391 protein-coding genes, 6 tRNA genes, 3 rRNA genes, 3 pseudogenes and 4 riboswitches (1 of these 407 running past the window's edge) are annotated in these 461,373 nt (G+C 72.6%); of the genes and pseudogenes, 265 read left to right on the top strand and 138 right to left on the bottom strand.

Annotated elements, in window-relative coordinates:
• The 6 genes from topA to ACQPYD_RS29955 form a co-directional block, all read left to right on the top strand.
• Positions 1-1,460 carry the 3' portion of a type I DNA topoisomerase gene (topA, locus tag ACQPYD_RS29980; protein WP_433698708.1) on the top strand. 1,381 nt of this gene lie to the left of the window's left edge, so the window shows 1,460 of its 2,841 coding nt (coding positions 1,382-2,841); its start codon lies off the left edge, out of view; the stop codon is at positions 1,458-1,460.
• Positions 1,461-1,730: 270 nt separating this feature from the next.
• On the top strand, positions 1,731-3,830 hold the full coding sequence (tmk, locus tag ACQPYD_RS29975; RefSeq protein ID WP_433698707.1) for a dTMP kinase: 2,100 nt from the start codon (positions 1,731-1,733) through the stop codon (positions 3,828-3,830).
• Between the two features lie 610 nt (positions 3,831-4,440).
• The gene (locus tag ACQPYD_RS29970) at positions 4,441-5,622 is read left to right on the top strand and encodes a DNA polymerase III subunit delta' (RefSeq protein WP_433698706.1); all 1,182 of its coding nucleotides are present in this window, start codon (positions 4,441-4,443) and stop codon (positions 5,620-5,622) included.
• 275 nt (positions 5,623-5,897) lie between these two features.
• Positions 5,898-7,454: an alpha/beta hydrolase gene (locus ACQPYD_RS29965; protein ID WP_433698705.1), complete on the top strand. Its 1,557-nt coding sequence runs from the start codon at positions 5,898-5,900 to the stop codon at positions 7,452-7,454.
• A gap of 140 nt (positions 7,455-7,594) precedes the next feature.
• A tRNA-Thr gene (locus ACQPYD_RS29960) sits at positions 7,595-7,670 on the top strand.
• A 358-nt stretch (positions 7,671-8,028) separates the two neighbouring features.
• The gene (locus tag ACQPYD_RS29955) at positions 8,029-8,388 is read left to right on the top strand and encodes a hypothetical protein (protein ID WP_433698704.1); all 360 of its coding nucleotides are present in this window, start codon (positions 8,029-8,031) and stop codon (positions 8,386-8,388) included.
• Positions 8,389-8,615: 227 nt separating this feature from the next.
• On the opposite strand, the gene ACQPYD_RS29950 is transcribed toward ACQPYD_RS29955, so the two are convergent.
• Together ACQPYD_RS29950 and ACQPYD_RS29945 are read right to left on the bottom strand one after the other, a co-directional pair.
• A complete protein-coding gene (locus tag ACQPYD_RS29950; protein ID WP_433698703.1) occupies positions 8,616-8,771 on the bottom strand; it encodes a hypothetical protein in 156 nt (51 codons plus the stop codon).
• A gap of 84 nt (positions 8,772-8,855) precedes the next feature.
• The gene (locus tag ACQPYD_RS29945; RefSeq protein WP_433698702.1) at positions 8,856-9,689 is read right to left on the bottom strand and encodes an exonuclease domain-containing protein; all 834 of its coding nucleotides are present in this window, start codon (positions 9,687-9,689) and stop codon (positions 8,856-8,858) included.
• A 150-nt stretch (positions 9,690-9,839) separates the two neighbouring features.
• Here ACQPYD_RS29945 and ACQPYD_RS29940 point away from each other — a divergent pair, with 150 nt between their 5' ends.
• Both ACQPYD_RS29940 and ACQPYD_RS29935 read left to right on the top strand, forming a co-directional pair.
• Positions 9,840-10,058 carry a hypothetical protein gene (locus tag ACQPYD_RS29940; protein ID WP_267946872.1) on the top strand — a complete coding sequence of 73 codons (219 nt, stop codon included), beginning with the start codon at positions 9,840-9,842 and terminating at the stop codon, positions 10,056-10,058.
• Positions 10,059-10,095: 37 nt separating this feature from the next.
• Positions 10,096-10,485, top strand: coding sequence for a hypothetical protein (locus tag ACQPYD_RS29935; protein ID WP_433698701.1), 390 nt, complete (start codon positions 10,096-10,098; stop codon positions 10,483-10,485).
• 49 nt (positions 10,486-10,534) lie between these two features.
• Here ACQPYD_RS29935 and ACQPYD_RS29930 read toward each other — a convergent pair whose 3' ends face one another.
• Positions 10,535-11,140, bottom strand: a complete 606-nt coding sequence (locus ACQPYD_RS29930; RefSeq protein WP_433698700.1) for a hypothetical protein — start codon at positions 11,138-11,140, stop codon at positions 10,535-10,537.
• Positions 11,141-11,684: 544 nt separating this feature from the next.
• Between ACQPYD_RS29930 and ACQPYD_RS29925 the strand changes: the two genes are divergently transcribed.
• Entirely contained in the window at positions 11,685-11,921 is a 237-nt protein-coding gene (locus ACQPYD_RS29925; protein ID WP_433698699.1) for a hypothetical protein, read from the top strand.
• Between the two features lie 109 nt (positions 11,922-12,030).
• Positions 12,031-12,618, top strand: coding sequence for a sigma-70 family RNA polymerase sigma factor (locus ACQPYD_RS29920; protein WP_433698698.1), 588 nt, complete (start codon positions 12,031-12,033; stop codon positions 12,616-12,618).
• Positions 12,619-12,782: 164 nt separating this feature from the next.
• On the opposite strand, the gene ACQPYD_RS29915 is transcribed toward ACQPYD_RS29920, so the two are convergent.
• A complete protein-coding gene (locus tag ACQPYD_RS29915; RefSeq protein WP_267946867.1) occupies positions 12,783-13,313 on the bottom strand; it encodes an inorganic diphosphatase in 531 nt (176 codons plus the stop codon).
• A 76-nt stretch (positions 13,314-13,389) separates the two neighbouring features.
• On the opposite strand from ACQPYD_RS29915, the gene dacB reads away from it, so the two are divergent.
• From dacB to ACQPYD_RS29820, 19 genes and pseudogenes are all read left to right on the top strand, one after another.
• Positions 13,390-14,760 carry a D-alanyl-D-alanine carboxypeptidase/D-alanyl-D-alanine endopeptidase gene (gene dacB / locus ACQPYD_RS29910; RefSeq protein ID WP_433698697.1) on the top strand — a complete coding sequence of 457 codons (1,371 nt, stop codon included), beginning with the start codon at positions 13,390-13,392 and terminating at the stop codon, positions 14,758-14,760.
• 140 nt (positions 14,761-14,900) lie between these two features.
• Complete coding sequence (locus ACQPYD_RS29905; protein WP_267950543.1) at positions 14,901-15,983, top strand: zinc-dependent metalloprotease; 1,083 nt, start codon at positions 14,901-14,903, stop codon at positions 15,981-15,983.
• Positions 15,980-16,996 (top strand): tRNA lysidine(34) synthetase TilS, encoded by a 1,017-nt coding sequence (tilS, locus tag ACQPYD_RS29900; RefSeq protein WP_433698696.1) that lies wholly within the window; start codon positions 15,980-15,982, stop codon positions 16,994-16,996. The genes ACQPYD_RS29905 and tilS overlap by 4 nt, the downstream gene beginning before the upstream one ends.
• 138 nt (positions 16,997-17,134) lie before the next feature.
• Complete coding sequence (hpt, locus tag ACQPYD_RS29895; RefSeq protein ID WP_267946864.1) at positions 17,135-17,689, top strand: hypoxanthine phosphoribosyltransferase; 555 nt, start codon at positions 17,135-17,137, stop codon at positions 17,687-17,689.
• 261 nt (positions 17,690-17,950) lie between these two features.
• Positions 17,951-19,957, top strand: a complete 2,007-nt coding sequence (ftsH, locus tag ACQPYD_RS29890; protein WP_433698695.1) for an ATP-dependent zinc metalloprotease FtsH — start codon at positions 17,951-17,953, stop codon at positions 19,955-19,957.
• Positions 19,958-19,986: 29 nt separating this feature from the next.
• On the top strand, positions 19,987-20,553 hold the full coding sequence (gene folE, locus ACQPYD_RS29885) for a GTP cyclohydrolase I FolE (RefSeq protein ID WP_433698693.1): 567 nt from the start codon (positions 19,987-19,989) through the stop codon (positions 20,551-20,553).
• Between the two features lie 102 nt (positions 20,554-20,655).
• On the top strand, positions 20,656-21,561 hold the full coding sequence (gene folP / locus ACQPYD_RS29880; RefSeq protein WP_433698692.1) for a dihydropteroate synthase: 906 nt from the start codon (positions 20,656-20,658) through the stop codon (positions 21,559-21,561).
• Positions 21,558-22,001, top strand: coding sequence for a nuclear transport factor 2 family protein (locus ACQPYD_RS29875; RefSeq protein ID WP_330156501.1), 444 nt, complete (start codon positions 21,558-21,560; stop codon positions 21,999-22,001). Before folP ends, ACQPYD_RS29875 begins: the two co-directional genes overlap by 4 nt.
• A pseudogene (gene folB, locus ACQPYD_RS29870) lies at positions 21,998-22,357 on the top strand (dihydroneopterin aldolase); the annotation flags it as partial. The gene ACQPYD_RS29875 and the pseudogene folB, both read left to right, overlap by 4 nt.
• Before the next feature lie 71 nt (positions 22,358-22,428).
• Positions 22,429-22,965: a 2-amino-4-hydroxy-6-hydroxymethyldihydropteridine diphosphokinase gene (gene folK / locus ACQPYD_RS29865; RefSeq protein ID WP_433698691.1), complete on the top strand. Its 537-nt coding sequence runs from the start codon at positions 22,429-22,431 to the stop codon at positions 22,963-22,965.
• Positions 22,965-23,453, top strand: a complete 489-nt coding sequence (locus ACQPYD_RS29860; RefSeq protein ID WP_402919037.1) for a DUF3180 domain-containing protein — start codon at positions 22,965-22,967, stop codon at positions 23,451-23,453. Before folK ends, ACQPYD_RS29860 begins: the two co-directional genes overlap by 1 nt.
• A 353-nt stretch (positions 23,454-23,806) precedes the next feature.
• Entirely contained in the window at positions 23,807-24,253 is a 447-nt protein-coding gene (locus ACQPYD_RS29855; RefSeq protein ID WP_433702173.1) for a PH domain-containing protein, read from the top strand.
• Positions 24,254-24,838: 585 nt separating this feature from the next.
• The gene (locus tag ACQPYD_RS29850) at positions 24,839-26,233 is read left to right on the top strand and encodes a PH domain-containing protein (protein WP_433698690.1); all 1,395 of its coding nucleotides are present in this window, start codon (positions 24,839-24,841) and stop codon (positions 26,231-26,233) included.
• A gap of 243 nt (positions 26,234-26,476) precedes the next feature.
• Positions 26,477-26,716 carry a chaplin family protein gene (locus ACQPYD_RS29845; RefSeq protein ID WP_267946854.1) on the top strand — a complete coding sequence of 80 codons (240 nt, stop codon included), beginning with the start codon at positions 26,477-26,479 and terminating at the stop codon, positions 26,714-26,716.
• 502 nt (positions 26,717-27,218) lie between these two features.
• Positions 27,219-27,461, top strand: a complete 243-nt coding sequence (locus ACQPYD_RS29840) for a hypothetical protein (RefSeq protein WP_267946853.1) — start codon at positions 27,219-27,221, stop codon at positions 27,459-27,461.
• 176 nt (positions 27,462-27,637) lie between these two features.
• On the top strand, positions 27,638-28,522 hold the full coding sequence (locus tag ACQPYD_RS29835) for a Rossmann-like and DUF2520 domain-containing protein (RefSeq protein ID WP_433698689.1): 885 nt from the start codon (positions 27,638-27,640) through the stop codon (positions 28,520-28,522).
• A gap of 80 nt (positions 28,523-28,602) precedes the next feature.
• A complete protein-coding gene (panC, locus tag ACQPYD_RS29830; RefSeq protein WP_433698688.1) occupies positions 28,603-29,481 on the top strand; it encodes a pantoate--beta-alanine ligase in 879 nt (292 codons plus the stop codon).
• A 43-nt stretch (positions 29,482-29,524) separates the two neighbouring features.
• Positions 29,525-32,116 carry an L-aspartate oxidase gene (locus tag ACQPYD_RS29825; RefSeq protein WP_433698687.1) on the top strand — a complete coding sequence of 864 codons (2,592 nt, stop codon included), beginning with the start codon at positions 29,525-29,527 and terminating at the stop codon, positions 32,114-32,116.
• A gap of 65 nt (positions 32,117-32,181) precedes the next feature.
• Complete coding sequence (locus tag ACQPYD_RS29820; RefSeq protein ID WP_267950542.1) at positions 32,182-32,964, top strand: type III pantothenate kinase; 783 nt, start codon at positions 32,182-32,184, stop codon at positions 32,962-32,964.
• 78 nt (positions 32,965-33,042) lie between these two features.
• Here ACQPYD_RS29820 and ACQPYD_RS29815 read toward each other — a convergent pair whose 3' ends face one another.
• The gene (locus ACQPYD_RS29815; protein WP_433698686.1) at positions 33,043-33,999 is read right to left on the bottom strand and encodes a cation diffusion facilitator family transporter; all 957 of its coding nucleotides are present in this window, start codon (positions 33,997-33,999) and stop codon (positions 33,043-33,045) included.
• 179 nt (positions 34,000-34,178) lie between these two features.
• On the opposite strand from ACQPYD_RS29815, the gene lysX reads away from it, so the two are divergent.
• From lysX to ACQPYD_RS29780, 7 genes are all read left to right on the top strand, one after another.
• A complete protein-coding gene (lysX, locus tag ACQPYD_RS29810; RefSeq protein WP_330158374.1) occupies positions 34,179-35,681 on the top strand; it encodes a bifunctional lysylphosphatidylglycerol synthetase/lysine--tRNA ligase LysX in 1,503 nt (500 codons plus the stop codon).
• A 767-nt stretch (positions 35,682-36,448) separates the two neighbouring features.
• Complete coding sequence (locus tag ACQPYD_RS29805; RefSeq protein ID WP_330158420.1) at positions 36,449-36,772, top strand: LuxR C-terminal-related transcriptional regulator; 324 nt, start codon at positions 36,449-36,451, stop codon at positions 36,770-36,772.
• Between the two features lie 394 nt (positions 36,773-37,166).
• The gene (locus ACQPYD_RS29800; RefSeq protein ID WP_433698685.1) at positions 37,167-37,769 is read left to right on the top strand and encodes an amino-acid N-acetyltransferase; all 603 of its coding nucleotides are present in this window, start codon (positions 37,167-37,169) and stop codon (positions 37,767-37,769) included.
• Between the two features lie 441 nt (positions 37,770-38,210).
• Positions 38,211-38,492 carry a hypothetical protein gene (locus tag ACQPYD_RS29795; RefSeq protein WP_433698684.1) on the top strand — a complete coding sequence of 94 codons (282 nt, stop codon included), beginning with the start codon at positions 38,211-38,213 and terminating at the stop codon, positions 38,490-38,492.
• Between the two features lie 215 nt (positions 38,493-38,707).
• Positions 38,708-39,046 (top strand): histone-like nucleoid-structuring protein Lsr2, encoded by a 339-nt coding sequence (locus ACQPYD_RS29790; protein ID WP_267946844.1) that lies wholly within the window; start codon positions 38,708-38,710, stop codon positions 39,044-39,046.
• 859 nt (positions 39,047-39,905) lie between these two features.
• The gene (locus ACQPYD_RS29785) at positions 39,906-42,416 is read left to right on the top strand and encodes an ATP-dependent Clp protease ATP-binding subunit (protein ID WP_433698683.1); all 2,511 of its coding nucleotides are present in this window, start codon (positions 39,906-39,908) and stop codon (positions 42,414-42,416) included.
• 82 nt (positions 42,417-42,498) lie between these two features.
• Positions 42,499-43,407, top strand: coding sequence for a DUF3105 domain-containing protein (locus ACQPYD_RS29780; RefSeq protein WP_433698682.1), 909 nt, complete (start codon positions 42,499-42,501; stop codon positions 43,405-43,407).
• A gap of 22 nt (positions 43,408-43,429) precedes the next feature.
• On the opposite strand, the gene ACQPYD_RS29775 is transcribed toward ACQPYD_RS29780, so the two are convergent.
• Positions 43,430-44,305 carry an A/G-specific adenine glycosylase gene (locus ACQPYD_RS29775; RefSeq protein ID WP_267946842.1) on the bottom strand — a complete coding sequence of 292 codons (876 nt, stop codon included), beginning with the start codon at positions 44,303-44,305 and terminating at the stop codon, positions 43,430-43,432.
• A 143-nt stretch (positions 44,306-44,448) separates the two neighbouring features.
• Here ACQPYD_RS29775 and ACQPYD_RS29770 point away from each other — a divergent pair, with 143 nt between their 5' ends.
• The 3 genes from ACQPYD_RS29770 to ACQPYD_RS29760 all read left to right on the top strand — a co-directional run bounded on the left by ACQPYD_RS29770 (position 44,449) and on the right by ACQPYD_RS29760 (position 46,670).
• The gene (locus ACQPYD_RS29770; RefSeq protein WP_433702172.1) at positions 44,449-45,120 is read left to right on the top strand and encodes a hypothetical protein; all 672 of its coding nucleotides are present in this window, start codon (positions 44,449-44,451) and stop codon (positions 45,118-45,120) included.
• A 278-nt stretch (positions 45,121-45,398) separates the two neighbouring features.
• The gene (locus ACQPYD_RS29765) at positions 45,399-46,148 is read left to right on the top strand and encodes an SGNH/GDSL hydrolase family protein (protein WP_433698681.1); all 750 of its coding nucleotides are present in this window, start codon (positions 45,399-45,401) and stop codon (positions 46,146-46,148) included.
• Between the two features lie 117 nt (positions 46,149-46,265).
• Entirely contained in the window at positions 46,266-46,670 is a 405-nt protein-coding gene (locus ACQPYD_RS29760; RefSeq protein ID WP_433698680.1) for an SSI family serine proteinase inhibitor, read from the top strand.
• Between the two features lie 112 nt (positions 46,671-46,782).
• Here the strand turns inward: ACQPYD_RS29760 and radA are convergent, their stop codons facing one another.
• A complete protein-coding gene (gene radA / locus ACQPYD_RS29755) occupies positions 46,783-48,165 on the bottom strand; it encodes a DNA repair protein RadA (RefSeq protein WP_433698679.1) in 1,383 nt (460 codons plus the stop codon).
• 167 nt (positions 48,166-48,332) lie between these two features.
• Here radA and ACQPYD_RS29750 point away from each other — a divergent pair, with 167 nt between their 5' ends.
• Both ACQPYD_RS29750 and ACQPYD_RS29745 read left to right on the top strand, forming a co-directional pair.
• Positions 48,333-49,250 (top strand): SGNH/GDSL hydrolase family protein, encoded by a 918-nt coding sequence (locus ACQPYD_RS29750; protein ID WP_433698678.1) that lies wholly within the window; start codon positions 48,333-48,335, stop codon positions 49,248-49,250.
• A gap of 227 nt (positions 49,251-49,477) precedes the next feature.
• Positions 49,478-50,059, top strand: a complete 582-nt coding sequence (locus ACQPYD_RS29745; protein ID WP_433698677.1) for a C40 family peptidase — start codon at positions 49,478-49,480, stop codon at positions 50,057-50,059.
• A gap of 88 nt (positions 50,060-50,147) precedes the next feature.
• On the opposite strand, the gene ACQPYD_RS29740 is transcribed toward ACQPYD_RS29745, so the two are convergent.
• Positions 50,148-50,765 carry a class I SAM-dependent methyltransferase gene (locus ACQPYD_RS29740; RefSeq protein ID WP_267950538.1) on the bottom strand — a complete coding sequence of 206 codons (618 nt, stop codon included), beginning with the start codon at positions 50,763-50,765 and terminating at the stop codon, positions 50,148-50,150.
• Between the two features lie 297 nt (positions 50,766-51,062).
• Between ACQPYD_RS29740 and ACQPYD_RS29735 the strand changes: the two genes are divergently transcribed.
• The 10 genes from ACQPYD_RS29735 to ccsB all read left to right on the top strand — a co-directional run bounded on the left by ACQPYD_RS29735 (position 51,063) and on the right by ccsB (position 62,624).
• The gene (locus tag ACQPYD_RS29735; RefSeq protein ID WP_433698676.1) at positions 51,063-52,007 is read left to right on the top strand and encodes a sugar phosphate isomerase/epimerase family protein; all 945 of its coding nucleotides are present in this window, start codon (positions 51,063-51,065) and stop codon (positions 52,005-52,007) included.
• Between the two features lie 120 nt (positions 52,008-52,127).
• Positions 52,128-52,922: a pyrroline-5-carboxylate reductase gene (gene proC / locus ACQPYD_RS29730; RefSeq protein ID WP_433698675.1), complete on the top strand. Its 795-nt coding sequence runs from the start codon at positions 52,128-52,130 to the stop codon at positions 52,920-52,922.
• A 774-nt stretch (positions 52,923-53,696) separates the two neighbouring features.
• Positions 53,697-55,220, top strand: coding sequence for a DUF1109 domain-containing protein (locus tag ACQPYD_RS29725; RefSeq protein ID WP_433698674.1), 1,524 nt, complete (start codon positions 53,697-53,699; stop codon positions 55,218-55,220).
• 211 nt (positions 55,221-55,431) lie between these two features.
• A complete protein-coding gene (locus tag ACQPYD_RS29720) occupies positions 55,432-56,592 on the top strand; it encodes an acetoin utilization protein AcuC (RefSeq protein ID WP_267946834.1) in 1,161 nt (386 codons plus the stop codon).
• A gap of 288 nt (positions 56,593-56,880) precedes the next feature.
• Positions 56,881-57,678: a phosphatase gene (locus ACQPYD_RS29715; RefSeq protein ID WP_402918995.1), complete on the top strand. Its 798-nt coding sequence runs from the start codon at positions 56,881-56,883 to the stop codon at positions 57,676-57,678.
• Positions 57,679-57,932: 254 nt separating this feature from the next.
• Positions 57,933-58,136 carry a helix-turn-helix domain-containing protein gene (locus ACQPYD_RS29710; protein ID WP_013155995.1) on the top strand — a complete coding sequence of 68 codons (204 nt, stop codon included), beginning with the start codon at positions 57,933-57,935 and terminating at the stop codon, positions 58,134-58,136.
• A gap of 239 nt (positions 58,137-58,375) precedes the next feature.
• Positions 58,376-59,110 carry a TlpA family protein disulfide reductase gene (locus ACQPYD_RS29705; RefSeq protein ID WP_433698673.1) on the top strand — a complete coding sequence of 245 codons (735 nt, stop codon included), beginning with the start codon at positions 58,376-58,378 and terminating at the stop codon, positions 59,108-59,110.
• Positions 59,110-59,940 (top strand): cytochrome c biogenesis CcdA family protein, encoded by an 831-nt coding sequence (locus ACQPYD_RS29700; protein WP_433698672.1) that lies wholly within the window; start codon positions 59,110-59,112, stop codon positions 59,938-59,940. Before ACQPYD_RS29705 ends, ACQPYD_RS29700 begins: the two co-directional genes overlap by 1 nt.
• The gene (gene resB / locus ACQPYD_RS29695; RefSeq protein ID WP_433698671.1) at positions 59,940-61,604 is read left to right on the top strand and encodes a cytochrome c biogenesis protein ResB; all 1,665 of its coding nucleotides are present in this window, start codon (positions 59,940-59,942) and stop codon (positions 61,602-61,604) included. The genes ACQPYD_RS29700 and resB overlap by 1 nt, the downstream gene beginning before the upstream one ends.
• Before the next feature lie 3 nt (positions 61,605-61,607).
• Complete coding sequence (ccsB, locus tag ACQPYD_RS29690; RefSeq protein ID WP_433698670.1) at positions 61,608-62,624, top strand: c-type cytochrome biogenesis protein CcsB; 1,017 nt, start codon at positions 61,608-61,610, stop codon at positions 62,622-62,624.
• Between the two features lie 117 nt (positions 62,625-62,741).
• Here the strand turns inward: ccsB and ACQPYD_RS29685 are convergent, their stop codons facing one another.
• On the bottom strand, positions 62,742-63,737 hold the full coding sequence (locus ACQPYD_RS29685) for a LacI family DNA-binding transcriptional regulator (RefSeq protein ID WP_433698669.1): 996 nt from the start codon (positions 63,735-63,737) through the stop codon (positions 62,742-62,744).
• Positions 63,738-63,974: 237 nt separating this feature from the next.
• Between ACQPYD_RS29685 and ACQPYD_RS29680 the strand changes: the two genes are divergently transcribed.
• Complete coding sequence (locus ACQPYD_RS29680; RefSeq protein WP_433698668.1) at positions 63,975-65,264, top strand: pectate lyase family protein; 1,290 nt, start codon at positions 63,975-63,977, stop codon at positions 65,262-65,264.
• Between the two features lie 210 nt (positions 65,265-65,474).
• Here the strand turns inward: ACQPYD_RS29680 and ACQPYD_RS29675 are convergent, their stop codons facing one another.
• Positions 65,475-65,828 (bottom strand): PLD nuclease N-terminal domain-containing protein, encoded by a 354-nt coding sequence (locus ACQPYD_RS29675; protein ID WP_433698667.1) that lies wholly within the window; start codon positions 65,826-65,828, stop codon positions 65,475-65,477.
• A 118-nt stretch (positions 65,829-65,946) separates the two neighbouring features.
• Complete coding sequence (locus tag ACQPYD_RS29670; protein ID WP_017535950.1) at positions 65,947-66,147, bottom strand: BldC family transcriptional regulator; 201 nt, start codon at positions 66,145-66,147, stop codon at positions 65,947-65,949.
• A gap of 425 nt (positions 66,148-66,572) precedes the next feature.
• Between ACQPYD_RS29670 and ACQPYD_RS29665 the strand changes: the two genes are divergently transcribed.
• Positions 66,573-66,968: a DUF4229 domain-containing protein gene (locus ACQPYD_RS29665; RefSeq protein ID WP_433698666.1), complete on the top strand. Its 396-nt coding sequence runs from the start codon at positions 66,573-66,575 to the stop codon at positions 66,966-66,968.
• A gap of 157 nt (positions 66,969-67,125) precedes the next feature.
• Here ACQPYD_RS29665 and ACQPYD_RS29660 read toward each other — a convergent pair whose 3' ends face one another.
• Entirely contained in the window at positions 67,126-68,391 is a 1,266-nt protein-coding gene (locus ACQPYD_RS29660; protein WP_433698665.1) for a hypothetical protein, read from the bottom strand.
• Positions 68,392-68,519: 128 nt separating this feature from the next.
• Positions 68,520-69,908 (bottom strand): DUF6177 family protein, encoded by a 1,389-nt coding sequence (locus tag ACQPYD_RS29655; RefSeq protein ID WP_433698664.1) that lies wholly within the window; start codon positions 69,906-69,908, stop codon positions 68,520-68,522.
• A gap of 382 nt (positions 69,909-70,290) precedes the next feature.
• Here ACQPYD_RS29655 and ACQPYD_RS29650 point away from each other — a divergent pair, with 382 nt between their 5' ends.
• The 4 genes from ACQPYD_RS29650 (at position 70,291) to ACQPYD_RS29635 (ending at position 74,745) form a co-directional block, all read left to right on the top strand.
• Positions 70,291-70,605 (top strand): hypothetical protein, encoded by a 315-nt coding sequence (locus ACQPYD_RS29650; protein WP_433698663.1) that lies wholly within the window; start codon positions 70,291-70,293, stop codon positions 70,603-70,605.
• Positions 70,602-70,949, top strand: a complete 348-nt coding sequence (locus ACQPYD_RS29645) for a DUF6507 family protein (protein ID WP_433698662.1) — start codon at positions 70,602-70,604, stop codon at positions 70,947-70,949. The genes ACQPYD_RS29650 and ACQPYD_RS29645 overlap by 4 nt, the downstream gene beginning before the upstream one ends.
• A gap of 159 nt (positions 70,950-71,108) precedes the next feature.
• Complete coding sequence (locus ACQPYD_RS29640; protein ID WP_433698661.1) at positions 71,109-73,913, top strand: hypothetical protein; 2,805 nt, start codon at positions 71,109-71,111, stop codon at positions 73,911-73,913.
• Complete coding sequence (locus ACQPYD_RS29635) at positions 73,900-74,745, top strand: hypothetical protein (protein WP_433698660.1); 846 nt, start codon at positions 73,900-73,902, stop codon at positions 74,743-74,745. The genes ACQPYD_RS29640 and ACQPYD_RS29635 overlap by 14 nt, the downstream gene beginning before the upstream one ends.
• A gap of 151 nt (positions 74,746-74,896) precedes the next feature.
• On the opposite strand, the gene ACQPYD_RS29630 is transcribed toward ACQPYD_RS29635, so the two are convergent.
• Positions 74,897-76,816, bottom strand: coding sequence for an alpha/beta fold hydrolase (locus tag ACQPYD_RS29630; RefSeq protein WP_433698659.1), 1,920 nt, complete (start codon positions 76,814-76,816; stop codon positions 74,897-74,899).
• A gap of 192 nt (positions 76,817-77,008) precedes the next feature.
• Between ACQPYD_RS29630 and ACQPYD_RS29625 the strand changes: the two genes are divergently transcribed.
• Positions 77,009-77,779 (top strand): DUF1963 domain-containing protein, encoded by a 771-nt coding sequence (locus tag ACQPYD_RS29625; RefSeq protein ID WP_433698658.1) that lies wholly within the window; start codon positions 77,009-77,011, stop codon positions 77,777-77,779.
• Positions 77,780-77,988: 209 nt separating this feature from the next.
• Here ACQPYD_RS29625 and ACQPYD_RS29620 read toward each other — a convergent pair whose 3' ends face one another.
• From ACQPYD_RS29620 to ACQPYD_RS29605, 4 genes are all read right to left on the bottom strand, one after another.
• Positions 77,989-79,914 carry a rhamnogalacturonan lyase gene (locus tag ACQPYD_RS29620; protein WP_433698657.1) on the bottom strand — a complete coding sequence of 642 codons (1,926 nt, stop codon included), beginning with the start codon at positions 79,912-79,914 and terminating at the stop codon, positions 77,989-77,991.
• Between the two features lie 186 nt (positions 79,915-80,100).
• Complete coding sequence (locus tag ACQPYD_RS29615; protein WP_433698656.1) at positions 80,101-80,400, bottom strand: hypothetical protein; 300 nt, start codon at positions 80,398-80,400, stop codon at positions 80,101-80,103.
• A gap of 173 nt (positions 80,401-80,573) precedes the next feature.
• Positions 80,574-82,388, bottom strand: coding sequence for a protein kinase domain-containing protein (locus tag ACQPYD_RS29610; protein WP_433698654.1), 1,815 nt, complete (start codon positions 82,386-82,388; stop codon positions 80,574-80,576).
• Positions 82,389-82,658: 270 nt separating this feature from the next.
• Entirely contained in the window at positions 82,659-83,207 is a 549-nt protein-coding gene (locus ACQPYD_RS29605) for a TetR/AcrR family transcriptional regulator (protein WP_433698653.1), read from the bottom strand.
• 92 nt (positions 83,208-83,299) lie between these two features.
• Here ACQPYD_RS29605 and ACQPYD_RS29600 point away from each other — a divergent pair, with 92 nt between their 5' ends.
• Positions 83,300-84,049, top strand: a complete 750-nt coding sequence (locus tag ACQPYD_RS29600) for an alpha/beta fold hydrolase (protein ID WP_433698652.1) — start codon at positions 83,300-83,302, stop codon at positions 84,047-84,049.
• Positions 84,050-84,313: 264 nt separating this feature from the next.
• Here ACQPYD_RS29600 and ACQPYD_RS29595 read toward each other — a convergent pair whose 3' ends face one another.
• Positions 84,314-84,790: an ATP-binding protein gene (locus ACQPYD_RS29595; protein WP_433698651.1), complete on the bottom strand. Its 477-nt coding sequence runs from the start codon at positions 84,788-84,790 to the stop codon at positions 84,314-84,316.
• Entirely contained in the window at positions 84,787-85,329 is a 543-nt protein-coding gene (locus ACQPYD_RS29590; RefSeq protein WP_433698650.1) for a hypothetical protein, read from the bottom strand. Before ACQPYD_RS29590 ends, ACQPYD_RS29595 begins: the two co-directional genes overlap by 4 nt.
• Before the next feature lie 321 nt (positions 85,330-85,650).
• Between ACQPYD_RS29590 and ACQPYD_RS29585 the strand changes: the two genes are divergently transcribed.
• Positions 85,651-86,460 (top strand): DUF1963 domain-containing protein, encoded by an 810-nt coding sequence (locus tag ACQPYD_RS29585; RefSeq protein ID WP_433698649.1) that lies wholly within the window; start codon positions 85,651-85,653, stop codon positions 86,458-86,460.
• Between the two features lie 132 nt (positions 86,461-86,592).
• Here ACQPYD_RS29585 and ACQPYD_RS29580 read toward each other — a convergent pair whose 3' ends face one another.
• The 3 genes from ACQPYD_RS29580 to ACQPYD_RS29570 are packed head-to-tail and all read right to left on the bottom strand — an operon-like array spanning position 86,593 to position 87,786.
• Positions 86,593-86,766, bottom strand: a complete 174-nt coding sequence (locus ACQPYD_RS29580) for a DUF397 domain-containing protein (RefSeq protein WP_433698648.1) — start codon at positions 86,764-86,766, stop codon at positions 86,593-86,595.
• Positions 86,767-86,789: 23 nt separating this feature from the next.
• Positions 86,790-86,975: a DUF397 domain-containing protein gene (locus ACQPYD_RS29575; protein WP_433698647.1), complete on the bottom strand. Its 186-nt coding sequence runs from the start codon at positions 86,973-86,975 to the stop codon at positions 86,790-86,792.
• Complete coding sequence (locus tag ACQPYD_RS29570) at positions 86,962-87,786, bottom strand: helix-turn-helix domain-containing protein (RefSeq protein ID WP_433698646.1); 825 nt, start codon at positions 87,784-87,786, stop codon at positions 86,962-86,964. Before ACQPYD_RS29570 ends, ACQPYD_RS29575 begins: the two co-directional genes overlap by 14 nt.
• A 180-nt stretch (positions 87,787-87,966) precedes the next feature.
• Between ACQPYD_RS29570 and ACQPYD_RS29565 the strand changes: the two genes are divergently transcribed.
• Positions 87,967-88,494, top strand: a complete 528-nt coding sequence (locus ACQPYD_RS29565) for an ATP-binding protein (protein WP_330158413.1) — start codon at positions 87,967-87,969, stop codon at positions 88,492-88,494.
• Between the two features lie 40 nt (positions 88,495-88,534).
• Positions 88,535-88,870 carry a MerR family DNA-binding transcriptional regulator gene (locus ACQPYD_RS29560; RefSeq protein WP_433698645.1) on the top strand — a complete coding sequence of 112 codons (336 nt, stop codon included), beginning with the start codon at positions 88,535-88,537 and terminating at the stop codon, positions 88,868-88,870.
• Positions 88,871-88,942: 72 nt separating this feature from the next.
• Here ACQPYD_RS29560 and ACQPYD_RS29555 read toward each other — a convergent pair whose 3' ends face one another.
• The 6 genes from ACQPYD_RS29555 to ACQPYD_RS29530 form a co-directional block, all read right to left on the bottom strand.
• The gene (locus tag ACQPYD_RS29555) at positions 88,943-89,137 is read right to left on the bottom strand and encodes a hypothetical protein (protein ID WP_433698644.1); all 195 of its coding nucleotides are present in this window, start codon (positions 89,135-89,137) and stop codon (positions 88,943-88,945) included.
• 213 nt (positions 89,138-89,350) lie between these two features.
• The gene (locus ACQPYD_RS29550) at positions 89,351-90,052 is read right to left on the bottom strand and encodes a hypothetical protein (protein WP_433698643.1); all 702 of its coding nucleotides are present in this window, start codon (positions 90,050-90,052) and stop codon (positions 89,351-89,353) included.
• A 217-nt stretch (positions 90,053-90,269) separates the two neighbouring features.
• Entirely contained in the window at positions 90,270-90,719 is a 450-nt protein-coding gene (locus ACQPYD_RS29545; protein WP_433698642.1) for a hypothetical protein, read from the bottom strand.
• A gap of 13 nt (positions 90,720-90,732) precedes the next feature.
• Positions 90,733-93,543: a DNA/RNA non-specific endonuclease gene (locus ACQPYD_RS29540; RefSeq protein ID WP_433702171.1), complete on the bottom strand. Its 2,811-nt coding sequence runs from the start codon at positions 93,541-93,543 to the stop codon at positions 90,733-90,735.
• A gap of 114 nt (positions 93,544-93,657) precedes the next feature.
• Entirely contained in the window at positions 93,658-94,029 is a 372-nt protein-coding gene (locus ACQPYD_RS29535; protein WP_433698641.1) for a DUF6507 family protein, read from the bottom strand.
• 25 nt (positions 94,030-94,054) lie between these two features.
• Positions 94,055-94,354, bottom strand: coding sequence for a hypothetical protein (locus ACQPYD_RS29530; RefSeq protein ID WP_433698640.1), 300 nt, complete (start codon positions 94,352-94,354; stop codon positions 94,055-94,057).
• A 382-nt stretch (positions 94,355-94,736) separates the two neighbouring features.
• Here ACQPYD_RS29530 and ACQPYD_RS29525 point away from each other — a divergent pair, with 382 nt between their 5' ends.
• The 18 genes from ACQPYD_RS29525 to ACQPYD_RS29440 all read left to right on the top strand — a co-directional run bounded on the left by ACQPYD_RS29525 (position 94,737) and on the right by ACQPYD_RS29440 (position 115,157).
• Positions 94,737-95,120 (top strand): hypothetical protein, encoded by a 384-nt coding sequence (locus tag ACQPYD_RS29525; RefSeq protein WP_433698639.1) that lies wholly within the window; start codon positions 94,737-94,739, stop codon positions 95,118-95,120.
• Between the two features lie 127 nt (positions 95,121-95,247).
• Complete coding sequence (locus tag ACQPYD_RS29520) at positions 95,248-95,958, top strand: demethylmenaquinone methyltransferase (RefSeq protein WP_433698638.1); 711 nt, start codon at positions 95,248-95,250, stop codon at positions 95,956-95,958.
• Between the two features lie 429 nt (positions 95,959-96,387).
• Positions 96,388-97,692 carry a geranylgeranyl reductase family protein gene (locus ACQPYD_RS29515; protein WP_433698637.1) on the top strand — a complete coding sequence of 435 codons (1,305 nt, stop codon included), beginning with the start codon at positions 96,388-96,390 and terminating at the stop codon, positions 97,690-97,692.
• A 201-nt stretch (positions 97,693-97,893) separates the two neighbouring features.
• The gene (locus tag ACQPYD_RS29510) at positions 97,894-98,253 is read left to right on the top strand and encodes an NADH-quinone oxidoreductase subunit A (protein ID WP_267946792.1); all 360 of its coding nucleotides are present in this window, start codon (positions 97,894-97,896) and stop codon (positions 98,251-98,253) included.
• Between the two features lie 67 nt (positions 98,254-98,320).
• A complete protein-coding gene (locus ACQPYD_RS29505) occupies positions 98,321-98,866 on the top strand; it encodes a NuoB/complex I 20 kDa subunit family protein (RefSeq protein ID WP_433698635.1) in 546 nt (181 codons plus the stop codon).
• 1 nt (position 98,867) lies between these two features.
• Complete coding sequence (locus ACQPYD_RS29500; RefSeq protein WP_433698634.1) at positions 98,868-99,599, top strand: NADH-quinone oxidoreductase subunit C; 732 nt, start codon at positions 98,868-98,870, stop codon at positions 99,597-99,599.
• Positions 99,600-99,642: 43 nt separating this feature from the next.
• The gene (locus ACQPYD_RS29495) at positions 99,643-100,938 is read left to right on the top strand and encodes an NADH-quinone oxidoreductase subunit D (RefSeq protein ID WP_433698633.1); all 1,296 of its coding nucleotides are present in this window, start codon (positions 99,643-99,645) and stop codon (positions 100,936-100,938) included.
• Entirely contained in the window at positions 100,935-101,687 is a 753-nt protein-coding gene (gene nuoE / locus ACQPYD_RS29490; RefSeq protein ID WP_344177196.1) for an NADH-quinone oxidoreductase subunit NuoE, read from the top strand. The genes ACQPYD_RS29495 and nuoE overlap by 4 nt, the downstream gene beginning before the upstream one ends.
• A complete protein-coding gene (nuoF, locus tag ACQPYD_RS29485; RefSeq protein ID WP_433698632.1) occupies positions 101,684-103,003 on the top strand; it encodes an NADH-quinone oxidoreductase subunit NuoF in 1,320 nt (439 codons plus the stop codon). Before nuoE ends, nuoF begins: the two co-directional genes overlap by 4 nt.
• Positions 103,000-105,480 (top strand): NADH-quinone oxidoreductase subunit G, encoded by a 2,481-nt coding sequence (locus tag ACQPYD_RS29480; protein WP_433698631.1) that lies wholly within the window; start codon positions 103,000-103,002, stop codon positions 105,478-105,480. Before nuoF ends, ACQPYD_RS29480 begins: the two co-directional genes overlap by 4 nt.
• Positions 105,477-106,844 carry an NADH-quinone oxidoreductase subunit NuoH gene (nuoH, locus tag ACQPYD_RS29475; RefSeq protein WP_433698630.1) on the top strand — a complete coding sequence of 456 codons (1,368 nt, stop codon included), beginning with the start codon at positions 105,477-105,479 and terminating at the stop codon, positions 106,842-106,844. Before ACQPYD_RS29480 ends, nuoH begins: the two co-directional genes overlap by 4 nt.
• Positions 106,837-107,388, top strand: coding sequence for an NADH-quinone oxidoreductase subunit NuoI (gene nuoI / locus ACQPYD_RS29470; RefSeq protein WP_433698629.1), 552 nt, complete (start codon positions 106,837-106,839; stop codon positions 107,386-107,388). Before nuoH ends, nuoI begins: the two co-directional genes overlap by 8 nt.
• Positions 107,385-108,374 carry an NADH-quinone oxidoreductase subunit J gene (locus tag ACQPYD_RS29465; RefSeq protein ID WP_433698628.1) on the top strand — a complete coding sequence of 330 codons (990 nt, stop codon included), beginning with the start codon at positions 107,385-107,387 and terminating at the stop codon, positions 108,372-108,374. Before nuoI ends, ACQPYD_RS29465 begins: the two co-directional genes overlap by 4 nt.
• Positions 108,362-108,661 carry an NADH-quinone oxidoreductase subunit NuoK gene (gene nuoK, locus ACQPYD_RS29460; protein ID WP_013156051.1) on the top strand — a complete coding sequence of 100 codons (300 nt, stop codon included), beginning with the start codon at positions 108,362-108,364 and terminating at the stop codon, positions 108,659-108,661. The genes ACQPYD_RS29465 and nuoK overlap by 13 nt, the downstream gene beginning before the upstream one ends.
• Positions 108,662-108,675: 14 nt before the next feature.
• The gene (gene nuoL, locus ACQPYD_RS29455; protein ID WP_433702170.1) at positions 108,676-110,619 is read left to right on the top strand and encodes an NADH-quinone oxidoreductase subunit L; all 1,944 of its coding nucleotides are present in this window, start codon (positions 108,676-108,678) and stop codon (positions 110,617-110,619) included.
• Positions 110,620-110,622: 3 nt separating this feature from the next.
• A complete protein-coding gene (locus ACQPYD_RS29450; protein WP_433698627.1) occupies positions 110,623-112,287 on the top strand; it encodes an NADH-quinone oxidoreductase subunit M in 1,665 nt (554 codons plus the stop codon).
• 8 nt (positions 112,288-112,295) lie between these two features.
• Complete coding sequence (gene nuoN / locus ACQPYD_RS29445; protein WP_433702169.1) at positions 112,296-113,936, top strand: NADH-quinone oxidoreductase subunit NuoN; 1,641 nt, start codon at positions 112,296-112,298, stop codon at positions 113,934-113,936.
• Positions 113,937-114,152: 216 nt separating this feature from the next.
• The gene (locus ACQPYD_RS29440; protein WP_433698626.1) at positions 114,153-115,157 is read left to right on the top strand and encodes a polyprenyl synthetase family protein; all 1,005 of its coding nucleotides are present in this window, start codon (positions 114,153-114,155) and stop codon (positions 115,155-115,157) included.
• Positions 115,158-115,611: 454 nt separating this feature from the next.
• Here the strand turns inward: ACQPYD_RS29440 and ACQPYD_RS29435 are convergent, their stop codons facing one another.
• The 3 genes from ACQPYD_RS29435 to rarD all read right to left on the bottom strand — a co-directional run bounded on the left by ACQPYD_RS29435 (position 115,612) and on the right by rarD (position 118,995).
• On the bottom strand, positions 115,612-116,745 hold the full coding sequence (locus tag ACQPYD_RS29435; protein ID WP_433698625.1) for a hypothetical protein: 1,134 nt from the start codon (positions 116,743-116,745) through the stop codon (positions 115,612-115,614).
• Positions 116,746-116,953: 208 nt separating this feature from the next.
• On the bottom strand, positions 116,954-117,895 hold the full coding sequence (locus ACQPYD_RS29430) for a flagellar associated protein (protein WP_433698624.1): 942 nt from the start codon (positions 117,893-117,895) through the stop codon (positions 116,954-116,956).
• Positions 117,896-118,017: 122 nt separating this feature from the next.
• Positions 118,018-118,995, bottom strand: a complete 978-nt coding sequence (gene rarD, locus ACQPYD_RS29425) for an EamA family transporter RarD (protein WP_433698623.1) — start codon at positions 118,993-118,995, stop codon at positions 118,018-118,020.
• Positions 118,996-119,401: 406 nt separating this feature from the next.
• Here rarD and msrA point away from each other — a divergent pair, with 406 nt between their 5' ends.
• The gene (gene msrA / locus ACQPYD_RS29420) at positions 119,402-120,058 is read left to right on the top strand and encodes a peptide-methionine (S)-S-oxide reductase MsrA (protein WP_355012799.1); all 657 of its coding nucleotides are present in this window, start codon (positions 119,402-119,404) and stop codon (positions 120,056-120,058) included.
• Between the two features lie 109 nt (positions 120,059-120,167).
• A pseudogene (locus ACQPYD_RS29415) lies at positions 120,168-120,269 on the top strand (IS481 family transposase); the annotation flags it as partial.
• A gap of 3 nt (positions 120,270-120,272) precedes the next feature.
• Here ACQPYD_RS29415 and ACQPYD_RS29410 read toward each other — a convergent pair.
• Positions 120,273-120,779: a DUF6924 domain-containing protein gene (locus tag ACQPYD_RS29410; RefSeq protein ID WP_433698622.1), complete on the bottom strand. Its 507-nt coding sequence runs from the start codon at positions 120,777-120,779 to the stop codon at positions 120,273-120,275.
• A gap of 482 nt (positions 120,780-121,261) precedes the next feature.
• Between ACQPYD_RS29410 and ACQPYD_RS29405 the strand changes: the two genes are divergently transcribed.
• The 8 genes and pseudogenes from ACQPYD_RS29405 (at position 121,262) to ACQPYD_RS29370 (ending at position 132,619) form a co-directional block, all read left to right on the top strand.
• Positions 121,262-122,344, top strand: a complete 1,083-nt coding sequence (locus ACQPYD_RS29405; RefSeq protein ID WP_433698621.1) for an alpha/beta fold hydrolase — start codon at positions 121,262-121,264, stop codon at positions 122,342-122,344.
• Between the two features lie 178 nt (positions 122,345-122,522).
• A riboswitch (cobalamin riboswitch) is annotated at positions 122,523-122,732 on the top strand.
• Between the two features lie 60 nt (positions 122,733-122,792).
• On the top strand, positions 122,793-123,851 hold the full coding sequence (locus ACQPYD_RS29400) for an ABC transporter substrate-binding protein (protein ID WP_433698620.1): 1,059 nt from the start codon (positions 122,793-122,795) through the stop codon (positions 123,849-123,851).
• Entirely contained in the window at positions 123,848-124,864 is a 1,017-nt protein-coding gene (locus ACQPYD_RS29395) for a FecCD family ABC transporter permease (protein WP_433698619.1), read from the top strand. Before ACQPYD_RS29400 ends, ACQPYD_RS29395 begins: the two co-directional genes overlap by 4 nt.
• Positions 124,861-125,679: an ABC transporter ATP-binding protein gene (locus ACQPYD_RS29390; protein ID WP_433698618.1), complete on the top strand. Its 819-nt coding sequence runs from the start codon at positions 124,861-124,863 to the stop codon at positions 125,677-125,679. Before ACQPYD_RS29395 ends, ACQPYD_RS29390 begins: the two co-directional genes overlap by 4 nt.
• A 14-nt stretch (positions 125,680-125,693) precedes the next feature.
• Positions 125,694-125,831: riboswitch (cobalamin riboswitch) on the top strand.
• A 34-nt stretch (positions 125,832-125,865) separates the two neighbouring features.
• Positions 125,866-129,456, top strand: a complete 3,591-nt coding sequence (gene cobN / locus ACQPYD_RS29385) for a cobaltochelatase subunit CobN (RefSeq protein ID WP_433698617.1) — start codon at positions 125,866-125,868, stop codon at positions 129,454-129,456.
• On the top strand, positions 129,453-130,178 hold the full coding sequence (gene cobF, locus ACQPYD_RS29380) for a precorrin-6A synthase (deacetylating) (RefSeq protein ID WP_433698616.1): 726 nt from the start codon (positions 129,453-129,455) through the stop codon (positions 130,176-130,178). The genes cobN and cobF overlap by 4 nt, the downstream gene beginning before the upstream one ends.
• Positions 130,175-131,536 (top strand): annotated as a pseudogene (locus ACQPYD_RS29375) (cobyric acid synthase); the annotation flags it as partial. The gene cobF and the pseudogene ACQPYD_RS29375, both read left to right, overlap by 4 nt.
• A gap of 330 nt (positions 131,537-131,866) precedes the next feature.
• A complete protein-coding gene (locus ACQPYD_RS29370; RefSeq protein WP_433702168.1) occupies positions 131,867-132,619 on the top strand; it encodes a cobalt-precorrin-6A reductase in 753 nt (250 codons plus the stop codon).
• Between the two features lie 154 nt (positions 132,620-132,773).
• Here ACQPYD_RS29370 and ACQPYD_RS29365 read toward each other — a convergent pair whose 3' ends face one another.
• The 3 genes from ACQPYD_RS29365 to ACQPYD_RS29355 all read right to left on the bottom strand — a co-directional run bounded on the left by ACQPYD_RS29365 (position 132,774) and on the right by ACQPYD_RS29355 (position 137,964).
• A complete protein-coding gene (locus tag ACQPYD_RS29365; protein WP_433702167.1) occupies positions 132,774-135,164 on the bottom strand; it encodes a cobyrinate a,c-diamide synthase in 2,391 nt (796 codons plus the stop codon).
• Between the two features lie 77 nt (positions 135,165-135,241).
• Positions 135,242-135,856 carry a cob(I)yrinic acid a,c-diamide adenosyltransferase gene (gene cobO / locus ACQPYD_RS29360; protein ID WP_344180440.1) on the bottom strand — a complete coding sequence of 205 codons (615 nt, stop codon included), beginning with the start codon at positions 135,854-135,856 and terminating at the stop codon, positions 135,242-135,244.
• Positions 135,856-137,964 carry a VWA domain-containing protein gene (locus ACQPYD_RS29355; protein ID WP_433698615.1) on the bottom strand — a complete coding sequence of 703 codons (2,109 nt, stop codon included), beginning with the start codon at positions 137,962-137,964 and terminating at the stop codon, positions 135,856-135,858. The genes cobO and ACQPYD_RS29355 overlap by 1 nt, the downstream gene beginning before the upstream one ends.
• A 27-nt stretch (positions 137,965-137,991) precedes the next feature.
• Positions 137,992-138,128: riboswitch (cobalamin riboswitch) on the bottom strand.
• Between the two features lie 56 nt (positions 138,129-138,184).
• Between ACQPYD_RS29355 and cbiE the strand changes: the two genes are divergently transcribed.
• Positions 138,185-139,423 carry a precorrin-6y C5,15-methyltransferase (decarboxylating) subunit CbiE gene (cbiE, locus tag ACQPYD_RS29350; RefSeq protein WP_433698614.1) on the top strand — a complete coding sequence of 413 codons (1,239 nt, stop codon included), beginning with the start codon at positions 138,185-138,187 and terminating at the stop codon, positions 139,421-139,423.
• On the opposite strand, the gene ACQPYD_RS29345 is transcribed toward cbiE, so the two are convergent.
• From ACQPYD_RS29345 to ACQPYD_RS29325, 5 genes are all read right to left on the bottom strand, one after another.
• A complete protein-coding gene (locus tag ACQPYD_RS29345; RefSeq protein WP_433698613.1) occupies positions 139,406-140,188 on the bottom strand; it encodes a cobalt-precorrin-4/precorrin-4 C(11)-methyltransferase in 783 nt (260 codons plus the stop codon). The two genes, cbiE and ACQPYD_RS29345, sit on opposite strands and share 18 nt — an antisense overlap.
• Positions 140,173-141,687, bottom strand: coding sequence for a precorrin-2 C(20)-methyltransferase (locus tag ACQPYD_RS29340; protein ID WP_433698612.1), 1,515 nt, complete (start codon positions 141,685-141,687; stop codon positions 140,173-140,175). The genes ACQPYD_RS29345 and ACQPYD_RS29340 overlap by 16 nt, the downstream gene beginning before the upstream one ends.
• Positions 141,684-142,349: a precorrin-8X methylmutase gene (locus tag ACQPYD_RS29335; RefSeq protein ID WP_433698611.1), complete on the bottom strand. Its 666-nt coding sequence runs from the start codon at positions 142,347-142,349 to the stop codon at positions 141,684-141,686. The genes ACQPYD_RS29340 and ACQPYD_RS29335 overlap by 4 nt, the downstream gene beginning before the upstream one ends.
• On the bottom strand, positions 142,346-143,275 hold the full coding sequence (locus ACQPYD_RS29330; RefSeq protein WP_433698610.1) for a nitrite reductase: 930 nt from the start codon (positions 143,273-143,275) through the stop codon (positions 142,346-142,348). Before ACQPYD_RS29330 ends, ACQPYD_RS29335 begins: the two co-directional genes overlap by 4 nt.
• A 54-nt stretch (positions 143,276-143,329) precedes the next feature.
• A riboswitch (cobalamin riboswitch) is annotated at positions 143,330-143,533 on the bottom strand.
• 224 nt (positions 143,534-143,757) lie between these two features.
• The gene (locus tag ACQPYD_RS29325) at positions 143,758-144,492 is read right to left on the bottom strand and encodes a PepSY domain-containing protein (protein WP_433698609.1); all 735 of its coding nucleotides are present in this window, start codon (positions 144,490-144,492) and stop codon (positions 143,758-143,760) included.
• A 159-nt stretch (positions 144,493-144,651) separates the two neighbouring features.
• Here ACQPYD_RS29325 and ACQPYD_RS29320 point away from each other — a divergent pair, with 159 nt between their 5' ends.
• The 4 genes from ACQPYD_RS29320 (at position 144,652) to ACQPYD_RS29305 (ending at position 148,714) form a co-directional block, all read left to right on the top strand.
• On the top strand, positions 144,652-145,317 hold the full coding sequence (locus ACQPYD_RS29320; RefSeq protein WP_433698608.1) for a response regulator transcription factor: 666 nt from the start codon (positions 144,652-144,654) through the stop codon (positions 145,315-145,317).
• On the top strand, positions 145,314-146,687 hold the full coding sequence (locus ACQPYD_RS29315; protein WP_433698606.1) for a HAMP domain-containing sensor histidine kinase: 1,374 nt from the start codon (positions 145,314-145,316) through the stop codon (positions 146,685-146,687). Before ACQPYD_RS29320 ends, ACQPYD_RS29315 begins: the two co-directional genes overlap by 4 nt.
• Before the next feature lie 182 nt (positions 146,688-146,869).
• Complete coding sequence (locus ACQPYD_RS29310; protein WP_433698605.1) at positions 146,870-148,003, top strand: hypothetical protein; 1,134 nt, start codon at positions 146,870-146,872, stop codon at positions 148,001-148,003.
• Positions 148,004-148,138: 135 nt separating this feature from the next.
• Positions 148,139-148,714 carry a TetR/AcrR family transcriptional regulator gene (locus ACQPYD_RS29305; RefSeq protein WP_433698604.1) on the top strand — a complete coding sequence of 192 codons (576 nt, stop codon included), beginning with the start codon at positions 148,139-148,141 and terminating at the stop codon, positions 148,712-148,714.
• A gap of 69 nt (positions 148,715-148,783) precedes the next feature.
• Here ACQPYD_RS29305 and ACQPYD_RS29300 read toward each other — a convergent pair whose 3' ends face one another.
• The 3 genes from ACQPYD_RS29300 to ACQPYD_RS29290 are packed head-to-tail and all read right to left on the bottom strand — an operon-like array spanning position 148,784 to position 151,991.
• Complete coding sequence (locus ACQPYD_RS29300; protein ID WP_433698603.1) at positions 148,784-150,340, bottom strand: tripartite tricarboxylate transporter permease; 1,557 nt, start codon at positions 150,338-150,340, stop codon at positions 148,784-148,786.
• Complete coding sequence (locus ACQPYD_RS29295; RefSeq protein ID WP_433698602.1) at positions 150,340-151,002, bottom strand: tripartite tricarboxylate transporter TctB family protein; 663 nt, start codon at positions 151,000-151,002, stop codon at positions 150,340-150,342. The genes ACQPYD_RS29300 and ACQPYD_RS29295 overlap by 1 nt, the downstream gene beginning before the upstream one ends.
• Entirely contained in the window at positions 150,999-151,991 is a 993-nt protein-coding gene (locus tag ACQPYD_RS29290) for a Bug family tripartite tricarboxylate transporter substrate binding protein (protein ID WP_433698601.1), read from the bottom strand. The genes ACQPYD_RS29295 and ACQPYD_RS29290 overlap by 4 nt, the downstream gene beginning before the upstream one ends.
• Positions 151,992-152,201: 210 nt before the next feature.
• On the opposite strand from ACQPYD_RS29290, the gene ACQPYD_RS29285 reads away from it, so the two are divergent.
• A complete protein-coding gene (locus ACQPYD_RS29285) occupies positions 152,202-153,866 on the top strand; it encodes an ATP-binding protein (protein ID WP_433698600.1) in 1,665 nt (554 codons plus the stop codon).
• Positions 153,863-154,549, top strand: a complete 687-nt coding sequence (locus ACQPYD_RS29280; RefSeq protein WP_330161870.1) for a response regulator — start codon at positions 153,863-153,865, stop codon at positions 154,547-154,549. The genes ACQPYD_RS29285 and ACQPYD_RS29280 overlap by 4 nt, the downstream gene beginning before the upstream one ends.
• Here ACQPYD_RS29280 and ACQPYD_RS29275 read toward each other — a convergent pair.
• The 9 genes from ACQPYD_RS29275 to ACQPYD_RS29235 all read right to left on the bottom strand — a co-directional run bounded on the left by ACQPYD_RS29275 (position 154,531) and on the right by ACQPYD_RS29235 (position 162,893).
• Positions 154,531-155,151, bottom strand: a complete 621-nt coding sequence (locus ACQPYD_RS29275) for a Uma2 family endonuclease (protein WP_433698599.1) — start codon at positions 155,149-155,151, stop codon at positions 154,531-154,533. The two genes, ACQPYD_RS29280 and ACQPYD_RS29275, sit on opposite strands and share 19 nt — an antisense overlap.
• Positions 155,152-155,350: 199 nt before the next feature.
• Positions 155,351-156,505: an FAD-dependent oxidoreductase gene (locus tag ACQPYD_RS29270; protein ID WP_433698598.1), complete on the bottom strand. Its 1,155-nt coding sequence runs from the start codon at positions 156,503-156,505 to the stop codon at positions 155,351-155,353.
• A 4-nt stretch (positions 156,506-156,509) separates the two neighbouring features.
• Complete coding sequence (gene sigJ, locus ACQPYD_RS29265) at positions 156,510-157,418, bottom strand: RNA polymerase sigma factor SigJ (protein ID WP_433698597.1); 909 nt, start codon at positions 157,416-157,418, stop codon at positions 156,510-156,512.
• A 259-nt stretch (positions 157,419-157,677) separates the two neighbouring features.
• Positions 157,678-157,890 carry a hypothetical protein gene (locus ACQPYD_RS29260; protein WP_433698596.1) on the bottom strand — a complete coding sequence of 71 codons (213 nt, stop codon included), beginning with the start codon at positions 157,888-157,890 and terminating at the stop codon, positions 157,678-157,680.
• An 89-nt stretch (positions 157,891-157,979) separates the two neighbouring features.
• Positions 157,980-158,192 (bottom strand): hypothetical protein, encoded by a 213-nt coding sequence (locus ACQPYD_RS29255; RefSeq protein WP_433698595.1) that lies wholly within the window; start codon positions 158,190-158,192, stop codon positions 157,980-157,982.
• 329 nt (positions 158,193-158,521) lie between these two features.
• A complete protein-coding gene (locus ACQPYD_RS29250; protein ID WP_433698594.1) occupies positions 158,522-159,043 on the bottom strand; it encodes a hypothetical protein in 522 nt (173 codons plus the stop codon).
• 170 nt (positions 159,044-159,213) lie between these two features.
• Positions 159,214-159,882: an SDR family oxidoreductase gene (locus ACQPYD_RS29245; RefSeq protein WP_433698593.1), complete on the bottom strand. Its 669-nt coding sequence runs from the start codon at positions 159,880-159,882 to the stop codon at positions 159,214-159,216.
• A 103-nt stretch (positions 159,883-159,985) separates the two neighbouring features.
• On the bottom strand, positions 159,986-160,972 hold the full coding sequence (locus ACQPYD_RS29240; protein WP_433702166.1) for a 2-oxoacid:ferredoxin oxidoreductase subunit beta: 987 nt from the start codon (positions 160,970-160,972) through the stop codon (positions 159,986-159,988).
• Between the two features lie 70 nt (positions 160,973-161,042).
• Complete coding sequence (locus ACQPYD_RS29235) at positions 161,043-162,893, bottom strand: 2-oxoacid:acceptor oxidoreductase subunit alpha (protein WP_433698592.1); 1,851 nt, start codon at positions 162,891-162,893, stop codon at positions 161,043-161,045.
• Between the two features lie 495 nt (positions 162,894-163,388).
• Between ACQPYD_RS29235 and ACQPYD_RS29230 the strand changes: the two genes are divergently transcribed.
• Positions 163,389-164,252: a M48 family metalloprotease gene (locus ACQPYD_RS29230; protein WP_433698590.1), complete on the top strand. Its 864-nt coding sequence runs from the start codon at positions 163,389-163,391 to the stop codon at positions 164,250-164,252.
• 210 nt (positions 164,253-164,462) lie between these two features.
• Here the strand turns inward: ACQPYD_RS29230 and ACQPYD_RS29225 are convergent, their stop codons facing one another.
• Together ACQPYD_RS29225 and ACQPYD_RS29220 are read right to left on the bottom strand one after the other, a co-directional pair.
• Positions 164,463-165,698, bottom strand: coding sequence for an IS701 family transposase (locus ACQPYD_RS29225; protein WP_433698589.1), 1,236 nt, complete (start codon positions 165,696-165,698; stop codon positions 164,463-164,465).
• A gap of 53 nt (positions 165,699-165,751) precedes the next feature.
• The gene (locus tag ACQPYD_RS29220) at positions 165,752-166,249 is read right to left on the bottom strand and encodes a YajQ family cyclic di-GMP-binding protein (RefSeq protein WP_267946738.1); all 498 of its coding nucleotides are present in this window, start codon (positions 166,247-166,249) and stop codon (positions 165,752-165,754) included.
• A gap of 238 nt (positions 166,250-166,487) precedes the next feature.
• Between ACQPYD_RS29220 and ACQPYD_RS29215 the strand changes: the two genes are divergently transcribed.
• The 18 genes from ACQPYD_RS29215 to ACQPYD_RS29130 all read left to right on the top strand — a co-directional run bounded on the left by ACQPYD_RS29215 (position 166,488) and on the right by ACQPYD_RS29130 (position 183,220).
• Positions 166,488-166,569, top strand: a tRNA-Tyr gene (locus ACQPYD_RS29215).
• Between the two features lie 572 nt (positions 166,570-167,141).
• Positions 167,142-167,387, top strand: coding sequence for a hypothetical protein (locus tag ACQPYD_RS29210; RefSeq protein WP_433698588.1), 246 nt, complete (start codon positions 167,142-167,144; stop codon positions 167,385-167,387).
• 56 nt (positions 167,388-167,443) lie between these two features.
• Positions 167,444-167,704 carry a hypothetical protein gene (locus tag ACQPYD_RS29205; protein WP_433698587.1) on the top strand — a complete coding sequence of 87 codons (261 nt, stop codon included), beginning with the start codon at positions 167,444-167,446 and terminating at the stop codon, positions 167,702-167,704.
• Positions 167,705-167,716: 12 nt separating this feature from the next.
• On the top strand, positions 167,717-167,968 hold the full coding sequence (locus ACQPYD_RS29200) for a hypothetical protein (protein WP_433698586.1): 252 nt from the start codon (positions 167,717-167,719) through the stop codon (positions 167,966-167,968).
• 12 nt (positions 167,969-167,980) lie between these two features.
• Positions 167,981-168,235: a hypothetical protein gene (locus ACQPYD_RS29195; protein WP_433698585.1), complete on the top strand. Its 255-nt coding sequence runs from the start codon at positions 167,981-167,983 to the stop codon at positions 168,233-168,235.
• 12 nt (positions 168,236-168,247) lie between these two features.
• Complete coding sequence (locus tag ACQPYD_RS29190) at positions 168,248-168,532, top strand: hypothetical protein (protein WP_433698584.1); 285 nt, start codon at positions 168,248-168,250, stop codon at positions 168,530-168,532.
• Between the two features lie 179 nt (positions 168,533-168,711).
• Entirely contained in the window at positions 168,712-169,245 is a 534-nt protein-coding gene (locus ACQPYD_RS29185) for a hypothetical protein (RefSeq protein ID WP_433698583.1), read from the top strand.
• A 179-nt stretch (positions 169,246-169,424) separates the two neighbouring features.
• Complete coding sequence (locus ACQPYD_RS29180) at positions 169,425-170,957, top strand: DUF2397 family protein (protein ID WP_433698582.1); 1,533 nt, start codon at positions 169,425-169,427, stop codon at positions 170,955-170,957.
• Positions 170,957-172,339, top strand: coding sequence for a TIGR02678 family protein (locus ACQPYD_RS29175; protein WP_433698581.1), 1,383 nt, complete (start codon positions 170,957-170,959; stop codon positions 172,337-172,339). Before ACQPYD_RS29180 ends, ACQPYD_RS29175 begins: the two co-directional genes overlap by 1 nt.
• A complete protein-coding gene (locus ACQPYD_RS29170) occupies positions 172,293-176,912 on the top strand; it encodes an SbcC/MukB-like Walker B domain-containing protein (protein WP_433698580.1) in 4,620 nt (1,539 codons plus the stop codon). Before ACQPYD_RS29175 ends, ACQPYD_RS29170 begins: the two co-directional genes overlap by 47 nt.
• A gap of 290 nt (positions 176,913-177,202) precedes the next feature.
• The gene (locus ACQPYD_RS29165) at positions 177,203-179,305 is read left to right on the top strand and encodes an AAA family ATPase (RefSeq protein WP_433698579.1); all 2,103 of its coding nucleotides are present in this window, start codon (positions 177,203-177,205) and stop codon (positions 179,303-179,305) included.
• Between the two features lie 227 nt (positions 179,306-179,532).
• Positions 179,533-179,608: transfer RNA gene (locus tag ACQPYD_RS29160), tRNA-Thr, on the top strand.
• A gap of 100 nt (positions 179,609-179,708) precedes the next feature.
• A tRNA-Met gene (locus ACQPYD_RS29155) sits at positions 179,709-179,784 on the top strand.
• A 102-nt stretch (positions 179,785-179,886) separates the two neighbouring features.
• Entirely contained in the window at positions 179,887-180,051 is a 165-nt protein-coding gene (rpmG, locus tag ACQPYD_RS29150; protein ID WP_013156089.1) for a 50S ribosomal protein L33, read from the top strand.
• Between the two features lie 134 nt (positions 180,052-180,185).
• Complete coding sequence (locus ACQPYD_RS29145) at positions 180,186-180,629, top strand: MaoC family dehydratase N-terminal domain-containing protein (RefSeq protein WP_267946709.1); 444 nt, start codon at positions 180,186-180,188, stop codon at positions 180,627-180,629.
• A 32-nt stretch (positions 180,630-180,661) separates the two neighbouring features.
• On the top strand, positions 180,662-181,087 hold the full coding sequence (locus ACQPYD_RS29140; RefSeq protein WP_267946708.1) for a MaoC family dehydratase: 426 nt from the start codon (positions 180,662-180,664) through the stop codon (positions 181,085-181,087).
• Between the two features lie 27 nt (positions 181,088-181,114).
• On the top strand, positions 181,115-182,224 hold the full coding sequence (locus tag ACQPYD_RS29135) for a UDP-N-acetylmuramate dehydrogenase (protein ID WP_433698578.1): 1,110 nt from the start codon (positions 181,115-181,117) through the stop codon (positions 182,222-182,224).
• Positions 182,225-182,626: 402 nt separating this feature from the next.
• The gene (locus ACQPYD_RS29130) at positions 182,627-183,220 is read left to right on the top strand and encodes a TMEM165/GDT1 family protein (protein ID WP_433698577.1); all 594 of its coding nucleotides are present in this window, start codon (positions 182,627-182,629) and stop codon (positions 183,218-183,220) included.
• Here ACQPYD_RS29130 and ACQPYD_RS29125 read toward each other — a convergent pair.
• Positions 183,183-184,268: an adenosine deaminase gene (locus ACQPYD_RS29125; protein WP_433698576.1), complete on the bottom strand. Its 1,086-nt coding sequence runs from the start codon at positions 184,266-184,268 to the stop codon at positions 183,183-183,185. The genes ACQPYD_RS29130 and ACQPYD_RS29125 overlap by 38 nt on opposite strands.
• A gap of 147 nt (positions 184,269-184,415) precedes the next feature.
• The gene (locus ACQPYD_RS29120) at positions 184,416-185,624 is read right to left on the bottom strand and encodes a pyridoxal phosphate-dependent aminotransferase (RefSeq protein ID WP_433698575.1); all 1,209 of its coding nucleotides are present in this window, start codon (positions 185,622-185,624) and stop codon (positions 184,416-184,418) included.
• Positions 185,625-185,830: 206 nt separating this feature from the next.
• Here ACQPYD_RS29120 and ACQPYD_RS29115 point away from each other — a divergent pair.
• From ACQPYD_RS29115 to rplA, 5 genes are all read left to right on the top strand, one after another.
• A tRNA-Trp gene (locus ACQPYD_RS29115) sits at positions 185,831-185,903 on the top strand.
• A 100-nt stretch (positions 185,904-186,003) separates the two neighbouring features.
• Positions 186,004-186,258 carry a preprotein translocase subunit SecE gene (gene secE, locus ACQPYD_RS29110; RefSeq protein ID WP_267946703.1) on the top strand — a complete coding sequence of 85 codons (255 nt, stop codon included), beginning with the start codon at positions 186,004-186,006 and terminating at the stop codon, positions 186,256-186,258.
• A gap of 170 nt (positions 186,259-186,428) precedes the next feature.
• Entirely contained in the window at positions 186,429-187,253 is an 825-nt protein-coding gene (gene nusG / locus ACQPYD_RS29105; protein WP_433698574.1) for a transcription termination/antitermination protein NusG, read from the top strand.
• A 287-nt stretch (positions 187,254-187,540) separates the two neighbouring features.
• A complete protein-coding gene (rplK, locus tag ACQPYD_RS29100) occupies positions 187,541-187,969 on the top strand; it encodes a 50S ribosomal protein L11 (protein WP_330159891.1) in 429 nt (142 codons plus the stop codon).
• A gap of 122 nt (positions 187,970-188,091) precedes the next feature.
• Positions 188,092-188,769, top strand: a complete 678-nt coding sequence (gene rplA / locus ACQPYD_RS29095; protein ID WP_433698573.1) for a 50S ribosomal protein L1 — start codon at positions 188,092-188,094, stop codon at positions 188,767-188,769.
• An 81-nt stretch (positions 188,770-188,850) separates the two neighbouring features.
• Here rplA and ACQPYD_RS29090 read toward each other — a convergent pair whose 3' ends face one another.
• On the bottom strand, positions 188,851-189,693 hold the full coding sequence (locus ACQPYD_RS29090; protein ID WP_433698572.1) for a hypothetical protein: 843 nt from the start codon (positions 189,691-189,693) through the stop codon (positions 188,851-188,853).
• A 677-nt stretch (positions 189,694-190,370) separates the two neighbouring features.
• Between ACQPYD_RS29090 and rplJ the strand changes: the two genes are divergently transcribed.
• The 41 genes from rplJ (at position 190,371) to truA (ending at position 226,183) form a co-directional block, all read left to right on the top strand.
• The gene (gene rplJ, locus ACQPYD_RS29085; protein WP_267946699.1) at positions 190,371-190,898 is read left to right on the top strand and encodes a 50S ribosomal protein L10; all 528 of its coding nucleotides are present in this window, start codon (positions 190,371-190,373) and stop codon (positions 190,896-190,898) included.
• 97 nt (positions 190,899-190,995) lie between these two features.
• The gene (rplL, locus tag ACQPYD_RS29080; protein ID WP_267946698.1) at positions 190,996-191,379 is read left to right on the top strand and encodes a 50S ribosomal protein L7/L12; all 384 of its coding nucleotides are present in this window, start codon (positions 190,996-190,998) and stop codon (positions 191,377-191,379) included.
• A gap of 1,076 nt (positions 191,380-192,455) precedes the next feature.
• Positions 192,456-195,923: a DNA-directed RNA polymerase subunit beta gene (gene rpoB / locus ACQPYD_RS29075; RefSeq protein WP_352983841.1), complete on the top strand. Its 3,468-nt coding sequence runs from the start codon at positions 192,456-192,458 to the stop codon at positions 195,921-195,923.
• Between the two features lie 34 nt (positions 195,924-195,957).
• Positions 195,958-199,836, top strand: coding sequence for a DNA-directed RNA polymerase subunit beta' (locus tag ACQPYD_RS29070; RefSeq protein WP_433698571.1), 3,879 nt, complete (start codon positions 195,958-195,960; stop codon positions 199,834-199,836).
• Between the two features lie 124 nt (positions 199,837-199,960).
• Positions 199,961-202,972, top strand: coding sequence for a hypothetical protein (locus ACQPYD_RS29065; RefSeq protein WP_433698570.1), 3,012 nt, complete (start codon positions 199,961-199,963; stop codon positions 202,970-202,972).
• 466 nt (positions 202,973-203,438) lie between these two features.
• Positions 203,439-203,810, top strand: a complete 372-nt coding sequence (rpsL, locus tag ACQPYD_RS29060) for a 30S ribosomal protein S12 (RefSeq protein WP_014912437.1) — start codon at positions 203,439-203,441, stop codon at positions 203,808-203,810.
• A gap of 2 nt (positions 203,811-203,812) precedes the next feature.
• Complete coding sequence (gene rpsG / locus ACQPYD_RS29055) at positions 203,813-204,283, top strand: 30S ribosomal protein S7 (RefSeq protein WP_267946694.1); 471 nt, start codon at positions 203,813-203,815, stop codon at positions 204,281-204,283.
• A 45-nt stretch (positions 204,284-204,328) separates the two neighbouring features.
• Positions 204,329-206,443 carry an elongation factor G gene (fusA, locus tag ACQPYD_RS29050; protein ID WP_267946693.1) on the top strand — a complete coding sequence of 705 codons (2,115 nt, stop codon included), beginning with the start codon at positions 204,329-204,331 and terminating at the stop codon, positions 206,441-206,443.
• An 81-nt stretch (positions 206,444-206,524) separates the two neighbouring features.
• Positions 206,525-207,718 (top strand): elongation factor Tu, encoded by a 1,194-nt coding sequence (gene tuf / locus ACQPYD_RS29045; protein WP_402918789.1) that lies wholly within the window; start codon positions 206,525-206,527, stop codon positions 207,716-207,718.
• A gap of 254 nt (positions 207,719-207,972) precedes the next feature.
• The gene (gene rpsJ / locus ACQPYD_RS29040) at positions 207,973-208,281 is read left to right on the top strand and encodes a 30S ribosomal protein S10 (RefSeq protein ID WP_013156110.1); all 309 of its coding nucleotides are present in this window, start codon (positions 207,973-207,975) and stop codon (positions 208,279-208,281) included.
• A gap of 12 nt (positions 208,282-208,293) precedes the next feature.
• Positions 208,294-208,944 (top strand): 50S ribosomal protein L3, encoded by a 651-nt coding sequence (gene rplC, locus ACQPYD_RS29035; protein ID WP_267946691.1) that lies wholly within the window; start codon positions 208,294-208,296, stop codon positions 208,942-208,944.
• Positions 208,945-208,947: 3 nt separating this feature from the next.
• Positions 208,948-209,619, top strand: a complete 672-nt coding sequence (gene rplD / locus ACQPYD_RS29030) for a 50S ribosomal protein L4 (protein ID WP_433698569.1) — start codon at positions 208,948-208,950, stop codon at positions 209,617-209,619.
• Positions 209,616-209,906, top strand: coding sequence for a 50S ribosomal protein L23 (gene rplW / locus ACQPYD_RS29025; protein WP_267946689.1), 291 nt, complete (start codon positions 209,616-209,618; stop codon positions 209,904-209,906). The genes rplD and rplW overlap by 4 nt, the downstream gene beginning before the upstream one ends.
• Positions 209,907-209,963: 57 nt before the next feature.
• Positions 209,964-210,803, top strand: coding sequence for a 50S ribosomal protein L2 (gene rplB / locus ACQPYD_RS29020; protein WP_330089887.1), 840 nt, complete (start codon positions 209,964-209,966; stop codon positions 210,801-210,803).
• Between the two features lie 12 nt (positions 210,804-210,815).
• Positions 210,816-211,094, top strand: coding sequence for a 30S ribosomal protein S19 (gene rpsS / locus ACQPYD_RS29015; RefSeq protein ID WP_053616300.1), 279 nt, complete (start codon positions 210,816-210,818; stop codon positions 211,092-211,094).
• A 72-nt stretch (positions 211,095-211,166) separates the two neighbouring features.
• A complete protein-coding gene (rplV, locus tag ACQPYD_RS29010) occupies positions 211,167-211,535 on the top strand; it encodes a 50S ribosomal protein L22 (protein WP_267950527.1) in 369 nt (122 codons plus the stop codon).
• Positions 211,535-212,341, top strand: a complete 807-nt coding sequence (gene rpsC, locus ACQPYD_RS29005) for a 30S ribosomal protein S3 (protein ID WP_433698568.1) — start codon at positions 211,535-211,537, stop codon at positions 212,339-212,341. The genes rplV and rpsC overlap by 1 nt, the downstream gene beginning before the upstream one ends.
• 3 nt (positions 212,342-212,344) lie before the next feature.
• Positions 212,345-212,758, top strand: coding sequence for a 50S ribosomal protein L16 (rplP, locus tag ACQPYD_RS29000; protein ID WP_267946686.1), 414 nt, complete (start codon positions 212,345-212,347; stop codon positions 212,756-212,758).
• Positions 212,758-213,012: a 50S ribosomal protein L29 gene (rpmC, locus tag ACQPYD_RS28995; protein ID WP_267946685.1), complete on the top strand. Its 255-nt coding sequence runs from the start codon at positions 212,758-212,760 to the stop codon at positions 213,010-213,012. Before rplP ends, rpmC begins: the two co-directional genes overlap by 1 nt.
• The gene (gene rpsQ / locus ACQPYD_RS28990; RefSeq protein WP_267946684.1) at positions 213,009-213,281 is read left to right on the top strand and encodes a 30S ribosomal protein S17; all 273 of its coding nucleotides are present in this window, start codon (positions 213,009-213,011) and stop codon (positions 213,279-213,281) included. Before rpmC ends, rpsQ begins: the two co-directional genes overlap by 4 nt.
• Positions 213,282-213,388: 107 nt before the next feature.
• Positions 213,389-213,757, top strand: coding sequence for a 50S ribosomal protein L14 (rplN, locus tag ACQPYD_RS28985; RefSeq protein WP_013156121.1), 369 nt, complete (start codon positions 213,389-213,391; stop codon positions 213,755-213,757).
• Positions 213,758-213,760: 3 nt separating this feature from the next.
• Positions 213,761-214,066, top strand: a complete 306-nt coding sequence (gene rplX / locus ACQPYD_RS28980) for a 50S ribosomal protein L24 (protein ID WP_267946683.1) — start codon at positions 213,761-213,763, stop codon at positions 214,064-214,066.
• Positions 214,066-214,641, top strand: a complete 576-nt coding sequence (rplE, locus tag ACQPYD_RS28975) for a 50S ribosomal protein L5 (RefSeq protein ID WP_267946682.1) — start codon at positions 214,066-214,068, stop codon at positions 214,639-214,641. Before rplX ends, rplE begins: the two co-directional genes overlap by 1 nt.
• 13 nt (positions 214,642-214,654) lie before the next feature.
• Entirely contained in the window at positions 214,655-214,840 is a 186-nt protein-coding gene (locus ACQPYD_RS28970) for a type Z 30S ribosomal protein S14 (protein WP_267946681.1), read from the top strand.
• Positions 214,841-215,124: 284 nt separating this feature from the next.
• Positions 215,125-215,523 carry a 30S ribosomal protein S8 gene (gene rpsH, locus ACQPYD_RS28965; RefSeq protein WP_267946680.1) on the top strand — a complete coding sequence of 133 codons (399 nt, stop codon included), beginning with the start codon at positions 215,125-215,127 and terminating at the stop codon, positions 215,521-215,523.
• Positions 215,524-215,539: 16 nt separating this feature from the next.
• The gene (gene rplF / locus ACQPYD_RS28960; RefSeq protein WP_267946679.1) at positions 215,540-216,076 is read left to right on the top strand and encodes a 50S ribosomal protein L6; all 537 of its coding nucleotides are present in this window, start codon (positions 215,540-215,542) and stop codon (positions 216,074-216,076) included.
• Between the two features lie 2 nt (positions 216,077-216,078).
• Positions 216,079-216,456, top strand: coding sequence for a 50S ribosomal protein L18 (gene rplR / locus ACQPYD_RS28955; protein WP_267946678.1), 378 nt, complete (start codon positions 216,079-216,081; stop codon positions 216,454-216,456).
• Between the two features lie 49 nt (positions 216,457-216,505).
• Positions 216,506-217,108 carry a 30S ribosomal protein S5 gene (rpsE, locus tag ACQPYD_RS28950; RefSeq protein ID WP_267946677.1) on the top strand — a complete coding sequence of 201 codons (603 nt, stop codon included), beginning with the start codon at positions 216,506-216,508 and terminating at the stop codon, positions 217,106-217,108.
• Positions 217,109-217,110: 2 nt separating this feature from the next.
• Complete coding sequence (gene rpmD / locus ACQPYD_RS28945; RefSeq protein ID WP_013156129.1) at positions 217,111-217,296, top strand: 50S ribosomal protein L30; 186 nt, start codon at positions 217,111-217,113, stop codon at positions 217,294-217,296.
• Positions 217,293-217,757: a 50S ribosomal protein L15 gene (gene rplO / locus ACQPYD_RS28940; RefSeq protein WP_267946676.1), complete on the top strand. Its 465-nt coding sequence runs from the start codon at positions 217,293-217,295 to the stop codon at positions 217,755-217,757. The genes rpmD and rplO overlap by 4 nt, the downstream gene beginning before the upstream one ends.
• A 282-nt stretch (positions 217,758-218,039) precedes the next feature.
• Positions 218,040-219,353, top strand: coding sequence for a preprotein translocase subunit SecY (gene secY / locus ACQPYD_RS28935; protein WP_267946675.1), 1,314 nt, complete (start codon positions 218,040-218,042; stop codon positions 219,351-219,353).
• Positions 219,354-220,019, top strand: coding sequence for an adenylate kinase (locus ACQPYD_RS28930; protein WP_433698567.1), 666 nt, complete (start codon positions 219,354-219,356; stop codon positions 220,017-220,019).
• Positions 220,019-220,843, top strand: coding sequence for a type I methionyl aminopeptidase (gene map / locus ACQPYD_RS28925; RefSeq protein WP_433698566.1), 825 nt, complete (start codon positions 220,019-220,021; stop codon positions 220,841-220,843). The genes ACQPYD_RS28930 and map overlap by 1 nt, the downstream gene beginning before the upstream one ends.
• Positions 220,844-220,910: 67 nt before the next feature.
• The gene (locus ACQPYD_RS28920) at positions 220,911-221,375 is read left to right on the top strand and encodes a DUF1707 domain-containing protein (protein ID WP_433698565.1); all 465 of its coding nucleotides are present in this window, start codon (positions 220,911-220,913) and stop codon (positions 221,373-221,375) included.
• Positions 221,376-221,814: 439 nt separating this feature from the next.
• Positions 221,815-222,036, top strand: a complete 222-nt coding sequence (gene infA, locus ACQPYD_RS28915; protein WP_013156135.1) for a translation initiation factor IF-1 — start codon at positions 221,815-221,817, stop codon at positions 222,034-222,036.
• A gap of 54 nt (positions 222,037-222,090) precedes the next feature.
• Positions 222,091-222,204, top strand: a complete 114-nt coding sequence (gene rpmJ, locus ACQPYD_RS28910) for a 50S ribosomal protein L36 (protein WP_082206327.1) — start codon at positions 222,091-222,093, stop codon at positions 222,202-222,204.
• Between the two features lie 215 nt (positions 222,205-222,419).
• Positions 222,420-222,800: a 30S ribosomal protein S13 gene (gene rpsM, locus ACQPYD_RS28905; protein ID WP_267946671.1), complete on the top strand. Its 381-nt coding sequence runs from the start codon at positions 222,420-222,422 to the stop codon at positions 222,798-222,800.
• Between the two features lie 65 nt (positions 222,801-222,865).
• Complete coding sequence (gene rpsK / locus ACQPYD_RS28900; RefSeq protein ID WP_053616319.1) at positions 222,866-223,270, top strand: 30S ribosomal protein S11; 405 nt, start codon at positions 222,866-222,868, stop codon at positions 223,268-223,270.
• 184 nt (positions 223,271-223,454) lie between these two features.
• Entirely contained in the window at positions 223,455-224,477 is a 1,023-nt protein-coding gene (locus ACQPYD_RS28895; protein ID WP_267946670.1) for a DNA-directed RNA polymerase subunit alpha, read from the top strand.
• Between the two features lie 70 nt (positions 224,478-224,547).
• A complete protein-coding gene (rplQ, locus tag ACQPYD_RS28890; RefSeq protein WP_267946669.1) occupies positions 224,548-225,039 on the top strand; it encodes a 50S ribosomal protein L17 in 492 nt (163 codons plus the stop codon).
• A gap of 145 nt (positions 225,040-225,184) precedes the next feature.
• On the top strand, positions 225,185-226,183 hold the full coding sequence (gene truA, locus ACQPYD_RS28885; RefSeq protein ID WP_433698564.1) for a tRNA pseudouridine(38-40) synthase TruA: 999 nt from the start codon (positions 225,185-225,187) through the stop codon (positions 226,181-226,183).
• 309 nt (positions 226,184-226,492) lie between these two features.
• Here the strand turns inward: truA and ACQPYD_RS28880 are convergent, their stop codons facing one another.
• A complete protein-coding gene (locus ACQPYD_RS28880) occupies positions 226,493-227,332 on the bottom strand; it encodes a hypothetical protein (RefSeq protein ID WP_433698563.1) in 840 nt (279 codons plus the stop codon).
• A gap of 1,516 nt (positions 227,333-228,848) precedes the next feature.
• Between ACQPYD_RS28880 and rplM the strand changes: the two genes are divergently transcribed.
• From rplM to ACQPYD_RS28860, 4 genes are all read left to right on the top strand, one after another.
• Positions 228,849-229,298 (top strand): 50S ribosomal protein L13, encoded by a 450-nt coding sequence (gene rplM, locus ACQPYD_RS28875; protein ID WP_330089875.1) that lies wholly within the window; start codon positions 228,849-228,851, stop codon positions 229,296-229,298.
• Positions 229,299-229,335: 37 nt separating this feature from the next.
• On the top strand, positions 229,336-229,845 hold the full coding sequence (rpsI, locus tag ACQPYD_RS28870) for a 30S ribosomal protein S9 (protein ID WP_330161793.1): 510 nt from the start codon (positions 229,336-229,338) through the stop codon (positions 229,843-229,845).
• Between the two features lie 159 nt (positions 229,846-230,004).
• The gene (gene glmM / locus ACQPYD_RS28865; RefSeq protein ID WP_433698562.1) at positions 230,005-231,345 is read left to right on the top strand and encodes a phosphoglucosamine mutase; all 1,341 of its coding nucleotides are present in this window, start codon (positions 230,005-230,007) and stop codon (positions 231,343-231,345) included.
• A 232-nt stretch (positions 231,346-231,577) separates the two neighbouring features.
• Entirely contained in the window at positions 231,578-232,606 is a 1,029-nt protein-coding gene (locus ACQPYD_RS28860) for an ROK family glucokinase (protein ID WP_267946663.1), read from the top strand.
• 4 nt (positions 232,607-232,610) lie between these two features.
• Here ACQPYD_RS28860 and ACQPYD_RS28855 read toward each other — a convergent pair whose 3' ends face one another.
• Entirely contained in the window at positions 232,611-233,207 is a 597-nt protein-coding gene (locus tag ACQPYD_RS28855) for a Uma2 family endonuclease (protein ID WP_433698561.1), read from the bottom strand.
• 203 nt (positions 233,208-233,410) lie between these two features.
• Here ACQPYD_RS28855 and ACQPYD_RS28850 point away from each other — a divergent pair, with 203 nt between their 5' ends.
• Positions 233,411-234,184 (top strand): SDR family NAD(P)-dependent oxidoreductase, encoded by a 774-nt coding sequence (locus ACQPYD_RS28850; protein WP_433698560.1) that lies wholly within the window; start codon positions 233,411-233,413, stop codon positions 234,182-234,184.
• A 9-nt stretch (positions 234,185-234,193) separates the two neighbouring features.
• The gene (locus tag ACQPYD_RS28845; RefSeq protein WP_433698559.1) at positions 234,194-234,958 is read left to right on the top strand and encodes a crotonase/enoyl-CoA hydratase family protein; all 765 of its coding nucleotides are present in this window, start codon (positions 234,194-234,196) and stop codon (positions 234,956-234,958) included.
• 235 nt (positions 234,959-235,193) lie between these two features.
• Here ACQPYD_RS28845 and ACQPYD_RS28840 read toward each other — a convergent pair whose 3' ends face one another.
• The 8 genes from ACQPYD_RS28840 to ACQPYD_RS28805 form a co-directional block, all read right to left on the bottom strand.
• Positions 235,194-237,926 carry a CDP-glycerol glycerophosphotransferase family protein gene (locus ACQPYD_RS28840; RefSeq protein ID WP_433698558.1) on the bottom strand — a complete coding sequence of 911 codons (2,733 nt, stop codon included), beginning with the start codon at positions 237,924-237,926 and terminating at the stop codon, positions 235,194-235,196.
• 40 nt (positions 237,927-237,966) lie between these two features.
• On the bottom strand, positions 237,967-240,036 hold the full coding sequence (locus tag ACQPYD_RS28835) for a glycerophosphotransferase (RefSeq protein ID WP_433698556.1): 2,070 nt from the start codon (positions 240,034-240,036) through the stop codon (positions 237,967-237,969).
• A complete protein-coding gene (locus tag ACQPYD_RS28830) occupies positions 240,033-241,499 on the bottom strand; it encodes an SDR family NAD(P)-dependent oxidoreductase (RefSeq protein WP_433698555.1) in 1,467 nt (488 codons plus the stop codon). Before ACQPYD_RS28830 ends, ACQPYD_RS28835 begins: the two co-directional genes overlap by 4 nt.
• Before the next feature lie 888 nt (positions 241,500-242,387).
• Positions 242,388-243,953, bottom strand: coding sequence for an NCS1 family nucleobase:cation symporter-1 (locus ACQPYD_RS28825; protein WP_433698554.1), 1,566 nt, complete (start codon positions 243,951-243,953; stop codon positions 242,388-242,390).
• Positions 243,954-244,252: 299 nt separating this feature from the next.
• On the bottom strand, positions 244,253-245,260 hold the full coding sequence (locus ACQPYD_RS28820; RefSeq protein WP_433698553.1) for a TIGR03842 family LLM class F420-dependent oxidoreductase: 1,008 nt from the start codon (positions 245,258-245,260) through the stop codon (positions 244,253-244,255).
• Between the two features lie 19 nt (positions 245,261-245,279).
• Positions 245,280-246,686, bottom strand: a complete 1,407-nt coding sequence (gene hydA, locus ACQPYD_RS28815; protein ID WP_433698552.1) for a dihydropyrimidinase — start codon at positions 246,684-246,686, stop codon at positions 245,280-245,282.
• A 14-nt stretch (positions 246,687-246,700) separates the two neighbouring features.
• Positions 246,701-247,543 (bottom strand): nitrilase-related carbon-nitrogen hydrolase, encoded by an 843-nt coding sequence (locus ACQPYD_RS28810; protein ID WP_433698551.1) that lies wholly within the window; start codon positions 247,541-247,543, stop codon positions 246,701-246,703.
• A gap of 362 nt (positions 247,544-247,905) precedes the next feature.
• Positions 247,906-248,778, bottom strand: a complete 873-nt coding sequence (locus ACQPYD_RS28805; RefSeq protein ID WP_433698549.1) for a hypothetical protein — start codon at positions 248,776-248,778, stop codon at positions 247,906-247,908.
• Between the two features lie 185 nt (positions 248,779-248,963).
• On the opposite strand from ACQPYD_RS28805, the gene ACQPYD_RS28800 reads away from it, so the two are divergent.
• Positions 248,964-249,422 (top strand): flavodoxin family protein, encoded by a 459-nt coding sequence (locus tag ACQPYD_RS28800; RefSeq protein ID WP_433698548.1) that lies wholly within the window; start codon positions 248,964-248,966, stop codon positions 249,420-249,422.
• Between the two features lie 395 nt (positions 249,423-249,817).
• Here ACQPYD_RS28800 and ACQPYD_RS28795 read toward each other — a convergent pair whose 3' ends face one another.
• The 8 genes from ACQPYD_RS28795 to ACQPYD_RS28760 form a co-directional block, all read right to left on the bottom strand.
• Positions 249,818-251,383, bottom strand: a complete 1,566-nt coding sequence (locus ACQPYD_RS28795; RefSeq protein WP_433698547.1) for a polyamine aminopropyltransferase — start codon at positions 251,381-251,383, stop codon at positions 249,818-249,820.
• A 70-nt stretch (positions 251,384-251,453) separates the two neighbouring features.
• A complete protein-coding gene (locus ACQPYD_RS28790) occupies positions 251,454-251,882 on the bottom strand; it encodes a DUF350 domain-containing protein (RefSeq protein WP_267946648.1) in 429 nt (142 codons plus the stop codon).
• A 66-nt stretch (positions 251,883-251,948) separates the two neighbouring features.
• Positions 251,949-252,296, bottom strand: coding sequence for a hypothetical protein (locus ACQPYD_RS28785; protein WP_433698546.1), 348 nt, complete (start codon positions 252,294-252,296; stop codon positions 251,949-251,951).
• The gene (locus ACQPYD_RS28780) at positions 252,293-252,826 is read right to left on the bottom strand and encodes a DUF2617 family protein (protein ID WP_433698545.1); all 534 of its coding nucleotides are present in this window, start codon (positions 252,824-252,826) and stop codon (positions 252,293-252,295) included. Before ACQPYD_RS28780 ends, ACQPYD_RS28785 begins: the two co-directional genes overlap by 4 nt.
• Positions 252,827-252,833: 7 nt before the next feature.
• Entirely contained in the window at positions 252,834-253,439 is a 606-nt protein-coding gene (locus ACQPYD_RS28775; RefSeq protein ID WP_433698544.1) for a DUF4178 domain-containing protein, read from the bottom strand.
• A gap of 220 nt (positions 253,440-253,659) precedes the next feature.
• Positions 253,660-254,511, bottom strand: coding sequence for a sulfurtransferase (locus ACQPYD_RS28770; RefSeq protein ID WP_433698542.1), 852 nt, complete (start codon positions 254,509-254,511; stop codon positions 253,660-253,662).
• Between the two features lie 74 nt (positions 254,512-254,585).
• The gene (locus tag ACQPYD_RS28765) at positions 254,586-255,011 is read right to left on the bottom strand and encodes a hypothetical protein (protein ID WP_267946643.1); all 426 of its coding nucleotides are present in this window, start codon (positions 255,009-255,011) and stop codon (positions 254,586-254,588) included.
• The gene (locus tag ACQPYD_RS28760) at positions 255,004-255,366 is read right to left on the bottom strand and encodes a hypothetical protein (protein ID WP_330158565.1); all 363 of its coding nucleotides are present in this window, start codon (positions 255,364-255,366) and stop codon (positions 255,004-255,006) included. Before ACQPYD_RS28760 ends, ACQPYD_RS28765 begins: the two co-directional genes overlap by 8 nt.
• Positions 255,367-255,722: 356 nt before the next feature.
• On the opposite strand from ACQPYD_RS28760, the gene ACQPYD_RS28755 reads away from it, so the two are divergent.
• A complete protein-coding gene (locus tag ACQPYD_RS28755) occupies positions 255,723-256,259 on the top strand; it encodes a DUF4352 domain-containing protein (protein ID WP_433698540.1) in 537 nt (178 codons plus the stop codon).
• A gap of 124 nt (positions 256,260-256,383) precedes the next feature.
• Here ACQPYD_RS28755 and ACQPYD_RS28750 read toward each other — a convergent pair whose 3' ends face one another.
• Entirely contained in the window at positions 256,384-257,724 is a 1,341-nt protein-coding gene (locus tag ACQPYD_RS28750; RefSeq protein ID WP_433698539.1) for a glycerophosphodiester phosphodiesterase, read from the bottom strand.
• A 493-nt stretch (positions 257,725-258,217) separates the two neighbouring features.
• Between ACQPYD_RS28750 and ACQPYD_RS28745 the strand changes: the two genes are divergently transcribed.
• Complete coding sequence (locus tag ACQPYD_RS28745) at positions 258,218-259,006, top strand: DUF4352 domain-containing protein (protein WP_433698537.1); 789 nt, start codon at positions 258,218-258,220, stop codon at positions 259,004-259,006.
• A 150-nt stretch (positions 259,007-259,156) separates the two neighbouring features.
• On the opposite strand, the gene ACQPYD_RS28740 is transcribed toward ACQPYD_RS28745, so the two are convergent.
• A complete protein-coding gene (locus ACQPYD_RS28740; protein WP_433698536.1) occupies positions 259,157-261,226 on the bottom strand; it encodes a hypothetical protein in 2,070 nt (689 codons plus the stop codon).
• Between the two features lie 155 nt (positions 261,227-261,381).
• Here ACQPYD_RS28740 and ACQPYD_RS28735 point away from each other — a divergent pair, with 155 nt between their 5' ends.
• On the top strand, positions 261,382-262,881 hold the full coding sequence (locus ACQPYD_RS28735; RefSeq protein ID WP_433698535.1) for an NAD(P)H-hydrate dehydratase: 1,500 nt from the start codon (positions 261,382-261,384) through the stop codon (positions 262,879-262,881).
• A 46-nt stretch (positions 262,882-262,927) separates the two neighbouring features.
• On the opposite strand, the gene ACQPYD_RS28730 is transcribed toward ACQPYD_RS28735, so the two are convergent.
• Positions 262,928-263,488, bottom strand: a complete 561-nt coding sequence (locus tag ACQPYD_RS28730) for an NUDIX domain-containing protein (protein WP_433698534.1) — start codon at positions 263,486-263,488, stop codon at positions 262,928-262,930.
• On the bottom strand, positions 263,485-264,153 hold the full coding sequence (locus ACQPYD_RS28725; protein ID WP_433698533.1) for a TetR/AcrR family transcriptional regulator: 669 nt from the start codon (positions 264,151-264,153) through the stop codon (positions 263,485-263,487). Before ACQPYD_RS28725 ends, ACQPYD_RS28730 begins: the two co-directional genes overlap by 4 nt.
• 103 nt (positions 264,154-264,256) lie before the next feature.
• On the opposite strand from ACQPYD_RS28725, the gene ACQPYD_RS28720 reads away from it, so the two are divergent.
• From ACQPYD_RS28720 to ACQPYD_RS28710, 3 genes are all read left to right on the top strand, one after another.
• Positions 264,257-265,222, top strand: a complete 966-nt coding sequence (locus ACQPYD_RS28720; protein WP_433698532.1) for a hypothetical protein — start codon at positions 264,257-264,259, stop codon at positions 265,220-265,222.
• A complete protein-coding gene (locus ACQPYD_RS28715) occupies positions 265,219-266,520 on the top strand; it encodes a methyltransferase family protein (protein WP_433698531.1) in 1,302 nt (433 codons plus the stop codon). Before ACQPYD_RS28720 ends, ACQPYD_RS28715 begins: the two co-directional genes overlap by 4 nt.
• A 234-nt stretch (positions 266,521-266,754) precedes the next feature.
• Positions 266,755-268,944 carry a PrsW family intramembrane metalloprotease gene (locus ACQPYD_RS28710; protein ID WP_433698529.1) on the top strand — a complete coding sequence of 730 codons (2,190 nt, stop codon included), beginning with the start codon at positions 266,755-266,757 and terminating at the stop codon, positions 268,942-268,944.
• 145 nt (positions 268,945-269,089) lie between these two features.
• Here ACQPYD_RS28710 and ACQPYD_RS28705 read toward each other — a convergent pair whose 3' ends face one another.
• The gene (locus tag ACQPYD_RS28705) at positions 269,090-271,420 is read right to left on the bottom strand and encodes a molybdopterin-dependent oxidoreductase (RefSeq protein WP_433698528.1); all 2,331 of its coding nucleotides are present in this window, start codon (positions 271,418-271,420) and stop codon (positions 269,090-269,092) included.
• Positions 271,421-271,584: 164 nt separating this feature from the next.
• Between ACQPYD_RS28705 and ACQPYD_RS28700 the strand changes: the two genes are divergently transcribed.
• The 3 genes from ACQPYD_RS28700 to ACQPYD_RS28690 all read left to right on the top strand — a co-directional run bounded on the left by ACQPYD_RS28700 (position 271,585) and on the right by ACQPYD_RS28690 (position 274,833).
• On the top strand, positions 271,585-272,532 hold the full coding sequence (locus ACQPYD_RS28700) for an HpcH/HpaI aldolase/citrate lyase family protein (protein ID WP_433698527.1): 948 nt from the start codon (positions 271,585-271,587) through the stop codon (positions 272,530-272,532).
• Between the two features lie 73 nt (positions 272,533-272,605).
• Positions 272,606-273,304 (top strand): response regulator transcription factor, encoded by a 699-nt coding sequence (locus ACQPYD_RS28695; protein ID WP_433698526.1) that lies wholly within the window; start codon positions 272,606-272,608, stop codon positions 273,302-273,304.
• 107 nt (positions 273,305-273,411) lie between these two features.
• A complete protein-coding gene (locus ACQPYD_RS28690; RefSeq protein WP_433702165.1) occupies positions 273,412-274,833 on the top strand; it encodes an ATP-binding protein in 1,422 nt (473 codons plus the stop codon).
• Positions 274,834-275,005: 172 nt separating this feature from the next.
• Here the strand turns inward: ACQPYD_RS28690 and ACQPYD_RS28685 are convergent, their stop codons facing one another.
• Positions 275,006-276,280: a glycosyltransferase gene (locus ACQPYD_RS28685; RefSeq protein WP_433698525.1), complete on the bottom strand. Its 1,275-nt coding sequence runs from the start codon at positions 276,278-276,280 to the stop codon at positions 275,006-275,008.
• Positions 276,281-276,671: 391 nt separating this feature from the next.
• Positions 276,672-278,531: a trypsin-like peptidase domain-containing protein gene (locus ACQPYD_RS28680; protein ID WP_433698524.1), complete on the bottom strand. Its 1,860-nt coding sequence runs from the start codon at positions 278,529-278,531 to the stop codon at positions 276,672-276,674.
• A 275-nt stretch (positions 278,532-278,806) separates the two neighbouring features.
• Here ACQPYD_RS28680 and ACQPYD_RS28675 point away from each other — a divergent pair, with 275 nt between their 5' ends.
• Positions 278,807-279,412, top strand: a complete 606-nt coding sequence (locus tag ACQPYD_RS28675; RefSeq protein ID WP_267946625.1) for a response regulator transcription factor — start codon at positions 278,807-278,809, stop codon at positions 279,410-279,412.
• 40 nt (positions 279,413-279,452) lie between these two features.
• Here the strand turns inward: ACQPYD_RS28675 and ACQPYD_RS28670 are convergent, their stop codons facing one another.
• The gene (locus tag ACQPYD_RS28670; RefSeq protein WP_433702164.1) at positions 279,453-281,621 is read right to left on the bottom strand and encodes a SpoIIE family protein phosphatase; all 2,169 of its coding nucleotides are present in this window, start codon (positions 281,619-281,621) and stop codon (positions 279,453-279,455) included.
• A 430-nt stretch (positions 281,622-282,051) separates the two neighbouring features.
• On the opposite strand from ACQPYD_RS28670, the gene ACQPYD_RS28665 reads away from it, so the two are divergent.
• Together ACQPYD_RS28665 and ACQPYD_RS28660 are read left to right on the top strand one after the other, a co-directional pair.
• Positions 282,052-286,533, top strand: a complete 4,482-nt coding sequence (locus tag ACQPYD_RS28665) for a HAMP domain-containing protein (RefSeq protein ID WP_433698522.1) — start codon at positions 282,052-282,054, stop codon at positions 286,531-286,533.
• 6 nt (positions 286,534-286,539) lie between these two features.
• The gene (locus tag ACQPYD_RS28660) at positions 286,540-287,178 is read left to right on the top strand and encodes a response regulator (protein WP_433698521.1); all 639 of its coding nucleotides are present in this window, start codon (positions 286,540-286,542) and stop codon (positions 287,176-287,178) included.
• Positions 287,179-287,410: 232 nt separating this feature from the next.
• Here the strand turns inward: ACQPYD_RS28660 and ACQPYD_RS28655 are convergent, their stop codons facing one another.
• A complete protein-coding gene (locus ACQPYD_RS28655; protein WP_433698519.1) occupies positions 287,411-288,577 on the bottom strand; it encodes a PAS domain-containing protein in 1,167 nt (388 codons plus the stop codon).
• A 103-nt stretch (positions 288,578-288,680) separates the two neighbouring features.
• Between ACQPYD_RS28655 and ACQPYD_RS28650 the strand changes: the two genes are divergently transcribed.
• Entirely contained in the window at positions 288,681-289,436 is a 756-nt protein-coding gene (locus ACQPYD_RS28650; protein ID WP_433698517.1) for an ANTAR domain-containing response regulator, read from the top strand.
• A gap of 52 nt (positions 289,437-289,488) precedes the next feature.
• Positions 289,489-289,836: an STAS domain-containing protein gene (locus ACQPYD_RS28645; protein ID WP_433698516.1), complete on the top strand. Its 348-nt coding sequence runs from the start codon at positions 289,489-289,491 to the stop codon at positions 289,834-289,836.
• Here the strand turns inward: ACQPYD_RS28645 and ACQPYD_RS28640 are convergent.
• A complete protein-coding gene (locus ACQPYD_RS28640; RefSeq protein WP_433698515.1) occupies positions 289,826-290,758 on the bottom strand; it encodes an anti-sigma factor RsbA family regulatory protein in 933 nt (310 codons plus the stop codon). The two genes, ACQPYD_RS28645 and ACQPYD_RS28640, sit on opposite strands and share 11 nt — an antisense overlap.
• An 86-nt stretch (positions 290,759-290,844) precedes the next feature.
• The gene (locus tag ACQPYD_RS28635) at positions 290,845-292,122 is read right to left on the bottom strand and encodes a glycosyltransferase (protein ID WP_433698514.1); all 1,278 of its coding nucleotides are present in this window, start codon (positions 292,120-292,122) and stop codon (positions 290,845-290,847) included.
• Between the two features lie 770 nt (positions 292,123-292,892).
• Here ACQPYD_RS28635 and ACQPYD_RS28630 point away from each other — a divergent pair.
• Positions 292,893-293,654 carry a PP2C family protein-serine/threonine phosphatase gene (locus ACQPYD_RS28630; protein WP_267946617.1) on the top strand — a complete coding sequence of 254 codons (762 nt, stop codon included), beginning with the start codon at positions 292,893-292,895 and terminating at the stop codon, positions 293,652-293,654.
• A 113-nt stretch (positions 293,655-293,767) separates the two neighbouring features.
• Here the strand turns inward: ACQPYD_RS28630 and ACQPYD_RS28625 are convergent, their stop codons facing one another.
• The 3 genes from ACQPYD_RS28625 to ACQPYD_RS28615 form a co-directional block, all read right to left on the bottom strand.
• Positions 293,768-294,451: a copper resistance CopC family protein gene (locus tag ACQPYD_RS28625; protein ID WP_433698512.1), complete on the bottom strand. Its 684-nt coding sequence runs from the start codon at positions 294,449-294,451 to the stop codon at positions 293,768-293,770.
• Between the two features lie 79 nt (positions 294,452-294,530).
• Positions 294,531-295,100: a copper resistance protein gene (locus ACQPYD_RS28620; protein WP_433698511.1), complete on the bottom strand. Its 570-nt coding sequence runs from the start codon at positions 295,098-295,100 to the stop codon at positions 294,531-294,533.
• A gap of 280 nt (positions 295,101-295,380) precedes the next feature.
• Positions 295,381-295,644 (bottom strand): WhiB family transcriptional regulator, encoded by a 264-nt coding sequence (locus ACQPYD_RS28615; RefSeq protein ID WP_402918663.1) that lies wholly within the window; start codon positions 295,642-295,644, stop codon positions 295,381-295,383.
• Between the two features lie 821 nt (positions 295,645-296,465).
• On the opposite strand from ACQPYD_RS28615, the gene ectA reads away from it, so the two are divergent.
• From ectA to ACQPYD_RS28560, 11 genes are all read left to right on the top strand, one after another.
• A complete protein-coding gene (gene ectA / locus ACQPYD_RS28610; RefSeq protein ID WP_433702163.1) occupies positions 296,466-296,936 on the top strand; it encodes a diaminobutyrate acetyltransferase in 471 nt (156 codons plus the stop codon).
• A gap of 89 nt (positions 296,937-297,025) precedes the next feature.
• Positions 297,026-298,291, top strand: coding sequence for a diaminobutyrate--2-oxoglutarate transaminase (gene ectB / locus ACQPYD_RS28605; protein ID WP_433698510.1), 1,266 nt, complete (start codon positions 297,026-297,028; stop codon positions 298,289-298,291).
• A 129-nt stretch (positions 298,292-298,420) separates the two neighbouring features.
• Complete coding sequence (locus ACQPYD_RS28600; RefSeq protein WP_267946611.1) at positions 298,421-298,822, top strand: ectoine synthase; 402 nt, start codon at positions 298,421-298,423, stop codon at positions 298,820-298,822.
• A 523-nt stretch (positions 298,823-299,345) separates the two neighbouring features.
• A complete protein-coding gene (gene ehuB, locus ACQPYD_RS28595; protein WP_433702162.1) occupies positions 299,346-300,197 on the top strand; it encodes an ectoine/hydroxyectoine ABC transporter substrate-binding protein EhuB in 852 nt (283 codons plus the stop codon).
• A 7-nt stretch (positions 300,198-300,204) separates the two neighbouring features.
• The gene (gene ehuC / locus ACQPYD_RS28590) at positions 300,205-300,933 is read left to right on the top strand and encodes an ectoine/hydroxyectoine ABC transporter permease subunit EhuC (RefSeq protein WP_433698509.1); all 729 of its coding nucleotides are present in this window, start codon (positions 300,205-300,207) and stop codon (positions 300,931-300,933) included.
• Positions 300,930-301,568 carry an ectoine/hydroxyectoine ABC transporter permease subunit EhuD gene (gene ehuD, locus ACQPYD_RS28585; protein ID WP_433698507.1) on the top strand — a complete coding sequence of 213 codons (639 nt, stop codon included), beginning with the start codon at positions 300,930-300,932 and terminating at the stop codon, positions 301,566-301,568. The genes ehuC and ehuD overlap by 4 nt, the downstream gene beginning before the upstream one ends.
• A complete protein-coding gene (ehuA, locus tag ACQPYD_RS28580; protein WP_433698506.1) occupies positions 301,555-302,397 on the top strand; it encodes an ectoine/hydroxyectoine ABC transporter ATP-binding protein EhuA in 843 nt (280 codons plus the stop codon). The genes ehuD and ehuA overlap by 14 nt, the downstream gene beginning before the upstream one ends.
• 210 nt (positions 302,398-302,607) lie before the next feature.
• Positions 302,608-303,540: a lysostaphin resistance A-like protein gene (locus ACQPYD_RS28575; protein WP_433698505.1), complete on the top strand. Its 933-nt coding sequence runs from the start codon at positions 302,608-302,610 to the stop codon at positions 303,538-303,540.
• Between the two features lie 263 nt (positions 303,541-303,803).
• Positions 303,804-305,843 carry an RNA degradosome polyphosphate kinase gene (locus ACQPYD_RS28570; protein WP_433702161.1) on the top strand — a complete coding sequence of 680 codons (2,040 nt, stop codon included), beginning with the start codon at positions 303,804-303,806 and terminating at the stop codon, positions 305,841-305,843.
• A gap of 74 nt (positions 305,844-305,917) precedes the next feature.
• On the top strand, positions 305,918-306,865 hold the full coding sequence (locus ACQPYD_RS28565) for an NUDIX domain-containing protein (protein WP_433698504.1): 948 nt from the start codon (positions 305,918-305,920) through the stop codon (positions 306,863-306,865).
• Positions 306,866-306,921: 56 nt separating this feature from the next.
• On the top strand, positions 306,922-307,365 hold the full coding sequence (locus tag ACQPYD_RS28560) for an SRPBCC family protein (RefSeq protein ID WP_433698503.1): 444 nt from the start codon (positions 306,922-306,924) through the stop codon (positions 307,363-307,365).
• A gap of 110 nt (positions 307,366-307,475) precedes the next feature.
• Here the strand turns inward: ACQPYD_RS28560 and ACQPYD_RS28555 are convergent, their stop codons facing one another.
• Positions 307,476-308,045: a hypothetical protein gene (locus ACQPYD_RS28555; protein WP_433698502.1), complete on the bottom strand. Its 570-nt coding sequence runs from the start codon at positions 308,043-308,045 to the stop codon at positions 307,476-307,478.
• Positions 308,046-308,314: 269 nt separating this feature from the next.
• Here ACQPYD_RS28555 and ACQPYD_RS28550 point away from each other — a divergent pair, with 269 nt between their 5' ends.
• Complete coding sequence (locus ACQPYD_RS28550; protein WP_433698501.1) at positions 308,315-309,010, top strand: M50 family metallopeptidase; 696 nt, start codon at positions 308,315-308,317, stop codon at positions 309,008-309,010.
• A 150-nt stretch (positions 309,011-309,160) separates the two neighbouring features.
• Here the strand turns inward: ACQPYD_RS28550 and ACQPYD_RS28545 are convergent, their stop codons facing one another.
• The 3 genes from ACQPYD_RS28545 to ACQPYD_RS28535 form a co-directional block, all read right to left on the bottom strand.
• Positions 309,161-309,514 (bottom strand): STAS domain-containing protein, encoded by a 354-nt coding sequence (locus ACQPYD_RS28545; RefSeq protein ID WP_433698500.1) that lies wholly within the window; start codon positions 309,512-309,514, stop codon positions 309,161-309,163.
• A 597-nt stretch (positions 309,515-310,111) separates the two neighbouring features.
• On the bottom strand, positions 310,112-312,421 hold the full coding sequence (locus tag ACQPYD_RS28540) for a hypothetical protein (RefSeq protein ID WP_433698499.1): 2,310 nt from the start codon (positions 312,419-312,421) through the stop codon (positions 310,112-310,114).
• A 153-nt stretch (positions 312,422-312,574) separates the two neighbouring features.
• A complete protein-coding gene (locus ACQPYD_RS28535; RefSeq protein WP_433698498.1) occupies positions 312,575-313,669 on the bottom strand; it encodes a CaiB/BaiF CoA transferase family protein in 1,095 nt (364 codons plus the stop codon).
• A gap of 338 nt (positions 313,670-314,007) precedes the next feature.
• Here ACQPYD_RS28535 and ACQPYD_RS28530 point away from each other — a divergent pair, with 338 nt between their 5' ends.
• Both ACQPYD_RS28530 and rsmA read left to right on the top strand, forming a co-directional pair.
• Entirely contained in the window at positions 314,008-315,159 is a 1,152-nt protein-coding gene (locus tag ACQPYD_RS28530; RefSeq protein WP_433698496.1) for a ubiquitin-like domain-containing protein, read from the top strand.
• Between the two features lie 56 nt (positions 315,160-315,215).
• Complete coding sequence (gene rsmA, locus ACQPYD_RS28525; protein WP_433698495.1) at positions 315,216-316,100, top strand: 16S rRNA (adenine(1518)-N(6)/adenine(1519)-N(6))-dimethyltransferase RsmA; 885 nt, start codon at positions 315,216-315,218, stop codon at positions 316,098-316,100.
• A gap of 117 nt (positions 316,101-316,217) precedes the next feature.
• On the opposite strand, the gene ACQPYD_RS28520 is transcribed toward rsmA, so the two are convergent.
• Complete coding sequence (locus tag ACQPYD_RS28520) at positions 316,218-316,445, bottom strand: hypothetical protein (RefSeq protein WP_433698494.1); 228 nt, start codon at positions 316,443-316,445, stop codon at positions 316,218-316,220.
• Positions 316,432-317,922, bottom strand: a complete 1,491-nt coding sequence (locus tag ACQPYD_RS28515; RefSeq protein WP_433698493.1) for a PspC domain-containing protein — start codon at positions 317,920-317,922, stop codon at positions 316,432-316,434. The genes ACQPYD_RS28520 and ACQPYD_RS28515 overlap by 14 nt, the downstream gene beginning before the upstream one ends.
• A gap of 209 nt (positions 317,923-318,131) precedes the next feature.
• Between ACQPYD_RS28515 and ACQPYD_RS28510 the strand changes: the two genes are divergently transcribed.
• Together ACQPYD_RS28510 and ACQPYD_RS28505 are read left to right on the top strand one after the other, a co-directional pair.
• Complete coding sequence (locus ACQPYD_RS28510) at positions 318,132-319,346, top strand: ATP-binding protein (RefSeq protein WP_433698492.1); 1,215 nt, start codon at positions 318,132-318,134, stop codon at positions 319,344-319,346.
• A gap of 121 nt (positions 319,347-319,467) precedes the next feature.
• Positions 319,468-320,139, top strand: a complete 672-nt coding sequence (locus ACQPYD_RS28505) for a response regulator (protein WP_433698491.1) — start codon at positions 319,468-319,470, stop codon at positions 320,137-320,139.
• Between the two features lie 86 nt (positions 320,140-320,225).
• Here the strand turns inward: ACQPYD_RS28505 and ACQPYD_RS28500 are convergent, their stop codons facing one another.
• Positions 320,226-321,155 carry a nucleoside hydrolase gene (locus tag ACQPYD_RS28500; RefSeq protein ID WP_433702160.1) on the bottom strand — a complete coding sequence of 310 codons (930 nt, stop codon included), beginning with the start codon at positions 321,153-321,155 and terminating at the stop codon, positions 320,226-320,228.
• Between the two features lie 168 nt (positions 321,156-321,323).
• Between ACQPYD_RS28500 and pcrA the strand changes: the two genes are divergently transcribed.
• The 4 genes from pcrA (at position 321,324) to rrf (ending at position 329,470) form a co-directional block, all read left to right on the top strand.
• Positions 321,324-323,654, top strand: a complete 2,331-nt coding sequence (gene pcrA, locus ACQPYD_RS28495) for a DNA helicase PcrA (protein WP_433698490.1) — start codon at positions 321,324-321,326, stop codon at positions 323,652-323,654.
• A 630-nt stretch (positions 323,655-324,284) separates the two neighbouring features.
• Positions 324,285-325,816 (top strand): 16S ribosomal RNA (locus ACQPYD_RS28490).
• A 343-nt stretch (positions 325,817-326,159) separates the two neighbouring features.
• Positions 326,160-329,252 (top strand): 23S ribosomal RNA (locus tag ACQPYD_RS28485).
• Positions 329,253-329,354: 102 nt separating this feature from the next.
• Positions 329,355-329,470: ribosomal RNA gene (rrf, locus tag ACQPYD_RS28480) — 5S ribosomal RNA — on the top strand.
• The 16S, 23S and 5S rRNA genes sit together here, the layout of an rRNA operon.
• Before the next feature lie 131 nt (positions 329,471-329,601).
• Here the strand turns inward: rrf and ACQPYD_RS28475 are convergent.
• The 4 genes from ACQPYD_RS28475 to ACQPYD_RS28460 all read right to left on the bottom strand — a co-directional run bounded on the left by ACQPYD_RS28475 (position 329,602) and on the right by ACQPYD_RS28460 (position 333,815).
• Positions 329,602-330,669: a M23 family metallopeptidase gene (locus tag ACQPYD_RS28475; RefSeq protein WP_433698488.1), complete on the bottom strand. Its 1,068-nt coding sequence runs from the start codon at positions 330,667-330,669 to the stop codon at positions 329,602-329,604.
• Between the two features lie 348 nt (positions 330,670-331,017).
• Positions 331,018-331,620, bottom strand: a complete 603-nt coding sequence (locus ACQPYD_RS28470; RefSeq protein ID WP_433698487.1) for a methylated-DNA--[protein]-cysteine S-methyltransferase — start codon at positions 331,618-331,620, stop codon at positions 331,018-331,020.
• A 168-nt stretch (positions 331,621-331,788) separates the two neighbouring features.
• Positions 331,789-333,366 carry an AlkA N-terminal domain-containing protein gene (locus tag ACQPYD_RS28465; protein ID WP_433698486.1) on the bottom strand — a complete coding sequence of 526 codons (1,578 nt, stop codon included), beginning with the start codon at positions 333,364-333,366 and terminating at the stop codon, positions 331,789-331,791.
• 56 nt (positions 333,367-333,422) lie between these two features.
• Positions 333,423-333,815 carry a hypothetical protein gene (locus tag ACQPYD_RS28460; protein ID WP_433698485.1) on the bottom strand — a complete coding sequence of 131 codons (393 nt, stop codon included), beginning with the start codon at positions 333,813-333,815 and terminating at the stop codon, positions 333,423-333,425.
• A gap of 144 nt (positions 333,816-333,959) precedes the next feature.
• Between ACQPYD_RS28460 and ACQPYD_RS28455 the strand changes: the two genes are divergently transcribed.
• From ACQPYD_RS28455 to ACQPYD_RS28440, 4 genes are all read left to right on the top strand, one after another.
• Positions 333,960-334,370: a cobalamin B12-binding domain-containing protein gene (locus ACQPYD_RS28455; protein WP_267946591.1), complete on the top strand. Its 411-nt coding sequence runs from the start codon at positions 333,960-333,962 to the stop codon at positions 334,368-334,370.
• 433 nt (positions 334,371-334,803) lie between these two features.
• Positions 334,804-335,985, top strand: coding sequence for an ADP-forming succinate--CoA ligase subunit beta (sucC, locus tag ACQPYD_RS28450; protein WP_433698484.1), 1,182 nt, complete (start codon positions 334,804-334,806; stop codon positions 335,983-335,985).
• A gap of 15 nt (positions 335,986-336,000) precedes the next feature.
• Positions 336,001-336,879 (top strand): succinate--CoA ligase subunit alpha, encoded by an 879-nt coding sequence (sucD, locus tag ACQPYD_RS28445; RefSeq protein WP_433698483.1) that lies wholly within the window; start codon positions 336,001-336,003, stop codon positions 336,877-336,879.
• A 387-nt stretch (positions 336,880-337,266) separates the two neighbouring features.
• Positions 337,267-339,009, top strand: coding sequence for a cell division protein PerM (locus tag ACQPYD_RS28440; protein ID WP_433698482.1), 1,743 nt, complete (start codon positions 337,267-337,269; stop codon positions 339,007-339,009).
• A gap of 124 nt (positions 339,010-339,133) precedes the next feature.
• On the opposite strand, the gene mfd is transcribed toward ACQPYD_RS28440, so the two are convergent.
• Positions 339,134-342,742, bottom strand: coding sequence for a transcription-repair coupling factor (gene mfd, locus ACQPYD_RS28435; RefSeq protein WP_433698481.1), 3,609 nt, complete (start codon positions 342,740-342,742; stop codon positions 339,134-339,136).
• A gap of 347 nt (positions 342,743-343,089) precedes the next feature.
• On the opposite strand from mfd, the gene cysC reads away from it, so the two are divergent.
• Complete coding sequence (gene cysC / locus ACQPYD_RS28430) at positions 343,090-344,658, top strand: adenylyl-sulfate kinase (protein ID WP_433698480.1); 1,569 nt, start codon at positions 343,090-343,092, stop codon at positions 344,656-344,658.
• A 53-nt stretch (positions 344,659-344,711) separates the two neighbouring features.
• A complete protein-coding gene (locus ACQPYD_RS28425) occupies positions 344,712-345,458 on the top strand; it encodes a MazG family protein (protein WP_433698479.1) in 747 nt (248 codons plus the stop codon).
• A 10-nt stretch (positions 345,459-345,468) separates the two neighbouring features.
• On the opposite strand, the gene ACQPYD_RS28420 is transcribed toward ACQPYD_RS28425, so the two are convergent.
• A complete protein-coding gene (locus ACQPYD_RS28420; RefSeq protein WP_433698477.1) occupies positions 345,469-346,923 on the bottom strand; it encodes an FtsW/RodA/SpoVE family cell cycle protein in 1,455 nt (484 codons plus the stop codon).
• 137 nt (positions 346,924-347,060) lie between these two features.
• Positions 347,061-348,269 carry an FAD-dependent monooxygenase gene (locus tag ACQPYD_RS28415; RefSeq protein WP_433698476.1) on the bottom strand — a complete coding sequence of 403 codons (1,209 nt, stop codon included), beginning with the start codon at positions 348,267-348,269 and terminating at the stop codon, positions 347,061-347,063.
• Positions 348,270-348,402: 133 nt separating this feature from the next.
• Between ACQPYD_RS28415 and ACQPYD_RS28410 the strand changes: the two genes are divergently transcribed.
• The 7 genes from ACQPYD_RS28410 (at position 348,403) to ACQPYD_RS28380 (ending at position 354,549) form a co-directional block, all read left to right on the top strand.
• The gene (locus tag ACQPYD_RS28410; RefSeq protein ID WP_433698475.1) at positions 348,403-348,978 is read left to right on the top strand and encodes a TetR/AcrR family transcriptional regulator; all 576 of its coding nucleotides are present in this window, start codon (positions 348,403-348,405) and stop codon (positions 348,976-348,978) included.
• A 104-nt stretch (positions 348,979-349,082) separates the two neighbouring features.
• Positions 349,083-350,366: a phosphopyruvate hydratase gene (eno, locus tag ACQPYD_RS28405; RefSeq protein ID WP_267946581.1), complete on the top strand. Its 1,284-nt coding sequence runs from the start codon at positions 349,083-349,085 to the stop codon at positions 350,364-350,366.
• A gap of 183 nt (positions 350,367-350,549) precedes the next feature.
• Positions 350,550-350,921 carry an FtsB family cell division protein gene (locus tag ACQPYD_RS28400; RefSeq protein ID WP_433698474.1) on the top strand — a complete coding sequence of 124 codons (372 nt, stop codon included), beginning with the start codon at positions 350,550-350,552 and terminating at the stop codon, positions 350,919-350,921.
• Positions 350,922-351,010: 89 nt separating this feature from the next.
• Complete coding sequence (locus ACQPYD_RS28395; RefSeq protein ID WP_433698473.1) at positions 351,011-351,625, top strand: DUF501 domain-containing protein; 615 nt, start codon at positions 351,011-351,013, stop codon at positions 351,623-351,625.
• Complete coding sequence (locus tag ACQPYD_RS28390) at positions 351,622-352,620, top strand: exopolyphosphatase (RefSeq protein WP_433698472.1); 999 nt, start codon at positions 351,622-351,624, stop codon at positions 352,618-352,620. Before ACQPYD_RS28395 ends, ACQPYD_RS28390 begins: the two co-directional genes overlap by 4 nt.
• A gap of 328 nt (positions 352,621-352,948) precedes the next feature.
• Complete coding sequence (locus ACQPYD_RS28385; protein ID WP_267946577.1) at positions 352,949-354,325, top strand: NAD(P)/FAD-dependent oxidoreductase; 1,377 nt, start codon at positions 352,949-352,951, stop codon at positions 354,323-354,325.
• 147 nt (positions 354,326-354,472) lie between these two features.
• Positions 354,473-354,549: transfer RNA gene (locus ACQPYD_RS28380), tRNA-Leu, on the top strand.
• A gap of 555 nt (positions 354,550-355,104) precedes the next feature.
• Here the strand turns inward: ACQPYD_RS28380 and ACQPYD_RS28375 are convergent.
• Positions 355,105-356,928, bottom strand: a complete 1,824-nt coding sequence (locus tag ACQPYD_RS28375; protein WP_433698471.1) for a helix-turn-helix domain-containing protein — start codon at positions 356,926-356,928, stop codon at positions 355,105-355,107.
• A gap of 142 nt (positions 356,929-357,070) precedes the next feature.
• Here ACQPYD_RS28375 and pruA point away from each other — a divergent pair, with 142 nt between their 5' ends.
• The 3 genes from pruA to ACQPYD_RS28360 all read left to right on the top strand — a co-directional run bounded on the left by pruA (position 357,071) and on the right by ACQPYD_RS28360 (position 361,027).
• Positions 357,071-358,696 (top strand): L-glutamate gamma-semialdehyde dehydrogenase, encoded by a 1,626-nt coding sequence (pruA, locus tag ACQPYD_RS28370; protein ID WP_433698470.1) that lies wholly within the window; start codon positions 357,071-357,073, stop codon positions 358,694-358,696.
• Positions 358,697-358,841: 145 nt separating this feature from the next.
• The gene (locus ACQPYD_RS28365; RefSeq protein ID WP_433698469.1) at positions 358,842-359,768 is read left to right on the top strand and encodes a proline dehydrogenase family protein; all 927 of its coding nucleotides are present in this window, start codon (positions 358,842-358,844) and stop codon (positions 359,766-359,768) included.
• A 326-nt stretch (positions 359,769-360,094) separates the two neighbouring features.
• Entirely contained in the window at positions 360,095-361,027 is a 933-nt protein-coding gene (locus ACQPYD_RS28360) for a Bax inhibitor-1/YccA family protein (protein ID WP_433698468.1), read from the top strand.
• A 117-nt stretch (positions 361,028-361,144) separates the two neighbouring features.
• On the opposite strand, the gene ACQPYD_RS28355 is transcribed toward ACQPYD_RS28360, so the two are convergent.
• From ACQPYD_RS28355 to ACQPYD_RS28345, 3 genes are all read right to left on the bottom strand, one after another.
• The gene (locus ACQPYD_RS28355; protein WP_433698467.1) at positions 361,145-361,396 is read right to left on the bottom strand and encodes a DUF4287 domain-containing protein; all 252 of its coding nucleotides are present in this window, start codon (positions 361,394-361,396) and stop codon (positions 361,145-361,147) included.
• 311 nt (positions 361,397-361,707) lie between these two features.
• A complete protein-coding gene (locus tag ACQPYD_RS28350) occupies positions 361,708-362,928 on the bottom strand; it encodes an acetyl-CoA C-acetyltransferase (RefSeq protein ID WP_433698466.1) in 1,221 nt (406 codons plus the stop codon).
• A gap of 143 nt (positions 362,929-363,071) precedes the next feature.
• A complete protein-coding gene (locus tag ACQPYD_RS28345) occupies positions 363,072-364,124 on the bottom strand; it encodes an SGNH/GDSL hydrolase family protein (protein WP_433698465.1) in 1,053 nt (350 codons plus the stop codon).
• Positions 364,125-364,497: 373 nt separating this feature from the next.
• On the opposite strand from ACQPYD_RS28345, the gene ACQPYD_RS28340 reads away from it, so the two are divergent.
• From ACQPYD_RS28340 to ACQPYD_RS28330, 3 genes are all read left to right on the top strand, one after another.
• Positions 364,498-365,865: a cystathionine beta-synthase gene (locus ACQPYD_RS28340; protein ID WP_433698464.1), complete on the top strand. Its 1,368-nt coding sequence runs from the start codon at positions 364,498-364,500 to the stop codon at positions 365,863-365,865.
• Between the two features lie 175 nt (positions 365,866-366,040).
• Positions 366,041-366,781: an acyltransferase gene (locus ACQPYD_RS28335; RefSeq protein WP_433698463.1), complete on the top strand. Its 741-nt coding sequence runs from the start codon at positions 366,041-366,043 to the stop codon at positions 366,779-366,781.
• Positions 366,782-366,880: 99 nt separating this feature from the next.
• Positions 366,881-368,026, top strand: a complete 1,146-nt coding sequence (locus ACQPYD_RS28330; RefSeq protein WP_433698462.1) for a cystathionine gamma-synthase — start codon at positions 366,881-366,883, stop codon at positions 368,024-368,026.
• A 200-nt stretch (positions 368,027-368,226) separates the two neighbouring features.
• Here the strand turns inward: ACQPYD_RS28330 and ACQPYD_RS28325 are convergent, their stop codons facing one another.
• A complete protein-coding gene (locus ACQPYD_RS28325; RefSeq protein ID WP_344183441.1) occupies positions 368,227-368,466 on the bottom strand; it encodes a hypothetical protein in 240 nt (79 codons plus the stop codon).
• Positions 368,467-368,770: 304 nt separating this feature from the next.
• Between ACQPYD_RS28325 and ACQPYD_RS28320 the strand changes: the two genes are divergently transcribed.
• Entirely contained in the window at positions 368,771-369,502 is a 732-nt protein-coding gene (locus ACQPYD_RS28320; protein WP_433698461.1) for a GntR family transcriptional regulator, read from the top strand.
• An 8-nt stretch (positions 369,503-369,510) separates the two neighbouring features.
• Positions 369,511-370,323: a GntR family transcriptional regulator gene (locus ACQPYD_RS28315; protein WP_433698460.1), complete on the top strand. Its 813-nt coding sequence runs from the start codon at positions 369,511-369,513 to the stop codon at positions 370,321-370,323.
• Between the two features lie 201 nt (positions 370,324-370,524).
• Here ACQPYD_RS28315 and ACQPYD_RS28310 read toward each other — a convergent pair whose 3' ends face one another.
• Together ACQPYD_RS28310 and ACQPYD_RS28305 are read right to left on the bottom strand one after the other, a co-directional pair.
• The gene (locus ACQPYD_RS28310) at positions 370,525-371,697 is read right to left on the bottom strand and encodes a VWA domain-containing protein (RefSeq protein ID WP_433698459.1); all 1,173 of its coding nucleotides are present in this window, start codon (positions 371,695-371,697) and stop codon (positions 370,525-370,527) included.
• A gap of 125 nt (positions 371,698-371,822) precedes the next feature.
• Complete coding sequence (locus ACQPYD_RS28305; protein ID WP_433698458.1) at positions 371,823-373,232, bottom strand: sigma 54-interacting transcriptional regulator; 1,410 nt, start codon at positions 373,230-373,232, stop codon at positions 371,823-371,825.
• Between the two features lie 244 nt (positions 373,233-373,476).
• On the opposite strand from ACQPYD_RS28305, the gene ACQPYD_RS28300 reads away from it, so the two are divergent.
• Positions 373,477-374,628 (top strand): FIST signal transduction protein, encoded by a 1,152-nt coding sequence (locus ACQPYD_RS28300; RefSeq protein WP_433698457.1) that lies wholly within the window; start codon positions 373,477-373,479, stop codon positions 374,626-374,628.
• A 431-nt stretch (positions 374,629-375,059) separates the two neighbouring features.
• A complete protein-coding gene (locus ACQPYD_RS28295) occupies positions 375,060-376,367 on the top strand; it encodes a hypothetical protein (RefSeq protein WP_433698456.1) in 1,308 nt (435 codons plus the stop codon).
• A gap of 72 nt (positions 376,368-376,439) precedes the next feature.
• On the opposite strand, the gene ACQPYD_RS28290 is transcribed toward ACQPYD_RS28295, so the two are convergent.
• The 3 genes from ACQPYD_RS28290 to ACQPYD_RS28280 form a co-directional block, all read right to left on the bottom strand.
• Complete coding sequence (locus tag ACQPYD_RS28290; protein WP_433698455.1) at positions 376,440-377,039, bottom strand: RDD family protein; 600 nt, start codon at positions 377,037-377,039, stop codon at positions 376,440-376,442.
• 228 nt (positions 377,040-377,267) lie between these two features.
• The gene (gene greA / locus ACQPYD_RS28285; protein WP_378782577.1) at positions 377,268-377,768 is read right to left on the bottom strand and encodes a transcription elongation factor GreA; all 501 of its coding nucleotides are present in this window, start codon (positions 377,766-377,768) and stop codon (positions 377,268-377,270) included.
• A gap of 141 nt (positions 377,769-377,909) precedes the next feature.
• A complete protein-coding gene (locus tag ACQPYD_RS28280; RefSeq protein WP_267946557.1) occupies positions 377,910-378,350 on the bottom strand; it encodes a DUF4307 domain-containing protein in 441 nt (146 codons plus the stop codon).
• Between the two features lie 156 nt (positions 378,351-378,506).
• Here ACQPYD_RS28280 and mca point away from each other — a divergent pair, with 156 nt between their 5' ends.
• From mca to ACQPYD_RS28265, 3 genes are all read left to right on the top strand, one after another.
• A complete protein-coding gene (gene mca, locus ACQPYD_RS28275; protein WP_267946556.1) occupies positions 378,507-379,385 on the top strand; it encodes a mycothiol conjugate amidase Mca in 879 nt (292 codons plus the stop codon).
• A 5-nt stretch (positions 379,386-379,390) separates the two neighbouring features.
• Positions 379,391-379,666: a hypothetical protein gene (locus tag ACQPYD_RS28270; protein WP_433698454.1), complete on the top strand. Its 276-nt coding sequence runs from the start codon at positions 379,391-379,393 to the stop codon at positions 379,664-379,666.
• A gap of 114 nt (positions 379,667-379,780) precedes the next feature.
• Positions 379,781-381,859, top strand: coding sequence for a thioredoxin domain-containing protein (locus tag ACQPYD_RS28265; protein WP_433698453.1), 2,079 nt, complete (start codon positions 379,781-379,783; stop codon positions 381,857-381,859).
• Positions 381,860-381,888: 29 nt separating this feature from the next.
• Here ACQPYD_RS28265 and ACQPYD_RS28260 read toward each other — a convergent pair whose 3' ends face one another.
• Positions 381,889-383,256: a serine/threonine-protein kinase gene (locus ACQPYD_RS28260; protein WP_433698451.1), complete on the bottom strand. Its 1,368-nt coding sequence runs from the start codon at positions 383,254-383,256 to the stop codon at positions 381,889-381,891.
• Between the two features lie 318 nt (positions 383,257-383,574).
• Between ACQPYD_RS28260 and ACQPYD_RS28255 the strand changes: the two genes are divergently transcribed.
• The 3 genes from ACQPYD_RS28255 (at position 383,575) to ACQPYD_RS28245 (ending at position 386,657) form a co-directional block, all read left to right on the top strand.
• The gene (locus tag ACQPYD_RS28255) at positions 383,575-384,186 is read left to right on the top strand and encodes an RNA polymerase sigma factor (RefSeq protein WP_433698450.1); all 612 of its coding nucleotides are present in this window, start codon (positions 383,575-383,577) and stop codon (positions 384,184-384,186) included.
• A 92-nt stretch (positions 384,187-384,278) separates the two neighbouring features.
• Positions 384,279-385,040 (top strand): isoprenyl transferase, encoded by a 762-nt coding sequence (locus ACQPYD_RS28250; RefSeq protein WP_267946551.1) that lies wholly within the window; start codon positions 384,279-384,281, stop codon positions 385,038-385,040.
• 267 nt (positions 385,041-385,307) lie between these two features.
• A complete protein-coding gene (locus ACQPYD_RS28245) occupies positions 385,308-386,657 on the top strand; it encodes a PhoH family protein (protein ID WP_433698449.1) in 1,350 nt (449 codons plus the stop codon).
• 72 nt (positions 386,658-386,729) lie between these two features.
• Here the strand turns inward: ACQPYD_RS28245 and ACQPYD_RS28240 are convergent, their stop codons facing one another.
• A complete protein-coding gene (locus ACQPYD_RS28240) occupies positions 386,730-390,854 on the bottom strand; it encodes an SCO7613 C-terminal domain-containing membrane protein (RefSeq protein ID WP_433698448.1) in 4,125 nt (1,374 codons plus the stop codon).
• Positions 390,855-391,266: 412 nt separating this feature from the next.
• Here ACQPYD_RS28240 and ACQPYD_RS28235 point away from each other — a divergent pair, with 412 nt between their 5' ends.
• Both ACQPYD_RS28235 and ACQPYD_RS28230 read left to right on the top strand, forming a co-directional pair.
• Positions 391,267-391,956 (top strand): lytic transglycosylase domain-containing protein, encoded by a 690-nt coding sequence (locus ACQPYD_RS28235; protein WP_433698447.1) that lies wholly within the window; start codon positions 391,267-391,269, stop codon positions 391,954-391,956.
• Positions 391,957-391,999: 43 nt separating this feature from the next.
• The gene (locus ACQPYD_RS28230; RefSeq protein WP_433698446.1) at positions 392,000-392,656 is read left to right on the top strand and encodes a lytic transglycosylase domain-containing protein; all 657 of its coding nucleotides are present in this window, start codon (positions 392,000-392,002) and stop codon (positions 392,654-392,656) included.
• A 61-nt stretch (positions 392,657-392,717) separates the two neighbouring features.
• Here the strand turns inward: ACQPYD_RS28230 and ACQPYD_RS28225 are convergent, their stop codons facing one another.
• The 3 genes from ACQPYD_RS28225 to ACQPYD_RS28215 form a co-directional block, all read right to left on the bottom strand.
• Entirely contained in the window at positions 392,718-394,640 is a 1,923-nt protein-coding gene (locus tag ACQPYD_RS28225) for a serine/threonine-protein kinase (protein ID WP_433698445.1), read from the bottom strand.
• A gap of 215 nt (positions 394,641-394,855) precedes the next feature.
• The gene (locus ACQPYD_RS28220; protein ID WP_433698444.1) at positions 394,856-396,244 is read right to left on the bottom strand and encodes a class II fumarate hydratase; all 1,389 of its coding nucleotides are present in this window, start codon (positions 396,242-396,244) and stop codon (positions 394,856-394,858) included.
• Between the two features lie 133 nt (positions 396,245-396,377).
• On the bottom strand, positions 396,378-396,968 hold the full coding sequence (locus ACQPYD_RS28215; protein ID WP_433702159.1) for a DUF1707 SHOCT-like domain-containing protein: 591 nt from the start codon (positions 396,966-396,968) through the stop codon (positions 396,378-396,380).
• Between the two features lie 182 nt (positions 396,969-397,150).
• On the opposite strand from ACQPYD_RS28215, the gene ACQPYD_RS28210 reads away from it, so the two are divergent.
• The gene (locus tag ACQPYD_RS28210; RefSeq protein ID WP_433698443.1) at positions 397,151-398,332 is read left to right on the top strand and encodes a hypothetical protein; all 1,182 of its coding nucleotides are present in this window, start codon (positions 397,151-397,153) and stop codon (positions 398,330-398,332) included.
• A 111-nt stretch (positions 398,333-398,443) separates the two neighbouring features.
• Here the strand turns inward: ACQPYD_RS28210 and ACQPYD_RS28205 are convergent, their stop codons facing one another.
• Both ACQPYD_RS28205 and ACQPYD_RS28200 read right to left on the bottom strand, forming a co-directional pair.
• The gene (locus ACQPYD_RS28205; protein ID WP_433698442.1) at positions 398,444-398,860 is read right to left on the bottom strand and encodes an RNHCP domain-containing protein; all 417 of its coding nucleotides are present in this window, start codon (positions 398,858-398,860) and stop codon (positions 398,444-398,446) included.
• Positions 398,857-399,234, bottom strand: a complete 378-nt coding sequence (locus tag ACQPYD_RS28200) for an RNHCP domain-containing protein (RefSeq protein ID WP_267946543.1) — start codon at positions 399,232-399,234, stop codon at positions 398,857-398,859. The genes ACQPYD_RS28205 and ACQPYD_RS28200 overlap by 4 nt, the downstream gene beginning before the upstream one ends.
• Positions 399,235-399,626: 392 nt before the next feature.
• Between ACQPYD_RS28200 and ACQPYD_RS28195 the strand changes: the two genes are divergently transcribed.
• Both ACQPYD_RS28195 and ACQPYD_RS28190 read left to right on the top strand, forming a co-directional pair.
• Positions 399,627-400,610 carry an ABC transporter ATP-binding protein gene (locus ACQPYD_RS28195; RefSeq protein ID WP_433698441.1) on the top strand — a complete coding sequence of 328 codons (984 nt, stop codon included), beginning with the start codon at positions 399,627-399,629 and terminating at the stop codon, positions 400,608-400,610.
• Positions 400,607-401,434: an ABC transporter permease gene (locus tag ACQPYD_RS28190; protein ID WP_433698440.1), complete on the top strand. Its 828-nt coding sequence runs from the start codon at positions 400,607-400,609 to the stop codon at positions 401,432-401,434. The genes ACQPYD_RS28195 and ACQPYD_RS28190 overlap by 4 nt, the downstream gene beginning before the upstream one ends.
• A 145-nt stretch (positions 401,435-401,579) precedes the next feature.
• Here ACQPYD_RS28190 and ACQPYD_RS28185 read toward each other — a convergent pair whose 3' ends face one another.
• Positions 401,580-403,271, bottom strand: a complete 1,692-nt coding sequence (locus ACQPYD_RS28185; protein WP_433698439.1) for a hypothetical protein — start codon at positions 403,269-403,271, stop codon at positions 401,580-401,582.
• A 221-nt stretch (positions 403,272-403,492) separates the two neighbouring features.
• Positions 403,493-404,515, bottom strand: a complete 1,023-nt coding sequence (glpX, locus tag ACQPYD_RS28180; protein ID WP_433698438.1) for a class II fructose-bisphosphatase — start codon at positions 404,513-404,515, stop codon at positions 403,493-403,495.
• A 176-nt stretch (positions 404,516-404,691) separates the two neighbouring features.
• Here glpX and ACQPYD_RS28175 point away from each other — a divergent pair, with 176 nt between their 5' ends.
• Positions 404,692-405,336, top strand: a complete 645-nt coding sequence (locus ACQPYD_RS28175; protein WP_433698437.1) for a TetR/AcrR family transcriptional regulator — start codon at positions 404,692-404,694, stop codon at positions 405,334-405,336.
• A 175-nt stretch (positions 405,337-405,511) separates the two neighbouring features.
• A complete protein-coding gene (locus tag ACQPYD_RS28170; protein WP_433698436.1) occupies positions 405,512-406,084 on the top strand; it encodes a DUF4245 domain-containing protein in 573 nt (190 codons plus the stop codon).
• A gap of 63 nt (positions 406,085-406,147) precedes the next feature.
• Here the strand turns inward: ACQPYD_RS28170 and ACQPYD_RS28165 are convergent, their stop codons facing one another.
• Complete coding sequence (locus tag ACQPYD_RS28165; protein ID WP_267946537.1) at positions 406,148-407,119, bottom strand: 4-hydroxy-3-methylbut-2-enyl diphosphate reductase; 972 nt, start codon at positions 407,117-407,119, stop codon at positions 406,148-406,150.
• A gap of 294 nt (positions 407,120-407,413) precedes the next feature.
• Between ACQPYD_RS28165 and ACQPYD_RS28160 the strand changes: the two genes are divergently transcribed.
• The 4 genes from ACQPYD_RS28160 (at position 407,414) to ACQPYD_RS28145 (ending at position 410,421) form a co-directional block, all read left to right on the top strand.
• Positions 407,414-408,193, top strand: coding sequence for a hypothetical protein (locus ACQPYD_RS28160; RefSeq protein ID WP_433698435.1), 780 nt, complete (start codon positions 407,414-407,416; stop codon positions 408,191-408,193).
• A gap of 113 nt (positions 408,194-408,306) precedes the next feature.
• The gene (locus ACQPYD_RS28155; RefSeq protein ID WP_433698434.1) at positions 408,307-408,819 is read left to right on the top strand and encodes a DUF3060 domain-containing protein; all 513 of its coding nucleotides are present in this window, start codon (positions 408,307-408,309) and stop codon (positions 408,817-408,819) included.
• 91 nt (positions 408,820-408,910) lie between these two features.
• A complete protein-coding gene (xseA, locus tag ACQPYD_RS28150; protein WP_433698433.1) occupies positions 408,911-410,143 on the top strand; it encodes an exodeoxyribonuclease VII large subunit in 1,233 nt (410 codons plus the stop codon).
• Positions 410,144-410,145: 2 nt separating this feature from the next.
• Positions 410,146-410,421, top strand: coding sequence for an exodeoxyribonuclease VII small subunit (locus tag ACQPYD_RS28145; protein ID WP_433698432.1), 276 nt, complete (start codon positions 410,146-410,148; stop codon positions 410,419-410,421).
• Positions 410,422-410,517: 96 nt separating this feature from the next.
• Here the strand turns inward: ACQPYD_RS28145 and ACQPYD_RS28140 are convergent, their stop codons facing one another.
• Together ACQPYD_RS28140 and ACQPYD_RS28135 are read right to left on the bottom strand one after the other, a co-directional pair.
• Positions 410,518-411,060: a DUF6542 domain-containing protein gene (locus ACQPYD_RS28140; protein WP_433698431.1), complete on the bottom strand. Its 543-nt coding sequence runs from the start codon at positions 411,058-411,060 to the stop codon at positions 410,518-410,520.
• Between the two features lie 231 nt (positions 411,061-411,291).
• Positions 411,292-412,704, bottom strand: coding sequence for a DNA recombination protein RmuC (locus tag ACQPYD_RS28135; RefSeq protein WP_433698430.1), 1,413 nt, complete (start codon positions 412,702-412,704; stop codon positions 411,292-411,294).
• 311 nt (positions 412,705-413,015) lie between these two features.
• Here ACQPYD_RS28135 and ACQPYD_RS28130 point away from each other — a divergent pair, with 311 nt between their 5' ends.
• Complete coding sequence (locus tag ACQPYD_RS28130; RefSeq protein ID WP_433698429.1) at positions 413,016-413,771, top strand: alpha/beta fold hydrolase; 756 nt, start codon at positions 413,016-413,018, stop codon at positions 413,769-413,771.
• 85 nt (positions 413,772-413,856) lie between these two features.
• Here ACQPYD_RS28130 and ACQPYD_RS28125 read toward each other — a convergent pair whose 3' ends face one another.
• Positions 413,857-414,828: an FkbM family methyltransferase gene (locus ACQPYD_RS28125; RefSeq protein WP_433698428.1), complete on the bottom strand. Its 972-nt coding sequence runs from the start codon at positions 414,826-414,828 to the stop codon at positions 413,857-413,859.
• A gap of 422 nt (positions 414,829-415,250) precedes the next feature.
• Between ACQPYD_RS28125 and ychF the strand changes: the two genes are divergently transcribed.
• Complete coding sequence (ychF, locus tag ACQPYD_RS28120) at positions 415,251-416,336, top strand: redox-regulated ATPase YchF (RefSeq protein WP_267946528.1); 1,086 nt, start codon at positions 415,251-415,253, stop codon at positions 416,334-416,336.
• A 107-nt stretch (positions 416,337-416,443) separates the two neighbouring features.
• On the opposite strand, the gene ACQPYD_RS28115 is transcribed toward ychF, so the two are convergent.
• Positions 416,444-417,025, bottom strand: coding sequence for a DUF4303 domain-containing protein (locus tag ACQPYD_RS28115; protein WP_433698427.1), 582 nt, complete (start codon positions 417,023-417,025; stop codon positions 416,444-416,446).
• A 696-nt stretch (positions 417,026-417,721) separates the two neighbouring features.
• Between ACQPYD_RS28115 and ACQPYD_RS28110 the strand changes: the two genes are divergently transcribed.
• The 3 genes from ACQPYD_RS28110 (at position 417,722) to ACQPYD_RS28100 (ending at position 423,193) form a co-directional block, all read left to right on the top strand.
• Entirely contained in the window at positions 417,722-418,672 is a 951-nt protein-coding gene (locus ACQPYD_RS28110; RefSeq protein WP_433698426.1) for a conjugal transfer protein, read from the top strand.
• Positions 418,673-418,744: 72 nt separating this feature from the next.
• The gene (locus ACQPYD_RS28105; protein ID WP_267946525.1) at positions 418,745-419,068 is read left to right on the top strand and encodes a hypothetical protein; all 324 of its coding nucleotides are present in this window, start codon (positions 418,745-418,747) and stop codon (positions 419,066-419,068) included.
• 18 nt (positions 419,069-419,086) lie between these two features.
• The gene (locus tag ACQPYD_RS28100; RefSeq protein ID WP_433698425.1) at positions 419,087-423,193 is read left to right on the top strand and encodes a TcpE family conjugal transfer membrane protein; all 4,107 of its coding nucleotides are present in this window, start codon (positions 419,087-419,089) and stop codon (positions 423,191-423,193) included.
• 159 nt (positions 423,194-423,352) lie between these two features.
• Here ACQPYD_RS28100 and thpD read toward each other — a convergent pair whose 3' ends face one another.
• Positions 423,353-424,258, bottom strand: coding sequence for an ectoine hydroxylase (gene thpD, locus ACQPYD_RS28095; RefSeq protein WP_433698424.1), 906 nt, complete (start codon positions 424,256-424,258; stop codon positions 423,353-423,355).
• 510 nt (positions 424,259-424,768) lie between these two features.
• Between thpD and ACQPYD_RS28090 the strand changes: the two genes are divergently transcribed.
• The 3 genes from ACQPYD_RS28090 (at position 424,769) to ACQPYD_RS28080 (ending at position 429,379) form a co-directional block, all read left to right on the top strand.
• Positions 424,769-425,428 carry a GmrSD restriction endonuclease domain-containing protein gene (locus ACQPYD_RS28090; RefSeq protein ID WP_433698423.1) on the top strand — a complete coding sequence of 220 codons (660 nt, stop codon included), beginning with the start codon at positions 424,769-424,771 and terminating at the stop codon, positions 425,426-425,428.
• A gap of 246 nt (positions 425,429-425,674) precedes the next feature.
• Entirely contained in the window at positions 425,675-428,143 is a 2,469-nt protein-coding gene (locus ACQPYD_RS28085) for an ATP-binding protein (RefSeq protein WP_433698422.1), read from the top strand.
• 195 nt (positions 428,144-428,338) lie between these two features.
• On the top strand, positions 428,339-429,379 hold the full coding sequence (locus ACQPYD_RS28080; RefSeq protein WP_433698421.1) for a hypothetical protein: 1,041 nt from the start codon (positions 428,339-428,341) through the stop codon (positions 429,377-429,379).
• 24 nt (positions 429,380-429,403) lie between these two features.
• Here the strand turns inward: ACQPYD_RS28080 and ACQPYD_RS28075 are convergent, their stop codons facing one another.
• A complete protein-coding gene (locus ACQPYD_RS28075) occupies positions 429,404-431,221 on the bottom strand; it encodes a protein kinase domain-containing protein (RefSeq protein WP_433698420.1) in 1,818 nt (605 codons plus the stop codon).
• 431 nt (positions 431,222-431,652) lie between these two features.
• A complete protein-coding gene (locus tag ACQPYD_RS28070) occupies positions 431,653-432,183 on the bottom strand; it encodes a hypothetical protein (protein WP_433698419.1) in 531 nt (176 codons plus the stop codon).
• Positions 432,184-432,813: 630 nt separating this feature from the next.
• Between ACQPYD_RS28070 and ACQPYD_RS28065 the strand changes: the two genes are divergently transcribed.
• The 4 genes from ACQPYD_RS28065 to ACQPYD_RS28050 all read left to right on the top strand — a co-directional run bounded on the left by ACQPYD_RS28065 (position 432,814) and on the right by ACQPYD_RS28050 (position 437,770).
• Positions 432,814-435,141: a type IV secretion system protein gene (locus ACQPYD_RS28065; RefSeq protein ID WP_433698418.1), complete on the top strand. Its 2,328-nt coding sequence runs from the start codon at positions 432,814-432,816 to the stop codon at positions 435,139-435,141.
• Positions 435,142-435,160: 19 nt separating this feature from the next.
• The gene (locus tag ACQPYD_RS28060; protein WP_433698417.1) at positions 435,161-435,832 is read left to right on the top strand and encodes a hypothetical protein; all 672 of its coding nucleotides are present in this window, start codon (positions 435,161-435,163) and stop codon (positions 435,830-435,832) included.
• A gap of 98 nt (positions 435,833-435,930) precedes the next feature.
• Positions 435,931-437,016, top strand: coding sequence for an NlpC/P60 family protein (locus ACQPYD_RS28055; protein ID WP_433702158.1), 1,086 nt, complete (start codon positions 435,931-435,933; stop codon positions 437,014-437,016).
• Complete coding sequence (locus tag ACQPYD_RS28050; RefSeq protein WP_433698416.1) at positions 437,009-437,770, top strand: hypothetical protein; 762 nt, start codon at positions 437,009-437,011, stop codon at positions 437,768-437,770. The genes ACQPYD_RS28055 and ACQPYD_RS28050 overlap by 8 nt, the downstream gene beginning before the upstream one ends.
• Before the next feature lie 28 nt (positions 437,771-437,798).
• Here the strand turns inward: ACQPYD_RS28050 and ACQPYD_RS28045 are convergent, their stop codons facing one another.
• Positions 437,799-438,350, bottom strand: coding sequence for a thymidine kinase (locus ACQPYD_RS28045; protein ID WP_402918419.1), 552 nt, complete (start codon positions 438,348-438,350; stop codon positions 437,799-437,801).
• Positions 438,351-438,763: 413 nt separating this feature from the next.
• Here ACQPYD_RS28045 and ACQPYD_RS28040 point away from each other — a divergent pair, with 413 nt between their 5' ends.
• Positions 438,764-439,597, top strand: a complete 834-nt coding sequence (locus ACQPYD_RS28040) for an ion transporter (protein ID WP_433698414.1) — start codon at positions 438,764-438,766, stop codon at positions 439,595-439,597.
• 165 nt (positions 439,598-439,762) lie between these two features.
• On the top strand, positions 439,763-441,907 hold the full coding sequence (locus ACQPYD_RS28035) for a hypothetical protein (protein WP_433698413.1): 2,145 nt from the start codon (positions 439,763-439,765) through the stop codon (positions 441,905-441,907).
• Between the two features lie 41 nt (positions 441,908-441,948).
• Here the strand turns inward: ACQPYD_RS28035 and ACQPYD_RS28030 are convergent, their stop codons facing one another.
• Entirely contained in the window at positions 441,949-443,610 is a 1,662-nt protein-coding gene (locus ACQPYD_RS28030; protein ID WP_433698412.1) for a hypothetical protein, read from the bottom strand.
• A gap of 132 nt (positions 443,611-443,742) precedes the next feature.
• Positions 443,743-444,909 (bottom strand): DUF695 domain-containing protein, encoded by a 1,167-nt coding sequence (locus tag ACQPYD_RS28025; RefSeq protein ID WP_433698410.1) that lies wholly within the window; start codon positions 444,907-444,909, stop codon positions 443,743-443,745.
• Positions 444,910-445,090: 181 nt separating this feature from the next.
• Between ACQPYD_RS28025 and mnmA the strand changes: the two genes are divergently transcribed.
• From mnmA to gatA, 7 genes are all read left to right on the top strand, one after another.
• Positions 445,091-446,179, top strand: a complete 1,089-nt coding sequence (gene mnmA, locus ACQPYD_RS28020) for a tRNA 2-thiouridine(34) synthase MnmA (protein ID WP_433698409.1) — start codon at positions 445,091-445,093, stop codon at positions 446,177-446,179.
• 123 nt (positions 446,180-446,302) lie between these two features.
• Positions 446,303-446,911: a DedA family protein gene (locus ACQPYD_RS28015; RefSeq protein WP_433698408.1), complete on the top strand. Its 609-nt coding sequence runs from the start codon at positions 446,303-446,305 to the stop codon at positions 446,909-446,911.
• A gap of 551 nt (positions 446,912-447,462) precedes the next feature.
• Entirely contained in the window at positions 447,463-448,512 is a 1,050-nt protein-coding gene (locus ACQPYD_RS28010) for a methionine synthase (protein WP_433698407.1), read from the top strand.
• A 49-nt stretch (positions 448,513-448,561) separates the two neighbouring features.
• A complete protein-coding gene (gene ligA / locus ACQPYD_RS28005; protein WP_433698406.1) occupies positions 448,562-450,841 on the top strand; it encodes an NAD-dependent DNA ligase LigA in 2,280 nt (759 codons plus the stop codon).
• 374 nt (positions 450,842-451,215) lie between these two features.
• Positions 451,216-453,264, top strand: coding sequence for a putative bifunctional diguanylate cyclase/phosphodiesterase (locus tag ACQPYD_RS28000; protein WP_433698405.1), 2,049 nt, complete (start codon positions 451,216-451,218; stop codon positions 453,262-453,264).
• Positions 453,265-453,340: 76 nt separating this feature from the next.
• Complete coding sequence (gene gatC / locus ACQPYD_RS27995) at positions 453,341-453,640, top strand: Asp-tRNA(Asn)/Glu-tRNA(Gln) amidotransferase subunit GatC (RefSeq protein ID WP_267946504.1); 300 nt, start codon at positions 453,341-453,343, stop codon at positions 453,638-453,640.
• A 3-nt stretch (positions 453,641-453,643) separates the two neighbouring features.
• The gene (gene gatA, locus ACQPYD_RS27990; RefSeq protein WP_433698404.1) at positions 453,644-455,140 is read left to right on the top strand and encodes an Asp-tRNA(Asn)/Glu-tRNA(Gln) amidotransferase subunit GatA; all 1,497 of its coding nucleotides are present in this window, start codon (positions 453,644-453,646) and stop codon (positions 455,138-455,140) included.
• A gap of 83 nt (positions 455,141-455,223) precedes the next feature.
• On the opposite strand, the gene ACQPYD_RS27985 is transcribed toward gatA, so the two are convergent.
• The 4 genes from ACQPYD_RS27985 to ACQPYD_RS27970 all read right to left on the bottom strand — a co-directional run bounded on the left by ACQPYD_RS27985 (position 455,224) and on the right by ACQPYD_RS27970 (position 461,312).
• Positions 455,224-456,411, bottom strand: a complete 1,188-nt coding sequence (locus tag ACQPYD_RS27985; RefSeq protein ID WP_433698403.1) for a thioester domain-containing protein — start codon at positions 456,409-456,411, stop codon at positions 455,224-455,226.
• Positions 456,412-456,709: 298 nt separating this feature from the next.
• Positions 456,710-457,924, bottom strand: a complete 1,215-nt coding sequence (locus ACQPYD_RS27980; protein ID WP_433698402.1) for a thioester domain-containing protein — start codon at positions 457,922-457,924, stop codon at positions 456,710-456,712.
• A 596-nt stretch (positions 457,925-458,520) separates the two neighbouring features.
• Positions 458,521-459,732 (bottom strand): thioester domain-containing protein, encoded by a 1,212-nt coding sequence (locus ACQPYD_RS27975; RefSeq protein WP_433698401.1) that lies wholly within the window; start codon positions 459,730-459,732, stop codon positions 458,521-458,523.
• 410 nt (positions 459,733-460,142) lie between these two features.
• Complete coding sequence (locus ACQPYD_RS27970) at positions 460,143-461,312, bottom strand: Cys-Gln thioester bond-forming surface protein (RefSeq protein WP_433698400.1); 1,170 nt, start codon at positions 461,310-461,312, stop codon at positions 460,143-460,145.
• Positions 461,313-461,373 lie beyond the last annotated feature (61 nt).

Genomic DNA, 461,373 nt, shown 5'->3' with positions numbered 1-461,373 from the left:
AGATCATCACCTTCCACGGTTTCCTCAAGGCCTACGTGGAGGGGTCCGACGACCCCGCCGCCGACCTGGACGACCGCGAGCGCCGCCTGCCCGCGATGGCCGAGGGCGACCCGCTCAAGGCGCAGAACCTGGAGGCGGAGGGGCACAGCACCCGGCCGCCCGCGCGCTACACCGAGGCGTCGCTCGTCAAGGAGCTGGAGGAGCGGGAGATCGGCCGCCCCTCCACCTACGCGTCGATCCTCGGCACCATCCTCGACCGCGGCTACGTGTTCAAGAAGGGAACGGCGCTCGTGCCGTCCTTCCTGGCCTTCGCCGTGGTGCAGCTGATGGAGCGCCACTTCGGCAACCTGGTGGACTACGAGTTCACCGCCCGCCTGGAGGACGTGCTCGACGACATCGCCCGCGGGGAGGCGGAGAGCCTGCCCTGGCTGCGCCGCTTCTACTTCGGCGGGGAGGACACGGAGGGCCGCCGGGAGACCGGTCTCAAGGAGCTCGTGGGCGACCACCTCTCCGAGATCGACCCCAAGGAGGTCAGCTCCGTGCCCCTCCCCGGCACCGACATCGTGCTGCGGGTGGGCCGCTACGGTCCCTACCTGGACCGTGACGGAGTGCGGGTGAACGTGCCGGAGGACCTGGCGCCGGACGAGCTGACCGAGGCCAAGGCCGAGGAGCTCTTCGCCCAGCCCAGCGGCGACCGCGAGCTGGGGACCGATCCGGAGACCGGCCGCCCCGTCGTGGCCAAGACCGGCAGGTTCGGGCCCTACGTCACCGAGGTCATCGAGGAGCCGGAGGAGCCCGAGGGCGAGGCCAAGCCCAAGCGCGCCAAGGCCAAGGCCAAGCCCCGCACCAGCTCGCTCCTGAAGTCGATGAGCCTGGACACCGTCACCCTGGAGGACGCGCTGCGCCTGCTGTCGCTGCCCCGCGTGGTCGGCGAGATCGACGGCGAGGAGGTCACCGCGCAGAACGGGCGGTACGGCCCCTACCTCAAGAAGGGCACCGACAGCCGCTCCCTGGAGACCGAGGAGCAGATGTTCACGGTCACCCTCGACGAGGCGCGCGCGATCTTCGCCCAGCCCAAGCAGCGCGGCCGCCGCGCGGCGACCCCGCCCCTGCGCGAGCTGGGCGAGGACCCGGTGTCGGGCGCCAAGATGGTCGTCAAGGACGGCCGCTTCGGCCCCTACGTCACCGACGGGGAGGTCAACGCCTCCCTGCGCAAGGACGACCAGGTCGAGTCGATCACCGACGAGCGCGCCTCGGAGCTGCTGGCCGAGCGCCGCGCCAAGGCGCCCGCCAAGAAGAAGCCCGCGGCCAAGAAGGCCCCGGCCAAGAAGCCGGCCGCCAAGAAGACGGCGGCGAAGACCGGCACGACCACCAGGACGGCCGCCAAGAAGGCCCCGGCCAAGAAGACCGGCGTCCCCCGCGCCTCCGCCGAGGAACCGGCGGAGGGGAACGGCCCGTAGCCGCCGCAGGGCCCCTCCTCCGGCCGCGGCCACAACCGAAGAACACCGCTCACCCGGGCCTTCCCCGAAGGGGTGCCCGGGTGAGTACTATCTCCGTGTCCGCACCGGGTGGGCCGTCTCCACCCCTGTTCGGCAATGATCTTCCGTACTAGTGTGGGCGTGACTCCCGAGGACGCAGAATCGTGTGCGAGCCCCGGCGTCATCCACCGAATTCTGGGACGGATCCCGTGTCCGTCGTTCCCTTTCCCCCTCACCGATATCTTGAGCGCTATGAGCAGATCTGCACCCGGAGCGCCAGTCGAGGCGCGAAACGTCCTCGCGATCACACCCTTCCGCAGGCTGTGGATCTCGCTTTCCCTCTCCAGCCTGGGCGACTGGCTGAGCCTCCTGGCCCTGATGTCCCTGGCGGCGATCTTCACCGCCGGCAGTTCCACGCTCGTGCAGTACGCGGCCGTCAGCGGCGTCGTGGTGATCAAGCTCGCCCCGCCGATCCTGCTGAGCCCGCTGGCCGGGGCGGTCGCGGACCGCCTCGACCGCAAGTGGACGATGGTCGCCACCGACGTCCTGCGCGGCCTCCTGTACGTCTCGATCCCCGTCGTGGGCCTCCTCGTCCCGGGCTTCGCCCTGGAGTGGCTGCTCATCGCCAGCCTCCTGGCGGAGCTCGCCGCCCTGTTCTGGACGCCGGCCAAGGACTCCGCCGTCCCCGGCCTGGTCCCCCGCAGGCTGCTGCCGCAGGCCGAACGGCTGAACCTGCTCACCACCTACGGCACGGCCCCGGTCGCGGCCCTGCTGTTCGCGGCCCTCGCCTCGGTCGGCAACGTGCTCGGCGCGCTGCTGCCCTCCATGGCGAGCCCCGAGGCCGACATCGCCCTCTACCTCAACGGCCTCACCTTCTTCGTGGCGGCGGCCGTCGTCGCCGTGCTGCCGATCCCCGGGCACAAGGCGTCCGGGGACGGCGGGATCGGCCTCCGCGACAGCGGGATCCTCCGCGTCGTGGCGACGGGCCGTCGCCCCGGGGGCGAGCCGCTCCCGCGCGGCCTCGTGGCGGGCCTGCTCGGCTCGCTCGCGGGCGGCGCCGCGGTCATCGGCGTCGCGCGCGTCCACCTCGAGGCGCTGGGCGCGGGCAACGCCGGTTTCGGCGCCGTCTTCGCGGCGGTCTTCGCGGGCATGGCCCTCGGCGCGCTCGCCGGGCCCCGCGTCCTCAAGCAGTTCAGCCGCAGGCGCCTGCTCGGCCTGAGCGTCGCCCTCTCCGGCCTGGCCCTGCTGTTCACGGGCGCGGTCGGGGACACGGTGCTCATCGCCGTCCTCGCGGGGCTCCTCGGCGTGGGCGCGGGCATCGCCTGGGTCACCGGCCTGGCGCTGCTCGACGACGAGGTCGGGGACGAGAACCGGCCGGGCGCGGTCGCCTTCGTGCACGGCGCCGCCCGTGTCGCGCTGCCGGCCGCCATGGCGCTGGCGCCCCTGCTCGCCGGGCTCGTCGGCGACTACGCGATCCCGGTCGGCCCGCTCACCTACGACCTGCGCGGCGGCGGCGTCGTCCTGATGGCCTCCGGCCTGCTGGTCGTCCTCGTGGCGCTGCTCTGCTACCGCCTGATGAACAGGGACCGCCCCGACGCCGGCCCCGGCCTGCTCCCCGAGCTCTTCGCCGCCCTGCGGGGCGTCGCGGTCAGCGACGGCGAGGGGGAGGCGGCCGTCCACTCCGGCGCGTTCATCGTGGTGGAGGGCGGTGAGGGCGCGGGCAAGTCCACCCAGGTGCGCGAGCTGACGGTGTGGCTGCGCGAGCAGGGCTTCGAGGTCGTCGGCACCCGCCAGCCGGGAGCGACCAAGCTGGGCATGCGCCTGCGCGGTCTGCTCCTGGACCGGGAGAACTCGCACATCACCCCGCGCGCGGAGGTGCTGCTGTACACCGCGGACAAGGCCGACCACGTCGAGCAGGAGATCCTGCCCGCACTGCGCCGCGGCGCGGTCGTCATCAGCGACCGCTACGTGGACTCCCTGCTCGCCTACCAGGGCGCGGGCCGCGACCTGTCCGTCGAGGACATCCGCGACATCAGTTCCTGGGCCACCCAGGGCCTGGTCCCCGACCTGACGGTCCTGCTGGACGTGCGGCCCGAGGACGGGCTCGCCCGCCTGGGCGGCCCCGCCGACCGCATCGAGTCCGAGTCGGTGGAGTTCCACTCCAGGGTCCGCAAGGGCTTCCTGGAGCTGGCCAAGGCCGACCCCGACCGCTACCTCGTGCTGGACGCCCGGGAGCAGCAGGACAAGATCACCCGCGAGATCCAGCGCCGGATCCGCTCCGTCCTGCCCGACCCGGTGCCGAGCGGCGCCGAGGCCGTCACGGGCATGATCCCGGTGATCAGGGCCGACTGAGGGGGACGCCCGGCCCGGAGGGCCGGGACACGACGAACGGGGGAGGCCCCGGCGGACCGCCGCCGGGGCCTCCCCCGTCCGGTCCGCCGGTCCGGGACGGTGCGTGCCCGGCGCCCCGGGAGGACGCCGGGCACGGGTGGTCCGTCAGACCGGCAGGAGGACGGCGACCCCGATCGCGACGAGGGCGACGAGCGCCACGACCACGCAGCCGAGGACGATCGCGGCGACCCGGTCGGCTGCGGACATCCCGCGCCGCGGGGGCTCGGGCGGGGCGAACGAGGGGCGGCCGGAGCCTCCCCCGAAGGGCGAACCGTCCTCGGGGAGGGAGGCGTCCCGCCCCGGGCGGGACCCGGGCTGCGGCCGGAAGGAGGGGGATGGGGAGGGGGAGTGCGTCAAGGGGGACTGCTCCGGATCTTCTGCGGGGGACGGGGAGGGGTGTGGCTGGACCGCGGAGGTCGGGGGACCGCCGCGTCGGCCGTACGCGGAGCGGGCGCCGGGCCGTGACGGCACTACGCTATCCACCCCCTGCGGGCCTGTGGACGACGGCCCGGGCGTCGGTGGCGGCTCCTATCCTGGGAGCAGACATCAGCGGTGGTTCTCGGGGGGAAGCGTGACGGTCTTCGACGACCTCATCGGCCAGCAGGCCACGGTGGGCCAGCTCCGACGGGCCGTGGCCGGGGCGTCGGACCTCGTCGCCGGGGGCCGGGGCGCGGGCATGACCCACGCCTGGCTGTTCACCGGCCCGCCCGGTTCGGGCCGTTCGGAGGCGGCCCGGGCCTTCGCGGCCGCGCTCCAGTGCCCCGACGGCGGCTGCGGACACTGCCCCTCCTGCCACCAGGTCCTCGCCGGAACCCACCCCGACCTGCTGTACGTGCGCCCCAGCGGTCTGAGCTTCGGTGTCGCCGCCACCCGCGACCTGGTGCTGCGGGCGGGTTCCAGGCCCTCCGGCGGCCGGTTCCGCATCGTGCTCTTCGAGGACGCCGAGCGCGCCACCGAGGCCGCCTCCAACGCCCTGCTCAAGGCGGTGGAGGAGCCCTCCCCGCGCACGGTCTGGCTGCTGTGCACGCCCGCGCCCGACGACCTGCTCGTCACCATCCGCTCCCGCTGCCGGCTGGTCACCCTCGCGACCCCCGGCACCCGGGAGCTGGTGGACGCCCTGGTCCGGCGCGACGGGGTCGACCCCGTGCTCGCCCAGGCGTCGGCGGTGGCCGCGGCAGGCCGGATCGACAGGGCCCGGCAGCTGGCCACCGACCCCGAGGCGCGCCGGCGCCGGGAGGAGGTGCTGTCCATCCCCGCCCGCCTCGACGGGCTCGGCGCGTGCGTCACCTCCGCCGCCCGGCTGTACGAGATCGCCGAGGAGGAGTCCAAGGCCCTCACCACGGCCCTGGACGAGAAGGAGAAGGACGAGCTGAGGACCGCGTTCGGCGAGGGTTCCACCGGCAAGGGCGTGGCCAAGGCCATGCGGGGCTCCGCCGGCGCCATGAAGGACCTGGAGGAGCGGCAGAAGCGCCGTGCCACCCGGATCAAACGGGACTCCTACGACCGCGCCCTGCTCGACCTGGCCGCCTTCTACCGGGACGTCCTGGCCCTCCAGCTGGGGGCCTCGGTCGAGCTGTCCACCGGAGAGCGCTCCGGCGACCTGGACCGCGTGGCGCGCTCCAGCGCCCCCGAGACCACATTGCGACGGATCGACGCCATCATGGAGTGCCGCGGACGCATCGAGGCGAACGTGCACCCCCAGATCGCCATGGAGGCCATGACCTCCGCACTCCTGGTCGACGGGAGAGCGTGAGCCGGGACGGTCCGGGGCGCCCCTGCGGGGCGCCGACCTGGGCGGACGGCCGCGTCCGGTACCCGCGCGCACGGCCGCGGCCGTCCGGCTCCGGAGCGGTCCGGAGCGGTCCGGAGCGGTCCGGAGCGGTAGGAGGCGGCCCCGGCCGCGGGTCGCGACCACCCGGTGGCCGCGCCCCCGGGGCCGTGGGAGGACAGAGCCGCACGGCCGGGCCGGTGCGGAGCAGACGACGCGCCGGCCACCAGCGGCCGGCGGAAACGAGAGGGCGGACATCCGTGGCGACGAGAGTTCGGGGGGCACTGGCGGCGGCACTGGCCGGTGCGGTGCTGCTGGCGACCGGGTGCACGGGCGGGGAGGGCGCCCCCGAGGAGGGGAACGTCGCCGCCCCCGACCCCGCACTGACCGACTTCACCGAGCAGGGCCTCGACTGGGGTGAGTGCGAGAGCGGGGCGGACGGCGCGGAGTGCGCGGTCTACGAGGTGCCCCTGGACTACGACGAGCCCGGCGGCGACCGCGTCGAGATCGCGGTCAAGCGGTTCCCCGCCGAGGGCGGCGACCGCATCGGCTCCCTGCTGGTCAACCCCGGCGGTCCGGGCGGCTCCGGCTACGACTACGTGGACCACGCCGCCTTCACGGTCAGCGACGCGGTGCGCCAGAGGTTCGACGTGGTCGGGTTCGACCCGCGCGGCGTCGGGCGCAGCTCGCCGCTGACCTGCCTGGACTCCGAGGGGCTCGACGAGTTCCTCGGAGGGGTGGACAGCGTCGAGGGCGACGGCGACATGTCCGAGGTCACCGAGGCCGAGCTGGCCGAGCTGGAGGAGGACAGCCGGGGGTTCGTCGAGGCCTGCCGGGCCAACGACCCCGAGCTGATGCTCCACATGGGCACCGTCAACGTCGCCCGCGACATGGACATCCTGCGCGCCCTGGTCGGCGACGAGCAGCTGACCTACCTCGGCGCCTCCTACGGCACCCACATCGGGGCGCAGTACGCGGAGGAGTTCCCCGACCGGGTCCGCGCCCTCGTGCTCGACGGCGCGGTGGACCCCAGCCAGGAGCAGCTCGACCTCAGCGTCGCGCAGGCCACCGGCTTCGAGACGGCGCTGCGGGCCTTCGTGGAGGACTGCCTCGCACAGTCGGACTGCCCGCTGGGCGCGTCCGGGGACAGTGTGGAGGACGGCGTCGGGGCGCTGAGCGACTTCCTGGCCGACACGGCCGAGGAGCCGCTGTCCAACAGCGCCGACGACCGCGAGGTCAACCGGGCCCGCGCCGAGCTCGGCGTCCTCGCGGCCCTGTACTCCGAGAGCTGGTGGCCCCGGGTGCGCGAGGGGCTGGCCGAGGCGATGGAGAACGGCGACGGCACCGTGCTGATCCAGCTCGGCGACGACCTGTACAGCCGCGAGGACCCGGCCGCCTACGAGAACTCCACGGCAGCGCTCATCGCGGTGAACTGCTCCGACTCCCCGAGCCCGCGCGACGTCGACGCGTATGTCCGGGCCGCGGCCGAGGCCGGCGAGGAGTCGCCGATCTTCGGTCCGACGCTGGCCTGGGGGGCCCTGCCGTGCGCCTACTGGCCGGAGGAGGCGGTCACCCCGACCACCGGCCTGGACGGAGCGGGGGCCGCCCCCATCATGGTGGTGGGCACCACCCGGGACTCGGCCACCCCGTACGCGTGGGCCGAGGCGCTCGCGGGCCAGCTGGAATCCGGGTTCCTGGTGACCCGCGACGGTGACGGCCACACGGCCTACCGCATGGGCGACCAGTGCATCGACGACATCGTGGACGCCTACCTGGTCGACCTGACCGTCCCCGAGGACGGCATGGCCTGCGCCTGACCGGTGGGGCCGGGGCCGCCGCCCCCGGCCCCGCTCCCCGCTCGCGGAGGCGGGACCGGTATGACCGCAGACGTGTACACGGCACCCGTCGGAAGGCGTTAGACTGGGACCGCTTCGCCGCGTGTGACACGCGGCGTCGCGCCGCCTTAGCTCAGTCGGCAGAGCGATTCACTCGTAATGAATAGGTCGTCGGTTCGATTCCGACAGGCGGCTCCAGCCAAAACGCCACCCCGGTCCGGGGTGGCGTTTTGCGTGGGGGGCCCAAAAGGGGGCCAACGGCCTATTCGGCGAAGAGGTTCCCCCTGATGTGGGCCCCCTCGGTGATCACCGGGCGGGCCTGACGTGTGTCCGGGGTCCGTCCCTGACGGATCCGGTTCCGCGGACGCCCCCGGGGTGGGCGCCCCGGTCGGCGGAAGGGGCCCCGCGCAGGGGTCCGGGGGTGACGGAACCGCGGTTCCGGCGGTCCGGGGGCGGTTCCGGGCCGGTTCCGTCGACCGCCCTCGGTCAACAGATGATTACCCGACGTGTCGGCGGCGTGGGGCTGTGCCGACGGGGACGCGGGTAGGTGCACGCCATGAGCCTGATGTTCATGCTGTTCGCGCTGCTCGGGTCCATCGTCGTGCTCGCCGCGGGTTCCCTCGCGCTGCGCCGCGTGGTGGCCTACCTGAACGACCGGCTCGTGGTCGGGGAGGAGACGGCGCTCCAGGCGGAGCCCGAACAGCATGTGGGCGGATACGTTCCCGCGCCGAGGGGGCAGGAGGACCTGCCGCACTCCCTGCGCGCTCGCGTGCACGACCTGGTCGCCCTCGGACGGGACGAGGAGGCGGTGCGGGTGGTCCGCGAACGCCTGGGCGCCGACGAGGTCCGCGCCCGTCGGATCGTCGCCGGGCTCGGAGGCGACGGGACCGGCTCCAGACGGGCCCTGGAGCCCTAGGCGTACCGGCCTGAGAGGTTGGTGACGCGGGAGGCGGGAGGGCCGTCTCCGGCTGCGCCGACCGCGCTCGGACAGCCGGGCCCGGGCCGGCCTTCGCCGCCCGTCCCGCGGAAGGGGCCCGGCGACCGCTCGCGGCGATCGGCGCACGCGGTTCCGTCACGGGCCGCGGGGCGCGGTCCGGACCGCGCCCCGCGGACGTCGCCTCGCGGTCCCCCCCGGCCCGGACCTCAGACGCGCTGCCGGTTCTGGAGCCACCCCCACACGGCGGTGGCGACGAACAGGATCGCGCCGATGACGGCGAGCCAGACCAGCCCCTTGATCACCACGCCGATGATGGTGAGGATCAGCCAGATCGCCAGCAGTACCAGGATGAGGTAGACCATGTCGCCTCCTGAGGATGTGCGCTCTGTGGGGGTGGCCTACCCGTTCGCCGGGGTTCCGCACATCACGGGCCGCGGGGAGGTCCCTCAGGGCCAGGCGCCGTCCACCACGGTCCCGTGGTCGGGCTTGTTGCTGTCCATCCACGCCTGGCGGTTGCGGGCGTAGGAGAGGGCCCAGTCGACCTGGCGCCGGTGCAGCTCGGCGAGGTCCGCCGAGGCGAGGCCGGGGTGGCGGGCGCCGATCTCCTCGGCCAGGGCCAGGGCGGCGGACGCGTCGCCCCGGGCCGTGTGGGCGTCGGTCAGCTCCACCCCGTAGTACTCGCACATGGCGCCCAGGTTGCGCTTGCCCTTGCGGTAGGGCTCCACCCCGCGGTCGATCACCAGCGGGTCCACCAGGGGCGCGGGAGGCCCGCCCAGGCGCTCCTCCAGGGAGGCCAGGCCGTACCGCCGCAGTTCGCAGGAGAGGACCCGCAGGTCGTAGGGGGCGTTGAAGACCACCAGGCCCTGGCCGGCGGAGAGCTGTTCGGCCAGGGCCCCGGCGATCTCCTCCAGGCACTCGGCGGCCGGCCGCCCCTCGGCGCGGGCCCGTTCGGTGCTGATCCCGTGGACCGCCACCGCTCCCGCCGGGATCTCCCGCTCGCCGGGGCTCACCAGCCAGGTGCGGGCCTTGCCCTCGCGGTCCACGAGGGCGGCCGACACCAGGAAGGCGGTGTCGGGGTCGCGGGAGGAGGTCTCGGAGTCGAAGCCGAGCAGGGGGGTGGTGTGCCATCCGGGGTGCGCGCCCCGTGAGGGAGGGACGGGGCGCGGCTCGTGCTCGGCGCAGTAGGTGAGCCAGCGGCCGTCCCCCTTGAGGACGACCCCCTCGCCGGTACCGACGGCGACCTGGCAGGTGGTGCATGTCCCGGGGTAGCGGTTGCGCATGGATTCCTCTCGGCCGGATGGTCGGCACTGCTGTGAGCAGCGGCGATGTTCCATCGTAGAGCGGCTCTGCGACAGTCGGGGAGGGGGTGGAAGGGGCGGTGCCGGTGGGGCGCGTGTGTGCGGGGGCCTTCTTCTGGGGAGGGGAAGGGCATGAGTTTGGAAGAGGCATCACGTCAGCTGGAAGCAGCGATCCACGACGCACGGGTTTCCTTCGACTGCATCCTGTTGGAGGAGCTCGACCGCGCGCACACGAACGCGATCACCGCCAGAGCCGCGGTCGACGCGGCGGAGCAGGCCATCAGGGTCGAGTTCGAGAGGCGGGAGGCCGCCAAGGAGGACTCGTCGGAGACGACGGGGACCGCCGACTGACCCACCATCGAATCGAACATATTTTCGATCAAAGGGTATGCTGGTCGGCATGCCCGATCAGCCGCTGACGCCGGACTGGCCCGCGAGTGTTCACCCGCCCGGGTCGGACTCCTTCGAGCAGACCGCCCTCGTGTGGCTGTTCGACCACGTGCCCGCCGACTACCGGCTGCACGGGGTCCTGCGTCGTCATCCCGTAGCCCTCTCCCGGCTGGCCCGCCAGTACGTCTCCGCGGCGCTGGAGGCCGCCCGGGAGGGGTACCGGACCGCACGGGTCGACCTCCGCGACCACCTGCCCCCGCACGCGCTCGACCAGGTGATGAACGCCTACCTCGCGGAGGGGCAGCGCATGGCGGGGGTCCTGCGGTCGGTCGAGGCGGTCGACGCTGCGCTCCGCGCGGCCACCGGCGAACGGGGCGCGGATGTGTGAGCGCCCCGCCGCGGGACCGAGCACGGGCGCGGTGTCCGGGCGCGGGCGATCAGGCGGTCACCCGGACCACCACGGCCACCTCGTCCCCGGTGTTCACCAGGAAGTGGTGTCCCCGTGCGGTCCCTCCCGCGGGTGCGCCGACCACGCGGGCCCGGCCCTCGGCCAGCTCCGAGGCCGAGCGCATCTGCCCGTCGGGGGCCGACGCGATCAGGTGGGCGCGACCGCTGACCAGGTAGAGGACCTCCATGCCGTGCGGGCGCGCGGGGTGGTCGGCGGGGCCGGACACGAAGCTGTTGGGTTCGAGGGCCACGGTGGTCACCCGCAGCCGGCCGCTCGCGTGGCGGCGGGCGGCGCGGGGCGCCGGCTGCCAGTGCCCCCGCCGGGTCGGCCACAGGGTGGGTCGGCGCAGCGAGGACGCGGCGCCGCGGGCCGCCGCCACCAGGCGGCCCAGGGTCGGCAGGCGCCGTTCGCCCAGGTGGGCGTAGCCGGAAGGGCGTCCGGCGTCCACCACGTCGCCGATCCCCTCCAGCGAGACCGGCCCGGGGGCCGGGGACGGGGTGTCGGAGGGGCGGCGGGCGGCCGGCGCCGACACGGCGGACGGCGGGGCCTCGGAGGACGGGAGAACGGCGGTGGGGTCGAGAGTGCGCTGGGGCATCGTGAGAGGATCTTTCCCGTGTGCGCGCCCGTGTGCCGGGAACGCGCGGATGTCGTCGGTGGGTCCCGGCGGGCCGGGCGGCAGGTGCGAGGCCTCCGCGCTTACGCGTGGAGACGGGAATCACCCTGCGGGATGCGCCCCGTGTCCGGACCACACACCGAGGTGGTCGGAGCGGAGGGGCACGCGGTCGAGCGACGGCGTACGGAGACGCCTCAGAATCGGCTCAGCGACGACAACACGGACACGCCGCACAGGCCAGGTGGCAGGGGGCCCCGGGGGCCGTGCGAGCCGTGGCGTCGGTGCGGGTGCGCGGATACATAGGTGCAAGGACACCAGCAAAGTCCGGGAGGAGTCAAGCCATCGTCGGGAATCGCGCGTGTCGGCCACCTCACCCCGGAGGCGCGCCGGGTGTGTTGCGGGTGGCGCTGCGCGGTGGTGACATGTGGAGCCCGAGTACGGCGTGCGAACACCGCCGGAGCGGGCACCATCCCCCAGCCGTAGTGACAGGAGCGGCCGTTATGGCATACCTCCCCAGAAGGCACAGTTGAACCCCGAGACCCCGGGGCTGTGGGCGCGTGTGCTCGTGCGCGCGCTCGTCGTCGCGGCCGCCGCGGTGATGGCGCTCGGCTTCCTCGGACCGGGCGCGGCCGTCCTGGTCGCCGCGCTGACCGTGCTGACCTTCGTGCTGCTGTGGCTGCGCGCGCGCCACCAGAGGTCCTCCCGGCCCCCCGGCGGAGCCCCCAGCCCCCCGGAACCCCGGGGTCCCCGGGACGCGGACTGAGGGGACCGCCCGCACCGGTTCCTTCGGTTCGACGGGCGGAGCGCCGGTACGGCACGTCTTTCGACAAAGGGGGATGTGCCGCCCGCCGCGCCGCGTAGATTCTTGGTCTATGACGGACCAGGATCTCCTCCACGCCCTGCGCTCCAGTCGCATACCGCGGGCCGACGCCTACGCGAGGCTGCTCGACGCCTACGGGGAGGAGCTCTACCGGCGCTGCATCCTGGTCCTGCGCGACCGCGACGCCGCGCACGTGGTGCTCAGGGACACGCTGATCGCCGCCCGGGCGCACATCGGCCGGCTGGAGGAGCCCGAGCACCTGGGGGAATGGCTGCACGCCCTGGCGGAGGCGGAGTGCGCCAGGCGGCTCGCGTCCGGCCTGCGGACGGCCGCGCCGGTCGGGATGTCCCTACCCGAGAGGACCGCGCTGGTGCCGGTCCGGGTGCTCAACGGGATGAGCGGGCCCGAGCTCGACGGGTACCGGGCCCACGTGGCCGCGCGCGCCGACCACTTCGACCGGAACGGGTTCCCGGTGCGGCCCGACGGCCCCCTGCGGCTGCGGGGGGTGGTGGCCCTGGCCCCCGTCGCGCTGGCGGTCGTGTGCGCCCTGCTCCTGGTCGCGTTCGCCGGTTTCGTGCTCGCCCGGGACCACGCCCCCGAATCCGCCCCCGGGGAGGCGATCCCGCAGAGCCGGAGATGACGCCGGCCGTCCACAGCCCCTACCGGGGCGGGGCGAACCGGGGTTTCATGGATACAGGGGGGCCGCAGGCCCCGACGGCGCCGGCGTGCCCCGACGGCGGAGGGCCGGTGGGGACGTCCCCACCGGCCCTCCGCCGGCACAGCCGGACCACGCGTCGGCGACGCCTACTTGTCGCCCTCGGTGTCGGAGATGTGCGAGCTGTCGCCGTGCGCCCCCGCCTCCTCCGCGCGCTTCACGGAGGCCACGATCTCCTGCTCGGCCTCGTGGCGGCCCACCCAGCTGGCGCCCTCGACGGACTTGCCGGGCTCCAGGTCCTTGTACACCGTGAAGAAGTGCTCGATCTCCAGGCGCTCGAACTCGTTGACGTGGTGAATGTCACGAAGGTGCTCCTGGCGCGGGTCCGTCGCCGGAACGCAGAGCAGCTTGTCGTCACCACCGGCCTCGTCGCGCATCCGGAACATGCCGATGGCGCGGGCCCTGATCAGGCAGCCCGGGAAGGTCGGGGCCTTGAGCAGGACGAGGGCGTCCAAGGGGTCGCCGTCCTCGCCGAGGGTTCCCTCGACGAAGCCGTAGTCCGCGGGGTAGGTGGTGGAGGTGAACAGCATGCGGTCGAGGCGGATACGACCGGTCTCGTGGTCCACCTCGTACTTGTTGCGCTCCCCCTTGGGGATCTCGATCGTAACGTCGAATTCCATGCTGATCTCGGCTCCCAATGCGACTAATGTCGCCGTATAACAACAACGTCAGGCCGCGACACCGAAGGAAGGGCAGGTGCCCCGGGTGCGACGGGTACGAGGCGAGGGGCTCCTCGCACTGGCCCTGCTCAACATATTCGTGCTGATTGCCGGGTTCGTAGCCCTCGACGTGATCGAGGCTCGGCCGCTTCCCGCAGTGCCCAACCCGGTCACGAACGCCGAGGGCGTGGCGGCGGCGGAACCCGCGGCCTCGACTCCGGCGGACCCGGAACGGATCGCGGACATCCTTGATGATCCCATGTCGTCCCCGGGGCTCGAGGAGGGCCTCTCCGGTTACGTCGTCGACGGAACGACCGGTGAGACGCTCTTCGAGAGTGACGCGGACACGCCCGTGACCCCCGCTTCGACGACCAAGATCGCCACGGCCGTCGCCGTCCTGGACACCGTCGGCCCCGACCACGTGCTGCGCACCGAGGCGTACCTCGACACCGGCGCGAACCGGGTGGTGCTGCGCGGAGGGGGCGACACGACCCTGACCGCGACCGCCGACTCCGCAGCTTACCCGCAGGTAGCCACACTGGAGGAGCTCGCGGCGCGCACGGCCGAGGCGCTGGCGGCGGAGGGCGTCGACGCCGTCTCCCTGGGCTACGACGACTCGCTGTTCACCGGCCCCGGGACCCCGGAGGGCTGGAAGCCCAACTACGTCCCCGAGGGCAACGCGGCCCCGGTCACCGCCCTGATGCTCGACTCCGGCCGGGTCTCCCCGGAGGCCAGCGGCTACGGCTCGCGCACGACGGAGCCGTCCCTGCACGCCGCGCGGGCGTTCGCCGAGCAGCTGGAGCGGGCGGGCGTCGAGGTCGAGGGCGAGCCGTCGGAGGCCACCGCCTCGGGCGAGCCCGTGGCGTCGGTGGAGTCGGCGCCGATGGCCTCCCTGGTGGAGTTCATGATGCTCGCCAGCGACAACATCCTGGCCGAGTCCATGGGCCGGATCACCGCGATCGGGACGGGGGAGGAGCCCACCTTCGACGGCGCCACGGCGGCCACCGAGCGGATCATGTCCGGGCTGGGCGTCGAGGGTGTCTCCCTGACGGACAACAGCGGCCTCAGCACCCGCAACCGCATCACGCCGCGCGCCCTGGTCGAGCTCCTGGAGCTGGTCGCGAGCGGCGAACGCCCCGACCTGGGCGCGGCGGTGACCGGGCTGCCGACCGCCCACGCCACCGGCACCCTGGCCGGGCGCTACACCGAGGGCTCCTCCGCCCACGACGCCGCGGGCCTGGTGCGCGGCAAGACGGGCACGCTCAACGGGGTGGCCACCCTCGCCGGAACGGTCCACGACCGCGAGGGCAACGTGTTCGTCTTCGCCTTCATGGCCAACAACCCGGCGGCGAGCGGCTACCAGCTCGACGCGCTGCCCGCGGCGCTCAGCCGCTGCGGCTGCTCCTGACCGCTGCCGCCCCTCCGCTCCGGGCGCCCGGAGCGGAGGGGCGATTCGGCCGGTCTCAGGGGTATCCCTGGGGGCACCCGGAATTCCGACCCTGATCCCCGTGCCCTCCGCCGCTGCGTGGGTAGGCTGGCGGTGTGACTGTGATCGACTGGGACGTAGCCGTCAACACCGGTGTTCGCCTCGTGCGCCCTGGGCCGCAGGTGGACCTCTCCGACGCACGGCAGGCCGTGGCGCAGTTGCGCGAGCTCTCCACCGTGGCGGCCGGGCACGTGCGCGACTTCACCGGAATGAACCCCCTCGAACCAGCGGGACCCGCGGCCGTCGTGGACCGCCCCGGCTGGATCCGAGCCAACGTCGACGGGTTTCGAGTGGTCATCGAACCCGTACTCGAGCAAATGGGCGCCGACCGGCTCAACAACAGCCCCGCCGGGAACCTGACCAGCGCGGTCGGGTCCCGGATCACGGGGATGCAGCTGGGAGCGATGCTCTCCTACCTGGCGGGGAAGGTCCTCGGCCAGTACGAGCTCTTCCTGCCGCCGGGCCCCGACGGCGCCGTGTCGACCGGCCGTCTGACCCTGGTGGCGCCCAACATCGTCAACGCCGAACGCGAGATGGACGTCGACCCCCGGGACTTCCGGCTGTGGGTGTGCCTGCACGAGGAGACCCACCGCATGCAGTTCACGGCCACGCCGTGGCTGCGCGGGCACGTCCAGGGGCTCATGCAGGAGCTCCTGCTGTCGTCCGACATGAACGCGGGCGACCTCATCGACCGGCTGCGCGCGGCCGGCGAGGCCGTCGCGGACGCCGTCCGCGGGGGCGGGGAGACCAGCCTCATCACCGCGATCCAGAGCCCGGAGCAGAGCGAGATCATGGACCGCGTCACCGCGGTCATGAGCCTCGCCGAGGGGCACGGCGACTACGTGATGGACGCCGTCGGACCCGAGGTGGTGCCGACCGTCGCCACCATCCGCGCCCGCTTCCAGAAGCGCCGCGAGTCCGTCAACCCCCTCGACCGGATCATGCGGCAGCTGCTGGGCATGGACATGAAGATGCGCCAGTACGAGGAGGGAGCCGCCTTCGTCCGCGCCGTCGTGGCCGACGTCGGCATGGCGGAGTTCAACAAGGTGTGGACCTCGCCCGAGACCCTCCCCACCCTGGAGGAGATCCGAAACCCGCACACGTGGGTCGCCCGGGTCGTCCGCCCCGCCGCCATCACCGAGTGAGCGGACCGCCCCCCGCCGTGGCCGCGGTGCGCTCGGCGGTCCGGCGGGCGCTGTCCGCCCTGCCCTCCGGCGCCACGGCGCTGGTGGCGTGCAGCGGTGGCGCCGACTCCCTGGCACTGGCGGGGGCGGTGGCCTTCGAGGCGCCGAGGGCGGGGAGGGCCGCGGGCGCGGTCACCGTCGACCACGGGCTCCAGGAGGGGTCCGCGGCGCGGGCGGAGGCGGTCGCCCGCGTCCTGCGCGGGCTCGGACTCGACCCGGTCCTGTCCAGGAGGGTGGAGGTGGGCGCGGACGGGGGGCCGGAGGCCGCCGCGCGCCGTGCCCGCTACGACGCCCTGGAGGGCGCCGCCGCCGCGCACGCCCCCGCGGTGGTGCTGCTCGGCCACACCCTCGACGACCAGGCGGAGACGGTCCTGCTGGGGCTGGCGCGGGGGTCGGGGGCCCGCTCCCTGGCCGGAATGGCGCCACGCACCCGCGGCTACGCGCGCCCCCTCCTCGACCTGGACCGCGCCACGGTCCGCGAGGCGTGCGCCCTCATGGGCCTGGACCCCTGGGAGGACCCGCACAACCTGGACCCCCGCTTCGCCCGGTCGAGGGTGCGCCACGACGCGCTGCCCGCCCTGGAGAGGACGCTGGGGCCGGGGATCGCCGCGGCCCTCGCCCGTACGGCGGCGCTGCTGCGGGCCGACGCCGACACCCTGGACTCCTTCGCCGACGCGCTGTACGCGCAGGCGGCCGAGACGCCGGCCTGCCTCCCGCCGGCCCCCGCGGCCCCGGTCGGGCCGGAGCTGGCGGTGGCCCCGCTGGAGGCGGCCCCCGACGCGCTGCGCACGCGCGTGCTGCGCCGCGCCGCACTGGCGGCCGGCTGCTCCGCGAGCGCGCTGACCGCCCGGCACGTGCGCGAACTGGACCGCCTGGTCGTCGACTGGCGTGGCCAGGCCCACATCGACCTGCCCGGGGGCATCAGGGGGCGGCGCTCCGCGGGCCGTATCCGGTTCGAGGCCGGAGCCCCCTGAACCCCCCCGCCTACCCGGCATGTCCGACCTGCGCGGACGGCGAGGGGGCCGGGGGCCGCCGGTCGGGGGCCGTACCCGTGTTCGGCACGTTTATCCTGGTTGCCGCAAACGGGGAACCCAGCAGCGAGGACAGTGAGCGTGGACGCTAAGGACATGGGTCGGGACCTGGAGAAGGTCCTGGTCACCGAGGAAGAGATCAACGCGCGCCTGGCGGAGCTCGGTGCGCGGATCGACGCGGACTACGCGGGCAGGGACCTGCTGATCGTCGGAGTGCTCAAGGGCGCGGTCATGGTGATGGCCGACCTGGCCCGGGTGCTGCACAGCCCCGTCTCCATGGACTGGATGGCGGTGTCCTCCTACGGCGCGGGGACGACCTCCTCCGGTGTGGTGCGGATCCTCAAGGACCTGGAGACCGACATCAAGGACCGCGACGTCCTGATCGTCGAGGACGTCATCGACTCGGGCCTGACGCTCTCCTGGCTGGTGGGGAACCTCAAGTCGCGCGGGCCCAGCTCGGTCGAGGTCTGCACCATGGTCCGCAAGCCGCTGGCCTTCGACGTCGACCTCGACGTCAAGTACATCGGCTTCGACCTGCCCAACGAGTTCATCGTCGGCTACGGCCTCGACTACGCGGAGAAGTACCGCAACCTGCCGTTCATCGGCACTCTCGCCCCGCACGTCTACGAGGAGTAGCCCCCCGGGAACGCCGCCGCGCGGCCCCCGCGCGGCGGTGGGAACGCTCACGGGAACAACGGGGCGGGGTGCCGTCGTTGCTCACATGACGACCCCGCGTCCGGCTTCCCGAGCGGTGCTCCCGCCCGGTGGGGTGCGGTGTACCGTCGAAGGTCCCGGCGTTCTCGCGGGGAGCCACGTGTCCGTTTGGTCCTGCTTCGGATAGTCCTCTGGGGCGGGCGGCCTGGTCAGGAGGGACGGACCCGACAGGGTTCCGCTCACATGAATCTGAAGCGTTTTTTCCGCGGCCCGTGGATCTGGGTCCTGGCCGTCGGCCTCATGCTCATCATCGGTTTCCGCGTCTTCGACGTCGGTGGCGGACCACAGCCCACGGAGACCGACACCTCGACCGTCTACCAGCTCATCGAGCGGGACGAGGTGGACAACGCCGAGATCGTCGACCGCGACCAGCGCATCGTGCTGACCACGACCGACGACGAGATCTACGAGGCGTACTGGGTGGAGGGGCAGGGCCTCCAACTGGCGGACATGCTCCAGGAGTCCCTGGAGACCGAGGGCAGCAGCCTCGAGTCCTACGAGGTCACGGTCGCCACGACCTCCGTGTGGACCACCGCCCTGTTCAGCCTGCTGCCGCTGATCATCATCATCGTCATCTTCTGGTTCATCTTCAGCCAGATGCAGGGCGGCGGCTCCCGGGTCATGAACTTCGGCAAGTCCAAGGCCAAGCTCATCACCAAGGACACGCCCAAGAACACCTTCTCCGACGTCGCCGGCGCGGACGAGGCGATCGAGGAGCTCCACGAGATCAAGGAGTTCCTCCAGAACCCGTCCAAGTTCCAGGCGATGGGCGCCAAGATCCCCAAGGGCGTGCTCCTGTTCGGCCCGCCCGGAACCGGTAAGACCCTGCTGGCCCGCGCCGTCGCGGGCGAGGCCGGGGTCCCGTTCTACTCCATCTCCGGCTCGGACTTCGTGGAGATGTTCGTCGGTGTCGGCGCCTCCCGTGTGCGCGACCTGTTCGAGCAGGCCAAGGCCAACGCTCCCGCCATCATCTTCATCGACGAGATCGACGCCGTCGGCCGCCACCGCGGCGCGGGCATGGGCGGCGGCCACGACGAGCGCGAGCAGACCCTCAACCAGATGCTGGTCGAGATGGACGGCTTCGACGTCAAGGGCGGCGTCATCCTGATCGCCGCCACGAACCGCCCGGACATCCTCGACCCGGCCCTGCTCCGCCCGGGGCGCTTCGACCGGCAGATCGTCGTCGACCGCCCCGACATGGACGGCCGCCGCGACATCCTCAAGGTCCACTCCAAGGGCAAGCCGCTGGCCGACGACGTCGACTTCAACGTCATCGCCCGCCAGACCGCCGGGATGACCGGCGCCGACCTGGCCAACGTCATCAACGAGGGCGCGCTGCTGTCCGCCCGCGCGGACAGCACGGTCATCACCCACGCGGTCCTGGAGGAGGCCATCGAGCGCGTCATGGCCGGTCCGGAGCGCAAGACCCGGGTCATGTCCGACCAGGAGAAGAAGATCATCGCCTACCACGAGGGCGGCCACGCCCTGGTGGGCCACGCGCTGCCCAACTCGGACCCGGTGCACAAGATCACGATCCTGCCGCGCGGCCGTGCCCTCGGGTACACGATGTCGGTGCCGACCGAGGACAAGTTCCTCACCTCGCGCTCCCAGATGATGGACCAGCTCGCCATGATGCTCGGCGGACGCGCCGCGGAGGAGCTCGTCTTCCACGAGCCCACCACCGGCGCGGGCAACGACATCGACAAGGCCACCAACCTGGCCCGCAACATGGTCACCGAGTACGGCATGAGCGAGCGCCTCGGCGCGCGCAAGTTCGGCTCCGGCAACACCGAGCCCTTCCTGGGCCGGGAGATGTCGCACGCCCGCGAGTACTCCGAGGAGATCGCCTCCATCATCGACGAGGAGGTGCGCCGCCTCATCGAGTCCGCGCACGACGAGGCCTACGACGTCCTCGTCGAGTACCGGGACGTCCTGGACGAGCTGGTCGTGGCCCTGCTGGAGAAGGAGACCCTGACCAAGACCCAGGTGCTGGAGATCTTCGCCCCGGTGGCCGAGCGCCCGTCGCGGGGCTCCTACACCGGCTACGGCAAGCGCCAGCCCTCCGAGCGGCCCCCGGTGCGCTCCAAGAAGGAGCTGGCGGTCCTCAACGGGGCGGAGGTGCAGACCCCGTCCACCAACGGCCGGCTGCCCGAGGCCCCCTCCACCGGCACCGAGGGAGACGACGCGTGAGCGGAGCCGGCGAACTGCCGCCCAGACCAGTGGACCGTCCGCGCATCGAGCGCGCGGTCAGGGAGATCCTCATCGCGATCGGCGAGGACCCCGACCGCGACGGCCTGGTCAAGACCCCGGAGCGGGTGGCGCGCGCCTACGAGGAGCAGTACGCGGGTCTCGGCCAGAAGCCGGGCGACGTGCTCACCACGGTCTTCGAGGCCGACCACGAGGAACTGGTCCTGGTCAAGGACATCGAGCTCTACTCCACGTGCGAGCACCACCTGGTGCCGTTCTACGGGGTCGCGCACGTGGGCTACATCCCGGGCGCCGACGGCCGGATCACGGGCCTGAGCAAGCTCGCCCGGCTGGTGGACGTGTACGCGCGCCGCCCGCAGGTCCAGGAGAGGCTCACCGGCCAGGTCGCGGACGCGATCATGGACCACCTCCAGCCCCGCGGCGTGATCGTCGTGGTCGAGGCCGAGCACCTGTGCATGACGATGCGCGGGGTGCGCAAGCCCGGGGCCCAGACCGTCACCTCCGCGGTGCGGGGGATCTTCCGCAGCAGCGACCGCACCCGGTCCGAGGCGATGAGCCTGATCCTCGACCGGCGCTGAGGGCGCTCCGGGGCGGAGCCCCGGAAGTGACGTCGCGGACATCCGGCCGGGGGCCGGGGGCACGAGCCCCCGGCCCCCGGCCGTACGCGTAGGGTGATCCTTATGGGGCCGAAACACACACTTCCGGGCCTGCCCGACCGCGGGCGGTGCCTGGTCATGGGGGTCGTGAACGTCACCCCCGACTCCTTCTCCGACGGCGGCGCGTGGTTCGATCCCGACAGGGCGATCGAGCACGGCCTGCGCCTGGTCGAGGAGGGCGCGGACATCATCGACGTGGGCGGTGAGTCCACCCGCCCCGGAGCGCAGCGCGTCTCCGCGGAGGAGGAGCTGCGAAGGGTCGAGCCCGTCGTGCGCGAACTCGCCTCGCGCGGCGTCGCCGTCAGCGTGGACACCATGCGCGCGGAGGTCGCGGAGCGGTCCGTCGAGGTCGGCGCGGTGCTCGTCAACGACGTCAGCGGGGGCCTCGCCGATCCGGCGATGGCACGCCTTGTCGCCTCTTCCGGCGTTGCCTACGTGTTGATGCACTGGCGTGGGCATAGTCATGACATGCAGAGCCGTGCCGTGTACACGGATGTCGTCCAGGAGGTCCTCGATGAGCTCCGCGACCGTATGGAGGCCATGATCAGTGCAGGTGTCGATCCGGGTCAGATCGTTCTGGACCCGGGACTGGGATTCTCCAAACGCCCCGAGCAGGCGCACAACTGGGCGCTTCTCCACGACCTCGAACGCTTCCACGAACTGGGGCGGCCGGTGCTGGTGGCCGGTTCGCGCAAACGCTTCCTGAGCCGGCTCCTCGGCGACGCCAAGGGCGAGGACCGCCCGTTCGCCGAGTGCGACGCCGCCACGGCCGCCGTCACCACGCTGTCCGCCGACCGCGGGGCGTGGGCCGTGCGGGTGCACGACGTGCGGCCCAACGCCGACGCCGTGCGCGTCGCCGCCGCCTGGGCCGACGGCGGCGCCGGCCTGGACGAGGGGCGCTCCGAGCCGCTGGACCGGGGCGGCCGGTGAAGTCGCGCCAGGAGGTCATGGAGCGCGTGGCCGAGGCCAACGCGCAGTTCTACAGCGCCATCGAGAACGGCGACATCGACCTGATGCGCAGCGTCTGGGCCGAGGAGCACGAGGCGCCGGACCTGGTGTGCGTCAACCCGGGCTGGCCGCTGCTGCGCGGCCGGACCGAGATCATGAGGGCCTGGTCGCTGATCATGGCCAACGTGACGTACATCCAGTACGTGCTCACCGAGACCCACATCGGGGTCGGGGGCGACATCGCCATGGTGACGTGCGAGGAGAACGTTCTCACCGCCGAGGACGGCAGCCCCGGCTTCGTCGCCGGGGGCCAGGTGGTGACCACCAACCTGTTCGTGGACACGGAGCAGGGATGGAGGCTGTGGTCGCACCACGCCTCTCCCGTGCTGATGGAGGACGACGACGAGGAGGGCGAGGAGTGACGCGGGACCGCATCGCCCTCCGCGGCCTCCGCGCGCGCGGCCACCACGGGGTGTTCGGGTTCGAGCGCCGCGAGGGCCAGGACTTCGTGGTCGACGCCGTGCTCCACCTGGACACCGCGGTGGCGGCGGCCTCCGACGACGTCGGCGACACCGTCCACTACGGGCTGCTCGCCGACCGGCTGGTCGCGATCGTGACCGGTGAGCCGGTCAACCTGATCGAGACGCTCGCCGAGCGCCTGGCGGACGCGTGCCTGTCCGAGCCCCTGGTCGACCGGGCCGAGGTGACGGTGCACAAGCCGTCCGCGCCCATCGACCACGAGTTCGCGGACGTCGCGGTCACCGTGGTCAGGGACCGGACGGACGGGGGCCCGGGGCAGCCCGGCGCCGCGGAGCCCGCCCGCGTCCCGGACGGACGGGGGGCGCGGACGTGACCCGGGCGGTGCTCTCCCTGGGGTCCAACCTCGGGGACCGGACGGCGGCCCTCCAGGGCGCGGTGGACACCCTGCTGGGCGGGCCGGGCGCGCCCGCCCCGGTGGCGGTCTCCCCGGTCTACGAGACCGCCCCGGTGGGCGGCCCCGAGCAGGGGGCGTTCCTCAACGCGGTCCTCGTCGTGGACACGGTCGGCACGCCCGGGGAGCTGCTGGCCCGCGCGCAGGACGCCGAGCGGGCCTTCGGCCGGGTCCGCGGGGTCCGGTGGGGCCCGCGCACCCTGGACGTGGACGTCGTCTCGTACGGCGACGTGCGCGACGACGACCCGGACCTGACCCTGCCGCACCCGCGGGCGCACCTGAGGGCGTTCGTCCTCCAGCCGTGGCTGGACGCCGACCCCCTCGCCGAACTGCCGGGCCGCGGCCCGGTCGCGGACCTCTTGGCCGACCTCGTGGCCGAGGACGCCGACGGCGCGCAGGAGCTCCGCGTGCGCGAGGACCTCGGACTGCGGCTGCCGGGCGGGGAGGTCCGCTGATGGCCGAGGACGACGAGGGGCGGCTCCGGCCCACGGGCTGGCGGGTGCCGGCGCTGCTGGCGGTGGCCGGGGCCCTCCTGGGCGTCCTGCTGACCAACGCGCTGCCGGCCCTGCCCCTCCTGCCGTGGTCGGCGATCCCGACCCTGCTGCTGCTCGCCCTCGCGGAGGGGTTCACGGCGGGGCGGACCCGCAGGCGCATCCGCCACGAGCCCGGCACCGAGCCGATCCAGCCGCTCAGCGCGGCCCGCCTGGTCGCCCTGGCCAAGGCGAGCGCGCTGTTCGCGTCGCTGGCGCTGGGCTTCTTCGCGGGCATGGCGCTCACGGTGTCGGACATGCTGGTGCTGCCCACGCAGCGGGAGGTGTTCCTGACGGCGCTGTTCACGGCGCTGTCCGCCGGGCTCCTGCTGGCCGCGGCCCTCTACCTGGAGTACTGCTGCCGGGTCCCCGAGGACGACGACAGGGGCGACGAGCCCCCGGCCGCCCGGTAGGCCGTGTCCCGCGGGCCGTTCCGGGCCCGCGGCGACCGGCGCGGGCGCCGGGGGCGTCCACGGAACACGCCCCGGGCGCACCGGCCACGGAAGCCGGTGCCGCCCGGCGCGGGCGGGGAGGCCGACCCCCGCGACGGGCCCGTCGGCCGCTTCCGGGGCGCCCGCGCCGCGGTCCGGCCCGGGGCCGCGCCGAGCCGCTCCGGCGGGGGGTTGCCCGCTGATGGTTGACTGGCTCCGTGGAGACCAGTGATCCGACACCGCAGCCGACGCCGCCGCCCCCGACCGGGGAGCCCCGGCCCGCCCGGCCGCTCGACGCGGCGTTCGCCCCGCCCGAGAACACCTCCTGGAACCGCGTGTCGCCCGCCCTCGCGTGGTACCGCAGGCTCGTGGTGGGCGCGGTGTGCCTGATCGCCGGTGCCGGGGGCGCCGTGACGCTCTTCGTCTGGGCCTCCTGGCCGTGGGCCGCGGGCTGGACGGCGGCGGCCCTGGCGGCCTTCGCCGCGGGCTGGCTCCTGGCCGGGCGGTTCCGCGGGTCGTGGGGGTACGCGGAAGCCGCGGAGGAGCTGTACCTGACCTACGGGGTGCTCGTCCGCCAGCTGGTGGTCGTCCCCTACGGCCGCATGCAGGTCGTCGACGTCACCGCCGACCTGCTGGAACAGGCACTGGGGATCGCGACCGTGCGGGTGCGCACCGCGGCGAGCACCGCCGACATCCGCGTGGTCGGACTCCCCCTGGCCGAAGCCGTCCAGTTGCGCGACCGGCTCGCGGCGCGCAGCGAGAGTTTCTCGACGGGGTTGTAAGTGCACGGACCAGCTCAGCCGTCCCAGGAGCCTCAGCGTCCACCGGGGGAACAGCCCTCGGGGGAGGGCGCCGCGCGTGAGGACCCGCCGGGGCCGCAGGACACGGCCGGACCGGGGTGGGTCCCGCCCGGCGGGGGCCCGCGCCCGGAGGCGGCGGGGGCGGAGTCCGGACCGGCGGGTCCGACCGGCGCCCAGGACCCCTCCGGTCCCCAGGAGGCGCCCGGGGCCCCGCGGACGGCGCCGGAGGGGACCGCCGGGCGTGTGCCGCCCGGGCCCCCGCCCGCCGCGCATGCGGGCCCCGGCCGTCCGGGCGGACCGGGGCGCCCGGGACCACTGCCCCGGGACCCCCGGTCCGCGTACGGTCCGGGGATCCCGCCCGGACCGGCGCCGCAGTGGCCCGGCGGCCGCACCGGCCGACCGGCGCACCCGCCCGCCCCCGGAACCGTTCCGGGCCCGTACGGCCCCCCGGGGCCCGGCGGGTACCCCGCTCCCGGCCCGCAGGGGCCGTACGGGGCGCCGTACGGCCACGGGGCCCGGCCCCCCGCCGGCTTCCCGCCGGCCGGCCCGTACCCGCAGGCGCCGACGATGCTGCCCCCCTCGGTGGCGTGGCGCCCGCAGCCGGTGCCGCGGCGCGAACCCGACGAGGACGTCACCACCGGCGTGTTCCGTTCGCACTGGGCGGTCGTCCCGCTCCAGGTGGTCGCCGTCGCCCTGGTGTTCGTGGCGCTGGCCGGCCCGATCCTCACCATGTTCGGCTTCGGCTGGGTGGTGATGATGACGGTGGCCGTCGTGTTCGGCTCCCTCGCCTACGCCCTGCCCTCCTGGTGGTACGGCACCTTCGGCCTGCGCGAGGACCACCTGGTGGTCCACAGCGGCCTCGTGATGCGCAGCTCGCGGGAGATCCCGCTCAGCCGCCTCCAGGCGGTGGACGTGGTCCAGCCCCTGCTCATGCAGGTGTTCGGCATGGCCGAACTGCGCATCGAACTCGCCGGGGGCGACGGGAGCGCCATCCGGCTGCGCTGTCTGCGCAGGGGCCTGGCCGAGCGGGTGCGCGCGGCGGTCCTCGCCCACGCGGCGGGGCTCCCGGGCCGTTCGCCCGAGGCGCCGGAGTGGCCGTTCTACCGGCTGCCGTTCCTCCTGCTGCTCGGCGCGCTGACCTTCCGGGTGCCGGTCCTGCTGTCGTTCGTGCTGCTGCTCATGCTGGCCACCGCCGGCGCGGTCTTCGCCGAACCGGGGGTGGCGGGCGCGCTCGTGCCCCTCACCCTGGGGCTGCTCCGCTACTTCTGGGGGCCCCTGGCCCGCTACACGGACTACTACGCCTCCCTGTCGTCGGACGGGCTCCGGCTGCGCTACGGCATGTTCCAGCGCCGCATGCAGACGGTCCCGCCGGGCCGGGTCCAGGCGGTGCGCGTGGTCGAGCCGCTGCTCTGGCGCGCACTGGGGGTGGCCCGTGTGGAGGCCAACGTCGCGGGATACGCGGGAGCCCGCCAGGGCGACTCGGCCACACTGCTCCCGGTGGCCCCGCGCCGGAGGGCCTACGCGCTGGTCGACGAGCTGTTCCCGGACAGCGGGGCGGCGCACGTGGCGATGGTGCCGAACCGGACCTGGATGCCGGGGCTGGTCGGCGTCGACCGGCGCCTGTTCATCAGCACCCGGGGCCTGTTCTGCCAGGTGACGGAGATCGTCCCGGTCGAGCGCGTCCAGTCGCTGCGGCTGACGGCCGGCCCGCTGGCCCGGTTCACCGGCCTCGTGTCGGTGGACGTCGACACGCCCCCCGGCCCGGTCCGGGCGAGGGCGTCCGCCCGGGAGGCGGGTGAGGGCCGCGGGCTCGTGGACGCGCTCGCCGCGTACGGCCGCCGGGCACGGGTGCCGTCGGCGGGGACGGAGCGCTGGGCGACCCGTTCGACGCTGGAGCGGCGTCCGGGGCACGCCGTGGGGACCGGGGCCGAGGACGGGACCTATGACACCCCCGAAACCTGATGTGACGTGCAACACAATATGGGCCCAAAGTGCTTCCAGTTGCAGACCACATGTCGGACATGGTTGGTCACGAATGGTGATATCTCCAGCTCGGGGCCGGGAAAGACTTCCGAGTTTTGGTCACATGGAGTGGTTGAGTATGGCTAAATAGTGACTGAACACGGCGAGTGTTCAGTCTCATACACATAGTCAACGTTATCGACCGGTTGGCGCCCCCGCTGGCCGGTCCGACGGGAGAAACACATGCTGAAGAAGGCTTTCGCCGCCAGTGCCATCGTTGCCGCCGCCGCCGGCGTCCTGTTCACCGGTGCTCCGGCCATGGCCAACAGCAACGTCTTCACCTCCGGCAACGGCAGCATCCTCGGCGGCAACCAGCTCGTCGCGGACCTGGACGTGCCGATCAACGTCTGCGGCAACGCGATCTCCGTCCTGGGCGTGGCCGGCGCCAGCTGCGTCGACTCCGGCGCCACGGTCAAGAACTAGTACCGCGGTCCCCGCGGTACACGCAGGACAGATCGATCCGGCCCGACCGGGCGGGGGTGTCCAGTCGGAGACGTCCCGGCTGAACCGACCCGGCCGGGGTCCGCGAGCTTTCCGCGCGAGGCGCCATCCCGTGACGACGGGGTGGCGCCTTCCCCGTGTCCGGTGTTCGGCGCCGACGCGCCCCGCCGTCCCCGAGGGGCGCCCGCCCCCGGCCCTCCGCTCCGACACGGTCGACCGCAACCCGTATTGGTGCGCGACTGGAACCCCGCGCGGCGGTGACGCAGCGCGCACACACGCCTCCCCGGTCCGCGACCTTTGCCCCGATCGGCCCCGAGACGTTCGACTACGCAGGGTCGGCATCTCCGTCGATTTCGTGATCACTCCAGCTCAAACCCCCTGTCGGGGGCTTCTCGCCCAGTAACTTCATCACCAGCACTCCCGGGTGCCACGAACAACCGCGATCCGGTCGGCCCTCCCGGCCGGACAAAGAAGGAGTTCCATCGTGCTGAAGAAGACGTTCGCCACCGGTGCCGTGGCCATCGCCTCCGCCGCAATCCTTCTCTCCGCCTCGCCGGCGGCTGCGGACTCGGAGGCATGGACGCAGAACTTCGACTCCGTGCTCAGCGGGAACACCACCCTCCACGAGCTGGAGAACGAGAGCGAGGGCTGCGGCATCTCCAACGCCGTCCTCGGCGGCAAGTCCGTCGGCTCCTGCTACAACACCGGCGTGATCATCCAGAACTGATCCGCGCCCCCACACGGGGGCGGGGAGCACGACGGGCGGGGACGGGCACGACGTGTCCGTCCCCACTCGTGTCCCCGGGGGCGGGGCGGCAGGTCACCGGCGGGGGAGGGCTATCGTGTGCACAGGCGTCACGGTGCGCGGGAACCGGACGCACCGCACCACGAGGGGGCACGCACATGGAGACGACGCAGGGGCGCCCCGCCCGACTGCGGGTCGGCGTCATCGGTCCCGGCCGCGTGGGCTCCGTCCTCGGCCAGGCCCTCGGCCGCGCCGGGCACAAGGTCGTCGCCGCCTCCGCGGTCTCCGACGCCTCCCGCGAGAGGGTCGCCGGGCGCCTGCCCACCGCGCGCGTCCTCGAACCGGCGCAGGTCGCCGAGGCCAGCGACCTCGTCCTGCTGACCGTGCCCGACGACGCCCTGCCCGACATCACCGAGGGACTCGCCTCCACCGGCGCCGACCTGCGCGGAAAACTCCTGGTCCACGCCAGCGGGGCGCACGGCTACGGCGTCCTCGCCCCCGCCACCCTGGTCGGCGCGCTCCCGCTCGCCCTCCACCCGGCGATGACCTTCACCGGCCGCGACGAGGACGTCGACCGCCTCGCCAACTGCGCGTTCGGCGTCACGGCGCCCGAGCAGCTGCGGCCCATCGCCGAGGCCCTCGTCGTCGAGATGGGCGCCGAGCCCGTGTGGATCGAGGAGGAGAGGCGCACCCTCTACCACGCGGCCCTCGCCGGAGGCGCGAACCACCTCGTCACCCTCGTCGCGGACAGCGCCGCCCTGCTCTCGGCCGCCGGCGTCCCCGAGCCGGGCCGCATGCTCGCCCCCATGCTCAGCGCGGCCCTCGACAACGCCCTCCGCCTGGGCATCCACGGCCTCAGCGGGCCCGTCCTGCGCGGCGACGCCGGGACCGTCGCCGGACACATCGAGCAGCTGCGCGAGAACGCCCCCGAGAGCGTCGCCAGCTACGTCGAGCTGGCCCGGCTCACGGCCGACCGCGCCATCAACGCCGGGATGCTCAAGCCGGAGGACGCCGTGCGCCTGCTCGACGTCCTCCGCCGCTGACGCCCTCCCCACGTCGCGCCCGGTGCGCGCCCGGCCGCCGCGCCGTGCGCGCCGCAGAACTCCACCACGGGAAACCACCGATGACCGAACCCACACCGCAGACCGCGACCGCCGGCGGCCCCCTCGTGGCGCGCACGCCCGAAGAACTGCGCCGGGCCCTCTCCGGCCCCGGGCACGTCGCCCTCGTCCCCACCATGGGCGCCCTCCACGGCGGCCACCGCTCCCTCATGCGCCTGGCCCGCGAGCGGGCGGACACGGTGGTCGTCAGCGTCTTCGTCAACCCGCTCCAGTTCGGCCCCGACGAGGACTTCGACCGCTACCCGCGCGACCTGGCGGCCGACACCGCCCTCTGCGCGGAGGAGGGGGTGGACGTCGTCTTCGCGCCCTCCGTCGGAACCATGTACCCGGCCCCGCAGATGGTCACGGTCGACGCCGGGCCGATGGGGGAGCGGCTGGAGGGCGCCTCCCGCCCCGGACACTTCACCGGGGTCCTCACCGTCGTCGCCAAGCTCCTCAACCTGGTCCGGCCCGACACCGCCGTCTTCGGGGAGAAGGACGCCCAGCAGATCGCGCTCGTCAGGCGCATGGTCGCCGACCTCGACGTGCCCGTGGAGATCGTCGGGGCCCCCATCCTCCGCGACCCCGACGGGCTCGCCTCCTCCAGCCGCAACGTCTACCTGTCGGACGCCGAGCGGCGCAGCGCGCTGGCGCTGTCGCGCGCCCTCCGGGCGGGCCGTGAGGCCGCGCCCGGGGGGCCGGACGCCGTCCGCGCCGCCGCCCACTCCGTGCTGGACGGGGCGGCCGGGGACACTCCCCCCGTCGTCCTCGACTACCTGGCCCTGGTCGACGCCGCGACCTTCACCGAGGCCGCGCCCGGCCACCGGGGGGACGCGGTCCTCGCCGTCGCCGCCCGCGTGGGCTCCACCCGGCTCATCGACAACGTGTCGATCCCCCTGTGACCGCCCCGGCCCCCGGGGCGGCGCCTCGCGAAAGAGACCCCAGATGAGTACACCCGCACAGACCAGGCTCGACGCACCCGGGCCCGGGTGGACGGTCGCGGCGGACGTCGCGGTCGTCGGCTCCGGCATCGCGGGCCTGAGCACCGCGCTGCGCTACGTCCAGAGGAGCGGGAGCGGACGGGTCGTGCTGGTCACCAAGGACCGGCTGTCCACAGGGTCCACCGCCTATGCCCAGGGCGGGATCGCCGCGGCCGTCGCGCCCGGCGACGACCCCGTCGCCCACATGGTCGACACCCACCTGGCGGGCGGCGGGCTGTCCGACCCCCACGCCGTCAACGTCCTGGCCACCGAGGGCCCCGGCGCACTGCGCTGGCTCATCGGCCTGGGCGCCGAGTTCGACCGCTCCGAGGACGGCGCCCTCGCCCTCACCCGGGAGGGCGGCCACCGCGCGGACCGCGTCGCGCACGCGGGCGGCGACGCGACCGGCGCCGAGATCCAGCGCGCGCTCGTCGCCGCAGTCCTCGCGGAGGAGCGGATCGAGGTCGTCGAGCACGCCCTCGCGCTCGACACCCTCCACGACCCCGCCTCCGGGGCCGTCACCGGGGTGACCCTGCACGTGATGGGCGAGGGGGCCCGCGACGGCGTCGGCGCGGTCGTCGCCCCCGCCGTGGTCCTGGCCACCGGGGGCATCGGGCAGGTCTTCGCGGCCACCACCAACCCGCCTGTCTCCACCGGGGACGGCCTCGCCCTCGCCGCCAGGGCCGGGGCCAGGATGCGCGACCTGGAGTTCATCCAGTTCCACCCCACCGTGCTCTGGCTCGGCGCCGACGCACGCGGTCGGCAGCCCCTGGTCTCCGAGGCCCTGCGGGGAGAGGGCGCCTACCTGGTGGACGCCGACGGAGCACGCATCATGGAGGGCGTCCACGAGCTGGCCGACCTCGCTCCGCGCGACGTGGTCGCCCGCACCATCGCCCGCACCATGGCCGAGCAGGGCGTGGACCACGTGTACCTGGAGACCCGCCACTTCGGCGAGGCCACCTGGGAGAAGCGCTTCCCCACCATCCTGGCGTCCTGCCGCGCCAACGGCGTCGACCCCCTCACGCAGCCCGTCCCCGTCGCCCCCGCCGCCCACTACGCGTCCGGCGGCGCCGAGGTCGACATCGACGGCCGCACCAGCGTCCCCGGGCTCTGGGCGGTCGGCGAGGTCGCCCGCACCGGCGTCCACGGCGCCAACCGGCTCGCGTCCAACTCCCTCCTGGAGGGGCTGGTCTACGCCGACCGGATCGCCGCGCGCCTGGCCGGGGACCCCCGGCCCGTCCCGGGGACGGGCGTCACCGCCGGCTCCGTGGCCCCGCTCGCCGACCCCGCAGCCGCCACCCGGGTCCGCACCCTCATGTCGCGGCACGCCGGGGTGCTCCGCACGGGCGAGGGCCTCGCCGAGCTGGTGGCCGAACTCGACGCCCTCGCCCGGCCGACCGCGCCCGTCACCCCCGGCGTCGCCGCGTGGGAGGCCGCCAACCTGCTCACCACGGCCCGCCTTGTGGCCGCCGCCGCCCTGTACAGAACCGAGAGCAGAGGCTCTCACCAGCGTGCCGACTTCCCCGAGCCCAGACCCGGGCTCAGGATCCGGCCCGTCGTCGTCCGACTGGAAGGGGACACCGCCGTGACCACCGCCGAGGACTGGCAGCCGTCCCTGCCGTCCGCCCTCGTGGCCGAACTCGACGCCGTCTCCTTCCCCCTCGCCGGGGCCGACCGGAGCCCGGAGGCCCGGGCCGAGTTCGCCCTCTCCTGCACCGCCCCCCACCTGTCCCACGTGGACCTCGTCCGCCGGGCCCTCTCCGAGGACCTCACCGCGGGCCCCGGCATCGACGTCACCAGCGTCGCGACCATCCCCGCCGACCAGGTGCGCACCGCTCAGGCGGTCGCCCGGGCCGACGGCACCGTCAGCGGCCTCCCGCTCGCCGAGCTCGTCTTCTGGCTGGTCGCCGACGGCGCCCTGGAGGTCACGCGCACCGCACGGGACGGCGACGCGGTCAAGCGCGGAGACGTCCTGATGACCGTCACCGCGCGTACGCGCGACCTGCTCACCGCGGAGCGGACCGCGCTCAACCTCCTCACCCACATGTCCGGGATCGCGACGGCCACGCGCTCGTGGGTGGACGCCGTGGCCGGCACGCGGGCCCGCGTCCGGGACAGCCGCAAGACCCGCCCCGGGATGCGCGCCCTGGAGAAGTACGCGGTGCGCTGCGGAGGGGGCGTGAACCACCGGTACGGCCTCAGCGACGCGGGCCTGGTCAAGGACAACCACGTGGTCGCCGCCGGGGGCGTCGGCGAGGCGGTGCGCGCCGTCCGCGAGCGCTTCCCCGACCTCCCCCTGGAGGTCGAGGTCGACAGGCTGGACCAGATCGAGGACGCCATCGCGGCCGGGGCGGAGGAGATCCTCCTCGACAACTTCACCGTCGACGGGCTCCGGGCGGCGGTCGCCCAGGTCGGGGGCCGTGCGCGGCTGGAGTCCTCCGGCGGACTGACCCTCGGCGTCGCGGCGGACGTGGCCCGCACCGGGGTCGACTACCTCGCCGTCGGAGCGCTCACCCACTCCAGTCCCGCGCTCGATATCGCCCTCGACCTGTTGTGAGGGTGCCCGAGTGGTGGAAGATTCCTTGAGAACACACCACTTCGACCATGGATGAGGCCCTCAGAATGCTGCTCGCGATCGACGTCGGCAACTCCGAGACGGTCTTCGGTCTCTTTGAATCCGACGAGCTTCTCGAACACTGGAGAGTGGGGACCGACACCCGGCGCACCGCCGACGAGTGGTCGGTGGTGCTGCGCGGGCTCCTCGACGCGAGCACCCTCGGCGGCCCGGAGGACATCGACGGGATCGCCCTGTGCTGCTCGGTGCCGTCGGTCCAGCACGAGATGCGCGACATGTTCCGCCGCCACTTCGGCGACGTCCCCGCCGTCATCGTCGAACCCGGGGTCAAGACCGGGGTGCCGATCCGGATGGACAACCCCAAGGAGGTGGGGAGCGACCGGATCATCAACGCCCTCGCCGCCAACCACCTCTACGGCGGTCCGGCCGTGGTCGTGGACTTCGGGACCGCGACGACCTTCGACGCGGTGAGCGTCAAGGGCGAGTACGTGGGCGGCGCGATCGCCCCCGGCATCGACATCTCCGTGGACGCCCTGTCCCGGCGCGGCGCCCAGCTGCACATGGTGGAGATCGTCAAGCCGCGTTCGGCCATCGCCAAGAACACCACGGAGGCGCTGCGCTCGGGCATCGTGTTCGGGTTCGCGGGCCAGGTGGACGGGATCGTCGACCGGATGGTCGCCGAGCTCACCGACTCACCGGACGACGTGACCGTCGTGGCCACCGGCGGGCTCGCGTCCACGGTCATCGGCGAGTGCGAGACCGTGGACCTGCACGAACCGTGGCTCACCCTGATCGGGCTGCGCCTGGTCTTCGAGCGCAACACGGGCTGAGCCCGTGCGCGGGGCGGGGGCGTGCGCCCCCGCCCCGGACCGGGGCCGGTGCGGCGCGGGGGCCGCGCCGGCCCCGGCTCACACGGAGGTCCCGGCCCCGGGCGAGGCGGAGGACCCCGGCGCCGTGCGGAACAGGTCGGGCTCGATGTAGATCAGCGTGGCGATGGGCACGGACGCGCGGATGCGCTCCTCCGCCTCGTTGATCGCCCTGGTCACCCGGCCCGCGTCGTCCTCGGCGTCCACCGCGACCTTGGCGGCCACCAGGAGCTCCTCGGGTCCCACGTGCAGGGTGCGCATGTGGATGAGGCGGTCGACGTCCTCGACCGACTCGATGGCACTCCGGATCGCCCGGACGTTCTCGCTCGTGGCGGACTCGCCGACCAGCAGGCTCTTCACCTCGGCGGCCAGCACGACGGCGATCACCACGAGGAGGATGCCGATGGCGGCGGTGCCCAGGCCGTCCCACAGGCCGTTGCCGGTGATCAGGGTCAGGCTGACGCCGAGCAGCGCGAACACCAGGCCGAGCAGGGCGCCGGCGTCCTCCAGCAGGATCACGGGCAGTTCGGGGGCCTTCGCCCGGCGGACGAACTCGACCCAGCTCGCCTTGCCGCGCACGGCGTTGGACTCCTTGACGGCCGTCCTCATCGCCATCGACTCCAGCCCGATCGCGACCACCAGGACCGCGACGGGCACCCACTGCCACTCGGTGATGGGCTCGGGGTGGGAGATCTTGTGCCAGGCCTCGTAGAGCGCGAACAGGCCGCCCACGCTGAACAGCACGATCGCGACCACGAACGCGTAGATGTAGCGTTCGCGCCCGTAGCCGAAGGGGTGCTCCTCGGTGGCGCCCCGCCGGGCGCGCTTGCCGCCGATGAGCAGCAGCGCCTGGTTGCTGGAGTCGGCGACCGAGTGGATGGACTCGGCCAGCATGGAGGACGAGCCCGTCAGTACATAGGCCACGAACTTCGTGACCGCGATCCCCAGATTCGCAACCAGTGCCGTGACGACGGCCTTCGTGCTTCCCTCAACGCTCATTGTCCGACTCTCGGTAGTTCCTGCTCCGGTGGTGGGGGTGCGGGTCAAGGCAGCGCAATACTAGTGATCCGGACACGCCCGTCCCACCTCCCGGATCCGCGTGGCACGGCTCCGGGACCCCCGGCCGGGCGGGGTCCGGGCGGTCGGCCGGGGCGCGGACCGCCGGTAGGATCGTGCGCGTGACTGACACGCACGACGACACCTACGACGACCTGCCCGAACAGATGCGGGTCCGGCGCCAGAAGCTGGACCGTCTCCGGGAGGAGGGGATCGATCCCTTCCCCGTGACCTTCCCGCGCTCCACGTCGATCGGTGCCGTGCGCGACAAACACCAGGGCCTGGAGCCGGACACCCACACGGGCGTCGGCGTCTCCATCGCCGGTCGCGTGATGCTCTACCGCACCGGCGGCAAGCTCTGCTTCGCGACGCTGCGCGACGAGACCGGCGACGTCCAGATCATGCTGTCCCTGGACCAGGTCGGCCAGGAGCGGCTGGACGCCTGGAAGGCCGACGTCGACCTGGGCGACCACGTCGGCGTGGAGGGCGAGGTCATCACCTCCCGCCGCGGCGAGCTGTCCGTCCTCGTGAACTCCTGGACGCTGACGGCCAAGTGCCTGCGCCCGCTCCCGGAGAAGCACAAGGGCCTGACCGACCCCGAGGCCCGTGTGCGGCAGCGGTACGTCGACCTCATCGTCAACCCCGACTCCCAGCTGATGGTGCGCCGCCGCTCGGCCGCCATCCGGGCGATCAGGGAGGGCCTGAGCCGGCGCGACTTCATCGAGGTCGAGACCCCGATGCTGATGCGCGTGCACGGCGGCGCCACCGCGCGGCCGTTCACCACGCACATCAACGCCTACGACATGGACCTGTACCTGCGCATCGCGCCCGAGCTCTCGCTCAAGCGGCTGGTCGTGGGCGGCCTGGAGAAGGTCTTCGAGGTCAACCGCAACTTCAGGAACGAGGGCGCGGACTCCACGCACAACCCCGAGTTCACGATGCTGGAGTTCTACCAGGCGTACGCCGACTACAACGTCATGGCGGACATCACCCGGGAGCTCGTCCAGGACGCGGCGCGCGCGGTGTTCGGCACGACCGTGGTCGAGCGTGACGGCGAGGCGTACGACCTCGGCGGCGAGTGGCCGCAGATCACCCTGTACGGGGCCGTGTCCGAGGCCCTCGGCGCGGAGGTCGACCCGCGCACCCCCGTCGAGGAGGTCCGCCGTCTGGCCGGGGCCAAGGGCGTCGAGTTCAGCTCCGACTGGGGTCAGGGCAAGCTCGTCGAGCACGTCTTCGAGGAACTGGTCGAGCACACGCTCCTCCAGCCGACGTTCGTGCGCGACTTCCCGGTCGAGACCAGCCCGCTCACGCGCCAGCACCGCGAGGACCCGCTGCTCACCGAGAAGTGGGACCTGATCGGGTTCGGCATGGAGCTGGGCACCGGCTACTCCGAGCTGGTCGACCCGGTCGAGCAGCGGGAGAGGCTCACCCGGCAGTCCCTGATGGCGGCCGAGGGGGACCCCGAGGCGATGCAGCTGGACGAGGACTTCCTGCGGGCGCTGGAGTACGGTATGCCGCCCACCGGAGGCGTGGGGGTCGGCATCGACCGCCTGCTCATGGCCTTCACCGGCAAGAACATCCGCGAGACCGTGCTCTTCCCGATCGTGAAGCCCTCGGGGGACTGACCGGGGCGTCCGGCCCCGCGTCGCCGGGGCCCGGCGGGGCCGTGGGACGGGGGAGAGCCGGGACGCGCGCGTGTGCGGCGCGTCCGTGCGGGAATGGCCGATAAGGGTCGCGCCGAGTGGCCGAAATCGGGGACGGGGGTCGTCGCACCAGGGGTGCGCCGGCCCCTTCCGCATGTCCCGGTCCCGGTCCCGGAACAAGGGACATGACTCACCGATCGGACATAGAAGGCGAACCCGCGGTCAGACCGTGATGGCCGCGGGGATAGGCCAGAGTTTTTCCAGGGGCCGGAGTGCTATAAGCAGCCGCTCTCCGGTAAAGATTGTTTACGCAGGTCAATGCCCTCGGGGATTTTTCTTTCCCCTTGCCTTGTCACAGAAGGATCTTGCATAACTACACATGGTGATTTATCGGGTCTTGACGGTATCATCTCTGCGGCCTAGCGTGCTGAGGGCGGGCCGAGGCCCGTGAGTTTGCCGAAGTGGATCGAGAACGACGGTGAGCGCGAAACGGGACCGCCGATGCGGTCCGAATTCGCGCGCGCATGCGCGCCCTCGGTGTGGTCTGTCCGTCCCAGACCCCAGCGAGCCGGCCAGCCTGCGACCCGTGCGCCCGGAACGCCCCCGACCCCTGTGCCAGAGGGGTCCGCCGGGGATTTCGAGGCCCGCGGAGTCTCCGTCCGCTCCGACGGGGCGACCCCCGGTCGGCGCACTCGCGTCCATCAGGTGACGAGTTGATGTTCCGCACTCACATGATGAGGGAGGACGGAGTGGAACAGGCCACACTCGTACGACGTACCGTTGAGGACCATGGCGCTCTCCAGCCGAGGGAGCACCGGGAGAGCGTGGTTCCCCTTCAGACCCGCCCGCGCGACACGGCTGTCAGCAGCCCGTACGCGCCGGTGGAGCTGAGCCACGAGGAGCTCGAACTGCTCGCAGAGATCGCCACCGGCGTGACCACCGAGGTCGCGGCCCGGCATCTGGAGCTCAGCGCGAGGACCCTGCGCCGGCGTATCCGCAACATCTGCGACGTACTCGGCGTGAACACACCCATCGAAGCGGTCGTCTGGGCCGCGCGGCGGCAGCTCATCTGAGCCGAACCCCCGGCTGGAGCCGGAACCGCACACGGGAATGACCGACCCAGGGGGCGCACGCGCACCGCGAGGGCCGGGAGGAGACTCTCCGGCCGGCGGTGCCGCGGTGCCCCCGATCTCGTGTGTGCGGCCGGGCGCCGCCCGCGCCCCCTGCCCGCCCCCCGCCCGCGCGGCCGTGCTCCGGTGGGGTGCTCTTGGTGTGGTCGCGGGCCTCGGGTAGGAGTTCTTCCCCGTCCCCCGCCCGCGCGGCCGTGCTCCGGGGGGTGGTCGCGGGCCTCGGGTAGGAGTTCTTCCCCGCCCCCGCCCGCGCGGCGGTGCTCCGGTGGGTGTGCCGGAGGGTGGGGGAGGCCTCGGGTAGGAGTTCTTCCCCGCGTGGGCATAGTCTGGTCCGGCTATGCCCGTTCGCCATGTTCACGTGCGTCGCGCCAGGACGCGCGACGTCGCAGCCATCCGCCGCCTCGTCGACACCTACACCGTCGACCGGCGGGTGCTGTCCAAGAGCACCGTCAACCTCTACGAGGACGTCCAGGAGTTCTGGGTCGCCGAGGCGGAGGTGGTTCCGGACATGTCGCCCGCCGGGCCGGAATCCTCCCCCGGTGCGGCCCCCGAGGCGGAGGTCGAGCACCGCCTGGTGGGCTGCGGAGCCCTTCACGTGCTCTGGGAGGACCTGGCCGAGGTGCGGACCGTCGCGGTCGACCCCTCTCTGCGCGGTTTCGGCGTGGGACACCGAATCGTGACCGAACTTCTCGCCACAGCCCGTGAGTTGGGTGTGCAACGTGTGTTCTGTCTGACATTCGAGACCGGTTTCTTCTCCAAACACGGCTTTGCCCCGATCCAGGGGACCCCTGTCTCGTCCCGTGTGTACGAGGAACTCCTGCGTTCCTATGACGAGGGAGTTGCCGAATTCCTCGACTTGGAGCGGGTTAAGCCCAACACCCTCGGGAACACCCGGATGCTTGTGCGCCTCGACGACGCGGCCCGCCCGGCCCGCGTCTAAAGGATTTCCGGTGTGCTTGGTACGGAGTTCCCCTTACGCGGCCCCGCCCGTGCCGCTCCGGCGTCCGGACTCGGGGCGGCTTATGCACACCGGGGGGTATGGAGGTGGAACAGGGCAGGTAATGTGTACCTGCGTCCGGCCGGCCGTCCTCATGATCGAGTTCGGCGGGGCGGTGACGAAGGGTTGTGATTTGACCCCGCAAGACCCCGTGTTCCGGCCGCACCCGCACGAGGGCACCGAACCCACGACCGGACATTGGCGCCCACGGGGTTTGCGGGAGGCCGCTCGGGTACGTCCGGTGTCAAACCGGGGGCAAACGATGTCTATGATGTCGGGTATGCGTTTGCCAGGTCGTCCGGCGCGCCATCCCCCCGGAGTGGCCCGACACTGAGTCGGGTATTTGCTGCAATAAGTAACAACCAGGAAGGGTGGAGCGCTTCGATGGGTGACTTTTTGTCGTCGGTGGTTCCCCCTGGACTGATCGACGTATTGTCGGCGCTCATCCCCCCTGTGGTTGTCGGTACCGTCTTCTGTGCCTTCGTCATCAAGCTGCTGCGCAAGGAGATGGCTCCGCGGCGGATGGACGGAAGCCTGGTCAGCAATGACGGGGCGGCGCAGGACGCGACCGACCACAAGGGCGCTGCCGAGGTCCGCGAGGCCGGGGCGACGAACGAGACGCCGATTGTCCAGGGTGGGGAACGCGCCGAATCCGACGGTCGTTGATACGGTACTCGACCGGTTGCGTGAAGCCCGGGGGCCGGGCCTCGGTCCCACCGCGTGCGCGGGCCAACTCGCCGCACCCGCGCTGCTCCGGCGACCCCCGAAACCACGGTCGGTCCCAGACGATTTCTGGCACGCCGGGAATTGTCTTCCGCGTTCGCGCGGGATAGCTTTATATTCAGGTGTGCAGACACCGCTCTTCTGAAAGGTTTGATTCCATGGCACAGAAGGTCCAGGTTTTCCTGGTCGACGACCTCGACGGCGGCGAGGCCGAGGAGACGGTGACGTTCGGTCTGGACGGATCGACGTACGAAATCGACCTCAGTGCGGGTAATGCCGCCAAGCTTCGCGAGGCCCTTAACCCGTTCGTCGAAGCCTCCCGCAAGGCTCCGTCCAAGGCGAACCGCGCCACCGCCCGCCGGGGCAGCCGTAATGCGCCCAGCCGCGAGCGCAGCGCCGAGATTCGCGCGTGGGCGAAGGCTGCCGGCAAGCCCGTCAATGAGCGCGGCCGGATCCCCGCCGCCATCGTCGCCGAATATGAGGCCATCAAGGGCTAGGTCCCACGACCGCCTTCGGTTCGCCGAAATGTTGTCAGGGCTTGATCGAATTTCGACCGGTGCCCACCAGGAGCACCCGACTCCCTCATCCGGCACCGCCTGACACCGGTGGACCCGTCACGCGGGGGATCCTGTGACACGGGTCCCGCGCCATGGGGATGCAGGGGACAAGGGGATACGACGGGCACCGGATCCCCGGCCGACGGCGCCGAGCCGGTGCCGCCGGATCCGGACCGCGGGCGCAGTGCGGCCCCGGGCCTTTCCGGCCCCCGTCTCCGTGACGCGGCTCGGACGGGGGTCCCGCCGCTCGCCGCGGTGCGCGGACGCGCCGACGACCGGGGCGCCACGGCGCTCCCCGTTCTCGTGGAGGCTCTCGACTTCCGGCCCTGCGGCCGCACGGCCGCAGGGCCCGGGGCCGTTCCGCCGGTCCGGCGGGGCCGTACCGCTGCCCACCGGGACCGAGGCGCATTTCCCGCTTTCGGGGCCGCCTGATCCGGCCCGAAGAACAACACGCGGTTCGGCTTGTTCGCTCAGAGCCGATTATCGGGCTTGTACACGTGCGGTCCGGGGACTCCCGTGATGGATGGGAGTGTCCGGGCCGTTCGCCTTCGGCGTACAGGGAAATCTGACGCCTCAATTGGTAGTTGGATGTTGGGTGAACGCCCTATCGTCGGGGAAAGTCTCTGGCACGGACGGCTGGGAGGTCGGCCATGCGGAGATGTTCGCCCGGTCGGCAGCCTGTCGACCGGCGGGTGCGACAGTGCTCCCCTGGGCGGTTATCCCTGTGGGGCCGATATGCGGAAGAGTTGGGTCGGCGAGACCGTCCCTGCCTGACCGCTCTGTAGAGGAGCGACGAGACATGTTCGAGAGGTTTACCGACCGCGCACGGCGAGTGGTGGTTCTGGCCCAGGAAGAGGCCAGGATGCTCAACCACAACTACATCGGTACGGAGCACATCCTGCTCGGCCTCATCCACGAGGGTGAGGGCGTCGCCGCCAAGGCTCTGGAGAGCCTCGGTATCAGCCTCGAAGCGGTTCGGCAGCAGGTTGAGGAGATCATCGGCCAGGGCCAGCAGGCGCCGTCGGGGCACATCCCCTTCACCCCGCGCGCCAAGAAGGTCCTCGAGCTGTCGCTGCGCGAGGCGCTCCAGCTCGGCCACAACTACATCGGTACCGAGCACATACTGCTGGGCCTGATCCGCGAGGGCGAGGGCGTCGCCGCCCAGGTCCTGGTCAAGCTCGGCGCGGACCTGAACCGGGTCCGCCAGCAGGTCATCCAGCTGCTGCACGGCTACCAGGGCAAGGAGCCGCAGGCCACCGCGGGCTCCTCGGAGTCCACCCCCTCCACCTCCCTGGTGCTGGACCAGTTCGGTCGCAACCTGACCCAGGCCGCCCGGGAGAGCAAGCTCGACCCGGTCATCGGCCGGGACAAGGAGATCGAGCGCGTCATGCAGGTGCTCTCGAGGCGGACCAAGAACAACCCGGTCCTCATCGGCGAGCCCGGCGTCGGCAAGACCGCCGTGGTCGAGGGCCTGGCCCAGAAGATCGTCAAGGGCGAGATCCCCGAGACGCTCAAGGACAAGCAGCTGTACACGCTGGACCTGGGCGCGCTGGTCGCCGGAAGCCGCTACCGCGGTGACTTCGAGGAGCGCCTCAAGAAGGTGCTCAAGGAGATCCGGACCCGCGGCGACATCATCCTGTTCATCGACGAGCTGCACACGCTGGTCGGAGCGGGAGCGGCAGAGGGCGCCATAGACGCCGCCTCCATCCTCAAGCCCATGCTGGCCCGGGGCGAGCTCCAGACCATCGGCGCCACCACCCTGGACGAGTACCGCAAGTACCTGGAGAAGGACGCCGCCCTGGAGCGGCGCTTCCAGCCCATCCAGGTGGACGAGCCCACCATCAAGCACGCCATCGAGATCCTCAAGGGCCTGCGCGACCGGTACGAGGCGCACCACCGGGTCTCCATCACCGACAGCGCCCTGGTGGCGGCGGCCCAGCTGGCCGACCGCTACATCAGCGACCGGTTCCTGCCGGACAAGGCGATCGACCTCATCGACGAGGCCGGCTCGCGGATGCGCATCCGCCGGATGACCGCTCCGCCGGACCTGCGCGAGTTCGACGAGAAGATCGCGGGCGTGCGCCGGGACAAGGAGTCCGCGATCGACGCGCAGGACTTCGAGAAGGCCGCGTCCCTGCGCGACGACGAGAAGCAGCTCCTCAACAAGAAGGCGCAGCGGGAGAAGGAGTGGAAGGCCGGCGACATGGACGTCGTGGCCGAGGTCGACGAGGAGCTCATCGCCGAGGTCCTGGCCGCGTCCACCGGCATCCCGGTCTTCAAGCTCACCGAGGAGGAGAGCTCCCGGCTGCTGCGCATGGAGGACGAGCTGCACCGCCGGGTCATCGGCCAGGAGGACGCCATCAAGGCGCTCTCGCAGGCGATCCGCCGTACCCGCGCCGGTCTGAAGGACCCCAAGCGCCCGGGTGGCTCGTTCATCTTCGCCGGCCCGTCCGGTGTCGGTAAGACCGAGCTGTCCAAGACCCTGGCCGAGTTCCTGTTCGGGGACGAGGACGCGCTGATCCAGCTGGACATGTCCGAGTTCATGGAGAAGCACACGGTCTCCCGGCTGTTCGGCTCGCCTCCCGGCTACGTCGGCTACGAGGAGGGCGGCCAGCTCACCGAGAAGGTGCGCCGCAAGCCGTTCTCCGTGGTCCTGTTCGACGAGATCGAGAAGGCCCACAACGACATCTTCAACTCCCTGCTGCAGGTGTTGGAGGAGGGCCGTCTCACCGACGCCCAGGGTCGCAACGTCGACTTCAAGAACACGGTCATCATCATGACCACCAACCTGGGCACGCGCGACATCTCCAAGGGCCAGGCCATGGGCTTCGCCAAGGAGGACAACGCCCAGACCAACTACGAGCGGATGAAGGCGAAGGTCAGCGAGGAGCTCAAGACCAACTTCCGTCCCGAGTTCCTCAACCGCGTGGACGACATCATCGTCTTCCACCAGCTGACGGAGGCGGAGATCTTCCAGATCGTGGACCTCATGATCACGAGCCTGGACGGTCGCCTCAAGGAGCGGGACATGGGGATCGAGCTGCGCCCGAAGGCGAAGCAGATCCTGTCCGAGCGCGGCTTCGACCCCGTGCTGGGCGCCCGCCCGCTGCGCAGGACGATCCAGCGGGAGATCGAGGACCAGCTGTCCGAGAAGATCCTGTACGGCGACCTCAAGGCGGGTCAGATCGTCGTGATCGACGCCGAGGGCGAGGGCACGGACGCCAAGTTCACGTTCAAGGGCGTGCCGAAGCCGGCCGCGGTCCCGGACACCCCGGAGGTCGAGGAGTCGGCCGCGAGCAAGAGCGACTGACACGGCTGAACCGGACGCCGTCCGTCACGGGGGTACCCCTTCGGGGGTGCCCCCTTCGGCGTTCGGCCGTTAGTGTGCGTTCGTGACCCATCCAGAACCCCGGCAGCACGGTCCGTGGCCGCCCCATGGACAGCAGCCGCAGCAGCCCCCGTCCGCACAGCCCCCGTACCCGCAGCCCGGCGACCCCGGCGGTCCTCCGCCGGGCGGCCCGCCGGGGCAGCCGCCCCACGGCGCGGTGCCGCCGGGCGGGATGCCTCCCGGCGGCGGGTATCCCCCGCCGGGTCCTCCCGGCCCCCAGGGACCGGGCTCCCACGGCCCCCAGGGGCACTACGGGCCGCAGGGGCCGTACCCGCCGCCGCAGCAGGCGGGGGGCGGCCGCGGCGCAGGGCTCGCCCTGATCATCGGAGCGGTGGTCCTCGTCGTGCTCCTCGTCGCGGGCGGCGGGGTCCTCTACGTGGTGACGCGCCCCGGCGGCGGGGACGCCGGCGCCTCGGCCGGGGCGGGGCTGGAGGCGGTCCAGCACTACGAGGACCTGTCCGCCGACCACGTCGAGGAGGGCGAGACCGTCGAGTACGACGTGTTCCCGCCCGTGGGCGGGGAGCACTACCCGGTCTGGCAGGACTGCGGCGTCTACGGGGAGCCCCTGCGCACCGAGTACGCCGTGCACTCCCTGGAGCACGGGGCCGTGTGGATCGCCTACGACCCCGGCCTGGACGCCGGGCAGGTCGAGACGCTCGCCGGCCTCTACTCGCCGGGCGACTACCTGGTGATCAGCCCCGTCGAGGGGCTGCCCGCACCCGTGGTGGCGTCGGCCTGGGGATCGCAGATCCTGCTGGAGGGGGCGGAGGACCCGCGCCTCATCGAGTACCTGGTGCAGTACGTCCAGGGCGAGAACACCCCGGAGCCGGGGGCGCCGTGCAGCGGCGGCTTCGCCGGGACCGAGGCGGAGTTCGCCGCGGGCGGCGGCACGAGCGCCCGCATGGACGACTGACCCGGCGCCGGAAGGGGCCGGATCAGGAGGGCAGGGCGTACCGGCCGTCGTCGAGTGGGTCCACCAGGCCGTCGGACACCAGGGCGTCCAGGGCGCGCTCACGCTGCACGCGGTCGTCCCAGACGGCGTCCAGGGCGTCCTTGGCCACCGGGTGCGCGGAGTCGCGCAGCACGGCGAGCAGGCGGCCGCGCACCTGGCGGTCGGTGCCCTCGTAGGTCTGGCCCCGCCGGGGCGGCCCGTCGTAGGCGGGCTTGCCCGCGAGCCTCCACGCGCACTGCCCGGCGATGGGGCAGGACGCGCAGGCGGGCGTGCGGGCGGTGCACACCAGGGCGCCGAGCTCCATCACGGCGACCCCCCAGCGCGCGGCGACGGGGGCGGTGGGCGGCAGCAGCGCCTCCGCGAGTGCCGTCTCCGCCTTGGTCTGGGTTTTCGGAGGGTACTGGACTCCTGTTTCGGCCCTGGCGAGGACGCGGCGGACGTTCGTGTCCAGAATGGCGTGCCTCTGCCCGTAGGCGAAGCTCGCCACGGCCGCGGCGGTGTAGGCGCCGATCCCCGGGAGGGAGAGCAGCGTGGCGTGGTCGTCCGGGACCCGGCCGCCGTGCTCCTCGGTGATCGCCACGGCACAGGCGTGCAGGCGCAGGGCGCGGCGCGGGTAGCCGAGCCGGTTCCACATGCGCACGGCCTCGCCCGACGCCTCCCCGGCCAGGTGGGCGGGGGTGGGCCAGCGCTCCATCCAGGCGCGCCAGGCGGGCAGGACCCGCACGACGGGGGTCTGCTGGAGCATGATCTCGCTGACCAGGATCGACCAGGGGGTGGCGTCGGGCGCGCGCCAGGGGAGGTCGCGCGCGTTCGACTCGTACCACGCCAGAACGGCGGTGCTGTAAGGGTTATCGCTCATCTTTAAAGGGAATCGGCGGGTTGAGTAGGTGGGTGGCACGCAAAACCGCAATACTACGGGCCATGGCGTCAAGTACCGGACATCCAGGAGCCGTCAGCCGCGAGACCTATTGGAAGCGGCGTGCCTTCGTCCTGATCGGGGTCATGCTGGTGGTCGCGCTGATCGCGTTCGCCTGTCAACCCTCGGACGACGAGACCGGTGAACCGACCCGGTCCGAGGCCGGTATGGACGCGTCGCCCTCTCCCAGTGTCCCATCCGAGGACCCCTCCGCGGACGAGAGCCCGGAACCCGCGGCCGGGGCGTCGGAGGGGGCCGAGGAGAGCGCCTCCCCCTCGCCCGGCGACGGGGAGTCCGAGGGCGCCGGCGGCGGGGAGGGCGGCGGCGCCGGCGAGGTCGCCGCGCCCGAGAGCGCCGAGGACCTCTGCCGTCCGGAGGACGTCGTGGTGACGTTCGAGCTGGAGGGGGACCAGGAGGTCTACGGCTCCGGGGACGCCCCGGGCTTCAGGGTCACCGTGGTCAACACGGCGGAGCAGACCTGCACCGTGGACGTGGGGGGCGCCGCCCTGGAGGTGCGCATCCACTCCGGTGACGACAGGATCTACTCCACTGCGGACTGCCTCAAGGACGGCGGCGCCGAGGAGCGCCGGCTCAGCCGGGGCGTGCCGCACGAGTTCACGGTCGACTGGGAGCGCAACCGCTCCTTCGCGGACTGCCGCGAGACCACTTCCAGCGCTCAGGCGGGCTGGTACCGGGCCAACCTGCACGGCGACTACGCGGGGGACCAGCCCCAGCTGGCGTTCCAGCTCAGGTCCTGAGCCCGGGCGGTGCCGCGGACGACGCGGCCCGCCGGGATCGCGCCCCGGGGTCCGGGCGGCGCCGCCCGGACCCCGGGGCGCGGTGCGCTTCCGGTCCCGCGGTGCGGGGCGGCCCCCGCCCCTCCGGTTCGGAGGAGCGCCCTTCCGGCCGCGCGAAGACCTGCCCGTTCCGGGAGCCCCTCTTCCCGAGCGGACGCGGCGGAGGTACTCTGCCTGCGGTTGGGAGCGCTCCCAAAGCGCTCTTCCCGGGGACCCGCCACAGAGCAAGGAGTTTCCGCATGGACCAACGACTCTCCCGGGCCGCCCGGCGCGCCGGCGCCGGCCTCGGACTCGCCCTGGCACTCGTCGCGGGCGCCCTCGCCCCCGCCGCGGCGGAGGCGGGACCGGCCGGGGCGGCGCGAACGGAGGAGGACACGGTGCGGATCATGCCGCTGGGCGACTCGATCACGGGCTCGCCCGGATGCTGGCGGGCCCTGCTCTGGGCCGACCTGGTGGAGGCCGGGCACACGGACGCCGACTTCGTGGGCACCCGGCCGGGCGACGGCTGCGGTTTCGAGTACGACGGCGACAACGAGGGCCACGGCGGCTTCCTCGTCACCGACGTCGCCGACCGCGGCCTCCTCGTGGACTGGCTCGCGCGGACGGAGCCCGACGTGGTGCTGATGCACTTCGGCACCAACGACGTGTGGAGCGGCATCCCCGCGGAGACGGTCCTGGACGCCTACAGCGTGCTCGTCGCGCAGATGCGGGACCAGAACCCCCGCATGCGCGTCCTGGTCGCCCAGATCATCCCGATGGACCCCGCCCGCAGCTGCGCCGGGTGCGGGCGGGGCGTCGAGGAGCTCAACGCGGCCATCCCGGCGTGGGCGGCCGGGGAGGGCACGGCTGAGTCGCCGGTGACCGTGGTGGACCAGTGGACCGGGTTCGACACCGACACCGACACCTACGACGGGGTGCACCCCTCGGGCAGCGGCGACCGCAGGATCGCCGACCGCTGGCTGGAGTCCCTGCTCCCGCTCTTCTCCTGAGGCCGCGCCGGACCGGGCGGCCCGGGCCCGGTCCGGTGGTTCCAGGGCGAACCCGGAGGGGAAGGAGTCGCCCGTGTTTCGGTAAAGTCGGCCGATTCCGGTGATCGAATGGTTACGATGCGTGGTGTTCTGATCGTTCGCACACCGGGAGCAGTCGTGCACCGCACCGCCCTGGCCCTCGCGGCCACCGCCGTCCTGTCCCTCGCCTTCGCCGTGCCCGCACAGGCGGAGCGCACCGTGACCACCAGCCACACACTGAGCATCCGGACGCCGTCCACGGGAGAGGTGCGGCAGGTCACCCTGGAGTGCCGGCCGACCGGCGGGGACCACCCCGAGGCGGAGCGGGCCTGCGCGGCCGTCGACGGGGCCGGATCGATCGCCCGGGCCAAGGGGGAGGGCGGGATGTGCACGATGATCCACCGGCCCGTCGTGGCCGTCGCCGAGGGCGCCGAGAGGTACGAGGAGGAGTTCTCGAACGCCTGCCTCCTCGTGAGCCAGAAGGGCGTCCTGTTCGACTTCTAGACGTGTTCCGCGGGCGCTTCCGGCGGTCCCGGGGCCGCGGGCCCCGGACGGCCCGCGGACCACGGTCCGGGACCGCCCCGGGGCCGGCGGGCCGGGCCCCGGCCCGCCGGCCTCAGTCGTCGTCCTGGGACCTCCTGGGCCGGCGCGAGCGCCTGGCGACGCGCAGGAGCGCCTCGCTCAGCTCCTCGACCTCCTGGGTGCGGATGCCCGGGATCGGGTCGCCGAAGTGCTTGGGCACGATCGCCTCGGTGAACCCGAGCCGCTGCGCCTCCGCGACCCTGCGGCGGACGCCCGAGACGGTGCGCACGTCGCCCGCGAGGCCGACCTCGCCGATCGCGATGAACCCGACGGGGAGGGCGACGTCGTTGCTGGAGCTGGCCGCCGCCATGGCGAGCGCCAGGTCCACGGCGGGCTCGGTGAGCTTCACGCCGCCGACCGTCGAGGCGTACACGTCCATGTTGGCCAGCCGCATGCCCGTGCGCTTCTCCAGCACCGCCAGGATCATGTTGACCCGGGAGGTGTCCAGGCCCGAGGTGGCGCGGCGCGGGGCGGGCAGGGGCGTGGGCGCGACCAGCGCCTGGACCTCGGTGATCAGGGGGCGCCGGCCCTCCATCGCGACGGTGACGCAGGTGCCGGGCACGGGGTCGGTGCGCTCGGTGAGGAACAGGCCGCTGGGGTCCGGCAGGCCGACGATGCCGCTCTCGGTGAGCTCGAAGCAGCCGATCTCGTCCGTGGGGCCGTACCGGTTCTTGATCGCGCGCAGCAGCCTCAGCTGGGAGTGGCGCTCGCCCTCGAAGTGCAGCACCACGTCGACCAGGTGCTCCAGCATGCGGGGGCCCGCGATCGAGCCGTCCTTGGTCACGTGCCCGACCAGGATGGTGGCGATCCCGCGCTCCTTGGCGATCTGGATCAGCGCGCCGGTCACCTGGCGGATCTGCGTGACGCCGCCGGGGACGCCGGTGGCGTCGGGGGAGACCATGGTCTGCACCGAGTCCACGATCAGCAGCCGGGGGCCGACCTGGTCCACGTGGCTGACGAGGGAGGCGATGGAGGTCTCGGCGGCGAGGTAGAGCTTGTCCGACAGGGCCCCGAGGCGCTCGGCGCGCAGCCGCACCTGTCCGGCGGACTCCTCGCCGGTGACGTACAGCACGGGCCCGTCCGCGGCCCGCATCGCCGCGACCTCCAGGAGCAGCGTGGACTTGCCCACGCCGGGCTCGCCCGCCAGCAGGACGACGCCGCCGGGGACGGCGCCCCCGCCCAGGACGCGGTCGAGCTCGCCGACGCCGGTGGGGACGGCCTCGGCGCTCTCCACGCTGATCTCGGTGATGGGCCGGGCCCGGGAGGTGACGGGCGCGGCGGCGACGGACGTCGCGGCGGGGGCCCCGGCCTCCTCGACCGTCCCCCAGGCCTGGCACTCGCCGCAGCGGCCCACCCACTTGAGGGTGCTCCATCCGCACTCCGCGCACCGGAACGTCGTCTTCGCTGCCTTTGCCATGGTCGCCACGCTAGCGGCTGCCGGGGACAGGCCCGTCGGGGCGGAGCGGATTTTCCGCGACACACGAAAGTTACCTACGGGTTATGGGGAACTTCCGGTAGGTCGTGTTAAAGAATCTGTAAGGGTCCGACTACTCCCTGCCCCCCGCTCCCCGGAGAGGAACCCGCGTGCCCCGTAACGACGCAAACCCCGCCAACCCCCGACACCGGTGGCTCCGCCGAGTCCTGGTCCCCGCCGCCGCGGCGGTCCTGGGCCTGTCCCTGGTCTCGCCGCCGTCCGCCGCCGCGGAGGAGGCCGAGGCGGCCGCCTTCCAGCACTACGTGGCGCTGGGCGACTCCTTCGTCGCCGGGCCCCTGGTCCGCCAGCAGCAGGCCCAGGCCCGCGTGCCCCTGCTCGGCTGCATGCAGTCGAACCACAACTACCCCAAGATGCTCGCCGAGCGGATCGGGGTCGCCGAGCTGACCGACGCCAGCTGCTCCGGCGCGCGGATGGAGCACTTCTACGAGAACCAGTTCACCGACACGCTCCCGCAGCTCGACGCGCTGCGGCCGGAGACCGACCTGGTCACGGTCGGCATCGCGGGCAACGACTTCGGGTTCTCCGACGTGTTCGTCGAGTGCGCCAAGCGGAGCCTGGGCAACCCCCTGGGCAGCCCGTGCGCCAACTACTACGGCGACGAGCTCGACGTGCGGATCGAGGGCCTGCGCGGCGAGATCTCCCAGGTCTACGCCGACATCGCGGAGCGCAGCCCCGACGCGACGGTCCTCAGCGTGGGCTACCTCCAGCTCCTGCCGGAGAGCGGGGGCTGCTGGCCGAGCACGCCCGTCGCCCGCGGGGACGTCCCGTTCCTCGACGCGGCGCAGACGTCGCTCAACGCGGTGATCAAGGAGGAGTCGGAGGCCAACGGCGCGGTGTTCGTGGACGTCCTGGAGCGGGGCAGGGACGTGTGCAAGCCCTCCGGCACCCGCTGGGTCGAGGGCCTGATCCCGGAGAACGGCGCCCCGGTGCACCCCAACCGGCTCGGTATGGAGGCGACGGCGGACTTCGTCCAGGCCGCGGTGGGCGTGCCCTCCCCGGCTCTGTAGCGGAGGGTCGCCGACCCAGGGATAAGGGGTCCGTTTGCTGGTCGAATGACCGGTATATCCCCTCGGGTAAAGCAGCCTTTACCCTCCTTGGTGGCCAACTGGACCACGGAGAGTGATTTCTTCGGGTGGCTGTGTGACGAATGGTGGTGCGTCGAGGCGGAGAGATCCGCGTCACAGTGGCGCGGACGCCCCGGCGTGACTACTCACACGAGTGGAGCACCACCGTCATGCGACTACCGCGACAGCACGAGCAAAGGCAGGCCTGTCGTCCTACGGACCCGGGGCGACAGGCCTCGCCCGCCCGCCCCCGCCGGGGCGGACCGCGATCGCTCACGGCCGCCGCGCTCGCCGCGGCCTTCCTGTCCTCCGGCGCGGCCCCGGCCCTTGCCCAGCACGCGCAACCGGCGCCGGGCGCCGGCGCGCCCGCGAGGGTCCACCAGGCGGCGCTGCCCTCCTCCACCGTCGAGGAGGCCATCAGCGCCGCCGAGTCCAAGAAGGGCACCCCCTACGGCTGGGGCGGCACCGGACCGGACTCCTTCGACTGCTCCGGCCTCGTCCAGTGGTCGTTCGCGCAGGCCGGCGTGAGCCTCCCCCGCATCGCCCACGACCAGGTGCGGGAGGGGACCAGGGTCTCCTACTCCGACGCCAGGAGGGGCGACATCCTCTACTGGGCCGACGGCGGAGGGTACGCCTACCACGTCGCCATCTACCTCGGCGGCGGCCGCATGATCGACGCGCCGAAGTCCGGGGACCAGGTCCGCGAGCGGGACGTCAACCGCTACAACCTCGCCGGGGCGGTACGCCTGTGACGGGGACGGTCCCCGCGGGCGGCGCCGACGGCGGCCGCGGGCGTCCCGGGCGGTGAACCCGGGACCCCGGACGCACCCGTCCACCGGGTCAGTACCGCTTCCACCACAGGTTGACCGCGTAGTCCACCGACAGCCCGGGATGGGACCGCACGATCTCCGCGGCCAGCGCGGAGGGGAACTCGATCCGCACCACCGCCTCGAAGGCGCGGCGGTCGGTGAACGACCAGCGCATCGTCAGGGGCTCGCGGGTGAACCCGCGGGCCGCCCAGAACCGTTCCACGGCGGCCGGGTCGTACGACGGCAGCGAACGCCGGAACCAGGAGCCGAAGGTGGAGCGCGTGGCGTCGTTGTCGATCACGAACGCGACCCCGCCCCGCCGCATCACGCGGTCGAGCTCGGCCAGGCCGGGCTCGCACCCCGGACCGAAGAAGTAGGCCCAGCGCGCGTGCGCGACCTCGACGACGGAGTCGGGGACGGGCAGCCGCTGGGCCACTCCGTCCAGGACCCGGACGTGGTCCAGGCCCCGCACCCGGGCCCGGGCGGCCCCGGCCAGGGACGGGTGCGGTTCCACGCCGGTGACCCTGCTCGCCCGCGCGGCGAACCCCGGCAGGTGGTAGCCGGTGCCGCAGCCGACGTCCAGGACGTGGGCCCCGTCCATGGGGCGGACGCGGTCCATGGCCGCGCCGATCACGCCCTCGGGGTCCACCGCCCGGTTCTCCAACTCGTACGTCTGCGGGTTCCGCCAGATGTTGGGGCTGGGGATCGCGTCCCTGGGGATCATGCACCGCACACTAGCCATCCGGCCGGGCCCGCCCTCCGGGTCCCCCGCCGGTCCCCGTGCCGTGTTCCCGCGGTCCCGGCCCGGCCGGCGGGCTCCGCTCCGTCCGGGCCCCGTGCGGGGGAGGGGCGGGACGGGAGGGGGCGGGGAGGCCCGGGGGACACGGCGCGCCGCGCTCGTCCGGGCGGAACGCACGGAGGGCCCGACAGCGCATAGTCTGGGGGTGTGAGTCCTATCCAGGTCCCAGACGCACCCGTCGTCCTGTCGTCGGCGTCGGTCTACCCGGAGAAGACCCCGGCCGCCTTCGAGATCGCGGCGAAGCTGGGGTACGACGGGGTGGAGGTCCTCGTCTCCTCCGATCCGGCCAGCCAGGACATCGACCTCCTGCGGCGCCTCTCGGACTACCACCAGATGCCCGTCACCGCCGTCCACTCGCCCTGCCTGGTCCTCACCCAGCGTGTGTGGGGCAGGGAGCCCTGGGGGAAGCTCGTCCGCTCCAAGGAGATGGCCGAGGCCCTGGGCGCGAAGACCATCGTCGTCCACCCCGCCTTCCGCTGGCAGCGCGAGTACGCGCGCGAGTTCGAGAGCGGGATCTCCCGTATGCAGGACGAGACCGACGTCGTCTTCGCGGTGGAGAACATGTACCCCGTGCGGGTCCGCGACCGCGAGGTCGTCCCCTACGCGCCGAGCTGGAACCCCCTCGACCGCGACTACCCCGACGTCACGCTCGACCTGTCGCACACCGCCATGTCCGGCTCCGACGCCATGCAGATGGCCAGGCAGCTGGGCGACCGCCTCTCGCACGTCCACGTGACGGACGGCTTCGGCGGTCAGAACCTCGACGAGCACCTCATCCCCGGCCGGGGGACCCAGCCGGTCGGCGAACTCCTGGAGTACCTGGCCGAGGGCGGCTTCGGCGGGCAGCTGGTGCTGGAGGTCAGCACCCGCAAGGCCGCCGACCGCCAGGCGCGCATGCGCGAGCTGGCCGAGGCCCTGGCCTTCACCCGCCTGCACTTCGCGCAGACCTCCTCGCCGTCCGGCCGCACGCACGACCGCCGCGAGCGCATCGCCCTCCTGCGCCGGAAGCCGTCGGCGCCGCCCCGCCGCTTCTCGGTGGACGGCGGCGGCACGGTCGACGACAAGGGCACGGTCGACCCGGGCGGGAACTGACGCGGTCCGGCCCCGGCGGGGCCGGGGCCTGCGCCGCCCGCCGTCCACAGGCCGGGACGCGGGGTCCCCCCGGGGCGGCGGGGCCGCTAGCGTGGACGTGACCCGCAGAGAGGACTCTTCATGATCGCGATCATCGGTGCCGGGAAGATGGGCGAGGCGCTGCTCGCCGGAATGCTGGCCAAGGGCCACGCGCCGGAGGACGTCCTCGTCACCGAGCCGCGCGAGGAGCACGCGGAGGAGCTGCGCCGCCGCTACCGGGTCGAGGTGGTCTCCGCGACGGACGCGGCCAAGCGCGCGGACACGCTCCTGCTCGCCCTCAAACCCCAGGACATGGTGGCGCTGCTGGACGACCTGTCCCCGCACCTGGGTCCGGAGCGCCTGATCATCTCCGTGGCGGCCGGGATCACCACCGCCGTTTTGGAGAACCACCTGCCCGCCGGGACGCCCGTGGTCCGCGCCATGCCCAACACGCCCGCCCTGATGGGCGAGGGGATGACCGCCGTCGCGGGCGGCGCCCACACCGACGGGGCCCACCTGGACCGGGCGGAGGCGCTCCTGGCCACGGTCGGCGAGGTGATCCGGGTCGGCGAGCAGCACATGGACACGGTGACCGCCATCTCGGGCAGCGGCCCCGCGTACTTCTACTTCATCGCGGAGACGATGATCGAGGCCGGTGTCGCCATGGGGATGCCGCGCGTCACGGCGCAGAAGCTCGTCGGGCAGACCATCACCGGCGCCGCCGCCATGCTCAACGGTTCGGGGGAGCACCCGGTGGTGCTGCGCGAGGCCGTGACCTCACCGGGCGGCACCACGGCCGCCGCGCTGCGCGAGCTGGAGCGGCACGGCGTCCGGACCGCGTTCACGGACGCCATCGAGGCGGCCCGGGACAGGAGCGGCGCGCTCTCCGGAAGCTGACGGGGCCGGAGCGGGCCCGCCGCCGCTGCCCCGGGGCGCCGGACGGCGGCCGCCCCCGCAGGTCGGCGCGGGACCCGCGGCGGTGCGGGACCGGGCCGGGCGGGACCGCCGGCCGCACGCGGGGCGGGGGAGCGCACCGCGCGGGGGAGGCGCCGGGGACGTCGGCGATCGGGAGTTGGCCGGAAACGGCCTTTCTTGACGAATCCGGACGTCGTGGTCCGTGTGTACTGTGCAGGGGAAGGGGCGCGCACGCCCCTCTCTGTCTCGCCCGCGCGAGCCATCCCCCTTCTCCTGCGTCCAGGGTCCTCCATGACATCTCCCCCTCCCCCGTCCGACCCCTCCCAGCCGCCGGGCGGAGGCCCACCTCCGGGAGGTCCGCCGCAGGGCGGCGCCCCCCGTGGTCCGATGGGAGGCCCGCCCCCGGGCGGATTCCCGCCCGGAGGCCCCCCTCCGGGAGGTCCGCCGCAGGGCGGCGCCCCCCGTGGTCCGATGGGAGGCCCGCCCCCGGGCGGATTCCCGCCCGGAGGCCCCCCTCCGGGAGGTCCGTCGCACGGCGGCGTCCCCCGTGGTCCGATGGGAGGCCCGCCCCCGGGCGGATTCCCGCCCGGAGGCCGTCCCCAGGGCGGCGCCCCCACGGGCGGCACCCCTTCCGGGGGCGTGTACTCGGGCGGGATGCCCCCCGGCGGACCGCCTCCGGGCGGCTTCCCGCCCGGAGGCCTCCCCCCTGGCGGTCCTCCCGGCGGGATGCCCCCCGGTGGACCGCCTCCCGGCGGGATGCCCCCCGGCGGTTTCGGCGGCACGCCTCCCCCGAAGCCTCCCCGCATGCCCGTCCTCTCCTCGCCCTCGGCGGTGCGGGCCTCCCTGCTCAACGCCTCCGGCCTCGGCGCCGGGTACGCCTACCTGCGGCAGTGGCCCTTCTTCGCCGCGGCGGCCGCCGTCACCGCCGGCCTCCTGGTCGCCGCCGCGGTCATGGGCGCCGCCGACAACCTGCTGGTCTGGGCGCCGGTCCTGCTCGCCTGGTTCGCGGCGGCCGCCGTGCACGGCCTCTTCGCGGGGCGCTCCCGCGACGAGCGGGCGCTCACCCGGGGCGAGCGGCCCGCGCGGAACAGGGCGGCGCTCCTCACCGCGGGCGGCCTCGCGCTGGTCATGGCGGCCTCCGTCGCCGGCGTCTGGCAGGCGGGTGAGTGGCGGCTGCGCGTCGCCGACGCCGCCCACGCCCGGGGCGAGTGCGGCCCGTCCGAGGCCGTGGCCGCCTACGGGAGCGTCGAGGACCTCTTCCAGCTGTCCTTCTCCCCGTCGCTCATGTCCCGGGCCCGCGCGGGCGCGGAGGCGTGCGCGCTGCTGGAGCGCGCCCAGGGCGACGTCGCCTCCGGCGACTTCGGGCAGGCCCTCGACTCCTACTCGGCCTACTTCGCCCACGGTTCGTCCCGGTGGGAGGACGCCGACGGCGAGATCGCGGACATCCACTTCTCCTACGCGGCCGACCTGGCCGCCACGGCGGCGGAGGGGTTCGACGGCGAGGTCACCGAGGAGTACCGCGAGAGCATGAGGCAGGCCCACGAGGTCTACAGCGTGATCCCGGTGGACTACGCCGGCACCGAGGCCGCGGGGAACGTGCCCGCCGCGCTCGCGGAGCTGTACGGGACCGGCACGGCCGAGTACGCGGCCGAGAACTGGTGCGCGGCCTTCGACCAGATCGACCTGTTCAACGACCTGTCCTGGGAGGGCGCGCCCGAGATCGCCGACCGCCTGGCCGAGGAGCGCCCGGACGCCGCGTTCAACTGCGGCTGGGAGCACGTGGAGGAGGAGCGGTTCGATCCGGCCGAGACCATGGTCGCCCTGCTCGGCGACGAGTACCCCGACCACGAGGCGGACGAGGTCGAGAGGATGGTCGTCCACATCGGCGCCGGGCGCGTCGAGGCCGAGATGGACACCCTGACCACCATCGGCGAGGTCGACTTCGCCCCGGAGCCCACCGGGGGCTCCGGGAACGACACGACCGTCCTGGAGATCACCAACAACACGCCCTACGAGATGAGGTTCCTCTACGTCGGCCCCGACCGGGTGCACGACGAGGTCGTCACCGAGGCGTGCGAGGAGTGCGAGACCTACAGCTCGCCCCCGACCGGCAACTCGTGCTTCGACGACGGCGAGGTCATGCGCCTCGAACTCGAACCCGGCGAGTACCGGGTGCTGCTCACCTCCAATGAGGGGTTCTTCGGCGCCGCGCCGCTGCACGGCACCGTCGACTTCGGGGCCGGTGACCTGTACGAGTCCTGCTACTTCATCACCGAGTAGCCGGAGCGGCGGGAGGGCCGGTGCGCGCACCGCGGCCCCTCCCGCCCCGGGCGGGCGGACGCCGCCCGCCCGGGGCGCCCGCCGGTCCGGCGCCCGTCCCCAGGACCCGGGGTTCGGATCGGGGCCCGGTTTTGCGTACTGTGTGCTTCTGAGCACGCACACCTGAAACGGGGGTCACCACATGGGAGGGCGCACGTCCTGCTCGCTTCGGGTGGCATGGGATGACGGACTGACGGCCTACGACTTCGGGCCCCAGCACCCGATGGCGCCGATCCGTGTCGAGCTGACGATGGCCCTCAGCCGCGAACTCGGCGTGCTGGACGCCCCGGGGGTCGGCCTCCTGGACGTGGAGCCCGCGTCCGACGAGCTCCTCTCGCTGGTGCACGACCGCGCCTACATCGAGGCGGTCAAGCGCGCGGGCCGGACACTGGCGCCCGACGACACCCACCTGCTCGGCACCGCGGACAACCCCGTCTTCCCCGACATGCACGACGCCGCGGCGCTCATCACGGGCGCGTCCGTCGCCGCCGCGAGAGCGGTGTGGACGGGGGAGACCGCGCACGCTGCGAACATCGCGGGCGGCCTGCACCACGCGATGCGCAACCACGCGTGGGGCTTCTGCGTCTACAACGACCCCGCGATCGCCATCAGCTGGCTGCTGGAACAGGGCGCCAAGCGGATCGCGTACGTGGACGTGGACGTCCACCACGGCGACGGCGTGCAGAACGCGTTCTACAACGATCCCCGCGTGCTCACCATCAGCCTGCACGAGTCGCCGGTGACCCTGTTCCCCGGCACCGGGCAGGCGTCCGAGACCGGAGGCCCGGACGCGGAGGGGTACGCGGTCAACGTCGCCCTCCCGGCGGGCACCGGGGACACCGGCTGGCACCGCGCCTTCGACGCCGTCGTCCCCCCGCTGCTGCACGAGTTCCAGCCGGAGATCCTCGTGACCCAGCAGGGCTGCGACACCCACGCCCTCGATCCGCTCGCCAACCTCACCCTCAGCGTGGACGGCCAGCGGCGCGCCTACTCCGAGCTGCACAAGCTCGCGCAGAAGACGGCGGGCGGCCGGTGGCTGCTCTTCGGCGGCGGCGGCTACGGGCTGGTGCACGTGGTCCCGCGCGCCTGGACCCACCTGCTCGCCGAGGCCGCGGGCCACCCGATCGACCCGGACACCGAGACCCCGCAGAAGTGGCGCGACTTCGTGCGGGAGCGCACCGGGGAACTGGCGCCCCTCTACATGACCGACGGCCGCGAGGTCTCGTTCGCGCCCTTCGTGGACGGCTACGACCCCGGCGACGCGGTGGACCGCGCGATCCACGCCACCCGCACCGCCGTCTTCCCCAGCCACGGCATCGACCCGAGCCTCTAGCCCCCGCCGACCGGACCGCCCGCGTCCCCCGGCCGCCCCGGACCCGGAGCGGTTCCGGCGCGGCCCGAATTCCGACCGGTTCGGGGCCGCCGCGCATTCCGGGATTCCGGTCCGTGGCCCGGCCCGCAGCGGTGCCCGGGAGTACGGAGGTGAATTCGTGGGGATTGCGCGTTGTACGCCGCAGGCGGGTAGGACAGAGGTTGAATACCGGGCGAACAGAGGCCGGCGTCGTGGTGGCATCACGGCGGGGCGCACGCTCGCTGCCCAGTCGAGGAAGGGGAACGCCAGGTGACGCCGCCGACACGCGCTGAACTCATCACCTATCTGGTTCGCACGGGGATCGCCGGGCACGTCGACACCCCCCGCCAGAACAACCTTCGGCACTACCGGCGGCTGGTGCAGAAGGACCCCTACCACCAGTTCGGTCTGACGTTCTCCCACGACTGGACGTTCTCCGAAGTCCTCTCCCTCATGAGCAAGCGGTGCGGCGTCGTGGGCGACGAGGAGTACGTGTGGGGCATCGACACCATCGACCCCGACCTGACCGTGGACGCCCTGGAGGCGCTGGCCGACCGGATGGCGCTGGCGGCGGAGCGCCGCGAGAGGGTCATGTTCGCCACCGGCCACCCCAGCAAACTCCGTGAGACCTACCGGGTCTGGAAGGACGCACTGGCCTCACGCGGCTGCCCGGTCGTCACCGCGGCAGGCGGTTATTCGTACGAGGTGACTACCGAGAAGCCGCCCAACCGGCGGATCGTGGTCTGGAAGGACGAGGTCGCGATCGTGACGGACGGGCACCTCGCGCGTCACAGCCACCACCCCTTCGCCATGCGTGCCATTCTCGGGGACCTGGAGAACCGGGGCGAGGCATGGCCGCAGTTGGTCATCGCGGACCACGGGTTCGCGGGTGCGGCGGGGGAGGCCGGGGTACCGACGATGGGGTTCGCGGACTGCAACGACCCCGCTCTGTTCCTGGCCGAACACGAGGGAAAGCTACTGGTCACGGTGCCTCTGGACGACGGATACCTGACCGAGGACTACGCCCCCCTGCGCGAGTACGTCCTCGCCAGGGCCGGTCTGATCTGACCAGGGCCGACCATTTATACCCACCGTTAAACCTCATCCGTCCCGTCGTCAACGTGTATCCCCGAAGACAGGACAATCGACCTTTCGCATACGGGGTCTCGGCTCTACTCTGAAAACGGACGTGTCAGTAGTGACAGAGTGACACGCTGGCGTGGGGTTGGGACGGGCACATACCGGGGTTGCCCCTACCGCCGTAGATCACGCCGGGCTGAAGAGTGGACAATGCTCACGTCCGGGAATGAGGGCGTCGGAAGATGAACGGGAGCAAACCGCCTCTCGAAGAGGTCAGGTTCTTGACCGTGGCAGAAGTCGCCACGATCATGCGTGTGTCCAAGATGACCGTTTACCGAATGGTGCACTCGGGAGTTCTCCCCGCGATTCGCGTGGGGCGTTCCTACCGGGTTCCCGAGCGGGCCGTGCACGACTACCTCCGCGAGGCATTCGTCGAGGCTGGTTGATCCAGGGCCGAGGCCGGCCGGGGCGGCGACACGCGCGCCCCGGCCGACGCACAACCCCCGGGGGCGGTGCCCGACGGACACCGCCCCCACCGAGGTTTCCCCACCTCGCCGCAGGCCCCCCGGCACGCCGGACCGAAGGTCCCTTGTGCCGGGGCGGCCGAAGGGGCGCCAGGGCATCTACTACAATCTGTCGTTGATGTAGTCCGCCCTGTTCACCCCCGGTTCGCGAGGTTCCCTCGATGCCCAGTACCAGCTCAGGTACGCGGTCGCGCCGCGGCGTGCCGCGCCTTGCGGCGACCGCCCTGGCCGCCGCCATCGCCCTCACCGGCTGCGCCGGGGGCAACGAGATCGAGGCCGGGGGCGAGGACGACCGGTTCATCTCCGGCGACGGCAGCTCCACCACCTTCGAGGCCGCCGAGCGGGTCGAGGCGCCCGAGGTCGAGGGCACCACCCTCGACGGCGACGCCGTGTCCCTCGGCGACTACGAGGGCGGCATCGTGGTCCTCAACGTCTGGGCGAGCTGGTGCGGCCCCTGCCGCGCCGAGCAGCCCGTGCTCGACGAGGTCCACGCCGAGTACGGCGACCTGGGGGTGGACTTCCTGGGCGTCAACATCAAGGACGACGAGACCGCGGCGCGGGCCTACCTCTCCGACAAGGACGTCGCCTACCCGAGCCTGTACGACCAGCCCGGCGAGGTGCCGCAGGCCTTCCGCGACACCGTCCCCCCGCGTGCGATCCCCAGCACCCTCGTCATCGACCCCGACGGCCGCATCGCGGCCCGCGTCATCGGTCCCACCACCTACGGCCAGCTCACGGGGCTGCTCAACCCCGTGGTGGTGGAGTTCGGCCTCGGCGATCCCGAGGAGCGGCCCCGGGTGGCCGACCAGGAGGCCTCCCCGGAGGACGGGGAGGCGTCCCCGGAGGAGGGCGGGGAACAGCCCTCCGACGCCCCCTCGGACGGGGACGACCGCTGATGGACGCGATCGGCACCACCGTCCTCACCGGGTCCCTCCTCGCCGCCGTCCCCCTGGCGCTCGCCGCCGGTCTCCTGTCCTTCCTGTCCCCCTGCGTGCTCCCGCTCGTGCCCGGCTACCTCTCCTACGTGACCGGCATGAGCGGCGCCGACGTGCGCGAGCGCTCCGCCGCCCGCGCCGCCGGGGGAGAGGCGGCCGAGGGGGGCGCCACGGCGACGGCCGTCGCCGACGTCGACGCCGAACTCGCCACGCGCCGGTGGACCATGGTCACCGGCAGCGTCCTGTTCATCGCCGGGTTCACCCTCGTGTTCGTCGCCGTCGGCGGCTTCATCGGCTGGCTCGGCGACCTCCTCGTGGACTACACCGACCCCCTCACCCGGATCCTCGGGGTCCTCACCATCGTCCTCGGGCTCGCCTTCATGGGCGTGATGCCCGGGTTCGGGCGCGAGTTCCGCTTCCACCGGCTGCCCCGCGCGGGCCTGGCCGGCGCGCCCCTGCTCGGGGTCCTCTTCGGCCTCGGCTGGACCCCGTGCATCGGTCCGACCCTGGCCGCCGTGCAGACCCTCGCCTTCATCGAGGGCGGCGCCGGCCGCGGCATGCTCCTGTCCCTCGTCTACTGCGTGGGCCTGGGGCTGCCCTTCGTCCTGGCCTCCCTCCTCTACCGGCGCGCCCTGACCGCCTTCGGCTGGCTCAAGCGACGCACCCGCACCGTCACCGTCATCGGCGGGGCCGTGCTCGTCCTCGTCGGCCTGGCCATGGTGACCGGGCTGTGGACGCAGCTGACCGTTGCCATGCAGGGCTGGGCCGCCGACTTCCAAACGGTGATCTGATGAGTACGACGACCACGACCGACGACGACACCGGGAGCGGGGCCGGTCCGGGAGACGGGACCGGGGCCGGGGGCCGGGAGGGCGGACAGCCCAGGGGCCTGGGCCCGCTCGGCTGGCTGCGCTGGGCGTGGCGCGTCCTCACCTCGATGCGCACCGCCCTGATCCTGCTCTTCCTGCTGGCCGTCGGCGCCATCCCCGGCTCGATCCTGCCGCAGAACGTCGTGAGCGTGGACGAGGTCAACACCTACGTCCGGGAGAACCCCGAACTGGCCCCCTGGCTGGACCGGTTCTACCTGTTCGACGTGTTCTCGTCGCCCTGGTACGCGGCGATCTACCTGCTGCTGTTCGTCTCCCTCGCGGGCTGCGTCTTCCCGCGCGCCGTCGTCCACGCCCGCGCCGTGCGGGCCAGGCCGGTGCACACCCCCAGGAACCTGGGGCGGATGCCGTACGCGGCGACGTTCACGACGGGCGCCGACCCGGAGACGGTCCTCGGCCAGGCCCGCAAGGTCCTCAAGGGCTACCGGATCGAGCGCTACGGGGACTCCCTCTCCAGCGAGACCGGCTACCTGCGCGAGGCCGGGAACGTGCTGTTCCACCTCGCCCTGCTGGGGCTGCTGCTCGCGCTGGCCGCCGGATCGTTCTTCGGCTACCGGGGCAACATGCTGCTGGTGGAGGGCGACGGGTTCGCGAACACCCTGCCCTCCTACGACGCCATCTACCCCGGGCACTGGACCGACACCGACGCCCTGGAGCCCTTCACCCTGCACCTGGACGACTTCGAGGCGTCGTTCATCGAGGACGGCGACCTGCGCGGACAGGCCGAGTCCTACGTCGCCGAACTGACCTACAAGGAGTCCCCGGAGGCGGAGGAGGCCCGGCACACGCTGGAGGTCAACCACCCCCTCACCGTGGACGGCGTGCAGGTCTACCTGCTCGGCCACGGCTACGCGCCCGAGTTCGAGGTCCGCAACGCCGACGGCGAGGTCGTCTTCGACCAGGCCGTCCCGTTCCTGTTCCGGGAGACCGCGACCTTCACCTCCGACGGCGTCGTCAAGGTCCCCGACACCGGCGGGGAGGAGCTGGGCTTCGTCGGGGTGTTCCTGCCGAGCGCGGCCGAGACGCCCGAGGGCGACCTCGTCTCCGACTTCCCGGGCGCGGAGAACCCCCGGGTGACCCTGGAGGGCTACCGCGGCGACCTCGGCATGCTGGACCCGCAGTCGGTCTACCAGCTCCAGACCAGCGGCATGGAGGAGCTCGGAAGCTCCCCGGTGCTGGGGATCGGGGACAGCTGGGACCTCCCCGACGGCGCCGGGTCGATCACGTTCACCGGGTACAGCGAGTACATCAGCCTCCAGACCAACCGCGACGGCGCGCGCGTCCCGGCGCTCGCGGCGGCCACCCTCGCCGTCCTGGGCCTGGTCACCACGCTGTTCGTCCGACCCCGCCGCGTGTGGGTGCGCGCGACCAGGGGCGCGGACGGGCGCACGCGGGTCGAGCTGTCCGGCCTCGGCAAGACCGAGGTGGCGGGCAACAACGCCGAGTTCCACGAACTCACCACAGAGCTTGCCGGACGGCTCCGGAACGACGAGTCGGACGACAACCCCCGAAATCCCCGAAGCAGCACACCATCCGACCCGCCAGAGTCGACGACAACGAGGGAGTGACCGGTGACGTACACACTCGCCGGAACGGTGGACGAGACGATGGCGTCGACCAGCGACATGTTGATCATCGCGATGATCGTCACGTACGCGGCGGCCCTGTTCCTCTTCGCCATCGAGGCCGCCTACGGAAAGCGCACCAACCTCAGGGCCGGCAAGCTCATGCCGGTGGCCGCGGGGTCCGGGAAGGGCTCCGGCGCCGCCGGAAGCGGTGACGACGACCTCGACATCGACGTCAACGTCCGCACCACCGAGGGGGAGGCGCAGGCCTCCCAGAGCGGCCTCGGCCGGGTGGCGCTCGGCGTGACGACGCTCGGGTTCGTGATGGGCGTCGCCCAGATCGTCACCCGGGGCCTCGCCGCGGGCCGGTGGCCCTGGGGCAACATGTTCGAGTTCATCGTGGCGCTGTGCCTGGTCGCGGTGGGCGGGCTCCTGTACGCCTCGTTCCGCTACCAGGCGCGGTTCCTCGGGGCCTTCGTCCTGGTCCCGGTCCTGCTCCTGCTGGGCATCGGCGTCAAGTGGCTGTACGTGGACCCGGGCCCGCTGATCCCCGCCCTGCACTCCTACTGGGTGCCGATCCACGTGACCGCGACGATCATCGCGGGCGGCGCGTTCATGGTGTCCGGCGTCGCGGGCGTCACCTACCTGGTGTCGCACCGCGCGGAGGCCAAGCGCGCCCTGGGGCAGAAGGTCGCGGGCATCGCGGGGCGCCTGCCCAGCCCGGAGCTGCTGGACCGCATCTCCCACCGGTTCATCCTGTTCGCGTTCCCGCTGTGGACGTTCGGCATCATCGCCGGCTCCATCTGGGCGGACGAGGCGTGGGGCCGCTTCTGGGGCTGGGACCCCAAGGAGGTGTGGTCGTTCATCTCCTGGGTGATCTACGCCGCCTACCTGCACGCCCGTGCCACGGGCGGCTGGCGCGGCCCCAAGGCCACCTGGATCAACGTGCTGGGCTTCCTGACCATCCTGTTCAACTTCTTCGCCGTGAACTACATGTTCAGCGGCCTGCACTCCTACGCCTGACCGGGGCAGCGCACGGCGGCGGGGACCCCTCGGGTCCCCGCCGCCGGCCGTTGCGGCCCCCCGCGCGGCGGTTCGACGCCGGGACACTCCGGGACGGCGGTCCGGCGCCGGGGCCGGTCAGGGGCGGGACGCGGCGCCCCGGGGCGGCGCCGTGGACTCCCGGACGACGAGGCGGGTGTCCAGGGTGACGGTCCCGGGGTCCTCCCCCGTGGTCACCCGGTGGACCAGCAGGTCGATGCCCCCGCGCCCGGCGGCCACGACCGGCATGTCCACGGTGGTGAGGGCCGGGCGGCAGTGCCGGGCGATGTGGGTGTTGTCCACGCCGACCACGCTGAGGTCCCCGGGAACCGACAGCCCCAGGGCCTCCACCTCCCGGATCAGGCCCAGCGCCACGAGGTCGTTGTAGGCGAGCACGGCGGTCGCGGGGCCCGACGCCACCTCGGCGGCGGCGGACGCCCCGCCCTCCTCGGTGGGAGGGTTCGGCCCGACGGGGTGCAGCCCGGCGCCGTGGCGCGCGGCGGCCTCCTCCGCGGCCCCCCGTATCCGCTGGGCGGTCCAGGACGCGCTCGGCCCGGTCAGCACGGCGATGTCCCTGTGCCCCAGCGCGACCAGGTGGTCCACGGCCTGCCGGGTGCCCGAGGCCACGTCCATCAGCACGCAGGGCAGGCCCCTGACCCGGCGGTTGACGACGACGAAGGGCACGTCGCGGCCGAGTTCGGCGATCACGCGCCCGCTGAGCCGCGAGGCGACGAGCAGCGCGCCGTCCACCTGCTTGGCCATGGAGCGCACCAGCTCCTCCTCCACCCGCGCCCGTTCGTCGGTGTCGGCCACGAACACGTGGTAGTCCCGTGCGCGCGCCTGTGCCTGGGCGGCCTTGATCAGCGGCGGGAAGAACGGGTTGGCGATGTCGGCGACGATCACCCCGAGGTTCGCGGTCCGCCGCGTGGAGAGGGCCCGCGCGGCGCGGTTGGGGCGGTAGCCGAGCCGCTCCGCCGCCGCCATGACACGGGTCCGCGTCACCGCGTTGACCATGTGGGCGGCGGAGAAGGCCCGGGAGACGGTGGAGACGTGGACCCCGCTCTCCCGCGCGACGTCCCTGATGGTGACGGCCACCCGGGGCCTCCGTTCCGTGGATGTTCCGATGTGCTCCGCTGGGACCCGAGGTTACGGCAACCGGTTGTGGAGCGGCAGGGTGCGGGCCGGGCTGCCGGTACCGGGTTTTCCGGGGTTTTCCACGGAGAAGGCGGGGCGGGAGGGTTGACGTGGGCGGGGGAGTCGGGAGATGTTCATGCAAACGTTTGCAGCCGGGTGCCGACCAGTACCCGGTATCCCCCCACCAGGAGCACGAACATGCGCAGGCTCATACTCCCCCTGGCCGCGGCGGTCGCGCTGACCGCCGTGCCGGCCACCACCGCGAACGCCGCCCCCGACATCGGCCGGGAGGCCCTGGCCGACGGTGACGGATGGGGGTCCGCCGGGGCCGGGACCACCGGCGGGTCCGCGGCGGCGCCGGAGCACGTCGTCACCGTCTCCACCCTGGAGGAGTTCCGCGAGGCGGTCTCCGGCGACCACCCGAAGATCGTCCGCGTGGAGGGCACCGTCGACGCCAACACGGCGCCGGACGGCACCCCGATCGCGTGCGAGGACTACGCGGTCGACGGCTACACCCTGGAGGGCTACCTGGCCGCCTACGACCCGGCGGTGTGGGGGTGGGAGGACCCGTCCGGCCCGCTGGAGGAGGCCCGCGCCGCCTCGCAGGACGTCCAGGCCGAGCAGATCCGGGTCCGCGTCGGCTCCAACACCACGGTGGTCGGCGCGGGCGACGACGCCGTCATCGCCGGCATGAACCTCCTGGTCCACGACGTGGACAACGTCATCCTGCGCAACCTCTCCTTCTCCGACACCCACGACTGCTTCCCCGGCTGGGACCCCGCCGACGGCGGGACCGGCAACTGGAACTCGGAGTACGACCACGTGGAGGTCTCCGGGGCCACCAACGTGTGGGTGGACCACAACACGTTCGACGACGGCGACAACCCCGGGGCGGAGCTGCCCGACCACTTCGGCCGCAAGTACGAGGTGCACGACGGGCTGCTGGACATCGTCCGCGGATCCGACCTGGTCACGGTCTCGTGGAACGACTTCGTCGAACGGGACAAGGCGATGCTGCTCGGCAACAGCGACAGCCGGACCACGGACCGGGGCCGGCTCCGGGTGACCTACCACCACAACCACTTCGACGGCCTCGGGCAGAGGGCGCCGCGCGTGCGCTACGGCCAGGTGCACGTGTACAACAACCACTACACCGTGCGGGGCGGGCTCTACCAGTACAGCCTGGGCGTCGGGGTGGAGTCCCACGTCTACGCGGAGAACAACGTGTTCGACCTGCACGACGGGATCGGGGCGGAGGAGGTCCTGTACAACTGGGGCGGCGACGACATCGTCGAGCACGGCAACGCGGTGATGCGCGACGGCCGGGGGCGGCTGGCCCGGGTCGACCTGGTGGAGGCCTACAACGCGGCCAACCCCGGCATGGAGCTCGGCACCGCCGGCACCTGGGTCCCCGAGTTCGCCCCGGACGTGGAGCCGGTGCACGCGGTGCGCGGGCTGCCGCGGAAGGTGGGGGCCGGGCTGCTCTGAACCGGGGCGGGCCGGGGGGCCGCCGTGAGCCCCCGACATGACGGTGGGGCCGTGCTCCGAGGAGTGCGGCCCCACCGTTGTGTTCACACCTGTCGTGCCCCGCTTGCCGGGGCGGCCCGGTTCCACGCGGTCCGTCGGCGAGGTTCACCCGGGCGGGCCGGCGGCGAGGGGCCGGTGGGCCCCTTCTCCGACCGATCCGGCGAGGAGAACCTATTCTTCCGGGTCGATGCGCCGTTTGAGGCGTCGCAGGAACTCGGGGTCGTCATCGGGTCCGAGCGGGTGCGGGCTGTCGGAGGGCTTGGCGAAGTCGGACGGGTCAAGGTCGTCGGCCGACGCGGCTTGCGCCGGGGAGGGCGGGCTCCCGTCCACGGGGGCCGCCCGGCGCGGGCGGCCGAGGAAGAGCCACAGGATCGAACCGACGGGCATGAACAGCGCGATGACGATCATCCAGAGGACCTTGGGCAGGTTCCGGACCTCTTGCGCAGGGGTGGTCAGCGCGTCGAAGAACGCGTACACCCAGAGAACGATCGATACGAGCGTGATCAGGCCACCAAGCCACACCATGGTTCCAGCCTACTCTTGCTGTCGACTCCTCACGGTCGGGACACCGAGCCAGGGCTGCGGGAGACCCCGCGGAGTCCGAATGTCCGGGGCCGAAGGGGTGAGGGGCGTTACCTCGCTCTCAGGGGGTGCTCTCGCTCGGCTCCCCGAGGAGGAGGGCACGCACCTCGGACTCGCGGAACCGGCGGTGGCCGCCGGGGGTGCGAATACTGCTGATCCGCCCGGAGGCGGCCCAGCGCGTGACGGTCTTGGGATCAACCCGGAAGAGTGAGGCCACTTCCCCGGGGGTCAACAGGCGTTCGCTTGCTCGTTCCACCTTCACATTCCCCCAATCGTGCCCGCCTCGGACTGTGGGGGCGGCGGGCGTTTGATCCCCTAGTGTGCACGAGTTGGTCCGTTTCCTCCCTAGTTTTCGGAGAAATTGCGGTGATGGGGGGAGGAGTACCGGATATGTGACCGGAACGTGATGTTCGGGCCCTGCTGTCGGGATTGGAAACATCCCATGACTATGTGAATCCAGTGGCCTGTGTGGTCCCGTCGCCTTTGCGGCGGGGGACACGCCGCCCCGGTGCCCGCTGCGCCCGACACGCCCTTAACCTGGTGGTGAGGACATGCGGGAGCCACCCGTTCGGTCCTGTTCGGGGACCCGGTACCGCCCGGGCCACATGTGTGGACCCGGTCGTCTCGTGTGCTGATGGGCGTAGCGACCAATCTAGTCCAGGTAATCGTCTGTTGTGAGGCTTTTTCATGCGTAGCTGGCTGACCTATACCGCCGCCCGGGTGGGGCTCTTCCTGGCGGCCTTCGGAGTGGTCTACCTATTCGGCGCCCGGTCGTGGGTCGCGCTCATCCTGGCGTGGCTGGTCAGCGGCCTCGCGTCCTATGTTCTGCTGTCCCGGATGCGCGACCAGTTGTCGGCCCGCACCGTCGAGCGCCTGGAGAGCCGCCGGGGCGCCAAGGTGGGCGACCGCCTGGCCGGAGGGGCCTCTCGTGAGGACGACCTCCAGGACGCGGCCGAGTCGGAGCCGGCCGGGAAGCCCGCCGACGCGGCCCCCGAGGAGGCCGGCGCCGGGAACGCGGCCGGGAAAGCGGACGCCGACGCGAAGCGGGACGAGGGCGCGGCCGCCGCGTCCAAGGACGCCTGACGGACACCCGGCCGGACACCGGCCGCGGCCCCGACGGTCCGGGACCGGCTCCCGAGGGCGGGGCCCGGCCCTCCGGCCCAGGACGACCGCCCCGGTGACCGGCCCAGGACGACCACCCCGGTGACCGGCCCGGGACGACCGCCCCGGGCCGCCGTCCTCAGGCCAGCGGGAACATGCCGAGGCGCGCGTGGTACTCGCCGGCGAGGCGTTCGGTGTCGCTTCCCACGTACAGCCCGTCCGACGTGGCGTGCAGGGCCTCCGCGCCGTGCCCGCGCGCGCGTCCCGGGTTCCACGCCAGCGCGCGCCCCGTCCGCGGGTCCACGGCGCCGATGCCCTCACGCTCCACCGACCCCGGTCCGGGGTTCAGCTCACCCTTCTCGTTGTCCATCCAGCGCTGGTGCCCGCCCACGTACACGGCCGACTCGGTGACCTCCACCGAGTACAGGGAGTCGCCCCCGGTCTTGTTGCTCCACGTGGGCTGGGAGCCGGCCTTGTCGGTGTTCTCGAACCGGCTGGTCGACTTGCACAGGCCGGGCTTGACCTTGGGCCCGCCCCCCGTCACGACGGCGAAGTACGAGCCGTCGGGGGAGAACGCCATCTGCCGCATGTACGTGTGGATCCGCTCGTAGTCGCACGGGGCCTCGTAGGCGGACGTGGACCACGGCGTGACGAAGGCTCCCGCGGTGTCGATCATGGCGATCTGGTAGCGGTTCTTGTCGTCCACCTTCGTGAACGTCCCGTTGATGGCGAGCCGTCGGCCGTCAGGGCTCAGGGCCAGCTCCTGCACGCGCAGGCTGCCGCGGCGGGGCTCGGCGAGGCGCGGCGCGAAGTCGCCGTCCACCTCGCCGGTCCGGAGGTCGAGGCGGGCCAGGCCCGTGCGCTCGGCGCCGCTCACCCCCGTGAAGTTCCCGCCCACGTAGAGGCGGGATCCGTCGGTGGCCAGGCGGTTGGTCGCGCCGTCGTCGAGGACGGCGCCGAACTCCGGCACGGGGCCGCCGTCGGCGAGGGACAGCCGCGCCAGCCCCCGGGAGGGCTTGCCGTCGACGGCGGTGAACCGGCCGCCGACGACCACGCTGTCGTCCGGCCCGGGGGCGAGGGAGGTGACCATCGCGCTGACGTCCGGCTCGAAGTCGCGGATGATCCGCCCGGTCCCGTGCTCGAAGGCGAAGAGGTTGCGGAGGGTGTGCTCGTCGCCGCCGACCTCGGCGACCCTGGTGAACTCACCCCCGACGAGGACCGTGTTCCCGATCCTCAGGATGTCCTTGACCGTCCCGTCCAGGACGTGCGGGGTCCACTGGACGGGCTGCTCGCCGACCACGCCCCGGTGCGCGGCGTGCGCGGCCGGGGCCGTCACCGCGATGCCGACGGGGAGCAGGAGCATGGTGCTCATCGTCAGCGCGACGAACGAACGGCTGGGTTTCACGGAGGATTCTCCTTGGTGTGCGGACCTGCTTGTCGGGCGAGAGGCCGGACGGCCGGGGGGTGTCCGCATTCTTTCAAAGAGTCGCGAGAAAATCACACACAGTAATCATATTGGCTCGGTTCGTGCCGTCAGGCCCGGGGCGCCGCGGCGAGGTGGCGCAGCTGGGCCGCCACGGCCTCGGCCGCCCGCTGGCGGGTCGCCTCGGCGGGAGCGGGATACCAGATGGCGCGGGCCCCGGCCTCTCCCAGCGGTTCCCCCCGCAGGGGGCCGGCCAGCGCGTGCTCCTCCCCGGCCCGCCGCACCCCGTCGGGGCCGAGGGCCATGCCGACCGGGGCGGCCAGTCCGTGCCAGCGCGGCTCGAAGGTGACGTCGCGGCGACCGCGCGCCCGGCGCACGTGGAGCACGTCCAGAAGGTTCTCCGCGGCCAGGGCCTCCACCAGGCCGGGGAGCGTCCCCAGGGGCAGCGCCCCCTCGTCCTCGAACCCGATCGCCAGGGAGATGCGCTCCACCGCCCTCTCCCCGTCCGGGGCCCACGAGACGCGGGCGCCGCCCGTGAAGGGGGGACCGGCCTCCTGGCGCCCGGAGAACTGGAGCACGGCCGTCCGCGGGGCGCGGTGGCGCACGAGCCGCACGAGCCGCTCCCGGTCCCAGGGCGCGAGCGCCGGCTCGTGCGGCCCCCAGCCCGCGGGGAGCACCCCGGCCAGGTGCCCGGTGACGAGCTCGACCGCCCGGCCGAGGGGCGGCGCGAAGGACGCGCCGTGCCGGACCGCCAGGTCGACCAGCAGGTGCGCGCCCAGCGGAGAGATGTCGAGGAACCCGGCCGCGGGCTCGGGAGCGCTCCCGCCACGGCAGTCGGGAACGTACCCGTGCACCCGGTCCCAGCGGAGCGGGAGGCCGCTGACCCCGTCGAACTGGCCGCCCTCCCCGTCCAGCACCACCCACCGGGCCATCGGCTGCGTGATCAGGGTGCGCAGCCCGTGGGTGAGCCGCGACGACCTGGGGGTGAGCACCTGGAGGACCGTTCCCCGGAGCGCGTTGGCCGACACGGCGTCGGTGATCCAGGAGGACAGCGGGACCACCTCGCGGTCCTGGGCGACGACGAACGCCTCCTCGGCCTCGAACTCGACGGCCGGGTGCCCGGTCTCCTCCCACAGCGAGAAGTCGCCCGGGCCCGAGGTCCACACACCCCCGCCCAGGCGCAGGGCGAGGCCGTCGGCGACGCGGTGCGCCGCCTCGCGCCCCGCGGCGTCGGGCCGCGCACGCACCTCGGCCCACCAACAGGTGTCGGGCAGGTTGACGGCGGCCTCGGCGCCGAGCAGCCGGGAGACCTCGCCCCGCGACTCGACCAGCTGGGCGGGTTCGAGGGTGGCCAGGACACGGGCCTCGGCGTCCCGCAACTGGACGATTCCGCCGTCCAGGGGGCGCACCGCGAGGTCGGCCCCCGCGTCGCGGAGCGAGTGGGCGACCGCGACCATGCCGGGTTCCGCCGCCAGCAGTGCGACCACGTCGTAGCTCAACGGTTCTCCTTGGCGATGCCGCCGGGGGACGGCGGGGTCGGGTCCGGCGTGACCGGGCGAAACGGGAGGGGTGTCCGGGTCCGGGCCCGGACGGGGGCACGGTCGGCGCCGGGTGGCTGATGGCTCGGTGCTGGTGGCTCGGCATGCGTGCGTGCGGGGGCCTGCGGGGCGGGGAAGCGTGGGAGCGGACGTCGTGGGGCCCGTCCCTCCGGTGGGGAACCGGTAGAGGGGGCCTGCGGTCAAGGGGTATCCGGAACTCCGTGCCAGTACGAACCTCTTCCGCGAGGGAGAGGTCACACATTGTCGTGGTGCATCGGCATAATACGCACAACGCGCCCCTGGGGGCGGCGGTTCCGACGGACCTGGGCAGGGTGACCGGTAGATGAGATTCGAGCTGGTAGAGGTCCCGGGCGCGCTCGGGGAACCCGCGGGCGACCTCCCGCGCGGCGACGTCCCGCCGATGCGCGTCCCCGTCGCGCACGGGATCGTGGCCGTGCGCATGCGCGAGCGCACCGGGGAGCTGCGGACTCGTCTGACCAGCATCATCGAGGCGGTGCTCCCCGCCCTGAATCGCATGGATGCGAGCATCGTCCGCTCCGAGCGCGAGTTGGCCGATACCGGCCACGATTCGACTGCCGAACCGCCCCAGAACTTCCGGGGCGACCGTTTCTCCGCCCGGGAAGGCGGTGACCGGTGAGCGCGTGGGACATCGACGCCCCCTCCGTCGGAACGGTGCTCAACGAGGTGCTGGGCAAGGTCGGCGACGGCAGCGGCGACGCGCTCGACGGCGCCCTGACCACCACCGGCGACGAGATCATGAACGCCGCCACGGCGGCGTGCAGCGGACCGGTCGAGGGGGAGCTGTACCACTTCCTCGAACACGTCGGCGCCCTCGCGGAGGAGATGGTCGAACGGGCCGGCTCCGCCCTGGAGGGGTGCGCCCTGGCGGTGGACGCCTACCTCGCCGGCGACCTGGAGATGGCGGAGGAGGCCCAGGCCAACGCCACGTATGTCGAGAACCCCGTGAACGCTCCGCACTGACCCGCGCCGGTCCGGCGCGCACGCTCTGCCGCGCACCGGTCGCGAAGCCCCGACCGGGCCGTGCCCTCCGTGCCCCGGTCACCCCTCACCCCCTGCCCCCGCCGGGTCGGCTGTCTCCGCCCGGCGGCGGATCCCCCACCTCCTCCCCACGGAGTCGCCATGCCCCCTGTCGACGTGACGAGACCCGAGCCCGACCCCCGGAACCAGCAGCCCCTCGACAACGACTTCACCGTCCTGATCGTCCCCGAGGCCATCCCCGTGCCCGGCACCTCGGTGGAGGTCCTCCAGACGGCCGCGGCGAACCTCAGGGCCGCCGCGGAGGAGGTCGCGGAGGGAGGCGCGGGGGTCGAGAGTTCGTGGCAGGCCCTCCAGGCCCACTACACCGCTCCCGAGTCGGAGACCCTCCTCGCCGCGATGGGCCCGGTCGCCCGCAAGGGCGACACCGTCCTGGAGGACGTCACCGCGGTCGTGACCGCCCTGGAGACCTTCGCCGAGGAGGCCGAGAGCGCCCGGACCCGGCTGCGCAACATCAAAGACGACGCGGTGGCCTTCGTGGAGGAGGTGCGGGACGAGGAGTTCTGGGCGCTCAACCCGTGGCACTACAGCAAGAACCGCTCCCTGAAGCTGTGGGCCAACATCGTCTGGGCGACGTTCCAGGAGGCGGAGAGGGAGTGCGCCACCGCCATCTCCGCGGTGAACGGGCAGGGCAACACCTACACGGCCGCGGGCGGGGAGGCGCCCGGCCCCCGGGAGATCGCCTACGGCCTCGACCCGGACGAGGTCCCCGACATCGCGTTCGACCTCACCGAGTTCTCCGAGTGGCAGCGCGCGGGGGAGGAGAGCTGGTCCCACCTCACGGGGTCGGACAAGCCGTGGCCGCTCGACTGGGCCGCCGACGCGTTCGCCGCCCAGCAGGAGCACTTCGGCGTCGGGATGGCCTGGGGCCTCGGTGCGGGGGCCCTGTCCTCCACCGGGCTGTGGCGCGCGGGTAGCGGGTGGGCCGGCAGCGTCGGCGAGGTGGTGGACAACGCCGTCACCCACAAGGAGGAGACCTTCCAGGGGTACGGCGCGCTCGTCGGGATGTACGGCGAGGACGGGTGGATGAACCCGTTCGACGCCGAGGAGAGCTCGGGGCAGACCTGGCGGGAGAACGCCGGGGCGGCGTGGACGGAGGTCGGCCACGACCTGTTCCCGTGGCGGGAGTGGGAGGACCGGCCCGCGTACACGCTGTCCACGGCGGGCGGGAACCTGGCGCTGACCGTGGTGGCGTTCCCCGTCAGGGGCGGCATGCTGCTCAGCCGGATCGGAGGTGGCGGACCCGACATCCCGGACATCGACGTGCTGGAGCGCACTGGGGTGGCCTGGGAGCCGGGCGCCGCGGCCCGGCCGGGGTTCAGCCTGGCCCAGACGCTGAGCGGGATCAGGACCGGGTTCTCCGACACCGCCACCGGCATCGGGCTGCGCCTGGACCAGCTGCGCACGGGGATGGCGGCGCGGTTCGCCCACTGGGAGGTGGTGGAGGGCGCGCCGGAGCCCGCCGGGAGCGGTGGGGCCGGGGCCGGGGCCGGGCCGTCGCCCGGGACCGGACCGGTGCCGGCGCACGCGGGGGACGGGGGTGTTCCGGACGACAGGGCCGGGGCGCCCGCGGCGGCGGTCCCGGCCGGACGCGGCGACGAGGTGAGGGTCGCCGAGCTCGTCGCCGACGTCGAGCGCTACAGCGGCATGGATGCCGCCGAGCGGTCCGCGCTGCTCGACGTGCGCCGGGAGGCCCTGGTCGGAGCCGGCGCCCGGGGCGGGGGGATGGAGGTCCCAGGCGGGGACGGTATCGGCGACCGCTCCGACCGGGACTTCCGCGTCACCGCCGCCCACGACCCGGATCCGAAACCCGCCACCCCTGCCTCGACCCCCCGCGACGGGACCAGTGCCGCAAGCCCCACCCCTGCCCCCGACGGTCCGAGCACTGGTCACGGGCACGGCACCCCCCGCCCGGCCGAAGGAGCCCCTCTGCTTCCGAGCCCAGAAGGACCTCCCACCACTTTTCCGGGGGGCGAGGGCTTCGAGTTCCGCGATGTCGACGACGGTGCCGGAGACGGGGCATCGGATGTCATCGTCCCCGAGCCGGTCAGAGAAGGGGCTGGAGAACTCGGTGGACGTGCCGAGGACAGAAGTTCTCTGATCGAAGATTTCGGCCTGGGTACAAGGGGAGGAACTTATCCGGAGGCGTATCAGGACAAGCTGCCGACCACCGACCCGATGAAGCTTCGCGAGTTTGCTTCCAGGGGAAGAATCTTGGGCGAGGTTCTAGATGGAATGGTGACACGAAGGGACGATCGCGGTCTCATCCTGGAAGTCAACGGAATCGATATCAAGGTTTGGCTTGAGAGGTTGGTGGTGCACAGGGGGAATGAGATGGCCGAGTTCAAGGATCGGCATGGATTGAGTGATGCCTCTCTCGGAAAGAAGGGCGGGGCGGTCAATGCGATCGTCATCGACAGGCGGACAGGGCTTGTAGCGGAAGGCTTCAACGGGCACAGCAATGGTACGAGCATCCCCGATGTTGAAATGCACGGGTTGATTCGGGATCGAATCGCTCGAATGCATCGCCCGGTCGATCCTCGGGTGCCGGGTTCCGGCTACCCCCAGTACAACGAGGATCAAGAGGTGGTGCGTTACACCCCCTACCCCCATGGAGACACTCCCTCGCGCCACGCGGAGGTGAAGGCCCTCAACCGTCTGCTCCAGGAGAGGGAGGCGGCTGGAATGGAGGTCGTCGTGGGGGAGTTCCAGCTGGATAACAGATTCACTCTGAAGGCGGAAAGGCCCGGCGACTGCCCTTGCTGTGCGAACTGCTATAGAATCACCGAAGGGGTTCCCGCTCCCCGGGTGGGTAAGAACACCTGGCCTCCAACGAATGAGGCGTGTGAGTTGGTCGGAAGGGATGGTCCTCCCCATGAGGCGAGTTGATTCGGAAGAGCTCGATTACCTGGATGAAATTTCAGTCAGGATACCAGGGGGGAGTTTCACCGGGCAGGCCGTTGAGAAAGACGGGAGGTTCACGCATTACCAGACCTTCGTGAAGGGCTACGCCCTCGGTCCGGTCTTCCTGCTGAATGAACACGGTGTGGCCCTTGAGTACTCCAATCGTGTAGGAAATATCACCACTGGGCCATATTTCTTCTGGGATGAAAACGGAAGGCTTCGTGAAGAAGGTGTCTCGGACTACTCGGACGGGAGTCTGAGGGTTCTGCGGCGATGGGACGAAGCGGGAATTCTTGTTCACTTCGAGGAGAGTTCGCCGCATACGCCGTTTGTGGATCCCGAGACAGGGGAAAATCTTTTCCGACCTTGGCGCTCTGTCCCTTCGTGTCCTGGCGTACCAGGGCGTGAAGGCTATGTGGAGGCTGTCGGGATGGATGAGTTGGACTTCGAAAGCCGAGTGACTTATCAAGGTGTCGCCTATACAGGCGAAGCGGTGCTCGTCGAAGGTTCCGGTCGGACCGAGATGCGGACTTTTACAGAAGGGGCCGAGGACGGTCCTTTTCTTGTGTGGTCGCCCAGCGGAAAACTCGTGACCCAGGGGGTTACCCGAGATCCCTACGGTCCGGTCGGTCCCTGGCACGAGTGGGACGAGGAGGGGAGGCTTCTCTCCGAGACGATCTACGACGCGCTGGGCAACCGCATCATCTTCCGTGGGATGGACGAGGCGGGGAACATGGTGAAGGAGGAGGTCTTTCCTCCGGAGCGCTTGCTGCGGGACCCCGAGACCGGGGAGGAGCGCCCGGCTCCGTGGCTGTAGCTTCCCTCGCGAGGACTCCTGAACGGTCAGGCGCCCTCAAGTCTGTCGTCGTCGGCGCGCCCCGCTGTGACCGCGACCAGGTCGAGGAGGCGCGGGGCGGGGCCGGGTAGCCCGCGCGCCCACCCCCACCCACCCCCGCCGCCCTCCGGTCCTACAGCTCCCCGGAGCGACCGCCGAGGTGCTCCGCGAAGTGCCTCTCGATCGCGCGGTGGAGCATCACCTGGTTCTCGGGGTTCGCGAAGCCGTGCCCCTCGTCCTCGGCGACGATGTACTCGACGGGCACCCCGCGCGCACGCAGGGGCCCGACGATGTTGTCGGACTCCGCCTGGACCACGCGGACGTCGTTGGCGCCCTGGGCGACGAGCAGCGGGGTGCGGATCCGGTCGACCATGGTGATGGGCGAGCGGGCCAGCATGTCGGCCTCCTGCTCGGGGATGTCGGGGTCGCCGACGTAGCGGTACCAGTTGTTGGCCATGCTGGGCCTGAGGAACGGCGGCAGGGTGCGCATGAAGTTCGCCAGGTCCGAGATGCCCACGTAGTCCACCGCCGCGGCGAAGTAGTCCGGGGTGAACGTGACGCCGACGAGCGCCGCGTAGCCGCCGTAGGAGCCCCCGGCGATGCCGATGCGGGCCGGGTCGGCGTAGCCCCGGGCCACCGCCCAGTCGGCGGCGTCGACGAGGTCGTCGTGCATCTTCCCGGCGAACTCGCCGATCGCGGCGGAGATGTGCCGCTTGCCGTAGCCGGTCGAGCCACGGAAGTTGACCTGGAGCACCGCGTAGCCGCGGTTGGCCAGGAACTGCACCGTCTTGTCGAAGGACCACGTGTCGTGGGCCCAGGGCCCGCCGTGCACGAGGAGCACCAGCGGCAGGTTCTCGGGCGCCGTCCCGACCGGCAGGGTCAGGAACCCGTGCAGCGGCAGTCCGTCGCGGGCCGGGAACCGGACCGGGGTCATGGGGGACAGCTCGGCGGGGTCCAGCTCCGGGTGCGGGCGGAAGAGCAGCCTGCTCTCCCGGGTCGCGTGGTCGTAGAACCAGGTCGCCCCCGGGTCGCGGTCGTGGACGAAGGAGACGACCCACCGCTGCTCGGACTCGTCCGAGGACACCGATCCGAGCACGCCGTCGGAGAGCTTGGACACCTCGGCGTACACCTCGGCGAAGTGCGGGTCCAGCACCTCGATCCTCGCTCGGTCGCCCACGAAGCGGGCCGCGAGGACCTCCCCGGTGCGCCGGCTGAAGTACAGGGCGGGGGGCAGGCCGGGGGACACCATCCCCATGGTGCACAGGCTGTGCCCGTCCACGGCGGCGACCACGGTCTCCTCTCCGGTCTCCCGGTCGAGGCGGACGACCCGCATGTCGTCGGAGTCCCGGTGGGAGCCGAGCAGCAGGCCCTTCCCGTCGGGGGTCACCAGCTGGAGGGGCAGCCCGTACGGGTACTCCGCGCCGCCCTGCCGGGACAGGAGGCGCTTGTCCCCCTCCGCGCCGTCGATCGCGTAGAAGGAGTGGGTGCCGTCGTCGGCCACCTCCACGTGGAAGGCCGGCTCCCCCTCGCTGTCGACCAGGGTGCTGCTGGTCGGACCGGTCTGCTCCACGAGCACGGTCGTCTCGCCGGTGGCCACGTCGATCCGGAACACGTCGAAGAGCATGGGCCTGAGGTTCATCCAGACCCGCACGCTGCCGGGTGAGGGCTTGTGCGGCTCGACGAGGGCCACGCGGGAGCCCGGTTCCATGGGCGTGAGGTCGACGGCGGGCTCGTCCGGTGCGTGGAGGTCCACCCGGTAGAGGTGCCAGTCCTCGTTGCCGTCGGTGTCCTGGAGGTACAGGAGCCAGCGCGGGTCGTCGGTCCAGTGGTAGGTGTGGACGCCGCGCCGGGTCTCGTGCGTGACGCACACCGCGTCCTCGTGGCCCTCCCCGACGCCGCGCACCCACACGTTCGTGCGGCCGTGCTTCGGCGCCAGGTAGGCGATCCGGGTCCCGCCGGGCGAGATCGACGCACCGGAGAACTCCGGGTCGGCGAAGAACTCCTCGACGTCGAACAGGGTCGGAAGGGACTCTCGGCTGGGTGTCTGGGTCATCCGGTGCTCCAGTCGGGGTCGGCGTCGCGTGAGCGGGCGGCGCGCCGCGTGCGGCGCGCACCGCTGCCCGGGGCCCTCCTGCGGACGGCCCCGGAAACAACGCAACACCATGACGCAGGGGCATGGTCAATCCGGCGGGACGGCGGTCCGGGCCCGCGCCGAGTGTCCTCCGGCTGCGGCAGCATGTCCGGTATGGACAACCCCCAGACCTATCGGGACGCGGCGCGCGAGAAGGGCGTCCCCGAACACGTCATCGACCACGCCCTGCGCCTCACCCTTCCCCAGACCGAGCTGACCACGTCGGGCGCCGACGGCGGCGTCCCGGCCGGGAGGTACGGCGGTCTCCCCTCCCTCCCCGCGGGGGTCGAGTGGGACGGCGGGCTGGACCTCGTCGCGACGGTCGACTGCGCGGCCCTCCCCCCGGACGGGTTCGACCTCCCGCTGCCGCGCGACGGGCGCCTGCTGTTCTTCGCCGACAGGACCGACCCCGACGGGGCCGTGCTGATCGAGGACTCCCGGTCCGTGATCCACGTCCCGGCCGGGACGCCCACGACCGAACGGGCGCTCCCCGGGGACGGGGACGCCCTTCCCGCCCTCGATCCGGGACCCCTCTACGCCCGGACCGTCCGGAGTTTTCCGATGAGCGCCGACGACGCCGTCCTCTCCGACCCGGAGACCAGCCGCCTCTTCCAGGAGTACAGGCTGGGCGATTACGACCACAGGAGGCCGGTCCGGGGCGACAGCCTGATCCTGGGCGGGTACGCCTACTCGCCGCAGGACCCCCCGATCATGGGCTCCTCCCCGGAGGACGAGAAGGGGGGATGGGTGCTGCTGGCCCAGACGCAGCTGGACATGCCCGGGGTCTCCGGCACCACCGCGTGCCCGTTCTGGATCATCCAGCGCGACGAGCTCAGGGCCGGGAACTTCGCGGCGGCGGCCCTGGTGACGCTGACCTACCACTGAGGCGGTTCCGGCGTTCCGCACGCCCCGGCCCGCACGCCCCGGCCCGCACGCCCCGACCCCCCGCCCCGACGCGGCAGCCGGCCAGCGGGCCGCCTCACCGCCCACCCGCCCGCCGACCGGCCCGCGGAAACGGCGGTCCGCCCCGTGAGGGGACGGGCCGCCGTGCCCCGCCGGTCCCGGTCCCGGACCAGGGCCGCCGAGCCGCCGGATCAGGGGTGGCGGATGTCCGGCCAGGGCGCCGCGGCGTCGCCCGCCGTGACGTCGCCGAGGGCGAACGACGGGTGCGGCGGCTGGTTGTAGGCGGTGTTCTGCCAGGCCAGTGCCACCCGGTACTGGGTGTCGTGCACGAGGGTCGGGACGCGCAGGTCCGTCTCGTGCGGCGTGGAGTAGATCCTCAGGGCCGTGTTGTCGGCGGTGCGCCAGACGACCTCCTCGCGCCAGTCGCCGAGGATGTCGCCGGACAGGGCGGGGGTCGCCTTGGTGCCGTTGTTGGAGGCGACGCCCTCCCCGTCGAGCAGGCGGGTGCTCCCGTCCGGGTCGTACTCGTCGATCCGGGTCCCGTCGAGCAGTTCGCGGCTCCCGTCGCCGTCCCACCACACCAGGAAGTTGGCGGAGCCGGGCTTGGGCCCGACCTCGTCGCCGCCGGTGTCGCGCAGTCCGGACACGCTGGAGGACCAGAACTCGGCCCCCGGGCTGCCCGCCCAGACGTCTCCCGCCACGCCGCGTCCGTTGTCGTTGCCGGAGCCGAGGGTCCACAGCACGTCGCCGGTGGCGGCGTCCGCGAGCCAGGCGTCCGGGGCGGCGGTGTTCTCGCCGACGCCGTACACCTCCAGGCCGGGCCGGTCGGGGACGAAGTCGCCGACGTGCAGGGCGTCGCCGTGCCCGTGGCCGGTCTCCCAGAGGCCGGTTCCGTCGTCGTCCACGGCGGCGGCGCCGAACATGACCTCGTCGCGCCCGTCGCCGTCGGCGTCCGCGACGGACAGGCTGTGGAAGCCCTGCCCGGCGTAGGCCCCGTTGCCGGGGTCGTCGGAGTCGAACACCCAGCGCCGCGTCAGTTCGCCGTCGCGGAAGTCCCAGGCGGCGATGACCGCTCGGGTGTAGTAGCCGCGGGAGAACACCATGCTGGGGTTCTCGCCGTCCAGGTAGGCGGTTCCGGCGAGGAACCGGTCGACCCGGTTGCCGTAGCCGTCGCCCCAGTCCGCGACGTTGCCGCGCCCGGGGGCGTAGTCGGCGGTGTCGAGGGCGCGGCCGGTGGCGCCCTCGAACACGGTCAGGTACTCGGGTCCGCTGAGCACGTACCCGCCGGAGTCGCGGTGGTCGGCCCCGGCGTCGCCGATGACCGTCCCCTCGCCGTCGCGGGTGCCGTCGGCGGTCTTCATGGCGACCTCGGCGCTGCCGTCGCCGTCGTAGTCGTACACCTGGAACTGGGTGTAGTGGGCGCCCGCCCGGATGTTGGCGCCCAGGTCGATGCGCCACAGGCGGGTGCCGTCGAGCGCGTAGGCGTCGACGAGCACGGGGCCGGTGTGTCCGCTCTGGGAGTTGTCCCTGGCGTTGGTCGGGTCCCACTTGAGGACGATCTCGTACCGGCCGTCGCCGTCGAGGTCGCCCACGGAGGCGTCGTTGGCGTCGTAGGTGTAGGCGGAGCCGTTGACGCTGCCGCCCTCGGGGCGGTCCAGGGGGACGTCCAGGTGTCCGTCGGCGAAGGTGAGCGAGGGCGCGGACGGGGGCTGCTCCTGGCCTCCGACGACCGCGGCGACGGTGTAGGCGGCGTCGGCCGGGGCGTCGGGGTCGAGGTGGTTGGTCGCCCCGCTGAGGGGTTCGGGGGTGATGAGCTCGCCGTCGCGGTAGACGTTGAACGCGGTGGCGGGGTCGTCGCCGCCGAGGAGCCGCCAGGTGACGAGGTTGCCGTCGGGGCCGCCGACGCTGACGACGCCGCGGTCGAGCTGCTCGGCCACGCGTGCCCCGGCGGGGGCGCCGGAGGCGTCGGAGGAGGAGGCGGGTGCGGCCGTCGCGGTCGCGACGCCTCCGGGGCCGGTGAGGGTGAGCGCGCCGGCGCCGAGGGCCAGCGCGGCTGCCGTGGCTGCCGTGGCTGCCGTGACGGCGGTCCGGCGCCGTCGGTGAGCGGGGGGTGGCATGGGTTCCTTCTCTCGGGGGGTCGCGGGCGGGGTGTGCGGCCCCGCTCCGCCGGGGGCGGCAAGCACGTGGGTAAGCGCTTACCCACCGTGTTGGGAACAGAACGTAACACGGCGGCGACGCAGGGGGAATCCCCGCAACCGGACGCGCGGCCGCCCCCGGCCCCGTGGGCGCGGGGGCGGGCGGGGTCAGGGGGCGTAGACGCTCTGGCCGTGCTCGTCGACCCTCCGCTCGCCCGGGTCCACCGTCGTGACGTATCTGCCCGTGCAGCCGGGGTCCGAGAACACGTGGACCGGGCCGTCGGTCCGGTTGTCGACCACGAGGGGCCACCGGTCCGTGTCGTAGCAGCCCCGGGGGTCCCGGTGCTCCGTGCCGTTGATGACGAGTGAGCCCCCGGCCGCCTGCGCCGGCGCGGCCCCGAGCGCGAGGGTGGAGAAGGACGTGAGGACCAGTGCGGCCAGGGTGTGCTTCACGGGCGTTCCGATCACGCGGAGTGATGTGATGGGCACTTTATGTCCGCTTCGGCACGTTGAGAAACCGCCGGCGCGCAGCGAGGCGCGGTTCACGCCGTATGCGGGGGCAAGCGACCGGTTTCTCTCCGACCGGGTGGCCCGGAGGCCGGTCCGGGGACACCTGGTTCCGTCCTCCGGGGGCGGGGCGGTCAGCCGCCGAGCCTGGCCGCCTGCATGTCGGTCAGCCGCCGCACGAAGACGGCCGCGGCGATCGCCGCCGGCACCGCCAGCGCGTGCGCGGCCAGGGCGGCCCAGGCCATCGGGAGGAACTCGAACTCGTACACCTCGATGGAGCCGAAGTCGCCGATCCCGTGCCTCTCCTCGATCATCAGCGCCCACGGGGTCCAGAACAGGGGCCAGGTCGCCAGGGCGGGCAGCCACAGCGCCCACCAGAGGTGCACGGCCCCGGCCGGGGCCGGGCGCCCGCCCCGGTCGGCGGGGCTCGAGGCGTGCCAGACGTCGTCGGCGATCTGCTTGGGGAGCCAGAGGTTGCCCACGGGGACGAACCAGCCGAGCACCGCCATGCGCGGGCGGTAGCGCAGGCGCCCGGGGGCGAACGACTCCGCGAGCGTGCGCACGCGCAGGAACCAGGCCAGCCAGGACACCACCAGCCCCGCGCCCAAGGCGATCTGGACGCCCCAGAGGGCGAGGGCGAAGGTCCGCCACCCCCACGGTTCCCTCGCCGCCGCATAGGCGTGGCCGCTCAGCTCCACGCCCGTCTCGGCCGCCACGACGAGCTGGTGGACGACCGCGACCGCGGCGGCGAGCGCGAAGAGGGCGAGCATCCAGTGGACGGCGGTCTGTTCCGGCCGGGCCGGGCGCGGCGGGGCCTCGCCGCGTGCGCGGCGGCGTTCGTGGACCAGCAGGGGCGCCGTCCGTCCGTCCGGGCCGGGCGGGCGCGGAGCGGTTCCGCGGTGGTCGCCCGGCTCCGGAACCGGCTCCGGGACGGGCCCCGCCGGGGGGCTTCCCCGTGTGGCGCGCTCCGCGGGGGCGTCCCCCTCCGGGACTCCCCCGGCCGGGGTTCCCACGGCGGGAGCGGCCTCCTCCGAAGCGTCCGCCGCCGGGACGACCGCGGTCAGCGCGAGGGTCCGGCGTGCGGCGACGACCCGGGTCAGCTCCTCGGGGAGCCACCGCTCGTGGGCGGGCGCGGGCAGGGAGGCCGTGAGCGCGGCCAGTTCCTCCAGCACCCCGCCGACCCCGGGGCGGTCGTCGGGCTCCTTCGCCAGGCATCCGGCGACCAGGGCCGCGAGGGTGGTCGGAACGCCGCCCAGGTCCGGGGCCTCGTGGACGATCCGGTAGGCCACCGCGTGGGCCGGGCCCTGCCCGAACGGGCTGTGCCCCGTGGCCGCGAAAGCCAGCACGCACCCCAGCGAGAACACGTCCGAGGCCGGGCCCACCGGCAGGGCGCGCGCCTGTTCGGGGGACATGAACGCCGCCGTTCCCAGCACCGTGGAGGTCCGGGTGAAGGAGGTGGCGTCCAGCGCGCGGGCGATGCCGAAGTCGATGAGCCGGGGCCCGTCCTCGGCGAGGACGACGTTGGCGGGCTTGAGGTCGCGGTGCACCACCCCGCACGCGTGCACCGCCGCCAGGCCCTCGGCCAGGCCCGCGCCCAGCACGGCCACCGATTCCGCCGGGAGCGGTCCGTGGTCGGCGACGGCCCGGTGGAGGGAGGGGCCGGGGATGTAGGCGGTGGCCAGCCAGGGCGGGTCGGCGTCGGGGTCGGCGTCCACGACCTGTGCGGTGTAGAACCCGCCCACCTTCCTCGCGGCGGCCGCCTCGGCCGCGAACCGCCGCCGGAACTCGGGGTCCTCGGCCAGTTCGGGGTGCACGGTCTTGACCGCGACCAGGCGCCCGCCCGGTGAGCGCCCCAGGAACACCCTCCCCATGCCGCCCGTGCCCAGCCGTCCCGCCAGCCGGTAGGGGCCGATCCTGAGGGGGTCGCCGTCGCGCAGGGGGGTGGCCATGGCTTCACGCTCCGCCAGAGGTCGTGTGTCCGAACGGGCCGATGATCCCAGAAATCCGCTCCTGCGGGGCTTTGTGCCCGGATCCGGCCAGGGCGGACCCCGACGCGCCCCGGCCCCGCCCGCCGCCCCACCCCTCGGTGATCTTGTACTTATGGCGAACTTGGGCGCTCAGCCTCGCTATAAGTACAAGATCATCGGGAAAGGCGGGGGTGGGTCGGGGCGGGCTGGGGTGGGGGTGCCCGGCCTCGTCCGGCACCGACCGGCGCCGTCTCAGGCGGAGGGGCCGGGGGTCAGGCCGTTCCGGAGCAGGAGCAGGTAGGCGTCGGCGGCGGCCCGGCGGCGTTCGGCCGGGTGCTCGGTGACCGCGTGGATCAGCCCGCACAGCAGCTTGAGCAGGTTCTCCCCGGTCAGGGGCGTCTCCGGGCGGGCGCGTTCGAGGAGCCGCGAGGCCGCCGCGACGAGTTCGCCCTTGGCCTCCCGCAGGGACTCCCGCTCGTCCTCGACGGTGATCAGGACGTCGAACAGGCCGGGCTGGTCGAGAGCCGCGGTCAGGGCCGCCCGGAGGAAGGCGTCGAGCCCGTGCCGGGGGTCGGGGTCGGTCACCGCCTCGGCCGCCACGCGGTTGAGGTCGGTGACGGCCTCCTCGACCACGGCCTCCAGCATCGCCCGCGGGGTGGGGAAGAGGCGGTAGACCGTGCCGACGCCGACCCCCGCGCGGCGGGCCAGCTCGTTGAGCTTGAGGTCGGTCTCCCCGGCGCCGACCGCCTCCCGGGCCTTCTCGAAGATCTTCTGGTTGTTGCGCGCGACGTCCGCCCGCATGGCTGCCCCCCGGATCCAGAAAGTCGATAACTCATCAACTTCTCGTGCTACGGTGAAATCGATAGCTTATCAACTTCCTTGGGGGGAACCGCATGACCATCGTCTTCGTCCACGGCGTGCCCGAGACGCCGTCCCTCTGGAACGCCGTCCGCGCCCTCGTCCCCGAGCCGAGCACGGCCCTGCGCCTGCCCGGCTTCGGCAGCGCCCGGCCGGACGGCATGCACGGCAAGGAGGAGTACGCCGCCTGGCTGGCCGACGAACTCCGCGCCATCGGCGGGCCCGTCGACCTCGTCGGCCACGACTGGGGCGCCCACCTGGCCATGCGCGCGGTCTCCGCCCACGACGTCCCGGTCCGCAGCTGGGTCTCCGACGTCGCCCACGGCTGGCACCCCGGGTACACGTGGCACGACGCGGCCACGCTGTGGCAGAAGAGCCCCGAGGGCGAGGAGTCGCTGGCGGCGCTGCGGGAGGCCGCCCCCGGCAGCGGGGCGTCCTTCGGGGAGGTGCTCCGGTCCCGGGGCATGAGCGCGGAACTCGCCCAGGAGGTGGACGCCGCCCACGACGAGGTGATGAGCGCCGCCATTCTGGCGCTCTACCGGTCGGCGTGGCCCAACTTCCACGCGGACTGGGGCAGGGAGTTCGAGGGGCCCGTCCGGGCGCGCGGGCTCGTGCTCGTGCCGACCGGGGACCCGATGGCCCGCCCGGACCAGGACCGGGACGTGGCCCGGCAGCTGGGGGCGGAGTACGAGGAGCTGGACGGGCTGACCCACTACTGGATGCTCCAGGACCCCGAGCGGGGCGCGGCCGTCCTGCGCCGGTTCTGGGACTCGCTGCCCGGCTGAGCCCCGGGGGTCCCCGTCGGGCCCCGAGGACCCCTGCCGCTCTGCTCGGGGAAGGCTGTACCGAACGACAGCGAAAGGCTGATTCGATGCTGTGACCAGCGTAAACGTCTCCGCATTTTTTAGGAGTGCACTTATAATAAATGCACTCCTACATTCTGCATGCGTCATGACCGGTCCCTGGGACCCTGTCGTGGGACGGGGTTCGGGCGGTATGGGCGGCGGAGTCCCCGTCGCGGCGGGCGGGACGGGGACCCCCGGGGCGGTTCAGCGGGTGAACACGTAGGGGCGCAGGCCGGGCGGGACCCCGGCCGGGTCGACGGGCAGCGACGCCCACACGTGGGTGCCCAGGTCGGCCCAGGGCGCGAGCCGGTGGTGGCCCCACGCGGAGGCCAGGTTCTCGACCATGAGCAGGCCGCGCTGCCCCTCCGCCCGGTCCCACTCGGCGGCGGTCCGCTCGCGGGGGACGGCGGGGACGCCGCCGCCCCCGCCGAAGTCGGACAGGCCCACGCGCAGGGTGCCCGGGTCGGGCATGGACAGCGCGCGCAGGACCTCGCCGCCCTCGTGGCCGGAGTCGGTGTACTTGCAGCAGTTGGCGAAGAGCTCGCTGGTGACGAGGGTGAGCGTGTCCACCGTGTCCGGGTCGAACCCGGCCAGGTCGGCGGCGAGGTCCGCGCGGACCCCGGCCAGCCCGGACAGGTGACCGGGGTAGACGCGGTGCTCCCAGAAGACGCGGGGCCTCATGCCGGGACCCCCTGACGGGCCCGCAGACCGCCCCACCCGTGGGTGGCGGCGGCCAGGTCGTCCCAGTTCGCCGGGGCCGCGGTCCCGGCGACCGGAACCGGCGGCCCGAACGCCGAGAGGGGCAGCGGGGACGGGGCGGCGAGGAGGTCGCCGGAGGCGCGGGGCCGGGGGACCCAGCCGTGGAGGCGGGCGCTGGCCTCGGCCTGGACGCGGAGCAGCGCCCGTTCGCGCTCGCTCTCGCGCTCGTGGGCCTCGTAGTAGGGCCGGACGAGGGCGACGTCCTCGGCCTCGCAGGTGTGGCGCGGGGGAGCCGGATCCTGTGCCGGGCGGGGAGGCGTCCCCGGGGCCGGAGCGGCGGCCGTGGCGGTGTCAGGCCCGGCGACCGGGGCCGGGACGGGAGCGGGCGCGTAGCGGCGGACCCGGGTGGACCGGCGGCGACGCAGCCGCCCGGGGGAGGCGTGGCGTCCGCGAGGGGCGATGAACAGGGCCGTGACCAGCCGAAAGGCAGGGGTCAGGGCCGCAGCGCTAAACTGGCGCATGCTGGCAATCCTTCTCGTTAAGGGTGTGAGTTGCTGGCCACGACCCCGAACGGTGTTCAGCCGTTGCGGGGTCATTTGATGCGGTTGGCTTTTCGAGACAGAGAGTAAGGGGTCGGGGGGTGGGGTGGGGGAGGTATCGGAAAGTAAGACGGGGAAAGTTGAGAAAACGGCCGACCGGAGAGCCGGTCGGCCGCCTTTATGTCCGTGATCAGGGGATATGGGTTGTGGGGTCCAAGGTCGCTGCCCGGGACCCGGGGGCCTGGTTCCGGGACGGGTGCGGAGCGCGGCGGAGTGTCCGCCGAATGGGGCAGCATGTCCGGCATGGACAGTTCTGAGCAGTATCGCGAGGCGGCCCGCGAGGCCGGTGTGCCCGAACACGCCATCGACCTGGCCCTCGGGCTCGCCCGCCCCCAGATCGAACTGACGTCCTCGGCGGAGGACGGCGGGGTCCTGGCCGGGCAGTACGGCGGCCTTCCCTCCCTCCCCCCGGACGCCGAATGGGGCTCCTACCCGCACTTCGTCGCGTCGGTCGACTGCGCGGCCCTTCCACGGGACGCCCTCGACATCCCGCTGCCGGAGGACGGCCACCTGCTGTTCTTCGCCAACAAGCACGACCCGCTCGAGGACGACGAGCCGGCCGTCGGCGACCACGTGGTGTACGTCCCGGCCGGGACGGTCACGGAGGAACGGTCTCCCCAGCCTCTGCGCGAGGACGTCGGGGAGATCGAGGACGAGGAGAGGGCCGCCTACTGGGCCACCCCCCACACGGACCCGCGCCCGCTCTACGCCCGGACCATCCGGAGCCTGCCGACGGACGACGACGACGCCCTCCACGACCCGGAGGTCCGACGGGTCTACCGGCAGTACGGCCTGGAACACCACGACAAGAGGAAGCAGACGTGGGCGGTCGACCTGCTCCTGGGCGGCTACGCCTACTCCCCTCAGGACCCGCCCATCACGCAGTCACCGGAGGAGAAGGCGAAGGAGGAGTGGGTCCTGCTGGCCCAGGCAAAGTACCCCATGCAGGCGGACCCCGACTGCCAGGGCTGCCCGTTCTGGATCATCCGGCGCAGCGACCTGGAGAAGAGGGACTTCGCGGGCGCGCGAGTGGTCATGTGGGAGTACCACTGACGGGGTGAACCCCGCGGGCGAGGGCGTCGGCCCGTCAGCCGGACGGCGTGCGGCGGCGGAGGCGCCCCGTCATGGGGCGGGAACGGGAGAACGGCCGACCAGCGGGCTGGTCGGCCGTCGTCGTGTCCGGGATCAGGGGATGAGGGAGGTGGTGGAGCCGAGGAACGCCGCCCAGGCCTCGGGGGTGTAGTCGATGTGGCCGAGGGGTCGGTTGTCGGTGTCGCGCACCAGGACCGACTCTCCTTCGGCGACCTCGACACAGCTGCCCGCTTCGCCGCTGTGGGTGCTCTTGTGCCAGGCGTTCACGGTGGCTCCTCTGCCTCGTCGGCTCAGGCGCGGTGGGTGGTCACCCCGCGCAGGAATGATGCCCACGCTTCGGCGGTGTAGTCGATGTGTCCGAGTACTCGGTTCTGGGTGTCGCGGACCAGGACGGCCTTCCCCTCCGCGACCTCGACGCAGCTTCCCTCCTGGGCGCTGTAGCTGCTCTTGTGCCAGTGGGGCTCACGCTTCGTCATCGAGTTCTTCCTTGACCTTCCTGATCAGTTCCCGGCTCGCGCGGGGAGACAACGCCTCCGCCTGAAGGATGCCGAAGAGCATCGCGCAGTGTTGCACCTGCATCATGTCATCCATGAACTGCTCACCTTTCATGTGCTCAGCGGAGGCAACCGTGGGCTTCTCCGGGAACGTGTAGAGCCGGAACGGTCCAGAAGCGCCTGGGTGGCACTCGGCGTCGACAGGAATGACCTGAAAACGGACTTTGCCCCGTTCGATCAGCTCAAGACTCTTAGTGAGCTGTTCGATCAGTACCGGTTTCCCTCCCTGGACAGCTCGACGGAGAACCGACTCTTCCACCACGATGGACAGCAGAGGGAGATCTACTCTCTCCAGTACCTCCTGGCGCTCCACCCGAGAGTCGACCATTTGCTTGAACTCTTGCTGGGAGCGCCATGGTCCTGTGTCGGCCAGCAGACCTCGCGCATAGGCCTTGCACTGAACAAGTCCAGGAAAGACCAAAGGCTGGTACTCCCGGAGTTCGGTCGCCTCCCGCTCCAGCTGTCCGACCTCCGTGTACCAGGGCGGTAGTGCGTCGGGCTCGTTCGCCGCGTTCCAGGCCCGATTTATCGCACCGCCGCAATCGAAGAGCGCATCGAGTTCTTCCGCCCGGTCCGAAGGCAGCCTCCGCCTGCCCTTCTCCCACGCGGACACCGTGGACTGGACGACCTTCAGCGCCTTGGCCACCTGTCCCTGCGTCATTCCGGCCTGGCTCCGTGCCGCCGCGATCTTCCTGCCCAGGGTCTTGCGCCTGGGGTTGGCCTTGAGGCTCACTACGACTCCCATTTCCGGGTTATCGCCACTACGACCCATGCAAGACCAGGACACGACCCGATAGAGCCTGTAACGACTAAGTGTGACCGTTCGGTGATTTCGCTGGAACCCGCCCACGGGCGGCCCCAGGGTGGTGCCACGGGCCACGCGCGTAGTGGCCGACCCAGGGAGGGAATACAGGTGCGACCAGCTATCCGCATTGTGCCGAACCGCGAGCCCGACACCGGCGGCTCCGAGCCCCTGCCCCGCCGGGTCACGGACCCCGACGACCGCGCGCCGATGGTGCTCGACCGCACGTGCGGGGTTCCCGACTGCCACGCCCTGGCCGTCGCCGGACGCCCCGAGCAGGCCGCCGTCCTGCGCAGGCGCATCGCCACGGTCCTGCCGCCCGCGACCGCCGACGTCGCCCAGTACCTGGTCAGCGAACTCTTCAACAACGCCATCACCCACTCACGCAGCGGGGACGAGGGAGGGCACGTGACCGTGACCGTCCACCGGTTCCCGGACCGCGTCCAGCTGAAGGTCATCGACCAGGGGCCGCGCGGCGAGGCCGGCTCCACCCCGCACGTGCGCCCCCTCGACCTGGAGAGGGAGGGCGGCCTGGGGCTCCGCCTCGTGCACGTCCAGGCGGCCCGGTGGGGGACCTTCCACGACCGGAACCGCACCACCGTGTGGTTCGAGCTGGACCGGCCGCAGGCCCGGATCTGAGGTGCCGACCGTGACGACGCGACAAGAGCAAGGGAGACCGGTGGCGGAGCGAGCCCCGGGGAACCCCGCTCCAGACGTTCCCGCGCGACCGGTGGAGAGGCTGCTGACCCCACGTGAGGCCTCGCGCATCCTCGGCGTGGACCCCAAGACCCTCATCCGGTGGGAGGGGGAGGGGCGGCTCATGTCGCTCCGCACCCTCGGAGGGCACCGGCGCTACCCGAGGACCCTGGTCGAGCAGATGGCCGTCCCGGTGCCGCCGCTGGAGGAGGTCGTCTCCACCCTGCGGCAGGTCCACGACCGGGCCCTGGAGATCGGGGCGCGGGAGGAGGCGGCCACGATCGCCCGGCTCATGGCCGTGCTGGACGCCGAGGGGTGAACGCCCGCCGACCCCCGCGGGGGCGGGGACGGCGGGGGCGGTCGATCGGCCGCTGTGCGCGGGCTGGTCCGGCTACGGCGCCACGAGGCAGTCCACGGGCAGGCTCGTGGTCGTGTTGAGGGAGACGGGGGAAAGGGGGTGGTCGAGCACCCCGCCCACGGCCGAACAGGCCTGGTCGAGGGGCTCGGCGGCGACGGCCGTGCCGGCGCCGGCCGCCAGCGCGGCGGCGGTGAGGGCGGTGGCGGCCAGAAGGGTGCGCAGGCGCATGTCTCTCCACTCTCGGTCACTCGAATGCGTCAATGTGTGACCAAGCGTAGTCGCGGTGGGACGGTCGCGCCCGGGGAACGCCTCCTGTCCGACACGCTGATCCGCGCACGGTCCCGTCACGGGGCTCACGCGCACCCGGGGAGGCCGATCCGCGCCGACGCGTCACCGGGCCGGACCGGCCGAGCCGGACCCTCGTCGGGGGAGGCGGGGCGGTCAGCGGGACCGGGCCACCCGGTGCTCCCCGACGCCGCTCGACGGGACGATTCCACGGGGGGAGGGGGCCGCGGGGACGGCGGCACGCGCCCGGCTTCCGCCACCGGCGCGCGTGGCCGGCAGGTCCGCGAGGACCTTGCGCACGGCGCCGGACGGGGCGTCCGACGCCGAGGGTCCGGCCGCGGTCCACCCTCCCGGCCAGCGGGCCCCGGCCCGTTCGGCCCGGTCGCACAGAACGCGCATGCGGGTGAGCGACGTGCGCAGGGTCTCGGTGCCCGCCCGCATGCGGCCGACGGCGTTGAGCGCCCTCATCTCCGCGGGCCGGACGCCGCGCGCCAGGAGGCGGATCAGCTCGCCGAAGGACCTCCTGCCCGCGTCGGCGTATCCGGCCACCTGCTCGGGGTCGTCCCCCGCCGCGAGCAGCGTCCTGCCCCGGGCGAGGAAGCCCGCGACCTCCCCGGCCGTCCCCCGGGAGTCCGGGGCAGACGCCCGCGCGGCCCGCTCGGACTCCTCCAGGCGCGGCACCAGCCCGCTGAGCTCGGCGCGGGCGGAGAGCCACTCCCGCTTCACGGCATCGGCCTCCGCCACGACCTGGTTGAGTTCGGCGCGGGTGTACGGGGGCTGCCTCCGCGCCCAGGGGAAGCGTCGGCGCGTCTCCGGGGACAGCGGGTGCCCACCCATCTCCAACCGGACCTCGGCCATGCTGCCACTCCCTGGTGTCGGCGGACACGGCCCGGGACGGGCCGGTGCTTCCTGTTCGCCGGTTACGATCCGCACTTGTCCCGTCCGGTTCACGGAAGTTCCGGTGCGGCAGGGGTTCTGGCGGCCGACCCGCCGTCCGGGCGGCGGGAACCGCGCGGTCCGCGGAGCCCCGGGCCCGGACCCCGTCGTGGGGCTCCGGGACGGCGCCCGTACCCGCCTACTCGGACGCCTCGCCGGCGCTGCGGAGCTTCTCCCGCATCCACTCGGGGATGTTCTCCTCGGACCTGGGGAAGTGCCGCTGTTCGAGCACGAACGAGCCGTCGGAGGGCGGCACGTCGAACTCCGGCGGGTTGTCGTAGTCGTAGGTGACGTGGAAACGGGCCGGGCGCTCGATGGTGTAGGCCGCGGAGAACCAGGTCCCCTTGCCCTCGCTGTACATGCCGGGCCGGAGCTTGTCCATCTCGTCCCACACCGAGTCGGGCGGGTCGATCCTGTGGACCTCCCCGTCCCCGACTGCGGCCTCCGTGTGAATCGTGGAGATCCCGACCAGTCCGCTGTAATGGCACCGGATCTCCGTCCAGCCCTCAGGGGCGAGGCCCAGAAGAATGCCTCCGATCCTGCGAAGGATCTCCTGCTGCTCTTCGGGTGCGAGTGCCTGCGTGGCCATGGATTCCTCTTGCTCAGTTCGTTTCCGGGATATTGGAGAGCCGGACCGGTTTCTGCGGCACCCCGTCAATCGAGTAGTCTACTCGAATCCTGTTCGGAGTTGTCATGTCGGCTGCGTACTCGACCCTGATCTTCACGCTGACCTGTGCTTTGGGAAGTCCGGTGACAGGGTCCTTCTGGGTCAGCCGAGCCCATTCCTCCTCAAGCTTGTAGTAGTTGTCCCTGTGCGTGTCCGTCGCCGATTTCGACTGGTTCAGGTTCTCCAGCATGGGCACCAGGTTCAGGCGCTCGCCAGCTCCGAAGAACTGCGTTCCGATGAGGTGGCCGCCGTTCCAATCGGCATTCTCCGCACGGAATTCGGGGTTCTGGGGATCGTTCGGGGAAGCGTCGTTGTCGTCATTGAGGTCGCGGTATTCCTCGGCCCCTTCGTTGCCGATCCTCCCCTGGTCCGGGTGCCTCCGGTTGTTGTTGGACCCGGTGTTCTCGAGATCGCCCTCCACGCTCACGGTCCTGGCCAACGAGTCCGTCTGATAGGTGTACCTGCCGTCCACCACGTAGGTGGCGTCGGGGCGGGGGTGCCTCAGCTCCACGCTCCACCCCTTGTACTTCTCTCCCGACTTCACCTCGGCGTGGACGACCCTGCCGTCGGCGTCGGTGTAGAACACGCCCCGACCCGCGACCTCGAACTTGCTGTTCGGGGGGAGGTCCACGCCCTCACCGAAGACCTTGTTCGCCCTGGGCCTCAGCTCCGGGTTGTTGTCGGCGTCCACCTTCTGCGGGGTGTCGCCGTTCGGGATGCGGGGGCCCGATCCCCCGCCGGGACCCTGTCCGGAGCCGCCGTCCGTGCCCGAGCCGACGTGCGTCGGCGTGCCGGGTCCATGTCCGGTGAGGTCGCCGGACGCCGTGGAACCGGAGCCGGGCCCGTGCCCGGTGAGGTCGCCGGAGGCGGTGGTACCGGAGCCCGACCGGCCCTGGTCGAGTGTGCCGCTGTCGGAGGAGCCGTTCCCGGAATCCGCGTGGCCGGCGTCCCCCGTCCGGGCGCCCACGCCGCTGTCGACGCTGTTGGTGACCGTGGGCGTACGGTTCTGCGCCTCGGGGCCGTCGCCGTTGCCCGTGTCACCCGTGTCCGCCCGCGTGTCGAAGTCCTGCGGACCCGTGCCGGTGAGCCGGTACACGTCCTCCGCCGAGGTGTCGCGGGGCCTGTCGGCCTCCATCGTGTCGCCGCGCGGCGTGACCGGGACCCGGGCCGGGTCGTTCTCCAGGTCGGGTCGGTCGGACCCGATGTCGTTGCCCTCCCACGAGCCCCCGCGGTCGGCCTCGTCGAGCTCGGCCTGGTGGCGCTGGGTGACCTCGTGCCCGAAGCGGGCATTCTCCGGGGTGTTGACGATGTCCAGGAAGTCGTCCGTGGCCTGGAGCCCGTCCGCGGTGGCGTCGCGGTTCCGGGGCGTGCCGTCCGTGTCCGCGCCGTCGTCGCCGTTGTTGTTCACCGGGGTGACCCGGCGGTTGTCCGGCGTCCCGTCCGGGACGGGGCCGGTCCCGCCGGTGTTGATCCGGTCCAGCGCCGCCCGCATCTCGCCGAGCTGCGACGGGCTGAAGGAGCCGGTGTCGAGGTCGCTCATGTCGAAGTCGAACGTGGGCGAGCCGCTGCCGCCGAACCGGCCGGGGACACCCAGGTTGAGGTTGTTCACGTCGAACTCCGGCACGTCCGGCGTGCTCACGCCCGGACCGTCGCCGCCCATCCGGTTGAGCATCGCCGAACCGCGCCACGCCAGCAGCGGCGCGCCCACGACCGCGCCCACACCGGTGGCGGACAGGGCCACGCCGGCCACCGTCGCGCCGATGTTGAGCAGGGCCGTGCCGATCACGTACCCGGGCCGCTCGCCCCACTCCTCCCACGGCACCACCGCGTGCGCGGCGTCCTTCCACGCCCCGCCCGCGATCTCGCCGGTGCGCTCCCAGCCCTGGAAGCCCCAGCTGTCGTTCTCGGCGTCGTACATGCCCACGAGCGACGCCGCCGACTGGAGGTTGCCCTCGTGGTACTCCCACAGGTTGTCGCCCCAGCTGCCCTGGAACCAGCCGTCGGAGTTGTGGATGCCGACGAAGCCGCCGACGTCCTCGGCGATGCCCACCCCGAAGTCCTTGACCGCGGACCCCGCGTCCACCCACCAGCCGTGGTCGGTCTCCTGGGAGCCGCCCCACGCCATGTCGACGTCGCCCAGGTACCCGTCGAACCCGTGCTGGTACTCGTTCGCCCCGGGAGGGCTGCCGTCCGCGTTCGCGGAGACGAAGTTCGTGCGGCCGGGGATGTCGGCGTTGATGGCGTTCGCGCAGTCCCGCTCCGCCTGCTCGTACTCCTGGCGCAGGGCGTCGGCGCGGTCGAGGAGGGCCTGGTGCTCCCCGACCTTCTCGCTCTCGTTGCCGACGAGCCGGTTCCAGAAGCCGTCGGCCTGCTTCCAGTCGTCGTTGCCGGTGTCGATGGAGCCGAGGAAGGCGTTCGAGTCGGTCGTGAGGGTCGCCCACTTGGCCTTGATGTCGCGCACGGCCTCGGCGAAGGTCTCCAGGGCCGTGGCCGCCTTGCCCGTCGAGGTCTCCACCGAGTCCCCGTCGGTCGCGACGGAGTCGACCGCCGCGAGCAGGGTCCCGGACTCGGGCGCGGTGTAGCAGCCGGAGAGGTCCGACCAGGCGCTCTTGATGTCGGCCCCGATCCCGGACACCGTCGTCCCGGCCGTGCGGAGCTGCCCCGCCAGGGTCTCCAGCTCGGCGGGGTCGGCGGTGGGGACGGGGAACATCGAGGGGTTGATCAGGCCGCCGGTGGGGGTGCACATCTCGGTCACGTGGACGTCTCCATCTGGGATCCGGAGCGAGTCGGGGCAGGGGTCTTCGGGGTGCGGGACCGGGGAGGGCGAACAGGGCCGTGGACAGGGGCCGGGGAGCGGCGCCTAGGGGAGGTGGGGGCCGTACACCGGACGCTCGGGCTCCGGCTCGGGGACCACGCCGGCGTTCTGCTGGGCCTCGGCCGCCATCTCCAGGTTGCCGTTGACGTAGTGCGTGGTGGCCTCGCTGGCCCCGGTGACGGCGCTGACCGTCACGCCGGCCATGTCGCCCATGAGCCCGAAGTTGTACTCGGCGAACTCGCCCAGGGCCATGCTGACGGGGGCGCTGTTCGCCTCGCCGCTGATGCTCGTGAGCAGGGTCTCGGTCGAGGTCATGGAGCCGACCAGGCCCTCGCTGCCGCCCTCCTCGCCGATGTGCCCGGCGACGGTGGACAGGACGCCGCCGACCTCGGACGGCAGGATGTTCCAGGCTGACACGGGGTTCTCCTCACCAGGACGGGGATCAGGGGGACGGGGGGCGGGAGAAGGCGCCCGCCCGGAAGTTCGTGGGCGGCGGGGCCTGCGGGGCGTCCTCCTCCTCGCGGCTCCGCGCGGTCTCGATGTGCGCGTGCAGGCGGTTCAGGCTCTCGCCGAGGGTACCGAGGTCGGCGCCGACCCGGGTGCGCATCCGGCGGGCGGCCCGGTCCAGCCGGGGATGGACCCCCGGGGGCAGGGGCTCGTCCTCGGCCCCCTGCTCGTCGGGGGCCGCCTCCTCGTCGAGGATGGCCTGTTCGTCGCTCGGGTCGACCACGTCGAACTTCACTTCACACCCCTCCTTCTCCGGAGTCCTCCTCCGGGGGATAGGACGCACGGCAGCCGTGCGCGGTTCGGGAATCATCCCCGTCGCACGTCCTCATTCTCCCCGGCGGGACCGGAAAGGACGCGAGGTCGGGGGATTCCTACCCGCGGGTACGTCCTTCTCCCCGCCGCCTCTCGGACGGGGGCAGAAATGGTCTTCCGAAATGCGTTTGGAAGTACGGCCGAATTCCTCCGCGCATCCCCGGGGCCCGGCCCCCGGGACCCCGGGGACCCCCGCGGGTCCGGGACGTGACGGCCCACCCGCGCCGGAAAACCGGTGGCGCCTCCTGCCGGACCACGGCAGGGTGTGCCATCCGAGACCATCGCGGACGGAGCACGGTTCACCTATGGACGACGCCGGGAAACTGTTCGTGGACGAGGAGTCGCAGAAGCTCGTCACCGGCCTCGCGGCCGCGGTCCCCTGGCTGGCGGAGGACTACGAGTGCCACGTCGAGAACGAGGGCGGCTTGCTCCCCCATGTCTTCTTCTGGGACGTCACCCGGGAGGTGGTCGCGTCGTTCCTCTCCGACGGGAGCCACGGGCTGGACTGGGAGGGGGTTCTCGGCTTCCTGGAGGAACAGAGCGCGCGCGGGGTCCCCGAGGTGGACGTGGTGATCGGCACGTCGTTCCTCTACTCCCTTCCGTGGCCGGGACAGCCCGGATACGCCCTGGTCGGGCATCTCGGCCCGGTCATGGCCGAGAACTTCCAGCGGATCCGGCCGACCGGCTGACGGAGCCGGGCCACGGGCACCGGGCCGGGCGCCGGCGGAAGCGGCCGGGGCGCGGCGGCGGGAGGCAGGGCGTGGGCGGGGCGGGGGAGCGGTACGGCCGCACGGGGCGCACCCTTAGTCTTGTGCCATGACCCGCGCGAAGCTCGACAAGAAGCCCCAGGACGTCGCGGCGATGTTCGATGGCATCGCCGAAAACTACGACCTCGTCAACGACGTCATCTCGCTGGGACAGGACAGGATCTGGCGGAAGGCCGTCGTCAACGCCGTCGAGGCCTACAGCGGAGAGCTGGTCCTCGACCTCGCCGCGGGCACCGGCACCTCCTCGGAGTCCTTCGTGAAGAAGGGCGCGCGCGTCATCGCGTGCGACTTCTCCCTGGGCATGCTCACCACGGGCGCCAAGCGCCGGGGCGGCGCCTCCACCGGCGGCGTGACCTTCGTGGCGGGCGACGCCCTCAGCCTCCCCTTCGCCGACGAGACCTTCGACGCGGTCACGATCTCCTTCGGCCTGCGCAACGTCAGCGACGTGGACCGGGCACTGCGGGAGCTGCTGCGGGTGACCAAGGTCGGCGGCCGGCTGGTCATCTGCGAGTTCAGCCACATCCCGGTGGAGTTCGTGGACAAGCTCTACTCCACCTACCTGATGGCCGCCCTGCCCAAGATCGCGGGCGCGGTGTCCGGCCGGGGCGAGTCCTACGACTACCTGTCGGAGTCGATCATGGCCTGGCCCAAGCAGGCCGACCTCGCCCGGCACCTCCAGGACGCGGGCTGGTCCAGGGTCGCCTGGCGCAACCTGTCGACGGGCATCGTCGCCCTGCACCGCGGTTTCCGGGAGAAGTAGAAACCGACATAGCGCCCAAGAAGCTCGATACTTCTTTTATAGCTAACAAGCACGCAAAACCCGGAGAACAGAGCGTTCTCCGGGTTTTTTGTGTTGCTACTGGGTCCCCTGGGGTGTCGGAAACAATCATGAGCTGCACCTTTGTCAGAAGGTGATGCCTTTAGGTGTCCAGTGGGGCTATCTGGGAGCAATATCCCGTTTGGGGATAAAACGTCTAGCGCGCCCCCCGGGGGTCGCCTCGCGGTGCCTAAGGGTCTAGACTGCGGAAAAGAGCCTTGTGAAGTGCTTCACAAGGCCACGAGGCGCAGGACACATGGCCCTATACCGGACATGTCGAAAGTCCCACAACACCCATACCACCCCCCGTGAGCGGGTCGTCCCCGCACTGGCCCGCCACGGTGCACCGCGCGAGCAGTCGAGGACCCACCCGTGAGCGAGACAGCCACCTCCTCTCCCAGAGGCCGGGAGCGGACCGAGTACGACGCCGACGTCATCGTCGTCGGCGCCGGCCCCTCCGGCTCAACCACCGCCTACTACCTCGCCCAGGCGGGACTCGACGTCCTGCTCCTGGAGAAGACCGCCTTCCCCCGGGAGAAGGTCTGCGGCGACGGACTGACCCCCAGGGCGGTGAAGCAGCTCACCGCCATGGGGATCACCTTCGAGGACGAGGGGTGGATCAAGAACCACGGCCTGCGCATCGTCGGCGCCGGCGTCCGCCTCGAACTCCCCTGGCCCGACCTGGCCGCCTACCCCGGTTTCGGACTCGTCCGCACCCGGTTCGACTTCGACCAGATCCTGGTCGACCGCGCGGTGTCCGCCGGGGCCAAACTCCTGGAGCGGACCAACGTCACCGGCCCCCTCATGGACGAGCGCAGCAACCGCATCGTCGGGGTCCGCGCCAAGGACGCCGACCGCGAGCCCGTGACCTTCCGGGCCCCGCTGGTCGTGGCCGCCGACGGCAACTCCTCCCGGCTGTCCGTCGCCATGGGCATCCGCAAGCGCGACGACCGCCCCATGGGCGTGGCCGTGCGCACCTACTTCGAGAGCCCCCGCCACAAGGACGACTACCTGGAGTCCTGGCTGGAGCTGTGGGACAGGAGCGGCGACAAGGACGTCCTCCTGCCCGGCTACGGCTGGGTCTTCGGCGTCGGCGACGGCACCAGCAACGTCGGCCTGGGCATCCTCAACTCCACCGCCTCCTTCCAGGACGTGGACTACCGCAAGCTCCTGCGCCGCTGGACCGAGTCCATGCCCGAGGAGTGGGGCTTCACCGAGGACAACCAGAAGGGCGCCATCCGCGGCGCCGCCCTGCCCATGGGCTTCAACCGCGTCCCGCACTACTCGCGGGGACTCATGCTCGTCGGCGACGCAGGCGGCATGGTCAACCCCTTCAACGGCGAGGGCATCGCCTACGCCATGGAGGCCGGGAACATCGCCGCCGACGTCATCGTGCAGGCGCACGGGCGGCCCACCCAGCAGACCCGCGAGCGGACCCTGCTGAGCTACCCCGACGTGCTCGCCGACACCTACGGCGGCTACTACACGCTCGGGCGCTACTTCGTGAAGGTCATCGGCCAGCCCGAGTTCATGAAGTACGCGACCAAGTACGGCCTGCGCCAGCGCACGCTCATGAAGTTCGCGCTGAAGATGCTCGCCAACCTCACCGATCCCACGCAGGGCGACGCCATGGACAGGGTCATCAACGGCCTGACCAGGATCGCCCCCGCGGCCTAGCCGCTCCGCGGGCCGGGCGGCCCCGATCCCCGGAGCCGCCCGCCCGCCCCGGGGAACCGGGCGCGGAGCACTGGGACAACACGGCCGGGCGGTCGGGTCCGGCGCCACAACAGGACAGCACGGGACGACCGAAGAGATGAGCTAGTGAAAGCAATCACAAGCATGCGCGAGCGTGCCGACCAGCCAGAAGGAGGGTGACCCGTGGAGCTCTACACACCGATATTCGTGCTCGGCGGGATCGGCGCCGCGTTCGTGGTGGTGTCGATGGTGGCCGGGGCGGTCATGGGCCCCAAGCGCTACAACCGGGCCAAGATGCAGGCCTACGAATGCGGCATCGAGCCGACCCCGCAGCCCGCGGGCGGCGGCCGCTTCACCGTCAAGTACTACATGACGGCCATGATGTTCATCATCTTCGACATCGAGATCATCTTCCTCATCCCCTGGGCCGTCCACTTCGACGCCCTCGGCTGGTTCGGACTGGTCGCGATCGTCCTCTTCCTGGTGAACGTCTCCATCGCCTACGCCTACGAGTGGCGCCGCGGGGGCCTCGAATGGGACTGACGACCACCGCGCGCCCCGCCCAGACCCGGCAGCACGCCCAGCCCAGCCCGGAGGAGGTCCGCAGCTGATGGGACTCGAAGAGAAAATTCCCAGCGGAATCGCGCTCACGACCGTCGAGCAGGTCGTGGGCCTGGCCCGCAAGAGCTCCATGTGGCCCGCCACGTTCGGGCTCGCCTGCTGCGCCATCGAGATGATGGCCGTCGGCGGCCCCCACTACGACCTGGCCCGGTTCGGCATGGAGAAGTTCGGCGCCACCCCGCGCCAGGCCGACCTCATGGTCGTCGCCGGACGCGTCAGCCAGAAGATGGCCCCCGTCCTGCGCCAGATCTACGACCAGATGCCCGAGCCCAAGTGGGTCATCGCGATGGGCGTGTGCGCCTCCAGCGGCGGCATGTTCAACAACTACGCGATCGTGCAGGGCGTGGACCACGTCGTCCCGGTCGACATCTACCTGCCGGGCTGCCCGCCCAGGCCGGAGATGTTCCTCGACGCCGTGCTCAAGCTGCACGACAAGGTCCAGAACACCAAGCTCGGCGCCCACCGGGAGCTGGAGATCACCGAGATCGAGGAGCGGATGCTCCGCCGGTCGCTGCCCGTGGTGACGAGGGACTGACATGAGCGAGAAAGAGCGCAACGAGGAAGCCGCCGACCTGCCCGAGAGGCAGGGACGCGAGCGGCTGGCCGCCCCGGTCAAGCGGACCGGCATGTTCGGCGGCTCCACCGGGGGCGACACCTCCGGCTTCGGGGGCCTCCAGGTCAGGGGGAGCGCTCCCGCGAACAGCCCGCGCCCCTACACCGACCCCGACGACCCGCGCACCGCGGACTTCGACAGGGTGGCCGACGACCTGGAGGCGGCCCTGGGCGAGGACGCCGGAGCGGTGGAGCGCGTCGAGGTCGCCCTCGGGGAACTCACCTTCCACGTGCGCCGCGAGGCGCTCCTGGAACTGGCGCGCGTGCTGCGCGACGACCCGGCCCTGCGCTACGAGCTGTGCACGGGGGTGACAGGCGTGCACTTTCCCGACGACACCGGCCGGGAGCTGCGCGCGGTCTACCACTTCCGCTCCATCAGCCACAACAGCGAGATCCGCGTCGTCACCACCTGCCCCGACGCCGACCCGCACGTGCCGTCGATCGTGTCGGTCTACCCGACCAACGACTGGCACGAGCGCGAGGCCTGGGACTTCTTCGGCATGGTCTTCGACGGCCACCCCTCGCTGACCCGCATCCAGATGCCCGACGACTGGCGCGGCCACCCGCAGCGCAAGGACTACCCCCTGGGCGGCATCCCCGTCGAGTACCGGGGAGCCACCGTGCCCCCGCCGGACGAGCGGAGGTCCTACACGTGACCGCCAGCACCCACAGCCACTCAGCCACGAAGGGAGGCACGGCATGACCGTCACCGAGGACTACATCGACGCCTCCGGCGGGGACTGGGACGACGTCATCGAGAAGGCGCAGGCCACCAGCGCCGAACGCCTCGTCGTCAACATGGGCCCCCAGCACCCGTCCACCCACGGCGTCCTCCGCCTGATCCTCACCCTCGACGGTGAGACCTGCACCGAGGCACGCGTCGGTATCGGCTACCTGCACACCGGTATCGAGAAGAACATGGAGTACCGGACGTGGACGCAGGGCACCACGTTCGTCACCCGCATGGACTACCTGACGCCGCTCTTCAACGAGACGGCGTACTGCCTGGCGGTCGAGAAGCTGCTCGGCATCACCGAGCGCGTCCCCGAGCGCGCCAGCGTCATCCGCGTGATGATGATGGAGCTCAACCGGATGGCCTCCCACTTCGTGGCGATGGCGACGTTCGGCATGGAACTCGGCGCGACCACGGTCATGACCAACGGGTTCCGTGAGCGCGAGATGATCCTGGACATCTTCGAGCTGGTCACCGGCCTGAGGATGAACCACGCCTACGTCCGCCCCGGCGGCGTGGCGCAGGACCTGCCGCCCGGCGCGGTCGGCCAGGTCCGGGAGCTGCTCAAGGAGATGCCCAAGCGCATCCAGATCATGCGCAAGCTCCTGGACGAGAACCCCGTCTACCTCGCCCGCACCAAGGACGTCGCCTACCTCAACCTGCCCGGCTGCATGGCGCTCGGCGTCACCGGGCCGCTGCTGCGCGCCTCCGGACTCGCGTTCGACCTGCGCAAGTCCAAGCCCTACTGCGGCTACGAGGGCTACGAGTTCGACGTCCCCGTCTCCGACGGCGGCGACGTGTACGCCCGCTACCGGGTGCGCATCGCCGAGATGGAGGAGAGCCTGAAGATCATCGAGCAGTGCCTGGACAAGCTCGCTCCCGGCCCGGTGATGATCCAGGACGCCAAGATCGGCTGGCCCGCCAAGCTGGCACTCGGCCCCGACGGGCTGGGCAACTCGCCCGACCACATCGCGCACATCATGAGCAGCTCCATGGAAGCGCTGATCCACCACTTCAAGCTGGTCACCGAGGGCTTCCGGGTGCCCGCCGGCCAGGCCTACGCGGCCGTCGAGAGCGCCAAGGGCGAACTCGGCTGCTACGCCGTCAGCGACGGGGGCACCCGCCCCCACCGCGTGCACTTCCGCGACCCCTCGTTCACGCACCTCCAGGCCGTCGCCGCCATGTGCGAGGGCGGCACGGTGGCGGACGTGATCGCGGCCGTGGCCAGTATCGACCCGGTGATGGGAGGCGTGGACCGGTGAACCAGAACGACACCACACCCGACAGCGCGGACAGCGCGCAGGTCGTGCGCGAGAGGTTCCCCGACGAGGTCACGGCCCGTCTGGAACCGGACGCCAAGGAGATCATCGCCCGCTACCCCCGGCAGCGCTCCGCCCTGCTCCCCCTGCTGCACCTGGTGCAGTCCGAGGAGGGGCACGTGAGCACGGCCGGGATGCGCTTCTGCGCCGACCAGCTCGGCATCACCCTCGCCGAGGTCAACGCGGTCGCCACGTTCTACACCATGTACCGCCGCCGCCCCGGCGGCGACTACCAGGTGGGCGTGTGCACCAACACCCTGTGCGCCGTCATGGGGGGCGACGAGATCTTCGCGTCCCTCAAGGACCACCTCGGGGTCGGCCACAACGGGACCACCGAGGACGGCAAGGTCACGCTGGAGCACCTGGAGTGCAACGCGGCCTGCGACTTCGCCCCCGTCGTGATGGTCAACTGGGAGTTCTTCGACAACCAGACGCCCGACACCGCCAAGCGGCTGGTCGACGACCTGCGGCTCGGCAACGACGTCGCCCCCACGCGCGGCCCCGCGAGCCTGTGCACCTGGAAGCAGGCCTCCCGCGTGCTCGCCGGGTTCGACGACGGCCGCGCCGGCGAGGGCGTCCAGGCGGCGGGCGCCTCGCTCGCCGGACTCGACGTGGCCCGGCGCAACGGCTGGACCGCGCCCGACCCCGCGAACCTTCCCGCCCGCGACCAGGGTGAGGAGGGCGCCAAGTGACCACCCTGACCCCGATCCTGTCCCGCAACTGGGACCGCACCGACTCCTTCACCCTCGACGGGTACCAGGCCACCGGCGGCTACGACGCGCTGCGCAAGGCCCTGGCCATGGAACCCGACGCCATCGTGGACCTGGTCAAGCAGTCCGGCCTGCGCGGCCGCGGCGGCGCCGGGTTCCCCACCGGGATGAAGTGGGGGTTCCTGCCCAAGGACAACCCCAACCCGCGCTACCTCGTCGTCAACGCCGACGAGTCCGAGCCGGGCACCTGCAAGGACATCCCGCTCATGCTCGCCAACCCGCACGTGCTGGTGGAAGGCGTGGCGATCGCGTCGTACGCGATCAAGTCCAACCAGGCCTTCATCTACGTGCGCGGCGAGGTCGTCCACGTCATCCGCCGCCTGCGCAAGGCCGTCGCCGACGCCTACGAGGCCGGGCTGCTCGGCCGGGACATCCTCGGCAGCGGCTTCGACCTCGACGTCGTCGTCCACGCCGGGGCGGGCGCCTACATCTGCGGCGAGGAGACCGCCCTCCTGGACTCCCTGGAGGGCTACCGGGGCCAGCCCCGGCTCAAGCCGCCGTTCCCCGCCGTGGCCGGGCTCTACGCCTCGCCCACCGTGGTCAACAACGTCGAGTCCATCGCCAGCGTCCCCGGCATCGTCGCCAACGGCGCCGACTGGTTCACGTCCATGGGCACCGAGAAGTCCGCCGGCTTCGGCTTCTTCTCCCTGTCCGGGCACGTCACCCGGCCCGGCCAGTACGAGGCGCCGCTCGGGATCACCCTGCGCGAGCTCCTCGACATGGCCGGAGGGGTGCGGGCCGGGCACAGCCTCAAGTTCTGGACCCCCGGCGGCTCCTCCACGCCCATCTTCACCGACCAGCACCTGGACACCCCGCTCGACTTCGAGTCGGTCGGGGCGGCCGGGTCCATGCTCGGCACCCGCGCGCTCCAGGTCTTCGACGAGACCACCTGCGTGGTCCGCGCCGTCGGCCGGTGGATCGCCTTCTACGCGCACGAGTCCTGCGGCAAGTGCACGCCCTGCCGCGAGGGCAACTACTGGATGGTCCAGGTCCTGGACCGCATCGAGCGCGGCGAGGGCACCGAGGCCGACCTCGACAAGCTCCTCGACATCTGCGACAACCTGCTCGGCCGCTCGTTCTGCGCCCTCGGCGACGGAGCGACCAGCCCGGTCATGTCCTCCATCAAGCACTTCCGCCAGGAGTACATCGACCACGTCGAACAGGGCGGCTGCCCGTTCGACCACGCCAAGTCCACCCTGTGGGGCGACCGCCCGGCCGCGACGGGAGGAAACCAGTGACCGTCACCTCCAACTCCTCCGGCGGATCGGCGCCGGCGCCGCCGCCCGAGGACCTGATCACCGTCACCATCGACGGGTTCCGGATCCAGGTGCCCAAGGGCACCCTCCTGATCCGGGCCGCCGAACTCCTCGGCATCCAGATCCCGAGGTTCTGCGACCACCCGCTCCTCGACCCGGTCGGCGCCTGCCGCCAGTGCCTGGTCGAGATCCCCGACATGGGCAACGGCCGCGGCATGCCCAAGCCGCAGGCCTCCTGCACCATCACCGTCATGGAGGGGATGGTGGTCAACACCCACCTCACCTCCCCGGTGGCGGAGAAGGCCCAGCGCGGGATCATGGAGTTCCTGCTCATCAACCACCCGCTGGACTGCCCGGTCTGCGACAAGGGCGGCGAGTGCCCCCTCCAGAACCAGGCCGTGTCCACGGGGCGGGGCGAGACGCGCTTCGTCGACGTCAAGCGCACCTTCCCCAAGCCGATCCCGCTGTCCACCGGGGTGCTGCTCGACCGGGAGCGCTGCATCCAGTGCGCCCGCTGCACCCGGTTCGCGGCGCAGATCGCCGGGGACCCGCTCATCGAGCTGATGGAGCGCGGGGCCCAGGAGCAGGTCGGCATCGCCGACGGCGAGGCCTTCAACTCCTACTTCAGCGGCAACACCGTGCAGATCTGCCCGGTGGGCGCCCTGACCGGCTCCGCCTACCGGTTCCGGTCCCGGCCCTTCGACCTGGTCTCCACCCCCAGCGTGTGCGAGCACTGCGCCGGGGGCTGCGCCCAGCGCACCGACCACCGCAGGGGCAAGGTCACCCGCCGCCTGGCCGGGGACGACCCGCAGGTCAACGAGGAGTGGAACTGCGACAAGGGCCGGTGGGCGTTCACCTACGCCACCCAGCCCGACCGCCTCACCCGCCCCCTCGTCCGCGACGAGGAGACCAAGGCCCTGGAGTTCGCGTCCTGGTCCGAGGCGATCACCCTCGCCGGGCAGGGCCTGGCCGCCGCGCGCGGCCGGGTCGGCGTGCTCACCGGGGGCCGCCTCACCTACGAGGACGCCTACGCCTACGCCAAGTTCGCGCGGGTCGCCCTCGGCACCAACGACGTGGACATGCGCGCGCGCGACCACTCCGAGGAGGAGGCCGCGTTCCTGGCCGCCCACGTCGCGGGAACCCCCGTCGGCGTGGACTTCACCGCCCTGGAGAAGGCGCCCGCCGTGCTCCTGGCCGGGTTCGAGCCGGAGGACGAGTCGCCCTCCACGTTCCTGCGCCTGCGCAAGGGCGCCCGCAAGCGCAAGCTGAAGGTCTTCTCGGTCGCCTCGCACGCCAGCCTGGGCCTGACCAAGACCGACGGCACGCTCGTCCGCACCGTGCCCGGCGACGAGGGCCGCGTCCTCAACGCCCTCGACGTCGACCACCCCGAGGTCGTGGAGGCCATCGGTCAGGAGGGCGCGGTCATCGCCGTCGGGGAGCGGCTCGCCGCCGTCCCCGGGGCGCTCACCGCCGCCGCCGCCCTGTCCCGCCGCACCGGGGCCCGGCTCGTCTGGGTGCCGCGCAGGGCCGGGGAGCGCGGCGCCGTCGACGCCGGAGCGCTGCCGGGCCTGCTGCCCGGCGGACGCCCCGTGGCCGACCCCGCCGCCCGCGCCGAGGTCGCCCGCGCCTGGAACGTCGGGTCCCTGCCCGAGCGCCCGGGCCGCGACACCGCCGCGATCATCGCCGCCGCCGCGGCCGGGGAGCTCGACGCCCTGGTCGTCGCCGGGGTCGAGCTGGACGACCTGCCCGACCCGGACGCCGCCCGCGCGGCCCTGGCCAGGGTGCCGTTCGTCGTCAGCCTCGAACTGCGCGCGAGCGAGGTCACCGACCGCGCCGACGTGGTCCTCCCCGTCGCCGCCGTCGCGGAGAAGTCCGGCACCTTCGTCAACTGGGAGGGCCGCCACCGGCCCTTCGGCGACGCGCTCAAGGTCCCCGGAGCCCTCTCCGACCTGCGGGTCCTCTCCGCCGTCGCGGACGGCATGGACGTGCACCTCGGCCTGCCCGACGCCGCGTCCGCCTACCGCGAACTGCTCGAACTGGGCCTGTGGACGGGGAACCGGCCCTCCGGGCCCTCCGCCCGGCCGGTCGCCGTCCCCGAGCCGGAGGCCGGGCAGGCCGTCCTGTCCACCTGGCGGCAGCTGCTCGGCACCGGGCGCATGGAGGACGGCGAGCCGTTCCTCGCCGGCACCGCCAGGCCGCCCCGCGCCTACCTGTCCAGGACCACCGCGGACGAGGTCGGGGTCCCCGACGGAGGGATGCTCGGCGTCACCGGCGCCCACGGCTCCGTCACCGTCCCGGTCGTCGTCGCCGACATCGCCGACCGCGTCGTCTGGCTCCCGGCCAACGCCCGCGGCTGCGTCGTCCGACGCGACCTCGGCAGCGGCGCCGGGGACACGGTCATCCTGTCCGCGCCCGAATCCGCGGGCGCGTCCCACCACACCGCCGGGAGGCAGCAGTGAGCCCCGCCGTCCACACGGGCGCCCTCCAGCTCGCCTCGGAGGAGACCCTGGGCGCCTTCGGCAGCGACCCGTGGTGGATCACCACGATCAAGGCCCTGGCGATCTTCGTCTTCCTCATGCTCTGCGTGCTGATGATGATCATGGCCGACCGCAAGGTCATGGGCCGCATGCAGCAGCGCCACGGACCCAACCGGATGGGCCCCTTCGGCCTCCTCCAGTCCCTGTTCGACGGCATCAAGCTCTCCCTCAAGGAGGACCTGATCCCGCGCGGGGTGGACCGGTTCGTCTACATCGCCGCGCCGATGATCGCGGCCGTGCCCGCGTTCATCGCGTTCTCGGTCATCCCGATCGGGCCCGAGGTGACCATGTTCGGGGTCACCACCCCGCTCCAGCTCACCGACCTGCCCATCGCCGCCCTGGTCGTCCTGGCCACCGCGGCGCTCGGCGTGTACGGGTTCGTGCTCGGCGGCTGGGCGTCCCAGTCGCCGTACGCCCTGCTCGGCGGCCTGCGGGCCTCCGCCCAGGTGATCAGCTACGAGATCGCGATGGGCCTGTCCTTCGTCGCGGTCTTCATCATGTCCGGCACCCTCACCACGTCGGGGATCGTCGAGTCCCAGCGCGGGCTCTGGTTCGCCGTGCTGCTCCTGCCGTCCTTCCTCATCTACCTGGTGACGATGGTCGGCGAGACCAACCGGCTGCCCTTCGACCTCGCGGAGGGCGAGGGCGAGATCGTCGGCGGCTTCATGACCGAGTACGGGTCCATGAAGTTCACGATGTTCTTCCTCGCGGAGTACGTGAACATGTGCACGGTCGCGGCCGTGTCCGTCACGCTCTTCCTCGGCGGCTGGCTCGCCCCGCCCGGGGTGAGCGCGATCCTGCCCGGCGCCAACGAGGGCTGGTGGCCCGCCCTGTGGTGGCTGCTCAAGTTCCTGTGCGTCATGTTCCTGTTCATCTGGGCGCGCGGCAGCCTCCCCCGGGTGCGCTACGACCAGCTGATGAAGCTCGGCTGGAAGGTGCTCATCCCCATCCAGCTGGTGTGGATCACCGCCGTCGCCGTCGTCCGGATGCTCGTCCTGGACGGCGCGTCGCCGATCGTCATCGGCCTCGTGGTCGCCGGGTTCTCCGCCGCGACGATCGGGGCGTTCGCCGCCTGGGCGCGCTCCGCCCGCCGCGAACGCGCCGAGGAGGCGCGCCTGCGGGCCGAGAGCCGGCGCCGCGCCCACAAGGACCCCGCCTTCGGCGGGTTCCCGGTGCCGCCGAGCACCGCCCCGCACTACGGCAGCAGCGTGCTCGCCGAACCGCCGCGGACGGCCCCGGTCGCCGCCGAGAGCAACAAGAAGGGTGAGGAGGTTTCCGGTGCTTGAGTGGCTCAACCCCGTCAAAGGATTCGGCGTCACCTTCCACACCATGTTCAAGAAGGTGCCGACGGTCGAATACCCGGAGGTCAAGCGCCCCACGGCGCCGCGCTTCCACGGCCGACACCAGCTGAACAGGTGGGCCGACGGCCTGGAGAAGTGCATCGGGTGCGAACTGTGCGCCTGGGCCTGCCCGGCCGACGCCATCTACGTGGAGGCCGGTGACAACAGCGACGACGACAGGTACTCGCCCGGCGAGCGCTACGGCCGCATCTACCAGATCAACTACCTGCGCTGCATCCTGTGCGGGCTCTGCGTGGAGGCGTGCCCCACGCGCGCCCTCACGATGACCAACGAGTACGAGCTGGCCGACACCAGCAGGCAGAGCCTGATCTGGACGAAGGAGCAGCTGCTCGCCCCCCTCAAGGAGGGCATGGAGCAGCCGCCCCACCCGATGCGCCTCGGCGACACCGAGCAGGACTACTACGCCACCGGGCGCGGCCAGCACGGGACGCAGGACGCCCCGGCGGAGAGCGCGGAGGGGATCCGTTGAACCCGCTCTCCACGACCCACCACGGCGTCAACGTCCCGCTCGACGCGCCCGTGGACGCCCCGCTGTACCTCGCCGCGCCCATCACGGGCGGGGAGGCCACCGCGTTCTGGATCCTCGGCGCGGTCGTCCTCCTGGGCGCCCTCGGCGTGGTCTTCTCGCGCAAGGCCGTCCACTCGGCCATGTCCATGGCGCTGACCATGGTCGGCCTGGCCATCTTCTACGGCATCAACGCGGCGCCGTTCCTGATGGTCGTCCAGATCGTCGTCTACACCGGCGCCGTCCTCATGCTGTTCCTGTTCGTGCTGATGCTCATCGGCGTCAGCTCGGCCGACTCCCTCGTGGAGACGCTCAGCGGACAGCGGATCATGACCGCCGTCGTCGCGCTCGCCTTCGTGGGCGCCCTGGCCACCGGCATCACCCGCATCTCCGTGGGCGACCCGGTGGGGCTGGGCGCCGGGGCGGCGGCCGCCGGGGGCACCATCCCGTGGATCGCGGGCGAGCTGCTCCTGCGCTACGTGGTCGCCTTCGAGGCCACCGGCGCGCTGCTCATCACCGCCGTCCTCGGCGCCATGGTGCTCGCGCACACCGCCCGCACGAAGAAGCGGCGCACCCAGCGGGTGATGTCCGAGGACCGCATCCGCGGCGACCACCCGACCCCGCTGCCGGGGCCGGGCACCTACGCCCGGCACAACGCGATCGACATGCCCGCGCTGCTGCCGGACGGCACGGTCTCCCAGCTCTCCCTCAACCCGGTGCTCACCGCCCGCGACCCCGAGTACCAGTCGCGGGTGCCCGCCGACGTCCGCACCGGCAGCCCCGCGCTGCCCGGCGGGGCGTCGGACCCGGCCTCCTCCAAGGAGGGCGAGCCCGTCTCCGACACCGGCGAGGGCCCCGGAGGCGACCCGGACGACGGCGCCGACGGGACCGGCGGCACCGAGAACAGCAACGGCAACGGGCAGGAGGTCGAGTCCTCGTGGACCCGATGAACTACATCGTCCTCGCGGCGCTGCTGTTCACCATCGGCGCCGTCGGCGTACTCGTCCGGCGCAACGCGATCATCGTCTTCATGTGCGTGGAGCTCATGCTCAACGCCTGCAACCTGGCGTTCGTCGCGTTCGCCCGGATGCACGGGGACATCGAGGGCCAGGTCATCGCGTTCTTCGTGATGGTCGTCGCCGCCGCCGAGGTGGTGGTCGGCCTCGCGATCATCATGCAGATCTTCCGAACCCGCAGGTCCGCGTCGCTCGATGACGCGAACCTGCTCAAGCACTAGAAGGCGACGTGGCAGTGACATCTCACGCGTACCTCGCCGCCGAACCCGCGGTGGCGACCGCCGCCGACAGCGCGGTGCTGTCGAACGCCTGGCTGCTGATCGCCCTGCCGCTCGCGGGCGCGGCGATCCTGCTGCTCGGGGGGAGGCGAACCGACAAGTGGGGGCCCTGGCTGGCCACGGCCCTCCCGGTCGCCGCCTTCGCCTGGGCGCTCCTGGCCCTGTTCGACCTCCTGGGCCGGGGCGCCGACGCCCGCAGCGTCGCCGTCCCCGTCTACCAGTGGTTCGCCGTCGGCGACTTCTCCGCCGGGGTGGACCTCCTGGTCGACCCGCTCTCGATCAGCTTCGTCCTGCTGATCACCTTCGTCGGCTCCCTGATCCACATCTACTCCCTCGGCTACATGTCCGAGGACCCCGGCAAACGGCGGTTCTTCGCCTACCTCAACCTGTTCGTCGCCGCCATGCTCGTGCTGGTGCTCGCGGACAACTTCGTCCTGCTGTTCCTCGGCTGGGAGGGCGTCGGCCTCGCGTCCTACCTGCTCATCGGGTTCTGGCAGTACAAGCCGACCGCGGCCACCGCCGCCAAGAAGGCGTTCCTGATCAACCGGGTCGGCGACATCGGCCTGCTGGTCGCCATCATGATCATGTTCACGGCGCTGGGCGCGGTCAGCTTCAGCGACGTGTTCGCGGCCGTCCCCGGGGCCGGCGACGGCGTCCTGCTCGCCGTCGGGCTGCTGCTGCTCCTCGGCGCGTGCGGCAAGTCCGCGCAGCTCCCCCTCCAGGCCTGGCTCCTCGACGCCATGGAGGGCCCCACCCCGGTGTCCGCGCTCATCCACGCGGCCACCATGGTCACCGCGGGCGTGTACCTCATCGTGCGGGCCGGGCCCGTCTTCGAGGCCGCGCCCGTCGCCCAGACGGTCGTCACCGTCGTGGGCGCCGCGACCATGATCGCGGGCGGGATCATCGCCTCGGCCAAGGACGACATCAAGAAGTCCCTCGCCGGGTCCACGATGAGCCAGATCGGCATGATGGTCCTCGCCGCCGGGCTCGGCCCCGTCGGCTACGTGGCCGCCATCGCCCACCTGGTCACGCACGGCTTCTTCAAGGCCGGGCTGTTCCTCGGCGCCGGATCGGTCATGCACGCCATGAACGACGGCGTGGACATGCGCCGGTACGGGGCGCTCCGCAAGGCCATGCCGGTCACGTTCGCGACCTTCGGCCTCGGCTACCTCGCCATCATCGGGTTCCCGCTGCTGTCCGGCTGGTGGACCAAGGAGAGCATCATCTCCGCGGCCTTCGGCGTCGGCGGCACCCGGGGCCTGGTCCTCGGCACCGCCGTCATCGTCGGCGCCGCCCTCACCGCCTTCTACATGTCGCGGATGGTCTTCATGACCTTCTTCGGCGAGAAGCGCTGGGAGGAGGGCGTGCACCCGCACGAGTCGCCGGTCAGCATGACCGCTCCCATGGTGGTGCTGGCGATCGGCTCCGTCGCCCTGGGCGCGTTCCTGACCCTCGGCGACCGGTTCGCGAACTTCCTGGCCCCGACCATCGGGGCCCACCCGCACCACTTCGACGTGGCGCACGCGTTCACCGCCCCCTACGGGATCGCGGCCTTGGCCGTGATGGCGGGCGGCGTGGCCCTCGCCTGGGTGGTCTACCTGCGCAGGCCGGTGGCGAGGACCGCGCCCGAGGCCAACCTCGTCACCGCCTTCGCGCGTGAGGAGCTGTACGGAAACCAGATCAACGAAGGCCTGCTGATGCGGCCCGGACAGGTCCTGACCAAGGTCCTGCTCGTGGTCGAGGACAAGATCATCGACGGCGCGGTCAACGGGCTCGGCACGGGTGTGCGCGACTCCTCCCGCGGACTGGGCAGGGCGCAGACCGGCTTCGCCCGGACGTACGCGCTCACGATGCTCCTCGGCGCCGTCATCGTCGCCGCGACGCTGGCTGTGAGGTTCTAGACAATGATCCCCTGGCTCACTATCGCGATCGCGCTCCCCGTGATCGGCGCGGCCGTCATCTGGGCGCTGCCGCGCGTGAAGACGTCACAGGCCGCCGCCCCCGCGGGGGCCTCCGCCTCCGCGGGCGCCGCGGCCACGGCCGGGGCCGCCACGGCCACGGCCACCAGGGCCCCGGCGGCCACCGCCGCGGGGGCCGCCGGGTCGCCGGCCGGGACCGCCAAGCGGGTCGCGCTCAGCTTCTCGGTGCTCACCCTCGTCGTCCTCGCCGCCATGGCGCTGAGGTTCGACACGTCCGCGGCGGGCGGCCTCCAGTTCGAGGAGGTCTACCCCTGGATCCCGCGCTTCGGCGTCCACTTCGCGCTCGGCGTCGACGGGATCGCGCTGACGCTGATCCTGATGTCGGCGGTCCTGGTGCCGCTCGTCATCCTCGCGGCCTGGAACGAGAACGAGGACAGGGAGGACGGCGGACGCGGCTACTTCGCGCTCATCCTGGTGCTCGAAGCCATGATGATCGGTGTCTTCGCGGCCACCGACGTGTTCCTGTTCTACGTGTTCTTCGAGGCCATGCTCATCCCGGTCTACTTCATGATCGGCCGGTACGGGCGAGGTGAGGACAGGGCCGGTGCGGCCGTCAAGTTCCTGCTGTACAGCCTCGCCGGCGGACTGGTCATGCTGGTCGCGGTGATCGGCGTGTACGTCATCGGCGGGACCTTCCTGTGGACCGACCTCGTGGGCGAGGGCAGCGCCCTCGCGGCGGTCGACCCGGGCACCGCGCGGTGGCTCTTCCTCGGCTTCTTCATCGCCTTCGCCATCAAGGCGCCGATGTGGCCCGTGCACACCTGGCTGCCCTCGGCGGCGGGGGCCTCGCGCCCCGGCACCGCCGTGCTGCTCGTCGGCGTGCTCGACAAGGTCGGCACCTACGGCATGCTCCGCTACTGCCTGGAGCTGTTCCCGTCCGCGGTCTCGTGGTTCGTGTGGCCGGTGGTCGCACTGAGCCTGGTGAGCATCGTCTACGGCGCGATCCTCGCCATCGGGCAGAGCGACATGATGCGCCTGGTGGCGTACACGTCCGTGTCCCACTTCGGGTTCATCACCCTGGGCATCTTCGCCCTGACGCCGCAGGCGCAGGCCGGAGCCGCCCTCTACATGGTCAACCACGGGTTCGCGACCGGCGCGCTCTTCCTCGTCGTGGGCTTCCTCGTCGCGCGGCGCGGGTCGTCGCTCATCGAGGACTACGGCGGCGTCCAGAGGGTCGCGCCCAAGCTCGCCGGGGTGTTCCTGGTCGCCGGCCTCGCGGGCCTGGCGCTGCCCGGCCTCGCCCCGTTCGTCAGCGAGTTCCTCGTGTTCGTCGGGGTGTACGCGTTCCACCCCGCCCCCGCGGTCATCGCCGCGTCCGGCGTCGTCCTGGCCGCGCTCTACATCCTGTGGATGTACCAGCGCACCATGACCGGCGAGACCCCGGCCCGGCTGTCCGGGCTGCGGGACCTGTCCGGGCGCGAGATGTGGGCGGTCGCCCCGCTGCTCGCGCTCATCATCGCGTTCGGCCTCTACCCCCAGCCCCTGCTCAACGTGATCAACCCCGCCGTCGAGCGCACCGTGGAGGTCGGGACCGCCGACACCGCGGGCGCCGGGGCGGACGGGGCCTCTGAGGAAGGAGGCGAGGAGTGATCCCCCACATGGACCTCCCCGTCGTCACCGAGGGACCGCCGGAGATCAACTGGTGGCTGCTCGCCCCGCTGCTCACGCTGTTCGCGGCGGGCGTCCTGGGCGTGCTGTTCGAGGCGTTCGTGCCGGCCCGGCGCAGGCGCCGCCTCCAGATCGGGCTGGCGGCGCTCGCGCTGCTGGCCGCGTTCGTGCTGCTCGTGCTCCAGATCGGCACCCTCCCCGACGGCCGGGCCGGGGTGACCGTCGCCGCCGGCGTGCTCGCCGTGGACCGGACGGTGATCTTCTTCCAGGGCACCATCACCGTGCTCGCGCTGATCAGCCTGCTGCTCATCGCCGAGAACCGGGACGGCCGGGACGCGTTCGCCGCCCAGGCCGCCACCGTCCCCGGCAGCGAGGAGGAGCGCGCGCACATCCTGGCGGGCTCCCAGCACACCGAGGTGTACCCGCTGGTCATGTTCGCCGTGCTGGGGATGCTGATGTTCCCCGCCTCGAACGACTTCCTGACGATGTTCATCGCCCTGGAGGTCATGAGCCTCCCGCTGTACCTGCTGTGCGGGCTCGCGAGGCGGCGGCGCCTGTTCTCCCAGGAGGCCGCGGTCAAGTACTTCCTGCTCGGCGCGTTCTCGTCGGCGTTCTTCCTGTTCGGCATCGCCCTCGTCTACGGGTACGCCGGATCGGTGAACTTCGGCACGATCAGGGCGGCCGTGGAGGCCGGCGGGGCCGAGATCTTCCAGGGCGAGGGGGGCGACGGCGAACCGCTCCTGCTGATGGGCATCGGCCTCGTCGCCATCGGGCTGCTGTTCAAGGTCGGCGCCGTCCCCTTCCACAACTGGAAGCCCGACGTCTACCAGGGCGCACCGACCCCCATCACCGCGCTGATGGCCTCCTGCACGCTGGTCGCCGCGTTCGGCGCCCTGCTGCGGGTGTTCTTCGTGCCGTTCGGCACCTCGGCGGCCAGCTGGGAGCCGATGCTGTGGGCGGTCGCGGTGCTGACGATGGTGGCCGCCGCGGTCATCGCCGTCACCCAGCGGGACATCAAGCGCCTGCTGGCGTACTCGTCGGTCGTGCACGCCGGGTTCATCCTGACGGCGGTCGTGGCCAACAGCACCGACGGGCTCGCGGGCGCCATGTTCTACCTGGCGGCCTACGGGTTCACGACCCTGGGCGCGTTCGCGGTGGTGACCCTGGTGCGCACCAAGGACGGCGGGCAGGAGCTCGGCGACCTGGAGCGGTGGGCCGGGCTCGGACGCCGCTCCCCGGCGCTCGCCGGTGCGCTCGCCCTGTTCCTGCTGGCCTTCGCCGGTATCCCGCTGACCAGCGGTTTCATCGGCAAGTTCGCGGTGTTCGAGGCGGCGGTCGCGGCCGGGGCCACGCCCCTGGTGGTCGTGGGCGTGCTCAGCAGCGCGGTGACCGCGTTCTTCTACGTGCGGATCATCGTTGTGATGTTCTTCCGGGATCCGGAGGGCGACGGCCCGACCGTGGTGCGCGCCGGCGCGGCCACCGGCGGGGTCATCACGATCGGGGTGGCGGCCACGCTGCTCCTCGGCCTGTACCCCGGCCCGGTGCTGGACCACCTGCTGCCGTCCTCCGAGACGGGCCCGGAACCGGTCGCCGTCATGGTGGACCAGGCCTCCACGGACACCGACGGGTGAACACCGCTGGTCAGCGATCCGGATCGCCCGTGAAACCCGGGTGATCCGGATCCGGCCGCCGTGTACCCGGGTGTGGCTTTGGCTGAGCATTCCGGGTCGGATACCGTGGCAAGTCGGATCATGTTCATGTGCTGAGCACGCGGCGGCCCCCGGGCCTCCTTCCGAGGGTCTCCCGAGAGGCCGCCGACGTGCCCGTTCAACAGGTGGAGCTTTACGGTGAGCGGTGCTGTCCCGAGCGGGTTTCTCGCTCTGCCGAGAGTCGACCCGACCCTCGCCCGGGAGGTCCAGGACAACCTCGAGAAGGTCGAGGACCTGCTCCGGGACTCTGTGGCCTCCAGTGACCCCCTGCTGTCCGAGGCGGCGTCCCACCTGCTCGCCGCGGGCGGCAAGCGGTTCCGGGCCACCCTCGTGCTCCTCGCGGCCCACTTCGGCGACCCCACGGTCCCCGACCTCATCCCCGCCGCGGCCGTCGTGGAGCTGACCCACGTGGCCACCCTCTACCACGACGACGTCATGGACGAGGCGGAGATGCGCCGGGGCGAGCCCAGCGCCAACCAGCGCTGGGGCAACAGCATCGCCATCCTCACCGGCGACTACGTGTTCGCCAAGGCCTCCGAGATGCTCGCCGACCTGGGCACCGAGGCCGTCCGGCTCCAGGCTGTCACCTTCGGCCGCCTCGTCCAGGGCCAGATCCTGGAGACCTCCGGACCCAGCGAGGGCACCGACCCCCTGGACCACTACCTGCGGGTCATCAGCGACAAGACCGCCTCGCTCATCGCCTCCTCGGCGGAGTTCGGCGGCATGTTCGGCAAGGTCGACCCGGAGACCATCGGAACCCTCACCCGGGCGTGCGACGCGCTCGGCATGGCCTTCCAGCTCTCCGACGACATCCTGGACGTCGCCAGCGAGAGCACCGACTCCGGCAAGACGCCGGGCACGGACCTGCGCGAGGGCGTGCTCACGCTGCCGATGTTCTACGCGCTGCGCTCGCAGGACCCCGCCGACGCGCGGCTCCGGTCGCTCCTCGGCCGCCCGCTGGGCGACGAGGAGGCCGAGGAGGCGCTCAAGCTGCTGCGCGTCCACCCGGCCATGGCGGAGGCGGAGGCCACCCTGAGGGGCTGGGCCGACAAGTCCCGCGGAGAGCTGGCCACGCTCCCGGAGGGACCGGCCAGGAGCGCCTTCGAGGCGCTCTGCGACTACGTGGTCGAGCGCTCCGGCTGACACCGGGACGCCGGGGGCCGACTCCCGAGGTGCCGTGTGCCCCCGACCGCTGTCGCGTTCGGGCGGCAGGGCCGCGCCGTGGCCTGTCCCGTCCCTGTGGCCGTCTTCCGCGGCCTCCTGCGCCTCCGACCGCTGACGCTCCGGGCGCGCCGTGCCCGGGTCCCGCCCGGGCGGCCGGACGCGGCGCGAACGGGCGTACGAGCGGTGGACCGACCCCCGAGACCCCGGCCCCTCCGGAGGCCGGACGCGCCGCGGCGCCGCCCCGGGAAGGGACGGCGCCGACGGTCGAGCGGTCCGGTCGGGCGGCGCGGTGACCCGAGGGGTTCCCAGACCCGCCCCTCCCGGAAACGTCCCCCGTACCCGCGGCCCGCAGGGCGTCGAGCCCGTCCGCGGGTCCTGGTCCGTCGGGGCAGGTCCCCCTCGGGTCGCACCGGTCGCCGTCCCGGACGGCCCGCTAGCTGATGACGGGAAGCGCCTCGGAGCCCGGCAGCTGGGTGAAGGTCGGGTGCTGCACCATGTTCGCGGGGACCTCCTGCTCCTTGGTCCCCCCGTCGATCGACACGATGTCGCTGGTGTCGATGTCGTTCAGCAGGTCGGTGCCCCGGCCCAGGCTCGCCACGAGCTCCTCCGCGGTCTCCGTGTTCGCGCCCTCCACCAGGGTGGGCAGGCCCGTGTCGGCGGCGGCCCGGGGCAGGGCCTCGGCGGCCTGCGGCAGCACTTCGGCGGCCTGCGGCAGCGCCTCGTCCACCGGGGCGATGCCGGTGCCCGTGATGCGGGGCACGCCGGCGTCGGCCAGCGGGCCGCCCAGCCCCAGGACGGTCGTGCCCTCGGGGGCGGAGAACACGGTGTCGGTCAGGCCGGCCAGGGGCTCCGCGGGGGCGCTCTGCCGGACGGTGCCCCGGCCCAGCGGGGCCACGACCTCGTCCAGGACGATGCTTCCGTTCCCGGTCAGGGCGGTCAGGTCCGAGGGGTCGGGCAGCTCGGCGGCCTGCGGCAGCGTGGTGAGCTCTCGCGTGCCCGGCAGGTCGATCTGGTCGCGCAGGGCGTAGGTGGCCTCCACGGTGTGCGGCACCACCTCGACGAGGGTCGCCTCGGCCTCGGACCCGACGCCCCGCGCGGTGTCCTCCAGCACCCCCCCGGCCGCCACGGCGCGCTCCTCCACGACGGCGCCCGCGGTGTGGCCGACGGTGTCGTGGGGGTTGCCGTCCAGCCCCGTGGCGTCCTGGGCGCCGGACACGGTGTCGGCCAGGGCGGGGACGGGGTTGGGGACGGTCCCGACCGGGGTGGCGACGTCCGTGCCCCGGGGCAGCGGCGCGGAGAGGTCGGGGGCGGGCCGGTCCGGGTTGTGCGCGCTGTCCTGGAGCTCGGACAGGGCGGTGCCCGCGATGGGGCCGACCCCTTCGGGGGCCAGGCTGTTCACGGTGGGGGCGACGCCCTCCACCAGGGCCCGCTCGACGAGCGGCGTGACCTCGCGGACGGGGGAGTCGAGTCCCTCGGCGCCCGCGATCCCGGCGCCGAGGGCGACGAAGCCCGCGGTGCCCGCGGCGAGCAGGACGGCCCTGGCTGAGATTCGCTTGGCCTGCGTCATGGAATTCCTTCCGGAAGCTGTGGTCGGTGCATTCGTGGAAGCCGTGCGCCCGGGGCGCCGACGACCTGGGCCGGAGGTGGACCACCGGCTGACATGAATCACGTGAACGGCGGCACGGGACTCAGGTCAGCTCCCAGGAGGTGCGGCGGGGACGCCGCGCTGGGAACGGTCCGCGCGCGGGAAGGGGACACCGCGCGGTGGGACCGCCCTAGTCGGGGGAGACGGTGGGGTCGTCGCTGGGACCGCTCGGCACGGGGTGCAGCGAGCGGGAGGCCAGGAGTACGGCGGAGGCCGCGGGAGCGGTGACGGGCGGAGCCGTGAGGTAGCCGGCGACCGCGGGGGCGGCGCCGCCCGCGGGCGCGGCGGAGCCGGTGGCCAGCTGGGCGGAGGGCGCCGTCGCGGCGGAGGCGCCGGTGTCGCCGGGCTCCGCGTCCGCCTCGGCGGAGGGGGCCTCGGCGGCGGGTGCGGCGGACGGGGCGTAGGCGTACACGGTCCCGTGCCCGCCGGGGGCGCCGGCGGAGGCGGACGGGGCGTCATGGCGCCCGTTCCGCCCACGGGCGCGGTCGGCGGATTCCGGCTCCCCCTCGCGCGCCCGGACCCCGTCCGGGGCCGGGGCGTCCCGGACGCCGGACACGGCGTCGACGGCGGGGGAGAGGAGGTTCTGGGCGGTGTCCCGACGGGTGCGGTCGAGGTCTCCGACCACCCGGCGGGCCCCTTCGCGGAGCTCGTCCACCGGCCAGCCGGGATCGTCCAGGAGCCCGGCCGCGCCGTCCCCGTCCTGTCGGCCCAGGCCCTGGTGGACGGTGCCGAGGGTCCGGGAGACCGGTTCGGCGACCCGCTCCGGGACGACCTGGTCGAGGGAGCCGGGGCGGTCGAGCCCGAGCGCGCCGGCGTTCCCCAGCGCGTCCGAGCCGGTGCCGCCGAGGGCGGCGCCGGTCCCGGTGATCGCGCCCGCCCCGGTCCGCGCGAGGGCCCCGGTCCCGTCGAGGGCGCCGCCGAGGGCGTCCGCGTGGACGGGTGAGGCCCCGAAGAGCCACAGGGTGGTGAGGAACGCCCCCACGAGGAGCGGCAGGCCGAGCAGGGAGGGGCTCATGGAGCACGCGGCCGAGGCGACGCGCATGGCGCGGGCCGTTCGGCTGGTGCGGGGCATGAGGGACCCTCCGGGACGTGCTGCCTGGTCGGAACCGGTGCGGTGACCGGTTCGCGACCTGACGTTAGCACAGTGTCACGCAGGGTAGTTTGTGTTCTCCGAAACGGGGAAATCCGTCCGGGTCACTCCTCGTTGTCCGGTCGGGCGTGCTTCTCGGGCTCCCTCTCCCGTTCCGCCTCCTGCTCCATGAGGTCCAGCCTGGCCCTGGCCCGTGCGCGGGAGCGCGAGCGGACGCCGCTCAGCTGGTCGAGGACGAACACGCACAGCGCCGACCAGACCAGGGCGAAGCCGATCCAGCGGGCGAGCGGCATCTCCTCGCCCTGGATGAGCCAGCCGATGAAGAACATCATGGTCGGGGCGATGTACTGGAGCATGCCGATGACGCTCAGGGGCACCTGGCGGGCGGCCACGCCGAAGAGCAGCAGGGGCAGGGCGGTCACGAACCCGCCGCCGACCAGCAGCGCCGTGTGGGCGGGCGACACCGAGAACATGGTTCCGGCCCCCGTGGCCTCCAGATAGACCACGAAGCCCAGCGCCGGCAGGAACATCACCAGCGTCTCGACGGTCAGGCTCTGCATCCCGTCGAGGTCGACGTACTTCTTGACCGCGCTGTAGGCGGCGAACGAGGAGGCCATGAGCAGCGCGAGCCACGGCGTCACGCCGTAGCCGATCGTCATCACGACCACGGCGAGGACGCCCAGGGCGACCGCCACCCACTGGGCCGTGCGCAGCCGCTCGGAGAACAGCAGCACCCCCAGACACACCGACATCAGGGGGTTGATGAAGTACGCCAGGGAGGCCTGGAGGGTCTGCTCCACGGAGACGGAGTAGATGAACCCCCACCAGTTGAGGGAGATCAGGACGGCCGCGGCGGCGACGGGCAGGAGGCGCCGGGGGCTGCGGAGCACGGCGGGGAGCCAGGACCAGCCCCGGCGGGCGAGCAGGAGGATGACGCACATCGCCAGCAGGGCCCACACCATGCGGTGGGCGAGGATCTCGCTGGGTTCGGAGGCGGAGAGGAACGGCCAGTACAGGGCCGCGAAGCCCCACAGGAGGAAGGCGCTTGCCCCGAGGGCGACGCCGCGGTTGGATTCCGGCACGTACGCAATGGTAGGACGAATTCTTGGGTGTGTCTGCCTCATATCGGGCGATACCCGGACTCGTGAGGAGGGTCATGCTCCTGGTGGTCGGGGTGGTCGGGGTGGTCGGGGTGGTCGGGGTGGTCGGGGTGGTCGGGGTGGTCGGGGTGGTCGGGCGGCGCCGCCGCTCTCCCGGGCGGACCTTCGGCGCCGGGCCGCGGGCGGGGAGGGGGCGGGTCCGTGCGGGGCCGGTGTGGGGCGAGTGCGGAGAACGCCCCCTGGGCCGAGGGGCGAGCCCGCGCGGGGCCGGTCGGAGGGAGGTCCTCCGCGCCGCCGGAAGGGGCCCGCCCGCCCCGCTCCCGGCGGTGTCGTCCACAGGCGTGAACGGGGCCGTGCGCCGCGCCCGCGTCGCGGATAGCCTGGAGTCATGTTCGGGAGAAAAGCGACCATGGTCGACCCAGCGCGTGCCCTGCCCGGCCGGGACACCCCGATGCCGGTGCACGCGGTGCACACCGTGCTCGGCACGCCACTCACCCCGCCCTACCCCGAGGGGAGCGAGATCGCCGACGTGGCGATGGGCTGCTTCTGGGGGGCCGAGCGGATCTTCTGGCGCCTCGGCGCCGAGCGCGGCATCGTCACCACCGCGGTCGGCTACGCGGGCGGTTACACGCCCAACCCCACCTACGAGGAGGTCTGCTCCGGCCTGACCGGGCACACCGAGGTCGTGCGGGTGGTGTTCAACCCCGGCCGGATCACCTACGCGGAGGTCCTCAAGGCCTTCTGGGAGGGCCACGACCCGACCCAGGGGATGCGCCAGGGCAACGACACCGGCACCCAGTACCGCTCGGCGATCTACTACCACGACGAGGCCCAGAAGGCCGTCGCCGAGGCCACGCGCGACGCCTTCCAGCCGGTGCTGACCGCCGCCGGGTACGGCCCGATCACCACCGAGATCGCGCCGCTCAAGGCCTTCTACTTCGCCGAGGAGTACCACCAACAGTATTTGTCCGACGCCAAGAACCCCAACGGGTACTGCGGCATCGGCGGTACGGGCGCCAGCTGCCCCATCGGCGTCGTGGGCTAGCCGTACCGACCATGGAGGTCGGTGGCACCCACCCCGGCCGACACACGCGGAGAGGGCCTCCGGCAACGGTGTGGATCGCGACATCCACCACCGGACCGGAAGGCCCTCGATGCCCCTCACCACCCACGCCGACGCCCGCCTCACACCCGCCGGACGCCTGGCGCCGGCCCGCTGTGTGGTCGACGACGGCCGGCCGCCGCGACGGGCGTCCGCGTCAGTCGTCCTCGCCGCAGGAGCGGTAGACCCCGTCCGGGGCCTCGCGTGCGGCGGAGGAGAAATCCTGGAAGCCCGTGTTGGCCCCCTCGACGTTGGCATGGATCGCGTGGATCTCGCGGGGAAGGGTCCGGAAGGCGGGTCCGTGCTCGACCGTTTCCTCGTACTCCTCGCCGTCCAGGGCGTCCTCCCCGGTCAGGGTCGTGACGGCGAGAAGGGGAGAGAGGTCGGAGCCCATGGTGGTGCTGTCGGCGACGAACACCACCGCAGGGGGTTCCCACCCCTCCCGCCACGCGGCGAGCGCAGCCAGAACGGTCTCGCTGTCAGCACCGCCCAGCAGGGGTACGTCGACGACGGTGTAGAACCTTTCGGGATCGGCGTCGTCCAGAGCGGACAGTCGCACTTGGGCGACGACCTGCGTCCATGCGGCCTCGTCGGTGAAGTCGGTCCTGAAGATCACGGCCGAGAACTCGTCGTATTCGGGCAGTCGTGGTCGTGCCGGAATCATCACTGCTCCAAGGGGGTGCCACGGGGCGTCGGAACTGCCTGCCGGAAGAAGGTAGCGGCCGGAACCGACACCCCGAGCCTCAGTCCGGGTCGGCACTCCTGCGCAGCCACCCGGGTCCGCACGAAGCAGGAAGCGGTGCGTCGGGCGGTTCCCCGGCCCGCAACCACACCTACACGCGTGCCGGCGGCCACTCCCTCCGTCCCGGCGGAGTACCGGTGGACCCGGCGGATGCGGACGGCCGCGACGGTGCGCCCGCCCCGGAGGGTACGCGGGGCCCTGCGTCCGCCTCGGTCCGCGACCGGGTGAGGGGCCTCGCCGCCCCGGGGGCGCGCACACCCGCCGCCCCGCACGAAGTCACTTCCCGCGGCGTGGAGCACGCCCTTGCCCACATCCCCGGGGGGCAACTTGCCGGAACCGCAATTTTCAGTGCCATAAGCGGAGATCCTGTCGAGACTGGGCGCACCTCGACAGAAAGAGCCCCCATGAGTACCGACCAGGCGACCACGTCCGGGGACGGCGTCCGCGCCCCCGGACCGACGACCACCCCGCGGCCTTCCCCGCGCGGCCTCCTCCGAGCCGCGCGGGCGACGGCGGCACCCCTGCTCGCCCTCCTGCTCATGGCCGGCGTCGCGGCCTGCGCCACGCCGGCCCCCGAGGAGGACGTTCCCCCCTACGCGGCCGCCACCCAGGGCGATCCCGAGTTCGAGGGCACGTTCCGACACGAGTTCGCCGACGTCGACGGAGTCCGCATGCACTACGTGACCGGCGGCAGCGGCACGCCGCTGGTGCTGCTCCACGGCTGGCCGCAGACCTGGTACGGCTGGTGGTCGATCATGCCGGAACTCGCCGAGCACCACACCGTCTACGCCGTCGACCTCCCCGGGCTGGGCGACAGCACCGGTTCGCCGACCGGTTACGACAAAGCCACCCTGGCCGGGTACGTACACACCCTGATCGCCGACGAGCTCGGGGTGGACGGCGCCGCTGTCGTCGGGCACGACCTCGGAGCCGCGGTGGCCTTCCAGTACGCCGCCCGGTTCCCCGAGGACACCGACCGCCTCGGCTACCTCGACCTTCCGCTCCCCGGGCCCGGGATCGACGCGTCCGCCTACCGCTCGATGAGCTGGCACATCGCCTTCCACTCCCAGCCCGGGATCCCCGAGACGGTGGTCGGCGACGACGTTCGCGACTACCTGGCGCTGTTCTACCCCCAGGTCTCCTTCAACGGAACGGCGTTCGGGGGCACCTCGGACCGGTCCCCGTTCACCGAGGCCGAGATCGACGAGTACGCGCGGACCTACGCCAGGCCCGAGGCCCTCGCCGGCGGTTTCGACCTCTACCGCACCCTCGACGAGGACGTCCGCGACACCGTGGAAGCGGAACCGGTCGACGTCCCGGCCCTGGTCATGACCGCCCAGGGGCAACTCGACCCGGTCCGGGCCACCGTGGACACGCGCATGACCGACATCGTGCGCGCGGTGGAGGTGCCGGGCGCGGGGCACTGGCTCGTCGAGGAGAACCCCGAGTTCGTCACCGCGGAGCTGCTCCGCTTCCTCGATGGGTGACCCGGCCCCCGGGGCGGCGTTCCGGCACGCCGCCCGGACGGCCGCCGCGAGGGCGCCCGCCGTGAGCGTCCGGCGGGTCCGGGAGGGACGCCGGAGCCGCCCGCCGGGGGCGGGGCGCCGCGGGCAAGGGCCCCGCCCGCCCGGGGTCCCGCCCGCCCCGGAGGGCGCGCGGGGCCCTTGGTACCCTTCCGGGGCCAGTCGTACCACCTAGGTGGTCAGGGAATCCGGTGCGAATCCGGAGCTGACGCGCAGCGGTGTGGGGGACGGGCGGGGTACACGAGCCACTGGGGCACGCGCGCGGACGGAAGCGCCCGCGCGCACCGCCCTGGGAAGGCACCCCGTCCGGAGGAACCCGAGTCCGAAGACCTGCTGGCCCCTCCGCGTCGAGTGCGCGGAGGCGCATCCATGCCAGGCTCCGCGTTCGAGTCCCGACACCTGAGGCATCCCCATGTCACGCCACGCCCTCCTGCCCTCCGCACTCCCCTCCCTCGCCCTCCTGCTCGTCCCCGTCCTCGCCCTCACCGCCTGCGGCCCGCAGGGCGACCAGGGCGGCGACGGCGCCGAAGCGGCCGCCGGGTCCGGTTACCCCCGCACCGTCGACAACTGCGGCCACGAGGTCACCCTCGACGCGCCCCCGCAGCGGGCGGTCTCCCTCAACCAGGGCACCACCGAGATCCTCCTCTCCCTGGGGCTGGAGGACCGGGTGGTCGGCACCGCCACCTGGACCGACCCGATCATGGAGGGCCTGGAGGAGGCCAACGGGGACATCCCGCGGCTGGCCGAGAACAGCCCCTCCTTCGAGCGGGTCCTGGAGGCCGAGCCCGACCTCGTGACCGCGTCCTTCGTCTCCACGCTCGGCGCCGGCGGTGTCGCCACCCGCGAACAGTTCGAGGAGCTGGGCGTGCCCTCGTACGTCTCCCCGACCGACTGCGCCGCGGGCAAGGACAACGGGGGCGGCGGGGACGGCTCCCGGAGCGAGCCGCTCACCCTGGACGCCGTCTACGGCGAGATCCACGACCTGGCCGAGATCTTCGGCGTGGAGGAGCGCGGGGAGGAGCTGGTCGGAGAGCTCCGGGGCCGGGTGGACGCCGCGACCGGGGACCTGGAGGTCGAGGACGTCTCCCTCATGTACTGGTTCGCCAACGCGCAGTCGCCCTACCTCGCGGGCTGCTGCGGCGCCCCCGGCGCCATCACCACCGCCGTCGGCGCGCAGAACGCCTTCGACGACACCCACAGCGAATGGCCCCAGATCAACTGGGAGACCGTCGCGGACCGCGACCCCGACGTCATCGTGCTCGGCGACCTGACCCGCGACTCCCAGACCGCGGAGAGCGCGGCGGCCAAGATCGGGTTCCTGGAGGACAACCCGGCCACCCGCAACCTCACCGCCGTGCGGGAGGAGCGGTACGTCCTGCTCAGCGGGCAGGCGATGAACCCCTCGATCCGCACGGTCGAGGGCATCGAACTGGTCGCCGACGGCCTGCGCGAGCTCGGGTACGCCCGTTGAGCGGTGCGCGCCCGGCGCTGCTCGTCACCTCCGGCCTGCTGCTCCTCGGCCTGTCGGTCTCGGTCGCCGTCACCATCGGGCCCGCCGACCTCACCCCCGCCGAGGTCTGGAGGTCGGCCGCCGCCCGGTTCGGATGGGGCGAAAGCCCTCTGACGCGCTTGCGCGAGGGCATCGTGTGGAACCTGCGCATGCCCCGCACCCTGCTCGCCGCGGTCTGCGGGGCCGGACTGGCCGTGTGCGGCGCGGTCATGCAGTCCCTGCTCCGCAACCCGCTGGCGGACCCCTTCGTGCTCGGGGTCTCCTCCGGCGCCTCCACCGGGGCGGTCCTCGTGACCGTGCTCGGCTGGGGCGTCGGAGCGGTCTCGCTCCCGGCGGGGGCCTTCGCGGGCGCCCTGCTCTCCTTCGGCATGGTGATGCTGCTCAGCCACAGCCTCGGCGGGAGCATGGACCGCGTCGTGCTGTCCGGGGTCGCGGCCATGCAGCTGTTCTCGGCGCTGACCTCGTTCATCGTGCTGACCTCGGCGGACGCCGACACCACGCGCGCGGTGCTGTTCTGGCTGCTGGGCTCCCTCGGCGGCGCCGGATGGACCGACGTGCTCCTGGGCGCCGCGGTGCTGTGCCTCGTGCTCGCCGTCTGCCTCGCCCACACCACCACCCTGGACGCCTTCGCCTTCGGCGAGGAGGCCGCGGCGAACCTGGGCGTCCGGGTGGGCCGGGCCCGCGTGCTGCTGCTGAGCGCCACCGCGCTGCTCACAGCGGTGCTGGTCAGCTCCACGGGCGCGATCGGGTTCGTGGGCCTGGTCCTGCCGCACGCCGCACGGGCCCTCACCGGCTCCTCCCACGCCCGGCTGCTGCCGGTCACCGCGCTGGCGGGGGCGGTCTTCCTGGTGTGGGTGGACACGGTCGCCCGGACCGCGCTGGACCCGCAGGAGATCCCGGTGGGGGTGGTCACCTCCCTCATCGGGGTGCCCGCCTTCGTCGCCGTGCTGTACCGAGTGAGGAGGAAGACGTGAACCACTCCGTCCAGGCCCCCGGGGAGGGGCTGCGCGCCGACCGGGTCAGCCTCGGGATCGGCGGCCGTCTCGTGCTCGACGGCGTCACCCTCGCCACCCGCCCCGGTGAGACCGTCGGGCTGCTGGGCCCCAACGGGTCGGGCAAGTCCACCCTGCTGCGGCTGCTCGCCGGGGTGCTCGGCCCCTCCGCCGGGGCGGTCACCCTGGACGGCCGGCCGCTGGACCGGGTCGGCCGCCGGGCCGTGGCACGGCGCGTGGCCACCGTCCAGCAGCAGGCGCACACCCAGACCGAGCTGACGGTCCGCGAGGTGGTGGCCCTGGGACGCATCCCGCACCGCCGGTCCTGGACGCCCATGACCCCGGCCGACCTGGAGGCCGTGGCGCGGGCGCTGGAGCGCACCGGACTGGCGGACCGGGCCGACCAGTCCTGGCACACCCTGTCCGGCGGCGAACGCCAGCGCGCCCAGATCGCCCGGGCCCTGGCCCAGGAACCCGGCGAGCTCCTGCTCGACGAACCCACCAACCACCTCGACATCCAGTACCAGCTCGACCTGATGGAGCTGGTCACGGGCCTGCCGGTGACCACCGTGATCGCCCTGCACGACCTCAACCTGGCGGCGATGTACTGCGACCGCCTGGTCGTGCTCCGAGAGGGCCGGGCGGTCGCCGGGGGCACGCCCTCCGAGGTCCTGACCTCCGACCTCATCGGAGAGGTGTACGGGGTCCCGGCCGAGGTCACCCCGGGGGCCGACGGCCCGGTGGTCCGCTTCCTGCGCCGGGGCGCCGTCCCCCCGGGGCGGGCCGGCCGCTCCTGACGTCCCCGCCGGGACCGGAGGAGGGGCTCCCGGCTACAGTGTGAATCCTTTGCCCGTGGTACAGGAACCCGGTGAGATTCCGGGGCGGTTCCGCCACTGTGACACCCCGACGAGGGGTGCAGCCAGACACTGGCCCGGGCAGTCCGACCGCCGACGGGGCGAGAACCCCGAGGGAGGAGCCCGGCCATGACGGTCCGGATCGCTCTGCTGTCCACGTCCGACACCGACCTGCTGTCCGCGCGGGCCAGCGGCGCCGCCTACCTGTGGGCCAACCCGTCCCGCGCCTCCGACGCCGAACTCACCGGCGCCGTCGAGCGCGCCGACCTCGTGGTGGTGCGCCTGCTGGGCTCCTCGCACGACCTGTGGCCCGGTCTGGCCGCCGTCCGCGAGCGGGGCACGCCCCTGGTGGTCCTCAGCGGCGAGCAGCAGCCCAGCGCCGAGCTCATGGAGCACTCCACCGTGCCCATCGGGGTGGCGACCGAGGCCCACCGCTACCTCGCCGAGGGCGGTCCGGCCAACCTCGGCCGCCTGCACGCCTTCCTGTCGGACACCGTGCTGCTGACCGGGGAGGGGTTCGAGCCTCCGTCGGCGCTCCCGCCGTGGGGCTTCGCCGAGCGCGAGCGGCCGCACGGCCAGGGGCTCCCCGAGGTGGGCATCCTCTACTACCGGGCCCACGAGGCGGGCGGCAACACGGCGTTCGCGCACGCCCTGGCCGACGCCGTCGACGCGACCGGCCGGGCCGTGGGCGTCCCCGTCTTCGCCGGGTCGCTGCGCTCGGCCCCCGACGACCTCTACGAGGCGCTCGGCCGCTTCGACGCCCTGGTGGTCACGGTCCTCGCGGCGGGCGGCAGCGTGCCCGCGTCCGCGAGCGCGGGCGGCGACGACGAGGCCTGGGACGTGGAGCGCATGGCCGCCTTGGACGTCCCCGTCCTCCAGGGCCTGTGCCTGACCAGTTCGCGCGCGGACTGGGAGGCTTCCGACGACGGGGTCACCCCGCTCGACTCGGCCACCCAGATCGCCATCCCCGAGTTCGACGGCCGCATCATCACGGTGCCGTTCTCCTTCAAGGAGATCGACAGCGACGGGCTGCCCCGCTACGTCGCCGACCCCGAGCGCTGCACGCGGCTGGCCGGGACCGCCGTCGCCCACGCCCGGCTCCGGCACGTGCCGCCCGCCGAGAAGCGGATCGCCGTGGTCCTGTCCGCCTATCCCACCAAGCACGCGCGCATCGGCAACGCCGTCGGGCTCGACACCCCCCGCTCCCTGGTGCGCCTGCTGCGCCGCCTGCGCCGGGAGGGCTACGACCTGGGCGCGCCCGACGCCCTCCCCGGCCTGGACCTGCCCGACGAGACGGAGGCGGGCGACGCCCTGATCCACGCCCTGATCGCGGCGGGCGGCCAGGACGAGGACTGGCTGACCTCCGTCCAGCTCACCGAGGCCCACGTGCGCATCACCCCCGAGCAGTACGCCGACTGGACCCGGGACCTGGACCCGGCGCTGAAGGAGGCGATGGCCGAGGCGTGGGGCGCCGCACCCGGCAAGCTGTACGTGAACGAACAGGGCGAACTCGTGCTGGCCGCCCTGCGGGCGGGCAACGTCGTCGTGCTGGTCCAGCCCCCGCGTGGTTTCGGCGAGAACCCGATCGCGATCTACCACGACCCCGACCTGGCCCCCAGCCACCACTACCTGGCGGCCTACCGCTGGCTGGAGCACGGGTTCGGCGCGCACGCCGTCGTGCACCTGGGCAAGCACGGCTCCCTGGAGTGGCTGCCCGGGAAGAACGCCGCGCTCTCCGCCGGCTGCGCGACCGACGCGGCCCTGGGCGACCTCCCGCTGGTCTACCCGTTCCTGGTGAACGACCCGGGGGAGGGGGCCCAGGCCAAGCGCCGGGCCCACGCCACGGTCGTCGACCACCTCATCCCCCCGATGGCCCGGGCGGAGAGCTACGGCGACATCGCACGCCTGGAGCAGCTCCTGGACGAGCACGCCAACATCGCGGCGATGGACCCGGCCAAGCTGCCCGCGGTCCGCGGCGAGATCTGGGCCCTGATGCGCGCCGCCGAGATGCACCGCGACCTCGGTCTGGACGAGCGGCCCGACGACGAGGAGTTCGACGACTTCCTGCTGCACGTCGACGGCTGGCTGTGCGAGATCAAGGACACCCAGATCCGCGACGGCCTGCACGTGCTGGGGGCGGCGCCGGAGGGCGCGGCCCGGGTGAACCTGGTCCTGTCCGTGCTGCGCGCCGCCCAGGTCTGGGGAGGCGTGGGCGGCGCGGTGCCCGGCCTGCGGGCCGCCCTCGGCCTCAAGGAGGACGCGCCCACCCAGGAGGTCGACGCGGTGGAGGCGCTGGCCCGCGGCCTCGTCGAGCGCATGGAGGCCGCCGGGTGGGACCCGGCGGCCGCGCGGGACCTGCACGACGACCCCGGGGTGCGCCGCGTCCTGGAGTTCGCCGCCGAGCAGGTGGTCCCCCGGCTGGCCCGCACCACCGACGAGATCGACCACGTCCTGCACGCCCTGAACGGCGGTTTCGTTCCGGCGGGCCCGTCCGGCTCCCCGCTGCGCGGACTGGTCAACGTGCTGCCGACCGGCCGCAACTTCTACACGGTCGACCCGCGCGCGGTCCCCTCCCGGCTCGCCTGGCAGACCGGCCAGGCCATGGCCGAGTCCCTGCTGCGCCGCCACCTGGACGAGACCGGCGCCTACCCGGAGTCGGTCGGCCTGTCGGTGTGGGGCACCTCCGCGATGCGCACCTCCGGCGACGACATCGCCGAGGTCCTGGCCCTGCTCGGGGTCCGGCCCGAGTGGGACGAGGCCTCCCGCCGGGTCGGCCGGCTCCACGTGGTGCCGCTGGAGGAGCTGGGGCGTCCGCGCATCGACGTCACCGTGCGCATCTCCGGCTTCTTCCGCGACGCCTTCCCGCACGTGGTCGCCATGCTGGACGACGCGGTCGGCCTCGTCGCCGGGCTCGACGAGCCGGACGAGCAGAACCACGTGCGCGCCCACACGAACGCCGACCTGGCCGAGCACGGCGACCGGCGCCGCGCCACCACCCGGATCTTCGGCTCCGCCCCCGGCTCCTACGGCGCGGGCATCCTCCAGGTCGTGGAGTCCGGCAACTGGCGCGACGACCGCGACCTCGCCGAGGTCTACACGGCCTGGGGCGGTTTCGCGTACGGCCGCGACCTCGCCGGTGTGCCCGCGGCCGACGACATGCGGACCAACTACCGCCGGATCAAGGTCGCCGCGAAGAACATCGACAGCGCCGAGCACGACATCGCCGACTCCGACGACTACTTCCAGTACCACGGCGGCATGATCGCCACCGTGCGCGCCCTCAGCGGGGCCGACCCCAAGGCCTACGTCGGCGACTCCACCTCGCCCGACGCGGTGCGCACACGCCCCCTGGCGGACGAGACCGCCCGGGTGTTCCGCGCCCGGGTGGTCAACCCCCGCTGGATCGCGGCCATGCGGCGGCACGGCTACAAGGGCGCCTTCGAGCTGGCCGCGACCGTCGACTACCTGTTCGGCTTCGACGCCACGGCCGGGGTCGTGCACGACTGGATGTACGAGAAGCTCGCCGCCGAGTACGTCCTGGACGCCGAGACCCAGGAGTTCCTGCGCCGCTCCAACCCCTGGGCGCTGCACGGCATCGTCGAGCGCCTGCACGAGGCCGCGCGGCGCGGGCTGTGGGCGGAGCCGGACCCGGCCACCCTGGAGGCCCTCACCGAGGTCTACCTGGAGGTCGAGGGCGACCTGGAGGAGCGGTCCGAGTGAGGGTGCGGATCCTGGGGATCGGCATGGGCCCCCAGCACGTCACCGGCGAGGTCGCCGAGGCCCTGCGGGGCTGCGACTACGCGGTGGCCGTCGACAAGGGGGCGGACGACGGGCTGCTGGCCCTGCGCCGGGCCGTCTGCGACGCCTTCGGCGTCCCGCTGGCCACCGTGCCCGACCCCGAGCGCGACCGCGACGACCCCGCCGACTACCCGGCGGCGGTCGCCGACTGGCACGAGGCCCGCGTGGCCGCCTTCGAGCGGGTGCTCGGCGAGCGCGGCGGCACCGCGGCCTTCCTGGTCTGGGGCGACCCCTCCCTGTACGACTCCACCCTGCGCATCGTGCGGCGGATCGCCGAGCGCGGGCACGTGGAGGCGGACTACGACGTGCTCCCCGGGATCAGCGCGCCCCAGGTCCTGGCCGCCCGGCACCGGATCGTGCTGCACGGGGTCGGCCGCCCGGTGCACGTGACCCCGGCGCGGCGGCTGCGCGAGGCCGTCGACGCGGGGCAGGACAACATCGTGGTCGTGCTCGGCGGACGGCACGGGTTCGAGGGGCTGGAGGACTGGTCCCTCTGGTGGGGGGCCAACCTGGGCGCCGACTCCGAGGAACTGGTCGCCGGACGGGTGGGCGAGGTGCTGCCCGAGATCGCTGCGGCCCGCCGGAGGGCCAGGGAGAGGGCCGGCTGGATGATGGACACCGCGCTGCTGAGGAGGCCGGAGTGACAGGGCTCCTGGTCGCCGGGACCACCTCCGACGCGGGCAAGAGCGTGGTCACCACCGCCCTGTGCCGGGCCTTCGCCCGCCGGGGCGTGCGGGTGGCGCCGTACAAGGCGCAGAACATGTCCAACAACTCGATGGTCTGCCACGGCCCGGACGGGCGCCCGGCGGAGATCGGCCGCGCCCAGTGGGTGCAGGCGCTGGCAGCCCGCGCCCTCCCCGAGCCCGCGATGAACCCGGTGCTGCTCAAACCCGGCAGCGACCGGCGCAGCCACGCCGTGCTGCTCGGCCACCCCGCCGGGGAGGTGTCCTCCTCCGACTGGGAGGCGGGGCGGCGCCACCTGGCCGAGGCCGCGCACGCCGCCTTCGACGACCTGTCCGCACGCTACGACGTCGTCGTCGCCGAGGGCGCGGGCAGCCCCGCCGAGATCAACCTGCGCGCGGGCGACTACGTGAACATGGGCCTGGCCCGCCACGCGGGGATGCCCGTGGTCGTGGTCGGCGACATCGACCGGGGCGGGGTGTTCGCCGCGATGTACGGGACGGTGGCGCTGCTGGAGCCCGAGGACCAGGCCCTGATCGCCGGTTTCGCCGTCAACAAGTTCCGTGGCGACCACGCCCTGCTCCGGCCGGGGCTGGACGACCTCGAACGGATCACCGGCCGCCGGATGTTCGGGACCCTGCCGTGGGACCCGGGGCTGTGGCTGGACTCCGAGGACGCCCTCGACCTGGAGGGGCGGCGGGCCGCGGGGGAGGCGGCGCTGCGGGTGGCGGTGGTGCGCCTGCCCCGGATCAGCAACTTCACCGACGTGGACGCGCTCGGCCTGGAACCCGGGCTCGACGTGGTCTTCGCCTCCGGTCCGCGCGACATCGCCGACGCCGACCTCGTGGTGCTGCCGGGCACCCGTTCCACCCTCGCCGACCTGGCCTGGCTGCGCTCGCGCGGACTGGACACGGCGATCACCGGACACGTCCGCCGCGGACGTCCGCTGCTCGGCGTCTGCGGCGGCTTCCAGATGCTCGGGCACACCGTCACCGACCCCGAGGGGGTCGAGGCCGCGCCGGGGGCGTCCGCCGAGGGGCTGGGCCTCCTCGACGTGCGCACCGACTTCACCGCCGACAAGGTCCTCCGCCTGCCGGAGGGGGAGGCCCTGGGCGCGCCCGCGAGCGGTTACGAGATCCACCACGGCCGGATCACGGTGGGCGGGGGCGCGGAGGAGTTCCTGGGCGGGGCGCGTGCGGGCAACGTCTTCGGGACCATGTGGCACGGCAGCCTGGAGGGCGACGCCTTCCGGGCGGCCTTCCTCGCCCGGACACTGGAGTACGGGCCGTCCGGGACGGACTTCCCCGCGGCGCGCGAGCGGCGCATGGACCTGCTCGCCGACCTGGCGGAGCGGTACCTGGACGTCGACGCCCTGCTCGGGCTGGCCCTCGACGGGGCTCCCGCCGGACTCCCCGTGCTCGGTCCGGGAGCCGCCCTCCCGTCACCCTCCACCACCCTCAACGGTTGGCCTGCGGCCGCGGTCCCTCCCTCTTCGTCACCCTCCACCACCCTCAACGGTTGGCCTGCGGCCGCGGTCCCTCCCTCTTCGTCACCCTCCACCACCCTCAACGGTTGGCCTGCGGCCGCGGTCCCTCCCTCTTCGTCACCCTCCACCACCCTCAACGGACGCCTTCGGCGCAGCCCTTCTCCTCTGAGGCTCCTGCTCCTGGGGGGTACGTCCGAGGCCCGTGAGCTGGCCGCCCTGCTGGTCGGGGCGGGCGTGGACGTGACCACGTCGCTGGCCGGCCGGGTGGCCCGGCCGCGCCTGCCGGTGGGCAAGGTGCGGATCGGCGGGTTCGGCGGAGTGCCGGGGCTGCGCGCCGCCCTGGCCGACTACGACGCGGTCGTGGACGCCACCCACCCCTTCGCGCTCGGCATGACCGCCAACGCGGCCGCCGCCTGTACGGACCTGCCGCTGCTGCGGTTGGAGCGGCCGGGATGGGAGCCCGACCCGGCCTGGCACCACGCCGACACCCACGAGGAGGCGGCCGAGCTGGCGGCCGGGCTCGGCGGGCGGCCGTTCGTGACGGTCGGCCGCCAGGAGCTGGCCCGCCTCGTGCCCGCCCTGGGCGGGCACGAGGTCCTGGCCCGGGTGGTGGACGTGCCCGGACTCGAACTCCCCGCCGCCTGGCGGCTGGTGACCAGCCGGGGGCCGTACCGCCTCGACGGTGAGCTGGAGCTGATGGCCGGGCACCGGGCGGACGTGCTCGTCACGAAGGACTCCGGGGGAACCTACACCTGGCCGAAGATGGAGGCCGCCGCCCGGCTCGGCGTCCCGGTCGTGGTGGTGCGGCGCCCGCCCGGCCCCCGGGGCGTGCCCACCGTCCACGGCGTGGCGGACGCCTTCGACTGGGTGACGGGCCTGGGAGGGGCCCCGCGGGAAGCCCGCCGCAGGACCCCCTGAGGCCGGTGCGTGCCCGGGCCCCGGCGGGGCGGACACGGGCGGTCCCCCTCCCCCGGCGTGACGGCGGGCGTCCGCGCCCCGCGCCCCGTGCGTCGGGGACGCCGGCGCGCGTGCTGCCGACCGCGGAGGAGCGGGCGCTCGGGCGGGCCCTCCGCTACCCCGCCGACAGGGCGGCGAGCAGCTTCCGCGCGGTCTCGGGCGGGCGCACGGCCACGCGCACCCAGTCGGGGCCCAGCCCGGGGAAGGTGTCGGCGCGGCGTACGGCGATGCCCTGGCCGCGCAGCCGCGCGTGGACCCCCTCGCCCGCCTTCACCAGCACGAAAGGCGCCCGGGAGGGCACGAACCCGATCCCCGCTCCGCGCAGCCCCGCCTCCAGGCCGGTGCGCCACGCACCGAACTCCGACGCGCGGCGCTCCGCCTCCGAGCCCGCCTCCTCGCCCGTGCAGGCGACGGTGGCGGCGATCGCGGGCGCCGACACCGACCAGGGCGTCTGCGCCCGGGCCAGACCGCGCACGACGGCCTCGTCGCCGACCGCGTACCCGGCGCGGATACCGGGGACCGACCAGTGTTTGGTGAGACTGCGCAGCACCACCAGGCCGCCGATCCGCTCACCGGCCAAGGACTCCGGCTCCCCGGGCAGGGCGTCCATGAACGCCTCGTCCACCACGACCAGCCGACCGGGCCGGCACAGCCCGCGCAGCGCCCCGGCCGGGTGCAGGACACCGGTGGGGTTGGTGGGGTTGCCGACCACCACCAGGTCCGCGTCCTCGGGGACGGCGGCGGGATCGAGGGCGAAACCCCGGCCCTCCGGGCAGAGCACGGCGGTGACGGTGTGCCCGGCCTGCTCCAGGGCGGCGTGCGGCTCGGTGAACTGGGGGTGCACGACGACGGGACGACGCCACGGCCGCAGGCGCGCGACCAGGGTGAACGCCTCGGCTGCGCCCGCCGTCGGCAGGACCTCGGCGGGCCGCCGCGCGTGCCGGCGCGCGACGGCCTCGCGGGCGGGCGCGGGGTCGGGGTAGACGTCCGCGTGGTCCAGGCTCTCGCGCAGGGCCCGGTCGAGCCAGGCGGGCCGTTCCCCCGGATAGACGTTGACGGCGAAGTCGAGCATGCCGCCGCGCGCCTCCACGTCGCCGTGGTGGCGCAGCGGATCCGCCACCGGTCCGGCGCCGGGGACTGCCGCCGTCCGGGCGGCGGGGGAGGGCACGGCGGGCGCCGGAGCCGGTGCCGGAGCTCCGTGCACGGCCCCGGCGAACCTCGCGGCGAGCTGCGGGTGTCCGGCCCAGTGCACGTGCAGGTAGGAGGCGTGCAGGGTCGGGGAGGCGAAGCCCTCCGGCGTGCCGTCGACCTCCCAGGCCGGACGGCCCCCGTGCCCGGGTGTGAGCGCCGTGCGGTGGAACTCGTGGCCGGTGACCCGCTCCCCGGCCCGGGTCAGCAGCGTGTCCCCCGGCGAGACCGCCTCGGGGTAGCGCAGGGTGAGCCGCTCCGTCATGCGGGCGACGGCCGGGACGGCCCCCGCCATGGTGTGGCCGTCGAGCGCGTCGGCGAGGTAGAGCAGCCCCGCGCACTCGGCGACCGTCGGGACCCCGCCGCGGACCGCCTCGCGCAGCTCGGACAGCAGGCCCCGGTTCGCGGCCAGTTCCCCCGCGTACACCTCCGGGAAGCCGCCGCCCAGGTAGAGGCCCCGGGTACCGGCCGGCAGGCCGGTGTCCTCCAGGGGGTCGAACGCGACGACCTCGCACCCGGCGGCGGTGAGCAGCTCCTCGGTCTCGGTGTAGCGGAAGGTGAAGGTCCGGCCCCCGGCCACGGCGACCACCGGGCGCGGACCCGCGCCCGGGGCCGCCACCTCCGCGGCCGGGTCCCAGGGGCCGGCGTCCAGCGCGGGCGCGGAGCGGGCCGCCTCCAGCAGGGCGTCCAGGTCGACATGGCCCGCGATGTGCTCGCCGAGCCGCGCGACCGCCCGCGCCGAGTCCTCCCGCTCCGACGCCGGGACGAGCCCGAGGTGGCGGGACGGACTGGCGATCCGCTCGTCGCGGGGGACCACGCCGAGGACCGGCAGGCGGACCGAGCGGGTGATCTCGGCGACGTTGCGCGCCGAACCGGCCTTGTTGAGGAGCACGCCGACGACCTCGACCGCGGGGTCGTAGGCGGCCATGCCCGCCACCAGCGCGCCCACCGACCGGGACATGCGGGACACGTCCACGACCAGGACCACGGGCGTGCGGGTCAGGGCCGCGACGTGCGCGGAGGAGGCGAAGCCGTCGGCGCCGATCCGCCCGTCGTGCAGCCCCATCACCCCTTCGACGACGGCCGCGTCCGCGCCCCGGGCCCCGTGCAGGAGCAGCGGCGCCACCCGCTCCTCCCCGACCAGGTGGGGGTCGAGGTTGCGGCCGGGGCGGCCGGTGGCCAGGGCGTGGTACCCGGGGTCGATGTAGTCCGGGCCGACCTTGTGGCCGCTGACGGCGAGCCCGGCGTCGCGGAGCGCGGCCATCAGCCCGGCGGCGACCGTGGTCTTGCCCTGCCCGGTCATGGGCGCGGCGACCATCAGCCTCGGCAGGGCCGTCGGCCGTGCCGGGGGCGCCGGCCGGGGCGGCCCCGTCGGCTCCGGGGCCGCCGGGGTCCTCACCACTCGATCCCCCGCTGGCCCTTGCGGCCCGCGTCCATCGGGTGCTTGACCTTGGTCATCTCGGTGACCAGGTCCGCCGCCTCCAGGAGTTCGGGGGCGGCGCGGCGGCCCGTGACGATCACGTGCTGGCGGCCCGGACGGTCGCGCAGGGCGGTCACGACGTCCCCGACGTCGACCCACCCCCAGTGGATCGGGTAGGTGAACTCGTCGAGGATGAGCAGGTCGTGCGTCTGCTCGGCGAGCCTGCGCTTGATCTCCGCCCATCCCTCGGCCGCGTCCGCCGCGTGGTCCTCGTCACTTCCCCGGCGGCGGCTCCAGGACCAGCCCGAGCCCATCTTGTGCCACTCCACGGGGCCGCCCTCGCCGGTCTCCTCGTGCAGCCTCCCCAGGCGTTCGAGCACGGTCTGCTCGCCGATGCGCCACTTCGCCGACTTCACGAACTGGAACACCCCGATCCGCCAGCCCTGGTTCCAGCCGCGCAGCGCGAGCCCGAACGCGGCGGTCGACTTGCCCTTGCCGTCCCCGGTGTGGACGGCGAGCACGGGCTGGTTGCGGCGCTGCCGGGTGGTGAGCCCGTCGTCCGGGACGACGGACGGTCTGCCCTGGGGCATCAGGCGGCCCTCTCTCTCACGGCGTTTCCCAGAGCGTCGGCGCTGACCTCGTCGACGGGCAGGTGTTCGGCGCCCATGCGGGCGGCGAGGGCGGCGGCCAGGCCCAGGCGCAGCGGGCCGGACTCGCCGTCCACGACGACGGTGGCCACACCCAGGCCGGCGACGTGGTCGGCGGCCGCCAGCGACCGGCCGACCGCCCCCCGGCCGCCGGTGGCCCGGCCGTCGGTCACGAGGACGAGCAGGGGACGCTGCCTCGGGTCGCGCAGGCGCTCGCGCCGCAGGACCCGGGCGGCCTCCAGCAGGCCCTCGGCGAGCGGGGTGCGCCCACCGGCGGGCAGTGCCTCCAGACGGGCGGCGGCGGTGTCCACCGAACGGGTCGGGGGCAGCACCAGGTCGGCCGCCGTCCCCCGGAAGGTCACGAGCCCGACCTTGTCGCGGCGCCGGTAGGCGTCCAACAGCAGGGACAGGATGGCGGTCTTGACCTCGCCCATGCGCTTGCGCGCCGCCATGGAGCCGGAGGCGTCGACGCAGAACAGCACCAGGTTGCTCTCCTGGCCCTCGCGCACCGCGACGCGCAGGTCGCCGGGGAGCAGGCCGATCCGGCCGCCGCCGTGCGGGCGGGAGGCCGCCGCCCTGACGGTCTCGACCAGGTGGAGCGGGCCGCCGGAACCCCCGCCGGGCGGTGCGGCCCCGATCCGGCGGCCCCGGGCGCCGAGGGCGCGGCTGCGCCGGCCGTCGGCTCCGGTCCCCGTGCCCCGCGCGGTGAACGCCCGGGGGCGGTAGGGGGCGCCCGCCCCGACCGTGGTGCCGGCCGCGGGCCCGGGTCCGTCCCGCTCGGCGTCCCCGGGCTCCCGGGGTGCTTCCGCCTCCTGGGCGTTCTCCGGCCCCCGGGGCGGGACGGGGGACCGGTCCGGTTCGCCGGCGCCGGCCTCCGGGGGCCGGGAGGGCCCCCCGTCCGGGCTGTCGGGAGCGCCGTCCCCGCCGTCCCCGTCGTCCCCGACGGGGGAAGCGGGGTCGTCGGAGCCGGCGGGGTCGTCGGGGCCGCCCGGCGGCTCGGGGCCGTCCGGCGGCGGCTCCTCGTCCCCCAGGACGCGGTCGAGGAGCTCCTCGTCGAGCCCCGGCGCGTCGAAGGGGTTGCGCCGGCGCCGGTGCGGCAGGGCCAGCAGGGCCGCGCGGCGGATGTCGGCCAGGGAGACCGAGGTCCGGCCCTCCCAGGCGGCGTGCGCCAGGGCCGTGCGCGCGGTCACGATGTCGGCGCGCAGGCCGTCGACCTCGAACGCCGCGCACACCTGCGCGATCTTCAGCAGCGCTGCGTCGGACAGCCGGGCGTGCCGGGCCGTCTCCCGGGCCGCCGCGATGCGCTCGGCGAGGGCCTTCTCGGCCCGGTCGTAGCGTTCGGAGAAGGCGGCGGCGTCGGCGTCGTAGGCCATGCGCCTGCGGACCACCTCCACGCGTGCGGCGGGCTCGGAGGGCGCGGCGACCTCGACGGTCAGCCCGAACCGGTCCAGGAGCTGCGGGCGCAGCTCGCCCTCCTCGGGGTTCATCGTCCCGATGAGGAGGAAGCGCGCGGCGTGCTCCACGGAGAACCCGTCGCGCTCCACGGTCACCCGGCCGGTCGCGGCGGCGTCCAGGAGGAGGTCGACCAGGTGGTCGTGGAGCAGGTTGACCTCGTCCACGTAGAGGAGGCCGCGGTGGCCGCGCGCCAGCAGTCCGGGTTCGTAGGCGACCCGGCCGTGCGTGAGCGCCTGTTCCAGGTGCAGCGAGCCCAGGACGCGGTCCTCGGTGGCGCCCACCGGCAGTTCGACCAGGCGCACCGGGCGGCGCTCCACGGCCGTGCCGGGAGGGAAGGGGCCGTCCGGCGACTCCTGCGCGGGGTCGGCGGGGTCGACGGAGAAGCGGTCGCCCCGGTAGACCTCGACCGGGGGCAGGAGGGGGGCCAGGGCCCGCACCGCGGTGGACTTGGCGGTGCCCTTCTGGCCGCGGACCAGGACACCGCCGATCTCGGGGGAGACGCTGGCCAGGACCAGGGCCAGGCCCAGGTCGTCGAGCGGTTCGGCGTCGCAGCCGACGATCGCCGAGAAGGGATAGTGGGACGTCCGCAATGGCATGTGAGGCTCCCGCTCGTTTCGCCATCGGTCATGGGCGGGTGCGGGGCCGGTCTTCGGACTCACCGAGTCCTCCTGTACGGAGGCTCGGCTCACCGCAGCGGGCCTGTGCCGGATTCTCACCGGGCTTCCCAGATTCTCCCCGGACGCCGTCCCCACCGTTTCCGATGGCTGGGCAGCCGGGGCACCTCGCACCTTCGGCCGCCACGATAGCGTCCTGCCCATGAAGGTCGAGATGTCCCCTCCCCGAATCACCGTCGTCGGCATCGGCGCCGACGGCTGGCCAGGCGTGCCCGAGAGGCTGCGCGGGCCGGTCCTGGCGGCCGACACGGTGCTGGGAGGGCGCAGGCACCTCGCCATGCTGCCGCGGGCGCCGGGCCAGCGGCGCCTGGCCTGGCCCTCCCCCCTGCGCGAGGGCCTGCCGGACCTGCTCGCCTCCCTGGAGGGCCGCGCCGTCGTCGCCCTGGCCTCCGGCGACCCGCTGGTCTCGGGCATCGGCAGCACGCTGATCGACCTGCTCGGAGCGGACGCGGTGCGCGTGGAGCCGGCCGTCTCCTCGGTCGCCCTGGCCCGCGCCCGGATGGGGTGGCCGGCGGAGGGGAGCACGGTGCTGTCCCTGGTGGGGCGCGATCCGCACCTGCTGATGCGCGACCTGGCCCCGGGACGCCGTGTCCTGGTGCTCTCCTCGGACGCCGCCACCCCCGGGACGGTCGCCGCCCTGCTGGTCGGCGCGGGCTACGGCGGCAGCCGGATGACCGTCCTCGGCGACCTGGGGGCGGCCGCGGAGTCGCGGTCGGGGAGCACGGCCCGCGACTGGCTCGCCTCCCCTCCGGAGGGGGTGCCCCGGCTGCACGTACTGGCGCTGGAGCTCTCCGGACCTGCGGGCCGCGGGCTGGTCGCCGGGCTGCCCGACGACGCGTTCGAGCACGACGGCCAGCTCACCAAGCGGGACCTGCGCGCCTCGGCGCTGGCCCGGCTGGCGCCCTCCCCGGGGCAGCACCTGTGGGACGTGGGCGCGGGCGCGGGCTCGGTCGGCATCGAGTGGATGCGCGCCCACCCCTCGTGCACGGCCACGGCGGTGGAGGCCGACGCCGGGCGCGCCGGGCGGATCGGCCGCAACGCGGACCGGCTCGGCGTCCCGGGCCTGCGCGTGGTCGCCGGCCGCGCGCCGGACGCGCTGGAGGGGCTGGCCCCGCCCGACGCGGTGTTCGTCGGCGGCGGCGCGACCCGGCCCGGCGTGCTCGACGCCTGCCTGGAGGCGCTGGGACCGGGCGGCAGGATCGTGGTGCACGGGGTGACGCTGGAGACCGAGCGGCTGCTCGCGGACGCCTACCGGAGCCACGGCGGGGAGCTGACCCGCATCGCCGTGGAGACCGCCGCGCCCATCGGCGCGTTCACCGGATGGTCCCCCGCCCGCACCGTCACCCAGTGGAGCCTGGCCCCGTCACCCGGAAGCGCCTGACGAGGGGGCGGCGCCCCTGGGCCGCGAGGGGTCGTACAGGTAGGACTCACCGCCCCCCTCGGGGTCGAGCGCCCACCCGACGAGGACCACCGCCGCCTGCCGGAGCCCCGCCTCCTCCACCAGGCCGGCGATGGTGGAGACCGTCCCGCGCAGCACCTCCTCCTCCGGCTGGCTGGCCCGGTACACGACCACCGCGGGACAGTCCGCGCCGTAGTCGGGAACGATCTCGGCCATGAGCTCCCGCACCCGCCGGATCGCCAGGTGCAGCACCAGCGTGGCCCGCGTCGCCGCGAACGCGCCCAGCGCCTCGGTCTCCGGCATCGCCGTCGACCGGGTGCCGGTCCGGGTCAGCACCACCGACTGGGCCACCAGCGGAACGGTCAGCTCGCGGCCCACCAGCGCCGAGGCGGCCGCGTAGGCGGGCACCCCCGGCGTGACGTCCCACGGGACCCCGTGCGCGTCGAGCCTCCGGGTCTGCTCGGCCAGCGCCGAGTACAGCGAGGGGTCCCCGGAGGTCAGCCGTACGACGTCCCGGTCCGCGGCGTGCGCGGCGACCAGGCGTTCGGTGATGCGGTCCAGGTCCAGGCCCTGGGTGTCGACCAGTTCCGCGCCGGGGGCGCAGTGGGACAGGACCCCGGGGTCCAGGTACGTGCCGGGGTAGAGGACGACGTCGGCCGCGTTGAGCATGCGCGTGGCGCGGACGGTGAGCAGGTCGGCGGCGCCGGGCCCCGCCCCCACGAAGTGCACGGTCACGGCCGCACCCACCTCGGCGTCCAGACCCGGCCCGTCCCGGAGACGCGGGTGCCCGAGGCGCCGACGATGAGCAGACAGCGCATGTCGACGCCGGCGGGGTCGAGTTCCCCGAGCGTGGTCACCGCCAGCGACTCGCCCTCCCTGCCGACGCTCCGGCCGACGACGACCACGGTGTCGGGCTTGCGGTGCTCCAGCAGGACCTCGCGGGCGGCGGCGACCTGCCCCGTCCGCGAGCGCGAGGCCGGGTTGTAGATCGCCAGCGCCAGGTCGGCCTCGGCGACGGCGCGCAGGCGCCGTTCGATCACCTCCCAGGGCTTGAGCCGGTCCGACAGGCTCATCACCGCGAAGTCACCGCCGACGGGGGCGCCCGCCCTGGCGGCGACCGCCTGCACGGCGCTGACGCCCGGCAGCACCCGGACCGGGACGTCCCGGTAGGCGGGGTCCTCGGCCGCCTCGAACACGGCGGTGGCCATGCCGAACACACCGGCGTCCCCGCCCGAGACCACCGCCACGCTCTCACCGTCGCGGGCGAGCCCGAGGGCGAGGCGGGCGCGGTCGATCTCGACGGTGTTGCCGGAGGCGTGCCGGGTCAGGCCCGCCCGCTGCGGGACGCGGTCGACGTAGGGGCCGTAACCCACCACGTGGTCCACCTCGGCCAGCGCCGCCGAGGCCTCGGGGGTGAGCCAGTGGCCGGGACCGGGCCCCAGGCCGACGACCAGCAGCTCGGCGGCCGGGCCGGCGGGCTGCACGGCCGCGGGCCCCGGCACGGCCCGGTCGCGCGACCTCCTGCCGTTGCGGCTGTCCCCGGTGACCAGGACCAGGGAGAAGTAGGGCACCGTCGCCGGATCGACCTCGGCCACGGGCAGCCGCCGCTCCCCGTCCATGGAGGCGCGCTCCACGTACACGGCGTGCTCCAGCCGCCCCGCGGACTCCAGCGCCCGGCGCACGGCGGGGAAGGTCCGGCCCAGCTTCATGACCACCGCGGCGTCGGTGTCGGCCAGCCGACGGGCCAGCTCCGGCTCGGGGAGGGTTCCGGGCAGCACGGTGAGCACGTCGGTCTGCCGGGCCAGCGGGGCCGCCGCCACCGCCGTGGCCGCGGCGAACGCCGGGACCCCGGGCACGATCTCCGTCTCGTACCGCTCGGCCAGCCGGTCGTGCATGTACATGTACGAGCCGTAGAACAGCGGGTCGCCCTCGGAGAGGAGCACGACGTCGCGGCCGGCGTCCAGGTGCGCGGCCAGCCGGGCGGCGGACTCCTCGTAGAAGTCGGCCAGCACCCCCGTGTACCCGCCCGGGTGATCGGTCGCGCCGGTGGTGACCGGGTAGGTGAGCTGTTCCTCGACCGCCGGACCGGGGATCAGGGAGGCGGCGATGCGGCGGGCGTTGGACGCCTTGCCGACCCCGGCGTGGTAGGCGACGACGTCGGCCGCGGCGATGAGCCGCGCGGCCTTGAGGGTGATCAGTTCGGGGTCGCCGGGGCCGACGCCCACGCCGTGGAAACGTCCGGTCACTCCTCCTCCTTGGCGAGCGCGTTGAGAGCGGAACAGGTCATCGCGGAGCCTCCGCGGCGGCCGCGGGCGGTCACGTAGGGGATGTCGGCGCCGAACCGGCTGCCGAACTCCGTCAGCGCCTGCTTGGACTCGGCGGCCCCCACGAAACCGACGGGGCAGCCGACGATCGCGGCCGGGCGCGGCGCCCCGTCGGCCAGCATCTCCAACAGGTGGAAGAGGGCGGTGGGCGCGTTGCCGACGGCGACCACGGCGCCCTCCAGGAACGGTTCCCACAGGGAGACCGCGGCGGCGCTGCGTGTGGTCCCCCACTCGGCGGCGAGGCCGGGGACGCGTTCGTCGCCCAGGAAGCAGAGCACCTCGTTGCCGCACGGAAGGCGGCTCGCGGTCACACCGCTGGCCACCATGCGCGCGTCGCACAGGATCGGCGCCCCGGCACGCAGGGCGGAGCGCGCCGCGGACACCAGGCCGGGGTGGACCACCAGGTCCCCGGCGAGGTTGACCTGGCCGGTGCCGTGGATCATCCGCACGGCGAGCCGCTCCGCGTCGGCGGGCAGGTGCCCGAGCTCGGCCTCCTCCCGGATGACGGCGAAGGAGTCCGTGTAGATCGCGGGCCCGTCGTCGATGTAGTCGTAGTGCCGACCCGGTCGGCGCGGGACGGTCACCGCGCCTCCCCGGGGGCGGAAACGGACCCTCCCGGCACCAGGACGCCGCGCCAGGGCGTGACGACGAGTTCGCCGGACCCGGAGGCGAGCGCCTCCTCTGCGAGGGCCTCGGCGGCCGGGCGGTCCAGGCCCCCGTCGGGCACACGCACATGCCGTGCGCCTCCGGGCAGCGGGCCGTACGGCAGCGGCGGGGCGGGAGGAGGGAGCCGCCGGTCCGGTTCCGCCGGCCCGGCCAGCGGCGCCGGGAGCTCGGCGACGTGCCACGGCGCGGCGGGCCCCTCCCCGCGACGGTCCAGGAACGCGTCCGCCAGGCGCAGGAGCGCGGCGGGCGCCTCGCCGACCGGCACCAGCGGGCCCCAGCCCTCGCCGATCCTCAGCTGGGCGACGCCCCCGTCCAGGGCGACGAGGCCCAGGTCGCACGGGTGGCCGACCAGGTCGCCGCGCCCGTCGTCGAGGACGAACAGGAAACGACCGGGCAGGTCGGCGCGGCGCGGGACGGAGCACAGCATCGTGTCCAGGTCCGAGGCGACGGGCCGCAGGTCGGCCCGGCCCCCGCCCGGTCCGGCCCCGGCCGTGCCCGCCGTGCCCGTGCCCGGGGAGACCATCACGTTGCGGACGAGTTCGTGGCTGACGGAGGGCAGCAGGCCGGTCTCCGCCAGGGCCCGGACCACCTCGGGCCCCAGCCGCCCCGCGTTTCCCGGCAGCGCGCGCAGCTGCAGGTTCGCGCGGCCGGTGACGTGGACACGGCCGGAGCCGTACCGTTCGGCCACCGCGGCGAGGGCGCGCAGCGAGGAGGCGCCGACACGGCCGCCGATGAGCCGGAGCCGGACCAGCAGGCCGTCCTCGGCGGGCCAGGGTCTCAGCACGCCGGGGCAGCGGTCGCGGCGCGTACGGCGCGTGGAGGGGGGAGAACCGGTCGGGGACATGCGCGTCCTTCGGGTCAGGGGCTCGTGCGCGGAGCCCGCGGATGACTCGGCGGACCGTGGCCGCCGGTGCCAGCAGGTCTTCGGACTCGGATTCGACCGGTGCGGAGCGCCTTCCCGGAGCCGTGCCCCAGTGGCTGTCCCGGGGAGCTCTCCCCAGACGTGCCCGCCCGTCATCCTCACCGCTGCGCGTCAGTCCCGGATTCCCACCGGGTTCCCTGACCCCACGAAGTGGAGTTCGACTGGCCCGACGAGGGTACCCGACCCCCTCCTGCCTGCTCCGGGGGACGCCGCCTTGCCGTGCCGGCCTCCGGCGGCGCCCCGGTCGGTCCGGCCGGGGCGTGCCGGGCGACCGGCCCCGTCCCCGGGCCCGAAGACCGGACGACCGGACGACATGAAGGGGCCCCGCCCTCCTCGGAGGGCGGGGCCCCGACCGCGCGGACGCGGGGACGGGCCGCGGGACGGCCGCACGGGGTCCTCGCAGGTCAGTCCTCGGCGCGCACGTCGACGACCTCGCCGGCCGCGTCGAGGATCACCTCGTACTCCTGGCCGCCGGCGTCGAGCACCTCGGCGTCCCAGCCGTCCCAGCCGTCCTCGTCCTGGCGCTCGACCTCGACGGTGCGGGCGCCCTCGCCGACCGCCTCGGCGGCGTTCGCGGACACCGTGTCGCGGTCGGCCTCGGCCTGCCCGCCGGTGTTCTGCCACGGGGCCGGGCCGTCGTCGGTGTCCCGGAAGGCCAGCCCGTTGACGGTGTACACGTCGGCGTCGTCGCGGTCGTCGTCGGCCTCGTAGCGCACACCCAGCGTCACCTCGGTGCCCTCCAGGCCGCGCAGCTCGTCCAGGAGCGGCTGGACCGTGCCGTTGCCGTCGAAGTCCTCCAGCTCGGGGCCGGTCAGCAGCCACTCCTCGGGGCCGAAGTCGACCTCGACACCGGACACCGTCCAGTCGTCGGTGTCGTCGCCGTCACCGTCGTCGTCACCGTCGGCGCGCAGCTCGCCCACGAGCTGCTCCAGGCCGTCCACCGACTGGGTCGAGGGGGGGTTCTGCTCCGCCGCGTCCGCCCCGTTCGCCGAGGGGGCCGAGCCGGAGGTCACGCCGGTGAGCCTGATCGAGTCGACCTGCTGCTCGGGGTCGTCCACCACGAGGTAGCCGATCGTGCCGACGGCCAGCAGCCCGGCCGCGGCGGCGGAGGAGAGGAGGATGACGGTGTTGCGCTGCATCGGCGTTCCCTTTGCTCGAAGGTTTCTACTGCCCCAAGCATGCGGCGGCAAGATGATGGAGTCCTGAAAGCCACCTGAAGAACGTCTTCATGTGGCTCTCAGGAACGGTTCATCGGTCCCTGCCAAGGTAGGGGGACCACGGGCGGAGAGGACACGGCGTTGGCGATTCTGGTGGTGGAGGACGAGGAGGGCATCGTCTCCTTCGTGCGGCGGGGCCTGGAGACGGCCGGGTACCAGGTGCTCTCGGCCGCGGACGGGATCGACGGGCTGACGATGGCCCTGTCCCCCGACGTCGACCTGGTCGTCCTGGACCTGGGACTGCCCGGCATCCCGGGGGAGGAGGTGCTGCGCCGCCTGCGGCAGCGCCGCCCCTCGGTCCCCGTGATCGTGCTCACCGCCAAGGACGCGGTCAGCGACCGGGTGGCCAACCTCGACGCCGGGGCCGACGACTACATGGTCAAGCCCTTCAGCGTGAGCGAGCTCCTGGCCCGGGTCCGGGCGCGCCTGCGCACGGGCGGACAGGAGCGCGGCGACGTGCTGGCGGCCGGAGGCGTCGTGCTCGACCTCGGGGCCCGCACCGCCTCCGTCGACGGCCGGACCGTCAACCTGTCGACCCGTGAGTTCGGCGTCCTGGAGGTCCTCATCCGCCACCCCTCACAGGTGTTCTCCCAGCCCCAGCTGCTCGACCGCGTCTGGGGCTACGACTTCGACGGCGCCTCCAACGTGGTCGAGGTCTACGTCAGCCAGCTGCGCCGCAAGCTCGGCGCCGACCGCATCCAGACCGTCCGCGGCGCGGGCTACCGCCTCGCCGGAGGCGGCCGGTGAGCCTCACCGGCCGCGTCGTCCTGCGGTCGCTGCTCGTCATGGCCCTCGTCATCGGCGGCGTCGCCCTGCTCACCTACGAACTCGTGCGCGTCTCGGGCCTGACCGACATCGACCGCCTGCTCCGGGAGGAGTCGGAGCTGGTCGGCGACGCCCTCGCCGACCAGGTCCCCGCCGCAGCGGGGCTCGACGGGGTGGTCTCGGGGCCCGAGGCGGAGCGCGCCGCACGGCAGGCGCTCGCCGTACGCCCCAGCGGAGCCCGCCACGTGACGCTGGTGACCGCCAACGGGGCGCGCCTGCAGAGCACGGGAGGCCCCACCCGCGTCGCCGGGCTGATGCGCGGCGGCGACGCCCCCGCGCCCGAGCCGGGGACGATCCGCACCCTCGACACCGACGCCGGCCCGGTCCGGGTGCTCGACACCGCGGTCGCCGACGGGGCCGGGGTCCCCCTCGCCGTCGTCACCGTCGTCGCCCCCCTCGACTCCACCCGCGACACGGCGGCCACGGTCCTGCTGCTCTCCGCCCTCGCCGGCGGGGTCGGCGTCGTCGGCGGCGGCATCGCGCTCTGGCTGGTGGTGCGGCGCACCCTGTCGCCCGTGCGGGAGGTCTCCGAGGCGGCCAAGGCCATCTCCCCCTCCGACCTGGACACCCGCGTACCGGTGCCCGCCACCCGCGACGAGATCGCCGAACTGGCCACCGAGATCAACCAGATGCTCGTGCGCATCGAGCAGGCCGACACCAACCGGCGCCGCTACCTGGCCGCGATCTCGCACGAGGTGCGCACCCCCCTCGCCGTCGCGGAGGGGCACCTGGAACTGCTGGGCACGGCCGACGCGGCCGTCGTGCGCGCCGAGCTCGACCGCCTGCGCCGGGTCCTGGAGGACCTCATGGCGGTCGCCCGGGGAGGCGACGAGATCGACGTCCGGGTGGAGGCGGTGTTCCTGCCCGACCTGTTCCACGCCGTGCGCGCCCGGCTGGGCTCCCTGCCCTACGCCGGCGCGGTCACCCTGGAGGAGCCGCCGCCCGACGTGCTGCTCGGGGACCAGTCACGCCTGGAGCAGTGCCTGGCCAACCTGGTCGCGAACGCCGTCGACCACAACCCGGAGGGCACCCGCGCCACGGTGGCCGCCCGCGGCGAGGGCGACTCCCTCGTCCTCACGGTGTCCGACGACGGCCCGGGCATCGACCCCGCGCTGCTGCCCCACGTGTTCGAGCCCTTCGTGACCTCGCGGGACGAGGGCGCCGGCCGCATCTCCGGCCTGGGGCTGGCGGTCGTCAGCTCCCTGGTCCGGGCCCAGGGCGGCCGGGTGGGGATCGACAGCGGGCCCTCGGGCACCTGCGTCGCGATCACCCTGCCCAGGGCCACGGCCTGACCGGCGGCCGACACGCCGCGGCGGTCCGGGACGCGCAGCGCGTGCGGGACGCGCCGGGACGCGCCGGGACGGGCCCGTACGCAGGCATGCCGGACCGGGGCGGCAGGAGGGAAGGGAAAAGCCCCAGGCGCGTGTCAGCAGAGGCGGCACTGGGGCGTTCCCCAGGACAGTAGCATCGGCCGATGTCCTCCGTCGAAGCAGACACCGACGCCGTCCTGGGCCTGGTCCCCGCCCCGCGCCTCGCGCCCTACCTGGCGCTGGCCGGGGGAGACCGCGTACGCGCCCTCGCCCTGTACGAGTGGGGCGCGCGCGTGTCCGCGGCGGCCTTCGAGGACATCGCCCACCTGGAGGTCCTGCTCAGAGGGGGCATGGACAGGGTCCTCAGGGCCCACTTCCGGGAGGCCGAGCGGGGCATCCCCTGGTTCCTGCTCCCCGTTCCCGGCGGCGAGTACGTCGCCGAGGCGTCCGGCCGCGTCCGTGAGCGCCTCCGCCAGGAGGGGCGGGAGACACGCGACCAGGTCGTCGCCGCGATGAGCTTCGGGTTCTGGTCCGGGATGCTCGGGCCCGGGTACGAGGAGCTGTGGCGGGCCTGCCTGCACCGCGCCTTCCCCGGGTCGTCCGGGAGGCGCGCGGAGGTGGCCGCCACCGCGGAGGGGGTCCGCCGGTTCCGCAACCGGATCGCCCACCACGACTCGGTGCTCGGCGTCGACTTCCCGTTCGAGGTCCGCCAGGTCGCGGAGCTGGCGGCGTTCGTCGACCCGGCCGCGGGGCGCTGGCTCCGAAGCCGCAGCCGGACCATGGACGTCTACGCGCAGCGCCCCGCCACGCCCGACGACACGCTGGTGGTCTCGGCGCCCGGCGCGCTGTTCCTCTACGAACGCTGCCGGGCCCACGTCACCCGGGCGGGACGGGCCTTCGCCGGGGTCGACCGCATGGCCTTCCGCGTGGACGACATGATCGCCCCGGACCTCCCGCGGGTCCTCCTGCGCCGGGACAACGTGGAGTGGACCGAGCGGGGCGCGATCCGGCTGCGCCGCACCCGCGACCCCTGGGACCGCAGGATCGCCGAGGTCGTCGAGGACTCGCTCGGGACCGGGCGGAACGGGGGCCGGCGCCAGGTCTTCCTGCTGACCGGGCCGGGCGAGCCCGGCCACCGCCGCCTGGCCGGGCCCCTCCCCGTGCACGGGGGCGCGTCCGGGACCGCGGCGGCAGGGGAGGACGGTTCCGGCGGGGGCGGGGAGGGGCTCGCCGGGCGGCCCGTGCCGGAGTACGCCTACACCCGCCTTCACGCACTGGAGACCGGCGCCGCCGGCTGACCCGGAGGGCCCGGGGCCGGACACGCGGCCCTTCCGGTCCGAGCCGGGGCGTCGGACGCGGGAGCCCGGCGCGCCCTAGGATGTGGACCATTGGTCCGTTTGAAGCGGCGGGCCCGTCTCGCAGGGGGAGTGGAAGTGAACCCACGCAGGGAGCGCGCCGACGCGCAGCGCAACAGGGAGGCGGTGCTCGCCGCCGCGGACCGGCTCTTCGCCGCGAGCACGAGTCCCGGCGGTGTGTCGATGGACGACGTCGCGACGGCCGCGGGCGTCGGCAAGGGCACGCTGTTCCGCAGGTTCGGCGACCGCGACGGCCTGATCCAGGCGCTCATGGAGAAACGGATCGCCCCCCTGCGCGAGGCCGTCGCCGAAGGGCCCGCGCCCCTCGGCCCCGACACCCCCGCGCGCGAGCGCGTTCCGGCGCTCATGGCCGCACTTCTGCGGTTCAAACTCGACAACCGCCACCTGGCGCTGGCGCTGGAGACGGGCGGCGGGAACAGCCCCTACCGGGCGGGGCCCTACACGTGGTGGCACACCCTCCTGCGGGACGCCGTGCGCGGGATCCCGGGCGCGCCCGACGCCGACTTCACCGCCCACGCGCTCCTGGCCGCCGTCCGCGCCGACCTGGTGGAGCACCTGGCCGGGGGGGAGGAGGCACCGCCGGAGGGGCTGGAGGAGCGGCTGGAGGGGTACGTCGCCAAGGTGCTCGCCTGAGGGCCCTCCCCGGCGGCGGCCCCCGGCGGTCGGAGCCGGGGGCCGCGGGGACGGACGCGGTGGGAGGTGTCAGCCGAGGTCGGCGGACTCCCGCTCCGGCGCGGCCTCCTGCCCGCGCGCGGCGCGGCGGCGCCGCAGCCCGGCGATCACCGGGACCACGGCCGCCAGCAGCACCAGCGCGTACAGGGTGATCGAGATACCGCTGCCGACCAGGATCGACGGGTCGCCCGAGGAGGCGGCCAGCGCGCGGCGGAACTCGGTCTCCGCGATCGGGCCGAGCACGACGCCGATGAGCGCGGGTGCCACCGGGACGCCGAACGTCCGCATGGCCAGGCCGAGCAGCGTCACCCCCAGCAGCATCACCAGGTGCACCACCGACGTGTTGATCGCGTACACCGCCAGCACCGAGAACAGCGTGATGCCCGCGTACAGGTACGGCTTGGGCAGCTTCAGCAGCTTCGCCCACAGCGGCGCGAACGGCAGGTTGACGACCAGCAGCAGGACGCTGCCGATCAGCAGGCTCGCCAGGAGGGTCCACACAAGGTCGGCGTTGCGCTCGAACAGCACCGGCCCCGGCTGGAGGCCGTACTGCTGGAAGGCGGCCAGCATGATCGCGGCCGTCGCCGAGGTCGGCAGCCCGAGCCCCAACAGCGGCACCATCGTGCCGGCCGCGCTGGAGTTGTTCGCGGCCTCCGGCCCGGCCACGCCCTCGATCGCTCCCCCGCCGAACTCGTTCGGCACGCCCCTGCGCTTCGCCCGGCGCGCCGCGAGCCTGCGCTCCAGACCCAGGGACAGGAAGGTCGGGATCTCCGCGCCGCTGCCCGGGATCGGGCCGAACGTGCTGCCCAGGGCGGTGCCGCGCAGCCACGGCTTCCACGACCGGGCCCAGTCCCGGCGGCTCAGCCACGCGCGTCCGGTGCGGATCGCGGACAGGTCCGCACCGGAACTGCCGCGCGCCGCCACGTACAGCACCTCGCCCAGGGCGAGCAGGCCCACGGTGACGACGACGATGTCGATCCCGTCCAGCATCGCCGACGACCCGAAGTCGAAGCGCGCGGCGCCGCTCTGGCCGTCGATGCCGACCATGCCGATGGCCAGGCCGATGAGCAGCGAGGCCAGCCCGCGCAGCACCGAGCCCGACACGACCGCGGCGACCGCGACGAACGAGAACACGGTCAGCGCGAAGTACTCGCCCGGGCCGAAGTTCAGCGCCAGGGACACCATGACCGGGGCGAACAGGGCCACCACCAGCGTGCCGATGACGCTGGCCACGAACGAGCCGATGACCGCGGTGCCCAGGGCCTGGGCGGCACGGCCCTTGAGCGCCATCTTGTGGCCCTCGTAGGTCGTGGCGATCGACGACGCCTGGCCGGGGGTGTTCAGCAGGATCGACGTGGTCGCCCCGCCGAACATGCCGCCGTAGTACACGCCCGCGAACAGGATCAGGGCGCTCGTCGGGTCGAGCCGGAACGTCACGGGCAGCAGCAGCGCCACCGCCATCGCCGAGCCCAGACCCGGCAGCACGCCCACGGCGGTGCCGAGCAGCACGCCGAGGAAGGCCCACATGAGGTTCATCGGGGTCAGCGCCGAGACCAACCCGTCGAGGAGGAGGGGAAGAGCGTCCATCAGAGCACCAACTCCAGGAAGCCGCCGGGCAGGCTCAGCCCGAGCCCGAGCGAGAAGCCGACCTGCACGGCCGCGGACATCGACAGCGCCACCACGGCGTCACGCACGTGGGCGCGGGCGCCGAACGCGTAGGCCACCACCCAGAACAGCAGCGCCCCCGACAGCAGCCAGCCCACGTACTCCAGCACGGCGATGTGCACCACCAGCCCGGCCAGGATGAGCAGCACGGGGCGGCCCTCGAACCACGCGAGTCCGTTCCCGCCGGAGCCGGCGCCCGACCGGAGGTTGCGCACGTTGACCGCGCTCAGGCACGCGGCGACCAGCAGCAGGAGGCCGCCGACCGCCCCGGGGAAGGCCGCCGGTCCGGGCCGGGTCACGTTGGGCGGCGCCTCGACGGTGAACGCGCCCCACAGGCAGACCGCGCCCAGGGCCGCGACCAGGGCGGGGACGACCCACATGGCCGGTCCGCTCCACGGCGCGGTCTCCGGGTCCGGGGCCTCCCCGGCCTCCGGCCCGGCCCCGGCCTCCGGGGTCTCCGGCGCCGCAGCGGCCCCGTCCGCCCCGGCGGCGCCGGTTCCGGCGGACTCCTCGGTCACGGTCGCCGTCCCCGGCCCGGGTTCCCCGGCGGTCCCGGGGACCGACTGCTCGCTGTCGGCCGTCACAGCCCCAACTCCTCTACGGTCTCCTGCGTCACTGCCACCTCCGCGTCGAGGAACTCCCCGAACTCCTCACGCGGCTGGAAGGTGTCGGTCCACCGGTTGCGCTCCAGGGTGTCCGCCCAGGCGTCCGAGGCCAACAGTTCCCGGACCAGCCCCTCCAGCCGGTCGGCCTCCTCCCCGGTGAGCCCGGGAGGGGCGACGACCCCGCGCCAGTTCGACATCTCCACGTCGTAGCCCTGCTCGGCGAGGGTCGGCACGTCCACCCCGTCCATCCGCTCGGGGGAGGAGACCGCGAGCGCGCGGAGCGGTCCGCCCTCGTCGACCTGGTCGCTGAAGTCGCCCAGCGTTCCGAAGCCGACCTCCGACGTCCCCGACAGCAGCGAGGTCAGGACCTCGCCGCCGCCCGAGTACGGCAGGTAGTTGATCTCCCCGGGGGCGATGTCCATGGACCGGGCCACCTGGGCGGCGAAGATCTGGTCCACACCGCCCATGGAACCGCCGGCGACCGGCAGCGTCCCCGACCGCCCGCGCCAGTCCCCGGCCAGGTCGTCCAGGGTCTCGTACGGGGAGTCGGCGGGCACGACCACGGCCAGGTACTCCGACGCCAGCTGCGCGATCGGGGTCGCGTCCTCCATCGTGTACAGCGAACCGGTGGTCTCCACCGCGCCGACCATGCCCAGGCCCGTCATCGTGAGGACGTTCGCCTGGCCCTCGCGGCCCGCGGTCTGCGCGAGGCCGATCGTGCCGCCCGCGCCCTCCGCGTTGCGTACCTCGACGTTGAAGCGCAGGTCCTCCTCGCGCAGCCCGTTCTGCATTTCCCGGGCCAGCGTGTCCCAGCCTCCGCCGGGTCCGGCGGGGGCGATCAGCAGGAGCTTCTCCTGCTGGCCGCTCCCCGACGCCGCGCTCTGCCGCACGTCGAACAGCGCCGTCCCCACGAGGAGGAGGGCGCACAGCCCGCCCCCCACGCGGAACAGCACGCCGCGATCGCGCATGGGTGCTCTCCTCTTCGGTCGTCCAGGGCATCACGGGCCTCCCCGGCGCGTCTGCGACGAGGAGATCCAGGCCACAGTGTGACCCGGGGCACGCCGATGTCAGATCTTTGTTAAAACTGGGGGCATATTGGTCGTATTGTTCGTGACACGCCCACCTGGGCGTTTGCCCGGCCGGGTCCCCGCACCCCGGCGAAGGCGACTGGAGGACACATGACCACGCTCCCCGCGCGCGGCCGCCTCTCGCTCACAGGTTCCCTGTTCATCGGCTACGTGCTCCTGCTGACGGTGGCCCTGGCCGCCGTCGGAACCCTCTGGGCGGTCCACCTCGACCGGGCCACCGACCGCCAGTACACCGAACGGGTCCTCGGCGTGGCCCGCTCCGTCGCCGTCATGCCCCAGGTCGTCGACGGCCTCCAGACCGCCGAGCCGAGCACCGTCCTCGACCCGCTCGCCGACCGGGTCGCCGCCGCGACCGACGCCGACTTCGTGGTCATCGCCTCCCCCGACGGCATCCGCCACACCCACCCCGACAAGGACCTCATAGGCCGTACCGTGTCCACCCCGCCGGGGCCGGCCGCCCGGGGCGAGGAGTGGACCGGCGTGGAGAACGGGACCCAGGGGCGCACCGTCCGGGCCAAGGTCCCCGTGTTCTCCGGGGGCGGCTCGGTCAACGGCGGCGACTCCAGGGGCGACGTGGTCGGCTACGTCTCCCTCGGCATACTCACCTCCAGCGCCGCCACCGAGGTACGCGCCTCCGTCCCGGCGATCCTCGGCATGGTCGCCGTGGTCCTGGTCCTCGGCGTGGGCGGGGCCTGGGCGCTCTCGCGCCAGGTCCGCACCAAGACCCACGGGCTCGAACCGGCCGACATCACCGCGCTCCTGGAGAGCCGGGAGGCCCTGCTCTACGCGGTCCGCGAAGGGGTCCTCGCGGTGGACGGCGCCGACCGCCTCGTCCTGGCCAACCTGCCCGCGCGCGACATGCTCGGCCTGCCCGACGACGCAGAGGGGCGCCACCTCGACGAACTCGGCCTGTCCGAACGGGTCCGCGACATCGTCTCCGGCGACGACCCGGGGGACGACCGGCTCCTGCTGGCCGGGAACCGCATCCTGGTCGCCAACCGCATGCCGGTCCAGGTGCGCGGCGAGGACGCGGGAGCGGTCGTCACCCTGCGGGACCGCACCGAGCTCGACCGGCTCACCGGGGAACTCGACGGGGCCCGCACCGTCACCCGGGGTCTGCGCGCCCAGACCCACGAGTTCGCCAACCGGGTGCACACCGTCGCGGGCCTGCTCGAACTCGGCGCCTACGACGAGGCCCGCGCCTACCTGGCGGACCTGTCCGCCACCCACACCCGCACCAGCACGGACATCTCCGAGCACGTCCGCGACCCCGCCGTGGCGGCCCTCACCATCGCCAAGTCGGCGCAGGCCTCCGAGATGGGGGTCGACCTGCGGCTCTCGCCCATGACGAGTGTCCCCGCCCTCGACAGGGAGGTACGCTCCGACGCACTGCTCGTCCTCGGGAACCTGGTCGACAACGCGCTCGACGCGGTGGCGTCCGCCCCCCACGGGTGGGTCGAGCTGATGGTGCGCCTGCACACCGCCGACGGCGGCCTGCCCCACGACCTGCTGGAGATCCGGGTGACCGACTCCGGCCAGGGGGTGGCCGACGACGTGGCGGAGGAGATCTTCCGGCTCGGGTTCACCACCAAGGCGTCCCGGGACGGCGGCACGCGCGGGCTCGGACTCGCGCTCGTGAAACAGGTGTGCGAGAGCAGAGAGGGAAGTGTCGAGATGGAGGCGCCCGACGCCGACGAGGGCGCGGTGTTCACCGCCTGCCTGCCCGTGCGGGCCGCGGCGGTGGTGCCGTCGTGATCCGCGTGCTGGTCGTGGACGACGACGTGCGCGTGGCCCGCAACCACCAGGAGCTGGTGGAGTCGCAGCCCGGGTTCTCCGTGGTGGGGGTCGCGCACACCGCCGCGGCCGCCCTCACCCAGATCCACGGCCACCGGCCCGACCTGGTCCTGCTCGATCTGCACCTGCCCGACGCCTCCGGGATCTCGGTGATGCGCGCGCTGCGCGCGTCCGCGGCCGCCGCCGCGCCCCAGCAGACCGACTTCCTGATGATCACCGCGGTACGCGACATCGCGCAGGTCCGCTCGGCCCTGCACGGCGGGGCCGTGCACTACCTGCTCAAGCCGTTCCCGCTGAGCGCGCTGCGCGACCAGCTGGAGCGGTACGCGGTGGCGCGGCGGCAGATGGACGCCTTCGGGGAGGCCACCCAGCAGGACGTGGACCGGCTGTTCGGGCTGCTGCGGCCCCCGGCGGCCCGGTCGCTGCCCAAGGGGCTGACCTCGGCCACCGTCGACCTGGTCGCGGGGGTCCTCCGCGACGCGCCCGAGGAGGTGTCGGCCTCGGAGGTCGCCGAACGGGCGGGGGTGTCACGGGTGACCGCGCGCCGCTACCTGGAGCACCTGTGCGCGGACGGCCGCGCCGAGCTGCGCATGCGCTACGGCTCGGCGGGCCGCCCGGAGCACCTCTACCGCTGGGTCGCCTGACCCTCCTCGGGCGCCTCGCCGCCGATGCGCCCGCGCCACGGACCACCGGCGGTGAGCCAGTGCGGCACGAGCCTGACCGGGAAGGGGAGGTCGGTCTCGAAGACGTCCTCGCCGTGGACCTGGGCGGCCTCCTGGTAGACGCCGTCCTCCAGACGCAGTTCCACCAGGCCGACCTTGTCCGCGAGCGCGTTGACGATCCAGTAGGACCGGATGCCGAACGCGGCGTACTCGTGCCGTTTGGTGTGGTTGTCGCGGAGCACGCTCTCCGGGGAGACGATCTCGACGGCGAGTACCGGCGGAATGTCGAAGTAGCCCTCCTCCGGAGGCTCATGGTCGAAGACCGCCAGGTCGGGGATCCGGTGGAGTGTTCGGTCGCCGTTGAGGTTGACCCCGGGACCGGAGAGCACGACGAACTCGTCGGGGGCGGTGTTGCCCAGGTGGATGGTCAGCCGGGAGTCGACCACGCTGTGCAGGGGTTTGGGGGCCGGTGACACGTCAAGCCGCCCGTCGACCAGCTCGTACCGGCGCCCGTCGTCCGGTGTGTGCGCCAGGTCGTCCACGGTCAGACCTCGTTCGGGTACGTCCGGATGCCTGGTAGTCATGACAGACCTACTGCCTCCTCTTGATCATGACCGCCAGTATCCGGCCCCACGCTCTGTTACCGGCGGGTTTCGCAGAAGAAGTCCGAAGGAGAGCGGAGGTTTCTCACGAAGGAGGGGCTTCCGCACCGGGGAGCGCCGACCGCCGGGCCGGGGTGGTCCGTCCCCGCTCCCGGCCCGGCGGTCGCGGGACCGGCCGGGATCAGGGCGTCCCGACCGGCCTCCTGCCCGTCGCCGCCTCGGCGGCGGCGACGGCGCTGGTGAACGCCACCTCTCCGAGCAGACCGGGCGCCGCCACCGAGTCACCGGCCAGGTAGACGCCGTTCCCGCGGTCGATCGCGGGGCGGTCGCGCCAGGTGTGCCCCGGCAGGTCCAGCGCACCGGTGCGCCCCCGTGCGACCTGGTCCCTGCGCCACGTCACCCGGTCGCGCCACCGCGGCAGAGCCAGGTCCAGCAGCCGCTCCAGCCGCTCCCGGGTGCGCGCCCTCGACTCGCCGGGGCGCACCGGGACCTGGGCCTGCACGAGCTCCTCGCCCTCCGGCGCCAGCGTGCGGTCCACCGCCGTGTAGCGCTCCACGAACCCGCACTCGTCGCCGTCGAAGACGATGAACGGGTCCCGGCCCCGTCGCAGCCCCAGGTCCACCATGAGGGTGTGCCCGCTCTCCCATTCCAGGGAGTCGTCCCCGAGCAGGGAGCGGGCCGCGGCCAGCGACGTCGCCACGACGACCGGGCCGTCGGGGAGCGCGTCCAGGGAGTCGACACGGGCATCCGTCACGATCCGCACCCCGCGCTCCCGCGCCCGGTCGGCCATCCACCCGACCAGCGACGTCCAGCCGCCCACCATGTAGCGGGCGGCCGGCCACGCGGGCGCGGTCACCCGCAGGAACCTGTCCCAGACGAACTCCGCGGACAGCCGGGACGGGTCCGCGTCGAAGAGCGCCACCCCCATCATGCTCGCGATCGCCCCGGTGGTCCCCGTGCCGAACCGCTCCCGGCCCCACGACCCGAAGTCCCGGTCGTACGGGGCACGCAGCCCGCGGCGGGCGGCGGCCAGCAGGAGCCCGGCGGGCGGCATGCCGAGCCGTCCCCGGTACCGGAACCTCACTCCCGGCGCGGCCCGCGCCGGAAGGCGCAGGTGCGGCGGGAGCAGGTCGCGCTCGGCCAGCCACCGGTACGGGGCCCCGTCCCCGTAGAGCACGTGGGGCCCCTCGTTGGCCACGTACGGGGGCTCGGTGGCGCGGGCCCGCCCGCCCAGGGTCCGGTGCGCCTCCAGCAGGGTGGTGTTCGCGCCCCTCTCGGCGCCGGCGATGGCCGCGGTCAATCCGGCGAGGCCACCGCCCACAACGGTGATATCCATACCCCTACGACGTGCCGGACGTCCGCAGGCGTGACATCTTGTCGGGGTTGGCCACCAGGTACACGTGCTGCACCCGCCCGTCGGCCACGTCCAGCACGACCAGCGCCACCGCCCGGCCCCCGAGCGAGACGACCGCCGCCGGACCGCCGTTGACCTCGGTGATCTCGGTCCGGGCGTCGGCCCAGGTGAGCGCCGGGCCGAGACCGAGCGAGGCGAGGAACCTGTCCGCGTTGCCGGGCAGGGCGGCCAGGAAGCGGCCCACCTTGGACGAGCCCTCCAGGACCCGCAGGGGCGCCTTGGCCTTGCCGCCGCCGTCCCCGACGAGGGTGGCGTCGTCGGCGAGCAGTCCGGTCAGCCCGTCCAGGTCCCCCTCCAGGCAGGCGCGGAGGAACCGCTCCGTGATCCGCCGCCGGGCGGCGCGGTCGGCCTCGAACCGGGGCCGCCTCTCCCGGACGTGGTCGCGGGCCCGCCTGGCCAGCTGCCGCGTCGCGGCCTCCTCCCGGCCGATGACCTCCCCGATCTCCGCATAGGGGAACTGGAAGGCCTCGCGCAGCACGAACACGGCCCGTTCCAGGGGTGAGAGGGTCTCCAGGACCACGAGGAGCGCGAACTCCACGGAGTCCGCCAGTTCGGCCTGCTCGGCGCCGTCGGGGACGTCGCTGACCGGTTCGGGGAGCCACTCGCCGACGTAGGACTCCCGGCGGGACCGGGCGCTGCGCAGACGGTCGATGGACAGGCGGGAGGCGATGGTGACGAGGTAGGCGCGCGGGTCGTCGACCTTCGCCGGATCGACGGCGGACCAGCGCAGCCAGGCCTCCTGGACCACGTCCTCCGCGTCGGAGGCGCTGCCGAGGATCCTGTAGGCGACACCGGTCAGGAGGGCGCGGTGCTCGTGGAAGGCATCGGTCGTCATGTCTGGAAGACGTATCACCCCCGCCCCGGCGTGACACGCCTCCCGTTCCGGTTCCCGGGCACGCGGTGCGCGGTGCGCGGGCGCACCGGGCGGCCGGGCGGGCTGTCCGGGCGGGCTGTCCGGAAAAACAGGACGCGGGGCGCGGCCGGTGCCGTGCCCCGCGTCCGTCCCGCGAGTGCCGGGTGTCCTGGGAGTTCCGGGTGGCTCCGGGGGACGGAGAGCCCCGGAAGTCCCGTTCCCGGCGCGCCGGGAGGGCCGACTAGTCGTCGACGGAGATGCCCTTGGTGGCGGTGCCGGAGACCACGTTGCAGCCGCCCAGGTCGACGCCGTCGAAGGCGAGGATGTCGGCGCAGATCGGCACGGTCACGTTCTGGATGTTGGCGTTGTTGTCCGCCGCGGCGGTCCCGGTCATGGCGCCCAGGGCGAGGCCGGTGGCGAGGAGGAGGCCGGAGACGGTGGCGATGCGCTTCATGGTGCTGATCCTTTTCGGTTGGCAGTGCGTTGATCGGTGACGACGGGGCTGCGGGGCCCCGCTGGTGCAGGGGTGAGTGCGACGGGGTGCTAGTCGTCGACGCTGATGCCCTCGGTGGCGGTCCAGTTGACGACGTTGCACTCGGGGCCGCTGACGCCCGAGGCGGCGAGCACGTCGAGGCAGATCGGGATCGTGATGTTCTGGACGTTGGCGTTGTTGTCCGCGGCGGCGGTGCCGGTGAAGGCACCGAAGGCGAGGCCGGTGGCCAGTACGAAGCCGGAAACCTTGGCGATACGGGTCATGGGTGATGCCTTTCGGAAGTTCATAACGCTCTATCGGCGGCCGCCGGAATTAACTTAGCGTAGCCAGGACCGTGCTCGCCGTACTTCGCGGGAAGAATCCAGAGTTTCCTCGGACTTTTCTCGGCTTCGATGTGGACATGCCGGACATGTCGCCAGGCAATGAAGTCATCGTGTTACCCAACCGAAAGCACGGCCGAATCCCACCCCTGACGAATGCATCGGAATCACGCTGTATCCAGACATCGGACATGAAAAAGGGCCCGCGCGGTGTCTCCACCGCGCGGGCCCCGAATCTCGTGGGCGCCGCCCCCCGACGGGCGCCGCGAGCGCTACCAGCCCTGCTGCTGCCCGTATCCCGGGTACTGCTGGCCGTAGCCGGGCTGCTGCCCGTACCCCGGCTGCGGCTGGCCGTAGCCCGGGTACTGCTGCTGGTCGTACCCCGGGTACTGCTGCTGGCCGTAGCCGGGCTGCTGTCCGTAACCCGCGTACGGGTCCGGCTGCTGGGCGCCCGTGGGCGGGTGCTGGTAGGCCTGCTGCTGGCCGGACGGCTCCTGCTGCTGGGCCTCGGCGGCCCTGTCCGCCTCGTCCTTCTTCCCGCTGTCGGGGTCGGGACGGAAGATGAACAGGCGCGCGGGCTTGTCGCCCTCGTCGCCGGGGGTGATCAGGTCGAGCCGCCAGCCGGCCTCCTCGATCCCCTCCAGGATGCGGGTCAGCCCGGGACGGAGCTTGCTGGAGGGCTCGTCATAGGCGTTCACCTCCAGCTGGATGATGAACATCCGGCGCTTCTGCTGCGCCGCGACCTTGGCGTGTTCGACGACCGTGCTGTCCCTCACGACCTGCGTGACGCTCATGAATAACCGTACCCATCTGCTCAGCGCGGAGCTTGCCGTACCCGTCGGGGTGCCACCCGGTCGTCCGCGTCCGCAGTGGCGGGAATCCGCCGGGTTCCGCTCCCATCATGCCTCCTGCGGGCCTGTCTGGCCACAGAAGGATCCGAAGCGGCCGCCGACCGGGGCGGTGCTCAGGAAACGGCGGCGCGGACGGCCTCGACGACGGGCGTCTCACCGTTCACGAGGTTGAGAACCCTCCCGACGGTCCCCGGTTCGTCCAGAACGGCCACGATCACCGAGGCGACGTCCTCCCGCGTCACCGAGTCCCTCCCGACCTCCGCGCCCAGCGCCACCTTCCCGGTGGCCGGCTCGTCGGTCAGCCGCCCCGGGCGCAGGATCGTCCAGTCCAGTTCCAGTCCGCGCTCCCGCAGGTCGGCGTCGGCGGCGCGCTTGGCCTCCACGTAGGCGGCCCACGACCCGTCGGGGTCGTTCCCGCCGGGCAGCGGGTCGTCCACCCCGATGGCGGAGACCTGGACCAGGCGCCGCACCCCCGCGAGCGAGGCCGCGTCGGCGGTCAGCACCGCCCCCTTGCGGTCCACCGTCTCCTTGCGGGCCGGCCCGCTGCCCGGTCCGGCCCCGGCGGCGAAAACGACGCCGTCGGCGTTCATGAGCTTCTCCGTCAGCTCGGTGACGGTGGCCGTCTCCAGGTCGACCACGACCGGTTCGGCACCGGCGTCGACGACGTCCTGCGAGTGGTCCGGGTTGCGGATGAGGGCGACGGGCTCGTCCCCGCGGTCGGCCAGTTGCCTGGCCAGCAGCAGTGCGATCTTCCCGTGTCCCCCGGCGATGACGATACGCATGGGGGAAGCGTATGCCCTCCCCTGCCGCCGGACCCCCGGACCCCCGGACCCCCGGGCCCCGGGCCCCGCGCGAGTCCGCGCGGGGCCCGGGAGGGACGGGCCCCTACTCGACGGTCCAGGTGTCCCCGCTCGCCAGCAGCGCGGCCAGCTCGCCGTCCCCGTGCTCCGCCCGCGCCTCCGCGACCTGCTCGTTCAGCAGCTCGTCGTAGGCGGGGCGGCGCACGTCCCGGAACACCCCGATCGGCACGTGCTCGAACGCGGGCTGGTCCAACCGGGACAGGGCGAACGCGTACCCCGGGTCCTCCCGGTGCGCGTCGTGCCGGATCAGCCGGTCCTCTCCCACCGCGTCCACGTCCACGACCTCCAGTCCGCCGAACCCGCCGGCGACCACGCCGCGGTCCGGGCCGAGCCGCAGCGGCTCGCCGTGCTCCATGCGCAGCAGGCGCGTGTCCCTCGCGGCAGGGTCCTTCAGCGGCTCGAACGCGTCGTCGTTGAAGATCGGGCAGTTCTGGTAGATCTCCACGAACGACGCCCCCGGGTGGTCGGCCGCCGCCCTCAGCACCGACGTGAGGTGCTTGCGGTCGGAGTCGACCGTCCGGGCCACGAACGAGGCCTCCGCGCCCAGGGCCAGGGACACCGGGTTGAACGGGTGGTCCAGCGAGCCCGACGGCGAGGACTTGGTGATCTTCCCCGGCTCGGAGGTGGGGGAGTACTGCCCCTTGGTCAGCCCGTAGATCCGGTTGTTGAACAGCAGGATGTTGATGTTGACGTTGCGGCGCAGCGCGTGGATCAGGTGGTTGCCGCCGATGGACAGCCCGTCGCCGTCACCGGTCACCACCCACACCGACAGGTCCGGGCGGCTGGAGGCCAGCCCGGTCGCGATCGCCGGCGCGCGCCCGTGGATCGAGTGCACGCCGTAGGTGCTCAGGTAGTAGGGGAAGCGGGAGGAGCAGCCGATCCCCGACACCATGACGATGTTCTCGCGGGGCACGCCCAGCTCGGGGAGGAAGGACTGGAACGCGGCCAGGATCGCGTAGTCGCCGCAGCCCGGGCACCAGCGCACCTCCTGGTCGGACTTGAAGTCCTTCATCTTGTAGGCGGTGTCCGTCCTGGGGACCAGCCTCAGCCCCCCGGAGCCGTCCGCCGGGCCGTTCGCGTTCTCAGTCACGGTCGATGACCTCCCGAAGCACGTCCGCGAGCTCCTCGGCCTTGAAGGGCAGGCCGCGGACCTTGTTGTAGCCGATGACGTCGACCAGGAACCTGCCGCGCAGCAGCAGGGCCAGCTGGCCCAGGTTGATCTCCGGCACCACCACCCGCTCGTAGCGGGCCAGCACCTCGCCGAGGTTGGCCGGGAACGGGTTGAGGTGGCGCAGGTGCGCCTGCGCCACCCGGCCGCCCGCGCGCCGCACCCGGCGCACCGCCGCGGTGATCGACCCGTACGTGCCGCCCCAGCCGAGGACCAGCACCCCGGCGCCGCCGTCGGGATCGTCCACCGCCAGCTCGGGGATGTCTGCGGCGATCGCGTCGATCTTGGCCTGGCGGGTCCGCACCATCAGGTCGTGGTTGGCGGGCGTGTACGAGATGTCACCGGTCTCGGCGTGCTTCTCGATGCCGCCGATGCGGTGCTCCAGGCCGGCCGTGCCCGGCACCGCCCACGGGCGGGCCAGGGTCTCCTCGTCGCGCTTGTACGGGAGGAACGAGCCGTCGGGGCCGTTGGGCTCCGTGGCGAACCCCGGTTCGATCACCGGCAGGTCGCCGACCTCCGGCAGGCGCCACGGCTCCGACCCGTTGGCCAGGTACCCGTCGGACAGCACGACCACCGGGGTGCGGTAGGTGACGGCGAGCCTGGTCGCCTCCACCGCGGCGTCGAAGCAGTCGGCGGGGGAGGACGGCGCCACCACCGGGAGCGGTGACTCGCCGTTGCGCCCGTACAGGGCCATCAGCAGGTCGGTCTGCTCCGTCTTGGTCGGCATGCCCGTGCTGGGCCCGGCCCGCTGCACGTCGATGATCAGCAGCGGCAGCTCGGTCATCACCGCGAGCCCCACCGTCTCCTGCTTGAGCACCATGCCCGGGCCGGAGGTGGTGGTCACCCCCAGCGAGCCGCCGAAGGCGGCGCCCAGGGCGGCCCCCACCCCGGCGATCTCGTCCTCGGCCTGGAACGTGCGCACACCGAACCTCTTGTGCCTGGACAGCTCGTGCAGGATGTCCGACGCGGGGGTGATCGGGTACGAGCCCAGGAACAGCGGCAGGCCGGACCGGGTGGACCCGGCGATCAGCCCGTAGGCCATCGCCAGGTTCCCGGTGATGTTCCGGTACGTGCCCGCGGGGAGCCGGGCCGGCTTGACCTCGTAGGAGACGGCGAAGTCCTCGGTGGTCTCACCGAAGTTCCACCCCGCCTGGAACGCCGTCAGGTTCGCCGCGAGGATGTCCGGCTTGGCGGCGAACTTGGACTTGAGGAAGGACGTCGTCCCCTCCGTCGGCCGGTTGTACATCCACGACAGCAGGCCCAGGGCGAACATGTTCTTGGCCCGCTGCGCGTCCTTCTTGGACAGGTCGGCGCCGGCCAGCGCCGCCACCGTCATCGAGGTGAGCGCCACCGCGCTCACCTTGAGTCCGTCCAGGGTGCCGTCGGTGAGGGGGTCCCCGGTGAAACCGACCTTGGCCAGGCTCCGTTTCGTGAACTCGTCGGTGTTGACGATCACGGTCGCGCCCCTGGGCAGGTCGCCGAGGTTCGCCTTGAGGGCGGCGGGGTTCATGGCCACCAGGACGTCGGGCGCGTCGCCCGGGGTCATGATGTCGTGGTCCGCGAAGTGCAGCTGGAAGCTGGACACCCCCGGGAGGGTTCCGGCGGGGGCGCGGATCTCGGCCGGGAAGTTCGGAAGGGTCGACAGGTCGTTGCCGAACGACGCGGTCTCCTGGGTGAAGCGGTCTCCGGTCAGCTGCATGCCGTCGCCGGAGTCGCCGGCGAAGCGGATGATGACGCGGTCGAGCTGTTCGATCTGTTTGGCCACTGAGATCGACGACCTCCTTGGTGAGCCGCCGGTCGTGACGGGCGGCGGCGCTCGGGTGTCATCCCCCGGCCGGGGCACTCCGCCACGGGGCGGGCGCCCGGTCCGGGGGCGTGGGACAGCGTGCGCGGCCCTCGCGCTCGCCGGGTGCGCCAACCCGGTCTCGCACGGCGCGGTCACACCGCGACGGCCGGGTCGTGAAGGGGCCTGCCTTCAACGACACGGCTCCCCGGACACCGGGGTCCGGACGGGGCGGCGCCCCGCCGGCCTGGAGTTCGGAGTGATAAGGGCCACGATCGCACTATAGGTCGTCGGGAACGGCCGGACGCGGGCCGGGTGGCGATTGTCACACCGGAACCCCGCCGGGCGGTGTGAGGTCATCCGCAACCGGGATGTGACCGACAGCCCGTCACATGGGGAACGCAAGACGTCGACCCGCACGTTTGTCACCATGTACGCATTCACGGTCGAGGACCGGCTGAGCGAGGAGGTGGCGGCGTGCACGTCAACGTGGCCCGTGCGGTCGGTCTGTTCGTCGGGGCCGCCGTCCTCGTCGTGGTGGTCGGCTGGCTGTGCGGATCCGAGAAGGGCGCGCAGTTCTCCGTGGCCCTGGTGGTGGGCGCGGGCGTGCTCGTCTACCTGTTCGGCGAGTCGCTGGCCCTGCGGGCCATGAGGGCCCGGCCGGTCAGCGAGATCGAGCGCCCCGAGCTGTACCGGATCGTCCGGGAGCTGGCCACCGCCGCCCGGCAGCCCATGCCCCGGCTGTACCTGTCGCCGATCCGCTCACCCAACGCCTTCGCCACCGGCAGCAGCCCGCGCCGCGCCGCGCTCTGCTGCACCACGGGCCTGCTGCGCACCCTCGACGAACGGGAGCTGCGCGGCGTGATCGCCCACGAGCTGGCGCACATCCGCTCGCACGACACCCTGATCAGCTCGGTGGCGGCGACCCTCACCGCGGTCATCACCGCGATGACGGTGGTCACCTTCCTGCTCCCGCTGGGGGAGTCGGAGGAGACGGACATGCCCGACCTGCTGGGCGGGCTGATGATGGCGGCGCTGGCGCCGCTCGCCGCCCTGGTCGTCCACTGCGGGGTGGGGCGCGGGCGCGAGTTCCGCGCCGACGAGAAGGCCGCCGAACTCACCGGGGACCCGGTCGGGCTGGCCGAGGCGCTGACCAAGCTGGAGGAGGGGGCGCGGCGCTACCCCCTGCCCCGCGACCGCGGCCTGCTGGCGTCGGCGCACGTGATGACCACCAACCCGTTCCCGACGGGGGTGGGGCGGCTGTTCGCCGCCCACCCGCCGACGGACGAGCGCATCCGCCGCCTGTACGCCCTGCGCCGCCGGTGGGACATGGGCGGGTAGGGACCCCTCCCCGGCACGGCGACGGCCGCTCCTCCCCTTCACGAGGGGAGAGCGGCCGTCGCCGTGCCGGTGCCGCGGACCGCCGGCTAGTAGTACTTCGTTAACTCGTGTCGGGTGGGTGCTGCTGCGCAAGGGGCCTACGGCAGGTGTGACACACGCCGGTCCAGCACAGCAGCACCCGTTGGAGCTCCTCCAACACCTGGTACAGACTCAGACCGACGTCGACCCTTTTGGGTCGAGTCTTCGCAGGGTCAGGAACGCCTGCGCCGCGCTGACCAGCGTGACATGGTGATGCCAGCCCCGCCAGGTCCGCCCCTCGTAGTGGTCCAACCCCAGGCCGTGCTTGAGCTCGCGGTAGTCGTGCTCGATCCGCCACCGGATCTTCGCCAACCGCACCAGCTGCCGCAACACGGTCCCGGCAGACAGGCTGGACAGCCAGTAGTCCGTGGGCGCCTCCCCATGGGGCGGCCACTCGGCGATCAGCGTCTCGACCGGCAGCACCCCGTCCCACGTCGAGCGCCCGCCCGCACGGTCCAGAGCCGCTTGGCGGGCGGACTTACCCGCCAAGCGCACGTCCATGACCAGGAAACGGCCCCGCATCGCCCCACGGGACCCCTGCCGCCACGTACACCGACGCAACGCGGCGCGCCCCTGTTCCAGGGCCAGGTCCTTCAACGAGCGGGCCGGGGTCCGGTAGCGCGGCAGACGCGGCCCCGGCCCGGACCGATCGGGCGCCCGGGGCACCGCCCCACCGGGATGGGCGTTCAGATCACCGCGCACCGCGACCACGTAGTCCAGGCCCCGCTCGGCCAACCCGTGGCGCAAGCCGTGGATCTGCCCGTAGCCGGCATCGGCCACCACCACCCGGTCGGCCAGCCCCCAGGAGCGGGCCTCATCGACCATGTCCAGGGCCAGCCGCCATTTCTCCCGGTGGCCGACCCGGTCGGGCACCCCGGTCTTGACCCGGCGCTCATCGGCGGCATCGGCCCAGTCCTGGGGCAGGTAGAGCCGCCAGTTCAGCGGCACCGAGGCGGCATCGGTGACCGCGTGCAGGCTCACCGCGCTCTGGCACACCGCCTGCTTGCCCAGGGCCCCGCACCACTGGTGGGCCGCCCCCACCGACTCGGTGCCCGCTTTGGGCAGGCCCGAGTCGTCGATCACCCACGCATCCGGGGTGATCGCCTCACTCACCTTGGTGGCCAGGCGTCGTTGGACGGGGGTGTGCTCCCACGGGGACTGGCCCACGAACTGCTGCAGGGCCTGCATGTTGCCGTCCGGGAGGCGCTCGGCCATGGGCTGGATGGACTTGCGCCGCCCGTCCAGCATCAGACCGCGCAGGTAGCAGCTGCCCCAGGCCCGGGAGTCCTTGCGGGGGATGGACGCGAAGACCTCGGCGCAGAACGCGTCGAGGTCCTCGCGCAGCTCTTCTACAGCGGCCAGATCCACGCGTCCATGATGGCGGAACCGAGCCGAGAAAACAGATACTTAACGAAGTACTACTAGCGGTAGTTCACGAACTGGAGGGCCAGGTCGAAGTCCTTCTCCTTGATCAGGTTCTGGGCGGCCTGGAGGTCGTCCTTCTTCTTCGAGCTGACGCGCAGCTCGTCGCCCTGGATCTGGGCCTTGACCCCCTTGGGACCCTCGTCCCGGATCAGCTTGGAGATCTTCTTGGCGTCCTCGGAGGTGATGCCCTCCTTGAGGCCGACGGGAAGCCGGTACTCCTTGCCGGAGATCTTGGGCTCCTCGGCCGGGTCGAGGATCTTCAGGGAGAGCTTGCGCTTGACCAGCTTCTCCTTGAACACCTCCAGGGCGGCGTTCGCCCGCTCCTCCGACGTGCTCCTGATCTCGATCCCGTCCTCGCCCTGCCAGGCGATGGTGGTTCCGGTGCCCTTGAAGTCGAACCGCTGGGACAGCTCCTTGCCCGTCTGGTTCAGGGCGTTGTCGACCTCCTGACGGTCGAGTTTGGACACGACGTCGAAACTGGATTCGGCGGCCACGTTCGCTCACATCCCGCTTGGTCTCATGGATCGCGGGCGCCTGTGGGGACGCCCGCGTGGGTACACGTCCGCCCGTGCCGGATCCCCGGCCCGGGCAGGCTTCAGAGCTTAGCCGTGACCTGCTCAGGGTGCCCGAAGGCCCTGCTCGGGACGCGCTCCGGGTATTCGATTACAGGTTCGGGCGGATCATCCGCTATTCTCGTTCATGCGTCGCGACGAACACCGTCGCCGCAGCCCAGGCAGGTTGCCCGAGCGGCCAATGGGAGCGGACTGTAAATCCGTCGGCTTAGCCTTCGAAGGTTCGAATCCTTCACCTGCCACCCTGGGATCGGGGCCCCGGCACCATCAGGTGCCGGGGCCCCGTCGTGTGTCCGGGACCCGTCGGCCCGGCGCCCTGCCCACCCCGGCCCGGTCCGGCTCGCGCCGTCGCGGATCCGCCGCCTCCCGGGATTCGGCTGATCGCGAATGTGTCGCGTTCAGGGCACGGCGGAGTAACGGCGCACCCTGCTTCCGGTCCGACCGGAACCGCTCGCCGGCCACTCGGCCGACCCTGCCCTGAGCTGCGGTTTCTCCGTCTCCACGGGCGGTTCCGCGCACGGGCGGGGGGTGCACATGTGCCGTTGGCGGCGGATGTGCCCGGTTCGCCGGTACGGCCACCCCTCGACCGACTATCGGGCCTTTGTGCGTGTCGCGCGAAAAGAAGGGCAATCAATCCATTTGTGGATGACGCAAAAAGAACCCCGGCGGCAATATGGACAAAGTGATTCCGGGGTTTCGGCGTTGACAAAAAACGGGGGCCGGATGATGATTGCACCAGTCCACCGCGACACAGGTGCAGCAAGCGCCTGAGTCTTTTTCTGTCAATGCCTCGTAATGATTTCCCGGGGGAAACATGATCAAGAAGATGGCCGTTGCCGGCCTGGTCGCCGGTGCCGCGATGGGCGCTCTCCTCATGGGGGCTCCCGCTCACGCCTCGCACGGCGGTGACCAGCAGTTCAACCAGAACCTCCAGCTGGTTCCGATCCAGTCCTGCAACCTGAACGCCAGTGTCGGCCTGGTTGCAGTGACCGTGCCGATCCTGTCGCCGCAGACCACGGGCGACTGCGTGAACGGTCCCATCGGCACCAACATCAGCTAGTTCCGGCAATTCGTCCGACTGCGACAACAACTCACACTTGCTCGAAGGGTAATTCAATGCTGCGTAAGCTCGGTGTTGCCGGTCTCGTCGCTGGCGCCGCTCTCGGTGTCGTTCTCACCGGGTCCCCGGCCCTCGCCTCCGGTTCCCACGGTTCCCACGGTGGGGACCAGCAGTACAACCAGAACCTCCAGCTGGTTCCCGTCCAGCTCTGCAACACCCACGCCACGGTCGGCCTGGTCGCCGTGACCGTGCCGGTCCTGTCCCCGCAGACCACGGGCGACTGCGTCAACGGCCCGATCAGCACCAACATCGACTAGGGGATTCCAGACATGCTGCGCAAGTTCACGACTGCCACCGCCATCGCCGGAATCGCCCTGGGCGCCATGCTCGCGGCCTCCCCGGCCTCCGCCTCCGGCTCGCACGGCGGCGACCAGCAGTTCAACCAGAACCTGCAGGCGGTTCCGGTCCAGCTCTGCAACACCCACGCCACGGTCGGCCTGGTCGCCGTGAACATCCCGGTGCTCTCGCCGCAGACCACGGGCGACTGCGTCAACGGCCCGATCAGCCACAACATCGACTAGGGGATCCCAGACATGCTGCGCAAGCTCACAGCTGCCACCGCCATCGCCGGAATCGCCCTGGGCGCCATGCTCGCGGCCTCCCCGGCCTCCGCCTCCGGCTCGCACGGCGGCGACCAGCAGTACAACCAGAACCTGCAGGCGATCCCGGTCCAGCTCTGCAACACCAACCTGACCGTCGGCCTCCTGGCGGGCGTCAACATCCCGATCCTGTCGCCGCAGACCACGGGCGACTGCGTCAACGGCCCGATCAGCCACAACATCGACTAGCGGGGGGTCAGCATGCTGCGCAAGTTCGCGGCTGCCACCGCCGTCGCCGGTGTAGCGCTGGGGGCGATGCTCCTCGCCTCGCCCGCGTCCGCCTCGCACGGCGGTGACCAGCAGTTCAACCAGAACCTGCAGCTGGTCCCCGTTCAGCTCTGCAACATGAGGCTGGCCGTGGGGCTGGCGGGTGTCAACGTGCCGATCCTGTCGCCGCAGACCACGGGCGACTGCATCAACGGCCCGTCGACCACCAACGTCAGCCAGGACCGCGCCGAGCACGAGAGCGGTCACGGGTACCACTAGGCACCCGGCGTGACGGGGTTCCGGCCCCACAGTGACGGAACAGAGCAGTAGGTCGAGGCCCCCCGGCAGCCGCCGGGGGGCCTCGACGCGACCCATCGGTTCGGCGGGTCCCGAGCGCGTTCCCGCGCGGGCCGGCCGGGGGCCGTCCCGGGCCCCGACGAGAGGAGGCGAGAGGCGAGATGAAGCGCATGATCCTGACGGCGGCCGCCCTGCTGCTGGCGGCCACCGCCTGCGGACAGCAGGAGACCACCCCGAGGCTGCCCGAGGGCACCGGCGCCCCTCAGGCCACGGAGAGCCCCGAGGACCGGGCGAGCCCCGACGCCGGGGAGGGCGGCGGCTCCGGCCAGGGGGCCCGGGGCGACGGCGCCCACGTCCTGAACATGTACGGCGACGAGAACGGGTTCGACGACCAGCGCCCCGTCGAGTACGTCGCCACCGAGTTCACGTCCTTCTCCGACCTGGAGTGGCCCGAGTGGACGGACGAGACCGCGTCGGGCGTGGGCGACCTGTACGGGACCTGGTGCATGGACCGGGGCTGCCAGGACGAGCCCTACGAGGTCGAGGTCGAACTCGGCGACCCGGTCGACGTGAATGGCACACCGTACTTCTCGACCTACACGATCACCGGGTACGACGAGGACATGACGCCGGAGGTGCGCCAGGCGCTGGAGGACGCGGACGGCGGGCGCCTCTCCGTGCCGACCCCGGAGTGAGGCGGGCGGTCCGGCGCGGCCGGGTGTGGTTCGCCTCTCCCACGGCCCCCAAGAATCGTCCTAAAGTTCCGAAAATGCACAAACCTCCTGGTCAGAGTGGGTGGTAGGGGCAGGTCGGCGGGACCGGACAGGCCGGAACCGGGCGTGGCGCGCCCGGGAGGTCTCTAGTCTGCTGAGTTGTGGCACTCAACGAGCGCGCGGACACCCGCGCGGACGACGTACAGGGCGCCGGCGGACGGCCGGGGCCGCGGCACGGCCGCGCGGCTCTGCTGCGCCTGGCCTCCTGGTTCGAGGAGGCCGACCCCGACCGGGCCGACGCCCTCGCGACCGCCGCCTACGGCCTGCACCCGGCCCTCCACCTGGAGGGGCGGACGGACGAGGGCGTCGCCGCCACCACCAGCTGGTGGCAGGCGGCCCCCGACCGCAGCACCGTCACCGAGCACCCGGGCTCCCGGCTGCCCGAGCCCGTCCGCGACCACCGCGCGCAGCAGGCCCGCCTGCGCGACGCCGCCGAGTCCTCCGCCCACTGGCGCCGCGCGGGCGCCTCGCAGATCCGCGCCCTGCTCGCCGAGCCCACCCCGCTGCGGGCGCGCCTGGACCTTTCCGGGGCCGGGATGGAGGTGCTCATGGAGCTCCTCACCGCCGCCCTCGGCTCCGGCGACGCCAGCCGCCGCCCCTCCTCCGCCGGCGACCTGGAGTTCTCCCTGCGCCTGCACGTCAGCGCCGCCCCGGGGGCCGAGGTCACCATCCGGGGCGAGGGCGGGGAGCTGACACTGGAGGGACTCCGCCTGCGCGTCACCTCCTACGACCAGCACACCGTCGAGGACGACGGATTCCCGGGCCTCCTCGCGCCCGCGGGGTGGGCCCCGCCCGCCTCCCGGACCGGCTCAGGTCCCCTCTCCGGGGACCAGGCGACCGCGCCCGCCCCCGTTCCGCACCCCCTCGGCCCGGATCCGCTGGACCCGTCGACCCCGTACCCGCCCGCCCCCGAGCCGGACGCCCCGGCACAGGACCCGCACCTCCCGTCCCCGGACCCCGCGCCCGCGGCCTCCTCGGACGCGGATCCGCTGGACCCGGGGACCCCGTACCCGCCCGCTCCTGAGCCGGACGCCCCGGCACAGGACCCCGCGCCCGCGGTCCCGGGCCCCTCGGGCCCGGACCCCCTGGACCCGTCCACCCCGTACACGCCCGTCCCCGGGCCGGACGCCCCCGGCCCGGCCGCGTCGGACGACTCCGCTCCGCACCCCCTGGACCCGGACCCCCCGACCCCGTCGACCCCGTACACGCCCGCCCCGGTCCCGGCGGCTCCCGCCGCCCCGCACCCCCTGGACCCGTCGACCCCGTACACGCCCGCCCCGGAACCCCCGGGCCGCACGGCCCCCCGGTACGACGCCCCCCCGGTCCGCGGCCTCCTCGCCACCCCGTCCGCGGAGCCCGAGGACGGCGGGGCGCGGACCCCCCCGGCCGGGTCCGACGGCGGGAGCCGGCCCCCGGAGGAGCCGACCGGCCCCGAGACCGACGACGGAGCGCCCCTCCCGGCCGACGCCCCCGCGACGGGGGGCCGGCGGCCCGGACCGGGTACCGTCGGGAACCCGTCCGCCCCCTCCGCCGAGGCGCCCGGAACCGCCGGCGGCCTGCCGGGGCCGGACCCGGACGTCGAGACCACGGGGCCGATCGACCTGTCCGCCGACCGGAACCGACCGTGGGGGTGATGGAGACGGACGCCTACAGCGAGGACGCCGCGCTCATCGGCGAACGCCAGGCCGCGGCGCGCGCGCTCATGGCGCACCCGCTGCTGACCCGGGCCGTCCATCCGGCGGAGCTGTCCCTCGTGCGCTCCCACGCCGAGTGGCTCGTCCAGCGCTTCCAGCGCGTGCTCGGGTACCGGCTCGACGTCGGCGACGACCACGCCCGGCTGGTCAAACGCGGCCTCGTCGACGAGGCCGTCCACCGGCCCACCCGTGCCAACGGGGCCCGCTTCACACCGCGCACCCACACCTACCTCGCGCTGGCCCTGGCCGTCCTGGTCGAGGAGACCGGGCCCACCACCGTCCGCGCGCTCGCCCACCGGGTCCGGGCCGCCGCGCACGAGGCCGGGATCGACGCCGATCCCGGCCGCGGGCTCGGCGAGCGCCGCGCCTTCTGCGCGGCCCTGGAACACCTGGTCGCGCTCGGCGCCCTGACCGAGACCTCCGGCCGCGTCGCCGACCACGGGGCCGACGCCGCCGCGGACCCGGCCCTGCGCCCCCGCACACCGGTCGTCCGCGCCGTCGCCGTCCACCTGCCGCAGGCCTCCGACGACCCGGACTCCTTCCTCGCGAGCGCCGTCGACACCGACCCCGACGGCGAGCACCAGGGCGAGACCGCCCTGCGCCGCCTCCTCGCCGAGACCGCGGTCGTCTACCGCGAGGAGCTCCCCGACCGCCAGAGGGACCGCCTCGCCGCGCACCAGTGGCGGGCCGCCGCCGCGCTCGGCAACCTGCTCGGCTGCGACGCCGAGGTGCGCGCCGAGGGCGTCGCGATGGTGATGCCCGACGAGGCCGGCGCCCGCCCGGCCTTCCCCTCCGACGACCCCGTCGGCCAGGTGGCGCTCGCCCTCGTCCGCCACCTCTCCGGCCGCCTGCACCCCGGCATGCCCGCCACCTCCGTCCCCGTGCCCGACCGCGAACTGCGCACCGCCCTGGACGCCCTGGGCGGCCCCGACGCCCCCGCGCGGACCGAGTGGGCCCGCACCGCAGGCCCCGAGGTGCCCGACCCGGACCGGCTGAGCACCCGCGTCACGGCCCTGCTGACCGACCTCGGACTCCTGCGGGGAGGCCCCGGCGAGTGGCGGCTCACCGCCGCGGCGGCGCGGTACGGGGCCGACGTGGACGAGCGCGTCCCCCCGATCCAGGACAATGGCGGAGACAGCCGGACGCACGCCGCCCCGACGCGCGGGTCCGGCCACGAAGACGGTCCGCCCGACGCTCCCGCCGATCCCCGAGGCGACCTGAGCCGGGTGACGTCCGTGCTGCAAGCGGTGGCGAACGAGAAGGTGAGCGCGACCAGTGGTGACACAGGAGACCAGCGAGGCCCCGGGGGCAGTTCCGGCTGACCCCGCCGACACCCCGCGCTACCGCCTCGAACGCGCGGGCATCCGCAACGTCTGGCAGTACGACGACCACGTCCTCGACTTCGCCGAGGGCCGCCTCCTGCTGCGCGGACGCAACGGCGCGGGCAAGTCCAAGGCGCTGGAGATGCTGCTCCCGTTCCTGCTGGACGGCGACGTGCGCCGACTGGACACCACCGGCACCAACCGCACCAGCCTGCGCTGGCTCATGGCCGACGACCCCCGGGCCGGACGCCGGCCCGAGCCGGAGGAGACCGGCCCCGACCTGCTCGGCGGCCCCGAGGAGGCCGCCGACGAGGCCGGGCCCGAGCAGGCCGACGGCGACACCGGCCCCGTCACCCGCCTCGGCTACCTGTGGGTCGAGTTCACCACCGACCGCGGCGACCGCGGCCTCGACGCCGCCGCCCGCGCCACCACCGGGCCCAACAGCGCGTCCGCCCTGCTCGCCGCCGCGACGCCGGGCCCCGCACCCGCCTCGGAGGAGACCGGACCGGGCGCCCCGGGCGGCCGACCGCGCCACCTGACCCTCGGCGCCGCCGTCATGGCCGTCGGCGACTCCGACCCGCGCTGCGTGTTCTTCGTCACCGACCGCCGGGTCGGACACGACCTCGAACTCGTCACCGACGGCCGCCCCAAGCCCGTCGACCGGCTCCGCTCGGAGATCGGCGCGGACAACTGCTTCACCAGCGCCGTCCCCTACCGGGCCCGCGTGATGCACGACCTGTTCGGCATCGACGACTCCGTCCGCTACCGCAACCTCATCCACCTCCTCTACCGGCTCCGGCGCCCCACCATCGGCGACCGCCTGGAGGCCGGCGAGCTCGTCGGCGTCCTCTCCGAGGCCCTCCCGCCCATGGACGAGTCGGTCCTGGACGAGGTCGCCCGCAACATCGCCGACCTCGAACAGGCCCGGGCGGAGAAGACCGCCCTCGGCGAGGCGGGGGCCGGGGTCACCGCCTTCCTCGACGACTACCGCGGCTACCTGGTCCACGCCCTCCGGTCGCGCGCCGCCGACGTCCGCGAGCAGATCGACGCCGCCGCGGGCCGCACCGCCGAGACCGGGCGCCTGCGCGCCGAACTCGACCGGCTCATCACCGAGGAGAGCCGGATCTCCGAGGAGCGCGACCAGGCCCGGCGCACCCGCGACACCGCCGAGGCCGACGACGGCACCCTCGCCGCGGCCCGGAACAACGCCGCCACCGCCACGGGGAACGAGCGCCGCGCCTACGACGCCGCCGTCGGCGCCTACATCAGGGCCGCCGAGGCAGCCTGGGTCGCCGCGGAGCACGCCGAGCGGGTCGAACGGCACACCGTCGAACGGCTCGGCGAGGACACCGCCGCCATCGACCGCGCGCTCGACATCCTGCGCCAGACCCACGCCGAGGCCACCCGCGCGGCCACCGCCGCCGGGATCGACCCCGCCCTCCTCGGCGAGGTCCCGGACACGCTCGACACCGTCCACGCCCCGCGCGAGAGCGCCACCCGGGTCGACCTCCAGGGGCTCGAACAGGCCGTCGAGCGCGAGCCCGTCGAAGGCATCGACCTCGACGACCTGCGCGACCGCCTCGGGCGCCTCCACGACCAGCTCTCCGACGCCGCGGAGCGGTCCGCCGAGCGCGCCGACCTGGCCGCCCGCCTCACCGGCCTCACCACGGCGGAGGCGGCGGCCGACCGCCGCCTCGTCGCCCTGACCAGCGAGGCCGAGAGCGCGGACGCCGTGCTCGAACACGCCCACGACCGCGAGAGCGCCGCCGTCGCCGCGCTGCGCGAGGAGAGCACCGCCTACGCCGACGGCGTCCGGGCCTGGGCCGCCCGCCTGCGGGAGTCCAGCCACGCCCACGCGCTCGGCGACGCCGTCCACGAGCTGGAGGGCAGCGTCGAGCTGCCCATCACCGACTCCCTGAGGGTCCTCGACCCCGACGTGCCCTCCACCGTCTCCCGCCTCGCGAACGACGCCGTCGCCCCCCTCCTGGAGGACCTGCGCGCCCGGCGCGACGTCGCCGTCAACGAGGAGGGCCAGCTCTCCGACGAACTGGCCGAGCTCGCCGAGCGCCGCACCGGCAACGCCGAACACGCCCCGGAGCGCCCGCCGTGGGCCACCTACCCGCGTCCCCGGGGCGAGGGCGCCCCCCTCTACCTGGCCGTCGACTTCGCCGACGGGCTCAGCACCCGCGAACAGGCCGGACTGGAGGCCGCCCTGGAGGCCAGCGGACTGCTCGCCGGGTGGATCCGCGCGGACGGCTCCCTCCACGACCCGGGCACCCGCGACATCCTGGTCACGCCCGCCCGGCAGGCCAAGGGCAGGACCCTCCTCGACGTGCTCGTCCCGGTCGCCGCCCCCGACCGCGGCGTCAACCACGACAGCCTCCGCACCCTGCTCTCGTCCATCGCCCTGCACTCCGAGGACGAACCCGTGCCGGGCACGGCCGAGGACACCGAGGCCAAGCACCGACGCGACAGCTCCGTCGCCACCGTCAGCTCCATGTCGCTCACCGGCGGCTGGCGCCTCGGCGTGGCCTCCGGCTCCCACGACAAGAGCGAGCCCGAGTACATCGGCGAGGCCGCCCGCAAACGGGCCCGCGACCGCCAGTCGGCCAACACCGACCGGCGCATGGCCATCGCCGAGGCCCTCCTCGCCGAGGCGGGGGAGCGCCGCTGGGCCGTCGAGCAGTCCTACGCCGAGCTCCTGGAGGTGTCCCGGAGCCTGCCGGACCCCTCCCCGCTCATCCGCGCCCGGGCGGTCCTGGACGTCGCCCGCGAGGACGTCGCCGCCGCCCGCCGCGCCCACGCGACCGCGGGCCGCGCCGCGGAGGAGTGCCGCGCCGAACTCCTCGACATCCGCTCCCGCCTGCGCACCTCGGCCGACGTCAACGCCCTGCCGAGCGTCCGCGCCGAGCTGGACAGCGCCCTGCGCGCCCTCGACCACCTGCGCGTCCTCGTCGGCTCCGGGCTCAAGGACCTCGACGTCCTCGCCTGGGAGCTGGCCGACCACGAGCACCACGTCGCCGGGTGGAGGGCGGCCCGCGCCGAACGGGTCCTGGCCGAGGACGCCAGGGCCGCCGCCATCGACGACATGATCACCGTCCGCCGCCAGTTCGAGCTCGGCGACCGCGCCCGCGGCGTGCCCGGCGAGCAGATCGACGCGGCCCGGGACCAGGTCAGGGCCAGGGCCGACGAGGCGTCCCGGCGGCTGCCCGAACTCGAGCGCGGGGCCCAGCGCGCCCGCGACGAGCGGGTCGGCGCCGAGGCGCGGCTCGTCGCCGCCACCCAGGAGCGCGCCGAACAGGTGCGCCGCGCCCTCACGGCGGGGGAGCGGCTCGTCCGCGCGGTCTCCCTCCCCGGCGGCACGGGGATCGACGACACCGACGTTCCGGACGCCGTCCTGCTGGGCGCCGCGGGCCTGGACGCCTGCGCCGCGGACGACGGCCCCCTCACCGCCTACCTCGCCCACTCCGCCCTCCACGGCGGGGAGCCGGACGCGGACCCCGCCGGACGCCCGCCCGCGCCCGGCCCGGACGCCCGGCTCGCCCTGCTGGAGGCGTTCGTCGGACAGCTGGAGGAGGGCCTCGCCGCCCAGGTGGGGGCCGGGGCGCCCGAGGTGGACGACAGCGCCATCCTGAGCAGCCGCGAGGACCTGCACCGCCTGCTCACCTCCGCCGGGTGGGCGCAGACCCGCACCGAGCTCAGCGAGCCGCGCGGCCTCAAGCGCCTCACGGTCCACGACGAGGACGGCGCCCACGACGTCACCGCCTACGCCGAGCGGATCACCGCCTCCGCCGCCCGCGCCGACGAAGCCGTCGCGGTGGCCGAGGAGGAGGCCTTCGAGCGCCACCTGCTCGGAGAGCTGGCCGGCCACCTCGCCCGCCAGATCGACGAGGCCCGCGCCCTCATCACCACCATGAACGACGTCCTCAAGGACGTCACCACCTCCGCCGGCCTCGGAGTGCGCCTGGACTGGAGGCTGGCCCCCGACGCGGGCGCCGACGTCGAGGCGGTCGTCCCGCTCCTGGCGACCCCCGCCGAGGAGCGCACGCGCGTGCAGACCACCCGCCTGCGCGACGCCCTGCGCCGCTGCATCGAGGCGATCCGCCGCCTGGACCCCACGGCCACCGGCGGGGCCCAGCTGCGGGCCGCCCTCGACTACAGGTCCTGGTTCACGTTCACCGTCTACGTGACCGACGGCGCGGGCGACGAGCGCCGACTGGGCCACCGCACCGCCCTCAGCCAGGGCGAGCAGCGCGTGGTCGCCTACCTGGTGCTGTTCGCCGCGGCGGCGGCGCACTTCGACGCGCTCGCCGCGCGCGCCTCGTGGGCGCCCAGGCTCATCCTGCTGGACGACGCGTTCGCGAAGGTCGACGAGCCCACCCACGGGCGCCTCCTCGGCCTCCTGGTCGAACTGGACCTGGACTTCGTGCTGACCTCCGAACGCGTGTGGGGCTGCTTCGCCAGCGTGCCGAGCCTCAACATCTACGAGTGCCTGCGCGACCCCAACGTCCCCGGCATCGCGACACTGCACTTCACGTGGGACGGCAGCAGGAGGCGCCTGGTCGGCGTGTGAGCGCCGCGGCCCGCCCCGGGGCCCTCCGGCCCCGGCGCGCGGCCCCTCCCGGGCACGCCGTTCGGGCCCGTCCCCGGCCGGGGCCGGGGAGCGCACACGGCCCCGCCGGGGACGGCGCGGGGCGGCCGGGCGCCGCGCGGAGAGCCCTCCGGGGAACGCCGACCGGCCCCCGCGGGCGGGCGCGGCCGGGAGCGGACCCGCGCGCCCGGGAAGGGGGGAACCACGAATGCTTCCTCCCCACCTGTCCTAGTCTGCTTGTGCGGCAACGACAACAGAGCGGGGTGACGAAGGTGACTCGGGTACCCGAGACGTTCGACGGTGGCGGTGCGGACGCGCAGAGCGCCCCGCCGGCCGGGGACGACCCCACCACGACCTCGCTCCTGGACGCCCTGGCGGCCTCCGGGCTGCCACGGGAGGTCCGGTCATGGGTCACCGCCGCCCTGTGGGGGGAGGACGCCCTCGCCGCGCTGCTCGAGGGCGAGCACATCCCCGACCCGGCCGCCGACGGGCCGTCGGCGGCGCCGGCGCCGCCGGGCCGGGTCCGCCGCTCCTACCTCACCGGTATCCGGGTCCAGGGCTTCCGCGGGATCGGCCGCCCCTCCGAGCTGACCTTCCCGCCCGGCCCGGGGCTCACCGTCATCGTCGGCCGCAACGGCTCCGGCAAGTCCAGCTTCGCGGAGGCGGCCGAGGCCGCACTCACCGGGCGCAACCCCCGCTGGGACGCGATGCCGACCGGGTGGCGGGACGGCTGGCGCAACCTGCACTACGACGAACGCACCGAGGCGACCGTCGACATCCACGTCGCCGGGGACGAGGGCCCCACCCGGATCACCCGCCGCTGGACCGGCGAGAGCGTGCGCTCCGCACGGGGCGAGGTGGTCCGCCCCAACGGCGAGGTGGCCCCGCTCCGCACCCTGGACTGGGGCGAGAGCCTCGTCCGCTACCGCCCCTTCCTCTCCTACGACGAGCTCGGGCGCACCGTCACCGGGCGCTCGGCCGAGCTCTACGACACGCTCACCGCGCTCCTGGGCCTCACCGGCCTGGCCGAGGCCGAGCGCAGGCTCGCCAAGGTCTGCGACTCCCTGGCCAAGCGGCGCGACCGGCCCTCGCGGGAGCTCGGCCGCCTGGTCGACGCGCTCCGCGGCTCCGGCGACCCCCGGGCCGCCCAGGCCGTCCACCTCCTCGGCGCGCAGCACCTCGACATCGAGGCGCTCCGCCGGATCGCCGAGGACGACGGGCCCAGCGACCCCGCCCTGCACGTCGTCCTGCGGCGCCTGCGGCGGCTCTCGGTCCCCGAGCGGACCGTCATCGCCGACGTCGTCAACGAGCTGCGCGGGGCGTCCATGGAGCTCGCCATGGCCGCGGGGAGCAAGGGCGACCACGCCCACGGCGTCGTCCAGCTCCTCGAACAGGCGCTGGAGCACCACAAGCGGCACCCCTCCGACACCACCTGCCCCACCTGCTCCGCGCCGGGGGCCCTCGGCGCCGACTGGGCGCGCAGGGCCAACGCCCAGCTGAGGACCCTGCGCACCCAGGCCGCCCCGGCCTCGGCCGCCTACGAGCGCGCCGCGGCCGCCCGGGACCAGGCCCGCTTCCTGCTCTCCCCGGCCCCCGGGTGGCTGCCGCCGGAGAGCGAGCTGGGCCAGGTGTGGGCGCTGTGGGAGTCCGGCTCCGACATCACCGACCTCGCCGAGCTGGCCGAGCACATCGAGGCGGTCGGCCGCCGGCTCCGCTCCGCCGCCATCAGCGCGCGCCGGGACGCGACCGAGCGGCTGGAGGACCCCAGCGGGGGCTGGGGCGACCTCGCCGAGCGGCTCGCCGCCTGGCTGGACGAAGCGCAGGACGCCCTCCGCGCCAGGGACGTCCTGTACAGCGCCGAGGCGGCCCTCAACTGGCTGGCGGACCAGGCCCGGGGCCTGCGGGCGGAACGGCTCGGCCCGGTCGCCTCACAGGCCGAGCAGGTGTGGTTCCGGCTGCGCCAGGAACGCCACATCGACCTCCAGGGCATGCGCCTGATCGGGCGCGGCGCCCGGAGGCGGGTCGAGGTGGACGTGACCGTGGACGGGGTCGACGACCAGACCAGCGCGCCCGGCCTGCTCAGCCAGGGGGAGTTCCAGGCCCTGGCGCTGTCCATCTGCCTGCCCCGCACCCTGGTGGAGGGCAACCCGTTCGGCTTCCTGCTGCTCGACGACCCCGTGCAGGCGATGGACACCGAGACCGTCGAGGGGCTGTCCTCGGTCCTGGCGGAGGTGGGCCGCCACCGGCAGCTGATCGTCTTCACGCACGACACCCGGCTCTCCGACGCGCTGCGCCGCCTCGGGCTGCCCGCGACCATCCGCACCCTCAACAGGGACGCCATGTCCAACGTGTGGGTGTCCGACGGAGTGCTCTGACGCACGGCCCGGCGTCCCGGCCCCGGGACGCCGGGAGCGGCCTGGATCACACGCGGACTCGCGGAAGGGTCGGAAACAGGCTCCGAGCAGGGGTTTCGCTCCGCCGGGCCGGGAGGCCGGGGTCGCCGGCGCCTCTGATTTGGCAGACCACCCCCGAATCCCTGTATAGTCATGACCAGCGCAAGGGGGCAACACCCCCGGGGCGGTCGACACAAGCCCCACAGCGCGCCCCTTTAGCTCAGTCGGCAGAGCGTCTCCATGGTAAGGAGAAGGTCTACGGTTCGATTCCGTAAAGGGGCTCCACCACTTGACGAGGTCCGGTCCACTCAGGTGGGTGGCCGGTGGAGCATCTACCGGCCTGAACCGGGACCGGTCCCCACGGGGGCCGGGTTCCGTTGATCGGGGCGGGGTAGCTCAGTCGGTAGAGCAAGCGGCTCATAATCGCTGTGTCGTCGGTTCAAGTCCGGCCCCCGCTACCAACCCGTTGACCCCTGGGACACTGTTCTCAGGGGTCGTCGCGGGCGCTTTGCAGTGTTCTACTGCGCACTAGGTACTGTTTCCAGCGAGAAAGGCACTCCGAAGTGGCTGCCACAGACGTGAGGCCGAAGATCACCCTGGCCTGCCAGGAGTGCAATCACCGTAACTACATCACGCGCAAGAACCGTCGGAACACCCCCGACCGGCTCGCGATCAAGAAGTTCTGCCCGAACTGCCGCAAGCACAACGAGCACCGCGAGACCCGCTAGGTCCTCGCGAGCGGCGCGGCTGAGGCCGACGTGAGCTTCTCATAGACTTCCAGCCCGGTGAGCGATCCGCTCACCGGGCTGTTCGCGTATCCGGGCCCCTCCGGCCCGCGTTGCAGAACCAGGAGAGGGAGAGCGTGGCGATCAACCCTGACTACCTCGGCCGGGAGTACCCCGCGCCGGAGTCCTACGAGGTGACCCGGGGCAAGATCCGGGAGTTCGCCGAGGCGGTCAACGACCCCAACCCGGTGTACACCGACACGGCCTCCGCCAAGGCCGCCGGGTACCCCGACGTGATCGCGCCGCCCACCTTCCCCGTGATCCTGGGCATGGCCGGGTCCGCGCAGGCCATCGCCGACCCGGAGCTGGGGGTCGACTTCTCCCGTGTCGTGCACGGCGACCAGAGCTTCCACTACAGCCGGCCCCTGCACGCCGGCGACGTCCTCAGCAGCGTCACCCGCATCACGGGCATCAAGTCCCTCGGCGGCAACGAACTGCTCACCCTGGAGACCGTGGCCGACAACGCCGACGGCGAACACGTGGTCACCACCACGATGATGCTCGTCGTGCGCGGCGAGTGACCCCCATCCACAGGAACGTGAGGAACGCGATCGTGAGCAGGCTGAGCCACGCCGACGTCGAGGTCGGCACCGAGCTGCCCGAGCGGACCTTCCCGGTCCGCCGCCTGGACCTCGTCCGCTACGCGGGCGCCTCCGGCGACTTCAACCCCATCCACTGGAACGAGCGCTTCGCCAAGTCCGTCGGGCTCCCCGACGTCATCGCCCACGGCATGTTCACGATGGCCGAGGCCGCGCGGGTGCTCACCGACTGGACCGGGGACCCCGGCTGCGTCGTCGACTACTCGGTGCGCTTCTCCGCGCCCGTGGTCGTCCCGGACGACGACGAGGGGGCCGAGATCACCGTCGGCGGCAAGGTCAAGTCCAAGAACGACGACGGCACCGTCACGGTCCTGCTGACCGCCCGCTCCGGCGGCGCGAAGGTCCTGGTGCAGTCCAAAGCCGTCGTCCGCCTGGCCTGACGGCAGTAGCGAAGCAGTGAGGTGACCGTGTCCACAGTCCACGAGAACGAGGCCCCCGAGAACCAGGTCCTCTGGCTCTGCGACCACACCACGCTCGGCCTCGGCGGCCCGGCGACGACCTCCCGGACAGCCCGTACGACCGACGAGCTGGTCGGGGCGGTCGCCGCGGCCGACGCCGCGGGGGAGCCCGTGCTCGTCCTGGGGGGCGGGAGCAACCTGGTCGTCTCCGACGACGGGTTCCCGGGCACCGTGGTCCTCGTGGACACGCCCGGGGCCTCCTTCGAGGAGACCGGCGACACCGACCCCGGGACGGGGGAGCCCGTCGTGCTGCTGCGCGCCGAGGCGGGCGTCGAGTGGGACCCGCTCGTGGAGCGCACCGTCGCCGAGGGGCTCAACGGCCTGGAGTTCCTCTCCGGCATCCCCGGCCGGGTCGGCTCCACCCCCATCCAGAACGTCGGCGCCTACGGCCAGGACGTCAGCCAGACCATCCGCGAGGTGCTGGTCTACGACCGGCGGACCGGCGAGCGGCGCGTCCTGGACAACGCGGAGTGCGGGTTCACCTACCGCGACAGCGCCTTCAAGGGCGACGACCGGTACGTGGTGTGCGAGGTCGTGTTCGCCCTCCGCCGGGCCAAGCTCAGCCGCCCGATCGCCTACGCGGAGGTCGCCCGCGCCCTGGGGGCCGAAGCGGGGGACAGGGTGCCGCTGGAGCGCGCCAGGGAGACCGTCCTGGGCCTGCGCAGGGGCAAGGGCATGGTCCTTGACCCCGACGACCCCGACACCCGCAGCGCCGGCTCCTTCTTCACCAACCCGGTGGTCACGGCCGAGGAGTTCGCCGAGGTGCGCGCACGGGCGGACCGGCGGCTCGGCGCTGACGCCGGGATGCCCGGCCACTCCGACGGGAACGGCAACGTCAAGCTGTCCGCGGCCTGGCTCATCGACCGGGCGGGGTTCCGCGGCCACGCCAGGGGGACCGCCCGCGTCTCCTCCAAGCACGTGCTCGCCCTCACCACCGTCCCGGGGGCGCCCACCACCGAGGACCTCCTGGCCCTGGCCAGGGACGTCCGCGACGGCGTCGAGGAGGCCTTCGGGGTCCGCCTGGTCAACGAGCCCGTGATGGTCGGCGTCTCCCTCTGAGGCCTCGCGCCCCCGACCGCCGCACCGGCCCGCGGGCGGTCGGGGCCGCCGTGCCGCACAACGGAGTGTCCTTTCCCCAAGAAAGAAGTTCGGTGAACCGAACTCGTTTATGAGTCGCTCCGAATAAAGAAATGCGAAGAGGCAATGAATTGCCATTCGCCGTTCTTTCGGCATAAAGTACGGGTGTCGAAGGGGAGTAGTCCCCAATGCGTGCGATCGACACACTGGCCGCCCCGCGGCCCGGTCGTACGAGCCCGAACCGACGAGGAGGCCCCCGGCCGAACGGGGACCGCATTCCGGCGCGGCGGGCGGACGAGACCTTTGACCCGGTTCAGGACGACCGGGTTGAAGGGGCGCTCTCCGCCTCCTTCCGCCCTGCACACCTCGTACGGAGGCAGACGCATGACCGCTTTTCTCGCGGGCCTCGGATTCAGCGCCGTCGCCATCTTCATCGCCGAAATGGGCGACAAGACCCAACTCGTCGCGATGTCGCTGGCCACCCGCTACCGGGCCCTGACGGTCCTCCTGGGCATCACCGCGGCCACCCTCGTCGTGCACGCCGGGAGCGTGCTCCTCGCCGAGGTCCTGGGCACCGCCATCCCCACCGACTGGCTCACCCTCGTCGCCGGCGCGGCCTTCCTCCTCTTCGGCGTGTGGACCCTGCGCGGCGACGAGATGACCGAGAACGACGAGAGGCGCGCCGCCTCCAGGCGCATCCGCTCCGCGTTCATGACCGTCTTCGTGGTCTTCCTCGTCGCCGAGCTCGGCGACAAGACCATGCTCGCCACCATCACGGTCGGCACCCAGCACCACTGGCTCCCCGTCTGGATCGGCTCGACCCTCGGCATGGTCGCCGCCGACGCCATCGCCATCGCCCTCGGCGCGGCCCTCGGCAAGAAGCTCCCCGAGCGCGCCATCCGGATCGGCGCCGCCGTCCTGTTCTTCGGGGCGGGAGCGGTCATGCTCGCCCAGGGGGCCCGGATGCTCCTGGCGTAGCGTCCGGCACGGGCTCGGGCTCCGAGGCCAGCCAGGCCTCCACCCCGCCCAGCAGCTCCTTCTTCAGCGCGTCCGGCGCGCCCGACCCGCGGATCGACATCCCCGCCAGCGCCGCCAGCTCGGCGTCCGAGAAGCCGAACACCTCGCGCGCGATCCGGTACTGCTCCACCAGGCGGGGGCCGAACAGCAGCGGGTCGTCGGTGCCCAGGGCGATCGGGACCCCCGCCTCGAAGAGTCTGCGCAGGGGCAGGTGCTCCAAGTCCTCGTACACGCCCAGGCCCACGTTGGAGGTCGGGCAGATCTCCAGGGTGACCTCCTGGGTGGCGATCCGCTCGACCAGGTACGGGTCCTCCACGGCGCGGACGCCGTGCCCGATCCGGTCGGCGCTCAGCTCGTCCAGGCACTCGCGCACGCTGCGCGGCCCCTGGAGCTCGCCCCCGTGCGGGGCGGACAGCAGGCCGGCCCGGCGGGCGATCCTGAAGGCGCCCTCGAACTCGCGGGCGCGCCCGCGCCTCTCGTCGTTGTTCAGCCCGAACGAGACGACCCCCTTGCCCGCGTACTGCCGGGCCAGCCGCGCCAGGGCCTTGGCGTCGAGGGGGTGCCTGGTCCGGTTGGCGGCCACCATCAGGCCGACGGCGACGCCGGTGTCGCGCTCGGCGGCGCGGGCCGCGTCCAGGATCAGCTCCAGGGTGGCGGTGAGACCGTCGAAGAGGGACGCGTACCCGCTCGGGTCGACCTGGATCTCCAGCCAGGCGGACCCGGCCTCGCGCTCGTCCTCGGCGGCCTCGCGCAGCAGCCGGTACATGTCCTCCGGCCTGCGCAGCACCGAGCGGGCGATGTCGTACAGGCGCTGGAAGCGGAACCAGCCGCGTTCGTCCGTGGCCCGGAGCCGGGGAGGCCACTCCTCGACCAGGGCCTGGGGAAGGTGTACTCCGCGCTCCTCGGCGAGCTCGACCAGGGTCGAGTGCCGCATCGAGCCGGTGAAGTGCAGGTGCAGGTGGGCCTTGGGCAGCCGGTCCAATCGGCGAGCGGTGGTCGGTGTCTCCATGAACCAAGCCTGCCGTATCACGGGCGCCCCCGGTGCCAGGACGCCGTACTTGCCGCGCCGGGACGGGATCGGGCGCCCCGGGCCGCGCTCCGCACGGACGGGGCGGCCCTCCGGGGCGCGCGTCCCCCGCGGGCCGCGGGCCGTCCGCTACCGCGCCTCGCCCAGCAGCCTCTGGAGCCGCCCCACGCCCTCCGCCAGGTCCTCGTCGCCGAGCGCGTAGGACAGGCGCAGGTAGCCGGGGGTGCCGAAGGCCTCTCCTGGCACCACGGCGACCTCGGCCTCCTCCAGGACGAGCTCGGCCAGCTCCGCGGAGGTCCGCGGCGTCCTGCCGCGCACCTCCCTGCCGAGCACGCCCTTCACGGACGGGTACGCGTAGAACGCGCCCAGCGGCTCCGGGCAGACCACGCCGTCGATCCCGCCGAGCATCCGGACCATCGTCCTGCGGCGGCGGTCGAAGGCCTCCCGCATCGCCTCCACGGCGGCCAGACCGCCGGAGACGGCGGCCAGGGCGGCCGCCTGCGAGACGTTGGCGACGTTCGAGGTGGCGTGCGACTGGAGGTTGGAGGCGGCCCTGACCAGGTCCTTCGGGCCGATGATCCACCCCACGCGCCATCCCGTCATCGCGTAGGTCTTCGCGACGCCGTTCACGACGACGGTGCGGTCGGCGATCTCCGGAACCTCCACGGGCAGGGAGGAGAACTCGGCGCCGCCGTACACCAGGTGCTCGTAGATCTCGTCGGTGAGGACCCACAGGCCGTGCTCGTCCGCCCAGCGGCCGATCGCCCGGACCTGCTCGCGCGGGTAGACGGCGCCCGTCGGGTTGGACGGGGACACGAACACCAGGACCTTGGTGCGCTCGGTGCGCGCGGCCTCCAACTGCTCCACGCCCGCCATGTACCCGGTGCCCTCGTCGGTGACGACGAAGACCGGCACGCCGCCCGCGAGCCTGATCGACTCGGGGTAGGTGGTCCAGTACGGGGCGACCAGGAGGACCTCGTCGCCCGGGTCCAGCATGGCGGCGAGGGCCTCGTGGACGGCCTGCTTGCCGCCGTTGGTCACCAGCACCTGCGAGGGCTCCACCGCGTAGCCGGAGTCCCGCCGGGTCTTCTCCGCGACGGCCTCGCGCAGCTCGGGGAGGCCGCCCGCCGGCGTGTAGCGGTGGAAGCGCGGGTCGCGCGCCGCCGCGACGGCCGCCTCGACGACGTGGTCGGGCGTCGGGAAGTCGGGCTCCCCCGCGCCGAAGCCGATGACGGGGCGGCCCTGCGCCTTCATGGCCTTGGCCCTGGCGTCCACGGCGAGGGTGGCGGACTCGGAGATGGCGCTGATGCGTGCGGAGACACGGGGTCGGTCGCTCATGGCGCCCATGGTGCCACGCGGTCCCGTCCCGGGCCGGGAGCCCGCGAGGCGTCTCCGGAGGGGGCGCCGGCCCTCCGGCGGTTTGGTCAGATCGGGCGAATGGGCATACACTCGGTCGCGCCGAACGGTCGTGGCCCAGGTGTTACCGGGCCATCGGTGTGCGTAGCGCACGGCGACCGGCTATGGTGGGAGCGCAGTTTCCGTCAAGGGCAGTGGCTCAATTGGTAGAGCACCGGTCTCCAAAACCGGCGGTTGGGGGTTCGAGTCCCTCCTGCCCTGCAAGTCCGCGCGAGCGGAGTGGCGGCCTCCGGGCCGACACTCCGCACGGGGCATCGGAACTACGGGGATTTCTGGCAGCCCGCGACCCTAAGGACCCCAGGTGACACAGACTGACGCCGACGCGAAGCCCGACAAGGAGCCGAAGCGTCGTACCGGTCCGGTGACGTTCACCAAGCAGGTCGTCGGTGAGCTGCGCAAGGTCCGCTGGCCCACGCGCCGCGAACTGGTGACCTACACCATCGTCGTCCTCGTCTTCGTGGTGGTCGTCCTCGGCTACGTCTCGCTCCTGGACTGGGGCTTCGGCGAGGCCATCACCTGGCTCTACGGCACCTTCGGCCGCCCTGCGGGCGTCTGACCGAGACTTCTGGGCCGCGCCTCCGGACGACCGGGGCGCGGCCCCACTCGTCCGCGCGTCGGTCCCGCGCCGCCCGGACAGACCGTAAGCTGGCATGACTGGGTTCGACGCAGACCGCTGTTCGGCGTGCGTCGCTCCGCAGAGCGCATCCGACGAGAGAAAGAGCAGCCGTGTCCGAGTCCCCACTGACCTCTGACGACTTCCCCGATGAGGAGCCGGATCAGTCGTCTGCGGAAGAGACCGGCCTGGCGGGCGAGCTGTCCGAGGACGCGGCCGACAAGGCCGACGACGACAGCCCTGCTCTGACCGGCGACGCGGACGAGAGCGCCGACGACGAGAACGACGGCGGGGCCGCCGACGGCGAGGGCGAGGAGGAGGCCGAGGAGGCCCCGCGCCTGGACCCCGTCGAGGAGTTCAAGAACGAGCTGGTCCTGCTGCCCGGCGACTGGTACGTCGTGCACACCTACGCGGGCTACGAGAAGCGGGTCAAGGCCAACGTCGAGAGCCGCACCCAGTCCCTCAACATGGAGGACTACATCTTCCAGGTCGAGGTGCCCGAGCACGAGGTCACCGAGGTCAAGAGCGGCAAGCGCCAGCAGGTCACCGAGAAGGTCCTGCCCGGCTACGTGCTCGTCCGCATGGACCTGACCGACGAGTCCTGGTCGGCGATCCGCAACACCCCCGGCGTCACCGGCTTCGTGGGCCTGTCCAACAAGCCCGCCCCGCTGAGCCTGACCGAGGTCGCCAAGCTCCTCGCGCCCGAGCCGGAGCAGGAGCCGGAGCAGGCGCAGAAGGCCCGCGCCGGCGGCGAGGTCCGCTCCGACGTGGCCTACGAGATCGGCGAGTCCGTCACGGTCATGGAGGGCCCGTTCGCCACGCTGCCCGCCACGGTCAGCGAGATCAACCCGGACACCCAGAAGCTCAAGGTGCTGGTGTCGATCTTCGGCCGCGAGACGCCGGTCGAGCTGTCCTTCACCCAGGTCGCCAAGATCTGACCCGGGCCGCCGTCCGGCGGGGCGCCGTGCCCGCCGGACGACCGTCAAGGCACTCGTCACGGCGACATAGACTTGGTGGGTCCACCCTCGCGGTGGACCCACTCTCGTGCCCCGCCCAGGCAGGGCACGTCACGGCCCGCCAGGTCCCGGCGGGCCGTCGCCCCCGCGCCCTCCGGCACGGGGCCGCGCCTCCTTCGGCAGCGGTGCCGCCGCGATCGCCACGACCGCACGGCGCCGCGGGGAGGCCAGGGACCAGCACACAACGCAGATCAGGCAAAGGACCCGATATGCCTCCGAAGAAGAAACTGGCCGCACTCGTCAAGGTGCAGCTCCCCGCCGGTCAGGCGACCCCGGCGCCGCCCGTTGGTACCGCTCTCGGCCCGCACGGCGTCAACATCATGGACTTCTGCAAGCAGTACAACGCTGCCACGGAGTCCCAGCGCGGCAACGTCATCCCCGTAGAGATCTCCATCTACGAGGACCGTTCCTTCACCTTCGTCACCAAGACGCCTCCGGCGCCGAAGCTGATCCTGAAGGCCGCCGGGCTGGACAAGGCCGCCACCGACCCGGGTCGCAGCACGGCTGGTTCCATCACCGCCGAGCAGGTCCGCGAGATCGCGCAGACCAAGCTGCCCGACCTCAACACCGACGACATCGAGGCCGCGACCAAGATCGTCGCCGGCACCGCCCGTTCGATGGGCATCGAGGTCAAGTAGCTCCCCGCACGGTGGCGCCGGCCCGGGACGGGGCGGGGCGACCGGGGACGCTCGACGTTCAAGAACCACCGTGGCAGGGCCAGGCGCTGGCCCGACGACCACACGTTCCCTAGGAGAACAGCGTGAAGCGCAGCAAGAACCACCGCAAAGCCAGCGAGCTGGTGGACCGCGACAAGCTCCACGGCCCCGCCGAGGCCGTGAAGCTCGCCAAGGAGACCTCCAGCGCCAAGTTCGACTCGACCGTCGAGGTCGCCCTGCGCCTGGGCGTCGACCCGCGCAAGGCCGACCAGATGGTCCGTGGCACCGTGAACCTGCCGCACGGCACCGGCAAGACCGCTCGGGTCCTGGTCTTCGCGACCGGTGAGCGTGCCGAGCAGGCTCTCGCCGCTGGCGCCGACATCATCGGCGACGACGAGATGATCGAGAAGGTCGCCAAGGGCTACACCGACTTCGACGCCGTCGTCGCCACCCCGGACCTCATGGGCAAGGTCGGCCGCCTGGGCCGCGTGCTCGGTCCGCGTGGCCTGATGCCGAACCCGAAGACGGGCACCGTCACCCCGGACGTGGCCAAGGCCGTGACCGACATCAAGGGCGGCAAGATCGAGTTCCGCGTGGACCGCCACGGGAACCTGCACTTCATCATCGGCAAGGCCTCCTTCGGCGAGCAGCAGCTCCTGGAGAACTACCAGGCCGCGATCGACGAGGTGAACCGCCTCAAGCCGTCGGCCGCCAAGGGCCGCTACATCAAGAAGGCCGTGGTCAGCACGACCATGGGCCCGAGCATCCCGCTCGACGCCTGACGTCCTTCCGCGTAGCCGTCCCGCAGACGGCGACGGCCCCCGCGTCCACCGGACGCGGGGGCCGTTCCCCGTACCGGGCCCCTACAGGTCGGTGATCTCGTCCTCGCCGGGGATCTCGAAGGAGGTCTCGCCCAGCTCGGAGAAGACCATGGACACGTCGGCCTTCTCGTCGGAGAAGTCGAGGCGCATCGGGAAGCCGTCCCGGCCGACCCAGATGGACACGTCGACGGAGCCGCTGACGTCACCGATCAGCTCCAGCACGGCGAGCTTCTGCTCGGCGTCCAGGGCGTCGATCTCCTCGGCGGTCATCGTGCCCTCGACGAGGGTGGTCTCGACACCGCCGACCTCCTCGGCGCCGGCCTCCTCGATCTGGTCGATCTCGGCGAAGGCGCCCACCAGGTCGGGCAGCGAGGCGATGTCGAACATCTCCTGCGGCCCCAGCTCCGCGGTGTCCTGGACGCCGCGGGCCCAGGGGGTGTCGACCTCCTGGAGGCCGTTGTGGTCGGACACCAGGGTCTCGCCCTCCGCGGGGACGATGAGGACGGTCGTGCCGAGCTCCTCGGCCGTCAGGCCGGGGTCCTCCCCGCCCAGGGCGGCGAGCTCCAGCAGCATCTCGCCGACGAAGGGCATCACCATGGTGACCTGCGCGGCCTCGGGGTCGTCCATGACCTCGTAGGTCATCGTCATGTCCACGGTGCCGAGCTCGGGGTCGGGCATGGACATGTCGAGGTCCAGCGTGTAGTTGGTGACCTCCTGCGTGCTCGAGGCGAGCTCGGCGAGCATGTCCAGGACACCGCCGCCCTCTCCGGGCTCCTCGGCCGCCTCGACCTCGACCGCCTCCTCCTCCGGGGCGCCGCCGCCGCAGGCGGTGAGGGCGAGGGCGAGGGTCCCCGCCGTGAGCAGGGAGGGCATACGCGTCTTCACGAAGGTGTTCCGCTTTCTTCGGGTGGGGGACGGGCGCGTCCGGGAGCGGGGGCGCCCGGGAGACATCTTCCCGCACACAACCGACATATCGGTCGATTATTCGCGAGTGCCCCCTCGGCGGCCGATCTCCCCGTGCGGTTCCCGTGCGTGCGCGGGGTGCGCGGACGGCCCGGAGCCGGTCCGGCGCATGTGCCGACGGTTCCCGCGCGTGCGGGGGTGCGCGCGATCACACCGGCGGTTCCGCCGGAGGGGACGAGCACCCCCGGGCGTCGGTTACGATGGAGGCTGCCGAAGACCGCTGGTCGCCACCCGCAGGGGTGGCCCTAAGGACCCATCCGCGATGGGCGCCCGCGCAGGTGTCACTAGAGCTTTCCCGTTCCGGGCGCGCACTCCGCGCCGAGAGAACGCGGTCGTGCCCCGTGCGCCTGGCGCTCGGGGCTTTTTCTCGTGCTGACGCCGATCGCGCGAGTCCTTGGGAACCGACCGGCGCTCGTACCCGCACCGGCCGGTACCGGTGGTCCACCGGGCCCCGGCCGGAAGGCAGGCGGAGCAGGAGCGGGTCCGCTCCGACTCCGCCCGGGGCGGTTTCCGGCGCACGAGTCAGGAACTCCGCCCCGCGAGGTGCGGGACACCCCGCCGTCAGGCGCGGGATCGAAGTCAATGTTGGAAGGAGTCCCATGGCGAGGCCGGACAAGGCAGCCGCGGTCGCCGAACTCACGGAGGAATTCCGTGAGTCGAGCGGCGCCGTGCTGACCGAATACCGGGGGCTCACTGTCGCGCAGATCACCGACCTGCGCAACAGCCTCGGCCAGAACGCGCGTTTTCGCATCGTCAAGAACACGCTGACCAAGATCGCGGTCAAGGAGGCCGGCGTCGACCAGGAGATCCAGGATCTTCTGGTGGGCCCGTCCGCCATCGCCTTCGTCCACGGTGACGTGGTCGAGGCCGCCAAGGGTCTGCGCGACTTCTCGAAGGCGAACTCGCCCCTGGTGATCAAGGGCGGCATCATCGACGGCAAGTCGATGAGCGCCGAGGACATCACCAAGCTGGCCGACCTGGAGTCCCGCGAGGTTCTCCTCGCGAAGCTTGCCGGCGCGCTCAAGGCCAAGCAGGGCCAGGCCGCCGCCGTCTTCCAGGCGCTTCCCTCCAAGGCCGTGCGCCTCGCGCAGGCCCTGGCGGACAAGCGTTCCCAGGAAGCTGCCTGAACCTTTTGAACCGCGGCGGGCGCCGAGGGCGCCCCGCCGAAGGCTCGCACGTGATGCCGACAGGCGCGCGTGTCTGTAGAGAAAGAGAAACCGCATCATGGCGAAGCTCAGCAACGACGACCTGCTTGCCGCTTTCGAGGAGATGACCCTTCTCGAGCTGGCCGACTTCGTGAAGCTCTTCGAGGAGAAGTTCGACGTCACCGCTGCCGCCCCGGCCGCCGTCGCCGTCGCCGGCCCCGCGGGCGCCGCTCCGGCCGAGGTCGAGGAGAAGGACGAGTTCGACGTCGTCCTCGAGTCCGCCGGCGACAAGAAGATCCAGGTCATCAAGGAGGTCCGCAGCCTCACGAGCCTGGGTCTCAAGGAGGCCAAGGACCTGGTCGACAACGCTCCGAAGCCGCTGCTCGAGGGCGTCAACAAGGAGGCCGCTGAGAAGGCCAAGGCCGCTCTCGAGGGCGCCGGCGCCACCGTCACCCTCAAGTAGTCCTCCGCGGGCCGCACAGGCCCGCTGGTCTGCTCCACGCGGCCGTCCCTCCTCCGGGAGGGGCGGCCGCGTTCGCGTTCCCGGGGCCCGGCCGTGGGACACGGGGGTCCCCGGCCCCTCGGTCCGGGTGCCGCCCCCGCACCCCGCCTTCCGCGTCCCGCGTCCCGCACCCCGCGTCCCGCGGGTGCGGCGGCGGTCCCCGCGCTCCCCGGCGGCGCCCCGCCGTCCCGCCCCTCCCCGCCGTCCCGCCCCTCCCCGCCGTCCCACCCCTCCCGGCCCCCTCCCGGCCCCCTCCCGGCCCCTTCCCGCGCGCCGCCGCGACAGGGCCCCTGGTCCCGGACCCGTGCGACGAAGGTCCCCTCTCTCCGGGTACGCCGTGTTCCGACGCCGTTCGCCCCGCCGGGTGTGCGAAGCTGAGGCGGTTCGGGAGCACCAGGTCAGGGGCCGCGTGTGCGAACTGTCCCCCGAACGCGGTAATCTCCCGTCCCGGGAATCCCGACGAGGCCCCGGGAGAGGGTTTACCCGCCCCCCGCGGGGGAACCTTTTCCGGTGTCCGACGGGCTCACAACCCCCTGGGGCCAGGGCAGGCGCGCCAGCTCCACCGATCCCGGTCGAGGGCGATCCCCGAGGGTTGCGAGAGACGGCGGACCGGAGCCGGTCCGCCGACGGACGGCTCCCCCTCGGGGGAGCGGACGGGCAGACGGCCCGAGGCCGGACACCCCTGTGCCGGAGACGGCGGAGGGGCTGGTCCACGGTCGGAGGTTCTCCGTCGCGGGCCGAGCGGGACGACGGCCGGGCTTGACGGATCGCCCTTCACGGGTGATCCTGCCGGTGTCGTGAGTTGCGCTGTGGACCGTGAGTGGACAGCGGTGTGGTGTTCGGCTACACTGCTCTTTTGCGCTGCCCTTTGGTGATCCCTGTGCCGGTGCACGGCTGCCACCCATCCCATTTCTGGACATACGGTGGCCCGTCACCCGCTCGATGTGACCGTCTCAACCGCGTTGCGGCGGTCCCTCTCGTGACGGATCGTCTGGCGTGCGCGCTTCAACCGCCACAAGCCTTCGGAAGGACCCCTGTTGGCAGCCTCGCGCAACGCCTCCGCTAACGCCCTTGGTCCGCACCGCGTTTCTTTCGCCCGTATCCAGGAACCCCTCGAGGTTCCGAACCTTCTGGCCCTGCAGACCGAGTCGTTCGACTGGCTGCTGGGCAACGACAAGTGGAAGACCCGGGTCGAGACGGCCCGAAACGCCGGCCGCAAGGACGTTCCGGAGCAGTCCGGTCTCGAAGAGATCTTCGAGGAGATCAGCCCGATCGAGGACTTCTCGGGCACGATGTCCCTCTCGTTCCGCGACCACCGGTTCGAGCCGCCCAAGTACTCCGAGGAGGAGTGCAAGGACAAGGACATGACCTACTCCGCCCCGATGTTCGTCACGGCGGAGTTCATCAACAACGACACCGGTGAGATCAAGAGCCAGACGGTGTTCATGGGCGACTTCCCGCTCATGACCGTCAAGGGCACCTTCATCATCAACGGCACCGAGCGCGTCGTCGTGTCCCAGCTGGTCCGCTCCCCGGGCGTCTACTTCGACCGGTCCGTCGACAAGACCACCGACAAGGACCTCTTCGGCTGCAAGGTCATCCCGTCCCGCGGTGCCTGGCTGGAGTTCGAGGTCGACAAGCGCGACTTCGTCGGCGTCCGCATCGACCGCAAGCGCAAGCAGGGCGTCACCGTCCTGCTCAAGGCGCTGGGCTGGACCACCGACCAGATCCTGGAGCGGTTCGGCCAGTACGAGTCCATCCGCAACACGCTGGAGAAGGACCCCACGGCGGGCACCGACGACGCGCTGCTGGACATCTACCGCAAGCTGCGCCCCGGAGAGCCGCCCACGAAGGAGTCGGCCCAGGCGCTGTTGGAGAACCTCTACTTCAACCCCAAGCGCTACGACCTCGCCAAGGTCGGCCGCTACAAGATCAACAAGAAGCTCGGCCTCGACGCCGACTACACGCAGGGCACGCTGACCGAGGACGACATCGTCGCCACGATCGACTACATGGTCCGCCTGCACGCGGGCGAGGTGGAGAAGGAGACCGTCAACGGCCTCCGCCCGATCGAGACCGACGACATCGACCACTTCGGCAACCGCCGCCTGCGCACCGTCGGCGAGCTCATCCAGAACCAGGTCCGCCTGGGCCTGGCCCGCATGGAGCGCGTCGTCCGCGAGCGGATGACCACCCAGGACGTCGAGGCGATCACGCCGCAGACCCTGATCAACATCCGCCCCGTCGTCGCCTCCATCAAGGAGTTCTTCGGCACCTCGCAGCTGTCCCAGTTCATGGACCAGACCAACCCGCTCGCGGGCCTGACCCACAAGCGCCGCCTCTCGGCGCTGGGTCCGGGCGGTCTGTCCCGTGAGCGCGCGGGCTTCGAGGTGCGCGACGTGCACCCCTCCCACTACGGCCGCATGTGCCCGATCGAGACCCCCGAGGGTCCCAACATCGGTCTGATCGGCTCCCTGGCGGGCTACGGGCGGGTCAACTCCTTCGGCTTCGTGGAGACCCCGTACCGCAAGGTCATCGACGGGCGCATCTCCGACCAGGTCGACTACCTGACCGCGGACGAGGAGGACCTGTACGTCATCGCGCAGGCCAACACGCCGCTGAACGCCGACGGCACCTTCGCCGAGGCCGGCGTGCTCGTGCGCCGCAAGGGCGGGGAGTTCGAGCAGGTCAGCACCGACGAGGTCGACTACATGGACGTGTCGCCGCGCCAGATGGTGTCGGTCGCCACCGCCATGATCCCGTTCCTGGAGCACGACGACGCCAACCGCGCGCTCATGGGCTCCAACATGCAGCGCCAGGCCGTGCCGCTGCTGCGCGCCGAGTCGCCGTTCGTCGGCACCGGCATGGAGTACCGCGCCGCGACCGACGCCGGCGAGGTCATCCTCAACGAGAAGGCCGGCGTCGTCGAGGACGTCACCGCCGACTACGCCACGATCATGGCGGACGACGGCACGCGCAAGACGTACCGCATGGGCAAGTTCCAGCGCTCCAACCAGGGCACCTGCTTCAACCAGCGGCCGATCGTCAGCGAGGGCCAGCGGGTCGAGGCCAACCAGGTCCTCGCCGACGGACCCTCCACCGACCAGGGTGAGATGTCGCTCGGCAAGAACCTGCTCGTGGCCTACATGTCCTGGGAGGGCCACAACTACGAGGACGCGATCATCCTCTCCCAGCGCCTGGTGCAGGACGACGTCCTCTCCTCGATCCACATCGAGGAGCACGAGGTCGACGCCCGCGACACCAAGCTGGGCCCGGAGGAGATCACCCGCGAGATCCCCAACGTCAGCGAGGAGGTCCTGGCCGACCTCGACGACCGGGGCATCATCCGGATCGGCGCCGAGGTCGTGGACGGCGACATCCTCGTCGGCAAGGTCACGCCCAAGGGCGAGACCGAGCTGACCCCGGAGGAGCGCCTGCTGCGCGCCATCTTCGGCGAGAAGGCCCGCGAGGTCCGCGACACCTCCCTGAAGGTGCCGCACGGCGAGACCGGCAAGGTCATCGGCGTGCGCGTGTTCAGCCGTGAGGAGGGCGACGAGCTCGCCCCCGGCGTCAACGAGATGGTCCGCGTCTACGTGGCCCAGAAGCGCAAGATCACCGACGGTGACAAGCTCGCCGGCCGCCACGGCAACAAGGGCGTCATCTCCAAGATCCTGCCGCAGGAGGACATGCCCTTCCTGGAGGACGGCACCCCGGTCGACATCATCCTCAACCCGCTGGGCGTGCCCGGCCGGATGAACGTCGGCCAGGTCCTGGAGGTCCACCTCGGGTGGCTGGCCAAGAACGGCTGGCTGGTCGAGGGGGTGGAGGAGGAGTGGCAGAAGTCGCTCCACGCGATCGGCGCGGCCGAGGTCCCGCCGAACTCGCGCGTGGCCACCCCGGTCTTCGACGGCCTGCACGGTGACGAGCTCAGCGGCCTGATCCAGTCGGTGCGCCCGAACAAGGACGGCAACCGCCTCATCAACGAGGACGGCAAGGCGCGCCTGTTCGACGGCCGCACCGGCGAGCCGTTCGCCGAGCCGATCTCGGTCGGCTACAAGTACATCCTCAAGCTCCACCACCTCGTGGACGACAAGATCCACGCGCGCTCCACCGGCCCGTACTCCATGATCACCCAGCAGCCGCTGGGCGGTAAGGCGCAGTTCGGCGGTCAGCGCTTCGGTGAGATGGAGGTCTGGGCGCTGGAGGCCTACGGCGCCGCCTACGCGCTCCAGGAGCTGCTCACCATCAAGTCCGACGACGTGGTGGGCCGGGTCAAGGTCTACGAGGCCATCGTCAAGGGCGAGAACATCCCCGAGCCGGGTATCCCTGAGTCCTTCAAGGTGCTCATCAAGGAGATGCAGTCGCTCTGTCTGAACGTGGAGGTGCTGTCCAGTGACGGTATGTCCATCGAGATGCGGGACAGTGACGAGGACGTCTTCCGCGCGGCGGAAGAACTGGGAATCGACCTGGGGCGGCGAGAGCCCAGCAGTGTCGAAGAGGTCTAACTTCCGCGGATTTCGAGAGCAGGGGACGAATTAAGTGCTCGACGTCAACTTCTTCGACGAGCTGCGGATTGGCCTCGCCACCGCCGACGACATTCGCCAGTGGTCGCACGGCGAGGTCAAGAAGCCCGAAACCATCAACTACCGGACCCTCAAGCCCGAGAAGGACGGACTCTTCTGCGAGAAGATCTTCGGTCCGACCCGGGACTGGGAGTGCTACTGCGGCAAGTACAAGCGCGTCCGCTTCAAGGGCATCATCTGTGAGCGCTGCGGCGTCGAGGTGACCCGTGCCAAGGTGCGACGCGAGCGGATGGGCCACATCGAGCTGGCCGCTCCCGTCACGCACATCTGGTACTTCAAGGGCGTGCCCTCCCGCCTGGGCTACCTGCTGGACCTGGCTCCGAAGGATCTCGAGAAGATCATCTACTTCGCCGCCTACATGGTCACGTGGGTGGACACCGAGGCCCGTGAGCGCGACCTCCAGTCCCTGGAGGCGCGGATCTCGGTCGAGAAGCAGCACCTGGAGCAGCGCCGCGACTCCACCATCGAGGAGCGGCACCGCAAGCTCGAGGCCGACCTGGCCGAGCTCGAGGAGCAGGGCGCCAAGGGCGACGCGCGCCGCAAGGTCCGCGAGGGCGCCGAGCGCGAGATGCGCCAGCTCCGCGACCGTGCCCAGCGCGAGATCGACCGCCTCGACGAGGTCTGGAACCGCTTCAAGAACCTCAAGGTCCAGGACCTCGAGGGCGACGAGATGCTCTACCGCGAGATGCGGGACCGCTTCGGGAAGTACTTCCGCGGCGGCATGGGCGCCCAGGCCATCCAGGACCGGCTCGCCAACTTCGAGCTGGACGTGGAGGCCGAGAAGCTCCGCGAGACCATCCGCACCGGCAAGGGCCAGAAGAAGGCCCGCGCCCTGAAGAGGCTCAAGGTCGTCTCGGCGTTCCTCAACACCACCAACAGCCCCATGGGCATGGTGCTCGACTGCATCCCGGTCATCCCGCCGGACCTGCGTCCGATGGTGCAGCTGGACGGCGGCCGCTTCGCGACCTCCGACCTCAACGACCTGTACCGCCGCGTGATCAACCGGAACAACCGCCTCAAGCGGCTGCTCGACCTCGGCGCGCCCGAGATCATCGTCAACAACGAGAAGCGGATGCTCCAGGAGGCCGTCGACGCGCTGTTCGACAACGGCCGCCGTGGACGCCCGGTCACCGGTCCCGGCAACCGGCCGCTCAAGTCGCTGTCCGACATGCTCAAGGGCAAGCAGGGCCGCTTCCGCCAGAACCTGCTCGGCAAGCGCGTCGACTACTCCGGCCGTTCGGTCATCGTCGTCGGCCCGCAGCTGAAGCTGCACCAGTGCGGTCTGCCCAAGCAGATGGCCCTGGAGCTCTTCAAGCCGTTCGTGATGAAGCGCCTGGTCGACCTGAACCACGCGCAGAACATCAAGAGCGCCAAGCGCATGGTGGAGCGGTCCCGCCCGGTCGTGTGGGACGTCCTCGAAGAGGTCATCACCGAGCACCCGGTGCTGCTCAACCGCGCCCCGACGCTGCACCGCCTGGGCATCCAGGCCTTCGAGCCGCAGCTGGTCGAGGGCAAGGCCATCCAGATCCACCCGCTCGTCTGCACGGCGTTCAACGCCGACTTCGACGGCGACCAGATGGCCGTGCACCTGCCGCTGTCCGCCGAGGCCCAGGCCGAGGCGCGGCTGCTGATGCTGGCGACCAACAACATCCTCAAGCCGTCCGACGGCAAGCCCGTGACCATGCCCACCCAGGACATGATCATCGGCCTGTACTACCTGACGACGGAGAAGGCCGACGCCAAGGGCCAGGGCCGCGCGTTCCGCTCCCCGGCCGAGGCGATCATGGCCTACGACCTGGGCGACCTGGACCTGCAGGCGAAGATCCGCCTGCGGATCGCCGACGGCGCCCCGGCCCCGAAGGACTGGACGCCGCCGGAGGGCTGGCAGCAGGGCGACGTGTACGTCCTGGAGACGACCCTGGGCCGGTACCTCTTCAACGAGACCACCCCGGTCGACTACCCGTACGTCAACTTCCAGGTGGGCAAGAAGCAGGTCTCGGTCCTGGTCAACGACCTCGCCGAGAACTACCCCAAGGTCCAGGTCGCCACGACCCTGGACGCCCTGAAGGACGCGGGCTACCACTGGGCCACCCGGTCCGGCCTGACCATCGGCATCGAGGACGTCGTCGCGCCTCCGCGCAAGACGGAGATCCTCGAGGGGTACGAGCGCAAGGCCGACAAGATCCAGCGCGAGTACGACCGCGGTCTCATCACCGACGACGAGCGCCGCCAGGAGCTCACCGAGGTGTGGACCCAGGCCACCGCCGAGGTCGCGCAGAACATGGAGGACAACTTCCCCGCCGACAACCCGGTGTGGATGATGGTCCAGTCCGGCGCCCGAGGCAACCCGATGCAGGTGCGCCAGATCGCGGGTATCCGCGGCCTGGTCTCCAACACCAAGGGTGAGACGATCCCGCGTCCGATCAAGTCCTCCTACCGCGAGGGCCTGTCGGTGCTGGAGTACTTCATCTCCACGCACGGCCAGCGCAAGGGCCTGGCGGACACCGCCCTGCGCACCGCCGACTCGGGTTACCTGACCCGTCGTCTGGTGGACGTCGCGCAGGACGTCATCGTCCGCGAGATCGACTGCGGCACGGACCGTTCGATCTGGCACGAGATCGGTGAGAAGAACGCCGCCGGCGTCGTCGTGCGCAAGCACAACGTCGAGAACACCGGTTTCGGCCGCACCCTCTCCGAGGACGTGACGGGGCCGGACGGCAAGCTCGTCCTGCCCGCGCTCAGCGACACCTCCGAGCAGAACATCGACAAGCTGATCGCGGCCGGGTTCACCCGCGTGCGCATCCGCTCGTCGCTGACCTGCGAGGCCAAGATCGGCGTCTGCACCACCTGCTACGGCCGCTCCATGGCGACCGGCAAGCCGGTGGACGTCGGCGAGGCGATCGGCATCATCGCGGCGCAGTCCATCGGTGAGCCCGGCACCCAGCTGACCATGCGTACCTTCCACATGGGCGGTTCCGCGGGTCAGGACATCACGCACGGTCTGCCCCGTGTCCAGGAGCTCTTCGAGGCCCGCATCCCCAAGGGTGTGGCCCCGATCTCCGAGATGGAGGGCCGGATCCGGATCGACGACACCGAGAAGAGCCGCAAGATCGTCGTCATCCCCGACGACGGCACGGACGAGATCGCCTACCCGGTCCCGATGCGTGCGCAGCTCCTCGTCAGCGACGGCGACCACGTCACGGTCGGCCAGCAGCTGATCCAGGGTGCGATCAACCCGCACGAGGTTCTTCGCATCCAGGGCCCGCGCGCGGTGCAGCAGCACCTCGTGTCGGAGGTCCAGGAGGTGTACAAGTCGCAGGGTGTGTCCATCCACGACAAGCACATCGAGATCATCGTCCGCCAGATGCTCAAGCGGGTGAACATCCTGGAGTCGGGCGACACCGAGCTCCTGCCCGGCGAGATGGTCGAGCGTCCGAAGTTCGAGCGGATCAACCGCCGCGTCGTCTCCGAGGGCGGACAGCCCGCGGCCGGACGCCCGGTGCTGCTCGGGATCACCAAGGCCTCGCTGGCCACGGAGTCCTGGCTGTCGGCGGCCTCCTTCCAGGAGACCACCCGGGTGCTCACCGAGAACGCCATCCACGGCAAGAGCGACCCGCTGCTCGGCCTCAAGGAGAACGTCATCATCGGTAAGCTCATCCCGGCCGGTACCGGTATTCCGCAGTACCGCAACATCCGGGTGGAGCCCACCGAGGAGGCGAAGGCCTCGATGTACTCGGTCTCCGGGTACGAGGAGCCGAGCGAGTACACCTTCGGCCAGGGGTCCGGCGAGGCCGTCCCGCTGGAGGAGTACGACTTCGGGCCGTACAACCGGTAAGAGCGGTTTGAACTGACGGCGGCGGCCAGCCACTCCCGACCGGGAGTGGTGCCGCCGCCGTTCGGCGTAGAGGGTCCGCGCACGGCGGACGGGGAGACGGCGCTACTGCGCTGGCGGGAGAGGCATGACTGAACACGGGGGCGGACGGGACTCCGGTGCGGGGGACTGGTTCAAGCCGAGCGAGAACCGCTACCGCACGCAGTCGGAGTACCAGGACCCGCTCGAGGGTGAGGAAGCCGACGAGGGCGCCGAGACGGTGTTCCCCGACAGCGGCGGCTACACGGGGCTGAGCGCGTCGCGCCCGGCCCTGGTCGAGCCGTACCCGGAGGCGCTCGGCGGTCCGCCGCCCGGCGCCCCGCACCCGATCTCCTACCCGGGGGCGGGGCAGTCGGCGTACCAGCCGCTGACCCGGGTGCCGGGGGAGCCGGAGGAACCGAGCCTGCCCAGCGTCGCGGCCAGCGCCGAGGTTCCCCTGCCCTCCGAGGACCCGGGCGAGGAACCGGCCGGCCGCATGGACTCCTGGGCCGCGCCCCGGACCGACCCGGCGGCGGGCGGCGCCGAGGCGCCGGCCGGTCCCGGTGACGCCTGGACCGCGGGCCGGGACGAGCCGGAGGCGCCCGCCCCGGGCCCGCTGGGCGGGGAGGGCTTCCCGGACACCGGGTACGCGTCGCCCGACCGCGCCTCCGACGCCTGGAGGAGCGAGGCGCCCCTCGACGGGGCGCGCGACCCGTCCGCGTGGGACGCCCCCGCGGCCCGGCCCGAGGGTTCCACGGCGTGGGACCCCGAGGGCGCGCGCGGTCCCGCCGCGTGGGACGCCGGCGCCCCGGCGGGCGGATCCGACGTGTACACGCGGGACGCCTGGGGCGATGCCCCGGCAGACCGCTCCGACACCCGCGGGCAGGACGCGTGGCGTACCGACGTCCCCGGGGACGTCCCCGGCGACTTCGGTCCCGAGGCGTGGGCCCCGGCCCGCGACGCCGGCGCACGGACCCCGGAGCCGTCGGACGACGCGCGCCCGTGGGACGAAGCGCCCGCGGGCGGGCACGGCCGCGAGGCCCCGGGGAACCGTACGGAGGGTTCCACGGCGTGGGACCCCGAGGGCGCGCGCGGTCCCGCCGCGTGGGACGCCGACGCCCCGGCGGGCGGATCCGACGTGTACGAGCGTGAGGCGTGGACCCCGGACGCCCCCGCGGCCCCCGCAGGGGACCCGTGGGGCGCCGACGCCCCGGCGGGCCGCTCGGAGGACCGGGAGCAGGACCGCTGGTCCCCCGACGCCCCGGTGGGCGGTTCCGCCCCCTCCGGCGCCGACGCGCCCGTGACCGGCCCCGGGGCGACCGACGCGCGCCCGTGGGACGAGGCCCCCCTGGGGGAGGGCGGCCGCGAGGCGTGGTCCCCCTCCCCGGGACCCGACGCCTGGACCCCGCAGTCCCCGGCCGACACGCGGTCGTGGGAGCCGGACCCCGCCCTCGGCGGGATCGGTGAGCCCCTCCGGGACCCGTGGGGCGCCGACGCCCCGGTGGACCGTCCGGAGGGCCGGGAGCAGGACCGCTGGTCCCCGGACGCCCCGGTGGGCGGTTCCGCCCCCTCCGGCGCCGACGCGCCCGTGACGGGCGACGCGCGCCCATGGGACGACGGGCCGGCCGTCGGCGCGGACGCCCCCTGGACGCCCCCGGCCGACGCCGGGGACCGTCCCTGGGACACCGGCGCCCCCGCGAACGGGGACCGCCCCTGGGACGACGCGCCCTCCGGGTACGGCCCCGTCGGCGGCGCGGACCGCCCCTGGGACGGGGACCGGGACGCCACCGCCTGGAGCACGGGCCCCGAGGACCGGCAGGGCCCCGAGGGACGGGGCGGCGACACGGCCCCCGCGGCCCCGCTCTGGGACGACGAGCTGTCCGACGACCGCCGGCCGTCCGCGTGGGGCGCCGACGCCCCCTCGGCCGGCACGGCGGGACCGGAGTACGACTCCTGGGACGCGGCTCCCCGCCACGAGGCCCACGGGGCGCCGTCCGGCGGACGTGCCGCCGACGGCCGCTCGTGGGACGACGACGAACTCGGCTCGGACTCCTGGGGGCCTGCCGCCGACCGCGGCGCCGCCGCGGGAGAGGACCGGGACGCCGCCGCGGGGCCGCGGAACGGCGGTCGCGGGTCCGCGGCCGACACCGGCGGCCTGGAATCCTGGGCGCCCGCCGGGGAGACCGCCGACGCGTGGTCCGTCGCGGGGGCCGACGAGTCGTGGACCGACGGCTACGACGACGAGCTGTCGCCGCCCGCCTCCGCCCCTGCTCCCGCCCCGGCCCCCGATCCGGGCGAGTTCGGGACGGGGAGCGGCAACACCTGGGCGTTCGACCGCAACGACCCCCGTCTCCCCGACATCGTCCGGGAAGCGGAGGAGCGCCGACGCGAGTCCGCCAGGTCCTCCGACGCCGGGGCCTGGGGAGACGACGGCGCGGACGGGGAGCGGACCGGCGGCGCGCCGTCCGCGGACGACCCCCTGGCGGCCATCGCTGACATGCAGTCGCGCGCCCGCTCCAGGGAGGCCGAGGGATACGCGGACGAGGCGTTCGCGGACGAGGAGTACGACGACGAGGGGTACGACGACGGCCCGGTGGGCCGGGGCGGTCCCTGGGAGGACGGCGTCCCCGACGGCGCCACCCAGGTCTTCGAGGCGCCGAGCATCCCCGAGGACACCTGGGACCACGACGAGCCGGAGCCGGCGGGGGAGAGCGAGTACGACGACGGCTTCACCCCGGCGGACTACGGCATGCCGGAGGCCCCGGCCTCCCGCAGGCGCCGCAAGGACCCCATCGCCGAGGAGTTCCCCGGCTTCGTGGACCGTCCCCTGGGCGGGGAGCCCGGCGACCCGTACCCCGGCTACGACAGCATCGACTTCCTGCCGGACACGGAGAAGGGGGCGACCGTCACCCTGTGGCTGGGCATCGCCTCGCTGCTCCCCGGCATCGGTCTGGTCACAGCCCTCCTGGCGCTCCTGATCACGGGGCCCAAGGCCAAGAAGGCGATCCGCGCCTCGCGCGGAGAGCTCGACGGCCTCGGACTGATCACCGTCGGCACGGTGTTCGCGGTGGTCGGCATCCTGGTGACGGTGATCTCCGTCGCCATCTGGCTGGTCCTGTAGCGCCGCGGCCGCTCCTCCAGGACAATGTTCCGGGGGAGCGGCCGCATGTCCGGGCCGCCCGCCGACGGTCTCCGGGGAAACCCGGGGCGAAACGACTCCGGGAGCGCGTAGACTGGCGGTGACCCACGGCTACGCGAGAACCGGTTCCATGATTCTCGCCATGTCGCACGCCGTTTTGACCGCCCAGACGGTAAACGGTAGCCTGTGTGATTGTGCCCGTGAGTCGACGGGTCACACGTGCGTGTGCGGCGCCTCGGTCCCACCAGTTGAGGACGTAAGGCGCGCCGCGCAGGTGAACCCCCTCCCATGATCGGCCTCCGGCCGGGTGTGATCGGTTTTTTGCCGTGCGCGACAACCAGCGCGACACGCCCGACCACGGGGGTCGGGGAGGTTCGGGAAATTCAGCAGGTCAATAGCGATATCGGCTACGAGAACCGGCGTAGGTCACGAGGAAGACGGAGACGCGGTGCCCACCATCCAGCAGCTGGTCCGCAAGGGCCGACAGGACAAGGTCGCAAAGAACAAGACCCCGGCGCTGAAGGGGAGTCCGCAGCGTCGTGGTGTGTGCACGCGTGTCTACACCACTACGCCGAAGAAGCCGAACTCCGCTCTGCGTAAGGTCGCTCGCGTCAAGCTGAGCAGCGGCATCGAGGTCACGGCCTACATCCCCGGCATTGGTCACAACCTCCAGGAGCACAGCATCGTGCTCGTTCGCGGTGGTCGTGTGAAGGACCTGCCGGGCGTCCGCTACCGAATTGTCCGCGGCTCGCTCGACACCCAGGGTGTCCGGGGCCGCAAGCAGGCGCGTAGCCACTACGGCGCCAAGAAGGAGAAGTAAAGATGCCGCGCAAGGGCCCGGCGCCGAAGCGCCAGCTCATCACCGACCCGGTCTACGGCTCGCCGCTCGTCACCGCACTCATCAACAAGGTGCTGCTCGACGGCAAGCGCTCCATCGCCCAGAGCGTCGTCTACGACGCCCTCGAAGGCGCTCGCGAGAAGACCAGCCAGGACCCGCTCGTCGTTCTGAAGCGCGCCCTGGACAACGTCAAGCCCGCGCTCGAGGTCCGCAGCCGCCGTGTCGGTGGCGCGACCTACCAGGTGCCGGTCGAGGTGCGCGCCTCCCGGTCCACCACGCTGGCCCTGCGCTGGCTGGTCTCCTACGCGCGTCAGCGCCGTGAGAAGACCATGACCGAGCGTCTGATGAACGAGCTGGTCGACGCCAGCAACGGTCTCGGCGCGGCCGTCAAGAAGCGTGAGGACACGCACAAGATGGCCGAGTCGAACAAGGCCTTCGCCCACTACCGCTGGTAACCCCGCGGCGATTCGATTCCTTGAGACCGAGGGAAGACGAGCCTCATGGCTGCTAAGACTGCGCTTGACCTGGCCAAGGTCCGCAACATCGGGATTATGGCCCACATCGACGCGGGCAAGACCACCACGACTGAGCGGATCCTCTACTACACCGGTGTGACCCACAAGGTGGGTGAGGTCCACGATGGCGCCGCCACGATGGACTGGATGAAGGAGGAGCAGGAGCGGGGTATCACCATTACCTCGGCTGCTACCACCACCCACTGGGACGACCACACCATCAACATCATCGACACGCCCGGCCACGTCGACTTCACGGTCGAGGTCGAGCGGTCGCTGCGTGTCCTCGACGGTGCCGTCGCGGTGTTCGACGCCAAGGAAGGCGTCGAGCCCCAGTCCGAGCAGGTCTGGCGTCAGGCTGACCGCTATGGCGTTCCGCGTATCTGCTTCGTCAACAAGATGGACAAGATCGGCGCCGAGTTCCAGCGCTGCGTCGACATGTTCCGTGAGCGCCTCGGCGCGAACGCCATGCCGATCCAGCTGCCCATCGGCGCCGAGAGCGACTTCAAGGGCGTCGTCGACCTGGTCCGCATGAAGGCCTACGTCTGGAACGACGAGGCCGCGCTCGGCGAGATGTACGACACGATCGACATCCCCGAGACCCACGCCGACGCCGCCCGCGAGGCCCGCGAGAAGTTCATCGAGGTGCTCGCCGAGGCCGACGACGAGATCATGGAGCTGTACCTGGAGGGGCAGGAGCCCACCCTGGAGCAGGTGGTCCCGGCGATCCGCCGCGCGACCATCGCCGGTACCGCGATCCCGATCGTGTGCGGCACCGCGTTCAAGAACAAGGGCGTCCAGCCCCTGCTCGACGCGGTCACCGCCTACCTCCCCTCGCCCCTGGACGTGGACGCCATCGAGGGCCACGACCCCAAGGACGAGACCGAGGAGACCAAGCTCGCCCGCAAGCCGAGCGTCGACGAGCCGATGTCCGCCCTGGTCTTCAAGATCATGAGCGACCCGCACCTGGGCAAGCTGACCTACGTGCGCATCTACTCCGGCGTCCTCGAGACCGGCACCCAGGTGCTGAACAGTCTCAAGGGCCGCAAGGAGCGGATCGGCAAGATCTACCGCATGCACTCCAACAAGCGTGAGGAGATCGGCGAGGCCGGCGCGGGCGACATCGTCGCGGTCATGGGTCTGAAGGACACCACGACCGGCGAGACGCTGTGCGACCAGTCGGCTCCGATCGTCCTGGAGTCCATGACGTTCCCGGCTCCGGTCATCGAGGTGGCCATCGAGCCCAAGACCAAGAGCGACCAGGAGAAGCTGGGCATCGCGATCCAGCGCCTCGCGGACGAGGACCCCTCGTTCCAGGTCGCCACGGACGACCAGACCGGCCAGACCATCATCTCCGGTATGGGCGAGCTGCACCTCGAGGTCCTCGTCAACCGCATGCGCGACGAGTTCAAGGTCGACGCGAACATCGGCAAGCCCCAGGTGGCCTACCGGGAGACCATTCGCAAGAAGGTCGAAGGCCACGTCTACACCCACAAGAAGCAGACCGGTGGGTCGGGCCAGTTCGCGAAGGTCAAGATCGACGTCGAGCCCCTCGTCGTCGAGAGCGGCGACGCCTCCGGCTACGAGTTCGTCAACGCGGTCACCGGTGGCCGTATCCCGCGGGAGTACATCCCGTCGGTCGACGCCGGTGCCCAGGAGGCCGCCGAACTGGGTGTGCTCGCGCACTACCCGCTCGTCGGCGTCAAGGTGACGCTCCAGGACGGTCAGTACCACGAGGTCGACTCCTCCGAGATGGCCTTCAAGACCGCGGGTTCGATGGCCTTCAAGGAGGCCGTCAAGCTCGCCAAGCCGACTCTTCTCGAGCCGGTCATGGCGGTGGAGGTCACCACCCCTGAGGAGTACATGGGTGACGTGATCGGCGACCTGAACTCCCGCCGTGGACAGATCCAGTCCATGGACGAGCGTTCCGGCGTCCGGATCGTCAAGGCCCAGGTGCCCCTCTCCGAAATGTTCGGCTACGTGGGTGACCTGCGCAGCCGTACGCAGGGTCGAGCCAACTACTCGATGGTGTTCGACTCCTACGCGGAGGTTCCGTCCGCTGTCGCCCAAGAAATTGTGGCGAAGGTTCGCGGCGAGTAGCCGCGAACACGTAACCAATCCGATCCCCGCCCAGGCGGCGGGGATGGACCCAGATAGCTCTGTACGTCTAGGAGACTTCCAGTGGCGAAGGAAAAGTTCGAGCGGACTAAGCCGCACGTCAACATCGGCACCATCGGTCACATTGACCACGGCAAGACCACGCTGACCGCGGCCATCACCAAGGTGCTGCACGACGCGTACCCGGACCTGAACCCGTTCACGCCGTTCGAGGACATCGACAACGCTCCCGAGGAGCGCGAGCGCGGTATCACGATCTCCGTCGCCCACGTCGAGTACCAGACCGAGCAGCGCCACTACGCTCACGTGGACTGCCCCGGTCACGCCGACTACGTGAAGAACATGATCACGGGTGCGGCGCAGATGGACGGCGCCATCCTGGTCGTGGCCGCCACCGACGGCCCGATGCCGCAGACCAAGGAGCACGTGCTCCTGGCCCGCCAGGTCGGCGTGCCCTACATCGTGGTGGCCCTGAACAAGGCCGACATGGTGGACGACGAGGAGATCTTCGAGCTCGTCGAGCTCGAGGTGCGTGAGCTCCTCAGCGAGTACGAGTTCCCCGGCGACGACGTCCCCGTCACCAAGGTCTCCGCGCTCAAGGCGCTGGAGGGCGACGAGGAGTGGGGCAAGTCCGTCCTGGAGCTCATGGGCACCGTGGACACCTACATCCCCGAGCCCGAGCGTGACACCGACAAGCCGTTCCTCATGCCCATCGAGGACGTCTTCTCGATCACCGGTCGCGGCACCGTCGTCACCGGTCGTATCGAGCGCGGCATCGTCAACGTCAACGAGACCGTCGACATCGTCGGTATCAAGGACGAGAAGCAGACGACCACCGTCACCGGTGTCGAGATGTTCCGCAAGCTGCTCGACCAGGGCCAGGCCGGCGACAACGTCGGGCTGCTCCTGCGCGGCATCAAGCGCGAGGACGTCGAGCGCGGCCAGGTCGTGATCAAGCCGGGCACGACCACCCCGCACACGGAGTTCGAGGCCAACGTCGTCATCCTGTCCAAGGACGAGGGCGGGCGCCACACGCCGTTCTTCAACAACTACCGTCCGCAGTTCTACTTCCGCACCACGGACGTCACGGGCGTCGTGACGCTGCCGGAGGGCACGGAGATGGTCATGCCCGGTGACAACACCGAGATGACCGTCAACCTGATCCAGCCGGTCGCCATGGAAGACGGTCTGCGGTTCGCCATCCGCGAGGGTGGCCGTACCGTGGGCGCCGGTCGCGTCACGAAGATCCTCAAGTAGTACGCATGCCGGGGGCGGCCCCCTGAGGAGCCGCCCCCGGCGTGGTGGGCGGGCCGTGTCCGCACGGCCCACCCACCGCACACACAAGACGTCATCGGGCACTGTGACGGTGACGCACCGCAGGGGCAAGCCCTGTTGCGGTTTCTCAAGGGAATAGGGGCTCACGGCCACACGGCGGATTCCGTCAGGCCTGGGCTTCTGTGACCGGGACAGCTCACCGTTACGGACACTGAAGCGAAGGACGAACAGGCCACATGGCGGGACAGAAGATCCGCATTCGGCTAAAGGCCTATGACCACGAGGTCATCGACAGCTCGGCGCGAAAGATCGTCGAGACTGTGACGCGAACTGGCGCACAGGTCGCGGGCCCGGTGCCGCTGCCGACGGAAAAGAACGTTTACTGCGTTATCCGATCGCCGCACAAGTACAAGGACTCGCGCGAGCACTTCGAGATGCGCACCCACAAGCGGCTGATCGACATCATCGACCCCACGCCGAAGACGGTCGACTCGCTCATGCGACTCGACCTGCCGGCTGGTGTTGACATCGAGATCAAGCTTTAAGGACGCACAGACATGGCCACCAAGCAGATCAAGGGAGTTCTGGGCGAAAAGCTCGGCATGACCCAGGTCTTCGACGACACGGGCAAAATGGTGCCCGTGACGGTTCTGAAGGCCGGTCCGTGCGTCGTGAGCCGCATCCGGACTCCGGACACCGACGGCTACTCGGCCGTCCAGCTGGGCTACGGGCAGATCAACCCGCGCAAGGTGAACAAGCCTCTCGGCGACTACCTGCGCAAGAACGACCTGACCCCGCGCCGGCACTACGTCGAGGTCCGCACCACCGACGCCTCCGAGTACACGCTCGGCCAGGAGGTCGCCGCGGACAGCTTCGAGAGCGGCCAGACGGTCGACGTCACGGGCAAGAGCAAGGGCAAGGGCTTCGCGGGTGTGATGAAGCGTCACGGCTTCCGTGGCCTCTCCGCCTCGCACGGCACCCAGCGCAAGCACCGCTCGCCCGGTTCCATCGGCGGCTGCGCCACGCCCGGCCGCGTTTTCAAGGGCATGCGGATGGCAGGGCGCATGGGCAACGTGCGCAAGACCGTCCAGAACCTGACCGTTCACTCCGTGGACGCGGAGAAGGGCCTCATCCTGGTCAAGGGTGCTGTGCCCGGTCCCAACGGCGGTCTGGTGCTCGTCCGCACCGCTGTGAAGGGGGACAAGTAAGCCATGGCCCAGATCGAGGTCAAGAACCCCGAGGGCGCCGCTCAGGGCAGTGTCGAGCTGCCGGAGAGCGTCTTCGCCCAGCAGGTCAGCATTCCGCTCCTGCACCAGGTCGTGAACGCCCAGCTGGCCGCAGGCCGTCAGGGCACGCACTCCACCAAGACCCGCGGCGAGGTTCGCGGCGGTGGCAAGAAGCCGTACCGCCAGAAGGGCACCGGCCGGGCCCGCCAGGGCTCCATCCGCGCCCCGCAGTACACCGGCGGTGGCACGGTCCACGGACCGCAGCCGCGCGACTACAGCCAGCGGACCCCGAAGAAGATGAAGGCCGCCGCCCTGCGCGCCGCCCTCTCCGACCGGGCCACGCACGGCCGTATCCACGTCATCAGCCACTTCGTGGCCGAGGGCGCGGACAGCAAGCTCACGCAGAACGCTCTGAAGGCGCTCCGCCAGGTCACCGAGTCCGACAAGGTCCTGGTCGTCCTGGCCCGCGACGACGAGCACAACCGGCGCGCCCTGCGCAACCTCGAAGAGGTGCACATCCTCGACGCGGACCAGGTGAACACCTACGACGTCCTCTACTCGGACGACGTGGTCTTCACCGAGGCGGGCTACGCCGAGTTCCTGGCCCACGCGGCCGGCGCCTCCAAGGCCGCTCAGTCCGAGGAGGACGACCAGTGAGGATCGCCGACCACCGGGACATCATCATCGAGCCGGTGATCTCCGAGAAGAGCTACGGGCTCATGGACGAGAACAAGTACACGTTCATCGTCAAGCCCGACGCCAACAAGACCCAGATCAAGATCGCGATCGAGAAGATCTTCGAGGTGAAGGTCACGAGCGTGAACACGATCAACCGGAAGGGCAAGCGCAAGCGGACCCGTTTCGGTTTCGGGAAGCGTCCTGACACGAAGCGCGCGATCGTCGGCCTCGCCGAGGGCGACCGGATCGACATCTTCGGTCGGTGACCTTTCCGGGTCTGACCGCTACACACCAAGCAACACGTAAAGGAATGCGCGAAGAAGATGGGCATTCGTAAGTACAAGCCGACGACACCGGGTCGTCGCGGTTCCAGCGTGAGCGACTTCGTCGAGATCACGCGCTCGGAGCCGGAGAAGTCCCTGGTGCGTCCTCTGCACTCCAAGGGCGGGCGCAACGGCCACGGCCGGATCACGACCCGCCACCAGGGTGGCGGCCACAAGCGCGCCTACCGCGTGATCGACTTCCGTCGTCACGACAAGGACGGCGTGCCGGCCAAGGTCGCTCACATCGAGTACGACCCGAACCGCACCGCTCGCATCGCACTGCTCCACTACGTGGACGGTGAGAAGCGCTACATCCTGGCACCCGCCGGTCTCAAGCAGGGCGACAGGGTCGAGAACGGCCCCCAGTCCGACATCAAGCCCGGCAACTGCCTCCCGCTGCGCAACATCCCCACGGGTACGTTCGTGCACGCGGTCGAGCTGAAGCCGGGTGGTGGCGCCAAGCTGGGCCGCTCCGCCGGTTCCCAGATCCAGCTCCTCGCCAAGGAGGGCCGTTACGCCACGCTGCGTATGCCCTCCGGCGAGATGCGCATGGTGGAGATCACCTGCCGCGCCACCGTTGGTCAGGTCGGCAACGCCGAGCAGTCCAACATCAACTGGGGCAAGGCCGGTCGTAACCGCTGGAAGGGCAAGCGCCCGACCGTCCGCGGTGTCGTGATGAACCCGGTCGACCACCCGCACGGTGGTGGTGAGGGCAAGACCTCCGGTGGACGACACCCGGTCAGCCCCTGGGGCAAGAAGGAAGGCCGGACCCGGGCCAAGAACAAGGCCAGCGACAAGCTGATCGTGCGGCGTCGGCGTAGCGGTAAGAAGAAGCGGTAAGGAGCACGTCTGATGCCACGTAGCCTTAAGAAGGGTCCCTTCGTCGACGACCACCTCATCAAGAAGGTGGAAGTCCAGAACGAGAAGGGGACCAAGAACGTCATCAAGACGTGGTCCCGGCGGTCCATGATCGTCCCGGAGATGATCGGTCACACGATCGCCGTCCACGATGGCCGCAAGCACGTCCCCGTGTTCGTGTCCGAGTCGATGGTCGGCCACAAGCTCGGTGAGTTCGCTCCCACGCGTACTTTCCGTAGCCACGTCAAGGAAGACCGCCGTAGCCGCCGTTAGCGGTTGCAGCAGGAGAAAGAACCATTTCTCCACGGTGAGTGGAGATGAATTTCCGTGAGCGAGGGAAAAGCGATGGGAACGAGGGCACAGGCACGGTTCGTCCGTGTTACGCCCCGGAAGGCCCGCCGGGTGGTGGACCTTATTCGCGGGTTGCCCGCTGACGAGGCACAGGCGGTGCTCCGGTTCGCGCCCCAGTCGGCGAGCGAGCCTGTTGGCAAGGTGCTGGCTAGTGCCATCGCCAACGCTGAGCACAACGACAAGCTGGACCGCGAGACGCTGGTGGTCGAGGGCGCATGGGTGGACGAGGGTCCGACCCTGAAGCGCATTCGACCGCGAGGCTTCGGCCGCGCCTTCCGGGTGACCAAGCGTACGAGCCACATCACCGTGGTCGTCGCTGAGCGCTCGGGCGCCTCGTCCAAGACGAAGGAAAGGACCCGATAGTGGGGCAGAAGGTAAACCCGCACGGGTTCCGCCTCGGCATCACCACCGACTTCAAGAGCCGCTGGTACGCCGACAAGTCCTACAAGGACTACGTCAAGGAAGACGTTGCGATCCGTCGGATGCTGACCCGCGGCATGGAGCGCGCGGGCATCTCCAAGGTCGAGATCGAGCGCACCCGTGACCGTGTCCGCGTGGACGTCTACACCGCCCGGCCGGGCATCGTCATCGGCCGCCGCGGCGTCGAGGCCGATCGAATCCGGACCGACCTGGAGAAGCTGACCGCCAAGCAGGTTCAGCTCAACGTCTTCGAGGTCAAGAACCCCGAGGTCGACGCGCAGCTCGTCGCCCAGGGCGTCGCCGAGCAGCTGAGCAGCCGTGTGGCCTTCCGCCGCGCGATGCGCAAGGCGATGCAGAGCGCGATGAAGAGCGGTGCCAAGGGCATCCGTATCCAGTGCGGCGGACGCCTGGGCGGGGCTGAGATGTCCCGCTCGGAGTTCTACCGCGAGGGCCGGGTCCCGCTGCACACGCTCCGCGCCGACATCGACTACGGCTTCTTCGAGGCCCGTACGACGTTCGGCCGCATCGGCGTCAAGGTGTGGATCTACAAGGGTGACGCGCCCGCGACCCGCGCCGAGCGCGAGGCGGCCCAGGCCGCCCAGCGTTCCGCCGGCGGCGGTGGCGGCGGTGGCGGCGGTCAGCGCCGCGAGCGCCCGCAGCGTCGTCGTCGTGGCGGTGCCGGCGGCGGTCAGCCGCAGAGCACCGAGGCCAAGGCTCCGGCCGAGTCCGCGAAGCCCGAGGGGAGCTGACCAGTGCTTATTCCTCGTAAGGTCAAGTACCGCAAGCAGCACCACCCGGATCTGCGCGGTAAGGCCAAGGGTGGAACGACGGTCACTTTCGGCGAGTACGGCATCCAGGCTCTGGAGTCGGCCTACGTCACCAACCGTCAGATCGAGTCCGCTCGTATCGCTATGACGCGTCACATCAAGCGTGGCGGCAAGGTGTGGATCAACATCTTCCCGGACCGTCCGCTGACGAAGAAGCCCGCCGAGGTCCGCATGGGCTCCGGTAAGGGTTCACCCGAGTGGTGGGTCGCGCCGGTCAAGCCCGGTCGCGTGATGTTCGAGCTGTCGGGCGTGCCCGAGGACATCGCCAAGGAGGCGATGCGCCGTGCCATGCACAAGCTCCCGATGAAGTGCAAGTTTGTTAAGCGGGAGGGGGAGTGATGGCGAAGTCCGTGACTGCCCATGAGCTCCGGGACCAGTCCGTCGAGGACCTGGTCGCCAAGCTCAAGGAAGCCAAGGAAGAGCTCTTCAACCTCCGCTTCCAGGCCGCCACCGGCCAGCTCGACAACCACAGCCGGCTGCGTACCGTCAAGCGCGAGATCGCGCGGATCTACACGGTCATGCGTGAGCACGAGCTGGGCATCGCCCCGCTGTCTGGTGAGTCGGCTGAGGAGACGAAGGAAGCAGCCGAATGAGTGAGAACCAGACCGCGACCCGCAACTACCGCAAGGTGCGCGAGGGCTACGTCGTCAGCGACAAGATGGACAAGACCGTCGTTGTCGAGGTCGAGGACCGCATCAAGCACGCCATGTACGGCAAGGTCATCCGTCGGACGACCAAGTACAAGGCGCACGACGAGGCGAACTCCTGTGGCGTCGGCGACCGGGTCCGAGTGATGGAGACCCGGCCGCTCTCCGCGACGAAGCGTTGGCGCGTCGTGGAGATCCTGGAGAAGGCTAAGTAACCCCAGCCTGCGTTTGGCGGCCGACACGCGTTGTCGGCCGCCAGCGCGAGGGGTGAGACCACCTAGCCGTGCGGCAGTGGACCGCACGCATCACATCAGGAGCAGACGTGATTCAGCAGGAGTCGCGACTCAAGGTCGCCGACAACACGGGTGCCAAGGAGATCCTCACCATCCGTGTTCTCGGTGGCTCGGGTCGGCGCTACGCCGGGATCGGCGACACGATCGTCGCCACGGTGAAGGACGCCCTGCCTGGCGCTGGAGTCAAGAAGGGCGACGTCGTCAAGGCCGTTGTCGTGCGCACCGTCAAGGAGCGCCGCCGGCCCGACGGCTCCTACATCCGCTTCGATGAGAACGCTGCCGTGCTCATCAAGGACGGTGGGGACCCGCGAGGCACCCGCATCTTCGGCCCGGTGGGCCGCGAGCTGCGTGACAAGAAGTACATGCGCATCATTTCGCTGGCGCCGGAGGTGCTCTGAGCGATGAAGATCAAAACTGGCGACGAGGTCATCGTCCTCGCCGGCAAGGACAAGGGTGCCACCGGCAAGGTCGTCAAGGCCCTGCCGAAGGAAGACCGTGTCGTCGTCGAGGGCGTCAACCTGGTCAAGAAGCACAGGAAGGCGAACCCGGCGGGCGGCCAGCAGGGCGAGGTCGTCACGAAGGAGGCCCCGATCCACGTGAGCAACATCGCGCTCGCCGAGGACGGCAAGCCCTCCCGGGTCGGCTACCGCTTCGAGGACGACGGAACCAAGGTTCGCGTCTCCCGTCGCACCGGTAAGGACATCTGATGACGGTTACCAACGACATCACGGCCCCTCCGATGCCGCGGCTCAAGGAGAAGTACCGTAACGAGATCGTCGCTGCCCTCAAGGAGGAGCACGACATCGCCAACATCATGCAGGTCCCCGGTCTCACGAAGATCGTGGTCAACATGGGTGTCGGCGAGGCGGCTCGTGACGCGAAGCTGATCCAGGGCGCGATCGCCGACATCTCGGCGATCACCGGCCAGAAGCCTCGGATCAACCGGGCCAAGAACTCCATCGCGCAGTTCAAGCTGCGCGAGGGCCAGCCGATCGGCGCCAGCGTCACGCTGCGCGGCGACCGGATGTGGGAGTTCCTCGACCGGCTGCTCTCGCTGGCTCTGCCCCGTATCCGGGACTTCCGTGGCCTTTCCCCGAAGCAGTTCGACGGGAACGGCAACTACACCTTCGGTCTGACCGAGCAGGTCATGTTCCACGAGGTGGACCCGGACAAGGTCGACCGGCAGCGTGGGATGGACATCACGGTTGTCACCACGGCCACGACCGACGAACAGGGCCGCAGCCTGCTCAAGCGGCTCGGTTTCCCGTTCAAGGAAGCCTGAGGGGTAAGCACACATGGCTAAGAAGTCCCTGATCGCCAAGGCGCAGCGGAAGCCGAAGTTCAGCGTCCGCGCGTATACTCGATGCTCTCGGTGCGGCCGTCCGCGCGCCGTCTACCGGAAGTTCGGCCTCTGCCGCATCTGCTTCCGCGAGATGGCGCACCGCGGCGAGCTGCCCGGTATCACCAAGTCGAGCTGGTAGTTTCCGGCGGGGCCGACCAGGCGCTCACTCCCTGAGGAGGGCGCACTGGGTTCGGCCCCCCGAACCGCCACCCCCTTGGTGGCTCGACAAGTGTCCGTGACCGCCCGACGCGGTCAGCGGTCCAGCAACATCCAACCATCAGGGCACGGCAGTCCCGCGAGGGACAGCGGTGCCCACGACCACGCCGTAGGTCCGTTTGTGCACCTCCACGGGGCGACCCGTGGGAGGGCAGGCTCTGGGAAAGCCCGCACTCGGAAACCGCGGTGAGGAAGGGCCAGTCGGCCATGACGATGACCGACCCGATCGCAGACATGCTCACGCGTCTGCGTAACGCGAATTCGGCTTACCACGACACCGTGGCGATGCCGTATTCCAAGATCAAGGCGCACATCGCCGAGATCCTCCAGCAGGAGGGCTTCATTCAGGGCCACCGGACCGAGGAGGCCCCTGTGGGCAAGAGCCTCGTCCTGGACCTGAAGTACGGCCCCACCCGAGAGCGTTCGATCGCGGGCATCCGCCGGGTCTCCAAGCCCGGTCTGCGGGTGTACGCCAAGAAGGAGAACCTCCCGCGCGTGCTGGGTGGCCTCGGTGTGGCGATCATTTCGACGTCCGGTGGCCTGATGACTGACAAGCAGGCCAAGAAGCGCGGCGTGGGCGGCGAAGTCCTCGCCTACGTCTGGTAGAGGGAGAGACTGAAGCATGTCGCGAATCGGTCGACTGCCGCTCTCGGTCCCCAAGGGCGTCGAAGTCACGATTAACGGGCAAGACGTCACTGTCAAGGGGCCGAAGGGCGAACTGAAGCACACCGTCGCCGAGCCGATCACCGTCTCCTTCGAGGACGGGGTCGTCACGGTTGCGCGTCCCGACGACAAGCCGGAGAACCGGTCGCTGCACGGTCTGACCCGTGCACTGGTCGCGAACCTCACCGAGGGCGTCTCCAAGGGCTACACGAAGACGCTGGAGATCCACGGCGTGGGCTACCGCGTCCAAGCCCGCGGCTCCAACCTGGAGTTCTCGCTGGGCTACAGCCACCCCGTCGTGGTCGAGCCCCCGCAGGGCATCACCTTCCGCGTCGAGAAGCCGACGATCCTCCACGTGGAGGGCATCGACAAGCAGCTGGTGGGCCAGGTCGCCGCGAACATCCGCAGCCTGCGCAAGCCGGACCCGTACAAGGCCAAGGGCGTGCGGTACCAGGGCGAGCACATCCGCCGCAAGGCCGGAAAGGCTGGTAAGTAGCCATGGGTATCACCGTGCGCAAGCGGACCTCCAAGAGCGCGACCTCCCGTGCGCGCCGCCAGTTCCGCGTCCGCAAGAAGGTCGTGGGCACCGCCGAGCGTCCGCGTCTGGCCGTGTTCCGGTCCTCCAAGCACATCGTCGCGCAGGTCATCGACGACACCAGGGGCCACACCCTGGTCGCCGCCTCCAGCGTCGAGGCCGACCTGCGCGGTGCCGAGGGCACCAAGTCCGACAAGTCCGCCAAGGTCGGTCAGCTCATCGCTGAGCGCGCCAAGGCCGCTGGGGTCTCCGCCGTGGTGTTCGACCGCGGCGGCAACCAGTACGCCGGCCGTATCGCCAAGCTCGCCGACGCGGCGCGCGAGGGCGGGCTGGAGTTCTAGCGATGACCTCTGTACTGGGCAAGATCAACCACGAGAAGAGGAACCACTGATGGCTGCAGCACCGCGGCGCGGCGCCGGTGGCGAGCGGCGTGATCGCCGTGACGATCGCCGCGGCGGCGCCGCAGACAAGGGTGTCTCCTACATCGAGAAGGTCGTGACCATCAACCGGGTCGCGAAGGTCGTCAAGGGCGGCCGTCGCTTCTCCTTCACCGCTCTCGTCGTCGTCGGTGACGGCAACGGGATGGTCGGTGTCGGTTACGGCAAGGCCAAGGAAGTTCCGGCCGCGATCGCCAAGGGTGTCGAGGAGGCGAAGAAGAACTTCTTCCGCGTCCCCCGCATCCAGGGCACCATCGTGCACCGGGTCCAGGGCGAGGACGCCGCTGGCGTCGTCCTGCTCCGTCCGGCCGCTCCGGGTACCGGCGTCATCGCCGGCGGTCCCGTGCGCGCCGTGCTGGAGTGCGCCGGCATCCACGACATCCTGAGCAAGTCGCTCGGGTCGTCCAACCCGCTGAACATCGTGCACGCCACCGTGGCGGCTCTCAAGGGGCTCAACCAGCCCGAGGAGATCGCCGCCCGCCGTGGCCTGCCGATCGAGGACGTCGCCCCGGCCGCCATGCTGCGTGCTCGTGCTGAGGCGAAGGCAGGAGCCTGACCATGGCCAAGCTCAAGATCACGCAGACCCGCTCCAAGATCGGCGGCAAGGTGAAGCAGCACGCTGCTCTCCAGTCGCTCGGCCTGGGCCGGATCGGCAAGTCCACCGTCCGTGAGGACCGCCCTGAGGTTCGCGGGCAGATCACGATCGTCGCGCACCTCGTCTCTGTCGAGGAGGTTGCCGAATGAGCGACTACAACCCCGACGAGCTGCTCAAGCTGCACCACCTGCGGCCCGCCCCGGGCGCCAACAAGGCCAAGACCCGCAAGGGCCGCGGCGAGGCGTCCAAGGGCAAGACCGCGGGCCGGGGCACCAAGGGCACCAAGGCTCGTAACACCGTCCGTCCCGGCTTCGAGGGCGGGCAGATGCCCCTCATCCGCCGGGTGCCGAAGCTCAAGGGCTTCAGCAACGCGCGGTTCAAGACGACCTACCAGGTCGTCAACCTGGACAAGCTGAGCGAGCTGTTCCCCGAGGGTGGCGAGGTCACCGTCGAGGCCCTGGTCGCCAAGGGCGCGGTTCGCAAGAACCAGCTCGTCAAGGTCCTGGGCACCGGTGAGATCACCGTCGCCGTGCAGGTGAGCGCGAACGCGTTCTCCGCCTCGGCGAAGGAGAAGATCGCCGCTGCCGGTGGCTCCGTCACCGAGCTGTAGGGGTCTACCCCGAAATGCGCAACTGGGGGCGTCCGCCCGGCAGGTCAGTGAAAGACCGGCCGGCGGGCGCCCCCGTGTGTTGTGAGAAGTGATCGTTATGACTCACGACCGCAACTGCCGCGTGATGGCTGTTACAGTTCCATCTGTTTGAGCTCCCCGCTTGACGTACTGTGAATACTTCCGAGCAACGGGCGACTGCCCGCTGCTGACGTTCTACGACGATTCAGGATCGGCCGCGATGTCTGGAACCCGTTCCGCCGCCGAAGCCGCGCAGGAGGAGACGTGCTAGGTGCGTTCGTCCGTGCATTCCGCACGCCCGACCTGCGTAACAAGCTGCTGTTCACACTGTTCATCCTGACGATCTTCCGTCTGGGGTCGGTGATTCCCGCTCCGGGGATCGACTCCGCGGCGATCCGGGAGCAGATGGAGGCGGTCACCGCCGCAGACCAGAGCGGTGTGTACGCGCTCGTGAACCTGTTCAGCGGCGGCGCGCTGTTGCAACTGGCGGTGTTGGCGCTCGGGGTCATGCCGTACATCACCGCGAGCATCATCATCAACCTGCTCACGGTGGTGATCCCCCGCCTGGAGGCCCTCAAGAAGGAGGGCCAGTCGGGGCAGAGCAAGATCACCCAATACACCCGCTACCTCACGCTGATGCTCGCGGTCCTGCAGGCCACCAGCATCGTCGCCATGGCCAGGACGGGCGCCCTGTTCCAGGGGGCCATCCCGGTCAGCACCTACATGCCCAACCAGGACATCCTGACCCTGGTGACGATCGTCTTCGTGATGACCGCCGGCACCGCCATCGTCATGTGGTTCGGCGAGCTGATCACCGAGCGCGGCGTGGGCAACGGCATGTCGCTCCTGATCTTCACCCAGGTCATCGCGATGTTCCCGTCCTCCATCATGGGGCTCTTCGAGGAGCGCTCCATCTGGGTCTTCACCCTCATCTGCATCGCGGGCCTCGTGCTCGTGGCCGCGGTGGTCTTCATGGAGCAGGCGCAGCGCCGCATCCCGGTGCAGTACGCCAAGCGCATGGTGGGACGCCGCATGTACGGCGGGAGTTCGACCTACATCCCGCTGAAGGTCAACCAGGCGGGCATCATTCCCGTGATCTTCGCCTCCTCGCTGCTGTACCTCCCGCAGCTGGTCGTCGGACTGGTCGGCCAGGACTCCACGAACCCCGTGGTGACCTTCATCCAGACCTACTTCCTGTCCGGCACGCACCCCGTGTACCTGGCGACCTTCTTCGTCATGATCATCGGGTTCGCGTTCTTCTACGTGGCGATTACGTTCAACCCCACTGAAGTCGCCGACAACATGAAGAAGTACGGTGGGTTCATCCCGGGTATCCGACCGGGGCGTCCGACCGCCGAGTACCTCGACTACGTCCTGACGAGGCTGACGACCCCCGGATCCCTGTACCTGGGTGTGATCGCTCTTCTCCCGATGGTCGCGCTCGGCGCCACCGGCGCCAACGCGAACTTCCCCTTCGGCGGGACGAGCATCCTGATCATGGTCGGTGTCGGGCTGGACACGGTGAAGCAGATCGAGAGTCACCTCCAGCAGAGGAACTACGAAGGTTTTCTGCGATAAATGCGAGCAGTATTGGTGGGGCCGCCTGGGGCCGGCAAGGGCACCCAGGCCCAGATCCTCGCGTCGGAGCTGTCGATCCCGAAGGTGTCCACCGGTGACATCTTCCGGGCCAACGTCAGCGGTGGCACGGAGCTTGGCAAGAAGGCCAAGGAGTACATGGACCGTGGCGACCTCGTCCCCGACGAGGTCACGAACGCGATGGTCAAGGACCGACTGGCGCAGGACGACGCCGCTGTGGGCTTCCTGCTCGACGGCTTCCCCCGCAACGTCCCGCAGGCCGAGACGCTCAAGGGCATCCTGGCCGACCTGAAGACGCACCTGGACGTGGTCCTGGAGCTGAGGGTGGACGAGGACGAGGTCGTCAAGCGCCTCTCGGGGCGCCGCTCGTGCCCCGAGTGCGGCCGCGTGTACCACGTGGAGTACGACGCCCCGAAGTCCGAGGGCGTGTGCGACCACGAGGGCGCCGCGCTGTACCAGCGCGAGGACGACCGCGAGGAGACCATCAGGCACCGCCTGAAGGTCTACCGCGAGCAGACCGCGCCGCTGGTGGAGTTCTACGAGCGCGAGGGGCTTCTGGCGACCATCGCCGCCACGGGCTCCGTGGACGCGGTGACGGCCCGGGCCAAGGCCGCGATCGAGGAGCAGGCCCGAAAGGCCAGTTCCTGATGTTTCGGAAGGCGGAGCCGGACGTGCAGATCAAGACGCCGGAACAGATCGCCAAGATGAGGGCGGCGGGCCAGGTCGTGGCCCGCGCCCTGGACACCCTCCGGGCCGCTGTGCGGCCCGGAGTGTCCACGCTGGACCTCGACTCCGTGGCGGAGAAGGTCATCCGCGACGCGGGCGCCGTGCCGTCCTTCAAGGGCTACCACGGCTTCCCCGGGTCCATCTGCGCCTCGGTCAACGAGGAGGTCGTCCACGGCATCCCCAGCGCCCGGCGGGTGCTGGCCGAGGGCGACATCATCTCCATCGACTGCGGCGCCATCCTGGACGGCTGGCACGGGGACTCGGCGATCACCGTCGCCGTGGGCGAGGGCCGGCCCGAGGACCTCCGCATGATGGAGGTCTGCGAGGAGTCCATGTGGCAGGGGATCGCGCAGATGCGGCCGGGCAACCGCCTGGGCGACATCGGCTTCGCGATCGGCGGCCACATCTCCGCGAACGGCGGCTACGGCAACGTCCGCGAGTACGGCGGCCACGGCATCGGCACCGAGATGCACATGGACCCGCACGTCCTCAACTACGGCAAGCGGGGCCGCGGTCTGAAGCTCGTCGAGGGCATGTGCCTGGCGATCGAGCCGATGACCACCCTGGGCCGCCAGGACGTCCTCCAGCTGGAGGACGGCTGGACGGTGGTCACGAAGGACGGCAAGAGGGCGGCGCACTTCGAGCACACGGTCGCGGTGACCGCAGAGGGCCCCGTGGTCCTGACCGCTCGTGAGTCCAACCGCGATAAAATCGCTCATATGGGGTTCGTCCAGCCAACCTGGTAGCGGCCCCGCCCCACGCGCACCGCGCGCGGGACGCGACCACTCACGGGTGAAGATCGAGGTGCGCGCAGTGTCCGACCCGGTGCCGTCGATACGAACGTCCGACTCCGAGCGCGACCGTGTCGCGCAGCTCCTCCAGACGCACTTCGCGCAGGGCCGGCTCGACCACGAGGAGTTCACCGACCGGCTCGGCCGCGTCTACAAGTCCCGGACGGCGGACGAGCTGGCCACGGTCACCCGCGACCTGCCCGAGCGCGATCTGGCGGACCTGCACGGGGCCTCCCCCTTCCAGGAGGAGCCCCTGCTCGCGCCGCCGATCAGCATGCGGGACCCGGCGCTGATGGTGCCGTGGATCCTGTACGCCGGGGTCAACGTCCTGTGCTTCGTGATCTGGCTGATCCTCTTCCTCACCACCGACTACAACTACCCGTGGTTCCTGTGGGTGCTGGGGCCGTGGGGCATCGTGATGAGCGTGGTGACCTTCGGGGTTCTGGCCTCGCAGCGCAGCCACCCCGGCGGCGACCACTCGCCGTAGGCCGGCCTCCGGGCGGCCGCGGTCCGGCCCTCCCCGGGGCCGGCCCCGTCCGCCCGGCCGGGGCCGCCGCACGCGGGAGGAAAGCGGCTGCCGGAGGCGTTGTCGGGGACACCCCCCGACGCGGCCCGGGGCGCGAAGCGGCGCCGGTTCCCCCTGCGGGGGCGACGGTATAGGGTTCTCTGCCCGCCGGTCAGAAGCACTTGCCCGAAGGCGATAGACTGTCACTGCCCATACGCGGGCTGTTGGGTCAGTCTGCCTTCTTTGTGCCACGTCTTCCCATCGACGTACGCCCTTGCAGTTGACCTGAACTACCAGTGTGTCCTGGCGTCGACGACATCCGGCCCGTCCGGTGTCGCCGGGGCCGTCGCGTTGTGCGAGGCCACTGGGGTCGCGTCGGGACTGTCCTGATCAACCAATCGATGAGCGAGGCGTGGAGGACATGGCAAAGAAAGACGGCGCCATCGAGATCGAGGGTTCCGTTGTCGAGTCCCTACCCAACGCTATGTTCAAGGTAGAGCTCGACAACGGGCACCAGGTTCTTGCCCACATCAGCGGCAAGATGCGGATGAACTACATCCGTATTCTCCCCGACGACCGTGTCGTCGTGGAGCTGAGCCCGTACGACCTCACGCGCGGGCGCATCGTTTACCGCTACAAGTAGCCCGTCGTGGGCCGCACGGCCCAGGATGAGTGATGTGATGAGTTCGGAGTCACCATGAAGGTCAAGCCGAGCGTGAAGAAGATCTGCGCGAAGTGCCGCGTGATCCGTCGCAACCGTCGGATCATGGTCATTTGCTCGGACCCGCGGCACAAGCAGCGTCAGGGCTAGCAGCCCCCGCAGCTCGCCGCGGCTTCTGAACCGCGACAACCCGGCAAGGGAAGGACTTCCCTCCCGGGCGCAGTACAAACGAAAACCTGTTCCGATTCCCGGCGCCGACGAGGCCCGGGGACAACCCCCGGTCGGAGGCCGGGGCCTCGTCGATTGGGCGACGAGAGGGTGGAACGGGGCAGACCTCCGGGGCATGGATATGGAGTCTCGCCCACATGGCACGTATTGAAGGCGTTGACCTCCCTCGCGACAAGCGGGTGGAGATCGCTCTCACGTACATCTTCGGGATCGGCCGCACCCGCGCGCTCGAGACCCTGAAGCAGACCGGCGTCGACGGCAACACGCGCGTCCACCAGCTGTCCGAAGAGGACCTGGTCAAGCTGCGCGAGTGGATCGGCGCGAACTACCAGGTCGAGGGCGACCTGCGCCGCGAGGTGCAGGGCGACATCCGTCGCAAGATGGAGATCGGTAGCTACCAGGGCGTCCGCCACCGTCGCGGGCTCCCGGTCCGCGGTCAGCGCACGCAGACCAACGCGCGTACCCGCAAGGGCAAGAAGAAGACCGTGGCCGGTAAGAAGAAGGCCGGTAAGAAGTAGTCCGCTCGGACTGTCGACCGCGTCCGAGAACAGCAACGGACCGATGATCTCTGGGAGTTTCGCTAATGCCGCCTAAGGGCCGTCAGGGTGCCGCGCGCAAGGTGCGCCGCAAGGAAAAGAAGAACATTGTCCACGGACACGCTCACATCAAGAGCACGTTCAACAACACGATCGTGAGCATCACCGACCCGACCGGTGCCGTGATCGCGTGGGCAAGCTCCGGACAGGTGGGCTTCAAGGGCTCGCGCAAGTCGACGCCGTACGCCGCGCAGATGGCCGCCGAGGCCGCTGCCCGTCGCGCGCAGGAGCACGGCGTCCGCAAGGTGGACGTCTTCGTGAAGGGCCCGGGCTCCGGCCGGGAGACCGCCATCCGCTCGCTCCAGGCGACCGGCCTCGAGGTGGGCTCCATCCAGGACGTCACCCCGGTTCCGCACAACGGCTGCCGTCCGCCGAAGCGCCGCCGCGTCTGATCGGCAGCGCGTGCCCGCGGCCCCGGCCGGCAGGGCACCGTGCCGTGCTTGATCCCGCGCGGTCCCCGCTGGGGCCCGCGCGGGCTGGGTAGTAATCCGAGTAGTGGACACCGCCGTTCCGGCGGAACGTCCATCCGGTGGCCGTCATATAGCGGTCGGCCATGTGGAAGGGAAGACACGGACCATGTTGATCGCACAGCGTCCCACGCTCGCCGAGGAAGTCATCTCGGACCTGCGCTCGAGGTTTGTCATCGAGCCGCTGGAGCCCGGTTTCGGCTACACCATCGGCAACTCGCTCCGGCGCACCCTGCTGTCCTCCATCCCCGGCGCGGCTGTCACCAGCATCCGCATCGAGGGCGTCGAGCACGAGTTCACCACCGTGCCCGGTGTCAAGGAGGACGTCACGGAGATGATCCTCAACCTCAAGGGCCTGGTCGTCAGCTCCGAGCACGACGAGCCCGTGCTGATGTACCTGCGCAAGCAGGGCCCCGGCGTCGTCACCGCGGCGGACATCGCTCCGCCCGCCGGCGTCGAGGTGCACAACCCCGAGCTGCACATCGCCACGCTCAACGGCAAGGGCAAGCTGGAGATGGAGCTGACGGTCGAGCGTGGCCGCGGCTACGTCTCGGCGACGCAGAACAAGCAGGCCGGCCAGGAGATCGGTCGTATCCCGATCGACTCCATCTACTCGCCGGTCCTGCGTGTGACCTACAAGGTCGAGGCCACCCGTGTCGAGCAGCGCACCGACTTCGACCGCCTGATCGTCGACATCGAGACCAAGCCGGCCATCCGTCCCCGTGACGCGGTCGCCAGCGCGGGCAAGACCCTGGTCGAGCTGTTCGGTCTGGCGCGCGAGCTCAACGTCGACGCCGAGGGCATCGACATGGGCCCGTCGCCGACGGACGCCGCCCTCGCGGCGGACCTGGCGCTGCCCATCGAGGACCTCAACCTGACGGTGCGCTCGTACAACTGCCTCAAGCGGGAGGGCATCCACAGCGTTGGTGAGCTGGTCGCCCGCTCCGAGCAGGACCTGCTGGACATCCGCAACTTCGGTGCGAAGTCCATCGACGAGGTCAAGCAGAAGCTCATCGACATGGGCCTGTCCCTGAAGGACTCCCCGCCCGGATTCGACCCCAGCACGGCGGCCGACTCCTACAGCTCCGACGACGACGAGGGCGAGTCCTTCGTCGAGACGGAGCAGTACTAACCGACCTTCGTCGCCCACATGGTCCACGGCCGAGTGCGGCCGCGGATCGCATCACTAGGAGAACGACACCATGCCCACGCCTACCAAGGGCGCCCGTCTGGGTTCCGGGCCCGCTCACGAGCGGCACATCCTGGCGAACCTCGCGACCTCGCTGTTCCAGCACGGCCGCATTCGCACCACCGAGGCCAAGGCCAAGCGTCTGCGCCCGTACGCCGAGAAGCTGATCACCCTCGGCAAGCGCGGTGACCTGCACGCCCGTCGCCAGGTTCTCACCAAGATCACGGACAAGTCCGTGGTGCACGAGCTGTTCACCGAGATCGGCCCGCGCTTCGAGAACCGTCCCGGTGGCTACACCCGGATCACCAAGATCGGTCCGCGCAAGGGCGACAACGCCCCCATGGCGGTCATCGAGCTGGTCGAGGCGCTGAACGCCCCCGCCGCTCCGGCCGCCGCCCCGGTCGAGGAGCCCGTCGAGGCCCCCGCCGAGGAGACCGCGGCCACGGAGACCGAAGAGGTCGCCGAGACCGACGAGGCCGCCGAGAAGAGCGCCGAGAGCAAGTAGGGCGGATGGCGCGCGCGGGCAGGACCTGTGTGTGCGACCGCTCGCCGAGTGCCCGATCCCTCCGGGGGTCGGGCACTCGTGTTTTCCAGGAGGGCGGACGCCTGGGGCGCCGCCCTCCGACGGTGGGCCTGAACGGATGGGTGTGATGGACGAGAACGGGACGACGGCCGGGGCCGGGCCCGCGGGGGAGCCCCCGCGCGGCGCCGCGGCGGAGGAGTCGGCACGCGCCGGTGTTCCAGGGGGCGCCGGGACCGGTGGCGCCGCCGGCCCCCCGGAGGCCGGCGGGGGCTCCGGTGACGCGTCCGGGGCGGAGCCGGCGGTCAGGATCCGGCTGGACATCGCCTACGACGGCACGGACTTCTCGGGGTGGGCCGCGCAGCCCGGGCGCCGCACGGTGCAGGGCGAGCTGGAGTCGGCCCTGGAGAGGGTCCTGCGGCTGCCGCGCGTGGCACTGACCTGCGCGGGTCGCACGGACGCCGGGGTGCACGCCAGGGGGCAGGTGGCGCAGGCCGACATCCCGGCGGCCACCTGGGAGGCCGAGGGGGAGAGGGTGCTCCGCCGCCTCGCCGGGGTCCTGCCCAAGGACGTGCGCGTGACCGGGGCCCGGAAGGCCCCGCCGGGGTTCGACGCGCGGTTCTCCCCGCTGTTCCGGCGCTACGAGTACCACGTGAGCGACGCCCCCCACGGGGTGGACCCGCTGCTGCGCCGGTCGGTGCTGTGGCACAGGAGCCCGCTGGACGAGGGGCGGATGAACGAGGCCGCGGCGCGGCTGGTCGGCGAGCACGACTTCGCGGCCTTCTGCAAGAAGCGGGAGGGCGCCACGACCGTCCGGGAGCTGCTGCGCCTGGAGTGGGCGCGTGTGGACACCCACCTGCTGCGCGGGACGATCCAGGCGGACGCCTTCTGCCACAACATGGTGCGCGCCCTCGTGGGGGCGCTCCTGGCCGTGGGCGACGGGCGCCGGGACGCGGACTGGCCGGGGACGGTGCTCGGCGCGGCCGTGCGCGACTCCTCCGTGCACGTGGTGGGACCGCAGGGGCTCAGCCTGGAGGAGGTGCGCTACCCGGGGGACGAGGAGCTGGCGGCGCGGGCCTCGGCGACCCGGCGGGTGCGCGAGCTGCCCTGCCGGGGGCACTCGGCCTGACGCGGGGCGCGGGGTGCAGTGCGCGGGGTGCGGGGGCCGGAGACCGGCGGCGCCGGGGCCGACGGGACCGTCAGGGCGCGCGGTGCGGCCGGGCGCCGCACGCGCGGCCTGCGTGACCGGTGCGGGGCCGGTGCGGCCTGTGGCAGGCAGCGGGGCCGGTGTGACCCCGGGATCCCCCCGCTTTCCACGGTAGGGCCGGGCCGCGGGCGGGGGAAGCCCGCTCTGCGGGCTGTGGACGGGGGCGGAGAGGCCGGGGACGACGGAGGGGGCGCCCGGACCGGGCGCCCCCTCCCCGTGTTCCCGGGCGGATCAGGCGCGGTCCTCGCTGAGGGCGCCGAACGCCTCGTCGAGGAAGCCGTCGCCGATGGTGCGCAGCTCGGTGGCGGACTCGCTCTCCTCCGAACCCTCCTCGGAGCCGTCGCTGTTGGTGGCCAGGGCGAAGAGCACGTAGCGGCCCCACTGGCCGCTGCTGCCGTGACCGCCCGCGTGGCCGAGCCGCTCGGCGGGGGTGCCCTCCTCGCCGGCGAGGCCGGCGAACCACTGCGCCCCCACGAGGTCCTGCGCCTCCATGGCGGCGGCGGCGTCCTCGTCCGAGGGCATCGCCGCGACCCCGATGGTCACCGCGTGGGCCTCGTCCTCGCTGAGGTAGGACGCGCGGACCAGCTGGCGGCACTCGTTGTCGGAGAGGACCTGGCCGTAGTCGCCGTGCGCGCCCGCGGAGCAGTCCTCGATGTCGTCGACGGCCACACGGGTGAACGTGCCGCCCTCCACGTCGAGGGTCTCGGGGAAGAGGTCGTCCGGGGCGAGCGCGCCCGGGTCGTCGGACTCGTCCGCGACGGCGGAGGCGCTCGCGCCGCCGGACTCCGTCCCCCCGCCCATGGCGATGAGGAACGTCCCGCCGCCCACGACGACCAGCAGCGCGGCGAACCCGGCGATCATCAGGAGGCGGCGCTTCTTTGCGCGCGCGTCCGCATAGCCGTCGTCACCGGACGCGTAGTCGTCGTAGTCCTCGTAGTCGTCGATCCCCTGGACGTCGAACTGCGCGGTGTCGACGCCGGCGTCGTCGGGGACCTCGTCCCGGTACAGGGGGCGGTTGTCGCGCCTGCCCGGCGCCGCGGGGACCGCGTGGATGTTCTGTGTGGCCCCCATGGCCTCCGGGGGGAACACGGGGTCACCCCTACCCGGCTCCCCGGCCCCCGGGCCGCGAGGCGGCGCCTGGAAGGCCTGCTGGGGGCTCGGGGCCGCGCCGGGCGGCAGCGCGCCCGGCGGCAGAGCGGGGGCGCCGCGGCCGGCCTGGCCGCCGGACGGAATGCCGGGGAGCGGGCGCGGGCCGCCGCCCGCGGGGCCCCCGTGCGGGGGAATCTGACCGCCGGTGGGGGCGCCGTACGTCGGCTGCCCGGACACCTGGAAGTCCGGCTGGGGCCCCTGCTGTCTTCGGGGGCCCTGCGGCCCCTGGGGCGTGCCGGGAGCCTGCGGCAGTCCGGGCGCCGGGGCGCCGGGGGGCGGGCCGGGCCGTCCCTGTACGTGCGGGGGGAGGGGCGGCGCGCCCTGGCCGTGGGGGAGGGCGCCCGGGGGAAGCGTCGGGCCGGGGGGCTGGTGGGGACCGCCCCGGGTGAGATGTCCCATGCCGGGGCCGCCGCCCGTGGGGCCCCCGTGCGGGGGGGCCTGGCCCCCGGCGGGGCCTCCGTGCGGAGGCACGTGTCCGCCGGTGGGAGCGCCGTACGGCGGCTGTCCGGGGCGCATCGGGGGCTGGCCGCCCGTGGGCGCGGCGGCGGGGCCGCCGGGGTGGGGCGGCTCCTGGGGGCCGCTCGGGCCGCCGCGGCCCGCGGGATCGCCCTGGCCGCCGTGGAACCCCTGCTGGGGCCCGCTCTGCGGGTACGGGAAGGGGGTCTGCGGGCCGCCGGGCCGCGCGTGCGGGGGGGAGGGCTGCGGGGGGAGGGGCGGCCGGCCGCCCGCGGGCGCGGAGTGCGGCTGCTGCGGCCCCGATGTGGGATGCTGGCCCTCGGCATGGGGGGCCGCTGATCCGAGCAGGTCCTGGCCGTCACCGGCCTCCGGTCCGAGGGGTCGCCCGTCGGGTCCGTACTGTGGCTGGTTCGGATGGGTACTGATGGGAGTCTCCGAAGGCTCTGGGGATGGGAACCGGGCCGCGGTCGACCGGGCTCACGGCCTGGTGCGCCCTCTGGCGTCAGCACCGGCTCCCGGGGTGTCGGCGTCCGTGACGGGCGTCTCCTGGGGTGCGTGTCGGCGCCCGTCGTTCCGGGCGGAGACCGGCCTTTCGGTGCAAGCGTAGCCAACGCGCGGACGACCGCAGGACGAAGCACTCCCGGCACAAGGCATAATAAAAGGCGGAGAGGTCACGGATGTGACCCCGTGCCGGCGCTTCCCGCCGAGCGTGGTCCTGCCGGTCCGCACTGTCGCTGGCTTTGACCTGCGCTATGGTGGCCAGGTAGGATATCCCGTCGTTGTGCGTTGAGTTGCCGTGGGCCCCGAACTCCCGTATTCGGGTGCCGATCCACGCACCATCGTCTGCGCACTCACCATCGGAGAGTCCTGTGATTGGCATGGGACACCCGGCCAAACACCCCGCAACCGCGGGTGTGTATACGAGTCCCCCTTCCCACCTTCGGGATGGGGCAGCCGACTGAAGAAGCGAAGGCAAACGATCGTGCGCACATACAGCCCCAAACCAAGCGATGTCCAGCGTCAGTGGCACGTTGTCGACGCTACCGATCTCGTGCTCGGGCGTATGGCGAGCCAGGTTGCCACGCTCCTTCGGGGCAAGCACAAGCCGTACTACGCGCCCCACATCGACACCGGCGACTTCGTGATCGTCGTGAACGCCGACAAGGTCGCCCTGACCGGTAAGAAGCTGGAGCAGAAGAAGGCCTACCGGCACTCCGGCTACCCCGGCGGTCTGCGCTCCGTGGCGTACGTCGACCTGCTGGAGAACAACCCCGAGCGCGCCATCGAGAAGGCCGTCAAGGGCATGCTGCCCAAGGGCTCCCTCGGCCGCCAGATGGCCAAGAAGCTCAAGGTGTACGCGGGCGCGGAGCACCCGCACCAGGCCCAGCAGCCGGTTCCGTTCGCCATCACCAAGATCCAGCAGCCCGCCTAGGCGTTCGCAGACTTTTACAGAGAGCACGAGGAAAACCGTGGTCGAGCCCACCGGCATCGAAGAGGTCGAGCAGGAGATCGCTGACAACCCGGAGGAGTTCCCCTCCGAGTACACCAGCGAGTCCGACGAGACCGTCGCCGCCTACGTCCCCACCGCTTCCGGCCCCAGCGCCGGTACCGGTCGCCGCAAGTCGGCCGTCGCCCGCGTCCGCATCGCCCCCGGTTCGGGCGAGTGGAAGGTCAACGGCAAGCCCCTTGAGGTCTACTTCCCGGACAAGGTCCACCAGCAGACCATCAAGGACCCGTTCGTCTCCCTCGGGTTCGACGGCGCCTACGACGTCTTCGCCCGTCTCGACGGCGGCGGCACCAGCGGCCAGGCCGGCGCGCTGCGCCACGGCATCGCCCGTGCGCTCGCGACCCTGGACCCGGAGAACAACCGCCCGACCCTGAAGAAGGCCGGCTTCCTGACCCGCGACTCCCGTGAGGTGGAGCGGAAGAAGGCCGGTCTCAAGAAGGCGCGCAAGGCTCCCCAGTTCTCCAAGCGTTAGTGCTCATGCGCCGGCACCTGCTCGGCTGAGCTTCGGCCCGTACGCCGTTCCCGTTTCCAGGGGGCGGCGTGCGGGTCTTTGGTTTTTCCGGTGGCTTGCGCCACGCTGAACTTCACCGGCGCCGGACGCGGCGCCGTTTGCGAAAGGGGCTGGTCGCCTGTGGCTCGGCTGTTCGGAACAGATGGTGTACGGGGCGTCGCCGGTCGGGACCTGACCGCGTCCCTGGCTCTGGACCTCTCCATCGCCGCGGCGAGGGTGCTGACGCGGGACAGCGGGTCGGGGCGCAGACCCAGGGCCGTGGTCGGCCGGGACCCGCGCGCCTCCGGCGAGTTCCTGGAGGCGGCCGTGGTCGCCGGCCTGGCGAGCACCGGCGTGGACGTGGTCCGCGTGGGTGTGCTCCCCACGCCGGCCGTGGCCTTCCTCACCGGTGAGCTGGACGCCGACTTCGGCGTGATGCTCTCCGCCAGCCACAACCCGGCCCCCGACAACGGCATCAAGTTCTTCGCCCGGGGCGGACAGAAGCTGGAGGACGCCCTGGAGGAGGAGATCGAGGGCATGCTCGGCGTGCCCTCGACCCCCGCCGTGGGCGACCAGGTCGGCCGGGTCGGCGAGGCGGACGACGGGGCCGAGCGCTACGTCGCCCACGTGCTCGCGTCGGTCCCGCACAGCCTCAAGGGCCTCAAGGTCGTGGTGGACTGCGCCAACGGCGCCTCCACCGCGGTCGCCCCTGAGGCCCTGCGCCGGGCGGGCGCCGAGGTCGTCACCATCGGGGACCGGCCGGACGGCTACAACATCAACGAGGGCTGCGGCTCCACGCACCTCGAGGTGCTCCAGGAGGCCGTGCTCCTGCACGGCGCGGACGCGGGCATCGCCAACGACGGCGACGCCGACCGCTGCCTGGCGGTGGACGCGGACGGCCGCGTGGTCGACGGCGACCAGATCCTCGCCATCCTGGCCGCCGAGGCCAAGGACGAGGGCAGGCTCGCCAAGGACACCCTCGTGGTGACGGTCATGTCCAACCTGGGGCTGAAGCTCGCGATGGAGCGGGAGGGCATCGCCGTGGTGGAGACCGCGGTGGGCGACCGCTACGTGCTGGAGGAGATGAAGCGCGGCGGCTTCGGCCTGGGCGGCGAGCAGTCCGGGCACGTGATCCTGCTGGACCACGCCACGACCGGCGACGGCGTGCTGACCGGGCTGCACCTCCTCGCGGCGATGGCCCACCGCCGGCAGGGGCTGGCCGAGCTGGCCAAGGTGATGACCCGCCTGCCGCAGGTGCTCATCAACGTTCCCGACGTGGACAGGTCCCGGGTGAAGGACTCCGAGGAGCTGTGGTCGGCCGTGCGCGCAGCGGAGGCGGAGCTGGGCGAGACCGGGCGGGTGCTGATCCGTCCGAGCGGGACCGAGCCCAAGGTCAGGGTGATGGTGGAGGCTCCCGGGCAGGAGCAGGCGGCGGCGGTGGCCGAGCGGCTGGCCGCGGTGGTCCGCTCCGCCCTGGGCTAGGGAGTGGTCCGCGGGCGCTCCCGGTGGGCCCGGCGCTCGCGCCGCGAGCCCGGAACGACCCGCGGGACACGGCCCGGGCGCTCCGGGGGCCTTCGCCCCGCGGAGGCCCGCCGGGGCGCGGCCCCGACCCCTCGAACGCGCACCCGGGCACGACGCCGCCCGGGTGCGCGTTCCCCTGTGTGGCGGACCCGCCACTCCGGCGCGGGTCCCTGGAACCGGTGAAGTGGTCACGATGGCGGACACGCGGTACGGGCACGCCCTGACGATCGGGGTGGACATCGGCGGCACGAAGGTCGCGGCGGGCGTGGTGACGCCGGGCGGGCGCATCCTCGCCCGCCTGCGCACGGAGACGCCCGAGCGGAGCAAGAGCCCCGCTGTGGTGGAGGACACGATCGTGTCCGCGGTGGAGGAGCTGCGCCGGGAGTTCCCCGTGCGCGCGGTGGGGGTGGGCGCGGCCGGCTTCGTGGACGAGCGGCGCGCGAACGTGCTGTTCGCCCCGCACCTGTCGTGGCGCAAGGAGCCGCTGCGCGACGCCCTGTCGCTGCGGCTGGGCCTGCCGGTGGTGGTGGAGAACGACGCGAACGCCTCCGCGTGGGCGGAGGTGTGCGCCGGTTCCGGCCAGGGCGTGGACCACGTCGTGGTGGTCAACCTCGGCACCGGGATCGGCGGGGCGGTGGTGCTGGACGGGCGGCTGCACCGCGGCCGGTACGGGCTGGCCGGTGAGTTCGGTCACATGACGGTGGTGCCGGGCGGTCACCGGTGCGAGTGCGGCAACCGCGGGTGCTGGGAGCAGTACGCCAGCGGCAACGCGGTGACCCGGGAGGCCCGGGAGCTGGTGGCGGCGGAGTCCCCGGTGGCCAGGGCCCTGCACCAGGCGGTCGGGGGCGACGCCCGGCTCATCACCGGTCCGCTGGTGAGCGAGCTGGCGCGCAAGGGCGACCGGGCGTGCGTGGAGCTCATGGAGGACGCGGGGGAGTGGCTGGGGACCGGCCTGGCCAACCTGGCCGCGGCGTTCGACCCGGAGCTGTTCATCATCGGCGGCGGCGTGTCCGAGGCGGGGGAGCTGCTGCTGGCCCCGGCGCGGGCGGCGTTCGAGCGCAACCTCACCGGTCGGGGCTACCGGCCGACCGCACGGGTCGCGGCGGCGGCCCTCGGGAACGAGGCGGGGCTGATCGGCGCCGCCGACCTCGCCCGGGAAGGGCTGCCCCGGTGGCACCAGAGGCGCCGCCAGCGGCGCTTGAGGGGGCCGTACCGGGGCTGAGCCGTCAGCGGGGGGCCAGCGCCTTCACGTCGATGTCGATCGGGAAGGGCACGTCCAGCTTGAGCCGTTCCCGCGCGATGGTGACCGGCACGTAGCGGGGGTCCTTCGTCCCGTCGAGCTCGTAGACGTGGATCGCCGGGCCGTTCTCCTCGTGCTCGACCCTCCAGAAGTGGGGGATGCCCGCCTGTGCGTACTTGAGGGGCTTGGTGGTGCGGTCCCGGTCCCGGGACTCGTCGGACACGATCTCGATGGCGACCAGAACGTTCTCGGGCGGTACGTGGGTGGCCCGGTACCAGTCGAGGTGCTCCTCGTCGCCCTTCTCGAACCGGTAGAGGAGTACGTCGGGTTCCGGCCTCTGGTACTTACCGAGTTTCATCGTCATCTCTTGCAGGACCTCGACGTCCCGGGGAGCCGAGTCCTCCAAGGCATTGGCGAGCCGACGCATGACCTGACTGTGGAACCGGGTCTGGGGGGAAAGCAAGACGAGCGCTCCGTCGATGAGTTCCATCCGGGGTACCCCCGGGGGAAGGTTGTCCATGTGGTCGGCGGTCCATCCACCGGGCGGCGGCATGAACCAGGCGGGGAGCGGCTCGGCGGTCATCGATTCCTCCGGGGTCGATTCCTGAGCCCACTGTAATCCTGTCGCTCTGCTCATGACAGGACGGTAGCGCTCCGTGACGACAAGGTGTGGCGGACCGGGAAAGGGGCCGGTGGGACGGCGCGGGCTCCGGTCCGGAGCGGCCGTCCGCAATTAACCGAACCCGGTTCTAGTGCGTGGGTCACATCCTCGGTAGAGTTCGGGCCATGGATCTGAACGGAATCTCCGCCCTCGTCTCGGGCGGCGCGAGTGGCCTGGGCGAGGCCACCGCCAAGGAGCTCGCGGCAGCGGGCGCCACCGTCGTCGTCGCCGACCTCAACGCCGAACGCGGCGAGGCCGTCGCCAAGGAGATCGGCGGGGTCTTCGTCTCCACCGACGTCTCCCGGGAGGACCAGGTCAAGGCCGCGGTCCAGGCCGCCGTCGACACCGGCAGGCCCTTCCGCGTCGCGGTCTCCTGCGCCGGGATCGGCTGGGCGACCCGCACCGTCGACCGCCACGGAACCCCCCACGACCTGGACAGCTACCAGAAGGTCATCCAGGTCAACCTCATCGGCACCTTCAACGTGCTGCGCCTGTCCGCGGCCGAGATCGCCAGGACCGAGCCGCTCAACGAGGACGGCGAGCGCGGCTCGATCGTGAACACCGCCTCCCTCGCGGGCATCGAGGGCCAGATCGGCCAGATCGCCTACTCCTCCTCCAAGGGCGGCGTCATCGGCATGACCCTCCCCGCGGCCCGCGACCTCGCCGCGGTCGGCATCACGGTCAACACGATCGCCCCCGGCATCCTGGAGACCCCCATCTACGGGGAGGGCCCCGCCTCGGAGGAGTTCAAGGCCCGCCTGGCCGCGCCGGTCCCCTTCCCCAAGCGCCTCGGCACCGCCGCCGAGTTCGGGAAGCTGGCGCGCGCCCTGCTGGAGATCAGCTACGTCAACGGAGAGGTCGTCCGCATCGACGGCGCGCTCCGCATGCCGCCGAAGTAGGGGGACACCGTGTCCGACGAGGTTCTCTACACGGCCGAGGACGGCGTCGCCGTCATCACCATCAACCGGCCCGGGGCCAGGAACGCGGTCAACGCCGCGGTCGCCGCCCAGGTCGCCGAAGCCCTCGACGACCTGGACGCACGCAAGGACCTGAGCGTCGGCATCATCACCGGCGCGGGCGGCACCTTCTGCGCGGGGATGGACCTCAAGGCCTTCATGAAGGGCGAGGTCCCCTTGGTGGAGGGGCGCGGATTCGGCGGGTTCGCCGAGCGCGGTCCGAGCAAGCCGCTGATCGCCGCCGTCGAGGGCCACGCCCTCGCGGGCGGGTTCGAGGCGGTCCTCGCCTGCGACCTGGTCGTGGCCGCCGAGGACGCCCGGTTCGGGATCCCCGAGGTCAAGCGCGGCCTGGTCGCCGGTGCGGGCGGGCTGCTGCGCCTGCACCACCGGATACCGCGCAACATCGCCATGGAGTTCGCCCTCACCGGCGACTTCGTCGGCGCCCCCCGGATGGCCGAGCTGGGCCTGGTCAACCAGGTCACGGGGAGCGGCGGGGCGCTGGAGGGGGCCCGCGCCCTGGCGGCGCGGATCACCCCCAACGGCCCGCTGGCGGTGAGGGTGTCCAAGGAGATCATCGCCGCCTCGGACGACTGGTCCTCCACGGAGATGTGGGAGAGGCAGAACGAGCTGGCGGGCCCCGTGTTCGTCAGCCGGGACGCGATGGAGGGGGCGGCGGCGTTCGCCGAGAAGCGCCCCCCCGTGTGGACGGGCGAGTAGCGCCGCCCGGCGCCTCCGGCTCCGCGTGCGGCGGCCGTCCCCTCCCGGGGGCGGCCGCCGCCGTCGTCCGCGCCCGGGAGGGGCGGCCGGACGCCGCCGGGCCCCGGCCCCGTCCCGGTGCCCCTGTCCCGGTCGCAGGGCCGGTCCGCCTTCTCCGCCCCTCAACCGGGGCGGGGCGCACGGCTCCGCCCCCGGGCTCCGGGAGGACCCGGCGCCCGGGGGCGGAGAACACGGCCTAGCCCTCGCCGCCGCCCAGCATGCGGTCGACCACCCGCTGTGTGGCACGGCCGTCGGAGGGGTGGCAGAAGTCGCGGACGAACGCCTCGTACTGCTGCGCGTACTCCTCGGTGACGGACCCGATGTCCCGGATGGAGCCGATGAGCTCGTCCGAGGTCTTGATCAGCGGCCCCGGGGCCCGCGCGGTCAGGTCGAAGTAGAACCCGCGCAGGGTGTCCCGGTAGTGCTCCAGGTCGTAGGTGAAGAACAGCATCGGCCTGCCGGAGTGGGCGAAGTCGAAGAACACCGACGAGTAGTCGGTGATCAGCACGTCCGTGATCAGGTACAGGTCGGCGATGTCCGGGTACTTGGACACGTCCCAGACGAACCCCTGCCCCGCGCCCGGGATGCTGTCCAGCACCTTCGGGTGCTTGCGGAACAGCAGCACGTGGTCCTCGGCGAGCTCGCGCTGCGCCGCCTCCAGGTCGATCCGGAGGTCGAGCTTGAAGCGGGTCCCGCCGTAGCGCTGGTCGTCGCGCCAGGTCGGGGCGTAGAGGACCACCTTCTTGCCCTCGGGGATGCCGAGGAGTTTGCGGGTCCGCTCGGCGCGCTCCTCGCGGTCGGGGGCGTGGAAGACGTCGTTGCGCGGGTAGCCGGCCTCCAGGATCTCCGTCTCGCAGCGGAACGCGCCGCGCATGATGGGCGTGGTGAACGAGTTCGGCGAGACCAGGAAGTCCCACTGGCGGGACCGGTGCGGCAGGCTCGCGATGTAGGCCCGGTTGGCCTTCGGCGTGCCGAGCAGGTCGGCGCCGATCTTCTTGAGCGGGGTGCCGTGCCAGGTCTGCACCACGGTCTGCCCCTCGCGCCGGACGAACCAGTCGCCGATGCCGACGTTCGTGACGACGTACCGGCTCCGGGCCAGCGCCTCGTACCACTCGCGGCTGTGCCACTCCACGGGCACGACGCCCGGCGGCAGGGACACCTGCTGGTCGTCGACCGACCACAGGTGGTCGACCTCCACGCCGCGGCGCACCAGCTCCTCGTACACGGCCCGCGGCGAGTCCGAGAACTGCTTGCCGCCGAAGCTGTTGTAGAACACCGCCTCGCGCAGGGGCAGCGCCTTCTGCTCCGCGGTGAACGCCTCGCGCAGGACCCTCTGCCGGTAGGCGCCCTTCTCGGAGGCGTCGAGCGGACTGGCGGGGGACAGGAACAGACGGTCGTGGAACCGGTGGTCCACGGAGTAGGAGCGCTTGGCCCCCTGGTGGACCAGGGGCAGCCGCGGCACCAGGTCGTGCCGGATCTTCACCGGCACGTCGTTGGAGTCGTCCCAGTCCTGGACGGAGCGGAACGACATGTACCACCGGCCCTTGCGCAGCGGCAGGGTGTCGCCGTGGGAGTCGTGGTGCTCGGGGTCGATGACCGCCCGGAAGCGCCCGTCGGCGACCTCCACCGGCACGGGGACCTCCTCGAACCGCTCCCCGTGGCGGAGCACCATCACGCGGTCCCGGTCCGGGCCGGTGTAGGAGCCGGACAGCACCAGGTCGCCCTCCACCCACTCCATCGCGTCCACGACGGGCTGGCGGAGGCGGTCGTGCAGGACGAGGGTGTCCACGGCGGTGACGCCCACCGAGATCTCGCGGCCGCCGTCGGTCGGGTGGGCCTGTGAGAGCACGCCGTCGGCGACGACGACCGGCACCCGGTGCCCGCCGACGACCGCGTGGGCGCGCAGTTCACGGGTCTCCTCCGTGTCCGCCACGGAGAGGTCGGCGAGGGGCACGGTGACGCGGCGGCGCCCGTCGGGACCGTCCGCCTCGGCCTTGTACTCGCGTTCGACCGGCTCCTTGGCCGGGCCGTGGGAGAGCACGAGGCCCTCCACGGGACGCTCGGCCGGGCCGCGCAGCCCGAGGCTGAGCAGGTCGGCGTCGAGGGAGTGGCCGACGAGTTCGGCCTCGACGGACTGGATCTCGAACTCCAGCCGCTTCTTGCGGAACGCGCTCACCCAGCGGGTGGACGCGTCCAGGCGGTGGGCGTGCTGGTGTCCGGCGGGGCCGATGTCGCCGGGGACCAGCCCCGCCCTGTGCGGCCTGCCCGAGGCCCACACGCCGAGGGTCAGCGACCACGTCGAGGGCTTCCAGCCGTGGCTCCCGCGCAGCTTGGCGGGGTCGACGAACAGCTCGAACCCGGCCCAGTCGTAGCAGTGCAGCGCCTGCTTGGAGTCGGCCGTGGCGCGCGGCTCGTGCCGCGGGGCCATGCGGACCACGACGCGCCGGCGCGAGGCGGTGTCGGTCAGCCACGCCATCGCGGGGACGCGCGGAGCCGACTCCACGGGCACGTTGCGCACGTACGCGTAACCGCGCAGGCGCAGGCGTCCCTCCACCCAGGCCATGTCGGTCAGCTTGGTGACCAGCGGCATCTCGGAGTTCTTGAGCCGGGTGACCTCCCTGGGCAGGGACGACGGCGCGATGCCGGGCACCTCGACCGAGGGCGACAGGCGTCCCCGCACCAGGTGGGCCTGCGGGTTGTCCCGCTCGTACCGGATGACCGTCTCCAGGTCGTCCAGGCGGTGCTCCTTGGCCAGCCACAGCTTGACCCTGGTCAGCGGGGAGAAGGCCCTCAGGTCGCCGGGGGCCGAGCCGCCGACGAACTCGTCGGCGGCGGCGAGGAAGCGCGCCCGCTCGTCCTCCTCGGACTCGGGCAGGTAGCGCATGAGGCGCTGGAGTTCCTCGGGGACCGTGCGCTTTGCTCCGGCCATGGGTTGTCAGGTTCCTTTCAGGAGCGCGGTGGACGGGGCGTCACACACGCGCGGGAGCGGGGTCCGCCCCGGAGGGCGGGGAGCCGGCGGAGGAGCGGGGCGCGTCGTCCGCGGCGGACGCGTCCGCGGACGCAGCCCCGGACGCGTCCGGGCGCTGGTCGCTCCTGCGCCGGTAGAGGTCGTCGACGGCGGCCTCGAAGCGCGACTGGGAGCTGGAGTCGCCGGAGCCGAGCAGGTAGGCCTTGAGCCTGGTGCGGTCCTCCGCCAGGGGGTCGGTCGCGGCCGACCGGACCGCCGCGAGCGCGGCCTCCAGGCCGCCCCCGTCCGGCGCGAGCATGTACGCGGCGCCGGAGGTGGGGTGCTTGTCCTGGAACTCCTCGTCCGTGATGCCCTCGCAGTTGGTGATGGCGTAGGGCTTCTCGGTGGCGATGAAGTCGGCGACGACGCTGGAGATGTCGCTGATGAGCAGGTCGGCCTGGTTGAAGCACGAGTAGAGGGTCGGGCGGGGACCCTGGATGACCAGGTGCTCGGTGTCGGCGCGGCCCTCCCAGTACACCCGGTGCCACTCCTCGGACAGCTGCTGGAGCTCGGCGGCGGCGCCGGGGTCGGCGGTGCCCTCCTCACGGGAGTTGTGGGCCTCGTCGGTGGCGCCGTTGTCGGTGTCGAAGGCGGCCAGGCGCCGTTCGAGGGAGGCGAGGTCCGGGCGGTCGCGTCCCGCCGGGGAGCGGTCGCCGTTCACGGCCGCGGCCCGGTTGGCCTCCTCCAGCATCGCGACGATGCGGCGGTGCGCGCCGCGGGCGGCCGCGGACCGGACCCCGGTGAAGGGGTGCGGCTTGTACAGGACGCGCACCCGCGGCTCGGCGGCCAGCAGCGTCCGGATCAGCGCCGGGCCGGCGTCGGTCAGCGACGTGTTGCCGGGCTCGTCCGTCCACCCCTCCCAGGTCGGGGCGTACAGCACGCTGCGCACGGCGTTGGGGGCGGTGTCGGTGCGGATCGCGTCGAGCTGGGGGCGGCCGACCTCCACGATCTCGTCGTCGCGCACGCCCACCCGGGCGCGGTCGTAGCGGTCGCGCCCGGCCCGTCCGGCGGTCCACACCTCGTCGTAGACCTTGCTGAACGGGTTGATGCTGGCCACCTTGTCGCTGTCCCCGTGGCCGATGAACACGTGGCCCAGCAGCGGGTTGCGCAGCATGTGGATGTTCTTGCCGGTGTTGGCCGGGTAGAGGGCCACGCGCGCCGGGCCGAAGTCCAGCGCCATCAGGTCGGTCGAGGTGGGAACGCACAGGACCGGCACCGGCGTCGGGGCGAGCTGCGCGGCGATGACCCGCTCGCGCAGGACGACCACCGACCGGCGCGGCAGCGCGGCCACGGCCTCCAGCCACATGTTGACCTGGTAGGCGGAGTCGGCCGAACCCGAGAAGTAGAGGACGACCTCGGGCCGGTAGGAGTCCAGCCAGTTCTGGGCGAACTCCATGACCCGCTCGGACTCGGGGATGGTCCGGGCCCGGGCCAGGTGCCATCCGAACAGCGCCAGGGCCAGCACGGTCAGGGACACGGAGGCGATCGCCCCGGCCACGACGGCCCAGACCGCGCCCTCGGCGACGTAGGCGACCGCTCCGGCGACCAGGAACGCGTCCAGGGGCAGCAGGCGGCTCATGGGCTCGCGGACGAGCACCATGGGCGGGCTGTCGGGGATGCGCAGGGGGCCCAGGTCGATGTTGCGGGTGACGATCGGCAGGCGGCGGCGCATCCGCAGCAGCCGGGCGGCCACACCGCACACCAGCTGGAGCCCGAACAGCACCAGGCAGGTCAGTAGGACCATGCCGATGCCCGTGGAGGTGGCCGTGGGCGTGGTGATGAGCAGGCCCAGGGCGAGGAGCTGGCGCAGCAGGGCCCGCGGCGTGATGCCCAGGCGGATCTGCTGGACGAGCTTGGCGAGCGCCGGCAGGCGGTGCAGCAGGAGTGCGTCCATGGCGTAGCTGCCGACGGCCCCCACCAGGAAGACCCACCACAGGCCGGTGATCACGCCGACGAGCATGACCAGGTAGGACAGCCCGAGCAGGGCGGACCAGCCGATGGTCTCCCTGCCCAGTTCTCTGAACTTGTTCACTTGGCTCCCTCCGTCTCCCCGCGGGGGGCGCCGGTCACGGCGCCGGGAGGGTCCTCGCGGCGCACGTCGACGACGTGGCCGGTCAGGTCGGACAACAGGACGTCCACGGACGTGCGGGCGACCTTCTCCGCGCTGAGGAGGCTCCCGGCCGGCTCGTCGCCGAAGGCGTTGGTGCGCATCGGGGTCTGCGTGCGCTCGGGGTTGATGCAGTTGATCCGGACCCCGTCCTGCGACCACTCGTCGGCCAGCGCCTGCGTCAGGTTGACGGTGGCCGCCTTGGTGGAGGAGTACAGGCTGTACTCGCCCCTCCCGCGCGTGTAGGAGCTGGAGGTGTACAGCAGCAGCTGCCCGCCGGTCTGGGCCAGGTACGGGAAGGCGGCGCGGGCGATGTGGACCGGGGCGAGGTAGTTGACCCGCAGGGCCTCCTCGATGGTCTCCGGATCGGTCTTGTCCAGGCGCCCGATCCGGAGCACGCCGGCGGTGTTGACGACGAAGTCGACCCGGCCGGTGGCGGAGTGGGCCTGTTCCAGGGCCGCGGCGACGTCGTCGGGGTTGGCGACGTTGGTGCGGGTGGTGCCGCGCGAGTAGCGGAACACGCGCGCGCCGTGCTTCTCCGCCAGGTCGGCCACGCCCGCGCCGATGCCGTAGCTGCCGCCGAACACGACGACGGTGGCCCCGGCGAGCCGCTTCGCGTAGTCCTCGTCGGAGAACTCGGGGGTGGCGGAGGAGGCCAGCTGGAACAGCTTGTCGGCGATGAAGATGTCCACCGGCTGGGTGACCTTCATGTTCTGCTCCTCGCCGGCCACCACGTGGATGGGGACGCCGGGCGAGTAGCGCAGCACCACCGAGCAGTCGTCGGTCGCCTCGAAGCCCGGGTCGTCCCACGCCTTGACGTAGGCGTCGCGGATGGTGGCCAGGCGGAACCCCTGCGGGGTCTGGCCGCGGCGCAGCCGCGAGCGGACGGGGACGTCGGTGATGACGTCGTCGTCCACCTCGATGATCGTGTCCGAGGAGGGGATCGCCACGTCCACGGCCTCGAAGGACCCGAGCGCGGTGACGCAGTCGTCGATGACGCGCTGGGAGAGCATCGGGCGCACGGCGTCGTGGAAGAGCACGTTCGTGGTCTCCGCCGGGAGGTGCGCCAGGGCGTCGAGGGCGAGCTGGGTGGTGGCATTGCGCGATGTGCCGCCGGGCAGGACGCGCGTGACCTTGGACAGGCCGGCGCCGCGGACGATCGCCTCCGCGTCGGAGACGAACCCGGGGTTCATCATCACGATGACCTCGTCGACCCTCGGAGCCTGCTCGAAGATCGTGAGCGTGTGCTCGAGGATCGACTTCCCGGCGATCTTGAGCAGCTGCTTCGGGGTGGCCAGTCCGATGCGCTGGCCGCTGCCGCCCGCCAGGACGACGGCCACGGTGCGGTGCGCCGACGCAGGCGTCGGGCGCGCGGAGGAGTGAGGCAAGGTGATGTCTCCCGTCGAAACGCGAGATGTCGAACGACGCCCCCGGCTACGCAGACCCCGTCGGGGTGGACGTGTGGGGGAGAGGGAACGCGGGAGGGACAGGACCCGCGCGGGGGATGCGCGTCACTTCATGACATGTGTGCGTTGTCTGGATGAAAGTGGATGCTTCGGCGTCACGTTGACGGCCGTGGCCGCCCCGGGGTTTACCCGGGGCCCGATGCGATTTGTAGTTCGTTCTGGTCGTCTTGGTCTGGGATGCGTGTCTTGCGCCCCCTGTTCGGGTGACATCGCCCGCCCACCCGCCACGGTGCGGTAGGACGGCCGGTGGCCCCTGTGTGAACGGTGCGCGGGACGCGTGCCGGGAACCCGGAGCGGGACTCGTGGGCCGACTCCTGGGCTAACGCCCCTCCCCAGGGGAACGGTTCGCCCGGACAGCCGGATATATCCACGTAGTGGGAACACACAGGTGAACACTACCTAACCCGCCGAAGCACCTTCTTCTCGTGTGATAGCAGTCATTCGCCCCGCGCCCGCGGCGGAGGGGCCCTCCGCCGCCGGTGCGACCACCGTGGCCAGGGGAGAGTCCCGGACGGCCCGTGCGCGCGGGTCGTCCACGGACGCGCCGAACCCGGTCCGAGTGTCCGGCCCCGGGGGGTGCTCGACCCGGACCGCCCGCCGCCCGGCCGGGGCGCCGGACCCCGGGGTGCGCCCCGCGGCCGGGAGGGTGTCCAATCCCACCGGCACGGGAGCGCGCCCGTGCCGGCGGACGCGCCCGGGCCGCGGCCGTGCGGGCCGCGGCCCCGCGCCCCGCCCCGCCCCGGCCCGGGACGCGGCGGGGCCGCGCCGGACACCGGCGCGGCCCCGGGACCTGTCGGGCGGGCGGTCCGGTCAGTCGGCGGGGCCTTCCGCGGGCCGCCGACCGCCGGCGCGGCGGTCGGGCAGGAACACGCCCAGCGCCCAGTGGACCAGCAGCGCGCTGACGAGCCCGACCAGCCAGCCGTAGTCGGCCAGCGGGGCCAGGACCGGGATCAGGCCGTCGGCGGGGAAGGGGCCCGAGCCCTCGGGGGAGTGCGATCCGCCCACGGCGAGCACCGTGCCGATCCCGAACGCCGCGAGGGCGCGCCAGTTCCACCCGTGCGCGTACCAGTACTCCGAGCCGCGCTCGTACAGCGCTGCCAGGTTCATCCTGGTGCGGCGCAGCAGCCAGTAGTCGGCGAGCAGGATGCCCGCCACCGTGCCGAGGACGCCGCCCACGGTGCCGAGCCACGTGAAGATGTACACGTTCTCGTTCTCCAGCAGCCTCCACGGGAAGATGAGGACGCTGAGGAAGCACGTGATGACCGCTCCGGTGCGGAAGCTGATCAGCCTCGGCCTCAGGTTGGCCAGGTCGTAGGCGGGGCCGACCAGGTTCGCGGCGATGTTGGTGGACACCGTCGCGAGCAGCACGACGAAGACCGCGAAGAGCAGGCCGAGCCCGCTGCCCATCTGCGCGACGATGTCGATCGGGTTCCACAGCGGCTCGCCGTACACGGAGGCGGTGCCCGCCGTGACCATCACGGCCAGCAGGGAGAACAGCGTCATCGTGGTGGGCAGTCCGAGCGTCTGGCCCACGACCTGGGCCCGCTGGGACGCGGAGAACCGGGTGAAGTCGCTGATGTTCAGGGTCAGGGTCGCCCAGTAGCCGATGACGCCCATGAGGGACGGGAAGAACAGCGCCCAGAAGGACGGGCCCCAGTCCAGGGCCTCGCCGGAGTCCAGGGAGAGCATCGGGGCGACGCCGCCCGCCTCGACGGCCATCCACGCCAGCAGGGCCAGGCCTCCGACGACCATCAGCGGCGCGGCCCACACCTGGACGCGGCGCACGCCCTCCATGCCCCACAGGATGATCGCGAGCTGGGCCGCCCAGAACAGGCCGAAGGACAGCCACAGGGTCCACGGGTTACCGCCGACCTGCGCGGCGCCGGTCCACCCGTCGCCGAGCAGGCGGCCGACGAGGACGTACACGCCCTGGCCGCCGACCCAGGTCTGGATGCCGTACCAGCCGCACGCCACCGCGCCGCGCAGCAGCGCGGGCAGGTTGGCGCCGCGCAGGCCGAAGGAGGCGCGGGCGAACACCGGGAACGGGATGCCGTACTTGGCTCCGGCGTGGCCGGTCAGCACCATCGGCAGCAGCACGACGAGGTTGCCGAGGACGACGGCGAGCATCGCCTGCCGCCAGTCCATGCCGGCCGCGATCAGGCCGCTGGCCAGGGTCCACGCCGGGATGCTGACCGACATGCTCACCCACAGGGCGGTGAAGCTGCCGGTGCCCCAGTCGCGCCGGGAGATCGGCACCGGCTGGAGGTCGGCGTTGACGAAGGGGCTCTCGGGGAGGGCGGAGCCCTCCGCCAGGGACACGCGTCCGTCGGGATGGGTGACGACGGCGGATTCCGGGGACGGCGGGGCTTGGGTCACAGGACACCTGGTTTCGGTGGTGCTGGGTGGGGAGCGGGGTGGGGGAGCGGCGCCGGGCCCATGGGGGCGGCGCCCGGCAGCATGCACGGAAAGTCTGGATTGTGCATAGGCCACCGAATATCCTCGCACGTCACCCGGGGTGCGACGACGTCTCCCCGCGTGCCTCGGGAACCGGGCCCCGCAAGGCGCCGGAACGGCGTGCGGGCCGCCTTCGGGCGCCCGCAGGCGGCCCGCACGGGGCCGGGCCGCGGGGACGCCGTCCGCCTCCCCGCGGCCCGCCCGGCCAGGCGCCCCGGGTCTCAGGAGAGGGCGGGGACCACGTCGCGGCCGTAGGCCTCGACGACCCCGTCCACGTCGTCGTGCATCGCGTAGACCGCGAACTGGTCCACACCGGCGCTCCGCAGCCGTTCGAGCTTGGCGACGTGCTCCTCGACCGGGCCCACCAGGCAGAACCGGTCCACGATCGCGTCCGGGACGAACCGGGTGTCGGGGTTGTCCACCCGGCCGTGGTGGCTGTAGTCGTAGCCCTCGCGGGCCCGGATGTAGTCGGTCAGCTCCTGCGGCACGGCGCCGGACTCGCCGTACCGCGCGACCAGGTCGGCGACGTGGTTGCCGACCATCCCGCCGAACCACCGGCACTGCTCGCGCGCGTGCGCCAGCGCCTCCGGGGATCCGTCGGTCACGTAGGCGGGGGCCGCCACGCACACCTTCACCGACGCGGGGTCGCGCCCGGCGCCGGCCGCGGCCGCCCGCACCGCCGCGACCATCCACTCGGTCAGGTAGGGGTCGGCCAGCTGGAGGACGAACCCGTCGGCCCGGCGCCCCGCCAGGTCCAGCGCCTTCGGACCGTAGGCGCCCATCCACACGGGCAGGGAGCCGCCGCGGACCCACGGCAGGCGCATGGGCGTGCCGTCCACCTCCGCCTCCCGGCCCTCGGCCAGGTCCTTGATCGCCCCCATCGCGAGGGAGAGGCGTTCGAGCGTCGCGGGCCTGCGCCCCGCCACCCGCATCGCCGAGTCGCCCCGGCCGATCCCGCACACCGTCCGGTTCCCGAACATGTCGTTCAGGGTGGCGAACAGGGACGCGGTCACCTCCCACGCGCGTGTGCCCGGGTTGGTCACCATCGGTCCCACGACCAGGCGCTCGGTGCGCTCCAGGATGCGGCTGTAGATGACGAACGGCTCCTGCCAGAGCACGACCGAGTCGAAGGTCCACCCGTGGGTGAAGCCGTAGGCCTCGGCGCGCACCATCCGCTCGACCAGCAGGTCGGCGGGCGGGTCGGTCTGGAGGACGAGTCCGAAGTCCATGTCGTGTCCCCTCGGGCGGTCAGATCAGGTACTGGCAGGTGGAGCGGGGCACGTACCGGCCGTGGCCGGCCTCGCCCAGGTAGGCGCCGCCGTCCACGACGACGCGGCCGCGCGAGAGGACCGTGCGCGCCCTCCCGGTGACCCGTCTGCCCTCGTACGCCGAGTAGTCCACGTTCATGTGGTGGGTCGCGGCCGACAGGACATGCTCCGCGCGCGGGTCGTAGACGACGATGTCGGCGTCCGCGCCGGGCGAGATCGTGCCCTTGGACGGGTAGAGGCCGAACATGCGGGCCGGAGTGGCGCAGGCGATCTCGATCCACCTGCGCCGGTCGATGCGGCCCTCCACCACCGCCTGGTGCAGCAGGTCCATCCTGTGCTCCACACCGGGCATGCCGTTGGGGATCTTGGAGAAGTCGCCGACGCCCAGGTCCTTCTGCCCGCTGAAACAGAACGGGCAGTGGTCGGTGGAGACGACGGACAGGTCGTTCGTGCGCAGGGCCCGCCACAGGTGCTCCTGGTGCTCCCGCGGGCGCAGCGGCGTGGAGCACACGTACTTGGCGCCCTCGAAGCCCGGCTCGGCCAGGTTGTCGGCGGACAGGAACAGGTACTGCGGACAGGTCTCCCCGAACACGTTGAGGCCCATGTCGCGGGCCCGGACCAGTTCCTCCACGGCCTCCCGGGCGGACACGTGCACCACGTACAGGGGCGATCCGGCGACACGGGCGAGCTGGACGGCGCGGTGGGTGGCCTCCGACTCCAGCAGGGCCTTGCGTACCTCCCCGTGGTGGCGGGGGCCGGTCCTGCCCTCGGCGAGGGCCTGCTCGACCAGCACGTCGATGGCGATGCCGTTCTCGGCGTGCACCATGGTCAGCGCGCCGTTGGACGCGCCGCGCTGCATGGCGCGGAGGATCTGGCCGTCGTCGCTGTAGAACACGCCGGGATAGGCCATGAACAGCTTGAACGAGGTCACGCCCTCGTCCACCAGGGCGTCCATCTCCCCCAGGGAGGACTCGTCGATGTCGGACAGGATCGCGTGGAAGGCGTAGTCGATCGCGCACCTGCCCTCGGCCTTGGCCATCCACTCGTCCACCCCGGCGCGCACGGACCGGCCCCGGCCCTGGACGGCGAAGTCGACGATCGTGGTGGTTCCGCCCCAGGCGGCGGCGCGGGTGCCCGTCTCGAAGGTGTCGGACGAGTAGGTGCCGCCGAAGGGCATCTCCATGTGGGTGTGGCCGTCGACCCCGCCCGGGACCACGTAGTGGCCGGCGGCGTCGACGGTGCGGGCTCCGCTCGCGGCCCAGGAGCGTGCGGTGTCGCTGCCGCGCAGGGCGAGGGCGGCGACCCGCTCCCCCTCGACGAGGACGTCGGCCTCCACCTCCTCGGAGGCGGTGACGACCAGGCCGCCGCTGATGACGGTGCGTTCCACGGCTCTCCTCCCCCTCAGCCCTCGACCAGCGGACCGTAGGCGTCCGGGCGGCGGTCCCGGTAGAACGCCCACTGCTGCCGGACCCGGTCGACCAGGTCGAGGTCGAGGTCGCGGACGACCAGCTCCGGCGAGGTGTCCGAGGCGACATCGCCGACGAACTGCCCGCGCGGGTCGACGAAGTAGCTGGTTCCGTAGAAGTCGTTGTCGCCGTACTCCTCCACGCCCACGCGGTTGATGGCGGCGACGAAGTACGCGTTGGCCACCGCGGCGGCCGGCTGTTCGAGCTTCCACAGGTGGCCGGAGAGGCCGCGGCTGGTCGCGGACGGGTTGTACACCAGCTGCGCCCCGGCCAGGCCGAGCGCCCGCCACCCCTCCGGGAAGTGGCGGTCGTAGCAGATGTAGACCCCCACACGGCCGACGGCGGTGTCGAACACGGGCCAGCCGAGGTTGCCGGGACGGAAGTAGTACTTCTCCCAGAAGCCCTCGACCTGCGGGATGTGGTGCTTGCGGTACTTGCCGAGGTAGGAGCCGTCCGCGTCGACGACGGCGGCGGTGTTGTAGTAGAAGCCGGGCTTCTCGACCTCGAAGACCGGCAGCACCATCACGGTGCCCAGCTCCCGCGCCAGGGCCGCGAACCGGGTGACGGTGGGGCCGTCGGGGACGGGCTCCGCCCAGCGGTGGTGCTCCGCCTCCTGCACCTGGCAGAAGTAGGGCGCGTTGAACACCTCCTGGAAACCGATGATCCGGGCGCCCTGCGCCGCCGCGTCGCGCGCGTACTGCTCGTGGGCCGCGAGCACGGACTCGGTGTCGCCCGTCCATTCCGTCTGGACGAGCGCGGCGCGGACGTTGTGCGGCATGGTTCCCTCGCTCCTCGGCTGGTGGGCCCGCGTACCCCCTGCTCGCGCCGGTGGTCGTGCGGCGGGCGCGGCGGGCGGTGCGCGTGAGAGTCGCACCTTAGAGAAGAGGGGAACGGGGGGTCAACGTTCGACATCCCCGTTCATGTGATAAGTCGGTGTTTCCTGTTTTCCCATCGTGCACAACAGGGGCGTAATGGCATTTCCGGGTGAAAACAATTCGGAGGAAAAGACAGGTTTCGCACCGTGTTCCCGAGAAATTTCGGGGAACCGCACATGCCTCCGGCGGACACGGCGAGGGGCCGCCGGAAGGGATTCCGACGGCCCCGTTCGCGCTCAGCCCCGTGCCCGGGGACGGGTGCGGGTCAGGGACTGATCTCGACCTCGATCTCGTCCCCGCCGTACGTCTCCGAGCTCAGCCCGATGTGGGTGATGTCGGCGGCCGAGGGCACGTCGAAGACGATGCTCAGGCTCACCGGGGTGCCGTCGCTGGGCAGGTCGCTCCACATGGAGTCGCCGAGCGTGCCGGTGGCGTCGTAGTCCTCCTCGAACTGCTCGCCGGAGGACGTGTACAGGTGCTGCTCGTCGCGCCAGAACGTGTCGGTGCCGGCGTAGGCCACGTCGAGGTGCACGATGACGTACTCGCCGTCGGCGGTGTAACCGCCGACCTCGTCGGTGACCTCGGTGCCGGTGATCGTGTAGAGGATGCCGTTGTGCTCGACGGCCTCGCCGGTACCGCCGCCGCCGTCACCGCCGCCGGACTCGCCCGAGCCCTCGCCGGGACTCTCGGTCGTGACCGTCGTGGAGCCGCCGCCCGACTCGCCCCTGTCGTTGAAGACGAAGGCGATGAGCACCACGAGGATGACGCCGATGACGAACAGGCCGCCGCAGCCCAGGCCGACCCACAGCCACGGGGAGCTCTTCTTCGGCCCCTGCGGGCCGGGGCCGTAGGGGGGCTGGGGGCCGCCGGGGCCGTAGGGCCCGCCCGGTCCGCCGGGGTGGCCGTACGGGCCTCCGCCGGGAGGGCCGTAGGGGTCGCCGCCGGGGGGACCGTACGGGTCACCCCCCGGAGGGCCGTAGGGCCCGGAGGGGTCGCCGCCGGGAGGGCCGTAGGGCCCGGAGGGGTCACCGCCGGGGGGACCGTAGGGGTCACCGCCGGGAGGGCCGTAGGGCCCGGAGGGATAGCCGTCGGACGGGCCGCCGGGGCCGTAGGGCCCACCCGGCGGGGGAGGGCCCATGGGCGGTTGGCCACCGGTCGGAGGTCCCTGGTACGGGCCGTTCGGAGGAGGAGGCTGACTCATGGAGGTCCTGGCTTTCTGCTGCGGGCGGGTCGGGAGGCGGCCGGGCCGTCTTGCCCGTGCTGAGTGTGACGCCGGCCGGAGGCCGACAGTTCCAGACGCGTTCGACTGCCTACTGTGGGGGCATGGCACGACTTCTCATCGTTCACCACACGGTCTCACCCGCCACCCGGGAGATGTTGGGGGCCGTGCTCGACGGTGCCCGCGACGACGATATCGAAGGGGTGGAGGTGCGGTCGAAGTCGGCACTGTCCGCGACCGTCAGCGACCTGCTCGGGGCCGACGCGCTGGTCCTGGGGACCCCGGCCAACATCGGCTACATGTCCGGCGCGCTCAAGCACTTCTTCGACACGGTGTTCTACCCGGCCCAGGGGGAGACCGGGGGGCTGCCCTACTCCCTCTACGTGCACGGGGACAACGACACCGCCGGAGCCGTCCGCGCGGTGGAGTCCATCGCGAAGGGCATCGGATGGGAGCGCCACCGGCCCCCGGTCACCGTCCACGGCAGCCCCGACGCCGCCGCCCGCGAGGCATGCCGGGAGCTGGGCGCCGTCACCGCGCTCGCCGCCCAGGAGAGGGGCTGACCCGGGGGCGTCCGCGTCCCTCCGCACGCGGGACCGGGCCCCCACGCCCGGGCCGCCCCGCACCCGGCCGGACACGCGACGGCCGGTGGCCCGACCGGAACGCCGGGCGCCCGTCCCGGCTCCTGTCGGGAAAGGGGCGGTAAGTCTGGGTAAGGGGTTGGCCTGCGCGGGGACCGGGGCGGCGTGGCGACCCCGTGGAGGACCGCCCCCGGGACAGGATGGACCCGGTCGCGGGCCGACGTGCGAACGTCCGGTCCGGCGTCCGCCCCCGCACAGACCCACCGCGTGGCCGCCCACTGGCCCACAGTTCCAGGCCGCGCGGTGTCCACTCCACGGGAGGGCGCACCGGGGCCGCCCAGGCCCCGGGCCCCGCCGGCCCCGGGGCCGGCGCGGCGTCAGTAACCGCGCCAGGCGCCCTGGTGGTAGGCCATCACCCGGGGGTGCATCAGGGTCGACTCCTCGGCGTCGCTCTGGCGCCGGTCCCTCGGGAAGACCTGCGCCGCGTCCAGCAGCGGCTCGTCCAGGAACCGCAGCGGGGGAGCGTCGTCCGGCACGTCCAGCTCGGGCGCCGGCCCCACGGCCGCCAGGTAGAACCCCCAGTTCCCGAAGCTCGGCACGTCCACGTTGTACGGGGTGGTCGAGAACCCCGCCTCCTCCAGCGAGCGGTCCACGCTCCAGAAGGCGTCGGGCGCGAAGAACGGCGAACCCGCCTGCACCACCAGGCGGCCGTCGTCGGCGAGGGCGTGCCGCAGGAGCGAGTAGAACTCCACCGAGTACAGCTTGGACGTGGAGGTGTCGTCGCCGTCCGGCAGGTCGGCGACGACCACGTCGAAGCCCTCCCCGTTCTCCCGCAGCCACTGGAAGGCGTCGGTGTTGACCACCTCCACCCTCGGGTCCTCGAACGAGTCCCCGTTCAGCTCCGTGATCACCGGGTCCGTGGACGCGAGCTCGATCACCGCCGGGTCCAGGTCCACCAGCGTCACCGAGGACACGTCGTCGTAGGCCAGGACCTCCCGCAGGGCGAGGCCGTCCCCGCCCCCCAGGACCAGCACGTTCCCGTGCGGGCCGTCCATCGCGGGGTGGATCAGCGACTCGTGGTAGCGGTACTCGTCCAGGGTCGAGAACTGGAGGCTCCCGTTGAGGAACATGCGCACGTCCTCACCGTCCAGGGAGCGCGTGAGCACGATCTCCTGGTACTCGGAGCGCTCCGCGTGCACGATCGGGTCCCGGTACAGCGCCTGGCGGGCGTCCACCTCGAACCGGTCGGCGTACACGTAGGCCAGGCCGAGCACCGCGATGATGGCGGCCAGGCCGAGGCCCAGCCCCGCGTAGGCGCGCCGGGTCAGCTCCGAGCGGAACAGCCAGAGCACCACCGCGACGCCCACCACCGCGTTCAGCGCCCCCACCACCAGGGCGCCCCTAGGCAGGCCCAGCAGGGGCAGCAGCAGGAACGGGAAGGCCAGCCCGCCGATCAGCCCGCCCACGTAGTCGGCCGCGAACAGGTCCGCGACCGCCTCCGAGGCCTCCTGCCTGCGGATCCTCTGGATCAGCGTCATCAGCAGGGGGATCTCCATGCCGATGAGCAGGCCGATGACGAACGACAGCACCACCAGGGCGGGCTGGTAGGCGGAGAACCAGGCGAAGGCCCCGTACAGCAGGAGCACCGACAGGCCGCCGACCAGGGAGAGCAGGCCCTCGATCACCGCGAACGACACCGCGGGACTGGCCTGGAAGCGCTTGGACAGCAGCGACCCCACGCCCATGGCGAACACCATCACGGACAGCACCACGGAGGCCTGGGTGATGGTGTTTCCCAGCAGGTAGCTGCCGATGGCCACGAGCGCCAGCTCGTACACCAGGCCGCAGGCCGCGCAGATGAACACCGCCAGCAGTACCAGGAACCTGGCGGCCCTGGCGGGGACCGGGAGTCCTGGCCGGGCGCGGGTCGTGTTCTCAGTCAACGCGGATGCCTTCGTGTGGTGGTGCGGGTGGGGCGGTGGCCGGGGTCAGGGGCCCTGCGCTCCCGGGGCGTCAGGTGAGGGCGGCGGCCACGACGAGCGCGATCGACACGTGCGCGGTGGCGCTCACCCAGGTGGCCGGGTGCGGCTCGTCGTTGCTGATGATCTGGGCGATCTTGGCCGGGATGATGAGGTCGATCAGCAGGAACGACAGGGCCATGACGCCCAGGCCGATCACACCGTAGACCGCGGCCGAGAGCAGGCCGGCGCCCAGGCCCATCTCCGAGTCGCTGGACAGGATCGCCGACGTGACGATGATCGCCGAGCCCAGCGTGTTCGCGGACACGAGCAGCACGGCGTTGCGGTTGCGGTTCTCCCAGATCAGCTGGTGCAGCTTGCCGGGGGTGAGCAGGTCGGTGATCAGGTAGCCCGCCACGAGGATGGCGATACCCACACCGCCGTAGGCGAGGGCTGCGAGGGAGTTGAAGAGGATCTCGTTCATGGTCCTGTCCGTGTAGGGGGTGACGTCGTCGGGTTGTCGGTCGCGGGGCTCCCGGGGGCGGGGGGACTACTTGCCGAAGCTGCTGCCGCCGCCGCGGTAGCTGCTGCCGCTGCCGTTGTCGTTCCGGTAGTTGTTGCTGCCGCTGTTGTAGCTGCTGCTGTTGTCGTTCCGGTAGCTGCCGCCGGTTCCGCCGAAGAAGAAGAAACCGCCGCCACCGCCGGAGCCAGACGAGGACCCCTCGCAGTCGTCGTCGTCGTAGCCCTCCACGGCGACGACGTCGTCGTCCGGGCAGTAGTTGTTGCTGTTGGTGTTGCAGGCGCTCAGCAGGATCAGGATCAGGAGGATGACGCCGACGACGACGACCACCGTGATGATCTTGTTCCTGTTCTCGTGGGTTTCCTCATGTGCGTTCATGGTGCGGATCTCTCCGGACTGGGGGGAGTGGTCATCGTCGAGGTGGTCGTCACCAGTTCGCCTGTCTGCGGATAGGCGTGCCAGGTGCGCCAGCCGAGGGGAGAACCGCCGAGAGGGGTCAGGTGCAGGGCGGTGATCGCCAGGGGGTCGCCGGGGAAGGCGACGAGGAGGCCGCCGGGGGAGTCGGCCACCTCGCGGTGGAGCCGTTCCACGCGGTCGGCCAGTTCGCCGCGCGCGAGGGACTCCACGAGGGAGTCGAAACGGTAGCCGCCCCGGTCCGGGCGTTCCGCGCGCCCGGGGAGCCCGCCCGGCAGGCCGGGCAGGCAGGCGACCGTCTCCACCAGGGCTCCTCCGCCGGAATCCGGCGCGACGACGACCTGGTGCGAGGCCCCCAGCACGCGCAGTTCGACCCGGGCGCCCGCCACCCGGAGGGAGCGGGAGGCCAGCGGCTCGGTCGGCGGGTGCCCCAGGGTCCAGACCAGGTCGTCCGCGCCGGTGTCGACGAAGGGGGCGCTGATGCTCGCGCGCACGTGCGGATCAGCTCCCGGGGTAGATGGTGAACGTGCCGGGGGCGACCTTGGTGCCGGTGCTGGCCTCCCAGCCGCCGTGGTCGAACCGCTCGAACGACAGGAGCCTGCCGTCCGACGACTCGTAGTCGGCGTAGTCGAGGCCGCCCTGCGCCTTGAGGCCGGTGGTGCCCTCGGAGCGGTAGGAGCCGCTGCCCTTCTCCTGGAGGCGGTAGGTGACGCCCTCCAGCTCGATGGTCTTGCTGTGCGGGGTCAGATCCAGGTCCGGGCGCCCGGACCACAGGGCGAGCTCCACGTCCGGATCCTCCTCGACCGAGAGCCAGCGCTTGCCGCCCTCGACCTCCAGGAAGTGCTCGGACCAGACGTAGCCGCCCTCGGACAGGCGCAGCGTGCCGCGGATCCACGTCCGCTCGGCGCCCCAGTCGATCATGTCGCCGGCCTTGATGGAGCGGGGGTCCCCGGCGGCGCTGTCGCCCTGGTCGGCGAAGGGGTCCCGGGGCGCGGCGGGCGGCGGGGGAGCCGCCTGCCGCTGCCGGGAGCGCTGGAGGTAGATCAGGACGCCGGCCACGGCGGCGACGATGAGGAGGATGAACAGCAGAACGAGTTCGACGGACAAGATTCCTCGTTTCGCGGTGGAGCGGGGTGCGGGGGTGGGTTGTCGGTTGTGCCCCGGCCGCGTCGTTCCCCGGGCCGGGCAATCCTACCGACTGGTCGGACGCCGCACAGGGGGAGCCGGTTCCCTCCGAGACCGGATCGCGACAGGTCACGACGGTGCGTGGTCGGTCCGGGACGGCGCCGACCGCCCGCGGGGCGGGCCGCCGGGAGCTGACGGCCCGTCAGGCGCGGGGGTCGCCGGTCTCCGCGGGAAGCGAGTCGTCCCCGCCCCACCGGCTCCAGGAGCCCGGGTACAGGCGGGCGCCGGCGTACCCCGCGTGTTCGAGGGCCAGCAGGTCGTGGCAGGCGGTGACCCCGGAACCGCAGTACGCGGTGATGGTCCTGGCGGAGTCGGCGCCCAGGGAGGCGAAGCGCTCGCGCAGGACCTCCGGTGCGGCGAGGAGGCCGTCGCCGTCCAGGTTCGCCGTCCACTCGGCGCTGCGGGCGCCCGGTACGTGCCCGGGACGGGCGTCCACCGGCGCGGGCCGCTCGCCGGTGAAGCGCTCGTAGGCGCGGGCGTCGACGAGAAGGTCGCCGGGCTCACCGGTCCCGGCCAGGACGGTGTCGGTGTCCACCACCAGTTCGGCGGGCCAGGGCCGCGCCGTCCGGCGCACGGCCGGAGGCACGGTCTCCCCCTCCTCCAGGCCGCCGGTCCACGTCCGCATGCCTCCGTCGAGGAACGCGGCAGGGGTTCCCAGGGCGCGGAGCATCCACACCAGGCGGGCGGCCACGGAGCCCCCGGCGTCGTCGTAGGCGACCACCCGGGCGGAGTCCCCGACGCCGAGGCGGCCCAGAGCCCCGGCGAAGTCCTCGGGCGAGGGCAGCGGGTGGCGGCCGACCCCGGGGCCCGCCGGGGCGGCGAGGTCGGTGTCCACGTCGGCGAAGACGGCGCCGGGCAGGTGCCCGGCGCGGTAGGCGTCACGGCCGGAACGGCCGTCGAGGTACCAGCGGGAGTCGACGAGGACCACCTGGTCGCGGTGCTCGCGGAGCCAGTCGGCCGAGACGGCCACCGGGAGGGACGAGGGTTCTGACATGGGCGACAGCCTAACCGGCCGCCGTCCGCCGCACACGGATCCGGGTCCCCGTCCCGGGGGCGCGACCGGCCTGGTCAGTCCCGGTCCATGCGGTGCACCCGCAGGATCCACCACAGGCCCAGGGCCGGCAGCACGAGCGGGATGAACAGGTAGCCGCTGCCGAAGCCGGACCACACGGTGTCCTCGGGGAAGACGGACGGCCAGAACACGCTCGCCGTCCCCACCACGAGGACGCCCGCCATCTCGACGGCGCACGAGACCAGGGCGACCCGGCGCGAGGTCCGCCCCGCACGGGCCAGGCCCACCGCCGCCACCAGGTAGACGATCCCGGCGAACAGCGACAGCGCGTAGGCCGCCGGCGCCTCGTCGAACCGCGTGGCCAGCTGGTAGCTCCCACGGGCGGTCGCGGCCAGCGCGAACACCCCGTACACGGCGACGAGGAGCCGGCCGGGGCCGGTGCGCAGGGTCTTGGCCGCGGTGGGCGCGGACGTCTCAGGCAACGGGGCTCCAGAGCTGTTCCAGGCGGACGAACAGGACGGGCAGGATCAGGCACGCGAAGGCGATCACCGCGGGCCCCCACTTGCTCCGCTCCATGAAGCCCCACACGGCGCACGCGGGCGGCAGCAGCGCCACCGTCGCCAGGTAGGACACGTACATCGCCGTCTCGGCGGGGCGGTCGCCGCCGACCATGGCGGCCACGGAGACGCCCACCTGTCCGAGCACGAGCAGCCACAGGACGCCCATGCCGACCAGGTGGGGGACCACCATCGGCCGGTCGCGGAAGGTCGAGACGAGGCACCAGCCGGCCATCGCCAGCGACACCATCTGAATCGTCATGGTCAGCCAGTCGACCACGCCGCCTCCGCTCGCACTCCGCCGCGTCCGCCCATGTCAGCGGTCCGCACACCACACTTGTCTACGACACAGCGTAGTACTCCGGGCGGCCCCCGTGCCAACCGGGGAGCCCGAACGGGCGGGGGCGCCGACGTGCCGGGCGCCGATCGCTGACCACATCCGGCCGTCTCCCGCGCAACAGGCGCCCCATGGTCACTCCGGGGACTACGGTTCTCCCAACAGCCGCGCACCCCCGCTCAGGGCTCGGTACCCCGCGGCTCCCGCTCGCCGCTCCGCCCCCACAGACTCGGAGCTCCCCCATGTCCTACGGACCCTATGGACAGTCCGTCCCCCCGCCCCAGCCCCCGAAGCAGGGGATGTCCACCGGAGCGAAGATCGGCCTCGGCTGCGGCGGCTGCGCCGGCGTCCTGCTGATCCTCCTCCTCATGGTCGGCTGCGTCGCCGCCGTCACCTCGGACACCGAGGCCGACGCCCCGCCGCCCGCCGCGAGCGCCACCCCCGAGGAGGCAGACGAGGCCTCGGAGGCGGAACCCGCCGAGGAGGAGCCCGTCGAGGAGACCGGCGTGACGATGACGGCCACCCACGCCGGCACCGTCGGCGACACCATCGACAGCACGACCTACACCGCGATCGACGTCGAGGTCGTCAACGACTCGGACGAGCCCGTCGACGTGAACCCGATCAACTTCACGGCCGTCCTCTCCGACGGCACCGTCGTGAGCGACTGGGCCGACACGATCTTCGCCGACATCGACCCCATCGACGCCGTCACCCTCCAGCCCGGCCAGCGGGCCTCCGGGCAGATCGCCCTCGTCGGCGAGGTCGACGTGGCCACCGTCGAGATGGGGGACATCCTCGGCCTGGGCGACCCGGTCGTCGCCGAGGTCGGGTAGGACACGTACGGGCCCCGCCGCGCACGCGACCGGGGCCCGTACGCCTCCGCCCGGGACGACCGCCCCCACCCGGACGGGCGGGGACGCCGTGCCGACGGTCCCGGGCGCTCCCGCGCCGGCGCGGTCAGGCCCGGGCCCCCGGCACGAAGCGCGCCCTGACGGAGCGGACCCCGACGCCCACGTACCCGCCCCGGAACCGGGGGTCGGCGGCCGCGGCCACGACCCCGGGGGCGTCCAGGCGGCTGACGCCCACGTGCGTGGGGGAGACCTCGATGCGCAGCGGCACGTACACCGGGTCCGTCGCGGACACGGGCACGGCCGGACCCGTCGCGGTCGCGACGCGGGTCCCGGCGCCGTCGGCCGCCGCGTAGAGGTCGAGCGTCCCGTTCGGCCGCAGCAGGACGTTGTAGCAGTCGACGCGGCCGTGGTCGTCGTCGTGGTAGCCCACGTCCGACCCCATGCAGAACTGGACCTGCGCGGACCGGGTGGCGCTCGCCGCCTCCAGGAGGGCGACCCGCACGTCCCACGTCCACGACTCCGGCGGCGCCTCGTGGCTGAGCGAGCCGAGGACGGCAGCGGTGTAGTTCCCCGGCGCCCCCGTCTCCATCCGCACGGGCGCCAGCTCCAGGGCCGAGCCGGTGAGCACTCCCGTGACCGGGTTCACCGGCGAGGGCAGGTGGCCGTGCGGCCAGGTGCCCAGGGCGTACAGGTCCGGGCCTGGCGCGCGTCCGGCCAGGTAGAGGGGGTCGTCGGTGACGATCCCGGCCGCACCGGCCGCGAGCGCGGCGTCCCGCTCGCTGCGCCGGTTGATCGTGTAGAGGAGGGGGCGCAGCCCGGCGTCGGCGGCCGCCGCGATGCGTTCGGGCGGGGCGTCCTTGCGCATCCCGTAGTAGTCGAAGCCCTGGTCGGCGAGCTCGCGGGGGTCGCTGCCGCCGGCGGTCTCGATGTACCCGGCGGGGAGCCCGGCGGCGACGGCGCGCAGCCCGGGACGCCGCTGGAACGACTGGACGATCACCGAGCCGGCCAGGTTCCAGCGGAACACGTGGTCGACGATGGCGTCGCCGACGGCGTCGAGCCGGGCCCCGGTCGGGGCGGGCGGGTACTTGGCCTCGATCAGCCAGGCGACCGGGGCACGGGCGAAGCGGGCGAACACCTCGTTGAGGGTGACGGTGGGCACGTCCGGCCACCCGGTCAGCCCGAGCCGGGACGCCGATCGGACGGGCCACCTCTTCACCGCCGTGGCGGTCAGCCCGGCCACGGGCAGGGCGACGCCGTGCGTCCGGTTCAGGGTCGTGTCGTGGCACAGGACCAGCGACCCGTCGGCAGCGAGGTGGACGTCGACCTCGATCAGGTCCGACCCGGCGTCGATCGCCGCCGCGACGGCCTCCAGGGTGTTCTCGGGGGCGGTCGACCGGGCGCCGCGGTGGGCGACGGTCAGCGGCCAGGACAGGTGGTCGATCAGCACGGGCGTCTCCTCAGGGGGCGGGGGGCCGCGAACAACCTACGACGCGCACTCCCCACGCCGGGGCGCCGGGGCGCACGGGCGGGGGACGGAGCGCCTTGCGCACGGTCCACGCCGCCCGCGGCGCGACCCGTCCGAGGCGCGCTCGCCCGCCACGCGACCGGCCGCCGGGCACGGCGGACCGCGGCGCGGACCCGGTGCCGGACCGGCGGGCCCCGGAGCGGGGAGCGGCAGTGGAGAACCTCACAGGGCCGGGCGGCATCGAACACCGTGCCGCACCGCGTCCGCCGCCGAGGCCGGCCGGATACGTCCGGGGCGCCGGGGCTCCCGCCTGCGTCCGCGTCCGGAACCGGACGGGCCGGGCAGGGGAGCAGCGCGAACGCGATGCGGTCATGTCGGATATTGTCCTCGCAGCCGCACGTGTTCACCCGACGGTGCACGGTGTAGGCGGCGCATCCCCTTCCACCGCATCGTGCACGAGAGCCGGAGTACCCCCGTGTCCTATCCCCAGTACCCCTCGGGCCCTCAGCAGCCGCCCTACGGCGGGCAGCCCCCCTACGGAGGCCCCACCGGCGGCCAGCCGCCCTACGGAGACCCCTCCGGGGGCCAGCCCCCCTACGGCGGGCCCACCGGCGGACAGCCGCCCTACGGCGGGCAGCCCCCCTACGACATGCCTCCGGGCGGACAGCCGCCCTATGACATGCCCCCCGGCGGCCAGCCCCCCTACGGCCAGCCGCCCAAGAAGGGCATGTCCACCGGCGCCAAGGTCGGCATCGGGGTCGGCGGCTGCCTCGGCGTGGTGATCATCGCCATCGTGCTCATCGTCATCGTCGCCTCCCTGTCGGGGGGAGACGAACCGGTCACCCAGCCCACCACGTCCTCCTCCCCGGAGGAGTCGGCGGGCGCCACCGAGTCGCAGCCGACCGAGGAGGAGGCGCCCGTCGAGCAGGGCGGCATCACCGCCAGCGCCACCCAGAGCGGCACCGCCGGCGACGTCATCGACGACACCACCTACACCGTGGTGGACGTCGAGATCACCAACGACTCGTCCGAGGCCCTGGACGTCAACCCGATCTACTTCACCTTCGTGCTGGACGACGGCACGGAGCGCTCCGACTGGGCCGAGACGATCTTCGCCGACATCACCCAGATGGAAGCCGTGTCCGTCGCTCCCGGGGACAGCATCTCCGGGCAGCTCGCCACGGTGGGCGAGGTGACCGTCACCGAGCTCCGGTTCGACCCGAGCTTCGGGATGGAGGAGCCGATCGTCATCCCGGTCGGCTGACCCGACCGGACGAACGGCGGAACGCCCCGGACGCGCCTGAGCGCGGCCGGGGCGTTCCCGTGTCACGGACGCCTCTCCCCCCCACGGACCGGCGCGGCCCGGAGCCGCAGGCCTCCGGGCCGCGCCCGGCCCCCGGGGGGAGTCCACGGGCTACTTGGGCCAGTAGAAGACCTCGGCGGTGGCCGACGTGACCTGCGCGTTCGCGTCCCCGAACTGCGCGACCCGCACCCGCACACGCCTGCCCTTGGCGAGATTGCCCTTCCAGGCGTAGGTGAAGTGCCCGTTCCCCGCCGCCTGCACCGGACTCTCGATGGGGCGGTTGCGGGCCACCTTCCAGCCGCCGCTGCCGTCGGACTCGTACTCCGTGGCGCGCAGCTGCACCTCGGTCCCCGAGGCCAGGCCCTGGAGGGTGACGCCCACGGAGAGGTCGTAGAGCGCCCCGTCCGGTTCGTCCGGGCCCACGAGGGCGTACAGGTCGCCCCTGTGGCCGTCGTGGCGGCGGTCGAACTTGAGGCTGGCCCACGTACCGGGTGTCAGCTCCTGTGCGTCGTCCTTCTCGAACCTGCGATGTCTGGGCACGTCATCTCCCTCGGTTTCGTCGGGCTTCTTGGCGAAGGTTCCGTCCTTGACGAGCTTGTAGGCCCTGTCCCCGGGACACGAGGTGGAGATGAAGTCGCGGTGGCCGAGCACCTTGCCGGAGATGGAGGTGTCCGGTTCCATCAGCCACTGGCGCAGCTGGCGGACGGCGTTGATCTGCTCGGGTGTGACGGGGTCCTTCGGACCCGTGGCCAGGGTCACCGAGTAGTGGGAGGTGTTGCCCCCGGGCTGCGCGGCCTGGGTGCGGTACAGACCGCGGCCTTCCAGGACATATCCGTGGGCACACGCCATGAACGAGTTCCCGGTGAAGTACACCGTGCCCGCCCGTCGGGCGAGCCAGGTACCGTTCGGCGTGGTCGGGCACCAGATGCGACCGTCGTAGGGTTCCTTCGTGATGGAGAAGGCCGACTTCCGCGTTCGCGCGGCCTTGGGCGCGAAGTGGGTCTTGCGCCGCAGTTCGACCTTCCACATGTCGTACTTCGTCGACGGCGTCGGCGGGCGCCTTCGCAACGACGTCGCATATCCCGCCAGGATCACGGCGAACTGGAAGGCCTCCGCCGCCTCCCGGCTCTTCTGGCTGAGGGCCTGTGCGTCGGCGGTTCGGCTGTTGTGGCCGTCGGCCAGCAGGGAGGCCTCGATGAACAGGCCGAGCTGAGCCCGTGTGAGGGACCGGAGAAACCCGTATCCGGGAACACGTCCGGGCGCGTGGTCGAGAAGCACCCGGCCCGCGTCCACCGAGAGATGGAACTCCACGAGCTGTCGGTTGGCTGCTTCCCGCCACCGGGGGATCCCGTCCGCAGCAGCCCCGGAGCGGGGGAAGCCCTCACACGCGGGGCCGAAGAGAGCATGCAGCGCTCCCCTGATCCTGGCCACGTTCTGCGGGTTCTTCTGCTCGGACTGGTAGATGACCACGCCCGTACCGGGGACGCGGCTCCGGCTCTGCGGCTTGATGTGCCCTTCGGTCCAGAACCACGCCACCAGTTCCACCAGGGCGTCCGACCACTTGGGCTCGGTCGGGAGAGTGACGCACGGAGCGGACAGGGGGATGCGGTCCGCGTACTTCAGGGTCCCGGTGGTCGCCCAGACGCGTTCGCGTCCCTGCTGCGTGCGCTCCGCACGCCCTGTCGCCGCCCATCGACCATCGGCCGACTTCTGGCGTTGCGTCCCCGCGCGGCGGTAGAACCGCTCGACGGGCCACCGGTGCTGGGCCGTGGTCAGGGAGGAGTGGCTGTGCCCCTCCATCCTGATCAGCTCGCGCGGTACCGCGGGGAAGACGTTCACCGCCAGCAGCGGCTGCCACTGGGACATGCCCGTCTCGTGGTCGAGGGTGAGGACCACATCGCCTTCGGCGATCTCCTGGAATGTCTTCCAGCCCTCTTCTGTGAAGATCTCCGTCTTTTCGTCGACGCAGTATCCGATGTCGGCCCAGCCGCGGGAGGGGCCGGTGTGGAACTTGCGGGTGTTGCGCCAGTATGTGACACACGCCTCGTGCTTCTTGTCGGCGAGGCCCTGGTCGGCGCTGTCGTAGTGGATGACCAGTCCGGATCGGGGGTTGGCCCTCTCGGCAGGGGAGGATCCCCAGCCGAGGTCGGACCGGGACACGTACTTGCTCGGTCGAGGCATACACCCCATTGTTGCAAGCCGTCACTCCGAAGGGTAGTGAAACGATGACATCGGGTTGAAATCGACCTACCTGGAACGCCAGGTGTGGCGCTGGCCGCCCCATGGGCCCCACCTGCGACACGATGGGGGCCGATCGACCCCTCTGGAGGTAGCCGGTGCACTCAGCACACACCGTCAGCGTCGTCCGCGAAGCCGAGCGCGCGCTCATGGCGCGCGTTCCCGAGGGGGCCCTGATGCGCCGGGCCGCGGCCGGGCTCGCGGCCGAGTGCGCCGGTCTCCTGCCCCGGGTCTACGGGGCGGGGGTGGTGCTCCTGGTCGGCGGCGGCGACAACGGGGGCGACGCCCTGTACGCGGGCGCGCTCCTCGCCTCGCGGGGCGCGTCGGTGCGCGCGCTGGCGGCCGGGCGGTCCGTCCACGAGGGCGGCGCCGACGCCCTGCGCGCCGCGGGCGGGCGGATCCTGCCGTTCGCGGGCGGCGCGGCCGAGGAGGCCGCCCTGTTCGACGCCGACCTGGTCGTCGACGGGCTCGTCGGCATCGGCGGGCGCGGCGGACTGCGCGATCCGCACGCCGCCCTGGCGGTGCTCGCCTCGAACGCCCCCGCCCGGGTGGTCGCCGTCGACGTGCCCAGCGGGGTGGACGCGGACACGGGGGAGGTGGCCGGGCCCGCGGTCCGGGCCGACACCACCGTCACGTTCGGCACCCACAAGCCGGGCCTGTTCGTCGACCCCGGGGCGGAGCGGGCGGGCCGCGTCCGGCTGGTGGACATCGGGCTGGGGCCGGAGCTGCCCGGCCCCGCGCTGGTCCGTCCACAGGCTGTGGACATCGCCGCGCTCCTCCCGGCCCCCGGCGCGGAGCAGGACAAGTACCGGCGGGGCGTCCTCGGGGTCCGCGCGGGCTCCGACCCCTACCGGGGCGCGGCGGTCCTGTGCGTGGGCGGCGCGCTGCGCACCGGCGTCGGGATGGTCCGCTTCGGCGGGGGGAGGGGCCTGGCCGACCAGGTGGTCGGCCGCTGGCCGGAGGTCGTCGCCGACCTCCGCGACCCGCAGAGCAGCACCGACCTGTCCCCGGGCCGGGTGGCCGCCGTGGTCATCGGCCCCGGGCGCGGCACCCACCCGGCCAACGCCGATGAGCTCAGGGCGGTCCTGGACAGCGAGGTCCCGGTGCTGGTGGACGCGGACGGGCTGACCCTGCTCACCGGGGGCGGGGGCGGTCCGCTCTCCGCGCTGCTCCGCGAACGGGCGCCGCAGACGCTCCTGACCCCGCACGCGGGTGAGCTCTCACGGCTGCTCGACGCGGACCGGGCCGACGTGGAGGCGCGCCGCCTGGAGCACGCGGAGCGCGCCGCCGACCGGTTCGGGTGCACGGTCCTGCTCAAGGGCTCCACCACCGTGATCGCGCACCCGGGCGCCCCCGCGGTCGCCAATCCGACGGGGACGCCGCTGCTGGCCACCGCGGGGACCGGTGACGTGCTGTCGGGGGCGGTCGGCGCGCTCATGGCGTCCGGCCTGCCCGCGCGCGAGGCCGCGACGTGCGGCGCCTACCTGCACGGACGCGCCGCCTCGCTGGCCCGCGGCGGTGCGCCGATCAGCGCGTCCGACCTGCTGGACGCGCTGCCGCTCGCGGTGGCCGAGGTCTCCCGGAGCCGCGCCGTGTGACGGGGCCCGCCGGGCCCGCCGGGGCGGACCCGGCCGCCCCGGCGGGTCAGCCGTCCGCCGCGCGGGCGGCGTCGAGGCCGCGCTGCACGATGTCGGTGATGAAGTAGTCGCCGGGGTCGCGTTCGTCGCGCAGCCGGTGCACGAGGGAGTCGTCCACCCACAGGTGCTCGGTGTGCTTGTCGGGCTCCAGCCGCGGCGCCGACAGGTCGCCCTCGACCCGCACCAGGTAGTCGACCTCGTGCCGGGTGACGCCGTCGCCGGGGTCCCAGTCGAGCCGGTACAGCTCCGCGAGCACGCCGACGAGCCGCCAGCCGGTCTCCTCCTCGACCTCGCGGGCCAGGCCCTCGAGCATGGTCTCGCCCTGCTCGACGTGTCCGCCGACGATGTCCCAGCAGTGCGGGAACACCTTGCGGGTCGCGGACCGGCGCTGCGCGAAGACGCGTCCCCGGCCGTCGGCGATGACCGCGCCCGCCACGTGGGTCCTCCCGTCGGCGGTGTCGGGGAACTCGATCCCCGGGGCCACCGCCACGCCCTGCCCGTCCGCCGGCCCCGACCCGCCGGCGCCCGCGCCCCGTCCGTCGGCGCCCGCGCCGCCGCCACCGCTCATGCGTCCTCCTCCTGGTCCGCCGGCGACAAGCCTACGTCGCGGTCGCGGCGCGGCAGGCGCAGGGTGAGGAGCCTGGCCCGCGGCGCCAGTTCCCCGGCCAGCCCGAAGACCGCCTCGGTGCGGGTGCGGTCCTCGTCCAGGACGGAGAACAGGTTGACCCCCAGGTAGAACGTGATCGCCCCGTAGGCGACCTCGCGCGCGGGCAGCAGCCTTCCGAGGGCCGATCCGCCCAGGACGCGGTTCCACTCGTGCTCGATGAACGCGATCCACGGCTCCGCGCGGTCGCGGATCTCCGTGCGGAGCTCGGGCTTGGTGACGGCGGCGGCCACGAGTTCGGAGAACTCGGTGATGTAGCCGCGTTCGAGGTCGGTGCGGTAGATGCGCAGGGCCGCCTCCACGAGCTCCTCCAGGGTCTTCGCGCGCCCGGCGATCTCCCGGTACATGGCCATGCGCTCGGCGCTCGACCGGTCCAGCGCCGCGAGCAGCAGCTGGTCGACCCCGCCGAAGTGGTAGAAGACCAGCGCCGAGTTGGCCTCGGCGCGCGTGGCGATGGCGCGGGCGGACGCCCCGGAGTACCCCTCCTCCCGCAGTACCGCGCAGGCCGCGTCGAGCAGCCTCTCCTTGGTCTCCTCGCTGGTCCGCCGTCCGCCGCCGCTCCTGGCCATGGTCCTCCTCGCGTAGCCCCCTTGCCGCTCGGGGTGTGTTCATCATACGGTTTAATCAAGTGATTAAACCAAGTGCTTTAACCGCTTGATGAAGGGTGCCCCCATGTCCCGAAGCGACGAGCCCGAAGCCTTTCCGGCCCACGCCCCCACCCGCGCCCGCTGGACGCTCGCCGCGCTCCTGCTCGCGGCCTTCGCCGGCCTGCTGGCCCTGCGGGTCAACCACTGGGGCGGCCTCGACCAGACGGCGCTGTTCTACGTGGGCCTCCCCGCGGTGATCGCCCTGATCGTCGTGTTCACCGTGCGGGCGCGGAGCGCCACGGGCATCGCGATGGCCGTCACCACCGTCGGCCTCGCGCTGGCGGCGGCCCTGCTCGGCGAGGGCACGGTGTGCCTGGTCATCGCCGCGCCCCTGCTCTACGGCGTCGCCGCACTCGTGGCCTGGACGGCGGAGGCCCTCAGGGCCGGCGGCAGGGGCGGACGCCACGCCCTGCTGGGCGTACCGGTCCTCTTCGTCCTCGCCCTGGAGGGCGTCGCCGGGACGAGCCTCCTCCCCCGGGCGGACCGGGGCGAGGGGTCGGTGCTGATCGACGCGGAACCGGAGCGGGTCGCCGCCGCGCTGGCCGCCCCGCCCGGCTACGCGGTCCCCGACGCCCTCTTCCTGCGCGCCGTGCCCTTCCCCCACCCCGTCCGGGCGGCCGGGGAGGGCCTGGAGCCCGGGGACGCCCGCGTCGTCGACTTCACCCCGAGGCGCATCCTCCGGATCGGCTCCGGGCCCACCCCCCGCGACATGGAGCTGGAGGTCGCGGAGAGCGAGTGGGACGGCGACGGCGGCCGCGTGGTCTTCGACGTGGTCCGGGACACGGCGTTCGCGAACTGGATGGACATGCGCCGGGCGGAGGCCGCCTGGGAGAGGGAGGGCGGCGGCACCCGCCTCACCTGGACCGTCGAGTACGAGCGCACCTACGAGCCCTCCTGGTACTTCGGGCCGATCCAGTCGTACACGACCGACCTGGCCGCCGAGTACCTCGCGACGACCTTCCGGGACGCGGTCGCGGAGGCCGGGGAGTGACGGCCGCGGAGGTCCCCGCGACCCTGGTCCGGGGCGTCGGACTGTTCGTCCCGCTGCTGCTCCTGGCCGTCCTGTGCGCGTGGCGCGCGCCCCGGCCGCGCGAGGTCGCGTCGATGATCGTCGCGGGGGCGTGGGCCCTGCTCACCCTCGTCCCGCTCAACCTGTACGCGGTGCACGCGGGCTGGTGGACCTTCCACGCCGAGGGCGCCGTGTGGCGCGGAATGCCCGTCGACCTGCTGATCGCCTGGGCGGTCCTGTGGGGAGCCCTGCCCGCGCTGATGCTCCGCCTCCTCCCGGTCCCCCTGCTCACCGGCCTGCTCGTGTGGGTCGACGTGATCGTCATGCCGCTCGCCGAACCCGTGGTGGTCCTCGGGCCCCTCTGGCTCCTCGGCGAGTTCGCGGGGTCGGCGCTGTGCCTGATCCCCGCGCTGATGCTGGCCCACTGGACCCGGCGCGGGCAGCTGGTCCGGGCCCGGACGTGGGCGCAGGCCGTCCTGGCCTTCGGGCTCATGGTGGGCCTGCCGCTGTACGCGCTGGACGCCGTCCCCGGCCCGGGGGAGGCACTGCTCGCCGCCCAGGTCCTCGCGGCGGCGTGCCTGCCGGGCCTGGCCGCGGCCCGCGAGTTCGCGCAGGTGGGCCGCGGCACCCCGCTGCCCTGCGACCCGCCGTCGCGCCTGGTCGCCAGCGGCCCCTACGCCTACGTGCGCAACCCCATGCAGGCCACCGTCGCCGCCGTCCACCTGGTGCTCGTGCCGGTGACGGGGGACCCCCGGCTGCTGGTCGGCGCCCTGGTCGCGTTCGCCTACGGAGCGGGGTTCGCGTCCTGGCACGAGGGCGGGCAGCTGCGCCGGGCCTTCGGGAGCGACTGGGAGGACTACCGCGGGGGCGTGCGCCCCTGGCTGCCCCGGTGGCGGCCGTGGCCCGGCCGGACCCCGGGGACCCTCTACGTGGCGGCCGACTGCGCCATGTGCACCGGCCTCGGCGGCTGGATCGCGGCCCGGGCGCCCGTGGCCCTGGAGCTGCGTCCGGCGGCGGAGCACCCCGAGGTCCTGTACCGCCTCACCTACGAGACGCCCGACGGGCTCCGCCGGAGCGGGGTGGCGGCGCTGGCGCGTGCCCTGGACCACCTCCACCTGGGGTGGGCGTTCGCCGGCTGGGCCCTCGACCTGCCCGTCCTCCGCCACGTCGGGCAGCTGTGCGCCGACGCCTTCGGCGCCGGGCCCCGTGCGTCCCGCGACGTCCGCTGCGCACCGGGCGCGCAGCCGGGGGAGGGCGTACCCTCCGGCGGCGGACGGTGACGGCAGCCGTCCGGGGCCCCGGGCCCGGCGGCTCCACCGCGCCCTCCCGGCCGGGCGGCGGCCCCGGGCGCCGGGGGAGGCGCGGCGCGGCCCGCCGCATGACATCACGGCCACAATGCCGCAGAGCACCTCTTCCGCCGCCGCCCCGCGCCGTTATGCTCGGTCGGGCCGTTCCGTCCGCCAAGGGCCGGGACCGGCCCCCGTATCCGCCCCCCGCACGGCACAAGGACGTCGATGGAAGAACAGGCCATGCTCGCGCGGGACCTCGTCCTCCGTGTCTGTGCCGGAGCGACCGAGCTCGACCCCCAGTGGATCAGGGTCGACGGCAAGGTCACCACGCCCTTCCTCGTGCCCCGGGACCGCAACCTCATCCGCGCGATCGTCTCGGCGGGACGCGCCATGGGCGTCGACCGGCTCCTGGTGTGCCGGACCCGGCCCGAGTTCTCGTACGACCCCGTCACCGAGGTCCCCCTCGACACCGACACCCTCATCGACCTCATCCGGGGCTGGGGGCCCACCCCCACCGACTTCCTCGTCTGCGTCGAGGACTTCTCCGCCGCCGTCCTGGTCACCGCCGACGAGCTCACGGTCGCGGCCGGGCCCGCCGACTTCGTCCGCGAACTGGTCGGCGCCGACATCCCCCAGGCGCGCGTCCACTTCGGCAACAGGGCCCGCGTCGAGGGCGGGCCCGTCCTCACCCGCGCCGCCCTGCTCTACAACTGCGCCGACACCGGCGCCAGGCACGCCCGGAGCCCGCGCGGCCCCGGACCCGACCTGCCCGAACGCCTCGCCCGCCGGGGCGACCGCCTCCGGGAGCGCTCGCCGCGCGCCGTCGGCGCGCTGCGGGCCCTGCGCGGGGCCTGGGGGTGGCTGGCGGTCGTCGCGCTGCTGGTCGCGCCCCTGTTCGTCCCCAGCCTCGACACGGCCCTCCCCGCCCTGGCCGCGGCCTTCGTGCTGCTGTTCCAGCTGGCCTGGCCCGCGCGGTCGCGCACCGTCTCCTTCGCGACCCTGCTGCGGGTGGCCGCCGTCGGCGCGCTCCTGCTGTGGCCGCTCGCCCTCGCCGAGGCGGCCGTCGTCGGGCTCCTGGGCGTCGACCCGTACGGGGTCGTCGGCTACACCTATGTCGCGGTGGCCGTGGAGGAGGCCGGAAAGCTCGCGCCGCTCCTCCTCCTCGGCCTGGTGGCCCGACGGCGGACGCGCCGACTGGCCGCCGTCGACTTCCTGCTGCTGGCCGCGGCGTCCGGCGCCGGCTTCCAGCTCGCCGAGCACCTGCTCACCGGGGTCTCCACCGGGGGCGGCGACCGGCCCGGCGGCGGGGGGTTCCTCCTGCCGGGCGGGAGCACCGTCACCGACGCCTCCGGCGCCGTCCTCGCGGTCTTCTCCGGCCACGCCGTCACCACCGGCCTGGTCGGGGCGGCCCTCGGGCTCGCCGTCGTCGGCCGCCGCTACGGCGCGTGGCTGTGGCTGCTGCCGCCGGTCGCTTTCACCGCGGCGTTCCTGGAACACCTCAACCTGAACGCCGTGCTGGCCAACGCGGCCCTCCACCCGGTGTCCGGTTTCGTGCACGGCCTGCTCGGCGGCGGGGTCCTCACCCCGTGGCTGCTGGTCGTCCTCCTCCTGTGCGCCGTGGCCATGGACTACCGGACGATCGGCACCGCGGCCGAGTCGACGCCGCCGCTGCCCGGCCGCCCCCCGCTGGCCGGGCTGCGCCGCCGGGCCCGCGGCAGGTCCGTGGCGATGAGGGTGCGCGTCCCCGCGGACATCGCGCCGCTGTTCCGTAGGCTGGCGCTGTCCTGGGTGGACCTGCCGGTCACGCTCGCCACGACGCTGTCCACGATCGTCCACGAGTTCGCGGTGTCCGCCATCGCCGCGCGGCGCGGCCCCGGGGCCCTCTGCGACACGTGGCGGTTCCTCCGCCGGCGCCGGGCGAACGCCATGGCGGAGGCCCGGTCCGCCGGCCGCCCCTGGCGGAGCCACCCCTCGCAGGAGGAGCTCACCCGGCAGGCGCGCTCACTGGCCCGGCGGCTGGGCCTGGCCGCCACCGGCGGCGTCACGGCGGCGACCGCCTCGCTCGCCGCCGCCGCGGTGTACGCCCCCGGGGCGTCCGGGCCGGTCGGAGCCGCGGACCGGGAAGCGCCGGCCTACGCGTTCGTGGCACTGGACCGGCTCCAGCTGTGGCTGGGCGGTCTGACGGGGGCGGAGACCGCGTGGGCCGCGCTCGTGCTGGTCGCGGCGCTCTCCCTGCTGGTCTCCGGCAACGGGGTCCCGCACGCGCACCCGCGCATGCGCGAGTTCCTGCGGGCGCCGACGGCGAACACGGGCGCGATCCTGGGCATGCTCGCCCCGGGCCAGGTCGGCTACGCGCTCCTCGGGTTGGCGGGGCTGCTCCTGCCCCGCCGGGTGGACCGCCTCCTGGTCCGCTGAACGCCCGTCCCCGCCGGGGAGGCGCCGTACCCGCCCCCCGGACGCGTACCGCACCGCCCCGGTCCCGGTTCCCGGCCCGGACCCCGCGGCGCGCGGGCACGGGCCGGACCGGGCGGGTCCCGGAGCGGCGGACCCGTTCTCCGGCTCAGGCCGGGGCGCCGATCCCGTTCGGCGGCTCGAACGCGCGGACCGGCGGCACCGGGCCGGCGAACGGCTCCACCCTCACCCGCACCGTCTGCCCCGTGCACCCCTGGCTCAGCCGTGACGTCCCCACGTCCTCCGTCAGCGCGTTCGGGTTCCCGTGCGCGCACGTCACGCCCGGCGCCGACGGGTCGTACCAGGCGCCGGTGGACAGCTGCACCACGCCCGGCCGCAGCGCGTCGCTCACCACCACGCCCGCCAGGCACGACCCCCGGCCGCTCGACACCCGCACCACGTCGCCGTCGGCGACGCCGCACGCCCGTGCGTCCTCGGGGCCGATCCGCAGCGGCGAGCGCCCCCCGACCTTCTGCGACATGCTGTGCGCGCCCATGTCCTGCTGGCTGTGCAGCCTCCCGCTGGGCTGGTTCGCGAGCAGCACGAGCGGGAACCCGTCGTCCCCGCCGTCCACGGCCGGCCCCGCCAGCCACACCGGGTGCCCCGGGCAGTCCTCGTACCCGAACGACGCGATCGTCTCCGAGAACAGCTCGATCCGCCCGCTCGGCGTCCGCAGGGGCCTGCCCTCCGGGTCGGCCCGGAACTCGCCCAGGAGCGCCTCGTCCTCCACCCGGCCGGGCATCTCCACCCGCCCGCGCTCCCAGAACTCCTCGAACCCCGGCACCTCCGCGCCGTGCCTGGCCACCAGCGACCGCCACCGCTCGTAGACCGACCTCATCCACTGGGCGCTGGTCCGCCCCTCCGTGAACTCCTCGCGCAGCCCGAGCCGCCCGGCCAGGTCGGCGTACGTGTCGTACTCGTCGCGCGCCTGTCCGTGGGGGGACACCGCCCGCGGCATGGCCCGCACGCTCAGGTCGCCCTTGCTGGCCGTCAGGTCGTCGCGTTCCAGCACCGTCGTCGAGGGGATGACGATGTCGGCGTGCCGGGCCGTCGCCGTCCAGTGCGTCTCGTGGACCACCACCGTCTCCGGCCTGCCGAACGCCCTGGTCAGCCGCTCCAGGTCCTGGTGGTGGTGGAACGGGTTGCCGCCCGCCCAGTACACCAGCCGCACGTCCGGGTACCGGCGCTCCTCGCCGTCGAAGTCGTACCGCCCGCCCGGCTCCAGCAGCATGTCGGCGATCCGCGCCACCGGGATCGACGAGTCGACGGGGTTGGCGCCCTGCGGCATCCTCGGCAGGCCCATCGGGGTCGAACCGCCCCCGTAGTTGCCCATCGACCCGTACCCCGACGCGAAACCCGCTCCCGGCAGCCCCACCTGTCCCAGGCAGCACGCCAGCGCCAGACCGGCCCACAGCGGCTGCTCGCCGTACCGGGCGCGCTGCACCGACCAGCCCACGTTGACGAGCGTGCGCTTCTCCGCCATGCGCCGCGCCAGCGTCCGCAGCTCGCCGGCCGGGACCCCGCTGATCCGCTCGGCCCACTCGGGCGAGCGCTCCACCCCGGGCCGGTCGCCGCGCTCGTCGCGTTCCCCCAGCACGTAGGAGCGCAGCACGTCCGCGCCGACCGTGTACCGGTCCAGGAAGCGGGTGTCGGCCAGCCCCTCCGTGAACAGGACGTGCATCAGGGCGAGCATCACCGCCGTGTCGGCGCCCGGCGTGATCGACACCCACTCGGCCTTGACGTCCTCGGGGGTGTCGTCGAACAGGGGCGACACCGACACGAACTCCACACCCGACTCCGAGGCGGCCCGCATCTCCGGACCGGCGGTCTGGGCCGCCCGGCCCCCCGAGGTCGTCCACGTGTTGGACAGCCGCAGCCCGCCGAAGGTCACCAGCAGCTCGGTGTGCTCGCGGATCTGCGTCCACGCCGGCGCGCGGTGCAGCAGCCGGTTCGCGGCGGGGGTGCCGATGATCCTGGGGAACAGCACCTCGACGGCGCCGTGGCTGTAGGTGGCGACCGACCGCGTGTACCCGCCGATCGTGTTGAGGAAGCGGTGCAGCTGGCTCTGCGCGTGGTGGACGCGCCCGGCGCTGCCCCACCCGTACGAACCGCCGAAGACCGCCGCGTTGCCGTGCTCCGTGCGCACCCGGTCGAGCTCCGCCGCGAGCAGGTCCAGGACCGTGTCCCACTCGACCTCGACGTAGTCGTCGTCCGGGTCGCCGCGGCGCGGGTCGGGGCCCGGGCCGCGCTCCAGCCACCGGCGGCGCACCGCGGGGCGGGCCACCCGGGACGCGTGGTGCTGGGCCGCGGGGGTGTTGGCCATCACGGGGGAGGGCGCCGGGTCGTCGGGGTCGGGGCGGACGCCGACGACCCGGTCGTCCTCGACGACCACCTGGTAGCTGCCCCAGTGGGCACTCGTCGGACGCAGCGTGGCGGACATGGTCACTCTCCCTCGGTCACTCCGGTCCCACCGGGGGACCCGTCCCTCACTCTACGCACGCGCAGGTGGGATGATGGGCCCCGCGACCCGTGGACGGCGGCGCCGGGAGCGGCTCCGCCGCGGGGGCGCGGACACAGGCACGGTCGAGCGGAACAGGGACGGCGATGGGCGAACTCAGGTCGCGGCGGTCGGTACTCGCGGTTCCGGGGTCCAACCCCAGGTTCGTGGACAAGGCGAGGGGCCTCGGCACCGACGCCTTCTTCCTGGACCTGGAGGACGCGGTCGCCCCCTCGGAGAAGGAGGCCGCCCGCGGCACGGTCGTCCGCGCCCTCACCGAGGGCGGCTGGGACGGGCGGGTCAGGTCGGTCCGCGTCAACGACACCACCACGGAGTGGGCCTACCGCGACGTCATCGCCGTCGTGGAGGGCGCCGGGGCCGACCTCGACTCGATCGTCCTCCCCAAGGTCACCGCGGCCCGCGACGTCGAGTGGCTCGACACCCTGCTCACGCAGATCGAGCGCGCCGCCGGCCTCCCGGTCGGCCGCATCGGCATCGAGGCGCAGATCGAGGACGCGCGCGGCCTCGTGAACGTCGACTCGATCGCCGCGTCCTCGCCCCGCCTGGAGTCCCTGGTCTACGGCCCCGCCGACTTCATGGCCTCCATCACCATGAAGAGCCTGGTCGTGGGCGAGCAGCCGCCCGGCTACGACACCGGCGACGCCTACCACTACGTGCTCATGCGCATCCTCACGGCCGCGCGCGCCAACGGCGTCCAGGCCATCGACGGCCCCTGCCTCCAGATCCGCGACGTGGACGCCCTCCGCCGCTCGGCCGGGCGTACCGCCGCCCTGGGCTACGACGGCAAGTGGGTCCTGCACCCGCTCCAGGTGGAGGCCGCCAACGAGGCCTTCTCCCCCTCCCAGGAGGACTACGACCACGCCGAGCTGGTCCTGGACGCCTACGCGCACGCCACGACCGTGGACCGCCGGGGCGCCGTCATGCTCGGCGGGGAGATGCTCGACGAGGCCTCCAGGAAGATGGCGCTCGTGGTCGCGGGCAAGGGCCGGGCGGCCGGACTGGAGAGGACCCGCGCGTTCGTCCCCGGGGCCTGACCGGCGGAAGCTCTGACACGCGCCCCACCCGCCTCTTACCGCCTTCTCACCCGGATAGGGGACCATGGGCGCCATGGAAGCCACCGCCACGGTCCTGGTCGCCGACGACGACCGCGCGATCAGGGACTCACTGGAACGCGCCCTCCAACTGGAGGGCTACAGCGTCCGGACGGTCGCGGACGGGGTCCAGGCGCTCGCCGCGGTGCACGCCGACCCCGTCGACCTGCTCGTCCTCGACGTGATGATGCCCGGCGTGGACGGGCTGGGGGTGGCCAGGGTGCTGCGGGCCGAACACGACCGCACGCCCATCCTCATGCTCACCGCCCGCGTGGAGACGCCCGACCGGGTGGCGGGGCTGGACGCGGGGGCCGACGACTACCTCGCCAAGCCGTTCGAGCTGGACGAACTCCTCGCCCGGCTGCGGGCCCTCCTGCGCAGGGCCGCGCCCGTTCCCGAGGACGCCGCCGACGAGGGCCCCCTGCGGGCGGGGGAGCTGCGCCTGGACCCGCGCGCCCGCCGGGTGTGGCGCGGCGAGCGCGAGATCGAGCTGTCCAAGACCGAGTTCGACCTCCTCGAACTCCTCATCCGCAACACGGGGATCGTCCTGGACCACGCCACCATCTACGACCGCATCTGGGGCTACGACTTCGGTCCGGAGTCCAAGAACCTCGCCGTCTACATCAGCTACCTCCGCCGCAAGCTGGAGGACGGCGGCCCGCCGCTCATCCAGACCGTGCGCGGAGTCGGGTACACGCTCCGCCCGCAGGGGTGACGGGCGTGCGAACGCCCGCCGCCGACGGCCGCGGGGACGGCTCCGGTCCTGGCGTGCCGGGCCCCGGGGCCGCCGGCGCCCACGCCGCCCTCCCGTGGCGCGGCGGCGTGGTGCTCAACCCGCGCGGCTGGCGGCTGGGAACCCGCTTCGCGGTCATCTTCGCGCTGGTGGCCACCGTGATCATCGCCCTGGTCGGCACCCTGGCCTACACCACCGCCGCCGCCCTCATCCGCGCCGACGTCAGGAACGGGTTCGAGAGCACCGTCGCCGACCTGTCCGACAAGCTCGTCGAGATCCACGGGCAGGAGGGTGGCGGGCCCTCCGCCGGCCCCATCCCGTTCCTGTCCAGCGACAACCTCCAGGTGCAGCTCCTCGGCCCCGACGGCCGCCGCACCGTCAGCGTCGAGGACCCCGCCGAGGTCGTCTTCTTCACCCCCTCCGACGCGGACATGGAACTGGCCGCGACGGCCAGGCCGGGCGTCGTCGACATGCGCGAGCAGTCCATCGAGGGGCAGGCCTACCGGATGGCCACGGTCTCCGTCGGCGACGGCGCCGGAGCCCTGCAGCTCCTCCAGCGGCTGTCGCCCACCGAGCTGATGCTCGACCGCCTCGCCACCCAGATCCTGTGGGTGGGCCTCCTCGTCGCCCTCTGCGCCGCGGCGGTGGGCTGGCTGGTCGGCCACCGCACCACCGGGCGCCTCGTCCGCCTCACCGACGCCGCGGAGTACGTCAGCTCCACGGGCCGCCTCGACCCCGTCGGACCCGGCGACGCCCACGAGGAGGGCAACCACGACGAGGTCGACCGCCTCGGCAGCGCCTTCAACGCGATGCTCGCCCGCCTGGCCAGGTCCAAGGAGGAGCAGCGCCGACTCGTCCAGGACGCAGCGCACGAGCTCCGCACCCCGCTCACCAGCCTCTACACCAACGTCCAGGTGCTGGGGAGGGTGGACCGGCTCAGCCCCGAGGCGCGGGAGAGCCTCATCGACGACCTGCGCGGGGAGACCCGCGAGCTCACCGCGCTCGTCAACGAGCTGGTCGGACTCGCCACCGGAGACCACGAGGACGAGGCGATGCGCGCGGTCCCCCTGAGGGAGGTCGTCGACAGGGTCGCCGAGCGCACCCGCAGGCGCACCGGGCGGGACATCGTCGTGGACGCCGACGACAGCGTGGTGTGGGGGCGCCCCGGCTCCCTGGAGCGGGCCGTCGCCAACCCGGTGGAGAACTCCGCCAAGTTCGACCCCGACGGCACCGCGCCCATCGAGATCCGCGTCCGGGCGGGCGCGGTCGAGGTACTGGACCGCGGCCCCGGCATCGACCCGGAGGAGCTGGGCCGCGTCTTCGAGCGCTTCTACCGCGCCACCGTCGCCCGGGGCCTGCCCGGCTCCGGGCTCGGACTGTCCATGGTGAAGGAGATCGCCCAGGCCCACGGCGGCCGGGTGTTCGCCCGCAACCGCGAGGGGGGCGGCGCCGCCATCGGGTTCCAGCTGCCGGAGCACAGGCCCGGTGGGCCGGAGGCCCCGGCGGGCTGAGGGCGGTGCGGGGCCTGCCGGGACGCCGCCTCCCGCGCGCGGACCGGGAGCGGGACGGCGGGGTCCAGGGCCCGTGTCCCGGGGGCGCCGCTCCGCGGCGGGCGGTCCCGCGCGGCCGCGCCCCGGCCCCGGGCCCCTCCGGGGCGGGCGGTCCCGCGCCGCGGTCAGCCGCTCAGAACGGCCCCGGCGGACGCCGGGACCGCCGTTCCCCCGCGGCCTCCAGGTAGATCCGCTCGAACCGCTCCAGGGAGTCCTCCAACCGGTGCCGCGAGGCCATCGCCCTGCTGTGCTCGCCCATCCTCAGGCGACCGCCCTCGTCCGCGACCACGTCCTCGATCCTCGCGGCCAGCTCCTCCGGGCTGCCCGGCCGGTACAGGTACCCGTTGCGGCCCTCCTCGACCAGGTGCGGCAGCGCCATGGCGTCCGCCGCCACCACCGGCAGGCCGCTCGCCATCGCCTCCAGGGTCGCGATGCTCTGGAGTTCGGCGACGCCCGCGATCGCGAACACGTCCGCGCACCGGTACACGTCGGGCAGGTCCTCCTGCGGCACGAAGCCCAGGAACACCACCCGGTCCGCCACGCCCTCGGACACGGCCAGCTCCTCCAGGCTCCGCCGGTACGCGCCGTGCCCGGCCAGCAGCAACTGGGCGGAGGCCGTCCGCGCCGTCGCCCGCACCAGCTCCTCGGCGCGCTTCTCCTCGTCCAGCCGGCCCACGAACAGCACCGTCGTCCGGTCGGGGACGCCCAGCCGCGCGCGCAGCCGCCGCTTGGACGCCGCCCCGCCGTCCAGGGGGCTGAACCCGGCCAGGTCGACCCCGCAGGACACCGGCTCGACCGGCTTGGCGAACCCCTGGTCCCGCAGCAGCCCGGCCGCCGCGGGCGTCGGGGTCGTCACGTGCTCCGTCCGGGAGAGCACGGCGCCCAGGTCCCACCAGGCGATCCGGGCGGCGTACGGGCGCAGCGGCCCGGGGACGCGCACGTAGTCGAAGAGGTTCTCCGGCATGAAGTGGTTGGTCGCGACCACGGGGACGCCCCTGGCGCGGGCCGCCGCGGCCAGCATCCGGCCGACGAGGAAGTGGTTCTGGATGTGCACCGCGTCCGGCTCCAGCCGGTCCAGCAGCAGGTCCAGGTGCCCGCGCACCCCCAGGGGGACCGCGAGGCGCACGCTGTCGTGGACGAGTGAGGACATCGAGCGGAGCCTGTGCTCGACGACCCCGTCCCGTTCGACCGTGCGGGGCGAGCCCTCCGGGGAGGGGCACACGACGTGCACCCGGGCGCCGCGTCCGGCCAGGCCGCGGGCGAGGCGCTCGGTGAAGTAGGCGGCGCCGTTCACGTCCGGGGGGTAGGTGTCGGTGCCGATCAGCACCCGGGGCCGGCGCTCCGGGCCGTCGGCCGGCCGGGGAGGGGGCGCCGTCGTGGGGGAGGCTGAAGCGAAGGACGTGGACATGGACCGGATCTCCTGGCTGTCGGGTCGCCGCGTACGCATGAGTGTGGCCCACCCGCGTTGACCGTCGCCGACCTTCCGGTGACGCGGGGGCGACCGCTCAGGTAGCACACGGCGCAGAGAAGGATACTCTGCGTGTTCGCCCGTGTGCGCAACAGCACCGTGATGTGGCCGATCGGTGATCTCCGCCGGGCCCGGGAGACCGTCCCGGCGGGTTCCGGGGTCCCCGTGCCCGCGTCGACCGCACGAACCCCCGCACGCGGCGGGTGCCGGAGCCCCGGGGCCGGGGCGGGGGCCGCCCGCGGACGGCGCGGCGGGGCGGGAACGGCGACGGGGCGGCCCCGGGCCGAGAGCCCGGGGCCGCCCCGCGGAGAGGGACCGCGACCGCGTACGGTCAGTTGCCCCCGCCCTGCTCCGCCTCGTTCTCGACGGACTCCGAGCTCTGCTCGCCGAGTGTGACGGCCACGTCCTGGGGGGAGCCGCTGCCGCCGGACACCACCCCGAAGGTGACCTCCTCGCCCGGCTGCCGGGAGCGGATCTCGGCGATCAGCTGGTCCGGCGTCGTGACGGCCTGGCCGTCCACGGACACCACCACGTCGCCCGCCGACAGGCCGGCCTCGTCCGCGGCGCCGCCCTCGACCACCTCGACGACCTCGGCCCCGCCGCCGCGGCTGTTGGTGATGGTGGCCTCGATGGCCGGGTAGCTCGCGCTGCCGTCCTCGATCAGCTGCTCGGCGATGGGACGGGCCTGGTTGACCGGGATGGCGAAGCCCAGGCCCACGGAACCGCTGTCCTGGGAGATCCCCGCGATCGCGGTGTTGATGCCGATCACCTCGCCGGCCATGTTCACCAGCGGGCCGCCCGAGTTGCCGGGGTTGATCGCCGCGTCCGTCTGGATCGCGTTGATCACCGTCGAGGTCTGGCCGTTGCCGTTCTCGGTGGCGCCCGTGTTCACCGGCCGGTTCAGGGCGCTGACCACGCCCGTGGTGACCGTGCCGGACAGGCCCAGCGGGGAGCCGATCGCGACCACGTCCGCGCCCACGCCGACCTGCTCGGAGTCGCCGAGGGTGGCCGGTTCGAGGTCGTTGCGCCCCTCGGCCTGGATGACCGCGATGTCGGAGACCGTGTCGGCGCCCAGCACCTCGGCGGGGGCGGAGGTCCCGTCGTTGAACAGCACCTCCAGCGGGCCGCCCCCGGACGCCTCCACCACGTGCGCGTTCGTGAGGATCTGGCCGTCGGAGGAGATCACCACGCCGCTGCCGCCGCCGTTGGCGGTCTGGATCGACACCACGCTCGGCAGGACGCTCTCGGCGACCTCGCCGACCGCCCCCTCCGTGGGCGTGCTGCCCTGCTCGCCCGTCAGGGAGCTCACCGGGGAGCCCAGGCCGTTCGGGAAGAGGTAGGCGGTGCCCAGGGCCGCGGCCGGACCGACGATCAGGCTCGTGACCAGCGCGGTCACGGCGGCGATCGTCACGACCCGCCCGCCCCGCTTCTTGCCGCCGTCGGCCGCGGGGCCGGGCGCGGCAGCGCCGTACGGGGGGTGGCCGTGGCCGCCCGGACCGAAGCCCGGGCCGTCGCCGAACGGGGGCGGGCCGCCGGGCCCGCCCGGAGCCCCGGGCGCCCCGGGGCCGTTCGGGCCGCCGGGTCCCTGCGGACCGCCGTACGGACGGCCGGGGCCGGCGTGGTGCGCGGCGAACTGGTCGGGCGGGCCGCCCGCCGGGCCGCCGGGGCCGCCGACGTGCGGCGGGAACGTGTACGAGGCGCGGTCCGCCTCGTTGGGACCCGTGGCCCACCGCGGGGCGTGCTCCGGCGGGGAGAAGCGCGGACCGGTTCCGGTCACGTGCGCCCCCGCGTGCTGCACGGGGTGTCCGGTAGGGGCCGTGCCCGGGTGCTCCCCGTACCCCCCGTGCGGCAGGGGCCGCTGCTCCGCCGCGAACGGCGGGCCCGCGTGGGCCTCCGCCTGCGCGGGCCGCCACTCGGCGTCCTCCGGACCGGCGGTCCCCGTTCCGGCGTCCTCCGCCCCGGGGGCCCCGGGCCCGCTGCCCTCGGCCGCCCGCGGCGCGGCCGACCGGTCCTCGTGCCCGGCGGGAACGCCCCCGCGCTCCCCGCCGGGCACGGGCTCGTGCGCCTCGCCGTCGGCGGAGGAGTGTCCCGGACCGGACGGCACCTGCTGGTCGGTCGGCTCGGCGGGGAGGCGGGCGTTCCCGGCCGCCGCACCGGGCTCGGTACCTGTACTCGGTTCGTTGGGGTTCAACTCATCCTCCGACTGGCGGGACGATGTCTAGTGGACGGGATCCATCATGCGCCGCATGGGTTAGAACAGGGTGAGAGCCCGATATACCAGGGTTTCGAGTCCGTGCCGGGGGGCGGCGGACCGGAGGCCGGCGGGGGCGCGCGCTCCCCGGACCGCCTCCGCGGGGGCCGGACCCCGCGGCCCTCGGAGCTCCTGTGCCTGCAAGAACCTTATGCACCACAATGTCCGGAACAATACCGCGCCGGGGCTCCGGCTACACGTGAGAAGGGCCGACCTTGATCAAGATCGTGCTGGCCGATGACGAACACCTCGTCCGAGGGGCCATCGCGGCCCTCCTCGGCCTGGAGGAGGACCTGGAGGTCGTCGCGCAGGTGGGCCGCGGCGACCAGGTGGTCGACGCGGTCCTCGGACACGGCGCCTCCATCGCCGTCCTGGACATCGAGATGCCCGGCGGCACCGGCCTCGAGGTCGCCGCACAGCTCAAGCAGAGCGCGCCCGGCTGCGGCGTCGTCATCCTCACCAGCTTCGGCCGCCCCGGCTACCTGCGCCGGGCCCTCGCCTCGGGTGCGCGCGGGTTCCTCGCCAAGGACGCCCCGGTCGACCAGCTCGCGGGCGCCATCCGGCGCGTGCACGGGGGAGGGCGCTACATCGACACCGACCTCGCGGCCGCCGCGATGGTCGGAGGGGAGAGCCCCCTGACCGACCGCGAGGCCGAGGTGCTCCGCGCCGCGTCCGACGGGGCCACCGTCGCCAGGATCGCCGCCGCCCTGCACCTGACCGAGGGGACGGTCCGCAACTACCTCTCCAACGCCATCGGCAAGACCGGCGCGGACAACCGCATGTCGGCCATCCGCACGGCGCAGGACATGGGCTGGCTGTGACGGGGACGGCTCCGCCGGGGAGCCCGGCCCCCGGCGCCCCTCACAGGAAGCGCAGCACCAGCATGGCCGTGTCGTCCGTGTGGCCGCCCGGCGCGTACTCCTCCAGCTCGCGGTCGATCCGGCTGATGACCGCCTGCGCGGTCAGGCCGGAACACCCGGAGAAGATCTCCAGCAGACCCTCGTCGCCGAGCATGTCCGTGTTGCTGCGCCGCTCGGTGACGCCGTCGGTCACCGCGAGGACCACCTCGCCGGGACGGATGTCGACGCTCTCCGTGGTGAAGCCCACGTCCTCGAACGCCCCCAGGAGGGGCTGGGACGTCCCGAAGTTCTCGACCTCGCCCTTCTGGTTGAGCCGCATCGGGAGGGGATGGCCCGCGGACACCATCCGTACGCGCATCCCGCCGCCCTCGTCGGTGGCCGGGGTCATCTCCCCGTAGAGCATGGTGAGGAAGCGGGTGGAGGTGTTCTCGTCCAGGATCGCCATGTTCAGCCGCTGCATGATGTGCGACGGGGTGAACCCCTCCTTGGCCAGGGCGCGCAGGGTGTGCCGGGCCAGGCCGGTCACCGCCGCGGCCTCCGGACCGGTCCCGCACACGTCGCCGATGGCGAAGCACCAGCGGCCGCTCGCGGCGAACACGTCGTAGAAGTCGCCGCCGACCTGGTTCTTCTCGTCCGCGGGGCGGTAGAACACCGCGTGGTCCACGCTCGGGATCACCGGCTCCTTCTCCTTCGCGGGAAGGAGGCTGCGCTGGAGGGCGCTGCTCATCGCCGCCTGCTTCTCGTGCAGGCGGGCGTTCTCCATGGCGGAGGCCACGCGGCGGCTGAGGTCGTCCGCGACGTCGACCTCCTCGCGGGTGAAGTCGTCCGCCTCGTTCTTGCCGATCGTCATCCGGCCGAGCGCGCGGCCGTGCGCCACCAGCGGGATGCTGATCGCGGGGCCGCTGGCCAGCTCGCGGACCAGCTGCTCGTCGAGCCCCTCCTCGGCGAGCTCGGCGGGCGACCACAGGGGCTGCGGCTCGCGCTGCTCCCGCGGCGGCAGCCCGGTCAGCAGGGCGCGCAGGACGTCGTTGTAGTTCTCGTCCCCGTGCACCACGTGGGTGAGCTGGGAGCTGCCCAGCTCGTTGATGGTGTGGATGGAGCACCACCGGCCCAGCCGGGAGGTGATCAGCTGGGCGGCGAGCGCGCCCGTCATCCGCTCGTCCAGCGTGCCCGCGAGCAGGTCGCTGGCCTCGGCCAGGAAGCTCAGCGACGCGCGCCGGTTGAGCTCGACCTCGGCCAGGCGCGAGCGCTCCACCGGAAGCGCGATGAGGTCCGCGCCCTCCTGGAGCTTCTTGGCGGCCGACGGGCCGAAGTGCCTGGCCCGCCTGGAGGCGACCCCGAGCAGGCCGGCCACCCGGCCGTCCACGATCAGCGGCGCCGTCACCAGCGAGCGCATCCCCGCCCGCGACAGGCGGCCGCGCCCGGTGCGGGCGATCATCAGGTCGTCGTTGATCACCGCTCCGGGCTCGGGCGCGGCGGACGGGAAGGTCTCCTCGGTGCGCACGCGCAGCGGCCGCCACGGCGCCCCGCCCGGGGTCAGCCCGACGGCGGCGCGCACCTCCCACATGGTCTCGTCGGAGGTCGCCAGCGTGATGTAGGCGGCATCGCCGCCCAGGGCGGTCGCCGCGTACTCCACGGTGCGCTCCAGCAGCTGCGGCAGGGTCAGCCGCGAGCCGAGGGCGGCGTCCAGCGCCGACCACGGCGCGGGGCGCACCTGACGGGCCGGACCGCGCCGCACCTGGGGCGACTCCAGCGAGGGGTGCTCGCCGGGGGCGTCCTCGATCCGGAACCACACCGCCTTGTCGTTGCGCCCGTAGCTCACGCCCCAGCTGGACGCGATCGCGGACGCCAGGGCCAGCCCCAGCCCGCCGCTGCGCTCGTCGTCCCTGGACGGCGAGGTGTCCACGGCCAGCGGGCCCGCCTGGGGCACGGCGCGCTCGGGCGCGGAGTCGGTGACCATCACCTCGGTCGCGCCCTCGGCCCGGCGCACGGTCACGTCCAGGCTCGACCTCGCGTGGATGACGGCATTGGTCACCAGCTCGCTGACCAGCAGGATCACGTCGTCGAACGGATCGGGGACACCCCAGGAGAGAAGGGTGTCGTGAACGAACTCACGGGCAGCGGCCGCGGTCTCCGGGGCAGGAGGGAACTCTCGTCGAGCGACCTTCAACGCGTCGTGTGCTGGCAAGCCGTCGGTGTCCTTCGTCGCTGGATACGGGCGAGGGGGTGGTGGTCACTGACACGATACGCGTGCGCCCGACGTCGGATCCCGGGGTATCGACCGGAAACCTCCGGACCGGGGGTCGCGCGGTACCGCTCCCCGTGATACCACCACGCCCCCCGGGGCACGGGGGACGGCGCGCTGACCGGCCCGGGGAGGCGGGCGGAGGAGCCCAACATGGAGAACCCGCCCGTGCGGCCCATCCCGGCCGGTTAGTGTAAGTCGACACATCCGCTTCTTTCGGGTGGTACTTCGCGCGGGTAGCGTGACGGGGTGTCACCAAGGGTACGCGGGCCACACCGCGGACCCCCTGCCCGTGCGCCCGTCCGGCGGACCGGCGGGACACAGCGGTGACGAGGCAGGTTGAGGAGGGGGTTCGATGCCCGAGGCGGTCAAGGAACTGGTGGCCGACGACCAGCTCGACGAGATTCTGCGTGCCCTGTACCGCATGCGCGACGGCGACTTCAGCGTCCGCCTCCGGAAGCGCGGCAGCGGCACGGTCCGGGAGATCGCCTCCGTCTTCAACGAGGTGGTCGACCACAGCGAGCAGCTGAGCAAGGAGCTCCAGCGGGTCGGCGACGTCGTCCGCGACGAGGGGCGGCTCAACGAGCGCGTCAACGTCAACCCCTCCCGCGGGGCGTGGGGCGAGAGCGCCCAGGCCCTGAACGAGCTCCTGGACGAGGTCGCCGAACCCCTGTCCGAGGTCGCCCAGGTCCTGGACTCGGTCGCGGAGGGCCAGCTGAGCCGCCGCGCCTCCACCGACGGCCGCCGCGGCGAGCTCCGGGGCGACCTGCTCCGCCTGGCCACCACCGTCAACCGCATGGCCGACCAGATGAGCGGGTTCACCGAGGAGGTCACGCGCGTGGCCCGCGAGGTGGGCACCGAGGGCAAGCTCGGCGGCACCGCGCGGGTCGAGGGCGTCTCCGGCGCCTGGCGCGAGGTCACCGAGTCCGTCAACCAGATGGCGTCCCGCCTCACCGTGCAGGTCCGCGACATCTCCGAGGTGACGACGGCCGTGGCCCGGGGTGATCTGAGCAAGAAGATCACCATCGACGTCCAGGGCGAGATGCTCGACCTCAAGGACACCGTCAACACGATGGTGGACCAGCTGTCCACGTTCGCGGACGAGGTCACGCGCGTGGCCCGCGAGGTGGGCACCGAGGGCAAGCTCGGCGGCCGGGCCAACGTGCGCGGCGTGCAGGGCATCTGGAAGGACCTCACCGAGAACGTCAACTCGATGGCGGACAACCTGACCAACCAGGTGCGTGACATCTCACAGGTCACGACGGCGGTGGCCAGGGGCGACCTGACCCAGAAGGTCCAGGTCGACGTGCAGGGCGAGATGCTGGCCCTGAAGAACACCGTGAACACCATGGTCGACCAGCTCGACTCCTTCGCCGACGAGGTCACGCGCGTGGCGCGCGAGGTCGGCACCGAGGGCAAGCTGGGCGGTCGCGCCAACGTCAAGGGCGTGTCGGGCATCTGGAAGGACCTGACCGACAACGTCAACTCCATGGCGAACAGCCTCACCTACCAGGTCCGCAACATCTCCCAGGTGACGACCGCCGTCGCCGCCGGCGACCTCACCAAGAAGATCACCGTGGACGCCCAGGGCGAGATGATGGAGCTGAAGGACACCATCAACAAGATGGTGGACCAGCTCGACTCCTTCGCCAGCGAGGTCACCCGGGTGGCGCGCGAGGTGGGCACGGAGGGCAAGCTCGCCGGGCAGGCCCACGTCCGCGACGTCTCCGGGGTCTGGAAGGACCTGACGGACAACGTCAACTCCATGGCCAACAACCTGACCTACCAGGTGCGGCAGATCTCCATGGTCACGCGCGCGGTCGCGGCGGGCGACCTGACCAAGAAGGTCACGGTCAACGCCAAGGGGGAGATCCTCGAGCTCAAGGACACCATCAACGTGATGGTCGACCAGCTGTCCGCGTTCGCCGACGAGGTCACGCGGGTCGCCCGCGAGGTCGGCACCGAGGGCAAGCTGGGCGGTCGCGCCAACGTCAAGGGCGTGTCCGGCATCTGGAACGACCTCACCGAGAACGTCAACTCGATGTCGCACAACCTCACCACGCAGGTGCGCAACATCTCCGAGGTGACGACGGCGGTCGCGGCCGGAGACCTCACGAAGAAGATCGACGTCAACGCCCAGGGCGAGATCCTGGAGGTCAAGACGACGGTCAACACCATGGTGGACCAGCTGTCGGCCTTCGCCACGGAGGTCACCCGCGTCGCCCACGAGGTGGGCAGCCAGGGGCAGCTGGGCGGCCAGGCCAAGGTCGAGGGCGTCTCGGGCACCTGGAAGCAGCTCACCGACAGCGTCAACGGGCTGGCGGGCAACCTCACCACGCAGGTGCGCGCGATCGCCGAGGTGGCCAGCGCCGTCGCCGAGGGCGACCTGACCCGCAACATCCAGGTCGACGCCCGCGGCGAGATGGAGCAGCTCAAGGACAACATCAACCTGATGGTGTCCAACCTGCGCGAGACCACCGCCACCCAGCGGGACGCCGACTGGCTCAAGTCCAACGTGGCCCGCATCTCCGGCCACATCCAGGGCCACCGCGACCTCAAGGAGCTGGCCCGCCTCATCATGACCGAGGTGACGCCGCTCATCGGCGCGCAGCACGGCGCCTGCTACCTGCCCGAGGCCCAGGACGACGAGGAGAACTTCCTCTTCTACGCGGGGTTCGGCTTCGAGCCGGGCGAGAGCCGCCGCCGCGTCCGCAAGGGCGTCGGACTCATCGGCGAGGCCCTCTCGCAGCAGGTCGAACAGCAGGTGGGCAACATCCCGCCGGGGTACGTCAAGGTCGAGTCCGGCCTGGGCGAGGCCTCGCCCCGCAACCTGTACATCCTCCCGATCGTCTCGGAGGAGCGCGCCCTCGGCGTCGTGGAGTTCGCCTCCTACGGCGAGTTCCGCGAGATCCACAAGAACTTCCTGCGCCAGCTGGTCGCCCTGCTCGGCACGACGATCAACACCATCCTCGCCAACAACCGCACCGAGCACCTGCTGGAGCAGTCCCAGCAGCTCACCAGCCAGCTGCGGGAGCGCTCGAACGAGCTCCAGCGCCAGCAGGAGGAGCTGCGCGGCAAGAACGCCGAACTCCGGCAGAAGGCCACCCAGCTCGCCAACCAGAACAGGGCCATCGAGCTCCAGAACCAGCAGATCCAGCGGTCCAGGAACGCGCTGGAGGAGCGGGCGCACCAGCTCCAGGTCTCCTCCAAGTACAAGTCCGAGTTCCTGGCGAACATGTCGCACGAGCTGCGCACACCGCTCAACAGCCTGCTCATCCTGGCGCGACTGCTCGCCGACAACGGGGAGCAGAACCTCTCGCCCAAGCAGGTCGAGTTCGCCCAGACCATCCACAAGGCGGGCAGCGACCTGCTGCTGCTCATCGACGAGATCCTCGACCTGTCCAAGGTGGAGGCGGGCCGCGCGGAGGTCCAGCCGAGCGAGGTGTCCATCGGGCAGCTGGTGGACTACGTCGAGGCGACCTTCCGCCCGGTCACGGGCGAGCAGGGGCTCGCGTTCGCGGTGGACGTGTCGCCGGACATCCCGGGGACGCTGTGGACCGACGAGCAGAGGCTCCAGCAGATACTGCGCAACCTGCTGTCCAACGCCGTCAAGTTCACGCCGCAGGGCGAGGTGCGCCTCCTCATCGAGCCCGCGTGGGCGCTGGAGGACGCCGACCTGGAGATGTTCGAGGAGAACGAGGAGGTCATCGCCTTCACGGTCGCGGACACCGGGATCGGCATCGCCGAGGACAAGCTCCAGGTCATCTTCGAGGCCTTCCACCAGGGCGACGGCGGCACGTCGCGGAGGTTCGGCGGCACGGGCCTGGGCCTGTCGATCAGCCGGAACTTCGCCCGCCTGCTGGGCGGTGAGATCCGGGTGCAGAGCGTCGCGAACCAGGGCTCGACCTTCACGCTGCTGCTGCCGGTCCGCCTTCCCGAGGACGCCGGGGACCGGGACGACCAGGCGGTCGGCGTGTCGTCGGTGCCCATGCTGGAGACCGGTCGCGGCGACACCGACCCCGCCCAGGACGCCTTCGGGACCGCGTTCGGGACGGGCGTCCCGATCGACGACTTCGCCATGCCGGACGAGGACTTCGACGCGGCGGTGGCCGCCCTCACCGACATCGGCCACGAGCCGCTGCCCACCGTCCCGGTGCTCAAGGCGCCCGAGTCGGCCGCACCGGCCGGGGGAGAGGCAGCGGAGGAGCCGAAGGAGGCCGAGGCGCGCACCGACCCCGAGCGGCGCGCCGTCCTGGCCGGCCAGCGAGTCCTCATCGTCGACGACGACGTGCGCAACGTCTTCGCCCTGACGAGCGCCCTGGAGGCGCAGGGGCTGGAGGTGCTCTACGCCGACAACGGCCACGCGGGCATCGCCAGGCTGGAGGCCAACGAGGACATCTCCCTGGTCCTCATGGACGTGATGATGCCGGAGCTGGACGGCAACCAGACGACCCAGCGCATCCGGGAGATGCCGCAGTTCGCCGACCTGCCGATCATCTCGCTCACCGCCAAGGCCATGCAGGGCGACCGCGAGCGCAGCCTCGCGGCGGGCGCCACGGACTACGTGACCAAGCCCGTCGACCTGGACCACCTGCTCGACGTCATGCGGCGCTGGCTCACCGCGGGCCGGGAGGAGACCATCGCCGGAGCGGCGGCCGAGGACGCCGCCGCCGCGGCGGCCTCCGCCGGAACCGGGGCCGACGGCGCGGACGACACACGGACCGGGCAGAATGGCGCGACGGCCGACGACGGCGGCAACACCCGCGCCGGTACCAGGGATAACAACGACCCGAACGGGGACACTGGCACCAGCACCCCGACCGAAGACCTGGAGTAACCCGAAGTGACCCAGAAGGCCAACATCCTTCTCGTCGACGACCGCGACGAGAACCTGATCGCGCTGGAGGCCGCCCTCACGTCCCTCGACCAGAACCTGGTCCGTGCGAACTCCGGGGAGGAGGCGCTCAAGCACCTCCTGGGCACCGACTTCGCGGTCATCCTGCTCGACGTGGTCATGCCGGGGATGGACGGGTTCGAGACCGCCGCCCACATCAAGCAGCGCGAGAAGACCAAGGACGTGCCGATCATCTTCCTGACGGCACAGGAGATCGACCGGCACCAGGTCTTCCGCGGCTACGCGTCGCGCGCGGTCGACTTCCTGCTCAAGCCCTTCGACCCGTGGGTGCTGCGCTCCAAGGTCGAGGTGTTCGTGGAGCTGCACCAGCTCAAGGCGCAGATGCGCGAGCAGGCCCGCGCCCTCCAGCGCGACCTCGGCCAGGAGACCGGGGAGCCGGGCAAGGTCCTGGCCGAGCAGCTGGCGCAGCGCTCACGGCAGGTGCAGTCCGACCTCGCCGAACTGCGCGAGCACATCGTCACCAACTACCAGGACGTGGACCAGCCCCTCGTCAACGGCGTGCGCCGGATGGACCGGTCGGTGTCGCAGCTGTCCACACTGGTGGACACCCTGCACGGCCCCGAGTAGGGGTGTGCCTGCTCCGGGGCTCCGCCCCGGGGTTCGGGCGCCTTGGGGCCGGTGTGCTTCGTCCTCGTCCGCGCCTGCCGCTCGTTCCTCGCTCGCGGCTCGACTCGTCCTGCAGCACCCCGGCGGCGCCCTCACGCACAACCCCCTGGGGTGGGGTCGTGCCCTCACGCGCAACCCCCTGAGGCGGGATCGGCTTGTACCGGCCACCCCCCGGGGGGGCGGGGGAGCGGGATCAGGGGACGGGGCGGGGAGGGAGCGCCAGTCCGATGTGCTCGCCGATCTCCTCGATGAGCCCCAGGTCGGCGAGGCGGAAGCTGCTGCGGTTGCTGCGGCGGATCAGGGTGAGCGCGCCGCGCACGCCCCGGCTCCCCCGGAGCGGGACGGAGAGGAGCGACCCGGCCCCGAGAACCGCGAGCAGGGGAGCGCCCGACCCGGCGGCACCCAGCACCGACTCGTCCTCGATGAGGGGGAACAGCAGGGACTGGCCCCGGCCGAGCACCTCGCCGGGGATCTCGGACCCCCCGGGCGACACGGCCGCGACCTCTTCCCGCACACCGGGCGCCGCGTCGGGGGGACCGGCGACCACGGCGCGCCGGGCGACCCCGGGGTCGGTGGGCAGGTCGCACACGTCCACGACCACCCAGTCCGCGTAGGAGTCGGCGAGCAGTTCGGCGGCGTCCGCGAGGGCGAGCGGCTCCCCCGCCCCGCCCGGCCCCGCGGACCGCAGCAGCAGCCGCGTCATCCTCGTCAGGACGTCCAGCCGGCGAGCGGCGAGGACCACCACCTGGTCCTCCACCTCCGGTTCGAGCGGGGACGGGGCCTCCTCCTCGGCGCCGTTCATCGGCGGCGACATCGCCACCAGCACCAGCGGGTTCGGCTCGGCGGGCAGCTCCAGGCGGGTGAGGGTGAGGTGGACGTCCTCCGCCCACCCGCGCTGCGCCAGCCGCGACTCCAGCGAGGCCGGCCCGTCGCCGCGCAGCACGGCCGCGAGCCAGGACTGCATCGCCGCCCGTTTGCGCAGGTCCACGAAGTGGGCGAAGGTCTTCCCGGTGAGGTAGCCCGGCGCGCTGCCCAGCTGGGCGGCCCCCGCGTTGTTGATCCGCCTGATGTACCCCTCGTGGTCCAGCAGCACGACCGGGACGCTGAGCTCCGTGAACACCGCCCGGAGCAGGTTGCGGTCGTCGTCGTTCTGGCGGCGCGGCCCGGGCTGGCTGTGGGCGCGGGCCAGCTGCGCCCCCGCGTCGTTGAGCAGGCGTTCCGCGTACTCCAGCTCCGCGAGGGCCGCCTCGGCGGTTCCCTCGGCGTCGTCCGGGTACATCGTGTGCGTGTTGCGGAGGGCGGCTGTTCTCTCACTGAGAGCAGTGGTCTCGCGTTGCAACCCGGCGAGGTTCTCCGACACGCTCAGGGCTCCCGTCGTGGCTGGTCTCTCCCGGATGTCCGGGTCCGTGATCCCCAAGGTTACGGTTAGCGGGTGAGCCCCGGACGCGGAAGGAGGCCCCGCCGTGTGGATCGAACGCCTGGCCCGCGACATCGGTGCGCTGGGACAGGCGGAGAACACCACCCTCGAACGCGCCCTGGACCAGATGAGCAGGGCCGCCGCCTTCGGGGTCCCCGGCTGCTCGGCCGCCCTCGTCGTGCTGTGGCGCGAGGTCGAGGGGGCCGACGGGACGGTCCGCCACGTGGTGACCGACTACGGCGCCTCCCACGCCGACCTCTCCGCCGCCTTCGAGCACCAGTACACGACCGACCAGGGCCCGACGGTGGAGGCCGTGCGGGAGATGACCCGGGTCGGGGTCGCCGACGTGCTCCGCGAACCCCACCGGTGGCCGAGCTACACCGCCATGGCCGTCCAGTGCGGCGACCGCTCCTCCATCACCCTGCCCAGCCTCCTGTCCGGCGACGGCGCCGACGACGACCGCGTGGTCACGTTCGGGGTGCACTCCGGCCGCGCCGACGCCTTCGACGAGCAGGTCGTCGCACCGCTCACCGCACTGCTGGCGGAGCACGCGGCGGCGGCCCTGCACACGGTGGGGCGCCAGGCCGACGTGGCGCGCGAGACCGCGCACATGCGCCGGGCGATGTCCGCGCGCACCTACATCGACCAGGCCAAGGGCATCATCATGCACGCGCGCGGCTGCGACGCGGACACGGCCTTCACCGCGCTGCGGGAGGTCGCCCAGCGCAACCGCAAGCGGGTCGTGGACGTCGCCAGGGACCTGGTCATGGAGAACACTGCGGGTGACGAGTCCCGAGCGTGATCGAAAACCGCCATGATGAGGCTCCGACCCGCAGCGACAAGGAGAAGCGACCGTGACGTCAGACATCTCGATCCGTCGCGAGCACGACGTCGTCGTCGTCACTCCCGTGGGGGAGATGGACGCGGTGACCTCTCCCGGCCTGGCCGACGTCCTGGAGGAGGTCCTGGCCGCCGACCGGCCGCGGGGCGTGGTGGTGGACCTCGCCAAGGTCGGCTTCTGCGACTCCCGCTGTATCGGGGTGCTCGTCGCGGCCTTCCGGCGCGGCCGGGACCTGGACGTGGGGTTCGTGGTCGCCGAGCCGCAGCAGCAGGTCAACCGCCTGTTCGTGATAGCAGGCATCGACCAGGTCATCCCGATCGTGCCGAACACCGACGAGGCGGTCGACTCGCTCAGGGGCTGAGACCCCCGAGCCCGTCCACGAAGTGCAGCCGTACCGTCGACCCCCCGCCGTCCCCGCTGATCTCCAGGAAGTCGCAGCTCTGGCGGGTGATCCACAGCCCGTAGCCGCGCGGGCGCATGCTGTCGGCGGGACGGTAGCCCGCCAGCGGGTCGGTGAGGCCCCCGTGCTCGTCGAACACGTCGCACACCCACCGGTCGGGGCCCCGCCAGAGGCTGACGGAGCCCTTGCCCGCCCCGTGCTCCAGCACGTTCGCGGCCAGCTCGTTCACGGCCACGACGAGGCTGTCGGCCCGGTGCCGCGCCAGGCCCAGGGACTCGCAGAGCGCGGTCAGCTCACGGCGCAGCCGGGGGAGCGACATCCCGATCTCCAGCCGGTGGACGGGCCCGCCGACCGGCAGGGGGTCCGGCACGGCCGGCAGGGCGCCGAACGCCGCCGTGCCCAGGTAGCCGGGGTTGGGGCCGGGCCCGCCGGGGCCCACCAGCGCCGGATGGGTGGCGCGCACCGCCGCGCGGGCCCTCGGTCCGAGCAGCCGCCCGTCGTAGGCGCACAGCAGGCGCAGGCTCAGCGGCGCCAGCGCCGTGCACAGGACCGACTCCAGGCGCAGCCACTCGCGCGTCTCGGTCCCCGAACCGGAGGGGGGCGGTGGCTCCGCCACCAGCGCCACGGGTTCGTGGGTGAGGGTCAGGCGGTGCAGGGCCGCCAGGGTGCGCCCAGGGGCCTCGTAGAGCCCGTCCCTGTCGAGCACGTGGACGCGCGCGCCCTCCGCGGGGGACAGGGACCCGACGAGCGCGGCGGCGCGGGCCCCGGAGACGGCGAGCGCCGCGTGGGCGCCGCCGCCCAGCGCGGACCGCAGCCGCTCCAGGGCCGTGTCGTGGAACCGCCCCTCGCTCTCGAAGAGGAGTCCCTGGTGCTCGAAGGTCATCGGCGCACGGCTCCGCGCCCCGGCCGCCCGGAGGGGGCTCCGCCGGGCTCGGGACACGGACACGGGGGGACGGGGGGCCACACGGATCAGCGGGTGGCCCCGGACAGCAGGAGGCTGTCCGTCTCGCTCCCGTCGGCGCCCCCGTCCTCCGCCTGCTGCGGGCGCGACCGGTCGTAGGCGATCTCGGTCTCCACGGCGATCCGCTGCCACGTGAACCGCGAGCGGGCACGGTCCACGGCGGCGATCCCGTAGGCGGTGCTCATGGTCGGGGTGCTGAGCACGGCGCGCACGGAGCGCGCGACCTCGTCCGGCCGGCCGAACCGCATCAGCACGCCGCTGGTGCGGTGCAGGACCGCGCCGGGGGTCGCGCCGGTCGCGGTGGCCACGACGGGCAGGCCGCAGGCCATGGCCTCCAGGACGGCGCCGCCGTAGGGGTCGTAGGAGGCGGCGGACACGTACACGTCGGCCGAGCGCAGCAGGCGCGGCAGCTCCTTGCGCTCGACCGGTCCGACGAGGTGGACGCGGTCGTCGACGCCGGCCTCCTTGGCCAGGAGCTCCACCCGGCGGGCGTTCTCGTCGAGGGCGACGTCGAGGTCCTCGGCGGTGGAGACGATGAGCAGCTCCGCCTCGGGCAGGCGGGTCATGGACTCGACGAGGCGGTCGGCGCCGCCGGCCTCCGTCAGGGAGGTGACCGACACCAGCCGTGCGCGCTCCTCGCGCCGGGAGGTCCAGTGCTCGGCCGAGGTCCCGCCCTCCATGCTGAAGTGGTCGGGGTCCACGCCGAAGGGCACGACGCTCACGTGGTGCCGGGGCACGCCCAGGCGCGCCAGCTCGCCCTGCTGGTCGGTGGAGTTGACCAGGACGTGGTCGGCGCGGGAGGCGAGGATCGTCTCCATGCGGGCGCGTTCGGGGTGGTGGGACAGCCCGGAGCGCTGTTCGCTGGCGTTGAGGGAGTGGAAGGTCTGGACGAGGGGGGTCCCGCTCTGGTCGCTCTCGCTGTGCGCCTGGGCGTGCAGCGCCGCGAGGCCGCTGGTCCAGCCGATGGCGTGCAGGACGTCGGGCGCGTCCTCGTCCAGGACCGCGGCCAGGGCGGTGCCGAAGGCGCCGGTGTGCTCGGCGTGCTCATCGGCGGGGAGCGGGCTGGCGGGACCGGCGTCGAGGTAGGTGACGGAGACGCCGCGCGCCATCCGGGTGCGCCCCTCCGGCTGCTCGGGGTCGCTGCGACGGGCGTAGACCGTCACCTTGTGACCGAGTTTGGCCAGCTGCCGGGAGAGCGCGCAGACGTGCAGGCTCGCGGGGCAGGCGGGCTCCCCCCGGTGGGCGGGAAGGGGGTTGGCGTGTTCGGCGATCATGGCGATCTTCACTGGGCTGGACTCCTTGGGCGAGAACGGTGCCCGTCGTAGGTGCGAACGCCCGAGGTGACTCCGGAGCGGGGATCGGAATCCCCCCGGGCGGGACGGCGGCTGTGCGATCCAGGGGAGAGCGGGCGCACGGGTCGGGAACGCCCGGGCACAGCGGGTGGTGGACGCCGGGCAGCACTGACGGCCGCGCGCACGGAGGGCACGCGGCTGCTGCGGGGCGAACCGGGAAAGGAAGAGAGGCAGGGCAGACGCACAGTGATCACACCAAACGACCGTCGAAGGAGATCGAGGACCACGGGCGCGACGGAGTCGCGGCGCACGTGGCGGGTCGTGTGTGTCTGCGTCTTAGACACCCAACGGGGCCCATTCTGCCAGACGCCTCGTGGGCGGACAACGCGAGGCCGGTCTCGCACCATGCCCCAAGGAGACTTCGGGGCGGACCGTAATACCCCGGGAACCCCTGTGCGCTGGGGGTTCTCCGTACCCGCCGATCGGCCCTGTCGGGCGCGCGTGGACGCCGCTACTGTCGGACCGGGACCACGGAAGGCCGCGACACACACCGGAGGCCCACCCGTCACAGCACTTTTATCGGCCGGAACCGGTGCGGGAACTGCATATCCGGGTGTTTTCCGCCATGATGTACGCGGATTTTGACCGACTCCAGCAGTAGGTCGGTACGGTTACAGAATCCAGACGTTGAACGGGACTCGACCAAGGTCCGGCGCGTGGCGCCGGGCAACCGGCCACGGCCGACGAAACGGGAGGAAGGGCGTATGGGTGTCGCTGGTGGGGAAGTCATTGTCACGGCCCTCACGCACCGGGGCGCTATCCGCCCCGCCAACGAGGACGCCGTCGTCATGGGTGCTCTCACCGTCGCCAGTGCGAACATGACCTCTCCGGTCCGCTGCGTGCTGCCGGTGAGCGAGCCCGTCATCCTGGCGGTCGCCGACGGGATCGGCGGACAGGCCGCGGGGGAGATCGCCTCGGAGCACGCGGTGCACCGCATGGCCGAGATGGGGCCGCGGCTGAACGGCCCCGAGGAGATCGCCCAACTGCTGAGCAACATCGACGAGGAGATCAAGGACCACGCCCTCCAGCACACCGAGTTCTCCGGCATGGGGACCACGGTCGCCGGCGTCCTGCTCAACAACGACGGCAACTTCTGGTTCAACGTCGGAGACTCCCGGACCTACCGCCTGGAGGGGCGCCGCCTGCGGCAGCTCTCCGAGGACGACTCCCCTGCGCTCCCCCCCTCCGAGGACGGCCGCCCGGTCACCACGAACTTCATCACCCAGTCCCTGGGCGGCAGTTCCGGCGGCTCGATGGTCCCGCACGTGGGACGCGACGACGCGGCCGACCCGAGCGCCTGGCTCATGTGCAGCGACGGGCTGTCCGACCTCGTCCTCCCCGAGGAGATGGAGCGGATGATCGCCGAGGCCGGCAGCGACGAGGCCGCCGTGCACGCCCTGTGGCAGGCCGCCATGGAGGCCGGCGGCAAGGACAACATCAGCATCCTGCTGGCGCGCCGCGTCTGACCCCGGCTCCGGCGCGCGCGGGTCCCGCCCCGCGGCGGCCGGCGCGGGACGCACACGAAGGGCCCGTACACCGCGAGGTGTACGGGCCCTTCCGCTCGCGGACCGGCGCCGGCCTACTTCCGGTCGGCGCCGCCCGGACGGTTGCGCATCCGGACCAGGACGAGCACGACCGCGCCGATGCCCGCGATCGCGACGACGGCCACCACGGCCAGCGCCACGGGGGAGACGCCGCCCTCGTCGGCCTCCTCGGCGGAGACCTCCTCGGCGGCGGGCTCCCCGGCGGGCTCGTCCGCCTCCTCGGCGGCGGGCGCCTCGCTCTCACCCGCCTCCGGCTCCGGCTCCGGCGCCGCGGCGGCCACGGCCTCCTCGGTCACCGTGAACGTCAGGCTGTCCTGGATGGGGTGGCCGTCGGAGGACACGACGCGGAACCCGATGGTGTACTCGCCGGCCTCGTCCAGGGGGCTCAGCGCCACGGACACGTCCGTGCCGTCGAACGCGAGCTCGCCGTCCTCGTAGGTGGTCTCCCCGTCCGGCCCCGTCACGACGACGGCGCTTCCGCTGCCGCCCTCCATCGGCGCGTTGTTGAAGGTCAGCACGACCTCCTCGGGCACAGTCTCCAGGGTCTGCCCGTCCTCGGGGCTGGAGTCGGTCAGTACGTCGTGGGCCAGCGCGGGCGAGGGAGCCAGCGCCAGTGCCGCGGCGGCGAGGGGGGCGAGGAGGGCGGCGGCCGCGCGCGGGAGCACGCGGGAGGCGGTCCCGGTCTCGTCGAGGGGGGCGCTGCTGCTGGTGGTGGTCATGTTCTTCTCTCAGCGTTCGTGGTCGGTTCGCGCCCGGCGCGCGGGTCCTCCGGTACGGGGACCGCGCGGTCCGGGCCTCTCACAGTGCGGACGGGCGCGAACCGGGAGGGCCCCGGGGCCGGTGCGCCGAGAGCGGGGCGGGGGAGGGCACCGCGGAACGGGCCGGGGACCGGACCGGAGCGGCGGCGCCGAACGCGAGGCGGGGGACGAGCAGCGGCGGCAGCGCGCGTGCGAACAGCGCGGCGAGGAACCACAGGGCCGCCTCGCCGTGGGCGAGCAGGGCGGAGGCGAGCAGGGCCGCCCACAGGTGCGCGAGCAGCATGCCGGGCGCGAAGCCGAGCGTGTGCGCGAGGAACCCGTGGCCCGCGTGGCCGGCGTCGGCGCCGAACACGGGGTCGACCGAGCCCTGGAGGACGAGGTGCAGGGCGACCTGGACCGTCGCCATGACGGCGAGGATGTCGCCGAAACCGCGCATGGACCGGGTGAAGAACCAGAGCACGGGGAAGAGCACCGCGGTGGCGGCGGCGAACCCGCCGGCGGAGGCGGGGACCTCCGCCCACAGGTTGTGGCCGCCCCAGGCCAGCCCGGTGCACGCCGCGGCGAGGGACGCCGTGCGTGTGAGGCGGAGTGTGCCGTGGGCGGGTCGCACGTGAACGAACCTAGGCCGTGCCCCGGGGGGCCGCAAGATCTCCCAAAGGTGAGAATCGTGCCCCTGGGGTCGCGGATCGGCGCGGAGCGTGACGGTCCACGGTTCGGCACCTCGCGTTTCCGGTCGGGCGGCCGGGGTCCTCCTCCCGGGCCGCGGGGCGGGGCGGCGCCTGGAGGGGGCGCGGACGTGGAAGAGGCCGCCGGGCGCGATCCCCCGCGCTCCCGGCGGCCTCCTCCGTCGCCCTTCGCAGCCTTCGTGCGCGGGCGGACCCGTGGGTCCGCTAACCGGCCGGTACGAGCTCGCGCCGCATGTAGCGTCGCTGCTCGGGGGTGGTGCCACCCCAGACTCCGTGAGCCTCACCGGCACGAAGGGCCCACCGCAGGCACTCTTGGCGAACAGTACAGCTGCGGCAGACGGCGACGGCCTGTTCGGTGTCGGCGCGCCCGATCCCGGTGCTGCTCACCGGGAAGAAGATCTCCGGGTCGTACGAGCGGCAGTTGCCCTGCTCGACCCAGTCCTCGCTCTCGTGGTACAGGCGGTTCACGGGGCGCCTCCGATCCGTGGCTTGGTCCATGGTCCGTGGGCCGCGCCGTGTTCCCGCGGCGGGGCCGGAAGTCTCCGCCCCGCCCGCGTTCCCGTCGACCGGGCGGAACTGCGGCGAAGCGATGCGACTAAGTGTAGTACTACATGAGGTCGTACTACACGGAGTCTGCTGGAAAACCGCCGAATCATCAAGGACGTTCGGCCGTGTCAGACTCCTTCTCCGCCCCTCGGCGGGCGGGGGCGGGGCCGTGCGCGCGGGCCGGGCGGGGGTCGGGAAAGCTCGAAGAATTCCAGCGCACGGACCTTTTCCGGGGCCCCGCCGCGTAGCGTGTGACCTGAGGCGCCGCCCTGAAGAGGCGTTATGTCGCGAGGTTCCCACCGAATTGATGTGACTTAACGCACGCTTAATATTGCTCGGTAAAGCTCTATGTTTGACCGTGTCGGACGGCAGCCGCACGAGGCGCCGCCCTCGCCCCCGCGCGCCGCCCGTACCCGGCCCGCGCGCCGAACCGCCTGATGGGCGGGGCGTGGACCGCGCAACCGGGGTCCCCGCGACTCCCCTCGAAAGCCCTGGTCAGGGCCTTGGTTCGCTGCTAAATAAACGGGCCATACCCGATGCGAACCTCCCGAAACATCTGCGCGGAATCTCTGCGGAACCTCATTGACATTCGTTCGCTAAGTTCGATCGACGTGCCACATCTACGAACGAACCTCCAAGCACGCGACCGAACTGACACCGGGGCCGAGAGCCCTGAGACGACAGGGGCCGCGGGCCGTGGGGACGTGCGCCTCGCGCACCCGTCCCCGGAGGACGGGCCGCACATGTGGCGGCTGGCCGGGGAGACGGGAATGGACGTCAACTCCCCGTACGCCTACGCGCTCTGGTGCCGGGACTTCGCCACGACCAGCGTCGTCGCCCGCGACGGCGAGGGCCGTGTCGCGGCCTACGTCACCGGCTACGTGCGTCCCGACAGTCCCGACACGTACTTCCTCTGGCAGGTCGCCGTCGACTCCGCGTTCCGCGGACAGCGGCTGGCCCGCCGGATGCTCGACTTCATCGGCGACCGGATCACCGACCGTGGTCTGCGCTATCTCGAAGCGACCGTCACACCCGACAACACCGCTTCCCGTGCGCTGTTCGCGTCGTTCGCCCGGGACCGGGGCACCGAAGCCGTGTGGAGTCCGCTCCTGACCGGGGAACACTTCCCCCAGGAGGGGGACACCCCGCACGAGCCCGAGGACCTGGTCCGGATCGGCCCGTTCGGGCAGGCACCGGGTCAGGGGCGTGACTGACCATCCGCACCGGATCGACCGATCCCGACCCACCCCGTCGTCCAAGCCATGAGCCCACGAACCTGGGGAAAGGAACCGAGGTACACACGATGGAGACCTTCCAGCGCCTGGAGTCCGAAGTCCGCGGATACTGCCGGAACTGGCCGGTCGTCTTCGACAGGGCGGTCGGAAGCCATGTCTACGACGAAACCGGCAAGCCTTACCTCGACTTCTTCGCGGGAGCGGGCTCGCTCAACTACGGGCACAACAACCCCGAGCTGAAGACCTCGCTCATCGAGTACCTGACGGACGACCGCATCGTCCACAGCCTCGACGCCTACAGCGTGGCCAAACGCGAGTTCCTGGAGACCTTCGAGCAGATCGTGCTCAAACCGCGGGGCCTCGACTACAAGGTGCAGTTCCCCGGTCCGGCGGGCAACAACGCGGTCGAGGCCGCGCTGAAGCTGGCCCGCAAGTACACCGGCCGCTCGACGATCGTGAACTTCACCAACGGCTTCCACGGCATGACCCTGGGGGCCCTGGCCGTCACCGGCAACTCGATGAAGCGCGGCGGCGCGGGCGTGCCGCTCGACCACGTGGCCACGATGCCGTTCGACAACTACCTCGACGGGCGCACGCCGGACTTCCTGTGGCTGCGCAGCCTGCTGGACGACAGCGGCAGCGGACTGGACAAGCCCGCCGCCGTCATCGTCGAGGCGGTCCAGGGCGAGGGCGGCATCAACGTCGCCAGCGCCCAGTGGCTGCGGGAGCTCTCCGACCTCTGCCGCGAGTACGAGATCCTCCTGATCGTCGACGACATCCAGATGGGCTGCGGCCGCACCGGCGACTTCTTCAGCTTCGAGGAGGCCGGGATCACCCCGGACATCGTCACGCTGTCCAAGTCCATCAGCGGCTACGGCCTGCCCATGGCCCTCACCCTGTTCAAGCGCGAGCTGGACGTGTGGGAGCCGGGCGAGCACAACGGCACCTTCCGCGGGTTCAACCCGGCGATGGTGACCGGGGCCGAGGCGCTGCGCCGCTTCTGGAGCGACGACTCCTTCGCCGCCTCCACCAAGGCCAAGGGCGACATGGTCGCCGCGCGCCTGGGGGAGATGGCGGCGGAGCACTCCGACTTCGGCGCGCACGTGCGCGGCCGCGGGCTCGCCCGGGGCCTGGCCTTCGAGCAGGACGGCATCGCCAAGAAGGTGGCGGCCGAGTCGTTCGACCGGGGCCTGCTCCTGGAGACCTCCGGGCCCGAGGACGAGGTCGCGAAACTTCTTCCGCCGCTCACCGCGACGGAAGAGGAACTGACCGCCGGCCTTGACATCATGGCTGACGCGGCCCGTGCCGCGGTCAAGGTGGCACAGCCCGCCTAGGGCCCGGCGGCGGTCCCACATCCACGCGGTACGGGGCCGGACGGCACTCCCAGGGGGGAGGGTCGTCCGGCCCCGCGCCGCGTCGCACCACCCCAGCAAGGCGCAGCAGCGCGTTTAAGGAGCAAGCCAGTGATCGTTCGCAGCATGGACGAGGTCAACGACACCGAGGCCGACATCAAGACGGAGAACTGGCGCAGCCGCCGGATCATCCTGGCCAAGGAGAAGGTGGGCTTCTCCTTCCACGAGACCGTCCTGTACGCGGGCACCGAGTCGACCTTCTGGTACGCCAACCACGTCGAGCTCGTGCACTGCATCGAGGGCGAGGCGGAGCTGACCAACGAGGAGACCGGGGAGAAGCACACCATCACCCCGGGCACCCTCTACCTCCTCAACGGCCACGAGAAGCACACCGTCCGTCCCAAGACGGACTTCCGCGTGCTCTGCGTGTTCAACCCGCCCGTGACCGGGCGCGAGGTCCACGACGAGAACGGGGTCTACCCGCTCGTCGTGGAGGAGGACGCCCCCGCGTAGGGCGCCGACACGGCAGCAGGTGGGCGGGGTCCGCGTGGCGGACCCCGCCCACGGTCGTTTCCCGGGTTTTGATGAGGGTCTGCCGGACCGGGCCCGGGGCGCGACGAGGGGAGGGAAGCGTGGCGGAGAACCGACGCCCCAGTGTGACCGCGCCTCGGACCCAGGGTCACCAGGTACAGGTGACCCGCCCTGAACAGGCCGAAAGCCGGGTCACCCGGTGACCGCGTATCCATAACCAGTGCATAACGGACTAAACCCGTCTCGTTACTGCCGGATGTGCTCGGGGAGGGAGACCCCGTACCAGCGCCGCCGCTCCGTGTCCCGACCGGCGGCGGCAGCCGCGGCCCAGCGCCGCGCACCGCCCGCACCAGGCGTCCCACCATCCGAACGCGCGGCGCACCCGTCCTGCCTTCCCGGTCGGGTGCGCCGCCTCGCGAATCACCGAGGAGCAGTCGTGAAGAAGCAGGTACCAGCGATCAGCCGAGGAACCTGGGGCCGCCGAGACGCACTCCGGCTGGGCGGCGTGGGGCTCGCCACGGTCGGTCTCGCCGCCTGCACCCGGGTCGACGGGGGAGGCGGCGGGGAGGAAGGGGGACAGTCCACCCTGGAACGCCTGCGCGAACAGGGCTTCGTGAGCGTCGGCCTCGCCAACGAGATCCCGTTCGGGTTCATCGACGGCAGCGGCGCCCCGGCCGGGCAGTCCCCGGCCGTCGCCAGAGCGGTCTTCGAGGAGCTGGGCGTCCCGGAGATCCAGCCGACCCCGGTCACCTGGGACGGCCTGATCCCCGGCCTCCAGGCGAACCGATTCGACGTTCTCGCCGCCGGCGTGTTCATCACGCCGGACCGCTGCGGGCAGGTCGCCTTCACCGAGCCCACCGCCACGTCCCCGGAGGCCTTCCTCGTCAACGAGGGCAACCCCGAGGGCATCGAGCACTTCACCTCGTTCGTGGACAACCCCGACCTGACCCTGGCCGTCCTCAACGGCTCGGTCGAGCAGGGCTACGCCGAGGAGTTCGGGGTGCCCGAGGGCCAGCTGGAGCTCATCCCCGACCAGACCACCGGCTACGAGCTGCTGGAGGCGGGCCGGGTCGACGCGGTGTCCATGCTGAAGGTCTCCCACGAGTACCTCCTCATCGACCGCGGCGGCCCCTTCGAGGTCACCGAGGCGTTCTTCCCCGAGATCAACGGGCGCGAGGAGAAGGGCTGGGGCGGCCTGTGCGTCCGCCAGGAGGACACCGAGCTCCTGGAGGAGATGAACCGCGTCATCGCCGAGTTCAAGGAGAGCGGACGCCTCCTGGAACTGGGCGAGGAGTGGGGCTTCACCGAGGCGGACCTCCCCGACGACACGACCACCGCCGAACTCTGCGAGGGATGACCACGACGTGGACTTCCTGATCGAGCAGCTCCCCCGATATCTCGACGGCGCTCTGATCACCGTCCAGCTGACCGTTGGCGGCAGTGTGCTGGCCTTCGTGCTGGCCATGGTCTTCGGGATCCTGGGCAGCATGAAGCACTGGCTTCCCCGGGCCGTGGCCACGGTCTACGTGGAGGTCTTCCGCGGGATCGCCGCACTGGTCCTGATGTTCTGGATGGCGTACGCCCTGCCGCTGGTGTCCGGCTACAAGCTGGACGACACCTTCGCGGCGATCGTCGCCCTGGGCATCAACCTCGGGGCCTACGGCGCCGAGGTGGTGCGCGCGGCCGTCAACGCCGTGCCCAAGGCCCAGGTGGAGGCGTGCGTCGCGCTGAACATGTCGTGGTTCCAGCGGACCCGCCTGGTGGTGCTCCCCCAGGCGTGGGCGCAGATGCTGCCCACGTTCGGCAACCTGGTCATCGAGCTCATGAAGGCCACCGCGGTGGCCTACCTCATCGGTGTGGCCGACCTGACGGCCGTGGCGCAGCAGATCCGCTCCGCCACGGGTGAGACGGTCCTGGCCTTCACCGGAGCCCTCATCCTCTACTACCTGATCGCGCAGGTGCTGATCTTCGGCATGCGACTGCTCGAACGCCGCGCCAACCGCAAGCTGGGACGGATCCCGCCCGGAGGCACCGGGCTGCTGGCGCTTCTGCGGCCCCCGTCCGTGGGCACGAAGGTGGGTGTCGCCAAGTGATCTGGGACTTCGAATTCACCCTGGAGGTCATGCCGGACCTCCTGCGCGGCCTGTGGGTCACCGTCCAGGCCACCGTGTTCGGCTACCTGATCGCGCTGGCCCTGGGCCTCGTGATCGCCATGGTCCGCCGGATCCCGGTGCTCGGGACGATCGTCCACGTGGTGATGGAGTTCATCCGCACCACGCCGCTGCTGGTGCAGCTGGTCTTCGTCTTCGCCCTCGTGCCCGCGGGCTTCTCGCCCCTGATGGTCGGCATCGTCGTCCTGGGCGTGCACTACGCGGCCTACACCGCAGAGGTGTACCGCTCGGGCATCGAGGGCGTGGCCGTGGGCCAGTGGGAGGCGGCGCGCGCGCTGAGCCTCCCGGCCCGGCGCACGTGGGGGGCGATCGTGCTGCCGCAGGCGATCCGCAAGGTCATCCCCGCGCTGGGCAACTACCTCATCGCGATGTTCAAGGACACCCCGCTGCTCTTCGCCATCACGGTCGTGGAGCTCCTGGCCACCGCCCAGCAGGTCGGCCAGGCGAGCTTCAAGATCGTGGAGGCGTTCACCCTCGTCGGGTTCCTGTTCCTCCTCGTGAGCATCCCGTCCGCGATCATCATCCGACGACTGGAGCGACGCTATGCCGCCGTCTGACACCCCTACGAACGCACGGCCCCAGGGTGGCGGGGCCGGGGCCGGGGGAGGCCCCCTGATCGTCTTCGACCAGGTGGTCAAGCGCTTCGGCGACCTCACCGTGCTCGACCGCCTGGACTTCTCGGTCGACCCCGGAGAGCGGGTCACCCTCATCGGGCCCAGCGGTTCGGGGAAGACCACCATCCTGCGCCTGCTGATGACCCTGGAGAAGGTCACCGAGGGCGTCATCCGGGTGGGCGGCGAACCGTTCAGCCACATGCCCCGCGGCGGTTCGGGAGGGCTGGTCCCGGCCGGCGAGAGCTACCTGCGGGAACGCCGCAAGCGCATCGGCATGGTCTTCCAGCAGTTCAACCTGTTCCCGAACATGACCGTGCGGCAGAACGTCATCGAGGCCCCGGTCCACGTCCTCGGGATCCCCAAGGAGGAGGCGAACGCCAAGGCCGAGCAGCTGCTGGACCTGGTGGGCCTGGCGGACAAGATCGACGCCCACCCGACCCAGCTGTCAGGCGGCCAGCAGCAGCGCGTGGCGATCGCCCGCGCGCTCGCGATGAGCCCGGAGATCCTCCTCCTGGACGAGGTCACGTCGGCGCTGGACCCGGAGCTGGTGGCCGGTGTCCTGGACGTCCTGCGCGAGGTCGCCGAGAGCACGGACATCACCATGCTCTGCGTGACCCACGAGATGGGTTTCGCCCGTGACGTGTCGCACCGCGTGCTCATGTTCGACCAGGGGCAGATCGCGGAGGAGGGGACGCCGGACCAGATCTTCGGCGACCCGCAGGAGGAGCGGACCAAGTCGTTCCTCAGGTCGGTCCTGGACAACGGGGTCTGACACCTGCCGCCGCCCGGCCCGCTCCCCGGCGCGGCGGGACGGCGTGCCACGGGGCGGGCCCGGGTCGGAGCACGACCCGGGCCCGCCCCGTTCCGCCGTCCGGAGCGCCCCGATCCGAGACGAGTGGCGACATACCGTGGTCATTGGACAGCTTTTAGTTATCTCTTGGGCAGAATGAGAGTCCTGATACAGGGGGGGACTCTTGTGACCATGGTGCGAAGATGGGGGCTCGCCTGGTGTTCGGCCCTCGCCGTCCTGCTCGTCGCGGTGCCGATGGCCGTCCACCCCGACCTGCGCTCCGACGTCCTGGGCGACTTCGCCGTCCTCTTCCTCGTCTCCTGGGGGCCGATGCTCGTCGGCGGCCTCCTGGCCTGGGCCCTGGTCCGGTCGCTCGGGGCGCGCGACGCGCTGGACCGCAGGATCGCCGCGGCGATGGTGGGCCACCCCCTGGGCCGGGAGCTCGCATGGCTGACGGTCTGCCTGGGCGCCTTCGTCCTCAGCATGGTCGTGCTGTCGCTGTTCTTCGGCATGTACGAGGCGACGATCGGCGCCGACCTGGCGATGTCGGCCTCCCTGGTGTCCCGGCTGCTGTTCCTCTTCACCCTGCCCCTGCTGGTCATGGACCGCTCGGGCGTCACTATCGACGGGAAGGGCACCGCCATGCCCTCCCTCGCGCTGAAGGTGACCGAGGGCTGGCGCTGGTCGGGCCTGGCCCCGGTCGGCCTGGCCCTGGGCCTGATCGCCTACCTGCTCGTCCCGTACACCGGGCTCCCGCCCGTGTCCTTCCCCCTGGCCGGCTTCGTGCTCGCGTTCGCCGTCGTCGCGGTCTGCGAGGAGATCTTCTTCCGGGGCATGGTGCAGACCCGCCTGGAGATCCTGATGGGCCGGTGGGGCGGCATCCTGGCGACCTCGGTGGTCTTCGCGCTCACCTACGCGGTCATCCAGCCCTACGACGCCGTGTCCCAGCTGACCGGCGTCGACTTCGTGTACGACACCGGGCTGTCCCTGCTCACCTACGCCACCGCCGGCGCGTTCTACGGCTACCTGTGGGCCTGCTTCCGGAACACGTGGCTCAACGTGCTCATGCGGATCGGGATGTTCGTCGTCATCATGCCGCCGGACCTCCAGATCGGGATCACCTAGGGCCCCGCGGACACGTTCGCCCGCCCGTGGGACCGGCCCCTTCCCGTCCCCGGGCCGAGGAAAACCGGCAATCCGTCCGCGAAATACCCCGGCATCCGCCCGTGTGTGGGTACACAAGCTCCATAGCGGTCGCGTGGAGGTCATTTCCCCCTCATGGGATTGTCACCGTGCGGTCATGAAAGAGGGGGAGTCTGCCCACTGTGAGCACGGAATCAGCGCCAACACCAGCGGGTCCCACGACCGAGCTGCCCCCCGACAGGTTCATGGACCGGGAGGAGGGGTGGCTGCGGTTCAACCAGCGTGTCCTGGAACTCGCCGAGGACGAGGACATCCCGCTCCTGGAGCGCGCCCGGTTCCTGGCCATCTTCTCCAGCAACCTCGACGAGTTCTTCATGGTCCGGGTCGCCGGACTCAAACGGCGCCTGGCCACCGGGCTCGCCGTCGCCTCCTCCAGCGGACACCGGCCGCGCGCCCTCCTCGAGCGCATCTCGCTGTTCACGCACGAGCTGATGCTCCGCCAGGCCGCGTGCTTCGAGGACAGCGTCGCCCCCGCCCTGCGGGACGCCGGGATCCGCATCGTGCGCTGGGGAGAGCTGGACGACGACGAGCGCGAGTACCTGCACGGCTACTTCCTGCGCTCCGTCTACCCCCTGGTGACCCCCTTCGCGGTCGACTCCGCGCACCCCTTCCCCTACATCTCCGGCCGCTCGCTCAACCTCGCGGTCACCGTCCGCGACCCGCTCGACGAGCGGCGCATGTTCGCCCGGGTCAAGGTGCCCAGCTCCCTGCCGCGCTTCATCGAGCCGGGCCCCCGCCCGGGCGGCAGGTTCGTCCCGGTCGAGGACGTCATCGCCGCCCACCTGCCCCAGCTCTTCGAGGGCATGCAGATCCTGGAGCACCACGCCTTCCGGGTGACCCGCAACGCCGACCTGGAGGTGGACGAGGACGAGACCGACGACCTCGTCACGTCGCTGGAGAACGAACTCCTGCGCCGCCGCTTCGGCCCCCTCGTGCGCCTGGAGGTGGAGGAGACCATCTCCGACGAGGTCCTGTCGATCCTCACCGAGGAGCTCGGCGCCGAGGAGGAGGAGATCTACCGCGTGCCCGGGCCGCTCAACCTCGCCGGGCTGGCCCAGATCGCCGACGCGGACCGGCCGGAACTGCGCTTCCAGCCCATGGTCCCGGTCGAACCGCGGGCCCTGACCATGGGGGACCTCTTCTCGACCATCCGCGGGCGGGAGGTGCTCGTCCACCACCCCTACGAGTCGTTCGCCACCACCACCGAGCGGTTCCTGGCCATGGCCGCCGCCGACCCCGCGGTCGTGGCGATCAAGCAGACCCTCTACCGCACCAGCGGCGACTCACCCATCGTCGAGGCCCTCATCGAGGCGGCCAACGCGGGCAAGGAGGTCGTGGTCCTGGTCGAGATCAAGGCCCGCTTCGACGAGCAGAACAACATCCAGTGGGCGCGCAAGCTCGAACTCGCGGGGTGCCACGTCGTCTACGGCGTCGTCGGACTCAAGACCCACTGCAAGCTGTCCATGGTCATACGCAAGGACGACGACGGGCTGCTGCGCCGCTACTGCCACGTCGGCACCGGCAACTACAACCCCAGCACCGCCCGCATCTACGAGGACTTCGGCCTGTTCAGCTCCGAGCCGGAGGTGGGGGAGGACGTCAGCGACCTGTTCAACAGCCTGACGGGGTTCTCCCGCAAGAAGCACTACCGCCGACTGCTCGTCGCCCCGGCCGCACTGCGCGAGGGCCTGCTCCAGCAGATCTCCCAGGAGATCGAGAACAGCCTCAAGGGCGACCCCGCCCGGATCCGGATCAAGGTCAACTCCCTGGTCGACGAGGAGATCATCGACGCCCTCTACCGGGCCTCGCAGGCCGGGGTGGGCGTCGACCTGTGGGTGCGCGGGAGCTGCGTCCTGCGCGCGGGCGTCCCCGGCCTCTCCGAGAACATCAGGGTCCGCAGCATCCTGGGCCGCTTCCTCGAACACTCGCGCATCTTCGTGTTCGCCAACGGCTGGCGGCCGCAGGTGTGGATCGGGAGCGCCGACCTGATGCCGCGCAACCTGGACCGCAGGGTGGAGGCGCTCGTCCGGATCTCCGACCCCGAGCAGTGCCGCCGCCTGGTCGGGCTCATGGACCTGGCCATGGCCGGGACCACCTCGTCCTGGCGCCTCGAACCCGACGGCACGTGGACCCGGCACACGCACGGCGAGGACGGGCTGCCCCTCGTCGACCTCCAGGACAGCCTGCGCGGCGACCGCCACCTGCGCGTGGTGGAGGGCGGATGAGCGGGGGAGCGGAGGCCGGCGCGGACGCCGGGGCCCCGGACGGGAGAACCGGGGGGCCGGAACGGGAGGCACGCGTGACCAGCGCCTTCCCGCCGCGCGACACGGCGGTCGGCGGCTACCTCGAACCCATCCGCGCCGGCGGCGCCGTGCTGTGGCGCACGGGCGCCGGCGGCGCGACCGAGGTGGTCCTCATCCGCCGCCCGGAGCGGGGCGACTGGACCCTGCCCAAGGGCAAGCTCAAGAACGGCGAGCACCCCCTCACCGGCGCGGTCCGCGAGGTCGAGGAGGAGACGGGGCTGACCCCGCTGATGGGGCGCAGGCTCCCGCCGCAGCACTACCTCAAGGACGGGTGGCCCAAACAGGTGGAGTGGTGGGCCGCCACCCCGGACCGTCCCGGCGGGGAGATCGACTACAAGCCCAACGAGGAGGTCGAACTGGTCGAGTGGGTCCCCGTGGCGGAGGCACGGGACAGGCTCACCTACGACCACGACGTCCAGGTCCTCGACAACTTCCGGGCCGGACCCGCCGTCACCGTCCCCGTGATCCTGCTGCGGCACCTGTCCGCGGGGGACAAGCGCGCGTGGTCCGGCAGCGACCTGCTGCGCCCCCTCGACGGGGCCGGGCGGTCCGACGCCCTGGTCCTGCCCCGGGTGCTCGGCGCCTACGGGAGCCCCCGGGTGGTCTCCTCGGCCGCCGCGCGGTGCACGGAGTCGGTGCTGCCGTACACCGTGGAGCACGACGTGCCGATGCGGACCGAGCGCGCCTTCACCGTGCGGGAGGGGTCGGAGTACGACGTGGAGGGGGCCCGCGAGGAGTTCGGGCGCATCATCGCCGAAGGGCGGCCGACGGTCGTCTGCACGCACGGGGAGCTGATCCCGAAGCTGATGGCGGCGGCGCTCACACGGCTGGGGGCGCCGGTCACCCAGCAGCTGGGGTTGCGCAAGGGCTCGTTCTGGGTGGTGCACGTCGAACCCTCCGGGGGCACGCTGGCGGGGGTGGAGCGCCACGCCCTCCGCGGCTGAGCCGGGTTCGCCGGGCCCGCGGGGGGCGCGGCGGACGACGGTGACATGATGCGGTCATGGCCAAACACAAGGTTGCGCGGAGCGTCGTGGTGGACGCCCCCGCCAAGCGGATCTTCGACATCGTCGCGTCACCGGCGCTGCACTCCGAGTTCGACGGCTCGGGCACCGTGCGCGGCACCCACTTCGGCCCCGAGCGGCTGGAGCGGGGCAGCGAGTTCGGCATGGACATGCGCATGTTCGGTGTCGGCTACCGGATCACCAACCGGGTGGTGGAGTACGAGGAGGACCGGCTCATCGCCTGGCGGCACGGGGGACCCCACCGCTGGCGCTACGAGCTCCGGGAACTGCCGGAGGGCGGCACCCGGGTCACCGAGACCTTCGACTACTCGCGGGGGCTCCCGGCGTTCTACGTCCTGATGGGGATGCCGGCGAAGAACGGGCGCAGCATCGAGAGGACCCTGGAGCGCCTCAAGGCCGCGGCGGAGCGGGACGGGGCCTGAGCCCTCCCCCCGTCCCGGTGCGGGCCCGCGTGTGAACAGCCCCGCCCACGGCCGTGGGCGGGGCTGTTCACACGCGGGCCGGTGCCACGCGGGCCTCCGGGGCCCGCCGGCTAGAAGTAGCCGGGGTGCTCGGCCTCGACGAGCTCGGCCTCGGGGGCCTCCGCGGTGGCGGCGTCCGCGCCCTGGGTGCTCTCGGCCCCGGTCTCCTCACCGGCCTCCTCGGCCTCGGCGGTCTCCTCGGCCTCCGCGCCCTTGGTGGCCTCTTCGGCCCCGGGGGCCTCCGCGGTGGCGGCGTCCGCGCCTCCGACGGCCTCGCCCTCGGTGGTCTCGGTCTCGGCCTCCCCGCCCCCGGCCGCCTCCGCGTGCTCGGCCTCCTCGGCCCCGGCGGGTCCGCCGGGGTGGGAGTGCCCGGCCCCGGTCTCCTCGGAGGGGCGCCCGTGACCGGCGTTCTCTCCGTGTCCGGCGTTCCCTCCGTGGTGGTCCTGCCCGTGTCCGGTGTTCCCTCCGTGGTGGTCCTGCCCGTGGCCGTCGTAGCCCCCGAGGCCGGACTGCTGGGCGGCGGGACGCTCGGAGCCGCGGGGCCCCTCGGCCCCGGCCCACGCGGAGGCGGGGGAGGCGGCCAGGCCGACGGCCGCACCGGCGGCCAGGGTGATGAGAGCGAGTCCGGCGATACGTTTCACGACATGATCCTTGCTGTGCGTATCCGAATAACTACTGTCAGTCGTGACTGTAGGACGGTCGTCCCCTTTTGGCCAGTTCATCGGTGCGGTGCACCCGTTTTCGTGCCGCCCCGACCGTTATCCACAGGCCCCCCGCAGCACTCGGCCATATGCCCTAAAGTTCGGCAAGGGCCCGTGTTCTCCGCGTCTCCCGGCAGCCGTGGCGCGAACCGGTCGGGCCCGTCGACGGTACGCCGAAGCAGGAGTCGGGGGCAGTGGTGGGAACAACCTTGGGTGACGTCTGGCAGGAAGTCCTGTCCGTACAACCGGAGCCGGAGTCGTGGATCGTCGTCTCCGCGGCCGTCCTGGCCCTGGCCGCCGTCCTGCTCGGCCCACCGTGGAGGGTCGGGCGCAACGTCGTCACCATCGCCCACGAGGGCGGGCACGCGCTCGTCGCGCTGCTCAGCGGCCGACAGCTCACGGGTATCCGACTCCACTCGGACACCTCCGGTGTGACCGTCTCCCGCGGCAGGCCGACCGGCATCGGCATGATCCTGACCGTCTTCGCGGGCTACGTCTCCTCGTCGGTCATCGGGCTCCTGGGCATCCTCATGCTCATGTCCGACCGCATCACGGCGCTGCTGTGGCTGAGCATCGTCGTGCTGGCCGCGATGCTGCTGATGATCCGCAACGTCTACGGAGTGGTGTCGGTCGTCGCCACCGGCGCGGTGGTGTTCGGCGTCAGCTGGTTCACCCCGCCCGAGGTCCAGGCCGCCTTCGCCTACCTGTTCATCTGGTTCCTGCTCTTCGCCGGCGTGCGACCGGTCTTCGAGCTCCAGTCCCAGCGCAGGCGCAACCCCTCCCCCCACTCCGACGCCGACCAGCTCGCGCGGCTCACCGGCGTGCCCGGCACCCTCTGGGTGGTGGTGTTCGCCCTGGTGAACCTCGCGGTGACCGCGCTCGGCGTGTGGCTGCTGCTCTTCTGAGGCGACCGGTCGGCACGTCCCGCGGGGGACGGCCGGTTCCGGGCACACGAAAGGGCGCGGCCCGGTGGTCGCGCCCTGTGCGGGGTCCGGCGGGGCCCGTCCGGCCCTCGCCGACCGGGGAGCGGGTCGGGGCTCCCCGTCGGTGGACGGTCAGTTGGCGCGCGGTGCGGCGAGCGCCTCGGAGACCGTGGTGAAAACGGGGATGCGCGTGTCGAGCGACGTCACCCGCAGCGTCTGCATCACCCGGTGGATGGGCGAGGCGATGGCGAGGAGCGCCTGCTGCTCCTTGGCCGCCTTGTGCGCCCGGATGAGGACGCGCAGACCGCTGGAGTCGATGAACCGCAGGTCGGAGCAGTCCAGTACGACCCGCCCGAACGGCTGCGTGGTCAGGGCCTGGGTCACCGCCTCCTGGAAGCGGTGCTCGGTGGCCATGTCGATCTCCCCGTCCAGCGCCAGAACGCGCCCGGCGTCGTGCAGGGTGGAGGAGATGTGCAGGTCGGGCATTGCGACTCCGGCGTATTCGGGACGTACCCGATGGGTCGGCGAGGCGGGCCGTACGCCGTTCCATGAGCGCGCGTCGACCGGTGCGTTCGCCGCGTTACCGCGGTGGCCAAGCTGATGGTTCATCAAGTTCCTTGCGTGGTGCCCCGGGCTGGGTCCGGGAACGAAACGCCTTCTCACCTGGGTGTCCTGGGGATTCCGCGTGAAGCACGGATGCCCGTCGAACGTGCGAACCCGGGTCGAAAGTTCCTGGACGCGTCCTGTCCCGCCGACGACGGCGGAGGACGCGTGGTGCGTCGTCGGACGCGTCGCCTGTCGCTTCGGGCCACTCCCAGCCCTCTGCAACTGTGAACCCGCCCGTGGGAGCGGGCATTCCCCTCGCGGTCGAGGAGTGGCCTTCCGGGGCGGTGGAATCGCGGCCGTCCCCGTGTGCCGGGCGGTCGGTCACCGGGATCCCCAGGGGCCCCTGCAGGTGCCATGTTCCTCTAACGGACCCGCCCAGCCTCGGACTTTACCATAGGACCGTGGCCGATTCGTGACGTGAGCGACGCAAGGTCGTGCTCGTGCTGTTTGCTCTTCCTGTGCCTCATGAGGCACAGATCACAAGCAGTGGGCGTTCTCGGTCGGTTGGCGGCCGGGTGTCTGGTCCAGGTCCTCCTGCTGGACCGCCCACACGCACGCGGAAAGCGTCAGGGGAACCGCCACGGTGAGGGCGATCGCGGGGATCGCCACCCCCGAGTCGTTGGCCGCGAACCCCGCGAGGGCCGTCACCAGCGAGCCGGTGAGGCCGGCCCGGAGTGTCGGCGCGTACTCGTAGGCGCGCTGGAGCGCCCCGATCCGCCACTTGGTCGGCCGGTTGAGCACCACGAACAGGAACACCAGGGCGCAGGCCGCGAGCAGGGTGAGCTGCCAGTTGCCGAGGGTCCCCAGCATCGCGCCGAGCTTGCGCGCCAGCACGGTCCCGGCCTCGCCGTTCACCACCTGGGCCGCGAACGCCCCCAGGTGGCTGCGCTCCTCCGGCGGGCGCAGGTAGTCCAGCCACGAGAGCAGCGAGATCGCCGCGACCGCCACCGCCCCCACGGCCACCAGCCGCAGGGGGGTGACCCTCACCCCGGCGATCATCATCGTCGTCACCGCGAGTCCCGGGACCAGGGCGATCACCCCGCCGAAGTCGGTGCCCAGCCCGGGCCAGCCGACGATGAGCACGGACGCGGTGCCGACCGCCAGGGTCGTCGCCACGGCCGCGCGCCGCCGGCCCCGGGCGATCAGCCCGTGGGCGATCCCGGCGACCGCCATGAGCATGCCGGTCGCGAACGTCGCGAAGGCGATGTTGCCTATCCCGTAGAACCGCCCGCCCACGATCGGCGAGTAGCCCGTCGGCGAGTTCATCTGCAGGTTCGCCCCGAAGCACAGGTCGAGGAAGAGCACCGCCGTGGTCGCGCCCGCGACGACCGTCATCGGCCCCAGGATGCTCCGGCGCCACGGTCCGGCCACGGCCAGCGCCACCACCAGTGCGTCGGCGGTCACCACGCAGGCGAGCAGCGCCACCAGCGGGCTCCCGGAGGCCCACCACGGGATGAGGTTGGCCAGGTAGCTGGCGACGGGGAAGGCGGCGCCCGCGAGCGCCACGATCCGCGTCACCGACAGGACCAGGGCGCGCTTGCCGCGCTGGCGGCCCGAGTACCGGTGCAGGGCGTAGGCCGCCGCCGCGTAGATGAGGAGCTGGAAGGCGACCAGGCCGCTGAAGAAGCCGGGGATCGCCGCGCCCACGACCACCGCCGCCGTGTTGAAGTCCACCAGGCGCACGAGGGCCTGCTCGACCGACGGCGGACGCTCGGCCAGGTGCCAGACCCGACCGCTGGTGGGCTCCGTCGCCTTGAGCCCCAGCGCGGTGAGGACGGTCGGCGTGGTGTCGGTGAGGGCCACGAGCCCCGGGCGCCGGGTCGACTCCGACGCCAGGTACGACTCGCTCCCGGAGAACCCGTCCTCGGTGATCTCCCCGGACAGGGCCACGGTGAGCTGGGAGGGACCGGTGTCCATGGACACGCCGACGACCATGAGGGACGAGCCGACCGGCAGGATCCGCTCCAGGGCCCTCAGCCGTCCGTCCAGGTCGGCCAGCGCCTCCTCACGCGCCCATTCCGGCACGTCCTCCGGGTCGGGTTCGGGGGGCTCCTCCTCGCCGTCCGTCTCCCGCTCCCGCGGGGGGTCGGGGTACAGCCGGGTGAGCTCGGGCAGTTCCACGGCGGCCAGGGACACGCCCTCCAGGCGTTCCGTGGTCAGGTCGAGCGGCCCGTCGGCGTAGTGGTCGACGCGGCCGGAGGTGTCGGCGACGCCGAGGGCGGCGCCGGGGCCCGCCGCCAGGGTGGTTCCGCCGGAGTCCCGCACCGTCTCCCCGAGCAGGCCGACGGGGGCGGAGAAGGCCGAGCGCTCGTTCAGCCGCACGTAGGAGTCGAACCCGGGGACCACCGCGCCCGAACCGTCGCCCTCGGGTTCGGGCGCCGCCTCGCACACGGTGAAGCGCTCGCGCTCGGACAGGGCGCGCTGCCCTGCCGACACCGACAGCCAGCCGTCCGTCGGGCAGGTGCGGGAGGTGGCGCTGCGGATCGACACGTTGCCGATGGCGCCGTCCTCGGCCATCCCCCACAGCGTCGGTGTGTGCTCCGGGGTCACGTCCTGCCACAGCAGTCCCGGTACGCCCACGAGGACCACCGGACCGCCGCGCCGGTCCGTCAGGTCGGGGCCGCCCCCGGCCCGGGGAGCCTCCGCGGAGGCGGCCGCCGCGGGTGTCCGGGGCTCCGCGGCCGCCGTCGGCGCGGCGGCGCACAGCAGGACCGCCCCGGACAGGACGAGCGGGCCCAGGCGCGCCCCCCAGCGCGCCGCCGTCCGTGTGACGAGCCGTCGTGGCATGGCGAACCCCCCCAGTCGCGCTCAGCCGGACTGGCCACGATAGTGACCATCCGCGCCCGGTAGGGGGACCCGCGCCCGCCGGGCGCGTGGCCCGCGGGGCCCGTCGGCCCGGACCGTCCCGAGGGGCGGCCCGGCACGGGACCGCCGCACCGGTCAGTCGGTGATGCCCCACTCCCGGAGGGTCGTGCCGGTGTCGGGCTGCTCGCGTCCGCGGGTGACACCGCCGGGCGTCCGGTCGAAGCGCGGCGCCGGACCGGCCACCACCCGGGACCCGTGGCGGACCAGGGACCCGCGGGCCCGCACGTGCGGATGGTCGGGGGCCTCCTCCAGGGACAGGACCGGCATCACGCACGCGTCGACGCCGTCGAACACCGCCGCCCACTCGTCGCGGCTCCTGGTGCGCAGGACCTCCGCGAAGCGCTCGCGCAACCGGGGCCAGCCGTCCCGGTCCCACTGGCCGGGGAGGTCCTCGCCGGTCAGGCCCAGACCTGCCAGGAACGCGGAGTAGAACTGGGGCTCGATGCAGCCCACCGACACGTGCCCGCCGTCCGAGCACTCGTACACGTCGTACCAGGGGGCGCCCGTGTCCAGGTAGTTCGTGCCGCGCTCGTCGCTCCACGCACCGCGCGCCCGGTCCTCGTGGACCATCGACATGAGCAGGGAGCTGCCGTCCACCATGGCGGCGTCCACGACCTGGCCCCGGCCGGAGGACTGCCGTTCGACCAGGGCGGCCAGGATCCCGGTGACCGCGAACATGGTGCCCCCGGCGAAGTCGCCGAGGAGGTTGATCGGCGGCACGGGCGGGCCGCCCGCGCGTCCGACGGAGTGGAGGGCGCCGTTGACGGAGACGTAGTTCATGTCGTGTCCGGCGGTGCGGGCGAGCGGGCCGTCCTGGCCCCAGCCGGTGACCCGCGCGAACACCAGGCGGGGGTTGAGCGCGAGGCACGCGTCGGGGCCGAGCCCGAGGCGTTCCATGACCCCGGGACGGAAGCCCTCCAGGAGGACGTCGGCGCGGGCGACCAGGTCGCGGGCGAGGGCGCGCCCCCCGTCGGTCTTGAGGTCGGCGCCCAGGACGGTGCGCCCCTCGCTCATGTGGGGGCCGTCGGCCCCTGCGTTCACGGCGTCGGCTGCCGGGGGGCGGTCCAGGCGGATGACACTGGCACCCAGGTCGGCGAGGAGCATCCCGGCCATCGGCGCGGGGCCGATCCCGGTGAACTCGACGACACGGATTCCGGTGAGGGGTCCCATGGGTGCGGTCCTCCAGCTGAGAGAGCGGGCTAGAACGTGGTTCGGTTCATTGTGCAGGCTCCGTGGGGAGGGCGCCACAGCGGCACCGCACAAGACCGTTGAAGGAGAAAAGGAAGAAGGGTAACTAAAACCGGCAGAAGGAAAATCATTTCGGCTGATTAAAAACGCGAACCACAATGGGTGTTAATGTGTCCGTGCTCGTGGGAGAGAGTCGCGAAGCCGCGTGGAGATCCCGCGGCCCGCCGTCGCCATCAGCGGAGACGGCTCCAGGGGCAGCCCTACCCGGGCGAAACCGGAGAAACCCGAACCACCCCTTTTTCGAGAAGGATGCAGCCGCCATGCCCGCTACCCCGAAGAAGCGCACGCGCCGTGCCAAAGGCCGACGGCGAGCACGGGGCGGACTCCCGCGCCCGTTCATGGCCGTCGCGGTCGCGGGAGCCCTCGCCGTCGCCGCCGTGGGGACCGCCTTCGCCATGGACCGCGGCGTGGTCCTCGACGCCAACGGCGACGAGCGGACCGTGCACACCTTCGGCGGCACGGTCCAGGACGTCCTCGACTCCGCGGGCGTCACACCGGGGGAGGGCGACCTCGTCGCCCCGCCCCCCGACACCCCGATCGCCTCCGGCGACCACGTGGTCCTGCGCTCCCCGCGCGAACTGGTCCTCGAACTCGACGGCCACCGGCGCGACCACAGCGTCCACGCGCTCTCCCTCGACGAGGCGCTCCGCGAGATCGGCCTGGACCCCGAGGGGGTCGAACTGTCCGAGGACCGGGACACCCCCGTCCCCGAGGGCGGCCTCACCGTCACCGCCGAACGGGCGCCGCGCATGGTCGTCATGTACGACACAGTGCGCACCGAGACGAGGACCACCGGGGCGACGGTCGCCGACGTCCTCCTCTCCGCCGGGGTGGCACCCGGCGAGCACGACATCGTCTCGCCCGCCCCGGATCAACCGGCCGAGCCCGACATGGTCGTCGAGATCACCCCCGTCGTGGGCGAACCCGTCACGGAGGAGAAGGCCATCAGGGCCGAGACCGTCGAGCGGGACAACCCCGACCTGCCCGAGGGGGAGCGCAAGGTCGTCACCGAACCCGTGGACGGGCTCCGCAGGGTCACCACCGCCACCGTCCTGCTCGACGGCGAGGAGGTCCCGCACGAGCTCCGGAACGAGGTCGTCACCGAACCCGTCGAGGGGCTCGTCGAGATCGGCACCGCGCCCCCCGCGGGCGGGGGAGCGGCCGCCGACCTCAACTGGGGAGCCCTCGCCCGGTGCGAATCGGGCGGCAACGCCGGGTCCGTCAACTCCGCGGGCGGCTACTACGGCCTCTACCAGTTCAGCGCCGCCACCTGGCAGTCGGTGGGCGGGACCGGGCTGCCCTCCGACGCCAGCGCGGCGGAGCAGACCCGGCGTGCCCAGCGGCTCTACGACGCCGTCGGCGGCGACTGGCAGAGCCAGTGGCCCCACTGCGGAGCCCACCTCTTCGAGTAGGGGGAAGGGCCCCGCCCGGGCCGACCGCCGGGGCAGCGGGCGGGAGCTGGCAAGATGTGGGGGTGACACAGACACCCGCACCCGACGACCGCTCCCGCCTGCTGACGCCCGCCGACGTGCGGGCGCTCGCCGAGCGGTTCGGGATCAGGCCCACCAAGACCCTGGGCCAGAACTTCGTCATCGACCACGGCACCGTCCGCCGCATCGTCCGGGTCGCGGGCGTCACCGACGAGGACGTCGTCGCCGAGGTCGGACCGGGCCTGGGCTCGCTCACCCTGGCACTGCTCCCGCACGTGCGCCACGTGACCGCCATCGAGATCGATCCGGCGCTCGCCGCCGCCCTCCCCGGAACCGTCGCCGACCACGCGCCCGAGCTGGCCGCCCGGCTCACCGTCGTCCCCGGGGACGCCATGCGCATCCCCGAGGTGCCCGGCCCCGCCCCCACCGCCCTGGTGGCCAACCTGCCCTACAACGTGTCGGTGCCCGTCCTGCTGCACCTGCTCGAACTCCTGCCCAGCCTCCGGCGGGTCCTGGTCATGGTGCAGGCCGAGGTGGCCGACAGGATCACCGCGACCCCCGGCGGACGCATCTACGGGGTCCCCTCCGCCAAGGTCGCCTGGTACGCCCGGGCACGGCGCGCCGGCTCGGTCGGGCGCAACGTGTTCTGGCCCGCCCCCAACGTCGACTCCGGGCTCGTCGAACTCGTCCGCCGTCCCCGGCCCGACACGAAGGCCACCCGCAAGGAGGTCTTCGCCGTGATCGACGCGGCCTTCGCCCAGCGCCGCAAGACCCTGAGGGCCGCCCTGGCCGGTTGGGCCGGGTCCGCCCCCGCCGCCGAGACCGCGCTCCGGGCCGCGGGCGTGGACCCGGGCGCCCGCGGGGAGTCCCTCGACGTGGCCGGGTTCGCGGCCATCGCCGAGCAGCGCCCCGCCGCCGGATAGCCCCGGGGCCGCGGCCGGACGCGTCCCGGGTGCGCGCACGCCGAAGGGCGCCGCCCCCGTCGGCCGGCGCCCTTCGGCACGCGCTCCCCGCCCCCCGCGGGGCCGGTCTCCCGAGCGTCAGTCCTCAGCCCCGCCCGTGCCGTCCGCCACGGCCCCCTCCTTCCGCGACCGCCGCGTGAGCACGCGGGCCACCCCGGCCACCCCCAGGCCGACGGCCAGGACCGGCAGCACCCAGACCACGTCGAACTCCCAGTCGCCGGTGCCGCGCACGGCGAACGCGACCGCGAGGGCGAGGAACAGCAGCCCCGCCACGAACGAGCCCCAGTCGGTCCTACGCTTCGCCATGCCGTACCTCCACTACCCCGACCCGAGAATCGGTGCGCACGTTGATCAACGGGGGTTCGGCCCCGTCGCCGTCCGCCGAACCTTCCGCCGCGCCTCCGGGCGCGGAGACCGGGACGGGTTCGTACACCTCCTCGCGGACGAGGGAGTGCCCGACCAGCTCACCACCGTCCCCCGTGCCTCCGAGGTCCACCATCCCGAGTCCGACGTCCGCCGTGAACGCGACGCGGACGTCCTCCGGAAGGAGGACCTCCAGGTGGCCGGCGCCCACGCTCAGCGACACGTCGGCGGTCTCGCCGGGCCCCAGGTCCCCGATGCCCGTCAGGTCCAGGGTCCCCGAGCCCACGGTGAGCAGGTGGTCGCCCTCCTCGGCCTCGGCGACCGTGGCCGGACGCCAGGTCTCCCCGCCGATCCGCACCCGGGTGAGGTCGGTCACCGACGCCAGCGCGAGCGCCAGGGCGGCCACCAGCCCCATGGACACCAGGCCGCGGGGGTCGCCCGCCCAGGCGCCGACCAGCGAGCAGAGGCCGATCACCGCCAGGACCCCGGCGAGGAAGAACACGCCCGTCTCCGGGCCGAACAGCAGCGTCGCCGTCTGCGCGCTCCACAGCGAGGACGACCAGCCGAACACGGCCAACGGGACCAGGACGGCCCCGGCGACGACCGTCCACAGGGCGAACGACGCCAGCGGCGCACCCCTGCGGCACGTCCCGCCGGCCTCCCGCTCCGGGACGACGGCGGAGGAGCCGCCGCCCCCGCGCCATCCGCCGGGCCCCTCCTCCGCGTCGTCGTCCTCCCCCGCCGCTCCCGACCCGTCGGCGTGCGCGGAACGCTCCGCCACCACCGCCAGGTCCACCGGGCCCTGCGGGGCGGACGCCCACGGCTGGGCCGGGTTGTAGTAGGTCGGAGACGGTCCCGACACCGGGGCCGCGGGCGGCGGCTCCTTCGACGCCAGGTCCTGCCGCAGCTCCGCGAACGCCGCCCGCAGGTCCACCCCGCGGTTGCGCGCCGTCAGCAGCCCCAGCACCAGCGGTACCGCCAGCACCAGGGTCGACCACCCCAGACCCCCGACCAGGCTGAACGCCGTCGCCACCGCCAACCCGACGGCGAGCAGCTTCGGCACCGCACGCGAGGGGAAGCTCCGGTTCAGCATCTGCTCGAACGTCGCCGGCCCTCCCTCCGGCCCGCGCATCAGCATCCACGCGCCGGTGTAGAGCAGCAGGCCGGCGCCCCCGGCGAAAGCGGTCAGCACGAACCCCGTCCGCCACACCACGGGATCGACCCCCGTGTACCGGCCCAGGCCCGCGCACACACCGGCGAGGACCCGGTCCTCGTCCCCCTTGCGGATCTCCCGCCCCGAAGCCTCCGGGCGCGCCTCGGCGGCGGCCCGGGGCGGGCCCTCCGCGGCTCCCGGGGAACCGGGCGCCGGGAACGCGCCGCCCCCCGGACCGCCGGGGGTCGGATCGTCAGCCATGGTCACTCACCGCACTTTCCTCACCCACCCATGGTCACCCGAAACCACGCGCCACGGCATCCGGGACGACCCTGAACACACCCTGACCGGGGCCAGGGCAGGACCAGGGACGCGCCCCGGATGCCGAACACCTCCCACGGAGGGCATCCTGGAGCACAGGACACACGAGCGGCGCGCACACCTCGCGCCACGCGACGGAAAGCGGTGATCGGGCGGTGGCAGCAACGGCCGCGGACACCCCGCGGCTCACCCGCGCGGTGGAAGGCAGGCTCCTCGGAGGGGTCGCCGCCGGACTGGCCCGGCACCTCGGACTCGACCCGGTGGTCGTCCGCCTCGCCTTCATGGCCCTGTCCGTCGGCGGCATGGGCCTCGCCGTGTACGTCGCCCTGTACTTCTTCGTCCCCGCCGACCCCGAGGACGGGGAGGAGCGCGGACCCGGTGAGGCGGAGGGCCGGCGCAAGGGCCGCGACATCTCCCAGCTGATCGCCTACGTCGGCCTCGCCGCGGCGCTCGGCTTCCTGTTCCTGCTCTTCGGCGGGGTGTTCGACCCCCTGCTCTGGTTCGTGGTGTTCGGAACGCTCGGAGCGATCATCCTCTGGCAGCAGGCCAACCCCTCCCAGCGCGACGAGTGGATGACCAGCGCCGTCGGCCGGGGGGACCGGGGCGGCAAGGGCGTCATGCGCGCCGGGACGGGCGTCCTCCTGGTCGTGGTCGGCGTCATCGGCTTCCTCGTCTTCCAGGAACAGCTCCAGAACGCCCGCGCCGGACTGACCTTCGCCTTCACCCTCCTCGCCGGGGTCTCCCTGATCGCCGCGCCGTGGATCATCGGACTGGTCCGCGAACGCGACCAGGAGCGCCGCGAGCGCATCCGCAACGCCGAGCGCGCCGAACTCGCCGCCCACATCCACGACTCCGTCCTGCACACCCTCACGCTCATCCAGCGCCGGGCCGAGGACCCGCGGGAGGTCCAGCGCCTCGCCCGCGTCCAGGAGCGGGCCCTGCGCAGCTGGCTCTACCAGCGGCCCGCCGACGCCGACACCACCGTGTCGCCCGCGCTCGAACGCGTCGCGGCCGAGGTCGAGGAGGAGCACGGCGTCCCCATCGAGGTGGTGTGCGTGGGCGACTGCCCCATGGACGACGCCCTCTCAGCGATGCTCCGCGCCGCCCGCGAGGCCATGGTCAACGCCTCCAAGTACGCGGGCACCGACAGCATCTCCGTGTTCGGCGAGGTCGACCAGGACGAGGTGCTCGTGTTCGTCCGCGACCGGGGCGCCGGGTTCGACATGGACGACATCCCCGAGGACCGCATGGGCGTGCGCGGATCCATCCTCGGCCGGATGGAGCGCCACGGCGGCTCCGCGCGCATCCGCACCGGTCCGGGCGAGGGCACCGAGGTGCAGCTCCGCATGGCCCGCATCCCGGAGGCGTAGCGCCGACCGGAGCCGTGCGGGAGGACCCCGGGGCGCCGTCCGCCGACCGGATGCGGACAACGGGCGCCGCGACCCCCGGCGCCGCTGTCCCCCGCCCCCCGACGTGGGTAGAGTCCAGGGTGTGGGAGACGAGAGCACGACCTTCAGTGACGGTGACGCGGTGCCCCGCGTCGTGATCGTGGACGACCACCGGCTGTTCCGCAGCGGGGTCCGTGGCGAACTGGGCGACGCCGTCGACGTCGTCGGGGAGGCCGGGGACGTCGACAGCGCCGTGCACGTCATCGGGGAGCGGAAGCCCGACCTCGTCCTCCTGGACGTCCACCTGCCCGGCGGCGGCGGGGTGGAGGTGCTGCGCAGGGTCCTGTCGCAGCACCCGCAGATCCGCTTCCTCGCGCTGTCGGTCTCCGACGCGGCGGAGGACGTCATCGGCGTGGTGCGGGGCGGTGCCCGCGGCTACGTCACCAAGACCATCTCCGGCAAGGAGCTGGCCAACGCCATCGTGCGCGTGGCCGACGGCGACGCGGTCTTCTCGCCGCGCCTGGCCGGTTTCGTGCTGGACGCGTTCTCCGCGACCGACGCCCCGCCGATCGACCCCGAGCTGGACCGCCTCACCCAGCGCGAGCGCGAGGTGCTGCGCCACATCGCGCGCGGCTACGCGTACAAGGAGGTGGCCAAGGAGCTGTTCATCTCCGTCAAGACGGTGGAGACGCACGTGTCCTCGGTCCTGCGCAAGCTCCAGCTCTCCAACCGGCACGAGCTGAGCAGGTGGGCGACGGCCCGCCGGCTCGTCTGACGCGCCCCGGCCGGAGGAACGCCGCGTACCCGCCGTGCGAACGGCGACGGCGGCCACCCCTCCGGGGGGCGGCCGCCGCCGGCGCGTCAGCGCAGGGAGTCCAGCATCCTGGTGAGGAACTCCGCCTCCGCCACCCCCGTGACCACCCGGGCGGGCCGGCGGTCGTCGGCCCCCGGACGCGGGCGCAGGTCGGCGACGGTCATCCCGCGCGTGAGCCCGCCGGACAGCTCCACCCGCAGCGGCGCCTCGAACGAGTCCGTCACCAGGTGCCCGTCCACCAGGACCGCGGCGGCCAGCGGGTCGTGCATCGCGCACTGGCGGACGCCGAAGATCCCCGTGTAGAAGTCCGCGTAGAAGTCCAGGAACGCCGACGTGCGCCCGGCGCGCTCACCCGGCACCGACCGCAGCTCGGACAGCCACTCGGGCGTCGCCACCGTCTTCATGGTGATGTCCAGCGCCACCAGGTCCAGGTCGAACCCGGCCGCGAACACCGCCTCCGCGGCCTCGGGGTCGTTGTTGATGTTCGCCTCGGCGTGCGAGGTCACGTTGCCGGGGGCCCGCACCGCGCCCCCCATCACCACGAGGCGCCGCACCAGCTCCGGCAGCCGCGGCTCCAGCCCCAGCGCGATCGCGATGTTGGTGAGCGGGCCCACCGCCAGGACGTCGACCTCCCCCGGGGCCTCGCGGACCAGCCGCACCAGCAGCTCGGCGGCGGACTCCGCGACCGGCTTGCCCGCGGGCGCGGGCAGCTCCACGTCGCCCAGGCCGTTGCCGCCGTGGACGTGCGCGGCGAGGCGGGGAGCCTGCACCAGCGGCCGGGCGGCGCCGACCGCCACGGGCACGTCCGGACGGCCGTACAGCTCCAGGAGCCGCAGTGCGTTGTCCGCCGTGATGTCGACGCTGTTGTTGCCGAAAACCGCACCGATCCCGACGATCTCCACCTCCGGGCGCGCGGCCAGGTAGGCGAGAGCGACGGCGTCGTCGATCCCCGGATCGCAGTCGACGAACACACGCATGGTCAAGGAAACTCCCCCCGAGACAACCGCGGTCCCCCACCGGGGACCCGTACCAAAACAGCCTAGGCCGCCGGTCAGCGCACTTTCACCCGCGAAACGGGCAGAGCGCGCGGAGCCGCCCCCGACGACCGGGACACCGCCGTCCCCGGGCGGCCGTAACCTGGAGGAGTGTCCTCCCAAGAGCAGCTTCTCGAAGGTCTGAACGGTCCCCAGCGCGACGCCGTCACCCACAGCGGCGCACCGCTCCTGATCGTGGCGGGCGCCGGATCGGGCAAGACCCGCGTCCTGACGCACCGCATCGCCCACCTCATGGCCGAGCGCGGCGTCCGCCCCGGTGAGATCCTCGCGATCACCTTCACCAACAAGGCCGCGGCCGAGATGAAGGAGCGCATCCAGGCCCTCCTCGGCGTCCGTGCCGCGAACACCATGTGGACGATGACGTTCCACTCGGCGTGCGTGCGCATCCTGCGCAGGGAGGCGCACAGGCTCGGCTACCCCAGCAGCTTCACCATCTACGACTCCGCGGACTCCGCGCGGCTGATGCAGCTGGTCTGCAAGGAGATGGACCTCGACCCCAAGCGGTTCCCGCCCAAGTCGTTCTCCTTCCAGGTGTCCAACCTCAAGAACGAGCTGGTCGACTACGACACGGCCGCCGAGCAGGCCCAGACCGAGCAGGAGAAGAAGCTGGCGGAGGCCTACCAGCTCTACCAGCGGCGCCTGCACGAGGCGGGCGCGATGGACTTCGACGACCTGATCATGGTCACCGTCAACCTGTTCCAGATGTTCCCGGACGTCGCCGAGTACTACCGGCGCCGCTTCCGGCACGTCATGGTCGACGAGTACCAGGACACCAACCACGCCCAGTACGCGTTCGTCCGCGAGCTGGTCGGCGCGGCCGAGGACTCCGACACCAGCGTGGTGCCGCCCGCCGAGCTGTGCGTGGTCGGCGACGCGGACCAGTCCATCTACGCGTTCCGCGGCGCGACCATCCGCAACATCCTGGAGTTCGAGCGGGACTTCCCGAGCGCGCGGACCATCCTCCTGGAGCAGAACTACCGCTCCACCCAGAACATCCTCTCGGCGGCCAACGCGGTCATCGACCGCAACGAGGGGCGTCCGGCCAAGAACCTGTGGTCCGAGCAGGGCGACGGCCCGGCCATCACCGGCTACGTCGCCGACAACGAGCACGACGAGGCCGCGTTCGTGGTCGGTGAGATCGACAAGCTCACCGACGAGGGCACGGTCACGCCCAGCCAGGTCGCCGTGTTCTACCGGACCAACGCGCAGTCCCGCGTGTTCGAGGACGTGTTCATCCGCACCGGCCTGCCGTACAAGATCGTCGGCGGCGTGCGCTTCTACGAGCGCAAGGAGATCCGCGACGTCCTCGCCTACCTGCGGGTGCTGGCCAACCCGGAGGACACGGTCAGCCTGCGGCGCATCCTCAACGTGCCCAAGCGCGGGATCGGCGCGCGGGCGGAGGAGGCGGTGGAGCTGTTCGCCGCACGCGAGCGCATCTCCTTCTCCAGGGCGCTGCGCAGGGTGGACGAGGCGCCGGGGATCGCGACCCGCTCGGTCAAGGCGGTGCAGAACTTCACCGCCCTGCTCGACGAGCTGGCCGAGGCGGTGCCGGGCAGCACGCCCGCCGAGGTCGTCGAGGCGGTGCTGAGCAAGACCGGGTACCTCTCCGAGCTCGCCGAGTCCAAGGACCTCCAGGACGAGAGCCGGGTGGAGAACCTGGAGGAGTTCGTGGACGTGGCCAGGGAGTTCGAGCACACCTTCGCCGCGCTCCTGGAGGAGGAGCCCCCGGACGAGGACGAGGAGGACGGCGCCGTCCCCTCCGGCACTCTCGATCCCGGGGAGCCGACACTGGTCGACTTCCTGGAGCGGATCTCCCTCGTCGCGGACACCGACCAGATCCCCGACGCGGACGACACCGGCGGCGTCGTCACCCTGATGACCCTGCACGCGGCCAAGGGGTTGGAGTTCCCCGCGGTGTTCCTCACCGGCATGGAGGACGGCGTCTTCCCGCACACCCGCACGCTGGGCGACAAGACGCAGCTGGAGGAGGAGCGGCGACTCGCCTACGTGGGCCTGACCCGCGCCCAGCGGCTCCTCTACGTCAGCCGCGCGGCGGTGCGCAGCGCCTGGGGCACGCCCTCCTACAATCCGGGATCGCGGTTCCTGGACGAGATCCCCGCCTCCCTGGTCGACTGGCGCAGGGCGGAGTCCAGCCTGGCCGCCCCGCCCAGCCGCAGCATCGGCGGCGGGCGGGGTTCCGGCGGGTTCGGCGGCACCTTCGGCGGAGGCCCGCGCCGCGGCGCCGGCAAGGAGGCGCCGACGCTCAGCGTGGGCGACCTGGTCAACCACGACTCGTTCGGCATGGGCAGGGTGCAGCTCGTCGAGGGCGCCGGTGACAAGACCAAGGCCCGCATCGACTTCGGCGCCGACATCGGGGAGAAGGACTTCCTCGTCAAGTACGCCCCGATCGAGAAGCTCTGACGCCGACGTGTGCCGGTGTGTCCCGGTCCCGCCGCGCAGGCGGAGGGGAGCGGGACACACCACACGGACGGATTCCCCGGAACGCGTCACGAGGACTCCGGCGCAGGGGTACAGTTGGTCAAGACCGAGCGAGCCGGACGCGGAATCTCCGCGGACGGGCCGGTCCCTCCCGGAGTCATCACCAGCACTGTCCTTCGAACCTCGCGGTTCGAGCACTGTTCTGGCCATGTAAACTCAGGGAGTCGCTTCAAAAGCCCAGTCCATTCGGACAAAAGCAGGCGAAGCAAACGGGCTTTACCCCGATCAGAACCACCACAAACCGCCGATTTGGCGGGGCGCGGAACACCTGATAAAGTAAAGACACAACAAAGCGGAAACGCAGACGCCTTCCACGGAAGAGCAGACAGCCGAAAAAGCTGGCGCTTGTACGGGAAGAGCGGTTGTTTCTTGAGAACTCAACAGCGCGTGTTTGATTTTCTTTAAGCCATGTTTGTTTTGGCCCCGTCACCCGAACAGTGGTTCGGTGTGAAGGGTTCCTTTGATTAATCGGGGCAACCCGGTTGGTCAGGATTACTTCTAGGTTTATCCGCCCCAGGCCGACCCCTGGTCGCCGGGACGGATGGTATGACCTTTATGGAGAGTTTGATCCTGGCTCAGGACGAACGCTGGCGGCGTGCTTAACACATGCAAGTCGAGCGGTAAGGCCCTTCGGGGTACACGAGCGGCGAACGGGTGAGTAACACGTGAGCAACCTGCCCCTGACTCTGGGATAAGCGGTGGAAACGCCGTCTAATACCGGATACGACACACCGCCTCATGGCGGTGTGTGGAAAGTTTTTCGGTCAGGGATGGGCTCGCGGCCTATCAGCTTGTTGGTGGGGTAACGGCCTACCAAGGCGATTACGGGTAGCCGGCCTGAGAGGGCGACCGGCCACACTGGGACTGAGACACGGCCCAGACTCCTGCGGGAGGCAGCAGTGGGGAATATTGCGCAATGGGCGAAAGCCTGACGCAGCGACGCCGCGTGGGGGATGACGGCCTTCGGGTTGTAAACCTCTTTTACCACCAACGCAGGCTCCCAGTTCTCTGGGGGTTGACGGTAGGTGGGGAATAAGGACCGGCTAACTACGTGCCAGCAGCCGCGGTAATACGTAGGGTCCGAGCGTTGTCCGGAATTATTGGGCGTAAAGAGCTCGTAGGCGGCGTGTCGCGTCTGCTGTGAAAGACCGGGGCTTAACTCCGGTTCTGCAGTGGATACGGGCATGCTAGAGGTAGGTAGGGGAGACTGGAATTCCTGGTGTAGCGGTGAAATGCGCAGATATCAGGAGGAACACCGGTGGCGAAGGCGGGTCTCTGGGCCTTACCTGACGCTGAGGAGCGAAAGCATGGGGAGCGAACAGGATTAGATACCCTGGTAGTCCATGCCGTAAACGTTGGGCGCTAGGTGTGGGGACTTTCCACGGTTTCCGCGCCGCAGCTAACGCATTAAGCGCCCCGCCTGGGGAGTACGGCCGCAAGGCTAAAACTCAAAGGAATTGACGGGGGCCCGCACAAGCGGCGGAGCATGTTGCTTAATTCGACGCAACGCGAAGAACCTTACCAAGGTTTGACATCGCCCGTGGACCTGTAGAGATACAGGGTCATTTAGTTGGTGGGTGACAGGTGGTGCATGGCTGTCGTCAGCTCGTGTCGTGAGATGTTGGGTTAAGTCCCGCAACGAGCGCAACCCCTATTCTATGTTGCCAGCACGTTATGGTGGGGACTCATAGGAGACTGCCGGGGTCAACTCGGAGGAAGGTGGGGACGACGTCAAGTCATCATGCCCCTTATGTCTTGGGCTGCAAACATGCTACAATGGCCGGTACAATGGGCGTGCGAGACCGCAAGGTGGAGCGAATCCCTAAAAGCCGGTCTCAGTTCGGATTGGGGTCTGCAACTCGACCCCATGAAGGTGGAGTCGCTAGTAATCGCGGATCAGCAACGCCGCGGTGAATACGTTCCCGGGCCTTGTACACACCGCCCGTCACGTCATGAAAGTCGGCAACACCCGAAACTTGTGGCCTAACCCTTCGGGGAGGGAATGAGTGAAGGTGGGGCTGGCGATTGGGACGAAGTCGTAACAAGGTAGCCGTACCGGAAGGTGCGGCTGGATCACCTCCTTTCTAAGGAGTCTTTGAAGATCAGCCTCTTCCTATGGCTGGTCGGACTCGTAAGTGGACCCGTTCGGGTCGGTCTTCGGATCGCCTGTTTTCGGGAGTGGCTGTAAGGGAATCAGGCTTTGCCTCCGGCGACTAGAAGCGTCGGGGGGCGCGCTGTTGGGTGTCTGAGGAAGCAACCTCCGGCCGTCGTCATCATCCTGGGTCTGTCCTGGGCGGGTGGGGCGGTCGAGTTGGTTCCCGCGGACCACCTCTGCGAACTCTCGGGTTTTCCCGGTGTGAGGTAGTGGGGATTGTGGTTGGTGTTTTGACTTGTGAATAGTGTGCGCGAGCATCTTGTTATCTGTAGTGGCCAAGTGATAGTGGCACACGGTGGATGCCTTGGCATCAGGCGCCGATGAAGGACGTGGGAGGCCGCGATAGGCCACGGGGAGCTGTCAACCGAGCTTTGATCCGTGGGTGTCCGAATGGGGAAACCTAGCCCGAGTTGTGTCGGGTTGCCGCTACCTGAATGTATAGGGTAGTTGGTGGTGACGCGGGGAAGTGAAACATCTCAGTACCCGTAGGAAGAGTAAACAACAGTGATTCCCCTAGTAGTGGTGAGCGAACGGGGAAGAGGCTAAACCGTGCGCGTGTGATAGACGGCAGTCGTTGCGTGTGCGGGGTTGTGGGATGCATCTTTCCAGGTCTGCCGATCTGGAGCGCTGAGTGATTCTTTTAGCTGAATCCGTTGGGAAGCGGAACCGTAGTGGGTGAGAGTCCCGTAGGTGAAGGAAGAGTCTAGGCGTTGGTGTTCTCCCGAGTAGCGCGGAGCCCGTGAAAGTCCGTGTGAATCTGGCAGGACCACCTGCTAAGCCAAAATACGTCCTGATGACCGATAGTGCACTAGTACCGTGAGGGAAAGGTGAAAAGTGCCCCGGTGAGGGGTCGTGAAATAGTACCTGAAACCGTGTGCTGTCAAGCCGTCAGAGCTGGAGCTTGTCTTTGGTGATGGCGTGCCTTTTGAAGAATGAGCCTGCGAGTCATGGTGTGTGGCGAGGTTAACCCGGGTGGGGTAGCCGTAGGGAAACCGAGTCTGAATAGGGCGTTTGAGTCGCATGCTGTGGACCCGAAGCGGAGTGATCTACCCATGTCCAGGGTGAAGCGGGGGTAAGACCTCGTGGAGGCCCGAACCCACCAGGGTTGAAAACCTGGGGGATGAGGTGTGGGTAGGGGTGAAAGGCCAATCAAACTCCGTGATAGCTGGTTCTCCCCGAAATGCATTTAGGTGCAGCGTCGCGTGTTTCTTGCTGGAGGTAGAGCTACTGTTTGGCTGATGGGCCCTACAAGGTTACTGACGTCAGACAAACTCCGAATGCCGGTTAAGTGAAGCGCGGCAGTGAGACTGCGGGGGATAAGCTTCGTAGTCGAGAGGGAAACAGCCCAGATCATCAGCTAAGGCCCCTAAGCGTGTGCTAAGTGGGAAAGGTTGTGGAGTTGCTGAGACAACCAGGAGGTTGGCTTAGAAGCAGCCATCCTTTAAAGAGTGCGTAATAGCTCACTGGTCAAGTGGTTCTGCGCCGATAATGTAGCGGGGCTTAAGCACACCGCCGAAGCTGTGGATGCCAACCTTGTGTTGGTGTGGTAGGGGAGCGTCGTGCATCCGGTGAAGCTGCCGAGTGATCGTGTGGTGGAGGGTGTGCGAGTGAGAATGCAGGCATGAGTAGCGAAAGCAACGTGAGAAACGTTGCCGCCGATTGACTAAGGGTTCCTGGGGCAGGTTAATCCGCCCAGGGTGAGTCTGGACCTAAGGCGAGGCCGACAGGCGTAGTCGATGGATAACGGGTTGATATTCCCGTACCCGTGCACGAGCGCCCAGTATCGAATCAGGTGATGCTAACCACGCCGGCTGCTTATGGGACCTTCGGGTTCTGTTTGTGGCTGGTCTGGGATCCGAGCTTGTAGTAGGTAAGTGATGGGGTGACGCAGGAGGGTAGCTCTACCCGGCGGTGGTTGTCCGGGGGTAAGCGTGTAGGCTGGGGGGTTGGCAAATCCGCCTCCCGTGAAGGCTGAGACGTGATGCCGAGCCGTTTTCGGTGAAGTGAGTGATCCCATGCTGTCGAGAAAAGCCTCTAGCGAGTTCGTGTGTGGCCAGTACCCTAAACCGACGCAGGTGGTCAGGTAGAGAATACCGAGGCGTTCGGGTGAACCATGGTTAAGGAACTCGGCAAATTGTCCCCGTAACTTCGGGAGAAGGGGAGCCCTGTCTGGTGATGGCCTTTGCGGTCTGAGCTGGGTGGGGTCGCAGATAGCGGGGGGAAGCGACTGTTTATTAAAAACACAGGTCCGTGCGAAGTCGTAAGACGCTGTATACGGACTGACGCCTGCCCGGTGCTGGAACGTTAAGAGGACCGGTTAGTGGGAGTTCGCTCCTGCGAAGCTGGGAATCTAAGCGCCAGTAAACGGCGGTGGTAACTATAACCATCCTAAGGTAGCGAAATTCCTTGTCGGGTAAGTTCCGACCTGCACGAATGGCGTAACGACTTCCCCACTGTCTCAACCATGGGCCCGGTGAAATTGCACTACGAGTAAAGATGCTCGTTTCGCGCAGCAGGACGGAAAGACCCCGGGACCTTCACTATAGCTTGACATTGGTGTTTGGGATGGTTTGTGTAGGATAGGTGGGAGCCGGTGAAGCTGTCACGCTAGTGGCGGTGGAGGCGTTGGTGAAATACCACTCTGACTGTTTCGGGCATCTAACCTTGGACCGTGATCCGGTTCGGGGACAGTGTCTGGTGGGTAGTTTAACTGGGGCGGTTGCCTCCCAAAGAGTAACGGAGGCGCCCAAAGGTTCCCTCAGCCTGGTTGGTAATCAGGTGTTGAGTGTAAGTGCACAAGGGAGCTTGACTGTGAGACGGACGTGTCGAGCAGGAGCGAAAGCTGGGACTAGTGATCCGGCACCGGCGTGTGGAAGCGGTGTCGCTCAACGGCTAAAAGGTACCCCGGGGATAACAGGCTGATCTTCCCCAAGAGTCCATATCGACGGGATGGTTTGGCACCTCGATGTCGGCTCGTCGCATCCTGGGGCTGGAGTTGGTCCCAAGGGTTGGGCTGTTCGCCCATTAAAGCGGCACGCGAGCTGGGTTTAGAACGTCGTGAGACAGTTCGGTCCCTATCCGCTGTGCGCGTTGGAGACTTGAGAAGGGCTGTCCCTAGTACGAGAGGACCGGGACGGACGAACCTCTGGTGTGCCAGTTGTCCTGCCAAGGGCATGGCTGGTTGGCTACGTTCGGGAGGGATAACCGCTGAAAGCATCTAAGCGGGAAGCTTGCTTCGAGATGAGGTCTCCTGCCTCCTTTGAGAGGGTAAGGCTCCCTGTAGACGACGGGGTTGATAGGCCGGGTGTGGAAGCCCTGTGAGGGGTGGAGCTGACCGGTACTAATAGGCCGAGGGCTTGTCCGCTGCAGATAATTGGATGTTCGCGCACACTTTTCACGGAGTTTCGGCTCGCTGTGATCCCCTTGCACTGTGGTGTGGGGTGTGGGTCTGGTGGGTTGTTGGTTTCCGTGGTGGTTATTGCTGGAGGGTCACACCCGGTCTCTTTCCGAACCCGGTCGTTAAGTCTCCTTGCGCTGATGGTACTGCCCTGTGGTGGGGTGGGAGAGTAGGTCGCTGCCACGGTTTTTTGTGGGGAGGGGGTCGCCTTGTGGGGCGGCCCCCTCCTTTTTTGTGCGCTGGCTTGTGCGTTTGTGAAACGAGTGTTTCTGGAACCCTGTGTTTCTGGAACCCTGTGTTTCTGGAACCCTGTGTTTCTAGAACCCGTAGTTGTACACCGAGCCGCCGGGGTAGACGGTGCCCACGCCGCTCCGGTACACGTATCCGCCGTAGGCGGCGCCCTCGTAGAAGGTCCAGCCGCCCAGGGTCCTCCCGTGGAGCGGGACGTACCAGCCCGCCGCGTTGGGGTCGGTGTAGCCCCTCAGCGCGAAGTGGATGTGGGCGCCGGTCGTCGAACCGCCGGCGCAGAGGCTGTTGCCCTGCCTTCCGAGGTAGTGGCCGACGCCGACGTTGTTACCGGGCAGCCACTGGTAGTCCTCCAGGTGGTAGTAGTCCGTGGAGTAGCCGTTGTCGTGGATCACCCGGGTCCAGCCGGTGCAGAGGCTGTAGGCGTAGCCGCCCCGGGCCGCACGGGCCTGGCCGTTGCCGCCGGCGAAGTCCACCGAGCTGTACGGGTGGCCGGAGCTGAAGCCGTGCGGTCCGCCGGTCATGACCATCGAGGAACCGATGGAGAACGGCAGCCCCACCCCGATGTAGGTGGAGGCGGAGACCTCGTCCGGGTTCGTGGACGCGGCGACGGCCTCCCGCTCCTCCTCGGCCAGCAGGGTCGACGCCGAGAGGATCTCCGAGAACTCCTCCGTGCCCTCCAGTCCGACGGTCCACTCCGAACCCTCGTGGTCGGCGGCGAACAGCCAGGCGTAGGGGCTCTCCTCCGAGCCCATGGGCGCGGTCACGATGGCGACACCGAAGGCGGAGCCGTCCGAGGCCTCCCTGATGTCGACCCGGACGTCGCGGTCCCGGTCGTCGAGGGCGGAGAGCCCGGTGCCCCGGGCCTCCAGGACGCCGGCGACGACCGCGTCGGCGAGCACGTCCTCGGCCGCCGCTCCGGGGGCCGCGCCGGGCAGGGCCTCGGCGGCGGCGCCGTCCGCGGTGACCTCCACGTTGGGAGCGGTCGCGAGCGCGGTGTCCACGGGCGCCGGCTGGGCCTGGGCCGCACCGGCGGAGACGACCAGGGCGGCCGCGGCGGTCAGGGAGAGGGTGGCCGCACCCAGGAACCGGGTCCTGGAAAGGCGTACGCGAAAGGCGGGGGAGGTGGGGGGTGTCAACGCTTCTCCTCGGGGTGAGCGGACGGGGGGTCGACACGGTGCTCTGCGGTCATGGGGTCTCGACCGCATTGCTACCGCAGGGTAACTACGCGGATACCCGCTTGCAAGGGGTGGAAGGAGAAGGAGCGCCGTCCCGGAAGCCCGCCGGGAGGTCGGCGGTGGGCGCACGCCGCCGGGGGAGGGGGCGTGGAACGGAACGAGGGCAGGGCGAGGCGTCCTGCCCCCGGGGACCCCCCGATTTCCAGTCAACCCTGTTCCGGAGGGCGGGGCCAGACCGGTTCCCCTCCTGTGGAAAACGCGGAACGGCCCCGTTCCCGGGGCCGTTCCGCGTGGGGGCGGGGAGGGCCGCTAGGCGGCGCGCCGCGCCTCCAGTCCGAGCAGGAACTCCTTGCGTTCCAGACCGCCCGCGTACCCGGTGAGGGTCCCGTCGGCCCCGATGACCCGGTGGCAGGGGACGATGATGCTGATCGGGTTGCGACCGTTGGCCATGCCCACGGCGCGGGAGGCGGTCGGCCGCCCCAGTTCCTCGGCGAGTTGGCCGTAACTCGCGGTCTCCCCGTACGGGATGGTCGTCAGCCCGGCCCACACCTTGCGCTGCCACTCGGTCCCGGAGGGGGCCAGCGGCAGGTCGAACTCCCGGAGCTCCCCCGCGAAGTACGCGTCCAACTGCCGGACCGCCTCGGCGAACGGCGCCGGGTCGGCGATCCACTCCGCCGGGACGCTCAGGGAACTGCCGTCCTTCGCGAGCGTGAACAGCGCGCCCAGTGCCTCACCGTCGCCGACGAGGGTCAGCAGCCCCACCGGCGAGTCCATCGTGGTGTACCGGGTGGGCCCGTCCAACGGGGTCCGGAACTCCACGGTCGGCGCCCGCAGGGGGGCGGCCGGTTCGACATCCGCGAAGAGTGACTCCTGCCCGGGTGCCGCGGCACCCGGTGCCCGTGTGATGCTCATACCGTTCCCTCTCGTCCTCACGTCCGTCTTCCCTTGCCGACGGCCACCGGGCCCCGAGGGCCCCGTGGTTCCAACAACCGGGCGGCGGCCACCGCTTCCCCGCCGGTCCGGGCCCGAACCCCGACCGCACGTCCGGGCCCGCCGCGGTCGTCCCGCACCGCTTCCGGCTCACGCCGCGGAACCGGTGCGGCCCGCGGCCCCGCCGACCGTCCCGGACGGGCCGTCCACAGGCGCGCCGTCCGGAACCGCTCCCGCCTCCCGCGCCCGTGCGGCGTCGCCCAGCGACGCCCACAGCAGGTGGGTGGCGTACGAGCGCCACGGGCTCCACCCCAGTGCGTTCCGGGCGGCCGCGGCCGGGGAGGTCCACGCCCTCCTCGCCTCCAGCGCCGACCGGACCCCCAGGTCGCCGTGCAGGAACACGTCGGGGTCGCCCAGGCCGCGCATCCGCACGTAGCCCGCCGTCCACGGACCGATGCCGCGCAGCTCGATGAGGCGCCGTTCGGCCTCTTCCCGGTCGCAGCCCGGCCCCAGGTCGACACGGCCCGAGGCGACGGCCCCGCTCAGTCCCACCAGGGCGGTTCCGCGCGCCACGGGGATGGAGAAACCCGCCGGGTCGGCCCCGGCCAGCACGTCCGGGGACGGGAACAGGTGCGTCAGGCCGCCGCCCGGAACCTCCAGCCCCTCCGCCAGGGGCTCTCCGAACCTCTGCACCAGTCGGCCCGCCAGCGTGCGCGCGGCCCGTACCGACACCTGCTGGCCGAGCACCGCACGGACGGCCAGCTCCGCCGGGTCCACGTGCCCGGGCGACCGCATGCCCGGATGGGCCGACACGATCGGGCCGAGCAGGGGGTCTCCGCCCAGGGCCTCGGCGACCGCACGCGGGTCGGCGTCCAGGTCCAGCAGTCTGCGGCACCGGCGCACCGCACTGGCCAGGTCGCGGGTCTCGGTCAGCCGCAGCCGGCACAGCACGTGTCCCGGCCCGGAACCCGCCGACAGCTCCGCGACACCGGTTCCGTGGGGGAGCGGGAGCGTCCGCCTGTACACGCCCTCCCGGTACTCCTCGATCCCGGGGACGGCCCTGTCGCCGAGGAACCTCAGCATCGGGGCCAGGTCGATCGGCTCCCGGTAGGGCAGCCGCAGCGTGATCGTCCCCGGTGCGGAGGAACCGGGGGCCCGGGAGCGTCCGACCGAGCGCATCTCGGTGGGGGAGCGGTCGAACACCGCCTGCATCGTCTCGTTGAACTGGCGCACGCTCGCGAACCCGGCCGCGAACGCGACGTCCGCCATCGGCATGTCCGTGGTCTCGACCAGGACCCGGGCGGTCTGGGCGCGCTCGGTGCGGGCCAGGGCCAGCGGCCCCGCGCCCACCTCGGCGGACAGCAGCCGGTTGAGCTGGCGTTCGCTGTACCCCACGGCGGAGGCCAGCGCGCCCACGCCGCCCCGGTCCACGGCGCCGTCCTGGATGAGCCGCATCGCGCGGCCGACCACGTCGGCCCGCAGGTTCCACTCCGGTGAGCCCGGCGTCAGGTCGGGACGGCACCGCTTGCAGGCGCGGAACCCGGATTCCTGGGCCGCCGCCGCGGTGGGGAAGAACCTGGTGTTGACCCGTTTCGGGGTGACGGCGGGGCAGCTCGGACGGCAGTAGATCCCGGTGGTGCGCACGGCCGTGTAGAAGACCCCGTCGAAGCGGGAGTCCCTGCTGTGTACTGCGCGGTAGCGCTGGTCGTCGTCCATCACACTGTCCATGGTCACCCATGGGCCGGGGCGGGTGCTGGCGGTTTTCGGACATGCACCCCGAGGGGTCAGGAAGGCCCGTCGCCGTCGGCCCCGCCGGGCCGGGCCCCTCCCGGAGCGGTGCCCCCGGGGTCCGCGGAGGTGCCGGTGTCCCCCGTTCCGGGGCCCGTGTCGCCCTCCTCCTCCCCGTGGTCGAGGAGGTACTGGACGTAGACGGGGCGCAGGGCCTCCTGGACCCCGGGGTCCGTCTCGACGGAGAGGGCCTCGTACACGAAGCCGGAGAGCTGGGCGACACTCGCCTCGCTGGCCCTGTCGTTCCCGGCCGCGGCCTCCGCGGCCGGGACGAGGCCGAGCAGCCGCCAGAAGAAGCGCAGGTCCCACCTCTGACGTGCCAGCTCGACGGCGCGGTCCCGCAGGTCCTCTGTGCTGGTTCGGTCGAATTCGGCGGCATCGTCTCCCATGCTCGGAAGATACCCGTCCCCGTGCCCGTCACCCGCGAGTGACCTGCGTTACGCTTCACACGAGTTCATCGTCTCCACCCCGTCCCGGTGGGGCTCCCACAAGGAGTGGCCGGGCCGCGGGGAACACGTCGTGAGGGGTAAGCCATGGCCGAGGGTGCGGCAAGGATCGTCGTCGCCAAGCCGGGACTGGACGGGCACGACCGGGGGGTCAAGATCGTCGCCCGCGTCCTGCGCGACGCCGGGGTCGAGGTCATCTACACCGGTCTGCGCCAGACGCCGGAGATGATCGTCGCGGCGGCTCTCCAGGAGGACGCCGACGCCATCGGGCTGTCCGTGCTCTCGGGGGCCCACATGACCATGTTCACCCGGGTGATGGAGCTGCTGAGGGAGAACGACGCCGAGGACATCCGCGTGTTCGGCGGCGGGATCATCCCCGACGCGGACATCGCGGAGCTCGAACGGCTGGGAGTCGCCAAGATCTTCACCCCGGGGGCGCCCACCTCGGAGATCGCCGACTGGGTCCGGGAGAACGTCCGCCCGGCGCACGCGGCCTGACCCTCCGTCGGCGCCGGCGGGGAGCGCCGGCGCGGAGGGCGGCGTCCGCGACCGGTCCCGTGCGGCGGTCCGCGGCGTGATGTTGGTCGCAGGACCGAAGCGGCCATGGCACGGCCAATGCACCCATGTCGTGTTATTCGCGGTGTCGCTGGTCACACAATTTCCCACGCGGACGCTTCCGCAGTGCGGCATGGACGGCTTTTGGGCCGGGACCGACGCGATGAAGCGGCCCCCGGTGTCCGGCGGCCGGATTTCAGGCGACTAAGCTTTGCGCATGTCGCGGGTGGCGACTCCGCGGCGATCTCGATCTCTGTGAACGGCGGGGCCCCTCGGGGTCCTGCTGCGTGTGACGTGTACCAGTAGGTCACAGCCGATCCGGACGAGGCCACCCCGGTAGACATCCTGAGCCAGCGAGTTACAAGGACGGACCCTCGTGGACCTGTTCGAATACCAGGCGAAGCAACTCTTCGCAGAGTACGGGGTTCCCGTACCCCAGGGGAAGGTGGCGAGCACGGCCGCTGAGGCACGTGCCATCGCTGACGAGTTCGCCGCTGCCGGCAAACCCCGCGTCGTTGTCAAGGCGCAGGTCAAGACCGGTGGTCGCGGGAAGGCCGGCGGCGTGAAGGTCGCCGAGGGCCCCGAGGACGCCCAGGCCAAGGCCGAGCAGATCCTCGGCATGGACATCAAGGGCCACACGGTCCACCGTGTCCTGGTCGAGGAGGCCTCCGACATCGCGGAGGAGTACTACTTCTCCTTCCTGCTGGACCGCGCGAACCGCAACTTCCTGTCGATCTGCTCCAAAGAGGGCGGCATGGAGATCGAGGAGGTCGCCGTCACCAACCCCGACGCGGTCGCCAAGATCTCCATCGACCCCCTGACCGGCGCGCCCGCGAACGTCGCGGCCGAGATCGCGAAGGCGGGCAACCTGCCCGAGGCCGCCGCCCAGGGCGCGGCCGAGATCATCACCAAGCTGTGGGACGCGTTCGTGGGCAAGGACGCCACGCTCGTCGAGGTGAACCCCCTCATCCTCACCAAGGACGGTCGCGTCGTCGCTCTCGACGGCAAGGTCACCCTGGACGAGAACGCCGAGTTCCGCCAGGACCTGGAGAGCCTCACGTTCGCCGAGGAGGGCGACCCCCTCGAGGTCGCCGCCAAGGCCAAGGGCCTGAACTACGTCAAGCTCGACGGCGAGGTCGGGATCATCGGCAACGGCGCGGGCCTGGTCATGTCCACGCTGGACGTGGTCGCCTACGCCGGGGAGGAGCACGGCGGGGTCAAGCCCGCCAACTTCCTGGACATCGGTGGCGGCGCCTCCGCCGAGGTGATGGCCAACGGCCTGGAGATCATCCTGGGCGACCCGGCGGTCAAGAGCGTGTTCGTCAACGTCTTCGGCGGTATCACCGCCTGCGACGCGGTCGCCAACGGCATCGTGCAGGCGCTGGAGCTGCTGGAGGGCCGCGGTGACGACGTCACCAAGCCGCTGGTGGTGCGACTGGACGGCAACAACGCCGAGCTGGGCCGCCAGATCCTCGACGAGCGCGCCCACCCGGCCGTTCGGCGGGTCGACACGATGGACGGCGCCGCCGCTCAGGCCGCCGAGCTCGCGGCGAAGTAGGAGACGGAACACACCATGGCTATTTTCCTGACCAAGGACAGCAAGGTGCTGGTCCAGGGCATGACGGGCTCTGAGGGCACCAAGCACACCCGGCGCATGCTCGCCTCGGGCACCAACATCGTGGGCGGGGTCAACCCGCGCAAGGCCGGCCAGAAGGTCGACTTCGACGGCACCGAGGTCCCGGTCTTCGGATCGGTGGCCGAGGGCATGGCCGCCACCGGCGCCGACGTCACGGTCATCTTCGTGCCGCCCAAGTTCTCCAAGGACGCGGTCGTCGAGGCGATCGACGCCGAGATCGGCCTGGCGGTGGTGATCACCGAGGGCATCCCGGTGCACGACACCGCGGCGTTCTGGTCCTACGCCGGCTCCAAGGGCAACAAGACCCGCATCATCGGCCCGAACTGCCCGGGTCTGATCACGCCGGGCCAGTCCAACGCGGGCATCATCCCGGCCGACATCGCCAAGCCGGGCCGGATCGGTCTGGTGTCCAAGTCGGGCACGCTGACCTACCAGATGATGTACGAGCTGCGCGACATCGGTTTCTCCTCGGCGGTGGGCATCGGCGGGGACCCGGTCATCGGGACCACGCACATCGACGCGCTGGCGGCGTTCGAGGCCGACCCCGACACCGACGTGATCGTGATGATCGGTGAGATCGGCGGCGACGCGGAGGAGCGCGCGGCGGAGTTCATCAGGGCCAATGTGTCCAAGCCCGTGGTGGGGTACGTGGCGGGGTTCACGGCTCCGGAGGGCAAGACGATGGGGCACGCGGGCGCGATCGTGTCGGGTTCGGCGGGCACGGCCGCGGCCAAGCAGGAGGCTCTGGAGGCCGCCGGCGTCAAGGTCGGCAAAACCCCCAGCGAGACTGCCAAGCTGGTGCGCGAGCTGTTCTAGCCCGCGTCCGGCGACGTCGCCCCTCGCGGGCGTCCGTCTCCACGGCTCCGCCCCACCATCCGGGACACCCGGCGGTGGGGCGGAGCCGTTTCCGTTCCGGGGCGTGCTCAGCGCCCGCCCCGGCGCGAATCCCGTGCTCCCCGGGGTCCGTACTGCCCTCCTCCGGCGCCGTCCGCAACCGTTCCGGCGCCTCGTCGCGCTTCCGGCCGGAGAGCCGGTAGCGGTCGGGGCCTGCCACGGGTGTCCGTCCGCAGCGGGGGCGGAACCTGTCTCCCGCCGTACGACGGGGCCGGACGCCGACGGTTCCACCGGTGCCGCCGCACACGCGCGCACGACACGCGCGACGGGATACCGCGGAGCATTCCGGTCCCTGGCAGCATAAGTCGGGTGAGTACGCCAGGATCTCCCCCCGACCGAGGCCGACCGCCGAAGCGCCCGCGGGCCACCGCCGCGGAAGCCTCCGCGCCGGAGGCCGCAGACGAGCGCAGACCCCTCTACGCGACCGGGGGCATCGCCGCCGCCACGGCGGCGGGCAGCGGTCTGGCCGCCATCGTCACCCTCACCATCATCGGCTGGGTGGCCGCGCCGCACGACACCTTCGGCGAGGACATCGTCGACATCCTCCAGGGGGCGGTCCTGGCCTGGCTGGTCGGCCACCACGTGTCGTTCACCGTGCCCGACGGGCAGATCGCCCTGCTCCCGCTCGGGCTGGTCCTGCTGCCGGGCCTGCTGCTGTACCGGTCGGGCCGGTGGCTGGCCCGCTCCTGCGAGATCCTGCGGCTCCGGTATGTGTGGGGGGCTGCGGTGGCCGTCGCCGGCCCCTACGCGGCGATCGCCGGCACGCTGGCGCTGGTGGCGCGCACCGAGGCCATCGAACCCAGCATGCCGCGCGCCCTCGTCATGGGGTTCGCCATCGCCTTCCTCGCCGCGGGGCTGGGGGCGCTGCGCCAGCTGATGCGCGACAAGGGCGTGGCGGTCCGGGACCTGCTGGAGCTGATGCCCGCCAGGCCGAGGTCCCTCCTGGTGGGGATGCTCGCGTCCACCGGAACCCTCCTGCTGGGCGGGCTGCTGCTGTTCGCGGCGGCGCTGGCGTTCGCCTTCCCGGAAGCCGTCGAGACGACGAGGGTGCTGGGGCCCGGCGTGGTCGGCGGTGTGCTGCTGGTGGTCATCCAGCTGGCGTACCTGCCCAACGCGGTGGTATTCGCGGTCTGCTATGCGCTGGGGCCGGGGTTCGCGATGGGCGCGGGTACCGTCGTCGCCCCGACCGGGGTCTCGGTGGGCGCCCTGCCGGTGTTCCCGATGCTGGCCGCCCTGCCGGACGACGGCGCCGCTCCGGCGGTGTCCCTGGTGGCGCTGGCCCTGCCGTTCGCTGCGGGTGCGGTGGGCGGTGTCCTGACCCAGCGCAGTGCACCGGACGCGGTCGGCGAGGCGGCCCCCCTGTGGGGGTTCGTGTGCGGTGTGACCACGGGGATCCTGTGCGCGGCCATGGCGGAGATCGCGGGCGGGCCCCTGGGGGGAGAGCGGCTCAGCGAGGTGGGGCCGTCGGCGTGGCAGGTGGGCCTCGTCGCCGCCCTGGAGGTCGGGGTGGCCGCGGCGGTCGCCGCCTGGATCGCGAACTGGTGGTACTGGCGCAAGCTGCGGCTGGGGAAGGGCACGGAGTCCCCCGCTTCCACGGCGCCCGGGACGGGCGCCGCGAAGAAGGGGACGCGGGCCCCCGGGCGGCCGGGGGCCGAGTCGCGGCCGGTGGTCGAGCTGCCGCCGGACGTCCCGGTCGGGAAGGGCCTGGCGACGGTGACGCCGCTGCGCCGCCGTGACCGCCAGGACGTCGGGGACGCCGGGGAGGAGGCGGGGCCGGACGCGGAGCCCTCTCCTGCCACCCCCGAGGAGCTGAGGGCGGCCAGGGAGCGGGAGCGGGCCGCCCGGACGGTCGACCGCGGCGCCGAGCGCGGCGCGCGCAAGGAGGCCCGCCGGGAACTGCGCGACCACCGGCGCCGGGAGAGGCGGGAGGCGAAGGACGCCCGCCGCGCCTCCGGCGGTCGCTGGTGGCGGCGGAGGCCGGGCGAGGACGAGGAGATGTACGGCATCACCTACGAGGCGGACCCCGGCGGCGTGGACGCCCCCGGGCACTGACCCGTTCGACGGTGCCGCACCGGACCGCCGTACGGCGGCGGGTCCGGCGGCCTTCCGGTGGAGGCCGCTCGGACGGGAGCCGTCCCGGCCGGCGCGTCCGGGGACGCCCCGGCCGGGGCCCGGGCTACTGGGCCGGGGTGCTCCGGCCGGCTCTCCTGTGCGGCTCGAAGACGGCGTTGACCAGGTCGCTGCACCACTTGAGGAGTTCCAGGTCGCGCAGCGGCTTGCCGCCCAGGCCGCCGGCCTTGGGCACCGGCACCAGCAGGGTCCGCGCCGTCTCCTTGTGCAGGGACTTGGGGTACATCCGCCGCAGCCTCAGCTCCTGCGACTCGCGCAGGTCGACCGGGGAGAACCTGATCTGGTTTCCCTGCATGACGACGTCCGACAGCCCCGCCGACTTGGCGAGCACCCGGAACCGCGCCACCGCCATCAGGTTGTCCACCTGCTGGGGCGGGGGCCCGTACCGGTCGGTGAGCTCCTCGTACGCGGCGAGGATGTCCTCCTCGCTGCCCACGCCGGCGAGCCGCTTGTACGACTGGAGCCGCAGCCGCTCGCCCGGAACGTAGTCGTGCGGGATGTGCGCGTTGATGGGCAGCTCGACCCGGGTCTCGATCTCCTCGACCGCGTCCGGATCGCCCTTGAGCTCGGCCACGGCCTCGCCCACCATGCGCACGTACAGGTCGAAGCCCACGCCCGCGATGGTGCCGGACTGCTCCGCGCCCAGGATGTTGCCCGCGCCCCGGATCTCCAGGTCCTTCATGGCCACGTACATGCCCGCGCCCATCTCGGTGTGCTGGGCGACCGTGGCCAGGCGCTCGTAGGCGGTCTCGGACAGCGGTTTCTCCGGCGGGTACAGGAAGTACGCGTAGGCGCGCTCGCGCCCGCGGCCCACCCGGCCGCGGAGCTGGTGCAGCTGCGAGAGCCCGTAGGTGTCGGCGCGGTCGATGATGAGGGTGTTGGCGTTGGGCACGTCCAGGCCGGACTCGACGATGGTCGTGGAGACCAGCACGTCGAAGTTCTTCTCCCAGAAGTCGACCATGACCTTCTCGAGCTGCTGCTCGTTCATCTGGCCGTGCGCGTAGGCCACCCGGGCCTCCGGCACCAGGCGCTTGATGCTCGCCGCGACCTTGTCGATGGAGGCCACGCGGTTGTGCACGAAGAACACCTGGCCCTCGCGCATCAGCTCGCGGCGGATCGCGGCGGTGATCTGCTTGTCCTCGTAGGGGCCCACGAAGGTGAGCACCGGGTGGCGCTCCTCCGGCGGGGTGAGGATCGTGGTCATCTCGCGGATGCCGGTCAGGCCCATCTCCAGGGTGCGCGGGATCGGCGTCGCCGACATCGCCAGCACGTCGACCTGGGTGCGCAGCCGCTTGAGGGCCTCCTTGTGCTCCACGCCGAAGCGCTGCTCCTCGTCGATGATGACCAGGCCCAGGTCCTTGAAGCGGGTCTCCGACGACAGCAGGCGGTGCGTGCCGATGACGACGTCCACCTCGCCGCTGCGCAGCCCCTCGCGGGTCACCTCGACCTCGCCGTCGGTCTGGAACCGCGACATCGGTTTGACGGTGACCGGGAACGACGCGTACCGCTCGGTGAACGTGGACATGTGCTGCTGCACCAGCAGCGTGGTGGGCACCAGCAGAGCCACCTGCTTGCCGTCCTGGACCGCCTTGAACGCGGCGCGCACCGCGACCTCGGTCTTGCCGTAGCCGACGTCGCCGCAGATCAACCGGTCCATCGGGACGGACCGGGACATGTCCTTCTTGACCTCGTCGATGGCCGCGAGCTGGTCGGGCGTCTCCACGTACGGGAAGGCGTCCTCGAGCTCCCGCTGCCACGGGGTGTCCGGACCGAACGCGTGGCCCGGGGAGGCCTGGCGGGCCGAGTACAGGCGGATGAGGTCGCCGGCGATCTCACGGACGACCTTGCGGGCCCGGCTCTTGGCCTTGCTCCACTCGGCGCCGCCCATCTTGGACAGGGTGGGGGCCTCGCCGCCCACGTACCGGGTGACCTCGCCGAGCTGCTCGGTGGGGACGAAGAGGCGGTCGCCCGGCTGGCCGCGCTTGGAGGGCGCGTACTCGATGAGCAGGTACTCGCGTGTGGCCCCCTGGACCTGGCGGCTGACCATCTCCAGGTAGCGGCCCACGCCGTGCTGCTCGTGGACGACGTAGTCGCCCGGTTTGAGCTGGAGCGGGTCCACGGTGCCGCGCCGCCTGCTCGGCATCCTGCGCATGTCGCGGGTGGAGGACTTCTGTCCGGCCAGGTCGGTCTCGGTGAGCACCACCGTGTGGACCGTCCGCAGCAGGAACCCGTGGTCGACCAGCCCGGTGGTGACGGTGGCGACGGCGGGCGGGGGAGGGTCGGCCAGGTCGGAGGCGAGGGCGGCGCCCAGGCCGGCGTCGCGCAGCATCGCGACCAGCCGCTCGGCGGGGCCGTGGCCCTGGGTGACCAGGACGACGCTCCAGTTGTCGTGCAGCCAGCCCTTGATGTCGGCCAGGGCGCGCTCGGTGTCCCCGCGGTAGGACTCGGCGGGCGCGGCGCCGACGACGACGGCGTCGTCCTCCTCGGAGGCGCCCCCCTCGTCGCCCGCGCTGAAGGGCGTGAGGCCCCACCAGGGCAGGTCGCGCCCGGCCGCGGCGGCGCGCAGCTCGGCGACGGACATGTAGGCGGACGCGCCCAGGTCGATGGGGGCCTCGCCGCCGGAGGCGGCGTTGATCCACGAGGCGTCGAGGAACTCGGCGCTGGTGGCCTCCAGCTCCACCGCGCGGGTGCGGATGCGCTCGGGGTCGCAGCCCACCACCATCGCGCCCTCGGGCAGGTAGGTGAAGAAGGGCTCCATGCGTTCGGCGAGCACGGGCGCGAACGCCTCCATGCCCTCGACGGAGACGCCGTCGGCGATCTTGTGCAGGATCTCGGCGAGGGAGGGGTGCTCCTCGGCCAGGGCGCGTGCGCGGTCGCGCACGGTGTCGGTGAGCAGGAGTTCGCGGCACGGCGGTGCGAACAGCCCGGAGGCGGCGCCGGCGCGCGACCCCTCGTCGCCCTCGCGCGGGGCGATGGACCGCTGGTCCGCCACCTGGAAGTAGCGGATGTCCTCGACGGTGTCGCCCCAGAACTCCAGCCGCAGAGGGTGCTCCTCGGTGGGCGGGAACACGTCCAGGATGCCGCCGCGCACGGCCATGTCGCCGCGCTTCTCGACCAGGTCGACCCGGGCGTAACCGGTGTCGGCCAGGGCCGTGACCACGTCCTCCAGGGACGCCTCGTCGCCGGGGCGGATGCGGACCGGCTCCAGGTCGCCCAGTCCGGCCACGAGCGGTTGCAGGACGCTGCGCACGGGGGCCACGACCACCCTCAGCGGGGTGGTGAGCGGGTCGGCGGGGTCGGGGTGCGCCAGGCGGCGCAGGACGGCGAGGCGCTGTCCGACCGTGTCCGAACGGGGGGAGAGCCGCTCGTGCGGAAGCGTCTCCCAGGCGGGGAAGAGCGCGACGGAGTCGTCGGGCAGCAGCGAGCACAGGGCGTCGGTCAGGTCCGACGCCTCGCGCTCGGTGGCGGTGACGGCGAGGACGGGCCGACCCGCGCCCACGGGGGCGTCGGCGGCCAGCGCGCCCACCATGAAGGGGCGCAGCGCGGCCGGCGCGACGAGGTCGAGGTGGGGATCGAGGCCGCGTCGGGCGGCCTCGATCGCGCTGTGCAGTGCCGGGTCCCTGGAGACGTCGGCGAGAAGTCCAATAAGGCTCATAGCACCAGAAACTGAAAGTGGAAGTGGGTCCGGATCAGGCGGTGGTCGCGGCCTGCACGAGGAGAAGGCGGCTGCGGGAGTGGACGCCCGGCACCCCTCAGACTATCGAGTCCGGAGGTTTCGCGCGGGCGGGGTGTGGACGAAGGCCCCGCCGGCCCGCCCGTGCCGCCCCCGCGCGGCGACCGGCGCCGGAGGCGCGGTGCACAGTCGGTGGAACCGCCGGTGGGGTGCTTCTATTCCGGCTCCCCCGCCGTCCGCGCCGCGTTCCGTGCGACGCGGGCGGGGCGGCCGGGGGCTTCGGGCATACGCTAGAGGCGATTCCCGGGACACCGTAGGAGAGGAACCTCGTGGTGAGTGCGATCAGGCGTGGGAGCGCGCCGGAGGGCGGCGGCGGACGGTCGGGCGCCCCGGTCTTCGTCCCGGGTCCGGACGGCCTCGCCCACCTGGAGCTGATCCTCAACGGCGCCTACCCGCTGCCCGGCTTCATGACGCGGGACGAGGCCGCGTCGGTGGAGCGCTCCGGGCGGCTGCCCGACGGCCGCCCCTGGCCGGTTCCGGTCACCCTGGAGGTCCCGGAGGCGCTGGCGGGTGCCGCGGCGCTGACCCTCGCCGACCCCGAGGGCGCGCCGCTGGCCGAGCTGACCGTCACCGAGCACTGGGAGGCGGAGGGCGTCCACCGCCTGGCGGGGGACGTGGCGCTGCTGCGCCCGCCCATGTACGGGGTGCTGCGCAAGCTGCGGTCCTCGCCCGCGGAGGTGCGGGGCCAGCGCGAGCTCGAACCCTCCTCGTGCGGGTCGCTGCTCGCGGTGGTCACCGACCGTCCCCTGCACCACCGGGTCCTGCACCAGATCCGCGCGGAGGCCGACGCCCTCGGGGAGGCGGCGGGCGGCGTCCGCGCCGAGGTGCTGGTGATCGTCGAGACGGGCCTGGAGGACGAGGGCATGGCGACGGCGGTCCTGGCCGCCGAACCGCTGCTGCCGGGGCGCACCGCGTTCGTCGTGTGCACCCTGCCGAGGGGCGCCGCGCGGACCGAGGGCGCGCTCGGCGGCAGCTGGGGCGTGCGCGACGTGGCGCTGGCCGCGCACGTGGCCGCCGCCTACGGCGCCACCCACATGCTGGCGGTGACCGGCGGGAGCGGGCCGGACGTCGAGCGGGTGATGGCCCGGCGCCCGCCGCTGACGGTCCTGGAGCCGGAGCCGTGGCGCTACGACTCGTCCGAGGGGCTGTGGCAGCCCCTGACCCGGGTGGACCCCGCGCACGCCGTCCCGGAGCCGACGGACGAGGAGGTCGAGGCCGAGCTGGCGCACGGGCGCGAGCTCCCCGCCTGGTTCACCCCGGCCCGGGTGGGCGCCGAACTGGCCCGGTTGCGCCCGGCGCGGACCAGGCGGGGGGTCGCGATCCTGTTCACTGGCCTGTCGGGTTCGGGCAAGTCCACGATCGCGCGCGGGGTGTGCGACGGCATCCGCAGGTCGGGGCGCACGGTGACGCTGCTGGACGGGGACGTGGTCCGGCGCATGCTCTCCAGCGGGCTGACGTTCTCGCGGGAGGACCGGGAGCTCAACATCCGCCGCATCGGCTATGTCGCCGCGGAGATCACCAGGCACGGCGGGGTGGCCGTGTGCGCGCCGATCGCCCCGTACGCGGCGGGCCGGGCCGAGGTGCGGGCGATGGTGGAGGAGTTCGGGGACTTCTTCCTCGTGCACGTGGCGACGCCCCTGGAGGTGTGCGAGGCCCGTGACCGCAAGGGGCTCTACGCCAAGGCGCGCGCGGGGGAGATCCCGGAGTTCACGGGGATCTCCGACCCCTACGAGGAGCCCGGGGACGCCGACCTCGTGCTGGACACCGGCGGCGACCCGGCGGAGTCCGTGGCCGAGGTGATGGCGGCCCTGCGCGAGGGCGGATGGCTGCCCCGCTAGGGTGCGGGCGCGCAGGACGAGCAGTGGCAGGACCCCGACAGCTAAGGACCGAGATGAACGACCCCCAGCCGACCGGGCACCGGGTACTGCGCCTGGTGGAGGTGATGGACACCCTGCGCAGGGAGTGTCCCTGGGACAGCTCCCAGACCCACGAGTCGCTGGCCAAGTACCTGATCCAGGAGGCCTACGAGACCCTGGAGACCATCGAGGAGGGCGACCTGGCCTCGCTCCGCGAGGAGCTGGGCGACGTACTGCTCCAGGTGGTGTTCCACGCGGCCGTCGCCGCCGAGCGCCCCGAGGGCGACCCCGCGCGCTTCACGGTGGACGACGTCGCGGACGCGATCATCGACAAGATGACCCGCCGCCACCCGCACGTGTTCGGCGGGGCCGAGGTGGCGGGCGTCGACGAGGTGTGGGCCGACTGGGAGGCCATCAAGGCGGCCGAGCGCGCGGCCAAGGCGGAGGCGGGCGGGACCGGCGCGAAGCCCTCCGTCCTGGACGGGGTGCCGTTCGCGCAGCCCGCCGTGCTGCTCGCCCACGAGCTCCAGAGGAGGGCGGTCCGCAACGGCTTCCCCGTCGAGCTGGTGGGCGACGACGGGGCCGAGGGCGGCGGGCTGTTCGCCGCCGTGGCGGCGGAGGGCGCCCGGGGCCGGGACGCGGAGACGGACCTCAGGGCGGCGTCCCGCAGGTTCGACGCGCGCGTGCGCGCCGCCGAGGAGGCGGCCCGCGCCGACGGCAGGGAGCCCCGTGACCTGTCCGCGGCGGAGTGGCGCTCCTACTGGGACGCGGCCGGCGTCTAGTGCCCCCGCGTCACCCCGGGCGGGTCTCCGGGGGAGGGGGCGGCAGGGCGCGCACGCGGAGGGCCTCCGTGGCGGGGTCCCGCTCCGCGCCGCCCGCCCGGGGCCGGCGCGCCGTCTCGCTGATGGTCAGCCAGAGGCCGACGATCACCCAGTTGGCCATCAGCGCCGACCCCCCGGCCGACAGGAACGGCGCGGTCATACCGGTCAGGGGGATGAGCAGGGTCGCCCCGCCGAGCACGATGAACACGTCGAACGCGGTGAGGAAGGCGTATCCGAGGGCCGTCAGCTTCAGGAACCAGTCCCGGGAGCCCAGAGCGATGCGGAACCCCCGCTCGGCCAGGAGCAGGAGCAGGAGGAGGACGGCCATCAGGCCGGTGAGCCCCAGCTTCTCGCCCACCGAGACCAGGACCAGGTCGCTGTCGGCGGCGAAGACCTCCTGGACGGCCCCGGCTCCGAAGCCCGTTCCGGTCAGGCCGCCCTCGGCGAGCGCGAACACGCCCTCGACGATCTGGTAGCTGCCTCCGGGGCGGCTGTACACCTCCTCGTCGAAGGGGTCGAGCCAGATGTCCACGCGGTTGCGCACGTGCCCGAACATCAGGTACGCCGCGTACGCGCCCGCCGAGAAGGCCACCAGGCCGATGAGCACCCACGACTTGCGCGCGGTGGCGGCGTAGAGCACCGCCAGGAACGTCCCGAACAGCAGGAGCGACGTCCCCAGGTCCCTGGTGCCCACGAGCAGGAGGATCGCCAGGCCCCAGCCCACGGCCATGGGCGCCAGGTCGCGTGCGCGGGGCACGCTGAACACCTTGAGGCGGCCGACCCTGACGGTGCGGGTGACCAGCGCCATCACCTCGCGGCGCCGGCCCAGGTACGAGGCGAGGAAGAGGACGAGGAGCACCTTGGCGAACTCCGAGGGCTGCATCGTGAACGGGCCCAGGCCGATCCACCGCCGGGCGCCCAGCACCTCGTGGCCCAGGGGGGACAGCGGCAGCAGGAGCAGGAGCAGGGCGGCGCCCGCGATCACGTACGTGTACATGGTGAGCCGCTGCGGGCGTCGGACGGCCACCACCGCGGCGGCGCACAGGGCCATGCCCACGACGGTCCACACCACCTGCCGGTCGGCGTCCCCGTGCTCCCCGGCGGTCGCGGCCCGGGTCGTCTGGATCACCCAGATCATGGTGACGCCCAGTCCGTTCAGGACGGTGGCGACCGGCATGACGACCGGGTCGGCGTAGGGCGCGACCCGGCGCAGCAGGAGGTGGAGGGAGAGGGCCCCGGCGCACAGGACGGCCAGGTAGAGGCCGAGGACGGGTTCGGCGCCGCCGGTGACGGACAGGGACGCCGTCAGGAGGGTCGCCGCGACCGTCACGAGCCCGGCCGCGAGCAGGACGAGCTCGGAGCCCCGGCGGGGCACCGGGCGGAGGGCTCCGTCGGCGGCCACCGGTCCGGTCTCGGGGTCGCCCACTGTCGTTCCGCCGTCCACCTCGGGGCGCGGGCGCCCGGGCCGGGCTCCCCGGCCCGGCCGGGTACTCGCCCCTGCACTATAGGCGGGGGAGCCGCCCCGGCCCCCGAGGCGTGCCGCGCCCGGACGGCACGGGCGGGTCAGCCCGGCGCGGGCGCGGGCGCGTCCAGCTCCAGGGCCTCGGCCGCCGTCGAGAGCTTGGAGTCGAACCCCCCGATCCGGGACAGCAGCGGGGCGGCGCGCACCAGCGCGTTGCGCACGGCGATGCCCGTCCGGGTCCGCGGGGCCAGGAACCCCAGGCCCGCGTCGGCGATCGCCTGGTTGGCGGCCACGAAGGGCCGCATCCGGGCCTCGTAGGCGGCCAGCGCCGCGGCGGGGGCGTCGTGTCGGGCCAGCTCGCCGGCGAGCACGTGGGCGCCGACCAGGGCGAGGCTGCTGCCCTGGCCCGACGCGGGGGAGGGGCAGTGGGCGGCGTCGCCGAGCAGGACCACCCGGCCGGCCGACCAGCTGCGGGCCCGGATCTGGGTGACGGAGTCGAAGTAGAAGTCCGGGGCCGACTCCGTCTCCGACAGGAGGCGGCCCGCCTCCCAGCCCGCCCCGGCGAACGCCTCGCGCAGGAACCGCCTCTGCTCACCGGCCGGCCGGCGGTCGATCCCGGTCTCCGAGCGCGTGGACACCAGGAACATCGCCTTCGCCCCCTCGGCCCGGGGCGTGTGGTAGAGCGCGATCGCCCGCCCGGGGAGGTTGTGCAGCAGGACCTCCCGGTCCAGGCCGAGGTGGTTGGGCACGGTGCAGATGCTGATGTAGGCGTTCAGGAACCTCCGGAAGGGGCCCTCGGGGCCGAAGGCGAGGGCACGGGTGGTGGAGTGGAGGCCGTCCGCCCCCACCACCAGGTCGAACACGCGCGGCGCGGCGTGCGCGAAGGACACGTGCACGCCCCCGGGGGCCTGCTCCAGCGCGGTGACCGTGTCGTCGTACAGGTACTCGGTGTACGCGGTGGTGGGTTCGTGCAGGAGCCGGACCAGGTCGCCGCGCAGGAGCTCGCGGGACCGCCCCTCGGAGGCCGTGCGGGCCTGGGAGGGGGTGAAGTCGGCGACGCGGCGCCCGCGCGCGTCGACGAACGACGCGGACGCCATGCCGGTGCCGTGCTCCGCGATGCCGTCGAGCACGCCCATGCGCTCGGCGACGTCCAGGGCGACGCCGCGCACGTCGACGGCATAGCCGCCGGAGCGGGGCGCGGGGGCGCGTTCGACGACGGTCGGCTCGATGCCGTACCGGTGGAGCCAGTGGGCGAGGGCGGGGCCGGCGATGCCGGCGCCGGAGATCAGGACGTTCCGTACGGCTGTCACGGGGGTTCACGCTCCTTCGGATGCCTTGCGGGACACGTTAGGCAGCTACTTACCGTGCGTCAAGTAACTTACCGGTCGGAAGGTACGGGTTAGACTCGGCGGACCAGGCGGCGAGTGAACGGGAGTGACACGGGTGCCCAGAGCGCAGAGCGACACCAAGGCCGAGATCCAGGCCGCGGCACTGGACCTGTTCGCCCGCAAGGGGTTCGAGAAGACGAGCCTCCGCGAGATCGCGGAGCGCCTCGGCATCACCAAGGCGGCGCTGTACTACCACTTCCCGTCCAAGAACGACCTGCTCAGATCGCTGGTCGAGCCCCTGGAGCAGGACATGGGCGGCCTCTTCGCCGAGTACGGGGACGAGCCGGCGGAGGCCCCGGAGGGGATGTCCGACCGCGCCCGCGAGCTCCTGGGCGACTACTTCGACATCTGTGTGCGCCACAGCACCCTGCTGGTCGCCGTCCTCAACGACGTCGGCTCCCTGGCCGACATCGGGCTCATCGACGCCGTCGTGGCCTGGCGGCGCCGGCTCGACCGCCTCCTGGTCGGACCCGGGCACGGGACCCCCGCCAGGATGGGCGCGGTCATCGCCCTCGGGGGGATCCAGGACATCTCCGTCATGCTCTCCGCGGAAGAGGCCCTCGCGTACCGGGAGAGGGCCCTCGACATCGCCCTGGCGGCCCTGGTGGCCGGGATCTCGTCTAAGGACTAGACCAATTCGGCCGGGTGCCCTCACCCGGCGGCGGGCGGTGTCGCTAGTCTCGTGTCGGGTCCTGAACCAGTGGTCCGAGAAACCCCAAGAGACGGAGAGAGACCGTGGCGTCCATCGAGGCAGTACAGGCGCGAGAGATCCTTGACTCGCGGGGCAACCCGACGGTCGAGGTCGAGGTTCTGCTCGACGACGGAACCATCGCGCGCGCGGGTGTCCCCAGCGGCGCGTCCACCGGCCAGTTCGAGGCAGTCGAACTGCGTGACGGCGGAGACCGCTACGGCGGCAAGGGCGTGACCAAGGCCGTGACGGCCGTCAACGACGAGATCGCCGACGAGCTCCTCGGCCACGCGCCCGACGAGCAGCGCATCATCGACCGCGCGCTCATCGACCTGGACGGCACCCCGGACAAGTCCCGGATCGGCGCCAACGCCATCCTGGGCGCCTCCCTGGCGGTGGCCAGGGCCGCCGCCCAGGAGGCCGGGCTGCCGCTGTTCCGCTACATCGGCGGTCCCAACGCGCACGTGCTTCCCGTGCCGATGATGAACATCCTCAACGGCGGCGCGCACGCCGACAGCAACGTCGACATCCAGGAGTTCATGGTCGCCCCGATCGGCGCGCCCACGTTCTCCGAGGCGCTGCGCTGGGGGACCGAGGTCTACCACTCCCTCAAGTCGGTCCTGAAGGCCCACGGCCTGGGCACCGGCGTCGGGGACGAGGGCGGCTTCGCCCCCAACCTGGACAGCAACCGCGCGGCCCTCGACCTGATCGTCGAGGCCATCGAGAAGGCCGGCTACACCCCCGGCACCGACATCGCGCTCGCCCTGGACGTGGCCGCCACCGAGCTGTTCAACGACGGCGTCTACACCTTCGAGGGCAAGGCCCGCACCTCCGCGGACATGGCCGCGTACTACGCGGAGCTGGTCGACGCCTACCCGCTCGTCTCGATCGAGGACCCCCTCGACGAGGAGGACTGGGAGGGCTGGAAGACCCTCACCGCCGAGCTCGGCGACAAGGTCCAGCTGGTCGGCGACGACCTGTTCGTCACCAACCCCGAGCGGCTCCAGCGCGGCATCCTCGCCGACACCGCCAACTCGCTGCTGGTCAAGGTCAACCAGATCGGCACCCTGACCGAGACCCTGGACGCGGTCGCCATGGCCCAGCGCAGCGGCTACACGGCGATGATCAGCCACCGCTCCGGCGAGACCGAGGACACCACGATCGCCGACATCGCGGTGGCCACCAACGCCGGCCAGATCAAGACCGGCGCCCCGGCCCGCAGCGAGCGCGTCGCCAAGTACAACCAGCTCCTGCGCATCGAGGAGGAACTGGACGACGCCGCCGTCTACGCGGGCGTGTCGGCCTTCCCGCGCTTCGCCAAGCGCGGCTAGTCTGCCCCAGTGTCCCGCGAATCCAAGCAGCCGCCCCCAAAGGCCGGGAAGGCGTCCAAAGCCGACAGGCCGGCGGGCAGGGCTGCCCGGAGGAGGACGGGGCGCAAGAGCGCCGGAACCGGCTCCGCCAAGGGCAGGGGGGCCGGGAAGGGCACGGGCCGCACCACCGGCGGGGTGCGGCCCATGTTCACCAGCCGTGCGGCGATCCTGGCCCTCGTGGTGTGCGTGATCGCGCTGAGCCTGGCCTACCCGCTGCGCGAGTACGTCGCGCAGCGGGCGCAGATCGCCCAGCTCCAGGAGGACCGCGCGCGCATGGAGGAGAGCGTGCTCGACCTGCGCGAGCGCGAGCAGGAGCTCACCCAGGACGAATACGTCGAACGCGAGGCCCGCGCGCGGCTCCACTACCAGTACCCCGGCGAGACCGCCTACATCGTCATCCCGCCGGACTCCGAGGACGAGGACGAGGCCGAGACCGGTCCCAGCGAGCCGTGGTTCACCACGCTGTGGCGCTCGGTCGAGGAGGCGGACAGCCCGCCGCCCGACGACGGGCTCTGACCCGCCCCGGGGTGAGCGGCGGGTCCCGGGGCGGGGCCCGCCCCCCGCGGGCGGCAGGGGTGCGGGTGCGGCCCTATGCTGGGTTCGCCATGACTTCCGCTGATCAGCCCGTGCCCGGGCGCGCCGCCGGACCGGCGGGCGCCCGCCCCGAGGGGCACTCCGAGAACCCGGTCGCCCCACGCGACATCGCCGCCATCGAACTCCAGCTGGGCCGCACCCCGCGCGGGGTGCGCGGGGTCGCGCACCGCTGCCCGTGCGGGCTCCCCGACGTGGTGCGCACCGCGCCCCGCCTGGAGGACGGCACCCCCTTCCCGACGCTGTACTACCTGACGTGCCCGCGCGCGGCGTCGGCGATCGGCCGGATGGAGAACTCCGGCCGCATGCGCGAGATGCAGGACCGGCTCGCGACGGACCCGGGGCTCGCCGAGGCCTACACCGGGGCCCACGAGTCCTACATCGAGGAGCGGGCCGAGCAGGCGCGCCTGGACGGGGTCGAGCCGCTCCCCGAGGGGATGCAGAGCACCGGCGGCATGCCCACCCGGGTCAAGTGCCTGCACGCGCTGGTCGGCCATGAGCTCGCCGCGCCGGGAACCAACCCCTTCGGCGCCGAGGCGCTGGAGGAGCTCCCGCAGTGGTGGGACAGGGGACCGTGCGTGTGCGTCGACGAGGACGCCCGAGAGGGCAGTGAGGGGAACGGGTCATGAGCGGTGTCGCGGCCATCGACTGCGGAACCAATTCCATCAGGATGCTGATCGCCGACGTGGTCCACATCGACGGCGACGAGGTCCAGGTGGTCGACGTCGACCGGCGCATGGAGATCGTGCGGCTGGGCGAGGGCGTCGACCGGACCGGCGAGTTCTCCCCCGAGGCGCTGGAGCGGACCTTCGAGGCGCTCCGCGGCTACGCCGAGGCCATCGAGGCGCACGGCATCGCCCTGGGGCCGGACGCGGTGCGCATGGTCGCCACCAGCGCGACCCGGGACGCGGCCAACCGCCAGGTGTTCATCGACGGGGTCCGCGAGATCCTCGGGGTGGAGCCCGAGGTGGTCACGGGCCTGGACGAGGCCGAGCTGTCGTTCGTGGGGGCCACGGCCGAGTTCGACGCCGAGGCGGCCGAGGGGGGAACAAGCGAGCCCGCCCCGCCGTTCCTGGTGGTGGACATCGGGGGCGGCTCCACCGAGTTCGTCCTGGGGACGGGCCCGGAGGAGGCCGAGAAGGGCGAGCTGGTCCGCGCGGCGCTGTCGGTGGACATCGGCTGCGTGCGCATGACCGAGCGGCACCTGCGCGACGACCCGCCCACGGCGGAGCAGATCGCGGCGGCCACCGCCGACATCGACGCGGCGCTCGACGAGGTCGAGCGGGTCGTGCCCCTGCGCGAGGCGGGATCGGTGGTGTGCGTCGCGGGAACCGCGACCACGGTCGCCGGTATCGCCCTGGACCTGCCCGCCTACGACCCGGAGCGGATCCACCACTCCCGCGTGGGGGCGGCGAACCTCGACCGCATCACCGGGGAACTGCTCGCGGCGACCTCGGCGGAGCGCGCGGAGATCGGCGTCATGCACCCCGGCCGGGTGGACGTGATCGGCGCGGGCGCGCTCGTCCTGTCGCGGGTGCTCGCCCGCACGGGGGCGGACGCGTTCACGACGAGTGAGCACGACATCCTGGACGGTGTCGCCTGGAGCCTCGTGGTCCAGGCGTAGGCGTTCCGCAAGGGGCTTTCGGGACCCCCGAGCAGGGTCCTCCGGGTGAGACGCATCACTGCGGAAGGCCCTTGTGAATGCTTTCACAACCACTCTGACCTGCGTAAACGCAAGACATGCAGGTGGGCAAGTGGTCGGAAGGTGATCAGATGTGAACCTTCTCTGTCGGTAGGTGCTTGTGAAAGAATGCACAAGCACCACCCGAAAAGTACGGGTACCCACCACGACGGGGTGGTGCCCCGCTGGAACGCGAGAGCGGGCGACCGGAGACCGCGAGACCTTCGCGGCCCCGGACGGGCGCGACAGAAACCTTTAGGGCGGATATGCGATGACCGAGAGCAGGAACTACCGGCTGGTACACGGCGGAGGGGACGAAGCGGAGATCCCGCACATCCTCATCGTCGGCGGCGGTTACCTCGGGATGTACACCGCGAGGCGGCTGGAGAAGAAGCTCGGGGCGGGCGAGGCGCGGATCACCGTCATCGACCCCAACTCCTACATGACCTACCAGCCCTTCCTGCCCGAGACCGCGTCCGGCAACATCTCGCCGCGCCACGTCGTCGTCCCGCTGCGCAAGGTCTTCGACCGGGTCCGCGTCCTGGGCGGGCGCGTCGTGCGCATCGACCACGCCGACCGCCAGGTCCGCTACGAGCCCAACGTCGGCGAGCCCGAGACCATCGCCTACGACCACCTCGTGATGGCCGCGGGCGCCGTCTCGCGCACCCTGCCCATCCCCGGCCTGGCCGAGTGGGGCATCGGGATCAAGACCGTGGAGGAGGCCGCCTACCTCCGCAACCACGTCCTCAACCAGCTCACCATCGCCGACTCCACCGACGACGAGGCCACCCGGCGCAAGGCGCTCAACTTCGTCTTCGTCGGCGGCGGGTTCGCCGGAGCCGAGGCCATCGCCGAGCTGGAGGACATGGTCCGCGACGCGGTCCGCCTCCACCAGTCGATCGACCTCGACGACGTGCGGTTCTACCTCATCGAGGCGGCCGACAAGATCCTGCCCGAGGTCGGCCCCGAGGTCGGGAACAAGGCACTCAACCAGCTGCGCCGCCGCGGCATCGACGTCCGGCTCAAGACCTTCCTGGAGTCGGCGGCCGACCAGCACATCAAGCTCAGCGACGGCACCGAGTTCGACGCGGGCACCCTCGTGTGGACCGCGGGCGTCAAGCCCAGCCCGGTCGTCGCCGCCAGCGACCTGCCCCTCGGGCCCAAGGGCCACGTGGACACGAGCGAGTTCCTCACCGTCAACGGCGTGGAGAACGCCTTCGCCGGCGGCGACAACGCCCAGGTCCCCGACGGGAACGGCGGCTACTACCCGCCCAACGCCCAGAACGCGGTCCGCCAGGCGCCGGTGCTCGCCGACAACGTGATCGCCTCGCTGCGCAACACCGAGCTCAAGGCCTACAAGCACAAGAACCTCGGCGCGGTCGCCGGGCTGGGCCTGCACAAGGGCGCCGCCCAGCTGTTCGGCGTGATCAAGCTGAACGGCCGCCTCGCCTGGTACGCCCACCGGGCCTACCACCTGTTCGCGGTCCCGACCTTCAACCGCAAGATGCGCGTGCTGTCGGACTGGACGCTCGCCCTCTTCCTGCGCCGCGACTTCGCCGCGCTCCCGGAGATGGCCGAGCCCCGCCAGGCCTTCGAGGAGGCCAGCCGGCCGCAGATCGAGGACGGCCGCCTCCGCCGGGTCAGCTGATCCGGCCCGGTCGCGCGACACCCGCCCGCGCGGCCCGGCCCGAACACACGAAACGACCGGTTTCCCCAGGGGAGCCGGTCTTTTCGTGACCATAACCGGCCAAGCCAAAGCAAAGTGGGCAATCGACCCGGCCGGTATGATGGGTTCGCCCTCGTAGCCCAATGGAAGAGGCAGGCCCCCTAAAAGGGTCACAAGTGTCGGTTCGAGTCCGACCGGGGGTACCAGTTGTCTTGGGGGCTCCCTGTTGTTGTGGGGCTCCGCTTCGCTTCGCCCCGGGGATCGGGCGCCTTGGGGCCGGTGTGCTTCGTCCTCGTCCGCGCCTGCCGCTCGTTCCTCGCTCGCGGCTCGACCCCTGCTGTTGTGGGGCTCCGCTTCGCTTTGCCCCGGGGTTCGGGCGCCCGGTAGCCGGGGTGCTTCGTCCTCGTCCGCGCCTGCCGCTCGTTCCTCGCTCGCGGCCCGACCCCTGCTGTTGTGGGGCTCCGCTTCGCTTTGCCCCGGGGTTCGGGCGCCCGGTAGCCGGGGTGCTTCGTCCTCGTCCGCGCCTGCCGCTCGTTCCTCGCTCGCGGCTCGACTCGTCCTGCAGCACACCGGCGGCGCCCTCACGCACACCCCCTGGGGCGGGGTCGTGTCCTCACGGGTCACCCCTTGGGGCGGGGACGGCTGTCACCGGCAACCCCTGCCTGCCTGCTCTGGGGCTCCGCTTCGCCCCGGGGTTCGGGCGCCCTGGGGCGGGGATCGCGTCCTTGCAGACCGACCCCTGGGACCCGGGCGTGCGGGGGCTACGGGGTCTGCTGCTCCATGAGGAGCTGCAGCTGCGTGAACAGCCGCTCCCCCGGGTCGCCCAGGTCGATCCCGCTCACCGCGGCGGCCCTGCGCACCCGGTACCTCAGGGTGTTGGGGTGGATGTGCAGCCGCTCCGCCGCCGCCCGCGCGTCACCGAACGCCTCCAGGTAGGCCAGCAGCGAGTGCACCAGGTCGGCGCCGCCCGCACGGTCGTACTCGATCAGCCGGCTCACCCTCGGGTCGCGCAGGGACGGGTCCTCCCGCAACCGGGCCAGCGTCTCGCCGATCAGCACCCGCGAGCGCACGTCGGAGATGGTCGCCACCTCCCAGTCCAGGTGCCGCTCCAGGTCGCGGCCCATCGCGTCCAGCACGCGGTCGGCCTCGGCGCGCGAGTCCGGCACGTCGGCCAGCCGCTCCATCAGCGACCCCACCGCCCCCTGCACCCGCGCCCCCAGGGCCGCGCGCGCCGCCGCCACCGTCTTGCGCGTGAGGGCCAGCACAGACTGCTCCACCCCCCGCCACCCCTCCCTGCCCCGCTCCAGGTCCGGCAGCAGCACGTACACCCGGCCGCCCAGCTCCGTCACCAGGGCGCTGCGGCGGTACGCGGCGGTGTGCACCGACACCAGGTCGATCATCCGGCGCCGGCGCAGCTCGCGGGCGGGCCGGTCGGGACGCTCCTCGCCGGCCCCGTCCGGAGCCTCCAGCAGCGAGAACGCCACCACCAGCGCGCCGCGGTCGGCGTGCACCTCCACCGTGTCGGCCAGGGCCCCCGCGTCGATCCGCCCCTCCAGCAGGCTCGACAGGAGGTCCTCGCGGAGCCGCAGCCCCGCACTGGCCTGGCTGCGCTGCCTGATCATCTGCAACGCGGTGGTACGGGCGGCCCCCAGCAGCGCCTCCTCGGCGTTCTCCGCCAGCGGGCTCGCGCCCTCCTGCACCCAGATCGCCCCGAGCGGCTGCCGCCCGGCGTGGATGCCCACCGCCAGGCGGCGGCGGATGCCCAGGTCGGGGTGCTCCTCGATACGCACCACCTCCTCACCGGCACGCAGCTTGGCGAACACGCCCCACTCGCGCAGCAGCGCCAGGTACGACTCCGGTCCGCGCCTGCCCAGCACCGACAGCCGCCGCAGCTCGTCCACCTCCGCGCCGCTGGAGTAGGCCAGCACACGGCTGGCCGCGTCCTCGATGCTCACCAGGCCGCCGGTCAGCTGGGCGATCGTCTGCGCCATCGAGAACAGGTCGCCGCTGGACTCGCCCAGGTCCTCGACGGCGGTCAGCCGGGCGTCGTCCACGATGCTCTGGCAGACCGCCTGCAACTGGTCCCACCGCACCTCCGCGCGGACCGCCAGCAGGGCGATCCCCGCCTCCCGCGCCTCGCTCCGCAGCGCCTGGAGCTCATCGGTCGCGCCCGGCCTGGTCCGTCCCGCCCGGCCGCCCGCCGACGGCGCCTCGTCCTGGGGAAACCCGCCGGACTTGACGGCGACCGCCGTGGCGCCCTGCTCGGCCAGCGACCGGACGAGCCTGCGCGCGGCCGCTCCGCGCGCGCCGATCAGCAGCACCAGGTCGCCCTCGCGGACCTCCGCGCGGTCCTCCGGATCGAGGATGACGACATTGTCCACCTGGACATCAAGACCCCCCGGCGCGGCCGCGACGTCCGCGACGGGGTCGCCCAGGGCCAGCAGCAGTCTGCGCAGGGGCACCCCGGTGGAACCCTCCCCGTCGTGTACGGAGTGACCTGCGAAGACGCTCGCCCGAACTTCCGTCCGGCGCGGGTCGCCGCCAGAGGGGTGGAAGGGGCCCGGTGGTGGGGTGTCAGTGCTCATATGAGTCCTATTTTGTCCCAGTGAACAAATAAGGCGGGTAAAGAGTGGCCTGCCCCACAAGGTTCGCACGGTCGCGTTCTGAGAGCGTTGAGTCAGCTCAACCCTGCTCGTTTCAGGGACATTCTTAACTGGGGAGGTGCCCATGGACGCCGTGACCAACGTCCCGCTGCCGCAGAACGAACCCGTTCTGTCCTACGCGCCCGGCAGCGCCGAGCGCGAAGAGCTCGTCGCCAAGCTGGAGGAGCTCGGCAAGGAGAGCATCGACCTTCCGATGCGCATCAACGGCGAGAGCCGCATGGGCGGCGGAGAGCCCATCGACGTCGTGCAGCCGCACCGTCACGCCGCCGTCCTGGGCACCATGCGCAACGCGACCCACGAGGACGCCCGCGCCGCCGTCGCCGCGGCCAAGGCCGCCGCCCCGGCGTGGCGCGCGATGTCCTTCGACGACCGCGCCGCCATCCTCCTGCGCGCCGCCGACCTGCTCGCCGGCCCCTGGCGCGCCACCATCAACGCCGCCACCATGCTCGGCCAGTCCAAGACCGCCCAGCAGGCGGAGATCGACGCGGCCTGCGAGCTCATCGACTTCTGGCGCTTCAACGTCTCCTACGCCCGCGAGCTGATCGCCCAGCAGCCCCTGAGCGTCCGCGGCGTGTGGAACCGCATGGAGCAGCGCCCGCTGGAGGGGTTCGTCTACGCGATCACCCCCTTCAACTTCACCGCCATCGCGGGCAACCTCCCCACCGCCCCGGCCCTGATGGGCAACGTGGTCGTGTGGAAGCCCTCCCCGACCCAGCAGTTCGCCGCCGAGCTGACCATGCGCCTCCTGGAGGAGGCCGGGATGCCCCCGGGCGTCATCAACATGGTCACCGGTGACGGCCTCGCCGTCTCCGACGTCGCCCTCAACGACCCCGAGCTGGCCGGCGTGCACTTCACGGGCTCGACCAAGACCTTCCAGCACCTGTGGAAGAGCGTCGGCGAGAACATCTCCTCCTACCGCAGCTACCCGCGCATCGTCGGCGAGACCGGCGGCAAGGACTTCATCGTCGCGCACTCCTCCGCCGACCCCGAGGTCCTGCGCACCGCGATCGTCCGCGGCGCCTTCGAGTACCAGGGCCAGAAGTGCTCGGCCGCCTCGCGCGCCTTCGTCGCCCGCTCCGTGTGGGAGCAGGTGCGCGACGACCTGGTCGCCGAGACCGAGGCCCTGACCATGGGCGACGTGACCGACCTGTCGAACTTCATCGGCGCCGTCATCGACCGCCGCTCCTTCGACAAGCTGGCCAAGGTCCTGAAGGACGCCGAGTCCGACCCGACCCTGGAGATCATCGCCGGCGGGACCGCCGACGACTCCGTCGGCTACTTCGTGCGCCCGACCATCATCGAGGGCACGGACCCGACCAACGACGTGTTCCGCACCGAGTACTTCGGCCCGGTCATCGCCGTCCACGTGTACGAGGACGACGAGTTCGACGACATCCTCAAGGTCGTCGACGAGGGCTCCGCCTACGCCCTGACCGGCGCGGTCCTGGCCAAGGACCGCTCCGCGATCGCCAGGGCCACCGAGGCGCTGCGGTTCTCGGCGGGCAACTTCTACGTCAACGACCGGCCGACCGGCTCCATCGTGGGCCAGCAGCCGTTCGGCGGCGGACGCGCCTCCGGCACCAACGACAAGGCCGGTTCCGCGCAGAACCTGTCCCGCTGGTCCAGCCCGCGCGCCATCAAGGAGACGTTCGTCGCGCCGACGGTCTCCTCCTACCCCCACCAGGGGTAGCCCCGGTTCCGCACCCCCTCCCGTCCTGAGGGGGTGCGGACCCTCCAGCCCCCCGAGGAATCCACCGGCACCGCGGGGACACCCCCCGGCCGCTGCCCCGTCCGCGCGGGTCCACAGGCCCGCGCACGTCTTCTTCGAGGTCACCATGCTTCGTAAGCCCCTTCTGCTCGCCGCCAGGTCCGCGAAGGTCCGCACCGTCGTCGAGCGCACCCCCATGACCCGGGCCATGGTCCACAGGTTCGTGGCGGGCTCCACCATGGAGGAGGCCCTCCCCGCGATCGAGGACCTGACCAGGGACCGCTACGTCACCCTGGACTTCCTGGGGGAGGACACCGCCGACGCCGCGCAGGCCGCGGCGACGGTGACCGCCTACCGCGACCTGCTCGCCGCGCTCGGCGAGGCCGGTCTCGGGGACCGGGCCGAGGTGTCGGTCAAGCTCTCGGCCGTGGGCCAGTTCCTCGACAGGGACGGCGAGAAGATCGCCCTGGAGAACGCCCGCGAGATCGCCGAGGCGGCCAAGGCGATCGGCACCACGGTCACCTTCGACATGGAGGACCACACCACGGTCGACTCCACCCTGGGGATCCTGCGGGAGATGCGCGAGGACTTCCCGTCCACGGGCGCGGTGCTCCAGGCCTACCTGCGCCGCACCGTCGCGGACTGCCGCGACCTGAGCGGCGCCGGTTCGCGCGTGCGCCTGTGCAAGGGCGCCTACGACGAGCCCGCCTCGGTCGCGTACCGCGACAAGGCCGAGGTCGACAAGGCGTACGTGCGCGCGCTGCGCGTCCTCATGGAGGGCGACGGCTACCCCATGGTCGCCTCGCACGACCCGCGCATGGTCGCCATCGCCGGCTCCCTGGCCGAGGCCAACGGCCGTTCGGCGGACGACTACGAGTACCAGATGCTCTACGGGATCCGCGACGCCGAGCAGGTCCGCCTCGCCGCCGAGGGCAAGAGGATGCGCGTCTACATGCCGTACGGCACCGAGTGGTACGGCTACTACATGCGGCGCCTGGCGGAGCGCCCGGCCAACGTGCTCTTCCTGGCACGCTCGCTGGTGACCCGCGACTAGCCCGGCGTTCGACCCCGGGCCCGTGGCCGGGGGGCATCCCGGCCACGGGCCCGGGTGCTGTCCGGACGACACGGGCCCGGGGCGATCACGTGCGCCGCCGGGACCCCGGTGATCGGACGCGGGGCCTGCGGACGGGTGCGCCGCACGGCCGCGCCCGGGGGCGCGGTCCCGCAGCGGCCGGCCCGCGTGGCCTCTCGCGCGCGACGCGGCACCGCCGTCGGCGGCCCGCCCCGTTTCCCAACGGTGACCTGTCCTGCGGAACCCCGTGTCGGTCCCGTGCGTTACCTTGTGGGCAGCAATCCACGCGTGAAAGGCCATTACTAGACATGCGGATGCGGAGTTCCAACCCCGTCCTCAAGCGGGCACTTCAGCAGGCCCCGGCCGGGGCCCCCCACCAGGGGTACGGTCAGCAGGGCTACGGTCAGCCGGGGTACGGACAACCGTACCCGCAGCAGGGCTACGGCCAGCAGTACCCCCAGCAGGGCTACCCGCAGCAGGGCTACCCCCAGCAGGGGTACCCGGGCGGTCCCGTCCAGGGCGCCGGCGGCCAGCGGATGACCATCGACGACGTCGTCGTGCGCACCGGGATGACCCTCGGCGTCGTCGCGCTCTTCGCCGTCGTCAACTACTTCCTCTTCGACCCCTTCGCCCCGGGCCTCACCCTGGGCCTGATGATCGTCGGCGCCCTCGGCGGCCTGGTGCTCGGGCTGGTCATCGCCTTCAAGCAGATCACCAACCCCGTCGCGATCCTCGCCTACGCGGCCCTGGAGGGCCTGCTCGTCGGCGGGCTCTCCGCGCTCCTGGCCTCGTCCCTGGAGGCGACGACCGGTGACGCGGGCGCGGGCGGCGCCCTCGTGACCCAGGCGGTCCTGGGCACCGTCGTCGTGTTCGCCGTGATGCTGGCGCTGTACAAGTTCCGCATCATCAAGGTGACCGACGGCTTCATGAAGGTCGTCATGTACGCCACCCTGGGCGCGGCCGCGCTCATGCTGGTGAACTTCGTGGCCAGCTTCTTCGTCGCCGGCGGCATCGGCATCCGGGAGCCCAGCCCGCTGGGCCTGGTCGTCGGCCTCGTGTTCGTGGTCATCGCGGCCTGCACCCTCGCCCTGGAGTTCCGGGGCATCGAGGAGGGCCTGAACGCCGGGATCCCCGACAAGTTCGCCTGGCAGTTCGCCTTCGGCCTGACCGTCTCCCTGGTCTGGCTCTACATCGAGATCCTGCGCCTGCTCTGGATGATCAAGACGATCTTCGCCGAGTAGCGGCCGTCGGCCGGCGGCCGACAGGTTTCGTCGCGTGGCGAGGGGCCGCCACCCGGGTGTTCCGGGTGGCGGCCCCTTCGTCGTGTCGCGTGCGGTGTTCGGACGCGGGACCCGTGGTCAGGCGTTCTCACCGCGCGGTGCGGGGATCGAACGGTTCCTGCGGCGGCGGTCGTGCTCCAGCACGATGGCCTGCGCGTACCACTGGGGGAGGTCGTACTCGTCCGCGAGCCAGTTGGACCTGTCCTGGCAGCGGAGCAGTCCCGGTCCCTTGTCGAGGGCGGCGAACCACTCGTGGAGTCCCCGGCCGGTGACGACCGGGATGCGTTCGATGAGCTTGGCGTGGACCTCCGGCGAGTGGGTTACCGACATAGGCACCTCCGGCAGCGCTGTGGTGTGTGGCACTTACCTGCGACCCTGCATCAGGAACACGTTCCGGACAAGCCCCGGTCGCCAGCTTTTACCTTGCCGGTGCGGGAACGTTTGCCCGGAGTCTCCTGACAGACGATCGCGGATGTGCGGGTGCGCGATCGCCCGTGGTCCGGCGGAGGGAAGGCCCTTCGGCGTCCATGGTCGAAATGTCGCAAATGTCCACATATGCACGAAGGTCCCCCGTCCTCCCCCGAGGTGAGGAGGGGGACGGGGGACCTCGGCGGGGCCGGCGCGGCCGGCCCCGGGAAGGCCTAGCTGAGGCGCTCGAAGATCGCCGCCATGCCCTGGCCGCCGCCGACGCACATGGTCTCCAGACCGAACGTCCTGTCGTGGAACTGGAGGCCGTTGATCAGGGTGCCGGTGATGCGGGCGCCGGTGCTGCCGAACGGGTGGCCGACCGCGATGCCGCCGCCGTTGACGTTGAGGGTGCCGTCGATGTCGATGCCCAGCTGGTCGGCGGAGGGCAGCACCTGCGCGGCGAAGGCCTCGTTGATCTCGACCAGGTCGATGTCGCCGATGGCCATGTTGGCGCGGGCGAGGGCCTGCCGGGAGGCCTCGACCGGGCCCAGGCCCATGATCTCCGGGCTCAGGCCGGTCACGCCGGTGGACACGATGCGGGCCAGCGGGGTGATGCCCAGCTGCGCCGCCCTGGTGTCGCTCATGACGACCACGGCGGAGGCGCCGTCGTTGAGGGGGCAGGCGTTGCCCGCGGTGACGGTGCCGTCGGGGCGGAACACCGGCTTGAGGCCGGCGACCTTCTCGTAGGTGGTGCCGCGGCGGATGCCGTCGTCGGTGCTGACCACGGTGCCGTCGGGCAGGGTCACCGGGGTGATCTCGCGCTCCCAGAAGCCGTTGTCGAGGGACTTCTCGGCGAGGTTCTGCGAGCGCACCGCGAACTCGTCCTGGCGCTGCCGGGAGACGCCGGTGATCTGGGCGACGTTCTCGGCGGTCTGGCCCATCTCGATGTAGGCGTCGGGCAGCGCGCCCTCCTCGCGCGGGTCGGTCCAGGCCCCGGCGCCGCCCTCCTTGCGCTTCTCGGTGCGCGCCTTGGCGTCGGCGAAGAGCGGGTTCTCGTTCTGCGGGTTGTCGCTGCTGCCGTGGGCGAAGCGGCTGACGGTCTCGACTCCGGCGGAGACGAACACGTCGCCCTCGCCCGCCTTGATGGCGTGGTAGGCCATCCGGGTCGTCTGGAGCGAGGAGGAGCAGTAGCGCGTCACGGTGGTGCCGGGGACGGTGTCCAGGCCGAGCTGGACGGCCACGATGCGGGCCATGTTGAAGCCCTGCTCGCCGCCGGGCAGGCCGCAGCCGAGCATCAGGTCGTCGATGCCGGAGGGGTCGAGCTGGGGCACCTTGGCCAGGGCGGCGCCGATGATCTGGGCGGTCAGGTCGTCCGGGCGGATGTCCTTGAGCGAGCCCTTGAAGGCGCGGCCGATCGGGGAACGGGCTGTGGCGACGATGACTGCTTCGGGCATGGGCTTCGTCCCTATCGTTGAGGTGCTGCGTGCGGGCTGTGGGTTTCGGCCTGGCGGTCGGCGCGCCGGGACAGGTCACAGCATGTCTTGTTACCGACCAGTAAACCCGTCCGGGACCTCCGCCCGCCACCCGGGGTCGGCGTTCAGGAGGGCTCGCCCGAAGGCCGTCCGGCGTCCGCCGCCCCCAGCTCCGCGGGGCGCTCCTCGCGGTCGCCGTTCGCCCGCAGCCGGAAGGGGCTCCGGATGAGCGCGGCCCAGCGCCCGCGCGTCCCCGGCGCCTGTCCGTTGACGTGGGCCGCCGCGCGCGAGACCTCCGTGCCCGGGGTCTCGGCGGCGACCACGGCCGCCCGGTCCACCGGCAGGATGCCGTGTGCGCGACGGGCCTCCTCCAGTTCCGGGAGCAGCCCGAGGGCGGCGCAGGCGGAGGGGAGGACGGCGCATGCGGCCTGCGCGTACCCGCGAGCTGACGGATGAAAACGGTCGGGCCCGAACATCGATGAAGGGTCCGTCCGGAAGTCGTCGGAGAGGATGTCGCTCAGGGACACGGTGCGGCCGCCGACCTCGGTCACGGCGATCGTCTGCGCAGCGGCGAGCTGCCGCGAGGCGCGTCGGGCGATCGAGCGCAGCGGCCAGCCGATGGGGCGGACCGTGCCCAGGTCCGGGCAGGTCGCCACGACCACGGCGGTCCCCCCGCCGACCAGGGCCTGCACGGTCTCGCGCAGCCGGGCGACGGCGTCGTTGGGCCGGATGCGGCGGATGACGTCGTTGGCGCCGATGAAGACCACCGCGACGTCGTAGCGCGAACCCGGTTCCAGGGCCCGTGCGCGTTCGACCTGGGCGGACAGGTTCGCGGAGGTGGCGCCGGGGGAGGCCGTGCAGCGCAGGCGGACCGGGCGCTCCGACGCCGCCGCGATCCCGGAGGCGAGCAGGACGCCGGGGGTCTGGTCGGCCCTGGCGACCGCGAACCCGGCGGCGGTGGAGTCGCCCATCATCAGCATCCGGAGCGGCGTGCCCCCGCCCCCGCCGTAGACGCCGTTGACGGCCGGCCGGTCCCACCGCGTCGTGCCGACCGCGCGGCGGGCCAGCCTCGCCTGGAGGTAGAGGAGGGCGACCGTGCCGCCCCCCACGAGTGTGAGCCCGCCGCCACCGAACGCGGTGGCAGCGGCGATCCGCCGTGCGCGTGCGGCTCGCAGCACAGGACGACCTCCGAGTCCTCGGACCCGCCTGCCCTGGGCGAGCCGGTTACCTGCGAGGTTACCGGCGGGGAACCCCGGGGTCACGTACCCGGGCGGCACACCGTCCGAACCCCGGGGTGAGGGGGGACGGGCGTCCGGGCGACCCCGTCCGCGCACCGTGCGCACCGGCAGCCCCTCCGCGGCCTCGGCGGGGGCCGCCCCCGGACGTGCGCGGGCACCCGGTCCGCGCCGTATTCCGCCCGCCGAACCCCCTGGTGGGAAACGTTAGAGTCGGGGTGAGACGGGCCGGACCGGCCCACGGCCCCGGACTCGCCGCCGGGGCGAGGACCAGGCGGGCCGAAGACCCGGTCGCCACGATGCCGAGGGAGCACAAGTGCGGGTACACGACTCACTGATCGACCTGGTGGGGGACACCCCTCTCGTCCGGTTGCGGAAGGTCACGGAGGGGCTCGCGCCGACGATCCTGGCCAAGGTCGAGTACTTCAACCCGGGGGGCTCGGTCAAGGACCGCATCGCGCTCCGCATGGTCGAGGCGGCGGAGAAGAGCGGGGACCTCCGGCCCGGCGGGACCATCGTCGAGCCCACCTCCGGCAACACCGGTATCGGCCTGGCGATCGTCGCGCAGGAGAAGGGCTACCGCTGCGTCTTCGTGTGCCCGGACAAGGTCGGGCCGGACAAGCTGTCCGTGCTCCGCGCCTACGGGGCCGAGGTCGTGGTGTGCCCCACCACGGTCGCCCCCGACCACCCCGAGTCCTACTACTCGGTCTCGGACCGGCTGGCCGCCGAGATCCCCGGCGCCTGGAAGCCCAACCAGTACGAGAACCGGAACAACCCCGAGTCGCACTACCACGAGACCGGCCCCGAGATCTGGGACCAGACCGAGGGCCGGATCACCCACTTCGTCGCGGGCATCGGCACCGGCGGGACCATCAGCGGCACCGGCAAGTACCTCAAGGAGGTCTCCGGGGGCTCCGTGAAGATCGTCGGCGCCGACCCCGAGGGCTCGGTGTACTCCGGGGGCACGGGCCGCCCGTACCTGGTCGAGGGCGTGGGCGAGGACATCTGGCCCGGCACCTACGACACCTCCGTGTGCGACGAGATCGTGGCCGTCAGCGACAAGGACTCCTTCCTGATGACCCGCCGCCTGGCCCGTGAGGAGGCCCTCCTGGTGGGCGGCTCCTGCGGGCTGGCCGTCGAGGCCGCGCTGCGCGTGGCCCGGGACGCGGGCCCCGACGACGTCATCGTCGTGCTGCTCCCCGACGGCGGGCGCGGGTACCTCGGCAAGATCTTCAACGACGAGTGGATGTCCGACTACGGCTTCCTGACCGCCGAGACGGAGGAGGCCACGGCCGGCGGCGTGCTCGGGGAGAAGGGCGGCGAGCTGCCCGACTTCGTGCACAGCCACCCGGACGAGACGGTGGGCACCGCGGTCGCGATCATGCGGGAGTACGGCGTCTCCCAGCTCCCCGTCATGAAGGAGGAGCCCCCGGTCATGGCCGCCGAGGTGGTCGGCTCCATCGCCGAGCGCGACCTCCTGGACGCGCTGTTCGACGGCCGGGCGCAGCTGGACGACGCGGTCGAGACGCACATGGGCAAGCCGCTCGCCACGGTCGGCACCGGTACGCCCGTCAGCGACTGCGTGCGCCTGCTGCGCGGCTCCGGCGCCCTGGTGGTGCTGCGCGACGGCAAGCCGGTGGGCATTCTCACCCGCCAGGACCTGCTCGCCCACCTGGCCGGCTAGCGGGCGGCGCCCGCCGCGCCCGCTCCGGCGGGCGGCCGAACGACCGCAGGGCCTCCGGGGCCCCCGGACGCGTCCCCCGCGACGCGTCCGGGGGCCCCGGTGCGTGAGTCCCTGTCATATCGACGCATACTCGGACACTGCTAATGTTCGCGGCAGTATTACTGGCAGGTAATAAATGGGAGCACGCGTGTCTCGGCTGTTGTCCTGGATCATCCGCTCCGTCTGGTCCTACGCCCGGAGCAGAGCCGAAATCCGCGCCGGCTCCGCGGCCGCCCGCAAGTTCGCGCGCTTCGGGACGGGCTCCGCGATCGCCTTCCCCACGGCCACCCTCTACGGCGAGCCCTGGATCGAGATCGGCGTGCACACCGTCCTGGGCGGCGACATGACCCTCGCCGCGGGGATGGGCCCGGACTACGACCTGGGCGAGGGCTCCGTCGTGCGGATCGGGTCGGGCTGCGCCATCGGCCGCGGCTCCCACATCGTCGCCCACAAGTCCGTCGACATCGGCGACCACGTGTACACGGGCCCCTACGTCTACATCACCGACCAGAACCACGCCTACGCCAACACCGAGATCCCCGTCGGCCTCCAGTGGCCCGTGGACGACCCGGTCAGCATCGGCGACGGCACCTGGATCGGTGCGAACGCGGTCATCCTCCCCGGGGTCCACCTGGGCCGCAACTCCGTCGTGGCGGCGGGCACGGTGGTCCGCCCCGGCACCTACCCCGACCACGCCGTCATCGCCGGCGTCCCCGGCAAGGTCGTGCGCACCTACGACGCCGAGCTCGGGTGGGAGCCCCCGCTGCGCGAGACCGGGACCCCCACCCGGGTGCCCACCCCCGTCACCGGCCTGCCCCCGGAGGTCCCGGTGGAGCCGCCGACGCCCGGGTCCGCCACCCGCTTCCCGCCCGTCTGACCCCGGCCGGGCGGAGCACCCCGGCGAAGGCCCCGTCCGGAGCGCTCCGTCCCAGCTGAACACGGGTTCCGGGGAGGCCGCGGGCACTATTGTGGCCCCATGAAGTTCGACAGTTTTGAAACACTGGCCATCCACGCGGGGCAGGAACCGGACGCCGGGACCGGCGCCGTGGTGGTGCCGATCTACCAGACCAGCACCTACGCCCAGGACGGCGTGGGCGGGCTGCGCCAGGGGTACGAGTACTCCCGCACCGGCAACCCCACGCGCGCCGCGCTGGAGGAGTGCCTGGCGGCGCTGGAGGCCGGTACGCGCGGCCTCGCGTTCGCCTCCGGGATGGCGGCGGAGGACACCCTGCTGCGCACGGTCCTGTCCCCGGGCGACCACATCGTCATCCCGGGCGACGCCTACGGCGGCACGTTCCGCCTCGTCTCCAAGGTGGTCGAGCGCTGGGGCGTGCGGTGGGACGCGGTCGACCAGTCCGACCCCGAGGCGGTGCGCGCGGCGATCCGGCCCGAGACCAGGGTCGTCTGGACCGAGACGCCCACCAACCCCCTGCTGAACATCACCGACATCGAGGCGGTCGCGCAGATCGCCCACGACGCGGGCGCGCTGCACGTCGTCGACAACACCTTCGCCTCGCCCTACCTCCAGCAGCCGCTGACCCTGGGCGCGGACGTGGTCGTGCACTCCACCACCAAGTACCTGGGCGGGCACTCCGACGTGGTCGGGGGCGCCCTGGTCGTCTCCGACGCCGAGCTGGGCGAGCGGCTGGCCTTCCACCAGAACACCATGGGCGCCGTGCCGGGGCCCTTCGACTCCTGGCTGACCCTGCGCGGGGTCAAGACCCTGGGTGTGCGGATGGACAGGCACAGCGCCAACGCGGAGCAGGTCGTGGCGGTGCTGGAGGGCCACCCGGCGGTCCGCAGGGTCTACTACCCCGGGCTGGACGCCCACCCCGGGCACAAGGTGGCCGAGCGGCAGATGCGGGCCTTCGGCGGGATGGTCTCCTTCGCCCTGCGCGACGGGGAGAAGGCCGCGCTGGAGCTGTGCGAGCGGACCGAGGTCTTCACGCTGGGCGAGTCCCTGGGCGGGGTGGAGTCCCTGATCGAGCACCCCGGGCGGATGACGCACGCGTCCACCGCCGGTTCCCCGCTGGAGGTCCCGGCCGACCTGGTGCGGATCTCCGTGGGCATCGAGTCCGGCGCCGACCTGGTGGCGGACCTGCTCCAGGCCCTGGGGGAGTAGGGAGTCATCCGCCGTGCGGGCCCTCCGGCGTCGCCGCCGGGCCCGTCACGGCGCGTCTCCGGGGCCGCGTCTCCGGCGCCGTGGCTCCTCTGCGGCGGGCTCTCCTGCGGGCCCGCCGCCGCAGTGCCCCGAAGGGCTGTCGGCCGGTGTGCTCCCGCGCCGTTCGGCGGGCGCCCTGCGGCCGGTCCCGGCCTCCCGGTTCAGGCCGGGGTGGAGGCGCGATCCTGGGGAGGGGCGGTCCCGTCGGGCTTCTCGTTGGTGAAGCGGAGTCCGACGACGAGGCTGCCGGTGCGGGAGAGGGCGATGGGGTCGTCGCCCCGCAGGGAGCGGTAGGCGCCCCGGCTGTCCCGGCGGCGGATGCCGATGGAGACGGCGAGCAGGAAGCCCACGGCCAGGCCCAGAAGGACGACTCCGACGAGTGTGACGGCGATCGGGATCATGCTGGTCTCCTCAGGGGAAGTCTCTAGTGCTTCGTACGCCCCCGTGCGGGGTGAGGGGGCGCGAGGTGGTGTCTCACGAGTGCTGTATCCGTTGTCGGTGGTGCTCGGGTGTGCGGCCCGGCGGGTTGCGGTCCGCCGTGCGCTGCTCTTTCGGGTGTCTCATCGGCGGCGACACCGTGTACTGGGGGTGGCCTTCACCTACGATAGGTTCAGCAGAACCGGATGGACCTGTTCGGATGGTGTACCGATCACCTTGTTGGTACAAGCTAGGTTGTTGGTCTAGTACCCCAGCGAGGGCTGACTTATGCGGGCAGAAAGCAGATACCGACAGATCGCGCGGACTCTGAGGCGCGAGATCCAGGAGAGAAGTCTGCCGCTCGGCGGGCAGCTGCCCTCGGAGAAGCAGCTCGAGGAGCGCTTCGACGCCTCCCGCAACACGATCAGGCTGGCCCTGGGCATGCTGCGCAACCAGGGCCTGATCGTCAGCCGGCCCGGCAGGGGGCACTTCGTCCAGGACGTCGTCCCCGAGACCTTCTACGCCAACCGCTCCAGGGGCGGGTCCGCCGGACTCAACGAGTCCGGCATGACGGGCCAGATGCTGGAGGAGCTCCAGCTCCTCAGCGCCACCCCCGACATCGCGAGCCGCCTGCGCGTGCCCGAGGGCGACATGACGGTCGTCCGCCGGATGTACCGGTTCTCCGGTGAGATCTCGGGCTCCGTCAGTTCCGCCCACTACCCCATGGACCTCGTCAACGGCACCCCGCTCATGCTGCCCGAGGACGTGGAGAGCGCCCTCGCCGTGCTCGCCGACCACGGCCACCGCCAGGTCGGCTTCGTGGACGAGCTCACGACCCGCATGCCCAGCCCCCACGAGGCCGGGCAGCTCGAACTCCCGCCCGGGGTGCCGGTGCTGGAGGTCCACCGGACCGACCTCTCGGAGGAGAGGCCGATCCGCGTGGTCGAGACGGTCTACGCGGGGCACAGCATCCGCTACCAGTACGAACACGGCAACATGAACGCCTACCGCCGGGACTGAGCACACGCATGAGCACGTCGAGGAAGACCGAGGTCGCGGACCACCTGCGGGCGGCGCTGACCAGGGGCGACTACAAACCGGGAGAACGGCTGCCGGGGGAGGAGGAGCTCGCCGAGCAGCTCGACGTCTCCCGCGCCACCGCGCGCCTGGGCATGCGCATCCTCCAGGACGAGGGCCGCATCGCCATCCAGGCGGGACGCGGGGCCTTCGTCGCCGACCACCGGCCCATCGTCCACCTCGCCACCCCCATCACGGGCGGCAGCGACTCCGAACGCTTCGACGCCGGCTACCAGCCGCACCTGCGCGAGGCCGGATACGACCAGATCGACGAGAAGATCAAGGTCAGCCTCGACACCATGCGGCCCAAGGTGGCCAGGCGGCTCCGCCGCGGCGACGCGGAGGACGGCCCCCACGGGGGGCTGGTCGTCATCCGGGCCTCCGACCGGTTCGTCGAGGGCAGCCTGTGGCAGTCCCAGGTGACCCACTTCCCCTTCAGCATCGCGAACAACACCCCCCTCATGTCACCCGACCGGCTGGAGCAGGGGGTGGCAGCGGTGCTCCAGGAGCTCGGCTACCGGGAGGACTGGAACTGGGACATCGTCGGTGCCCGGATGCCCTCCCAGGACGAGGCCGAGTCCTTCGGCCTGGGACCGGGGATCCCCCTGCTCGTCCAGGAACGCGTCGCCTACGACGGGGAGACCCCTCTGAGGTTCACCGAGACGGTCATGCCCGCCAACCGGCACCAGCTCCTCTACTCCGGGGGCCGGGCGCCCGAGGAACTCCTGCTGATGGCCTCGGACGTCAACATCTTCGAGCGCTGACCCGCGCGGCCGCGGCCCGGCACGGCGGGACCGAGCGGCGCGGACCCCGCGAACGGGGCCGCCGCACGCGGGACGGCGGGGACGGCACGACCTGCCCTCCGCACGACCTGCCCTGCGCGCCCCGGGCCGGCCGGGGAGCCGCACCCCTGCCCGGCGCCGCCGGTCCGTGCGCCCCCGGTCCGTGCGCCCTCGGACACCGGATCAGCCCCGGCGCCCCAGGTAGCGGTCGACCACGAGGGGGCCCAGCCCCCCGGCGTCGGCGCGCACCACCCGGACGCCCCGGCGCCGCTCCACGCGCTCCAGGAACGCGCGCAGCCGCGGATCGTCCGCCAGGACGAAGAACGCCACCTCCGCCCCCTCCCGCAGCGCGGCGTCCAGCTCGGCCAGCGTCAGCTCCCCGGTGCGGGGATCCGGCGGCCAGGAGAACCGGGCGCCGCCGTCCTCGCCCAGGTGGGCGGTCGGCTCCCCGTCGGTCACCACCATCACCTGCGGGCGCAGGTCGCGGTGGCGCCGCAGGTGGCCGCGCGCCAGCCGCAGCGCGTGGTGCAGGTTCGTGCCCGGGACGCGGCTCCAGTCGTGGGCCGCCAGCTCCGCCGGGGTCATCTCCCGGGCCCTGTCCCCGAACCCGACCAGCCGCAGCCTGTCCCGGGGGCGGCGGACCCGGACCAGCGCGTCCAGGGCCAGGGCCGCCCCGGTGGCGGCCCCGTGCAGCGCGCGGGTCGTCATCGAGTGCGACAGGTCCACCAGCAGGGCCACGGCGGCGGCCTCCGCCGGTTCGGTCTCCACCACCCGCACGTCCTGCGGGCGCAGGACCTCGGAGCGCTCCCCGGGCCGCGCCCGGCGCAGGACCGCCTCGCGCACCGTGGCGACCGCGTCCAGCGCCAGGTCCCCGGCCTCGTCGCGGGGCAGGTGGCCGCCGGTCGCCTCGCCGCCCGGACCGGCGCCGCCCCGGAGGCCGCCGCCGCGGACGCCGCGCCGGCGCCCCGCCGCCTCGATGTCGCGCAGGGCGAGTTCGCCCAGCCGGCGGATCTCGCGCGGTCCCCAGTCCGGCGGCTCCGGCCGGGACCGGTCCCTTGCGGCGCCGCCTCCCGGTGCGGCCGGATCCCCGGGGACCCGCGGACGGGAGGAGCCGTCCTCCCACCCGCCGACCGCGCCGACGGCCGGTCCGTCCGGGGCCGCGGGCTCGCCCTCCCCGTAGCTGAGCCGCACCCCCTCCAGGGCCGGGAACTCCGAAGGCTCCGACCCTGCGGCGGGGTCGGCGCCGCCGACCGGCCGCTCCCGCGGGGCGGCGGCCCCCTCCGGCGACCGGGGCTCCCCCTCCGGCCCGTCCAGGGGATCGGGTCCGCCGTCGTACTCCCGGTACCGGAACCTCATCCGCGCCGCCCCCCGATCCTCCCGGCCCCCCGCCGGGCGCGTCGGCCACGACCCTACGCCCGGTGCGCGCTCCGGCGGCGCCGATCCCGGCGGACGCGGGCCCGGAACGACCCGCGGAGCACGGCCTAGAACCGGTAGACCCCGCCGCCGGGCAGCACGTCCTTGGACAGGCGGCGCTCCAGGTACAGGCCCTCCAGCGCGAACTCCACCACCGCGGCGGCCAGGCCGGGCGTGGGCGGGCCGTCCTCGGACTCCGGTGCGGCGCCGGCGATCATCGCCGCCAGCCCCGGCACGGCGCCGATCCGGCGCAGCAGCTCGGCGGCGCCCACCAGGTCGCCGGACTCCACGGTGGCGCCGCCGGTGAACCGCTCGACGAGCGCGGACAGGTCCGTCCCGCCCAGCCGCTCCCGGAACGCCTCCGCCGTCGCCCGTCTCAGCAGCGCGTGCAGGACCTCCGGCTCCCGGCCCTCGGTCCCCAGCTCGAACTCGACCTTGCCCAGCAGCGGCTCCACCGCCGCCGCCAGGTCGCACACGCGCGCCACCGGGGCCTCCCCGCCCGTCAGGGCGGACCGGCGCAGCGCCGACGCCGCCGCCGTCTCGGCCGCCGCGACGGCGAAGCGCACGGACACCCCCGACCTGGCGTCCACCCGCTTGGAGGCGCGCACCAGCCGGGTGAACCGCGCCGCGGTCTCCCACACGTGGGCGGGCACCGCCGTGCCCTCCGGCAGCACCGCCTCCTGGCGCACCAGCGCCAGCTCGTCCTCCAGCGTGAGCGGGTAGTGGGTCCGCACCTGCGCGCCGAAGCGGTCCTTGAGCGGGGTGACGATCCGGCCCCGGCTCGTGTAGTCCTCGGGGTTGGCACTCGCGACCACCAGGAGGTCCAGGGGGAGCCGCAGGCTGTAGCCCCGCACCTGGAGGTCGCGTTCCTCCAGCACGTTGAACAGGGCCACCTGCGCGCGGGCGGGCAGGTCGGGGAGCTCGTTCACGCAGAACACGCCGCGGTTCGCGCGCGGCACGAGACCGTAGTGGACGGTCTCCGGGTCGCCCAGGGAGCGCCCCTCGGCCAGCCGGGCCGGGTCCACGTCGCCCACGAGCTCGCCCACGCCCGTGTCGGGGGTGCCGAGCTTCTCCCCGTACCGCTCCCGCCGGTGCCGCCACACCACGGGCAGGCGGTCCCCCTCCTCCGCCGAGCGCCGCACGCACACCGGGCACACCGGCGCGTAGGGGTGGTCGTTCACCTGGCACCCGGCGACCGCCGGGGACCACTCGTCCAGCAGCCCCACCAGGGAGCGGATCAGCCGGGTCTTGCCCTGCCCCCGCTCACCGAGCAGCACGAGGTCGTGCCCGGCCAGCAGGGCGCGTTCCACCTGAGGGAGCACCGTCGAGTCGAAGCCGAGCACCCCGGGGAAGCGCGGTCCGCCGGAGCCCATCAGACGGAGCAGGTTCTCCCGCACCTCGGCGGAGACGGAACGGTGGACGTGGCCGTACTCGCGCAGCGCCGCGCGGGTCCGGGGGAGTTCGGGGGGTGCGCTCACCCTCCGAACCTATCCGCAACCGGGGCGGGGCGACGGGAGTATTCCCCGCCCGGGGTTTCCGCGGCCCGGGTGGGGAAAGGGACCCCGATCAGAGCGTCCCCGTTCGGCAGCCCGGCCACCAGGGCCGGTGCCCGGTCCTGTTCACCGGAAGATCCCCCGGTGGCCGCCGGGATGGAAGAATGGGACGTGACGGTGGAGTCCTGCGAACGGCCCGGGCGGCCGGTGAAACCGGAGGTGGCGGCTGGTGGCACGGTTCGGCAATGCACTGACGACGGGGGCCGACCTCGTGAACGCGGCCGAGCGCGCCGTCCTGGGCGCTCTGGAGCAGGTCGACGGGGCGGCCGACCTGGTGTGCTTCTTCGTCTGCGGAGCCGACCCCGAGGAGGTCACCCTCGCGGGCAAGCGCGTCATGGCGCTGGCGGGGGACGCGACCACCCTCGGGTGCAGTTCCACCGGGGTCATCGGCGGCGGACGCGGCGTCGAGGGGCAGGGCTCGGTGAGCGTGTGGTGCGCCGGTCTGCCCGGGGTGGAGATCACCCCGTTCCGCCTGGACACCGTGATCGAGGGCGACCACCTCGCGGTCGTCGGCATGCGCGAGCCCGGCCCCGACGACCGGGCCGCCATCCTGCTGACCAACCCCTACGAGTTCCCCACCCAGGCGTTCGTGCGCGAGTCCACGGTCGCGCTCAACGGCCTTCCCCTCGTCGGGGGCATGGCCGACGGCATGCGCGGGGAGGAGTCCGTCCGCCTGTTCTGCGAGGGCGACGTCGCGGAGCACGGGGCCATCGGCATCCTGCTCGGCGGCGCCAACGTCCTCGGCACCGTCGTCAGCCAGGGCTGCCGCCCGGTCGGCCCGGCGATGACCGTCACCAAGTCCGAGGGCAACCTCATCCTCGAACTCGCGGGGGTCAACGCCTACGACAAGCTCGAGGAGCTCGTCGAGGAGCTCTCGGACGAGGACCGCGAACTCGCCGGACACGGTCTCCACCTCGGTATCGCCATGGACGAGTACGCCGACCACCACGGGCAGGGCGACTTCCTGATCCGCAGCGTGGTCGGGGCCGACCCCGAGCTCGGCGGGCTCACCGTCGGCGACATGGTGGACGTCGGCCAGACCGTCCGCTTCCAGGTCCGCGACGCGGGCACCGCGGACGAGGACCTCGCCCGGCGGCTCGCCGACTTCGGGGCGGAGCACGCCGTCGGCGCCGGACTGCTCTTCTCCTGCAACGGCCGCGGGGCCGCGCTCTTCCCCCACGCCGACCACGACGTCCTCGCCGTGCACCGCGTGCTGGGCGTCGAGGCCGTCGCCGGCTTCTTCGCCGCGGGGGAGATCGGGCCGGTCGGCGGCGTCAACCACGTGCACGGGTTCACCGCCTGCCTGCTCGCCTTCGCCTAGGTCGTTTTTTTGTGGGTTCTTCCGGGCTCGCGTCCACCGGGCCGCCTCTCGCCGCGCCTCTGCGCTCGTGAGGCACGACCGGGCCGAACGTCGCACATCGGCTTGCGAGAGACGGCCCGGACGGCCGCTCGCCGACCCGAAAGCCTCCGAAGAACACTCCCTGGCGCGGCGGCCGCGGGGGTTCGCCGCCCCGCTCCTCCGCCGTGACCCCGTGTCCGTGGCGGACCGGGGCGCCGGGACCGGCCGGGGCGGCCCCCCGCGTCACACCGGCAGCGCACTGGTCGGCCCACGGCCGCCCCCGGACTGCGAGCCGGACTTTTACTGCCGTAACACCAACACCCGCCACAAGCTCCTTGAGTGTGCGCACACCAGGGCGCTTACTGAGAGTTACTGATTTGATTACTCTCGGTGTTTGGTGAGGGAAGGTACAGATGTCGGACAGACGGTGCGAGCGCACCACCGCCCGGACGCTGGCGGCCCTGGGGGCCGCGGCGCTCCTCGTGCCCCTCGCGGCGCCGGCGCCCGCCTTCGCGGAGGGCGGCTGGCTGCGACAGGACCTGGACTCCGCGGACCGGGTCGGCCTGGTGCTGGAGTCGGGCGCCCTGCGGACGAACGTCGGTGAGGCGGACGGCGGCGGGGCCTCGCTGCGCAGGGAGGAGCAGCGCGGCCGCACGGGCCTGGCGACCTTCCCGGAGCAGGCCCTGGACGGACCCACCGACTCCGTCGACGTGCGGGTGCGGGCGGACGGCGACGTCGAGCACCTCCTGGCCGAGGTGCGGGGGGTCCGCCCGGACGGGATGTGGACCGAGTGGTACCCCGCACCGGGGAGCGGCGGCCGGGTGACGCTGCCCGAGGACGTCACCCAGGTGCAGCTGCGGGTGGAGGTCGAGGGCGGTGACACGGCCCTCACCGGCCTGCGGGTGCGCCCGCTCGCGAGCAGCGCGGGCCGACCGGGCGGCGGGGAGCGGGACGGCGGCGCCCACGGAGCCCGGCCGGCCGAACCGTTCTCGGCGCGGCTCTTCGCGACGCGCATCGGCCTGGTGGGCGGGACCACCGCCAACGGCCACACGGTCCGGAAGGACGACCACTTCGTGGCCCTGCCCTCCCGCCGCGGCCTGGCCACACGGGGCGGCGGCGAGTACACGGTGCGGGTGTGCACCACGGGGGCGCTGGATCCCGGGGACAAGAACGCCACCCCCGGGCACGAGCCGCGCTGCGCCTACCTCCCCGTCTGGGACGTGGGCCCCTGGAACACCGGGGACGACCACTGGAACGAGGACCGCGAGTCCTGGAACGACCTGGAGCGGGGGCGGCCCCAGGCGGAGGCGGCGTACACGGACGGGTACAACGGGGGGCTGGACGGGTTCGGGCGCAAGGTCCGCAACCCCGCCGGGATCGACCTGGCCGACGGCGCCTTCCGGGAGGGGCTCCAGCTCCCCACCAACGCCTGGGTGGACGTCGACTACCTGTGGACCGCCGACTACCGGCAGCGCGCGGAGATCACCACGGTGACCCAGAGCGACCCGGTGGTCGTGCGCGGCGGCCCCGGCCTGGAACACGACCCCGTGGGGCTCGCGGCGCACAAGGCCAACGTCGATGTCGCCTGCCAGGTGGTCGGGGACGAGGCGACGGGCCCGTTCGGGACCAGCAGCGCCTGGTACCGGATCGGCCCCGGCAACTACGTCCCCGCGGCGTTCGCCGACGGCGGCGCGGACGCCCCCGACTGCGCCCGCCGGTAGCCCCGGCGCGGAGGCCCCGGCGTCCCGGGGCCTCCGCCGGGAGCCGCGGCCCGCGACCCGGGCCGTCCCGGCTCAGACGCGGACGACGACCGTCCCGGCCGCCCTGTCGTGCAGGGCGCGGGACCGGGAATCGAAGTGGATGGGCAGCGCCTCCGCCAGGGAGAGCAGGTTCCCCACCACCGGCAGGGTCTGGGGCAGGCCGAAGAACGCCGCGCGGCCCAGGGCCTGGCCCTGGGTGAGCCTCCCCCCGTCCGCGGCGCTGACCACCTTGATGCCGACCGCCATCTTGCCGATCGTGCGCCCCCAGGCGACCAGGTACAGCCAGTCGTAGAAGAACAGGAGCAGGCCCCAGCCGAAGAAGAACAGCAGGGCCCACAGCTCACCCTGGGCGTCGGTGGTGTCGGCGCCCAGGGTGACCGCCGTCGTCACCAGGGCCATGAAGACGAAGAACGCCCAGGCGGCGACCACCACCAGCGCGTAGTCGATGGCGCGGGCGGCCAGGCGGCGCCCCAGGCCGACCGTCCGCGCCGGGCGGGCGGGGACGGCTGGGGACACCTCCGCCCCCGGTCCTGCCCAGCCGGCGCCCGGGGGTGCGGACGCCGGTCCCCAGCCGCTGGTCGGGACGTACGAACCGGGCCGGGGTTCCTGGGGGTTCCAGTGGGGGGTGGGCATCGCGGGGTCGGTTCCTCTGTTCGTCGGTCGGGGAGGGGCGCAGGAGGCCGCGGGCCGGACCCGCCGGGCTTCCCGGTACTCAGAGACTACGACGCTTCGGGAGCCCGGACGGATGCGTCGCGGCGCCCCGGAACCTCCGACCGCACCGGTCCGCGCGGCCGGCGCGGGACCCCCCGAACGCGGCGGGGGGCGGCCGCCGGCCGCCCCCCAACCTGTTCCGCCCGTGCCTCACATGCCGCTGTAGGGGACTGCGTCGATGACCTCGACCCCCAGGCTCTTGCCGTTCGGGAGCGTGTAGCTCACGCTCTCACCGATGCGCTTGCCGTTGATGGCGGAGCCGAGAGGGGACTTCGGGGAGTACACGTCGATCGGAGATCCGCTCTCCTCGCGGGAGGCGAGCAGGAAGGTGACCTCCTCCTCGTCCCCGTCGAACTTGACGGTGACGGTCATGCCGGGGCCGACCACGCCCTCGGTGCGCGGGGCCTCACCGACGCGTGCGGTGCGCAGGATCCCGGTGAGCTGGAGGATGCGGGCCTCCATCTTGCCCTGCTCCTCCTTGGCGGCGTGGTAGCCGCCGTTCTCCTTGAGGTCGCCCTCCTCGCGGGCGGCCTCGATCTTCTCCGCGATCTCGATCCGCCCACGGCCCGACAGGGTGTCCAGCTCAGACTTGAGCCGGTCATACGCCTCCTGGGTGAGCCAGGTGACGTTGTCATCGCGGGTCTGGGTCACTGGAACTCCTTGTGTACTAGTAGCAAGGGCCACCAGGCGGCCGAAGCTGAACTTACGAGAATATCACCGTGTGTGGTGGCACAAGGGATCTCGCAGGCGTGGCGGCGGCACCGGGGACCAGTGCGGGGAGGGATCGGTCGATCAGTCCTGCGAACCTTGTTCCCTGCACGAGGCCACTTGTACCGCGGAAGCCTGACGAACCGTCTCAACGGTCGCGGTGACCATCCGGTTCCCCGCCTCCGCCTCGGAGCGCTTCTGCCCCACCTCGACGTGCTGCTCGTCCAGTGCCACGATCAGGCACTCGGCCCCGTCCCGGCTGTTCACCTCGTAGTTGACCGTGACCTCGTCCGGGGACTCCAGGGAGTAGGAGACCACCTGGTGGTACACGCCGCCCCCGAGGCCCCTGTAGCTCATCACGGAGTAGCCCCAGCCGACCGCGCACAGGACCGCGAACACGGTCGCGATGACGAAGAAGACGGGGCCGTTGCCGTGGTGCCTGCGTAGCGCGGGCGCGACGGGTTCGGCCGTGTCGGCCGGGGTGTCGGCACTGTTCACGGCGTCTTCTTCCGGGGTGGGCTGCATCGGGAATCTCCGAACAAGGGGACGGTGTTGTCTAAGATATCCCCGACCTGACAGCCCCCCTACGCGGCCCGTGCGTGAGTCGTCGAAGCCGTGCCCCGGGGAGGCCGGACAGCCACGCCACGTGCCCGTGTTCACCGAGTCAAGGAGAACCCTTCGTTGTCCGAGCGCCTGCGGCTTATGGCCGTCCATGCCCACCCCGATGACGAGTCCAGCAAGGGCGCGGCCACGATGGCGCGCTACGTGGACGAGGGCGTCGACGTGCTCGTCGTCACCATGACCGGTGGCGAACGAGGCGACATCCTCAACCCCGCCATGGAGCGTCCCGAGATCCGCGAGAACATCGCGGCGGTCCGCCGCGAGGAGATGAACCGGGCCCGCGAGATCCTCGGCATCCAGCAGGAGTTCGCCGGGTTCGTCGACTCCGGCCTGCCCGAGGGCGACCCGCTGCCGCCGCTGCCGGAGGGGTGCTTCGCGACCCTGCCGGTGGAGGAGGCCTCCGCGCCCCTGGTGGAGTCCATCCGCCGGTTCCGCCCGCACGTGATCCTCACCTACGACGAGAACGGCGGCTACCCGCACCCCGACCACATCATGACCCACAAGGTGTCGATGCACGCCTTCGACGCCGCGGGCGACCCCGACGCCTACCCGGAGGCCGGGGACCCCTGGCAGCCGCTGAAGCTGTACTACTTCGTCTCGTTCCCGCCGGAGCGGTTCGAGGCACTGGCGACCGTCCTGGCCGAGCGCGGCATCGAGAACCCCTTCGAGGACTGGATGAAGCGGATCAACGAGCGCGAGTACCCCCGGTGGGAGATCACCACCCGGGTGCACTGCAGCGAGCAGTTCGACGTCGCGAACGAGGCGCTCAAGGCGCACGAGACCCAGGTGGACCCGAACGGCTTCTGGTTCGCCGTCCCCAACGAGGTCCTGGCCGAGGCCTGGCCGACCGAGGACTACCACCTGGTGCGCTCGCTGGTGGACACCGAGGTCCCTGAGAAGGACCTCTTCGCGGGTGTCCGAGAAGCAGTGAGAGTATGAGCGGCATGAATACCCTTCTCACCTCCGCGGCGGTGGCGGCCAACGACTTCTCGCTGGACAAGGACACCGTGACACCCGGGGTCATGGGCTTCCTCGTCATCTTCGCGATCGGCGTCGTGCTGTACTTCCTCATGAGGAGCCTGACGGGCAAGCTCCGCGCCCTGCCCAAGGAGGGCGACGGGTCGCCGGAGGCCGGCGGCGCCGCCCGGGCCTCCGGCGACGGGGCGGCCGGGGTGGCCGCCTCCGCCGCCCCCGACGGCACCGGGGAGCCCAGGGCCTGACGCCCCGGGAGCCCGGCGGCCGGTCCCGCGGGGCCCCGGGGCGGTTTCCGGGAGGTGGGCTCCCGCTCCGGGGCGAACCGGGCGGGCCCGGGCCGCGGGTGGCACAGTGGGGGCATGTCCAACCGCTTGAGCGAAGCGACCAGCCCGTACCTGTTGCAGCACGCCGATAACCCCGTGGAGTGGTGGCCCTGGGGTGAGGAGGCCTTCGCGGAGGCGCGCCGGCGCGACGTTCCCGTGCTCGTCTCCGTCGGCTACGCGGCCTGCCACTGGTGCCACGTGATGGCCCACGAGTCCTTCGAGGACGAGGCGACCGCCGCGCGCATGAACGCCCACTTCGTCAACGTCAAGGTGGACCGCGAGGAGCGCCCGGACGTCGACGCCGTCTACATGGAGGCCACCCAGGCCATGACCGGCCAGGGCGGGTGGCCCATGACCGTGTTCGCCACACCCGAGGGCGCCCCGTTCTACTGCGGGACCTACTTCCCGCGCGACCACTTCCAGCGGCTGCTGGAGGGCGTGGCGACCGCCTGGCGCGACAAGCGCCCCGAACTCCTCGACCAGGGCAAGCGGGTCGTGGACGCGCTCGGCGCCCCCCGCACCCTGCCCTCCGCGCCGCCGCCCTCCGCCGACCAGCTGGACCTGGCCGTCCACGCCCTGGTGCGCGACTACGACAGCGCCGAGGGCGGCTTCGGCGACGCGCCCAAGTTCCCGCCGTCGATGCTGCTGTCCTTCCTCACGGCGCAGGACGAGCGCACCCGGCCCTTCCCCGCGGAGGGGGCCTCCGGCGGAGGCGACGGGTCCCCGGGCGAGGCCACCCCCGCGCGGCTGATGGCCACCGGCACCGCCCTGGCCATGGCCCGGGGCGGCCTGTACGACCAGCTCGGAGGCGGGTTCGCCCGCTACTCCGTGGACCGTGCGTGGGTGGTGCCCCACTTCGAGAAGATGCTGTACGACAACGCGCTGCTGCTGCGCGCCTACCTCCGCATGGGCCGCCGCCCCGTCCGCGAGGGCGCCGGAACCGTGGAGGCCGCCACCCGCGCCCTGCTGCTGCGGGTGGCGGAGGAGACCGCCGACTGGATGCTGCGCGACCTGCGCACCCCCGAGGGAGGGTTCGCCTCGGCGCTGGACGCCGACAGCGAGGGCGAGGAGGGCACCTACTACGTGTGGACCCCCGCCCAGCTGCGCGAGGTCCTGGACGCGGACGACGCCGCCTTCGCCGCCGAGGTGTTCCGGGTGACGGAGGAGGGCACCTTCGAGCGGGGCGCCTCCGTGCTCCGGCTGCCGGTCCCTCCCGCCGACACCTGGCGCTTCCAGCGGGTCCGCGAGGCCCTGCTGGCCGCCCGGGCGGAGCGGGTCGCGCCCGCCCGTGACGACAAGGTGGTGGCCGCCTGGAACGGGCTGGCGATCGCCGGACTGGCGGAGGCGGGGGCGCTGCTGGAGCGCCCCGACCTGGTGGAGGCCGCCCGCGACGCGGCTGAACTGCTGCTCACCGTCCACCTGCGGGACGGCCGCCTGGTGCGCACGTCCCGGGACGGAAGGGCGGGTGGCAGCGCCGGGGTCCTGGAGGACTACGCCGACGTGGCGGAGGGTCTGCTGGCCCTGCACGGGGTGACCGGCGATCCGCGCTACGCGCACGGGGCCGGGCGGCTCCTGGACGCCGTCCTGGAGCACTTCGGCGACGGCGGGGGCGGGTTCTTCGACACCGCGGACGACGCGGAGAAGCTCTTCAGCCGCCCGCAGGACCCCACCGACAACGCGACCCCCTCGGGGCGCTCCGCCGCCGCGTCCGCGCTCGTGACCCACGCCGCGCTGACCGGTTCGCAGCGACACAGGACGGCGGCCGAGGGCGCCCTGGCGCCGGTGGCGCTGCTGGCCGAGAAGGCGGCGCGGTTCGCCGGGTGGGGCCTGGCCGCGGGTGAGGCCGCCCTGTCGGGGCCGCGCGCCGTCGCGGTGGTCGGCGACCCCGGCGACCCCCGGACGGAGGAGCTGGTGCGCACCGCCCTGACCTGGGCGCCCCTCGGTACGGCGCTGTCCCGGGGCGACGGCCTCGACGACGGCGGCGTGCCGCTCCTGCGCGACCGGGTGCGGCTCGGGGGAGCTCCCACCGCCTACGTGTGCGAGGGGTTCGTCTGCAAGCTCCCGGTCACCTCGCCCGAGGAGCTCCGGGCCCAGCTGCTCTCCCGGACGCCCTGACCGCCGGGGGCGCGGGCACGCGCCCCCGGTCAGACCAGCCGGGTGCCGCCGATGATGTCGTTCACCACGTCCGGGCGGTAGGCGGGCTGCCGGATCTCCATGTACACGGTCGTGGGCACGCCCGGCTGGTGCACGGCGGCGCTGGTGAACGCGCCGCCGCCGTTGCACTCGGGCCAGTCCCACACGGTGCCCTCCCAGGTGGGGGTGTGCAGCTCGCGCTCCTCCGGGGAACCCCCGCACGGGTCGGTCCCGGCGACGCCGCTGAGCGTGCGGGAGCCGGGCATCACCGTCGCGTACACCCCGTAGGACGGCACCTCGGTGGAGTGCCAGTCGTCCGCGTCGGTCGCCACCAGCAGCCCCGGTCCCGCGCCGGCCTCGGCCGCGGCCGGACCGGCGGCGAGGTCGGTGTGGAACTCGCGCGCCCACACCGAGGGCACGTTCACGAGGATGTTCTGGCTGGCGTCCCTCACCGTGGTCAGCGCCATGCCCGGGGCGCCGGTGGACGCGGTCACGCCCGCCGCGACCAGCAGCAGGGAGGCCACCAGCGTGACCGTGCGCCGCCAGGGCATCTGGTAGCGCTGCCACCACGGGTCCGCCTTGGGCAGGTCGGGCTCCGTACGGATCGCCCTGACGCGGTCGGTGAAGGTCTTGGCGTCCGCCGGCCTGCTCTCCCGGTCCACCGAGAGCGCGGAGAGGATGAGCTCGTCGAGGGCGCGGGGCAGGCCTGGCCGGATCCGGCCAGGCGGGACCTTGACGGGCGGGCGGGAGGGCGGGCGCCCGGTGATCAGCTCGTAGGCGACCGCGCCCAGCGAGTACACGTCGGACCGGACGTCCAGGTCGCCGCCGGGGATGCTCTGCTCGGGCGACATGTAGCCGGGGGTGCCCGCCGCCGCAGTGAACCCCGAGGCCTCGTCGATGGCCTTCGCGAACCCCAGGTCCGCGACCAGGACCCGCTGCCCCACGGGGGAGGACTGGAGCAGGACGTTGGACGGCTTGATGTCGCGGTGGATCGTGCCGTGGTTGTGCAGCACGGTGATGCCCTGGCCGATCTCCGTCAGCAGCCGCAGGGCCTCGTCCAGGGGTAGCTGGCCCCGGCGGATGAGGTCGGTCACGCTTCCCTGGTCGGCGTACGTCATCACCATGTAGGGGCGCCCGTCGGGCAGCACGTCGACGTCGTGCACCGCCACCAGCCACGTGGAGTCGGTCTGGCGCAGGATGCGCGCCTCCTCCAGGAACCGGTGCTGGATGTCCATCTGGTGCGCCCAGTTCTCGGCGAGTACCTTGATGGCCACCGGGTAGTTGAGCAGATCGTCCTGCGCCAGCCAGACCGTGGCGAAGGAGCCGGAACCCAGGCGCCGGATGACGCGGTACCGTCCGAAGGCCTCCGGTTGGCTCATTTCCGCCTCGGTGTCTAGGGGGTGGATACGCGTTCGTTGCCCACTAATACACCATCTACGCCTTCATGTTGTCTCCCGCGGATATGATCCCCTCTCCGGGTAGCGCCGAGACCCCCGTGGCGTGGAAACTGGGGGGAGCCCCCCCGACGGGTTCTGTGCGCCATGCGAATGGTCGCGGCGAGATGCGAAGCTTCGCGAGGACGGAGCCGAAGGGGATCCGTGGACGTCCCGTTGACGTGTGACCCTCGTAACCGATGGGCGCACACGCGTCCGAACAGGACGGCCGGACGTCCGCCGTCAGTCAGGGAGAGACCAGCCATGCGCAGTAGTGACCACACGGAGAACGAGGAGAGCCCGGCGCCCCGGCGGCGGGTGGCGAGCAACGTCGACGAGGAGCTGGAGGACCTCGCGCGACGGGCCAAGCACGGCGACGCCGCGGCCCTGGACGACCTCCTCCGGCGCATCCAGCCCGAGGTGCTCCGCCGGTGCGCGCGCTTCCTCCCCTACCGCCAGGACGCGGAGGAGGCCTGCCAGGACGCGCTGCTCCGCGTGGCCCGCAAGATCGACAGCTTCAAGGGCGACTCGCTCTTCACCACCTGGCTGTACACGGTGGTCTCCAACTCCGCCCGCCAGACCTACCGGTCGATGAAGCGCAGGTCCGCCGAGTTCCCCACCGAGGCCGAGCGCATGCCCCACCAGAGCGACCCCCGGACCACCAGCGTCATCGCCGGCTCCCGCATCGACCTCCTCGAGGCGCTGGACCAGCTGGAGAAGGACCGCCCCAACCTGGTCGCCCCCCTGGTCCTGCGCGACCTGTGCCAGATGGACTACAACGAGATCGCCTCCGAGCTCAACCTCGCCCTGGGCACCGTCAAGTCCCGGATCCACCAGGGCCGCAAACACGTGCGCAAGTCCCTGGCTGTGACGTAGCGCCCCGGGGCGAACTACTCTGGAGGAATCCCCGTCGGCACATCCTTCACAGGAGTGTGCTGTCTTTGATCCAGCTCTGAGAGGTTTCGCCAATGGGGCTCCGAGACCCCCTGTACTGGCTCTACGAGCGGCGGCTCGAACGCCAGCTGACCAGCCAGGAGATCCCCCGCCACGTCGGTGTCGCCATGGACGGCAACCGCCGATGGGCGAAGAGCAGCGGCCTCCGTGCGGCCGAGGAGGGCCACCAGGCCGGCGCGAACAAGATCTTCGAGGTGCTGCGCTGGTGCGACGAGGTCGGTGTGCAGGTGGTCACCCTGTGGATGCTGTCCACCGACAACCTCACCCGCGACGAGTCCGAACTGGGCCCGCTGGTGCGCATCATCGAGCAGACCATCGCCCGGCTCCGCGAGGAGGGGTGGAACACGCGCCCCGTCGGCGCGCTCGACGTGCTGCCCGACTCCACCGCCCGCGCCCTGAAGGAGGCGGAAGAGGCGACATCCGGCAACCCCGGCCTGGTTGTCAACGTCGCCGTCGGGTATGGAGGTAGACGTGAGATCGCTGATGCGGTTCGGTCCCTCCTCCACGAGGAGGCGGCCAAGGGCACCGGTATCCAGGAGCTTGCCGAGCGCCTGGACATCGAGGACATCGCACGGCATCTCTACACGCGCGGCCAGCCCGATCCCGACCTGCTCATCCGCACCTCGGGGGAGCAGCGACTCTCGGGCTTCATGCTGTGGCAGAGCGTGCACTCGGAGTTCTACTTCTGCGAGGTCTACTGGCCCGCGTTCCGCAGGGTGGACTTCCTCCGTGCACTGCGCTCCTACGGTGCGCGCAACCGGCGCTTCGGCTCCTGACCCCCGGTCCCCCCGGTCGGCCTGCCCATTAACGCGGTGTTCACCGCGCGGCGGGGCGGGACCCTTGGAAACGGGGTCGCGGGCGCGTAGCGTCGGAACAAGCGGGTGGTGTGCATCCACCCGTTCGGGAGGCCCCGGCTCATTGATCTCCTCCGCTCTCGCGGAACGTCGACGAGGAGGGCCGGACCCGGCCCTCTGGGGCCAGGTCCCGGTCCTCCATGATCCCGTGACAGTAGGGCGCCCCCGCGGTGCCCAAGGGGAGAACGAGTGGCTAGTTCCTCGACCGATCGCCGTGACACCCAGTCCCCCGCCGACCCCCACACGGAGGTAGGCCGGGGAAGGCGCGTCCACGTGCTCGACACCAGTGTCCTGCTCGCCGACCCGATGGCCATGGCCAGGTTCGCCGAGCACGAGGTGGTCATCCCCGTGGTGGTGATCACCGAGCTGGAGAGCAAGCGACACCACCCGGAACTCGGGTACTTCGCTCGCAACGCGCTGCGCCGCCTCGACGACCTGCGGGTCGCCAACGGCCGACTGGACGTCCCGGTACCGGTGAACGACCAGGGCGGAACGCTCCGTGTGGAGCTCAACCACAGTGATCCGAAGATCCTGCCGGCGGGCTTCCGGCTCGGCGACAGCGACACCCGGATCCTGACGGTGGCCCGCAACCTCCAGGAGGAGGGCGGGAACGTCGTGCTGGTGAGCAAGGATCTGCCGATGCGGATCAAGGCCGCCTCGATCGGCCTCCCGGCCGACGAGTACCGCGCCGAGCTCGCCATCGAGCACGGCTGGACGGGCATGGCCGAACTGGACGTGCCCGCCCACCAGATCGGTGAGCTGTTCGAGAGCGGCACCAGTGAGATCGAGGAGGCCAGGGAGCTCCCCTGCCACACAGGGCTGGTGCTCGTGTCCGAGCGCGGCAAGGCGCTCGGCCGGGTGCGGCCCGACAAGTCGGTCAAGGTGGTGCGCGGGGACCGGGACGTGTTCGGTCTGCACGGGCGCAGCGCCGAGCAGCGGATCGCCCTCGACCTGCTCACCGACCCCGAGGTCGGCATCGTGTCGCTGGGCGGGCGCGCGGGCACCGGCAAGTCGGCGCTGGCGCTGTGCGCCGGGCTGGAGTCCGTCCTGGAGCGCCGCCAGCACCGCAAGGTGATGGTGTTCCGGCCCCTGTACGCGGTCGGGGGCCAGGAACTCGGCTACCTGCCCGGCACCGAGAACGACAAGATGACACCGTGGGGCCAGGCGGTGCACGACACCCTGTCCGCCGTGACCAGCGAGGACGTCATCGAGGAGGTCGTGGACCGGGGGATGCTGGAGGTGCTTCCGCTCACGCACATCCGTGGCCGCTCGCTGCACGACGCGTTCGTGATCGTGGACGAGGCCCAGTCACTGGAGCGCGGCGTGCTCCTCACCGTCCTGTCCCGGCTCGGGGAGAACTCGCGGGTGGTGCTCACCCACGACATCGCCCAGCGCGACAACCTGAGGGTGGGGCGCCACGACGGCGTGGTCGCGGTGATCGAGAAGCTCAAGGGCCACCCGCTGTTCGCGCACATCACCCTGACCCGGTCGGAGCGTTCCCCCATCGCCGCCCTGGTCACCGAACTGCTGGAGAACTGACGCGAGGGCGGTCCGGGCCCGGCCGCCGAGGCCGGGCCCGGACCGCCGTCCGCGCGTGCCGGTTCCGGCCCCTCAGCGCATGCCCGACACCAGTCGGCCCAGGCTCCGCAGCCTCGCCAGGCTCGCCTCGTAGCGGGCGCCGACGGCGAGGAGGAGCAGGCCCACGACCGCGAACGGCACCCAGTTCGGCGCGAGCCGGGCCAGGTCCCACAGCGGCGGCCCGAACGCTCGCGCCGACGTGGCCACCAGCACCAGCCCTCCCAGGGCCAGGGGCGACCGGAGCCGCCCCGCCAGCCCCCACACGGTGACGGCCACCCCGAGCACCAGCACGGCCGGCACCCGCCACGCCATGCCGTCCCCGGTGAGCACCAGGACCACCGTGGGCAGGAACAGCAGCGCCAGACCGCCGCCGTAGGCGGCCCAGCTCGACGGCGGGGCGGGCGCCCTGCGGCTCCACTCCCAGCCGATGACCAGGGCGGCGAACGCGGGCGGCGCCGTGTACGCCTCGGGCACCGCCACGTCCCACGCCGCGAGCGCGGTCCACAGGGCGGCGAACATCAGCAGGCCGCCGACCACCGCGAACCCCGACCGGCCGGGCCGCACGGCGGTGGCCGACGCGATCACGCCGACCAGGGCCAGCGCGAGCGCCACCAGTTCCGGCCGCGCCCCCGCGCCGAGGGCGACGGCCAGCGCCAGCACCGCCCACAGGCACGCCGGGACCTCCGCGGCGGGCACCAGCGCCCCGCGCAGCCTCGGCACGACCGCGGCCACGGCGGCGACCAGGGCGATGGGCGCCAGCGCCGCGTACTCCGCTGGCGCGTCCAGGGCCAGGGGCAGGGCGAGGGCGAACGCGCCGGTGAGGGCGGTGGCGGCCGCGGTGCCGCCCAGGGCCGGGACGGGCGTCCGCGCCAGTGCGGCGGCCACCGACGCGACCACCGCGGCGGTCATCAGCGCGGCCGCGACCGTGTGCTCCTCGGCGAGCGCCCAGCCCAGCCCCAGAGCCAGCGTGAGGAGGCCGGTCAGCCCCGGCAGCGGGCTCGTGCGCCCGTCCCGCAGCAGCGCGGACCACACCACGAGCGCGGATCCCACCGCCAGCACCCACAGCAGGGCGAGGAGGAACGGCGCGCCGGCGACCACGGGCAGCGGGGCCAGCGCGGGCGGCGCGACCAGGGCGACGGCATGCGGCGTCCACCTGCGGGCCAGCACGGCGACCGCGCCGACGGAGAGCAGCCCGGACAGCAGCACCCCGGCGACCGCGGCCGCGGCGACCGGTCCCGGCAGCGGGGCGAGGCCGAGGACGGCGTACGCGGGGTCCGTCAGGGCCGAGAGCGGTGCCGTCCCCGGGGGGTACGCCCGGGAGGCCGCGGCGAGCGCGGGCACGGACCGGGGACCGGCCACGAGCGGGACGGCCGCCAGCAGCAGGAGCCCGAGCAGGGTGAGGGGCGCCGCCCGGTGCGGGGGCCGCGGCGCGGGGCCGGGGGTCGGCCGGGGCGCCCCGGGGCGGTGCGGCCGGACCGAGGCCACCGAGGCGGCGCCGACGCACAGCAGGGCCGCGGCCGACAACCACCACGCCACGGGTTCGGGCGGCCCCGACCGCGTGAAGGAGGCCGCCAGGGAGGCCCCGACGGCGAGGAGGGCGAGGGCCCCCGGGACGAGGGGCGCGGTGCGCGCCGCGGCTCCGGGGGAGTCCACGCGGCGCAGGAGCAGCGCCGAGACCAGGGAGGCCGCCGCGACCAGCACGATCGCCGACAGCGTCGTGCGGTACTCGGGGAGCGACCAGAGCAGGCCCAGGACGAGGGTCGCCGAACCGGTCGCCGTCGGCACCCAGCCGGGTCCGGAGCGGCCGGAGAGCGTGGCGCCCAGCAGCAGCGCGGCTCCCACGAACACCGTCCACACCACCGCCGCCGCGTACGGCAGGCCCAAAAGCACCGGCAGCGGTACCAGGGAGGTGGGCGCGGCGAGCGAGGCCGCGGTCACCGTCCACCTCCGGTCGACCACGAGGACCAGGGCCACCACCAGCGCGCCGGCGACGAGCACGCCGAGCGCGGCGCCCAGTGCGGCGGCCGTCCCGGAGGGGGCCGAGAGCCCCAGCACCCGGTGGGCGGGGTCGAGCACCGCCGACGCCGGGGCGGTCCAGGGGGCGTACGGCCCCTGGAGCGCCGACAGCCCGGGGTCCCGGCCCCCTCCGGCGAGCAGCGGGGCGGAGGGCAGGAGCAGGAGGCCGAACAGGGTGAAGGCCGTCCGGGGGTCGGCGGTGTCCGAGGCGGGGGGCCGGGCCGCCGCGCGACCGCCTCCGGGTGCGGTTCCGGCCGTGGGGGAGGCGAACGGACGGCGGACCCTGCCGAACAGCAGGGCGGTCGCGCCCGCCAGCAGGGTGGCGGCGGCGAGGAGCCACCAGGCGGGACGCGCCGCGTCCCCGCCGAGGGTCAGCGCCGCCAGGAAGACCGTCCCGGCCGCCAGGGCCAGCGCCCACAGCAGCAGGCACGCCCCGTACAGGGAGGCGGGGGCGTCGCCCGCGCGGTCGGCGCGGCGGAACAGCAGGAGGCCGACCAGCGGGACCGCGCCCGCCAGGAGGAGCGCGGCCAGGGACGTGTACTGGTCCGGCAGGGACCACAGGAACCCCGTGGCGACGGTGAGGCTCCCCGAGGCCGCGGACACCCGGCCCGCACCCCGCCGGGGGAGGAGGGCGGTGCCGAGGACCAGCGCGGCGCCCACGAGCAGGGCCCACACGACCGCGACCGCCAGGGGCAGGGGCAGCAGCAGGGGGACGGCCAGCAGGGTCGGCGGGGCCACCAGGGCCGAGGCGTGCGCCAGGAGGTCGCGGCGCAGCAGGGCCGCGGCCGCCAGGGCGAGGACGGCGGCGGCCGCGACGGCCGCCAGCCAGGCGGCTCCGGACAGCGGGGGCGCGCCGGGACCGGTGAGCCCCAGGACCCCGGCCGCCGCGGCGGTCGCGGTGCCGGGGGCCTCGGACCAGAACGTGCCCGGGACGCGCGGGAGGACGGGGAGGTGGGCCGGTCCGGCCGCCAGCGGCGCCGCCCCCAGGGCGAGGAGCGCGACGACGGCATGGACCGCCGACGGCCCGGCGCCGGCCGGGGGGAGGGAGGGCAGCGGGCGCCGGGTGAACAGCAGCCCCGTCACGCCGGACACCAGCAGGGCCGCCGACAGGGCCCACCAGGAGCCGGCGTCGCCGGCCGCGGGGACCGCGAGCACGAGAACCGAGGAGAGGGCGAGGGAGAACCCCCACAGGACCGTCGCGGTCACGTGGAGGGTGCGGACGGGGACGCCCCCGCGCGGGCCGCCGAGCAGGCGGACCAGCAGCAGGTCGGCGAGGGCGGTGGCGGCGAGCGCGGGCAGGGTCCAGGGCAGGAGCCCGTCCCCGGGCGCCGCGGCCACCAGCAGCACCGGGACCGGCTGGGCCACGAGCGCGGCGACGACGCGCGGGGACCGCAGCGGCACGAGGAGCGGGTAGAGCGCCGTCAGCGCGCCGACGGCCGCCAGCGCGGCGGCCGAGTAGCCGGGCCCGTTGGAGATCCGGTCGGAGAGGAGCAGGCCCAGGGCGAGGGCGTCGACGCACAGCAGGGCGGCGGCGACGGCTCCGAAGGTCTCGGCGGTCGCCCTGAGGCCGCGCCGGTGCAGCGGGAGGGCCAGGAGGGCGAAGGCCAGGGTCGTGGCGCCGAGGACGCCCGCGCGGGCGCCGGTGCCCAGGTCGCTCCAGGTCCAGACGGCGAACACCAGGGCGGCGATGCCGACGAGGAGGCCGCCCAGCCCGAGGACCACGTTCTGGGCGGAGCGCCGGGTGACCTCGCCGACGGGCTCGGAGCCGTGTCCGGCGGGCGCGGGGGCCGGGTCCCCCTGGGCGGCGGAGCCGAGCGGCGGCCGCGGGCCGGCCTCGGCCCGGACGGCCCCGGGACGGCCGTCGGCGGAGGCGCGTCCGGGAAGGGGCGCGCCCGACCGCGCCGGGAGCGACTCGCGGCGCAGCAGGCGCATCGTGACGGCGCGCTCGCCGAGCAGGCGGTGCCTGCGGCCGTCGATCTCCGCGATCTCGGAGTCGATCAGCCAGAGGCGCCGGGCGGTGTCGCCGACGAGCGCCAGCCCGCACCGCGGGCACGCGCGCACGCCGGTGGGGAGCGGGGCGCGGCAGTCCGGGCAGTGGAGCCGTGGACCCGCGGGGGACGGTGGGGATCCTGGGGCGTTCATACCGCCATCCTGTCCCCGGTCCCGCCCGCGCGCATCGGTACACGTACTCAGACCGGGCGGTGACGAGAGCCGCGTCCCCCGGTGCGGAGACGTGGAGCACACGTGGACCCGCTTGACCGGAACTTGACTCTTCGTGGCGCTGTGCAGGTCAGAGGACCGCAACGCAGGCACATTCCGTGATGTGACCCAAGGCATAGTAAAACTGGCGTTACTTGGCCGTGACGATGATGCAGGCTGAGTCCGCTGCACAGAACACTCCCTCCCACGTGGAAGTCCCCCGCCGCGGTCGGTCGAACGGAAGAAGACCCGTCCCCTCCGCGCACAGTCCGGGCCACGTGGTCAGCGGCGGCGAAGCACCGCGCACGACCAGCCCCACGAAGGCACGTGTGCGTCGACGCGAAAGGGCCACTCCTTGCTGATCGACCGAACCTCACTGCGCCGTGCGAGCGCCGTCGGAGCCGCGGCCGTGGTCGCGGGAAGCGCCTTCACGGTGGCGGCGTTCGCGCAGACCGGGGCGGTGGAGCCCGAACGGCTCACGTCCGCCGCGGTGGTCCCCGACCAGGAGTCCGGGGACGACGCCGACGACTTCTTCGCCGAGCCCTCCGCGGTCGGCGGGGAGGAGCGCGAGGAGAGCCGCAGCCAGGCCGCGGCGGCCGCGGAGGAGGGCCTCCGGTCCGCCAGCGGGACGGGGAGCGACATCCCCGAGCCCGAACCGGAGCCCGAACCCGGCGCCACCGCCTCCGGCGGCGGCTCGGACCCCGCGGACCCCTCCGGCGGCGGCGCGGCCGCCGTCCCGGCGGGCTCGGCCAAGGAGATCGCCCTGGAGATGGTCCTCGCGGAGGGGTGGGGCGAGGACCAGTTCTCCGGCTGCCTCGAACCCCTGTGGGAGAAGGAGAGCAACTGGGACCACACCGCGGAGAACCCGGGTTCGGGCGCCTACGGCATCCCCCAGTCGCTTCCCGGCAGCAAGATGGCCTCCCACGGCGACGACTGGCGGACCAACCCCGCCACCCAGATCGCGTGGGGCATCGACTACATCAAGGACCGGTACGGGAACCCCTGCGGCGCCTGGTCCCACTCCCAGGCGAACAACTGGTATTAATGGGGCTTTCCCTGCCAATAACCCCCTCTTGGGAAAGGCAATCGTGCTACTCAACCGAATGTCGCTGCGCAGTACAGCGGTGATCGGTGCGGCGACCCTCGTCGCGGGTGCGACGTTCGCCGTCTCCGCGTTCGCGGACGACGGGGTCGACCCGGAGATGGCGGCCAGCGCCGCCGTTCCGGACAGCGAGGAATCCGCAGCCGACACCGAAACCGGGGAGGACGCGTTCTTCGCCTCCTCCGAGCTGACGCAGGAAGAACTCCAGGAGCTGCGACAGCAGGCCCGGGGAGAGAGCGAGGCCGCCCTCGGCGCCGGGGTCAGAACGGCCCAGGGCGACGGGAGCGACATCGAGGAGGAAGAAGAAGAGGAGGAAGAGGAGGAGGTTCCCGAGTTCACCGGGGACCCCAAGTCGATCGCCCTCGACATGGTCCTCGCGGAGGGCTGGGGCGAGGACCAGTTCTCCGGCTGCCTCGAACCCCTGTGGGAGAAGGAGAGCAACTGGAACCACACCGCCTCGAACCCGAGTTCGGGCGCGTACGGCATCCCCCAGTCGCTTCCCGGCAGCAAGATGGCCTCCCACGGCTCCGACTGGCAGACGAACCCCGCCACCCAGATCGCGTGGGGCATCGACTACATCAAGGGGCGCTACGGCACCCCGTGTGAAGCGTGGGCCCACTCCCAGTCCATCGGCTGGTACTGATCCCGGGCACACGACGGCCCCCGCGGGACACCGCGGGGGCCGTCGTGTGCCCGGGGCCCGGTCAGAGGTGCGGGGTGAAGGTCTCCACGACCTCCTCGTGGAGGTCGTCGTAGAAGTCCCCGTCCTCGCGCGGGACGTTGACGCTCACCATGTAGAAGACCCTGCTGCCCTCGTGGTCCACGCTGATCGCGTAGGACCAGAAGCGGCGCTCCGGTGTCGCCCACGACTCGTTGGTGAAGTCGGACTCCACCATCGCGACGTCCCAGCCCTCCCCGTAGTCGTCCTCGTCGAACTCCTCCAGCTCCAGCTCGGAGTAGTCCGTCGTGATGTCCTCGTCCGCGTCGGTGCCGCCGTTGGTCTGCCGGAGGTACTCGGCGCTCGTCCCCGTGAACTCCTCCTCCGTCCACCCGGTCACCCACACCTGGTGGTCCCCGCCGGGGGCGACGAACACCGCGAGGCTGTTGTCGATCTCGCTGTCGTCGACCTCCCAGCCCGCCGGGTGTGCCACGTCGAACCACTGCGAGCTGAACGTGTCCAGCTCGTCGTAGGAGGGCGGCTCCCCGCCGTCGTCCCCCTCGACCGCGGCGGCCTGCTCGCCGCCGCTGCCGCCGCCGGGCTCCGCGGACGGGGACGGCTCCTCCGGAGGCGCGCCGCCCTGCGTCGGCGCCTCCCTGGGGGCGGCCTCCCCCGCGGCGCCGCCCGACCTCAGGACCACGGTCACCGCGACCACGGAGACGAGGAGGAGGGCCAGCAGGCCGGCGCCGACGCCGAACAGCACCTTGGCCGTCGAGGCGGCCCCGGAACCGGACCGCCCGGAGCCGCTGTGGCCCCCCGAGTGGAGGGGGGCCGTGCCGCCCCCGCCGGAGTGCCCGTACGGGGCGGCCGGGCGTCGGCCGGGCGGGAAGGGGGTCTGCGGCGTCACCGGGCCCGCGGGGCGGGGCCCGCCCCGCGGGAGGGGCGTCCCCGGGCCGTGCCCGGCCGTCCCGGGGCCCGTGGCGTGGCCGCCGGCCCGCGGCCCGGCAGCGGGGTACCCGCCGCTCCGGAACCCGTGGGCGTACGGGGGGCCGCCGGCGCCCGGGGCGGTGCCGGGGCCCGTGCCCGCCGCGCCCGCCGCCGCCCCCGCGGCTCCGGCGGCGTCCGCCGGGCCGAGGCCCCCGCCGGAGGTCCCGCGCCCGCGCAGGAGCGCCAGGGCGCCCTCCACCGTCAGCCGCCGGTCCGGGTCGCGCTCCAGGAGGCCGGTGATGACCGGCTCCAGCCGTCCGGCACGCGTCATCGGCGGAAGGGGCGCCGAGATGACGGCGGCGATGGCCGCGGTGAGGCTGTCCCGGCGGAACGGCGACGTGCCCTCCACCGCCGCGAACAGGGTCACGCCGATGCTCCACAGGTCGCCCCGGTGCTCCGCGGGCCCGCCCTCCAGGCGCTCCGGCGGCATGTACTCGGGGGAGCCGATCAGCGCGCCCGTCCGGGTGATGCTGGGACCGCCCTCCATGGTGGCGATGCCGAAGTCGGTGAGGATCACCCGGCCGTCCAGGGACATCATGATGTTGCCCGGCTTGATGTCCCGGTGCAGGACTCCGGCCGCGTTCGCCGCCTGCACCGCTTTGAGCAGGGACTCCGCGATCTCCGCGACGGTGTCGGGCGGGAGGGCGCCCTGTTCGTTGAGCCGGTCCTGGAGGGATCCGCCCTCCACGAGCTCCATGACCACCCACGGGTCGCCGTCGTACTCGAAGACGTCGTGGACGGTGATCACCGTGGGATGGCTGATGCGCGCCGCCGAACGCGCCTCGCGGCGGACCCGCCCGTGCGCGTCGGCGCGCTCGGAGTCGGTGAAGTGGTCGGGGAGGAGCACCTGCTTGATCGCGACGACGCGGTCCAGGGACGGGTCGAAGGCTTCCCAGACCACGCCCATACCGCCGCGTCCGAGTTCACGGCGCAGGATGTAGCGGTCCGCGACGATCTGTTCGCTGTCGCTGTTGCTCGACATGTACTGCCCTCTCGAAGGCGGGCCTTTCGGGTGCTCTGACAAGGATGTCGGACGCCTCCCGCGTGTGGAAGGTTCCCGGGGGGCAGGTGAGTGGAACCGGAGCGCCCCCCGGCCGTCGCCCCCGCGGACCGGCCGCCGCCCGGCGGCGGGGCGCCCCGTCCGTGCGGAGCGCCCCGTGGACACCGCGGACCGCCGCCCGCGGGGACGGCCCCCGCCTACCGGGAGTTGGTCATCTTCAGCACGTCGAGGGCGTCGTCCAGCTGCTCCTCGGTGAGCTTGCCGGCCTCGACGTAGCCGCGCTCCAGGACCACCTCGCGGATGGTCTTCTTCTCCTTGAGCGACTGCTTGGCGACCTTGGCGGCCTCCTCGTAGCCGATGTAGCGGTTGAGCGGGGTGACGATCGACGGCGAGGACTCGGCGTAGACGCGGCACTGCTCGGCGTTGGCCTCGATGCCCGCGACGCAGCGGTCGGCGAACACCCGCGAGACGTTGGACAGCAGCCGGATCGACTCCAGCAGGTTGCGGGCGATCATCGGCAGCTGCACGTTCAGCTCGAAGTTGCCGCTCGCACCGCCGAAGGCCACCGCCGCGTCGTTGCCCACGACCTGCGAGGACACCTGGAGGACGGCCTCGCACAGGACCGGGTTGACCTTGCCGGGCATGATCGAGGAGCCGGGCTGGAGGTCGGGCAGGAAGATCTCGCCCAGGCCCGTGGTCGGGCCGGAACCCATCCAGCGGATGTCGTTGGCGATCTTCGCGAAGCCGACCGCGACGGTCCGCAGCTGGCCGGACAGCTCGACCAGGCCGTCGCGTGCGCCCTGCGCCTCGAAGTGGTCGCGGGCCTCGGTGAGGGGCAGGCCGGTGTGGGAAGCGATCTCGGCGATGACACGGGCCGAGAATCCCTCGGGGGTGTTGATGCCGGTGCCGACGGCGGTGCCGCCCAGCGGGAGCTCGGCCACGCGCGGGAGGGAGGCCTCCAGGCGCTCCACGCCGTAGCGCACCTGGGCGGCGTACCCGGCGAACTCCTGGCCGAGGGTCACCGGGGTGGCGTCCATCAGGTGGGTGCGGCCGCTCTTGACGACGGACGCGAACTCCTCCGCCTTGCGGGACAGCTCGCCCTCCAGGTGCCGCAGCGCCGGGACCAGGTCGTTCTGCACGGCGGCCGTGGCGGCGATGTGGATGGAGGAGGGGAACACGTCGTTGGACGACTGGGAGGCGTTGACGTGGTCGTTGGGGTGGACGTCGAGGCCGGTGCGCTCCTTGGCGACGGTCGCCACGACCTCGTTGGTGTTCATGTTGCTGGAGGTGCCGGAACCGGTCTGGAAGACGTCGATCGGGAACTCGTCGTTCCACTTGCCGTCCGCCACCTCCAGGGCGGCCTCGCGGATCGCCTTGCCGAGGTCCTCGTCGATGACGCCGAGCTCGGCGTTCACCTTGGCCGCGGCGGCCTTGATCTGGCCGAGGGCGGCGATGTGGGCGCCTTCGAGGCCCTGGCCCGAGATCGGGAAGTTCTCGACGGCGCGCTGCGTCTGAGCCCGCCACTTGGCCTCGGCCGGGACCTTGACCTCACCCATCGAGTCGTGCTCGATACGGAACTCACTCATTGCAACCCATCTCTCCTGGGAAAACCTGTGACACAAAGCCTGCCAGACGCATCCGGGCACACCGTCACCTCACCCGGGCTTGGCGGTGTTGCACGCGTCATGTTGACATCGCCGCAGGTGGAAGCGGACGCGTTCAGGAACCGATGCCGCGGCGGGGCGACCGGCGGAGCCGGCCGAGGAAGCGGCGGCGTCTCGGCGCGCGCACGCGGACCACCCCGAAGAGCGAGAAACCGTCGATCTCCAGCACCGGGGGGTCGGACATGCCGGAGCGGCGGGCGGTGGTGGTGCGCCGCCCCAGGAACGACCAGCCGGTCAGGCGCACCTCGACGCCCTCGGGGACGTCGATCTCCACACGGCCCAGGACGGCGGTCACGGTCATCCGGTGGTGGTTGTGCATGAGGAGGGCCTCGCGCATGTCCACCTCCACCCGCCCGAGGACGGCGACCGCGTACTCGCCCGGGTAGGCGACCCAGCGTCCCCGGCGCGCGGTGCTGCCGAACAGCCCGACCAGGGGCTGCGGGTCCAGGCGGATGGGCTGGCGCTCGACGGGGAGGAGGTCGGCGGTGACCCCGGGGAGCTCGCCCAGGGTGAGGGCCTCGTGCACCAGGGAGGAGCGCTCCTCGAACTCCTCCAGGTCGATGCGGCCGTCGGCGGCGGCGTCGCGCAGGGCCTTCAGCACGCGCTCGCGGTCCGTGTCGGAGGCGCGGAGGCGCTCGGGGGACACTTCCTCACTCACACCGCCACCCTAGTGCGTGCCCGGCGGACCGGGACGCGGTCGCGGCCCCGCGGGGCGGCGGCTCCCGCAGTTGTGCGCGCCGGGTTCCCCCGGGGGTCTCGCGCGGTTCACCGGACGCGCATAGCTTCCTACCGACAGCACACGGTGAGGGCGTGGAGGGCGGGAGCGGGATGCGCGGAACCGGTACATGGAGGAGAGGGGCCCGGGCGGCGGGCGCGCTCGGGGCGGCGGTCGCGGCGGCAGCGGCGGTGCTGGCGCCCGCCACGGCGGCGGCCGACGCCCCTGAGCGGGAGCCCGGAGGAGGGCCGCCCCTGTCCGTGGACGGCGGCGCGTGGCCGTCCGGGCACGTCCAGGGCGCCGCGCTCGACGAGGAGAAGGGGCACATGTACTTCTCCTTCACCGACACCGTCGTCAAGACCGACCTGGACGGCCGGGTGATCGGCACGGTCACCGGCCTCACGGGCCACCTCGGCGACCTCGACTTCAACGACCGGGACGGGCGCGTCTACGGTTCGCTGGAGTACAAGGCGGCCGAGGCGTTCTACATCGCGATCTTCGACGGCGACCGCATCACGCGGCCGGGCATGGACGCGGAGGACGACCGCGTCCTGACCACCGTCCACCTGGACGAGGTCGTGGAGGACTACACCGCGGACATGGACGGCGACGGCGTCTTCGACGGGAACGTCGCCGACACGGCCGACCACCGCTACGGGTCCAGCGGCATCGACGGAGTGGCCTTCGGCCCCGGGTTCGGCCGCGGCGGCGGCCGCGAGGTGCTGACGGTCGCCTACGGCGTCTACTCCCATCCCGGACGCGCCGACAACGACCACCAGGTGCTGCTCCAGTACGACACCTCCTCGTGGAGGCGGTACGAGCGCCCGCTCGACCAGGACGCCCCCCACACCAGCGGCCCGCCCCGGGTCGGGGGCAAGTACTTCGTGTACACCGGCAACACCACCTACGGCGTGCAGAACCTGGAGTACGACGCGCGCACCGGCGACTGGTTCATGGCGGCCTACGAGGGCGTCAAGCCGCACTTCCCCGACTACTCCCTCTTCGTGGTCGACGGCTCCCGGCCCCCGGTGCGGGGCACGGTCCGCGGCCAGGAGGACGACGAGCAGGGCCTGCTCCTCTCGCTGCGCCGGGACGGCATGCTCCACGGGGAGTCGGGGGTCCGGGGCTGGGACACCGGCGGCCAGTACGGCCTGGTCTCCCTGGACGACGGCCGCTTCTACGTCGTCGAACGCGGCCGGCGCGCCGGGGACGGGGTCACGCTGGAGACCGGGGTCGCCCACCTGAACCGGTGGACGGCGGGGACCCCGGACCCCTTCACGCCCCTGGGCGGCTGAGGGGCGCACGCGGGCCGGCCGGCGTGGCGGCCGGCCCGGGAGCCGCGGGCGGGACGGCCCGTTCCCGGCCGACCCGTCCGCGGCGCCTCCGGAGCCCCGTCGGCGCCGCTCCTACAGGCGGAGCAGCACCCGCCTCGCCACCGCGTCGGAGGCGGCCGCGAGCGGGCGGACCGCCAACCGGACCAGGGCGCGGGGGTTGTCGTCCCCGGCCACGCGGTTGGAGCCGAGTTCGCCGCAGCGAACGCAGCGGTGGATGAGCATCCACTCCCCGTCGGGACGCGAGGCGAGGCTCAGCGCGACCATCCTGCCCCGGCAGTCGGCGGCGCGGTCACCGGGGATCCGGCGGTCCACGTGCAGGCTGACCAGGCAGTTCGGGCAGTGGTTCCGGTGGCTGGTCCCCGGCGCGGCGAGGGGGACCTCCAGACGGCACCCCGCGCACCGGAACGACCCGGACTCGCGGGCGGCGTGCTGGACGGTCTTCGCCCGCTGGGGCCGACGGTCACGCACGTTGCGCCGTCCCACGCTCACACCTCCCCGAACAGGTCGAGCGGGAACGGCGGGTCGGCGAGGGGCCGCACCGCGATCCTCATGAGCACGAGGTGGTTGTCGTCCCGGGAGACGGAGCTCCCGGCCAGCTCGTCGCACAGCGTGCAGCGGTGGACGAGCATCCAGGCCCCGTCGCGCACGACCGCGACGGAGACGGGGACCATGCGCCCGCCGCAGTCGGAGCGGCCGCCCCGGACCTGGTCGACGACGTGGCGCGAGGTCAGGCAGCTCGGGCAGTGGTCGCGCCGTTCTCCCCCGGGAGCGAGGGCGGACACGGACAGGCCGCAGCGCAGGCACGTGAAGGTGCTGGTGCGCAGGGTGGGGCTGGGTTCATACGGTGAATCGGTGGTGGACACCCGGAACTCCTTGCTGGAAGTGGTACGAGGCAGCAGGAGCAGGCCGAGCGCTTCTCGACGGAAGGGGCGCCGCGTCAGACGGTGCGGGGGCCCGCAGGGATGTGAGGCGCGCTCGGCGCGTTCCGGTTCATCAACACCTGTCCTCGACCCGTGGGGCGTCGGCCCCCGGGAATCGTCTCCGGTTCCGGGCTCCCCGGCCCGGAAGTGACGATGGTAGGCAGGGGCTCCGAGCGGGCGCAACGGGTTTTCCGCGGCCCCCGGGGAGGGCACGGCGCGGGGACGGCCGGGGCGGCCCCCGCCTGCGGCGCCCGGCCTCCGGGGGCGCGCGAACAGGCCGCGCGGCAGGCGTAAACCCGTTGGAATTCCGGGCAACCGGTGCCTACGGTTGGGCCATGACCACACCTGTGCCCGGCCGCCGCCTGCCCGGGAGCGCGTCCTCCACCCCCGGCAGCGCACCCCCGCACGCACCGGACGTGCCCGCACTGCTGCTCCGCGGCGTCGTCAAGCGCTTCGGCACGCTCACCGCCGTCGACGGGCTCGACCTGGAGGTCCCCCAGGGCGTCGTCCTCGGCCTCCTCGGCCCCAACGGCGCGGGCAAGTCCACGACCATGAAGATGCTGACCGCCCAGTCCCTCGCGGACGAGGGCGAGATCCGCATCCTCGGGCACCCGATCCCCGCCGAGTCCAAGTGGGCCCGCGCCCGCATGGGCGTCGTCCCCCAGCACGACAACCTCGACGAAGAGCTCACCGTCGAGCAGAACCTGCGGATGTTCTCCTTCCTCTACCGGGTCCCGCGCGCCCGGCGCAAGGAGGCGGTCGCCCGCGCCATGCGCCTCGCCCAGCTCGGCGACCGGGGCGACACACTCGTGGACGACCTGTCCGGGGGCATGCGCCGCCGCCTCCTCATCGTCCGCGCCCTCCTCCACAGACCCGAGCTCGTCCTCATGGACGAGCCCACCGTCGGCCTCGACCCGCAGGTGCGCCAGGACCTGTGGGGCGTCATCTCCGCGCTGCGCGACGAGGGCGTCACCGTCCTGATGTCCACCCACTACATCGAGGAGGCCGAGCGCCTCTCCGACGAGGTGGCGCTCATGGCGAAGGGCGCGGTGGTCGAGCGCGGCGCCCCCGCCGACCTCGTCGCCAAGTACGCGGGCTCCACCGTCGAGGAGTACACCCCGGGGGACGAGGGCCCCGACGTCCTCGAACGCCGCGTCCGCGAGCACGGCTTCACCACCCGCCGGACCGGCGTCACCCTGTCGGTCCTGCGCGCCGAGGAGCTGCCCGACTCCCTCCGCGACCGGCTGGGGACCCCCCACCGACGGGCCAGCACCCTGGAGGACGTGTTCGTGACCCTGACCGGAGAGAGCGTCGAATGAGCATCCAGCACGACCGGGCCAGGGACGACGCCCGGCCCGAGGCCCACGCGCGCCCCGGGCGGATCGAGGCCGACGCCGTGATCGGCGTCGTCGCCCGCGAGTGGATCCTGTACGGCCAGTCCTGGCGCGCCACCACGTTCGCCGCCGTCGTCGAGCCGACCCTCTACCTGCTCTGCTTCGGATTCGGGATGGGCGCCCTCATCGGCACCCTCGCCGGGTTCAGCTACATCGACTTCCTCGGCACCGGCATCGTGGCGGTGTCCGTGATGTTCCAGTCGATGATGCCCGCCGTCATCAACACCTTCATCAAGCGGCGCTTCCTGCACACCTACGAGGGCATCCTCGCCGCCCCGGTGGACGTGCGCGAGCTCGTCACCGGCGAGGCCCTGTGGCTGGCGATGCGCTCGGGCGTGTACGGCTGCGTCCCCCTGCTGGTCGCCGTCGGCTTCGGGCTCCGCCCCGGTCCGGGCATGCTCCTGGTGCCGTTCATCGCGTTCCTGGCCGGGTTCGCCTTCGCGCTCTTCGGCATCTGGATCTCCGCGGTGATCACGTCGGTGCGGTCCATGGACTACGTGTTCAGCGGCCTGTTCACTCCGCTGTTCCTGGTCGCGGGCACGTTCTTCCCGCTCACGGAGCTGCCCGCCTGGGTGCAGGGCGCCGCCATGGCCAACCCGCTCTACCACGCGGTCGAGCTGATCCGCGGCTCGGTGTTCGGAGGGCTCGGCGCCGGTGCGGCGCTCCTCCACGTCGGGGTGCTGCTGGGGTTCATCGTGCTGATGTGGTTCCTGGCGGGCTTCCAGATGCGACGGCGCGTCGTCGGCTGAGAACACCCCGGTCGGGCGGCCCGCACCGGCGGGGGTCGGGCCCGCCCCCGGGGCTGCGGCACGCGGACGGCGCGGGCCCCGTCCTCCGGGGCTCCCGCGCCGTCCGTCCTGCCGCCCCGCGCGCCCTACAGGGCCGCGCGCCGGCTCACTCGCCGCCGCCGCTGGGGGACCACCGCAGTTCGACGCCGCTGCGCCGCCCCTCCTCGGTGACGCTCACGGCCAGGCCCATCGCCCCCCACTCGGCGGGGTTCTGCACCTCGGTGTCCGTCAGCACCTGGCGCATGTCGAAGTAGCCGGCGACCACGGCGTCGTCCATCTCCTGCATGGTCTGCTGGAACACCGGGTCGTCGCCCAGGCGCCCGGTGGCGCTGCTGCCGCTCGCCACGACGACGGCGTCCCCGTCGGTGCTCACACCCGGGGGAGTGGCGTACGGGTCGGAGGCGACCACGTTCTCGACGAAGTCGCCCAGGACGCCCTCGTCGCCGCCGACCGCGCGGTACTGGAACGAGAACTCCTCGCCGCCGCCGTAGGCCGAGCCGAAGAAGCTGTCCAGGTCCATGCCGGTGACGCCGAACGCCGTGGACGAGCCCAGCAGGTTCGTGAAGCCCTCCGGCAGCGGAGCGCCCATGGCGTTGAACTCGCGCTCCATCTCCTGCATCTCGCCGCTGCCGCTCAGGAACGGGATCTCGTCGCTCTCGTAGGCGTCGGTCAGAGCCGTGTCCAGTCCGCTGGCGCCGAACGCCATGACGGTGCTCTCCGGAAGCGACTCCATCGCCGCCACGCTCGCGCCCGGCGTCTCGGCCAGCCAGGCCAGGTCGGCGCTGTCCACCTCGAAGTCGAAGACGTCCGCCCGCGCCTCCAGGTAGTCGCCGTCGATCCGCAGCGACGCGGTGGCCCGGCCGCTCACCTCACCGGTCTCGGCGGCCATCCCGCTCTGGATCTCCGCGGCGACGCCCTCCACCTCCATGAGGCGGGTGAAGTCCGTCCAGCCCACGGCCAGGCTTCCTCCGGGCACGTCGGCCACGTCGCCGGAGTAGACGTCGGAGTCCTCCAGGGACCCGTGCTCGTCCACCTGCGCGGCCCGGTCGGCCAGCGCCTCTTCGGAGGTGGAGAGCAGGGCGAAGCCGTTGGTCATCTCGAAGTGGAGGGTGTCGTCGCCGCTCGCGAGGGAGGCCAGCTCCTCCTCGGCGCGCCGCTCGTCCTCGACCGCCAGCGCCAGCGCCATCGCGAGGCCGGAGCCCTCGTCGACCTCGGCCGCGGCGTCGGCGGTCGGCCACACGGAGACGCCGGCGCGCTGGCCGATCCACTCCTCCACGTCGGCCTGGCGGGACTCGGGGAAGGCCTCGACGAAGACCTCCGCGAACAGCTCCGTCATGTCGCCGTCGGGCTCGTCCATCTCCTCGGTCATCTCCGCCGGGAGCTGGTCGACGAACCGGATCAGCTCCATGGCCTGGGACCCGTCGATCGACAGGTCGACCTTGCCGAACGCGACGGAGCTGCCGGGGAGCACGGACTCGGGCTGCGGACCGCCGAAGCTCACCAGGGAGACGGTGGCCCAGACGGTTCCGCCCATCACGACCAGCGCCACGCCCGCCGCGGCGGGGATCAGCCAGCGGTTGCGCCCGCCGCCACCGCCCGGAGGCGGGCCGTACCCGCCGGAGTACTGGCCGGGGGGCGGGCCCCCGGGGACGCCGCCGCCCGGGGCGCCGGGCACGCCGGGCGGGGCGGCGTACTGCTGACCGGGGACGGGGCCCTGCGGCGGAGGGAAACCCTGCCCGGGCCGCCCGGGCGGCTGATGCTGCCACTGGGGCTGCTGTGAGGGATCGGGGTGGGACATCGGACCTCCGACGGGGGAATTCTTCGCGCGCGACCGCGCAGCCAACGCCGGGTCTGATGCCTGTCCACCCCGGTGTGGTTCGCGTTCCGCGCCATTTTCGGACGGCCGGTCGGGGAGAGGGCGCCCGCGCCGCCCCCACCGGCCGGGGGAGCGGCGGGATCCTGCCACCGGGCGCCGGGCCCGGGCGCCGGACGAGGGGTGTCCGGGCCCGGGACGCCGCGTCAGGGAGCGGAGGTGAGGTCCACGCCGCTGTACGCGGACAGCTTGCTCAGGCGGTGCTCGCTGAGCACCTGGCGGACGGTGCCGCTGCGGCCGCGCATGACGAGGGAGTCGGTGATGACGCGCGAGGACTCGTACCGCACGCCGCCGACCAGCTCGCCGTCGGTGATGCCCGTCGCGGCGAAGAACACGTCGTCGGACGCGACCAGGTCGTCGGTGTACAGCACGCGGTCCAGGTCGTGCCCTGCGTCGAGGGCCTTGCGGCGCTCCTCCTCGTCCTTCGGCCACAGGCGGCCCTGGATGACGCCGCCCAGGCACTTCATGGCGCAGGCCGTGATGATGCCCTCCGGGGTGCCGCCGATGCCCAGGAGCAGGTCGACGCCGGTGCCGGCGCGGGCCGCCATGATCGCTCCGGCCACGTCGCCGTCGCTGATGAACTTGATGCGGGCGCCCGCGTCGCGCACGTCCTGCACGAGCTGCTTGTGGCGGGGGCGGTCGAGGATGACCACCGTCACGTCCTGCGGCGACTTGCCCTTGGCGCGGGCCACCGCGCGGACGTTGTCGGCGACAGGGGCGGCGATGTCCACCACGTCCGCCGCCTCCGGGCCCGCGGCCAGCTTCTCCATGTAGAACACCGCGGAGGGGTCGAACATGGTGTTGCGCGGGCTCATCGCGATCACCGCGATGGCGTTGGGCATGCCCATGGCGGTCAGGGTCGTCCCGTCGACGGGGTCGACGGCCACGTCCCAGTCGTGGCCGCCGCCGTCGCCCACGCGCTCGCCGTTGTAGAGCATCGGGGCGTTGTCCTTCTCGCCCTCGCCGATCACGACCGTGCCGTTCATCGACACGGTGCTGATCATGTGCCGCATGCCGCGCACGGCGGCGCCGTCGGCGCCGATCTTGTCGCCCTTGCCGACCCAGCGGGCGGCGGCGAGCGCCGCGGTCTCTGTGACGCGGACCAGCTCCAGCGCGAGGTTGCGGTCGGGCGCCGCGGGCTGCGCGGACGGGCTACTGGGCTGCGACATGGACGTGACACCTTCCGACAGGGAACAGGGCGGGGGGACAGGTCTTAGGGTAGTCACCCGACGTGATCCCCGAGCGGCCCCGGGTACCCGCGCGGCCGCCCGAGCCGGTCGTCCGGAGGGCGCGAAGGTCTACTCTGGCGGGATCCGGACCGGAGCGGCCGGACTGGAGTGAGGGTGTGACAGTGGACAAGACGGACAAGCCGGAGAAGCTGGTGAAGCCCGCGCGGGTCTCCCCACGCGGAGCGGCCACCCGCAGCGCCCTGCTCAGGGCGGCGGCCCAGGTCTTCCACACGGTGGGTTTCGCCAAGGCCGGGGTCAGCGAGGTCGTCTCGGTGGCGGGGGCCAGCGTCGGGAGCCTCTACCACCACTTCACCGGCAAGGCGGACCTCTATCTCGCCCTGTACGAGGAGTTCCAGCAGCGCCAGCAGGAGCGGACCCACCAGGCGGTCGTGGAGGCCAGGGCGGGCGGTGAGAGCGATCCCACACGGCTCATGAACATCGCCGCGCACGCCTACCTCCTCGGATGCATCGAGGAGGGCGACACGACCCGCCTGTTCTTCAGCGGTGACGGCCCTCCCGGGTTCGACCACCAGCTGCGGTCGCGGCTCACCCAGTGGACCGATCGCAACGTGGCCCTGTTCCGCAAGGCGGACGAGCCGGTGGACGAGGCCCTCCTGATCGTCGTGAGCGGGGCCATGCTGCTGGCCGTGGCCGAGGTGGTGCGCCGCGACGACGCCGAGGCGCGCAGGCTCGCCGACGACATCACCGGCCTGCTCACCCGGCTCGAACCGCGGCACCGGACCGCGGACCCCGGGGCCTAGGCGGTCTCCCGCGGACCGTTCCGGGCCCGCGCCCGGCGCCGCGCCCCCGCGGCGCCCGCTCCGCTCGCACAGCCGGCCCCGGGGGCGGGCGGGGCCGCCGCGGGCCGGGGGCGCGCGCCGCTAAGCCCACCCCGGGTCGGAAAGGCCCCGGACCTGCGGCAAGCTGGACCCTGTCATGAGTGAGTACAGCCGGTCCAGCGCGACCTTCAAGAACTACGCCATCTCCCTCGGGATCCTCGTGGGCATCGTCCTGATCATGGCGTTCGTGGTCTCCACGCGCTCGGGCGAGCACATCCCCACCGTGGACTACCGGCCGGACGCCGACGTCCTGGGGGAGGCAGCCGACTACCCCGTGAGGGCGCCCTCGGCCGAGCTGACCGACGAGGGGTGGACGCCCACCAGCTCCACCCTCAACGTGAGCGGTCCGGTCGAGTGGAGCGTCGGTTTCGCCACGGCGGCCGACAGCCACGCCATGTTCACCCAGAGCGACGCCGACCCCGAGCAGGTCGTCGCGGAGCGCGTCAAGGAGGCCGAGCAGGTCGGCACGGTCGCGGTCGGCGGACGCGAGTGGGAGCACTACGACTCCGAGGACTGGGGCGCCCTGGTCCTGTGGGAGGAGGGCGTGACCCTGGTCGTCTCCGGTTCGGCCGAACTCGACGAACTGGCCCACCTGGCCGAGGGGCTGGAGGACCTCCCCGCGGCGGAGGGCGGCGGGGACGCGGAGCCCTCGGAGTCCCCCGAGGGCTGACCCCGGACACGGCGAACGCCCGGCGGGCGCACCCGCCGGGCGTTCGGCATGCCGGGACCGGCGCTACTCGGCGCGCAGGTCGCGGCGGAGCTCCTTGGGCAGCGAGAAGGTCAGCGTCTCGTCGGCGGTCGTCACCGGGGAGACGGAGCCGTAGCCGTGCCCGGCGAGCTTGTCGAGCAGCTCGCGCACCAGGATGTCCGGCACGGACGCGCCGCTGGTGACGCCGACCGTGGTCACGCCCTCCAGCCAGGCCTCGTCCATGAGGGACGCGTTGTCGATCAGGTAGGAGGCGTCGGCGCCCGCGTCCAGGGCGACCTCGACCAGGCGGACCGAGTTCGACGAGTTGTCGGAGCCGACCACGATGACCAGCTCGCACTCGGGCGCCATCGCCTTGACGGCGTCCTGGCGGTTGGAGGTGGCGTAGCAGATGTCGTCGCTGGGCGGGTCGAGCAGGTTCGGGAACCTCTCGCGCAGGGCGTCGACCGTCTGGGTGGTCTCGTCCACCGAGAGGGTGGTCTGGGACAGCCAGGAGACGTTGTCCGGGTTGCGGACCCGGACCTTGTGGACCTCGTCCGGGCTCTCCACGATCTGGATGTGCTCCGGGGCCTCACCGCTGGTGCCCTCGACCTCCTCATGGCCGATGTGGCCGATGAGGATGATGTCGCGATCCTCCGCCGCGAAGCGCTTGGCTTCCTTGTGGACCTTGGTGACGAGCGGGCAGGTCGCGTCGATCGTCTTGAGCTGCCGCCTCCCCGCCTCCTCGTGGACGGCGGGGGAGACGCCGTGCGCGGAGAACACGACGATGGCGCCCTCGGGCACCTCCTCGGTCTCCTCGACGAAGATCGCGCCGCGCTCCTCCAGGGTGCGCACCACGTGGGTGTTGTGCACGATCTGCTTGCGCACGTAGATCGGGGCGCCGTACTGCTCCAGGGCCTTCTCGACGGTGATGACCGCGCGGTCGACACCGGCGCAGTAACCCCGGGGGTTGGCGAGGAGCACACGGCGTTGGTTCGTGGCAGTCGTCATCGCAGTCATGCGTACATCCTAGGTGGCTTGGTCCGTGTACGACCCTGGTGTGGGCGATGGCACCGTTACGGGGATATCCGCGCCCCGCCGGGGCCAAGGTGACGGTATCGCAACAGGATGTGTCCGGTCGTGGATCGAAGTGGCGAAATCGTTCGCCCATCCCCTGCTCGCGGTGTTCCCCCTCCTCTATCCTGGTTCACCATCGCATCTGTCACAGGCGGTTCGCCCCGACTCGGCCTTGCCCGGTCTGCTGGACGCGTGCCGCCGACCCCACCGCCGAGACCACCCAGGAGCCCCCGTCCTATGTCGAACCCGACGATCGCCACGAAACTGATCACCCTGGCCAAGGGAATCTTCGGGCGCAAGAAGCCGGCCGCCCCCGCCGAGCCCGCGGACACCGCCGCCCCGTCCGCCGCCGAGGCGGCCGGGGAGAAGGCCGCCGCCGGGAGCCCGGCCCCCGCCGCCGCGCCCACCGCGACCCCCGAGCCCGCCGCGGAGGCGGAGGCCCCCGGGGCCGGGAAGCCGGAGGGCACGGAGCCGGAGGCCGGGGAGAAGGCGCCCGCCGCTTCCGAGCCCGCCGTCGCGGAGCCGACCGCCCCCGAGCCCGCCGCTGCGGCGCCGGCCGCCGCGGAGCCGGCGGAGGCCCCCGGGGAGAAGGCCCCCGTGGCAGGGGCGACCCCCGCCCCGGAGTCCGGGACCGCCGAGAAGAAGGCCGCCCCCGAGAAGGCGGAGACCCCCGAGGAGGGGGCCCAGGTCCGCACGGAGCCCGTCGTCCCGGCCACCGAGGACGTCCCCGAGGAGGCCCCGGCCATCGCCGAGGAGCTGGCCGCCGCGGAGGCGCACACCACCGTCGCCAGCGACGAGGTGCTGGAGAAGGTCCGCAAGGGGGCCGCGCCCGCCGTCGAGGACCTCGCCGTGCCGACCTACGACGAGCTCACCCTCCCTTCCGTCCGCGCGCGCCTGCGCAAGCTCACCATCGAGCAGGTCCGCGACCTGCGCGCCTACGAGGTCGCGCACGGAGGGCGCACCGAGTTCATCAAGATGTACGACAACCGCATCGCCAAGCTGGAAGCCGGGGCGTAGCGGTCGGCGGGCCCGGCAGGCGCCCGTGCCGCGACCCGGCGGAACCACACGGGGGCGGGGAACGTCCTACTGACGAGCGCACCACGGCGCTTCCCGCTCGAAGGGCTATGACCATGCGTCCCGCGACTTCCACCGCCGCGCTCCTCGCTGCTGCGGCCTTCTGGCTGACCGGCTGCTCGGTCGGCATCCCCGGCACCGACCAGGAGGTCAGCGTCGACCCCGACGGCGTCTCCGTCGGAAGCGAGGACGGAGAGGTCTCCGTCGACTCGGACGGCGACGTCACGGTCGGGAACCAGGACGGCGACGTGACCCTCGACGAGGGCGGCGGCGTGACCATCGACGACGGGACCGGCGACATCAACATCGCGTCGGTCGAGGGCAGCGTCACGGAGGACTGCGAGGGCCGCGACGTCAACGTGACCGCCAGCGGCGCGGAGGTCGTCCTCAACGGCCAGTGCGGCGCGGTCACCGTCACGGGCAACTCCCTCACCGTCCACGTCGGCGGCGCCGAGTCCATCCACGTGACCGGTGCCGAGAACACCGTCCACCACGCCGAGGGCGAACCCGACATCACCGACATCGGCATCGACAACACGGTGTCCGCGGGCGGGGACGCGCAGGGCTGACCGGAGCCGGGCGCGGCCGCCACGGCGCGCGGCCGCGCCCGGTGACCGGCCTGCCCGGAACTGTCCCCGGCCTCCCCTAGGCTCGGTTGCCATGGGCATGGAGAGTTCCGCCGAGGCGCCGCAACCGGTACGAGTCGTCCTCAACGCCGTCGGCCAGTGGATCGGCCGACTGGGCCGGATCTGGGTCGAGGGGCAGATCGCCGAGCTCAACCGCCGGGGGCGGATGGCCTACATCACGCTGCGCGACCCGGTCGCGAACGTGTCGGTGCGGGTGGTCTGCCAGACCTCGGTGCTGGACGCGCAGAGCCCGCCCCCCGAGGCGGGGGCGCGCGTCGTCGTGCACGCCAAACCCGACTTCTACGAGGTGCGCGGCACCTTCTCGCTCCGCGCGCTGGAGATCCGCCACGTGGGCCTGGGCGAACTCCTGGCCAGGCTGGAGCAGCTGCGGCGCACCCTGGCGGCGGAGGGCCTGTTCGACGAGGGGCGCAAGCGGCCCCTGCCCTTCCTCCCCGCCACGGTGGGGCTGGTCTGCGGCCGCGACTCCGCGGCCGAGCGCGACGTGCTGGAGAACGGCCGCCGCCGATGGCCCGCCGTCCGCTTCGAGGTGCGCCAGGTCGCGGTCCAGGGCGACCGTGCGGTCCGCGAGGTGCTGGAGGCCCTGAAGGAGCTGGACTCGCACCCGGAGGTCGACGTCATCGTGATCGCCCGGGGCGGCGGCTCCCTGGAGGACCTGCTGCCGTTCTCCGACGAGGCGCTGGTGCGGGCGGTCGCGGCGGCGGGCACGCCCGTGGTGAGCGCGATCGGCCACGAGCAGGACACCCCGCTCCTGGACCTCGTCGCCGACGTGCGCGCCTCCACGCCCACCGACGCGGCCAAGAAGACCGTCCCCGACGTGGGAGAGCAGCTGGAGATCGTCAGGCAGCTGCGCGACCGGGGGCGCAGGGTCCTCACGGGCGCGCTGGAGCGCGAGCTCTCCTGGCTCTCGGGCATCCGGTCCCGTCCGGTCCTGGCCAGCCCCGTCCGGGAGATCGACCGGCTCGCGGAGCAGGTCGCGGACATGCGCGACCGGGCCCGCCGGAGCCTCACCCTGTCGCTCGACCGGGCCGGCGAGGGCCTCGGCCACACGAGGGCGCGCCTGCACGCCCTGTCCCCGGCCACGACGCTGGCACGCGGGTACGCCGTCGTGCAGCGCCCGGACGGGTCGGTGGTGCGCTCCGCGGCGGAACCGGACGTGGGGGAGTCCCTGCGGGTGAGGTTCGCCGAGGACAGCCTGACCGCCACCGTGGAGTCCGTCCACACCGAAGACACCACCGAGGGGGAGTAGAGATGGCCGCCAAGGGCACGAAGACCGACGGCAGGGACGGCGAGGCCGCCGTGCCGGAGCTGAGCTACGAGGAGAGCCGCGAGGAGCTCAACACGGTGGTCCGCCGACTGGAGTCGGGCGGGCTCAGCCTCAAGGAGTCCCTGGCCCTGTGGGAGCGGGGCGAGGAGCTGGCCCGCGTGTGCGAGCAGTGGCTGGAGGGCGCCCGGGCCAAGATGGCCGCCGCCATGGACGAGCGCCGGGAGGACGACCCCCCGGCGGACGCGGACACGCCCTTCTGATCCGCGCCGGCCCCCGGCGGCGGACCGGTGCGCGGTGGGAACGCGCGTCGGGGGAGCGGGGGCCGGTCCCCCGAGGGCGCCCGGACGCGTCCGGCGCTACCCGTGGCCGTTGAGCTCGTCGCCCAGGTCGCGGAGGTTGCCGGGCAGACCGCGGAAGACCCCGATGACCAGGACCAGCGCGGTCCCCAGGAAGAGCCAGGGGGCCGCCTCGGCCAGCCGCGAGGCGAGGCCCAGGAGCAGGACCCGCGCGAACCCCTCGTTGCCCAGGGCCAGCACGCTCTCGGCGGCGGCCACCGCCACGAAGAACGCCAGGGGCGGGCTGACCGACAGCGAGAGCAGGTCGGCGGGGCGGACCGCGGACGCCGTCGCCAGGCAGGCGACCGTGAAGGCGATGCCCGGTACGGCGGGGGCACCCGACCACTGGGCGATCATGGTCCCGGCGAAGCTCAGCACGGCGATGACCAGGACGCCGCCCCGACCGGTCAGGCGTGGGGGCCGGCGCACGGGGTTCCCCTCCGGGGCGCCCGGGGCGGCGCCCGCTCTCCTCCGGGCGCTCCGCGCGCCCCGGCCGCGGCCCTCGGGCCGCACGAAGTACGGTGCGTGCCCGGGCTCCGGACCGTCCGCCTTCCGCGGGGGCATAGCCGTTCGCCTCCCAAGTGTATTACTCACGGTGTTTAGTGTGTCACTTCTAGTAAGCGCAGGGCGTCTTTTCCGGGGAACGTGTCGCCATTTCGGTCACTTGCCCCTTCCGTCGCGAACACGCCTCCCACCCGTGGGACACCAGCATGGCGCACGGCGGTTCTGCCGCTCCGGAGGCGCTCGCACGAGTTGTCCTCGGTCGGATCGTCGGACCTGTGCCGACCTGCGGATTCATGTCCCGTGCGCGCTCTTCCGGGGTTCTTTTCCGGTCGAACCATTGCTCTTGTTACTCACATGCCGAATACCGTCGAAATCCGAGCCCTCCCGGTCTCCCGCGCCGGAAGCCGCCCCGTGGACCCCGGCACGCCCCGGAGGGCCGTCCGGCGCCGTTCCGCCGAGCGCGTGCCCGTCCTCGCCGAACGCCTCCGCCCCGTACCCCGACAGCTCGGGGGCGGCCACCGCGCGCGGGCGCTCCTCCACGCCGGTCGGCCGGTCCAGCTCGCCGTCCACGAGGCCCAGCTCGCCGAACCGCCGGGCGGTCACGAGCACGCGGCTCTCCAGCGACCCCACCGTCTGGTTGTAGGCGCCCACGGTCCGGGTCAGCGCCCGGCCCAGGGCCTCCACGTGCCCGCCCAGCTTGCCCAGCCGTTCGTGCAGCTGCTTGCCGAGGTCGAACACCGCCCTCGCGTTCTCGCTCAGCGCCTCCTGCTGCCACGCGTACTGCGCCGTCCGCAGCAGGGAGATCAGCGTCGTCGGCGTGGCGATGTGGACCCGCCGCGCCATCGCGTGCTCCAGCAGGTCGGGGTCGTGCTCCAGAGCCGGGGCCAGGAAGGCCTCGCCGGGGATGAACAGCACCACGAACTCCGGCGCCGGGGTGAACGCCGCCCAGTACGCCTTGGCCGCCAGCTGGTCGACATGTGTGCGGAGGTGTCGCGCGTGGGCGCGCAGGCGCTCCTCGGCGGCCTCCTCCCGGCCCGCCTCCACGGCGTCCAGGTACGCGGAGAGCGGCACCTTGGAGTCCACGACGATGTTCTTGCCCCCGGCCAGGCGCACCACCATGTCGGGGCGCTGCGACCCGTCCCGTGTCGCCGCCTGCTCCTCGAAGTCGCAGTGGGGCCCCATCCCCGCCAGCTCGGCCACCCGGCGCAGCTGCAGCTCGCCCCACCGGCCGCGCGCCTCGGGCCGCCGCAGCGCGGTCACCAGGGACCGGGTCTGCTCCCCCAGGCGCTCCGACCCCTCGCGCACGTACTCCACCTGCTTGGCCAGCTCCGCGTGGGCGGCCACCCGTCCCGCGTCCACCTCCCTGAGCTGCCGCTCCACCCGGTTCAGCGTCTCGGTCAGCGGTTCCACCATGCGCTCCACCGCCCGCCGCCGCTCGTCGAGGTCGCCGCCGGCCTGGGCGCTGACCGCGCGCAGGCGTCCCTCCGCGAGCTCCAGGAAGCGCTGGTTGGTCTGGTCCAGGGCCTGCGCGGACAGGGCGCGGAACCGGTCGCCGAGCTGCTCCTCGACGTAGGCCGCCCGCTCCTCGGCGGCCCGGGCCTCCGCCCGGGCCTCGGCCTCCCGCCCGCGGGCGAGGATCCAGCCCACGGCGACGCCGATCGCCAGGCCGACCAGGAGCATGAGTACGAGTGCGAGACCGTCCATGGCGCACATGGTGCCAGCCGCCGCGCGCCCCGGTCTCCCCGCCACGCAGGACATCGGCGGGCAGGCCGACCAAGTCCGGCATGTCCGCAGCCCGGGGCCGTGCGACCCTCCGGCCCGGAGCGCCTGTCCGGTGGCGGCCGCGCCGCCCGGGGCTCCGGGGAGCGGTGGGAGGCCGCGGACCGAGTCCGCATCCGGACATCCTCTTTCCTTGTGCAAAAGTTTTCGAGACCCTGGAGGTCCGAACGCGAAGGCCGGAGCTCCGCACCGGCCCTGTTCCCCCGCAGTCCCCCTATCCGAGGAGGCCCCCTCCCATGCGACTGGAGACCTACAGCAGCGGTACCGGAGACCACACCATCGCCCTCGTCCACGGGGCCATGGCACACCACGGGACCTGGCACGCCGTCGAGGCCGAACTCGTCGCACGCGGCCACCGCGTGCTCGGCGTGGACATGCGCGGCCACGGGCGCAGCCCGCGCGGCCCCTACAGCGTCGAGGCGCTCGGGGACGACCTGGCGGACTCCCTCCCCACCGGGCTCGACGCGGTCGTCGGCCACTCGATGGGCGGGGTCGCGCTCTCCCTGGCCGTCGAGCGGCTCGGGCCCCGCCGGGCGGTCTACGTCGACCCGGCGTTCCGGCTCCCGCCCATGGCCGACGACGCCGGCGAGCGCATGCGCAGGGTGTTCGCCACCGCGGACGTCGAGGGCGTGCGCCAGCTCAACCCCAGATGGAGCGACGCCGACGTCGAGAAGGAGCTCAGCGGCTTCGCCTCCTTCGACCCGGCGTTCTTCGACTTCGTCGCCGCGGAGGTCGCCGGGAGGGACTTCCTCCCGGCGGGGCCGGCCGTCCCCTCCCTCGTCCTGCGCGCGGGGAACGGCATCACCGTCGACCCGCGGGCGGCACGGGAGCTCGCCGAGCGCGGCTTCACCGTACGGGTCGTGGAGGGGGCGGGCCACTGCGTCCACCGCGACGAACCGGCTGCCCTGGTCGACGCCCTGGACGGCTGGGCGCGCGGCCGCGCGCCGTCTCCCCGGAGGGCCGTGGCCGGGGCGGCCCGGGCGCGGCTGTAGCCGACCGGGCCCCTCCCGGGCAGCCGCGGCCCCGCCGCGGGGCCGCGGTCCGGGGGAGGGGCCCGGCGCGGGCCGCTCCAGCCCCTCAGGCGCTCCTGGAGTCCGGGGAGCAGGCCCCGAGCGCCTCGCGCCAACCGGCCACCGACGTCCAGAAACCGGCGGCGACCGGCGCGGGCGTGAACAGCCACATCCGCTCCGAGGCGGGTGAGGCCCGTCCGGCGATCTCCGGACGCGGCCGGTAGGGCGGCCTCCCGCTCACCGGGTACCACGTGTACTCCAGCGGGTCGAGCAGCGCCATCAGCCGCTCCTCGACCCCCCGGTCCGGCCGGACCTTGACCAGCATCCACGGCCGGTACCTGCGCAGCACCTCCAGCCCCCCGGCGACCACGTCGGGCTCCGTGCCGACCGTGTCGATCTTCACGACAGCCGGGGCTGCGGACGCGGTCTCGCTCCACCGGGCCAGGGTGCTCACCCCCACGGTGATGTGGGACAGGTCCCCCCGGGCGGCGCGCACCAGCGTGTTGCACATGTCGTTGTTCCTGGCCCGGCGCAGGTGGGCGGTGCCGTTGTGGTTGCTCAGCGCCAGCTCCACCACCGAGAACCCCAGGTCCGCGGAGGACGACACCGCGCGGGCGGCCGAGGCGATCTCGGGCGTGGGCTCGAACGCGAACACGGGCCGGCTGCTGCGCGCGGCGGCCAGCACCGAGTAGACCCCCACCCCCGACCCGACGTCGAGCACCGCCCCGGGCCGCGTGTGGCCGAGCATGGCGAGGAAGCAGGCCAGACTGTCGGGTTCGTGGCGGGCCAGGCCGAACGCGGCCAGGCGCCGGGGCACCGTCAGGTCGCCGGGGAGCCGCAGGGTGAGGCTGTCCGGCCCGGTCCCGCGGGTGTCCGACGCCAGCCGCGGGAGGGCGAAGGTGAAGCTGCGGCTCCACGGCGGGACGTGCGCGGGGTCCAGGCCGCCCAGCCGCCTGGGCAGGCGCACGCGGATCTGCCGTGTCGCGAAGCGGACGAGCGGGTAGCGGCGCACGAGCGCCCGGAGTTGTTCGGTGACCACAGTTGTCCTCCCCCAGGAACGTGGCCGCGGCAGAGGAGGGTGAGCGGAAGGCCCCGCCGCCCCCGCGGCGGGGCCGCGCCGCCGCGCGGTACCCCCGGACGTGCCGCCTGCCCGTTGCGCCGGGTCGGGCGAGGAGCCCACCGTGCCCCTGTGGTCCTCGTCGCCCCCGCCCGGCACGGACCGGACGTCCACCGGATGCCGCCTCCCCCGTGTCAGCGGCCGTGTTTCGACCGGGGACGCGGGGTGCGGGTGCCCGGGTGCGCGGCACACGGCCGCCCGGACGGTTTCCGCCCCCGGTCCCCGGAGACGTTGAACGAACCTACTGTGAGCGGCGTCCCCTGTGCAGCGTGTTTCGGTGATCGGTCCCGCTTTCCGGCGGCGGGGGACCGTCCCACCCGCCGGTCCGCATAGACTCGGGCCTTGTGAGTCTGTCTATCGGGATCGTCGGCCTGCCCAACGTCGGCAAGTCCACCCTCTTCAACGCCCTGACCAAGAACGACGCTCTGGCGGCGAACTACCCGTTCGCGACCATCGAGCCCAACGTCGGGGTCGTGGGCGTGCCCGACGGCCGGCTCGGGAAGCTGGCCGAGATCTTCGGTTCGGCCAAGGTCCTCCCGGCAACGGTGGACTTCGTCGACATCGCGGGCATCGTGCGCGGCGCCTCCACCGGTGAGGGCCTGGGCAACAAGTTCCTCGCCAACATCCGCGAGAGCGACGCCATCTGCCAGGTGATCCGGGCCTTCGACGACCCCGACGTCACGCACGTCGACGGCGACGTCGAGCCCTCCCGCGACATCGAGACCATCAACACCGAGCTGATCCTCGCCGATCTCCAGACCCTGGAGAAGGCGCTCCCGCGCCTGGAGAAGGACGCCAAGCGCAACGCCAAGGACAAGGGCGCCCAGGAGCTGCTCCAGGCCGCCCGGCAGGCCCAGGAGGTCCTGGACGGCGGCACGTCGCTGTCCGCCGCCGAGGGCATCGACCTGGACCGGCTGCGCGAGCTGAGCCTGCTCACGGTCAAGCCGTTCATCTACGTGTTCAACCTCGACACGGACGAGCTCGCCGACGAGGCGCTGCGCGGCAAGCTCCAGGCCCTCGTCGCCCCCGCCGAGGCGATCTTCCTCGACGCCAAGATCGAGGCGGAGCTGGCCGAGCTGGACGACGACGAGGCACAGGAGCTCCTGGAGTCCCTGGGGCAGTCCGAGTCGGGCCTGGCGCAGCTCGCCCGGGTCGGCTTCGACACCCTCGGGCTCCAGACCTACCTGACCGCCGGGCCCAAGGAGGCCCGCGCCTGGACGATCAGCAAGGGCGCGACCGCCCCCGAGGCCGCGGGCGTCATCCACACCGACTTCCAGCGCGGCTTCATCAAGGCCGAGGTGGTCTCCTACGACGACCTCGTGGCCGCGGGCGACATGCAGACCGCCCGCGCCGCGGGCAAGGTCCGCATGGAGGGCAAGGAGTACGTGATGGCCGACGGCGACGTGGTCGAGTTCCGCTTCAACGTGTAGCCGCGCTCTTCGGAACTCCGCCTCGAGACCCCGCCCGATACGTGGGCGGGCGCCGTGTGGTGCGGGGGCAGTTCGCGAGTCGGGGTCCGGCTGGCCCCGTCTCCGCGTCAGACGGTGTCGATCTGCAGGAACTCGCGGAACTCCGCAGTACCGGCCTGATCGTTCAACGCGGCGTTCCACTGCGCGATGTCGACCTCCGGGACGTCGGCGTCGAGCGGCAGGAACACCCGCACCGCGTTCGGCCACTGCTCGAAGAAACCGGCGGCGACCGAGGCCGTCAACGCCTGTGCGATCGAGTCCCACACCGCCCTCCGGAACTCGCGAAGGTCCGGTGCCGTGCCGGGGCCGGCGCTCGAATCGGAGCATCGTCGCTTCGCCCGCTCCGCCTCGGCACGGATCGGCTCCAGCGGGTCGTCGATCCCCTCCGCCCCGAGGACGTCCAAGTCCCACTCACCGAGGTGCCATCTCGCGTCGATGGCGAACTCCGGGTCCTCGGCGGTCATCTCGTCGAGATGTCGCTGCGACTGCGCGAAGGCGACGATCGACGTGGCGTCGGCATCGGTCGCGATGCCGACGCCGACCACGTCGTCCGCCGGCAGCTGTCCTGCGACCGCCGCGATGGCCCGCTCGAGCGCCGATCCGAGGCGATCGGACCAATCGCGTTCCCACACACAGAGCTCAGGGTCCATGGCCCCATTCTCGCCGCCCGCCGGAGCCGCGCCCGGAGAGGCCTGGGGCGGCCGGGGCGGCGAGGCGGGCGCCCGGCCGCTCGGCCCCCGCGAGGAGGACGGCGGCGGGGACGGGTCCAGCGGTGCCCGTGCCGGGGCGGGGCCGGTCGCCGGGACCCGTGCCGCAGGACGACGGACAGCGCGGCGCAGAGGGCCGTCAGGGCCCGTGCGAGGGGGCGGCGGGGGAGCACCGCGCCGTCCCGGGCGCCGCGCCGCACCGGACGGGGTCCCGAGGGGCCCGCCGCGGGGGCGCCGTGCGGGCGGGGGCGGTGGGAGGGGTGGGGCCGGGGTGGCGTCCCCGGGGTCCCCGGAGGGGCTTCGGAGCCTCCCGAAGGAGATCCCGGTTACATCCCGTCAACGGTTTCCTGCCCCCGGAGGACAGAACTTGCTCCCTGCCGAGTGACTAATCGCTTTCCGGTCCAACCAAAACTGCGCCGACGCACACAGCCCCACCTTGAGTTCCATGAACCATTGCTGTGGTATGCACCTTTTGGGAAGTTCTACCGTTGCGCGCAATGCGCTGTTGGCGGGGAAACGCGGAGTCACGGAGTCCGCTCCCAACCCCCACAATGCCTCACTATAGGGATGGGGTAGACAAGGGCGTGGCGGATACGCCGTCCGACGCGGGCGGCGCGGAACTGTGTGCAGGAGGCGGGGATGGCGAAGGCGTCACGACGCGGCACCGCCGTACGTGACCGGGAGGGCGACGAGATGGAGTTCGACGCCCCCCGAACCCGACGGCCCCGTGCCGGGTCGGGCGGGCGCTGGTGGGTCGGCGTGGGACGCGCCGTCCTGTGGGCGTTCATCATCGTCGTCGTCTTCAACGGCATCTGGTTCCCCCTGCGCGGGGGGTTCGCCCTGCCCACGGCGTCCGAGGAACCCGAGCAGGCGGAGGAGCCCGTCTACCCGGAGACGGCGGCCGCGGCCTTCGGGCTCCGGTTCGCCGACGCCTACCTCGACACCGCCGACACCGAGGCGCGCCTGTCCGCCCTGGCGGCGTTCGTCCCCGAGGGCGAGGCGGCCGGGCTCGAGGTCCCCGCCGACAGCCTCACCGGGGACAACCTCACCGTCGTCGCCGTGGACGTCCACGACGACCACAACGCCTCCATCATCGTGCGGGCCGACGTCAACGGCGAACCCATGCGCCTGGACGTGCCCGTCTACGCAGACGGGGACTCCCTGGTGGTGGCCGGCGCCCCGGCCTTCCTCGCCCCGCCCAGCCGGGCGAGCCTGCCGGAGGACGCCTCCTTCGAGACCGACCCGCAGGCCGCCGAACAGCTCACGGAGGTGCTGCCGGGCTTCTTCGAGGCCTACGCGGGGGAGCCCGCGCACCTGGAGCGCTACGTCGAACCGGGCGTCACCATCGCCCCACTTCCGGAGAACAGCCTGGAATTCGTCGAACTGTCCGATATGGCGGTGCCATCACAGTCCCCGAACGGGGATGATGACGTACGACAGGTAGCGGCGACGGTCACGTGGAGCGTTCCGGCCCCCGACGGGGCCGAAGCCGGGCAGGTGACGCAGAACTACCTGGTCACGGTCGTCGACTCCGGTTCCGAGTGGCACGTCCGCGACATCCAGGGAGCCCCTCGCTCGTTCGGCGGGTGACGGGGCCAGTAGGCAAGGAGACGAGAAGAACCATGAGCACACCGGTCACGACAGCGGAGGACGGCGCCTGACATGCTCCCCCTGCTGTCATCCACACCTGACGTGTTCCATGCCGTCGGCGCCACCGACCTGCTGACCCTCGCGGTCGAGACCACCCCGACGGAGAACGCCCCCGACACCGGGGGCCTCGCCGACTTCCTGCGCGGCTTCTTCGGGCCCCTCTTCCTCGTCATCGTGTCCATCGTGGCGGTGTTCTTCCTGTTCACGAGGGAGATCACGCGATTCGCGCAGTTCATCATCCTGGCGATCTTCATCGGGATCGTGTTCTACGTCCCCGGCATCATCGAGGTCATCGCAGTGGCGCTCGCCCGAGCGATGGGCGTATCGACGGAATAGGCGAGGGAGGCCGGGAACGTGGATCTGCCCACGTACACCAACATCTGGCGTATCGAGAAGCGGCTGTACAAGCTCTACGATTTCCGGCTGCCCATGCCGCTCCCGGTGGGCACGTTCGGGGTCGCCCTGGGCGTGTTCGCGCTCTGGGTGGTCCTGCTCAGCATCCTCAACGCGCCCTTCGCGTTCGGCAACGGCTGGCACCTGGTGCTCTGGGTCGTGCCCCCCGGGGTGATCACGGTGCTGGCGACGCGGCCGGTCGTCGAGGGCAAGCGGCTCACCGAGCTGCTCATCTCCCAGGCGCGCTTCCTCGCCGAGGCCAGGGTGTACACCCGCCTGGCCCCCGAGTACGAGCCCTCCGAGGTCCGCGTGGCGGTGCGCGTGTGGCACCGCGACCCCGAGGCGGGCCCCCTGGCCGTGCCCAGGCGCCGCCGCGCCGGGCGCCGGGCGGTGGAGGCCGCCCCCGCCGAGGTCCCGGCCGAGGAGACCGCGGCCGTGCGCCCCGTGCCCGCGGCCGCGCCGCCGCTGCCCGGCCTGGCCGAACGCGTCTCCGCGTCCGCGCCGGCGGTCGAGGAGGCCCCGGCGCCCGCCGCGGCGGGAAGGGCGTCCGGGGGCGGGGACCGCGAGCCGGTCCGCGTCTCCGCCGCGCCCCTGCTCCCGGCCGCCGCCGTGAGCGCGTCCGCCGCGCCCTCCCGGGTCGCGTCCCCGGGGGAGAGGGCCGCGCCGGAACGGACCGGGAAGTCCGGAACCGCAGGGGCCCCCGCGCGCGAGGAGCGCGTACCGGTCGCCGTCGCGTCCCTCGCGCGACCCGGCGACCGGGCTCCGGAGGACGACCGGGACGAGGCGTTCCACGCGTCCGAGGCCTCCGGGGGGTCCCACGGGGACCCCGGCACGCCGGACGGTCCCGACGGGCCGCGCCGCGGGGTCGGCCGCCGCGTGCTCAACTACTTCGGCTGGGGCCTGCGACCGGAGCGCCCCGCCGCCCCGGAGGAGACCGGGAACGGCGACGACGGCGAACGGGACGCGTTCGACGAGGAGCCGGTCCACCGGACCGAGAACGACGAACAGCGCGACAGCGACGCGTGGTTCGCCAACCTGCGCGCCTCCTCCGGCGAGACCCCCGTCGGCCTCACCTCCAAGAACGCCTACTCCCTCGGAGACACCGGCGCCCTCAGCCGGGACGAGGTCGCCGACGCCGTCGCCGGGAACCGGGGACCGGGACGGGAGCGCCGCCGAGCCGAGGAGGTGATGTCCGCCCCCGACCCCGAACCGCAGGACGACACCCCCGCCGCGCGGCGCCTGCGCGGCCGCACCCAGGGGATCCGGGTCGCGAAGGACCTGGAGGAGCGCCGCACCGAGCAGGTGCGCGAACGGGGCCCCGAGGAGCGGCGCCCCGTCCGTGCCCAGGGACTCGGCCTCCCGGAAGCGGGGACCGCGCCCGCCCCCGGAGAAGAGGACCGGACCCCCGAGGGGCCCCGGGTTCCGCGCCGCCGGGGACGCCCGCACGCCGCCCCGTGGGACCTGGACGAGGGGCGGGCCGGGGAGGGCCCCGCCGACCACGCGGACCTGTCCGACTACGCGGTCCGCTTCGCGGCCGCCACCGGTCGGCCCGCCGCGGAGACCGCCGTGCCGTGGCTGCCCCCGGCCGCCGCCTCCCCGGCGGAGGCGGACCGGGTGGACGCCGGGCACGCACCGGGCCACGGGAACGGCCCGGCTTCCGACCAGGACGCGCGGGCCACCGGCGACGCCGCCCACGACACCGCGGAACCCGGGGCCCCGGCGGCCTCCGCCACGGTCTCCGAGGCCCCCCAGACCCCCCAGGCCCCGGTCGCGCGGGAGGAGGCGCAGACCCGGAGCCCGCGCCCCCCGGAGCCCCGCGGAACGGGGCCCGCGGCCGACGACGCGGTCGGCGCCGAGGCGGCCCGCACCGCGGCCGCGGTCCCCGCCCCGGAACTGGACCACGGCACCGGCGAGCAGGACGCCATGCCCCGGAGGCCGGAGGAGGAGCCGGAGGACCGGGGCCCGGAGTGGGACGCGCACATGTCGGTGCTCGACCGGCACCTCATCACGGCGGACACCCCGGCGCCGCCCCGCCCCAAGTTCGCCGACGCCGTCCCCGGCACCGAACGGGACGCCCCCCGCGACCCCGGCGAGTGGTTCGAGGACGGGAAGAAGCGCCACCCGGACCAGCCCAGGGTCGGCGACCGCGGTAACCCGGTCATCCCGGCCGGCGAGCTGCGCGAGGACGGCGCCGCCGTGTCCGGACCCGCCGACGCCCCCGGCGCGGAGTCGGCCCGGACGGAGGCCGCGGCGCCGGCGCGCCGCGCGCCGGAACCGGAGGAGGCGGCCGGGCCGACGGAGGCGGTCACGGAGCCGGACGCCCCGGGGGAGGGGGCCAAACCGCCCACCCAGCTCGACCACGGGACCGGCGAGCTCGTCAGCTTCGCCGAGGTCCGCGACGAACCCGGGCGGGCCGACCGCAACGTGCGCGCGGACCCCGACGCGGGGACGGCGCGCCGGCGCACGGTCTCCGACCTGGAGGAGGCCGAGGCCGCGGCCCTGGCCCGCCGCCGCGCGGCCGCGGTCCGCGACGCCGGGCGCGGGGAGGACGGCCGCGCCGACGGAGTCCGCCCGGCGGGGACCCGCTCCGAGATCGCCCGCTCCGAGGCGGCCGGTCCAGGGGAGGAAGCCGCGGCGGAGGCCCCGCGGACCAGGTGGACCATGCGCGCCACCGGCGCGGCGGAGGAGGCGCCCGCCCGGGAGGACGCCTCCGCACCGGAACAGCGGGACGCCCCCGCCGACGCGGACGGGCACGAGAGCGCCGCCCGCGACCCCAGGGGCAACCCCAGCATGGCCGACGCCCTCGCGGCGGAGGGCCCCGGACCCGAGGACCTGTGGTCGCGGGGGACGGGGGAACCCGGCGGCACGGGCACCGCCGCGCCCGCGGAGGCGGCCCCGGACGCCGGCGACGGGGCGCCCGGCACGGGGCAGGACCCCCGCCCGGACGCGGAGTCCGCGGACGGCGCCGACCCCGGTGACGGCGTCTTCCACCGGGTCGCCCAGAACGCCCGCAAGCTCGGACAGCTCTTCGGGCAGCCCGTCCCGGGCGACGAGCCCGAGCCGTCCGCCCGGGACCCCCGGCCCCAGCTGGAACTCGACCACGGCACGGGCGAGCAGGAGAGCCTGGGCGACACGCCCAACGGCGTCCCGTCGCAGCGGCCCCGGCCCTCCGAGCCCGTCAGGGAGCCGGAGGAGCCCCTCCGCGGCGAGCCGGGCGGCAGCGAGTCCGGCGGAACCCGGGGCTGGCGACGCCTCGCCAAGGTCGTCACCGGCGGGGCGGCGCCCGTCCGCTCGGACCTGCCCCCCAGCGACATCGAGCGACTGCGCACCCCGCTGGAGGGCCCGCGCAGCCTCGTGGTCCTCGGGTGCACCGGTGGGGCGGGGCAGACGGTCACCACCCTGATGATCGGCCACACCCTGGCCGCGCACCGCGACGACCTGGTCGTCGCGGTCGACGTCAACCCCGGACCCAACGGCCTCTCCCGCAGGGTCGGGGCCCAGACCCCGGAGACCCTGACCGCCCTGCTCGCCAACGCGGACGCGATCGGCGACTACGCCCGGATGAGCGGCTACACCAGCCAGTCGGGCACCGGCCTGGAGGTCGTCCAGACCCTGGACGACCCCTACGTCCAGACCCTGGACGACCGCGACTACGGCCAGCTCGCGTCCCTGCTCGGCTCCTTCTACGGCATCACCCTGCTGGACCCCGCGGCCACCGGCGTCGCGCGGGCGCTGCCGGTCGCGGACGGCCTGGTGCTGGTCGCCCCGGCCAACGCCGACGCCGAACGGGCGGTCTCGATGACGTTCGACTGGCTGGACGGCAACGGCTACAACGCGCTGCGGGCCAACTCGGTGCTCGTCGTCAACGGCGTCAGCAAGCGCAGCCTCAAGGACGTCGACGCCGCCGAGCGGGTCGCGCGCGGGCGCTGCCGGGCCATCGTCCGCATCCCGTGGGACGACCACCTCGGCTCGTCCTACACCAGGATCGACGTCGGGGCCCTGCGCCCGGCCACCAAGCGCGCCCACGGTGCGCTCGGAGGGGTCCTCGTCAACGCGCTCGTCCGGTAGCGGCCGGACCCGGCCCCGGGCGCTCCCCGGCAAGGGAGCGCCCGGGGCCGGAAGACGAGCGGCGCCCGGAGCCCTCGAGGGCTCCGGGCGCCGCTACGGCACGGGGGCGGGGTGAACCGCCGCGCGGGCAGGAGCGGGGCCCGTCCGCGCGGCGGTGGTTCAGCGGCCCACGGGGGTGAAGTCCCGGGAGGCGATGTGCTCCGGGCGCGGCCCCGAGGAGCCGAACGGCGCGGTGCAGGCGTTCTCGACGCTGTTGAACACCACGAACACGTCCGACCGCGGGTGCGGCGTGATGTTGTCGCCGGAGCCGTGCATGCAGTTGGCGTCGAAGACGGTCGCCCCGCCCGCGGGACCGGTCAGCACCTCGATGCCGTGCTGGTGGGCGAGCAGCGAGAGCGAGCTCTCGTCGGGCACGCCGACGCCCCGCGTCTTGGGCGGGGTCCGGTGGTGCGGGCTCGGGGCCGGGTCCACGCACGAGACGAACGTGCGGTGCGAGCCGGGGATGGCCATCAGGGCGCCGTTGTGGGGGTGGTTCTCGGTCAGGGCGACGGAGAAGCTCACCGCCCGCATCCGGGGCATGCCGTCCTCGGCGTGCCACGCCTCGAAGTTGGAGTGCCAGAAGAACGAGCCGCCGCCGAAGCCGGGCTTGTGGTTGACGCGGCTCTGGTGCACGTACACGTCCGATCCCAGGATCTGGCGTGCGCGCCCGACGAGGCGCGGGTCGTTGACGAGTTCGGCGAAGACGTCGCTGAGCTCGTGCACCGCGTAGACCGACTGGACGCCGCCCGACTCGGGGTCGACGACCACGCGGTCGTCCCCCCGGAGGCCGGGATCGGCCGACAGCCGCTCCAGCTCGGCGCGGTAGGCCTGGACCTCCTCGCCGCTGACGAGGGAGTCGATCTGGGTGTAGCCGCGCCGGTCGTAGTCCGCGATCTCCTCCGCGGAGAAGGGCCCGCCGTCGGCAGACCCCCACACGGTGGGGGACCTGCGGTACAGGAGTGCGGGCTCGTGGGCCTTGCGGGTCGGGTACTCGTCCGCGGTCGGTATGTCTATCAGGAGAGTCATGGCCTGTCCCCGTGGGGTTCGTCCTCTCTGAGGTAGACGGCGTTCCCTACGACATGCGAACTTAACAAATATCGGCCCGGATTTCCTGAATGGCCGAAGGCTCCCGTGTTTGTCGTTTACATTTTCGGGTAGGACCGTTTTACTTATGGGCTGAAACGCATAATCGCGCTCTCCCCGGCCCGGTCCCCCGCCCGTCCCGGGCGTTCGGATCCTCCGGGCCCACCTGCCCTCCGTCACCCTCGGTGTCCCCGTCCGGCATGCCCGGGCGTCCGTGCAGGTGGCCGCACCGCCGTCACAGGCAACGAAACACGCCGTCACCCAGGGCGATTTCCTTGTGATCTGGTTCACGAGTATTTGGTACAGCCCTTGGGGCAAAATTAAGGGGGCGGACGCGGGGGCGTCACTTCCGAACAGGTGCGAATTCCCTGTCCGAGACTGGCGCGGAAAGCGCCGTTTACCCCACAGTAGTGGGGTCCTTTGTTTCCTCGACCCGCTCAAGAGGAGAAGAACGTGACCCCCTTCCCCCGCGCGGTCCCGCGCGTACTCGCGGCCGCCGCCGCGGCGACCCTCGCCGCCGTCATCGGATGGTCCCCGCCCGCCGCCGCGGACCACGTCCTGCCGCCCAACATCCCCAGCACCTCCGAGGCCCGTACCCAGCTCGGCTCCCTGACCGTCGCGGCCAAGGGGCCCCAGACCGGCTACGACCGCGGCCTCTTCCCGCACTGGAACGTCGTCGACAGCCCCTGTACCGCCCGCCAGGTCGTCCTGCTCCGCGACGGGCACGACGTGGTCACCGACGACGACTGCCAGCCGACCTCCGGCAGCTGGTACAGCGCCTTCGACGACTCCTGGGTGTACGACGAGCCGTCCGACATCAGCGTCGACCACCAGGTGCCGCTGAGCGAGGCGTGGAAGACCGGCGCGGCCGACTGGTCCACGTCCCGGCGCGCCGACTTCGCCAACGACGTCACCAGCTCGCAGCTGTGGCTCGCCACCCCGTCCAGCAACGGCTCCAAGGGCGACAAGGACCCGTCCCAGTGGATGCCGACCAACACCTCCGTCCACTGCGACTACGTCAAGTCCTGGATCAACGTGAAGTACGTGTACGACCTCACCGTGACCTCCGCGGAGAAGTCCTCCATCCAGGGCACCCTCGACTCCGCCTGCTGAACGGCGACCGCCGCCGCGTGACCGCGTGACCGCGGTCCCCGGGGCCCGCCCCCCCGAGGCGGGGGCGGGCCCCTCCCGCACGGACGCGAGTCACGTTTTCGCGGGGATTCTGGCGCGCCGTAACCCCGTCCGCTTCTACGGCCCCGGCACGATGCTCCACTATGGGGGGTGGCACAGGCGGCAGGCCCGGGTGCGTCCGCCGTCCGGGCGCACCCCGACACGCGACGCGACCAGAAGGGCTCAGAGATGACCGGTACCAGGGGGACCCGCGGCGCGACCCGCCTCACGGTCCGCTACTTCGACGACCGCGTGCTCTTCAGCGACAGCGAGGCCTGGGCCTACTTCCGGCTCCCGACGGTGTCGTACGAGTTCACCACCCCCGAGGAACGCCAGGCCCTGGCCACCAACATCACCATCGCCCTCGCCGCCATCCGGATGAACGACGCCGAGGTCCACCTGCGCGTCGCCCACCGCACCTACCCGGCCGCCCAGTGGGCCACCAGCCTGGACGGGACCTCCGACTCCGGCCCCGGCTGGTACGACTACCTCGACGAGATGTACCGGCACGTGTGGGCCAAGGACTTCTGGACCAAGGAGGTCTACCTCGGCGTCCGCCTCGGCCTGCGCGGCTCCGGCACCGGCCTCGGCCTGTTCTCCCAGGTCTTCGGCGCCTACCAGCGCACCGAGGAGGTCCTCGGCATCAACGACGACGCCGTGGACGACAAGGAGATCGCCCGCTGGACGGACCAGTCCGAGCGGCTCGGCCGCGCGCTGGCGGCCAGCTCCCTCCACGCGCGCCACGCCACCTCCGACGAGATCGCGTGGCTCGTCAGACACTCGGTCAGCGGCTCCGCCGAGGAGGTCAGGCCCTCCGCCGCCGGCCGCCGCACCTGGGGGCGCGGCGAGATCGAGGCGCTGGTGGACGGGGTCGTCCACAACGGCCGCTCCATGCTCCGCCTCGAACAGCCCTCCGGCTCCACCTACGTCGCGTTCCTGTCGTTCGCCCGCTTCCCCGACCTGATGCCCTTCCCGGACGGCGAACCGTGGCTGCACCACGCCGACGCGCTCCCCTTCCCCGTCGAGGTGTCCCTGCGGATGAAGCTCATCCCGCCGGCCAAGGCCTCCAAGGACGTCGGCCGCAAGCTCGCGCACGCCCGCGACATGGACGCGCACATCCGCGAGGCCGGGGTGGAGGCGCCCATCGCGCTCGCCGAGCAGATCGACGCCGCCCGCATGCTGGAGCACGGCATCACCAAGGAGCGGCTGCCCTTCGTCTACGGCTGGCACCGGCTCATGGTGTCCGCGCCCACCGAACGCCTCCTCGTCCAGCAGGTCGAGGCCGTCGTCGAGCACTACCGCGACATCGGCATCGACGTCATCAACTCCACCGGCGACCAGTTCTCGCTGTTCAACGAGTCCCTGCCCGGTGACCGCATCCGGCTCCAGGCGTACGCCCAGCGCCAGCCCCTGCGCACCATCGCGGGCGGCATGCCCACCGCCACCGTCGAGGTCGGGGACCGCGTCGACCGCAGCGGGGGCGGCTGGGTGGGCCCCTACATCGGCGAGAGCATCGGCCGGGCCCGCTCCATCGTGCACTTCGACCCGATGGTCGCCGCCGCGCGCAACCGCCCCACCGCCATCGCCATCACCGGCGAGCCCGGCGGCGGCAAGACCACCCTGGCGCTCCTGCTCATCTACCAGCTGGCCCTGCGCGGGGTCACCGTCGCCGCCATCGACCCCAAGGGCGACGCCGAGTCGCTCGTCGAGCTCCTCCGGCGCCGGGGCCGCAAGGCCAGGATCATGTCGCTGGGGTCGGCCCAGCCCGGGCTGCTCGACCCGTTCGCCTTCGGCGACGACCTCGCCGCCAAGAAGACCATGGCCACCGAGACCCTGCGGCTCCTGCTGCCCCGCATGAGCGAGGAGCGCGAGTCCGCCATGATCCAGGCGGTCGCCGCCGTCGCCAACCAGCCCCGGCCCTCCCTCGCCAAGGTCGTCGACCACCTCGTCTCCTCGCCCGGAGCCGCCTCCCGCAACCTGGGCGCGGTCCTGCAGTCCATGTCCGAGATGCGGCTCGCCTCGCTGTGCTTCGACCCGCAGGGCGAGGCGCAGATCGACACCGAGGGCTGGACCACCGTGTTCACCCTGGGCGGGCTCACCCTGCCCGACTCCGGTGTGGGCCGCGACGACTACTCCTACGAGCAGAGGCTCTCCGTCGCCCTGCTCTACCTGGTGTCCCAGTTCGCCCGCCGCCTGATGAACGGCCTGGACCGCCACCTGCCCAAGGCGATCTTCCTGGACGAGGCGTGGGCGGTCACCTCCACCCCCGAGGGCGCCAAGCTCGTCCCCGAGGTCTCCCGGATGGGCCGCTCCCGCAACACGGCGCTCATCCTCGTCTCCCAGAACGCCGGGGACCTCCTGAACGAGCAGGTGACCAACTGCCTCTCCTCGGTGTTCGCGTTCCGCTCCAGCGAGCGCTTCGAGGTGGAGAGCGTCATGGCCCTGCTCGGGATCGACCCCACCGAGGACCACCTCGCGGTGCTGCGCAACCTGGGCAACGGCGAGTGCCTGTTCCGGGACCTGGACGGCCGGGCCGGGCGGATCGGCGTCGACCTCGTCTCCGACCGGCTGCTGCGCTGGCTCGACACCAACCCCACCCGGCAGCGCCCGGGCGAGGAGGACGACCTGGTGGCGGCCGGACACGACGAACCGGTCTGACGGGCCCGCGTCGCGGGCGGGACCCGCAGGTGGCGGCGGCCCCCCGCGGGCCGGGCGCCGGACGCGGCAAAGGCGTCACGGGCGGCAGGTTCGGGGCGGCCCCGGGGTGGGCATCTCCTCTTTTGTCGGGCTCCTCCCCGGGTGCCCGCCCCCGCCCCGCCTCCCGACAGACCCACCACTCACGAGGGACCGCCCATGAGTGAGGACGTCATCCGGCCGCGACCCGTCATCGACCCCTCCCTGCCCGAGGAGCTGCGGGAGGAGGTCACCTGGCAGGCGCGCGCGCCCGACCGCTTCCCGCGCCGGTACGACACCGGATCGGCAGGGCGCCGGGCCCGGCTGAGGGAGGGCGGCGTCCAGCTGCTCGGGGTCGGCTTCACCACGGCACTGGCCCTGTTCACCGCCGGGTGGTACCTGGGCATGGTGATCGTCAGCATCAGCCTGGTCGCCTACGTCGCCGCCCTCGCCTGCCGCGGGGACGCCCACCCCGCGGTGCGCGCCACGGGGGCCCTCGTCGGGGCCGGCGCCGTCGCCGCCGCCCCGGTGTGGCTGGCGGACGCCGTCCCGCAGGACCCGTTCCCGGGCATGCCCTGGGCGCTGTTCGGCGTCCTCGTCGCCATGGTGGCCGCCGACGCCCTCACGTCGGGCGCCGGACGGGCCGTGGAGGGGCCCAGGCAGCAGTTCGTGGTCCTGTCCGACGACCTCGCCGAGGCCGACCGCGCCCTGGTCGCGGAGGTGCAGCGCACGATCGACCTGGTGTCGGACGCCCGGGCCGACCTCGGTGCGGACGCGCTGGACACCGACCGGGCACTGGCGGTCCTCCGCGAGCAGGAGTGGCGGATCGCCTCCCTCCTCGCCCGGCAGCGGGAGCTGCGCCGCGCCCACGCGCGCCGGTGGCAGCGGGCGTCGTCGCCCAGGGTCCGGGACGCGCTCAGACCCCAGCGGGAGCACCTGGGCGCGGTCGAGGACGCGGTCCGCGCCCGGGTCGCCCAGATCACCGCGTACGGGGTCCTGGTCGAGCAGGCGGTCGCCGCCCACCGGGAGTGGGAGCAGTGCCAGGAGGCGGTGGACTCCACCGCCGACTACGTCGACCACCGGGTGTCCGCCGGGTTCCTCGGCACCGCCTCGGCGGACGTGTCCGAGCTGTGCGCCACCGCCGAGTCGGCCCGCAGGGTGCGCGACGAGCGGGTCGAGCGCATGCGCACGGCCGACAGGCTGCTCACCGCTCCCGAATGAGGCCCCGCTCGGCCGCGGACCCGCTCAGGCGACGCCCCCGCCGAACCCGAAGTGGGTCCGCACCCGCTGCGGGAGCAGCAGCAGGCCGCCGATCGCCACGTTGAACACCAGCACCAGCACGTAGAACGCCAGCTGCTCCGGGTTGTAGATCAGTACCGAGAACAGGCCGAAGAACAGCCCGATCGCCGCGATGCCCTGGACGATCACCACCGCCCCGAACACGAGGCGTGAGCGCAGGACCGCCCCGGCCGCCCCGATGACCGAGTAGGACCCCCACAGGCCCAGGAGGAGTACCGTGCCCCAGCCCGTGGGGCCCCCGTTGACGGCCTCGGCCGCGAACAGCACGGTGAGGAACAGCAGGTAGGCGGCGTTGAGCGCCAGCATCGCCGCCGCGACGAGCACTTGCACCGGCCTGCCCGCCGCGGGCGCGCCGTGCGCCCACGCCCCCCGGGCCCCGGGCGCCGGAGGCGCACCGCTCCCCGAGGCGAAACCGGTGCGGCCGGAGCCGTGCCCGGGGGCGGCGGCCCTCCCGGTCAGGGTGAAGTGCCCGGTCCCCGGCGCCGCGGGCGCGTGCGGGGCCTGCGCCCCGTACCGCCCGGCCGGCTGCTGCCGGTACGGGCGGCCGGGCGCCGTCATCGGGTGCGGGGTGTCGTGCGCCCCTGTCGCGGCGGGTCCCGCGGGGTTCGGCCGGTGCGCCGGGTGGCCGCCCGAGGCCCCCGTGTGCGCGGGCGGCCCCTGGGGCTCCTGGTGCCCCGAACCGCCGGACACCGACGGGATCCCCATCACGCCGGGCACCGTGGGGCCGCCCGGGGCCCCGGGCCGCAGGGTGTCCGGGAAGGCCGCGTGGCCGCCGGTCGGCTGCCGCTGCGCCGGGTAGGCGCCGCTCGGGCCGGTCTCCTGCCACCGGGTCACGCCCGAGCCGGCGCCGCCGGGCACGGGACCGTCGCCCGGGGCGCTCTGCGGACCCGTGCCCGGGGCGGGGTCCGCGCCGCCCGTGTACGCCCGTCTCTCCCGGGCCAGGAGGGCCAGGGCCTCCGCCGGGTCGGGACGCCGTTCCGGGTCCCGGTCGAGCAGCGCCCCGATGAGGGCCCTCAGCGGCGCGCTCGCCGGGTCCTCGCCGTATCCCGGCACGGACAGCGGCGGCGGCATCGGCGCCGTCAGCACCGCGCTGATGATCCCCGTGATGCTGTCCCGCTTGAACGGGGTGTGCCCCTCGAGCAGGGAGTACAGGGTGACGCCCAGACTCCACAGGTCGGACGCGGGCAGGGCGCGCTCGCCCTCGAACCGCTCCGGCGCCATGTACTCGGGCGAGCCGATGTACACGCCGGTCTGGGTGAGGGCGGCGCTGCCGTCCACGTTCGCGATCCCGAAGTCCGTCAGGACCGTGCGGCCGTCGTCGGTGAGCATGATGTTGGCGGGCTTGACGTCGCGGTGGGTGACCCCCGCGGCGTGCGCCGCCCTCAGGCCGCCGAGCAGCGACCTCGCCGCCTCCTCGACCTGCTCCACCGGCATCGGGCCGTGGCGGTCCAGGTGGTGCTGCATCGACGCGCCGCTCAGCAGCTCCATGACGATCCAGGGGCTGTCGTCGTGCTCGAGCACGTCGTGGATGGTGACCACCGACGTGTTGGTGATCCTGGCGGTCGCCTGCGCCTCGCGCAGTGTGCGCGCACGGGCCTCGGCGCGGTCCTGCGGGTCCATGCCCTCGGGGAGGAGGACCTCCTTGACGGCCACGTCGCGCCGGAGGGAGGGGTCCCAGGCGTGCCACACCGTGCCCATTCCGCCCGCGCCGAGTCGTTCGCGCAGCTCGTAACGGCCGACGGTGCTACGGCCGGGAGTGGGCATAGGGGCGCATCCCTTCTGGCGGTGGGGGACGATGCGCGGCCGATCTATCCAAGAAAGGCCCTGCCGCCGCGCCTTGCGGTGCTCGCCGCCGTTCTCTGAAGCTTTCTCACTGTAATCCGGCAAGGCCCTCCACCCCTGGGCGCGAACGGCAGGTGACCGAAAGCGGTCACTGCCGAGGGGTGTCGTTCCGGGGAGGGGGTCAGGGGCCTTCCGGGACAGTGACCACGGTACCGGTGCGGTGCGACGGAATCCCCGGCGAACGGGACCCGACCGGGGAGAGGGGCCGCTCGAACGCGAGAGCGTCCTGGTCAGGGCCATTACTGACCTTGGCCATGTTTCGGCGTCCGGGCGCTTCGCGCCGCAACTCCTCGGAACGGTGCCCCTTCCGATACACGCCCCCTTTTCTTTTCGTCACCCAGGGATACTCTTCCTTACTCCTGGTGATGAATTCGGGGCTGCTCCGCAGTTCCCCGCGGGTCTCCGTGCGGAAGGCCGACGGCCGTCGGCCCCTGGTGTGCCGCCTCCGTTCGGGGAACGGACGGTTCCAGCGCCCACGCGACCGGCAGGCGCAGCAGAGCCACCGCGCACAGGGCGGCCGCCGCCCACGCGAGCGCGCGACCGCGGACGGAGACCAGGACGAGGGCTGCGGCCGCCCCCTGGGCCGCGGCGGCGAGCGGCGGCACCCAGGCCGGGCCGACGCCGAACCAGGGGTACATGAGAGCGGTCTGGGCCAGCGACAGCGCCACGGACGCCGTCAGCAGGACGGCGGTGGCGCCGGGGCGGGGGAGCCCCGTGCCGAGCAGCACCGCGTACAGGGCGGCGTGGGCCGCGGCGAGCCCCGCGAGCCCGGCCCCGGCCCAGGCGGCGGACGCCGCCGCGCCGGCGGTGGCCGTGAAGAGGGCGAAGGCGCCCACCACGAGGAGGACCCCCGTGGCGGCCGGCGGGTACAGGACGGCGCACACGAGGAGCACGGTGGATCTCGCCGCCGGGAGGGGTGGTCCCGCGGGCCCTCCGGGGCCATGGGTCGGGTCGGCCGGGCCTGGTCGCGGAGCGGTCATGCTGCGTCCTCCGTGCGTGTCGGTGCGGGTTCGTCCGGCGGCGGAGCCGTGGACCGGTTCGGCGGTTCGGTGGGGCGCGTGGTTTCGGCCGGGCGCCAATGACAGCTCGGGGGCCCGCAGAAGACCGGAGTGGAACCGGGTGCCAGTCCGATTGGTGGCAGGGTGTCCACTTCTGGCCGAGAAGCCGAGTGTGATGCCCCTCATAGTCGCCTGGTGGAGAGAAAATTGTGGCCTTGCGGTTTTTGGGAGTTTCGGAAGGCCGTTCATGTCTTCTACCTGCGGAAACATGCGGAATGGTGACTTTTGTACACGCTGGTCTGGGTGTCGGGAGGGTGGGAACCGGAAATCCAGTCGCGTTGTACCCATCCCCCGGCCCGGTGATGGCGCACCATAGAAGATGGGGTAAAGACATGCGGGGGTCCTGCGGTCGCGCACGGCCGCGCGCGGAGCTGTGCACGCGTGCGTGTGCGACCACCGGCAGGACCCTGTGTCTGCCATCGTCCCCGCACGAACACACGACGCAGGAGCCAGCAGATGACGCATCAGAACGTCCGACGGCGGGGATGGCGACGCCTCCTGATGACGTTCCTGATGCTCTCCGGCTTCCTGCTGCTACCGCTCACCGGCGCCCAGGCCAACCCGCTCTGCCCCGGGGAGCCCGCGCCGCTGCCCGAGTCCGCGGGCAGCGGGTCCGACGGGCTCCTGGTACCCCCGCAATCGCAGTCCGCCATCGCGGGGGCCCCCGACGGGCTGCCGCCCGACGCCAGCATGTACGGGCAGTACGGCACCGCCGGCCAGCAGTGGCACATGATCACCGAATCGTGCGTCGACGGGATCAGCAACGGGGCCCAGGCCACGCTCGCCAACACCGCGTGGGACCTGTCGAAGACCATCAACCAGTCGACGATCACCGTCTACCAGGCGGCGACCTCGGACGGACTCCTCGCGAGCTTCAACGAACTCGTCGAGAACGTGGTGGTCACCCTCAGGGAGGGGATCTGGCGACCCCTCATCCCCACCGTCGTCATCCTGGGGGCACTGTGGCTCGGGTGGTTCGGTCTCATCCGCAAGCGGATGACCCTCACCATCGAGTCGACGATCTGGATGATCGGTGCCACGGCCCTCGGGCTGTGGATCATGATCAACCCGGCCCAGATCATGAGCATGGCCGGCGGACTGGTGAATTCCGGCAGCCAGCTGGTGACCAGCACGGTGGGGCAGGTGCCCTACGGGGGAGGGTCGGGGACGTGTCCGCCGGGAGCAGAGGCGCCCGAACGGGCCGACTGGGAGTCCGAGTCGGACTTCCAGGTCCGGCGCAACGCCGACATGCTCTGGTCGAGCCTGGTCTGCCAGCCGTGGGTCGCGGGGCAGTTCGGTAACGGACCCTTCGCGAGCAGTGCTGTTGAAGACCATGCAGTGGACCTGATAGCAGCTCAGGGTGTGGGCCGGATCGAGCAGCAGCAGATAAGGGAAGGCGAGCTTGACGCGAACACGCTGATCGAGGAGAAGCAAGAGTCCTACGAGGCGATCGCCGCGGACGTCCAGGAGTTCTACCCCAGCGTCTACCCGCTCTTCTCAGGTCAGGACCAGGGCAGTCGCCTGGGGGTGGCGACACTCGCGCTCTTCGCGTCGGTCTTCGCCGGCGGGCTGATCCTCGCGGGTTCCGTGGCCCTCATCGTCCTGAAGATCGCCTTCCTCATCCTCTTCCTGTTCGCTCCGGTGTTCCTGCTCATCGGAATCCATCCCGGGTACGGCCGCATGGTCCTGCTGCGCTGGGTGGAGCTGATGATCGGGTTCCTGCTCAAACAGATCTTCGTCGTGCTCCTGATCTCCCTGCTGGTCATGTGCTACGGGATGGTCATGTCCACCAGCCTCGGCTGGGGACTGCAGATGATCCTGCTCGCCCTCTTCACCGTGGCGCTGTTCGTCTACCGCAAGCCCTTCGTCTACCTCTTCGCCTCGGTCAACGCGAACACGTTCACCTCGAGGATCGTGAGCGACGCCGCCCAGAGCCAGGCGCTCAGCAGGAGCGCCGTGGTCCTCCCGCCGATCGCCAACCTGAAGACGCAGGCGTGGGGCCTGCGCCGGGCCCCGCAGATCGCCGCGGGAGCGGCCGGTGTCCCCGCGGGCGGAGGGGGCGTTCCCCCCGCCGCCGCAGAGACGGGCGTCGGCGACGAGGTCCCGGCCGACGGGGTCCCGGTGCGCGCGGACGGGGTCCGAGCCCGCGGCGGCGGTTACGGGCGGGTCCGGGGTGACGGGGACGCCCCGCCGCTGAACGTCAACAGGAGCAACAGCGGAGGGGTGGGACCGCGCCCCTCCGGCGGGGCGCGCGACGGGAACCAGGCGCCGAGCCTCGACGGCGCGCGGTCCGGATCGATCCCGCCCCGCCCGAGCGGCGGCTACACCGGCACCGGAGACAGCGGGTGGGCCGGCGTGTTCGGCACCGGGAACGGCAGCCGGGGCGGTTCCGACCGGCGTGACGGCGGCGGTGGCTCCGTTCTCGGCGGCGGTTCCCCCGTCTCCGGGAACAGCCGAGCGGCCGGCTCCGACCGGCCCGAGCCGAGCACCGGCCGGGGCATCTTCGCCGGCCGCGAGGACACCCCGGCCCGTGGCGGCCTGGACGCGCGCGGATCCCGTTGGGGCGCTCCCAGGGAGAGGCGCGAGCGGCAGGCGCCGCAGCGCCCGGCGCGCCCCGCACCCTCCAACGAGGGGCGCGGCCGGGGGGACGGCGACGGCGGCTGGCTGACCGGTTCTGACAAGCGCCGCGACAACGCGCCCATCACACCGTTCTGGGGGGAGAGCCGGGGCTCCGGTACGAGGGACCGCAAACGCGACGTCCCCTTCTGGCTGAACGACGACTGACGGACAAAGGCCCCGAACCATGCCCAACCCTCTCCCTGAACGCGCTCAGCGGGCTGTCTTCATCGGTCTGATAGCGGTGCTGGTCGTGTTCGGGCTGTACCTCAGCCTCGGCGGTTTCGGGGGCGGCGACGAGGAGGACCCCGCCGCCGCCCCGCAGGAGCCGGCGGCGTCCCCGGGCGGGGCGACCGATCCGGCGGCCCCCGGCGGGCTGTCGACGGTGGAGCCCAGTCCGATCGACACCACGGCCGAGGAGGACGTGGACGTCCTCGACTGGTTCCCCTTCACCGAGGAGGAGCTGAGGGCGGCGGGGGCGACGGCGCGGACGTTCGCCGAGGCCTACGGGACCATCGACTACACGGGCTCCCCCGAGTCCTACTACGCCTCGATGGAGGCCCTGGCGACCGACGAGTACGCCCGGGTGCTCGTGGACGCGAGCAGGGCGGGGGCGTTCTGGGAGGAGATGTCCGAGGCGGAGGCCGTCGCGCAGGGCAGGGCGGAGGTCGACTCCGTGCGCACCTACGGCAGCGACTCCATCACCTTCGTCGTGACGGCCCAGTCCATCACCGAGACCGCCGACGCCGAGTTCGACGAGGATCTCGGGGAGTTCGCGATCACCGTCGTCCGCGGGGGCGGCGCCTGGCAGGTCTTCGACTTCCAGCCCGCGGACGCGGGCCAGTTCGGGGAGGAGTAGCCCACGTGTCCCCCCTCTTCAAGTCCTCTCCGTCCGACCGGGGCGCGGCCGGCCTCTGGGTGGGCGTGACCGCGGTGGTCGCGGTGGCCCTGACGGTCATGCTGGCGATGTTCGTGATCCCGGTCATCACGACGTCCACACAGCAGGTCGGCTCCCTGCTGGCGAGCGGGCTCGTCTGCACGCCGAACGCGGACGCGGAGCAGCCCGACGCGAGCGGCTACGCCATGGACTCCATCCCGGAGAACTACCTGGAGATCTACCAGGAGGTCGGGGAGGAGAAGGGCATCCCCTGGAACATCCTCGCCGGGGTCGGCCAGGTGGAGTCCCACCACGGGCGCTGGGAGGGGCCCGGGATCACCGAGGGGCACAACGACTGGGGGGCGGCCGGACCGATGCAGTTCGGTTCCCTCGACGGGTCGGCGGCGGGAAACAGCTGGGGGGGCGAACCCGTCCAGGCAGTGGAGGAGCGCCCGGAGAACGGGTACGGCGTCGACGGCGACGGCGACGGGATCGTCAACGTCTACGACCCGGCGGACGCCATCCCCGCAGCCGCCGACTACCTGATCGCACACGGCCTGGAGGACGACGTCAGGCAGGCGATCTTCGGCTACAACCACGCCTGGTGGTACGTGGACGACGTGCTGGAGTGGGCCGAGCAGTACGCGGGAGGGGAGTTCGACACGAGCGGCTCCGTCCGGACGGCCGTCCTGTGCGAGCTGGACCAGGACGGGCAGTTCATCGGAAGCGCCCCGGACGAACTGACCCAGGCGGTCGTCGACTGGGCCCTGGACCAGCGGGGAAAGCCCTACATCTGGGGCGGGACCGGTCCCGACGGCTACGACTGCTCCGGACTGACCATGAAGGCCTACGAGAGCATCGGTGTCACCATTCCCCGCGTCTCCCAGGACCAGTGGAACTTCGGGCCCGAGATCCCGATCGGGGAGGAGCAGCCCGGCGACCTTGTCTTCTTCGACGTGACCCGCGCGGGGGAGCCGCCGGGGCCGGGGCACATGGCGATGGTCATCGGCGACGGGCTGATGGTCGAGGCCTGGTGCACGAACTGTGGACCGATCGCGGTGCGCGAGTACGATGACCCCAATCGTTCGGACATCGTGGGATTCACCCGGCCGCTCGAGCACCCGGATGTGAGAGCCCAGTTGGAGGCGCAGGATAACCGTGGTTGACGAGAAGGCACCGCCCGCGAAGCAGGGATTGCACGGGTGGAGGGCCGCCGCCGCGGTGTTCGGGTGCGGAAGCCTGGCGGCTTTCGGTGTCTTCGGTGTCCTTGTCGGCGTGGCCAGCCTCTTCTTTAACACGGTCTCCTCAGGAATAGCGACTGAGGCCGACTCCTCGGCTCAAGGGGTCGTTCCTGAGCAGACCATCAAGCCACGTGACAGTATGCCCACGGATTCTCTGGATCTGTGTGGTGGAACGATTCCACAAGTGAACGATGTCAGTTCCACAAGAACAGACTCCGGTGGAAATTACAGTGACCCCGGGGAGGGAGAGACTCCTCGTACGGTTACGGACGAGTGCGCCTGGAATGTGATTCCTGCCGGTGACAGGTCTTCAGTCTGGGTGCTTGACTTTTCCTACGCTTCCTTCGTGGCTGACGAAGAAGGGAATGAGGCGAGTAGTCAGGCAGGTGCGCACTTCGATGAGGGTGTCTCCCTTATTGACGACCTCACTCTGGGTTCGCGCACTGAAGGTTCAGCGGGTGTTGCTGACGCATCTCACTATGTTCACGGTCTCACTGAAGAAGGGGCGACCGTCTATGCGATGGTTGTTCGCTCCGGCGATACCGTTTACGAGATGGAATTCGAAACGGACCGTGACTTTTCCAGCGGTGAGTTGGTACCTGTTTCGCTGTTCGAGCATGAGCGCGACGCGCTCGTTGAGTACATCGAGGTCAGGTTGGGGATCCTCGGACCCGGCTAAGGCGCAATGCCGAAGCCCGGGCAGCACGTCAGGCGACGCCGGCCATGAAGTGGTGGCGGCACAGGGTCGCGTAGGACTCGTTGCCGCCGATGTGCACCTGGGCGCCCTCGTAGACCATGACCCCGTCCACCACGCGCGCGTTGTGGGTGGCCCTGCCGCCGCACCAGCACCGGGCGGAGACCGGCAGGACCTCTATCTTGTCGGCGAGCTCGACCAGGCGCTTCGAGCCGGGGAAGAGCTGCCCCTGGAAGTCGGTGAGGATCCCGTAGCAGTAGACGTCGATCCCCATGCCGTCCACGACGCCGGCCAGCTGGCCCACCTGCTTGTAGGACAGGAACTGGGCCTCGTCGCAGATGACGTACGGGGCCTTGCGGTCGGCGACGTCGTCGTACAGGTCCAGGTGGTCCCCGACCTCGACCGCGGGGGACTCCAGCCCGAGCCGGGAGGAGATGATGCCCGCTCCGGCCCGGTCCTGCTTGGTGTAGAGCACCCCTTCGCCGCCACGTGAGTGGTGCTCCTGGAGGGCCATCGTGCTCTTGCCCGAGTTCATCGAACCGGTGAAGTACTTCAGCTCCGCCATGTCTCTTCCTGGGTCGCGGGCGCCGGGGCCGTCGAAGGCTCGGACTCCTGCCGTGGCCGGCTGTGAAGATATCAGCGGTCGGCCGCTCCCCCCGAATCACCACCGGCCCTCCGGCGTCCCGCCGCGCAGGTGGGGGCGGCCGCCCGGACCGGTATCCCCCTCCGGGGGCGGGATCCCGGTCGTGCGCCCTCCGGCGCGGTCCGGTGTGTGGGATGTTCCACGCGATCCCCGCCGGTGCTCCGTTGCGGGCTCCGTGCCGCCGCGGGGCGTACCGTCTTCGGTGGCGCCGCCCCGCGGGAGGGTGCGCCGGGAAACTGTCGAGTCCACTTCGATATATTCAGGTCTTCAGTGTCCGAATTCGGGGTGGAATTGCGGAGGGGGAAGTGACGTTGCGGCGTGATCAGGTCACCCGGATGGTCGAGAGCCGATGGTTCTCCAATGTGATGCTCGTGGTGATCCTGGTCAATGCCGTGATTTTGGGATGGGCCACTTATGGGAGTTCCGCACTTCCGTATCTCCTCATGGCCGAGCGCGTCGTCATCGGCGTGTTCGTCGTCGAGATGACCCTCAAGATCTACGCCTGGAGGGGCGACTTCTTCCGCGACCCCTGGAACTGGTTCGACTTCTTCGTCGTCGCGATCTCCCTCGTTCCGACGACCGGGCCGTTCGCGGTGCTCCGGATCCTGCGGGTCCTCAGGATCCTGCGCGTGATCACCGCTGTGCCGCAGATGCGGATCATCATCACCGCCCTGTTCAAGGCCGTGCCGGGGATGGGGACGGTCATAGGCCTGCTCCTGGTGGTCATCTACACGTCGGGGATCATCGCCCAGCAGCTGTTCGGCGAGGAGGTGCCGGAGTTCTTCGGGAACCTCGGCACGTCCCTCTACACGATGTTCCTGCTGATGACGACGGAGAACTGGCCGGACGTCTCCGACGCGGTGCTGGAGGAGCACCCGCTGGCGTGGATCTTCTTCGTCCTGTACATCGTGCTGACGGCGTTCATCATGCTGAACCTGGTCATCGGCGTGATCGTCACCTCCATGGAGCAGGAGGTGAACGAGAGCCGCTGGGTCGAGGACCAGGAGATGGAGGAGGTCCAGCACGAGGCCGTCATGGCCCGTCTGGCGGAGCTGGGGCAGCAGGTGGAGCAGCTCAACCGGATGCTGGTCGAGCGCGACGGCGGTCCCGTCCCGGAGCGCCCCCTCGGCCGGGAGGGCGGCGCCGCGCGGCCCTGCCCGGGGCTCTAGGCGGCCGGACCCGCCTTCGGGCCGGACCGTGCCCGGCCCGCTCCCCGGCCCCTGCCCGGGCCGCGCGGCGCCCGGCGCGGCCGGAGGCGGTCATCGGGGCGTGGCGGCGGGGTCCGGCTGGGTAGGGTGACGCACGACCGGTGACCACGCCCACGCAGGAGACGAATGAGCGCCGACGCCCCCGGGCCTCACGAGACGCGTAACTCCCAACGGGACAACCGCGGCCAGACCGTCCAGGCGGGCAGCATCGGCGGCGGGGTGCACTTCCACTCCGCGCCGGACCGGGCCCCGGTGCCCCGCCAGGTCGAGCCGCCGACACCGTACTTCGTGAACCACGAGGAGTGCCAGAGCTGGACGCGCGGGCACATGGACCCCGACGCGCCGCCCAAGGTCGTCGTGTACGGGGGACCCCGCGGGATCGGCAAGACCGAACTCCTGCGCATGATCTCCTACACCACCGGTGACTACTTCACCGGCGGCCAGCTGACCTTCAGGTACGCGCGGGGAAGGCAGGAGGACGGCGCCGCGGCGCTCGCCCAGTTCCTCCAGGTCCTGGGGGTGCACAGGTCGGCCCTGCCCGAGGATCCCGGGCTCTGGCCGGGCGCGTACCGCACGCACACCCACGACAGGCGGCTCCTCGTCGTGGTCGAGGGGGCGTGGGAGCCCGCGCAGGTGCGCGCCCTGGTCCCCAGCGGCCGCGGGAGCCTGGTCCTCGTCTCCAACGACGGCGCCGACCTCCGCGAGCTGAAGTGGGCCGACCACGCGAGGACGACCGACCTGCGGCCCCTCGACCGCGCGGCGTCCCTCGTCCTCATGGAGCGGCTGGTGGCGCACCCCCTGGCCGAGGAGGACCCCGGGGCCCTGGAGCGGCTGCTGGAGGTGTGCGGAGGGCTGCCGCTGGCGCTGGTCCTGGTCAGCGGGCAGCTCGACGCGGGAGGGCCGGGGAGCGCGGCCGCCCTGGTCGCGCGCGTCGACGGGGCCCGCCGGATGCTGAGGGCGATCGGTGACGACCAGGGGAACCTCGACGTGTTCTTCCGGACCGCCTACGAGGGGCTGTCCCCCCGGGCGGCGGCCCTGTACCGTGCCCTGGGCACCTGGCCGGGGTCCCGGTTCGACCGCCGGATCGCGGCCCGCGTGGGGGACGCCGGGGCGCTTCGCGAGCTCGTCACGGCGCGCCTGGTCAAGGAGGACGGCGACGGCCTGGGCTTCGAGCACGACCTCCTCCGCGTCCACGCGGGGGAGCTGGCGGCGGAGGAGCCCGAGCGCGAGCGCCGGGAGAGGCTGCGCCTCATGCTCGACGCGTACCTGGCCTCGCTGGGCTTCGCGGAGCGGCTCGTCCGCGGGGAGAGACTGAGGGTGGTGGACCTCGACCGGCTGCTGGAGGGCGCGGAGGACCCCTTCGGGGGAGACGCGGAGCTGGCGCGCGGCTGGCTGTCCCGCGAGCGCCCCACCCTGGTGGCCGTGGTGCTCGGCTGCGCGGACGCCGGACTGCACGAGCACACGTGGCGCTTCGCCGAACTCGCGACCGCGCTGTACCTGGAGGAGCGGTACCTGCACGACTGGGAGGCCACCGGCACGGCGGGCGCGGACGCCGCCAGGATGGTCGGGAACGCCGCGGCCGAGGCCCGGCTCGGCGCCCTCGTCTCCCGGCCGCTGCGGGACCTCCGCAAGGAGGACCTGGCCCGCGAGAGGATCCTCAGGGCCGTCGAGCTGGTCGAGGACGTGGAGGACGAGCTGCTGCGCGGGTCCGTGTGGGAGTTCTACGGCCGTTTCCTGGAGAAGGACGACCCGGCGGGCGCGATCGAGGCCTACGACCGGTCGGTCCGGCACAACCGGGCCAGCGGGAGCCCGCACGCGGTGCGCGGCACGGCGCTGGCGATCCTGTTCCGGGGAGCCGCGCGGCTCGCGGCCCGTCGCCCGGAGGAGGCGGTGGCCGATCTCGAGGACGCGGTGGGGCGGCTGCTCGCCCTGCCGGAGGGGCCGGACGGCCGGATGGCGGCCCGCGCCAGGACGGCGCTGGGGCGCGCCTACCACGCGGCGGGGCGTGACCGGGAGGCCGTGGCGGCCCTGAACCTGGCCGTGGAGGGGTTCTCCGCGCTCACGGCGCACCTCGGCTACTACGAGGCGGAGGCGCACGAGGCCCTGGCCGAGGTGCTGGACGGGCTCGGCGCGGCGGGCGACGCCCGGCGGCACAGGGCGGAGGCGCTCCGGCTGTTCCGGGAGGTCGGCAGCCCCCGCGCCCAGGCGGTGGAGGAGCGGGCGGCCGGGGAGCGCGACCGTGCGCGGGAACCCGCCGGACCCGGGGACTGAGGAGCGCCCGGACCGGCCGCGGGCCCGGCGGCGCCGGGGGCTCACGGGGGGCCGGCGGCCTCGATCACGCAGTCGCGCGGCACCGGACCGGCCCTGACCTTGTGGTGGCCGGTGGCCGGGAGGGAGGACGCGAGCAGCGTGTACACCGCGCCCGCGGCCAGGACCGGATCGAGGCGCGGGTCCGCGCGCACCAGGAGCCTGCGGCCGTCCCGGACGGCCACCCGGGTGCCCTCCTCGGTGTCCGCCGCCGCCATGAGCGCCCCGGGCTGCTGCTCCAGCGCCGTCCGCGACCACCGTTCGGGGTCGCTCCGGGAGGCCGGGTCCCGGCAGACCACGGACGCCGCGTTGACCAGGGCGTGGCGTTCCTCCGTCTCGTAGGCGGAGAGGTGGCGGACGGCTCCCGGCCGGGAGCCGGGCACGTGGCGGGTGGCGCTCGGAAAGCGTTCGAGGGAGACCTCCCCGTTCTCCTCCGCGCTCCCGTGGACCTCGAAGGAGCGCGGCGGGCGGCCCGCCGGGTCGGGCTCGGGCGCGGGAAGGGCCCGGTCGGTGCCGTCCCCGGCCTGGGGTCGGAGGCCGAGCAGCCCGTAGAGGAGTTCCGCCAGGCGGCGGCCGCCCTCCCCCGGGTGGGCGAAGGCCAGTTCCGCGGCGCCGCTGTGCCGGCCGGGGCGGTGGCCGTCGATGGCGGCCTCCACCTGCGGACGCAGGCCCTCGTCGGCCAGCCGGGGGGCGGTCCGGGCGAGCTCGGCGACGGCCGTGCCGGGGACGGACTCGGAGCCGGGGGCGGCGAGCAGGAGGGGGTGGTCGAGCGCGGCGCCGTACAGCGTCACGCTCCCGTGGTCGCCGATGACGCAGTCCGCCGCGACCAGCGCCGCGCCCCACCCGGCGTGCGGGGGGATGAGGAGGAGCCCGGAGTCCAGGGCGTCGGCGAGCATGTGCCGCACCTGCCAGGGGCTGTGCGAGAACCAGATGTTGGGGTGCAGGACGGCGGCGACCCGGTAGTCGTCGTGGGGGAGGGCGCCCAGGAGCCGGCCGGGCAGCCGGGGGCGGCTGCCGATCAGGCCCTCGGGGCCCCAGGTGGAGGTGGCGACGACCAGGCGCTGGTCGGCGCCCACGCCGAGCCCGGCCCGGTAGCGCTCACGCATCCGGCGTCCCGCCTCGAGCCGGTCGCGTGCGGGGTCGCCGACGACCCGTGCGTGTTCGGCCAGGGGGACGCGGGCCGCCCGGAGCTGTTCCCTCTGGGCGGGGTGGGACAGGACGAGGTGGACGTTGCGCGCGTCGTGGAACTCGTGGCGGGGCACTCCGGAGAGGCGTACCCCGCCGGTGCGGTGGTCGGGCACGTACTTCTGGAAGCCGATGCCGTGGGGGAGGACGACCACGGGGCACGCGAACTCGGCGAGGTCGACGTTCTCGGTGGCGGTGACCACCAGGCGCGGCCGCACGTCCAGGCGCGACTCCCAGGGGACGAGGCCCACCTCGGCGCCGGCCAGGAGGCGCTCGGTGCCCGCGCTGAACGCGGATCCGCCGTCGAACGCGAACACGACCCGCACCCGGGTGTCGCCGCGGAACACGGCGAGGCCCTCCAGGACCCGCACCGCGGAGGTGAACGTACGGGCCAGGGCCAGCACCACGGGCGTGTCGGCGAAGGTCTGCCAGCGGTGCGCGTCGGGGCCGGCGTTGGCGCGTACGTACGGGGAGTCGGTCAAAGTCGTCCCTAGACCCTCGGGAGCCGTGGCGAACCAGGGTAGTGGCGCGGCGGGCGCGGTCCGGCCCCGCGGGGCGCACTCCCCGGGCCGCCCGAGGCGGGGAGGGCGCCGGGCCCCTCCCCGCGGAGGGGCCTACTCCCCGAGCTGGCGGCGGAACGGCCGGCGCGCGGCGTTGAACTGGGACCAGGACGGGTCCAGCTGGCTGCGCAGCTTCACCTCGCCCTCCGGCCAGTCCTTCAGGACGGCCTCGAAGTCCGGGAGCACCCCCGAGTCCGGGTCCAGGTAGTAGCGGTAGTCGCGCCGGCCGCCGACGGTCTGCTGCATGAACAGCGCCCCGTTGTCCCCGAGCACGTCCGAGACACGGGCCTCCAGGTCGGCCAGGGCGGTGGCCGAGGCGCCGGAGGGCAGCTTGTCCTCGTCCGCGTGGGTGTACGGCACGACGACCTGTACGAACAGGGAGAACGCCGGGAAGTCGCGGCGGGTCAGCGGGTGGCGGAGCATGATCTCCACCGCGCCCTGGATGGGGATGCGCCCGTGCAGGGTCGCCCAGCCGCCGGAGCCGCCGAGCAGGTCGGCCATCTGCCGGACCACGGACGGCATCGACGTGGGGGGCAGCGGGTCCAGGGGAGGCTCGTCCAGCGGCGCCGTCAGGCCGATCCACCGCACCAGGTCGTCCTCGCCGAGCGCCAGCAGGGCCACGTGCTCGGCGACGCCCTCGCGCGTCTCCTGGGACAGGAACATGTTGTCCGGGTGGTAGACGCCCACCTCGATCCGCCCGGTCCCCTGGTTCACGCGCATGGACACCGACACGTGCGACAGGTCCAGTTCGTGGTCGTCCCAGCGGACCACGGAGGACAGCCGCTCGTGGTCGGCGGGGCGCACCGGCCGGAACAGCCACTCGGCGTCCTCGGGGGCCGACCGGGCCCAGCGCTCGGACAGGATGCGCGCCTCCTCGGACGCGCCGGGGCGCAGGGTGAGGGCGTGGGCGGGGCCGTCGGTCAGCCTGGACGGGTCGTCCAGGGCCGCCAGCTGCTCCAGGAGCTTGTCGGGGTCGGTGTCCGCCGACAGGTCGAGGTCGTCCAGACCCCCCTGCCGCTTGGGCGCGGGGCCCACCTCCCAGTCCAGGTCGGGGTGGATCGCGCGGACCAGCGCGGTGACGCGCTCGGAGACCTCGGAAGGGGCGGGCCGGTCCGCGTCGGCCGCGCCCGCGAGGGCGTCGCGTACGGAGGGCCACGCGTCCCAGAACGCGGTGACGGACGTGGTGGAGTCGGCGGGGCGGCGACGACGGAACAGAGCCATGTCACGATTTTCGCAGAACCGGGCGACCACCCTCGCCCTCACCGGCGGGCGCGTCCCCGGCGGCGCCCCGCCGTGTGCCGGCCGGGCCCGCCGGGGCGCCGCGGGCCGAGCGCCCGGCGCGGCCGGTGTCCCCCGGCGCCCGTGGCCGCGACCCCCGGCGGGCGCATACGCTGGAGCCACTATGACTTTGCGTGTACTGGCCGCCATGTCCGGCGGGGTCGATTCCGCGGTCGCCGCGGCCCGGGTGGCCGAGGCGGGCCACGACGTCACCGGCGTTCACCTGGCGCTCTCCAAGAACCCACAGTCCTACCGAACGGGTGCGCGCGGCTGCTGCACCGTGGAGGACTCCCACGACGCCCGCCGCGCGGCGGACGTCATCGGCATCCCCTTCTACGTGTGGGACATGTCGGAGGAGTTCGACCGGGAGGTCGTGCAGGACTTCGTCGCCGAGTACGAGGCGGGCAACACGCCCAACCCGTGCCTGCGCTGCAACGAGAAGATCAAGTTCGAGGCGGTGCTGGACCGGGCGGTCGCCCTGGGCTTCGACGCCGTGGCGACCGGCCACCACGTCCGCAAGGTCGACGGCCGCCTGGTGCGCAGCGTCGACCGGGCCAAGGACCAGTCGTACGTGCTGGGCGTGCTCGACGCCGGCCAGCTGGAGCACGCCATGTTCCCCCTCGGGGACTGCACCAAGGACGAGGTGCGGGCCGAGGCGGAGCGGCGGGGGCTGTCCGTGGCGGACAAGCCCGACAGCCACGACATCTGCTTCATCGCCGACGGCGACACGGCGGGGTTCCTCAACCGGCGCATCGGCGAGAGGCCGGGCCCGATCCGGGACGAGGACGGCAACGTCGTGGGCACGCACAACGGCTCCCACACGTTCACGATCGGCCAGCGCAAGGGCCTGGGGCTGGGCGGCGCGCCCGACCCGCGCTACGTGCTCTCGATCGAGCCGGTGGGCAACACCGTCACGGTGGGGCCGCGCGAGTCCCTGCGCGTCGACGGGATCACCGGGGTGCGGCCCGTCTGGAGCGGCAGCCTGCCTCCGACGGAGCCGATCGGGTGCCGCGTGCAGCTGCGTGCCCACGGCGAGGTCTATCCGGCGACGGTGTGGCAGCGCGAGGGGGCCGAGGGCGCGGAGCTGGTCGTTCGGCTGGCCGAGCCCGCCACGGGCGTGGCCACGGGGCAGGCCGTGGTGGTCTACGAGGGGGACACCGTGCTCGGCTCGGCGACGATCTCCTCCACCTCCCGGGCCGCGGCCTCCGTCTGAGGCGGCCCCGGGAGGGTCCCGCCCGGCCGGGGCGGGACGGAGCCCCGACGGGTGACCTGCGACCCCTTGCCGAAGTTAGGTTAGGCATAGCATAGTTACTGGCCGAGGTTAGGGAGCTCGCCCATGCCAGAATTCGGTTTCCTCGACGGCCAGCCCTTCTGGATCGTCTACTTCACGCTGCTCGGCGTGATCCTGTGCCGCGCCCAGGCCACGTACTGGATCGGCCGCGGGCTCGGGGCGGGCGTGACGCGGAGCCGCATGGGCGCCGCGCTCGGCCCGCGGCTGGAGGCGGCGCGGCGCCGCATCGACCGCTACGGCGCGCCCGTGGTGACGCTGAGCTTCTGCACCGTGGGCGTGCAGACCGCCGTCAACCTCTCCGCCGGGGCCATGCGCATGCGCTTCCCGCGCTACCTCGCGGCGATGTTCGTCGGCTGCCTCATCTGGGCGGGCCTGTGGGGCGTGATCATCGGCGGCGTGGTCGGCACCTGGCTGGAGCTCTTCCTGAGCTCGCCGTGGACCGCCCTGGGCGTCGTGGCCGCCGCCTGCGCCCTGGTGGCCCTCCTCGTCGTGCGGGGCCGCCGTGCCCGCGCCCGCTCGGGGGGCGGGGCGGACGACGGAGGGGCCGACGGCCCCCCTGCCTCCGGGACCGCTCCGGACGCGGCCGGCGCCGCCGGCGCGCGCGACGGGCAGGGCGCCGACCCGTCGCGGGCCGTCGCCGCACGGCCCTCCTGAGGCCCCTTCCTCCCGACAGCTCCTCCCCGGGGGTCCGACCTGCGCGGTCGGGCCCCTTTCGCCGTCTCCGGGCGGTTTCCGCGCCCACGGCATTGACACCACTCCAGTCGTAGTACTACATTCGAACCACTCCAGTCGGAGTACTACAAGTAAGGCTGTACGAGAGGGAGACCTTTGCGAGCCCGCACCACCGTCCCCGGCATCCCCGCCGTGACCGTTCCGCCCCTGCCGCTCGGCGCCCTCACCGCGCCCCCCGCCGACGGGGGGGAGGTCCGGCCCGGCCGGACGGGGCCTCCCCGGCGCCGGGGCCGACCACCGGAACCGGAACCGTCCCGGGCCGAGCCCGGCGCCCCGGCCCCGCCGGCACTTCCGCCCCGGCGGCAACCGATGACCGCGCCACCGCCCCCCGCGGAAGGACGGGACCCCCGCCGGGGGACCCCGCCGGACCACGGGGACGGACGGTGACCGCCGGTCCGGCCGCCGACCCGCACCACGCCCGTGCGGGTCGGCGGTAACACCCCCCGCCTCCCCTTGCCCTAACCTTGGGCAGCGTGAGCGAACAGCAGTCCTACCCCTGGCCGGACGCCTCCTCCACGGGGGTCGGCTCCTGGCCCGGAGACGATCCCGACGAGGCCGTCCGCACGATCCTCGGCGAACTCCCCGCCCTCCCCCACCTCCCCGAGCTCCCCGAACGCGGTGTGGGGGCCGACATGGTCGGCCGCACCGCCGGGCTCCTGGTCGACCTCCCCGTCGAGGTGCAGCCCAGCGGATGGCGGGTCGCCGACACCCCGGGGCGCGACCTCGCCCGCGCGACCGGCTTCATGTCCTACGACCTCGACGCCCTCACCGAGCACGCCCACGCGTTCACCGGCACCCTCAAGATCCAGGTCGCCGGCCCCTGGACCCTCGCCGCGTCGGTCGAGCTGCGCAACGGCCAGCGCCTGGTCTCCGACCCCGGCGCCTGCCGCGATCTCGCCGAGTCCCACCTCGAAGGCGTCCTCGCGCACATCGACCGGGTCCGCGGGCGCGTCCCCGGCGCGCGGCTCCTCGTCCAGGTCGACGAACCCTCCCTGCCCGCCGTCCTGCTCGGCTCCCTGCCCACCGCCAGTGGGTTCGGCCGGCTGCGCCCCGTGGACAGGGTGCGCGCGGAGGACGTCCTGCGGAACCTGTTCTCCGGGATCTCCGGGGCCGGAGCCGTCCCCGCGGCGCACTGCTGCGACCCCGGCGCGCCCCTGGACCTCCTGCGGCGCAGCGGCGCCGAGGCCCTGAGCCTCGACGCGCTCCTCCTCACGCGCGACCACGACGAGATGGTCGGGACGGCCGTGGAGGCGGGTACGGGGCTGCTCCTGGGGGTGGTCCCGTCGACCGACGCCACCCCGGCGCAGGCCGCCCGAATGTCCGACCCCGCCGCTACCGTCGATCCTGTTCGCGACCTCTGGAACCGGTTGGGAATCACCCCTGACCTGCTCTCCCGCGCGGTGGTCACCACGCCCACGTGCGGACTGGCGGGCGCCTCCCCGGGGCACGCGCGCGCGGCCCTCACGGCGGCGCGCGCCGGCGCCAGGGTCCTGCGGGACGAGCCCCGCAGACAGGCGTCCTAGAAGTCCGCGACCGCGACAGGTGAGCACGAGAGCAGCAGAAAGGCAGCGAGTGAGCGCGCTCGACAACACCACCGACATCCCCGACGAGGTACGCGCCCGCCACGAGGAGCTGTGCCGGGAGCTGGACGACCACAGCTACCGCTACTACCTGGGCAACCCGATCGTCTCCGACGCCGAGTACGACACCCTCATGGGCGAGCTGCGCGGCATCGAGGACCGGTACCCCGTCCTCGCCACGCAGGACTCGCCCACCCAGAAGGTCGGCGCCCCCATCAGCGTCGACTTCGCCGAGGTCGAGCACCTGGTGCGGATGGAGAGCCTGGGCAACGCGTTCGACACCGAGGAGCTCAACGCCTGGGGCGAGCGCTCCGCGGCCGAGGTCCCGGTCGGCGCCTACCTCTGCGAGCTCAAGATCGACGGCCTCGCGGTCGACCTGGTCTACGAGAAGGGCCGCCTGGTGCGCGCCGCCACCCGCGGCGACGGCCGCGTGGGCGAGGACATCACCCTCAACGTCCGCACCATCGGGGTCGTCCCCGAGCGGCTGCACGAGGACGTGCGACCCGCCCCCGAGCTGCTGGAGGTGCGCGGAGAGGTCTTCCTCCCCGTGGAGGACTTCGAGGCCCTCAACAAGCGCATCACCGAGACCGGCGAGCACACCCCCTTCGCCAACCCCCGCAACGCCGCCGCCGGCTCGCTGCGCCAGAAGGACCCCCGGGTCACCGCGACCCGCCCCCTGTCGATGATCGTGCACGGGGTGGGCGCGTACGTCCCGGCGGGCGGGAGCGGGGGCGGCGGGAAGGACGTCGCCTTCACCAGCCAGTCGCAGGCCTACGCCCTGCTGGGGGAGTGGGGCCTGCCGCTGAGCGACCGCTACAAGGTCGTGGGGACCATGGAGGAGGTCCGCGAGTACGTCGGGTACTACGCGGCGCACCGCCACGAGCCCGCCTACGAGATCGACGGCATCGTCGTCAAGGTCGACGACTTCGCGCTCCAGCGCAGGCTCGGCTCCACGAGCCGCGCCCCGCGCTGGGCGATCGCCTACAAGTACCCGCCGGAGGAGGTCACCACCCGGCTCGTCGACATCAAGGTGGGCGTGGGCCGGACCGGGCGCGTCACCCCGTACGGCGTCATGGAGCCGGTGGTCGTGGCCGGGTCCGAGGTCGAGTTCGCCACCCTGCACAACTCCCAGGAGGTCGCCCGCAAGGGCGTGCGCATCGGCGACACCGTGGTGCTGCGCAAGGCGGGCGACGTCATCCCCGAGATCGTCGGCCCGGTCCTGGAGCGCCGCGACGGCAGCGAGCGCGAGTTCGTCATGCCCGAGCGCTGCCCCGAGTGCGACACCCCGCTCGGCCAGCAGAAGGAGGGCGACGTCGACCTGCGCTGCCCCAACGCCCGCTCCTGCCCCGGACAGCTCCGGGAGCGGGTCGCCTTCATCGCCAGCCGCAAGGCCCTGGACATCGAGGCGCTCGGCTACGTGGCGGCCACCGCCCTGACCCAGCCGCTGGAGCCCGCCCAGGCCCCGCTGCGGGACGAGGGGGACCTGTTCGACCTGACCGTCGACCAGCTGCTGCCCATCCGCACGCACGTGCTCGACCCGGACACCACCGAGCCCAAGACCGACCCCAAGACCGGCGACCCCAAGGTGGTGTCCTTCTTCGCCAACCTCAGGGGCGAGCCCAAGAAGACGGTCGAGAAGCTGTTCGAGCAGCTGGAGGAGGCCAAGGCCAAACCGCTGTGGCGGGTCCTCGTGGCACTGTCGATCCGGCATGTCGGCCCGCGAGCGGCCGAGGACCTGGCCCGCCACTTCCGTTCCATGGACGCCATCCGCGGGGCCACCGAGGAGGAGCTGGCCTCGGTCGACGGCGTCGGCCCGACCATCGCCGCGTCGATCCGCGAGTGGTTCTCCGTGGACTGGCACACCGAGATCGTCCGCAAGTGGGCGGAGGCGGGCGTGCGCATGGAGGACGAGGAGCCGGAGTTCGGCTCGCGCTTCCTCGAGGGCGTCACCGTCGTGATCACCGGGTCCCTGGAGGGGTTCACGCGCGACGGCGCCAAGGAGGCCGTCACCGAGCGCGGCGGCCGTGCGACGGCGTCGGTGTCCAAGAAGACCGGCTTCGTGGTGGTGGGCGACAGTCCCGGGTCCAAGTACGACAAGGCCGTCAAGCTGGGTGTGCCCGTGCTGGACGAGCAGGGGTTCCGGGTGCTGCTGGACGAGGGCGCCGACGCCGCCGTCGGCGTGCGGATCAACCGGTCGCCGGAGGACGGCGCCGCCGACGCGGCGGAGGACCCCGCCTCGGAGGGAGCCGCACCGGAGGGGGCCGACGCCTAGCAACGGCGCTCAGCGCCCCGGTCCGGAAAGCGGTCCCGCGCCCCCGCGTGCGGCGGGGCGGCGGGGGACAGGCCGGACCGGGGTGAACTCGTGTCCGGGGTCCGTGAACCTGCTGGTCACCACCCGGGGCCGCGGAGGGTCGGGGTTCCATTTTGTGCGTCCCCCACCCCGCGCGGCCCACACCTTGGTTAACTGATAGTTCCGGGCAAGCGACAGTTGGTGACGAAGCCGCGTAAGCTGGACACGGACACGTTGGATGTGGACGCATCTAAAACCGCGATTCGGTCATGAGGGGGGCCGGACCGCGGAACCCCGAGCGCGGGACCGGCGGCGCCGCGCCGCCGCCGGCCCACGGCCCCTCGCGAGGACCACGGATGAAGGACCCCATCAGCACCAGGGACATCGGTCCCCGTGCCGGGACACCGCTCTGGCTCTACATGCTGGGCACCACGGTCGCCGGCGCGGGCCTGCTCGTCGCCTCCAGCCTCGGCCTGGGCCTCGGCGAGCTCCGCGGCCTCGCGGTGGAACCCCTCACCTGGGTCCTGCTCTGCATGATCGTCCTCGGCGAACTGCGGCCCATCTCCATGCCAGGGCAGGCCCCCGGCAGCGGCGCCCCCACGTCGCTGCCGTTCTCCTTCGCGCTCGTCCTCCTCCTCGGCCTGCCCGTCGCCGCCCTCGTCCAGGCGGCCGCCACGACCGTGGCCGGCTTCGCGCGCGGCCACGCCCCCCACCGCACCGCCTTCAACGCCGCCCAGTACACGCTCTCCCTCGGGGTCGCCGACGCCGTCCTGCGCCTCGCCCTGCCCGGCCTCGTCGCCGACGGCCCCGCCCCCGCGGCGGGAGAACTCGTGGCCGTCGCCCTCGCCGGGGCCGCCTACTTCGCCGTCAACCGCGTCCTGGTCGTCTGCGCGGTGGCCATGCACGAACGCGTCCCGCTCAGACAGGTCATGTTCAAGGGGATCGGCCAGCAGTTCTACGTCAGCGGCGTCCTCATCAGCCTCGCCCCGCTCGTCGTCGTCGCCACCGCGCACTCGGTCCTCTACGTCCCCCTCTTCGCCTTCCCGCTCGGAGCCCTCTACACCAGCGCCATGCTGTCGGTGAAGCGCGACCACCAGGCCAACCACGACGAGCTCACCGGACTGGCCAACCGCAAGCTCCTCACCCACCGGTCCCGCCAGGAGATCGCCCACGCCCACCAGCGGGAAGGCGGGGTCGGCCTCCTCCTGCTCGACCTCGACCGGTTCAAGGAGGTCAACGACACCCTCGGCCACCCCACCGGCGACCGCCTCCTCCAGACCGTCGCCTACCGGCTCACCCACAGCGTCCGGCCCGGCGACCTCGTGGCCCGGCTCGGCGGCGACGAGTTCGCGGTGCTCCTGCCCCAGGTCGGAGACACCTCCGCCGCACGCGAGGTCGCCGCCCGCCTGCGCGGCGCCCTCGCCGAGCCCGTCCGCCTCGACGGCATGGACTTCGACCTGGAGGCCAGCATCGGGATCGCGCTCTTCCCCCGGGACGCGCCCGACTTCCCGCTCCTCATGCAGCGCGCGGACGTCGCCATGTACGTCGCCAAGGCCGCCCGCACCGGGGTCGAGTGCTACGACCCCGGCAAGGACCGGAACTCCACGGCCAGGCTCAGCCTCTACAGCGAGCTCCGGCGGGGCCTGGCGGAGGGCGCGCTGGAGATGCACTACCAGCCCAAGGTGTCCCTCGACGACGAGCGGCCCGTGGGCCTGGAGGCCCTCGCCCGGTGGCGCCACCCCACCCGGGGGCTGCTCGCCCCCGAGGAGTTCATGCCGGTGGTCGAGCAGTCCAACCTGTTCCGCGCCTTCACCGGCCAGGTCCTCGACATCACGCTGGCCCGCACCGCCCGGTGGCGCGGGGAGGGGCTCCGCCTGCCCGTCTCCGTCAACCTCGGGGTCCGCGAACTCCTCGACCCCGAACTCCCGTCCACCGTGGCCGCCGCGCTGCGCGAGCACGGGGTGCCGCCCGAGCAGCTCGTCCTGGAGATCGGCGAGCACGCCCTCATCACCGACGCCGACGCCGCCACGGCCGCCGTCCACCGGCTCCGCGCGCTCGGCGTCGGCCTGGCCCTCGACGACTTCGGTACCGGCCACTTCACCCTGGCCCAGCTCGCCGGGCTCCCCCTCGACGAGGTGAAGATCCACGAGTCCTTCACCACACGCCTCGTGGACGGGCCCGACAACGGCCACACCGTCGTGCGGGCCGCCATCGCCCTGGTCAGGGCTCTGGGCATGCGCGCGACCGCCGGGGGCGTGCGCAGCCGCGCCCTCGCCCTCGCGGCCCGGTCCACCGGGTGCCACGCCGCGCAGGGGAGCCACTACTCGCCCCCGCTGGCCGCCCGCGAGGTCGTCGCCTGGGTGGCCGCCCACGAGGGCGGGGCCCCGGCCGACAGCCGCGTCTGACACCGAGGGCGGCGCCCCCGGAAAACGCCATAGGATTGACCCGATAGTCCTTCCGCCGAAGAAACGGTTCGCATTCATGACCGCCATCACCCGCGATGAGGTCGCACACCTCGCCCGGTTGTCGCGGCTGGCGCTCGACGAGGGCGAGCTCGACACGCTCGCCGCCCAGCTCGGTGACATCCTCACCGCCGTGGCCAAGGTGCAGGAGGTCGCCCAGGGCGACATCCCGCCCAGCTCGCACGCCCTGCCGCTGACCAACGTCTACCGCCCCGACGAGGCCAGGCCCGGCCTCACCCCCGAGCAGGCCCTGGCCGGGGCCCCGGCGGTGGAGGAGCAGCGGTTCCGGGTCCCGCGGATCCTCGGAGAGGGTGAGTAGCCGATGAGCGACGTCATCAGCCTGACCGCGGCCGAACTCGGCTCGGCCATCAAGGGGGGCGAGGTGTCCTCCGAGGAGGCCACCACCGCCTACCTGGACCGCATCGAGGCGGTGGACGGCGAGATCAACGCCTTCCTGCACGTGCGCCGCGAGACCGCCCTCGACCAGGCCCGCGCGGTGGACGCCCGCCGCGCCGCCGGCGAGGAACTGGGTCCGCTCGCGGGCGTGCCCGTCGCCCACAAGGACGTGTTCACCACCAAGGACATGCCCACCACGGCCGCCTCCAGGATCCTGGAGGGCTGGCAGCCGCCCTACGACGCCACCGTCACCGCGCGCCTGCGCGAGGCCGGCCTGGTCATCCTGGGCAAGACCAACATGGACGAGTTCGCGATGGGCTCCTCCACGGAGAACTCCGCCTACAAGGTCACCCGCAACCCGTGGGACACCGACCGCATCCCGGGCGGCTCCTCCGGCGGCTCCTCCGCAGCCGTCGCCGCGTTCGAGGCGCCCCTGGCCACCGGGACCGACACCGGCGGCTCCATCCGCCAGCCCGCCGCCGTGTGCGGACTGGTCGGGGCCAAGCCCACCTACGGGGGCGCGTCCCGCTACGGGATGATCGCGTTCGCCTCGTCCCTGGACACTCCCGGCCCGTTCGCGCGCAACGTGCTCGACGCCGCCCTCCTCCACGAGGCGTTCTCCGGCCACGACCCGCGCGACTCCACCTCCGTCGACGCCCCGGTCCCGCCGGTCGTGGACGCCGCCCGCCTGGGCGACGTCGACGGCCTGCGCGTCGGCGTGGTCAAGGAGCTGGACAGCGACGGCTTCCAGCCGGGCGTGCGCCGGCGCTTCCACGAGACCCTGGAGCTCCTGGAGTCCCTGGGCGCGAAGATCGTGGAGCTGTCCTGCCCGAGCTTCGACGCCGCCCTCTCGGCGTACTACCTCATCGCCCCGAGCGAGTGCTCGTCCAACCTCGCCCGCTTCGACGCGATGCGGTACGGCCTGCGGGTGGGCGACGACGGCACGCGCAGCGCCGAGGAGGTCATGTCGCTGACCCGGGCCCAGGGCTTCGGCCCCGAGGTCAAGCGCCGCATCATGCTGGGCACCTACGCCCTGTCGAGCGGCTACTACGACGCCTACTACGGCAGCGCCCAGCAGGTGCGCACGCTGATCAAGCGCGACTTCGACGCCGCGTTCGAGAGCGTCGACGTGCTGGTCTCGCCGACCACGCCGACCACGGCGTTCCCGATCGGCGAGCGCTCCGAGGACCCGATGGCCATGTACCTGGCCGACCTGTGCACGATCCCGTCCAACCTGGCCGGCAACGCGTCGCTGTCGGTCCCGTGCGGCCTGGCCCCCGAGGACGGCCTGCCCGTCGGCTTCCAGATCATGGCTCCGCCGCTGGCCGACGACCGGACCTACCGGGTGGCCTCGGCCGTCGAGCGCGCCCTCACCGAGCGCGACGGCGCCCTGATCGCCCGCAGCCCGTACGCGGTCGCCTAGCGGCCGGACGGCAGCGCCCCGTGTGCCCGCCGCCCCTCCCGGGGGCGGCGGGCACACGCGTCTCCGGCTCCGGCCGCGCGGCCCTAGCCGGCGGTTCCCGTCCCCGCCGCCGCCCTGCGCCTGCGGGCCAGGAGGAGGAGTACCGCCCCGACCCCCAGGACGAGCGCGCCGGCCGCGACCAGGGCGGCGACCGCGCCGCCGGTCAGGGCCAGCGGCCGCTCGTCGCGGTCCGCGGCGTCCGTGCCGCCGGCCGCCCCGGCGGGGCTCTCGGAGGTCTCGATCGGAGGCGGGGTCCCGCCCTGCGCGTCCCAGGCCGCGGAGGCGGAGTCCGACACGGTGATCTCGCTGTCCTGGGCGGTGATCAGGGTCTGGGTGGGCTCGTCCGGTTCCTCGCCCTTGAACAGGCGCCCGGTCCGGACGGTCGCCTCGGCCTCCAGGGTGAAGGTCGCCTCGCCCGCCCCGGCGTCCGCGGGGACGGCGAAACCGACCGTGGAACCGTCGCCGACCCCGGTCACCGGCTCCCCGCTCCCGAGGTCCACCAGCTCCACGCCCTCGGGGGCGTCCACGGTCACCGGGACCTCCTCGGCGCTGGTCTCCACGGTGAACTCGCCGACGGTCCCGCCGGCCAGTCCGGAGCCGCGGTCGGGACTGACGGTCAGCGCCGACCCGGGCTCGTCGGGCGTCTCCTCCGCGTGTTCCACGAGGTGGTCGTAGAGCCGGACGACGTTGCCCTCGACGACCCCGGCGTCCAGTTCGGGCCCCTGGTGGACCTCCTCCAGGTCGAGGCCGTTGCTGAAGTGCCAGATCGCCGCCTGGGTCGCGGTCAGCGCCTCCGACGCGTCCACGCCCGCGATGCCCGTGTCCTCGCGCAGCTCCGCGAGGCCGGTGACCGGGTAGGAGTTGAGGAGGATCCACCGGACCCTGCCCGGTTCGGCGAAGTCGCCCCTGCCGGGGTAGGTGTCCCACCGGTCCTCGCGGTACCAGGCGTCGCCGACGATGCCGGTGCGGAAGTCGATGCAGTAGGCGGTGAGGAGCTGGTCGCCCTCCAGGTCGACGTTGAACGTGCTCGTGGTCGTGTACGTCTCGCCCCTCATGGTGACGGCGTGGCCGTGCTCCGCGACGCCCGTGTACTGCCCGCGCACCGAGTAGACGGCCGGTTCGGCGGGGAGGGAGGCCGCGGGTGCGGCGGGGCCGAGGACGAGCGCCGAGACCGCGGCGACCGCGAGGACGGGGCGTGCGGGACCGGGACGGGGGATGGGCACGTGCGTCACATCGCTTCCTGTGGTGCTGCCGTGCCGGGGCGGCCCGGGGCCGGAGGCCGGTGCGGCACGGGAGGGCAGAGGGGGAGGAACTGCCACGGGAGCGGGGGCGCGCAGGGAGTTCCGGTCGCGGTGAGGGGCCTACCCGGCCGATGCTAATGACCCGGCCCCGCGCCTCCAACCCGGTGAGGCGGGATTATCGCGGTGTGTCCGGAAGCGGTCACGGCGTGAACGCCGAAGGGCCCGCCCGCGTGGTCTCCCACGGGGACGGGCCCTCGGACGCGGCCGCCCGGAGGCGGCCGGAGGAGGACTAGGCGTCCAGGTCCTCGGAGCCGGCCGCCGCCTTGCGCTTGCGGCTCAGGTAGACCGCTCCGCCGCCGGCGCCGAGCGCGGCGATGCCCGCCGCGACCAGTCCGGCCAGGGCCCCGCCGGTGACCGGCAGGCTCGGCCGGTCACTGTCGTCGACGGGGGCCGAGGGCGTGTCGCTGGGCTCGACGCTGGGGCTCGGGGCCGGGGACTCCGGCGGGGTGGGCTCCCCGGACGGCTGCTCGGTGGGCCCCTCCGACGGCTCCTCGGTGGGAGGCGCGGTCTCACCGCCGCCTTCCCAGCTGGCGGAGGCGGAGGCGGACACGGTGGTCTCGTCGCCCTCGGCGGTGATCAGGGTCTGGGTGGGCTGGTCCGCCTCCTCGCCCTTGAACAGGCGGCCGGTCTCGACGGTCGCGGTGGCCTCCAGGGAGAAGGAGGCCTCGCCGGCGTCGGCGCCGGCCGGGACGGAGAAGCCGACCGTGTCGCCGTCGTCGACCGTCTCGACGGCCTCACCCGTCTCGAGGTCGACCAGCTCGACGCCGTCCGGCGCGGCCAGGGTCACGGGGACGCCGGTGGCGTTGGTGGCGATGGTGAACTCGCCGACGGTCCCGCCCGCGGTGCCGGAGGCGGTCTCGGGGGTGACGCTCAGGGCGGGGCCCGGCTCCTGGGGGAGGTCCTCCGCCGCCTCGAGGAGGTGGCGGTAGATCGCGGTCGTGTTGCCCGAGGCGCGGGTGAGCCCGGCGCCGTTGGTGAAGTGCCAGATCGCGGCCTGGGTCGCGGCGAGGGCCTCGGCCTCGGTGGTGCGGGAGTTCGCCCCCGCGGCCTCGGCCAGGGCGGCGGCGCTCACGGACGGGTACGAGTTCTGGAGGATCCAGTGCACCTTGCCGGGCTCGGCGAAGTCGCCCTCGCCCGGGTAGTTCGCCCAGGCGTCCTCCTTGTACCAGGCGCCTCCGCGGATGTCCGTCTCGAGGTCGATGCAGTACGTGGTGAGCACCGTGCCGTTCTCGAGCTCGAGGTTGAAGAGGTTCGTACCGACGCTCCTACCGTTCACCGTGATGGTCTCGCCCGTCTGGGCGTTGTCGACGTACTGGGCGCGGACGGAGCCCTCGTAGGTCTCGGCGGGGTCGGCGGCGGCCGGGACGGCCAGGCCGAAGGCGAGGAACGCGGCGGCGGAGGCGGCGAGGGCCGTGCGGCCGGCGGCGCGGGGGAAGTGCGTCACATCATGTCCTGTCGTGGTTCTGCCGGGCGGTCCGGGGAAGCGGCGGGGGCGCGGCGGTGCTGTCGGCCGGAAGGTCCGGGCCCGTGGGAGCGGAGGGAGGGTCCCGCACCCGGGACGGAGGCCCGAGGGGCCGGGGCCGTGGGGCGCCCGGAGCTCCCGGGGTCCGGCAGGAGAGGCGTGTGTCAGACCGGTGTTCGTGGTGCGGCCCCGGCGGCGCCGACCTGGCGCGGCGGCATCCGCACGCCGGGACGGGCGTGGCCGCAGGGGTCCGACAATGAAGACGTCGGAGCGCCCTCTCCGGTTGTCCACACAGGGGAAACAGATCTGGCGGGAGCGTGAGCTCGGCCATAGCGTGGAAACCGGGGGGTCCCCGGGGTCCGCCCGCTTCGCGCTGCCCACCGTGCCCCGCCCCGTCCCACCCCGCTCCCGCGTCGGCCGCGCGGCCCCGTCCCGCCCGCCCTCCGCCGGGCCCGCGCCCGCCTCCCCGCCCGGGCCGCCTCCCCGCCTCCCGCCCCGCACACGCGAAGGGCCCGCCCGCGTGGTCTCCCACGGGGACGGGCCCTCGGACGCGACCGCCCGGAGGCGGCCGAAGGGGGTTAGCCCTCCAGGTCCGCGGCGTTGGCGGCCTTGCGCTTGCGGCTCAGGTAGATCGCTCCACCGCCGGCGCCGAGCGCGGCGATGCCCGCGGCGACCAGGCCGGCGAGCGCGCCACCGGTGACCGGGAGGGTCGGCTCGTTGCTGTCGTCAGCGGGGGCCGAAGGCGTCTCGCTGGGCGTCTCGCTGGGGCTCGGCGTCGGGGCCGGGGACTCCGGCTCGCTGGGCTCTTCGGTCGGCTCGCTGGGCTCGTCGGTGGGGGGCGTGGTCTCGCCGCCCTCCTCCCAGGTGGCCGACGCGGAGGCGGTGACCGTGGTCTCGCCGCCCTGGGCGGTGATCAGGGTCTGGGTGGGCTCGTCCGACTCGCCCTTGAACAGGCGGCCGGTCGCGACGGTCGCGGTGGCCTCCAGGGAGAAGGAGGCCTCGCCCGGGGCGGTGCCCTCGGGAACGGAGAAGCCGACCGTGTCGCCGTTGTCGACCGTCTCGACGGCCTCGCCGGTCTCGATGTCGACCAGGGTCACGCCCTCGGGCGCCTCGAGGGCGACCGGGATGGCGGAGGCGTTCGTCTCGATGGTGAACTCGCCGACGGTCCCGCCCGCGGTGCCGGAGGCGGTGCCCGGGGTGATGCTCAGGGCGGCGTCGGGCTCGACGGTCTGCGGCATGTCCTCGGCCGCGCCGACCAGGTAGTCGTAGACGGCGGTGACGCCGTCGCTGTTGTCGCCGTCGAGGGTCATGCCGTTGCTGAAGTGCCAGATGGCGGCCTGGGTGCCGCCCAGGGCGTCGGCGTCGCTGAGGCCCTCGGCCCCGGCCGCGGCGCCCAGCTCCGCCGCGCTCAGCGCGGGGTAGGCGTTCTGGAGGATCCAGTGGACCTTGCCGGGCTCGGCGAAGTCACCCTGACCGGGGTAGTTCTCCCACTTGTCCTCGCGGTACCAGGCATCGCTGACGATGTTGGTGTGGTAGTCGATGCAGTACGTGGTGAGGAGGGTGCCGTCCTCCAGCTCCAGGTTGAACAGGCTGGTGCGCGCACCGCCGCCGTCCATGTTGACCCGGGTGCCGTTCTCGGCGTTGCCGATGTACTGGCCGCGGACGGAACCTTCGTAGGTCTCCACGGGCTCGGCGGAGGCGGGGGCCGCGAGGCCGAGGGCCAGGAACGCCGCGGCGGTGGCCGCCAGGCCCGCGCGCCCGACGGTGCGGGGGAATGAGGAGTTAGTCAAGTTGTGTCCCGGTGTCTTCTAGGGGTAACCGGATGGAGTGCCCGTCCAAGAGGCCGAACGGGCCGGTGGGACGGTTGCGGTGGACAACGGCGCACGACGCGTTCAGGGGAGGTTCTGGATTCGCCGTGTTCGCTCGCCCGTTTCCGGGGTCACCACGTCGGGGTCGGGGACGCGGCGCCGTGTGGGGTGGGCGCGATCGTCCGGTGGGGCTCGCTGTGACGCGGGAGCGGGCCGCGCTCGCCGTGGATTGCCAACCGCCCGGCCGATACTAGCGACCCGCTTGGCCACTTCCAACCCGGTTCGCCGAAAATGTGACGTGATACGGGCAGGAAAAAAACCGACCCGGACAAATCCGCATTATGACCCGAAGTTATGGATCGGGGACCGTGAGACAGGCGTGAGTCCTGGGGTCAACCGCGACGTTTGCGGCCCAGAACCAGGATGAGCAGGCCGGACACCACCAGGGCGCCCGCGATGATGAGCAGCCCGGACAGCCAGGTGCCGGTGCGCGCCAGGCCCTCCCCGGGGATTCGGTCATCCGTTCCCGCGGGGCTCTCGACCCCGGTGGGAGCCTCGTCGGGGGCTCCGCCCAGGACCGGGGGCTCCTCCGGCGGCGCGGGCTCCGGGGTCTCCTCGGGGCTCGGCTCCGCCGTCTGCTCGGGGTGCCAGGTGAACGTCGCGGAGGCCGAGCTCGTCGCCGAGACCTCCTCGGCGGTGATCAGCGGCTGCGTGCGCACGCCGTCCCGGCCGGTGAACAGGCGCCCCTCCGGCAGGGACACGTCCTGGCCGAGCAGGTGCAGGGTCACCACCCCGGCCGGGACCGACGGGTCCACGTCGAGGAAGAGCTCGGCGCCGTCGTCCGCCTGGGTCACCTGGTCGCCGGCCCCGTCCACCAGCCACGCCGCCGGAGCGCCGCGGACCGAGACCTGCACGGGGTCCGCCGCGGAGCTGTGCACCGTGAGCGGGCCGAGGGGTTCGTCGGGAGCGACCTCCTCCACGTGGGAGGGCGAGAGCTCCAGTGAGCGTGCGGTCGTGTGGTCGGCCGCCGTCCCGCTGCCCGCCACCAGGAACTCGTAGAGGGCGACGACCGCGAGGTCGTTCGCGGAGCGGTCCGGCTCCGCCCCCTCCAGCACGTGCCACAGGGCGGCCTGGGTGGCCGCGATGGCCGCGGCCTCGTCCAGCTGGACCAGCCCGGTCACCTGCGCCAGGAGGCCGAGGTCGACCGCCGGGTAGGAGTGGGAGACGATCCAGTTCGCGCGGTCGGCGGGCGCGGGGGACGGGTCGGACCCCGTCCACCCGGGGTTGTCCGACCACGCCGACTCGACGTAGGCGGTGCGCGGCCGGACCTCCTCCTCCACCCGGGCCGCGTAGGCGCGGACCGAGGCCTCGTCGGCCACGCGCAGGCTGAAGAGCGCCGTGTCGACCTCCTGGCCGTCGGCGAGGACGAGTGCCGCCCCCTCGACGGGGTCGCGGTCCACACGTGAGAAGTCGTCGGCGTCGGCGGCGGGTGCGCTGACCAGAGCGCCTGTCAGGGCGGCCGAGGCCAGCAGCGCGGCGCACCGACGCAGGATGCCGGACATGCTCTTGCGCTCCCGTGCGAAGGGCGGAGGGCCGTCGGGGCCGACCGGCGAAATCATCTTC

This window comes from Nocardiopsis sp. CA-288880 (genome assembly GCF_050955985.1).
In the GTDB taxonomy this organism is placed as follows: Bacteria; Actinomycetota; Actinomycetes; order Streptosporangiales; family Streptosporangiaceae; genus Nocardiopsis; species Nocardiopsis tropica.
The sequence above is the reverse complement of the archived record's forward strand: the minus strand, read 5'-3'. Positions and strand labels throughout refer to the sequence as shown.

What these genes read in the sequence shown, in the direction of transcription:
- ACQPYD_RS28035 (WP_433698413.1), top strand. Translation starts at nt 439,763, where the DNA reads ATGAGCGCCGACGCCCCCGGGCCTCACGAGACGCGTAACTCCCAACGG.
- ACQPYD_RS29540 (WP_433702171.1), bottom strand. Translation starts at nt 93,543, where the DNA reads ATGTGCACCCCCACCGGCGGCCTGATCAACCCCTCGATGTTCCCCGTC.
- ACQPYD_RS29760 (WP_433698680.1), top strand. Translation starts at nt 46,266, where the DNA reads ATGCGTGGTGTTCTGATCGTTCGCACACCGGGAGCAGTCGTGCACCGC.
- ACQPYD_RS29365 (WP_433702167.1), bottom strand. Translation starts at nt 135,164, where the DNA reads ATGGTCGCCGCGCCCATGACCGGGCAGGGCAAGACCACGGTCGCCGCC.
- ACQPYD_RS28195 (WP_433698441.1), top strand. Translation starts at nt 399,627, where the DNA reads ATGACCACACCTGTGCCCGGCCGCCGCCTGCCCGGGAGCGCGTCCTCC.
- ACQPYD_RS29400 (WP_433698620.1), top strand. Translation starts at nt 122,793, where the DNA reads ATGTCACGCCACGCCCTCCTGCCCTCCGCACTCCCCTCCCTCGCCCTC.
- rplJ (WP_267946699.1), top strand. Translation starts at nt 190,371, where the DNA reads ATGGCGAGGCCGGACAAGGCAGCCGCGGTCGCCGAACTCACGGAGGAA.
- map (WP_433698566.1), top strand. Translation starts at nt 220,019, where the DNA reads ATGTTTCGGAAGGCGGAGCCGGACGTGCAGATCAAGACGCCGGAACAG.
- ACQPYD_RS28790 (WP_267946648.1), bottom strand. Translation starts at nt 251,882, where the DNA reads ATGAACGAGATCCTCTTCAACTCCCTCGCAGCCCTCGCCTACGGCGGT.
- ACQPYD_RS28805 (WP_433698549.1), bottom strand. Translation starts at nt 248,778, where the DNA reads ATGGGCCCTCCCCCGCCGGGTGGGCCCTACGGCCCCGGCGGCCCGTCC.
- ACQPYD_RS29775 (WP_267946842.1), bottom strand. Translation starts at nt 44,305, where the DNA reads ATGAGCGATAACCCTTACAGCACCGCCGTTCTGGCGTGGTACGAGTCG.
- rpsE (WP_267946677.1), top strand. Translation starts at nt 216,506, where the DNA reads ATGGCTGCAGCACCGCGGCGCGGCGCCGGTGGCGAGCGGCGTGATCGC.
- ACQPYD_RS29125 (WP_433698576.1), bottom strand. Translation starts at nt 184,268, where the DNA reads ATGGAGACACCGACCACCGCTCGCCGATTGGACCGGCTGCCCAAGGCC.
- mfd (WP_433698481.1), bottom strand. Translation starts at nt 342,742, where the DNA reads ATGAGCCTTATTGGACTTCTCGCCGACGTCTCCAGGGACCCGGCACTG.
- rpsK (WP_053616319.1), top strand. Translation starts at nt 222,866, where the DNA reads ATGCCGCCTAAGGGCCGTCAGGGTGCCGCGCGCAAGGTGCGCCGCAAG.
- rplL (WP_267946698.1), top strand. Translation starts at nt 190,996, where the DNA reads ATGGCGAAGCTCAGCAACGACGACCTGCTTGCCGCTTTCGAGGAGATG.
- ACQPYD_RS28700 (WP_433698527.1), top strand. Translation starts at nt 271,585, where the DNA reads ATGGGCGAACTCAGGTCGCGGCGGTCGGTACTCGCGGTTCCGGGGTCC.
- ACQPYD_RS28725 (WP_433698533.1), bottom strand. Translation starts at nt 264,153, where the DNA reads ATGGCCAGGAGCGGCGGCGGACGGCGGACCAGCGAGGAGACCAAGGAG.
- ectA (WP_433702163.1), top strand. Translation starts at nt 296,466, where the DNA reads ATGTGGCGGCTGGCCGGGGAGACGGGAATGGACGTCAACTCCCCGTAC.
- ACQPYD_RS28140 (WP_433698431.1), bottom strand. Translation starts at nt 411,060, where the DNA reads ATGCCCCCGCGGAAGGCGGACGGTCCGGAGCCCGGGCACGCACCGTAC.
- ACQPYD_RS28270 (WP_433698454.1), top strand. Translation starts at nt 379,391, where the DNA reads ATGAATACCCTTCTCACCTCCGCGGCGGTGGCGGCCAACGACTTCTCG.
- ACQPYD_RS28040 (WP_433698414.1), top strand. Translation starts at nt 438,764, where the DNA reads ATGGTCGAGAGCCGATGGTTCTCCAATGTGATGCTCGTGGTGATCCTG.
- ACQPYD_RS29635 (WP_433698660.1), top strand. Translation starts at nt 73,900, where the DNA reads ATGAGGCGAGTTGATTCGGAAGAGCTCGATTACCTGGATGAAATTTCA.
- ACQPYD_RS29610 (WP_433698654.1), bottom strand. Translation starts at nt 82,388, where the DNA reads ATGGCCACCCCCCTGCGCGACGGCGACCCCCTCAGGATCGGCCCCTAC.
- ACQPYD_RS29585 (WP_433698649.1), top strand. Translation starts at nt 85,651, where the DNA reads ATGGACAGTTCTGAGCAGTATCGCGAGGCGGCCCGCGAGGCCGGTGTG.
- ACQPYD_RS29410 (WP_433698622.1), bottom strand. Translation starts at nt 120,779, where the DNA reads ATGATTCCGGCACGACCACGACTGCCCGAATACGACGAGTTCTCGGCC.
- ACQPYD_RS29820 (WP_267950542.1), top strand. Translation starts at nt 32,182, where the DNA reads ATGCTGCTCGCGATCGACGTCGGCAACTCCGAGACGGTCTTCGGTCTC.
- ACQPYD_RS28115 (WP_433698427.1), bottom strand. Translation starts at nt 417,025, where the DNA reads ATGGACCCTGAGCTCTGTGTGTGGGAACGCGATTGGTCCGATCGCCTC.
- ACQPYD_RS29355 (WP_433698615.1), bottom strand. Translation starts at nt 137,964, where the DNA reads ATGCCATTGCGGACGTCCCACTATCCCTTCTCGGCGATCGTCGGCTGC.
- xseA (WP_433698433.1), top strand. Translation starts at nt 408,911, where the DNA reads ATGGGCATGGAGAGTTCCGCCGAGGCGCCGCAACCGGTACGAGTCGTC.
- ACQPYD_RS28785 (WP_433698546.1), bottom strand. Translation starts at nt 252,296, where the DNA reads ATGAACGCACATGAGGAAACCCACGAGAACAGGAACAAGATCATCACG.
- gatA (WP_433698404.1), top strand. Translation starts at nt 453,644, where the DNA reads ATGAGCGACGTCATCAGCCTGACCGCGGCCGAACTCGGCTCGGCCATC.
- radA (WP_433698679.1), bottom strand. Translation starts at nt 48,165, where the DNA reads ATGGCAAAGGCAGCGAAGACGACGTTCCGGTGCGCGGAGTGCGGATGG.
- ACQPYD_RS29640 (WP_433698661.1), top strand. Translation starts at nt 71,109, where the DNA reads ATGCCCCCTGTCGACGTGACGAGACCCGAGCCCGACCCCCGGAACCAG.
- ACQPYD_RS29405 (WP_433698621.1), top strand. Translation starts at nt 121,262, where the DNA reads ATGAGTACCGACCAGGCGACCACGTCCGGGGACGGCGTCCGCGCCCCC.
- ACQPYD_RS29525 (WP_433698639.1), top strand. Translation starts at nt 94,737, where the DNA reads ATGGACGACGCCGGGAAACTGTTCGTGGACGAGGAGTCGCAGAAGCTC.
- ACQPYD_RS29605 (WP_433698653.1), bottom strand. Translation starts at nt 83,207, where the DNA reads ATGCGGGCGGACGTCGCGCGCAACAACCAGAAGATCTTCGAGAAGGCC.
- ACQPYD_RS29325 (WP_433698609.1), bottom strand. Translation starts at nt 144,492, where the DNA reads ATGCAGCGCAACACCGTCATCCTCCTCTCCTCCGCCGCCGCGGCCGGG.
- ACQPYD_RS28085 (WP_433698422.1), top strand. Translation starts at nt 425,675, where the DNA reads ATGACCGGTACCAGGGGGACCCGCGGCGCGACCCGCCTCACGGTCCGC.
- ACQPYD_RS29700 (WP_433698672.1), top strand. Translation starts at nt 59,110, where the DNA reads ATGGACGCGATCGGCACCACCGTCCTCACCGGGTCCCTCCTCGCCGCC.
- ACQPYD_RS28535 (WP_433698498.1), bottom strand. Translation starts at nt 313,669, where the DNA reads ATGGGACCCCTCACCGGAATCCGTGTCGTCGAGTTCACCGGGATCGGC.
- ACQPYD_RS28705 (WP_433698528.1), bottom strand. Translation starts at nt 271,420, where the DNA reads ATGTCCGCCACGCTGCGTCCGACGAGTGCCCACTGGGGCAGCTACCAG.
- ACQPYD_RS28570 (WP_433702161.1), top strand. Translation starts at nt 303,804, where the DNA reads ATGGACCGGGAGGAGGGGTGGCTGCGGTTCAACCAGCGTGTCCTGGAA.
- ACQPYD_RS29795 (WP_433698684.1), top strand. Translation starts at nt 38,211, where the DNA reads ATGGGTGACTTTTTGTCGTCGGTGGTTCCCCCTGGACTGATCGACGTA.
- ACQPYD_RS29245 (WP_433698593.1), bottom strand. Translation starts at nt 159,882, where the DNA reads ATGCGTATCGTCATCGCCGGGGGACACGGGAAGATCGCACTGCTGCTG.
- ACQPYD_RS28335 (WP_433698463.1), top strand. Translation starts at nt 366,041, where the DNA reads ATGGGAGCACGCGTGTCTCGGCTGTTGTCCTGGATCATCCGCTCCGTC.
- ACQPYD_RS29630 (WP_433698659.1), bottom strand. Translation starts at nt 76,816, where the DNA reads ATGACCCAGACACCCAGCCGAGAGTCCCTTCCGACCCTGTTCGACGTC.
- sucD (WP_433698483.1), top strand. Translation starts at nt 336,001, where the DNA reads ATGGCTATTTTCCTGACCAAGGACAGCAAGGTGCTGGTCCAGGGCATG.
- ACQPYD_RS28385 (WP_267946577.1), top strand. Translation starts at nt 352,949, where the DNA reads ATGACCGAGAGCAGGAACTACCGGCTGGTACACGGCGGAGGGGACGAA.
- ACQPYD_RS28255 (WP_433698450.1), top strand. Translation starts at nt 383,575, where the DNA reads ATGCGCAGTAGTGACCACACGGAGAACGAGGAGAGCCCGGCGCCCCGG.
- ACQPYD_RS28185 (WP_433698439.1), bottom strand. Translation starts at nt 403,271, where the DNA reads ATGTCCCACCCCGATCCCTCACAGCAGCCCCAGTGGCAGCATCAGCCG.
- ACQPYD_RS29915 (WP_267946867.1), bottom strand. Translation starts at nt 13,313, where the DNA reads ATGGAATTCGACGTTACGATCGAGATCCCCAAGGGGGAGCGCAACAAG.
- ACQPYD_RS28165 (WP_267946537.1), bottom strand. Translation starts at nt 407,119, where the DNA reads ATGACTGCGATGACGACTGCCACGAACCAACGCCGTGTGCTCCTCGCC.
- cobN (WP_433698617.1), top strand. Translation starts at nt 125,866, where the DNA reads ATGACGGTCCGGATCGCTCTGCTGTCCACGTCCGACACCGACCTGCTG.
- ACQPYD_RS28325 (WP_344183441.1), bottom strand. Translation starts at nt 368,466, where the DNA reads ATGATCCCGATCGCCGTCACACTCGTCGGAGTCGTCCTTCTGGGCCTG.
- ACQPYD_RS29850 (WP_433698690.1), top strand. Translation starts at nt 24,839, where the DNA reads ATGCTGCCCCCCTCGGTGGCGTGGCGCCCGCAGCCGGTGCCGCGGCGC.
- ACQPYD_RS28355 (WP_433698467.1), bottom strand. Translation starts at nt 361,396, where the DNA reads ATGTCGGTAACCCACTCGCCGGAGGTCCACGCCAAGCTCATCGAACGC.
- ACQPYD_RS29330 (WP_433698610.1), bottom strand. Translation starts at nt 143,275, where the DNA reads ATGTCCCCGACCGGTTCTCCCCCCTCCACGCGCCGTACGCGCCGCGAC.
- ACQPYD_RS28545 (WP_433698500.1), bottom strand. Translation starts at nt 309,514, where the DNA reads ATGCCCGACCTGCACATCTCCTCCACCCTGCACGACGCCGGGCGCGTT.
- infA (WP_013156135.1), top strand. Translation starts at nt 221,815, where the DNA reads ATGGCAAAGAAAGACGGCGCCATCGAGATCGAGGGTTCCGTTGTCGAG.
- ACQPYD_RS29520 (WP_433698638.1), top strand. Translation starts at nt 95,248, where the DNA reads ATGACCCGCGCGAAGCTCGACAAGAAGCCCCAGGACGTCGCGGCGATG.
- ACQPYD_RS29500 (WP_433698634.1), top strand. Translation starts at nt 98,868, where the DNA reads ATGAGCGAGAAAGAGCGCAACGAGGAAGCCGCCGACCTGCCCGAGAGG.
- ACQPYD_RS28395 (WP_433698473.1), top strand. Translation starts at nt 351,011, where the DNA reads ATGACTTCCGCTGATCAGCCCGTGCCCGGGCGCGCCGCCGGACCGGCG.
- ACQPYD_RS29835 (WP_433698689.1), top strand. Translation starts at nt 27,638, where the DNA reads ATGGAGACGACGCAGGGGCGCCCCGCCCGACTGCGGGTCGGCGTCATC.
- rplB (WP_330089887.1), top strand. Translation starts at nt 209,964, where the DNA reads ATGGGCATTCGTAAGTACAAGCCGACGACACCGGGTCGTCGCGGTTCC.
- ACQPYD_RS29600 (WP_433698652.1), top strand. Translation starts at nt 83,300, where the DNA reads ATGACCATCGTCTTCGTCCACGGCGTGCCCGAGACGCCGTCCCTCTGG.
- ACQPYD_RS28500 (WP_433702160.1), bottom strand. Translation starts at nt 321,155, where the DNA reads ATGCGTGTGTTCGTCGACTGCGATCCGGGGATCGACGACGCCGTCGCT.
- rpsH (WP_267946680.1), top strand. Translation starts at nt 215,125, where the DNA reads ATGACGATGACCGACCCGATCGCAGACATGCTCACGCGTCTGCGTAAC.
- ACQPYD_RS28800 (WP_433698548.1), top strand. Translation starts at nt 248,964, where the DNA reads ATGGCACGACTTCTCATCGTTCACCACACGGTCTCACCCGCCACCCGG.
- ACQPYD_RS29545 (WP_433698642.1), bottom strand. Translation starts at nt 90,719, where the DNA reads ATGGCCACGCAGGCACTCGCACCCGAAGAGCAGCAGGAGATCCTTCGC.
- ACQPYD_RS29250 (WP_433698594.1), bottom strand. Translation starts at nt 159,043, where the DNA reads ATGAGCGTCACGCAGGTCGTGAGGGACAGCACGGTCGTCGAACACGCC.
- ACQPYD_RS28530 (WP_433698496.1), top strand. Translation starts at nt 314,008, where the DNA reads ATGCCCGCTACCCCGAAGAAGCGCACGCGCCGTGCCAAAGGCCGACGG.
- ACQPYD_RS29435 (WP_433698625.1), bottom strand. Translation starts at nt 116,745, where the DNA reads ATGACGCAGGCCAAGCGAATCTCAGCCAGGGCCGTCCTGCTCGCCGCG.
- ACQPYD_RS28280 (WP_267946557.1), bottom strand. Translation starts at nt 378,350, where the DNA reads ATGCAGCCCACCCCGGAAGAAGACGCCGTGAACAGTGCCGACACCCCG.
- ACQPYD_RS29550 (WP_433698643.1), bottom strand. Translation starts at nt 90,052, where the DNA reads ATGGCCGAGGTCCGGTTGGAGATGGGTGGGCACCCGCTGTCCCCGGAG.
- ACQPYD_RS29710 (WP_013155995.1), top strand. Translation starts at nt 57,933, where the DNA reads ATGAACGGGAGCAAACCGCCTCTCGAAGAGGTCAGGTTCTTGACCGTG.
- msrA (WP_355012799.1), top strand. Translation starts at nt 119,402, where the DNA reads ATGTTCGGGAGAAAAGCGACCATGGTCGACCCAGCGCGTGCCCTGCCC.
- proC (WP_433698675.1), top strand. Translation starts at nt 52,128, where the DNA reads ATGATCGCGATCATCGGTGCCGGGAAGATGGGCGAGGCGCTGCTCGCC.
- ACQPYD_RS29940 (WP_267946872.1), top strand. Translation starts at nt 9,840, where the DNA reads ATGAGTTTGGAAGAGGCATCACGTCAGCTGGAAGCAGCGATCCACGAC.
- ACQPYD_RS28330 (WP_433698462.1), top strand. Translation starts at nt 366,881, where the DNA reads ATGAAGTTCGACAGTTTTGAAACACTGGCCATCCACGCGGGGCAGGAA.
- ACQPYD_RS28260 (WP_433698451.1), bottom strand. Translation starts at nt 383,256, where the DNA reads ATGAGCCAACCGGAGGCCTTCGGACGGTACCGCGTCATCCGGCGCCTG.
- ACQPYD_RS29555 (WP_433698644.1), bottom strand. Translation starts at nt 89,137, where the DNA reads ATGCGCCTGCGCACCCTTCTGGCCGCCACCGCCCTCACCGCCGCCGCG.
- ACQPYD_RS28520 (WP_433698494.1), bottom strand. Translation starts at nt 316,445, where the DNA reads ATGGCGAAGCGTAGGACCGACTGGGGCTCGTTCGTGGCGGGGCTGCTG.
- ACQPYD_RS28425 (WP_433698479.1), top strand. Translation starts at nt 344,712, where the DNA reads ATGAACGACCCCCAGCCGACCGGGCACCGGGTACTGCGCCTGGTGGAG.
- ACQPYD_RS28720 (WP_433698532.1), top strand. Translation starts at nt 264,257, where the DNA reads ATGTCCCGAAGCGACGAGCCCGAAGCCTTTCCGGCCCACGCCCCCACC.
- cbiE (WP_433698614.1), top strand. Translation starts at nt 138,185, where the DNA reads ATGAAGGTCGAGATGTCCCCTCCCCGAATCACCGTCGTCGGCATCGGC.
- ACQPYD_RS28065 (WP_433698418.1), top strand. Translation starts at nt 432,814, where the DNA reads ATGACGCATCAGAACGTCCGACGGCGGGGATGGCGACGCCTCCTGATG.
- ectB (WP_433698510.1), top strand. Translation starts at nt 297,026, where the DNA reads ATGGAGACCTTCCAGCGCCTGGAGTCCGAAGTCCGCGGATACTGCCGG.
- ACQPYD_RS29310 (WP_433698605.1), top strand. Translation starts at nt 146,870, where the DNA reads ATGTCCTCCGTCGAAGCAGACACCGACGCCGTCCTGGGCCTGGTCCCC.
- mnmA (WP_433698409.1), top strand. Translation starts at nt 445,091, where the DNA reads ATGACTTTGCGTGTACTGGCCGCCATGTCCGGCGGGGTCGATTCCGCG.
- ACQPYD_RS29185 (WP_433698583.1), top strand. Translation starts at nt 168,712, where the DNA reads ATGAAGCGCATGATCCTGACGGCGGCCGCCCTGCTGCTGGCGGCCACC.
- rpsQ (WP_267946684.1), top strand. Translation starts at nt 213,009, where the DNA reads ATGAGTGAGAACCAGACCGCGACCCGCAACTACCGCAAGGTGCGCGAG.
- ACQPYD_RS28730 (WP_433698534.1), bottom strand. Translation starts at nt 263,488, where the DNA reads ATGAGCGGTGGCGGCGGCGCGGGCGCCGACGGACGGGGCGCGGGCGCC.
- ACQPYD_RS28025 (WP_433698410.1), bottom strand. Translation starts at nt 444,909, where the DNA reads ATGGCTCTGTTCCGTCGTCGCCGCCCCGCCGACTCCACCACGTCCGTC.
- ACQPYD_RS29275 (WP_433698599.1), bottom strand. Translation starts at nt 155,151, where the DNA reads ATGACTACCAGGCATCCGGACGTACCCGAACGAGGTCTGACCGTGGAC.
- glpX (WP_433698438.1), bottom strand. Translation starts at nt 404,515, where the DNA reads ATGTCGCAGCCCAGTAGCCCGTCCGCGCAGCCCGCGGCGCCCGACCGC.
- ACQPYD_RS28855 (WP_433698561.1), bottom strand. Translation starts at nt 233,207, where the DNA reads ATGACCGCCGAGCCGCTCCCCGCCTGGTTCATGCCGCCGCCCGGTGGA.
- ACQPYD_RS28315 (WP_433698460.1), top strand. Translation starts at nt 369,511, where the DNA reads ATGAGCACGTCGAGGAAGACCGAGGTCGCGGACCACCTGCGGGCGGCG.
- ACQPYD_RS28360 (WP_433698468.1), top strand. Translation starts at nt 360,095, where the DNA reads ATGCGGATGCGGAGTTCCAACCCCGTCCTCAAGCGGGCACTTCAGCAG.
- ACQPYD_RS28850 (WP_433698560.1), top strand. Translation starts at nt 233,411, where the DNA reads ATGGATCTGAACGGAATCTCCGCCCTCGTCTCGGGCGGCGCGAGTGGC.
- ACQPYD_RS29675 (WP_433698667.1), bottom strand. Translation starts at nt 65,828, where the DNA reads ATGGTGTGGCTTGGTGGCCTGATCACGCTCGTATCGATCGTTCTCTGG.
- ACQPYD_RS29920 (WP_433698698.1), top strand. Translation starts at nt 12,031, where the DNA reads ATGACGGACCAGGATCTCCTCCACGCCCTGCGCTCCAGTCGCATACCG.
- ACQPYD_RS28225 (WP_433698445.1), bottom strand. Translation starts at nt 394,640, where the DNA reads ATGTCGAGCAACAGCGACAGCGAACAGATCGTCGCGGACCGCTACATC.
- ACQPYD_RS28930 (WP_433698567.1), top strand. Translation starts at nt 219,354, where the DNA reads ATGCGAGCAGTATTGGTGGGGCCGCCTGGGGCCGGCAAGGGCACCCAG.
- ACQPYD_RS28880 (WP_433698563.1), bottom strand. Translation starts at nt 227,332, where the DNA reads ATGGGGGCCACACAGAACATCCACGCGGTCCCCGCGGCGCCGGGCAGG.
- rpmJ (WP_082206327.1), top strand. Translation starts at nt 222,091, where the DNA reads ATGAAGGTCAAGCCGAGCGTGAAGAAGATCTGCGCGAAGTGCCGCGTG.
- ACQPYD_RS28400 (WP_433698474.1), top strand. Translation starts at nt 350,550, where the DNA reads ATGTTCACCAGCCGTGCGGCGATCCTGGCCCTCGTGGTGTGCGTGATC.
- ACQPYD_RS28740 (WP_433698536.1), bottom strand. Translation starts at nt 261,226, where the DNA reads ATGCCTCGACCGAGCAAGTACGTGTCCCGGTCCGACCTCGGCTGGGGA.
- rpsG (WP_267946694.1), top strand. Translation starts at nt 203,813, where the DNA reads ATGCCGCGCAAGGGCCCGGCGCCGAAGCGCCAGCTCATCACCGACCCG.
- ACQPYD_RS29255 (WP_433698595.1), bottom strand. Translation starts at nt 158,192, where the DNA reads ATGACCCGTATCGCCAAGGTTTCCGGCTTCGTACTGGCCACCGGCCTC.
- ACQPYD_RS28130 (WP_433698429.1), top strand. Translation starts at nt 413,016, where the DNA reads ATGCGACTGGAGACCTACAGCAGCGGTACCGGAGACCACACCATCGCC.
- ACQPYD_RS28310 (WP_433698459.1), bottom strand. Translation starts at nt 371,697, where the DNA reads ATGAGGTTCCGGTACCGGGAGTACGACGGCGGACCCGATCCCCTGGAC.
- ACQPYD_RS29240 (WP_433702166.1), bottom strand. Translation starts at nt 160,972, where the DNA reads ATGAAGGACTTCAAGTCCGACCAGGAGGTGCGCTGGTGCCCGGGCTGC.
- ACQPYD_RS28465 (WP_433698486.1), bottom strand. Translation starts at nt 333,366, where the DNA reads ATGGACAGTGTGATGGACGACGACCAGCGCTACCGCGCAGTACACAGC.
- ACQPYD_RS29950 (WP_433698703.1), bottom strand. Translation starts at nt 8,771, where the DNA reads ATGGTCTACCTCATCCTGGTACTGCTGGCGATCTGGCTGATCCTCACC.
- ftsH (WP_433698695.1), top strand. Translation starts at nt 17,951, where the DNA reads ATGAATCTGAAGCGTTTTTTCCGCGGCCCGTGGATCTGGGTCCTGGCC.
- ACQPYD_RS29285 (WP_433698600.1), top strand. Translation starts at nt 152,202, where the DNA reads ATGACCACGCTCCCCGCGCGCGGCCGCCTCTCGCTCACAGGTTCCCTG.
- ACQPYD_RS28000 (WP_433698405.1), top strand. Translation starts at nt 451,216, where the DNA reads ATGAAGGACCCCATCAGCACCAGGGACATCGGTCCCCGTGCCGGGACA.
- ACQPYD_RS28350 (WP_433698466.1), bottom strand. Translation starts at nt 362,928, where the DNA reads ATGCCCGAAGCAGTCATCGTCGCCACAGCCCGTTCCCCGATCGGCCGC.
- rplO (WP_267946676.1), top strand. Translation starts at nt 217,293, where the DNA reads ATGAGCGACTACAACCCCGACGAGCTGCTCAAGCTGCACCACCTGCGG.
- ACQPYD_RS29955 (WP_433698704.1), top strand. Translation starts at nt 8,029, where the DNA reads ATGAGCCTGATGTTCATGCTGTTCGCGCTGCTCGGGTCCATCGTCGTG.
- ACQPYD_RS29765 (WP_433698681.1), top strand. Translation starts at nt 45,399, where the DNA reads ATGGACCAACGACTCTCCCGGGCCGCCCGGCGCGCCGGCGCCGGCCTC.
- ACQPYD_RS28110 (WP_433698426.1), top strand. Translation starts at nt 417,722, where the DNA reads ATGGCGAAGGCGTCACGACGCGGCACCGCCGTACGTGACCGGGAGGGC.
- rpsM (WP_267946671.1), top strand. Translation starts at nt 222,420, where the DNA reads ATGGCACGTATTGAAGGCGTTGACCTCCCTCGCGACAAGCGGGTGGAG.
- fusA (WP_267946693.1), top strand. Translation starts at nt 204,329, where the DNA reads ATGGCTGCTAAGACTGCGCTTGACCTGGCCAAGGTCCGCAACATCGGG.
- tmk (WP_433698707.1), top strand. Translation starts at nt 1,731, where the DNA reads ATGAGCAGATCTGCACCCGGAGCGCCAGTCGAGGCGCGAAACGTCCTC.
- ACQPYD_RS28250 (WP_267946551.1), top strand. Translation starts at nt 384,279, where the DNA reads ATGGGGCTCCGAGACCCCCTGTACTGGCTCTACGAGCGGCGGCTCGAA.
- ACQPYD_RS29430 (WP_433698624.1), bottom strand. Translation starts at nt 117,895, where the DNA reads ATGCCCCGCACCAGCCGAACGGCCCGCGCCATGCGCGTCGCCTCGGCC.
- ACQPYD_RS29620 (WP_433698657.1), bottom strand. Translation starts at nt 79,914, where the DNA reads ATGCCACCCCCCGCTCACCGACGGCGCCGGACCGCCGTCACGGCAGCC.
- ACQPYD_RS29825 (WP_433698687.1), top strand. Translation starts at nt 29,525, where the DNA reads ATGAGTACACCCGCACAGACCAGGCTCGACGCACCCGGGCCCGGGTGG.
- ACQPYD_RS28290 (WP_433698455.1), bottom strand. Translation starts at nt 377,039, where the DNA reads ATGCCCACCCCCCACTGGAACCCCCAGGAACCCCGGCCCGGTTCGTAC.
- ACQPYD_RS29205 (WP_433698587.1), top strand. Translation starts at nt 167,444, where the DNA reads ATGCTGCGTAAGCTCGGTGTTGCCGGTCTCGTCGCTGGCGCCGCTCTC.
- ACQPYD_RS28390 (WP_433698472.1), top strand. Translation starts at nt 351,622, where the DNA reads ATGAGCGGTGTCGCGGCCATCGACTGCGGAACCAATTCCATCAGGATG.
- ACQPYD_RS29195 (WP_433698585.1), top strand. Translation starts at nt 167,981, where the DNA reads ATGCTGCGCAAGCTCACAGCTGCCACCGCCATCGCCGGAATCGCCCTG.
- ACQPYD_RS29770 (WP_433702172.1), top strand. Translation starts at nt 44,449, where the DNA reads ATGCTGGTGGTCGCGCTGATCGCGTTCGCCTGTCAACCCTCGGACGAC.
- ACQPYD_RS28820 (WP_433698553.1), bottom strand. Translation starts at nt 245,260, where the DNA reads ATGGACTTCGGACTCGTCCTCCAGACCGACCCGCCCGCCGACCTGCTG.
- ACQPYD_RS29065 (WP_433698570.1), top strand. Translation starts at nt 199,961, where the DNA reads ATGACTGAACACGGGGGCGGACGGGACTCCGGTGCGGGGGACTGGTTC.
- ACQPYD_RS29845 (WP_267946854.1), top strand. Translation starts at nt 26,477, where the DNA reads ATGCTGAAGAAGGCTTTCGCCGCCAGTGCCATCGTTGCCGCCGCCGCC.
- panC (WP_433698688.1), top strand. Translation starts at nt 28,603, where the DNA reads ATGACCGAACCCACACCGCAGACCGCGACCGCCGGCGGCCCCCTCGTG.
- ACQPYD_RS28265 (WP_433698453.1), top strand. Translation starts at nt 379,781, where the DNA reads ATGTCCAACCGCTTGAGCGAAGCGACCAGCCCGTACCTGTTGCAGCAC.
- ACQPYD_RS28295 (WP_433698456.1), top strand. Translation starts at nt 375,060, where the DNA reads ATGTCGGACAGACGGTGCGAGCGCACCACCGCCCGGACGCTGGCGGCC.
- pruA (WP_433698470.1), top strand. Translation starts at nt 357,071, where the DNA reads ATGGACGCCGTGACCAACGTCCCGCTGCCGCAGAACGAACCCGTTCTG.
- ACQPYD_RS28055 (WP_433702158.1), top strand. Translation starts at nt 435,931, where the DNA reads ATGCTGGCGATGTTCGTGATCCCGGTCATCACGACGTCCACACAGCAG.
- ACQPYD_RS29815 (WP_433698686.1), bottom strand. Translation starts at nt 33,999, where the DNA reads ATGAGCGTTGAGGGAAGCACGAAGGCCGTCGTCACGGCACTGGTTGCG.
- ACQPYD_RS28470 (WP_433698487.1), bottom strand. Translation starts at nt 331,620, where the DNA reads ATGAGCATCACACGGGCACCGGGTGCCGCGGCACCCGGGCAGGAGTCA.
- truA (WP_433698564.1), top strand. Translation starts at nt 225,185, where the DNA reads ATGGACGAGAACGGGACGACGGCCGGGGCCGGGCCCGCGGGGGAGCCC.
- ACQPYD_RS29450 (WP_433698627.1), top strand. Translation starts at nt 110,623, where the DNA reads ATGATCCCCTGGCTCACTATCGCGATCGCGCTCCCCGTGATCGGCGCG.
- ACQPYD_RS29785 (WP_433698683.1), top strand. Translation starts at nt 39,906, where the DNA reads ATGTTCGAGAGGTTTACCGACCGCGCACGGCGAGTGGTGGTTCTGGCC.
- ACQPYD_RS29930 (WP_433698700.1), bottom strand. Translation starts at nt 11,140, where the DNA reads ATGCCCCAGCGCACTCTCGACCCCACCGCCGTTCTCCCGTCCTCCGAG.
- ACQPYD_RS29200 (WP_433698586.1), top strand. Translation starts at nt 167,717, where the DNA reads ATGCTGCGCAAGTTCACGACTGCCACCGCCATCGCCGGAATCGCCCTG.
- ACQPYD_RS29705 (WP_433698673.1), top strand. Translation starts at nt 58,376, where the DNA reads ATGCCCAGTACCAGCTCAGGTACGCGGTCGCGCCGCGGCGTGCCGCGC.
- ACQPYD_RS28455 (WP_267946591.1), top strand. Translation starts at nt 333,960, where the DNA reads ATGGCCGAGGGTGCGGCAAGGATCGTCGTCGCCAAGCCGGGACTGGAC.
- ACQPYD_RS28375 (WP_433698471.1), bottom strand. Translation starts at nt 356,928, where the DNA reads ATGAGCACTGACACCCCACCACCGGGCCCCTTCCACCCCTCTGGCGGC.
- ACQPYD_RS29175 (WP_433698581.1), top strand. Translation starts at nt 170,957, where the DNA reads ATGGAGACGGACGCCTACAGCGAGGACGCCGCGCTCATCGGCGAACGC.
- ACQPYD_RS28135 (WP_433698430.1), bottom strand. Translation starts at nt 412,704, where the DNA reads ATGGACGGTCTCGCACTCGTACTCATGCTCCTGGTCGGCCTGGCGATC.
- ACQPYD_RS28810 (WP_433698551.1), bottom strand. Translation starts at nt 247,543, where the DNA reads ATGCCGCACAACGTCCGCGCCGCGCTCGTCCAGACGGAATGGACGGGC.
- rplF (WP_267946679.1), top strand. Translation starts at nt 215,540, where the DNA reads ATGTCGCGAATCGGTCGACTGCCGCTCTCGGTCCCCAAGGGCGTCGAA.
- ACQPYD_RS28770 (WP_433698542.1), bottom strand. Translation starts at nt 254,511, where the DNA reads ATGTCAGAACCCTCGTCCCTCCCGGTGGCCGTCTCGGCCGACTGGCTC.
- gatC (WP_267946504.1), top strand. Translation starts at nt 453,341, where the DNA reads ATGACCGCCATCACCCGCGATGAGGTCGCACACCTCGCCCGGTTGTCG.
- ACQPYD_RS29590 (WP_433698650.1), bottom strand. Translation starts at nt 85,329, where the DNA reads ATGCGCCAGTTTAGCGCTGCGGCCCTGACCCCTGCCTTTCGGCTGGTC.
- ACQPYD_RS28895 (WP_267946670.1), top strand. Translation starts at nt 223,455, where the DNA reads ATGTTGATCGCACAGCGTCCCACGCTCGCCGAGGAAGTCATCTCGGAC.
- ACQPYD_RS29800 (WP_433698685.1), top strand. Translation starts at nt 37,167, where the DNA reads ATGCCCGTTCGCCATGTTCACGTGCGTCGCGCCAGGACGCGCGACGTC.
- ACQPYD_RS28540 (WP_433698499.1), bottom strand. Translation starts at nt 312,421, where the DNA reads ATGCCACGACGGCTCGTCACACGGACGGCGGCGCGCTGGGGGGCGCGC.
- ACQPYD_RS28045 (WP_402918419.1), bottom strand. Translation starts at nt 438,350, where the DNA reads ATGGCGGAGCTGAAGTACTTCACCGGTTCGATGAACTCGGGCAAGAGC.
- resB (WP_433698671.1), top strand. Translation starts at nt 59,940, where the DNA reads ATGAGTACGACGACCACGACCGACGACGACACCGGGAGCGGGGCCGGT.
- rplR (WP_267946678.1), top strand. Translation starts at nt 216,079, where the DNA reads ATGGGTATCACCGTGCGCAAGCGGACCTCCAAGAGCGCGACCTCCCGT.
- ACQPYD_RS28840 (WP_433698558.1), bottom strand. Translation starts at nt 237,926, where the DNA reads ATGGCCGGAGCAAAGCGCACGGTCCCCGAGGAACTCCAGCGCCTCATG.
- ACQPYD_RS29790 (WP_267946844.1), top strand. Translation starts at nt 38,708, where the DNA reads ATGGCACAGAAGGTCCAGGTTTTCCTGGTCGACGACCTCGACGGCGGC.
- rpmD (WP_013156129.1), top strand. Translation starts at nt 217,111, where the DNA reads ATGGCCAAGCTCAAGATCACGCAGACCCGCTCCAAGATCGGCGGCAAG.
- ACQPYD_RS27970 (WP_433698400.1), bottom strand. Translation starts at nt 461,312, where the DNA reads ATGTCCGGCATCCTGCGTCGGTGCGCCGCGCTGCTGGCCTCGGCCGCC.
- ACQPYD_RS29270 (WP_433698598.1), bottom strand. Translation starts at nt 156,505, where the DNA reads ATGGATATCACCGTTGTGGGCGGTGGCCTCGCCGGATTGACCGCGGCC.
- ACQPYD_RS29860 (WP_402919037.1), top strand. Translation starts at nt 22,965, where the DNA reads ATGGCCGAGGACGACGAGGGGCGGCTCCGGCCCACGGGCTGGCGGGTG.
- rplD (WP_433698569.1), top strand. Translation starts at nt 208,948, where the DNA reads ATGGCCCAGATCGAGGTCAAGAACCCCGAGGGCGCCGCTCAGGGCAGT.
- ehuA (WP_433698506.1), top strand. Translation starts at nt 301,555, where the DNA reads ATGCCGCCGTCTGACACCCCTACGAACGCACGGCCCCAGGGTGGCGGG.
- ACQPYD_RS28710 (WP_433698529.1), top strand. Translation starts at nt 266,755, where the DNA reads ATGGAAGAACAGGCCATGCTCGCGCGGGACCTCGTCCTCCGTGTCTGT.
- ACQPYD_RS29575 (WP_433698647.1), bottom strand. Translation starts at nt 86,975, where the DNA reads ATGACGAAGCGTGAGCCCCACTGGCACAAGAGCAGCTACAGCGCCCAG.
- ACQPYD_RS28970 (WP_267946681.1), top strand. Translation starts at nt 214,655, where the DNA reads ATGGCTAAGAAGTCCCTGATCGCCAAGGCGCAGCGGAAGCCGAAGTTC.
- ACQPYD_RS29680 (WP_433698668.1), top strand. Translation starts at nt 63,975, where the DNA reads ATGCGCAGGCTCATACTCCCCCTGGCCGCGGCGGTCGCGCTGACCGCC.
- ACQPYD_RS28320 (WP_433698461.1), top strand. Translation starts at nt 368,771, where the DNA reads ATGCGGGCAGAAAGCAGATACCGACAGATCGCGCGGACTCTGAGGCGC.
- ACQPYD_RS28695 (WP_433698526.1), top strand. Translation starts at nt 272,606, where the DNA reads ATGGAAGCCACCGCCACGGTCCTGGTCGCCGACGACGACCGCGCGATC.
- ACQPYD_RS28080 (WP_433698421.1), top strand. Translation starts at nt 428,339, where the DNA reads ATGAGTGAGGACGTCATCCGGCCGCGACCCGTCATCGACCCCTCCCTG.
- ACQPYD_RS28015 (WP_433698408.1), top strand. Translation starts at nt 446,303, where the DNA reads ATGCCAGAATTCGGTTTCCTCGACGGCCAGCCCTTCTGGATCGTCTAC.
- ACQPYD_RS29625 (WP_433698658.1), top strand. Translation starts at nt 77,009, where the DNA reads ATGGACAACCCCCAGACCTATCGGGACGCGGCGCGCGAGAAGGGCGTC.
- ACQPYD_RS29495 (WP_433698633.1), top strand. Translation starts at nt 99,643, where the DNA reads ATGACCGTCACCGAGGACTACATCGACGCCTCCGGCGGGGACTGGGAC.
- folP (WP_433698692.1), top strand. Translation starts at nt 20,656, where the DNA reads ATGGGGCCGAAACACACACTTCCGGGCCTGCCCGACCGCGGGCGGTGC.
- ACQPYD_RS29120 (WP_433698575.1), bottom strand. Translation starts at nt 185,624, where the DNA reads ATGAGCGACCGACCCCGTGTCTCCGCACGCATCAGCGCCATCTCCGAG.
- ACQPYD_RS28460 (WP_433698485.1), bottom strand. Translation starts at nt 333,815, where the DNA reads ATGGGAGACGATGCCGCCGAATTCGACCGAACCAGCACAGAGGACCTG.
- ACQPYD_RS29725 (WP_433698674.1), top strand. Translation starts at nt 53,697, where the DNA reads ATGCCCCCCGGCGGTTTCGGCGGCACGCCTCCCCCGAAGCCTCCCCGC.
- ACQPYD_RS28860 (WP_267946663.1), top strand. Translation starts at nt 231,578, where the DNA reads ATGGCGGACACGCGGTACGGGCACGCCCTGACGATCGGGGTGGACATC.
- rpsS (WP_053616300.1), top strand. Translation starts at nt 210,816, where the DNA reads ATGCCACGTAGCCTTAAGAAGGGTCCCTTCGTCGACGACCACCTCATC.
- ACQPYD_RS29945 (WP_433698702.1), bottom strand. Translation starts at nt 9,689, where the DNA reads ATGCGCAACCGCTACCCCGGGACATGCACCACCTGCCAGGTCGCCGTC.
- ACQPYD_RS28575 (WP_433698505.1), top strand. Translation starts at nt 302,608, where the DNA reads ATGGTGCGAAGATGGGGGCTCGCCTGGTGTTCGGCCCTCGCCGTCCTG.
- ACQPYD_RS29130 (WP_433698577.1), top strand. Translation starts at nt 182,627, where the DNA reads ATGACCGCTTTTCTCGCGGGCCTCGGATTCAGCGCCGTCGCCATCTTC.
- ACQPYD_RS29190 (WP_433698584.1), top strand. Translation starts at nt 168,248, where the DNA reads ATGCTGCGCAAGTTCGCGGCTGCCACCGCCGTCGCCGGTGTAGCGCTG.
- ACQPYD_RS28145 (WP_433698432.1), top strand. Translation starts at nt 410,146, where the DNA reads ATGGCCGCCAAGGGCACGAAGACCGACGGCAGGGACGGCGAGGCCGCC.
- rplQ (WP_267946669.1), top strand. Translation starts at nt 224,548, where the DNA reads ATGCCCACGCCTACCAAGGGCGCCCGTCTGGGTTCCGGGCCCGCTCAC.
- ACQPYD_RS28365 (WP_433698469.1), top strand. Translation starts at nt 358,842, where the DNA reads ATGCTTCGTAAGCCCCTTCTGCTCGCCGCCAGGTCCGCGAAGGTCCGC.
- cobO (WP_344180440.1), bottom strand. Translation starts at nt 135,856, where the DNA reads ATGCCCCAGGGCAGACCGTCCGTCGTCCCGGACGACGGGCTCACCACC.
- ACQPYD_RS29300 (WP_433698603.1), bottom strand. Translation starts at nt 150,340, where the DNA reads ATGGACGCTCTTCCCCTCCTCCTCGACGGGTTGGTCTCGGCGCTGACC.
- ACQPYD_RS28665 (WP_433698522.1), top strand. Translation starts at nt 282,052, where the DNA reads ATGCCCGAGGCGGTCAAGGAACTGGTGGCCGACGACCAGCTCGACGAG.
- ACQPYD_RS28220 (WP_433698444.1), bottom strand. Translation starts at nt 396,244, where the DNA reads ATGAGTGAGTTCCGTATCGAGCACGACTCGATGGGTGAGGTCAAGGTC.
- thpD (WP_433698424.1), bottom strand. Translation starts at nt 424,258, where the DNA reads ATGACTCTCCTGATAGACATACCGACCGCGGACGAGTACCCGACCCGC.
- ACQPYD_RS28105 (WP_267946525.1), top strand. Translation starts at nt 418,745, where the DNA reads ATGCTCCCCCTGCTGTCATCCACACCTGACGTGTTCCATGCCGTCGGC.
- ACQPYD_RS28075 (WP_433698420.1), bottom strand. Translation starts at nt 431,221, where the DNA reads ATGCCCACTCCCGGCCGTAGCACCGTCGGCCGTTACGAGCTGCGCGAA.
- ACQPYD_RS29260 (WP_433698596.1), bottom strand. Translation starts at nt 157,890, where the DNA reads ATGAAGCGCATCGCCACCGTCTCCGGCCTCCTCCTCGCCACCGGCCTC.
- rpsJ (WP_013156110.1), top strand. Translation starts at nt 207,973, where the DNA reads ATGGCGGGACAGAAGATCCGCATTCGGCTAAAGGCCTATGACCACGAG.
- ACQPYD_RS28160 (WP_433698435.1), top strand. Translation starts at nt 407,414, where the DNA reads ATGTCGAACCCGACGATCGCCACGAAACTGATCACCCTGGCCAAGGGA.
- ACQPYD_RS28060 (WP_433698417.1), top strand. Translation starts at nt 435,161, where the DNA reads ATGCCCAACCCTCTCCCTGAACGCGCTCAGCGGGCTGTCTTCATCGGT.
- ACQPYD_RS28155 (WP_433698434.1), top strand. Translation starts at nt 408,307, where the DNA reads ATGCGTCCCGCGACTTCCACCGCCGCGCTCCTCGCTGCTGCGGCCTTC.
- rplC (WP_267946691.1), top strand. Translation starts at nt 208,294, where the DNA reads ATGGCCACCAAGCAGATCAAGGGAGTTCTGGGCGAAAAGCTCGGCATG.
- ACQPYD_RS29595 (WP_433698651.1), bottom strand. Translation starts at nt 84,790, where the DNA reads ATGAGGCCCCGCGTCTTCTGGGAGCACCGCGTCTACCCCGGTCACCTG.
- ACQPYD_RS29665 (WP_433698666.1), top strand. Translation starts at nt 66,573, where the DNA reads ATGCGTAGCTGGCTGACCTATACCGCCGCCCGGGTGGGGCTCTTCCTG.
- ACQPYD_RS28210 (WP_433698443.1), top strand. Translation starts at nt 397,151, where the DNA reads ATGCGCGGAACCGGTACATGGAGGAGAGGGGCCCGGGCGGCGGGCGCG.
- ACQPYD_RS29290 (WP_433698601.1), bottom strand. Translation starts at nt 151,991, where the DNA reads ATGCGCGATCGCGGCGTGCTGTTCCGCGTGGGGGGCGGGCTGTGCGCC.
- ACQPYD_RS28560 (WP_433698503.1), top strand. Translation starts at nt 306,922, where the DNA reads ATGGCCAAACACAAGGTTGCGCGGAGCGTCGTGGTGGACGCCCCCGCC.
- rplE (WP_267946682.1), top strand. Translation starts at nt 214,066, where the DNA reads ATGACGGTTACCAACGACATCACGGCCCCTCCGATGCCGCGGCTCAAG.
- ACQPYD_RS29935 (WP_433698701.1), top strand. Translation starts at nt 10,096, where the DNA reads ATGCTGGTCGGCATGCCCGATCAGCCGCTGACGCCGGACTGGCCCGCG.
- rpmC (WP_267946685.1), top strand. Translation starts at nt 212,758, where the DNA reads ATGGCGAAGTCCGTGACTGCCCATGAGCTCCGGGACCAGTCCGTCGAG.
- ACQPYD_RS28640 (WP_433698515.1), bottom strand. Translation starts at nt 290,758, where the DNA reads ATGACCTTCGAGCACCAGGGACTCCTCTTCGAGAGCGAGGGGCGGTTC.
- ACQPYD_RS28240 (WP_433698448.1), bottom strand. Translation starts at nt 390,854, where the DNA reads ATGAACGCCCCAGGATCCCCACCGTCCCCCGCGGGTCCACGGCTCCAC.
- ACQPYD_RS28625 (WP_433698512.1), bottom strand. Translation starts at nt 294,451, where the DNA reads ATGACCACCACCAGCAGCAGCGCCCCCCTCGACGAGACCGGGACCGCC.
- ACQPYD_RS29210 (WP_433698588.1), top strand. Translation starts at nt 167,142, where the DNA reads ATGATCAAGAAGATGGCCGTTGCCGGCCTGGTCGCCGGTGCCGCGATG.
- rplK (WP_330159891.1), top strand. Translation starts at nt 187,541, where the DNA reads ATGCCTCCGAAGAAGAAACTGGCCGCACTCGTCAAGGTGCAGCTCCCC.
- ACQPYD_RS29505 (WP_433698635.1), top strand. Translation starts at nt 98,321, where the DNA reads ATGGGACTCGAAGAGAAAATTCCCAGCGGAATCGCGCTCACGACCGTC.
- ACQPYD_RS28190 (WP_433698440.1), top strand. Translation starts at nt 400,607, where the DNA reads ATGAGCATCCAGCACGACCGGGCCAGGGACGACGCCCGGCCCGAGGCC.
- rplX (WP_267946683.1), top strand. Translation starts at nt 213,761, where the DNA reads ATGAAGATCAAAACTGGCGACGAGGTCATCGTCCTCGCCGGCAAGGAC.
- ACQPYD_RS28630 (WP_267946617.1), top strand. Translation starts at nt 292,893, where the DNA reads ATGGGTGTCGCTGGTGGGGAAGTCATTGTCACGGCCCTCACGCACCGG.
- ACQPYD_RS28755 (WP_433698540.1), top strand. Translation starts at nt 255,723, where the DNA reads ATGTCCACCGGAGCGAAGATCGGCCTCGGCTGCGGCGGCTGCGCCGGC.
- ACQPYD_RS29650 (WP_433698663.1), top strand. Translation starts at nt 70,291, where the DNA reads ATGAGATTCGAGCTGGTAGAGGTCCCGGGCGCGCTCGGGGAACCCGCG.
- sigJ (WP_433698597.1), bottom strand. Translation starts at nt 157,418, where the DNA reads ATGACGACCGATGCCTTCCACGAGCACCGCGCCCTCCTGACCGGTGTC.
- ACQPYD_RS29745 (WP_433698677.1), top strand. Translation starts at nt 49,478, where the DNA reads ATGCGACTACCGCGACAGCACGAGCAAAGGCAGGCCTGTCGTCCTACG.
- nuoN (WP_433702169.1), top strand. Translation starts at nt 112,296, where the DNA reads ATGGACCTCCCCGTCGTCACCGAGGGACCGCCGGAGATCAACTGGTGG.
- ACQPYD_RS28685 (WP_433698525.1), bottom strand. Translation starts at nt 276,280, where the DNA reads ATGTCCACGTCCTTCGCTTCAGCCTCCCCCACGACGGCGCCCCCTCCC.
- rplV (WP_267950527.1), top strand. Translation starts at nt 211,167, where the DNA reads ATGGGAACGAGGGCACAGGCACGGTTCGTCCGTGTTACGCCCCGGAAG.
- ACQPYD_RS28170 (WP_433698436.1), top strand. Translation starts at nt 405,512, where the DNA reads ATGAGTGAGTACAGCCGGTCCAGCGCGACCTTCAAGAACTACGCCATC.